Annotated in this window: 395 protein-coding genes, 3 tRNA genes, 1 other RNA gene and 9 pseudogenes (2 of these 408 running past the window's edge); 244 read left to right on the top strand and 164 right to left on the bottom strand. The window is 67.1% G+C overall.

All coding sequences use genetic code 11. The features are described 5' to 3' along the window. Positions 1-2,500: the 3' portion of a sensor histidine kinase gene (locus PVZ77_RS08540; protein ID WP_273807167.1), read on the top strand. Its footprint begins 125 nt before the window's first position; the window shows 2,500 of its 2,625 coding nt (coding positions 126-2,625); its start codon lies beyond the left edge, outside the window; it ends in the stop codon at positions 2,498-2,500. 62 nt (positions 2,501-2,562) lie between these two features. Continuing rightward, entirely contained in the window at positions 2,563-3,252 is a 690-nt protein-coding gene (locus tag PVZ77_RS08535) for a response regulator (RefSeq protein ID WP_273807166.1), read from the top strand. A gap of 304 nt (positions 3,253-3,556) precedes the next feature. Here the strand turns inward: PVZ77_RS08535 and PVZ77_RS08530 are convergent, their stop codons facing one another. The 4 genes from PVZ77_RS08530 to PVZ77_RS08515 form a co-directional block, all read right to left on the bottom strand. Continuing rightward, complete coding sequence (locus tag PVZ77_RS08530; RefSeq protein WP_007158514.1) at positions 3,557-3,931, bottom strand: histone-like nucleoid-structuring protein, MvaT/MvaU family; 375 nt, start codon at positions 3,929-3,931, stop codon at positions 3,557-3,559. Positions 3,932-4,280: 349 nt separating this feature from the next. Next, positions 4,281-4,856 (bottom strand): hypothetical protein, encoded by a 576-nt coding sequence (locus PVZ77_RS08525; protein ID WP_273807165.1) that lies wholly within the window; start codon positions 4,854-4,856, stop codon positions 4,281-4,283. Positions 4,857-5,011: 155 nt separating this feature from the next. Then, positions 5,012-5,088 (bottom strand) — tRNA-Asp (locus PVZ77_RS08520). A 164-nt stretch (positions 5,089-5,252) separates the two neighbouring features. Beyond that, on the bottom strand, positions 5,253-6,200 hold the full coding sequence (locus PVZ77_RS08515; RefSeq protein ID WP_273807164.1) for a LysR family transcriptional regulator: 948 nt from the start codon (positions 6,198-6,200) through the stop codon (positions 5,253-5,255). Positions 6,201-6,378: 178 nt separating this feature from the next. Between PVZ77_RS08515 and PVZ77_RS08510 the strand changes: the two genes are divergently transcribed. The 6 genes from PVZ77_RS08510 (at position 6,379) to PVZ77_RS08485 (ending at position 12,831) form a co-directional block, all read left to right on the top strand. Then, positions 6,379-7,677: an MFS transporter gene (locus tag PVZ77_RS08510; protein WP_273807163.1), complete on the top strand. Its 1,299-nt coding sequence runs from the start codon at positions 6,379-6,381 to the stop codon at positions 7,675-7,677. A gap of 12 nt (positions 7,678-7,689) precedes the next feature. Further along, entirely contained in the window at positions 7,690-8,874 is a 1,185-nt protein-coding gene (gene rhmD, locus PVZ77_RS08505) for an L-rhamnonate dehydratase (protein ID WP_273807162.1), read from the top strand. A gap of 21 nt (positions 8,875-8,895) precedes the next feature. After that, the gene (locus tag PVZ77_RS08500) at positions 8,896-10,230 is read left to right on the top strand and encodes an MFS transporter (protein ID WP_273807161.1); all 1,335 of its coding nucleotides are present in this window, start codon (positions 8,896-8,898) and stop codon (positions 10,228-10,230) included. A 20-nt stretch (positions 10,231-10,250) separates the two neighbouring features. Next, on the top strand, positions 10,251-11,051 hold the full coding sequence (locus PVZ77_RS08495; RefSeq protein ID WP_273807160.1) for an HpcH/HpaI aldolase/citrate lyase family protein: 801 nt from the start codon (positions 10,251-10,253) through the stop codon (positions 11,049-11,051). A gap of 13 nt (positions 11,052-11,064) precedes the next feature. Continuing rightward, complete coding sequence (aldA, locus tag PVZ77_RS08490) at positions 11,065-12,498, top strand: aldehyde dehydrogenase (protein ID WP_273807159.1); 1,434 nt, start codon at positions 11,065-11,067, stop codon at positions 12,496-12,498. Positions 12,499-12,606: 108 nt separating this feature from the next. After that, complete coding sequence (locus PVZ77_RS08485) at positions 12,607-12,831, top strand: DUF2188 domain-containing protein (protein ID WP_273807158.1); 225 nt, start codon at positions 12,607-12,609, stop codon at positions 12,829-12,831. A 19-nt stretch (positions 12,832-12,850) separates the two neighbouring features. Here the strand turns inward: PVZ77_RS08485 and PVZ77_RS08480 are convergent, their stop codons facing one another. Further along, a complete protein-coding gene (locus PVZ77_RS08480) occupies positions 12,851-13,759 on the bottom strand; it encodes a LysR family transcriptional regulator (protein WP_273807157.1) in 909 nt (302 codons plus the stop codon). Between the two features lie 367 nt (positions 13,760-14,126). Here PVZ77_RS08480 and PVZ77_RS08475 point away from each other — a divergent pair, with 367 nt between their 5' ends. From PVZ77_RS08475 to madM, 18 genes are all read left to right on the top strand, one after another. After that, complete coding sequence (locus PVZ77_RS08475; RefSeq protein ID WP_273807156.1) at positions 14,127-15,290, top strand: isovaleryl-CoA dehydrogenase; 1,164 nt, start codon at positions 14,127-14,129, stop codon at positions 15,288-15,290. Positions 15,291-15,300: 10 nt separating this feature from the next. After that, positions 15,301-16,908 carry a carboxyl transferase domain-containing protein gene (locus PVZ77_RS08470; RefSeq protein WP_273807155.1) on the top strand — a complete coding sequence of 536 codons (1,608 nt, stop codon included), beginning with the start codon at positions 15,301-15,303 and terminating at the stop codon, positions 16,906-16,908. A 3-nt stretch (positions 16,909-16,911) separates the two neighbouring features. Further along, a complete protein-coding gene (locus PVZ77_RS08465; RefSeq protein WP_273807154.1) occupies positions 16,912-17,712 on the top strand; it encodes an enoyl-CoA hydratase-related protein in 801 nt (266 codons plus the stop codon). Continuing rightward, positions 17,709-19,643: an acetyl/propionyl/methylcrotonyl-CoA carboxylase subunit alpha gene (locus PVZ77_RS08460; protein WP_273807153.1), complete on the top strand. Its 1,935-nt coding sequence runs from the start codon at positions 17,709-17,711 to the stop codon at positions 19,641-19,643. The genes PVZ77_RS08465 and PVZ77_RS08460 overlap by 4 nt, the downstream gene beginning before the upstream one ends. Further along, the gene (locus PVZ77_RS08455; protein ID WP_273807152.1) at positions 19,640-20,554 is read left to right on the top strand and encodes a hydroxymethylglutaryl-CoA lyase; all 915 of its coding nucleotides are present in this window, start codon (positions 19,640-19,642) and stop codon (positions 20,552-20,554) included. The genes PVZ77_RS08460 and PVZ77_RS08455 overlap by 4 nt, the downstream gene beginning before the upstream one ends. A 79-nt stretch (positions 20,555-20,633) precedes the next feature. Beyond that, positions 20,634-21,665, top strand: a complete 1,032-nt coding sequence (locus tag PVZ77_RS08450; protein ID WP_273807151.1) for a LacI family DNA-binding transcriptional regulator — start codon at positions 20,634-20,636, stop codon at positions 21,663-21,665. 148 nt (positions 21,666-21,813) lie between these two features. Then, entirely contained in the window at positions 21,814-23,169 is a 1,356-nt protein-coding gene (locus PVZ77_RS08445) for an MFS transporter (RefSeq protein ID WP_133860710.1), read from the top strand. Between the two features lie 18 nt (positions 23,170-23,187). After that, positions 23,188-24,546: a glucarate dehydratase gene (gene gudD / locus PVZ77_RS08440; RefSeq protein WP_273829827.1), complete on the top strand. Its 1,359-nt coding sequence runs from the start codon at positions 23,188-23,190 to the stop codon at positions 24,544-24,546. Between the two features lie 213 nt (positions 24,547-24,759). Continuing rightward, entirely contained in the window at positions 24,760-25,470 is a 711-nt protein-coding gene (locus PVZ77_RS08435; protein ID WP_273806318.1) for a YfdX family protein, read from the top strand. 129 nt (positions 25,471-25,599) lie between these two features. Then, positions 25,600-27,276: a malonate decarboxylase subunit alpha gene (mdcA, locus tag PVZ77_RS08430; protein WP_273806317.1), complete on the top strand. Its 1,677-nt coding sequence runs from the start codon at positions 25,600-25,602 to the stop codon at positions 27,274-27,276. Beyond that, positions 27,276-28,133, top strand: coding sequence for a triphosphoribosyl-dephospho-CoA synthase (locus tag PVZ77_RS08425; protein ID WP_273806316.1), 858 nt, complete (start codon positions 27,276-27,278; stop codon positions 28,131-28,133). The genes mdcA and PVZ77_RS08425 overlap by 1 nt, the downstream gene beginning before the upstream one ends. After that, positions 28,133-28,447 (top strand): malonate decarboxylase subunit delta, encoded by a 315-nt coding sequence (locus tag PVZ77_RS08420; protein ID WP_273806315.1) that lies wholly within the window; start codon positions 28,133-28,135, stop codon positions 28,445-28,447. The genes PVZ77_RS08425 and PVZ77_RS08420 overlap by 1 nt, the downstream gene beginning before the upstream one ends. Next, positions 28,440-29,306 carry a biotin-independent malonate decarboxylase subunit beta gene (locus tag PVZ77_RS08415; RefSeq protein WP_273806314.1) on the top strand — a complete coding sequence of 289 codons (867 nt, stop codon included), beginning with the start codon at positions 28,440-28,442 and terminating at the stop codon, positions 29,304-29,306. The genes PVZ77_RS08420 and PVZ77_RS08415 overlap by 8 nt, the downstream gene beginning before the upstream one ends. Then, positions 29,303-30,118, top strand: a complete 816-nt coding sequence (gene mdcE, locus PVZ77_RS08410; RefSeq protein ID WP_273806313.1) for a biotin-independent malonate decarboxylase subunit gamma — start codon at positions 29,303-29,305, stop codon at positions 30,116-30,118. Before PVZ77_RS08415 ends, mdcE begins: the two co-directional genes overlap by 4 nt. A gap of 11 nt (positions 30,119-30,129) precedes the next feature. After that, complete coding sequence (locus tag PVZ77_RS08405; RefSeq protein WP_273806335.1) at positions 30,130-30,816, top strand: malonate decarboxylase holo-ACP synthase; 687 nt, start codon at positions 30,130-30,132, stop codon at positions 30,814-30,816. Further along, on the top strand, positions 30,813-31,748 hold the full coding sequence (gene mdcH / locus PVZ77_RS08400) for a malonate decarboxylase subunit epsilon (RefSeq protein ID WP_273806312.1): 936 nt from the start codon (positions 30,813-30,815) through the stop codon (positions 31,746-31,748). Before PVZ77_RS08405 ends, mdcH begins: the two co-directional genes overlap by 4 nt. A 226-nt stretch (positions 31,749-31,974) precedes the next feature. Beyond that, a complete protein-coding gene (madL, locus tag PVZ77_RS08395; protein ID WP_273806311.1) occupies positions 31,975-32,409 on the top strand; it encodes a malonate transporter subunit MadL in 435 nt (144 codons plus the stop codon). A 1-nt stretch (position 32,410) separates the two neighbouring features. Further along, positions 32,411-33,175 carry a malonate transporter subunit MadM gene (gene madM / locus PVZ77_RS08390; RefSeq protein ID WP_059315062.1) on the top strand — a complete coding sequence of 255 codons (765 nt, stop codon included), beginning with the start codon at positions 32,411-32,413 and terminating at the stop codon, positions 33,173-33,175. On the opposite strand, the gene PVZ77_RS08385 is transcribed toward madM, so the two are convergent. The 5 genes from PVZ77_RS08385 to PVZ77_RS08365 form a co-directional block, all read right to left on the bottom strand. Further along, positions 33,172-34,080 (bottom strand): LysR family transcriptional regulator, encoded by a 909-nt coding sequence (locus tag PVZ77_RS08385; RefSeq protein WP_273806310.1) that lies wholly within the window; start codon positions 34,078-34,080, stop codon positions 33,172-33,174. The genes madM and PVZ77_RS08385 overlap by 4 nt on opposite strands. Before the next feature lie 135 nt (positions 34,081-34,215). Then, positions 34,216-35,214 carry a transketolase family protein gene (locus PVZ77_RS08380; protein WP_273806309.1) on the bottom strand — a complete coding sequence of 333 codons (999 nt, stop codon included), beginning with the start codon at positions 35,212-35,214 and terminating at the stop codon, positions 34,216-34,218. Next, a complete protein-coding gene (locus PVZ77_RS08375) occupies positions 35,214-36,062 on the bottom strand; it encodes a transketolase (protein ID WP_273806308.1) in 849 nt (282 codons plus the stop codon). The genes PVZ77_RS08380 and PVZ77_RS08375 overlap by 1 nt, the downstream gene beginning before the upstream one ends. A 14-nt stretch (positions 36,063-36,076) precedes the next feature. Beyond that, entirely contained in the window at positions 36,077-37,375 is a 1,299-nt protein-coding gene (locus PVZ77_RS08370) for an MFS transporter (protein ID WP_273806307.1), read from the bottom strand. 78 nt (positions 37,376-37,453) lie between these two features. Further along, a complete protein-coding gene (locus PVZ77_RS08365; protein ID WP_273806334.1) occupies positions 37,454-38,203 on the bottom strand; it encodes an SDR family NAD(P)-dependent oxidoreductase in 750 nt (249 codons plus the stop codon). Positions 38,204-38,397: 194 nt separating this feature from the next. Here PVZ77_RS08365 and PVZ77_RS08360 point away from each other — a divergent pair, with 194 nt between their 5' ends. After that, positions 38,398-39,309 (top strand): LysR substrate-binding domain-containing protein, encoded by a 912-nt coding sequence (locus PVZ77_RS08360; protein ID WP_273806306.1) that lies wholly within the window; start codon positions 38,398-38,400, stop codon positions 39,307-39,309. Here the strand turns inward: PVZ77_RS08360 and PVZ77_RS08355 are convergent. Further along, entirely contained in the window at positions 39,306-40,187 is an 882-nt protein-coding gene (locus tag PVZ77_RS08355; protein WP_273806305.1) for a LysR family transcriptional regulator, read from the bottom strand. The genes PVZ77_RS08360 and PVZ77_RS08355 overlap by 4 nt on opposite strands. Positions 40,188-40,315: 128 nt before the next feature. Between PVZ77_RS08355 and PVZ77_RS08350 the strand changes: the two genes are divergently transcribed. From PVZ77_RS08350 to PVZ77_RS08340, 3 genes are read left to right on the top strand one after another with little or no spacing between them, the layout of a single operon-like run. Further along, positions 40,316-41,626, top strand: coding sequence for a CitMHS family transporter (locus tag PVZ77_RS08350; protein WP_273806304.1), 1,311 nt, complete (start codon positions 40,316-40,318; stop codon positions 41,624-41,626). Further along, a complete protein-coding gene (locus PVZ77_RS08345; protein ID WP_273806303.1) occupies positions 41,627-42,979 on the top strand; it encodes an acyclic terpene utilization AtuA family protein in 1,353 nt (450 codons plus the stop codon). Beyond that, the gene (locus PVZ77_RS08340; RefSeq protein WP_273806302.1) at positions 42,976-43,290 is read left to right on the top strand and encodes an AtuA-related protein; all 315 of its coding nucleotides are present in this window, start codon (positions 42,976-42,978) and stop codon (positions 43,288-43,290) included. Before PVZ77_RS08345 ends, PVZ77_RS08340 begins: the two co-directional genes overlap by 4 nt. A gap of 9 nt (positions 43,291-43,299) precedes the next feature. On the opposite strand, the gene PVZ77_RS08335 is transcribed toward PVZ77_RS08340, so the two are convergent. Further along, the gene (locus PVZ77_RS08335) at positions 43,300-43,581 is read right to left on the bottom strand and encodes a hypothetical protein (protein ID WP_273806301.1); all 282 of its coding nucleotides are present in this window, start codon (positions 43,579-43,581) and stop codon (positions 43,300-43,302) included. A gap of 366 nt (positions 43,582-43,947) precedes the next feature. On the opposite strand from PVZ77_RS08335, the gene PVZ77_RS08330 reads away from it, so the two are divergent. Then, positions 43,948-44,238: a hypothetical protein gene (locus PVZ77_RS08330; protein ID WP_273806300.1), complete on the top strand. Its 291-nt coding sequence runs from the start codon at positions 43,948-43,950 to the stop codon at positions 44,236-44,238. A gap of 16 nt (positions 44,239-44,254) precedes the next feature. Here PVZ77_RS08330 and PVZ77_RS08325 read toward each other — a convergent pair whose 3' ends face one another. Both PVZ77_RS08325 and PVZ77_RS08320 read right to left on the bottom strand, forming a co-directional pair. Further along, positions 44,255-45,226, bottom strand: a complete 972-nt coding sequence (locus PVZ77_RS08325; RefSeq protein WP_273806299.1) for an SDR family NAD(P)-dependent oxidoreductase — start codon at positions 45,224-45,226, stop codon at positions 44,255-44,257. A gap of 169 nt (positions 45,227-45,395) precedes the next feature. Continuing rightward, positions 45,396-47,279, bottom strand: a complete 1,884-nt coding sequence (locus PVZ77_RS08320) for a sigma-54-dependent Fis family transcriptional regulator (RefSeq protein WP_273806298.1) — start codon at positions 47,277-47,279, stop codon at positions 45,396-45,398. Positions 47,280-47,643: 364 nt separating this feature from the next. Here PVZ77_RS08320 and PVZ77_RS08315 point away from each other — a divergent pair, with 364 nt between their 5' ends. The 5 genes from PVZ77_RS08315 to PVZ77_RS08295 are packed head-to-tail and all read left to right on the top strand — an operon-like array spanning position 47,644 to position 52,912. Continuing rightward, positions 47,644-48,693 (top strand): ATP-NAD kinase family protein, encoded by a 1,050-nt coding sequence (locus tag PVZ77_RS08315; protein WP_273806297.1) that lies wholly within the window; start codon positions 47,644-47,646, stop codon positions 48,691-48,693. 1 nt (position 48,694) lies between these two features. Next, the gene (locus PVZ77_RS08310; protein ID WP_273806296.1) at positions 48,695-49,672 is read left to right on the top strand and encodes a thiamine pyrophosphate-dependent dehydrogenase E1 component subunit alpha; all 978 of its coding nucleotides are present in this window, start codon (positions 48,695-48,697) and stop codon (positions 49,670-49,672) included. A 25-nt stretch (positions 49,673-49,697) separates the two neighbouring features. After that, entirely contained in the window at positions 49,698-50,717 is a 1,020-nt protein-coding gene (locus PVZ77_RS08305) for an alpha-ketoacid dehydrogenase subunit beta (RefSeq protein ID WP_273806295.1), read from the top strand. Continuing rightward, complete coding sequence (locus PVZ77_RS08300; protein WP_273806294.1) at positions 50,714-51,835, top strand: acetoin dehydrogenase dihydrolipoyllysine-residue acetyltransferase subunit; 1,122 nt, start codon at positions 50,714-50,716, stop codon at positions 51,833-51,835. Before PVZ77_RS08305 ends, PVZ77_RS08300 begins: the two co-directional genes overlap by 4 nt. Before the next feature lie 12 nt (positions 51,836-51,847). Next, positions 51,848-52,912 carry a 2,3-butanediol dehydrogenase gene (locus tag PVZ77_RS08295; RefSeq protein WP_273806293.1) on the top strand — a complete coding sequence of 355 codons (1,065 nt, stop codon included), beginning with the start codon at positions 51,848-51,850 and terminating at the stop codon, positions 52,910-52,912. A 48-nt stretch (positions 52,913-52,960) separates the two neighbouring features. Here PVZ77_RS08295 and PVZ77_RS08290 read toward each other — a convergent pair whose 3' ends face one another. From PVZ77_RS08290 to PVZ77_RS08280, 3 genes are all read right to left on the bottom strand, one after another. Further along, positions 52,961-53,539, bottom strand: a complete 579-nt coding sequence (locus PVZ77_RS08290; RefSeq protein WP_273806292.1) for a glutathione S-transferase family protein — start codon at positions 53,537-53,539, stop codon at positions 52,961-52,963. Positions 53,540-53,606: 67 nt separating this feature from the next. Next, on the bottom strand, positions 53,607-54,569 hold the full coding sequence (locus tag PVZ77_RS08285) for a class I SAM-dependent methyltransferase (protein WP_273806333.1): 963 nt from the start codon (positions 54,567-54,569) through the stop codon (positions 53,607-53,609). Positions 54,570-54,639: 70 nt separating this feature from the next. After that, on the bottom strand, positions 54,640-56,112 hold the full coding sequence (locus PVZ77_RS08280; protein ID WP_273806291.1) for an iron-containing redox enzyme family protein: 1,473 nt from the start codon (positions 56,110-56,112) through the stop codon (positions 54,640-54,642). Between the two features lie 268 nt (positions 56,113-56,380). Here PVZ77_RS08280 and PVZ77_RS08275 point away from each other — a divergent pair, with 268 nt between their 5' ends. After that, a complete protein-coding gene (locus PVZ77_RS08275; RefSeq protein WP_273806290.1) occupies positions 56,381-57,301 on the top strand; it encodes a GGDEF domain-containing protein in 921 nt (306 codons plus the stop codon). Here the strand turns inward: PVZ77_RS08275 and PVZ77_RS08270 are convergent. From PVZ77_RS08270 to PVZ77_RS26040, 3 genes and pseudogenes are all read right to left on the bottom strand, one after another. Further along, positions 57,298-57,606 (bottom strand): hypothetical protein, encoded by a 309-nt coding sequence (locus tag PVZ77_RS08270; RefSeq protein WP_273806289.1) that lies wholly within the window; start codon positions 57,604-57,606, stop codon positions 57,298-57,300. The two genes, PVZ77_RS08275 and PVZ77_RS08270, sit on opposite strands and share 4 nt — an antisense overlap. A gap of 155 nt (positions 57,607-57,761) precedes the next feature. Beyond that, entirely contained in the window at positions 57,762-58,550 is a 789-nt protein-coding gene (locus PVZ77_RS26045) for a methyl-accepting chemotaxis protein (RefSeq protein WP_443218048.1), read from the bottom strand. A gap of 66 nt (positions 58,551-58,616) precedes the next feature. Next, positions 58,617-59,381: pseudogene (locus PVZ77_RS26040) on the bottom strand (MCP four helix bundle domain-containing protein); the annotation flags it as partial. Between the two features lie 225 nt (positions 59,382-59,606). Between PVZ77_RS26040 and PVZ77_RS08260 the strand changes: the two are divergent. Beyond that, on the top strand, positions 59,607-62,693 hold the full coding sequence (locus tag PVZ77_RS08260; RefSeq protein ID WP_273806287.1) for a hybrid sensor histidine kinase/response regulator: 3,087 nt from the start codon (positions 59,607-59,609) through the stop codon (positions 62,691-62,693). Here the strand turns inward: PVZ77_RS08260 and PVZ77_RS08255 are convergent. Continuing rightward, positions 62,690-64,006, bottom strand: coding sequence for an APC family permease (locus tag PVZ77_RS08255; RefSeq protein WP_443218037.1), 1,317 nt, complete (start codon positions 64,004-64,006; stop codon positions 62,690-62,692). The genes PVZ77_RS08260 and PVZ77_RS08255 overlap by 4 nt on opposite strands. A 394-nt stretch (positions 64,007-64,400) precedes the next feature. Between PVZ77_RS08255 and PVZ77_RS08250 the strand changes: the two genes are divergently transcribed. Further along, a complete protein-coding gene (locus PVZ77_RS08250) occupies positions 64,401-67,322 on the top strand; it encodes a PAS domain-containing hybrid sensor histidine kinase/response regulator (RefSeq protein ID WP_405046240.1) in 2,922 nt (973 codons plus the stop codon). Between the two features lie 9 nt (positions 67,323-67,331). Here PVZ77_RS08250 and PVZ77_RS08245 read toward each other — a convergent pair whose 3' ends face one another. Both PVZ77_RS08245 and PVZ77_RS08240 read right to left on the bottom strand, forming a co-directional pair. Then, positions 67,332-68,246, bottom strand: coding sequence for a SphA family protein (locus tag PVZ77_RS08245; RefSeq protein WP_273806330.1), 915 nt, complete (start codon positions 68,244-68,246; stop codon positions 67,332-67,334). Positions 68,247-68,352: 106 nt separating this feature from the next. Continuing rightward, on the bottom strand, positions 68,353-69,345 hold the full coding sequence (locus PVZ77_RS08240) for a helix-turn-helix transcriptional regulator (protein WP_273806286.1): 993 nt from the start codon (positions 69,343-69,345) through the stop codon (positions 68,353-68,355). Positions 69,346-69,622: 277 nt separating this feature from the next. Here PVZ77_RS08240 and PVZ77_RS08235 point away from each other — a divergent pair, with 277 nt between their 5' ends. Then, positions 69,623-70,588: an alpha/beta hydrolase gene (locus PVZ77_RS08235; RefSeq protein WP_273806285.1), complete on the top strand. Its 966-nt coding sequence runs from the start codon at positions 69,623-69,625 to the stop codon at positions 70,586-70,588. Positions 70,589-70,603: 15 nt separating this feature from the next. On the opposite strand, the gene PVZ77_RS08230 is transcribed toward PVZ77_RS08235, so the two are convergent. The 3 genes from PVZ77_RS08230 to PVZ77_RS08220 form a co-directional block, all read right to left on the bottom strand. Next, positions 70,604-71,761 (bottom strand): D-alanyl-D-alanine carboxypeptidase family protein, encoded by a 1,158-nt coding sequence (locus PVZ77_RS08230; RefSeq protein WP_273806329.1) that lies wholly within the window; start codon positions 71,759-71,761, stop codon positions 70,604-70,606. A gap of 137 nt (positions 71,762-71,898) precedes the next feature. After that, on the bottom strand, positions 71,899-73,272 hold the full coding sequence (locus PVZ77_RS08225; RefSeq protein ID WP_273806284.1) for a sensor histidine kinase: 1,374 nt from the start codon (positions 73,270-73,272) through the stop codon (positions 71,899-71,901). Further along, positions 73,250-73,927 carry a response regulator transcription factor gene (locus tag PVZ77_RS08220; RefSeq protein WP_183629817.1) on the bottom strand — a complete coding sequence of 226 codons (678 nt, stop codon included), beginning with the start codon at positions 73,925-73,927 and terminating at the stop codon, positions 73,250-73,252. Before PVZ77_RS08220 ends, PVZ77_RS08225 begins: the two co-directional genes overlap by 23 nt. A 151-nt stretch (positions 73,928-74,078) precedes the next feature. Between PVZ77_RS08220 and PVZ77_RS08215 the strand changes: the two genes are divergently transcribed. After that, positions 74,079-74,867: a substrate-binding domain-containing protein gene (locus PVZ77_RS08215; RefSeq protein ID WP_273806283.1), complete on the top strand. Its 789-nt coding sequence runs from the start codon at positions 74,079-74,081 to the stop codon at positions 74,865-74,867. Positions 74,868-74,884: 17 nt separating this feature from the next. Here the strand turns inward: PVZ77_RS08215 and PVZ77_RS08210 are convergent, their stop codons facing one another. The 3 genes from PVZ77_RS08210 to PVZ77_RS08200 all read right to left on the bottom strand — a co-directional run bounded on the left by PVZ77_RS08210 (position 74,885) and on the right by PVZ77_RS08200 (position 78,764). Beyond that, entirely contained in the window at positions 74,885-76,198 is a 1,314-nt protein-coding gene (locus PVZ77_RS08210; RefSeq protein WP_183629815.1) for a CitMHS family transporter, read from the bottom strand. A gap of 114 nt (positions 76,199-76,312) precedes the next feature. Next, positions 76,313-77,626 (bottom strand): C4-dicarboxylate transporter DctA, encoded by a 1,314-nt coding sequence (dctA, locus tag PVZ77_RS08205; protein WP_183629814.1) that lies wholly within the window; start codon positions 77,624-77,626, stop codon positions 76,313-76,315. Between the two features lie 58 nt (positions 77,627-77,684). Then, on the bottom strand, positions 77,685-78,764 hold the full coding sequence (locus PVZ77_RS08200; RefSeq protein ID WP_183629813.1) for a 4-oxalomesaconate tautomerase: 1,080 nt from the start codon (positions 78,762-78,764) through the stop codon (positions 77,685-77,687). A gap of 146 nt (positions 78,765-78,910) precedes the next feature. Between PVZ77_RS08200 and PVZ77_RS08195 the strand changes: the two genes are divergently transcribed. The 5 genes from PVZ77_RS08195 (at position 78,911) to PVZ77_RS08175 (ending at position 83,859) form a co-directional block, all read left to right on the top strand. After that, positions 78,911-79,810 (top strand): LysR family transcriptional regulator, encoded by a 900-nt coding sequence (locus tag PVZ77_RS08195; RefSeq protein WP_007158583.1) that lies wholly within the window; start codon positions 78,911-78,913, stop codon positions 79,808-79,810. Between the two features lie 120 nt (positions 79,811-79,930). Further along, positions 79,931-80,872: a ubiquinol oxidase subunit II gene (locus PVZ77_RS08190; RefSeq protein WP_273806282.1), complete on the top strand. Its 942-nt coding sequence runs from the start codon at positions 79,931-79,933 to the stop codon at positions 80,870-80,872. A gap of 22 nt (positions 80,873-80,894) precedes the next feature. Further along, positions 80,895-82,928 carry a cbb3-type cytochrome c oxidase subunit I gene (locus tag PVZ77_RS08185; protein ID WP_409258664.1) on the top strand — a complete coding sequence of 678 codons (2,034 nt, stop codon included), beginning with the start codon at positions 80,895-80,897 and terminating at the stop codon, positions 82,926-82,928. Continuing rightward, positions 82,925-83,554 carry a cytochrome (ubi)quinol oxidase subunit III gene (locus PVZ77_RS08180; protein WP_183629810.1) on the top strand — a complete coding sequence of 210 codons (630 nt, stop codon included), beginning with the start codon at positions 82,925-82,927 and terminating at the stop codon, positions 83,552-83,554. The genes PVZ77_RS08185 and PVZ77_RS08180 overlap by 4 nt, the downstream gene beginning before the upstream one ends. Further along, positions 83,551-83,859 carry a cytochrome o ubiquinol oxidase subunit IV gene (locus PVZ77_RS08175; RefSeq protein WP_183629809.1) on the top strand — a complete coding sequence of 103 codons (309 nt, stop codon included), beginning with the start codon at positions 83,551-83,553 and terminating at the stop codon, positions 83,857-83,859. Before PVZ77_RS08180 ends, PVZ77_RS08175 begins: the two co-directional genes overlap by 4 nt. Positions 83,860-83,904: 45 nt before the next feature. On the opposite strand, the gene PVZ77_RS08170 is transcribed toward PVZ77_RS08175, so the two are convergent. Beyond that, the gene (locus PVZ77_RS08170) at positions 83,905-85,200 is read right to left on the bottom strand and encodes a PQQ-dependent sugar dehydrogenase (protein WP_273806281.1); all 1,296 of its coding nucleotides are present in this window, start codon (positions 85,198-85,200) and stop codon (positions 83,905-83,907) included. After that, entirely contained in the window at positions 85,197-85,625 is a 429-nt protein-coding gene (locus PVZ77_RS08165; RefSeq protein WP_273806280.1) for a DUF2231 domain-containing protein, read from the bottom strand. The genes PVZ77_RS08170 and PVZ77_RS08165 overlap by 4 nt, the downstream gene beginning before the upstream one ends. 264 nt (positions 85,626-85,889) lie before the next feature. Between PVZ77_RS08165 and PVZ77_RS08160 the strand changes: the two genes are divergently transcribed. After that, entirely contained in the window at positions 85,890-87,014 is a 1,125-nt protein-coding gene (locus PVZ77_RS08160; RefSeq protein ID WP_273806279.1) for an MFS transporter, read from the top strand. Positions 87,015-87,061: 47 nt separating this feature from the next. Here PVZ77_RS08160 and PVZ77_RS08155 read toward each other — a convergent pair whose 3' ends face one another. Further along, positions 87,062-88,387 (bottom strand): M20/M25/M40 family metallo-hydrolase, encoded by a 1,326-nt coding sequence (locus PVZ77_RS08155; protein ID WP_273806278.1) that lies wholly within the window; start codon positions 88,385-88,387, stop codon positions 87,062-87,064. Between the two features lie 277 nt (positions 88,388-88,664). On the opposite strand from PVZ77_RS08155, the gene PVZ77_RS08150 reads away from it, so the two are divergent. Then, entirely contained in the window at positions 88,665-89,288 is a 624-nt protein-coding gene (locus tag PVZ77_RS08150) for a VOC family protein (RefSeq protein ID WP_273806277.1), read from the top strand. 34 nt (positions 89,289-89,322) lie between these two features. Here the strand turns inward: PVZ77_RS08150 and PVZ77_RS08145 are convergent, their stop codons facing one another. The 8 genes and pseudogenes from PVZ77_RS08145 to PVZ77_RS08115 form a co-directional block, all read right to left on the bottom strand. Continuing rightward, positions 89,323-90,549: an HD-GYP domain-containing protein gene (locus PVZ77_RS08145; protein WP_273806276.1), complete on the bottom strand. Its 1,227-nt coding sequence runs from the start codon at positions 90,547-90,549 to the stop codon at positions 89,323-89,325. Between the two features lie 183 nt (positions 90,550-90,732). Next, a complete protein-coding gene (locus PVZ77_RS26035) occupies positions 90,733-91,524 on the bottom strand; it encodes a methyl-accepting chemotaxis protein (RefSeq protein ID WP_443218047.1) in 792 nt (263 codons plus the stop codon). A 66-nt stretch (positions 91,525-91,590) separates the two neighbouring features. After that, positions 91,591-92,361: pseudogene (locus tag PVZ77_RS26030) on the bottom strand (MCP four helix bundle domain-containing protein); the annotation flags it as partial. Positions 92,362-92,499: 138 nt separating this feature from the next. Beyond that, positions 92,500-93,126 (bottom strand): response regulator transcription factor, encoded by a 627-nt coding sequence (locus tag PVZ77_RS08135; RefSeq protein ID WP_273806274.1) that lies wholly within the window; start codon positions 93,124-93,126, stop codon positions 92,500-92,502. Beyond that, positions 93,123-94,181 (bottom strand): sensor histidine kinase, encoded by a 1,059-nt coding sequence (locus PVZ77_RS08130; RefSeq protein ID WP_273806273.1) that lies wholly within the window; start codon positions 94,179-94,181, stop codon positions 93,123-93,125. The genes PVZ77_RS08135 and PVZ77_RS08130 overlap by 4 nt, the downstream gene beginning before the upstream one ends. Positions 94,182-94,214: 33 nt before the next feature. Beyond that, positions 94,215-94,285, bottom strand: a non-coding RNA gene (locus PVZ77_RS08125) — sX9 sRNA. 82 nt (positions 94,286-94,367) lie between these two features. Then, positions 94,368-95,675 (bottom strand): ABC transporter ATP-binding protein, encoded by a 1,308-nt coding sequence (locus tag PVZ77_RS08120; protein ID WP_273806272.1) that lies wholly within the window; start codon positions 95,673-95,675, stop codon positions 94,368-94,370. Between the two features lie 13 nt (positions 95,676-95,688). Then, positions 95,689-97,443: an ABC transporter permease gene (locus PVZ77_RS08115; protein WP_273806271.1), complete on the bottom strand. Its 1,755-nt coding sequence runs from the start codon at positions 97,441-97,443 to the stop codon at positions 95,689-95,691. Between the two features lie 274 nt (positions 97,444-97,717). Between PVZ77_RS08115 and PVZ77_RS08110 the strand changes: the two genes are divergently transcribed. The 12 genes from PVZ77_RS08110 (at position 97,718) to PVZ77_RS08055 (ending at position 109,250) form a co-directional block, all read left to right on the top strand. Then, positions 97,718-98,719, top strand: coding sequence for a substrate-binding domain-containing protein (locus PVZ77_RS08110; protein WP_273806270.1), 1,002 nt, complete (start codon positions 97,718-97,720; stop codon positions 98,717-98,719). Further along, positions 98,716-99,729 (top strand): ABC transporter substrate-binding protein, encoded by a 1,014-nt coding sequence (locus PVZ77_RS08105; protein ID WP_273806269.1) that lies wholly within the window; start codon positions 98,716-98,718, stop codon positions 99,727-99,729. The genes PVZ77_RS08110 and PVZ77_RS08105 overlap by 4 nt, the downstream gene beginning before the upstream one ends. A 1-nt stretch (position 99,730) precedes the next feature. Then, positions 99,731-100,588 carry an ABC transporter permease gene (locus tag PVZ77_RS08100; RefSeq protein WP_273806268.1) on the top strand — a complete coding sequence of 286 codons (858 nt, stop codon included), beginning with the start codon at positions 99,731-99,733 and terminating at the stop codon, positions 100,586-100,588. Further along, the gene (locus PVZ77_RS08095) at positions 100,585-101,379 is read left to right on the top strand and encodes an ABC transporter permease (protein WP_273806267.1); all 795 of its coding nucleotides are present in this window, start codon (positions 100,585-100,587) and stop codon (positions 101,377-101,379) included. Before PVZ77_RS08100 ends, PVZ77_RS08095 begins: the two co-directional genes overlap by 4 nt. Next, on the top strand, positions 101,376-102,407 hold the full coding sequence (locus PVZ77_RS08090) for an ABC transporter ATP-binding protein (RefSeq protein WP_273806266.1): 1,032 nt from the start codon (positions 101,376-101,378) through the stop codon (positions 102,405-102,407). Before PVZ77_RS08095 ends, PVZ77_RS08090 begins: the two co-directional genes overlap by 4 nt. 8 nt (positions 102,408-102,415) lie before the next feature. After that, positions 102,416-103,243 (top strand): phosphodiesterase, encoded by an 828-nt coding sequence (locus PVZ77_RS08085; protein WP_273806265.1) that lies wholly within the window; start codon positions 102,416-102,418, stop codon positions 103,241-103,243. Positions 103,244-103,422: 179 nt separating this feature from the next. Next, the gene (locus PVZ77_RS08080) at positions 103,423-104,109 is read left to right on the top strand and encodes a GntR family transcriptional regulator (RefSeq protein WP_273806264.1); all 687 of its coding nucleotides are present in this window, start codon (positions 103,423-103,425) and stop codon (positions 104,107-104,109) included. 40 nt (positions 104,110-104,149) lie between these two features. Beyond that, a complete protein-coding gene (locus PVZ77_RS08075; protein WP_017641252.1) occupies positions 104,150-104,956 on the top strand; it encodes an ABC transporter substrate-binding protein in 807 nt (268 codons plus the stop codon). Positions 104,957-104,968: 12 nt separating this feature from the next. Then, positions 104,969-105,736 (top strand): amino acid ABC transporter permease, encoded by a 768-nt coding sequence (locus PVZ77_RS08070; RefSeq protein ID WP_059232198.1) that lies wholly within the window; start codon positions 104,969-104,971, stop codon positions 105,734-105,736. A gap of 2 nt (positions 105,737-105,738) precedes the next feature. Further along, on the top strand, positions 105,739-106,515 hold the full coding sequence (locus PVZ77_RS08065; protein WP_273806263.1) for an amino acid ABC transporter ATP-binding protein: 777 nt from the start codon (positions 105,739-105,741) through the stop codon (positions 106,513-106,515). Between the two features lie 13 nt (positions 106,516-106,528). Beyond that, positions 106,529-107,617, top strand: a complete 1,089-nt coding sequence (locus tag PVZ77_RS08060; RefSeq protein WP_273806262.1) for a polyamine ABC transporter substrate-binding protein — start codon at positions 106,529-106,531, stop codon at positions 107,615-107,617. 16 nt (positions 107,618-107,633) lie between these two features. Then, positions 107,634-109,250, top strand: a complete 1,617-nt coding sequence (locus PVZ77_RS08055; protein ID WP_273806261.1) for a gamma-glutamyltransferase family protein — start codon at positions 107,634-107,636, stop codon at positions 109,248-109,250. A gap of 39 nt (positions 109,251-109,289) precedes the next feature. Here PVZ77_RS08055 and PVZ77_RS08050 read toward each other — a convergent pair whose 3' ends face one another. Then, positions 109,290-111,491, bottom strand: coding sequence for an OsmC domain/YcaO domain-containing protein (locus PVZ77_RS08050; protein ID WP_273806260.1), 2,202 nt, complete (start codon positions 111,489-111,491; stop codon positions 109,290-109,292). 109 nt (positions 111,492-111,600) lie between these two features. Next, positions 111,601-112,479: a LysR family transcriptional regulator gene (locus PVZ77_RS08045; RefSeq protein WP_273806259.1), complete on the bottom strand. Its 879-nt coding sequence runs from the start codon at positions 112,477-112,479 to the stop codon at positions 111,601-111,603. Positions 112,480-112,585: 106 nt separating this feature from the next. On the opposite strand from PVZ77_RS08045, the gene PVZ77_RS08040 reads away from it, so the two are divergent. After that, positions 112,586-113,449, top strand: coding sequence for an SDR family oxidoreductase (locus PVZ77_RS08040; protein ID WP_273806258.1), 864 nt, complete (start codon positions 112,586-112,588; stop codon positions 113,447-113,449). A gap of 157 nt (positions 113,450-113,606) precedes the next feature. After that, on the top strand, positions 113,607-114,317 hold the full coding sequence (locus PVZ77_RS08035; protein ID WP_273806257.1) for an SOS response-associated peptidase family protein: 711 nt from the start codon (positions 113,607-113,609) through the stop codon (positions 114,315-114,317). Positions 114,318-114,339: 22 nt separating this feature from the next. Here the strand turns inward: PVZ77_RS08035 and PVZ77_RS08030 are convergent, their stop codons facing one another. The 9 genes and pseudogenes from PVZ77_RS08030 to PVZ77_RS07990 form a co-directional block, all read right to left on the bottom strand. Then, complete coding sequence (locus PVZ77_RS08030; protein WP_273806256.1) at positions 114,340-115,743, bottom strand: LLM class flavin-dependent oxidoreductase; 1,404 nt, start codon at positions 115,741-115,743, stop codon at positions 114,340-114,342. Positions 115,744-115,751: 8 nt separating this feature from the next. Further along, on the bottom strand, positions 115,752-116,705 hold the full coding sequence (locus PVZ77_RS08025) for an ABC transporter permease subunit (protein WP_273806255.1): 954 nt from the start codon (positions 116,703-116,705) through the stop codon (positions 115,752-115,754). Continuing rightward, positions 116,702-117,691, bottom strand: a complete 990-nt coding sequence (locus PVZ77_RS08020) for an ABC transporter permease (RefSeq protein WP_273806254.1) — start codon at positions 117,689-117,691, stop codon at positions 116,702-116,704. The genes PVZ77_RS08025 and PVZ77_RS08020 overlap by 4 nt, the downstream gene beginning before the upstream one ends. Next, positions 117,675-119,213: pseudogene (locus PVZ77_RS08015) on the bottom strand (sugar ABC transporter ATP-binding protein). The gene PVZ77_RS08020 and the pseudogene PVZ77_RS08015 overlap by 17 nt, the downstream one beginning before the upstream one ends. Beyond that, the gene (locus PVZ77_RS08010) at positions 119,210-120,175 is read right to left on the bottom strand and encodes a sugar ABC transporter substrate-binding protein (protein ID WP_273806253.1); all 966 of its coding nucleotides are present in this window, start codon (positions 120,173-120,175) and stop codon (positions 119,210-119,212) included. Before PVZ77_RS08010 ends, PVZ77_RS08015 begins: the two are co-directional and overlap by 4 nt. Positions 120,176-120,187: 12 nt before the next feature. Beyond that, positions 120,188-120,544 carry a hypothetical protein gene (locus PVZ77_RS08005; RefSeq protein WP_273806252.1) on the bottom strand — a complete coding sequence of 119 codons (357 nt, stop codon included), beginning with the start codon at positions 120,542-120,544 and terminating at the stop codon, positions 120,188-120,190. 4 nt (positions 120,545-120,548) lie between these two features. Further along, positions 120,549-121,775: an SfnB family sulfur acquisition oxidoreductase gene (locus PVZ77_RS08000; protein WP_273806251.1), complete on the bottom strand. Its 1,227-nt coding sequence runs from the start codon at positions 121,773-121,775 to the stop codon at positions 120,549-120,551. Positions 121,776-121,974: 199 nt separating this feature from the next. Further along, the gene (locus PVZ77_RS07995) at positions 121,975-124,005 is read right to left on the bottom strand and encodes an ATP-binding protein (RefSeq protein WP_273806250.1); all 2,031 of its coding nucleotides are present in this window, start codon (positions 124,003-124,005) and stop codon (positions 121,975-121,977) included. Between the two features lie 236 nt (positions 124,006-124,241). Then, positions 124,242-125,228 carry a GlxA family transcriptional regulator gene (locus PVZ77_RS07990; protein WP_273806249.1) on the bottom strand — a complete coding sequence of 329 codons (987 nt, stop codon included), beginning with the start codon at positions 125,226-125,228 and terminating at the stop codon, positions 124,242-124,244. 106 nt (positions 125,229-125,334) lie between these two features. Between PVZ77_RS07990 and PVZ77_RS07985 the strand changes: the two genes are divergently transcribed. Next, complete coding sequence (locus PVZ77_RS07985) at positions 125,335-125,910, top strand: cysteine hydrolase family protein (RefSeq protein WP_273806248.1); 576 nt, start codon at positions 125,335-125,337, stop codon at positions 125,908-125,910. Here PVZ77_RS07985 and PVZ77_RS07980 read toward each other — a convergent pair. Continuing rightward, a complete protein-coding gene (locus tag PVZ77_RS07980; protein WP_273806247.1) occupies positions 125,907-126,515 on the bottom strand; it encodes a DapH/DapD/GlmU-related protein in 609 nt (202 codons plus the stop codon). The genes PVZ77_RS07985 and PVZ77_RS07980 overlap by 4 nt on opposite strands. A gap of 80 nt (positions 126,516-126,595) precedes the next feature. Beyond that, positions 126,596-127,243 carry a TetR/AcrR family transcriptional regulator gene (locus tag PVZ77_RS07975; RefSeq protein WP_273806246.1) on the bottom strand — a complete coding sequence of 216 codons (648 nt, stop codon included), beginning with the start codon at positions 127,241-127,243 and terminating at the stop codon, positions 126,596-126,598. A gap of 148 nt (positions 127,244-127,391) precedes the next feature. Between PVZ77_RS07975 and PVZ77_RS07970 the strand changes: the two genes are divergently transcribed. The 9 genes from PVZ77_RS07970 to PVZ77_RS07930 all read left to right on the top strand — a co-directional run bounded on the left by PVZ77_RS07970 (position 127,392) and on the right by PVZ77_RS07930 (position 136,793). After that, positions 127,392-127,811, top strand: a complete 420-nt coding sequence (locus PVZ77_RS07970; protein ID WP_273806245.1) for a DUF2147 domain-containing protein — start codon at positions 127,392-127,394, stop codon at positions 127,809-127,811. A 21-nt stretch (positions 127,812-127,832) separates the two neighbouring features. Continuing rightward, on the top strand, positions 127,833-128,717 hold the full coding sequence (locus PVZ77_RS07965) for a TorF family putative porin (protein ID WP_273806244.1): 885 nt from the start codon (positions 127,833-127,835) through the stop codon (positions 128,715-128,717). A 10-nt stretch (positions 128,718-128,727) separates the two neighbouring features. Then, a complete protein-coding gene (locus PVZ77_RS07960; RefSeq protein WP_273806243.1) occupies positions 128,728-130,362 on the top strand; it encodes a xylulokinase in 1,635 nt (544 codons plus the stop codon). Further along, positions 130,359-131,015, top strand: coding sequence for a class II aldolase/adducin family protein (locus PVZ77_RS07955; protein ID WP_273806242.1), 657 nt, complete (start codon positions 130,359-130,361; stop codon positions 131,013-131,015). The genes PVZ77_RS07960 and PVZ77_RS07955 overlap by 4 nt, the downstream gene beginning before the upstream one ends. Before the next feature lie 8 nt (positions 131,016-131,023). After that, entirely contained in the window at positions 131,024-132,505 is a 1,482-nt protein-coding gene (locus tag PVZ77_RS07950; protein ID WP_273806241.1) for an aspartate aminotransferase family protein, read from the top strand. A gap of 8 nt (positions 132,506-132,513) precedes the next feature. Then, positions 132,514-133,134, top strand: a complete 621-nt coding sequence (locus PVZ77_RS07945; protein WP_273806240.1) for a class II aldolase/adducin family protein — start codon at positions 132,514-132,516, stop codon at positions 133,132-133,134. Positions 133,135-133,156: 22 nt separating this feature from the next. Beyond that, entirely contained in the window at positions 133,157-134,344 is a 1,188-nt protein-coding gene (locus tag PVZ77_RS07940) for a hypothetical protein (protein ID WP_273806239.1), read from the top strand. A 53-nt stretch (positions 134,345-134,397) separates the two neighbouring features. Next, positions 134,398-135,843 carry an aldehyde dehydrogenase family protein gene (locus tag PVZ77_RS07935; RefSeq protein ID WP_273806238.1) on the top strand — a complete coding sequence of 482 codons (1,446 nt, stop codon included), beginning with the start codon at positions 134,398-134,400 and terminating at the stop codon, positions 135,841-135,843. Between the two features lie 395 nt (positions 135,844-136,238). Beyond that, positions 136,239-136,793 (top strand): ProQ/FinO family protein, encoded by a 555-nt coding sequence (locus PVZ77_RS07930; RefSeq protein ID WP_273806237.1) that lies wholly within the window; start codon positions 136,239-136,241, stop codon positions 136,791-136,793. A gap of 54 nt (positions 136,794-136,847) precedes the next feature. On the opposite strand, the gene PVZ77_RS07925 is transcribed toward PVZ77_RS07930, so the two are convergent. After that, positions 136,848-138,017: a sensor histidine kinase gene (locus PVZ77_RS07925; protein WP_273806236.1), complete on the bottom strand. Its 1,170-nt coding sequence runs from the start codon at positions 138,015-138,017 to the stop codon at positions 136,848-136,850. Beyond that, positions 138,014-138,688 carry a response regulator gene (locus PVZ77_RS07920; RefSeq protein ID WP_273806235.1) on the bottom strand — a complete coding sequence of 225 codons (675 nt, stop codon included), beginning with the start codon at positions 138,686-138,688 and terminating at the stop codon, positions 138,014-138,016. Before PVZ77_RS07920 ends, PVZ77_RS07925 begins: the two co-directional genes overlap by 4 nt. Positions 138,689-138,784: 96 nt before the next feature. On the opposite strand from PVZ77_RS07920, the gene PVZ77_RS07915 reads away from it, so the two are divergent. From PVZ77_RS07915 to PVZ77_RS07900, 4 genes are read left to right on the top strand one after another with little or no spacing between them, the layout of a single operon-like run. After that, a complete protein-coding gene (locus PVZ77_RS07915) occupies positions 138,785-140,239 on the top strand; it encodes a TolC family protein (RefSeq protein ID WP_273806234.1) in 1,455 nt (484 codons plus the stop codon). After that, positions 140,236-141,021: a MipA/OmpV family protein gene (locus PVZ77_RS07910; RefSeq protein ID WP_273806233.1), complete on the top strand. Its 786-nt coding sequence runs from the start codon at positions 140,236-140,238 to the stop codon at positions 141,019-141,021. The genes PVZ77_RS07915 and PVZ77_RS07910 overlap by 4 nt, the downstream gene beginning before the upstream one ends. A gap of 14 nt (positions 141,022-141,035) precedes the next feature. Next, positions 141,036-142,133 (top strand): efflux RND transporter periplasmic adaptor subunit, encoded by a 1,098-nt coding sequence (locus PVZ77_RS07905; protein ID WP_273806232.1) that lies wholly within the window; start codon positions 141,036-141,038, stop codon positions 142,131-142,133. Between the two features lie 3 nt (positions 142,134-142,136). Then, positions 142,137-145,151 carry an efflux RND transporter permease subunit gene (locus tag PVZ77_RS07900; protein WP_273806231.1) on the top strand — a complete coding sequence of 1,005 codons (3,015 nt, stop codon included), beginning with the start codon at positions 142,137-142,139 and terminating at the stop codon, positions 145,149-145,151. Between the two features lie 45 nt (positions 145,152-145,196). Here PVZ77_RS07900 and PVZ77_RS07895 read toward each other — a convergent pair whose 3' ends face one another. The 9 genes from PVZ77_RS07895 to PVZ77_RS07855 form a co-directional block, all read right to left on the bottom strand. Continuing rightward, entirely contained in the window at positions 145,197-146,753 is a 1,557-nt protein-coding gene (locus PVZ77_RS07895) for a UxaA family hydrolase (RefSeq protein WP_273806230.1), read from the bottom strand. A gap of 90 nt (positions 146,754-146,843) precedes the next feature. After that, positions 146,844-148,028, bottom strand: a complete 1,185-nt coding sequence (uxuA, locus tag PVZ77_RS07890) for a mannonate dehydratase (RefSeq protein ID WP_273806229.1) — start codon at positions 148,026-148,028, stop codon at positions 146,844-146,846. A 1-nt stretch (position 148,029) separates the two neighbouring features. Continuing rightward, complete coding sequence (locus PVZ77_RS07885) at positions 148,030-149,463, bottom strand: mannitol dehydrogenase family protein (protein WP_273806228.1); 1,434 nt, start codon at positions 149,461-149,463, stop codon at positions 148,030-148,032. Beyond that, positions 149,460-150,737, bottom strand: coding sequence for an MFS transporter (locus PVZ77_RS07880; protein ID WP_273806227.1), 1,278 nt, complete (start codon positions 150,735-150,737; stop codon positions 149,460-149,462). The genes PVZ77_RS07885 and PVZ77_RS07880 overlap by 4 nt, the downstream gene beginning before the upstream one ends. A 70-nt stretch (positions 150,738-150,807) precedes the next feature. Beyond that, positions 150,808-151,836, bottom strand: coding sequence for a Zn-dependent oxidoreductase (locus tag PVZ77_RS07875; protein ID WP_133860845.1), 1,029 nt, complete (start codon positions 151,834-151,836; stop codon positions 150,808-150,810). A gap of 14 nt (positions 151,837-151,850) precedes the next feature. Next, the gene (gene manD, locus PVZ77_RS07870) at positions 151,851-153,062 is read right to left on the bottom strand and encodes a D-mannonate dehydratase ManD (protein ID WP_273806226.1); all 1,212 of its coding nucleotides are present in this window, start codon (positions 153,060-153,062) and stop codon (positions 151,851-151,853) included. Positions 153,063-153,066: 4 nt separating this feature from the next. After that, positions 153,067-154,050: a sugar kinase gene (locus PVZ77_RS07865; RefSeq protein ID WP_273806225.1), complete on the bottom strand. Its 984-nt coding sequence runs from the start codon at positions 154,048-154,050 to the stop codon at positions 153,067-153,069. After that, entirely contained in the window at positions 154,047-154,958 is a 912-nt protein-coding gene (locus PVZ77_RS07860) for an SMP-30/gluconolactonase/LRE family protein (RefSeq protein ID WP_273806224.1), read from the bottom strand. Before PVZ77_RS07860 ends, PVZ77_RS07865 begins: the two co-directional genes overlap by 4 nt. Next, positions 154,945-156,240 carry an MFS transporter gene (locus tag PVZ77_RS07855; RefSeq protein ID WP_273806223.1) on the bottom strand — a complete coding sequence of 432 codons (1,296 nt, stop codon included), beginning with the start codon at positions 156,238-156,240 and terminating at the stop codon, positions 154,945-154,947. The genes PVZ77_RS07860 and PVZ77_RS07855 overlap by 14 nt, the downstream gene beginning before the upstream one ends. 193 nt (positions 156,241-156,433) lie before the next feature. Here PVZ77_RS07855 and kdgR point away from each other — a divergent pair, with 193 nt between their 5' ends. The 3 genes and pseudogenes from kdgR to PVZ77_RS26020 all read left to right on the top strand — a co-directional run bounded on the left by kdgR (position 156,434) and on the right by PVZ77_RS26020 (position 158,991). After that, positions 156,434-157,243 (top strand): DNA-binding transcriptional regulator KdgR, encoded by an 810-nt coding sequence (gene kdgR, locus PVZ77_RS07850; protein ID WP_273806222.1) that lies wholly within the window; start codon positions 156,434-156,436, stop codon positions 157,241-157,243. 110 nt (positions 157,244-157,353) lie between these two features. Further along, positions 157,354-158,136 (top strand): annotated as a pseudogene (locus PVZ77_RS26025) (MCP four helix bundle domain-containing protein); the annotation flags it as partial. Beyond that, the gene (locus PVZ77_RS26020) at positions 158,128-158,991 is read left to right on the top strand and encodes a methyl-accepting chemotaxis protein (protein ID WP_443218046.1); all 864 of its coding nucleotides are present in this window, start codon (positions 158,128-158,130) and stop codon (positions 158,989-158,991) included. The pseudogene PVZ77_RS26025 and the gene PVZ77_RS26020, both read left to right, overlap by 9 nt. 141 nt (positions 158,992-159,132) lie before the next feature. On the opposite strand, the gene PVZ77_RS07840 is transcribed toward PVZ77_RS26020, so the two are convergent. The 18 genes from PVZ77_RS07840 to leuC form a co-directional block, all read right to left on the bottom strand. Next, positions 159,133-159,209: transfer RNA gene (locus PVZ77_RS07840), tRNA-Asp, on the bottom strand. Positions 159,210-159,247: 38 nt separating this feature from the next. Then, a tRNA-Val gene (locus tag PVZ77_RS07835) sits at positions 159,248-159,323 on the bottom strand. Positions 159,324-159,403: 80 nt separating this feature from the next. Then, positions 159,404-160,171, bottom strand: coding sequence for an SDR family oxidoreductase (locus tag PVZ77_RS07830; RefSeq protein WP_273806220.1), 768 nt, complete (start codon positions 160,169-160,171; stop codon positions 159,404-159,406). After that, on the bottom strand, positions 160,168-161,379 hold the full coding sequence (locus PVZ77_RS07825; protein WP_273806219.1) for an O-succinylhomoserine sulfhydrylase: 1,212 nt from the start codon (positions 161,377-161,379) through the stop codon (positions 160,168-160,170). Before PVZ77_RS07825 ends, PVZ77_RS07830 begins: the two co-directional genes overlap by 4 nt. 10 nt (positions 161,380-161,389) lie before the next feature. Beyond that, positions 161,390-162,898 (bottom strand): amidophosphoribosyltransferase, encoded by a 1,509-nt coding sequence (gene purF / locus PVZ77_RS07820; RefSeq protein ID WP_133860853.1) that lies wholly within the window; start codon positions 162,896-162,898, stop codon positions 161,390-161,392. Positions 162,899-162,980: 82 nt separating this feature from the next. Next, positions 162,981-163,526 carry a CvpA family protein gene (locus PVZ77_RS07815; protein WP_017641289.1) on the bottom strand — a complete coding sequence of 182 codons (546 nt, stop codon included), beginning with the start codon at positions 163,524-163,526 and terminating at the stop codon, positions 162,981-162,983. Positions 163,527-163,580: 54 nt separating this feature from the next. Further along, on the bottom strand, positions 163,581-164,246 hold the full coding sequence (locus PVZ77_RS07810) for an SPOR domain-containing protein (RefSeq protein WP_273806218.1): 666 nt from the start codon (positions 164,244-164,246) through the stop codon (positions 163,581-163,583). A gap of 3 nt (positions 164,247-164,249) precedes the next feature. Then, entirely contained in the window at positions 164,250-165,542 is a 1,293-nt protein-coding gene (gene folC / locus PVZ77_RS07805) for a bifunctional tetrahydrofolate synthase/dihydrofolate synthase (protein ID WP_273806217.1), read from the bottom strand. Beyond that, positions 165,542-166,411 carry an acetyl-CoA carboxylase, carboxyltransferase subunit beta gene (gene accD / locus PVZ77_RS07800; protein WP_133860856.1) on the bottom strand — a complete coding sequence of 290 codons (870 nt, stop codon included), beginning with the start codon at positions 166,409-166,411 and terminating at the stop codon, positions 165,542-165,544. The genes folC and accD overlap by 1 nt, the downstream gene beginning before the upstream one ends. A 211-nt stretch (positions 166,412-166,622) precedes the next feature. Continuing rightward, entirely contained in the window at positions 166,623-167,252 is a 630-nt protein-coding gene (locus tag PVZ77_RS07795) for a phosphoribosylanthranilate isomerase (RefSeq protein ID WP_273806216.1), read from the bottom strand. A gap of 54 nt (positions 167,253-167,306) precedes the next feature. Then, positions 167,307-168,158 carry a tRNA pseudouridine(38-40) synthase TruA gene (truA, locus tag PVZ77_RS07790; RefSeq protein ID WP_017641294.1) on the bottom strand — a complete coding sequence of 284 codons (852 nt, stop codon included), beginning with the start codon at positions 168,156-168,158 and terminating at the stop codon, positions 167,307-167,309. 71 nt (positions 168,159-168,229) lie between these two features. Then, positions 168,230-170,905 (bottom strand): FimV/HubP family polar landmark protein, encoded by a 2,676-nt coding sequence (locus PVZ77_RS07785; protein WP_273806215.1) that lies wholly within the window; start codon positions 170,903-170,905, stop codon positions 168,230-168,232. Positions 170,906-171,028: 123 nt separating this feature from the next. After that, the gene (locus PVZ77_RS07780; RefSeq protein WP_273806214.1) at positions 171,029-172,024 is read right to left on the bottom strand and encodes an aspartate-semialdehyde dehydrogenase; all 996 of its coding nucleotides are present in this window, start codon (positions 172,022-172,024) and stop codon (positions 171,029-171,031) included. A gap of 77 nt (positions 172,025-172,101) precedes the next feature. Next, positions 172,102-173,214 (bottom strand): aspartate-semialdehyde dehydrogenase, encoded by a 1,113-nt coding sequence (gene asd / locus PVZ77_RS07775; protein WP_133860861.1) that lies wholly within the window; start codon positions 173,212-173,214, stop codon positions 172,102-172,104. Positions 173,215-173,270: 56 nt separating this feature from the next. Beyond that, positions 173,271-174,353, bottom strand: a complete 1,083-nt coding sequence (gene leuB / locus PVZ77_RS07770; RefSeq protein WP_273806213.1) for a 3-isopropylmalate dehydrogenase — start codon at positions 174,351-174,353, stop codon at positions 173,271-173,273. Positions 174,354-174,372: 19 nt separating this feature from the next. Continuing rightward, entirely contained in the window at positions 174,373-175,137 is a 765-nt protein-coding gene (locus PVZ77_RS07765; RefSeq protein ID WP_273806212.1) for a class I SAM-dependent methyltransferase, read from the bottom strand. A 45-nt stretch (positions 175,138-175,182) separates the two neighbouring features. Further along, the gene (leuD, locus tag PVZ77_RS07760; RefSeq protein ID WP_273806211.1) at positions 175,183-175,827 is read right to left on the bottom strand and encodes a 3-isopropylmalate dehydratase small subunit; all 645 of its coding nucleotides are present in this window, start codon (positions 175,825-175,827) and stop codon (positions 175,183-175,185) included. A gap of 11 nt (positions 175,828-175,838) precedes the next feature. Further along, a complete protein-coding gene (gene leuC / locus PVZ77_RS07755; RefSeq protein WP_273806210.1) occupies positions 175,839-177,263 on the bottom strand; it encodes a 3-isopropylmalate dehydratase large subunit in 1,425 nt (474 codons plus the stop codon). Positions 177,264-177,404: 141 nt separating this feature from the next. Between leuC and PVZ77_RS07750 the strand changes: the two genes are divergently transcribed. After that, positions 177,405-178,280, top strand: coding sequence for a LysR family transcriptional regulator (locus PVZ77_RS07750; RefSeq protein ID WP_273806209.1), 876 nt, complete (start codon positions 177,405-177,407; stop codon positions 178,278-178,280). Positions 178,281-178,369: 89 nt separating this feature from the next. On the opposite strand, the gene PVZ77_RS07745 is transcribed toward PVZ77_RS07750, so the two are convergent. The 12 genes from PVZ77_RS07745 to edd form a co-directional block, all read right to left on the bottom strand. Then, entirely contained in the window at positions 178,370-178,543 is a 174-nt protein-coding gene (locus PVZ77_RS07745) for a DUF1289 domain-containing protein (protein WP_183629732.1), read from the bottom strand. A 92-nt stretch (positions 178,544-178,635) separates the two neighbouring features. After that, complete coding sequence (locus PVZ77_RS07740; RefSeq protein WP_273806208.1) at positions 178,636-180,036, bottom strand: carbohydrate porin; 1,401 nt, start codon at positions 180,034-180,036, stop codon at positions 178,636-178,638. A 221-nt stretch (positions 180,037-180,257) separates the two neighbouring features. After that, positions 180,258-181,469 carry an AGE family epimerase/isomerase gene (locus PVZ77_RS07735; protein ID WP_273806207.1) on the bottom strand — a complete coding sequence of 404 codons (1,212 nt, stop codon included), beginning with the start codon at positions 181,467-181,469 and terminating at the stop codon, positions 180,258-180,260. A gap of 40 nt (positions 181,470-181,509) precedes the next feature. Then, entirely contained in the window at positions 181,510-182,415 is a 906-nt protein-coding gene (locus PVZ77_RS07730) for a carbohydrate kinase family protein (RefSeq protein ID WP_273806206.1), read from the bottom strand. Positions 182,416-182,543: 128 nt separating this feature from the next. Next, positions 182,544-183,644, bottom strand: a complete 1,101-nt coding sequence (locus PVZ77_RS07725; protein WP_273806205.1) for an ABC transporter ATP-binding protein — start codon at positions 183,642-183,644, stop codon at positions 182,544-182,546. A gap of 11 nt (positions 183,645-183,655) precedes the next feature. Next, positions 183,656-184,486, bottom strand: coding sequence for a carbohydrate ABC transporter permease (locus PVZ77_RS07720; RefSeq protein WP_007158674.1), 831 nt, complete (start codon positions 184,484-184,486; stop codon positions 183,656-183,658). Further along, entirely contained in the window at positions 184,479-185,396 is a 918-nt protein-coding gene (locus PVZ77_RS07715) for a carbohydrate ABC transporter permease (protein WP_058792075.1), read from the bottom strand. The genes PVZ77_RS07720 and PVZ77_RS07715 overlap by 8 nt, the downstream gene beginning before the upstream one ends. Before the next feature lie 133 nt (positions 185,397-185,529). Then, positions 185,530-186,792, bottom strand: coding sequence for an ABC transporter substrate-binding protein (locus tag PVZ77_RS07710; protein ID WP_273806204.1), 1,263 nt, complete (start codon positions 186,790-186,792; stop codon positions 185,530-185,532). Positions 186,793-186,916: 124 nt separating this feature from the next. After that, entirely contained in the window at positions 186,917-188,365 is a 1,449-nt protein-coding gene (locus tag PVZ77_RS07705) for an ATP-binding protein (RefSeq protein ID WP_273806203.1), read from the bottom strand. Then, positions 188,355-189,095: a response regulator gene (locus PVZ77_RS07700; protein ID WP_273806202.1), complete on the bottom strand. Its 741-nt coding sequence runs from the start codon at positions 189,093-189,095 to the stop codon at positions 188,355-188,357. The genes PVZ77_RS07705 and PVZ77_RS07700 overlap by 11 nt, the downstream gene beginning before the upstream one ends. A gap of 102 nt (positions 189,096-189,197) precedes the next feature. Continuing rightward, positions 189,198-190,175: a glucokinase gene (locus PVZ77_RS07695; RefSeq protein ID WP_133860875.1), complete on the bottom strand. Its 978-nt coding sequence runs from the start codon at positions 190,173-190,175 to the stop codon at positions 189,198-189,200. After that, entirely contained in the window at positions 190,172-192,001 is a 1,830-nt protein-coding gene (edd, locus tag PVZ77_RS07690; RefSeq protein WP_273806201.1) for a phosphogluconate dehydratase, read from the bottom strand. Before edd ends, PVZ77_RS07695 begins: the two co-directional genes overlap by 4 nt. A gap of 136 nt (positions 192,002-192,137) precedes the next feature. On the opposite strand from edd, the gene gap reads away from it, so the two are divergent. Next, entirely contained in the window at positions 192,138-193,142 is a 1,005-nt protein-coding gene (gene gap, locus PVZ77_RS07685) for a type I glyceraldehyde-3-phosphate dehydrogenase (RefSeq protein WP_017641313.1), read from the top strand. Positions 193,143-193,434: 292 nt separating this feature from the next. Here the strand turns inward: gap and scpB are convergent, their stop codons facing one another. After that, on the bottom strand, positions 193,435-194,178 hold the full coding sequence (gene scpB / locus PVZ77_RS07680) for an SMC-Scp complex subunit ScpB (protein ID WP_273806200.1): 744 nt from the start codon (positions 194,176-194,178) through the stop codon (positions 193,435-193,437). A 137-nt stretch (positions 194,179-194,315) separates the two neighbouring features. Between scpB and PVZ77_RS07675 the strand changes: the two genes are divergently transcribed. After that, the gene (locus PVZ77_RS07675; RefSeq protein WP_273806199.1) at positions 194,316-195,302 is read left to right on the top strand and encodes a GlxA family transcriptional regulator; all 987 of its coding nucleotides are present in this window, start codon (positions 194,316-194,318) and stop codon (positions 195,300-195,302) included. Positions 195,303-195,318: 16 nt separating this feature from the next. Beyond that, positions 195,319-195,513, top strand: coding sequence for a DUF1272 domain-containing protein (locus PVZ77_RS07670; RefSeq protein ID WP_337960384.1), 195 nt, complete (start codon positions 195,319-195,321; stop codon positions 195,511-195,513). A gap of 170 nt (positions 195,514-195,683) precedes the next feature. Here PVZ77_RS07670 and PVZ77_RS07665 read toward each other — a convergent pair whose 3' ends face one another. The 4 genes and pseudogenes from PVZ77_RS07665 to PVZ77_RS07650 form a co-directional block, all read right to left on the bottom strand. After that, a complete protein-coding gene (locus PVZ77_RS07665; RefSeq protein ID WP_273806198.1) occupies positions 195,684-196,595 on the bottom strand; it encodes a bestrophin family protein in 912 nt (303 codons plus the stop codon). 70 nt (positions 196,596-196,665) lie between these two features. Continuing rightward, positions 196,666-197,190 (bottom strand): chromate transporter, encoded by a 525-nt coding sequence (locus PVZ77_RS07660; RefSeq protein WP_273806197.1) that lies wholly within the window; start codon positions 197,188-197,190, stop codon positions 196,666-196,668. Next, positions 197,187-197,738 (bottom strand): chromate transporter, encoded by a 552-nt coding sequence (locus PVZ77_RS07655; RefSeq protein ID WP_273806196.1) that lies wholly within the window; start codon positions 197,736-197,738, stop codon positions 197,187-197,189. The genes PVZ77_RS07660 and PVZ77_RS07655 overlap by 4 nt, the downstream gene beginning before the upstream one ends. 13 nt (positions 197,739-197,751) lie before the next feature. Continuing rightward, positions 197,752-197,934: pseudogene (locus tag PVZ77_RS07650) on the bottom strand (GntT/GntP/DsdX family permease); the annotation flags it as partial. Between the two features lie 347 nt (positions 197,935-198,281). Between PVZ77_RS07650 and PVZ77_RS07645 the strand changes: the two are divergent. Together PVZ77_RS07645 and PVZ77_RS07640 are read left to right on the top strand one after the other, a co-directional pair. Further along, positions 198,282-198,914 carry a cyclodeaminase/cyclohydrolase family protein gene (locus PVZ77_RS07645; RefSeq protein WP_133860885.1) on the top strand — a complete coding sequence of 211 codons (633 nt, stop codon included), beginning with the start codon at positions 198,282-198,284 and terminating at the stop codon, positions 198,912-198,914. Positions 198,915-198,920: 6 nt separating this feature from the next. Further along, positions 198,921-200,174 (top strand): DUF2254 domain-containing protein, encoded by a 1,254-nt coding sequence (locus PVZ77_RS07640; protein ID WP_273806195.1) that lies wholly within the window; start codon positions 198,921-198,923, stop codon positions 200,172-200,174. 10 nt (positions 200,175-200,184) lie between these two features. Here PVZ77_RS07640 and PVZ77_RS07635 read toward each other — a convergent pair whose 3' ends face one another. Further along, on the bottom strand, positions 200,185-201,123 hold the full coding sequence (locus tag PVZ77_RS07635; RefSeq protein ID WP_273806194.1) for a cation diffusion facilitator family transporter: 939 nt from the start codon (positions 201,121-201,123) through the stop codon (positions 200,185-200,187). Between the two features lie 228 nt (positions 201,124-201,351). Here PVZ77_RS07635 and PVZ77_RS07630 point away from each other — a divergent pair, with 228 nt between their 5' ends. After that, positions 201,352-203,058 carry an amidase gene (locus PVZ77_RS07630; RefSeq protein ID WP_273806193.1) on the top strand — a complete coding sequence of 569 codons (1,707 nt, stop codon included), beginning with the start codon at positions 201,352-201,354 and terminating at the stop codon, positions 203,056-203,058. A gap of 199 nt (positions 203,059-203,257) precedes the next feature. Continuing rightward, positions 203,258-203,797, top strand: a complete 540-nt coding sequence (locus PVZ77_RS07625; protein ID WP_273806192.1) for a nuclear transport factor 2 family protein — start codon at positions 203,258-203,260, stop codon at positions 203,795-203,797. A gap of 37 nt (positions 203,798-203,834) precedes the next feature. Here the strand turns inward: PVZ77_RS07625 and PVZ77_RS07620 are convergent, their stop codons facing one another. Next, positions 203,835-204,464: a TetR/AcrR family transcriptional regulator gene (locus PVZ77_RS07620; protein ID WP_273806191.1), complete on the bottom strand. Its 630-nt coding sequence runs from the start codon at positions 204,462-204,464 to the stop codon at positions 203,835-203,837. A 173-nt stretch (positions 204,465-204,637) separates the two neighbouring features. Here PVZ77_RS07620 and PVZ77_RS07615 point away from each other — a divergent pair, with 173 nt between their 5' ends. Then, complete coding sequence (locus PVZ77_RS07615) at positions 204,638-205,783, top strand: MFS transporter (protein ID WP_273806327.1); 1,146 nt, start codon at positions 204,638-204,640, stop codon at positions 205,781-205,783. Positions 205,784-205,812: 29 nt separating this feature from the next. On the opposite strand, the gene PVZ77_RS07610 is transcribed toward PVZ77_RS07615, so the two are convergent. The 5 genes from PVZ77_RS07610 to PVZ77_RS07590 are packed head-to-tail and all read right to left on the bottom strand — an operon-like array spanning position 205,813 to position 212,425. After that, positions 205,813-207,354 (bottom strand): APC family permease, encoded by a 1,542-nt coding sequence (locus PVZ77_RS07610; RefSeq protein ID WP_273806190.1) that lies wholly within the window; start codon positions 207,352-207,354, stop codon positions 205,813-205,815. Positions 207,355-207,412: 58 nt separating this feature from the next. Continuing rightward, the gene (locus PVZ77_RS07605; protein ID WP_273806189.1) at positions 207,413-208,159 is read right to left on the bottom strand and encodes a gamma-glutamyl-gamma-aminobutyrate hydrolase family protein; all 747 of its coding nucleotides are present in this window, start codon (positions 208,157-208,159) and stop codon (positions 207,413-207,415) included. A 45-nt stretch (positions 208,160-208,204) separates the two neighbouring features. Next, positions 208,205-209,482: an NAD(P)/FAD-dependent oxidoreductase gene (locus PVZ77_RS07600; RefSeq protein WP_273806188.1), complete on the bottom strand. Its 1,278-nt coding sequence runs from the start codon at positions 209,480-209,482 to the stop codon at positions 208,205-208,207. A 55-nt stretch (positions 209,483-209,537) separates the two neighbouring features. Continuing rightward, positions 209,538-211,031 (bottom strand): aldehyde dehydrogenase, encoded by a 1,494-nt coding sequence (locus tag PVZ77_RS07595; protein WP_273806187.1) that lies wholly within the window; start codon positions 211,029-211,031, stop codon positions 209,538-209,540. Positions 211,032-211,042: 11 nt separating this feature from the next. After that, a complete protein-coding gene (locus PVZ77_RS07590; RefSeq protein WP_273806186.1) occupies positions 211,043-212,425 on the bottom strand; it encodes a glutamine synthetase family protein in 1,383 nt (460 codons plus the stop codon). Positions 212,426-212,628: 203 nt separating this feature from the next. Between PVZ77_RS07590 and PVZ77_RS07585 the strand changes: the two genes are divergently transcribed. The 3 genes from PVZ77_RS07585 to PVZ77_RS07575 all read left to right on the top strand — a co-directional run bounded on the left by PVZ77_RS07585 (position 212,629) and on the right by PVZ77_RS07575 (position 214,659). Beyond that, a complete protein-coding gene (locus PVZ77_RS07585) occupies positions 212,629-213,516 on the top strand; it encodes a LysR family transcriptional regulator (protein WP_273806185.1) in 888 nt (295 codons plus the stop codon). A 296-nt stretch (positions 213,517-213,812) separates the two neighbouring features. After that, positions 213,813-214,025, top strand: coding sequence for a hypothetical protein (locus PVZ77_RS07580; RefSeq protein ID WP_273806184.1), 213 nt, complete (start codon positions 213,813-213,815; stop codon positions 214,023-214,025). A gap of 394 nt (positions 214,026-214,419) precedes the next feature. Then, entirely contained in the window at positions 214,420-214,659 is a 240-nt protein-coding gene (locus PVZ77_RS07575; RefSeq protein ID WP_273806183.1) for a hypothetical protein, read from the top strand. A 15-nt stretch (positions 214,660-214,674) separates the two neighbouring features. On the opposite strand, the gene PVZ77_RS07570 is transcribed toward PVZ77_RS07575, so the two are convergent. Further along, positions 214,675-215,670: a LacI family DNA-binding transcriptional regulator gene (locus tag PVZ77_RS07570; RefSeq protein WP_273806182.1), complete on the bottom strand. Its 996-nt coding sequence runs from the start codon at positions 215,668-215,670 to the stop codon at positions 214,675-214,677. 162 nt (positions 215,671-215,832) lie between these two features. Between PVZ77_RS07570 and PVZ77_RS07565 the strand changes: the two genes are divergently transcribed. The 20 genes and pseudogenes from PVZ77_RS07565 to PVZ77_RS07470 all read left to right on the top strand — a co-directional run bounded on the left by PVZ77_RS07565 (position 215,833) and on the right by PVZ77_RS07470 (position 235,057). Then, positions 215,833-216,999: a Gfo/Idh/MocA family protein gene (locus PVZ77_RS07565; RefSeq protein WP_273806181.1), complete on the top strand. Its 1,167-nt coding sequence runs from the start codon at positions 215,833-215,835 to the stop codon at positions 216,997-216,999. Positions 217,000-217,001: 2 nt separating this feature from the next. Further along, positions 217,002-218,072 carry a sugar phosphate isomerase/epimerase family protein gene (locus tag PVZ77_RS07560; RefSeq protein WP_273806180.1) on the top strand — a complete coding sequence of 357 codons (1,071 nt, stop codon included), beginning with the start codon at positions 217,002-217,004 and terminating at the stop codon, positions 218,070-218,072. Positions 218,073-218,120: 48 nt separating this feature from the next. Beyond that, the gene (locus PVZ77_RS07555; protein ID WP_273806179.1) at positions 218,121-219,356 is read left to right on the top strand and encodes an MFS transporter; all 1,236 of its coding nucleotides are present in this window, start codon (positions 218,121-218,123) and stop codon (positions 219,354-219,356) included. Positions 219,357-219,434: 78 nt separating this feature from the next. After that, the gene (locus tag PVZ77_RS07550) at positions 219,435-219,644 is read left to right on the top strand and encodes a hypothetical protein (RefSeq protein WP_273806178.1); all 210 of its coding nucleotides are present in this window, start codon (positions 219,435-219,437) and stop codon (positions 219,642-219,644) included. Between the two features lie 61 nt (positions 219,645-219,705). Further along, positions 219,706-221,256: a sugar ABC transporter ATP-binding protein gene (locus PVZ77_RS07545; protein WP_273806177.1), complete on the top strand. Its 1,551-nt coding sequence runs from the start codon at positions 219,706-219,708 to the stop codon at positions 221,254-221,256. Between the two features lie 37 nt (positions 221,257-221,293). Beyond that, positions 221,294-222,280 (top strand): ABC transporter permease, encoded by a 987-nt coding sequence (locus PVZ77_RS07540; protein ID WP_273806176.1) that lies wholly within the window; start codon positions 221,294-221,296, stop codon positions 222,278-222,280. Positions 222,281-222,310: 30 nt separating this feature from the next. Further along, on the top strand, positions 222,311-223,255 hold the full coding sequence (locus tag PVZ77_RS07535) for an ABC transporter substrate-binding protein (protein WP_273806175.1): 945 nt from the start codon (positions 222,311-222,313) through the stop codon (positions 223,253-223,255). Positions 223,256-223,269: 14 nt separating this feature from the next. Next, positions 223,270-224,286 carry an aldo/keto reductase gene (locus tag PVZ77_RS07530; RefSeq protein WP_273806174.1) on the top strand — a complete coding sequence of 339 codons (1,017 nt, stop codon included), beginning with the start codon at positions 223,270-223,272 and terminating at the stop codon, positions 224,284-224,286. 111 nt (positions 224,287-224,397) lie between these two features. After that, a complete protein-coding gene (locus PVZ77_RS07525) occupies positions 224,398-225,408 on the top strand; it encodes a zinc-binding alcohol dehydrogenase family protein (protein WP_273806173.1) in 1,011 nt (336 codons plus the stop codon). A 39-nt stretch (positions 225,409-225,447) separates the two neighbouring features. Continuing rightward, positions 225,448-225,786 carry an L-rhamnose mutarotase gene (locus PVZ77_RS07520; RefSeq protein WP_273806172.1) on the top strand — a complete coding sequence of 113 codons (339 nt, stop codon included), beginning with the start codon at positions 225,448-225,450 and terminating at the stop codon, positions 225,784-225,786. A 64-nt stretch (positions 225,787-225,850) separates the two neighbouring features. Beyond that, the gene (locus PVZ77_RS07515) at positions 225,851-226,558 is read left to right on the top strand and encodes a FadR/GntR family transcriptional regulator (RefSeq protein ID WP_273806171.1); all 708 of its coding nucleotides are present in this window, start codon (positions 225,851-225,853) and stop codon (positions 226,556-226,558) included. Positions 226,559-226,688: 130 nt separating this feature from the next. Continuing rightward, positions 226,689-227,573, top strand: a complete 885-nt coding sequence (locus tag PVZ77_RS07510; protein ID WP_273806169.1) for a MurR/RpiR family transcriptional regulator — start codon at positions 226,689-226,691, stop codon at positions 227,571-227,573. Between the two features lie 200 nt (positions 227,574-227,773). Beyond that, complete coding sequence (locus tag PVZ77_RS07505; RefSeq protein ID WP_273806168.1) at positions 227,774-228,622, top strand: transporter substrate-binding domain-containing protein; 849 nt, start codon at positions 227,774-227,776, stop codon at positions 228,620-228,622. Between the two features lie 8 nt (positions 228,623-228,630). Continuing rightward, positions 228,631-229,248 carry an urea carboxylase-associated family protein gene (locus PVZ77_RS07500; protein WP_273806166.1) on the top strand — a complete coding sequence of 206 codons (618 nt, stop codon included), beginning with the start codon at positions 228,631-228,633 and terminating at the stop codon, positions 229,246-229,248. A 10-nt stretch (positions 229,249-229,258) separates the two neighbouring features. Further along, positions 229,259-229,900: pseudogene (locus PVZ77_RS07495) on the top strand (urea carboxylase-associated family protein). Positions 229,901-229,903: 3 nt separating this feature from the next. After that, positions 229,904-230,557, top strand: a complete 654-nt coding sequence (locus PVZ77_RS07490) for an amino acid ABC transporter permease (protein ID WP_273806165.1) — start codon at positions 229,904-229,906, stop codon at positions 230,555-230,557. Continuing rightward, a complete protein-coding gene (locus PVZ77_RS07485) occupies positions 230,557-231,216 on the top strand; it encodes an amino acid ABC transporter permease (protein ID WP_273806164.1) in 660 nt (219 codons plus the stop codon). The genes PVZ77_RS07490 and PVZ77_RS07485 overlap by 1 nt, the downstream gene beginning before the upstream one ends. Positions 231,217-231,235: 19 nt before the next feature. Further along, on the top strand, positions 231,236-231,919 hold the full coding sequence (locus tag PVZ77_RS07480; protein ID WP_273806162.1) for an urea carboxylase-associated family protein: 684 nt from the start codon (positions 231,236-231,238) through the stop codon (positions 231,917-231,919). A 247-nt stretch (positions 231,920-232,166) separates the two neighbouring features. Then, the gene (locus PVZ77_RS07475; RefSeq protein ID WP_273806161.1) at positions 232,167-233,405 is read left to right on the top strand and encodes an OprD family porin; all 1,239 of its coding nucleotides are present in this window, start codon (positions 232,167-232,169) and stop codon (positions 233,403-233,405) included. 59 nt (positions 233,406-233,464) lie between these two features. Next, positions 233,465-235,057, top strand: coding sequence for an argininosuccinate lyase (locus PVZ77_RS07470; RefSeq protein ID WP_273806160.1), 1,593 nt, complete (start codon positions 233,465-233,467; stop codon positions 235,055-235,057). Between the two features lie 4 nt (positions 235,058-235,061). Here the strand turns inward: PVZ77_RS07470 and PVZ77_RS07465 are convergent, their stop codons facing one another. Beyond that, positions 235,062-236,333: a cation:dicarboxylate symporter family transporter gene (locus tag PVZ77_RS07465; RefSeq protein ID WP_273806159.1), complete on the bottom strand. Its 1,272-nt coding sequence runs from the start codon at positions 236,331-236,333 to the stop codon at positions 235,062-235,064. A 100-nt stretch (positions 236,334-236,433) separates the two neighbouring features. On the opposite strand from PVZ77_RS07465, the gene PVZ77_RS07460 reads away from it, so the two are divergent. Next, the gene (locus PVZ77_RS07460) at positions 236,434-237,384 is read left to right on the top strand and encodes a LysR family transcriptional regulator (protein WP_273806157.1); all 951 of its coding nucleotides are present in this window, start codon (positions 236,434-236,436) and stop codon (positions 237,382-237,384) included. A 118-nt stretch (positions 237,385-237,502) separates the two neighbouring features. On the opposite strand, the gene PVZ77_RS07455 is transcribed toward PVZ77_RS07460, so the two are convergent. Further along, a complete protein-coding gene (locus PVZ77_RS07455; RefSeq protein WP_273806156.1) occupies positions 237,503-238,111 on the bottom strand; it encodes a TetR/AcrR family transcriptional regulator in 609 nt (202 codons plus the stop codon). Between the two features lie 85 nt (positions 238,112-238,196). On the opposite strand from PVZ77_RS07455, the gene PVZ77_RS07450 reads away from it, so the two are divergent. Beyond that, on the top strand, positions 238,197-239,351 hold the full coding sequence (locus tag PVZ77_RS07450; protein ID WP_273806154.1) for an epoxide hydrolase family protein: 1,155 nt from the start codon (positions 238,197-238,199) through the stop codon (positions 239,349-239,351). An 82-nt stretch (positions 239,352-239,433) separates the two neighbouring features. Here the strand turns inward: PVZ77_RS07450 and PVZ77_RS07445 are convergent, their stop codons facing one another. From PVZ77_RS07445 to PVZ77_RS07435, 3 genes are all read right to left on the bottom strand, one after another. Next, on the bottom strand, positions 239,434-241,236 hold the full coding sequence (locus PVZ77_RS07445) for an ABC transporter ATP-binding protein (RefSeq protein ID WP_273806153.1): 1,803 nt from the start codon (positions 241,234-241,236) through the stop codon (positions 239,434-239,436). Between the two features lie 84 nt (positions 241,237-241,320). After that, positions 241,321-242,628: an ATP-binding protein gene (locus PVZ77_RS07440; RefSeq protein WP_273806152.1), complete on the bottom strand. Its 1,308-nt coding sequence runs from the start codon at positions 242,626-242,628 to the stop codon at positions 241,321-241,323. Beyond that, entirely contained in the window at positions 242,629-242,868 is a 240-nt protein-coding gene (locus tag PVZ77_RS07435; RefSeq protein ID WP_273806151.1) for a hypothetical protein, read from the bottom strand. A 258-nt stretch (positions 242,869-243,126) separates the two neighbouring features. On the opposite strand from PVZ77_RS07435, the gene PVZ77_RS07430 reads away from it, so the two are divergent. The 4 genes from PVZ77_RS07430 to PVZ77_RS07415 all read left to right on the top strand — a co-directional run bounded on the left by PVZ77_RS07430 (position 243,127) and on the right by PVZ77_RS07415 (position 246,240). Beyond that, positions 243,127-244,575, top strand: a complete 1,449-nt coding sequence (locus PVZ77_RS07430) for an efflux transporter outer membrane subunit (protein ID WP_273806150.1) — start codon at positions 243,127-243,129, stop codon at positions 244,573-244,575. Between the two features lie 107 nt (positions 244,576-244,682). Further along, the gene (locus PVZ77_RS07425) at positions 244,683-244,898 is read left to right on the top strand and encodes a hypothetical protein (protein ID WP_133860929.1); all 216 of its coding nucleotides are present in this window, start codon (positions 244,683-244,685) and stop codon (positions 244,896-244,898) included. A gap of 96 nt (positions 244,899-244,994) precedes the next feature. Beyond that, positions 244,995-245,717 (top strand): BPL-N domain-containing protein, encoded by a 723-nt coding sequence (locus tag PVZ77_RS07420; protein ID WP_273806149.1) that lies wholly within the window; start codon positions 244,995-244,997, stop codon positions 245,715-245,717. 106 nt (positions 245,718-245,823) lie between these two features. Then, the gene (locus PVZ77_RS07415; protein WP_273806148.1) at positions 245,824-246,240 is read left to right on the top strand and encodes an NUDIX hydrolase; all 417 of its coding nucleotides are present in this window, start codon (positions 245,824-245,826) and stop codon (positions 246,238-246,240) included. An 86-nt stretch (positions 246,241-246,326) separates the two neighbouring features. On the opposite strand, the gene PVZ77_RS07410 is transcribed toward PVZ77_RS07415, so the two are convergent. After that, the gene (locus tag PVZ77_RS07410) at positions 246,327-248,771 is read right to left on the bottom strand and encodes a YbcC family protein (RefSeq protein WP_273806147.1); all 2,445 of its coding nucleotides are present in this window, start codon (positions 248,769-248,771) and stop codon (positions 246,327-246,329) included. Then, positions 248,768-250,294 carry an NADH-quinone oxidoreductase subunit L gene (locus tag PVZ77_RS07405; RefSeq protein WP_273806146.1) on the bottom strand — a complete coding sequence of 509 codons (1,527 nt, stop codon included), beginning with the start codon at positions 250,292-250,294 and terminating at the stop codon, positions 248,768-248,770. The genes PVZ77_RS07410 and PVZ77_RS07405 overlap by 4 nt, the downstream gene beginning before the upstream one ends. Before the next feature lie 103 nt (positions 250,295-250,397). On the opposite strand from PVZ77_RS07405, the gene PVZ77_RS07400 reads away from it, so the two are divergent. Further along, on the top strand, positions 250,398-251,306 hold the full coding sequence (locus PVZ77_RS07400; RefSeq protein ID WP_273806145.1) for a LysR family transcriptional regulator: 909 nt from the start codon (positions 250,398-250,400) through the stop codon (positions 251,304-251,306). Positions 251,307-251,364: 58 nt separating this feature from the next. Here PVZ77_RS07400 and PVZ77_RS07395 read toward each other — a convergent pair whose 3' ends face one another. After that, positions 251,365-252,234, bottom strand: a complete 870-nt coding sequence (locus PVZ77_RS07395; protein WP_273806143.1) for an NAD(P)-dependent oxidoreductase — start codon at positions 252,232-252,234, stop codon at positions 251,365-251,367. A 15-nt stretch (positions 252,235-252,249) separates the two neighbouring features. Then, positions 252,250-252,870, bottom strand: coding sequence for an RraA family protein (locus tag PVZ77_RS07390; protein ID WP_273806142.1), 621 nt, complete (start codon positions 252,868-252,870; stop codon positions 252,250-252,252). A 97-nt stretch (positions 252,871-252,967) separates the two neighbouring features. Here PVZ77_RS07390 and PVZ77_RS07385 point away from each other — a divergent pair, with 97 nt between their 5' ends. Beyond that, positions 252,968-253,867 (top strand): LysR family transcriptional regulator, encoded by a 900-nt coding sequence (locus tag PVZ77_RS07385; protein WP_273806141.1) that lies wholly within the window; start codon positions 252,968-252,970, stop codon positions 253,865-253,867. An 82-nt stretch (positions 253,868-253,949) separates the two neighbouring features. On the opposite strand, the gene PVZ77_RS07380 is transcribed toward PVZ77_RS07385, so the two are convergent. Next, positions 253,950-255,323: an MFS transporter gene (locus PVZ77_RS07380; protein ID WP_273806140.1), complete on the bottom strand. Its 1,374-nt coding sequence runs from the start codon at positions 255,321-255,323 to the stop codon at positions 253,950-253,952. A gap of 358 nt (positions 255,324-255,681) precedes the next feature. Here PVZ77_RS07380 and PVZ77_RS07375 point away from each other — a divergent pair, with 358 nt between their 5' ends. Both PVZ77_RS07375 and PVZ77_RS07370 read left to right on the top strand, forming a co-directional pair. Continuing rightward, on the top strand, positions 255,682-257,697 hold the full coding sequence (locus PVZ77_RS07375; protein WP_273806139.1) for a peptidase U32 family protein: 2,016 nt from the start codon (positions 255,682-255,684) through the stop codon (positions 257,695-257,697). Between the two features lie 499 nt (positions 257,698-258,196). Next, positions 258,197-259,342 (top strand): mechanosensitive ion channel family protein, encoded by a 1,146-nt coding sequence (locus PVZ77_RS07370; RefSeq protein WP_273806138.1) that lies wholly within the window; start codon positions 258,197-258,199, stop codon positions 259,340-259,342. Between the two features lie 106 nt (positions 259,343-259,448). On the opposite strand, the gene PVZ77_RS07365 is transcribed toward PVZ77_RS07370, so the two are convergent. Beyond that, a complete protein-coding gene (locus tag PVZ77_RS07365; RefSeq protein ID WP_273806137.1) occupies positions 259,449-260,153 on the bottom strand; it encodes a glutathione S-transferase family protein in 705 nt (234 codons plus the stop codon). Between the two features lie 469 nt (positions 260,154-260,622). Here PVZ77_RS07365 and PVZ77_RS07360 point away from each other — a divergent pair, with 469 nt between their 5' ends. From PVZ77_RS07360 to PVZ77_RS07330, 7 genes are all read left to right on the top strand, one after another. Further along, positions 260,623-261,588, top strand: coding sequence for an amino acid ABC transporter permease (locus PVZ77_RS07360; RefSeq protein ID WP_133860943.1), 966 nt, complete (start codon positions 260,623-260,625; stop codon positions 261,586-261,588). 14 nt (positions 261,589-261,602) lie between these two features. Beyond that, positions 261,603-262,367: an amino acid ABC transporter ATP-binding protein gene (locus PVZ77_RS07355; protein WP_273806136.1), complete on the top strand. Its 765-nt coding sequence runs from the start codon at positions 261,603-261,605 to the stop codon at positions 262,365-262,367. A gap of 55 nt (positions 262,368-262,422) precedes the next feature. Further along, the gene (locus PVZ77_RS07350) at positions 262,423-263,262 is read left to right on the top strand and encodes a transporter substrate-binding domain-containing protein (protein ID WP_273806135.1); all 840 of its coding nucleotides are present in this window, start codon (positions 262,423-262,425) and stop codon (positions 263,260-263,262) included. Positions 263,263-263,337: 75 nt separating this feature from the next. Then, a complete protein-coding gene (locus tag PVZ77_RS07345) occupies positions 263,338-264,633 on the top strand; it encodes an NAD(P)/FAD-dependent oxidoreductase (RefSeq protein WP_273806134.1) in 1,296 nt (431 codons plus the stop codon). A gap of 14 nt (positions 264,634-264,647) precedes the next feature. Beyond that, positions 264,648-265,118, top strand: coding sequence for an Lrp/AsnC family transcriptional regulator (locus PVZ77_RS07340; RefSeq protein ID WP_133860947.1), 471 nt, complete (start codon positions 264,648-264,650; stop codon positions 265,116-265,118). Between the two features lie 368 nt (positions 265,119-265,486). After that, entirely contained in the window at positions 265,487-266,119 is a 633-nt protein-coding gene (locus tag PVZ77_RS07335) for a pyridoxamine 5'-phosphate oxidase family protein (RefSeq protein WP_273806133.1), read from the top strand. Positions 266,120-266,157: 38 nt separating this feature from the next. Beyond that, a complete protein-coding gene (locus PVZ77_RS07330; RefSeq protein WP_273806132.1) occupies positions 266,158-266,718 on the top strand; it encodes a DUF1993 domain-containing protein in 561 nt (186 codons plus the stop codon). A gap of 36 nt (positions 266,719-266,754) precedes the next feature. Here PVZ77_RS07330 and PVZ77_RS07325 read toward each other — a convergent pair whose 3' ends face one another. Continuing rightward, positions 266,755-267,351, bottom strand: coding sequence for an NUDIX domain-containing protein (locus PVZ77_RS07325; protein ID WP_273806131.1), 597 nt, complete (start codon positions 267,349-267,351; stop codon positions 266,755-266,757). Between the two features lie 104 nt (positions 267,352-267,455). Between PVZ77_RS07325 and PVZ77_RS07320 the strand changes: the two genes are divergently transcribed. From PVZ77_RS07320 to PVZ77_RS07295, 6 genes are all read left to right on the top strand, one after another. Continuing rightward, positions 267,456-268,208 carry a DeoR/GlpR family DNA-binding transcription regulator gene (locus PVZ77_RS07320; RefSeq protein ID WP_273806130.1) on the top strand — a complete coding sequence of 251 codons (753 nt, stop codon included), beginning with the start codon at positions 267,456-267,458 and terminating at the stop codon, positions 268,206-268,208. A gap of 70 nt (positions 268,209-268,278) precedes the next feature. After that, positions 268,279-269,310: an alpha/beta hydrolase gene (locus PVZ77_RS07315; protein WP_273806129.1), complete on the top strand. Its 1,032-nt coding sequence runs from the start codon at positions 268,279-268,281 to the stop codon at positions 269,308-269,310. Between the two features lie 325 nt (positions 269,311-269,635). Then, complete coding sequence (locus PVZ77_RS07310) at positions 269,636-271,294, top strand: methyl-accepting chemotaxis protein (RefSeq protein ID WP_273806128.1); 1,659 nt, start codon at positions 269,636-269,638, stop codon at positions 271,292-271,294. 364 nt (positions 271,295-271,658) lie between these two features. Beyond that, complete coding sequence (locus tag PVZ77_RS07305; protein ID WP_273806127.1) at positions 271,659-280,217, top strand: GH36-type glycosyl hydrolase domain-containing protein; 8,559 nt, start codon at positions 271,659-271,661, stop codon at positions 280,215-280,217. A gap of 264 nt (positions 280,218-280,481) precedes the next feature. Then, positions 280,482-280,694 (top strand): hypothetical protein, encoded by a 213-nt coding sequence (locus PVZ77_RS07300; protein ID WP_273806126.1) that lies wholly within the window; start codon positions 280,482-280,484, stop codon positions 280,692-280,694. Between the two features lie 75 nt (positions 280,695-280,769). Beyond that, positions 280,770-281,492, top strand: a complete 723-nt coding sequence (locus PVZ77_RS07295) for a Crp/Fnr family transcriptional regulator (RefSeq protein WP_273806125.1) — start codon at positions 280,770-280,772, stop codon at positions 281,490-281,492. A gap of 133 nt (positions 281,493-281,625) precedes the next feature. On the opposite strand, the gene PVZ77_RS07290 is transcribed toward PVZ77_RS07295, so the two are convergent. The 5 genes from PVZ77_RS07290 to rlmE form a co-directional block, all read right to left on the bottom strand. Further along, positions 281,626-283,722, bottom strand: coding sequence for a putative bifunctional diguanylate cyclase/phosphodiesterase (locus PVZ77_RS07290; RefSeq protein ID WP_273806124.1), 2,097 nt, complete (start codon positions 283,720-283,722; stop codon positions 281,626-281,628). A gap of 1,364 nt (positions 283,723-285,086) precedes the next feature. Next, positions 285,087-285,269 (bottom strand): hypothetical protein, encoded by a 183-nt coding sequence (locus PVZ77_RS07285; RefSeq protein ID WP_273806123.1) that lies wholly within the window; start codon positions 285,267-285,269, stop codon positions 285,087-285,089. A gap of 262 nt (positions 285,270-285,531) precedes the next feature. After that, entirely contained in the window at positions 285,532-285,726 is a 195-nt protein-coding gene (locus PVZ77_RS07280) for a hypothetical protein (RefSeq protein WP_273806122.1), read from the bottom strand. 320 nt (positions 285,727-286,046) lie between these two features. Further along, on the bottom strand, positions 286,047-286,505 hold the full coding sequence (locus PVZ77_RS07275) for a hypothetical protein (RefSeq protein WP_273806121.1): 459 nt from the start codon (positions 286,503-286,505) through the stop codon (positions 286,047-286,049). Between the two features lie 399 nt (positions 286,506-286,904). Further along, complete coding sequence (gene rlmE, locus PVZ77_RS07270) at positions 286,905-287,525, bottom strand: 23S rRNA (uridine(2552)-2'-O)-methyltransferase RlmE (RefSeq protein WP_059315259.1); 621 nt, start codon at positions 287,523-287,525, stop codon at positions 286,905-286,907. Between the two features lie 245 nt (positions 287,526-287,770). On the opposite strand from rlmE, the gene PVZ77_RS07265 reads away from it, so the two are divergent. From PVZ77_RS07265 to PVZ77_RS07250, 4 genes are all read left to right on the top strand, one after another. Continuing rightward, complete coding sequence (locus PVZ77_RS07265; protein ID WP_273806120.1) at positions 287,771-289,420, top strand: NAD(P)/FAD-dependent oxidoreductase; 1,650 nt, start codon at positions 287,771-287,773, stop codon at positions 289,418-289,420. Further along, positions 289,420-290,145: a TrmH family RNA methyltransferase gene (locus PVZ77_RS07260; protein WP_273806119.1), complete on the top strand. Its 726-nt coding sequence runs from the start codon at positions 289,420-289,422 to the stop codon at positions 290,143-290,145. Before PVZ77_RS07265 ends, PVZ77_RS07260 begins: the two co-directional genes overlap by 1 nt. A gap of 461 nt (positions 290,146-290,606) precedes the next feature. Then, positions 290,607-291,035 (top strand): nuclear transport factor 2 family protein, encoded by a 429-nt coding sequence (locus tag PVZ77_RS07255; RefSeq protein WP_273806118.1) that lies wholly within the window; start codon positions 290,607-290,609, stop codon positions 291,033-291,035. Between the two features lie 374 nt (positions 291,036-291,409). After that, entirely contained in the window at positions 291,410-291,901 is a 492-nt protein-coding gene (locus tag PVZ77_RS07250) for a DUF4126 domain-containing protein (protein WP_273806117.1), read from the top strand. A gap of 81 nt (positions 291,902-291,982) precedes the next feature. Here PVZ77_RS07250 and PVZ77_RS07245 read toward each other — a convergent pair whose 3' ends face one another. After that, positions 291,983-292,381 carry a winged helix-turn-helix transcriptional regulator gene (locus PVZ77_RS07245; protein ID WP_273806116.1) on the bottom strand — a complete coding sequence of 133 codons (399 nt, stop codon included), beginning with the start codon at positions 292,379-292,381 and terminating at the stop codon, positions 291,983-291,985. A 103-nt stretch (positions 292,382-292,484) separates the two neighbouring features. Between PVZ77_RS07245 and PVZ77_RS07240 the strand changes: the two genes are divergently transcribed. From PVZ77_RS07240 to PVZ77_RS07190, 11 genes are all read left to right on the top strand, one after another. Further along, on the top strand, positions 292,485-293,210 hold the full coding sequence (locus PVZ77_RS07240; RefSeq protein WP_273806115.1) for an SDR family NAD(P)-dependent oxidoreductase: 726 nt from the start codon (positions 292,485-292,487) through the stop codon (positions 293,208-293,210). A 163-nt stretch (positions 293,211-293,373) separates the two neighbouring features. Further along, positions 293,374-294,288, top strand: coding sequence for an EthD domain-containing protein (locus PVZ77_RS07235; RefSeq protein WP_273806114.1), 915 nt, complete (start codon positions 293,374-293,376; stop codon positions 294,286-294,288). A 464-nt stretch (positions 294,289-294,752) separates the two neighbouring features. Continuing rightward, entirely contained in the window at positions 294,753-295,976 is a 1,224-nt protein-coding gene (locus tag PVZ77_RS07230; RefSeq protein WP_273806113.1) for an MFS transporter, read from the top strand. A 660-nt stretch (positions 295,977-296,636) separates the two neighbouring features. Then, on the top strand, positions 296,637-297,359 hold the full coding sequence (locus PVZ77_RS07225) for a FadR/GntR family transcriptional regulator (RefSeq protein WP_273806112.1): 723 nt from the start codon (positions 296,637-296,639) through the stop codon (positions 297,357-297,359). After that, complete coding sequence (locus PVZ77_RS07220) at positions 297,356-298,342, top strand: ABC transporter ATP-binding protein (RefSeq protein ID WP_273806111.1); 987 nt, start codon at positions 297,356-297,358, stop codon at positions 298,340-298,342. Before PVZ77_RS07225 ends, PVZ77_RS07220 begins: the two co-directional genes overlap by 4 nt. Next, the gene (locus PVZ77_RS07215) at positions 298,339-299,427 is read left to right on the top strand and encodes an ABC transporter ATP-binding protein (RefSeq protein WP_273806110.1); all 1,089 of its coding nucleotides are present in this window, start codon (positions 298,339-298,341) and stop codon (positions 299,425-299,427) included. The genes PVZ77_RS07220 and PVZ77_RS07215 overlap by 4 nt, the downstream gene beginning before the upstream one ends. Then, positions 299,424-300,926: an ABC transporter substrate-binding protein gene (locus PVZ77_RS07210; protein ID WP_273806109.1), complete on the top strand. Its 1,503-nt coding sequence runs from the start codon at positions 299,424-299,426 to the stop codon at positions 300,924-300,926. The genes PVZ77_RS07215 and PVZ77_RS07210 overlap by 4 nt, the downstream gene beginning before the upstream one ends. 2 nt (positions 300,927-300,928) lie before the next feature. Then, the gene (locus PVZ77_RS07205) at positions 300,929-301,876 is read left to right on the top strand and encodes an ABC transporter permease (RefSeq protein WP_273806108.1); all 948 of its coding nucleotides are present in this window, start codon (positions 300,929-300,931) and stop codon (positions 301,874-301,876) included. Then, positions 301,873-302,745: an ABC transporter permease gene (locus tag PVZ77_RS07200; protein WP_273806107.1), complete on the top strand. Its 873-nt coding sequence runs from the start codon at positions 301,873-301,875 to the stop codon at positions 302,743-302,745. Before PVZ77_RS07205 ends, PVZ77_RS07200 begins: the two co-directional genes overlap by 4 nt. Positions 302,746-302,756: 11 nt before the next feature. Continuing rightward, positions 302,757-304,346, top strand: a complete 1,590-nt coding sequence (locus tag PVZ77_RS07195) for a gamma-glutamyltransferase family protein (RefSeq protein ID WP_273806106.1) — start codon at positions 302,757-302,759, stop codon at positions 304,344-304,346. Positions 304,347-304,763: 417 nt separating this feature from the next. Next, positions 304,764-305,009, top strand: a complete 246-nt coding sequence (locus PVZ77_RS07190; RefSeq protein WP_273806105.1) for a hypothetical protein — start codon at positions 304,764-304,766, stop codon at positions 305,007-305,009. Positions 305,010-305,131: 122 nt separating this feature from the next. On the opposite strand, the gene PVZ77_RS07185 is transcribed toward PVZ77_RS07190, so the two are convergent. The 4 genes from PVZ77_RS07185 to PVZ77_RS07170 all read right to left on the bottom strand — a co-directional run bounded on the left by PVZ77_RS07185 (position 305,132) and on the right by PVZ77_RS07170 (position 307,609). After that, positions 305,132-305,407: a hypothetical protein gene (locus PVZ77_RS07185; RefSeq protein WP_273806104.1), complete on the bottom strand. Its 276-nt coding sequence runs from the start codon at positions 305,405-305,407 to the stop codon at positions 305,132-305,134. Positions 305,408-305,574: 167 nt separating this feature from the next. Beyond that, on the bottom strand, positions 305,575-306,258 hold the full coding sequence (locus PVZ77_RS07180) for an LrgB family protein (protein WP_273806103.1): 684 nt from the start codon (positions 306,256-306,258) through the stop codon (positions 305,575-305,577). After that, on the bottom strand, positions 306,251-306,601 hold the full coding sequence (locus tag PVZ77_RS07175) for a CidA/LrgA family protein (protein ID WP_273806102.1): 351 nt from the start codon (positions 306,599-306,601) through the stop codon (positions 306,251-306,253). Before PVZ77_RS07175 ends, PVZ77_RS07180 begins: the two co-directional genes overlap by 8 nt. A gap of 387 nt (positions 306,602-306,988) precedes the next feature. After that, positions 306,989-307,609 carry a TetR/AcrR family transcriptional regulator gene (locus PVZ77_RS07170; RefSeq protein WP_273806101.1) on the bottom strand — a complete coding sequence of 207 codons (621 nt, stop codon included), beginning with the start codon at positions 307,607-307,609 and terminating at the stop codon, positions 306,989-306,991. Positions 307,610-307,751: 142 nt separating this feature from the next. Here PVZ77_RS07170 and PVZ77_RS07165 point away from each other — a divergent pair, with 142 nt between their 5' ends. From PVZ77_RS07165 to PVZ77_RS07145, 5 genes are all read left to right on the top strand, one after another. Next, positions 307,752-309,014, top strand: coding sequence for a serine hydrolase domain-containing protein (locus PVZ77_RS07165; RefSeq protein WP_405046243.1), 1,263 nt, complete (start codon positions 307,752-307,754; stop codon positions 309,012-309,014). Between the two features lie 127 nt (positions 309,015-309,141). Continuing rightward, the gene (locus tag PVZ77_RS07160) at positions 309,142-310,476 is read left to right on the top strand and encodes an alginate export family protein (RefSeq protein ID WP_273806100.1); all 1,335 of its coding nucleotides are present in this window, start codon (positions 309,142-309,144) and stop codon (positions 310,474-310,476) included. 41 nt (positions 310,477-310,517) lie between these two features. Next, positions 310,518-311,006: a DUF3237 domain-containing protein gene (locus PVZ77_RS07155; RefSeq protein ID WP_273806099.1), complete on the top strand. Its 489-nt coding sequence runs from the start codon at positions 310,518-310,520 to the stop codon at positions 311,004-311,006. A 77-nt stretch (positions 311,007-311,083) separates the two neighbouring features. After that, the gene (locus tag PVZ77_RS07150) at positions 311,084-312,256 is read left to right on the top strand and encodes an MFS transporter (RefSeq protein ID WP_273806098.1); all 1,173 of its coding nucleotides are present in this window, start codon (positions 311,084-311,086) and stop codon (positions 312,254-312,256) included. 168 nt (positions 312,257-312,424) lie between these two features. Next, on the top strand, positions 312,425-312,679 hold the full coding sequence (locus PVZ77_RS07145) for a DUF2790 domain-containing protein (RefSeq protein WP_273806097.1): 255 nt from the start codon (positions 312,425-312,427) through the stop codon (positions 312,677-312,679). A 107-nt stretch (positions 312,680-312,786) separates the two neighbouring features. On the opposite strand, the gene PVZ77_RS07140 is transcribed toward PVZ77_RS07145, so the two are convergent. Further along, the gene (locus PVZ77_RS07140; protein ID WP_273806096.1) at positions 312,787-312,981 is read right to left on the bottom strand and encodes a hypothetical protein; all 195 of its coding nucleotides are present in this window, start codon (positions 312,979-312,981) and stop codon (positions 312,787-312,789) included. A gap of 228 nt (positions 312,982-313,209) precedes the next feature. On the opposite strand from PVZ77_RS07140, the gene PVZ77_RS07135 reads away from it, so the two are divergent. After that, positions 313,210-314,163 (top strand): endonuclease, encoded by a 954-nt coding sequence (locus tag PVZ77_RS07135; protein WP_273806095.1) that lies wholly within the window; start codon positions 313,210-313,212, stop codon positions 314,161-314,163. 57 nt (positions 314,164-314,220) lie between these two features. On the opposite strand, the gene PVZ77_RS07130 is transcribed toward PVZ77_RS07135, so the two are convergent. Further along, a complete protein-coding gene (locus PVZ77_RS07130) occupies positions 314,221-315,453 on the bottom strand; it encodes a glutamate carboxypeptidase (RefSeq protein ID WP_273806094.1) in 1,233 nt (410 codons plus the stop codon). A 503-nt stretch (positions 315,454-315,956) separates the two neighbouring features. Here PVZ77_RS07130 and PVZ77_RS07125 point away from each other — a divergent pair. From PVZ77_RS07125 to PVZ77_RS07100, 6 genes are all read left to right on the top strand, one after another. After that, a complete protein-coding gene (locus PVZ77_RS07125) occupies positions 315,957-316,733 on the top strand; it encodes a transporter substrate-binding domain-containing protein (protein WP_273806093.1) in 777 nt (258 codons plus the stop codon). 63 nt (positions 316,734-316,796) lie between these two features. Next, on the top strand, positions 316,797-317,474 hold the full coding sequence (locus PVZ77_RS07120; RefSeq protein ID WP_133860989.1) for an amino acid ABC transporter permease: 678 nt from the start codon (positions 316,797-316,799) through the stop codon (positions 317,472-317,474). Further along, complete coding sequence (locus tag PVZ77_RS07115) at positions 317,471-318,205, top strand: amino acid ABC transporter ATP-binding protein (RefSeq protein ID WP_273806092.1); 735 nt, start codon at positions 317,471-317,473, stop codon at positions 318,203-318,205. Before PVZ77_RS07120 ends, PVZ77_RS07115 begins: the two co-directional genes overlap by 4 nt. A 20-nt stretch (positions 318,206-318,225) precedes the next feature. Further along, the gene (locus tag PVZ77_RS07110) at positions 318,226-319,461 is read left to right on the top strand and encodes a cysteine desulfurase-like protein (RefSeq protein ID WP_273806091.1); all 1,236 of its coding nucleotides are present in this window, start codon (positions 318,226-318,228) and stop codon (positions 319,459-319,461) included. Positions 319,462-319,497: 36 nt separating this feature from the next. Next, on the top strand, positions 319,498-320,367 hold the full coding sequence (locus PVZ77_RS07105; RefSeq protein ID WP_273806090.1) for a MurR/RpiR family transcriptional regulator: 870 nt from the start codon (positions 319,498-319,500) through the stop codon (positions 320,365-320,367). 52 nt (positions 320,368-320,419) lie between these two features. Then, positions 320,420-321,322 (top strand): allantoinase PuuE, encoded by a 903-nt coding sequence (locus PVZ77_RS07100; RefSeq protein WP_273806089.1) that lies wholly within the window; start codon positions 320,420-320,422, stop codon positions 321,320-321,322. A 127-nt stretch (positions 321,323-321,449) separates the two neighbouring features. Here PVZ77_RS07100 and PVZ77_RS07095 read toward each other — a convergent pair whose 3' ends face one another. Together PVZ77_RS07095 and PVZ77_RS07090 are read right to left on the bottom strand one after the other, a co-directional pair. Further along, entirely contained in the window at positions 321,450-321,899 is a 450-nt protein-coding gene (locus PVZ77_RS07095) for a DMT family transporter (protein ID WP_273806088.1), read from the bottom strand. 313 nt (positions 321,900-322,212) lie between these two features. Continuing rightward, a complete protein-coding gene (locus PVZ77_RS07090) occupies positions 322,213-323,205 on the bottom strand; it encodes a dienelactone hydrolase family protein (protein WP_273806087.1) in 993 nt (330 codons plus the stop codon). A gap of 183 nt (positions 323,206-323,388) precedes the next feature. On the opposite strand from PVZ77_RS07090, the gene PVZ77_RS07085 reads away from it, so the two are divergent. From PVZ77_RS07085 to PVZ77_RS07060, 6 genes and pseudogenes are all read left to right on the top strand, one after another. Continuing rightward, positions 323,389-324,357 (top strand): helix-turn-helix domain-containing protein, encoded by a 969-nt coding sequence (locus tag PVZ77_RS07085; protein WP_273806086.1) that lies wholly within the window; start codon positions 323,389-323,391, stop codon positions 324,355-324,357. Between the two features lie 65 nt (positions 324,358-324,422). Further along, on the top strand, positions 324,423-325,349 hold the full coding sequence (locus PVZ77_RS07080) for a SphA family protein (RefSeq protein WP_273806085.1): 927 nt from the start codon (positions 324,423-324,425) through the stop codon (positions 325,347-325,349). A 10-nt stretch (positions 325,350-325,359) separates the two neighbouring features. Beyond that, positions 325,360-326,576, top strand: a pseudogene (locus PVZ77_RS07075) (MFS transporter). Between the two features lie 21 nt (positions 326,577-326,597). Continuing rightward, positions 326,598-328,046, top strand: coding sequence for an amidase (locus PVZ77_RS07070; RefSeq protein ID WP_273806084.1), 1,449 nt, complete (start codon positions 326,598-326,600; stop codon positions 328,044-328,046). 218 nt (positions 328,047-328,264) lie between these two features. Continuing rightward, positions 328,265-330,733 carry a PAS domain-containing protein gene (locus PVZ77_RS07065; RefSeq protein ID WP_273806083.1) on the top strand — a complete coding sequence of 823 codons (2,469 nt, stop codon included), beginning with the start codon at positions 328,265-328,267 and terminating at the stop codon, positions 330,731-330,733. A 150-nt stretch (positions 330,734-330,883) separates the two neighbouring features. After that, the gene (locus PVZ77_RS07060; RefSeq protein WP_273806082.1) at positions 330,884-332,071 is read left to right on the top strand and encodes an NAD(P)/FAD-dependent oxidoreductase; all 1,188 of its coding nucleotides are present in this window, start codon (positions 330,884-330,886) and stop codon (positions 332,069-332,071) included. 27 nt (positions 332,072-332,098) lie between these two features. On the opposite strand, the gene PVZ77_RS07055 is transcribed toward PVZ77_RS07060, so the two are convergent. Beyond that, on the bottom strand, positions 332,099-333,100 hold the full coding sequence (locus PVZ77_RS07055; protein WP_273806081.1) for a dipeptidase: 1,002 nt from the start codon (positions 333,098-333,100) through the stop codon (positions 332,099-332,101). An 87-nt stretch (positions 333,101-333,187) separates the two neighbouring features. Continuing rightward, positions 333,188-333,448, bottom strand: coding sequence for a hypothetical protein (locus PVZ77_RS07050; RefSeq protein ID WP_273806080.1), 261 nt, complete (start codon positions 333,446-333,448; stop codon positions 333,188-333,190). 260 nt (positions 333,449-333,708) lie between these two features. On the opposite strand from PVZ77_RS07050, the gene cydP reads away from it, so the two are divergent. The 6 genes from cydP (at position 333,709) to PVZ77_RS07020 (ending at position 339,250) form a co-directional block, all read left to right on the top strand. Continuing rightward, entirely contained in the window at positions 333,709-333,852 is a 144-nt protein-coding gene (cydP, locus tag PVZ77_RS07045) for a cytochrome oxidase putative small subunit CydP (protein WP_017641416.1), read from the top strand. Between the two features lie 33 nt (positions 333,853-333,885). Beyond that, positions 333,886-335,499, top strand: a complete 1,614-nt coding sequence (locus PVZ77_RS07040) for a cytochrome ubiquinol oxidase subunit I (RefSeq protein ID WP_273806079.1) — start codon at positions 333,886-333,888, stop codon at positions 335,497-335,499. Between the two features lie 10 nt (positions 335,500-335,509). Then, positions 335,510-336,649: a cytochrome d ubiquinol oxidase subunit II gene (gene cydB, locus PVZ77_RS07035; protein WP_273806078.1), complete on the top strand. Its 1,140-nt coding sequence runs from the start codon at positions 335,510-335,512 to the stop codon at positions 336,647-336,649. Positions 336,650-336,674: 25 nt separating this feature from the next. After that, positions 336,675-336,791: a cytochrome bd-I oxidase subunit CydX gene (gene cydX, locus PVZ77_RS07030; RefSeq protein WP_007158843.1), complete on the top strand. Its 117-nt coding sequence runs from the start codon at positions 336,675-336,677 to the stop codon at positions 336,789-336,791. After that, a complete protein-coding gene (locus PVZ77_RS07025) occupies positions 336,778-337,074 on the top strand; it encodes a cyd operon YbgE family protein (protein ID WP_273806325.1) in 297 nt (98 codons plus the stop codon). The genes cydX and PVZ77_RS07025 overlap by 14 nt, the downstream gene beginning before the upstream one ends. 214 nt (positions 337,075-337,288) lie before the next feature. Further along, on the top strand, positions 337,289-339,250 hold the full coding sequence (locus PVZ77_RS07020; RefSeq protein ID WP_273806077.1) for a methyl-accepting chemotaxis protein: 1,962 nt from the start codon (positions 337,289-337,291) through the stop codon (positions 339,248-339,250). Positions 339,251-339,331: 81 nt separating this feature from the next. Here the strand turns inward: PVZ77_RS07020 and PVZ77_RS07015 are convergent, their stop codons facing one another. Beyond that, positions 339,332-341,317 (bottom strand): sigma-54-dependent Fis family transcriptional regulator, encoded by a 1,986-nt coding sequence (locus PVZ77_RS07015; protein WP_273806076.1) that lies wholly within the window; start codon positions 341,315-341,317, stop codon positions 339,332-339,334. Between the two features lie 181 nt (positions 341,318-341,498). On the opposite strand from PVZ77_RS07015, the gene PVZ77_RS07010 reads away from it, so the two are divergent. The 3 genes and pseudogenes from PVZ77_RS07010 (at position 341,499) to PVZ77_RS07000 (ending at position 344,282) form a co-directional block, all read left to right on the top strand. Then, a complete protein-coding gene (locus PVZ77_RS07010) occupies positions 341,499-342,515 on the top strand; it encodes a Gfo/Idh/MocA family oxidoreductase (RefSeq protein ID WP_273806075.1) in 1,017 nt (338 codons plus the stop codon). Between the two features lie 5 nt (positions 342,516-342,520). Then, positions 342,521-343,309, top strand: a pseudogene (locus tag PVZ77_RS07005) (TIM barrel protein). A gap of 46 nt (positions 343,310-343,355) precedes the next feature. Next, complete coding sequence (locus PVZ77_RS07000) at positions 343,356-344,282, top strand: sugar ABC transporter substrate-binding protein (protein WP_273806074.1); 927 nt, start codon at positions 343,356-343,358, stop codon at positions 344,280-344,282. Positions 344,283-344,475: 193 nt separating this feature from the next. Here PVZ77_RS07000 and PVZ77_RS06995 read toward each other — a convergent pair whose 3' ends face one another. From PVZ77_RS06995 to PVZ77_RS06975, 5 genes are all read right to left on the bottom strand, one after another. After that, entirely contained in the window at positions 344,476-345,090 is a 615-nt protein-coding gene (locus tag PVZ77_RS06995; RefSeq protein ID WP_273806073.1) for a TetR family transcriptional regulator, read from the bottom strand. A gap of 339 nt (positions 345,091-345,429) precedes the next feature. Continuing rightward, a complete protein-coding gene (gene fabF, locus PVZ77_RS06990) occupies positions 345,430-346,722 on the bottom strand; it encodes a beta-ketoacyl-ACP synthase II (RefSeq protein ID WP_273806072.1) in 1,293 nt (430 codons plus the stop codon). 65 nt (positions 346,723-346,787) lie between these two features. Beyond that, complete coding sequence (locus PVZ77_RS06985) at positions 346,788-349,886, bottom strand: efflux RND transporter permease subunit (protein ID WP_273806071.1); 3,099 nt, start codon at positions 349,884-349,886, stop codon at positions 346,788-346,790. After that, entirely contained in the window at positions 349,883-350,998 is a 1,116-nt protein-coding gene (locus PVZ77_RS06980; RefSeq protein ID WP_273806070.1) for an efflux RND transporter periplasmic adaptor subunit, read from the bottom strand. Before PVZ77_RS06980 ends, PVZ77_RS06985 begins: the two co-directional genes overlap by 4 nt. Positions 350,999-351,074: 76 nt before the next feature. Further along, positions 351,075-351,692: a TetR/AcrR family transcriptional regulator gene (locus PVZ77_RS06975; RefSeq protein ID WP_273806069.1), complete on the bottom strand. Its 618-nt coding sequence runs from the start codon at positions 351,690-351,692 to the stop codon at positions 351,075-351,077. 98 nt (positions 351,693-351,790) lie between these two features. Between PVZ77_RS06975 and PVZ77_RS06970 the strand changes: the two genes are divergently transcribed. Both PVZ77_RS06970 and PVZ77_RS06965 read left to right on the top strand, forming a co-directional pair. Beyond that, positions 351,791-353,242 carry an efflux transporter outer membrane subunit gene (locus PVZ77_RS06970; protein WP_273806068.1) on the top strand — a complete coding sequence of 484 codons (1,452 nt, stop codon included), beginning with the start codon at positions 351,791-351,793 and terminating at the stop codon, positions 353,240-353,242. Between the two features lie 96 nt (positions 353,243-353,338). Continuing rightward, complete coding sequence (locus PVZ77_RS06965; RefSeq protein ID WP_443218036.1) at positions 353,339-354,046, top strand: LysE family translocator; 708 nt, start codon at positions 353,339-353,341, stop codon at positions 354,044-354,046. Here the strand turns inward: PVZ77_RS06965 and PVZ77_RS06960 are convergent. After that, a complete protein-coding gene (locus tag PVZ77_RS06960) occupies positions 354,043-356,613 on the bottom strand; it encodes a bifunctional diguanylate cyclase/phosphodiesterase (RefSeq protein WP_273806066.1) in 2,571 nt (856 codons plus the stop codon). The two genes, PVZ77_RS06965 and PVZ77_RS06960, sit on opposite strands and share 4 nt — an antisense overlap. A 313-nt stretch (positions 356,614-356,926) precedes the next feature. On the opposite strand from PVZ77_RS06960, the gene xdhA reads away from it, so the two are divergent. From xdhA to guaD, 4 genes are read left to right on the top strand one after another with little or no spacing between them, the layout of a single operon-like run. Then, positions 356,927-358,366, top strand: a complete 1,440-nt coding sequence (gene xdhA / locus PVZ77_RS06955; RefSeq protein ID WP_273806065.1) for a xanthine dehydrogenase small subunit — start codon at positions 356,927-356,929, stop codon at positions 358,364-358,366. Further along, entirely contained in the window at positions 358,359-360,758 is a 2,400-nt protein-coding gene (gene xdhB, locus PVZ77_RS06950) for a xanthine dehydrogenase molybdopterin binding subunit (protein WP_273806064.1), read from the top strand. The genes xdhA and xdhB overlap by 8 nt, the downstream gene beginning before the upstream one ends. Continuing rightward, the gene (gene xdhC, locus PVZ77_RS06945) at positions 360,755-361,585 is read left to right on the top strand and encodes a xanthine dehydrogenase accessory protein XdhC (RefSeq protein WP_273806063.1); all 831 of its coding nucleotides are present in this window, start codon (positions 360,755-360,757) and stop codon (positions 361,583-361,585) included. The genes xdhB and xdhC overlap by 4 nt, the downstream gene beginning before the upstream one ends. 17 nt (positions 361,586-361,602) lie before the next feature. Further along, on the top strand, positions 361,603-362,907 hold the full coding sequence (gene guaD / locus PVZ77_RS06940; protein ID WP_443218035.1) for a guanine deaminase: 1,305 nt from the start codon (positions 361,603-361,605) through the stop codon (positions 362,905-362,907). A 224-nt stretch (positions 362,908-363,131) separates the two neighbouring features. Here guaD and PVZ77_RS06935 read toward each other — a convergent pair whose 3' ends face one another. Beyond that, positions 363,132-364,229: an NADH:flavin oxidoreductase/NADH oxidase gene (locus PVZ77_RS06935; RefSeq protein ID WP_273806062.1), complete on the bottom strand. Its 1,098-nt coding sequence runs from the start codon at positions 364,227-364,229 to the stop codon at positions 363,132-363,134. 92 nt (positions 364,230-364,321) lie between these two features. Between PVZ77_RS06935 and PVZ77_RS06930 the strand changes: the two genes are divergently transcribed. After that, the gene (locus tag PVZ77_RS06930; protein WP_133861023.1) at positions 364,322-364,645 is read left to right on the top strand and encodes an ArsR/SmtB family transcription factor; all 324 of its coding nucleotides are present in this window, start codon (positions 364,322-364,324) and stop codon (positions 364,643-364,645) included. Between the two features lie 194 nt (positions 364,646-364,839). Further along, positions 364,840-365,886 (top strand): SGNH/GDSL hydrolase family protein, encoded by a 1,047-nt coding sequence (locus PVZ77_RS06925; RefSeq protein WP_273806061.1) that lies wholly within the window; start codon positions 364,840-364,842, stop codon positions 365,884-365,886. 69 nt (positions 365,887-365,955) lie between these two features. Here the strand turns inward: PVZ77_RS06925 and uraH are convergent, their stop codons facing one another. Further along, positions 365,956-366,327: a hydroxyisourate hydrolase gene (gene uraH, locus PVZ77_RS06920; RefSeq protein ID WP_273806060.1), complete on the bottom strand. Its 372-nt coding sequence runs from the start codon at positions 366,325-366,327 to the stop codon at positions 365,956-365,958. Positions 366,328-366,542: 215 nt separating this feature from the next. Between uraH and puuE the strand changes: the two genes are divergently transcribed. Genes puuE through PVZ77_RS06900 form a run of 4 tightly spaced genes read left to right on the top strand, consistent with a single transcriptional unit; the run spans position 366,543 to position 369,488 of the window. Next, positions 366,543-367,451 carry an allantoinase PuuE gene (puuE, locus tag PVZ77_RS06915; RefSeq protein ID WP_273806059.1) on the top strand — a complete coding sequence of 303 codons (909 nt, stop codon included), beginning with the start codon at positions 366,543-366,545 and terminating at the stop codon, positions 367,449-367,451. After that, positions 367,448-367,960 (top strand): 2-oxo-4-hydroxy-4-carboxy-5-ureidoimidazoline decarboxylase, encoded by a 513-nt coding sequence (gene uraD / locus PVZ77_RS06910; RefSeq protein WP_273806058.1) that lies wholly within the window; start codon positions 367,448-367,450, stop codon positions 367,958-367,960. The genes puuE and uraD overlap by 4 nt, the downstream gene beginning before the upstream one ends. 23 nt (positions 367,961-367,983) lie before the next feature. Then, positions 367,984-368,991, top strand: coding sequence for an allantoicase (gene alc, locus PVZ77_RS06905; protein ID WP_273806057.1), 1,008 nt, complete (start codon positions 367,984-367,986; stop codon positions 368,989-368,991). Next, entirely contained in the window at positions 368,988-369,488 is a 501-nt protein-coding gene (locus PVZ77_RS06900; RefSeq protein WP_273806056.1) for an ureidoglycolate lyase, read from the top strand. Before alc ends, PVZ77_RS06900 begins: the two co-directional genes overlap by 4 nt. On the opposite strand, the gene rarD is transcribed toward PVZ77_RS06900, so the two are convergent. The 3 genes from rarD to PVZ77_RS06885 form a co-directional block, all read right to left on the bottom strand. Continuing rightward, positions 369,485-370,393 (bottom strand): EamA family transporter RarD, encoded by a 909-nt coding sequence (gene rarD / locus PVZ77_RS06895; RefSeq protein ID WP_273806055.1) that lies wholly within the window; start codon positions 370,391-370,393, stop codon positions 369,485-369,487. The two genes, PVZ77_RS06900 and rarD, sit on opposite strands and share 4 nt — an antisense overlap. Beyond that, a complete protein-coding gene (locus PVZ77_RS06890; RefSeq protein ID WP_273806054.1) occupies positions 370,390-371,241 on the bottom strand; it encodes an EamA family transporter in 852 nt (283 codons plus the stop codon). Before PVZ77_RS06890 ends, rarD begins: the two co-directional genes overlap by 4 nt. Positions 371,242-371,315: 74 nt before the next feature. Next, the gene (locus PVZ77_RS06885) at positions 371,316-371,906 is read right to left on the bottom strand and encodes a DUF3060 domain-containing protein (protein WP_273806053.1); all 591 of its coding nucleotides are present in this window, start codon (positions 371,904-371,906) and stop codon (positions 371,316-371,318) included. 172 nt (positions 371,907-372,078) lie between these two features. Here PVZ77_RS06885 and PVZ77_RS06880 point away from each other — a divergent pair, with 172 nt between their 5' ends. From PVZ77_RS06880 to PVZ77_RS06870, 3 genes are all read left to right on the top strand, one after another. Next, positions 372,079-372,969: a LysR family transcriptional regulator gene (locus PVZ77_RS06880; RefSeq protein WP_273806052.1), complete on the top strand. Its 891-nt coding sequence runs from the start codon at positions 372,079-372,081 to the stop codon at positions 372,967-372,969. Positions 372,970-373,031: 62 nt separating this feature from the next. After that, positions 373,032-373,586, top strand: coding sequence for a peptidylprolyl isomerase (locus PVZ77_RS06875; RefSeq protein WP_222613601.1), 555 nt, complete (start codon positions 373,032-373,034; stop codon positions 373,584-373,586). Positions 373,587-373,681: 95 nt separating this feature from the next. Beyond that, positions 373,682-375,553: an ABC transporter ATP-binding protein gene (locus tag PVZ77_RS06870; protein WP_273806051.1), complete on the top strand. Its 1,872-nt coding sequence runs from the start codon at positions 373,682-373,684 to the stop codon at positions 375,551-375,553. Here PVZ77_RS06870 and PVZ77_RS06865 read toward each other — a convergent pair. Beyond that, positions 375,508-376,122, bottom strand: coding sequence for a hypothetical protein (locus tag PVZ77_RS06865; protein ID WP_273806050.1), 615 nt, complete (start codon positions 376,120-376,122; stop codon positions 375,508-375,510). The two genes, PVZ77_RS06870 and PVZ77_RS06865, sit on opposite strands and share 46 nt — an antisense overlap. Before the next feature lie 172 nt (positions 376,123-376,294). Between PVZ77_RS06865 and queD the strand changes: the two genes are divergently transcribed. Beyond that, the gene (gene queD, locus PVZ77_RS06860) at positions 376,295-376,651 is read left to right on the top strand and encodes a 6-carboxytetrahydropterin synthase QueD (protein ID WP_273806049.1); all 357 of its coding nucleotides are present in this window, start codon (positions 376,295-376,297) and stop codon (positions 376,649-376,651) included. Between the two features lie 82 nt (positions 376,652-376,733). Continuing rightward, positions 376,734-378,200: an inorganic phosphate transporter gene (locus tag PVZ77_RS06855; protein WP_133861038.1), complete on the top strand. Its 1,467-nt coding sequence runs from the start codon at positions 376,734-376,736 to the stop codon at positions 378,198-378,200. A 423-nt stretch (positions 378,201-378,623) separates the two neighbouring features. Here the strand turns inward: PVZ77_RS06855 and PVZ77_RS06850 are convergent, their stop codons facing one another. Further along, positions 378,624-378,833 carry a hypothetical protein gene (locus PVZ77_RS06850; RefSeq protein ID WP_158894222.1) on the bottom strand — a complete coding sequence of 70 codons (210 nt, stop codon included), beginning with the start codon at positions 378,831-378,833 and terminating at the stop codon, positions 378,624-378,626. A gap of 423 nt (positions 378,834-379,256) precedes the next feature. On the opposite strand from PVZ77_RS06850, the gene PVZ77_RS06845 reads away from it, so the two are divergent. The 27 genes from PVZ77_RS06845 (at position 379,257) to PVZ77_RS06715 (ending at position 411,996) form a co-directional block, all read left to right on the top strand. Beyond that, positions 379,257-381,488, top strand: coding sequence for an NADP-dependent isocitrate dehydrogenase (locus PVZ77_RS06845; RefSeq protein WP_273806048.1), 2,232 nt, complete (start codon positions 379,257-379,259; stop codon positions 381,486-381,488). A gap of 128 nt (positions 381,489-381,616) precedes the next feature. Then, the gene (locus PVZ77_RS06840; protein WP_273806047.1) at positions 381,617-382,069 is read left to right on the top strand and encodes an NUDIX hydrolase; all 453 of its coding nucleotides are present in this window, start codon (positions 381,617-381,619) and stop codon (positions 382,067-382,069) included. Positions 382,070-382,097: 28 nt separating this feature from the next. Next, positions 382,098-383,180 (top strand): tRNA 2-thiouridine(34) synthase MnmA, encoded by a 1,083-nt coding sequence (gene mnmA / locus PVZ77_RS06835; protein ID WP_443218045.1) that lies wholly within the window; start codon positions 382,098-382,100, stop codon positions 383,178-383,180. Next, the gene (gene hflD / locus PVZ77_RS06830; RefSeq protein ID WP_273806045.1) at positions 383,177-383,797 is read left to right on the top strand and encodes a high frequency lysogenization protein HflD; all 621 of its coding nucleotides are present in this window, start codon (positions 383,177-383,179) and stop codon (positions 383,795-383,797) included. The genes mnmA and hflD overlap by 4 nt, the downstream gene beginning before the upstream one ends. An 87-nt stretch (positions 383,798-383,884) precedes the next feature. Further along, positions 383,885-385,255: an adenylosuccinate lyase gene (purB, locus tag PVZ77_RS06825; RefSeq protein ID WP_273806044.1), complete on the top strand. Its 1,371-nt coding sequence runs from the start codon at positions 383,885-383,887 to the stop codon at positions 385,253-385,255. A 58-nt stretch (positions 385,256-385,313) separates the two neighbouring features. After that, positions 385,314-386,492, top strand: coding sequence for a ribosomal protein uL16 3-hydroxylase (locus tag PVZ77_RS06820; protein WP_273806043.1), 1,179 nt, complete (start codon positions 385,314-385,316; stop codon positions 386,490-386,492). A gap of 12 nt (positions 386,493-386,504) precedes the next feature. Continuing rightward, positions 386,505-387,035, top strand: a complete 531-nt coding sequence (locus tag PVZ77_RS06815) for a DUF7931 domain-containing protein (RefSeq protein ID WP_273806042.1) — start codon at positions 386,505-386,507, stop codon at positions 387,033-387,035. After that, positions 387,032-387,793 carry a secretin N-terminal domain-containing protein gene (locus tag PVZ77_RS06810; protein WP_273806041.1) on the top strand — a complete coding sequence of 254 codons (762 nt, stop codon included), beginning with the start codon at positions 387,032-387,034 and terminating at the stop codon, positions 387,791-387,793. The genes PVZ77_RS06815 and PVZ77_RS06810 overlap by 4 nt, the downstream gene beginning before the upstream one ends. 257 nt (positions 387,794-388,050) lie before the next feature. Further along, a complete protein-coding gene (locus PVZ77_RS06805) occupies positions 388,051-388,464 on the top strand; it encodes an NADH-quinone oxidoreductase subunit A (RefSeq protein WP_007158885.1) in 414 nt (137 codons plus the stop codon). A 10-nt stretch (positions 388,465-388,474) separates the two neighbouring features. Continuing rightward, positions 388,475-389,149: a NuoB/complex I 20 kDa subunit family protein gene (locus tag PVZ77_RS06800; RefSeq protein WP_273806040.1), complete on the top strand. Its 675-nt coding sequence runs from the start codon at positions 388,475-388,477 to the stop codon at positions 389,147-389,149. A 51-nt stretch (positions 389,150-389,200) separates the two neighbouring features. Beyond that, the gene (nuoC, locus tag PVZ77_RS06795; protein WP_273806039.1) at positions 389,201-390,985 is read left to right on the top strand and encodes an NADH-quinone oxidoreductase subunit C/D; all 1,785 of its coding nucleotides are present in this window, start codon (positions 389,201-389,203) and stop codon (positions 390,983-390,985) included. A gap of 2 nt (positions 390,986-390,987) precedes the next feature. Continuing rightward, positions 390,988-391,488: an NADH-quinone oxidoreductase subunit NuoE gene (nuoE, locus tag PVZ77_RS06790; protein WP_017642310.1), complete on the top strand. Its 501-nt coding sequence runs from the start codon at positions 390,988-390,990 to the stop codon at positions 391,486-391,488. Further along, positions 391,485-392,834 (top strand): NADH-quinone oxidoreductase subunit NuoF, encoded by a 1,350-nt coding sequence (gene nuoF / locus PVZ77_RS06785; RefSeq protein ID WP_017642309.1) that lies wholly within the window; start codon positions 391,485-391,487, stop codon positions 392,832-392,834. The genes nuoE and nuoF overlap by 4 nt, the downstream gene beginning before the upstream one ends. A gap of 140 nt (positions 392,835-392,974) precedes the next feature. Continuing rightward, the gene (nuoG, locus tag PVZ77_RS06780) at positions 392,975-395,716 is read left to right on the top strand and encodes an NADH-quinone oxidoreductase subunit NuoG (protein WP_273806038.1); all 2,742 of its coding nucleotides are present in this window, start codon (positions 392,975-392,977) and stop codon (positions 395,714-395,716) included. Further along, positions 395,713-396,723 carry an NADH-quinone oxidoreductase subunit NuoH gene (gene nuoH, locus PVZ77_RS06775; RefSeq protein WP_273806037.1) on the top strand — a complete coding sequence of 337 codons (1,011 nt, stop codon included), beginning with the start codon at positions 395,713-395,715 and terminating at the stop codon, positions 396,721-396,723. The genes nuoG and nuoH overlap by 4 nt, the downstream gene beginning before the upstream one ends. A gap of 10 nt (positions 396,724-396,733) precedes the next feature. Further along, positions 396,734-397,282 (top strand): NADH-quinone oxidoreductase subunit NuoI, encoded by a 549-nt coding sequence (nuoI, locus tag PVZ77_RS06770; RefSeq protein WP_017642306.1) that lies wholly within the window; start codon positions 396,734-396,736, stop codon positions 397,280-397,282. Positions 397,283-397,291: 9 nt separating this feature from the next. Beyond that, positions 397,292-397,804 (top strand): NADH-quinone oxidoreductase subunit J, encoded by a 513-nt coding sequence (nuoJ, locus tag PVZ77_RS06765; RefSeq protein ID WP_273806036.1) that lies wholly within the window; start codon positions 397,292-397,294, stop codon positions 397,802-397,804. Between the two features lie 25 nt (positions 397,805-397,829). Further along, the gene (gene nuoK / locus PVZ77_RS06760) at positions 397,830-398,138 is read left to right on the top strand and encodes an NADH-quinone oxidoreductase subunit NuoK (RefSeq protein WP_007158894.1); all 309 of its coding nucleotides are present in this window, start codon (positions 397,830-397,832) and stop codon (positions 398,136-398,138) included. Further along, entirely contained in the window at positions 398,135-399,982 is a 1,848-nt protein-coding gene (nuoL, locus tag PVZ77_RS06755) for an NADH-quinone oxidoreductase subunit L (RefSeq protein ID WP_273806035.1), read from the top strand. The genes nuoK and nuoL overlap by 4 nt, the downstream gene beginning before the upstream one ends. A gap of 27 nt (positions 399,983-400,009) precedes the next feature. Then, positions 400,010-401,542: an NADH-quinone oxidoreductase subunit M gene (gene nuoM / locus PVZ77_RS06750; RefSeq protein WP_273806034.1), complete on the top strand. Its 1,533-nt coding sequence runs from the start codon at positions 400,010-400,012 to the stop codon at positions 401,540-401,542. Positions 401,543-401,549: 7 nt separating this feature from the next. Next, entirely contained in the window at positions 401,550-403,001 is a 1,452-nt protein-coding gene (gene nuoN / locus PVZ77_RS06745) for an NADH-quinone oxidoreductase subunit NuoN (RefSeq protein WP_273806033.1), read from the top strand. 315 nt (positions 403,002-403,316) lie between these two features. After that, complete coding sequence (locus PVZ77_RS06740; protein ID WP_273806032.1) at positions 403,317-405,350, top strand: M13 family metallopeptidase; 2,034 nt, start codon at positions 403,317-403,319, stop codon at positions 405,348-405,350. 73 nt (positions 405,351-405,423) lie between these two features. Then, positions 405,424-407,094 (top strand): bifunctional protein-serine/threonine kinase/phosphatase, encoded by a 1,671-nt coding sequence (locus tag PVZ77_RS06735; RefSeq protein ID WP_273806031.1) that lies wholly within the window; start codon positions 405,424-405,426, stop codon positions 407,092-407,094. Positions 407,095-407,345: 251 nt separating this feature from the next. Further along, positions 407,346-408,092, top strand: coding sequence for a uroporphyrinogen-III C-methyltransferase (cobA, locus tag PVZ77_RS06730; protein ID WP_273806030.1), 747 nt, complete (start codon positions 407,346-407,348; stop codon positions 408,090-408,092). A gap of 60 nt (positions 408,093-408,152) precedes the next feature. Further along, positions 408,153-409,172 (top strand): ligase-associated DNA damage response exonuclease, encoded by a 1,020-nt coding sequence (locus PVZ77_RS06725; RefSeq protein ID WP_273806029.1) that lies wholly within the window; start codon positions 408,153-408,155, stop codon positions 409,170-409,172. Beyond that, the gene (locus PVZ77_RS06720; RefSeq protein ID WP_273806028.1) at positions 409,169-410,890 is read left to right on the top strand and encodes an ATP-dependent DNA ligase; all 1,722 of its coding nucleotides are present in this window, start codon (positions 409,169-409,171) and stop codon (positions 410,888-410,890) included. The genes PVZ77_RS06725 and PVZ77_RS06720 overlap by 4 nt, the downstream gene beginning before the upstream one ends. Positions 410,891-410,892: 2 nt before the next feature. After that, positions 410,893-411,996 carry an FUSC family protein gene (locus tag PVZ77_RS06715; protein WP_273806027.1) on the top strand — a complete coding sequence of 368 codons (1,104 nt, stop codon included), beginning with the start codon at positions 410,893-410,895 and terminating at the stop codon, positions 411,994-411,996. On the opposite strand, the gene PVZ77_RS06710 is transcribed toward PVZ77_RS06715, so the two are convergent. Beyond that, positions 411,936-412,400 carry a hypothetical protein gene (locus tag PVZ77_RS06710; protein ID WP_273806026.1) on the bottom strand — a complete coding sequence of 155 codons (465 nt, stop codon included), beginning with the start codon at positions 412,398-412,400 and terminating at the stop codon, positions 411,936-411,938. The genes PVZ77_RS06715 and PVZ77_RS06710 overlap by 61 nt on opposite strands. Before the next feature lie 504 nt (positions 412,401-412,904). Here PVZ77_RS06710 and PVZ77_RS06705 point away from each other — a divergent pair. The 5 genes from PVZ77_RS06705 to PVZ77_RS06685 all read left to right on the top strand — a co-directional run bounded on the left by PVZ77_RS06705 (position 412,905) and on the right by PVZ77_RS06685 (position 417,183). Further along, a complete protein-coding gene (locus PVZ77_RS06705) occupies positions 412,905-413,684 on the top strand; it encodes a transporter substrate-binding domain-containing protein (RefSeq protein ID WP_273806025.1) in 780 nt (259 codons plus the stop codon). Positions 413,685-413,786: 102 nt separating this feature from the next. Next, positions 413,787-414,527, top strand: coding sequence for an ABC transporter permease (locus PVZ77_RS06700; RefSeq protein WP_133861065.1), 741 nt, complete (start codon positions 413,787-413,789; stop codon positions 414,525-414,527). Beyond that, complete coding sequence (locus PVZ77_RS06695; RefSeq protein ID WP_007158912.1) at positions 414,524-415,234, top strand: ABC transporter permease; 711 nt, start codon at positions 414,524-414,526, stop codon at positions 415,232-415,234. The genes PVZ77_RS06700 and PVZ77_RS06695 overlap by 4 nt, the downstream gene beginning before the upstream one ends. Before the next feature lie 37 nt (positions 415,235-415,271). Further along, positions 415,272-416,384, top strand: a complete 1,113-nt coding sequence (locus tag PVZ77_RS06690) for a succinylglutamate desuccinylase/aspartoacylase family protein (RefSeq protein ID WP_273806024.1) — start codon at positions 415,272-415,274, stop codon at positions 416,382-416,384. A 34-nt stretch (positions 416,385-416,418) separates the two neighbouring features. After that, a complete protein-coding gene (locus PVZ77_RS06685; RefSeq protein ID WP_273806023.1) occupies positions 416,419-417,183 on the top strand; it encodes an ABC transporter ATP-binding protein in 765 nt (254 codons plus the stop codon). Between the two features lie 82 nt (positions 417,184-417,265). On the opposite strand, the gene PVZ77_RS06680 is transcribed toward PVZ77_RS06685, so the two are convergent. After that, positions 417,266-417,397 (bottom strand): hypothetical protein, encoded by a 132-nt coding sequence (locus tag PVZ77_RS06680; RefSeq protein ID WP_007158915.1) that lies wholly within the window; start codon positions 417,395-417,397, stop codon positions 417,266-417,268. 470 nt (positions 417,398-417,867) lie between these two features. Between PVZ77_RS06680 and PVZ77_RS06675 the strand changes: the two genes are divergently transcribed. Further along, positions 417,868-418,593 (top strand): TorF family putative porin, encoded by a 726-nt coding sequence (locus tag PVZ77_RS06675; protein WP_273806022.1) that lies wholly within the window; start codon positions 417,868-417,870, stop codon positions 418,591-418,593. Positions 418,594-418,595: 2 nt separating this feature from the next. On the opposite strand, the gene PVZ77_RS06670 is transcribed toward PVZ77_RS06675, so the two are convergent. Continuing rightward, the gene (locus tag PVZ77_RS06670; protein ID WP_273806021.1) at positions 418,596-422,942 is read right to left on the bottom strand and encodes a DEAD/DEAH box helicase; all 4,347 of its coding nucleotides are present in this window, start codon (positions 422,940-422,942) and stop codon (positions 418,596-418,598) included. Between the two features lie 53 nt (positions 422,943-422,995). Continuing rightward, complete coding sequence (locus PVZ77_RS06665; protein ID WP_273806020.1) at positions 422,996-423,940, bottom strand: NAD(P)-dependent oxidoreductase; 945 nt, start codon at positions 423,938-423,940, stop codon at positions 422,996-422,998. 206 nt (positions 423,941-424,146) lie between these two features. Here PVZ77_RS06665 and PVZ77_RS06660 point away from each other — a divergent pair, with 206 nt between their 5' ends. The 4 genes from PVZ77_RS06660 to PVZ77_RS06645 all read left to right on the top strand — a co-directional run bounded on the left by PVZ77_RS06660 (position 424,147) and on the right by PVZ77_RS06645 (position 429,668). Beyond that, on the top strand, positions 424,147-425,373 hold the full coding sequence (locus PVZ77_RS06660) for a maltoporin (RefSeq protein WP_273806019.1): 1,227 nt from the start codon (positions 424,147-424,149) through the stop codon (positions 425,371-425,373). Between the two features lie 98 nt (positions 425,374-425,471). After that, positions 425,472-426,755, top strand: a complete 1,284-nt coding sequence (gene egtB / locus PVZ77_RS06655; RefSeq protein WP_273806018.1) for an ergothioneine biosynthesis protein EgtB — start codon at positions 425,472-425,474, stop codon at positions 426,753-426,755. Positions 426,756-426,758: 3 nt separating this feature from the next. Continuing rightward, positions 426,759-427,721 (top strand): L-histidine N(alpha)-methyltransferase, encoded by a 963-nt coding sequence (gene egtD / locus PVZ77_RS06650; protein WP_273806017.1) that lies wholly within the window; start codon positions 426,759-426,761, stop codon positions 427,719-427,721. A gap of 114 nt (positions 427,722-427,835) precedes the next feature. Continuing rightward, the gene (locus tag PVZ77_RS06645; RefSeq protein WP_273806016.1) at positions 427,836-429,668 is read left to right on the top strand and encodes a putative bifunctional diguanylate cyclase/phosphodiesterase; all 1,833 of its coding nucleotides are present in this window, start codon (positions 427,836-427,838) and stop codon (positions 429,666-429,668) included. A gap of 54 nt (positions 429,669-429,722) precedes the next feature. Here the strand turns inward: PVZ77_RS06645 and PVZ77_RS06640 are convergent, their stop codons facing one another. Together PVZ77_RS06640 and prmB are read right to left on the bottom strand one after the other, a co-directional pair. Then, positions 429,723-431,042, bottom strand: coding sequence for a DEAD/DEAH box helicase (locus PVZ77_RS06640; RefSeq protein ID WP_273806015.1), 1,320 nt, complete (start codon positions 431,040-431,042; stop codon positions 429,723-429,725). Between the two features lie 50 nt (positions 431,043-431,092). After that, positions 431,093-432,007: a 50S ribosomal protein L3 N(5)-glutamine methyltransferase gene (prmB, locus tag PVZ77_RS06635; RefSeq protein ID WP_273806014.1), complete on the bottom strand. Its 915-nt coding sequence runs from the start codon at positions 432,005-432,007 to the stop codon at positions 431,093-431,095. Between the two features lie 111 nt (positions 432,008-432,118). Here prmB and PVZ77_RS06630 point away from each other — a divergent pair, with 111 nt between their 5' ends. Beyond that, a complete protein-coding gene (locus tag PVZ77_RS06630) occupies positions 432,119-433,885 on the top strand; it encodes a thiamine pyrophosphate-requiring protein (protein WP_273806013.1) in 1,767 nt (588 codons plus the stop codon). 69 nt (positions 433,886-433,954) lie between these two features. Further along, positions 433,955-434,278 carry a hypothetical protein gene (locus tag PVZ77_RS06625; RefSeq protein ID WP_273806012.1) on the top strand — a complete coding sequence of 108 codons (324 nt, stop codon included), beginning with the start codon at positions 433,955-433,957 and terminating at the stop codon, positions 434,276-434,278. Here the strand turns inward: PVZ77_RS06625 and PVZ77_RS06620 are convergent, their stop codons facing one another. Genes PVZ77_RS06620 through PVZ77_RS06610 form a run of 3 tightly spaced genes read right to left on the bottom strand, consistent with a single transcriptional unit; the run spans position 434,279 to position 436,988 of the window. Beyond that, positions 434,279-435,148 (bottom strand): rhomboid family intramembrane serine protease, encoded by an 870-nt coding sequence (locus PVZ77_RS06620; protein WP_273806011.1) that lies wholly within the window; start codon positions 435,146-435,148, stop codon positions 434,279-434,281. Beyond that, the gene (locus tag PVZ77_RS06615) at positions 435,145-436,104 is read right to left on the bottom strand and encodes a metallophosphoesterase (protein ID WP_273806010.1); all 960 of its coding nucleotides are present in this window, start codon (positions 436,102-436,104) and stop codon (positions 435,145-435,147) included. Before PVZ77_RS06615 ends, PVZ77_RS06620 begins: the two co-directional genes overlap by 4 nt. Continuing rightward, a complete protein-coding gene (locus PVZ77_RS06610) occupies positions 436,104-436,988 on the bottom strand; it encodes an NAD(+) kinase (protein ID WP_007158929.1) in 885 nt (294 codons plus the stop codon). Before PVZ77_RS06610 ends, PVZ77_RS06615 begins: the two co-directional genes overlap by 1 nt. 40 nt (positions 436,989-437,028) lie before the next feature. On the opposite strand from PVZ77_RS06610, the gene PVZ77_RS06605 reads away from it, so the two are divergent. Further along, positions 437,029-438,009 (top strand): DUF1853 family protein, encoded by a 981-nt coding sequence (locus tag PVZ77_RS06605; RefSeq protein WP_273829828.1) that lies wholly within the window; start codon positions 437,029-437,031, stop codon positions 438,007-438,009. Here PVZ77_RS06605 and PVZ77_RS06600 read toward each other — a convergent pair. The 3 genes from PVZ77_RS06600 to PVZ77_RS06590 all read right to left on the bottom strand — a co-directional run bounded on the left by PVZ77_RS06600 (position 437,982) and on the right by PVZ77_RS06590 (position 442,572). Further along, on the bottom strand, positions 437,982-438,905 hold the full coding sequence (locus PVZ77_RS06600; protein WP_273806008.1) for a 1-aminocyclopropane-1-carboxylate deaminase/D-cysteine desulfhydrase: 924 nt from the start codon (positions 438,903-438,905) through the stop codon (positions 437,982-437,984). The genes PVZ77_RS06605 and PVZ77_RS06600 overlap by 28 nt on opposite strands. An 11-nt stretch (positions 438,906-438,916) precedes the next feature. Continuing rightward, positions 438,917-440,230 (bottom strand): chromosome partitioning protein ParA, encoded by a 1,314-nt coding sequence (locus PVZ77_RS06595; protein ID WP_273806007.1) that lies wholly within the window; start codon positions 440,228-440,230, stop codon positions 438,917-438,919. Between the two features lie 287 nt (positions 440,231-440,517). After that, complete coding sequence (locus PVZ77_RS06590) at positions 440,518-442,572, bottom strand: NADPH-dependent 2,4-dienoyl-CoA reductase (protein ID WP_273806006.1); 2,055 nt, start codon at positions 442,570-442,572, stop codon at positions 440,518-440,520. A 196-nt stretch (positions 442,573-442,768) separates the two neighbouring features. Here PVZ77_RS06590 and PVZ77_RS06585 point away from each other — a divergent pair, with 196 nt between their 5' ends. The 4 genes from PVZ77_RS06585 (at position 442,769) to PVZ77_RS06570 (ending at position 448,192) form a co-directional block, all read left to right on the top strand. Then, a complete protein-coding gene (locus PVZ77_RS06585) occupies positions 442,769-443,791 on the top strand; it encodes a carbon-nitrogen hydrolase family protein (RefSeq protein WP_273806005.1) in 1,023 nt (340 codons plus the stop codon). Further along, a complete protein-coding gene (locus PVZ77_RS06580) occupies positions 443,788-444,831 on the top strand; it encodes an AraC family transcriptional regulator (RefSeq protein WP_273806004.1) in 1,044 nt (347 codons plus the stop codon). Before PVZ77_RS06585 ends, PVZ77_RS06580 begins: the two co-directional genes overlap by 4 nt. 65 nt (positions 444,832-444,896) lie before the next feature. Continuing rightward, positions 444,897-447,446, top strand: coding sequence for a mechanosensitive ion channel domain-containing protein (locus PVZ77_RS06575; RefSeq protein WP_273806003.1), 2,550 nt, complete (start codon positions 444,897-444,899; stop codon positions 447,444-447,446). Between the two features lie 5 nt (positions 447,447-447,451). Further along, on the top strand, positions 447,452-448,192 hold the full coding sequence (locus PVZ77_RS06570; RefSeq protein WP_273806002.1) for an NUDIX hydrolase: 741 nt from the start codon (positions 447,452-447,454) through the stop codon (positions 448,190-448,192). On the opposite strand, the gene cysE is transcribed toward PVZ77_RS06570, so the two are convergent. Genes cysE through PVZ77_RS06555 form a run of 3 tightly spaced genes read right to left on the bottom strand, consistent with a single transcriptional unit; the run spans position 448,174 to position 450,096 of the window. Then, positions 448,174-448,962 (bottom strand): serine O-acetyltransferase, encoded by a 789-nt coding sequence (gene cysE / locus PVZ77_RS06565; RefSeq protein WP_273806001.1) that lies wholly within the window; start codon positions 448,960-448,962, stop codon positions 448,174-448,176. The genes PVZ77_RS06570 and cysE overlap by 19 nt on opposite strands. Positions 448,963-448,977: 15 nt before the next feature. Continuing rightward, positions 448,978-449,544 carry a GNAT family N-acetyltransferase gene (locus tag PVZ77_RS06560; protein ID WP_273806000.1) on the bottom strand — a complete coding sequence of 189 codons (567 nt, stop codon included), beginning with the start codon at positions 449,542-449,544 and terminating at the stop codon, positions 448,978-448,980. A 9-nt stretch (positions 449,545-449,553) separates the two neighbouring features. Further along, positions 449,554-450,096 carry a helix-turn-helix domain-containing protein gene (locus tag PVZ77_RS06555; protein WP_273805999.1) on the bottom strand — a complete coding sequence of 181 codons (543 nt, stop codon included), beginning with the start codon at positions 450,094-450,096 and terminating at the stop codon, positions 449,554-449,556. Here PVZ77_RS06555 and PVZ77_RS06550 point away from each other — a divergent pair. From PVZ77_RS06550 to PVZ77_RS06520, 7 genes and pseudogenes are all read left to right on the top strand, one after another. After that, positions 450,095-450,409, top strand: coding sequence for a hypothetical protein (locus PVZ77_RS06550; RefSeq protein WP_273805998.1), 315 nt, complete (start codon positions 450,095-450,097; stop codon positions 450,407-450,409). The two genes, PVZ77_RS06555 and PVZ77_RS06550, sit on opposite strands and share 2 nt — an antisense overlap. Before the next feature lie 351 nt (positions 450,410-450,760). Continuing rightward, positions 450,761-450,937 (top strand): annotated as a pseudogene (locus tag PVZ77_RS06545) (general stress protein); the annotation flags it as partial. Between the two features lie 221 nt (positions 450,938-451,158). Continuing rightward, complete coding sequence (locus PVZ77_RS06540) at positions 451,159-452,964, top strand: methyl-accepting chemotaxis protein (RefSeq protein WP_273805996.1); 1,806 nt, start codon at positions 451,159-451,161, stop codon at positions 452,962-452,964. Positions 452,965-452,966: 2 nt separating this feature from the next. Next, complete coding sequence (locus PVZ77_RS06535; RefSeq protein ID WP_273805995.1) at positions 452,967-453,422, top strand: chemotaxis protein CheW; 456 nt, start codon at positions 452,967-452,969, stop codon at positions 453,420-453,422. Beyond that, on the top strand, positions 453,419-454,666 hold the full coding sequence (locus tag PVZ77_RS06530) for a CheR family methyltransferase (protein ID WP_273805994.1): 1,248 nt from the start codon (positions 453,419-453,421) through the stop codon (positions 454,664-454,666). Before PVZ77_RS06535 ends, PVZ77_RS06530 begins: the two co-directional genes overlap by 4 nt. After that, positions 454,663-455,190, top strand: coding sequence for a chemotaxis protein CheW (locus PVZ77_RS06525; RefSeq protein WP_273805993.1), 528 nt, complete (start codon positions 454,663-454,665; stop codon positions 455,188-455,190). The genes PVZ77_RS06530 and PVZ77_RS06525 overlap by 4 nt, the downstream gene beginning before the upstream one ends. Then, positions 455,187-455,427, top strand: partial view of a hybrid sensor histidine kinase/response regulator gene (locus PVZ77_RS06520; protein WP_273805992.1) — the 5' portion only. 1,946 nt of this gene lie beyond the right edge of the window; 241 of the gene's 2,187 nt are visible here — the first part of the coding sequence; its start codon is at positions 455,187-455,189; the stop codon falls past the right edge of the window. The genes PVZ77_RS06525 and PVZ77_RS06520 overlap by 4 nt, the downstream gene beginning before the upstream one ends.

Here is a 455,427-nt window from a genome sequence, read left to right as displayed (position 1 = left end):
CCAGACCGCGCTGCGCCAGGGCCGCCGGGTGCGCGCCGGGATCGTCGAAACCCATGGGCGGCGGGAAACCGCCGCCCTTCTCGCCGGCCTGCCGCAGCACCCGCTGCGGCGGGTCGAGCACCGCGGCCTCAAGCTCACCGAACTGGACCTGGAAGGCCTGCTGGCCGATCCGCCGGAACTGGTGCTGGTCGACGAACTGGCCCACAGCAACGCCCCCGGCAGTCGCCATGCCAAGCGCTGGCAGGACGTCGAAGACCTGCTCGCCGCCGGCATCCACGTCTACACCACGGTCAATGTCCAGCACCTGGAAAGCCTCAACGACGAGGTGCGCGACATCACCGGCGTCCAGGTGCGCGAGACGGTGCCGGACCAGGTGCTGCTCGATGCCGATGACCTGGTGCTCATCGACCTGCCGCCGCGAGAACTGCTGGAGCGGTTGCGCGAGGGCAAGGTCTATGTGCCCGAGCAGGCGCGCGCGGCCATCGATGCCTTTTTCAGCCAGACCAATCTGACCGCCCTGCGCGAACTGGCCATGCGCACCGCCGCTGCCCAGGTGGACTCGGCGCTCGCCCTGAGATATCGCCAGCAGGGCCAGGCCGCGCCACCGCTGCTGGGGCGCCTCATCGTCGGTGCCGGCACCGCGCCTTCGGCAGAGCGCCTGGTGCGCCATGCCAGCCGTCTCGCCGACCAGCGCCACCTGCCCTGGACCCTGGTCCACGTCGATACCGGCCGGCCGCTGGACGATACCGCCCGCGCCAACCTCCAGGCCAGCCAGCGGCTGGCCGAACGCCTGGGTGGCGAGGTGCTGACCCTGCGCGACAGCGATCCGGCCCGCGCCCTGGTCCGCCATGCCCGCGACCAGCGCGCCAGCGTGCTGCTGATCGGTCGCGGCCGTCCGCGCGGCTTCAGCCTGCGGCGCCGTCTGGCCAGTCGCCTGCTGCGCCTGGCCCAGGGGCTGGAGATCGCCATCCTCGATCTGGATCGCGACGCGCCGCCCGCCGCCCGGCCGCGCCGGGCGCTCAGGCCCGGTCCCTATGGCGCCGCCGTCCTGGCCACCGCCGTGGCCGCGGCCATCGCCGAGGGCCTGTCCGGGCTGCTGGAACTGCCCAATATCTCGCTGGTCTTTCTTGCGGCCGTCCTGCTGGTGGCGGTGCGCAGCAGCCGCGGCCCGGCGCTGTTCTGCGCCCTGCTGGGCTTTCTCGCCTATGATTTCCTGTTCATCCCGCCGGCCTTCTCGCTGACCATCAACCGCGAGCAGGACGTCCTCACCCTGGCCTTCTTCCTGCTGATGGCCCTGCTCACCGGTGACCTGGCCGCCCGCCAGCGTCGCCAGCTGCAGGCACTGCGCCGGACCCAGCGCGAGACCCTGGCGCTGCTGGACTTCACCCGCCAGCTGAGCGCCGCCAGCGATCGTCCGGCGGTGGTCAGCGTCACCCTCAAGCAACTGGGCGATGCGACTCGCCACATCTGCCTGCTGCTGCCGGAAAAGGCGGGGCAGCTGCTGACCCAGCCGGGCGATCTGCTCCTGGCCGACCACGAACGCATCGCCGCCGAATGGGCCTGGAAGCAGGAAAAGCCGGCCGGGTGCGGCACCGACACCCTGCCCTCCGGTGGCTGGTGGTGGTGGCCGCTGCTAGGCGAGGGTGGCAGCCTGGCCGTCCTCGGCGTACGGCGCGACGATGCCCAGCCGCTGGAGCACGCCGAGCGTCGCCAGCTGGCCAGTCTGGCGCAGCCGCTGGCCCAGGCCCTGGCGCGGGTACGCCTCAGCGAGGATCTGGAAGCCGCGCGCCTGCATGGCGAGACCGAACAGCTGCGCAGCGCCCTGCTCGCCTCGGTGTCCCATGACCTGCGCACGCCGCTAACGGTGATGCGCGGCTCCATCGATGCGCTGGCGACCCTGGGTGAAGCCATTCCCGCCAGCGATCGCCAGGAGTTGCTGGACGCCACCCGCCAGGAGGCCGAACGCCTCGATCGCTATATCCAGAATCTGCTCGACATGACCCGCCTGGGCCACGGCAGCCTGCAGCTGGCGCGGGACTGGGTCGATCCTGGCGACATCCTGGCCAGCGCCCTGCAACGCCTGCAGCCGCTAATGACCGGGTTGCGGGTAGCCACCCGGATCGAGCCGGGGCTGCCGCTGCTCTGGGTTCATCCGGCGCTGATCGAGCAGGCGCTGGTCAATGTGCTGGAGAACGCCATCCGCTTCTCCGCACCCGGCGGACGGCTGGAAATCAGCCTGCTGCGCCAGGACAATGAGCTGCAGATGGCCGTGGCCGATGAAGGCCCGGGCATTCCACCCGAGGACCGCACGCGGATCTTCGACATGTTCTATACCGCCGCGCGCGGCGATCGGGGTGGCCAGGGGACCGGTCTGGGGCTGGCGATCTGCCAGGGCATGGTCGGCGCCCATGGCGGACGGGTCAGCGTGGAAGACGGCCTCGACGGGCGCGGCACCACACTGCGTATGCACCTGCCATTGCCCGCCCCCCCGGCCGAATAAGGCCAGGCCACCCGGCAAGCGCTGCGGCTATGATGACGCCTTCTCGTGTGGAACCCGCTCAGATGCCCGCTCACGTCCTCGTCATCGACGATGAACCCCAGATCCGCAAATTCCTGCGCATCAGCTTGGCGGCCCAGGGCTACCAGGTCAGCGAAGCCGCCACCGGCGCCGAAGGCCTGGCCCAGGCGGCGCTGGGCCAGCCGGATCTGGTCATCCTCGACCTGGGCCTGCCCGATCGTGACGGTCAGGATGTGCTGGTCGACCTGCGCGAATGGTCCACGGTCCCGGTGCTGGTGCTGTCGGTGCGGGCGGACGAGCGCGAGAAGGTGCGCGCCCTGGATGCCGGCGCCAACGACTACGTGACCAAGCCCTTCGGTATCCAGGAATTCCTGGCCCGCAGTCGCGCCCTGCTGCGGCAGACCCCGACCACGGCGACCCAGCAGGCCGCGGCGCTGGAGGTTGGCAATCTGCGAGTGGACTTCGCCTATCGGCGGGTCACGCTGGGCGGCAGCGAAGTGGCCCTGACGCGCAAGGAATACGCCGTGCTGGCCGCCCTCGCCCACCATCCGGGACGAGTGGTGACCCAGCGGCAATTGCTGATCGATATCTGGGGGCCGACCCATGCGCAAGACAGTCATTATCTGCGCATCGTGGTTGGCCATCTTCGGCAGAAGTTGGCGGATGATCCGCTGGCGCCGCGCTATATCGTCACGGAACCCGGCGTGGGTTATCGCCTGCGCGTCGAAGGTTAGCCGTCCTGGGCTGAATGCCGCTCGCCCAGTGCGGAAATAAGCCAGCGTCCCCATCATGACCCCGTCCTTGACCATCAACATAAGTCCGGCTGGCGTTGGCCTCCCTTATGAACGCGCGGGGAATTAAAAGATATGATGAATGCAGTGGCAGCCGCGGTTAGAGATAGGCCAGAAAAACCATCGTCCCTGGTATGGGCTTGAATGTGGCGAGATTGCAGGATCCGCCAAGAGTGCAGCAGCGGGAAAAGGATTCCGGTCGATAGGTCTGCCTTGCGCAGCTACCGACCGAAATCCAGGCAAGGCGTTACTGCAGCCAACCTTCCACGGTATCGGCGCCGTGTTCGGCTTTCCAGGCCTTGAGCAACTTGTGATTGCCGCCCTTGGTTTCGATGATTTCGCCGGTCTTGGGATGCTGATAACGCTTGGTGCTGCGCGGACGACGCTTGCCAGCCGGCTTTTCCGGATGCGGCGTCTGCGCCTTGTGCTTGGGGGCAGCGTTGGGATCCAGAATGCCGATGATATCACCCAGGTTCATGTGATATTCATCCATCAGCGCCTGGAGCTTACTTTCGAACTCGATTTCTTTCTGCAGGGAACTGTCTTGCTTGAGATCTTCGAGCAGTTGCAGTTGGGCGCGAAGTTGCTCTTCGGCAGCACGGAATTCGGCGAGGCGGGACATGGGCACTCCTGGCGACTATCTGAAAAGGCTACTGGAAACTTCGCCCGCAAGCGAAAGTTGCACGCGAAGATAAAGGATTGATGCCCCGGATGCCAGTGACAAGTAATCCTTTTGAAAAAATAGCGAGCACTTCTTGCGACGGCAAGTTTGCATATTAAGAAAACCTTAAGCCAAGCCGGAGAATTGACGCCAACAAGGTCCTGAGAGGCATCTTCGCAAGTAACCGTCCAGTAACCGAATCCATCGAAGAGCTGCCAAGGGGATACAAACCCCCAGTTCAACTGCATAAGCATGCAGAAGTTGGCGAAACGTGAAGGTTTTGACTTCGCGAAGCGCTCTGGCATACCCCTCAGGCGGATGCATCCAGATCTGGTTGCGCCTCGGGCACGGGCTGCCAGTTGAACGTCCGCGCTATTACCCGCCGGTATTCGGTGTCTATGGTGACCGGCGTCCGGCGAATATAGTCTCGCGCATGCGCCTGCCGCTCGTGGTCGAGTTTGCGCAGGTAGTCGAGCGCCTGCTCCGCCGTAGGCATGCGCTGATTGAGGCCGCCGCTGCGCGGTGGCAAGGCGGTCCAGACCACAGCATCGACACCCTGCTCCGCGGCCCAGGCGGCGATGCGCTGCTGGAACGGCGAGTGCGGGCCGCTTGGCCAGCTGCCGATGCATTCGAGCTGTTCCCGCGGTACCCCTTCGCGCTCGCGCAAGGCTTCGCGCGCCTCATCCAGGGTGTCGACCGCCAGATAGGCCCAGAGCACCTGGACCTCGGCCACGCCCTCGCAGATGACCGTGGCCAACTCGCCGCTGTCGCCCTCCCGGGCGAATTCGATGGGCAACCAGGGTCCGTCGACGAACCAGTCCGAGGCGACCGGCAATTCCGCCGCCTTCCAGATCAATGAACCCCAACCCAGACAGGCGATCTTCATGGCCATTCCCGCGCATCGATGATAGCCATTGGAGGCTACCGAAGCGTTGGGGTTTCCCGGCGGCAAGACTTGGCGACAAAAATGCAAGACGAAAAAAAGCGGCCTCTAGGGCCGCTTCTTTCGTTACCCGCGAGGCAGAGCTCACGGGCGGTATGTGGCGCAGCGGACGGGACTCGAACCCGCGACCCCCGGCGTGACAGGCCGGTATTCTAACCGACTGAACTACCGCTGCGCATGGAAGCCTTGCGGCATCCTGCTGGCCTTTGCCGAGAACCCGTTCAGCGGGGTTCTCGGCACCAGCGGGCGCTAAGATACTGATTTAGCAGGGAAGAAACAACAGGGACAGCGAAAATATTTCTCGCCATACAAGGGCGACGGCGCAAGCTAGGACGGCGCTCAGACGGTGGTGCCCGCGGCCTGGCGTCTGAGCAGGCCAAGAAAGCCCTCCAGCGCCGCGCTGGGTACCTGGCCGGTGCGCAGCAGGATCCCGAAGGGTGTCAGGGGTTCGGTGATTTCCAGGTCGAGCGAGACCACCAGCGCGGTACGCAGGTGATCGCGCACCACCGCCTCGGTCAGCACCAGGATGGCGTCGGTGATCTGCACCAGCTGCAGCATGGCGAACACCGAGCCACATTCGATGACGTCGGCCGGGGGTGGCAGCTGGCGCCGGGCGAAGGCCGCCTCCAGCGCCACCCGGGCCGGACTGGCTTCGGGCTGCAGGATCCAGGGCCAGTCCGCCACCAGCTCGGCCAGGTCGGGTGGCGCGCGATCGGTCAGGGGATGCCCGGTACGGACCACCACCGCCAGATGCTCGTTGCCCAGCGGCTCGAAGGTGAAGCGACCGAGATCGGCAGGTTGGGTGAAACGGGCGATGGCCACATCGATCCGCTCCTGTTCCAGCAGTTCGGTGAGCTGGTCGCTGGTATCACCAAGGATGCGCAACTGCAGGCCGGGTTGGCGCGCCTTGCTCGCGGCGATGGCGCGCACCACCAGATCGGGCAAGGCACCCATGATGGCCCCCACCGCCAGATGCCCATAACCGCCGGAGCGGCGCGCATCGAGGTCTTCGGCGCAGCGATCCAGGCCATTGAGGGCACGCCGGGCGAATTCGATGATCTCCACGCCCAGCGCCGTGGGTGTCAGTCCCCGCGCCTGACGCTCGAACAGCACGCAGCCAAAGGCTTCCTCCACGTCCTGCAGCATCCGCGTGGTGGCCGGCTGCGACATGTGCAGGGCTTCCGCGGCGCGGTGCAGATTGCGGGTCCCGGCCAGGGTCACCAGCATCAGCAGATGCTTGTAGCGCAGCCGACCAAACAGCGCGCGGGCATGGGGGGAAGCGTTCATCGGCGGCATCCTGGTGGCGCGAGCGGACGCGGCCGGCAGGGCTCGATGGCTCTGGCCAGGCCGCCGACGCGTACCGATACCTTAAGGGTATCGGTCCTAAACAAAAAGCGATTATCCAGGCATTGCAACTGCGACTACCTTGAGCCGTGGCCGAATCACAACAACAAGAGAGATCGCCATGCACACCACCCTGTCACCGGGGCTGGTCGCCAAGGTCACCCGGCGCCTGCTGCCCTTCCTGCTGCTGATGTACGTCATGGCCTTTCTCGACCGGGCCAACGTGGGTTTCGCCAAGGTCGCCTTCCAGGCCGATACCGGCATCTCCGACGCGGCCTTCGCCTTTGGCGCCGGGGTCTTCTTCGTCGGCTACGCCTTTCTCGAGATACCCAGCAACCTGATCATGCACCGCGTCGGCGCCCGACTGTGGATGTGCCGGATCATGGTCAGCTGGGGCCTGATCTCCGCCGCCATGATGTTCGCCCACACGGCGACCGCCTTCTATGTGCTGCGCTTCCTGCTCGGCGTGGCCGAAGCCGGCTTCTTCCCTGGCGTCATCCTCTACCTCACCTACTGGTTCCCCTCGCGCTACCGCGCCCGGGCGCTGGGCTTCTTCTACTTCGGCGCGCCCCTGGCCTTCATCTTCGGCAGTCCGCTGTCGGGCCTGCTGCTGGAATTCGACGGCTTCGGCGGTCTGCATGGCTGGCAGTGGATGTTTCTGGTCGAAGGGGTGCTGGCCAGCCTGGTGGGTGTCTGGGCCTGGTTCTACCTGGACAACCGGCCGCGCGATGCCCGCTGGCTGAGCGACGCGGAAAAGCAGGCGCTGCAACAGGCGCTGGAGGCCGAGGACGCCGCCAAGCCGCACCACGGCGGGCTGCTGCGCCTGCTCGGTCAGCCGCGCATCCTCCTGCTGTGCAGCATCTACCTGCTGATCCAGGCCAGCGTCTATGGCGTGGTCTTCTACCTGCCGACCCAGGTGGCCGGGCTGCTCGGGCAGAAGGTCGGGCTGCTGGTCGGCCTGGTCTCGGCGATTCCCTGGGTGTGCGCCCTGCTCGCCGCCTGGCTGATCCCCAGCTGGTCGGATCGCACCGGCGAACGCCGCCGCACCGCGGCCGCCACCCTGGCCATTTCCGGCCTGGGCATCGCCGCCTCGGTGACCTTCTCGCCGCTCTATGCGCTGCTCGCCCTGTGCTTTGCCGCCGCCGGCTTCATCGCGGTGCAGCCGCTGTTCTGGACCTTTCCGTCCGATCAGCTGCGCGGTAGCGCCGCCGCGGGCGGCATCGCCCTGATCAATACCTGCGGCGCCATCGGCGGCTTCATCGCCCCCCTCGCCAAGCGCTGGGCCGAGACGACCTTCGCCCACCCCGGCGCCGGCCTCTATCTGCTCGCCGGCACCACCCTGGTGGCCGCCGCCCTGATCCTCGGCCTGCGCCGCCGCGACCAGGCCGATCCCCAACCCCAGCTCACGCCCAGTCATTAAGGGAGCTTCGCCATGACCCTACCCACCATCAAGCAGGTGCGCGCCCACACCCTCCGCGGCGGTGGCGCCGACTATCACGATCAGGGCGACGGCCACTGGATCGACGACCACATCGCCACGCCCATGGCCAAGTACCCGGAATATCGCCAGAGCCGCCGCAGCTTCGGCATCAACGTACTGGGCACCCTGGTGGTGGAAGTCGAGGCCAGCGACGGCACCGTGGGCTTCGCCGTCACCACCGGCGGCGAGCTGGGTGCCTTCATCGTCGAGCGGCACCTGGCGCGCTTCCTGGAGGGCGCCAAGGTCACCGACCTGGAGAAGATCTGGGACCAGATGTACCTCTCCACCCTCTATTACGGGCGCAAGGGGATCGTGCTCAACACCCTCTCCGGGGTGGATCTCGCGCTCTGGGACCTGCTCGGCAAGCTGCGCCAGGAACCGGTGCACCAGTTGCTCGGCGGCGCCGTGCGTGACGAACTGCAGTTCTACGCCACCGGCGCCCGGCCGGACCTGGCCAAGGAAATGGGCTTCATTGGCGGCAAGCTGCCGCTGCAACACGGCCCGGCCGAGGGCGAGGAAGGCCTGCGCAAAAACCTGGAGGCCCTGGCGACGATGCGCGAGCGGGTCGGCGACGACTTCTGGCTGATGCTCGACTGCTGGATGAGCCTGGACCTCAACTACGCCACCCGCCTGGCCCAGGGCGCCCAGCAATACGGCCTCAAGTGGATCGAGGAGGCGCTGCCGCCGGATGACTACTGGGGCTATGCCGAACTCAGGCGCAACGTGCCGAAGGGCATGCTGGTCACCACCGGCGAGCACGAGGCCACCCGCTGGGGCTTCCGCCTGCTGCTGGAGATGGGTTGCTGCGACATCCTGCAACCAGATGTCGGCTGGTGCGGTGGCCTCACCGAGCTGATCCGCATCTCGGCGCTGGCCGATGCCCACAACGCCCTGGTGGTACCCCACGGCTCCTCGGTCTACAGCTACCACTTCGTCATCACTCGCACCAACAGTCCCTTCGCCGAGTTCCTGATGATGGCGCCCAAGGCCGACGAGGTGGTGCCCATGTTCCATCCGCAATTGCTCGACGAACCCGTCCCGGTGCGGGGCCGCATGCGCGCCTCGGCACTGGACCGGCCCGGCTTCGGGGTGCGCCTCAATCCGGAGTGCGCCCTGGAACGTCCCTATCGCCACTGAGGCGTTGCCCGGGAGGGCTGAATGAAAGCGACCCAAGACACCCTGGCGGCACCCGTGCCGGATGCGCGTCCCGCGGCGACGCCGCTGCCACCCAAGAGCGCTCGCCTCAAGCGGGTCCAGGTGATCGCCCTGGCGCTGCTGGTACTGGCCGGCTTCGTCAACTACCTGGACCGTAGCACCCTGGCCATCGCCAACCAGACCATCAGCGGCGAGCTGGGCTTCACGCCGACCGAGATGGGCCTGCTGCTGTCGGCCTTCGCCTGGGCCTATGCCTTCGCCCAGTTGCCCATCGGCGGCTTGCTGGATCGCTTCGGCGCGCGCCTGACCCTGGGCCTGGGCATCTGCCTCTGGTCGCTCGCCCAGGGCGTGCTCGGGCTGCTCGGCAGCCTGCACCTGATGATCCTCGCCCGCATCGGCCTGGGCATCGGCGAGGCGCCGCAATTCCCGGCCGGCGCCAAGGTGGTCAGCGAGTGGTTCAACGTGCGCGAGCGCGGCCTGCCCTCCGGCATCTTCAACCTGTCGTCCTCGCTGGGGCCGGCGATCTCCCAGCCGATCCTCACTGCGCTGCTGCTGTGGCTGGGCTGGCGGCAGATGTTCATCGCCATGGGAGTGCTCGGCGTTGCCGTGGCGGCGCTCTGGTACCTGAGCTATCGCGACCGGGTGCAGGTGGTGCTGGACGCCGCGGAGCGGGCGCACCTGGACGCCGGCCTGCCACCCCAGGACGCCGGCCAGCGGCTGACCTTCGCCGACTGGCTGGGGCTGTTCCGCCGCCGCCTGACCTGGGGCGTGGTGATCGGCTACGTGGGCATCATCTACATGCTGTCGCTGTTCCTGACCTGGCTGCCGGCCTACCTGGAACGGGTCCATCACCTGTCCCTGTCCCAGGCCGGCTGGGTCGCCAGCCTGCCGTTCCTGGCCGGCGCCTGTGGCGTGATCGGCGGTGGCCTGCTGGTGGATCGCCTGACCCGCAGCGGGCGCAGCCTGGCCTTCAGTCGCAAGCTGCCGATCTGCGGCGGTCTGGCGGCGGCCGGGCTGTTCGCCCTGTGCAGCGCCGGGGTGACCGGCATCGGCAGCGTCATCCTCTGCTTCAGCCTGGCACTGTTCAGCCTCAACGTGGCAGTGGCCGGCACCTGGTCGCTGGTCAGCGTCGCGGTGCCCTCGCACCAGGTGGCCTCGCTGGCCAGCATCCAGAACTTCGGTGGCTACTTCGGCGGCGCCTTCGCCCCGGTCATCACCGGCATGATCGTCCAGCAGACCGGCTCCTTCGGCCTCGCCCTCGGCATCGCCGCCGCGGTCGCGGTGGCCGGCGCCCTGAGCTATGGGCTGCTGGTCCGCCTGCCGGACACCCCTTCCTGACCCCTTTGGAGACGACCGTCATGGACCTGCCTCGCAATCCCTTCAAGGCCCGCCTCACGGGCAGCGATACCCTCTACGGCCTCTGGGCCGGCTTCGCCACCGGCTATGCCGCCGAGATCGCCGCCGGCACCGGCTACGACTGGCTGCTGATCGACGGCGAGCACGCCCCAAACACGGTGCCCAGCATCCTCGCCCAGTTGCAGGCGGTGGCGCCCTATGCCACGGCGCCGGTGGTGCGCTGCGTCACCGGTGACGCGGTGCTGATCAAGCAGTTGCTCGACATCGGCGTGCAGACGCTGATGGTGCCCATGGTGGAGACCGCCGACCAGGCTCGCGCCCTGGTGCGGGCCATGCGCTATCCACCCCACGGCATCCGAGGTGTTGGCGGCGGCCTGGCCCGCGCCACGCGCTGGGACGCGGTACCCGACTACCTGCACAACGCCCATCGCGAGCTGTGCCTGATCGTCCAGGTGGAATCGCGGCTGGGCAGCGACAACGTCGCCGAGATCGCCGCGGTGGAGGGCGTGGACGCCGTCTTCGTCGGCCCGGCCGACCTCTCCAGCGGCCTCGGCCATGCCGGCAATCCGGGCCACCCCGAGGTGCAGGCACGTATCCGCGCCGCCATCGATGCCACCCGCGCGGCCGGCAAGGTGGCCGGGATCCTGGCGCCCCAGGAAGACGATGCCCGGCGCTATCGCGACTGGGGTTGCCAGTTCGTCGCCGTCGGCATCGACATCAGCCTGTTCCGCCAGGCGGCGCTGGCCAACCTGGCCCGCTATCGCCCCCTCGAAGCGCCCCAGGCGCCCTCTCGCACCTACTGACCCGGAGTCCGCCATGGCCGATCTGCCGCTTTACCAGAACTACATCGATGGCCGCTTCCTGGCGGCCGCCGAGGACTTTCTCGTCCACAACCCGGCCACTGGCGAGGCCCTGGCCCGGGTACCCGCGTCCAGTCGCGAGGACGTCGACCAGGCCATCGCCGCCGCCCGTCGTGCCCAGAAGCCCTGGGCCCGCAAACCGGCCATCGAGCGGGCCGGCTACCTCAGACGCATCGCCGCCAAGCTGCGCGAGCAGGCGCCGCGGCTGGCCAAAACCCTGGTCGCCGAACAGGGCAAGATCCACGGCCTGGCCGAGGTGGAGGTCAACTTCACCGCCGACTACCTCGACTACATGGCCGAGTGGGCGCGGCGCATCGAAGGCGAGATCATCACCAGCGACCGGCCCGACGAGCAGATCTTTCTCCTGCGCAAGCCGCTGGGCGTGGTGGCCGGCATCCTGCCCTGGAACTTCCCCTTCTTCCTGATCGCCCGCAAGCTGGCGCCGGCGCTGATGACCGGCAACACCATCGTCATCAAGCCCAGCGAAGAAACCCCGATCAATGCCCACGAATTCGCCCGCCTGGTGGCCGAGACCGACCTGCCGCCCGGGGTGTTCAACCTGGTCAGCGGCGCCGGCGCCGTGGGTGGCCAGCTCAGTGCCCATGCCGGCATCGACATGGTCAGCTTCACCGGCAGCGTCGGCACCGGCTCGCGGATCATGGCCGCTGCCGCACCGAATCTGACCAAGCTCAATCTGGAGCTGGGCGGCAAGGCGCCGGCCATCGTCCTGGCCGATGCCGACCTGGACCTGGCGGTCCGGGCGATCCGTGACTCGCGCATCATCAACACCGGGCAGGTGTGCAACTGCGCCGAGCGGGTCTATGTGGAACGCGCGGTGGCCGAGGACTTCATCGAGCGCATCGGCCGCGCCATGGCCGCCACCCGCTATGGCGACCCCCAGGCCGACACCGGCGTGGAGATGGGACCGCTGATCAACGCCGCCGGCCTGGACAAGGTGGCGGCCAAGGTCGACGCCGCCCTTGGCCAGGGCGCCCGCCTGGTCACCGGTGGCAGTCGCGCCGACCTGGGTCGCGGCTTCCACTTCCAGCCCACGGTGCTGGCGGACTGTCGCGCGGACATGCCGATCATGCGCGAGGAGATCTTCGGGCCGGTGCTGCCGATCCAGGTGGTGGACGATCTCGACGAAGCCATCGCCCTGGCCAACGACTGCGAATACGGCCTCACCTCCTCCGTCTATACCCGCAGCCTGAGCAAGGCCATGCACGCCATGCGCGAGATCGACTTCGGCGAGACCTACATCAACCGGGAAAACTTCGAAGCCATGCAGGGCTACCACGCCGGGGTGCGCAAATCCGGCATCGGCGGCGCCGATGGCAAGCACGGCCTCTATGAGTACACCCATACCCAGGTGGTCTATCTGCAGGGCTGAGACTGGCTACCTGGTCCAACCGCTTCGCTCGAATGTTCTCGGGCGAACGCGGGTCGAAACAGGTGCAACCCAAGACCAGGCGTGGGCCAGCGGCCCCAGGGAGACCAGATGCAGAACTACCACATCCTACCCACCGACACCGGCTGGGAATTCAAGGAGGAACATGGCGATCGTGCCCTGCTCAAGGCGTCGACCAAGGACGCCATCGTCCACCAGGCGGCGCAATACCTGGATGGCAAGACTGGCAGCGTCAAGATCCACACCAGCGACGGCCGTATCGAGGAAGAGCGTACCTATCCCCGCAGTGCGGATCCGGCCCAGTCCAGGGGCTGACGCCGAGCGGGTGCCTCCGCTACCCCGCCGCCGACACCAGGAACTGCCGAAACGCCTGGGCCCCGGGGCTCAGGCGGTCTTCGGGACTCCAGATCAGGCCCAGCTCCATGGGCGGGATGGCATCGGCCACCGGGCGGGCTTCCAGCTTGCGCCCTTCCAGCGACCAGCCGCGATAGAGCATGTCGGAGAGGATGGTCACGCCGAAGCCATGGGCGACCAGGCCGCGCAGGGACTCCATGGACGAGGTCTTGAACACTACGTTGGGCGCAAGGCCCGCCGCGCGCCAGTAGCGCAGGGTCGAGGTCTCGCCTTCGTCCACCGTGGCGAGGATATAGGGATAAGGCGCGATGTCGGCCAGGGTGACGCGTTCCGCTGCCAGCAGCGGATGGGCGCTGGGCAGCCAGAGCTGGCGCGGCGAGCGCATCAGCAGGTGGCGCTCGAAGGGCTGGGTGGCATCGACGTTGGAGATGACGGTGAGGCCCAGCTCCAGGGTGCCATCGTTGATGCCGGCTTCGATGCTGGGCCGGTCCATGTCGCGCAGGTCGATGTCGATCTGCGGATAGCTGCGCTTGAAGCGTGCCAACAGGGTCGGCAGGTAGTAGCCGAGCACCGCATAGGAGGCGCCGACGCGCGCCTGGCCGGTCAGGGCATGGCTCTGGAACAGCGGCTGGCTGACGGCGTCCTGCAGGGTGTCGAGGATGTGCCGGGCATGGTGGTAGAACTGGTGCCCCTCGGCCGTGAGCTTGACGCCGTGAGGCAGGCGTTCGAACAGCCGCACGGCGAGCAGCGCCTCCAGCTGGCTGACCGCCGTGGTGACCGCCGACTGGCTGACATTGACCGCACTGGCGGCCAGGGAAAACTGGCTGTTCTCGGCGGCGGCGACGAAGTAGCGCAGCTGCCGCATGGAAATGTCCTTGAGCAATGCCATCTGATTTTCCAATACCTGGATTCTATTTTTATCGTTTCACGATAGCGCATTTCCTCTCCTAGACTCAGAGGCACAGGCCGGCCGCCTTCCTCTTGCGGTCGCCATGACAAGAATAATGACCAGGAGGACGGACCATGCGCGCCCTGGCGCCCGCGTTCCGCACCCGCGCCCCATGCGCACCCTTGCCCTGCCGTCGGCCGCCCTGGCCGACGGTTTTCCAGCATTCGCCTGCGCGCCACGCACGCTCCTGGCCATCGGCGCTGCCCTGTCCTGTTTCTTTCAGCTCCGCGCCGTACCAGGTGGCCGCCCCGTGCGCGCCCGATCGGCTGACCGCTCTCACCCGACAATCCCAACAACAGGTGACCCCATGAGCTACCCGAGTCTCAACTTCGCCCTGGGCGAGACCCTCGATCTGCTGCGCGATCAGGTCCGCCACCTGGTCGCTCGCGAGGTGGCGCCCCGCGCGAGCGAGATCGATGCCAGCAACAGCTTTCCCATGGACCTCTGGCGCACCTTTGGCGACCTTGGGCTGCTCGGCATCACCGTGAGCGAGGAATACGGCGGCTCCGGACTCGGCTACCTGGCCCATGCGGTGGCCATGGAGGAGATCAGCCGCGGCTCGGCGTCGGTCGCCCTGTCCTATGGCGCCCATTCCAATCTCTGCGTCAACCAGATCCATCGCAACGGCAGCGCCGCGCAGAAGGCGCGCTACCTGCCCCGGCTGGTCAGCGGCGAGCACGTCGGCGCCCTGGCCATGAGCGAACCCAACGCCGGCTCGGACGTGGTGTCCATGAAGCTGCGCGCCGACCGCCGCGGCGATCGCTTCGTGCTCAACGGCAGCAAGACGTGGATCACCAACGGGCCCGATGCCCATACCTATGTCATCTATGCCAAGACCGAACCGGAAAAGGCTGCCCATGGCATCACCGCCTTCATCGTCGAGCGTGACTGGACCGGTTTCAGCCGTGGCAGCAAGTTCGACAAGCTGGGCATGCGCGGCTCCAACACCTGCGAGCTGTTCTTCGACGACGTGGAGGTGCCGGAGGAAAACGTGCTGGGCCAGGTCAATGGCGGGGTCAAGGTGCTGATGAGCGGCCTGGACTACGAGCGCGTGGTCCTCGCTGGCGGCCCGGTGGGCATCATGCAGGCCTGCCTGGACGTGGTGCTGCCCTATGTCCACGACCGCAAGCAATTCGGCCAGAGCATCGGCGAATTCCAGCTGATCCAGGGCAAGGTGGCCGACCTCTACACCGGCCTCGCCGCCAGCCGCGCCTATCTCTATGCGGTGGCCCAGGCCTGCGACCGCGGCGAGACCACCCGCAAGGACGCTGCCGGTGTAATCCTCTACACCGCCGAGAAGGCTACCCAGATGGCCCTGGAAGCCATCCAGATACTCGGCGGCAACGGCTATATCAACGAATACCCCACCGGCCGCCTGCTGCGCGACGCCAAGCTCTACGAGATCGGCGCTGGCACCAGCGAGATCCGTCGGATGCTGATCGGCCGCGAGCTGTTCAACGAAACCCGGTGAGGAGCCCTCCATGACCGTGCTGACCTCCACGCTGAACCGGCGCACCCCGGACTACCAGCGCAACGCCGCCGCCATGGCCGCGCAACTGGCCCGGCTCGACCAGCTGCTGGCGCGCATCCGCGAAGGCGGCGGGGCCAAGGCCCAGGCGCGCCATACCGCGCGCGGCAAGTTGCTGCCCCGCCAGCGCATCGATCTCTTGCTGGACCCCGGCTCGCCCTTCCTGGAGATCGGCGCCCTGGCCGCCCTCGACGTCTACGAGGAAGAGGTACCGGCCGCCGGGGTGGTGGCCGGCGTCGGCCGCATCGAGGGGGTCGAGTGCATGATCATCGCCAACGACGCCACGGTGAAGGGTGGCTCCTACTATCCGCTCACGGTGAAGAAGCACCTGCGCGCCCAGGCCATCGCCCAGCAGAATCGGCTGCCCTGCCTCTATCTGGTCGATTCCGGGGGCGCCAACCTGCCGCGCCAGGAGGAGGTCTTCCCCGACCGCGAGCACTTCGGGCGGATCTTCTTCAACCAGGCGACCATGAGCGCCCAGGGCATCCCGCAGATCGCCGTGGTGATGGGCTCCTGCACCGCCGGTGGCGCCTATGTGCCGGCGATGAGTGACGAGACCATCATGGTGCGCCAGCAGGCCACCATCTTTCTCGCCGGCCCGCCGCTGGTGAAGGCCGCCACCGGCGAGGTGGTCAGCGCCGAGGAACTGGGCGGCGCCGATGTCCATTGCCGCCTGTCCGGCGTGGCCGATCACTACGCCGAGAACGACGCCCATGCCCTGGCCCTGGCGCGGCGCTGCATCGCCAATCTCAACTGGCGCAAGCTCGGCGAGCTGCAGCTCAAGACGCCCACCCCGCCCCTGTACCCGGCCGAGGACCTTCACGGCCTGGTGCCGGCCGATCCCAAGCAGCCGCTGGAGGTACGCGAGGTGATCGCGCGGCTGGTGGACGGCAGCGTCTTCGATGAATTCAAGGCGCAGTTCGGCACCACCCTGGTCTGCGGCTTCGCCCACCTGCACGGGCATCCGGTGGCCATCCTCGGCAACAATGGCATCCTCTTCGCCGAATCGGCGCAGAAAGGCGCGCACTTCATCGAACTGGCCTGCCAACGCCGCATCCCGCTGCTGTTCCTGCAGAACATCACCGGCTTCATGGTCGGCAGGAAGTACGAGGAAGGCGGCATCGCCAAGCACGGCGCCAAGCTGGTCACCGCGGTGGCCTGCGCCCGGGTGCCCAAGTTCACCGTGATCATCGGTGGCAGCTTTGGCGCCGGCAACTACGGCATGTGCGGCCGCGCCTACGATCCGCGCTTCCTGTGGATGTGGCCCAACGCGCGCATCGGCGTGATGGGCGCCGAGCAGGCGGCCGGGGTGCTGGTGCAGGTCAAGCGCGAGCAGGCCGAACGTGCCGGCGAAGCCCTCGACGACGAAGAGGCGGCGCGCATCAAGGGCCCCATCGTCGAGCAGTACGAACGCCAGGCCCATGCCCACTATTCCAGCGCGCGGCTCTGGGACGACGGGGTGATCGACCCGGCCCAGACCCGCGAGGTCCTCGCCCTGGCCCTCTCGGCCAGCCTCAACGCCCCGCTCGAGCCGACGACCTTCGGCGTCTTCCGGATGTAGGCCATGACTGACTTCCACACCCTGGAACTGATCCGTGATCCGCGCGGCTTCGCCACGCTCTGGCTCGACCGTCCGGATCGCCACAATGCCCTGGATGCGCAGCTGATCGCGGAGCTGGGCACCGTGCTCGCCGAGATCGCCAGCGATCAAGGACTGCGCTTTCTGCTCCTGCGCGGTCGCGGGCGGCACTTTTGCGCCGGCGCCGACCTCGCCTGCATGCAGGCCTCGGCCAACCTGGACGCCGCCGCCAACCGCGCCGACACCGAGCGCCTGGCCGAGGTGATGTATCGCCTGCGGGCCCTGCCGATCCCCACCCTGGCGGTGGTCCAGGGCGCGGCCTTTGGCGGCGCGGTGGGCCTGGTCAGCTGCTGCGACCTGGCCCTGGCCGCCCGTGACGCCACCTTCTGCCTGTCGGAGGTGCGCATCGGCCTGGTGCCCGCCGTCATCGGCCCCTTCGTGATCCGCGCCCTGGGCGAGCGCGTGGCACGCCGCTACATGCTCGGCGCCGAGCGCTTTTCCGGCGAACGCGCCGCCGAACTGGGCCTGGTGGCCGAGACCGCCGCGGCCGCCGACCTGGAGACGCTGGTCGAGGCCTGGATCGCCCGGCTGCTGGACAACGGCCCCCAGGCGCTGCGCGCCTGCAAGCGGCTGCTGGACGGCGCCGGCGATGGTGTGCCGAGCCCCACGGTGCGCCAGTTCACCGAGGGCCTGATCGCCGCCGTCCGGATCACCCCCGAAGCCCAGGAAGGCCTGCAGGCCTTTCTGGAGAAACGTCGTCCCGCCTGGCAGGAGACCACCCCATGACCTTCGACCGTCTGCTCGTCGCCAACCGCGGCGAGATCGCCTGCCGGGTGATGCGCACCGCCAAGGCACTCGGCCTGGGGACCGTCGCCGTGCACAGTGCCATCGACGCCGGCGCCCGCCATGTGCGCCAGGCCGATCGGGCGGTGAACCTGGGCGGGACCAAGCCGGCCGACAGCTATCTGCTGGGCGAGCGCATCATCGCCGCCGCCCTCGCCACCGGCGCCCAGGCGATCCATCCGGGTTATGGCTTCCTGTCCGAGAACGCCGCCTTCGCCGAGGCGGTGGCCGCGGCCGGGCTGGTCTTCGTCGGGCCACCCGCCGCGGCGATCCGCGCCATGGGCAGCAAGTCCGCGGCCAAGGCGCTGATGACCGACGCCGGGGTGCCCCTGGTACCGGGGTATCACGGCGAGGACCAGTCCCTGGCCACCTTTCGCGACGCGGCGGCGCGCATCGGCTATCCGGTCCTGCTCAAGGCCACCGCCGGCGGCGGCGGCAAGGGCATGAAGATCGTCGAGCGCGACGCCGACCTGGCCGAAGGCCTCGCCTCGGCCCAGCGCGAAGCGCGCGCGGCCTTTGGCGATGCGCGGATGCTGGTGGAGAAATACGTGCTGCAACCGCGCCACGTGGAGATCCAGGTGTTCGCCGATGCGCACGGCCACTGCCTCTATCTCAACGAACGCGACTGCTCCATCCAGCGCCGCCACCAGAAGGTGATCGAGGAAGCCCCCGCGCCGGGTCTTACGCCCGCGTTGCGCCGGGCCATGGGCGAGGCGGCGGTGCAGGCGGCCCAGGCCATCGGCTACGTCGGCGCCGGCACCGTGGAATTCCTGCTCGACGCCCGCGACGACTTCTTCTTCATGGAGATGAACACCCGGTTGCAGGTGGAGCACCCGGTCACCGAGGCCATCACCGGCCTGGATCTGGTGGCCTGGCAGCTGCGCGTGGCCGCTGGCGAACCCCTGCCCCTCACCCAGGCCCAGGTGCCCCTGCACGGCCACGCCATCGAGGTGCGCCTCTATGCCGAGGACACCGACCAGGGCTTCCTGCCGGCCTCGGGCACCCTGCAGCTCTACCGCGAGCCCGCGGCCGGTCCGGGGCGGCGGGTGGACAGCGGCGTGGAGGAAGGCGACGAGGTGTCGCCCTTCTACGATCCCATGCTGGCCAAGCTGATCGCCTGGGGCGACAGCCGCGAACAGGCGCGCAAGCGATTGCTGGCCATGCTCGAAGACACCGCGGTGGGCGGCTTCGCCACCAACCTCGCTTTCCTGCAGCGGCTGCTCGCCCATCCGGCCTTTGTCGCGGCCGAGCTGGACACCGGTTTCATCGAGCGTCATCAGGCGACCTTGCTGCCCGCACCCAACGAGCTGCCGGAGGCCTTCTGGACCCTGGCGGGCCAGGCCTGGCTGGCGACGGTGCCGGCCGCCGCCGACGCCACCTCGCCCTGGGCGTCTCGCCAGGGCTGGCGCCTGGGCGGACCGCCGCGCATGGCGCTGCGGCTGGCCTGTCGCAGCGAGGTGCGCAACCTGACCCTGGTCGACCCGGTGGCCGTCGAGTTGAGCGGTGATCGGCTCCATTGGCAGGCGGAGGGCCTCCGCCAGAGCGCCCGCCTGCATCGCCGTAGACAAACGCTGTTCATCGAATGGCAGGATCGCCTCGAAGCCGTCACCTGGGCCGACCCCCTCGCCGAGGTCGCGCGGCAGGCGGACGCCGGCGGGCTCACGGCGCCGATGAACGCCAGTGTGGTCGCCGTGCCGGTAGCCGTGGGCGACACCGTGGAAGCCGGCGCGCCGCTGGTGGTGCTGGAGGCGATGAAGATGGAACACAGCATCCGCGCGCCCCGAGCGGGCGTGGTGGCGGCGCTGTTCTGCAGCCCTGGCGAGCTGGTGGCCGAGGGCGCGCCGCTGGTGGAGCTGGAGGAGTCGCCGTCATGAGCGATACCTTGCCGACCCGGGTACGGCTGGTCGAGGTCGGGCCCCGCGATGGCCTGCAGAACGAGCCCCGGGCGCTGGGCATCGCCGAGCGCATCCAGTTGTGCGCGGCACTGATCGCCAGCGGCGTGCAGCATCTGGAGGTGGGCAGCTTCGTCTCGCCCCGCTGGGTGCCGCAGATGGCCGGGACCGCCGAGGTACTGGCGGGGCTCGGGCGGCCACCGGGCGTGGTCCGTTCGGTGCTGGTGCCCAATATGCAGGGCTTCGAGGCCGCCCTGGCCGCGGGGGTGGATGAGGTCGCCGTCTTCGCCGCTGCCTCGGAGGGCTTCTCCCGGCGCAACATCAATTGCTCCATCGCCGAGAGCCTGGCGCGCTTCGTGCCCGTGGCCGAGGGCGCGCGGGCGGCGGGCATCCAGGTGCGCGGCTATGTGTCCTGTGTGCTGGGCTGCCCCTACGACGGCGTGATCGCCCCGGACCAGGTAGCCAGCGTGACCCGCGAGCTGCTGGACCTGGGCTGCGCCGAGGTCTCCCTGGGCGATACGATCGGCGTCGGCACCCCCAGCCGGACCCGCGCGCTCTGGCAGCGACTGGGACGGGAAGTGCCGCTCAGCCAACTGGCCGGGCATTTCCACGACACCTATGGCCAGGCCCTGGCCAACGTCTACGCCAGCCTGCTCGAAGGGGTCGCGGTGTTCGACAGCTCCGTCGCCGGACTGGGCGGTTGCCCCTATGCAAGCGGCGCCAGCGGCAATGTCGCCAGCGAGGACCTGGTCTATCTGCTCGACGGCCTGGGCATCGCCAGCGGTCTCGATCTGCCCCGGCTCATCGAGGCGGGCCACCAGGTGTCCGCCCAGCTGGGGCGGCGCAACGAGTCCCGGGTCGCTCGCGCCCGGGCGGCGCGAGCGGTCGACTAGCAGGGGCTCTGGCGGGCGCCCATGGCAACCGCCGGGGCTTGCTCTCATAATGGCGGCCTCTCTCACCCAAGGACCCGCTTTGGCCAGGAAGTCCCGACGCGAACTCGCCCAGCTCGATGGCACCGAGCTGCCCCTCACCGTCCGCGAGGTCGCCCTCGCCGCCGGGGTGTCGCCCATTACCGTGTCCCGGGCACTGCACCGCCCGAGCCTGGTGAGCGCCGCCACCCGGGAGCATGTCCTGGCCGTGGTCAAGGACCTGGGCTACGTGCCCAATCTGCTGGCGGGCAGCCTCGCCTCCAGCAAGAGCCGGCTGGTGGCCATCCTCCTGCCCACCATCGCCAATTCCATCTATGCCACCGTGGTGCAGGCGATCATGGATCGCCTCACCGAGGCGGGCTACCAGGCGCTGATCGGTCCCACCGGCTATTCGCCGGAAAAGGAAGAGGAACTGCTGGAAGCCATCCTTGGCCGCCGCCCCGATGGCATCGTCCTCACCGGTACCCTGCACACCCCGGCCAGTCGCGCACGGCTGGCGGCGCTGAACATCCCGGTGGTGGAAGCCTGGGACCTGAGCGCCGAGGCCCTGGACATGCAGGTGGGCTTTTCCCACGAGCAGGTCGGCGTCGCCCTGGCGGAGCACTTCGTCGCCCGTGGCTATCGCCGCTTCGGGGTGATCTCGGTGGACGATCCCCGCGCCATGCGCCGCAACCTGGCCCTGCAGGCCCGCCTGCTGGCGCTGGGCATCCCCGAACTGCCCATGGAAGTGCTGCCGCTGCCGGCCACCTGGGAAGTCGGCCGGATCGGCCTGTCGCGCCTGCTGGAACGCCCCGAGCCGCCGGACCTGGTGCTGTGCAGCTCCGACACCCTGGCCCTGGGGGTGGTCGCCGAGGCCAGCAGCCGTGGCCTGCGCATCCCCGCGCAACTGGCGGTGGTCGGCTTCGGCGACACCACCAATGGCCGCTTCGCCACCCCGGCGCTGTCCACGGTCAGCGTCAATGCCGACGCCATGGGTCAGCGGGTCGCCCAGGCGCTGCTCGATCGCCTCGCGGGCGAACGCACCGCGGTGAGTCTCGATACCGGTTTCGCCCTGATCGAGCGCCAGAGCTCCTAGCGGATTTTTTGCACGCGACCACAGATTTAGCGGTTGAATGATAGCGTTATCTGTTTAATGATAGCGCTATCGTTGTCAGACGACTTACAACCTAAGCCCGCTACACGATGTCAGCCCGCACACAAAAACAAACCAGTGGGAGCTCTCCATGCACGAAACCAAGCAGACGCGCGTCCGCTATCTGATCCTGTTCATGCTGTTCGTCGTGACCACGATCAACTACGCCGACCGCGCCACCATTTCCATCGCCGGCTCCGCCCTGCAAAAAGACCTCGGCATCAGTGCCGTCTCCCTCGGCTTCATCTTCTCCGCCTTCGGTTGGGCCTATGTGCTCGGCCAGATCCCCGGCGGCTGGCTGCTCGATCGCTTCGGTTCGAAGAAGGTCTATGCGGCGAGCATCTTCACCTGGTCGGTGTTCACCATGCTGCAAGGCTACATCGGTGAATTCGGCATCGGCACCGCGGTATTCCTGCTGTTCGCCCTGAGATTCATGGTCGGCCTGGCCGAAGCGCCCTCCTTCCCCGGCAACGCCCGCATCGTCGCCGCCTGGTTCCCCACCAAGGAGCGCGGCACCGCCTCGGCGATCTTCAACTCGGCGCAGTACTTCGCCACCGTGCTGTTCGCGCCGCTGATGGGCTGGATCGTCTACCACTTCGGCTGGCAGCACGTCTTCGTGGTGATGGGCGCCCTGGGTATCGCCTTCTCGGCGGTCTGGCTGGCGGTGATCTACAGCCCCCGCGAACATCCCCGCGCCAATGCCGCCGAGATCGACTACATCGCCAGCAACGGCGGCCTGGTCGACCTGGACACGCCCGGCAAGAAGAGCGAAGGCCCGAAGTGGAGCTACATCGGCCAGCTGCTGACCAATCGCATGATGGCCGGCATCTACCTGGGCCAGTTCTGCATCAACGCCCTCACCTACTTCTTCCTCACCTGGTTCCCCGTCTACCTGGTGCAGGAACGCGGCATGACCATCCTCAAGGCCGGCATCATCGCCTCCCTGCCAGCCATCTGCGGCTTCATCGGCGGCGTGCTGGGCGGGGTGATCTCCGACTACCTGCTGCGCCGCGGCAGCAGCCTGAGCGTGGCGCGCAAGACCCCCATCGTCGCCGGCATGCTGCTGTCGATGAGCATGATCCTCTGCAACTACGTCGACGCCGACTGGATGGTGGTGGGCTTCATGGCCATGGCCTTCTTCGGCAAGGGCATCGGCGCCCTGGGCTGGGCGGTGGTTTCCGACACCTCGCCCAAGCAGATCGCCGGCCTCTCCGGTGGCCTGTTCAACACCATCGGCAACCTGTCCTCCATCACCACCCCGATCATCATCGGCTACATCATCGCCGCCACCGGCTCCTTCAAGATGGCCCTGGTGTTCGTCGGTGCCAACGCCCTGGTGGCCGCCATCAGTTACCTGTTCGTCGTCGGCGAGATCAAGCGTGTCGAGTTGCGCGGTGTGCCCACGCCGCCCGCCGAAGCCCCGCTCGCCGCTGAAACCCCTCGCTGATCACCAAGGAGCCCGACCATGACGCAATTCAACGCCACGCCTGCCCTGCATACCGGCACTCCGGTGGTCACCTCGCTGGAAGTCGTGCCCGTCGCCGGCCAGGACAGCATGCTGCTCAACCTCAGCGGCGCCCATGGCCCCTACTTCACCCGCAACGTGCTGATCCTCAAAGACAACGCCGGTCGCACCGGCGTCGGCGAGGTGCCCGGCGGCGAGACCATCCGCCAGACGCTGGAAGACGCCCGCCAATTCCTCGTCGGCCAGCCGCTGGGCCAGTACCAGCGTATCCTCGGCCAGGTCCGCCAGGCCTTCGCCGGGCGCGATGCCAGCGGTCGTGGCCTGCAAACCTTCGACCTGCGGGTCACCATCCACGCCGTCACCGCCATCGAAGCCGCCCTGCTCGACCTGCTCGGTCAGCACCTTGAGGTGCCGGTAGCCGCCCTGCTCGGCGAAGGCCAGCAGCGCGATGCCGTGGAGATGCTCGGCTACCTGTTCTATGTGGGCGACCGCAACAAGACCACGCTGGACTACCGCAGCGAAGCCGAGAGCGACGACGCCTGGTTCCGCGTGCGCAACGAAGAGGCACTGACCCCGGAGACCGTGGTGCGCCTGGCCGAGGCCGCCTATGACCGCTACGGTTTCAAGGACTTCAAGCTCAAGGGCGGCGTGCTCAGCGGCGACGCCGAGATCGAGGCGGTCACCGCCCTGGCCGAGCGCTTCCCCGAGGCGCGCGTGACCCTGGACCCCAACGGCGCCTGGTCGCTCAAGGAAGCCATCCGCCTGTGCCGCGACCAGCACCAGGTGCTGGCCTATGCCGAGGACCCCTGTGGCGCCGAGAACGGCTATTCCGGACGCGAGGTGATGGCCGAATTCCGCCGCGCCACCGGCCTGCCCACCGCCACCAACATGATCGCCACCGACTGGCGCCAGATGGGTCACGCCATCCAGCTGCAATCGGTGGACATCCCCCTGGCCGATCCGCACTTCTGGACCATGCAGGGCTCGGTGCGGGTGGCGCAGATGTGCAACGACTGGGGCCTGACCTGGGGTTCGCACTCCAACAACCACTTCGACATCTCCCTGGCCATGTTCACCCATGTCGCCGCCGCGGCGCCGGGCAAGATCACCGCCATCGACACCCACTGGATCTGGCAGGATGGTCAACGCCTCACCCGCCAGCCCCTGGAGATCAAGGGCGGCCTGGTCGAGGTGCCGCAGCAGGGTGGCCTGGGCGTGGAGCTGGATCTGGACGCCCTCGCCCGCGCCCACGAGCTGTACAAGACCAAGGGCCTGGGCGCGCGGGACGACGCCATGGCCATGCAATTCCTCTCGCCCAACTGGACCTTCGATAACAAGCAGCCCTGCCTGGTGCGCTGAGTCGCTTCCGCCCGCCAGCGGCGACCGCTCCNNNCTCCGAGCCTTCGGAGCGGTCGCCGCTTTCGTTACCGCCTCCCGAAACACCTGGTTACAGCCACCGATAGCCTGCTAAGCGTTCGTTAAGCTCACCGGATCGACACTGAACTCACGGTATCTCGCAGTCCCGCCCGATACCCCCGCGGTTCCAGTCACTTTCGTATCCGGGAGAAGCACATGAACCTCAATCGTCGTATCGCCAAAAGCCTGCTCGTCCTGACCATCGCCTCGGTGTTTTCCACCGCCGTCCTGGCCGACACCCGGCCCGATATCGCCACCCAGCAGGTCGCCACTCTGCCGGCGATTTCCCAGCAGGGCCAATCGGCCTTCAAGGACGTGATCGCCGCGCGCCAGGATCTCTTCGAAGGCCACGTCGAGCAGGCCAAGCAGCAGCTGGGGGCCGCCGAGAGCGCCCTGCGAACGGCCCAGACCGACAAGACCGCCTACCTCAAGTCGGCCAGCGACCTGCGGGGTCAGGACGGCAAACTCGTGCCGGTCTCCGCGCAGGACGCCAAGGCCACATCCTGGCTGCCGATCTGGAGCGGCATGGCGCTGCGTGACGACTATGTCGCCACCCCGGCCAAGAACCAGGCCGTGGCCCAGGCCAACGAGAAGATCCAGCGGGGCGACACCCAGGGCGCCGGCGAGATCCTCAAGGTGGCCGGGGTCGACGTGGACTACTCCACCGCGGTACTGCCGGCGCAGGAAACCCTGGACCTGGTGCACCGGGCCAATCAGGAACTCAGCCATGAGCAGTACTGGCAGGCGAACCTGACGCTCAAGCAGGTGCAGAACAGCTTGAAATACGACAACGCCAACGTGGACGTGACCCCCACCAGCTGGTTCTCCAGGACCACCACGGTCTTCACTCCGGTCGACAAGACCTGAGCCGGTCGCGGGCACCTGAGATCCACGGAATCGTTAACCTCAGCGTAACGTTTCCGTCCTCAGGTTGATTGAACGCCCGGCAGTCGAGGTCTAGGGTGGCTCCACTACAGGTGATTCGTGGAGACCCCAATGACAACGACATCTTCCCCACCGGCTCGGATCGCCAGGCGCCGCAGCGACAAGCAGCAGCGCCTGGACCGGGTGGCCGCGCTGGCCGATGGCAAGGTGTTGCCCACCGCCTCCATCGTCGCCGCGCTGGAGAATCTGCTGGCCCCCGGCGACCGGGTGGTGCTGGAAGGCAACAACCAGAAGCAGGCCGACTTCCTCTCCCGCAGTCTGGCCCAGGTCGATCCGACCAGGCTGCACGACCTGCACATGATCATGCCCAGCGTCGGCCGCGCCGAGCACCTGGACCTGTTCGAGCGCGGCATCGCCCGCAAGCTGGACTTCTCCTTTGCCGGCACCCAGAGCCTGAGGATCAGCCAGCTGCTGGAAGACGGCCTGCTGGAAGTCGGCGCCATCCACACCTACATCGAACTCTATGCCCGGCTGCTGGTGGACCTGATCCCCAAGGTGGTGCTCAGCGCCGGCTTCATGGCCGATCGCGCTGGCAACATCTATACCGGCCCCAGCACCGAGGACAGCCCGGCGCTGATCGAGCCGGCCGCCTTCAGCGACGGCATCGTCATCGTCCAGGTCAACCAGCTGGTGGACGATGTCTCCGAGCTGCCGCGGGTGGACATCCCGGCGGACTGGGTCGACTTCGTGGTGGTGGCCGATCGACCTTTCTATATCGAGCCGCTGTTCACCCGCGATCCGCGCCACATCAAGCCGGTGCACGTGCTGATGGCGATGATGGCAATCCGCGGCATCTACGAACGCCACCAGGTGCAGTCGCTCAACCACGGCATCGGCTTCAACACCGCGGCCATCGAGCTGATCCTGCCCACCTACGGCGAGCGCCTGGGCCTCAAGGGCAAGATCTGCCGGCACTGGACCCTCAATCCGCATCCCACGCTGATCCCGGCCATCGAGAGCGGCTGGGTGGAGAGCGTGCACTGCTTTGGCACCGAGCTGGGCATGGAGGGCTATATCGCCCAGCGTCCGGACGTCTTCTTCACCGGTCGCGATGGCTCGCTGAGATCCAACCGGCTGCTCTGCCAGCTGGCCGGTCAGTACGCCGTGGACCTCTTCATCGGCGCCACCCTGCAGGTGGATGGCGACGGCCATTCCTCCACCGTGACCCGGGGCCGCCTCGCCGGCTTCGGTGGCGCGCCCAACATGGGCCATGATCCGCACGGTCGGCGTCACCCCACCCCGGCCTGGCTGGACATGCGGCAGCAGACCGGTGACAGCGCGCCCGCCCTGCTGGAACGCGGCAGGAAGCTGGTGGTGCAGATGGTCGAGACCTTCCAGGAAGGCGGCAAACCCACCTTCGTCGACACCCTGGATGCCGTGGAGGTGGCGCGCAAAAGCGGCATGCCGCTGGCGCCCATCATGGTCTATGGCGACGACGTCACCCACCTGCTCACCGAAGAAGGCATCGCCTATCTCTACCGCGCCCGCTCCCTGGAAGAGCGCCGGGCGATGATCGCGGCCGTGGCCGGGGTCACCGCCATCGGCCTGCACAGCAATCCGGCCGAGGCCCGCCGCCTGCGCCAGGAAGGCCTGGTAGCCCTGCCCGAGGACCTCGGCATCCGCCGCACCGATGCCAGTCGCGAATTGCTCGCCGCCAAGAGCATCGGCGAGCTGGTGGAGTGGTCGGGCGGCCTCTATCAACCCCCGGCCAAGTTCAGGAGCTGGTGATGCGCGCCCTCGCCCGCCGTACCTCATCGCCCGCCGAACGCCTGGCCGAGTTGGCCGTATCCGCGCTGGTGGACGAAGCCGAACTCTCGCCCAAGCCGGCCCTGGTGGATCGCCGCGGCCAGGGCGCCCACAGTGACCTCAGCCTCGGCCTGATGCTGACCTCGGCCCAGGCCCTGCAGCCCTGTTTCCAGGCCATGGCCGAAGCCGCCGAGCAGGACCTGCCCGCCGCCGAATTGCGCCGCCTGATCGGCCAACTGGGGCGTGACGGCGAAGCCGCCATGCTGCAGGTCACCCATGGGGTCAACACTCACCGCGGCGCCATCTGGGCGCTGGGGCTGCTGGTGACGGCGACCGTGCATGGGCGTCCGGCCTCGGCCCAGGCGCTGTGCCTGGCGGCCGGGCGCCTGGCCAGCCTGCCCGATCCCGCGGCGCCCCAGGCGGCGCCCAGCCATGGCCAGCGCGTCGCACAGCGCTACGGCGTGGGCGGCGCCCGGGCCGAGGCCGCCGCGGGCTTTCCCGCCATCCACCAGCGCGGGCTGCCGCAGTTGCGCGCCAGCCGCCAGGCCGGTGCCGGCGAGCAGAACGCTCGCCTGGATGCGCTCCTGGCCATCATGACCGCGCTGGACGATACCTGTGTGTTGCACCGCGCGGGCCCCGCGGCCCTCACCACCATGCAGCAGGGCGCCCGCGCCGTGCTGCAGGCCGGGGGCAGCGCCAGTCTCGCCGGGCGCCGCCAACTGCTGACCCTGGACCGCCAGTTGCTGGCCGCCAATGCCTCTCCCGGCGGCGCCGCCGATCTGCTGGCCGCCACCCTTCTCGTCGATCGCCTGGAGCCACGGCTCCCTGGAGACCTCTGATGGAACACTTCACCTGCAGCTATCCGGCCAGCCAGCGCCGCCAGGGTCGCGCCCTGGTGGGCTGTGTCGGTTCGGGGGACCTGGAGGTCCTGCTCGAACCCGCCGCCGCCGACTTCACCCTCAGGGTGACCACCTCGGTCAACGGCAGCGAACCGCGCTGGCGCGCCCTCTTCGACCGGCTGTTCGCCGCCCGCGAGGACCTGCCGGCGCTGACCCTGGACATCCATGACTTCGGCGCCACCCCTGGCGTGGTGCGGCTGCGCCTGGAGCAGGGCCTGGAAACCCTCGACCTGGAGGAAAGCCCCCATGGCTGAAGCCACCCTTCCCGATGTCCAGGAGCTGCTGCACAGCCGCAGCTTCGTCGAACTTGGCGCCCGCGAGCGGGCCCGTGTGGTGCTCGATGCCGGCAGCTTTCGCGAGCTGGTCGGTCCTTTCGAGCGGCTGATGTCGCCGTGGCTGCCCAAGCAGGGCATCGTCTGCCAGGCCGATGATGGCGTGGTGGTGGCCAAGGGGCTGATCGACGGCCAGCCGGCGGTGGTCTGCGCCATCGAGGGCGCCTTCCAAGGCGGCAGCATGGGCGAAGTGGGCGGCGCCAAGATCGCCGGTGCCCTGGAGCTGGCGCTGGAAGACAACCTCGCCGGCACCCCGACCCGCGCGGTGCTGCTGCTGGAAACCGGCGGCGTGCGCCTGCAGGAGGCCAATCTGGGCCTCGCCGCCATCGCCGAGATCCAGGCGGCCATCGTCGCCCTGCGCGCGCACCAGCCGGTCATCGGCGTCATCGCCGGCAGCGTCGGCTGCTTTGGCGGCATGTCCATCGCCGCGGGCCTGTGCAGTCAGCTGATCGTCACCCGCGAGGCCCGCCTGGGACTCAACGGTCCCCAGGTGATCGAGCAGGAAGCCGGCATCGAGGAATACGATTCCCGCGATCGCCCCTTCATCTGGAGCCTGACCGGCGGCGAGCAGCGGGTCGCCACGGGCCTGGCCGACGTCTTCGTCGCCGACGACAGCGCCGCCGTGACCGCCGCCATCCGCCTGGGCTTCACCCAGGGCGCTGCCGCCCCCCTGCGCAGCCAGCGGGCCGACCACTACCTGACGCGTCTTGCCGATCTCGGCAGCCGTCCCCAGGCGGACGCCGCGGCGGTTCGCCACCTCTATGCCGGAGACCAGCCATGAGCACCCAGCCTTCGCAACGCGGCCTGACCTGGTTCCAGGCGCTGGCCGGCCAGGGCGAGGCCGTCACCGGCCTGCCCGCCTCCCTGCGCGTCGCCGACCTCGAACTGGCCGGACGCCCCGCACGCTGGCTGGCGGTGGTAGCGGATGCCGAAAACCCCTTTCCTCGTGCTCGCCAGGGCGAGGTCGGCCTGTTGGAGGGTTGGGGCCTGGCCCGGGCCCTTCAGCAGGCCATCGCCGAGGATGCCGGCGCCGCGGTGAAACGCACCCTGATCGCCCTGGTGGACGTTCCCAGCCAGGCCTATGGTCGCCGCGAGGAGGCCTATGGCATCCACCAGGCCCTGGCCGGAGCCGCCGGCGCCTACGCCGAGGCGCGCCTGGCCGGGCACCCGGTACTGGGCCTGCTGGTGGGCAAGGCCATGTCCGGGGGTTTTCTGGCCCACGGCTACCAGGCCAATCGGCTGCTGGCCCTGCGTGATCCCCAGGTGCAGGTGCACGCCATGGGCAAGGCCTCGGCCGCGCGCGTGACCCTGCGCAGTGTCGAGGAGCTGGAGCGCCTGGCGGCGGACATCCCGCCCATGGCCTACGACCTGGACAGCTATGCCTCCCTGGGCCTGCTCTGGCGCCAGCTGGAGGTCGTCCAGCCCGACCAGCCTGCGGGCGAAGATCTACAGCAGGTACGCCAGGCCCTGGCCGACGCCCAGGCCGATGTGCTCGCCAGCGGCGCCACCGATCTCGAACTGCGGCTGGACGGCGCCAATCGCGCGGCCTCTCGCGCAGTACGCGAACGCCTGCGGGCGGGATGGAACGCGTGATGAGCGGGCGGATGGGCCCGTTGGGCTTCGCTGCGCTCAACCCAACCTACGACGCTCAGGTAGGTTGGGGTGAGCGCAGCGAAGCCCAACACCGCCCTCACGACCTCCTCTGGGGCCTCACCCCGGACGCCTTGCCCGCGCGCGCCCCCAGCTGGGCCTGCCAGGTTGCCCAAGCCGGCCTGCCCGTCGTCGTCCGCCGCGCGACACCTGAGCCTAGCCGCATCCCCGTCGGGCTGCGGGGTGTCACCCGCGCTGAGCGGCTGGGGACCTGGCTGGAACCTGGTGCCGTGCTGGAGCGGTACTCTCCTGAACACCTGCGGATCTCGGCCGGCTGCCGCGATCTGCCCGTCTTCGACACCCTTGCCCGCGTGCAAACCCGGCTGGATGACATCGGCCTGCCCTGGGGCCCCACCGGCGCCGCGGGCTACGAGCTGGCCTCTGGCTGGCCAGCCCTGCATGCGGGGAGCGATCTGGATCTGCTGATCCGCTGCGCAACCCCTCTTCCGCGCGAGCAGGCGCGGGCCTTGCTGGCGTCCCTGCAAACGCAGGCGCTATGCCGCCTGGACATCCTGCTGGAGACCCCACTCGGCGGCGTGGCCCTGGCCGATTGGGCCGGAGACGCCTCATGCGTGCTGCTCAAGACCGCTGCCGGTCCCCAGCTGGCGAGTGATCCCTGGCCGGAGGCGCGCGCCGCATGAGCACCCTCTTCCAGTTTCCCGGCCAGGGCGCCCAGCGTCCCGGCATGCTGCATGCCCTGCCCGAGGACGCCGAGGTCCGGCGCACCCTGGTGGAAGCCGCCGAGGCGCTGGACATCGATCCCTTGAACCTGGACTCCGCCCAGGCCTTGGAACACACCCGCGCCGTGCAGCTCTGCCTGCTGATCGCCGGCGTCGCCACCGCGCGCCTGCTGCTGAGCCGCGGACCGGCGCCACAGCTGGTGGCCGGGCTGTCCATTGGCGCCTATGCCGCGGCGGTGGTGGCCGAGGCCCTGGACTTCGCCAATGCCCTGCGCCTGGTGGCCCGTCGCGGTGAGCTGATGCAGGCAGCCTATCCGTCCGGCTACGGCATGCTGGCCATACTTGGTCTGGAACGCGGCACGGTGGAACGCCTGGTCGCCAATCACCATCGGCCTGACGCGCCGCTGTACCTGGCCAATGCCAACGCCGAGCAGCAATACGTGGTCGCGGGTAGCGACGCCGGCCTGGCCGTGCTGTCCGGGGCAGCGCGTACCCAGGGCGCCGCGGCGGCCAAGCGCCTGGCCATGAGCGTGCCGTCCCACTGCCCGCTGCTCGCCGAAGCGGCCCGGACCCTGGACCAGGCCTTCGCCGAAGTCGAGCTACGCGCGCCTCGGCTGGCCTATCTGAGCGGTACTTCGGCACGCCGGCTGGTGCGTGCCGAGCAGTTGCGCGACGACCTGGCCTTCAACATGGCGCGGCCCATCGAATGGCACGCCACTCTGGAAGCCGCTCGCGAGCGCGGCGTGCGCCTGGCCATCGAACTGGCGCCCGGCAGCGTGCTTACCCAACTGGCCAGGCGCGTGCTGCCCGCCAGCGGCGTGCTGGCCTGGCAGGATACCCACCCCGACACCCTGGACGCGCTGCGGCGCGAGGAGGCGGAACGACTGGACTGAGCATTTCGCACAAGGCGGTCGCCCTCACCCCAGCCCTCTCCCCTAGGGAGAGGGGGTAAAAAGCGAGCGCGGTGCCAGGCTTCCACCCAACCCACACAGGATCCGAAGAGACCTTCAAACACGGCAGCTGCCCTCACCTGAACCCTCTCCCCCAAGGGCGAGAGGGTAAGCAGCGAGAGCGGTGCCAGGCCTCACCCCACACCAAGCCCAACCGAGGACAACAACAATGATCATCTACGGTGTAGCGCTTCTGGCCGTCTGCATGCTTGCAGGCGTCATCATCGGCGACTTCCTGGGCGTCCTGCTCGGGGTCAAGTCCAATGTCGGCGGGGTAGGCATCGCCATGCTCCTGCTGATCTGCGCCCGGCTCTACATGGTGCGGCATGGCGGCATGAGCAAGGAATGCGAATTCGGCGTCGGCTTCTGGGGTGCGCTGTACATCCCGGTGGTGGTGGCCATGGCCGCCCAGCAGAACGTGGTCACCGCCCTGCATGGCGGACCCGTGGCAGTGCTGGCGGCCGTCGGCGCCGTGGGTATCTGCGGCGTGACCATCGCCCTGATCAGCCGCAGCCATCGCGGCGAACCGCTACCACCGCTGCCGGATGCAGCCGTTGCACCTGCGCCAGCGGTCGCCCATGCCGCGCCAGCCGGAGGTCGCTAGGATGAACGACATCGTCACCAAAGCCCTGCAACACAACGGCCTGGTCGCCGCCTTCGCACTGATCGGCCTGATCATGTGGATCTCGGTGGTCCTTTCGCGCCGACTGACCTTTGGCCGGGTGCACGGCTCGGCCATCGCCATCGTCATCGGTCTGGTACTGGCCTGGGTCGGGGGCACCGTCACCGGTGGCCAGAAAGGCCTGGCCGACCTCGCGCTGTTTTCCGGTATCGGCCTGATGGGCGGTGCCATGCTGCGCGACTTCGCCATTGTCGCCACCGCCTTCGAGGTCCAGGCCACGGAGGCGCGCAAGGCCGGCATGATCGGCGCCGTGGCCTTGCTCCTCGGCACCGTACTGCCCTTCATCGTCGGCGCCGCGGTGGCCTGGGCCTTCGGCTACCGCGACGCGGTGAGCATGACCACCATCGGCGCGGGCGCCGTGACCTACATCGTCGGTCCGGTGACCGGCGCCGCGCTGGGTGCCAGCTCAGACGTCATGGCGCTGTCCATCGCCACCGGCCTGATCAAGGCGATCATCGTCATGGTGGCGACGCCCGCTTCGGCGCGCCTGCTGGCACTGGACAATCCGCGCTCGGCGATGGTCTTCGGCGGCCTGGCCGGTACCGTCAGCGGCGTCACCGCGGGACTCGCCGCCACCGACCGCCGACTGGTGCCCTATGGCGCCCTCACCGCCACCTTCCACACCGGCCTGGGCTGCCTGCTGGGGCCATCGCTGCTGTTCTTCTGCGTACGGGCGCTGGTGGGCTAGCCGCGCGCGTACATCCGGCATTCGGCGACGAAGGCCAGCAGATTGGGATCGCGCTCGCGGCTGCGCAGGAACACCGCGCCGATGCGCTGCTGCAGCCGATAGCGTGCGGCCAGGGGCAACAGCTTGAGGCGGTTCTGGTAGACCGCCTCGACCCGCCCCGGCAGCAGCGCGTAGCCCACCCCGGAGCTGACCATGCTCATCAGCGAGAAGATGTCGTTGACCTGCATGATCACCTCCGGCTCGAAACCGGCCTGGGCGAACACCTGGCGCCCGTCGCGAAAGGTGGCGAAGCCCTGGGTCAGGGTTACGAAGGGCACCCCGGCGAGGTCGCGCAGGTCCACCTCGGCCTGGTCGGCGAAGGGCGAGTCGCTGGGCGCGGCGAGAAAGATGTCGTCACTGAACAGCTCTACGCTCTCGCAGTCGGCATCCACCACGGCGTCATCCAGGGCCACCAGCATGGCGTCCAGCTTGAAGTCGTGCAGCTGCTCGGCGAGGTCGGCGTTGGAACCCAGCACCAGGTCGATGTTGAGTTCGCTGCGCCTGAGCTTGAGGCCCATGATCAGCTGGGGCACGGTCTTGACCGTCAGCGAATAGAGCGCGCCCAGGCGAAAGCGATCGGCCGAAAAGCCCGCCGCCTGCCGCGTGAGGCGTATCGTCTCGGCCAGGTCCTGCATCAGCCGCTCGGCCCGCGCCTCCAGCACGAAGGCGCCGTCCAGCGGCGTCAGGGTGCGCCCCTCGTGCTTGAACAGGGGGCAGCGCAGGGCGTTTTCCAGGGAGTGGATGGCGCGGTGCACGCTGACATGGCTGGTGCCCAGCTCGGCGGCGGCACGTGCCAGGTTGCGGCTGCGCATGAAGGCCAGGAAGATCTCCAGCTTGCGCAGGGTGAGTTCATCGGTATCGGACATGGCGGCCAGCGGGCGATGGAGGACAGCTGCCCACCTTGCCCGGATGGATGGGCGGCGTCGAGCCTTCGAATCGCCCTGGCGGCGCCTGGCTCCGTCGGTGCAATCCCGAGGGTAACCAGGCGCCCCCACCCGGCCCTACAACCAACCCTTGATCTGCTGGCAGACCGCCGTGGTGGAGATGCCGTAGCGGTCATGCAGGGTCGGCAGCGCCCCGGCGTCGAGGAAGGCGTCGGGCAATGCGATCTGGCGGAAGGTGGGCGTCACGCCGTTGCGCAGCAGGGTAGTCGCCACCGCCTCCCCCAGGCCACCGATCAGCGAATGATTCTCCGCCGCCACCACCAGCCGTCCCGGCTTGCGGGCTTCCGCCAGGAGCGTCGCTTCGTCCAGCGGCTTGATGGTCGGCACATGCAGCACCGAGACGTCCACGCCATCGGCGGCCAGGGCCTCGGCGGCTTCCAGGGCGCGCATGGTCATCAGGCCGGTGGACACCACCAGCACGTCGTGACCGGGGCGTACCACCTGGGCCTTGCCGAGCTGGAAGCGGTAGTCGTAGCGATCCAGCACCAGGGGTACGTTGCCGCGCAGGAGGCGCATGTAGACGGGCCCCTGGTGGGCGGCGATGGCCGGCACCGCCTGCTCGATCTCCAGGGCGTCGCAGGGGTCGATGACCATGAGGTTGGGCATGGCGCGAAAGATCGCCAGATCGTCGGTGGCCTGGTGGCTGGGGCCGTAGCCGGTGGTCAGCCCAGGCAGGCCGCAGACGATCTTGACGTTGAGATTCTCCTCGGCGATGGCCATGCAGATGAAGTCGTAGGCGCGTCGCGAGGCGAATACCGCATAGGTGGTGGCGAACGGCACGCAACCTTCGCGGGCCATGCCGGCGGCGGCGCTCATCAGCAGTTGCTCGGCCATGCCCATCTGGTAGAAGCGCTCGGGATGGGCCTTGGCGAAGATGTGCAGGTCGGTGTACTTGGCCAGGTCGGCAGTGAGGCCGACGATGTCCTGGCGCTGTTCGGCCAGGGCCGCCAGGGCGTGGCCGAAGGGCGCCGGTCGCGTCGGCTGGCCTTCGGCGGCGATGCTGGCGATCATCGCCGAGGTGGTCAGGCGTGGCTTGGTAGCGGTGCTGGTAGTCATCAGAAGTCCCTCCCGGCATCCAGGGCGTCGAGGGCCAGGGCCCATTCGTGCGCCTCGACGCGGATGAAGTGAGTCTTGTCGCGGGTTTCCAGGAAGGGCACGCCCTTGCCCATGCGGGTATCGCAGAGAATGATCCGCGGCTGCCGGCCCGGGTGCTGGCGGGCGCGGTCGAAGGCGGCGACCAGCGCCTCGCGGTCGTTGCCGTCGACGCGCTGGACGAACCAGCCGAAGGCCTGCCAGCGCTCGGCCAGGGGCTCGAAGGCGAGGATCTCGCGGCAATGGCCGTCGGCCTGCTGGTTGTTCACGTCCACCAGGGCGATGAGATTGTCCAGTTGCCAATGGGAAGCCGACATGGCCGCTTCCCAGGTGGCGCCTTCGTTGAGTTCGCCATCGGACAGCAGGTTGTAGACGAAGGCGCCGGACTGCTTACGCTTGAGACCGAGGCAGGCGCCCACGGCGATGCCCAGGCCCTGGCCGAGGGAACCGCCGGTGATCTCCATGCCCGGGGTGTAGGCGGCCATGCCCGACATGGGCAGGCGGCTGTCGTCGCAGCCATAGGTCTCCAGCTCGTCCTGCGGCACGATGCCGGCCTCGATCAGCGCGGCGTAGAGGGCTATCGCGTAGTGGCCGATGGACAGGTAGAAGCGGTCGCGCCCTTCCCACTCGGGATCCTGTGGCTGGTAGCTCAGGGCATGGAAATAGGCCACGGCCAGGACGTCGGCGACGCCCAGGGCCTGGCCGACATAGCCCTGGCCCTGGATCTGGCCCATGCGCAGGGCATGGCGGCGGATGTTGTGGGCGCGCTCGGCCAGAGAGAGCGGTGCGAGTTGTGGCGATGAAGCGGTCATGATCTGTACCTCGATTAGCGATTGACCAGGGCGGCAGGGATGCGCAGGACCAGCGTGGCGCCGATCACCAGCACCCCGGTGATGAGGAACATGCCGATGGCGCTGGAACCGGTGCTGGTGGTGATCCAGCCGATCAGGTAGGGCGAGCAGAAGCCGGCCAGGTTGGCGAAGCTGTTCACCGCGGCGATGCCGGCGGCGGCGGTGACCCCGCCCAGCAGCGTGGTGGGCAGCATCCAGAACAGCGAGGACGCCGAGAGGATGCCGGCTGCCGCCAGGCACAGGCTGAGGATCGACAGGGTGACGTTGTGGCCGAAGACCGCAGCAAGGCTGAGGCCGCAGGCGCCCAGTAGCATGGGAATCACCAGGTGCCAGCGGCGCTCGCGGTGCCGGTCGCCGCTGCGCCCGGCCAGCAGCATGGCGACGATGGCGCACATATAGGGCAGGCTGGTGAGCAGGCCGATGTGCAGCGGATCGGCGACCCCCGAGTTGCGCACCAGGGTCGGCAGCCAGAAGGTGATGGCGTACTGGCCCATGACCACGCAGAAGTAGATGGCGGCCAACAACCACAGCCGGCGATCGCGAATGAAGTCGCGCACGCTGGCGTGTTCGGTCTTGTGCTGGTTGTCCTCGGCCAGTTCCTTCTGGATCAGCGCCTTTTCCTCGTCGTCCAGCCAGGTCGCCTGGTGCACGCCGTCCTTGAGGTAGCCGAGCACCATGAGCCCCACCAGCACCGTGGGGATGGCTTCGATGACGAACATCCACTGCCAGCCGGCCCAGCCATGGACGCCGGCGAACTGATTCATGATCCAGCCCGACAGCGGCCCGCCGATCATGCCCGACAGGGGAATGGCGACGAACCAGAGCACCGTCATGCGGGCGCGGCGGTAGGTGGGAAACCAGTAGGTCAGATAGAGCAGCAGGCCGGGCGCCAGGCCCGCCTCGGCGACGCCGAGCAGGAAGCGCAGCAGATAGAACTGCCAGGCCGTCTCGACGAAGGCGAACAGCCCGGACAGGAGGCCCCAGGTGATCATGATGCGGGCGATCCAGCGGCGGGCGCCGACCTTGTGCAGGATGATGTTGCTGGGCACCTCGCAGAGGAAATAGCCGATGAAGAACATGCCGGCGCCGAGGCCGTAGACGGCTTCGCTCAGCGCCAGGTCGTTCATCATCTGCAGCTTGGCGAAGCCGACGTTGACCCGGTCCAGATAGGCGCAGAAGTAGCACAGCATCAGGAAGGGCATCAGCCGCCAGGCGGTCTTGCGATAGGCATTGGCGCGCGCCGAGGTGGCCGCTGCCAGGGTGAGCGTAGTCATGGTCTGATCTCTTGTTGTTATGGGCGCCGCAGCCGCGGGCGCCCTCTTCGATGCAGAGCGTTGAGAACGAGGGGGCGATCAGTGGATCAGCATGCCGCCGTTGACGTCCAGGGTGACGCCGGTCAGGTAGCCGGAGAGATCGCTGGCCAGGAACAGCGCGGCGTTGGCCACGTCCCGGGGCTCGCCGAGGCGACCCAGCGGGATGCCGTCGATGATCGACTGGCGGCGCTCGTCGTGCATCAGGCCGCCGGTGATATCGGTCTGGATCAGGCCGGGGGTCAGGGCGTTCACGCGGATGCCGTCCGGCCCGAATTCCCGCGCCATCGCCCGGGTCAGGCCCAGCACCCCTGCCTTGGCGGCGCTGTAGTGGGGGCCGCCGAAGATGCCACCGCCACGCTGGGCGGACACCGAGGACAGGCAGACGATGCTGCCCCCGCCCTGCTCGCGCATGGCCGGAATCACCGCCTGGGACATCAGCAGGGTGCCGCGCAGGTTGACGTCGAGGATGCGGTCGTAGTCGGCGCGGCCGATCTCCAGGGTCTTCACCGGCTGGGTGATGCCGGCATTGTTGACCAGCACGTCGAGGCGACCGTACTGGGCGAGCGCCTGGTCGACCGCGGCCCTGACCTGGGCTTCGTCGGCCACGTTGGCTGCCAGGCCGAGGTGACCTTCGCCGAGGCTGGCAGCGGCATCCCGCGCCGCGCCGGCATCGAGGTCGAGGATGATGACCCGCGCGCCCTGGGCAGCGAAGGCCTGGGCCGTGGCGCGGCCGATGCCGCGCGCGGAAGCGGCGCCGGTGACGAGGGCGATCTTGTCTTGCAGCAGCAGGGAGTGCAGGGGCATGACGCTATCCTTCTTGTTGTTGTGGAGGGCTGTCGCTGAGGGCCAGAGTGCCCCTGCCCCAGGACCCCAGCAACGCAGCCTGCGTCATACCGTGCTGAATAAAATTCATGCCTGCAACTTGGCAGTCCGGCCAGGTCTATCGACAATCAGCCTCCAACTGGCCCTAGGAGCCGCGCCCCATGGATTCCGGCAAGACGCTTTCCCTGCCACCGCTGAAAGCCCTTCAAGCCTTCGAGCAGACCGCCCGCTTCGCCAACGTCGCCCGCGCCGCCGAGCAGCTGGCGCTGACGCCCTCGGCGGTCAGCCATCAGCTGGCCAAGCTGGAAGCCCTGGTGGGGCGCGCGCTCTTCGTCCGTGGTGCGCGCGGCATGACCCTGACCCCGGCCGGGGAGCAATACCTGGAAGAGGTCAGCGAGGTGCTGCACCGCCTGGCGATGGCCACGGATCGCGCGGCCAGCGATGCCGGCCTGGAGTGCCTGCGGCTGCACTCGGCGCCGAGCTTCGGCCTGCTCTGGCTGATGCCGCGGCTGGAGCTATTCCGCCAAAGTCATCCCGATCTGCAGATCAATCTCTCCTGCTCCTACGAATCCCTGCATTTCAGCCGCGACAAGGTCGACATCGACATCCGCCACGGCCTGCCCAGCTGGCCGAACCTGGAGATCCGCACCCTGCAGCGCGAACGCCTGGCGGTACTGGCCGCGCCGCAGTTGCTGGAAAAACGCCCGGTCCGGTCACCGGCGGATCTGCTGCACAGTGAGCTGATCCTGTCCGAAGCCACCCTGATGAAGTGGCCCAACTGGTTCGCCCAGCAGGGCCTGGCGCTGCCGGAACGGCCCTACACCCTGAGCTTCGATCGCTCCTACATGACCCTGGAAGCCGCCCGCCATGGCCTGGGCTTCGCCCTGGAGAGCACGGTGCTGGCGGCGGACTATCTGGCCCGCGGCGATCTGGTGCGGGTCCTGCCACAGGATGACGACCTGCCGGTGGCCGCGCACCACCTGGTGTTTCCCCGGGCGCACTCGCGCTACGCCCGGGTGCGGCGCTTTCTCGACTGGCTGCAACAGGAGCTGGGGCAGCCCTTCGCGTATTAGCCGGCCTGCAGCCGCTCCCGGAGCAAGGCAACGAAGGCCTGAGCCGCCGGGGTGAGGCTGCGGCCGGTGGGGGTCAGGATGCCCAGCGGCCGGGCCAGGCTCTCGCCGCGGACCGGCAGGGCCACGACCGGGGCCTCGCCGCCCGCCGATTCCGGCAGCAGGGCCAGGCCCTGGCCGGCCGCCACCAGGGCCAGCAGGGTGCTCATGTAGTTGGCTTCCAACGCCGCCACCAGGCGCAGGCCGGCGGCGGCGAAGGCGAAGTCCAGGCATTCGCGCACGCTGCTGTCGCGCCCGGTGAGCAGCAAGGGCACGGCGTCGAGCTCGGCCAGGGTGATTTCGGCGCGGCCCGCCCAAGGGTGGTCACGGGGGACGAACAGCTGCAGGTGATCGACATACAGCGGCTGGAAGTCCAGCCCTACGGCACGTGGACGGACGCCGATGCCCAGATCCACCTGCCCTTCCCGGACCAGCGCCTCGACTCTACCGGCCACCACATCCTGCAAGCGGACCTCGATGGCCGGATGACGGGCCTGGAAGGTCTTCAGCAATTCGGGAAAGGGGCCCATGAAAAAGGACGGCAAGGCCGCCAGGGTGATCCGCCCTCGGCGCAGGCCCGCCAGATCCCGGGCATGGGTCTGGACATCGCCCAGGTCCACCAGGACGCGCTCCAGGGGTCCGCGCAGTTCTTCGCCGGCGGTGGTGAGCTGGACCCGGCGCGGGGTGCGTTCGAGCAGCTGCACCTCAAGCCAGGCTTCGAGTTGCTGGATCTGCACGGTGAGCGCCGGGGGGGACAGGTGCAACTCCTCGGCCGCGCGGGCGAAGGAGCCCTGGCGGGCCACGGCGAGAAAGGCCTGCACGTGCTGGAGCAGATTCTTCATTTTGTTTTTCTGAACGCCGCTTCGGAAGATTCCAATTTACAGGAGGTCGGGCGTCTTCGAATACTGGACTCACAACAACAAAACCTCCCGTGCGCCCGCCAGCCGTGCCACGGTCCAAGGAGTCCGCCATGCTCGCCCTGCTCGGTGTCGTCACCATTCTTGCGTTGCTCATCGCGGTCATGAGCAAACGCGTCTCGCCCCTGGTCGCCCTGATCGTCATTCCCATCGCCGCGGCCCTGATCGGTGGCTTCGGCCTGGGCACCAGCGCCTTCATCATCGCCGGCATCAAGGGCGTCGCCCCGGTGATCGGCATGTTCGTCTTCGCCATCCTGTTCTTCGGCATCATGACCGACGCCGGAATGCTCGATCCCATCATCGACCGCATCCTGCGCACCGTCGGTACCCGGCCGACGCGCATCGTCTGCGGCAGCGCCCTGCTCGCCCTGCTGGTGCACCTGGACGGCTCCGGCGCGGTGACCTTCCTGGTGACCATCCCCGCCATGCTGCCGCTCTATACCCGCCTGGGCCTGGACCGGCGCATCCTCGCCTGCGTGGCCGCCATGGCCGCCGGGGTCAACTTCCTGCCCTGGACCGGCCCGGTGCTGCGCTCCTCCGCCGCCCTGCACGTGCCGGTGGCCGATCTGTTCCAGCCGCTGATCCCGGTGCAACTGGTGGGCCTGGCCTTCGTCTTCGCCAGTGCCTGGTGGCTCGGCCGCCGCGAGGAGAAGCGCCTGACCCTGGCCGGCCAGGCGCCCTGGCTGAATGCCGATGGTGCCGGTGCCGCGCCGGAGCGGGTACTCAGTGATGCCGAGCGCGCCCTGCGTCGCCCCGGGCGTTTCTGGATCAACCTGCTGCTGACCATGGTGGTGATGGGCGTGATGATCGCCGGCTGGGTCGATCCGGTGGTGATGTTCATGCTCGGCACCGTCGCCGCGCTGTGCCTGAACTACCCCTCGGTGGACGCCCAGAAGGCGCGCATCGACGCCCATGCCAAGACCGCCCTGACCATGGCCAGCATCCTCTTCGCCGCCGGGGTCTTCACCGGCATCATGCAGGGCAGCGGCATGCTCAAGGCCATGGCCCAGGTAGCGGTGGCCGGCATCCCGGCTGGCCACGGGCAATTGATCCCGGCAGTGGTGGGCTTCCTGTCCATGCCGCTGAGCCTGCTGTTCGATCCGGACTCCTTCTACTTCGGCGTCATGCCGGTGATCGCCGAGGTCGGCCGCAACCTGGGGGTCGATCCGGTGCAGGTGGCCCAGGCCTCGCTGCTCGGGGTGCACACCACCGGCTTCCCGGTCAGCCCCCTGACCCCGGCGACCTTCCTGCTGGTGGGCCTGTGCAAGCTGGACCTGGCCGATCACCAGCGCTTCACCATCCCCTTCCTGTTCGCGGCCTCGGTGCTGATGACCCTGACCGCCCTGCTCCTGGGAGTCTTCTAGATGAGCCGTCTTCTTCGCATCGGCTGCGGCGCCGGCTATTCCGGTGATCGCATCGAACCCGCCGTGGAGCTGGCCGAGCATGGCCACCTCGACTACCTGGTGTTCGAATGCCTGGCCGAACGCACCATCGCCCTGGCGCAACAGGCGCGACTGGCCGATCCCGAGGCCGGTTTCGATCCGCTGCTGGAGGCACGGATGCGGCGCATCCTGCCGCTGCTGAATCAGGCCGGGCGACCGCGCCTGCGGGTGATCACCAACATGGGCGCCGCCCATCCCTCCGCCGCGGCGCGCAAGGTCGCGGCCCTGGCCCGCGAGTTGGGTCTCACCGGGCTGAAGATCGCTGCCGTAGCCGGCGACGACGTACTGGCCCAGTTGCCCGCCGACGCCCTGCTGGACAGCGGCCAGACCCTGGCCGAACTGGGCGACCGGGTGATCTCGGCCAATGCCTACCTGGGGGTGGAAGGCATCGTCCAGGCCCTGGCGGCGGACGCCGATGTCATCATCACCGGCCGGGTGGCCGATCCCTCGCTGTTCCTCGCGCCGCTGGTGCATGAATTCGGCTGGGCGGCGGATGACTGGGAACGTCGCGGGCGCGGCACCCTGGTCGGCCACCTGCTGGAATGCGCCGGTCAGGTCACCGGCGGCTACTTCGCCGACCCCGGCTACAAGGACGTACCCGACCTCGCTCGCCTGGGCTTTCCCCTGGCCGAGGTGGACGCCGAGGGCCACGCCACCATTACCAAGGTGGCCGGTTCCGGCGGCTGCGTGACCCCGGCGACCTGCACCGAGCAATTGCTCTATGAGGTACACGACCCGGCCGCCTATCTGACGCCGGACGTCACCGCCGACTTTTCCGGCGTTGCCCTGCAGCAGTCCGCGCCCGACCGGGTCGCGGTCAGCGGAGCCCGGGGCAAGGCGCGCCCTGCGCAGTTCAAGGTCTCGGTGGGTTATCGCGACGGCTGGCATGGCGAAGGCCAGCTTTCCTATGCCGGACCGGGTGCCCTCGCCCGCGCCCGCCTGGCGGCTGACGTGGTGCGCGAGCGTCTGCAACTCTGCGGCGTACCGGTTCAGGAGCTGCGCTGCGAACTGATCGGCTGCGACGCCCTGCACGGCGAGACGCTGGCCGCGCGAGCTACCGGCGAACCCTGGGAAGTCCGCTTGCGGGTGGTCGGGCGCTGCGCCACCCGCGCGGCGGCGGTGCAGATCGGCAACGAGGTGGAAACCCTCTATACCAATGGCCCGGCCGGTGGCGGTGGCGCCACCAAGGCGGTCCGCGAGGTCATCGCCGTGGCGTCGCTGCTTTGGCCGCGTGCGGCCGTCATCCCCACCCTGGAGCTGGAGACGCTGCCATGAAACTGCGCGAGATCGCCCACGTCCGCACCGGCGACAAGGGAGACATTTCGAACATGGCGGTGATCGCCTATCGCCGTGAAGATTTCGAGCGCCTGCGCCGGACGCTCACCACGGAACGGGTCGCCGCCTGGTTCGCCGACAGCCGGCCCGCCGACGCCGCGCCCGTGCGCCGCTACGAAGTGCCCGCCCTGGGCGCGCTGAATTTCGTGCTGCCCGGCGCCCTGCGCGGTGGCGTCACCCGCTCGCTGGCGCTGGATGCCCATGGCAAGGGGCTGGGCGCGGCGTTGCTGGATCTGGAGCTGGAAGACTAGCCGCACGGCTCAACCCGGGGTGCCGACACCCGCGCCGGGCAAGCGCGTCAGCAGGATGGTGTCCTTGTCGAGCGGGACGTGGGCACCCTTGCGTCTGAGTTCGTTGATGGCATGCAGCAGGATCAGATTCACCTGTTCGACCGCGCGCATGTCGTCCGCCTTGAGCAGCCGCGACACCCGCACATTGTGATCGGCCTCGATGAGCGTGATCAGCAGGCCGTCACTGCGCCGCTCCAGCTCATGGCGCACGGGTGGATCGAGTTGGGCCAAGCGTTCATGCAACCTGTTCATCTGCAGGCTCCCGAAGGAACGTCACCCACTTCAGGCTAGCCGCCTCGGTAGAGAACGCAAGGCGCCTGGGGCGCGGCGTGCTGCCAGGGTCACGGGAGGGTACCGGGGCCAAAACGCGGCCGAGGCCTGTCACGAAGCTGCCATCAGTATCCGGCAGGCTGGGCCTCCTGACCGCCACGTCGTGGCAGAGGCCGATCCATGGATACCCGCCCCGCTCTCCGCCACCGCATCTCAGCGGTCTCTCCCTCGGCGCGCGTAGCCCTGGCTGCCCGAACGACCTGCTGTCGTCACGCCGAAGCGCATGGCCAACGCATCGCCCTGGCCACCCGGCATCTGATAGCGCTCGGGCATCTTCAGATCCTCCTGGTGACAGCTCAGCAACGGTCGGTCGCCGAGGCCGACGCCGAATTGCAGGCGCATTGCCAGGTCATGCTGGCGGAGGGACTGCCGCTGCTGCCGCGGCTGGAGCTCGACCCGGCGGCTCCCGCATACGGGCCGGAGCTGGCCGCCAGACTGGCCGGCATCGCCCCGACCGCCCTGCTCTGCACCCAGCCTGCCCTGGCCAGGGCGCTGCAGACCGCCCTTGCGTCCCAGGGTGAGCTGACCATCGTCGGTCCCGCAACGAGGGACGAGGCGCAGAACGCAGCCTGGCACTAGCTCAAACGGTCGACCTTCAGAAATTCGACCCCCGGATCGTGCGGCCTGCCTGATCGGGCTGCTGCAGGTTGCCCGAAGTAGCGGCCTTGACCGGATTCCAGTCGATCTCGGCGCGCTGCACCGCATTGGCGGTGAAGCGTTCGTTGAGTTCCGGCGCCAGGCGGTGGCCCCAATAGGCCATCTTCGCCTTGTAGCCCACGGTGATTTCCTTTTGCGGTTGCAGCAGCGCCCTGACGATGGCCTGCACCGCCTTGTCCGGTGCGTCCTTGGTCGGCAGATCGGGACGGTGGCCGGTATAGGTGGCCGCATGGCCCCAGATCGGCGTATCCAGCGCCCAGGGCAGCACCGTCGACAGCTGAATGTTGGGCTGGCGTCCGCGCCGCAGTTCCTGCTGGAGCACCCGGCCGAGGCTGAGCACCGCGGCCTTGGACGCCGAATAGGAGGCCTGATAGGCGTGGGGGATCTCGCCGTCGACCGACGCCACGTTGACCAGCCGGCCATAGCCCTGGCGACGGAAGCGCTGCAGGGCCAGGTGAGTGCCGATGACCACGCCTTTCACATTGGTATCCAGCAGACGCAGATGATCGTCCAGCGGGATCTCCTCGAAACGGCCCACCGCCACGACACCGGCATTGTTGATCCAGCCGTCGATGCGACCGAAGCGCTGCTCGGCCTGCTCGGCCAGGGCAGTCATCTGCGCCATGTCGGCGACATCGGTGGGCACTGCCAGGGCGGCTACGCCCAGGGCCTGGACCTCGACCGCCAGGGCTTCCAGCGCCTCGGTCCGCCGCGCTGCCAGCACCAGGTTGGCACCGTGCCGGGCCAGCGCCAGGGCCACGCCGCGGCCGACACCACTGGAGGCGCCGGTGACGACGATGGTCCGGCCGCTCAGTCGCTGGTGATCAGGCCGCCCGGAACGCCGGGGCGAGGTGCGGTTCAACAGGGCCAGGGCGGCAGGCAGGGCAAGTAGCAGTGGCAGGGTACGCATCAGGGATCTTCCTCGGGTCTGTGTCTGAGGTGTGACCCGTGGCCAACCGCACTGACGTCCCGCCTGGGACGACCGGGGCCTGGCGCGCCGATGGCGACCGCTTCGCTTGATCGCCAAGATCGTCGCGCCAGGGCAGCCGCCGGGCGCCACGACCGTTCGGCGGAAGACCTCAGTCTTCGGGCTGGCGATGCGGCATGACGATGCCGTGCAGCTTGAGCCGCCGATAGAGGGTGGCCCGGGACATCCCCAGCGCCCGGGCGGTCGGAATGGCCTTCCAGCGGTGCCGCACCAGGGCGGCAAGGATCGACCGCCGCTCGAGACTGTCGACCGCGGGTGGCGGCTCGATGGCCAACGCGCCAGCGGGCCGTAGACTGGCCGGCAGGTGATCTAGGCAGATCAGGACGCCGTCGCACAGGGCGCAGGCGTAGCGCAGCACATTGCGCAGTTCGCGCACATTGCCCGGCCAGTCATGGGCCAGGATGGCCTCCTGCGCCTGGGGCGCCAGCTCCGGCGCAGCACGCTGGCCGCATTCCTCTTCGAGCAACCGCCGCGCGAGCGCCAGGCGGTCGGCACGCTCGCGCAAAGGTGGCAGTTGAAAGACGGCGCCATTGAGACGATAGAGCAGGTCTTGGCGAAACAGTCCGGCGGCGACCCGCGCCTGGAGGTCGCGGTGGGTGGCGCCGACCAGCCGCACATCGACTCGCCGCGCCTGGGCGCTGCCCACCGGCAGCACCTCGCCCTCGGCCAGCACCCGCAGCAGGCGCGTCTGCAGGGCCAGGGGCATGTCGCCGATCTCGTCGAGAAAGAGGGTGCCGCCATCGGCCGCCACGATCAGGCCATCGCGCCCCTGGCGCTGGGCGCCGGTAAAGGCCCCCGCGGCATGACCGAACAATTCGCTCTCGATCAGGCTTTCCGGCAGCGCCGCGCAATTGAGGGCGACGAAGGACCGCCCGCTGCGATCGCCGCCCTCATGCAGGCCGCGAGCAAAGACCTCCTTGCCGGTACCGGTCTCCCCGGTCACCAAGATCGGCAGGCCGTGGCGATAGAGACGCAGGGCGGTCGCGAGCGCCTGGCTGATCCGCGGCTCCTGTTCGTTTTCGGTCTCCAGGTCTTCGCGCACCAGGGGAATCACCACACCCGTGCGCGGCCGCGGCGCCCGGACCCGGGCGTGGAACTGCGCTTCGCCCAGACGCAGGGGTTCAGGATCGTCCTCCTTTAAACGCGCCGAGGCGTCGCGACCAAACAACTCGTCGAGGCGCTGCGGCAGGTAGCCCAGCTGAGCGAGGCAGAGCTGCCGGGCCGGGCGATTCAGGCCGGTCAGGCGACCGCCCGCATCCCAGGCGAGCAGAAATTCCGGCTGGGTGTCCAGGTAGCTGGGCCGGGTGTGGCCGCAGAGCACCCAGTCGCCCCGGGCGCTGTGCATGAAGTAGGCGTTTTCGATGCGCTGGGCGCTGTCGCGAGTGAATTGCTGGATCAGCAACTGACTGCGCCGGTCGTCCGGCGAGCGTGGCGCCGAGACATCCAGCACCCCGAGCAACTCGCCACCCGGGGCGAATACCGGCGCGGCGGTGCAGGTCAGGCCGGTAAAGGCCACGCGGAAATGATCGGCCTTGTGCACCGTCACCGGCGCCCGGTCGGTCAGCACTGCGGCCACGCCGCAGGTGCCCTCCTCCTGCTCGGACCAGCAGGTCCCCAGATAGAGTCCGGCGCGGCGGCATTCCTCATCGAGGCGATCGCTGACCCGGTAGTCGAGGGTATGGCCCTGGGCATCGGCCAGCAGCACGCAGTAGTCGGCCGCCTCGACCCGCGCATGCAGGGCGCCCAGTTCGCCATCGGCGACGCGCAGGAAGTCCTCCGCCGCCTGCTGGTGCTGGCGCAATTCGTAGCGCGAGAGGATGCGCGGCCCCCGCAGCGAGCCCGGGTCGAGCTGATACTGCTCGAAGGAACGGCGCCAGGAATCGAGGATGCGCCCGGGCGGACTGGCCGCGCGCAAGGGTGCGCGCAGGGCCTGGTCGATGGCGCGGGCGTGATAGCGGGCCTGGGTAGACAACATGGACGTCTCTCCCTGAATTCCGGTCATGGCATGGAAGGCCGGTCATTGTTCTGCCCTTCATTTAGCGCCCCCTGGCCCCGGCCTTCAAGTCCGCCGCGCCGTGAGACGAATCGTCTCAGCGTCTCGCCCTCCTGTCGCAACCCTGAGACGCCCCGGCGCGTCGACGACTGCCAGCCGGCTCCGGGCATCCCCCGCAAACTCGCGCCCAGGCTGGCCTGCAGTGGATCTGCAGCGACCTGGCACCGCCCTTGCTCAGGGCTCTGCGACGCTCCCAAGACAACGACAAGAGGGCCAGACCCATGAGCGCATCCTGGCATCGCCGCACGGCAGCCCTGACCGATGGCCCGGGCCTCGGGAGTCAGCCATGCCCGTAAGCGTCGGCATCCTGCCCAACCCGGCCTCCGGCCGTGACCTGCGCCGGCTGACCGGCAACGCCGCCCTGACCTCCAGCACCGACAAGGCCGGGGTGGTGATGCGCCTGCTGGCGGCCTTTGGCGCCACCGGCGTGGAGCGGGTGCTGCTGCCACCGGACATGACCGGCATCGCCGCCGCCGTGCTCAAGGCCAGCGGCAGTCGCCAGGCCCGTGAGCAGCGCTGGCCGGCGCTTGCGTTTCTCGATCTGCCGCTCACGCAAACGGTGGACGACACCCGCCGTGCGGCACGGCTGTTGTTGGCGCAGGGCGCCCGGGTGATCGCCGTGCTCGGCGGCGATGGCACTCACAAGGCGGTGGCCGCCGAGGTGGGCGACCTGCCGCTGCTGACCCTGTCCACCGGCACCAACAATGCCTTTCCCGAATTGCGCGAGGCCACCAGCGCGGGGCTGGCTGGCGGCCTGGTAGCGGCCGGCCGGGTCGACCCGGCGCTGGCGCTGCGGCGCAACAAGCGGCTGCGGGTGGAGGTGCCCGAGCGCGGCATCCGCGACTGGGCGCTGGTGGACGTGGCGGTCTGTCGCCAGACCTATATCGGTGCCCGGGCGGTGACCCGGGTGGAGGATCTGGCCGAGGTCTTCACCACCTTCGCCGAGCCCTGGGCCATCGGCCTGTCGGCCTTGTGCGGCCTCTGGCATCCGGTCGCGCGCGGCGCTCCCCAGGGCGGCTGGGTGCGACTGGAGCCCGAGGCTCCGGCGCAACTGACCGTTCCCCTCGCCCCCGGCGTGCTGGCCCAGGCCGGCATCGCCGCCAGTGGCCTGCTGCTACCTGGCGAGTCGCGCACCCTGTCGCTGACCGCCGGCACCCTGGCACTGGACGGCGAGCGGGAAATCGAATTCGGCCCCGAGGCGCGTCCGCAGGTGACGCTGGACCTCGATGGCCCCCTGAGCATCGACGTGGAGCGGGTACTGGAGCTGGCGGCGCAGCAGCGCCTGCTGGTCCGCCGCCTGCCCGCGTCGGCCCTCGGCAATCCTGGAGAACAATAAGATGAGCGAGACCGTAAGCGTCGAAAACCTGAGCCATGCCTACCGGGTGATGCGCACCATCCGCGCCTTCGAGGAGCGGCTGCACGTGGAATTCGCCACCGGCGAGATTCCCGGCTTCGTCCACCTCTATGCCGGCGAGGAGGCCTCGGCCGCCGGTGTCATGGCCCACCTTGGCCACGAGGACAGCATCGCCTCCACCCACCGCGGCCACGGCCACTGCATCGCCAAGGGCGTGGACGTCTACGGCATGATGGCCGAGATCTACGGCAAGAAGACCGGAGTCTGCCAGGGCAAGGGCGGCTCCATGCACATCGCCGACCTGGAAAAGGGCATGCTCGGTGCCAACGGCATCGTCGGGGCCGGAGCCCCGCTGGCCGCCGGCGCCGCGCTGGCGGCCAAGCTGAAGGGCAGCGATGCGGTGGCCGTGGCCTTCTTCGGTGACGGCGGCTCCAACGAGGGTGCGGTCTTCGAGGCCATGAACCTGGCCTCGGTGTGGAATCTGCCGTGCATCTTCGTCGCCGAGAACAACGGCTACGCCGAAGCCACCGCCTCGAACTGGTCGGTGGCCTGCGACCACATCGCCGATCGCGCCGCCGGCTTCGGCATGCCCGGCGTGACGGTGGACGGCTTCGACTTCTTCGCCGTCCATGAAGCCGCCGCGGCCGCCGTGGCCCGGGCCCGGGCCGGCGAAGGCCCCTCGCTGATCGAGGTGAAGTTCACCCGCTACTTCGGCCACTTCGAGGGCGACGCCCAGACCTACCGCGATCCCGACGAGGTCAGGCAGGCCCGGGAGCAGCGCGACTGCCTGATGCAATTCCGCGAGCGGGTGACGCGCTCCGGCCAACTCCAGCCCGCCCTGCTCGACAGCATCGACCAGGAGGTGGAGCAGCTCATCGAAGACGCCGTGCGCAAGGCCAAGGCCGATCCCAAGCCCGGCCCGGAAGACCTGCTCACCGACGTCTACGTCACCTACGCCTGATCGGAAAACAACAAGGAGCGCCACCATGGCCAGAAAGATCAGCTACCAGCAAGCCATCAACGAAGCCCTGGAACAGGAGATGCGTCGCGACCCCACCGTCTTCCTCATGGGCGAGGACAACGCCGGCGGTGCCGGCACGCCTGGCGAGCAGGACGCCTGGGGCGGCGTGCTGGGGGTCACCAAGGGCCTCTACCACAAGTTTCCCGGGCGGGTGCTGGACACCCCGCTGTCGGAGCTCGGCTACGTCGGCGCGGCGGTAGGCGCCGCCGCCCGCGGCACCCGACCGGTGTGCGAACTGATGTTCGTCGACTTCGCCGGCTGCTGCCTGGACCAGATCCTCAACCAGGCGGCCAAGTTCCGCTACATGTTCGGCGGCAAGGCGGTCACCCCGCTGGTCCTGCGCACCATGGTCGGCGCGGGCCTCCGCGCCGCCGCCCAGCATTCGCAGATGCTGACGTCCTGGTGGACCCATATCCCCGGCCTCAAGGTGGTCTGCCCGGCCACGCCCTATGACGCCAAGGGCCTGCTGATCCAGGCCATCCGCGACAACGACCCGGTGATCTTCTGCGAGCACAAGCTGCTCTACGGGATGCAGGGCGAGGTGCCCGAGGAGTCCTACGCCATCCCCTTCGGCGAGGCCAGCTTCCTGCGTGAGGGCGACGACGTCAGCCTCATCACCTATGGCCGCATGGTGCACCTGGCCATGGAGGCCGCCAGCAACCTGGCGCGCCAGGGCGTCTCCTGCGAGGTGCTGGACCTGCGCACCACCAGTCCGCTGGATCGTGACAGCATCCTGGAAAGCGTCGAGAAGACCGGCCGCGCGGTGGTCATCGACGAGGCCAATCCGCGCTGCTCGGTGGCCACCGACATCGCCGCCCTGCTTGCCGAGCACGCCTTCGACGACCTGCGCGCCCCGGTGCAGCTGGTCACGGCGCCGCACACCCCGGTGCCCTTTTCCGATGCCCTGGAAGACCTCTATATCCCCGACGCGGCCAAGATCGAGCGCGCCGTGCTGAAGATCACCCAGGGGAGGCAGGCCGCATGAGCCAGATCCATACCCTGACCATGCCCAAGTGGGGCCTGTCCATGAGCGAAGGCCGGGTCAACGCCTGGCTCAAGGCCGAAGGCGATAGCATCGCCAAGGGCGACGAGGTGCTCGACGTCGAGACCGACAAGATCAGCAGCAGCGTCGAGGCGCCCTTCTCCGGCATCCTGCGCCGCTGCCTGGCCCGCGAGGACGAGACGCTTTCGGTAGGCGCCTTGCTGGCCATCGTGGTGGAGGGAGAAGCCAGCGACGAAGAGGTCGAGGCGGTGATCGCGCGCTTCCAGGAGGCGTTCGTGCCCGGTGGCGAAGACGCCGCCGACGCCGGTCCCCAGGCGCAGCGGATCGAACTCGACGGCCGGCCGCTGCGCTACCTGGAGCGCGGTGAAGGCGGCCTGCCGCTGGTGCTGATCCACGGTTTTTCCGGCGATCTGGACAACTGGCTGTTCAACCACGAGGCCCTGGCCGCCGAACGCAGGGTGATCGCCCTGGACCTGCCCGGTCACGGCCAGTCCGGCAAGGGCCTGGCCACCGGGGACCTGGCCGAGCTAGGCGCTGCGGTGCTGGCTCTGCTCGACCATCTGGACATCCCCCGCGCCGTGCTCGTCGGCCACTCCATGGGTGGCGCCGTGGCCCTGCAGCTGGCGCAGACCGCGCCGCAGCGGGTCGCCGGCCTGGTGCTGATCGGCAGCGCCGGGCTGGGCCAGGACATCAATGGCGCCTACCTGGAAGGCTTCGTCGCGGCCACCAGCCGCAACCAGCTCAAGGGGCCGGTCAGTCTGCTGTTCAGCGATCCCGGCCTGGTCACCCGACCACTGCTGGAAGACCTGCTCAAGTACAAGCGCCTGGAAGGCGTGGACCAGGCCCTGAATCGACTGGCCGGCACGCTCTTCGCCAATGGCCAGCAGGCCCAGGTGCTGCGCCAGGTACTCGAAGGCGATCTGCCCGCCCTGGTGATCTGGGGCAAGGCCGACGCCATCATTCCGGTCCAGCATGCCGAAGGCCTGCCCGAAACCGTCCAGGTCGAGATCCTGGAGGGCCAGGGCCATATGGTGCAGATGGAGGCCGCGGACCGGGTCAATGCCCTGATCCAGGCCTTCCTGCCCCGCTGCGAACGCTAGAGGAGCCTCACGATGAAAGCAGCCCGTTTCCACGCCGCCCGCGATATCCGGGTGGAAGACGTCCCAGCCCCCGGTGAGCCGGGCCCTACCCAGGTCCTGGTGAAAAACCAGTTCTGTGGCATCTGCGGTACCGACCTGCACGAGTACCTTGGCGGTCCCATCTTCATTCCCACGGAGCCGCACAGCTACACCGGCGGCCAGGTGCCGCAGATCCTTGGCCACGAATATTCCGGCGTGGTGGAGGCCGTGGGCAGCCAGGTGACGTCGGTGAAACCCGGTGATCGGGTCTCCATCCAGCCGATGGTGTCGCCACGGGACGACTACTACGGCCGCCGCGGCCAGTACCAGCTCAGCGAACAGCTGGCCATCATCGGCCTGTCCCATCCCTGGGGCGGCATGGCCGAGTACTCCCTGGTGGAGGACTACAACGCCGTCCCCATGCCGGATGACCTCAGCACCGAGCACGCGGCGCTGATCGAGCCCACGGCGGTGACCGTCTACGCCACCCATAGAGGCGGCGTGAAACCGGGTGACAGCGTGCTGGTGGCCGGTGCCGGGCCCATCGGCCAGCTGCAGGTCATGGCTGCGCGGGCCGCGGGCGCCACCCGGATCTTCCTGGTGGATCTCAACGACAATCGCCTGGAGATGGCCCGCAGCCTGGTGGAGGGTCTCGTTACCCTCAATCCTGGCAGCAGCGACGTCCTGCGCGAGATCCGTGCCCGGACCGCGGGAGGCGTGGGGGTGGACGTGGCCTTCGAATGCGTGGGCGCCGAGGCACCCCTGGGGCTGTGCCTGGAAGCGGTCCGCCGCCAGGGCGTGGTGGTTCAGGTGGGGATGCAGGGCAAGCCGCCGGCGCTGGATGGCTTCACCCTGACCTACAAGGACGTCGACCTACGGGGTTCCTGGTGCTACTCGACGCTGATGTGGCCCCAGGTGGCGGCCTTGATCGCCAGCGGCCAGTTGCCGGCGGAGAAGGTCGTGACCCGCCATATCGCGCTGGACGACGTGGTGGAACAGGGCTTCGAAGCCCTGCTGGACAAGGCCGGAACCCAGCTGAAGATCCTGATCGAGCTCTAGCCCTTCCCCACGCCGTCGGCAAGGGCCGCCGCGTGGGGCTTTTTTGCCTTACTGGAAAGCTGTCGTGGCGAAGCTGGGACGCGCCAGGAGCCGCTGGTGAAAGGCCACCAGCACGAGGTGCGCGGACCAGTCGATTTCCGGCAGCCGAAAGCTCAGGTAGTCGAGGCCGACGGCCACCAGGTAGTGGCTGAAATCAAGGTCCTCCGCATCCAGCGTGGAAGACTCGTCAAGGCGCGCCAGCAGGCGCTCGATGGCCGCCAGCCGGCGGGCGCCCAGCACAGATTCATCCTGGGCCGCACCGCCATGCTTGCGGGCGATCACCGTGCCGAAGGCGGCATCGATCAGGCCCTGGCCCAGGCCGGCCAGTTGCAGGCGTTCGGCCGCAAGCGGGACGCCGCCCGCCAGCTGGTGCAGATAAACGCAGATCAGCAGGGTCTCGCCGAGGGCGACACCCTCATCGGTGATCAGGACCGGGACCTTGTTGGCCGGATTGGCGGCCAACAGCTGCGCAGCTTCGTTCCAGGGATCGCTCCACACCAGTTCCAGACGCTCGCCGAAGCCGGCTTCGAGGGCGGTGACGCGCGCGGCGCGGGCATAGGGCGAGGTCTGGTTCAGCAGCAGTTGCATGGCGGACTCCTGGACAGGTGTGGGCGGTAGCCGGGGTGCCCGCCAGTGTAGCCGCTCCCGTGCGCCCTCAGCGCGGCCGGGTCACGGTGAGGACGACGGCGGCGATGCGATCGGTATGGGCATAGACCCCTGTCTCCAGCTCCTCGCCGAAGACGTCCGGATCCAGTTCGCGATAGCGCCAGGCGACCTCACTGCCAGCCAGACGTGCGCGCACCTCTTCCAGGAAGGGATCGCGACCCTCGACCATGGCGACGCCGGTATAGAGCAGCAGGATGCCGCCCGGCGCCAGGCGCTGCAGCGCCGTGTCGAGGATGGCCAGGGACAGGCCGGCCCCGAGGGGACCGCCGCCATGGCGATAGGCACGCTCGCCGGGATCGACCAGATAGGGCGGATTGGACAGGATGAAATCGAAGTCGCCCGCCACATCGCTCAGCAGATTGCTGTAGCACGCGCTGACATTGTCGGCCCCGGCCAGCTCGGCGTTGGTCCGGGTCAGGGCCAGGGCGCGCTCGTTGATGTCCACCGCCAGCACCTCGGCATCTGGCCGCGCCAGGGCGACCAGGATGGCGCCGGGACCGGCACCGCTGCCGATGTCCACGGCGCGGCGGATGGCACCGGTCTCGAAGCGCAGCTGGGCTTCCAGGGCATTGGCATAGCGATAGGTGTCGGGGCCAAAGAATACCGCATCGGCGTCCTCGGTGGGATAGGCGGAATGCACGAACAACTGGTCGCCCAGGCTCGACACCCGCACCTGGCTGCGCCAGCCCCCCGGCACCGCGGTCAGCAGCTCGGCTGCCGCCAGGGTATCGACCAGAGCGCCGGGCAGCAGCGCGGGGGAAAACGGCCGGCTCCAGCCGAAGATGCCTTGCAGGTCCCGCGCCCAGGCGTTGCCTGGCCGGGCATTGACCCGCGCGTGAGAGGCCGGGGTGGGCGTGATGAAGTGATAGTCCGCTGCGCGCAGCGTTTCGATCAGGAGTTTCAGGGCAGCGGCCGCAGCCGGGCTGGTCGCGGTGCGTTCGGGATGTTCCATGGCCGTCACGGGTGGTTCCTTCAATGACCGTCGAAATGAAAAAGGACCCTCGCGGGTCCTTGAATAGAGGTCAGCCCAACAGGGAGACGAACAGCCGCGTCGCCAGCAGGCCGGCACGGCTGTGATGGCGCGCCGGTGACAGCTGCTCTACCAGCAGCGCCATGGCGGCAGCGCGACTGGGCTGGCTGGCCAGCCGCTGCTCCAGCGCGACCTCATCGCGATCGAAGTCGCTCGCCTGGGCCTTGCTGGCATTGGCCGCCGTGCCCTGCTCGGCTTCCAGCGCCGGACACAGGCGCTCCTGCTGGCGCTGGCGAGCACGAAAGCTCACCTCGCGCCGCGGCAACACCGCCACTCGCTCTGCTGCAGCCTGATTCCGGGCGCCGCTGTGCACGAAGTCACCGGCGATCCAGTTATGGATCAGTTGCTGCTCGTAGGCGGTGAAGACGCCGAACATCTCGGCACGCTCGCCCTGGATCAGGCGCCAGAAGCGGCTGTTGACCGGGTCCTCGTGACGCTTGATCCAGCCCTGCTCCTGCATCACCTGGAGGAAATCGGGAATCTGCGACGGATCGCAGAGCCAGTCGCTGACGCTGCGGCCACCGATGCGGCAATAATCGGAATGCACATAGCGGCCAACCGTGCTCTTTTCCGCCAGCACCTCGATCACCGCCTGCTCCAGATCGAAGCCCGCGATCACCGAGGTGGTGCCGGCGCCCAGCTCATTGAGCAGATAGCCCTGCACCACGCGTTGGTAGAAGGCGGCGCGGCCTTCGGCCGGCATGGCATCGTGCACCGCCTGCAGCGCCTTGCGCGCATGACCGGTGCCGGCATTGTCGACCGTGACATGCAGCGTGAAGTAATAGGGGTCGATACCCAGCTCGTTGAGCTCGTAGGAGGTGATCAGCAGGTGCAGCGGCAACTGCTCGTAACCCAGGTTGAAGCCGAGCACCTCGGGGAGGTAGTGATCGGCGCTATGGGCCAGGGCCAACTGAATCGCGCCCTGGACATAGTGATCGTCGCTCAGCTGCGAGAAATCTTCGCAGCCGTGAGTGGCCAGCAGCTTGCGATAGAGCACCACATGGTTCTTGTCCGGTTGGCCGTCGCCCAGCTCTTCCAGATAGATCTGGATGGCAGCGCGATAGCGCAGGTCGTCCCAGTGGGCGAGCGTGCCATAGAGCCAGGCGCCATCGACCAGCTTGGTAGGCGCCACGCCACGCAGGAAGTACAGCGCATGGGCCTTGCTGCCGAAGTAGCGGCGCGGCGCGCCAGCCTTGCGGGCCGCCAGATAGTCTTGATACTGGGCGCCGACTCGGGCGTTGTTCTCCAGCACCCAGGCTTCCAGGCCCACGGGGTCTTCCGGCAGGTCGGCGGTCATCCCGCCTACCGCCTGCAGCTGGTCGTCGAGAAAGCGTCGGGCCCTCTCCCGGGCCCTGACGCCCGGGTGCTCCACCAGCAATTCCTGATAGAGCGATCTGGCCGGTTGCAGGGTGAGCGGGTTCGGGGCGGCGTACTGGCCGGTGACGGCTCTTGTCGTGGTCTGCATGAAGGGCACATCTGGCAGCTGATGAATACCTCGTTCGGCCTACAGAAAAAGCCTTGGTTCCTGGCGGAACCCGCGCCGGAACTGTGCCGCTGCGCTTGCGGCCGTCAAAGGCACCGCCTGGCGGCCACTGCCATTCGTCGGCAGCCGCTCCACGCCACGTCGCCTGCTGGCGGTCCGCGCCAGGCGACGGGTGACCTGACGAAGGGCCTCATTTTCCATGCTGGCGGGCCGATAGCCTGAAAACCCACGCGACTGCCAGGCCCTGCCCATGTCTCCTGCCGATTCCGACGTCGATCTGCGCGCCCTCCTCGATTCGATCCAGGAATTCATCATCGCCAAGGATGGCCGCGGGCGCTGGTTGTTCGTCAATCGCATCGTGCTCGAAGCCTACGCCATGCTCGGCTTCGACTACGTGGGCATCACCGACGCCGAATTGATCGAGCTGTTTCCGGATCATGCCCAGGCCTTCGCCTACAACATCGAGACCGACGAGCGCGCCTGGCGCAACGGCGTGGCCACGCAGATCGAGAAGTCCTTCATGGGGCCGGATGGACGCATCAATACCTGGGAAGTGATCAAGACGCCCCACTTCGATGCCCAGGGCGGACGCCAGCTGCTGACCATCGTCAGTCGCAATGTCACCGAGCGCAAACTGGCGGAGACCGCCCTGCAGGACAGCGAAAGACGCTTCAAGTCCCTGGCCTACCTGGATGCCCTGACCGGCATCCCCAATCGACGCAGCATCCTCGACCAGATCGTCCGGCACCTGGCGGTCGCCTCCCCGCAGGCGGATTGCGCCCTGTTCTACCTCGACCTGGACAGGTTCAAGGCGATCAACGACGAATTCGGCCACGAGGTGGGGGATCGGTTGCTGGTGGCCTTCGTCACCCGCGTCAGCGCCTGCCTGCGCCAGGACGATCTGCTCGGGCGGATCGGCGGAGACGAATTCATCGTCTTCCTGCGCGACACCCCCGCGACCACCGCCCTGGCCCTGGCCGAGCGCCTCTGCCTGGCCCTGCAGGAGCCCTGGACGCTGCAGGACATCCGCCTGGCGACCACCTCTTCCATTGGCATCGCCCACGGCGCCGCCGGCAGCCTCAACGTCCACGAACTGATCCGCCGCGCCGATGGCGCCCTGTACCAGGCCAAACGCGCCGGGCGGGCCCGGGTGGTGCTGGCGGACGGCTAGAGCCGCTCCGTCGGCTGGGCGCGGATCATTATCTCGCGCTGGCGAAAGGCCGTTTCCAGACGGTGCCGATAGCCTTTCCACCAGGCTCGATCCAGGGCCTCGGTCATGACCTCGTAGACCAGCAGCTCGTCGTCCTCGACGCGCTGCGCCTCGTCCTGGCACAGGCCCTCCACCGGTACCCGGCTGAAGGCGGTCAGCCCGCCGAAGCGCGCGACCAGCTCCTCGCGCACCTCCTGGAACAGCGCCCCGGACAGGCGCTGGCCGTCATTGTCGTTCAGGGGTAGCAGCAACTGGACGAGGTACATGGCCATCTCTCCTGCGTATTGGGTTGCAGACCCCCTGGGCCCCCGGGCGGGTTCCCGTCCCTTGGTCACGGCCCAGCGTGCCTGCCCACACGCCAGAAACGCAAAGGCCCTGCCGAGGCGCTCTCGGCAGGGCCTTTCACCACAGTTCAGTCGGCTCAGACCGAGAAGCGGCCGACCAGGCGATTCATGTCCACCGCCAGGCGCGAGACCTCATGGGCGGCGGCGGCGGTCTGGTGGGCACCGGCCGAGGTCTGGATCGACAGATCGCGGATGCTGACCAGATTCTGGTCCACCGACCGGGCGACCTGAGCCTGTTCCTCCGAGGCCGTGGCGATAAGGAAATTGCGCTCGTTGATCTCGGTGATGGAGCGAGCGATCTCCTCCAGGGCCGCGCCCGCTTCGTTGGCGATCTTCAGGGTGGCGGTAGCCTCGTCGCGGCTGCGTTGCATGGCCAGGACAGCGCCTTCCGAACCGCTCTGGATGCCGCCGATCATCTGCTCGATCTCGCGGGTGGATTCCTGGGTCCTGTGGGCCAGGGCACGCACCTCGTCGGCGACCACGGCGAAACCGCGGCCCTGCTCCCCGGCGCGGGCGGCCTCGATGGCGGCGTTCAGCGCCAGCAAATTGGTCTGCTCGGCGATGCCGCGGATCACGTCGACCACGGTGGCGATGCCTTGCGCCTGCCCGGCCAGGGCGACGATCTGCTCGCTGGTGTGGGACACGGTGCCGGTCAGCGAATGGATGGCATTGACGGTCTCGGTGACGCGGGCCGCGCCCAGACCGGTCGAGCGCTCCGACTGTTGCGCGGACGTCGAGGCCGAGGCGGCGTTGCGCGCCACCTCTTCGACGGCGGCGGTCATCTCGTTGACCGCCGCGGCAGCCTGCTCCACCTCGCCATTCTGGCGTTGCAGGCCGCGGCTGGCCTCGTCGGTCACGGCATTCATCTCTTCGGCGGCAGACGCCAGCTGCGTCGAGGCCTCGCCGATGTGGCTGACGGTGTCGCGCAGGGTCTGCTGCATCTGCACCGTGGCACGCATCAGGTCGGCCATTTCGTCGCGGCCGGTGGCCTGGGCCTCGACCCGCAGATCACCCTCGGCAATCCGCCGATTGATGGCCAGCACCTGGCGCAGCGGCTGCAGGATGCTGCGGGTGTAGAGCACGGCCAGCACCACGGTGAGCACCACGGCCACGGCGGAGATGATCCCGAGCAGCCAGAGGTTATGGCTGTAGGTCTGGGTCGCCAGTTCGCCGGCCTGCTTGGCGCCGCGCTGGTTGAAGTCAGCCAGGGCCACGATCTTCTCTTGCAGGTCGTTGGTCAGCGGACGGATGTTGGCATTGACGAAGGCGGTCCCTTCGCTGGCCGGACGGGTCCGGGCGAGGGTGACGATCTCGTCGAGGCGCGCATCGTAGGCCTTGACGCCGGCGGACACGGCGTCGGCCAACCGCTGCTCCTCGGGCGAAGCGACCAGCGCCTGGTAGGCCGCTACCTCCTGCTGCAGATGGCCGCGCGCCTGGGCAATGGTCGCGGCGGCGGTCTGCTTCATCTGCTCGTCTTCCGAAGCCACCATGCGCAGGGTCTCCAGACGCAGCCTGAGAACGAGGGAGTCTATCTTCGCCGTCTGGGCGATGCTGGCCATCCAGTTGGTCTCGACATCCTGCTCGGCTTTGTACAGCCCGTTGAGGCCCACGGCCGAGGTAAACGCCAGCACCAGCAGCAACAGGGTAACGGCGGCAAAGCACACGGCCGAACGGGCCGACAATTTCAGGGTACGCATGGCGCGACTCCAGGCAGAAAAGGCATATTCATCCCTTCTGGTCGGCGCTACCGTTACTCCCTGAATAGCCACCCATCGGCGATCAAAAGCATACCTACCAGAAGCTGCAGGCTAGAGCCGACGCGGGCTCCAAGAGGATGCACCTGGCTGACGAGCAACCGCCGCCCTGGCAAATTGCCATGTGCAGTCAGGCTAGAATGAGCCTTTTCCTCAATCGAAATCTCCATGCTGCCGACGAAGCTTCGCCCTGCGCGTCTGGTCCCCTTGCGCAATCGCCTGCTGGCCATTGCCTTCGCCGGAATCGTGCCCCTGGCACTGATAGCCGGCCTGGGGCTCTGGCTGCTCGTCCAGCACCAGCAGCACGAAGCCGAACAGCGAGCCCTGGAGTCCAGTCGCCAGGCCGCCACCATCATCGAAAGCGAATTACGCCGTTCGGTGACCATTCTCCAGGCGCTGGCCGAGTCGCCCCTGTTGCGGACGGGTGACCTGAGCGATTTCGACACCCTGGTCGGGCGCATCCTGCCGCTGGTGCCCGGTTGGCGAACGGTGCTGCTGGCCACGCCGGAGGGCCAGGTCGTCCGGCGGATATCGAGCGTCAACCGGCCCGCTGGTGGGCCTCTCGCCGAACCGGACAGCTTTGCCGAGGTGCTCGCCCAGCGCCGGCCGGTGATCGGGCAACTGGGCCGCGGACCCGCCGGGCTGCTGGCTTTTCCGATCCGGGTCCCGGTGCTGCGCGAAGGTCGGCTGAATTTCGTGCTGACCGCGGTGATGACACCGGAGAGCATCCGGGCGGCGCGCATGGCCCGCGCCCTGCCCAGGGACTGGGTGGGCTCGGTATTCGATCGCCATGGCCTGCGCATCGCCCGTACCAGCCTGCACGAGGAAAGCCTGGGCGAGCCGGCCCTGCCAGGTCTGGCCGAGATCCTGGCCCAGCCCGGCGAAGAAGGCGTCGGTACCGCCCGTACCCGGGAAGGCCATCAGGTCTATACGGCCTTCGTGCGCCTGCCCGATTCCGGCTGGACCGTGACCACGGCGATCCCCACCGAAGAGGTGGCCGCAGCCGCCAATCGCTCCTTCGCGCTCTATGGCGGCGGCCTGGTGCTGTCGGTGGTCTTCGCCTGGGCGGTGGCCCTGCTGCTGTCGCGGCGGATCAGCCGGCCGGTGCAGGCGCTGCAGGAGGCGGCCCAGGCCCTGGGGCAGCGCCTGCCGCCGATGCTGCCCGACAGCGACGTGCTGGAGATCCGCCAGGTGGGCGAAGCGCTGCTGACCGCTGCCGAAGCCCGCCGGCTGATCGAAGAGGAACGCGACGACTATCTGCGCAGCCTGCAGCTGAGCCAGGAGCAGCTGCAACTGCAGGTCGCCGACCTGGAGGTCCTGCAGCGGCTCAATCATCGTCTGCTGCAGTTGCCCTCGCTGCCGCAGCAATTGCAGGAGATCCTCGCGGTCCTCTGTAGCTTCCACCAGACGTCCCTGGGCTGCGTCTCGCTGCTGGAAGACGGCAAGCCGCCGCAGCTGTATTTCGCGGCCGGCTTCTCGGCGGAAGATCAGGCGCAGCTGGTCACCCTGCCACTGGCGGAAAGCGCCTGTGCCGCCGTGCTGCGCAGCGATGCCCGGGTGGTGGTGCCGGCGCTGGCGACCGCACCCGGGTTCGCCGCCCTGGCCGCCCTGGGCCACCGCCTGGGCTTCGCCGCCCTGCATGCCGTGCCCCTGCGCAGTACCCTGCACGGCACGCTCGGCGCCATCACCGTCCACCTGCCGGAGGCCCGCGAGCCCACGCCGCGCCAGCAGCGCCTGGCCGACCTGTGCGCCTCCAAGGCGGTGCTGGTGATCGACCGCGCCCGTCTCCAGGAGGCCGCCCTGCGTTCGCAACGTCGGCTGCGGGTGGCCCTGGAAAGCTCCCAGGTCACCTTCGGCATCGCCGTGCCCACGACCGCGGGCGCCTTCAGCTGGGACTATCTCAACCCCATAGGCGCCACCACCCTGGGCCTCGACAGCAGCGTTGCGAACGCCCGCCTGCCCTGGGCCAGTGCGCGGATCCTGCAGCTCTGTGCGGAGCACCAGGCCGGCGAGGCGGCCTGGTCCGTCGAAGTGCAAGGTGCCGATGCCAGTGGCGCCAGTTGCTGGCTGCAGATCAGCGCCACCCCCTTCGACGGCAACGTGGCGGTCTGGTTTCTCGACATCAGCGAGCGCAAGCGCCAGGAGCAACAGCTGCGCGACAACGACCGGCAAAAGGACGAATTCCTCGCCGTGCTGGCCCATGAATTGCGCAATCCGCTGGCCCCCATTCGCCAGGCGGCGGCGCTGATCGCCGCGCCCCAGGCCTCGGCCGAACAGCGGCAGCGCAGTTGCCAGACCATCGAGCGGCAGGTGCAACGCATGGGCGCCCTGCTCGATGATCTGCTGGACATCTCGCGCATCACCTTTGGCCGCATCACCCTGCACAACGCCTTCGTCACCCTGCAGACGGTACTCCAGTCAGCCGCCGAGGCGACCCTGGCGCCCATGCAGGACAAGCGCCAGACCTTCGCGCTGCAATTGCCCGAGGCGCCCCTCTGGCTGCATGCCGATCCGCTGCGCCTGGAGCAGATCTTCATCAACCTGCTGGGCAACGCCGCCCGTTACACCCCGGCAGGGGGACGGATCACCCTCGCCGTGCAGGCGAGCGATACCGAGGTGCGGGTGGACATCGCCGACAACGGCATCGGCATCGCCCCCGAGCGCCTGGCGGACCTGTTCCAGATGTTCGGTCAGATCGATCCGCGCCTTGCCGAGCGCTCGCCCGGGCTGGGCATCGGCCTGGCCCTTTCCCGCGAACTGGCGCGGTTGCAGGGCGGCGACATCACCGTGACCAGCGCCGGCCTGGGCCAGGGCAGCCGCTTCACCGTGAGCCTGCCGCTGACGGCGGCGCCGCCCGCCAGCGCGCGGGAGGCCGTGGCCGCCGCCTCGGCGGCGCCCGCCACCCGCCGGATCCTGGTCGCCGACGACAACCCCGACATCGCCGACACCATCGCCGAACTCCTCGAGCTGGATGGCCACGAAGTGCGGGTCGCCTACGATGGCCAGCAAGCCCTGACCCTGTTCCACAGCTATGGCCCCGAGATCGTCATCTCCGACATCGGCATGCCGGGCCTGACCGGTCACCAGCTGGCCCGGGCGATCCGCGCGACCCCGGCCGGCCAGGCGGTCAGGCTGATCGCCATGACCGGCTGGGGCCAGGCCCAGGACCAGGCCGAAGCCCTGGCGGCCGGCTTCGATCATCACCTGACCAAGCCAGCCGACATGCAGACCCTCTACGCCCTGGTGGGCGCCTAGGCGTCGACCGGGCGCGAACCGGCCAGGCGCGTCAGCCCATAGAGCGCCACGCCCACCAGCAGCATCAGCCCGGCGCGCCACCAGGTCGCGGCGCCCTGCTGGGCCAGCAGCAGCGCACAGGAGCCCAGGGCCAGTACCGGAAAGAGCCAGTGGACGCGGAAATGCGCATGCTCGACCCGGTCGCGCTTGAGCACCAGCACCGCCAGGTTGGTGCTGATGAAGACCACCAGGAGCAGTAGCACCACGGTTTCGGCCAGTACATCCAGGGTACTGGTATAGGTCAGGGCGATGGCCACCGCAGTGGTGGCGAGGATGGCGACTCCGGGGGTCTGCCGCCGGGGCAGCACCCGGCCGAGCACCGGCGGCAGCAGGCCCTGGCGGGCCATGCCATAGGCCAGGCGGCTGGCCATGATCATGGTCAGCAGTGCGCCGTTGGCCACGGCGATGAGGGCGATGACGGCGAACACCCGGGTCGGCACCCCCAGGCCCGAGGCACCGAGCACGTCCATCAGCGGTGCGCCCGACGCCTTGAGCTGGTCGACCGGCAGCACCAGGGCGGCGCCGGCGCCCACCAGCATGTAGACGATGCCGGCGATGACCAGGGCGCCGAACAGCGCTCGCGGATAGACGCGGCTGACGTCACGCACCTCTTCCGCCAGATTGGCCGAGGTCTCGAAGCCGACGAAGGAATAGAAGGCCAGCAGCGAGGCACCGAGGATGGCCACGGTGGCCGAGGGCGCGTCCACCTCCAGTAGCCGCGCCGGCTCGCCCTGTCCCTGGACGACGAACCAGGCCGCCGCCGCGACGACGATCACCAGGCCTGACAGCTCGATCAGGGTCATCACCAGATTGACCGACAGCGATTCCTTGATGCCCCGGGCGTTGAGCAGGCCGATGAGCACCAGGAAGGCCAGGCAGACCCAACTGGCGGGCCAGGGCACCAGTGCCTGCAGATAGCCCCCGGCAAAGGCCACCGCCAACCCTGCCGCGCTGGTAACCCCGGCGGCCAGCATCGAGAAGCCCACCAGGAAGGACAGCCAGGGCCGCCCGAAGGCTCGCTCGGCGAACACCGCCGCGCCCCCCGCCTTGGGGTACTTGGTGACCAGCTCGGCATAGGAAGCCGCGGTCAGCAGGGCGAACAGCAAGGCCACTAGCAAGGGCGCCCAGATGGCACCGCCGACCCGCCCGGCGATGGTGCCCGCCAGGGCATAGACACCCGCGCCCAGGACGTCGCCGAGGATGAAGAACAGCAGCATGGGCAGGGTGATGGCGCGTTTGAGCGTAGCGGTTGCAGGGGAGGATTCCATGGCCATGCTTGAAGTGCTCCTGCGCGGTCCGTTCGGGAAGGGGTCTGGCGGTCGCGAGGGCCGCCGCTTGCCTTCGTAGAGGTCGACGACGGCAAGCGGGTTCCGGGGTATCCTCGCGCCTCCACTGCCGCGAAGGGTCGTTTCATCGGCGCCGGACAACCGCCGCGCGCCAGCCGCTGCCGTGGGCCGCCGCCCCTGCCCCGCTCTATCCCGGCGACCTCTGCGCCATGGCCGTTTCGCTTGGTCGCAGCCGCAATCCGGGCGGTACCCAGGCCGTTCCTGCCGCTCAGCTTGCCGATCAGCGGCAAGGCCTATCGTGCGTCGCACGAGGCCGCCACACTCTGCCGTCCGTGTGGTCGAATGATGCTCAGACCGCTTTCTCCCGAGGATCCCCTGCAAGATGAGTGAGGCACCCCTGGCAACGCTGACGCGCGAGGAACTCGAAGCCGAAGTCCTGCGTTTGCGCGCCGCCCTGCTGTCCACCGAGGACCGCGCCATGGCCCCGACCGGCGCCGTCCGCCGGCCCAGCAAGGCACGCAGCCGCGCCGTGCTGGAGAGCACCACCCAGTTCGCCATCGTGGTCTGCGACTCCGAGGGGCTCATTACCGACTGGAATCCCGGTGCCGAGCAGGTCATGGGCTGGACCGCCCAGGAGATGATCGGCCAGGATGCCTCGCGTTTCTTCACTCCGGAGGACCGTGCCAACCGTCGTGCCGAGTACGAGATGGCCAAGGCCCTGCGCGACGGCAGCGCCATCGACGAGCGCTGGCACCTGCGCCAGGACGGGCAGCGCTTCTGGGCTTCCGGCGAGATGATGGCGCTTAACGACGACGACGACGAGCCCCTCGGCTTCGTCAAGATCCTGCGTGACCGCACCGAAGAACACCTGGCGGGCCTTGCGCTCAAGGAAACCCAGGAACGCTATCGCCTGGTCGCCGAAGCCACCAACGATGCCATCTGGGACTGGGACTTCGCCTCCGGGAAGGTGCTCTGGAACGAGGCGCTGCACACGGCCTATGGCCACACCCCCACCGCGGTCGAATCGACCAGCGACTGGTGGCTGAGCCGGATCCACCCGGACGATCGCACCCGTATCGCGGCCTCTATCCATGCGGTGATCGACGGCGACGGCCTGGTCTGGACCGATGAATACCGCTTCCAGCGCGCCGACGGCTCCTATGCGCTGGTGTTCGACCGCGGCCGGGTGATCCGCGACAGCTACGGGCGCCCGCTGCGGATGATCGGCGCCCTGCTGGACATGAGCCAGCTGCAGACGGCCGAGACCGCCCTGCGCAAGAGCGAGGAACGCTTTCGCGCCATCATCGAGACCATCGGTTCGGCCTTCGCCATCGTCCAGGTCAAGTTCGACGCCGACGACAAGCCCATCGACTACCGCTTCCTGGAAGCCAACCCGGCCTTCGAGCGCCAGGCCGGGGTCAACCTGCGTGGCAAGTGGGTGACCGAATTCGCCCCCAACCTGGAACAGTTCTGGTTCGAGACCTACGGCCATGTGGCCAAGACCGGCGAGCCGGCGACCTTCGAGAACTACGCCAACACCTTCGAGCGCTGGTTCGATGTTCGCGCCGTACGGGTGGGCGATCCCGACGAGCGCCAGATCGCCATCCTCTTCAGTGACGTGACCGAGCGGCGCAACGCCGAGGAACGGCTGCGCATCAGCGAGGCCCTGGCACGGGAAAACATCGAGCGGGTGCAGCTGGCGTTGTCCGCCGGCGCCATCATCGGCACCTGGCACTGGGACCTGCCCACCGACCGATTCACCGTGGACGAAGCCTTCGCCACGGTCTTCGGTCTCGATCCGCGCCTGGGTCGCGAAGGCCTGAGCCTGGCCCAGGTGGTGGCCAACGTCCACCCCGACGACAAGGACGGTCTCGCCCGGGCCATCGACGGAGTGATCGCCCAGAGCGGTCCCTTCGCCCACCAGTACCGGGTACGGCGCGCCGACGGCAACTACTACTGGATCGAGGCCAATGGCCGCGTCGATCACGCTGCCGACGGCACCCCGCTGCGTTTTCCCGGGGTGCTCATCGACGTCGAGGAGCGGCGTGCCATCGAAGCCGAGCGGGACAAGGCTCTGGCCGCCTTGCGTACCCTCAACGAGACCCTGGAAATCCGGGTGGCCGAACGCTCGGCCGAGCTGATGCAAGCCGAGGAAAAGCTGCGTCAGTCGCAGAAGATGGAAGCGGTCGGCCAGCTCACCGGCGGTCTTGCCCACGATTTCAACAACCTGCTGGCCGGTATCTCCGGTGCCCTGGAACTGATGGAGACGCGCATCGCCCAGGGGCGGCTGCGCGAACTCGATCGCTACCTGATCGCCGCCCAGGGCGCGGCCAAGCGCGCCGCCGCCCTCACCCACCGGCTGCTGGCCTTTTCCCGGCGCCAGACCCTGGCGCCGCGGCCAGTGGACGTCAACCAGCTGATCGATGGCCTCACCGAACTCATCCAGCGTACCGTGGGGCCTGGCATCCAGGTGGAAACCGTCGGCGCCGCGGGCCTCTGGCCGGCCCTGGTGGACCCCAGCCAGCTGGAGAACTCACTGCTCAATCTCTGCATCAATGCCCGCGACGCCATGCCCGAGGGCGGTCGCATCACCATCGAGACCGCCAACCGCTGGATGGATCGCGAGAGCGCCCGCGCCCAGGATCTGCCGGAAGGTCAGTACCTGTCGCTGTGCGTGACCGATACCGGGGTGGGCATCGCGCCGGAGGTCGCGGCCCGGGTGTTCGAGCCGTTCTTCACCACCAAGCCCATCGGCCAGGGCACCGGCCTGGGCCTGTCGATGATCTATGGCTTCGCGCGCCAGTCCGGCGGCCAGGTACGGCTCTACTCCGAGATCAACCAGGGCACCACGCTGTGCATCTATCTGCCGCGCTACCTGGGCGAGGCGCCGGCCGACGAAGGCCTGGCCGCGCGCCGGGAGGTGGCCGGTAGCACCCAGGGCGAAACGGTGCTCATCGTCGACGACGAGCCGACGGTGCGGATGCTGGTCGTGGATATTCTTGAAGACCTCGGTTACGCGGTGATCGAAGCGGCCGACAGCCTCACTGGCTTGAAGATCCTGCAATCGGACGTGTCGCTCGACCTGCTGATCACCGACGTCGGCCTGCCCGGCGGCATGAACGGTCGGCAGATGGCTGAGGCGGGGCGCCAGTCGCGTCCGGGGCTCAAGACCCTGTTCATCACCGGCTATGCCGAGAATGCCGCCATCGGCAACGGGCATCTGGATCCGGGCATGGAAATCCTCACCAAGCCCTTTGCCATGGACACCCTGGCGGCCCGGGTACGCGAGATGCTAGGCGTCTAGCACGCCGCTCTAGAAGCTGGCGCCGATTTTCAGCGCCACGGTATAGCCCTCCGCCCGGTTGCGCGTCTCGAATTCCCTGTAGGCGTGCAGCCAGATGGCCGGCAAGCCCGAGGCGGGGTCGAAGAAGCTGAGCGCCGGACCCAGGGCCAGCGTCCGGGCACGGTTGCCGCGGGTCAGGCCGGGGGCGTCGTCGTCGCTGAGCTGGCGGTAGTAGTAGCCGCCCAGCCCCACGGTCCAGGGACCGAGGTGCTGGCCGACGGCGAATTCGTGGCGATACTCCACCCCGCTGCGATAGTCGGTGGCCGCGTTGCGCGCATTGATGTCGACCTGGAAGCTGGACGACAGCTCCAGTCCGCTCGGGCTGATGTAGCTGGCGTTGAGGATCGGCGAGACCGTCCAATGGTTGGTCCCGGGGCTGACCAGCCGCTTCTTGTCATAGTCGCCGGTAGGTGCCTGGATCGACAGCTGGGTGTTGATGCCCACGCCGGGCGCCGGCTCCCAGGCGAGGATCAGCGGAATCAGCTGCAGATCCGCCGGGCGGAACAGCTCGGCGCTGTCGCTGAACACCCGCTGCCCGCCGGCGTTGATGCCGAGATCGGCGTCCATGCGAAAGAACACCGAGACCGCACCGAAGCCGTAGCGCGCACCGAACAGCTGCTGGTCGGTCATGCGCAGGTAGGCCAGGCCGATGGCCAGGACATTGATGTTGAAATCGTTGCCATCGTCTCGGCCATGGCTGTCCTTGATCACCCGTGCCTGGTAGTCGCTGAAGCGCATGCCGAAGGTGCCGACGGGCGTCGACGGCGGCATGAAGCCGGCGCCGAAGTCCTGCACGCCGGCCGCGGTGGTCGGCATGCCCTTTTCGGTGGCGTGGGTGGTGGTGGCCAGCGCGGCGAGCGACAGGACGGCGGCGCGGGTCAGCATTCCGGGCAGAGACGGCATGGCAGGATTCCTCAGGGCTTTCGAGCGGGCGAGCGAGGCCTCACCGGGTGCGCGAGCGCCCGGTCTTGGCATAGGGATCAGGGGAGGATCAGTCCGGCGCGGCGGCGACCTGTTGCGCGATCTGCGCCTTGCGGTTGACGCCGAGCTTCTCGTAGATGCGCCTCAGGTGATGGCGGACCGTGGCCGGCGCCATGCCCAGGTTGCGGGCGACTTCCTTGTAGGTCTGGCCGAGGGCGAAGCACTGGGCCACTTCCAGTTCACGGGCACTGAGGCGTTCCGTCGAACTGCGCCGGCGCGCCTTGAGCAGCAGCAGATCGCCGAGCGGCTGGGCATCGAGCTGCAGGGTGCGACCCTGGTAGGTGCCCTGGGGATCACAGGCGGCCGGCAGGCGATTGCCGTGCCAACCCTCCCACTCCCCCGCCAGCAGGGCGGCGAAGCCGGGCTCCATGGACAGTAGCACGCCATAGCGATCGCACACCGCCAGGGCTGTTTCGTCGAAGCTGCCCTGGCTGTCCCTTAGGGTCGCCAGGGTGCGCAGGCAGCTCTCGCGCTCGGCATGCAGCAGGTGTGGCATCAGCCATTCCACCAGCTGGCATTCCAGCGCGGTGAAAGGCGTGGCGGGATCCTCGCGGAACAGCGTGAGGTGCACGCCCAGGCGGGTCTGGTCATCGGTGAGCACGATGCGCAGGCCATGGGCCAGGCCATACCGCTGCCCCAGGGCAGCCAGGGTTGGTGCGGCCGTCCGGTCCCGGCAATCGAACAGCTGACAGCGGCCCTGTTCCTGATGCAGGTCGCCTAGGGCGCGGTCGTCGGCCTTGAGGGCATCCCATTCCCGGGTATAGCTGCGAGGCAGCCCCAGCAGGAAGGTGCTGTGCGCCACGGGAGCGCCGTCACGCCAGGCGGAATTTCCCCACCAGGCCTTGTCGAAGGCGACCAGGCGCTGCAGCTGCTCCAGGGCCTGGGCATGGAATTCGGTGATGGCCCCGCCACGCAGACGGGCTTGCAGCGCCAGGACGACCTGGCTGAAGCGAGCGACCACCGCGCTGGGTACACTGCAGGAAAGGACGGCTGACTGATCCATGCTACCCCCATTGTTCTGATTGTCGTTGGGTAGAACGCCGGCCTCAGGAGGGCCTGGCTTGGGTCCGAGTTTACCGTAGCGGGACGGTGCGCCTATCGTTCAGATGCAGGATAGGCCGCCCTCTGCCAGCGGCGCGCCCGCGCCACGGCCGCGCGCGAGCCGCGGTCCAACGCCGGTCGCCATCGTTCATCTGATCGATAGACCCGCCCGGGCGCTCCGGCGAGGCTGGCGGCGACCCGGCCTCCATCCTGGCGCCCGGGACCACAGGAGAAGCCCCATGCACGACGTCTTCGCGCGCCTCACTCCCGAGGTTGCCGGCCTGCTGGCGCAGCTGGCCGCCCACCCGCAGCCGCCGCTGGACAGCCTCACCCCGGAGCAGGCGCGCGCCGCCTATGTGCAGCTGAATCGCGCCCTCGGCCTGCCGCCGGCAGCGGTGACGCGGGTGGACGAGCTCAACGCTCCCGGTCCCCTCGGCCCCATCCCGCTGCGCCTGTACCGGCCCTACGCGGAAGACGATCGACCCCGCCCGCTGGTGGTCTATCTGCACGGCGGTGGCTGGGTGATCGGCGACCTGGACAGCCATGACTCGCTCTGCCGCCAGATCGCCCTGGGTACCGGCCATGCGGTGCTGGCGGTGCACTATGCCCTCGCCCCCGAGCACCCGGCACCAGCGAGTCCCGACGATGTGCTGGCCGTCCTGCACTGGCTGGCCGAGGCCGGCGGCGCCTTCCACCTCGATCTCGACCGCGTCGCGGTAGCCGGCGACAGCGCCGGCGGCGGCCTGGCGGCCATGGCCGCGCTGCACCTGCGCGAAGGACCGCTCGCGCTCAAGGCCCAGGTGCTGATCTATCCCGGCGTCGACAACACGCCCGAAGCCTGGAATCACCCCTCGCGCATCGAGAATGCCAAGGTCCCGCCGCTGACCCGGCCGATGATGGATTACTTCTCCGGGATGTATCTGCGCGACGTGGATACCCGCGACCCACGCGTCTCGCCGCTCTATGCCACCTCCCACGCCAACCTGCCGCCGGCACTGATCTTCGGCGCCGAATGCGACGCCCTGCGCGACGACGCCCGCCTTTATGCCCAGGCGCTGATCGGTGCCGGCAACGCCGTGGAGTACCACGAGCTGCCGGGCATGATCCACGGCTTCATCGAGATGCTCGGGGTGCTGCCAGGTGTGCGCTGGACGCTGGAGCGGATGAACGCCTTCCTGCGTGAACATCTGCAGCAGGCGGACTGAATCCGCCCCCGCGGGTCAGATCCGGCCGAACCAGTGCAGCACCAGCCGGTAGAGGTGCTGCGGCCAGCGCGACCACCAGCCGCCCTGCTCCACCGCCTCCAGGGCCACCAGCGGGCGAGTCTGCAGAATGCGCTCGCCGTCCACCAGCTCCAGGCGGCCGACCACGGCGCCCTGGGCGATGGGCGCCACCAGCGGCTCGTCCAGCACCAGGCGGCGCTCGGGCGGTTGCTGGCCCTTGGGTCGGGTCAGGACCACGTCCTGGGTCACGCCCACCGGCAGGCTCGCCCGCTCGCCCTCCCAGACCGCCGGGGTGCCCAGGGCGACGCCGGCCTTGTCGAGGGTCAGGTTGTCGAAGAAGCGATAGCCATAGGTCAGCAGCTTCTGGGTGTCCGCCGCACGGTTGTTGATGGAGTTGGAACCGAATACCGCGGTGATCAGCCGGCGTCCGTCGCGCAGCGCCGAGGTCACCATGCAGTAGCCGGCCGCCTCGGTATGCCCGGTCTTGAGGCCGTCCACGGTGTGATCGCGCCAGAGCAGCAGGTTGCGATTGGGCTGGCGGATACCGTTCCAGGTGAAGTACTTCCTGGCATAGAGCTCATAGTAGGCCGACTCGTCCTGGATGATGGCGCGCGCCAGCAGCGCCATGTCGTAGGGTGAGGAGAAGTGCTCGGGATCAGGCAACCCGGTGGGATTCATGAAGTGGCTGTCGTGCAGGCCGAGGCGTTGGGCCGTGGCGTTCATCAGGCTGGCGAAGCTCTCGTTGCTGCCGGCGATGTGCTCGGCCAGGGCCACGCTGGCGTCGTTGCCCGAATCGATGACGATGCCCTGCAGGAGATCGTGGACCGATACCGGGGTGCGCGGATCGAGAAACATCCGCGAGCCCTCGGTGCGCCAGGCTTGCTCGCTGACGGTGACCTTGTCGTCGGCCTTGAGCTGGCCGGCCTGGATGTCACGGGTCGCCACATAGACGGTCATCAACTTGGTCAGGCTGGCTGGCGGCAGGTGCTCATGGGAATCCTCCTCGGCGATCACCTGGCCGGTGGTGGCATCCATCAGCACCCAGGCCTTGGCCGAGAGCTGGGGTGGCGAAGGAATCAGCACATTGGCGGCGTGCGCAGCGGCGGGTGCGGCGGTGGGCGCAGCCTCGACCTGGCCGAGCCAGGCGAGACCCAGGGCGGCGAGACCGAGGCAGAGCAAGGGGTGTTTCACGAGCGGCAGATCCGGTGTGGCAGTGGAGGCCCGCCATCCTGGGAGAGCCCTGCCCCGGTCTCAAATGAAGGAAAGTGAAGAAAAATTTAGGAAGCCGCGCCTCAGCCGGCGCTGGTGATGACCACCCGCGCTCCCCGCGGCTCGGCCGTCTCGATGTTCAGGCTGAAACCATGCAGGCGGACGATGGCCGCCACCAGCGACAGGCCCAGGCCATAGCCCGGTTGCTGGCGACTGGCATCGCCGCGATAGAGCCGGCGCAACACACTCTCGCGCTCGGCCTCGGGAATGCCGGGGCCGTCGTCGACCACCTCGATGCGCACCGTCAGGCCGACCGCGCGCGCCACCAGGCGCACCCGGCCGCCCTCGGGGGCGAACTTGAGGGCGTTGTCGAGCAGATTGACCAGCGCCTCGAACAGCAACTCGGCGTCACCCTGCACCTCCGGTAGATCCTCGCCCAGTTCCAGGCTCAGAATCTGAGCCTTTTCCTGGGCCAGGGGTTCGTAGAAGTCATGGGCCTGGCGCAGCAGCGCCGCCAGGTCCAGGGGCGCGAAGGCCATACGCCGCCGAGTGTCCTCCAGCTCGGAGATGCGCAGAAGCCCCTGGAAGCGCGACATGATGGCTTCGGTCTCGGCCAGCGCCTCGCCGAGGCTGTCGGCCTGGGGTTCGGCCAGCGGCAACTGCTGCAGCTGGTGCAGGCGCGCGCGCAGCCGGGTCAGCGGGGTGCGCAGGTCATGGGCGATGCCGTCGCAGACGCCCTTCACCTCGTGCATCGAGCGCTCCAGCTGCGCCAGGGTGGTATTGACCGCATCGGCCAGCATGTCCAGCTCGTCGTGCCGCGGCGACAGCGGCAGGCGTTCTTCCAGGTGACCGGCGACGATCCGTTCCAGGCTGCGTTGCAGTCGCTCGACGCGCCGCAGCGGTCGTCGCCGCAGCAGGTGCCAGCCGACCAGCCCGGGGATCAGCGTCAGCGACAGGCCCCAGAACAGCGCCTGGCCGATGATGCCGCCCACCGCCGAGATGGAGCCGCCATCGCGGGCCAGCACCAGGATGCGGCCGTCGGCGCGGCGCTGCAGAAAGGCATGGCTGCTGCGCGTCTCGTCCAGGGCGTCGGTGGTCCTGAGGCCACGCTGCAGGTAGTGCACCTGGCCGTCGTCCGGCAGGTTGCGCAGCAGCTTGACCAGGTTGCCGGCGATAGGGCGACCATCGGCCTCGAACAGGCCGTAGGCGTCGATGCCGGGCATGGAATAGACCTCGCTGGCCTGCAACTCGCCCAGCAGGTCGGCGTCGGCCACCTTGCCGTAGTAGTGCGCCCGCTGCAGCAGGGTGCGCTCCGCCACGGCGCCCAGGTAGCCGGAGATCTGCCAGTAGAGCACCCCGGTGAAGACCGCGCCCCAGGCCACGAAGAGCAGCGCATAGAGCGCCAGCAGGCGGCTGCTGCCCGAGCGCCAGCGCCTAGTCCGGGACGACGAGGACATAGCCGGCTCCGCGAACGGTATGCACCAGCGGCCGTCCCGCCCGTTCGATCTTGCGTCTGAGCCGCCCCATGTGCACGTCGATGATGTTGGTGCCCGGATCGAAGTGATAGCCCCAGACCTGCTCGAAGAGCATGGTGCGAGTGACCAGTTGCCCGGCGTTGCGCATCAGGTAGGTGAGGATCTTGAACTCGGTGGGCAGCAGGGCGATGGCCTCGCCGGCGCGGGTCAGGGTGTTCTCGATCAGGTCCAGGGTCAGCTCGCCCACCCGCAATTGGTGACTGGCGGACTGGGCCGCCGGCCGCCTGAGCAGCGCCTCCAGCCGCGCCATCATCTCCACCAGGGAAAAGGGCTTGGTCAGGTAGTCGTCACCGCCGCATCTTAGGCCGCGGACGCGCTCGTCGACATCGGACAGCGCGCTGAGCATCAGCACCGGGGTGGCGATGCCGAGGCCGCGCAGGGTGCTGACGATGGTCAGGCCGTCGAAGTCCGGCAGCATGCGGTCGAGGGTGATGATGTCGTGGCCACCGGCGATGGCCGCGGCCAGGCCGTCGCGGCCGGTGCGCTCCCAGCGTACCTGATAGTCTTGCGCCTGCAATTCGCTGGCGATGGCGTGGGCGGTCACCTCGTCGTCTTCGATGACCAAAGCCTGGGTCATGATGGCCTCTGGATCTGGCGCCCGGTCTGGCGGACCGGACACCCTAGGGAAAACGCCCAGGTCGGTAAATTAAATTTTTCTTCATTCGGACTAACGCGCTTCCGCCTCGCCCGCGGTCTATCGTCGGTCTTTTCACCCTGGAGTCTTCACCATGTTTCGACGTCTGCCCACCCTCGCCCTCGGCGCCCTGCTGCTGGCCTCCACGCCGCTGCTGGCCGCGCAACCCGTCACCACCCTCACGGTGCTGAGTTCGGGCGGCATCATGGGCGCCATCCGCGAAGTCGCCCCGGCCTACGAAAAGGCCACCGGCGTGAAACTGGACATCGCCGCCGCGCCGTCCATGGGCGACACGCCCCAGGCCATCCCCCAGCGCCTGGCCCGCAACGAGCCGGCCGACGTGGTGCTGATGGTGGGTTCGGCGCTGGACAAGCTGGTCGCCAACGGCCAGGCGCTCAAGGACAGCCGCGTCGACCTGGGCCAGTCCTTCATCGCCCTGGCGGTGCGCAAGGGCGCGCCCAAGCCGGACATCTCCACCATGGAGGCCTTCAAGCAGAGCCTGGAAAGCGCCCAGTCGGTGGCCTATTCCGACAGCGCCAGCGGCGTCTACCTGGCGCACATCCTCTTTCCGCGCATGCAGCTGAGCGATGCCTTCAAGGCCAAGGCGCGCATGATCCCCGCCGAGCCGGTGGGCGAAGTCGTCGCCCGGGGTGACGCGCAGCTGGGCTTCCAGCAGCTGAGCGAGTTGAAGCCGGTGCAGGGCATCGACATCGTCGGCCTGATCCCCGACCAGGCGCAGAAGATGACCCTCTATTCCGGCGCCGTGGTCAGCAAGAGCACGCACCCGGATGCGGCGCGCGCCCTGCTGCAGTATCTGGCCTCGAAGGACGCCGCCAAGGCGATCGAGGACAGCGGTCTCAAGCCCATCCCCGCCCAGCCATAAGGGCCAGGCCGCCGGCGTCAGACGAAGAAGGAAATGGCGCCGGTGGCCAGGGCGAGCACGGTGATGACCAGCGAGGTCAGCACCGCCCACTTGACGGTGGCCTTCTGGAAGTCACCGATGTCGCGGTCGACCATGCCCACCAGCAGCAGCGTCGAGGCCACCAGCGGACTCATCAGGTGCACCGGCTGGCCCAGCACCGAGGCGCGGGCGATCTCCACCGGATCGATGCCGTAGGCCGCGGCGGCGTTGGCCAGGATGGGCACCACGCCGAAGTAGTAGGCATCGTTGGACAGCACGAAGGTCAGCGGCATGCTGGTGATGGCCACCACCAGCGGGAACCAGTGGCCCCAGGCCGGCGGAATCCAGTCGACCAGCGTCTGGGCCAGGGCGTCGACCATCTTGGTGCCGGAAAAGATGCCGGCGAAGATGCCCGCGGCGAACACCAGCAGCACCACGGTCATGGCGTTGCCGGAATGCGCCAGGATGCGCTCCTTCTGCAACTCCAGCTGCGGATAGTTGATCATCAGCGCTAACACGAAGCCGATCATGAACAGGATGGCGGCGTGCATCACACCCATGACCAGGGCGGTCATCACCGCGATCACCAGCACCAGGTTGACGTAGGCCAGCCGCGGCCGCTTGGTCGGCGAATCGCCAAGGATCTCCTCGATATAACACTTGCCGCCGGCCGCCCCGCCGCTCTCCAGGGCGACGTTGCCGATGCGCGCGCGTTCGCGGCGACCGAGCAGGAAGGCGGTGAAGACCACCCAGGCCGCCCCGCCGATCACCGTGGGCAGCATGGGAATGAAGTAGGCGGTGGCGTCCAGCCCCAGCGCGGCGATGGCGCGGGTGGCCGGTCCGCCCCAGGGACTCATGCCGCTCATGATACTCAGCGAGAGCATGGAGACGGTCGCCAGCACCATGGGATTCATGCCGATGCGCTTGTACAGCGGCAGCATGGCCGCGCAGGTGATCATGTAGGTGGTGGTGCCGTCGCCGTCCAGGGCCACCAGCAGCGAGAGCAGCGCGGTGCCGATGGCGATCTTGACCGGGTCGCCGTTGACGCGCTTGAGGATCTTGCGGATCAGCGGATCGAACAGCCCGGCGTCGATCATCAGGCCGAAGAAGAGGATGGCGAACAGCAGCAGCGCCGCCGAGGGCGCCACCATCTTCAGGCCATCGAGCATCATCTTGCCGGTGGTGGGGGCGAAGCCACCGATGAGGGCGAAGACGATGGGCACCACGGTGAGCGCCACGATGGGCGACAGACGTTTGCTCATGATCAGGTAGGTGAAGGTCACCACCATGATCAGACCGAGAAGCGCGAGCATAGGCATATCCCTTGTTCTTGTCGTGGGTCTGGCCGGACGCGGGCCAGCCGATCCCCGCCTCCGGCCAGCTGACGGCGCGGAGGTGGGAGTGCAGCGATGCCGTGGTTGGAGCGATCAGGCGTGGGGACGAACGTCCGGTGCCGTCCACTCGGCGGCCTCGGGCAGCGCCACGGGTTCAGCCTTTCCACTGGCCAGGGCGCGCATCAGCTTCTCGCGATCGCATGCGCCCTCGCCCAGCGCGATCACCACGGTGGCCACGGCGTTGCTGGCCAGGCTGGTCAGGGCGCGGGCCTCGGACATGAATCTGTCGATGCCGATGAGCAGCGCCAGACCGGCCAGCGGGATGTCGTGGATCACGGTGAGGGTCGAGGCCAGGGCGACGAAGCCGCTGCCGGTGACCCCTGCCGCGCCCTTGGAGGACAGCAGCATGATCGCCAGCATGGTCAGGGTCTGGCCGAGGCTGAGCTCGATGTTGCAGGCCTGGGCGATGAACACTGCGGCCAGCGACAGGTAGATGGCGGTGCCGTCCAGGTTGAAGGAGTAGCCGGTAGGCAGCACCAGACCGACCACGCCCTTCTTGCAGCCCAGGCCTTCGAGCTTTTGCAGCATGCGCGGCAGCACCGGCTCGGTGGACGAGGTACCGAGCACCACCAGGAATTCCTCGCGGAAGTAGCGCAGCAGCTGCCACAGGCTGAAGCCGCGCGAGCGGCACAGGGCGCCCAGGACCACGAAGACGAAGAAGGCGCAGGCGATGTAGAGGGTGGCGATCAGCTTCGCCAGGGAGCCCAGCGAGGTGATGCCGTACTGGCCGACGGTAAAGGCCAGGGCGCCAAAGGCACCCACCGGCGCGAAGCGCATCAGGTAGCCGAAGATGCGGAAGACCATCTGTGAGGCCGACTCCAGCACCTCCAGCACCGGCCGCCCGCGCTCGCCCATGGCGGACAGCGCGAAGCCGCAGAGCACGGCGATGAACAGCACCGGCAGCACCTCACCCTTGTTGAACGCTCCCATGAAGGTGTCCGGGATGATGTGCATGAAGAAGTCCACCACGCTGAGCTTGGCCGCCGACGCCGTGTACTGGGCGATGCTGGCGGTGCTCAGGGTCGCGGGATCGATGTTCATGCCCACGCCGGGCTGGAACAGGTAGACCGCGCCGAGGCCGATGAACAGGCTGATGACGGTGAGCACCAGGAACAGCAGCAGCGTCTTGCCCATCAGCCGACCCAGGGTGCTCTTGTCGGTCATGCCGGCGATGCCGGTGACGATGGTGCAGAACACCACCGGGGCGATCATCATCTTGATCAGCTTGATGAAGGCGTCACCCAGGGGCTTGAGCGCGACGGCCTGTTGCGCCCAGAAGTGACCGACCAGCACCCCGAGGACCACGGCGCAGAGGATCTGGAAGTACAGCGATTTGGCAAGTTTCATGGGGCATCACCGTTTATTGAAGTTGTGCGGATGCGCTGGTGGGGGGTGGGGTGCTACGTCAGCCGGCGAGCCTCCGCGCGGTGGGTGCGTAGACATGGCCGGCGAACAGACGGCGCGCGGTCCGGACGACCGAGGCCTGGATGGTAGTGCCGTCCGCGCCGCCGCGCGACAGCACCACGTCGATCCCGCCGCTCGGATGCTCCAGGCGGACGGTGGTCAGGTCACGCGCCGCCTCGCCCAGTAGCGCCATCACCACGGTCTCCGGGGTGACGCAGGCGGTGGCCAGGCCGATCGAGCCGGTGATGGCCAGCGCCCGGTGGCAGCTGTGCGGCATGAAGTAGCGCACCTGCAGGGTGCCGCCGTGCTGGGGCGCGGAGATCAGCACCGGCTTGGGGATCACCTTGCCGCTGACATCGCCCAGGCCCATGGCCCGACCCGCCTGCAGACGCAGGTCTTCCAGCCGCGCCAGCAGCGCCGCGTTGGCGTCCAGTTCGGCCGGCCGCTCGCTGCCGGTCACGCCCAGGTAGCGGGCGTCGACGATCATCATCGGCATGGCCATGTCGATGCAGGTCACCGGCACGCCATCGAAGACATCGGTGGCCTGGCCGGTGGGAAACAGCTTGCCGGTCTTGCTGCCCACGGCGTCGAGAAAGGTCAGCTGCACCGGCGCGGCGGTGCCGGGCACGCCGTCGATGGCGGTGTCGCCTTCATAGCGCACCAGGCCGCCGGGCGTATGCACCAGGGAATCGACGAAGCTGTTGGTGTTGAGGTTGCGGATGCGCACCAGGGTCTTGCCGTCTCTGGCGGCGACCATCCCCTGCTCCACGGCGAAGGGACCCACGGCGCAGAGCATGTTGCCGCAGTTGGGTGCGGTATCGACGCGGCGCTCGGCGACCATCACCTGGACGAAGAGATAGTCCACGTCGGCATCGGGATGACCGGACGGGCTGATGATGGCGACCTTGCTGGTCTGAGGGCTGCCGCCGCCGATACCATCGATTTCCAGCTCGTGGCCGGCGCCCATGAGGTCGATCAGCATCTCGTCGCGCTGGACGGGATCGCTGGGCAGGTCGCTGGCGAGGAAGAAGGGGCCCTTGGAGGTGCCACCTCGCATGAGAACGCAGGGAATACGTTGCATGACTGCTGACTCTTGTTGATCAATAGCGGTTATTGATGTTCTGGGAGCAAGATTGGCAGCGGCAGATAAATCTATCCAATGCAAATATCAGCGCTATTATTCCACTTTATTAATCAATAAAGCCGGTTTTCCGGGACAGGGCATTCATGGACTACGAGCTGCAAGACATTCGATCTTTCGTGAAAATCGCCGAACTGGGCAGCTTCCATGAGGCAGCCGACGCCCTGCACCTGTCACAGCCGGCCTTGAGTCGGCGCATCAAGAAGCTGGAAGACGGCCTGGGCACGCCCCTGCTCGAACGCACCACTCGTCGCGTCGGCCTCACCAGCGTCGGCCGCGATTTCCTGCCCAAGGCGCGCCGGCTGCTGGACGACTTCGAGGATTCCATCCTCAGCATCCGCGAACTGGCCGAGCGCCAAACCGGCCAGGTCACCCTGGCCTGCATCCCCACCGCGGCCTTCTACTTCCTGCCCTCGGTGATCCGCCAGTACAACGAGCAATACCCCAAGATCCGCATCCGCCTGTTGGACCTCAGCGCCAACGACGGCCTGGAGGCCGTGCTGCGTGGCGAAGCCGACTTCGGCATCAACATGCTCAGCGGCCAGCACCCGGACATCGAGTTCGTGCCGCTGGTGCAGGAGCAATTCGTGCTGGCCTGCCGGCGTGACCACGAACTGGCCGGACGCCCGTCGATCAGCTGGGCCGAGCTGGTCGAGCACCGGCTGATCGGCGTGGGGCGCCTGAGCGGCAACCGGGTCCTGCTCGACCATGCCCTTTCCGCGCGGGGCATCCGCCCCAAGTGGTTCTATGAGGTGCAGCACCTGTCCACCTCCCTGGGCATGGTGGAAGCCGGCCTCGGCGTCTCGGCCATGCCCAGCCTGGCCATGCCGGACGCCGACCACCCGACCCTGGTCAGCGTGCCGCTCAGCGATCCGGAAGTGACCCGGACCCTCGGGCTGGTCTCGCGCCGGGGCGCCTCGCTGTCGCCCGCCGCGGAAAAATTCGTCGCCATCCTGCTCGGCCAGTGGAAGACCGAACAGCCCTAGTCCGCGCCATCCACGCCCCCCTGCCCTGAACGGCAGCGGCCAAGCGCCAGTATCCAGTGAACGTCGCGCCCCCTCGGGCGGTCTGTTGGCTGCAACAACTGGTTACGGTCAGGACCGCTCATGTCCCTTGCGCTGAAGTCGCATCGTTCTTCTCCTTGCCCGGGGAGCACCTCGAAGCGCCGCTCCGTCGTCGGAGCGCTGGCCGGGCTGCTGCTCGCCGCTTCGCTCACGGGCTGTTCGCCGCTGCAGCACGGCTTTCTCGCCCCGGCCGGCCTCGCCGCCAGCGGCGAACGCGACCTGCTGCTGTGGATCGTCGGCCTGGCGCTGGTGGTGGTGCTGCCGGTGATCCTGCTCACCCCACTGATCGTCTGGCGCTATCGCCACGGCAATGACCGTGCCGCCTACCGGCCGCGCTGGGAATTCTCCTGGTTGCTGGACGTCTTCGCCTGGGGCGTGCCTGCGCTGATCGTCGCGGTGCTGGCGGTGCTGGTCTGGACCCGCACCCACAGCCTGGACCCCTATCGCTCACCGACGCCCGGCGTGACGCCGCTGGAGATCCAGGTGATCGGCCTGGACTGGAAGTGGCTGTTCCTCTATCCCGAACAGGGCATCGCCACGGTCAATGAGCTGGTCTTGCCGGCGGGGCGACCGGTGCAGTTGAAACTCACCAGCGATACGGTGATGCAATCCCTGCTGCTGCCGCGTCTGGGCGGCCAGATCTACGCCATGGCCGGCATGCAGACCCAGCGCTATCTGCAGATTCCCGCGCCCGGCCAGTTCGAGGGCCGCAATGCCCAGTACAGCGGCGAAGGCTTCCAGGACCAGCATTTCCCGATCCGGGTGCTGGATGCCCAGGACTTCGCCAGCTGGACCCGGAGCGTCAGCCAGACCCGCGAGGCGCTGGATTGCGCCCATTACCAGGTGCTGGCCCGCCCCGGCACCCTGGAGCAGGCCGCCGAATTGCGCCTGACCCAACCCGCCCTCTTCGCCTGGGTGCTGGCGCGCTATCGCCAGGACCCGGTACCCGCCTGCGCCACCTTCCAGGGAGCCACCCATGACTGATTCCTCGGCCCTCTGGCACCTGCTGTTCGGTCGCCTGGGCTATGACGCCCTGCCCTTCTACAGCCTGATCGCCACCTGCGGCGCCAGCGTGGTGATCCTTGGCGCCCTGGCCGCCGCCGGGGCCATCACCTGGCTCGGCAAGTGGCGCTATCTCTGGCAGGAGTGGTTCACCAGCCTGGACCACAAGCGCATCGGCATCATGTACGTGGTACTGGCCCTGGTGATGTTCAGCCGCGGCGTGGTGGAAGGGGTGATGATGCGCACCCAGCAGGCCCTGGCCATCGATGCGCCGGGCTACCTGCCGCCGGAGCATTTCGGCCAGTTGTTCAGCACCCACGGCACCATCATGGTGTTCTTCGTCGCCATGCCCTTTCTCACCGGGCTGATCAACTTCGTCATGCCGCTGCAGATCGGCGCCCGCGACGTGCGCTTTCCGCTGCTCAACGCCATCAGCCTCTGGCTGACCGTGGCCGGCGCCGCCCTGGTGATGGTCTCGCTGGTGCTGGGGCGCTTCTCCACCGGCGGCTGGAGCGGCTATCCGCCCTATACCGGCGCCGAATACCAGCCCGGAGTCGGCCCCGACTACTGGATCTGGGCGCTGACCCTGAGCTCCCTGGGCAGCACCCTGACCGGCCTCAACTTCGCCGTCACCCTCTACAAGGAGCGGACGCCGGGCATGCGCCTGTTCCACATGACGCTGTTCAGCTGGACGGCGCTGTGCACCAGCATCCTGATGATCTTCGCCATGCCGCCGCTGACCGTGGCCACCCTGCTGCTGGCCCTGGACCGCTACCTGGACTTCCATTTCTTCACCAACACCCAGGGCGGCAACCTGATGAACTACATCAACCTGTTCTGGCTATTCGGCCACCCGGAGGTGTACATCCTGATCCTGCCGGCCTTCGGGGTGTTCTCCGAGGTCTTCGCCACCTTCTCCACCAAGCGGCTCTATGGCTATCACTCGCTGGTCTGGGCCACCCTGGTGATCGCCGTGCTGTCCTTTACCGTCTGGCTGCACCACTTCTTCACGATGGGTCAGTCGCCCAAGATCAACGCCGCCTTCGGCATCGCCACCATGCTCATCGGCATTCCCACCGGGGTGAAGATCTACGACTGGATGGCGACCATGTTCCGCGGCCGCATCCGCCTGACCACGCCGCTGATCTACGCGGTGATGTTCATCATGCTGTTCGTCATCGGCGGCCTCACCGGCATCACCCTGGCCACGCCGCCGGTGGACTACCAGGTGCACAACACCGTCTACCTGGTCGCCCACTTCCACAACATGCTGATCCCCGGGATGCTGTTCGGCATGCTGGCCGGCTATCACTTCTGGTTTCCCAAGGCCTTCGGCTTTCGCCTCGACGAGCGCTGGGGCCGTATCGCCGCGCTGAATTTCGGCCTGGGCTTCCTGCTCGCCTTCATGCCGCTGTACGTGCTGGGCGTGTCCGGCCTGCCGCGGCGCAGCCAGGCGATCCACAATCCCGACTTCGCCCCGCTGCTGTGGGTCGCCGAGCTGGGCGCGGTGATCCTGCTCGCCGCCCTGGCCAGCCTGGTGATCCAGCTGGTGGTGAGCATCCGCCGCCGCGACACTGCGCGGGTGCCGGCGGGCGATCCCTGGAATGGCCGTACCCTGGAATGGGCCGTGGCTGCGCCACCGCCGGAATACAACTTCGCCGTGCCGCTGCCGATCAACGACCGGGACCCCTTCACCTGGCTCAAGGAACACGGCCTGGCCTACGACCGGCCGCGCACCTATGCCGACCTCGTCCTGCCCAAGAACAGCGCCGTGCCGGCCCTTGTCGGGGCGGCGGGCTTCGCCTGCGCCTTCGGGCTGGTCTGGCACATCGGTTGGCTGACCGTGCTCGGCCTGGGAGTGGCCTGGGGCGCGGTGATCGCCCGCAGCTTCCAGCGCGACACCGAGCGGCTGATTTCCGCCGCGGACATCCGCCGCGAACACGAGGCCTGGCTGGATCAGGTCGCCGCCACTCGGCCAGTCAAGCGGGACGAGGAAACCGGGCCGGGCAATCGCGGCCTGGCGGAGATGGGGCCATGAGTCCGCGCGACATGAACCACGCCGGCCTCAACGTCGGCGCCACCGATCACGCGACCCACGCCGAGGCGGAATATTCGCTGTTCGGGTTCTGGATCTTCCTGATGAGCGACGCCCTGGTGTTCGCGCTGCTGTTCGCCATCTACGCGACGCTGCAGCACGCCACCGCCGGGGGACCGGTCGCCCGGGACGTCTTCGAGATCGGCAGTGTCACCCTGCAGACCCTGGTGCTGCTGGCCAGTAGCTTCACCTACGGCCTGGCGTCGCTGGCCATGAAATACCACAAGGGTCGCCTGCGGCCCCTGGTGACCTGGCTGCTGGTGACCCTGGCGCTGGGCCTGGTCTTTCTCGGCCTGGAAGTGCACGACTTCCTTGGCATGGCGGATCAGGGCGCCCTGCCCCAGCGCAGCGCCTTTCTCTCGGCCTTCTTCGCCCTGGTGGGCATGCACGGGGTGCACGTCGCCAGCGGCTGCCTGTGGCTGGTGGTGATGCTGGTGCAGCTCAGGGTGTTCGGCCTGGATACGCCGGTGAAGACCCGACTGATGCGCCTGGGCCTGTTCTGGCATTTTCTCGATATCGTCTGGGTGGCCATCCTCTCGGTGGTCTACCTGCAGGGGCTGCTGCCATGAAGAGAGATGACTATCGTCGGGAGCTGACGAGCTATGTGATCGGCCTGGTGCTGGCGGTGACGCTGAGTCTGATCCCCATCGGCCTGGTGCTGTTCCCGACCTGGCCGCGCGGGACCACCCTGGGCGTCATCTTCGGCCTGGGCCTGCTGCAGATCCTGGTGCACCTGCGCTGCTTCCTGCATATCAGCCTGGGTCGCTCGCACCGCCACGACCTCTATCTGCTCTTGTTCACCAGCCTGATCCTGGTGCTGATGGTGGTGGGCAGCCTGGTGGTGCTCGGCGATCTGCATCACCGCATGCATTGATCGGCTTGCCGCCCGACTGCGCGGCAAGCCGATCCTGCTCGCACCTTACTGCGTACGCGTCACCCGCCAAACGGTGTTGGCCAGGTCGTCGGCGATGATGACGCCACCGCGCTGATCCACCGCCACCCCGACCGGGCGGCCGCGGGTCTTGCCATCGTCGCCAAAGAATCCGGTGGCGAAGTCGATGGGCTCGCCAGCCGGACGGCCCTGCTGGAAGGGCACGAAGACCACGCGATAACCCACCGGCTTGTCACGGTTCCAGCTACCGTGTTCGCCGACGAAGACCCCATCGGTGAACTGACCGCCCACCGCCGCGGTGGAAAAGGTTACGCCCAGGGCGGCGACGTGGGAACCCAGGCTGTAGTCGGGCTTGATGGCCGCGGCCACCTTGGCCGGATCCTGCGGCTGGGCGCGGGTATCGACGTTCTGCCCCCAGTAGCTGTAGGGCCAGCCGTAGAAGCCGCCTTCGCGGATGGAGGTCAGGTAGTCCGGCACCAGGTCCGGGCCGATCTCGTCGCGCTCGTTGGCCACCGCCCAGAGCTGGCCGCTGTCGGGCTGTATGGCCAGGGCGGTGGGATTGCGCACCCCGGTGGCATAGTTCTTGTGCGCACCGGTCTGGGCATCGATCTGCCAGATCACCGCGCGATCCACCTCGACGTCCATGCCGCGCTCGCCGACGTTGCTGTTGGAGCCAATGCCGACATAGAGGTAGCGACCATCGGCACTGGCGGCCAGGGACTTGGTCCAGTGGTGGTTGATCGCCGCCGGCAGCTCGACCAGCTTGTCCGGCGCGCCGCTGGCCTGGGTCTGGCCGTCCTGGTAGGGAAAGCTGACCAAGGCGTCCTGGTTCGCCACATAGATGCGGCCATTGGCGAAGGCCAGGCCATAGGGCGCGTTGAGATTCTCGGCGAACACCGTCTTGAGTTCGTATTTGCCGTCGCCGTCGGCGTCGCGCAGCAGGGTCAGGCGATTGCCGCCCTTTACCTGGGTGTTGCCCTGGGCCTTGATGTAGCCGGCGATGACGTCCTTGGGCTTCAGCTTGGGCGCGTTGCCGCCGCGGCCCTCGGCCACCAGGATGTCGCCGTTGGGCAGCACCAGCATCTGCCGCGGAATGCGCAGATCGGTGGCGATGGCGGTGATGGTGTAGCCCTGGGGCACCGTGGGTACGCGATCACCCCAGGGTGCCGGCTGGGCGATCTTCATGCTCGGCAGGAGGCCGCGCTGGGGTTCGGGCAGCTTGGGATCGGGGCCGCGGGCCTGGGTGTCGGCACCGCCCTCGTTGCCGCAGGCGGCGAGCAGCACGGCCAGACCAAGGACGCTCAAGGCTCTTGGAGTGCTCATCGAATCACCTCCGAACGTAGGTTGGAGAGCGCGATCCAGGCGGCCACCAGGCTCAGCACCGAGACCACCACCGAGAGGATCAGCCCGGCGGGCATCACCGCCCAGGTATCCTTGGCATGTTCGAAGGCATTGACCAGCCCCAGCACCCAGGCCAGCAGCAGCAGGAGGAAATAGGCCGCCGGCCGGCGACCGCGGAAGCGCGCGCCGAACAGATTGCCGAGGGCGAACAGCAGGGCCAGCCCGGACAGCAACAGCGCCCCGGCGATCAGCCAGGCGGCGAAGTTGGCCCACTGGATCTGCATCGTCTGGTAGTAGGCGATATCGCTGAGCAGGCCGCCGATGAACAGCGGGACGGAACCGGCCAGCAGCAACGCGTGCAGCGGGCCGGGCCGGACAGGGTGGTAATGGTGGGCAGCTACGGTCACTGACAACTCCTTTTCAAGACGGGACGTGGCAGGGCCGGGCAGCCACTGCGCAGCACAAGACGCACTGAAAAGGATTGCGCGCGCCGGGGGTTAGTTCAGCCGCTTCGCCTGGCGGACACCTCTTGCAAAAGAAGAGATAATGACAGTCTCGTTGCAGCCACGACCTCTGTCTGGTGTCTGTTCGGCCGAGCCGTCCCTGCAACCCGCTGTCCAGTTGCCGACCGAAGGGCTGGACGTCACCTCCGCTACAGGAATCCCTTGCGCATGACCTCTTCCCGGTCCGTCGACCAGGCCTCCCGGCGCGCGGCCATCGTCCTCGCCTGCTGCCTGCCCAGCGACGTGCTGCTCTACCTCGTCCTGCCCATGTACGCCCCGGTCTTCGGCATCACCCTGATCGAAGCCGGCATCCTGCTGGCCGCCAACCGGGTGATCCGCATCGTTGGCTATCGCTATGTGGTGCAGCTCTATGCTCGCTGCGGCGATCGCCGCAGCCTGGTGGTGGCCGCCGCGGTGGCTGCCCTCTGCGCCCTGGGCAACGCCAACCTCTCGGGCTTCTGGGCGTTGCTGGGGCTACGCCTGGCCTGGGGCCTGAGCTTCGCCACCTTCAACCTGTCCACCCAGGTGCTGGCCACCGCCGACCCGGCCGGCGCCGCCCGGCGCACCGGCACCTCTCGCGCGCTGATCGCCATCGGTCCCATGCTCGCCCTGTCCGCGGGCGCCTGGCTCACCCTGCAATACGGGCCGCGCGCGGTGCTGCTGCTCAGCAGCGGTCTCTGCCTGGTCGGGCTGCTGCTGGCCCTGGGGCTGCCGCGCGCCGGTCACGAATTGCCGGCGCCCGGGCGACGCCTGCGCTGGCCGGATCGCATCGTCACCTGGTCCTTCATCGAAGGGGTGACCCTGGACGGCCTGTTCATCTTTGGCTTGTCGGCCTTTTCCCAGGCGGTACTGGGCGGCGATGCCGTGCTGGTGGCCGGGCTGCTGATGGCGCTGCGCTATGTGTCCGACATGCTGCTCAGCCCGCTCGGCGGCCGGGCGGCGGATCGCTATGGCGCGGCGCCCATGCTGGTGGTCTGCTCGACGCTGACGGCGCTGTTCCTGATCGCCTTCGGTTTTCACTGGCTGATCCTCGGCGCCGGCGGGGTGCTCATCCTGCGCGCCCTGCAGATCCCCCTGGTGGTGACCCTGGTCGCCACCCGCCATCCCGGTCAGGCCCGGCTGCCGGCGCTGGCCTCCAACGCCATGTGGCGCGACGTGGGTGCCAGCGTGGGGCCGCTGCTGGCGGGCGTGCTCATCCCGCTGGTGCCTTCGACCCTGCTGTACCCGCTGTCCGGCCTGGCCATCCTGGTCAGCTCCCTGGCGTGCCTGAAATTGAAACCGGCTTCCGCGTAGCCATCCGTACCCTGGCGTCCGTTGCGGACGCCAGGGTCTGCCTGCCGCTACTTGCCGTGGGCCTGCAGCACCGGCTCGCTGACGCCCTTGACGCCGACCAGGGTCAGGCTGGTCAGCAGTACGTTCTGCGGGCCCTGGTAGGCATCCACCGGCTTGTACCACTCCGCCAGCGAGTGGGCACTGCCGCCCTCCCCGCCGCCGCTGATGGTCATGGCCGGCACGCCCAGGGACATAGCGGTATTGGAGTCGGTGCTGCCACCGCTCAGGGTGACCTTGGCGCCGTTGGTGACCGCGGCGATGGCGCGCTGCGCGGTCTGCACCATGGGCGAATCCTCCGCCGTGCCACCGGCCGGACGATCACCGATCAGCTTGATGTCCACCGAGATCTGATCGGTATCCCAGCGCTTGTTCTCCTCCTTCACCGCGTCCTGCACCAGGGCCAGGATCTCCTTCTCTTCGGCCAGCAGCGCGGCCTCCTCGTTGGATCTCATGTCCAGGGTCAGGCGCGCCTCGCCGGCGATGGCGTTGACCGAGGTGCCGCCCTGCACCGTGCCCACGGTAAAGGTGGTCTTGGGCTCCTTGGGCGGACGCACCTCGGCGATCTTGGCGATGGCACGACCCATGGCGTGGATGGCGCTGGGTCGACCGAATTCGGCGAAGCTGTGGCCACCCGGACCCTTGAAGGTCATCTCGTAGCGGTGGCTGCCGGTGCCGCGATTGACGATCCGCCGCACGTCGATGCCGTCCACCGAGATGAAGCCGTCGATGCCCTGGCGATCCTTGAACAGGGCCTTCACCCCGCGCAGGTTGCCCAGCTCCTCCTCGCCCACGGTGCCGACGAAGATCAGGTCGCCCACGGTCTCGATGCCGCTCTTGTTCAGGGCGTCGATCACCGACAGCAGCGCCGCCAGGCCGCGGGCGTCATCGCCGATGCCGGGGCCGTAGGTCTTGCCATCCTTTTCCTTGAGGGTCAGGTCGGTGCCCTCGGGGAACACCGTATCCAGGTGCGCCGACACCACCAGCTGCGGACCCTGGCCACTGCCCTTGCGGGTGGCGATCACATAGCCTTCCGGGGCGATGCTGGCGTCCTTGAGACCCAGCTCCTGGAAGCGCTTGAGGTAATAGTCGGCGCGCACCTTTTCCTTGAACGGCGGCGAGGGAATCTGGGCGATGTGCTTCTGTTCCGTGAAGGTGCGGCCATCGTCGGCGCGCAGCGCGTCCAGCGCCTTGGTGACCCGGGCATCGCCCTGTACCGAGGACAGGGCACCCTCGACGGTGGGTGCCGCAGCCAGGGGTAGCGACAGGGTGGCGGTCGCCGCCGTAATAATCATTGCGGAAAAGCGATTGGCCAAAGCCGAACGAGCAAAAGACATCTGACACTCCCATTGCCTGAATTGGTATTCCGAGCGGGAGCAATCGTCAGACGAATGCACCCTTGCCTGACCCTAGGGGTGCGCGAACGAAAGGTCAAAGCAGCCGGCGCTTAGGGATATGCGACGTCGCTCAGGGTGCTTCTCTGCACTCAAAGCGGCGATGGCGACGACGTTTCGGCGCGTCTGCCTCCCCAGGGCGCCTTGAGCTGGCGAGCTAGCTTGCCAGCGCTAAGCTGACTATCCACCAGCAAGCCTACGCCGGTCAGGAGCCACACCCATGAGACTTTCCCACCTGGATCACCTGGTCATCGTGGCCCCGACCCTCGCCGCAGGCGCTCTGCATGTCGAGCAGCGCCTGGGCGTGGCCATGCAGCCGGGCGGCAAGCATGCGCGCATGGGTACCCACAACCTCCTGCTGCGGCTGGGTGACGCCTATCTGGAAGTCATCGTCCCGGACCCGGAGGCTTCGGCGCCGGCCAGACCGCGCTGGTTCGGGCTGGATGAGCTGGCACCTGACGCTGCGCCCCGCCTGGCCCACTGGGTGGCCAGGACCCGGGGATTGGCCCAGGCCGATGCGCGCCTCACGCAGACCTTCGGCCGCATCGAGTCGATGAGCCGCGGCGCGCTGGCCTGGCAGATCTCGATCCACGCCGATGGGCAGCTGCCGCTGGGCGGTGTCATGCCCAGCCTGATCGACTGGGGCGACGCCCGGCATCCCGCGTCAGGGCTGATCGACCAGGGCTGCTGCTTGCAGCGCCTGGAGCTCAGGCATCCCGATGCCGCAGTGCTCGGGCAGCAGCTGGAGGCGATCGGTTTTTCCGGGCCCGTCGAGGTCATGCCTGGCGAGAGACCCGACCTGCTGGCCTACCTGGAGACGCCAACGGGTCTGAAGACCCTCTGATGGCCAACCCCTGGCGGCCGACCCGCACGCCCACTCAGGCCGGCACCACCAGTCCCTTGGCGCGGTAGGCGTCGATATCGATGCCATAGGCACCCGAGGGTTTTACCGCGCGGACGCTGATGAGGCGCCCCTGCTCATCGAGCGGATTGCGCGCCAGGTCGAGCACCTGCTCCGGTCGCGGCCGCTTGCTGGCATCCAGCACGATCAGCACCCGCGGCTTCAATTTGCTGCCGGCGTCGAAGCCGATGATGATGCCCACCTCGCCGCTGCTCAGCTCGACGATCTCGCCCGGCGGATAGACGCCGATCAGCTGGATGAAGGCCAGGACGACGACTTCGTCGAATTGCGTGCCTCGGGCTTCGAAGAGGACGCGCAAGGCTTCCAGACTGGAACGGCCCTCGCTGTAGGGGCGATCGCTGGTGATGGCGTCGTAGGCATCCACCACGGCGATGATCTTGGCCTTGAAGGGGATGCGCTGCGCCGGCAGCTGGCGGGGGTAGCCCTTGCCATCCATGCGTTCGTGGTGGGTATGGGCGACGTCGACGGCGGCGGGCGGTACCTCGCTGTTGGCCATCAGCAACTGATAGCCGTAGGTGGTATGGGCCTGCATGATGCGAAATTCTTCGTCGGTCAGGCGGCCCGGTTTGTTGAGGATCTCGTCGGGCACCTTGATCTTGCCGACGTCGTGCAGCATGCCGCACACCCCGAGTTCTTCCAGTTCCAGGGGCAGCATGCCCAGCGCCTTGCCCAGGGCGATGGCATAGAGCGAGACGCGCAGGCAGTGTTCCGCGGTGTAGTGATCTCGCTGCTTGATGCGCGCCAGCCAGAGGCTGGCCGCGGGGTGTTTGAGCACGCTCTCGACGCACTCCCCGACCGCCCGCCGTACTTCGCCGACGTCGAGTTCCTTACCGAACTTGACGGCGTCGAGCATCCGCATCGACACGGCACGGGCGTCGCGCCACACGGGCTCGGTGGCCTGGACCTCATTCCGGTAATCGATGGCATAGGTCTTGGCCTGATCGCCGGCCGCCAGGTCGGCGGCCAGTTTAGCCGATAGCGGCGTCACGGCAGGACTCTGCCGCCGGTCCACCCAGACGAACTCGCAGGTGTCCCTCAGGGTGCGGAGGTCCTGCACGCTCTGGATGGGGAAACCCTGGAACAGGAAGGGCGTGCCTTCCCAGGGCCGATCCAGTTCGCAGACGTACATGCCCAGCTGCAACTGGGACACGGGGACTCTGATGCTGTATTGGGGCAGCGCCATGGCTTCTCGGCAAGCACGTCGGTGGGCGGGGTCTAATAGGTATTACAATAACTATTGATACCAAAATGCCACCATTCAGGGAAGCATCCGGCCGGTCCGCGCCGATGAGCTGACGAAAAACAGTGGTCAGAGGTAACTGTTTGTAACTTCGGGGCGCGCAACGCCAGACTGCGCGCCTTCCCCTCACGCCAGCTTGAAGCGTCGCACCAGCGTCTGCAGTTCGCCGGCCAGTTCCGACAGCTGCTCGCTGGCGCCCACGGTTTCACGGTTGCCGTCGCTGGTCTGCACCGACAGGTCGCGGATGCTGATCAGGTTGCGGTCGACTTCGCGGGAGACGTGGGCCTGCTCTTCGGACGCGGTGGCGATCTGCAGGTTGCGCTCGTCGATCAGGCGCACGGCCTGGAGGATGTCGCTCAGCGCCGCCCCGGCTTCCTGGGCCACCGCATAGGTGGCCTGGGCCTGGGTGGAGCTGAGCTGCATGGAATCCACGGCTTCGGCCGAACCCTTCTGGATCGCCTGGATCATCTGCTCGATCTCGCGGGTGGACGTCTGGGTGCGGTGGGCCAGGGCGCGGACCTCGTCGGCAACCACGGCGAAGCCACGGCCCTGCTCGCCCGCCCGGGCGGCCTCGATGGCCGCGTTGAGCGCCAGCAGATTGGTCTGCTCGGCGATGGAGCCGATCACGCTGAGCACCTGGCTGATGTCCTGGGCCTGCCCGGCCAGGCCTTCGACCTGCACCGAGGTCGACTGCACCTGCTGGGTAAGGCGCTGCATGGCATCGAGGGCCTGGCCAACCTTGGCATTGCCGTTTTCCGCGGCGGCGCTGGAGTCCCGCGCGGCCTGGGAGGTGGACGAGGCGTTGCGCGCCACCTCTTCCACCGCCGCGCTCATCTCGGTGACCGCGGTAGCGGCCTGGTCGATCTCGGCGTTCTGACTCGCCAGGGCGCGACTGGCCTGGTCGGTGACGGCGTGCATGGTGCGGGCGGTTTCGCTCAGGCGGCTGGAAGAACTGGAGATGCCGTGCAGGGTGTCCTTGAGGTTGTCCTGCATCTGCGCCAGGGCGCGCATCAGCCCGGCGGCTTCGTCCTTGCCGGCAGGATCGATCTTGCCGGTCAGCTCGCCCTGGGCGATGGCATTGGCCACGGCCAGAGAAGCGCCGATCGGCTGGGCCAGGCTGCGGGTCAGGCGCCAGGCCAGCAGCAGGGTCACCAGCACCGCCAGCAGCATGATGCCGACGACAATGCTGACGCTGCGGTCATAGATGCCAGTGGCTGCTGCACCTGCCTGACGGGCGCCTTCGCTGTTGAATTCGCGCAACCGGGTCAGTTGCTCCTGATAGCCTTCGGCCCGCTGGCGCTGCTCGCCATTGGCCAGCTTGAGGGCCTCGGCGCGGTCGCTGGCGGCCAGGGTCACCACCCGATCCAGTCCGTCGAGATAGCCTTTCATCTGCAGCGCGGCTTGGTCGAAGTTGCTGCGTTCCTCGGGGGTGGAGATCAGGTGGTCGCGGTAATAGGCCGTCCGGGCGTTCATCAGGTCGCGATTCACCTGGATCTGCCGAGTGGCGAGGGCCATGGCCGCACTGTCCTCGCTGGCCAGCAGGCGGATGCTTTCCAGGCGGGTGTGCAGCAGCGCGACCTGGATGTCATCGGTGGTCTGGACACTCGCCAGCCATTCCGCCTCCATCGCTTGCTCGGTGGCGCGCAGGGCCTTGAGCTGGACCAGGGCGAAGGCCCCGAGCAGCATCACGAACAGGGTGACCGCACCGAAGCAGAGGATGGCGCGGGGGGCGATACGTAGCTGGCGAAGGTTCAAGACGGGCTCCTTGGATCGGCGAAAGGCGATCCTCAAAAGCCATATCGACTGACCATTGCCTTTCTTTAGCGCGCCAGCGATTGCCGCGACAAGGAAGCTGCGGAGACGGTCCAGTGGCTGTACGCCTGCAGGATGGGCCTAGCCACGTGCCGCCTCCAGCCGCTCCACCATCTTGACCAGTTCCGCCAGAGAGCCGGCCTGCAGCTTGCGCATGAGGGCCGCGCGGCGCACCTTCACGGTGATCTCGCTGACCCCCAGCTGGGCCGCGATCTGCTTGTTGAGCAGACCGGTCACCACCCGCGCCAGCACCGCCCGTTCGCCCTCGTTGAGGGTGTCGAGGCGGGTCTGCAGCTCCTGCAACTGCCGGCGCTGGGCATGGGCGTCCTGCGCCTTGCGCAGCGCCTGGTCGATGGCATCGAGCAGGTCCTGGTCCCGAAACGGCTTGGTGAGGAATTCCAGGGCGCCCTGCTTCATCGCCCGGACCGACATGGGGATGTCGCCATGGCCGGTGATGAAGATGATCGGCAGGGCCAGGCCGCGGCGCTGCAATTCCTGCTGCAGGTCCAGGCCGTTCATGCCGGGCATGCGCACGTCCAGCACCAGGCAGCCCGGTTCGTCCAGCCGGGCCCGGTCGAGAAAGTCGGCGGCCGAGACATAGCTTCTGGTACCGAGTCCGACGGACGCCAGCAGGTCTTCCACGGCGGCGCGCACCGAGGCGTCGTCGTCCACCAGGTGGACCAGGGTGGGTGGGGTCTGCTCGATCATGGTTGCGGGTCCTTGGGCAGGCTGCAGTAGACGCCGGTACCGCCCTCCGGCAGCGAGGTGGCCCAGATCCGGCCGCCATGGGCTTCGACGATGGAGCGACTGAGCGCCAGGCCCAGGCCCATGCCCTGCGCCTTGGTGGTGTAGAACGCCTCGAACATCTGCTCACGGGCCGCCGGCGTCAACCCGCGGCCGCTGTCCTCCACGCCGAGGCGAATGGCGCCGGCGGTGTCCTGCCCCACCTGGATGACCACCCGCCGCTGCTCGGGCGGCATCCCTTCGAGGGCGTCCAGGGCGTTGAGCAGCAGATTGAGGATGACCTGCTGCAGCTGGCTTTCATCGGCCAGCAGCGGCGGCAGGCCCTCCTGCAGGCGAACCTCCACGGCAACCTGGCGCTGGCTCAATTCGGCACGAACGAAATCCAGCACCTGCTCGACGGTATCGGCGACGTTGAGCCAATCCTTGGCTACCTGCGCCTGGCGCACCAGGCTGCGCACCCGGGCGATCACCGCGCTGGCGCGGTGGGCATCGTCGATGACCCGTTGCGCCGCCTGCACGGCGCGCTCCACCTGCGGCGGCTGATTGCCCAACCAGCGCTGGCAGGCGTTGCCACTGGCGGCGATGGCGGTCAGCGGCTGATTCACCTCATGGGCGATGGAGGCGGCCAGTTCACCCAGCTGGCTCAGGCGCCCGGCCTGGGCCAGGCGTGTCCGGGCCGCATCGGCAGCGCGCTTGGCGGCCTCCAGGCGCAGCGACAGGGCCGCGACCGCGACGATGGCCAGGAGGCTGATGATGCAATTGACCAGCCCGGCCTCCTGGTCCCCGCTGCGGGTGGCGACATAGCTGCAGAGCACCAGCAGCGTGCAACCCAGGGCAGTGACCGTGACCCCGCGCGCCGACAGGAAGCCGGCCGCCAGGAGCACCACCACCACCTGGAAGACGCCGATGGCGATCTCCCGGTCGGTAAAGGTGTCCAGCAGGGCGATGCCCAGCGCCAGGGCGCAGAGGCCCCCTAGGCGCAGCCAGTGGGTGGTGGTGGCGAAGGGTCGTCGATCCATGGCCAGTCTCTCGTTCGAAGGCGTGCCCAGAGCGGCTAACAACACGTAGCGAGCGGCTGTCAGGCGGGTGCGCGCGGCGCACAGGAATCGCACCGGGCTCGCGTGCGAGTGTATGGGGGCTACATGAGGATTCCGAGCACGGCACGCGCCCGTCTGGCGGACGCGCAGTGGTTTTATTAGTCGCTCTTAGCCCGGATTTTCCAGGCTGAACATATCGGCCGCCTGATCATAGGCGAAGAGCTCACCATAGCGCCCCCACTGGATGGCGCTGCCGAGGGTGCGGGCGGCGTCGGCTTCGTCCATGAAGTCCTCCAGTTCGTCGCGAAAGCGCCGCGCCGGCGCCGTGTGGCCCTGGCGATCGTCCAGCACCCGGCGGATATGGGCCACCAGCGGTACGAAGTTGAGCAGTTGGCGGGCGAACAGCTGCTTGCGCACGTCCACCCCCGCCTCGACGTAGGCGCGCCCGGCCGGCAGCAGGCGCAGATCGCCGCCTTCGAGAACCGCCAGGCGCAGCAGTTGCAGCACCTCGGCCAGGGGAAAGAGTTCGTCCAGCGCATAGCCCAGCCCCCCGGCCAGTTCCGGTAGGTCGGCGCGGCCGTCGTAGGGCGCGGCCTGGACCGCCTCCAGCAGACCGGCCAGGGCGTTGGTGGACACGGTCGGCAGCCGCATGCCCAGGCCGTTGCCGGGAACACCTCCTTCGTGGGGTGCCGGCGTGGTCTCGCCGGTCATGCGCACATAGATTTCCTCCACCAGTTCGCGGAAGGCCGGATCATGGCGATTGCGCGGCTGCGGCAGGTCGATGCGGATCTCGCTGGCGACGCGCCCGGGATTGCTGGAAAAGATCAGCACCCGATCGCAGAGCAGCACCGCCTCGGCGATGTTGTGGGTGACCATGAGGATCGAGCGGATCGGCATGCGTCCCTCGACCCAGAGATCGAGCAGGTCGGTGCGCAGGGTCTCGGCGGTGAGCACGTCCAGCGCCGAGAAGGGTTCGTCCATCAGCAGCACGTCCGGGTGCACCACCAGGGCACGGGCCAGGCCGACGCGCTGGCGCATGCCGCCGGAGAGCTCCTTGGGATAGGCGCTCTCGAAGCCGTCCAGGCCGATCAGGTCGATGGCGGCCAGGGCGCGGCGACGGCGCTCGTCCAGCGGCACGTGCAGGGCTTCCAGGCCGATCTCGACGTTCTGCAGCACGGTCAGCCAGGGAAACAGCGCGAAGCTCTGGAACACCATGCTGACCCGGGCGCGCTGGCCGTCGTCCTTGGGCGGGAAAGCGACGGTGCCGCCGCTGGGGGTGAGCAGGCCGGCGATGGACCTGAGCAGGGTCGACTTGCCCGAGCCGGAGCGACCCAGCAGGCCGACGATCTCGTTTTCGTGCAGGGTCAGGGACACTTCGTCCAGCACGACCCGGGCCGGGCCGCCGGCGTTGCCATAGAGCTGGCGGACGTTCTGGACGTCGATGAGCGGACGCGGGTTCAGGGTGGTCAGGTTCATGGCGGTTCTCCTCTCAATCGAGCCGCAGGCGCCGTTCGGCATAGGCATACAGGGGCCGCCAGAGCAGCCGGTTGAAGCCGAGGACAAAGATCGACATCACCACGATGCCCAGGGCGACCCGGGGGAAATCCCCGGCGGTGGTCATCTGCGCGATGTAGGCGCCCAGGCCGTGGGCCTGCAGGCGCTCGCTGCCCCAGCTCACCACCTCGGCGACGATGCTGGCGTTCCAGGAACCGCCCGCGGCGGTCAGGGCGCCAGTGACGTAGTAGGGAAAGATCGCCGGCAGGGCCAGCTGCCGCCACCACTGCCAGCGCCTGAGGCCGAACAGCCGGGCCGCCTCGCGCAGGTCGTTGGGCAGCACGCTGGCGCCGGCGATGACGTTGAACAGGATGTACCACTGGGTGCCCAGCACCATCAGCGGCGACAGCCAGATGTCCGGATTGAGGTGGAAGCTGACGATGCCCACTACCGCGACCGGGAACAGCACGTTGGCCGGGAAGGCGGCGAGGAACTGGGCCACCGCCTGCAAGCGCTGCGACCAGCCCGGGCGCAGGCCGATCCAGACGCCGATGGGCACCCAGATCAGGCTGGCGACGGCGATCAGCAACAGCACCCGGGCCATGGTCAGCAGACCCAGGCCAAGCACCGAGACCGCTTCCACCCAGTAGACGTCGGCGGCGATGAAGCTATACAGCGCATAGATGCCATAGGGCAGCACCAGCAGCAGCGCGCCGTACCAGAGCACGTCCAGCCCGCGTTGCAGCCAGGCGCGGCTGTGCGGCGCCAGGTGCCATTGCGGCCAGGCGCGGCGGATGCGCGGGGTGGCGAGCTGGGTGCAGAAGCTGCCGAAGCCACCCAGCATGCGCCCCAGGCGCGCGCGGCGGACCAGGTCGTAGACCCAGGAGCGCGGCACCTGCTGGCTGGCGGTCTGCTCGACGCGGAAGCGATCGGCCCAGGCCACCACCGGGCGGAAGAACAACTGGTCGTAGACCAGGATCACCAGCCCCATGGCCAGCACCGCCCAGCCGATGGCGGCGATGTCCTGCCGGGCGATGGCCAGCGCCAGCCAGGAGCCGATGCCCGGCAGGTTGATGGTGTTGTCACCCACGGTGATGGCTTCCGAGGCCACCACGAAGAACCAGCCGCCGGACATGGACATCATGGTGTTCCATACCAGGCCGGGAATGGCGAACGGCAGTTCGAGGCGAAAGAACCGCCGCCAGGGCGACAGCCCGAACTGGCGACTCACCTGCTGCAGGTCCTCGGGCACGGTACGCAGCGACTGGTAGAAGCCGAACGCCATGTTCCAGGCCTGGCTGGTGAAGATGGCGAAGATGGCCGCGCACTCGGCGCCCAGTTGCCGCCCCGGGAACAGGCCCAGGAAGAAGCTGACGGTAAAGGTCAGGAAGCCGAGGATGGGCACCGACTGCAGGATGTCGATGGCGGGCAGGATCACCAGCTCCGCCTTGCGACTCTTGGCCGCCAGGGTGGCGAAGACGAAGGTGAACAGCAGTGAGGCGCCCAGGGCGATGAACATGCGCAGGGTGGTGCGCAGGGCGTACTCGGGCAGCCGCGCCAGGTCCAGGGTCATGGGATCGGCATCGAGCACGGCCAGGGGCGCGCGCATCTCGGCGACGCCATGCCAGATCAGCGCCAGGGCGATCAGCCCGAGGACCAGGCAGAGGGCATCGGCCCACAGGGAGGTGGGACGTTGCCGCAGCGAGCGCGGCGCCACGGCGGGGGCGTAGAGGCCAGGAAGGGTCTTCATGGCGTACCTCTTTGAAGGGGGCCTGGGGAGAGCGGCCGCCCCTGCCGCGCAGGGTCCGGACACCGGGCTAATCTAGGCTCGCCACCCCGTCCAAGCCATTGAAACGAAGGACGTCTGGCTATACCAAGGTATATCCCGGCCAGGCCCGCCCTCGCCTGCTGCCACCCGCGCCCGGGCCGGCGCCGGAGCAGAAGCTTCATCTCGCTGTCATCGTCCCGACATCTGCCGCCGGCACTGTCTGCCCCCAATGAGATCGATCTCAAACGAGGCCGGCATGACCGATCTGAAACAGGTAGCGCAGCAGGCGGGGGTTTCCCGGGCCACGGCGGCGCGCGCCTTCGCCACGCCCGAGCAGGTGCGCGAGAGCACCCGGCAGCGGGTGCTGGACGCCGCGCGCAGTCTCAATTTCCGTCCCAATCTGCTGGGCCGCCAGCTGCGCCAGCAGAGCACCCGGCTGATCGGCGTGGTGGTGCCCAGCCTGCTCAACCCGGTGTTCGCCGAACAGTTGCACGCCATGGAGCGCACCGCGCGTGGCCAGGGCTATTCGCTGGTGATCGCCACCACCGACTACCAGCCCGAGCGCGAGGCGGCAGTGGTGGAGGAGCTCTTGCGCCAGCGCGTCGCCGGCCTGGTACTGACCGTGGCCGACGCCGACCGCAGCGAGGTGCTGGCCGAGCTGAGCCAGGAGCGGACGCCCTTCATCCTGGCCTATCACGAACCCCAGCGTCCCTATGCGGCGGTAGCGGTGGACAACTGCCAGGGCATGGCCATGGCCACCGAGCACCTGCTCGGCCTGGGGCATAGCCGCATCGCCCTAGTCTCGGGGCCGGCCCAGCAGTCGGATCGCAGCGAGCGCCGCTTCGCCGGCTATTGCCAGGCGATGGTCGCCGCCGGCCTGCCGACGCTGCCGCGCCTGGAGCTGGCCAGCCACACCGACGCCGACTGGGCGGAGCTGGCGCCGCTGCTGGAGCGTCACGCCCCGACCGCCCTGCTCTGCACCAACGACCTGCTGGCCATCAGCGTCATCGCCGAACTGCAGCGCCACGGGGTGCCCGTCCCCGAACAACTCTCGGTAGTGGGCTTCGATGGCATCGCCATGGGCGCCCGTCTCGAACCCAGCCTGTGCAGCGTCATGCAGCCCTTGCAGAGCCTGGGCGCCGTGCTCGTCACCGAATTGCTGGCGCTGATCGCCGGCAGTGCCACCCACCAGCAGTGTCTGCCCTGCCTGGTCCGTCCCGGCACCAGTGCCGGCCCCCTGAAGGAGCCCTACCGATGAAATCACCCTTCCCCTTGCGTCGTCTCCTGGCCGGCGTCGCCCTGGCCTGTGGCCTGGCCAGCGCCCAGGCCGCCGAAACCGCCATCTGCTACAACTGCCCGCTGGAATGGGCCGACTGGGGCGCCCAGCTCAAGGCCATCGCCGCCGACACCGGAATCGACGTCCCCCAGGACAACAAGAATTCCGGCCAGTCGCTGGCCCAGCTGGTGGCCGAGCGCGAAGCCCCGGTGGCCGACGTCGTCTACTACGGGGTGACCTTCGGCATCCAGGCGGAAAAGGCCGGCGTGCTGGCCCCTTACCAACCCAAGCACTGGGACCAGGTACCCGCTGGCCTCAAGGATCCCCAGGGTGAATGGACCGCCATCCATTCCGGCACCCTCGGCTTCATGGTCAATACCCAGGCCCTGGGCGGCAAGCCGGTGCCACAGCGCTGGGCCGACCTGCTCAAGCCCGAGTACCGCGGCCTGGTGGGCTACCTGGATCCGTCCAGCGCCTTCGTCGGCTACGTCACCGCGGTGGCGCTCAACCAGGCCCTGGGGGGCAACCTCGACGACTTCGGCCCGGCCATGGCCTTCTTCAAGAAGCTGGCCGCCAACGATCCCATCGTGCCCAAGCAGACCGCCTATGCCCGCCTGCTCTCCGGCGAGATCCCGATCCTGGTCGACTACGACTTCAACGCCTACCGCGCCCGCTACAAGGACAACGCCCCGGTGGCCTTCGTCATCCCCCAGGAAGGCAGCCTGACCGTGCCCTACACCATGAGCCTGGTGAAGGGCGCGCCCCACCGCGCCAATGGCGAGAAGGTGCTGGACTACGTGCTGTCGGACAAGGGCCAGGCGCTCTGGGCCCAGGCCTATCTGCGCCCGGTGCGGGACGTGCCACTGCCGGCCGAGGTGAAGGCGCGCTTCCTGCCCGCCGCCGACTATGCCCGCGCCGGCACCGTCGACTACGGTCACATGGCGGCGGTCCAGGAAGCCTTCGCCAAGCGTTACCAGGCCGAGGTGCGCTGAGATGCAGGGCCTCGCCGTCTCCCTTGGGCGCCGCCGGGTGCCGCGCCGGCTGCCCTGGCCGGTGCTCGTCGCCCTGGCACCGGCGAGCGCCTTCCTGCTGGCCTTCTGGCTGCTGCCGCTGGCGCAGCTGCTGGTACTCGGCGCGCGTCCGGATGCCGCGGGCGCCTCTGGCTACTGGCAGGTGCTGACCAGCGCCGGCTATCTGTCCGGACTCGCCCAGACGGTGGCCCTGGCCGCCGTCACCACCCTCGCCACCCTGCTGGTGGCCGGCATCGCCGGCTGCTTCCTGGCGCGCCACGCCTTCGTCGGACGCAGCCTGCTGGTGGCCCTGCTGACCTTTCCGCTGGCCTTTCCCGGCGTGGTGGTGGGCTTCCTGATCATCCTGCTGGGCGGTCGCCAGGGCCTGTTCGCCAGTCTCGGCCGCAGTCTCTTCGGTGAGCCCTGGGTGTTCGCCTATTCGCTGTTCGGGCTGTTTCTCGGCTATCTCTATTTCTCCATCCCGCGGGTCATCCTGACGGTGATGGCGGCCTGCGAGACCCTCGACACCAGCCTGGAAGAAGCGGCCCGCTCCCTGGGCGCCGGGCTCTTCGCCGTGGTGCGCGACGTGCTGATCCCCGGCCTGACCCCGGCGCTGCTGTCCAGCGGCGCGCTGTGCTTCGCCACCGCCATGGGCGCCTTCGGCACCGCCTTCACCCTCGGCACGCGGCTCTCGGTGACGCCCATCGCCATCTACGACACCTTCACCAACTTCGCCAACTTCGGCGTCGCCGCGGCGCTCTCGGTGGTGCTCGGCCTCGTCACCTGGCTGGTCCTGCTGCTGGCGCGTCGCCTCGGCGGCGTCCAGGGAGACCTGCGATGAATCGCCCCCTGCGCTTTTGGCTGCAACTGCTGTTCACCCTGCTGGTGGCCGCCTTCCTATTGGTGCCGGTGCTGCTCTCGGTGCTGGCCGGCCTCACCCGCAACTACTTCCAGGGCCTCGCCAGCGGCCTCACCCTCGACTGGGTGTTGCAGGTCTGGCAGGCCTATGCGCCCACCGTCTGGCTGTCGCTGCAACTGGCGCTGGGCACGGCGGTCCTCGCGGTGGTGCTCGGCGTCCCGGCGGCCTATGCCCTGGTGCGCCTGGACAACCGTTTCGCCCGCGCCTTCGAGGAATTGCTGGTGTTGCCGGTGGCCATGCCCGGCTTCGCCTCGGCCCTGGCGCTGCTGCTGACCTACGGGCACCTCGGCGGCTTTCGCCGCAGCCCGGCGATCATCCTGGTCGGCCACCTGCTGTTCACCCTGCCCTTCCTGATCCGCCCGGTGATGGCGGTGCTCAGGCGCAGCCAGCTGCCGCTGCTGGAAGAAGCCGCGGCCAGCCTGGGCGCCGGCCCCTGGCAGCGCTTCTTCGGCGTGGTGGTGCCCAATGCCCGCGCCGGCATCCTCGCCGGCAGCCTCATGGTGATCACCCTCTCGCTGGGGGAATTCAACCTCACCTGGATGCTGCACACGCCCCTGACCAAGACCCTGCCGGTGGGCCTAGCCGACAGCTACGCCTCGGCGCGGCTGGAGGTGGGCTCCGCCTACACCCTGATCTTCCTCTTGCTGATCGTGCCGCTGCTGGTCGCCCTCCAGGCCCTCAGCGCCCGTCTCTCCCGTGGAGCCCTGCGATGACCCAAGGTACCGCCGTCCGCCTGCGCCACTGCGCCAAGACCTTTGCCGGAGGCCGCCAGGTGCTGCAGCCCCTGGACCTCGACATCCACCCGGGCGAGACCCTGGTGTTCCTCGGCCCGTCCGGTTGTGGCAAGACCACCACCCTGCGGCTGATCGCCGGCCTGGAGCAGCCCGATGCCGGCGGCCAGGTGCTGTTCGACGACCGCGACGTCACCGGCCTGCCCATCGAGCGCCGCGACGTCGGCATGGTGTTCCAGAACTACGCCCTGTTTCCCAACCTGGACGTGGCCGGCAACATCGCCTACGGCCTGAAGATCCGTGGCCTGCCGCGCGCCGAGCGGGATGCCCGGGTCGCCGAGTTGCTGGCCATGATGCAACTTGAAGCCCTGGCCGGGCGGCGCATCCAGCAACTGTCCGGTGGCCAGCGCCAGCGCGTCGCCCTGGCCCGGGCGCTGGCACCGCGCCCCCGGGTGCTCTTGTTCGACGAACCCCTGGCGGCGCTGGACGCCCAGCTGCGCGAGCAGTTGCGGGCCGACATCGGCGCCCTGCTGCGCGAGCTGGGCACCACCGCGGTCTATGTCACCCACGACCAGCAGGAAGCCCTGGCCCTGGGCGATCGCATCGTGGTGATGGGCGAAGGCCGCATCGCCCAGATCGGCACGCCGACGCAGATCTACCAGCGCCCGGCCAGTCGTTTCGTGGCCGGTTTCGTCGGCCAGCTCAACCGCTTCGAGGTGCGCGGCCAGCGCGGTGCCGAGGTGGTGGTCGCCGGCGGGCGGCTGCCCTGGACCGGCACTGCCAGCACCCTGTTCTGCCGCCCGGAACACCTGGAGCCGAGCACCTCGCCCGCGCACCTCACCGGCATCCTGGTCGGGCAGTTCTTCCAGGGCGCCCATTCGCGGCTGCTGGTGGAGGTGGGCACCGGCCAGCCGCTGCTGGTGGATACCGCCCAGCCCCTGCAGGCGCAACCGGGCGACCTGCTGCACCTGCACGTGCGCCCCGACGCGCTCTTCACCCTCGCTTCCTAGGAGCCCCCATGCACACGCCCTTCCTGCTGGCCCAGCTCAGCGACCTGCACATCAAGGCCGGCGGCCGGCTGTCCTACGGGGTGGTCGATACCCTCGGCGCCCTGCACCTGGCGGTGGACCGTCTCAACGCCCTGCAGCCGCGCCCGGACGCCCTGGTCATTACTGGCGACCTGGTGGACTTCGGCACCCCAGAGGAATATGCCACCCTGCGCGAGGTCTTGGCCGAGCTGACCATGCCCTTCTTCGTCATCCCCGGCAATCACGACGACCGCGCCGCCCTGCGCGCCGCCTTCGCCGATCACCCCTATCTGCCGGCCCAGGGCACCCTGGACTGGCGGCAGGACTGCGGCCCGCTGCGGTTGATCGGGCTGGATACCCATATCCCCGGCGAGCACGGGGGGCGTCTCGACGCCAGGCAACTGGCCTGGCTCGACGACCAGCTCGGCCAGGCACCCGACCAGCCGACTCTGGTGCTCCTGCACCATCCGCCGTTCCCGGTCGGCATCGGCCATATGGATCGCATCGGCCTGGCCGGCGGCGTCGAGCTGGAAGCCGTGATCCGTCGCCACCCCCAGGTGGAACGACTGCTCTGCGGCCATCTGCACCGGCTGATCCAGCGCCGCTTCGGCGGCACCCTGGCCTGCGTCTGTCCCGGCGTGTCGCACCAGGTCGAGCTGGACCTGCGCGAGGCGGCGCCGTCGCGCTTTCGCCTGGAGCCGCCGGGCCTGCTCTTGCATCGCTGGGCGGACGAGGCCCTGGTGACCCACCATCTGCCGCTGGGCAACTACCCCGGGCCCTACCCCTTCTTCGCCGCCGATGGCCAGTTGCTGGACTGACGCCGCCCCGTTTCGGGTCCTGAGGTAGCAAGGCGGCCGCGGCTGCGACCCAGGGTGGTGCAAAAGGTAACGTAAGCGTCGGCCCGCTCCGGCCCCAGGCCCAGTGCTGGCGGGCGCCACAATCCCTGGCATGGGCTTTGCCTTGGCAGATTGGATACAAAAATCCAGGAAGCCAGCCTATGCCGCTCTCCGCCCTGTCCCGTTCCACCGCCCTGAGCGCCGAAGAAGAGGCCTATCGCCATCTGCTGCAGGCCATCTGCGCCGGGCACTATCGCAATGGCGAACGGCTGATCGCCGAGGACATCGCCACCACCCTGGGCATGAGTCGCATGCCGGTGCGCAGCGCCTTCCAGCGCCTCGCCGCCGAGGGCCTGGTAATCCTCCGGCCGCATCGCGGCGCGGTGGTCAGCGGCCTGGACCTGGAGGACATGCGCGAGGTGTTCGAGATGCGCAGCGCCCTCGAAGGCCTGGCCATCCGCCTGGCCACGCCCCATGTCGGCCCCCGCGAGATGACCCGCCTGGAGCGTCTGCTGGAAGACCTGGACGACGAGCAGGAACCCGGCGCCTGGGTCGCCCAGCACCGCGCCTTCCATGAATACCTGTGCAGCCTGGCCGGTCGGCCGCGGCTGCTGCGCCAGATCAATGGCCTCTATGCCCTGATCGAACCGCACATGCAGCTCTGGCTACACGTCGATCGCCCCCAGTCGGCCCGCGACGAGCACGCGCCCATCCTCGCCGCCCTGCGCGCCGGGGATGCCGTCGAAGCCGAGCGGGTGTTGCGCGAGCACATCGAGGGCACGGTGCCCGACCTGCTGACCTTTATCGAACGATCGGGCGACCAGACCCGAAGTGCGCCCCCGCGCTGAGCCATCCGCCCTGCCCACCCCCGTCCTTCCGGAGAAGACCATGACCCGCCACCGGCTTTCCTGCAGTCTGCTCGCCCTGACCCTCGTCGCCGGCTTCACCCAGGCCGCCCCCCAGATCCCCGAGCGCCTGGCCAAGGCGTCCAAGATCACCTATTGCGGCGCCCTCGATACCCCGCCGATCGGCTTCTTCGACGAAGCGCAGAAGCCCAAGGGCCTCACCGTCGACCTCGGCGCCGAAATCGCCAAGCGCCTCGGCGACAAGAAGGTCGACTGGCGCGTGGTGCCCTTCTCCGGCCTGATTCCGGCGCTGCTGGCCGGCCAGTGCGACCTGCTGATCGACCAGCTGTTCGACAAGCCCGAACGCCGCCAGGTGATCGACATCGTCAACTACATGTACTCCAGCCAGGCGGTGGTGGTGCCGGCGGGCAACAAGGCCGGCATCCACACCCTGGACGACCTCGCCGGCAAGAAGGTGGCGGTGCTCAATGGCTCCACCATCCGCACCCTGCTCGACGCCCACAACGAGGAGCTGAAGAAGGCCGGCAAGGCGCCCATGAAGCTGGTGGCCTACAACAGCGATACCGACGCCTTCCAGGCCCTGCGCCTGGGCCAGACCGACGCCTACGGCACCACGGTGGAAACCGCCGCCTACTACCAGGGCGTGGCGCCTGGCCAGTTCGAGACCGGCGTGCCGGCCTTCGCCCGCATTCTCACCGGGATCGGCGTGCGCAAGGACGACAGCCAGCTCAGCAGCGCCCTCACCCAGATCCTCGCCGACATGAAGGCCGATGGCAGCTACGCCACCCTCATGGCCAAGTGGCACCTGGAAGGCGACAAGCTCGATTAAGGGAAGGCCACGATGAACTTCAGCTGGGATGTGTTCTGGCAGTACCTGCTGCACCCGAGCGACGTCTACCTCTACGGCCTGGGGCTGACCTGCGTCATCGCCGTCGGCGCCATGCTGCTGGGCTGCGCGCTCGGCCTGCTGGCGGCGCTGGCACGGCTGTCGCGCTACCGGGCGCTGCAATACCCGGTGCGCTGCTATGTCTGGCTGATGCGCGGCACGCCGCTGCTGGTGCAGATCGTCTTCCTCTACACCGCCCTGGCGGCCGGCGGCATCTTCCGTTTCGAGGACCTGGACCTGGGCTTCCTGGTGATCCCGGGCAACATCCAGGCCGCCATCATCGCCCTGGGCCTCAACGAAGGCGCCTACATGGCCGAGATCATCCGCGCCGGCATCGGCGCGGTGGATCGTGGCCAGTACGAGGCGGCCCGCTCCCTGGGCATGACGCCGGCCAAGCTGATGCGGCGGATCGTGCTGCCCCAGGCGCTACGGGTGATCATTCCGCCGCTCGGCAACGAGTTCAACGTGATGCTCAAGAACACCACCCTGGTCAGCGTCATCGGGGTGCAGGAGCTGCTGCTCAGCACCCAGATGATCACCTCGGCGACCTTCCGCGTCTTCGAGCTGTACCTGGTGGTGGCCATCTACTTCCTGGTCCTGACCACCCTCTGGGGCTTCTTCCAAGCCTGGCTGGAGCGGCGCTTCGGCAAGGCCGACGGTCAGCGACCCACCGCCACCGGCCGGCTGTTCAGCCTGCAGGGCTTCAAGCTACGGGGACGCTAGCCATGACGACCACGCAAGAACCCGTGATCCAGGCCCTGGAGGTGCACAAGGCCTTCGGCGAGCTGGAGATCCTCAAGGGCGTGAGCCTGGAGGTGCGCCGCGGCGAGGTGGTGGTGCTGATCGGCGCCTCCGGCTCGGGCAAGACCACCTTCATTCGCTGCCTCAACCACCTGGAGGACATCCAGGGCGGCACCATCCGCGTCAACGGCGAGCTGATGGGCTTTCGCGAGCGTGCCGATGGATCGAGGGTCAGGGACTCCGAGCGCAACATCGCCCGCCGCCGCCGCGACATCGGCATGGTGTTCCAGAGGTTCAACCTCTTCCCGCACATGACGGTGCTGGAAAACATCGTCGAGGCGCCCATCCAGGTGCTCGGCGTGGCGCGCGCTGCCGCCGTGGAACAGGCGCGCGCCCTGCTCGCCCGGGTGCGGCTGTCCGACAAGGCCGAGCACTATCCGGCGCAACTCTCCGGCGGCCAGCAGCAGCGCGTGGCCATCGCCCGCGCGCTGGCGATGAAACCCCAGGCCATGCTGTTCGACGAACCCACCAGCGCCCTCGACCCGGAAACCGTGGGCGAGGTGCTGCAGGTGATGAAGGAGCTGGCCGAGGACGGCATGACCATGGTGGTGGTGACCCACGAGATGGGCTTCGCCCGCGAGGTGGCCGATCGCGTGGTGGTGTTGCACCAGGGCGAGCTGATCGAGGAAGGCCCGCCGGCCCAGGTGTTCGGCAACCCCACCCATCCACGCACCCGCGAATTCCTCAGCCGCGTGCTCTAGACCGGAGACCTCCATGGCCGTTCGTCCCCTGCTGGCCGCCCTCGCCCTCTGCCTGACGCCCCTGACCCAGGCGGCCGAGTCCGAGGTGCGTTTCTACAACTGGTCGGACTACATAGGTCCGGACACCCTCAAGCAGTTCACCGAGGCCAGCGGCGTCCAGGTGCGCTACGACGTCTTCGACACCAACGAGATGCTCGAAGCCAAGCTGCTGTCCGGCCATTCCGGCTATGACCTGGTGGTGCCGTCCAACCAGTTCCTCACCAAGCAGATCAAGGCGGGCGCCTACCAGCCGCTGGATCGCGGCCAGCTGTCCAACTGGCCGCATTTGGATCCACGGCTCATGCAGCGCCTGGAAGCGGCCGATCCCGGCAATCGCTACGCCGTGCCCTACCTCTGGGGCACCGTGGGCATCGGCTACAACGCCGCCAAGGTCCGCGCCGCCCTGGGCGATGGCGCCCCGGTGGATTCCTGGGACCTGCTGTTCAAGCCGGAGAACCTGGCCAAGCTCAAGGGCTGCGGCGTGGCCCTGCTCGATGCGCCGCAAAAGGTCTTTGCCCAGACCCTGCACTACCTGGGCCTGGACCCCAACAGCCAGAATCCCGAGGACTACCGCAAGGCCTCCGCGTTGCTGCAGCAGCTCAAGCCGTCGGTGACCTATTTCAGCTCCAGCAAGTACATCACCGATCTGGCCAACGGCGACGTCTGCGTGGCCATGGGCTATTCGGGCGACGTCCTGCAGGCCCAGAGCCGCGCCAGGGAAGCCGGCAAGACCAGCGACGTGCGCTACGTGATCCCCAGGGAAGGCGCCAATCTCTGGTTCGACATGCTCGCCATCCCCAAGGACGCCAGGAACCCCAAGGGTGCCCTGGCGCTGATCGACTACCTGCTGCGCCCCGAGGTGATCGCCCCGGTCAGCGACTACGTCGGCTACGCCAACCCAAACCGCGACGCCACCGCCCTGCTCGATGCCAAGGTGCGCGACTACCCGGGCATCTACCCGAGCGCGGCCATCGCCGAGCGCCTCTACGTCTCCGCCGATCTGCCGCCGCAGATCCAGCGGCTGATGACCCGCGAGTGGACCCGCATCAAGACCGGACAATGACCTCGAAGAGCCTGCCATGCTGAATTTCTCTGCCCACGACTACCCCTACGCCTCGCAACGCCAGAGCGTCTTCGCCCGCAATGGCATGGTCGCCACCTCCCAGCCGCTGGCCGCCGAAGCCGGCATCACCATGCTGCGCCAGGGTGGCAACGCCATCGACGCGGCCATCGCCACCGCCGCCGCCCTGACCGTGGTGGAGCCTACCGGCAATGCCATCGGCGGCGACGCCTTCGCCCTGGTCTGGGTCAAGGACCAGCTGCACGGCCTGGACGCCAGCGGCCATGCCCCGGCCAGCCTCGACATCGCCACGGTCAAGGCCGCCGGCCACGAGCGCATTCCGGTGCACGGCTGGCTGCCGGTCACGGTTCCGGGTTGCCCTGCGGCCTGGGCCGAGCTGTCGCGCCGCTTCGGCAAGCTGCCCTTCGCCAGCCTGTTCGAGCCTGCCATCGCCCTGGCCCGCGACGGCTTTCCGGTGTCGCCGGTGGTCGCCCACCAGTGGCGCATCGCCCAGGCCGAATACCAGGCCAGCCGGGACCAGGCGCCTGAGCTGGAAGCCTGGTTCGACACCTTCCTCATCGACGGCCAGGCACCGGTCGCCGGCCAGCTGTTTCGCAACCCGGCCCAGGCCCGCACCCTAGAGGAACTGGCGCAGACCCGCTGCGAAAGCTTCTACCGGGGCGCCCTTGCCCAGCGCCTGGCCGCCCACGCCGCCGCCAGTGGCGGCCACCTGACCGCGGCGGACCTGGCCGGCTACCAGCCGCGCTGGGTGGAACCGATCAAGGTCGACTACCGTGGCTACCAGGTGTGGGAGATCCCGCCGAGTGGCCAGGGCCTGATCGCCCTGATGACCCTGAACATCCTCAAGGGCTATGACTTCGACCAGCGCGACAGCCAGCTCACCTGGCACCGCCAGCTGGAGGCCATGAAGAAGGCCTATGCCGACGGCCTGCACTACATCACCGATCCCGAGCACATGAGGGTCGCCGCCAGCGTGCTGCTGGACGATGCCTATGCCGACCGCCGCCGCGCCGAGATCACCGACCAGGCCCAGCCGCCGCTGCATGGCGATCCCCAGGCCAGCGGCACCGTCTACATCGCCACCGCCGATGGCGAGGGCAACATGGTGTCCTTCATCCAGAGCGCCTACCACGGCTTCGGCTCCGGCGTGGTACTGCCCGACAGCGGCATCGGTCTGCAGAATCGTGGCTCGGAATTCAGCCTGGATGCCGGCCACGCCAACGCCCTGGCGCCGGGCAAGCAGACCTTCCACACCATCATCCCGGGCTTCCTGAGCAAGGGTGACGTGCCCATCGGCCCCTTTGGCGTCATGGGTGGCTACATGCAGCCCCAGGGTCATGTGCAGATGGTGATGAACCTGGTGGACTTCGGCCTCAATCCCCAGGCGGCGCTGGACGCCCCGCGCTGGCAGTGGCTGGGGGAGATGAAGGTCGGCATCGAACAGGCGGCTTCCCGCGCCCTGGCCAGCGGCCTGGCGCGGCGCGGTCACCAGATCGAGATCGCCCACGACTCCACCGACTTCGGTCGCGGCCAGATCATCGTCCGCGATCCGGAAACCGGCGTACTCTGCGGCGGCACCGAGCCACGCGCGGATTCCCATATCGCGGTCTGCTGACCGCCGGGATAGCCCGCCCAGGTCCGGGCGGGCTTGCCGTCAGAGCGCGATCCCAGCCGCCTTGGCACGGGCGGCGTGCAGCTTGCGATAGCTGTCGATCAGCCGCAGGTGCTTGTCGAGGCCTTCCAGCCTTAGGCTGGTGGGCGTCAGGCCAGGAAAGCGCACCTCGCCCGAGACCGAACCCAGGGCGGCGTCCAGGCGCTCATTGCCGAACATCCGGCGGAAGTTGACCGCGAAATCGGCCAGTTCCAGTTCGTCGTCCATCTCGACTTCCAGCACCGCATTGAGCGCCTGGTAGAACAGGCCACGCTCCAGGGTGTTGTCGTTGAATTGCAGGAAGTTCTCCACCTCTTCCTTGGCCTCTTCGAATTGCCGCAGCGCCAGGTGGATGAGCAGCTTTAGCTCCAGCACGGTCAGCTGGCCCCAGACGGTGTTCTCGTCGAATTCGATGCCGATCAGGGTGGCGATACGGGTGTAGTCGTCCACCTGGGTGTCGTCGAGGCGTTCGAGCAGGGATTCCAGGGCCGCATCGTCCAGCTGGTGCAGCCTGAGGATGTCCTCGCGCACCGCCAGCGCCTTGTTGGTGTTGTCCCAGATCAGGTCCTCGACCGGATAGATCTCCGAATAGCCCGGCACCAGGATACGGCAGGCCGGCGCGCCCAGTTCCTCGTACACCGCCATGTAGGCTTCCAGATCTCGCTCGGCAAGGATGCCGAACAGGGTGGCGGCCTCCTGGGCGGTGGCATCTTCGCCCTCGTGGGAGAAATCCCAGTCGACGAAGTCGTGGTCGGCCCTGGCGCTGAAGAAGCGCCAGGAGACCAGGCCGCTGGAATCGATGAAATGCTCGACGAAGTTGTTCGGCTCCATCAGCGCCTGGCTCTCGAAGGTCGGCTGCGGCAGGTCGTTGAGACCCTCGAAGCTGCGGCCCTGCAGCAGCTCGGTAAGGCTGCGCTCCAGGGCGATCTCCAGGCGCGGATGAGCGCCGAAGGAGGCGAACACCCCGCCGGTGCGCGGATTCATCAGGGTCACGCACATCACCGGGAATTCGCCGCCCAGGGAGGCGTCCTTGACCAGCACCGGAAAGCCCTGGGCCTCCAGGCCGCGGATGCCGTCGACGATGGCCGGATAGCGGGCCAGCACCGCTTCGGGTACGTCGGGCAACGCCAGTTCGCCTTCGAGGATCTGGCGCTTCACCGCCCGCTCGAAGATTTCCGACAGGCACTGCACCTGGGCTTCGGCCAGGGTGTTGCCAGCGCTCATGCCGTTGCTGAGGTAGAGGTTCTCGATCAGGTTCGAGGGAAAGTACACCACCTCGCCGTCGGACTGGCGCACGAAGGGCAGCGCGCAGATGCCCCGCGCCACGTTGCCGGAATTGGTGTCGTGCAGGTGCGAGGCGCGCAGTTCGCCTTCCGGATCATAGATCTTGCGGCAATGGCGATCGAGGATCTCCCGCGGCAGCGCATCCTTGGGGCCCGGCTGGAACCAGCGCTCGTCGGGGTGATGGACGAAGGCCGCGTTGCCGATGGTCTCGCCCCAATACTGGTCGTTGTAGAAGAAGTTGCAGTTGAGGCGTTCGATGAATTCGCCCAGCGCCGAGGCCAGGGCCGCTTCCTTGGTCGCGCCCTTGCCGTTGGTGAAGCACAGCGCCGACTGCACGTCGCGCAGGTGCAGCGACCAGACGTTGGGCACGATGTTGCGCCAGGAGGCGATCTCCACCTTCATGCCCAGGTCAGCGAGGATGCCCGAGAGCCTGGCGATGGTCTCTTCCAGCGGCCGGTCCTTGCCGGGAATGTAGGTCTGGCGGGTGGTATCGCTGGGCAGCAGCAGGGCCTGGGCATCGGCGTCCAGGCTCTCCACCGCCTCGATGATGAAGTCGGGACCGGCCTGCACCGCCTTCTTCACCGTGCAGCGGTCGATGGATCGGAGGATGCCCTGGCGATCCTTGTCGGAGAGATCCGCGGGCAGCTCGACCTGGATCTTGAAGGTCTGCTTGTAGCGATTCTCCGGGTCGACGATGTTGCTCTGCGCCAGGCGGATGTTGTCGGTGGGGATGCCGCGAGTCTGGCAATAGAGCTTGACGAAATAGGCCGCGCAGAGCGCCGAGGACGCCAGGAAATAGTCGAAGGGTCCCGGGGCCGAGCCGTCGCCCTTGTAGCGGATGGGCTGATCGGCGATCACCGAGAAGTCGTCGAACTTGGCCTCGAGCCTCAGGTTGTCGAGAAAATTGACCTTGATTTCCATGCACAGCATTCCGGTTTGGAGACAGATTGGCCGCCATTATCCGGACAAAGGGCCGAGGGTGATACGCAGGCTGTCGTCTCGTGGTCGGCGGACCTGGTCTCTGCCCCCGCTAGTCCAGCGCAAAGGCCCCGTCCGGATAGCGCGCGCAGAGGAAATCGACGAAGGCCCTGACCTTGGGGCTCTGCAATCGCCGCGAGGTGTGCAGCACCCAGAGTTCGGTCTCACCGGCCAGGGTGCCCCAGCACCTGAGCGCGCCCTCGTCCAGCGGGCGTTGGACCAGTGACAGCGGCAACAGCGCCGCGCCCGCTTCAGCGAGCACGGCCTCGCGGATCGTCAGCAGCGAGGTCAGCTGCAACACCGGCTGGGGCAGGAAGCGCGTCCCGTCTTCCGCCAGCGTCCAGACCTCGCCGTCGCGATGGCCGGACATGACCACCGCCGGCAGGGGTACAGGTTCGGCAGCGGACGCACGTGGGCGCTCAAGGCCGGGGGCCGCCACCAGCACCCTGCGATCGCGGGCGAAGCAGCGCCCCACCAGACGGCTGTCGGCCGCCGGATTGATGCGGATGGCCAGGTCGAAATGTTCCTCCACCAGATCGGCCAGGCGATCCTCGGCCACTGCCTCGATCAGGATCTCCGGGTACTGGCGGCGAAAATCCGCGCTCAGGCGTCCCAGCGCCACCTGGGAAAACAGCAGCGGCGCCGCGATGCGCAACCGCCCGCGCGGCACCGCCACCCCCTCCTGCACCGCCGCCAGCGCCTCCTGCACTTCGCGCAGTGGCCCCAGGGTCCGGGCCGCCAGGTCGGCACCGGCCGGCGTCAGGACGAGGCTGCGGCCACCGCGCTCGATCAGCCTGACGCCCAGGGCGACTTCCAGTTCGGCCAGTCGCCGCGACAGGCTGGCCTTGGGTCGACCACTGGCGCGACTGGCCTTGCCGATGCCGCCGTGGGTAGCGATGAGCTGGAAGTCGACGAGCAGGCTGAAGTCCATTTAGCTGTCTCATATCTGGAACGGTGGGTCTCTATCTTAGCGACTATTGGTGATCCGCGAGACGACTTAAGGTGGCTCTACCCCTCACCCACCTGGAGTTACCGACATGACCATCCTCGTCACTGGCGCCACCGGCCGCGTAGGCCGCCACCTCGTTCAGCAGCTCGTGCAGCGCGATGCCAAGGTGCGGGTGCTGACCCGCAATCCGGCCAGCGCCGATTTTCCCGCCTCCGTCGAAGTCATGCCGGGCGACCTGCTCGATCTCGCCGCCCTGCGCCGCGCCTTCGCCGGCGTTTCCACCCTCTTCCTGCTGAACGCCGTGACCGGCGACGAATTCACCCAGGCGCTCATCACCCTCAACATCGCCCGGGAGAGCGGTGTCGAGCGGGTCGTCTACCTCTCGGTCTTCGGCGCCGACAGCGCGGTCAACGTGCCGCACTTCGCGGTGAAATTCGGCGGTGAACGCATGCTTGCGGCCATGGGCTTCGGCGCCACCGTCCTGCGGCCCACCTACTTCATCGACAACGAAGCCAGGCTCAGGGACGTCATCCTGCAGCACGGGATCTACCCCATGCCCCTCGGCAGCAAGGGCCTGGCCATGGTCGACACCCGGGACATCGCCGAGGTCGCCGCCCTCGAACTCATCCGCCGCGACCAGGCGCCGGGCAGACTGCCCAGCGAGACCCTCAACCTGGTCGGCCCGGACATCCTCACCGGCGCAGGCGCCGCGGCGATCTGGAGCGAGCTGCTGGGGCGCCCCATCCACTACGCCGGCGACGATCCGCGCGGCTTCGAGCAGAACATGGCGACCTTCATGCCGGCCTGGATGGCCTACGAGATGAGGCTCATGGCCGAGCGCTATGTCAGCGACGGCATGCTGCCCGAGCCCGGCGACCGCGAACGGCTGGTCCGGCTGCTGGGGCGCCCGCTGCATGGTTATAGCGACTTCGCCAAGGCGCTGATCGGCTGAACGCCTCCGCTCTAGCCGTCTGAACGACGCCCGGAGTCGGTACTTTGCGCGAGCGGCAGTGTCCCATCCTGAGGACAGCGCCCTCATGTAGCGCACCTCAACCGCCCGGGCGCAGCCGGATACCGCGGCTGCCCGCACGCCTTGCCAGGAGTCCGCCATGTGTGGCCGCTTTGCCCAGTATCGCTATGCCCTCGACTACCTGGACGCCCTCGGCGCCGGCGTCTCGGACGTCCGCACCGGCCTGGAACCCCGCGCCCTGGGGCGCTACAACGTGGCGCCCGGCACCCGGGTTCAGCTGCTCCACCAGCAGGCCGATGGCCTGCACCTGGATCCGGTGCGCTGGGGCTACCAGCCCGCCTGGGCGCGCCAGGCCAAGCGCCCACCGGTGATCAATGCCCGCGTCGAGACGGCGGCCAGCAGCCGGATGTTTCGCGGCCTCTGGCAAAAAGGCCGTGCCCTGGTGATCGCCGATGGCTGGTACGAATGGAAGAAGGATCCCGCCGATCCCAAGCTCAAGCAGCCCTACTTCATCCGGCTGAAATCCGGCGAGCCGCTGTTCTTCGCCGCCATCGGCCACTTCCGTCCGGCCGACCAGGCAGCCCAGGACGATGACGGCTTCGTCATCATCACGGCTGCCTCCGACGCCGGCATGGTCGACATCCACGACCGCCGCCCGCTGGTCCTGCCACCCGCCGTGGCGCGCGAATGGCTGGACCCCGAGCTGCCCCTGGAACGCGCCAGCGAGATCGGCGAGGTCGAGGGCACGCCGGTGGACGCCTTCGACTGGTACCCGGTGGGCAAGGCCGTGGGCAGCGTGAAGAACGATGGACCCGAGTTGCTGGAGCGGATCGCCGAGCCGCTGGTATGAATCAGGCGTCGGGCCCGATCCTCTAGGCCGGCACCGGTATCGCACTCCCCTCCCGCTGCCGCGCCAGGTCGCGATAGCCGGCGGCCGGATGGTTCTCTGGCAGCCGCGGGCCGGCGCTGCCGAGCTTCTCGCGCAGCGTGCCCGGCTGATAGGCGCGCTTGTAGACCCCGCGCCGCTGCAGCTCCGGCACCAGCAATTCCACCACGTCGGCAAAGGTCTCGTGGGTCACCGCATAGGCGAGGTTGAAGCCATCCACGTCGGTCTCCTCGACCCAGCTCTGCAACTCGTCCGCCACGGTCGCCGGGCTGCCTACCAGCAGCGGTCCGAAGCCGCCGATGCCGACCCAGTCGGCCAGTTCCTGCACCGTCCATTGCTTGCCGGCATCGGCGGTGGAGAAGGCCTCCACGGCGGACTGGATGGCATTGGTGTGCAGGTGCTTGAGGACCTGGTCCGGGCGGTAGGCGGCAAAGTCGATACCGGTCCAGCCGGAGATCAGCGTCAGGGCGCCTTCGTAGCTCACGTAGCCCCTGTAGTCCTGCCACTTCGCCCGCGCCTGGGCATCGGTCTCGCCGACGATGATCGTTTGCAGATTGAAGATCAGCACCCGGCGCGGATCGCGACCGGCCTCGGCGGCCCGGCGGCGGATGTCGGCCACGGTTTTCTTCAGCACCGTCTTGGACGGGGCGGCGACGAAGACGCATTCGGCGTGCTCGGCGGCGAACTGTCGGCCACGGCTGCTGGCGCCGGCCTGGTAGAGCACGGGCGTGCGCTGCGGCGAGGGTTCGCAGAGGTGATAGCCGGGCACCTGGAAGTGCCGGCCGTGGTGGCCGATGGGATGCACCTTGGCCGGATCGGTGAAGCGCCCGGAGGCGCGGTCACGCAGCACCGCGCCCTCTTCCCAGCTGCCTTCCAGCAGCTTGTAGACCACCTGCAGGTATTCCTCGGCGTAGTCGTAGCGCGCATCGTGGTCGGCCTGGGCGGATTGGCCGAGGTTGCGCGCGCCGCTTTCCAGGTAGGAGGTGACGATGTTCCAGCCGATGCGCCCCCGGGTCAGGTGATCCAGTGTGGAAAGCCGCCGGGCGAAGGGATAGGGATGCTCGAAGCTCAGGGAGGCGGTGAGGCCGAAACCCAGGTGACGGGTCACCGCCGCCATGGGGGTGATCAGCGCCAGGGGATCGTTGACCGGCACCTGGGTGGCCTCGCGCAGGGTCGCCGCCGGGCCGCCGCCGTAGACGTCGTAGAGGCCGAGCACATCGGCGATGAACAGGCCGTCGAACAGCCCGCGTTCGAGCAGTTGCGCCAGCTCCGTCCAGTACTCGAGGTCCTTGTACTCCCAGGAGCGGTCGCGCGGATGGCGCCACAGTCCGGGCGACTGGTGGGCCACGCAATTCATGTCGAAGGCATTGAGGCGGATTTCGCGGGACATGGGGACTCCTAGCGCGACGCGTCGCGGCGCCGTGCCAATTGGTTGAGGGTCAGCACCAGCAGGATCAGCAGCCCGGTGGCCACCTGTTGCCAGTAGAAATTCCAGCCCACCAGCAGCAGGCCGTTGGCGGCCACCGCCAGCAGCAGCACGCCTAGCAGGCTGCCGGGGACGTTGGGCCGGCCGTGGCGATTGAGGCTGGCGCCGATGAAGACGGCGCCGATGCCGTTGATGAGGTACGCATTGCCCGAGAGCGGCACATAGGCATCGATGCGCAGCGCCAGCAGGATGCCGGCGACCGCCGCCGCCAAGGCCGTGGCCAGGCAGGTCCAGAGCGCCAGGCGGCGCAGCGCCAACCCCGAATGACGCGCTACCAGCGGCTGGCTGCCCAGGGCCAGCAGGGCGCGACCCAGGCGTCCGCGCGCCAGTACCACCCCGTAGAGTAGTGCCAGCAGCGCCACCGCCCAGACCGCCGCCGGTGCGCCCAGCCAGCTGCTCGCGGGGGGTCGGAATTCGGGTTTGAGGTAGAGCGGCAGGCCGCCCTCGGACAGCAGCTGTTGCAGGCTGGTACCGATGAACAGCACGCCCAGGCTGGCCAGGAACGGCGACAGCCCCACACCGGCCACCAGCAAGGCGTTGGCCAGCCCCACCAGCAAGCCCAGCCCCACCCCGCCGGCGAGCGCCACGGCGAGCGGCCAACCGGCGTTGAGCAAGGCGATGCAACCGAAGGCCGCCAGATCCAGGGCGATGCCCACCGAAAGATCGATGCCGCCCGCGGCGATGGCGTAGGTCAACCCCAGGGCCACCAGCGCCGGGACCAGGCCATTGTTCAGCAACAGGCTGAGCAGGTTGCCCTGACTAAGAAAGCCGGGAGCGGCCAGGGCGAAGACCACCACCAGCGCCAGGAACAGCAGCGGCAATGCCAGGCGCAGACCGGACCGGCCGAGGGCAAGGTTCGCGTTCATCGGCGGCTCTCCTGGCGCAGGCTGGCCGCGGCCACCACCAGCAGGATCAGCACACCCTGGACGCCATTGACCAGGAAGCTGCTCACCCCGAGCAACTGGAAGCCATTGCCGAGCATGCCCACCAGCAGCGCCGCCAGCAGGGTGCCGCCGACGCTGGGTTGCGCGCGCCAGGAGAACACCGTGCCGAGAAAGGCGATGGCCACCACCGGCAGCAGCAGCTCGCCCGAACCCGGGGTACTGCCGCTGAACCAGGCGACCGACAGCAGCGCTGCCAGGCCCGCACAACCGCCGGCCAGCAGATAGCTGGAAAACACCAGCCCGCGCACCGGCAGACCCGCGGCGCGGGCCGCCTCGGGATGATCGCCCACCGCCGCCAGGCGCAGCCCATAGGGGGTGCGCTGCAGCAGCACCGCCAGCGCCAGAGCGGTCAGCAGCAGCACCCAACCCGCGGCCGGTATCCCCAGCCAGCTGCCGAGGCCCAGGAGATCCAGCCAGGGCGCGCTGGCCGGCAGCACGGTATTTTCGCTCAGCACCAGTTCCAGACCGGCCACCACGTTGAGACTGGCCAGGGTGGCCAGCAGCGGCGGCAGGCCCAGCAGGGTCACCGTCAGGCCGTTGAGCGCTCCGACCAGCAGCCCGCAGACCAGGGTCAGGCCGATGGCCAGTGGCGCACCGTAGCCGGCGTTGACCAGGGTCGCGTGCAGCGCCGCGCAGAGTCCGAGATTGGCCGCCAGCGAGAGGTCCAGGCCACCGGCGAGCACGTTGCCCCCGCCGCCGACGATCACCAGGGTCAGGCCCAAGGCGAGAATGCCGGGAATGGCGGCCTGGGCCAGGATGTTGGCCAGATTGCCTGACCCGAGAAAGCCCGGCGCGCGCCAGGCGAACAGGGCCGCGATCACCGCGAAGGCCAGCAGCGCGCCATGGCGCCAGAGGTCCGGGCGCCAGGTCGGGACCGGGATCGACAACCGCTCAGGACGCGAGGCCAAGATCCGCCCTCCGCTGCTGTCTGGCGGGCCATTCGCTGGCTCCGGTGGCGGCCGCCAGGAGCTCCTCCGCCGTCGATTCGGCCGCCGGGCGTGCCGGCAGCAGGCGGCCGCGATGCATCACGTGAATACGGTCGCAGAGATTGAGCAGTTCGGGCAGATCCACCGACAGGATCAGCACGCCGGCGCCCTGCTCCACCAGCCGGGCGACCTGGCGATAGAGTTCGGCGCGGGCGGCGAGATCGATGCCCACGCTGGGTTCGTCGAGCAGATAGAGTCGCGCGTCCCGGGCCAGCCATTTGCCCAGGGCGACCTTCTGCTGGTTGCCGCCACTCAGGTGCCGCACCGGGGTATCCAGGTCCGGGGTGCGGATGTCCAGCGCCTGGCGGAACCCATGGGCGGCGCGACGCTCGGCCCCTGGCAAGCGCAGCCCGTAGCGGCTGAAGCGCTCCAGGGCCGCCAGGGTGAGGTTCTCGGTCACGGTGAGATCCAGGGCCACGCCCTGCTGGCGGCGATTCTCCGGCAACAGCGCCAGACCCGCCCGCACCGCCGCGCGGGGACTGGCGAAACGGTGCGGGCGACCGTCCAGCAGCATTTCGCCCTCGGCTACCGGCAACAGGCCGAACAGTGTCTTGAGCAGCTCCTTGGCGCCCGAGCCCACCAGGCCGGCGACCCCGACCACCTCGCCGCGGCGCACCTGCAGGTCGACCTCGGCGAAGGCGCCCGGACGGCCCAGCCTGCGGGTCTCCAGCAACACCTCGCCCGGTGCCGCCTGGGTTTTGGGATAGGCCTCGCCCAGCTCCCGGTTGATCATCAACCGCGCCATGGCCGCTGCCGGCGTCACGCTGGGCGTCACCTCCGCCACCACCCGGCCGCCGCGCAGTACCGTGGCGCGATCGCAGAGGCGCTCGACCTACTGCAGGTAGTGGGACACATAGAGCAGGGCCAGCCCCTGGTCGCGCAACTGGCGCAGCAGGCTCAGCAGGCGCTCCACCTCGCCATGGGCCAGGGCCACCGTGGGTTCGTCGAGCACCAGCACCTTGGGCGTGCCGAGCAGCGCCCGGCTGATCTGCAGCAGCTGCTGTTCGGCGCTGCTCAGCTCCGCCACCCGGGTTCGCGCGCGGCAGTCCAGGCCGAAGCGCTCGGCCAGCAACCGCTCCGCCGCCCGTTCCTGCCCACGGCGATCCAGCAGCGGGCCAAGGCGTCGCTCCTGACCGAAGAACAGCGCCTCGGCCAGGGTGAAATTGGGCGGCAGCAGCCGCTCCTGGTGGATGATGGATACCCCGCGCCGCGCCAGCTCGCGCGGCCCCGCGCCGAGCAGCGACTGGCCGTCCAGGCGCAGCGCGCCGGCATCCGGTGTCACCAGGCCGCCGAGCACCTTGATCAGGGTGGACTTGCCGGCACCGTTCTCGCCGATCAGCCCGTGGATCTCGCCGGCCCTGAGGGTCAGGTCCACGCCGTCCAGCGCCTGGGTGGCGCCATAACGCCGGGAGATGCCCTGCAGCTCGAGGATCGCCCTGCTCATGGATCACCTCGCAGCGCCGCGACCTGATTCAGGTTGGCAGGGGTGGTGAGCAGGGTCGCCACATGGGTCTCCTTGGGCAGATCGCGCGCACCGGCCAGATACCGGGCGACGTTCTGCACCGCGGTCCGGCCCATCAGCGCCGGTTGCTGGGCGACCACCGCGCCGACCGGACTGTCGCCGCGCTTGAGCAACTCCAGCACCTCGGGGGTACCGTCGACGCCATAGGTCTTGATCTCGGTCCGACCGGCTTCGATCAGCGCCTGGCTGGCACCGAGCTGGGGAATGTCCCAGGCCGACCAGATGGCGGCGATCTGGCCCTTGGGATACTTGTTGAGCAGCGCCGCGATCTGGCCACGGGCGTCCTGCACGGTGTTGGGAATCACGTCGCGCAACTCGGGCTGGATGATCTTCAGTCCCGGATGGGCGTCGAGCACCTTGCGCAGCTCGGCGTAGCGGATGGCGCAGACCGGCACGCCCTGGAAGCCGTTGAACACCAGGATGTCGCCCTTGCCGCCGGTGTCCTTCGCCAGTTGCTCGGCCAGCTCCCGCCCGGCGGCGGCGTTGTCCGAGGTGGTGTTGTTGAGGCTGTACTGGGACGGCGCATCGATGGTGAACAGCGGGATGCCGGCCGCCTGGATGCGGCGCAGCCAGGGGTCTATCACGCTCAGGGTGCCCAGGGTCTGGATCACCGCGTCCGGCTTCTGGGTCACCAGGGTCTGCAGCTGGGTCACCAGATTCTTGTCGTTGCGACCGGCGTCCAGGGTGATGGGCGTGCCGCCCAGCCGCTTGACCTCTTCCACCTGGGCCTGGAAGGCCTTGAGATCGAAATAGTGGCTGGTGCCGGTCATGCTGATGGCGATGCGCTTGCCGGCCAGCGACGGGATCTCGTCGGCAGCCGCCAGCGCGGCCGTGGCCAGCAGCGGCACCAGCAGGAGGGAACGAAGCAGTGTACGCAGTGACATGGCAGTCCTTTTCTAGTCGGTGATCGTCAGGTGGTACTCGCCCAGCAGGCGCCGGAGGTCGCGAACGCTCGGCCCGGGCTGACGGGGCGCCGGGGCGTCCGTCAGCCATTCGCGCTGGAGTTCGGCGGCGAGCTGGCGGGCGTGGTCGGTGGCCAGGCGCAGCTGGAGCTGGCGTACCGGTGCGTCCTCGCTGCGGTGCGGACGCTGCAGAGCGCGCGCGGCGGCCAGGCGCACCTGGAGGTCACCCACCGCGGCGATCACCAGCGGATCGCGGGCGCGAACGTCCTGGGCCAGTGCCTCGCGCAGGTGCGCGAGCACCTGTTCGGCGAAGGCGAGTTCGGCGTGGATGGCAGGGGCGAGATCGGTCATGGCATCAGTTCCAGGCGTGACGAGGCGGCTCGACGCCGTTGAGCAGGTTGTTGCCGATCAGGTGGTATTTCCAGCGCACCGGATCGTGCAGGGTATGGGTACGCGCATTGCGCCAGTGGCGGTCATGGCCGAAGCGGGCCGAGACGCTGCGGGTGCCGCCCAGTTCGCAGAGGCGATTGGCGGCGGCCAGGGCGATCTCGGTGGAGGCGACCTTGGCCTGCCCCACAACCACCGAGGCTTCGGCGACGCTGGCCGCGGAGGGCGCCGCCAGTGCCCGGTCGACGGCAGCGCCGGCGTCTTCCAGCAAGGCCTCGGCGGCGGCCAGCCGCCAGCTCAGGTCGCCGATCAGCGCCTGGCTCAGCGGATCCTGCCAGCCGTGCTCAAGCCCGCTGTCGGTCCAGGGCCGCGCCAGCCGGGCAGCGGCCAGGCTGGCGGCGAAGGCGCCGCGAGCGATGCCGACATCCACCGCCGCCTGGATGATCTGGGATACCGGGCCGTCCGCCGTCGGCCGTTCGAAGGCCTTCCAGGCCGGCAGCACCGCGCTGCGCCGGACACTGACGCCTTTGAGCTGCACCCGGCCGCTGGCGGTGGTGCGCTGGCCGAAGCCGTCCCAGTCGTCGATCACCGTCAGGCCACCGGCATCGCGCGGGACCAGGGCGAGATGGGCCAAGCCCTCCTCGTCCAGCGCGACCGTGGGGACCACATGGGCGAACAGCGCGCCGGTGCAATAGGCCTTCTCGCCATCGATCCAGGCGGTGTCCCCGGTGAAGCGGATGCGCGTCTCGAACTGGGTGACGGTCTTGCTGCGCGCCTCTGAGAAGGCATTGCCGAAGCGATAGCCCTGGAGCACCAGGCCGAGGTAGTGGCGCTGCTGATCCGGACTGCCGGTCAGCAGCAGGTTGTTGACCACGCCCAGGTGGTTCTGCGGCAGCTGCCCCAGGGAGGGATCGGCCGCGGAGATACGGGCGATGACTTCGGCGACGGTGCCGAATCCCACCCCGGCGCCGCCGAACGACCGCGGCACGGTGATGGCCCAGAGTCCACTGGCCGAGAAGCGCTCGATCTCGGCCCAGGGCAGGCGGCGCTCCTGATCACGACTGAGCGCATCGCGGGCGAAATCCTCCGCCAGGGCCGCCGCGGCATCGAGGGCCTCGGCGGCGTCGCGCAAGCGCGTGGCAGGACGTTCGGGGACAGCACGGGGGACGGTATTGAGCGAGGTGGCGACGACCATGCAGGGACTCCCTTGGCGGTAACCCCTGAGCCAGAGCACGAGCTGTGCCATCGCCAAAAATACGATCTATATCAGCGACTTATATAAATATCCCGATACCTGGAAGTCGCTGACCAGACACCTCGGCAGACAACTGTTGCCCGGCGGACAGCCCTGGGCAACAACCCGGGCAAGCCGTGAGACTGCCCCAGGACGCCGCTCAACCCTCCGGATTCAACATCTCGCTGATCTTGTTGGCCAGGGCGTCGATGGCGAAGGGCTTGGTGATGATCTCCATGTTGGGGGCGAGATAACCCTCCACGTTGGAGCCTTCCGCGTAGCCGGTCGCCAGCAGCACCTTGAGCTCAGGGCGATTGGCCTGGGCCAGATCCGCCAGCTGGCGGCCGTTCATGCCGGGCAGGCCCACGTCGGAAATCATCAGGTCGATGCGCTGGGGATTTTCCAGGAACGGAATGGCCTCCTGGGCATCCGCCGCCTCGAGGGTCTGGTAGCCCAGTTCGCTCAGCACCTCCAGGATCAGCGAGCGGACCACGACTTCATCCTCGACGACCAGCACGACTTCGCCACCGCCCAGCGGCGCGATTTTCTGCTCCTCGACCGCGAGGAGGCCCACCTCGCCACCCAGGCACGGCATGTAGAGTTCGACGCGGGTGCCCTTGCCCGGCTGCGAGCGGATCCGCACCGCGCCGTTGGCCTGGCGCATGTAGCCATACACCATGGACAGCCCCAGCCCCGTGCCCTGGCCGATCGGCTTGGTGGTGTAGAAGGGCTCGAAGACCTTGGCCAGCACGTCGGGGGTCATCCCCAGCCCGGTATCGGTCACGCTGAGCAGCACATAGTCGCCTTCCCTGAGCTCCAGGGCCGCGCCCTGCTCCGCAGTGAGGTGCACGGCGGCGGTGGTGATGGTGATGGTGCCGCCCTTCGGCATGGCATCGCGGGCGTTGATGGCCAGGTTGATGATGGCGCTTTCCAGCTGGTTGGCATCCATCCGCACCAGCGCCAGGCCCGCCGCCAGCTGCGTCCGGATGCTGATGTTTTCGCGCAGGGTGCGATGCAGCAGGTCTTCCAGCGACGCCACCAGCGGATTGACCTCGAGGGGTTTGAGATCCAGGGTCTGGCGGCGGGAAAACGCCAGCAGCCGCTGGGTGAGCGCCGCCGCCCGCTGCGCCGAGGTGACCGCCGCGTTGATGTAGCGCTCGTCCTCGCTGGAATCCCCGCCGCGCCGGCGCCGCTGCATCAGCTCCAGGCTGCCGATGATGCCGGTCAGCAGGTTGTTGAAGTCGTGGGCGATGCCGCCGGTGAGCTGGCCGACCGCTTCCATCTTCTGCGCCTGGTGCAGGGTGTCTTCCACCCGGGAACGCTCGGCCACCTCGGCGGCGACCCGCGCCTCGAGCGTCTCGTTGAGTTCCGACAAGGCCTTTTCGGCCTGCTTGCGGGCCGTGACGTCGGCGCAGGTGCCGGTCACATAGGAGGGCCGGCCGGCGGCGTCGCGAAAGACCTTGCCCTTGCTCAGCAGCCACTGTTCGCGCGGTCCGCGCTGGAGCCGGAATTCGACGACGAAATCCTTGCCGTCCAGGCAGTCGACCAGGCACCGGCGGACCCGCTCCCGGTCATCCACCTGGACGAAGTCCAGGAAGCGCTCGACGGGGTCGGCCGTGAGGACATCGGGCAGGCCGAAAAGCTGCTGCAGCGCGCTGTCGCAGTAGAAGCGGCATTCGTCGAGGTACCAGTCGAAGATGCCGGCCTCGGAGGCCAGCAGCGCGGCGCGAAAGCGTTCGTCGGCGAGCTTGAGGCTCGAGCGGGAGTGTTGCTGGGCGAGTATCTGCTCGGTGACGTCTTCGGTCTGGTGGATGATGTAGATGACCTCGCCGCGGTCGTCCAGCACCGGGACGTTGAGCGGGCTCCAGTAACGCACCTCGAAGCCGCCGCCCTCGCTGTCTGGCCGCGGGATGTCGTACTGGGTGACCGCCATGCGATCCGGCTCGCGGCTCTGGATCACCCGCTCGAAAGAGGCGCGCAGCACCCCGGCGCCGAACTCCGACTTGCCGTCGGGGTTGCGCCCGAACACTTCGAATATCGAGCGCCCGATGCAGTCCTCGCGCCGGGTATTGGTGCCGCGCAGGCGCCCTTCGTTGGCCGCCACCATGATGAAGTCGGGGCCAGGAGCGAGCACCAGCACCAGATGAGGAAGGCGTTCGAAGAGCAGTTGGAAGTCTGGATCCTGAGGCATGGGTACCTGCATAGATCGGTCAGCGCGAAACGGGTGGTTGCCGGGTAGACCCCAGGCAACTCGGTCTTTTTCTCCTTCTGTGGAGGCCACTGGCCAGGGCTGGGTTCCACCGCCAAGACGAGACGCCTCCTGGGGCGCGGTCGACCCCCGAGTCAGCCGACCGACCATGCGCGGACGCCGGCCAGGCCCTGACCGCTCCGGGGCGTGACGAACCCTCGGCGCGAGACGCGCTGGCCTCACCGCCCGCTCAGCGCGCCGCCGAATCTTCTGCGGTAATCCCCCGGACTCAGCCCCACCACGCGGGTGAAGACCTTGCGGAAGGCGCCCGGATCGCTGTAGCCGACCTCCCAGGCGACCCGTTCCAGGGGCAGCCGGCTGGCCTGCAGCAACTCGCGGGCGCGACCGACGCGCAGTTGCTGGCAATAGGCGGTGGTGGTCATGCCGGTGGCCTGGCGAAAGCGGCGCAGAAAGGTGCGCGGCTCGAGTCCGGCGCGGTGGGCCAGGGTGTCCAGGGCGAGGTCCTGGGCGCCCGTCGCCTGCAGCCATTCCTGCACGGCGAGGATGGCGCTGTCGCCGTGGTTCAGGCGCGGCGAAAAGGCGCTGTAGTAGCGCTGCTGTCGGCCAGGCGGGTCGATGACCAGGGTCCGCGCGGTGTCGAGCATGCGCCTGGCGCCCAGGTAGCGATCGACCAGGCGCAGGCCGAGATCGGTCCAGGCCATGAGACCGCCCGCGGTGACCAGGTCCTCGCCATCGATGAGCAACTGGTCGGCGTCCAGGCTCACGGCCGGAAAACGGGCGGCGAAGCGCTCGACATGCAGCCAGTGGGTGGTGGCGGTGCGGCCATCGAGCAGACCGGTTTCCGCCAGCAGAAAGGCACCGGCGCAGATCGAGGCCAGGCGCACGCCCTCGCCATGCCGTTGGCGGAGCCAGTCACGATAGGGCGCGGCGGCAGCGGGTGAAATCGGCTCCGCCAGACTGGGTGGAAGGATCAGCACCTGAAGCGCGCTATCTGCCCCGGGCAGGGAATCGTAGACCCGTCTGGGCAGCGTCTCGCCCTCCTCCAGCCGCCAGTGGCTGACGCGCAGTCGCGGGCGCTCGGCATCCTCCGCGGTCCCGGTGATGCGTCCGGCGATCTCGAACAGGTCGGTGAGGCCGAGTACCGTCGCCTGTTGCACGCCGGGATAGAGCAGCAGGCCGAGTTCGATCGGTGGTTGATCGTGCATGTGTCGCTGGCGCCCCTGAAGTTGTCGGTCACGCCTCTTCGCCCGCAGGCGCGGCTGGCCAATCATGGCCGGACCCAAACCTGAAGCATCTTCCGAGAGGCTGGACATGAGCAAGCACGCCGTCGTAGTCATCGATCTGCAGAACGAATACCTCCCCCGCGGCAAACTGCCCCTCAGTGGCATCGAGGCGGCGGTCGCCAATGCCGCGCGGATCATCGCCCACGCCCGAGACCAGGGCGTCCCGGTGATCCATGTGCAGCATCAATCGCTGAGCGCCGAGGCGCCGATCTTCGTGCCCGGCAGCGATGGCGTGGAGTTCCAGGCCGCCGTCGTGCCCCGGGCCGGCGAGCCGGTGGTGGTGAAGCACTATCCCAATGCCTTTCGCGAGACCTCGCTCGAGCAGCTGCTGGACGAGCGCGGTATCGAATCGCTGGTGGTGGTGGGCGCCATGAGCCATATGTGCATCGACGCCGGCGTTCGCGCCGCGGCTGATCTGGGCTACGCCGTGACCGTGATCCATGACGCCTGCGCCACCCTGGAGCTGGAATTCGCCGGAGTCCGGGTGCCGGCGGCCCAGGTGCACGCCGCCCTGATGGCCGCGCTGGCCTTCGCCTATGCGAGCCTGGCGTCCACCGACTCCTATCTCGCCGGCCAAGGCAGGGCGGCGCCCGAAGCGCCTTAAGGCACGCCCTGGTCGATCAGCCCCAGCCGCGCGACCCGGGTGCCCGGCGGCAGCAGCGCGCCCGGCGCGATGACCGCATTGGCGCCCAGCCGGCAACCATCGCCGATCAGGGCGCCGAACTTGATCACCCCGGTATCGATCACCTGCTCTCCGTGGCGGATGCGGATGACCGCGCCGTCACTTTCGTTGCGGTAGTTGGCGACGATGGCGCCCGCCTCCAGATTCACCCCGCTGCCGATCAGCGAATCCCCGACGAAATTGAAGTGGGCGAGCTTGCTGCCGTCCAGCAGCAGGCTGCTCTTCAACTCGCAGGCCGGACCCACCACGCAGTGGGCGCCCAGGTGGACACCGCCGCGCAGATAGGCGCCCGCCGCCACCAGGGTGCCCGGGCCGATGATGACCGGTCCCTTGAGCACCGCGCCCGCCTCCACCACCGCGGTCTCGTGGATGGCGCTGTCGCCCTGGCGCCGATAGCCGGGACCGAGGCGCGCCAGCAGCACCCTGACCTGCTCCTCGCAGGCGCCGGTATGCGTCCAGGGCGCGGCGGGCTCCAGGCCCAGACTGGGCCAGGCGGTGATGAAGGTGGCGATATCCAGATCCGGCATGACGGGCCTTGGCAGTGGTGGAACGCCTGCCGATTCTGACCTGTGTTCCCAGCGGATGCTCGCCCGGGCGGGCGAACGGCTCAGGCGTCGCGCAGGCGCCCCAGATGGCCGCTGAGCATGGCCGCGACGGTGCGGCAGGTGCTTTCCGCCAGCAGTTCCTCATCGAACAGCAACTCCACGGTGGAGTGGATCAGCTCGACCACGATCCGCGCGACCTGGGCGACGGCGGCCGGCGGCAGGCTGGGCAGCAGCAGTACCAGCAACGCGGCCTGCTGCGCCGCCACCCGGCGGTGCGAATCCAGGCGCACGTGCTCCAGCGAGGGCACCGCGCGCAGCGCCTTGAGGATCCACATGCCACCGGCGGTCTCGGCGGTGACCCGGTAGGTATCCAGCAAAAGCCCGGTCAAGACGTCTTCCACCCGCTCCAAAGGACCGGCCAGCAGCTCGGCATTGATCCGCCCGTCTATCTGCGCATTCTGCTTCTCCAGCAGGCGCCGGCCCAGTTCCTCCAGCAGGGCGTACTTGTTGGGAAAGTAGCGGTAGAGCGCCGGCGGGGTCAGCCCCGCGCAGTCGCAGACCAGATTGGTCGACAGCCGCTCGATGCCGACCTGACAGAGCACCTCCGCCGCCGCGGCCAGGATGCGTTCGTAGGTTTCCGCTGCCCGCTGCTGGCTGGGGCGGGCCTTGGGCGTGGCGCGGGGGGATGGAGCGGACTCTTTGGCGACCATGAAAAAGCTCTCGGCTAGACGAAAAAACACCTTGATGGGCAGTAAAATGATAGTTATAACTATCGTGTAGCGACAACTATCATATCAGCAACCGCGTTGCCCTTACTGCCTCCAGCCACAACCACAACAAACAGCAGGAGTCTCCTCCATGAAAACACCCTTCGCGCTCGCCGTCGCCCTCTGGGCGCTACCCCTGGCCCCGGTTCTGGCGGCCGACGCCGCACCGGTCCAGGGTCTCTGGCTGACCGCCGACCAGGGCGCCGCCGTCAAGGTCACGCCCTGCGCCGACAACGCCAGTGCCCTGTGCGGCACCATCGTCTGGGACAAGGACGCCGGCAATGCCCATGACACCTGCGGCACCCGCATCTTCCAGATGAGTCGCGACGACGGCGGCACCTGGCGCGACGGCTGGGTGTTCGATCCGCGCGATGGCAAGAAGTACAAGGGCTACGTCCGCCGCAAGGGCGACGACCTCAACATCCGCGCCTATGTCGGCACCGAGGTGCTCGGCAAGACCGAACAGCTCACCCCGCTGAGCACCCTCCCCGCCACCCCGCACTGCAGCTAAGCCACCGCAAGGAGCGACCCCATGAACCGGATTCTTCACCGCACCCAGGCGGCGGCCCTGCTGTGCCTGAGCATTCTCGGCAGCGCGGTCCAGGCCGATGACGACCTGGCCAGCTATGCTCTGACCATCACCCCGAGCCTGCTCTCGGACGTGCGCAACCGCAGCATCTCGGATTCGCTCAATCGGCCAGGGGCCAAGGTCACCGTGGAATTCGCCCACGAAAGCGGCCTGATCGGCCTGGCGGAACTCGGCACCGTGAGCAAGAAGCAGTTCCTCGACGGCGATGGCGCCAACGTGCTGCTGGCCGGCGGCTACCGCTTCGGCGATCCGGAGGCCTGGCACTTCGGCGTCGGGCTGGCCGGGGAATTCTTTCCCGGGGCCCACTTCAAGGCGCCCAGCCGCATCGATCCGGAGACCGGCGCCCCCGATGGCTTGCGCAGCACCAACTACAACAGCCAGTTCGCCGTGCTGGAGATCGGCTACGGGGCACTGCAGGGGCGCATCCTCAACGTGCTCTCGGAAAACTATCGCGGTGCCAACACCGCCGGCGTCTGCGGCGCCCAGCTGCAATTCAACCCCGATCCCACCAAGGGCCTGGAGTGCTATGCCAAGGGCGAGCACAACTCCCGCGGCAGCCTGCTCTACGACCTGGACTATCGCTACGAGCTGACCCCGCGCACCAGCCTCAAGCTGCACGCCGGCTACCAGCAGATCCGCAATTTCTCCGAGGCCAACTTCAGCGACTACGGCGTCGGCCTGGTGCATCGCCACTGGGGCTTCGACTTCGGCCTGGACTACCTGAGCCCCCATACCCGGGCGCGCGAACTCTACATCGCCGAAGACGGCGACCATCAGCGCGCGACGGACGAGGCCCGCTGGGTGCTGTCCGTGGCCCGTCCCTTCTGAGCCGGCGCCCATGAAACCTCACGTCTTCGCCACGCCGCCCGCGCCGGCCCAGGCCACCGCCCTCGACGGCCTGGTGCTGGTGGTGGACCTCGGCACCTCCGGCTGCAAGAGCGCGCTGGTCACCCTTGGCGGCGAGGTGGTCGCCTGGACCTTCCATGGCGTCACCCTGCACGTCGAAGGGCACAGCGCCGAACAGGAACCGGAAGACTGGTGGCAGGCCTTCCTGCGCGGCGCCGGCGAATTGCTGGCGGCGGATCCGGCGCGGCGGCGGCGGGTGGTGGCGGTGTGCTGCTCGACCCAGACCGAGGGCACGGTGTGCGTGGACGCCAACGGCCAGGCCCTGGGCCGGGCGCTGCTCTGGCTGGACATGCGCGGCGCCGAATCCGTGGCGCGGCGGGTCGGCGGCGGCCGGCTCAAGGTGGCCGGTTACTCGCCGTTCAAGCTGTGGCGCTGGATCCGCCTCACCGGCGGCGCGCCCTCGCTGTCGGGCAAGGATTCCGCCGGGCACATCGCCTATCTGCAGGACCACCAGCCGGAGCGCTATGCGCGCACGGTGAAGTTTCTCAATGTCCTCGACTTCATGAATCTGCGCCTTACCGGTCGCTGCTGCGCCACCGCCGATTCCATCTGCACCGCCTGGATCACCGACAACCGCGATTCGCGTCAGGTGAAGTACGACGCCGGGCTGATCCGCACCCTGGGCTTCGACCGCGACAAGCTGCCCGATCTGGTGGATTCCGCGGAGGTGATCGGTACCCTGACCGGCGCGGTGGCCGCCCAGCTCGGTCTGCCGCGCAGCACGCCGGTGGTGGCCGGCTCGGTGGACACCTCGGCAGTGGCGGTGGGCTCCGCGGTGGAAGACTTCGCGCCGCACCTCTACCTGGGCACCTCCTCCTGGCTGGGCGCCCACGTGCCCTTCAAGAAGTCCGATGTCCTGCGCCACATGGCCGCCGTGCCCAGCGCGGTCAAGGGCCGCTACCTGGCCATGGCGCTGCAGACCGCGGCGGGTGCCAACCTGTCCTTCCTGCGCGACAAGGTGCTCTACCACCCGGACGAACTCCTCAGCGACGAACAGCACCCGGATCTCTATGCGCTGCTCGACCGCATCGCCGCCCGGGTGCCGGCCGGCGCCCGCGGGCTGCTCTACACCCCCTGGCTGTATGGCGAGCGCAGCCCGGTGGACGATCCCAGCCTGCGCGCGGCGCTGATCAACCTGTCGCTGGAGCACACGCGGGAAGACATCATCCGCGCCTTTCTCGAAGGGGTGGCGCTTAACACCCGCTGGATGCTGGAACCCTTCGGCCGCTTCCTCGGCCGCCGACCGGAGCGGATCACCGCGGTGGGCGGCGGCGCCCAGTCCAATCTCTGGTGCCAGATCATGGCCGACGTCACCGGCCACGTGATCGCCCAGCCCGATGCGCCCATCCAGGCCAATGCCCGGGGCTCGGCCTATATCGCCGCCGCCGGCATCGGCGCCCTGACCTTCAGCGACGTGCCGGCGCTGCAGCGACCGCCGCGTCTCTACCAGCCTTGCCCCCAGGCGCGGGCGCGCTACGACGACAGCTACGCCACCTTTCTCGAAGTCCGCCGGCGCCTGGCGCCGCTCTACCGCCGCCTCAACCCCAACCAGGGAGCCCGACCATGAGCGATACCCTCGAAGCGCGCGAACAGGTGGTCGATCTCTGCCTGCACCTGGTGCGCCGCGGCTTCTTCGCCGCCACCGGCGGCAACCTGGCCCTGCGCCTGGACGCCGAGCGAATCGCGGTGACCCCCTCCGCCCTCGACTACTACCAGATGGGCGCGGAAGACGTCTGCATCCTGCGCCTGGCCGACCTGCACCAGCTCGAAGGCGATCGCGCACCCTCGGTGGAAACCGGGCTGCACGCCCGGGTGCTGCGGCGCTTTCCGGCCGCGGGCTGCAGCCTGCACACCCACCAGCCGCTGGCCAGCGCCTGCACCCTGCTGGGCGAGGCCCTGAGCGTCGACGACCCCGAGCGCTGGCCCGAACTGGGCCGCCGCTTGCCGCTGGTGGGCTATGCCCCCTCCGGCACCGGCTGGCTGGCCAAGCGCCTGGATCGCGCCCTGAGCGCCGAGAGCCCGGCCTATCTGCTGCGCAACCACGGGGTGCTCTGCTACGGCGCCAGCGCGCGCCAGACCCTGGCGGTGCTGGAGCAGCTGGAAGCCTTCTGCGAGCACTACCTGGTCGGCCGTATCGCCAACCGACCCGGCGTCTCCGCCGCCGACAGCCTGGCGCGCCAGCGCCTGCTGACCACCCTCACCGCCTCCCTCCCGTCCTGAGGTCCGCCATGAACCAGCCCCTGACCACCCCGCCGCCCCTGGTGCCCACGCCGCCGGCGATTTCCGCCTGGCCGGATACCGAGACGCTCTATCGCCGTTTCGACGCCCTGGTCAAACAGCCCATGCGCCCGCTGCGCCGCGAGGCGCTGGCCAAGGTCATGGGCTATTTCGACGAGCGCTGCCAGGGCTCGCGGCGGCTCGCCGAAGAAGCCAAGCGCTTCATTCCCGGGGGCATCCAGCACAACCTGGCGTTCAACCATCCCTTCCCCCTGGCCATCGCCCGGGCGGAGGGCGCCCACCTCACCGACGTCGACGGCAACCAGTACATCGACTTCCTCCAGGCCGGCGGCCCCACCCTGCTCGGCTCCAATCATCCCGGCGTGCGCGACCAGGTCCAGCGCATCCTCGCCGAGTGCGGCCCGGTCACCGGCCTGCTGCACGAATACGAGGTCAAGCTCGCCGAACTGGTCTGCCAGAGCGTGCCCGGCATCGACCAGGTGCGGCTGCTGGGCTCGGGCACCGAGGCGGCCATGGCCGCGGTGCGCCTGGCACGGGCCTATACCGGGCGCCGCTGGATCATCAAGATCGGCGGGGCCTATCACGGCTGGAGCGATCAGCTGGTGTACGGCATGCGCCTGCCCGGCACCGGGCGCATGGAGGCCCTCGGCATTCCCCGGGGCGCCACCGCCCACACCCAGGAAAGCCCGCCCAACGACCTCGACGCCCTGCGCCGGCGGTTGCAACTCAATCGCCTGCGCGGCGGCACCGCGGCGGTGCTGGTGGAACCCTTCGGCCCGGAGAGCGGCACCCGCCCGGTGCATCCGCAGTTCAATCGCGAGGTGCGCAAGCTCTGCGACGAATTCGGCGCCCTGCTGATCTTCGACGAGGTGGTGACCGGTTTTCGCGCCGGCATGGGCGGTGCCCAGGGCTACTTCAAGGTGCTGCCGGATCTCACCGTGCTCGGCAAATGCCTCACCGGCGGCTATCCCATGGCCGGGGCCCTGGGCGGCAAGGCCGAGGTCATGCAGCTGCTGGTGGGCGGCATCGGCACCTCGTCGAAGCGCGCCTTCGTCGGCGGCACCCTGTCGGCCAATCCGCTGTGCTGCGTGGCCGGCTACTACGCCCTCAAGGAGATCCAGCGCCTCGACGCCGCCGGCCAGGCCGGTCGTGCCGGCGATCGGCTGCGCCAAGGGCTGGACGAGATCATCGAGCGCCGCAACCTGCCCTATGCCGCCTACAACCTGGGCTCCATCGTCCATCTGCAGACCTCCGGCGTGCTGCTGCTCGACACCGGCAACCCGCTCAAGCTGCTGCGGGTGCGCAACGAAGCCAAGGCGCGCAAGCACATGATGGAAGAGATGGGCGCCGCCTACACCGCCCATGGCCTCATCACCCTGGCCGGCAGCCGCATCTACACCAGCCTGGCCGACACCGACGCCGTGATCGACGACGCCCTGGAGCGTTTCGACCGGGTCTTCCAACTGGTATGAGGCCGCCCATGAAAGCCGAACTGCGCCAGCAATGGCTGGATCTGCAGCAACGCCTGGCCCGCCAGGGCGAACGCTCGGCCCTGGCCCTGTCGGTACGCATACCGGGGGCGGGCAGCCTCTGGTACGGCACCCTGGGCGATGCCGCCCCCTGCGAGATCGAGCTGACCCGCAGCAGCGGCGGCGCCCTCGATCACGCACTCGTCTACCGCTCGCGACCGGATGTCGGCGCCATCATCCAGGGGGCCGGGCGCTATGGGCAGCATGTGGCGGACTTCGGCGGCCAGTTGCCGCAGCTGTTCGACGAGCAGGCCCGGCACCTGGGCCGGATGGCGCCCGCGGTGGCCAGGGGCGACGCCCTGGCGGAAGCCCTGGCCGACCAGGGCAACGTCCAGCTGCTCGGCGGCCACCCGCTGTGCCTGGGGACCACCGCCAGCCGCGCCGCCCTCAATGCCGAGCTGTTCGAGAAATGCGCCAAGGCCTACACCCTGGCCCAGGCCACCGGCGCCGTGCTCACCCGCCTGCCCTGGTGGGTGGTGCTGATCGCCACCCGCCGGCTCCAGCGCGACCAGCGCGCCGCCGCCGAGGCCTTCCGCCAGGGCCGGCTGCCGGCGGAAAGCCGCGGTTACTAGTTACTCTTCGAAGGTAGAGCCCATGACCGTCACCTCGCCCTCTCCGCCCCGCCAGGTCTGCGCCGCGCTGCTGCTGGGGTCCCTGGCCCTGCTCATCCTCGGCCTGCAGCCGCTGCTGCTCGGCGAGCTGTTCACCAGCGGTCGGGCCAGCCTCGATGGCCTGGGCCTGGTGGCCATGGGCGAGATCGTCGCCCTGGGCCTGGGGGTCATCGCTGGCGAGGCCCTGGGCCCGCGCCTGGGGCTGCCAGCCGTCCTGGTACCGGCGACGCTGCTGGCGATCGCCGCCGACCTGGCCAGCGCCCAGGCCAGCGGTGATCTGCTGCTGCTCGGCCTGCGCGCCCTCGCCGGCCTCGGCGAAGGCCTGCTGCTCTGGGCGGCGGTCGCGCTGATCGTGCGCCAGCCCGCCGCCGAGCGCCTATCCGGCCTGTTCATGGCGCTGCAGACCTTTTGCCAGGGCCTGCTGGCCGCCCTGCTGGCGCTGTGGATCCTGCCGCGCCTGGGCAGCCCCGGCGGCTTCCGGCTGCTGGCCGGCGTGACCGCCCTGGCCCTGCCACTGACCGCCGCCTTGCCCCGCCGGCTGGCGGCGCTGGAGATCGCTGGCAGCGTGCCCGTCCGCCATCGCTGGCGGCTGCCCCAGGCCCTGCTGCTGGCCTTCGTCGGCTGCCAGCTGGCGGCGGTCGGTGCGCTGTGGGCCTATCTGGAGCCCTATGGCGAAGCCCTCGGGCTGGACACCAGCCAGGCCCAGACCCTGATCGCCGCGAGCTTCGCCGCCCAGTTGCTTGGTGGTCTGGCCGGTGCAGCCCTGGTGGCCTGGCTGCCGGCCGCCGCCACCCTGATCCTGGCGACCCTGCTGCTGGGCAGCCTGGCCGCGCTGATCTACGGCCTGGCACCAGGGGCGCAGCTGACCTTCGCGCTGCTGTGCCTGGCCTTCACCTTTCTCTGGCAGACCCTCACCCCCTTCCAGATCAGCCTGGCTCTGCGACTGGACGCCAGTGGCCGCGTCGCCACCCTGGTGCCTTCGCTGCAACTGCTCGGCTGCGCCGCCGGCCCGGCGCTGGCGTCCCTCTGGCTGCAGGGCGCCGCGGTCCGGCCCGCCGCCCTGACCAGCGCCCTGCTCGCCCTGCTGGCCCTGGGGTTGGCGGCCCTGCTCGCCCTCAGTGCCCCCGGCTTCCGGCCGGTACCGCGCTGGCGCTGGCAACGCCCAGGCTGAATACTGCCGTCGTCGCCGCGTCGCCTCCTTCCTACCCCTTGCGGACTGCTGCCATGAATGCGCCCCTCCCCGATCCCGCTCCCGCCCTGATCGACCCCGAGACCCTGCAGCGACTGTTCGCCGCCCAGGGACCACGCGCCCTGGCCCTGCGCGGTTCCAGCGCCGCCGAGCGGCTGACCCTGCTGCAACGCCTGCAGGGCGCCCTGGTGGCGCGGCGTGGGGCGCTCTATGCGGCCTTTCGCCAGGACTTCGGCAAGCCCGAGGTGGAGGTGGAACTGTCGGAGATCATGCCGGTGCTGGAAGAGATCCAGCACGCGCGCCGCCACCTGCGCCGCTGGATGAAGCCGCGTCGGGTGCGACCGACCCTGACCTCCCTTGGCTGTCCGGCGCACATCCATAGCCAGCCACGCGGCCGCTGCCTGATCATCGGCCCCTGGAACTACCCGGTCTCCACCCTGCTCGGCCCGCTGGTATCGGCGCTGGCGGCCGGCAACAGCGTGATGCTCAAGCCCTCGGAATTCACCCCGGCGGTCAATGCGGTACTGCGCGAGCTGCTGACCGAGGCCTTCACCCCGGACACCGTGGCCTTTTGCGAAGGCGACGTCACCACCGCCCAGGCGCTCCTGGCGCTGCCCTTCGATCACTTCTTCTTTACCGGCTCCACGGCCGTGGGCCGCCTGGTGATGCAGGCCGCCGCCCGGCACCTGGCCTCGGTGACCCTGGAACTGGGTGGCAAGTCGCCGGCGATCATCGACGCCAGTGCCGATCTGGACGCCGCCTGCGAACTGTTGCTCTGGGGCAAGTTCCTCAATGCCGGCCAGTCCTGCGTCGCCCCCGACCATGTCTTCGTCGCCCGCCGCCTGCTGCCAGCCTTCAAGGAACGCTGTCGCGCTCTGCTGGTGCAGCGCTACGGCACCGATGCCGCCGCCAGCCCCGACTACGCCCGGCTCATCCACCCGCGCCATGCCAGCCAGCTGATCGGGCTGCTGGAACAGGCCCAGGCGGCCGGCGCGCAGCTGATCCACGGCGGCGCGCACGATGCGGCCGGGTGCTATCTCGCCCCGACCCTGCTGGATTGCTCGGCCGTCGACAGCCCCCTGGACAGCCAGGAGCTGTTCGGTCCGCTCTTGCCGGTGATTGCCTACGACGACCTGGAGGAGGTGCTGCGGCGCATCGACGCCGGTCCCAAGCCCTTGGCGCTCTATCTCTGGAGTCGCGATCGCGCGGTGCAGCGACGGGTGGTCGCCCGCACCAGCTCCGGCAGCGTCGGCCTCAACCTGTGCATGCAGCAGTACACCCAGCTGCACCTGCCTTTTGGCGGCGTCAACCACTCCGGCAGCGGCAGCGCCCATGGCCAGGCGGGTTTTCGCACTTTTTCCCACGAGCGCAGCGTGCTCGCCGCCGGTCCACTGCTGGCCGTTCGTCTGCTGCTGCCGCCCTATTCGCCGCTCAAGCTGCGGCTGGCGCAATGGGTGTCGCGGCTGACCGGAGGCGGCTAGGTCCAGTACGAGAAGTACCTGCGCATCGGCGATGCTTCGTTGAAAAAGCCCTGGATCGCCAGCCCGGTCGGATTGCTCCTTTACCGCACCTACACTGCGCTTCCTCCGCTTTTTGATGGGTGAGCGCTCACCCTTCAGGCAGCCTTGGGCCTTTACTCCCCGTGGTCGTTTCAGCTCGCCTCACCTGCGCTCGGCGACGTTCGTACAGCACCGAGAAAACGCCCGGCAGGGCGCACCATCCGCCGGGAATGACGCTGCCGAGGATGCACGAGCGGCAAACCAGCCTTTAGAATGACGGGCCGCCAGCCTTGGGCGTGCCAATCTGCAATCGGCGCGGTCCAAGCCCGGCATGGGTTACCCTTGCACGTGAATTCTATTGAGCGGTGAGCTGAACGATGGGCTTTGAGCAACTAGCTGAACTACGCGACCGCCTGCGGGCCGAAAAAGCGCAGGTAAAGACCGAGAGCAACGAGCGGCCGGCGCGGAGACCTTCACCGAAAGCCAAGCCCCGCGAGCAGAAGCCCCGCGAGCAGGATCCGGTGGTCGAAGGCATCCGCCGTCTGCAAAAGCACTTCCCGCTGGCCTTTCCGGTCAATCCGGCCCCCAAGGTGCCGCTCAAGGAAGGCATCCTGAAGGACGCCGAGCAGCACCTGGAGCGCCTGGGCATCACCGGTGACCAGCTCAAGCAGTCGATCGCCACCTGGTGCCGTGGCACCCGCTACTGGGCGGCCATGACCGAAAACGCCCCGCGCCTGGATCTGGATGGCCAGCCGGCTGGCACCGTGACCGCGTCCCAGGCGGTCTATGCCAAGCAGCAGGCACGCCGCCAGCGCGCCCAGGCCCGCCGTGAGCAGGCCAAGGCCAAGGCAGACACCGCCGCGCCGGTCGAAGCCGAAGCGCCTGCAGCGACCGAGGCCGTCGCCGCTCCCGCGGACGACGCCTCCGCCTGAGACCCGCTGCCCCTGTCGCCCTGACAGGGGCAGTCGTTCCGGACGCCTGCCGCGCTAGGACCGCTGTCCCGGCAACTCGATCCGCATGACCGTGCCGCCACCCTCGCGCCCCAGGGCGACGATGCGGCCCTGATGCGCCGTGCAGATGGCGCGGGCGATGGACAGGCCCAGACCGCTGCCGCCCAGGTGACGCGCCCGAGAGCTGTCGGCGCGCCAGAAGCGGTGAAAGACCCGCTCGCGGTCGGCTTCGGCGATACCCGGGCCGCGATCGCGGAATTCCAGCACCAGCCCCTCGGCGAGGGCCCGCTGGACGATCTCTAGTTCGCCGCCGCTGGCGCCATAGCGCAGGAAATTCTCCAGCAGGATGTTGAGCAACTGGCCGATGCGATCGCGGTCGGCGTACAGCTGTTGGCGGGAATCCAGCCCCAGGCGAAGTCGTATCGCCTCGGCCTGCAGCTGGGGGGCGAACCAGGCCAGTCGCTCTTCCACCAGCGCCGCCAGGGCGAAGGGCCGCTGGTCCAGCGCCAGTTGCCCGGCCTCGGCCAGCGACAGGGTATGCAGGTCGCCGACCAGGGTGTTGAGCAGGTCGAGCTGGCGCTTGACCATCTGCAACTGGCGGGCATCCGCGGGAAAGACCTCGTCGAGGATGCCCTGCACCCGCACCGAGGCGGCGTTGAGCGGGGTGCGCAGCTCATGGGCGAGGATGGCGCTGGAATCCCGCACGTCGCGTTCGTATTGCTGCAACCGCGCGGTGAGGCTGTTGAAGTCCAGCGCCAGGCGGCGCAACTCCGCGGGTGCCGTCTCGGCTACCTCCAGCCGGGTGTCCAGATCGCCCGACGCCACCCGCCGCGCCGCCGCGGCGATGGCGGAGAACTGGCTCGACAGCGGGCGTGACAGCCGAAAGCCGGCAAGCAGGATCAAGGGCACGGCCGCCAGCACCAGGCCCGCCAGCACCCACCAGTCGCGGCTGGCGATCCCGGGCAGGAAATAGCGCACCGGATAGTAGTGGCTGAACAGCGCCCAGAGCCGCGCCTCGTGCTCCTGCGGATCGGCGCGCAGCTGGAGGATTTCCGCCCGCGCCGCCTGGGGCACCTGGCGCAGCACCCACCAGTCGCCGAAGAGAAACCAGAGGTACATGCCGGCGGCGATCAGCAGCACCGCGCCCAGAGCCAGCAGGCTCATGCGCCAGCCAACCCAGCGCCCCAGCGGGGCCTGGCGCTTCATGAAAAGCGATAGCCGATGGCGCGTACCGTCACCGGCACGCCGGGAATGCCCGCCGCCTCCAGCTTGCGCCTGAGGTTGTGCAGGTGGGTGTCCACCACCCGCGCCAGGGCCTCGCTCTCCGGCAGGCAGCGCTCCAGCAATTCCTCGCGGGTAAAGGCCTTGTGCGGAGTGCGCATCAGGGTGGCGAGCAGGCCGAATTCGGTGGGCGTCAGCTCCAGGACGCGCGCCTCGAACGTGGCGCTGAAACTCTCCAGATCCACCGTCAGGGCCCCATGGCGCAGCCAGCGATCATCGCGCGGCGCCTGATGACAGCGGCGCAGCACCGCGTGCACCCGCGCCACCACCTCTTTGGGGTTGTAGGGCTTGACCACGTAATCGTCGGCGCCATAGCGCAGGGCGCCGAGCTTTTCCGGCTCGTCGCCGATGGCGGTAACCATGATCACCGGGGTATCCCCGGCGCGGCGGATCTGCGCCAGCACCTCGGTGCCACCAAGGCGCGGCAACATCATGTCGAGCAGGACCAGGTCGGGTCGCTCGCGCTGGAACAGGTCCAGCCCCTGGCGGCCGTCCTCGGCGAGCATCACCGTGAAGCCGTCGCGCCGCAGGTAGGCCTCCAGCACGCTGGCGCTGTCGGCGTCGTCTTCGACGATGAGTATGAGGTTGTCGCCCACGTCCGCTCTCTTGATCGAATCTCGACAATTCGCCGAAGGAATCTTGATTCGGCGTCCCTAGGCTGCGACCCATGCCTTGCATTGGGTCTGCCTGCCATGCCTTCACTCGCCGCTTCCGTCACCTGCCCGCTGCTGCTGGTCAGCCTGCTGGGCCTCAGCGGTTGCTCGCTGATTCCCGACTACCAGCGGCCGGCACTGCCGGTGCCCGCGCACCTGGGGCAGTGGCAACGCCCGGACGCTACGCCCGCGGCGGTCGTCGACCTCAGTCCGGAGGAGCGCCAACTGCTGGCCGCGGTCAGCGCTGAAGCCCTCCTGCCAGAGCTGGCGAGCCAGGCGCTGGCGGGCAATCGAGACTACCGGATAACCCAGCTCAGGGTCGAGCAGGCGCGGGCGCAGCTGGGAGCCCGCCAGGCCGAGCGCTGGCCCACCCTGGGCCTGGCGGTGCAGCGTCCGCGTCAGCGCTTCGCCGATCCGGCGCTGGACGAACGCTACCAGCAGGACCTGGCCACCGCCACCCTGGGCGTGGACGCCTTCGAACTGGACTTCTTCGGCCGCGTGGCCAGCCTGGGTGAAGAAACCCGCCACCAGCTGCTGGCCAGTGCCTATGGCCAGCAAGCCGCGCGCGGCGCCCTGGTGGTCGAGGTGGCGCGCCTCTTCCTGCTGGCCCGCGAGGCCGATGCCCAGGTCGCCAGCGCCCAGGCCATGGCCGCGCTCAGCGACCAGCTGATGCAGCGCACCCAGGCGCGCATCGCCGCCGGCGACCTGGCTCCGGCCGCACTGGAGCCCCTGACCCAGGCTGCCCTGGAGGCGCGCCAGCAGGTGCGACAGCGGCTGGGTCAGCGCACCCAGGCCTATGGGGCGCTGGCCTGGGTCACCGGCTACCGGCTGGCACCCTCCCCCAGCGCTGCGCCTGCCCTCGCCGGTCCTCCGCCGGAGCTGCCCGGCGAGTTGGCCGACCTGCCTTCCAGCCGCCTGCTGGAGCGTCTCGACGTGCGCGCCGCCGAGGAACGTCTGCAGGCGGCCAACGCCAGCATCGGCGCGGCCCGCGCCGCCTTTTTCCCGAGCATCCGCCTGAGCACCGCGGTGGGCCTGGCCAGTCCGCAATTGCAGGATCTGTTCAGCGCCGGGCAGGGGCTGCGACTGCTGACGCCGTCGCTGTCCCTGCCGCTGCTCGACGGCGGGCGCAACGGCGCCAACCTGGATGCGGCCAGGACCGCTCGCGACCTGGCCCTGGCCGCCTACGAGCGCACCCTGCAGGACGCCTTTCGCGACCTGGCCGACGGCCTGGAGGAGCGCCGCCTGCTGCTCGCGCAGCGCCAGACCCTGGACGCCCAGCTGCAGCTGAGCCACCAGCGCCGCCAGCGCCTGGCGCGCCAGTGGCAGGCCGGGGCTGGCGATCCCGGCGCCAGCCTGCAGGCCGGCCTCGACGACCTGCGCGCCAGTGAGACGCTGCGCCGGACCGAGCAGGCCCTGCGCCTCAATCGCCTGCGCCTGTACCGCGCTCTGCACGGCCTGGATCACCCTTCCGCCACCCGAGAGGACCTGCCATGACCCGCACCGCCCTGCTGCCGCTGCTGCTTTGCCTGACGCCCCTGGCCGGCCAGGCGGCCGACGCCTCGCCCTGGGGCGACCACACCGATGTCAGCCTCGGCTTGGTGGCCGGCGCGGTCAGTCGCTACCTGGGTTCGGCCGACTATCGGCCGCAGCTGCTGCCCCTGATGGTGGTCCAGCGCGGCCCCTTCTTTGCCGACACCAGTCGCGGCCTCGGCCTGCAATGGCAGTCGGCCCGGGGGCTGACCCTCAGCGGCGCCCTCAACTACGACGTCGGCCGCGATGACCGCGACAACGCCTGGCGGCCAGGCGCCGACCGGCTGCGGGGGATGGGCGAGGTCGACGGCGCCACGGTGCTGGACCTCACCCTGAGCCAGGCCCTGGCGCCCTGGCTCAGTCTCAACGCCGAGGGCGAATGGCGGCTGGCCGGCGCCCGGCGCGGCTCTCGCTATCGGCTGGGGGTGGAAGCCATAGTCCTGCACACCGACCAGGACACCCTGGCGCTGGATCTCGACGCCCACGCCGGCGACCGCCGCTTCAACCAGACCTATTTCGGCGTCACCGCCGCCCAGAGCGCCGCCAGCGGCTTCGCCCCGGCGCGTCTCGACCAGGGCATCCATGCCTATTCCGCCGCGCTGAACTGGTTGCACACCTTCGATCCGCACTGGAGTTCGGTGGCGACCCTGACCACCACCTACTACGGCGACCAGGCACGCGACAGCCCGCTGCGGCAGCGCGCCACCGCCACCACCGCCCAAGTCGCCCTGACCTACAGCTTCTGATCCTGGAGCCCGCCATGCCCGGCCCGCGCCTGACCTCCGCCCTCACCCTCCTCCTGCTGCTGCCCCTGCTGGGCGGCTGCTCACCGGATGAACGCCCCGGTCCGGTGCCCCTGCGCACCGTCAAGCTCGCGCCGGTCGCCCGGCTGACGGCCCAGGCGCCGCTGCTGCCCGGCCTGGTGCGCCAGCCACGCAGCACGGCGCTGGCCTTCGAGAATGGCGGGCGGGTGCTGCGGGTGGCCGTGGACGTGGGCGCGCGGGTCGCGGCCGGGCAGGTGCTCGCCGAGCAGGATGGCGAGCCGGCGCGTCTGCGCCTCGACCAGGCCAGCGCCCGGGTGCAGGCCGCCCGGGTAGACCTGGACCAGCGCCGCGCCGGACAACAACGGGCCCGGCAGCTGTTCGCCGAGGGCAACCTGGCCAAGGCCGAGCTGGAAGCCGCCGACGCCGCCCTGGGCGCGGCCCAGGCGCAGCAAAGAGGCGCGGAGGCGGAGCTGGCGCTGGCACGCCGCGCGCTGGCCGAGACCCGGCTGGTGGCGCCCTTCGCGGGCCAGATCGTCCTGCGCGCGCCGGAGCCGCTGCGACTGCTGGGCGCGGGCGAGACCCTGCTCGAATTGCAGGCCGAGGGTGAACGCCAGGTGGTGGTGCAGGTACCAGCCGCCCTGGCCCAGGGGCTGACGCCCGGCGCCCAGGCGCAGGCCTATGCCACGCGCGACGGCAAGCCCCTGGCGCTCCAGCTGGTCGGTCTTTCGCCGCGCGCCGAACAGGGCCTGCTGCAGGAAGCGGTCTTCGCCCTCGACCAGGGGGCGCCGGCCCTGCCCAGCGGCAGTCTGCTGGACGTGCGCCTGCCGCTGCCGGTCCAGGCCCAGCTGGCGGTGCCCCTGGGCGCGCTGCTGCCCGGTCAGCGCGGCAGCGCGGGGCAGGTCTTCGTCTACCAGCCGGAAACGCGGCAGGTGAAGCCGCGCCCGGTCACGGTGGCGGCCCTGCAGCAGGGCCAGGCGCTGATCGCCAGCGGCCTCGCCGAGGGCGAGCAGATCGTGGTGGCCGGCGCGGCATTCCTGCGCGCCGGCGAGCAGGTGCTGCCCTATCAGCCCAGCACCTTGCTCACGGGGGAGTAGGCCATGTCCCTGACCGCTTTCGCCCTGCGCCGGGGTCGCCTGGTGCTCTTCATCGCCCTGGCCCTGTTGCTGGGCGGGATCTATGCCTTTCTCGGCTTTCCGTCCCAGGAGGAACCCAGCGTGACCGTGCGCGACGCCCTGGTCAGCGTTGCCCTGCCCGGCCTGCCCAGCGACCGGGTGGAGGAATTGCTGGCCAAGCCGCTGGAAGACCGGCTGCGCGAATTGCCCGAACTCAAGACCCTGGTGACCACCCTGAGACCCGGACAGGCCATCATCCAGCTCACCGCCCGGGACGAGATCAAGGACCTGCCGGCGCTCTGGCAGCGCGTCCGCAACAAGGTCGCCGAGGTGGCGCCAGGGCTGCCCGAGGGCATCCAGGGCCCGCTGGTGGACGATGACTTCGGCCGGGTGGCGGTGGCGTCCATCGCCGTGACCGCGCCCGGTTTTTCGCCGAGCGAACTGCGTCGCGAGGTGGAAGGCCTGCGCCGCGCCCTCTATGGCCTGCCCGGGGTCGACCGTATCGCCCTCTATGGCCTGCAGGACGAGCGCGTCGTCCTGACCCTGGACGCCACGGCGCTGGCCCGCCTGGACCTGTCGCCCCAGGCGCTACTGGCGCAACTGCGCACCCGCAACGAGCTGGTCAGCGGCGGCAGCCTGCGCGCGGGAGAACGCGTGCTCAGCCTGGCCATCAGCGGCGAACTGGCCGATCCCGCCGCGCTGCGCGCCGTGCCGATCCAGCTGGCCGAAGGCCGCGCCGTGCCCCTGGCCGAGCTGGCCCAGGTGCGGATCGAGTCCGCGCAACCGGTGCGCAGCGCCGCCTTCTATCGAGGCGAACGCGCCCTGGTGCTGGGCATCGCCATGACCCCGGGCCGCAACGTCGAAGCCTTCGGCGCCGCGCTGCACGACCGGCTCGAGGAACTGGCGACCACCCTGCCCACCGGCTTCGCCCTGCATCGGGTGACCTTCCAGGCCGAGGTGGTGCACCACGCCATGGCGCGCATGCAGCACGTGCTGATGGAAACCATGGTGATCGTCATGGCCGTGGTCATGCTGTTCCTGGGCTGGCGCCTGGGATTGATCGTCGGCGCCATCGTCCCGCTCACGGTGCTGGCGACCCTGCTGGTCATGCGCGCCCTGGGCATCGAGTTGCAGACGGTGTCCATCGCCGCGCTGATCCTGGCGCTGGGGCTGCTGGTGGACAACGGCATCGTCATCGCCGAGGACATCGAACGGCGCCTGCGCGCGGGCGAAGAACGTCGCGCCGCCTGCGAGGCCGCCGGCCGGACCCTGGCCATCCCGCTGCTGACCTCTTCGCTGGTGATCATCCTGGCCTTCTCGCCCTTCTTTCTCGGCCAGACCAGCACCAACGAATACCTGAGGTCCCTGGCCGTGGTGCTGGCACTGACCCTGCTGGGCTCCTGGGCGCTGAGCCTGACGGTGACGCCGCTACTCTGCCTGCGCCTGGTGCCGGACCCCAGCCATGGCGGTACCAGCACCGACAGCGCCCTGCACCGCGGCTATCGCCGCCTGCTGGAGGTCCTGCTGCAGCATCGGCTGGCCTATCTGCTGGCCATGCTCGGGTTGCTGACCCTGGCCACCCTCAAGCTGCTCAGCTTGCCCTACGACTTCCTGCCGCCCTCGGATCGCAACCAGTTCCAGATCCCCCTCCAGCTGGAACCGGGCACCTCGGCCCAGCGTACCCTGGAACTCATGCAGGGCTTCAGCCGCTGGCTAGGCGAGGATGCCGATATCGCCGCGAGCATCGGCTACGTCGCCGAGGGCGGACCGCGCATCGTGCTGGGCCTGAATCCGCCGCTGCCCGGTCCCAATGTCGCCTATTTCACCGTCACCACCCGCCCGGACGCCGATCTCGCCCAGGTCATGGCCCGGGTCGGCGAGCAGCTGACCCGGGCCTATCCCGAGGTACGCGCCCAACCCAAGCGCTTTTCCCTGGGCACCACCGAAAGCGGCCTGGCGGTCTATCGCCTGAGCGGTCCGGACGAGACGGTCCTGCGTCAGCTGGGTGCCAACCTCGCCGACCTGCTCGCCGCCGTCCCCGGGACCCGCGACATCCAGGACGACTGGGGTCCGCGGCTGCTGCGCTACCAGGTCGAGGTCGACCCGGCCCGGGCCCGCGCCGCCGGACTCGACCGGCGCGACCTGGCCCAGGCGCTGCAACTGGCCGGTGACGGCCTGAGCGGCGCCCAACTCCGCGACGGCCAGTATCCGGTCGAGATCGCCGCGCGCAGCACGCCCCGCGGTGGGGATCCGGGCACCCTGCTGGTCTATCCCCAAGACGGCGGCGCACCGCTGCCACTGGCGGCGGTGGCCCGGATCGAGCTGGCCAGCGAGGCCGGGGTCAAGGTCAGGCGCAACCTGCAGCGCACCCTCATGGTCAGCGTCCGCAATCCCGGTATGACCGCCGCGACCCTGGTCGCCACCCTCGCGCCCCAGTTGCCCACCCTGCAGTTGCCACCCGGTTACCGCCTGGAGCTGGGCGGCGAGAGCGAGGATTCCGCCGCCGCCAACGACGCCCTGCTGCGCTATCTGCCACTGGCCGCCGTGGCCATGCTGCTGCTGTTCCTCTGGCAATTCGATTCCTGGCGCAAGGTGCTGATCATCGTCGCCAGCATCCCCTTCATCCTCATCGGCGTGGCCCTGGCGCTGTGGCTGAGCGGCCATCCCTTCGGCTTCATGGCCACCTTCGGCCTGCTGTCCCTGGCCGGCATCATCGTCAACAACGCGGTGCTGCTGCTCGAACGCATCGAAGCCGAACGCCAGGCCGGCAAGCCCCTCGTCCCGGCGCTGCTCGACGCCGCCGGCGAGCGCCTGCGGCCGATCATCATGACCAAGCTCACCTGCATCCTCGGCCTCATCCCGCTGATGCTCTTTGCCGGTCCGCTGTGGACCGGCATGGCCATCAGCATGATCGGCGGCCTGGCACTGGGCACCCTGGTGACCCTGGGGCTGATCCCGGTGCTCTACGCCCTGCTGTATGGCCGGCACCAGGACAGCTGAACGAGGCACCGGCGGCGTGGCTGTCCTGCTCCCGCGAGCTCGGGCTCAGGTGGTGGCGCCCAGTTGCCAGGGGACGAATTCGTTCTGCCCGTAGCCGTGCAACTCGCTGCGGCTGCGCTCGCCCGACGCCAGTGCCAGCAGCCGTTCGAAGATGAAGGCGCCGCGCTCTTCCAGGGTGGTGCTGCCGTCGACCAGGCCGCCGCAATCCACGTCCATGTCGTCGCGCTGGCTTTCCCAGAGGCGGGTGTTGGTGGCGATCTTCAGCGACGGCGTCGGCGCACAGCCATAGGCCGAACCCCGGCCGGTGGTGAAGGCGATGAGGTTGGCCCCTCCCGCCACCTGGCCGGTGGCTGAGACCGGGTCGTAGCCGGGGGTGTCCATGAACACCAGGCCCGGGCTGCGTACTGGCTCGGCGTAGCCATAGACCGCCATGAGATCGGTGGAGCCGGCCTTGATCACCGCGCCGAGGGATTTTTCCAGGATGGTGGTCAGGCCACCCGCCTTGTTGCCCGCCGAGGGGTTGTTGTCCAGGCTGGCGCAGAAGCGGGCGCAATAGTCTTCCCACCAGCGGATGCGCTCCACCAGGCGTTCGCCCACCGCCGGGCTGGCGGCGCGCCGGGTGAGCAGGTGTTCGGCGCCGTAGATCTCCGGGGTTTCCGAGAGGATGGCGGTGCCCCCGGCGGCCACCAGCATATCCACCGCCCGGCCCAGCGCCGGGTTGGCGCTGATGCCGGAATAGCCGTCCGAGCCGCCGCACTGCAGGCCGAGGATCAGGTGCCGGGCACTGACCGGTTCGCGCTGCACCGCATTGGCCGCGGGCAGCAACGCTTCCACCGCGGCGATGCCCCGGGCCACGGTGGCGGTGGTGCCGCCGCTGTCCTGGATAGTGAGGGTGCGCAATCCCGCGTGCTCGCTGAGGCCCTGGTCGGCCAGCAGCGTGGGGATCTGGTTGGCTTCGCAACCCAGGCCGATGAATAGCACCGCGGCGAAGTTGGGGTGGGACGCATAGCCGCCCAGGGTCCGGCGCAGCACCGCCATGCCCTCGCCCTGGGTATCGATGCCACAGCCGACGCCATGGGTCAGGGCGACCACGCCGTCGACGTTGGGATAGGCCCCGAGCGCCGCGGGATGGACGTCGCGGCGAAAATGGTCGGCCACCGCCCGCGCCACCGTGGCCGAGCAATTCACCGAGGTGAGGATGCCGATATAGTTGCGGGTCGCCACCCGGCCATCCGGGCGGACGATGCCGAAAAAGCTGCGCTCGATGGGCGCCGGGGCGCCACGGGCCTCGATCCCGAAGGCGTGCTCGCGGGTGAAGTCGCCCATGGCCAGGTTGTGCACGTGGACATGGCTGCCGGCGGCGATGGCCTCGCGGGCGAAGCCGATGATCTGGCCATAGCGGCGTACCGGTGCGCCTGCCGCTATGGCGCGCACCGCGACCTTGTGACCGGCCGGCACCGGTTCGCGGACCTGCACGCCCTCCTCGGGCAATTCGAGGCCGGGCACCAACGCCTGGCGGGCGATCAGTACATCGTCGTGCGGATGCAGGCGCAGGGTGGCGCGGGCAGCGGCCGTGGCGCCGCTGCGGGTGATCAATTCCATAGGGGTCTCCACGTCAGCATTCGAGGTCGGCCTTGACCGCGCCTGTGGCGAGGTCCGGCACGGGGTATTTCCGAGAGACGCCGAGCCGCATCAGCCACGCGCCTCTTCCAGTTGCCGCACGGCCTGTTCCACGCCGCGCAATTCCGCCAGGCCCTTGAGCCGGCCGATCAGCGAATAGCCCGGATTGGTCCGCCGCCCCTGGTCGTCCAGCAGCTGATGACCGTGGTCCGGCCTCATGGGCAGACGCGCCCCGCCCTCCCGTGCGCGGCGGCGCTCTTCGCGTACCAGCTCACGGATCACCGCGACCATGTCCACGTCGCCGTCCAGGTGATGGGCCTCGTGGAAACTGCGCGGATCCGCCTCGCGCCGGGTCGCCCGCAGGTGCACGAAGTGGATGCGCGGGGCGAATTGGCGGGCCATGGCCACCAGGTCGTTGTCGGCGCGCACGCCGTAGGAGCCGGTACAGAAGGTCAGCCCGTTGGCCGGGCTCGGTACCGCGTCCAGCAGCCACTGGGCGTCGGCGGCGGTGGAGACCACCCGTGGCAGGCCCAGCAGCGGTCGCGGCGGATCGTCCGGGTGCACCCCCAGACGAATGCCCACGGCTTCCGCCACCGGCACCACGGCCTGGAGAAAGTCCGCCAGGTGCTCGCGCAGCCGCGCGGCGTCGATGCCGGCATAGGTGGCCAGCAGGGCGCGCAGGTCGGCGACCGAGTAGCCCTCCTCGGCGCCCGGCAGACCGGCGATGAGGGTACGCACCAGTTCCTCGCGCCCGGCTGCGTCGAGCCCGGCGTGATAGCGGCGCGCGCGTTCGATCTCCTCGGCGGCGTACTCGGCCTCGGCGCCCTCCCGCTGCAGGATGCAGAGATCGAAGGCGGCGAAGGCGTCCTGATCGAATCTCAGCGCCCAGCCGCCGTCGGGCAACCGGTGCGCCAGCTGGGTGCGGGTCCAGTCCAGCACCGGCATGAAGTTGTAGCAGACCACGTCGATACCGCACTGGGCGAGATTGCGCAGGCTCTGCCGATAGTTGTCCAGATAGCGCTCGCGGGTCGAGAGACCGCGCTTGATATCCTCGTGGACCGGGATGCTTTCCACCACCGACCAGGTCAGTCCCGCCGCCTCGATCAGCGCCTTGCGCTCGGCGATGGCCGCCAGCGGCCAGACCTCGCCATTGGGAATCTCGTGCAGCGCCGTGACGATGCCGGTGGCCCCGGTCTGGCGGATGTCGGCGAGGGAGATGGGATCGCGCGGGCCGAACCAGCGCCAGGTGTGTTCCATGTCAGACTCCTTGTTCGGTGAGATCGGCGATGGCCGCGGCGATACCCGCCGTGGCGATGCGCGCATGGGCCCCGCGCACCGCGTCGCAAAAGACGGGTTGCGCGACCAGGGCCGGTGGAAAGACCTCGGCCAGCGCCAGCACGGCGTCCACCCGCGCCGCGCCAGCAGGCAAGGCGGCCAGGGTGGCGCGCAGGGGATCGTCCAGCGCCTCACCCTCCCCTTCACCATAGTGAATCCAGGCCGCCACGCCGAGCGCGGTGCAGGCCAGTTCGCCGCCTTGCTCCAGCAGCCGCTGGGCGCCCAGCAGCCAGCGCTGGGGCAGCTTCTGCGAGCCGTCCATGGCGATCTGCCGCAGGCGGTGCTGCAGGGCGTCGTTACGGAAGCGCGCGACCAGCGCCGCGGCATAGGCCTGCAGGTCCACGCCTTCCGGCATGTCCAGGGTCGGCGCCGCCTCGCGACTCATGTAGCGGTGCACCAAAGCCGCCAGGCGTTCGTCGGCCATGGCCTCGGCCACGGTGCCGTGACCGGCCAGGCTGCCGACATAGGCCAGCAGCGTATGACTGCCATTGAGCAGGCGCAGCTTCATGGTCTCGAAGGGGCGGACGTCCGCCACCATCTGCACCCCTTCCTGTTCCCAGTCCGGGCGCCCTTGCGGAAAGCGGTCCTCGACCACCCACTGGCTGAAGGCCTCGCCCACCACGGCGGCCGGATCATCGCAGCCGAGATCGCGCAGCCGCGCGAAGGCCGCCTCGTCCATGGCCGGGACGATGCGATCGACCATGCTGCAGGGAAAGGCCACGGTAGAGGCTATCCAGGCCGCCAACCCGGCGTCCTGGGCCTCGGCGAGGGACACCACTGCCTGGCGGGTCCGCTGGCCGTTGTCCGGCATGTTGTCGCAGCAGAGCACGGTGAAGGGCGCGATGCCGGCCGCACGACGCCGGCGCAGGCCTTCCACCAGCAGCCCCGGCGCGGTGCGCGGCGCCCGCGGTTCGGCCAGGTCATGGACGATGCCGGGATCGTCGCGGCGCAGGGCGCCGCTGGCCGGACTCAGGCAATAGCCCTTTTCCGTGACCGTCAGGGTGACGATGCGCACCCCGGGATCGGCCAGCCGCGCCAGCAGGGCCTCGCGCCCGGCCCCACCGTCGCCGGCGTAGAGCACCTCGCGCAGGGCACCGATCTCGCGCAGCACCCCTTCGCGCCGGTTGCGGTATTCGGCCACGTGATAGCGGCCCTGCTGGGCGTTCAGGGTCTCCACCAGCGCCCGCCCCGATCTCAGGTTGGCGCTGCACAGGCCCCAGGCGCCGCCGCCGTGGCGGGCCAGGTTGCGCTCCAGGTAGACCGCCTGGTGGGCGCGATGGAAGGCGCCCAGCCCCAGGTGGACGATGCCGATGGCCGGCGCCGGATAGCGCGAGGGAATGCGTTCGAAATCGTTCATCGGACGCCTCCGGTAGCCAGCGTGGCGGGTGCCTCCGCTGGCCGCTCGGCCAGCGGCTTGACGAAGCGCGCCACGCACAGCGAACCGATCACGGTCAGGGCGCCGGCGAGCAGGAAGGCACTGGTAAAGGCGCCGGTGAACTGCACCAGATAGCCGGTCACCGCCGGGCCGATGATGCCCGAGGTGTTGGCCAGGAAGTGCATGAAACCGCTCACCCCGCCCACCCGTGCCGCCGGCACCGTGTCCTGGATGATCGCCCAGTAGATGGCGCCGGTCAGATAGAGGAAGAACACTGAGAGCGCCACCAGCGCCACCGCGGCATAGAGGGTGCTGACCAGGCCGGCCACGGCGATGCACAGGGCGCAGGCCAGCAGGCAGGTCACCAGCACCACCTTGCGCGAGAACATCAGGCGACCGGTCTTGCGGAACACCCAGTCGGACAGATAGCCGCCCACCGCCAGACCGATGAAGCCGAGCACCCAGGGGATCACCGTGGCGATGCTCATGTCCTTCACGTTGAGGCCGTAGGCCTGGATCAGGTAGCTGGGGAACCAGGTCAGGAAGAAGAACAGGGTGTAGTTGTAGGCGAAGAACGCCAGGGCGGTGAACAGCACCGTCGGCTGACGCAGGTAGTACTTGAGCGGTCGCACCTCGGTATCCACCACGGCCACGGCGCGCTCCTCGGCGGCGATGTCGGCGGCCAGCTGGCCGGTGGGCTTGTCCTTGATCCAGAGGTACCAGACCACTGCCCAGACGAAGCCGATCAGCATGATGACGACGAAGGACACCTTCCAGCCGTAGGTCACCGCGATCACCCCGACGATGGGGCCGGAGATGGCGCCGCCCAGGGGCGTGCCCGACATCGACAGGCCCAGGGTGCGGCCCCGGTTGTGGGGCGCGTACCAGTTGTTGACCATCTTGCTGGTGGAGACGCTCAGGGGCCCCTCCGCCATGCCGAACAGCACCCGGATCACGATCAGCGCGGCGAAGCCCGAGGCCAGCACCGTCAGGCCGCTGAACGCCGACCAGAGCACCATGGCCAGCAGCAGCGTGGTCTTGGCGCCATAGCGGTCGGCGGCCCAGCCGCCAATGAAGTTGAACGCCGCATAGCCGACGAAGAAGGCGCTGAACAGCAGCCCCATCTCCCCGGCGCCCAGCCCGAAGTCCTTCTGGATCAGGGGCGCTGCCACCGACAGCGCCGAGCGATCCAGATAGTTGACGACCCCCGCCAGGAACAGCATGACGAGTACCAGTCCACGACCTTGTCCAGCCATTTGTTACCTCCCGCTCATTGTCTTTATTCGGTAAGGCATCGAAGCGACGCCCCTTGCGGAGCGCGCGTTGTCAGGCGTTGCCACCCCACTGCACCAGCACCTTGCGTGTCTGCTCGGGGTGCCTTTCGATCAGCTCGATGGCACCCGGCATCTCCTGGCTGGCCACCTGGTGGCTGATCAGCGCCGCGGCATCCAGCTTGCCCGCCGCCAGCAGCTCGATGACCCGCGGAAAGCGGCCGTTGTTGAGCCGCGAACCCACCAGGGTCAGCTCCTTCTTGATGATCTCCAGCTGCACCAGCTCGCTGGGCGTGGCGCTGAAGCCCAGCAGGCCGATGCGCCCGGCCGGCGACGCCAGCCGAACGATCTCCGGCAGCAGGGCCGGATGGCAGGCGGCGTCGACGATCAGCGGCACGCCCTCGCCGCCGGTGGCCTCGCGTATGGCCGCCTCGACGTTGGTCTCGCGGCCATTGAGGGTGCGGGTCGCGCCCAGGGTCCGGGCGGTGGCCAGGCGATCGTCCAGCACATCGGTCACCGTGATATCGGCGATGCCCAGCGCCCGGGCCATCTGCACCAGGGTCAGGCCGATCACGCCGGCGCCGTAGATGAGCAGGGAATCCCCGGGCAGAAACTGCATCCGCTCCAGCACATTGAGGGCGATGCTGTAGGGCTCGACCAGCGCGGCCTGGGCCAGCGGCAAACCGGGCGGCAGGCGATGGGCATTGGCCGCGGGCACGCAGACCTCTTCGCTGAAGCCGCCATCGCGGTGTACTCCCAGCACCTGCAGGCGACTGCAGACATTGGGCCGACCGATGCGGCACGGATAGCAGCTGCCGCAGGCGATCACCGGATCGACGCAGACCGGATCGCCCACCGCCAGGCCGCTCACGCCCGCGCCCAGCTCGCGCACCACGCCGGCGAATTCGTGGCCGGTGACGCGGGGAAAGCGCACGAAGGCGTTCTGCCCATGGATGATGTGCATGTCCGAGCCGCAGATGCCGGCATAGGCCACCCCGACGCGGACCTCGCCGGGTGCCAGCGTGGGTACCGCGACCTCTTCGATGCTGAATTCGTGGGGTGCTCTGACCTGAAAGGCTTTCATCCGGGATTCCTCGCTCACCAGTGCCACAGGGTGCCATCCACCAGCCGGTTCACCGGCAGGCTGGCGCGTTGGTACGGATAACGGGCGGCGAGGTCTTCATCGATGTCCACGCCGTGGCCGGGCACCTCGCCCGGGGTGAAATGGCCGTCCGCGAAGCGATAGGCATGGGGAAAGACCTCCTCGATGCGCGCCTCGTGGGGCATGTGCTCCTGGATGCCGAAGTTGGGCACCCAGGTGTCGAAGTGCAGCGCCGCGCCCATGCACACCGGCGACAGGTCGGTGGCGCCATGGAAGCCGGTGCGCACCTGGTAGAGCGCCGCCAGGTCGGCGATGCGCCTCATGTGGGTGATGCCCCCGGCATGCACCAGGGTGGCGCGGATATAGTCGATCAACTGCGCCTGGATCAGCTCGCGGCAGTCGTGGATGGAGTTGAACACCTCGCCCACCGCCAGCGGCGTGGTGGTGTGCTGGCGGATCAGGCGGAAGGCCTCCTGATTTTCCGCCGGGGTGCAGTCCTCCAGCCAGAACAGGTTGTATTCCTCGACCCTCTTGCCCAGCCGCCCCGCCTCGATGGGCGTCAGCCGGTGGTGCACGTCGTGCAGCAGGTGCAGGTCGTCGCCGAAGCGCTCGCGCACCGCGGCGAACAGCTTGGGTACGTGATTGAGGTACTTGGCGGTGTCCCAGACGTGCTCGGCCGGCAGATCGCTGTCGGCCGGCTCGTAGCGCTCGCCTTCGCGCTTGGCCACGCCATAGGTGGTGGGAATGCCCGGCACCCCGCACTGCACTCGCACCGCGCGATAGCCCTGCTCCACATGGCGGGCAACCTCGTCCAGGCAGCTCTCGATGTCCTTGCCGGTGGCGTGGCCATAGACCATCACCCGCTCGCGACTCTTGCCGCCGAGCAACTGGTACAGCGGCATACCAGCGGCCTTGGCCTTGAGGTCCCAGAGCGCCACGTCCACCGCGGCGATGGCGGTCATGGTGACCGGTCCGCGGCGCCAGTAGGCGCCCCGGTAGAGGTATTGCCAGATATCTTCGATGCGATGGGCATCGCGACCGATCAGCGCTGGCAGCACGTGCTCTTCCAGATAGGCCACCACCGCCAGCTCGCGGCCATTGAGGGTGGCGTCGCCGAGGCCATAAAGCCCTTCGTCGGTGACGATCTTGAGGGTGACCAGGTTACGACCGGGACAGGTGACGATGACGCGGGCTTCGGTGATCTTCATGGCTTCAGGCCTGGGCAGTGAGAGCGGGAATCAGGGGCGGCAGCGCCGGCATGACCGCGCGCGGAATGAGCGCCCCGGGATGCTGGATGACCGTAGCCGCCAGGCGATGACCCCAGGCGGCGGCCGCCTCTGGGGCCCCGCCCTGGAGGCGGCAGGCCAGGTAGGCGGCGCTGAAGGAATCCCCGGCGGCGGTGGTGTCCACCACCCGGGCCACGGCTTCGCCGGCCACCTCCTGGCGCCCCTGGCGATGCTGCAGCAGGCAGCTGCGCGCACCGCGCTTGAGCGCCACCTCGGCCACGCCCCATTCGGCGTACTGGGCGAACAGCGCCGCCTCGTCGGCGAAGCCGAACAGCGCGGCGTCGTCTTCCCAGGTCACCAGCGCCACATCGGTGAGGTGCAACAGCCGGTGATAGGCCGTGCGTGCCGCCTGCAGGTTCGGCCACAGCCGCGGCCGGTAGTTGTTGTCGAAGACGATGCGGGTGCCGGCGGCGCGCGCCTGGCGCAGCGCCTCCAGCAGCCGCTCGCGACCGGTGTCGGTCAGCACCGCGAGGCTGATGCCACTGAGATAGAGCACCTGGTACTCGGCCAGGGCCGCCAGCAGCGGCTGGGCCTCGGCGCCGTCGAAACACTCCCGCGCCGCCGCCTCTCCGCGCCAATAGAGAAAGCGCCGCTCGCCGGCGGCATCGGTCTGGATCAGATAGAGTCCCGGCAGACGCCCGGGCAGCACCCGCACCCGCGCGTCACTCAACCCCTCCTCGCGCCAGCGGGCGCGCATGGCCTGGCTCAGGCTGTCGTCGCCCACCGCGGTGAGGTAATCGACCTGCACCGGGTCATCCCCGAGCAGCCGCCGCAGATAGACGGCGGCATTGAGGGTATCGCCGCTAAAGGCCTGGCCCAGCTGGCCATCCCCCTGACTGCGCAACTCGACCATGCATTCGCCGATGAGGCCGATGCGGGTCAGCGGGGACGAAACGAGGGGTAGCGTCATGCAGACTCCTGAAGGTGTGCCGGAACCCGCACGCGGCAGGCGGACACCGCCAGGCCGGTCACGCCGGGATCGAGGCGAAAGGTGCGCCCGGCCAGGGGTTGCGCCTGGCGGGCGGAATCGTCGAGGCCCACCCGGGCGGTGGTGATGAGCAGCTGCTCCAGGCGCTCGCCGTAGAAGGCACAGGAGGTCACCCGCGCCACTGGCAGCTCCACCCAGGCGAGCAATTCGCCCTCGGTGCTCCAGCGACTCAGGCGGTAGCCGTCCCAGTGGGCGATCCACAGCGCCCCCTCGCTATCCACGGCCAGGCCATCGGGCACGCCAGGCTGCTCGCCGAAGTCGATGAGGGTACGCCCGCGGCCGAGCGCGCCGCTGGCGAGATCGAAATCGAAGGCCTGCACCCGGCGGGTGGGCGAATCTATGTAGTAGAAGGTCCGGTTGTCCGGGCTCCAGCCCAGGCCGTTGGACACGGTGATGCCGTCGAGCATCGGCTGCAGCTGGCCATCCAGGTCCAGGCGATACAGCCGGCCGCCGCCGGGTGCCTCGTCGAGCAGGGTGGTACCCAGCCAGAAACGACCGAGCGCATCGCACTTGCCGTCATTGAAGCGGTGCTGCGATCCATGGACCGCCTGGGGCGGCCGCGCGACCGGCGTCGGCTGGGAGGCACCGGCGGCCAGGCGCCAGACACCGTCGCTCAGGGCCAGCCAGGTGGAGCCGTCGACGTGGGGGACGGCGCAGCCCAGCGGCCGTCCGAAGCCCAGTGCCTCGACCGGAGCCGCCGGGTGCGGCGCCGCACGCAGCAGCCGTCCGGCGAGGATATCCACCCACAGCAGCCGCTCCTCCCGGGCATCCCAGACCGGGCCTTCGCCCAACTCATCGCAATGGTCGAACAGGCACTCAGGCGGCGCCATGGCGGGTCTCCTCCACGAAGCGCAGCGGTATCAGCGCCAGCAGGCAGCTCAGGGCGAGCATGGCGTAGCTCCAGTGCCAGCCGAAGTGCTCGATCACGTAACCGGCCACCGGCCCTACCAGAAAGCCCGCCAGGCCCAGCCCCACGCCGATGAGCAGCCCCAGGCCGCTGCCCGCCGCGCGCGGTGAGGAATCCACCGCCAGCGAATAGAGCACCACATAGGGCGAATTGCGGAACAGGCCCCAGGCCAGCAGCAGGGTCCAGGCCATGGCGCGGCTGTCGATGAACATGCACAGGGCGACGCAAATCGAGAAGCCGATGGTCAGGATCCCCAGGGCGAACTTGCGACCCCGGTGGTCGCTCAGGGTCCCCCAGAAGATCTGTCCCGCCCAGCCCACCAGCCCCGAGGCGCCCGAGATCACCGCGGCCTCGGCCAGGCTCAGCCCCAGCTGGCTGGTGAGCTGGTAGGTCAGAAAGGTGGCCACGCCCATTTCGGTCCAGAGAAACAGGAAATTCATCACCAGGCAGAGGCGCACGTTGCGCTCGGCGAAGGCCTGGCGCAGGTTGGTCAGCGGATTGCGCGAGACGGGCGCCGCGGTGTCGACCGGAACGGTCAGCCCCTCCTCGCGGATCCAGGCATAGACCTGCTCCTCGTTGCGCCGGCGCCCCAGGTACAGCTGCAGCAGGATGATCGGCAGGCCGATCAGCGGGATCCAGAGAAAGGTGGCGCGCCAGTCGCCAGTGGCCAGGATCAGCCCCATCAGGACCGGGCCGACGAATTGCCCCAGGGGCATGCCGGTGTGATGGACGCCCAAGGCGAAGCCGCGATTTTCCTTTTGCCAGAATTCGCTGGCCACGGCGATGTTGACCGGCTCCATGGCGCCGGTGCCCAGGCCCATGGTGAATCTCAGCACCTGCAGGGCGCCCAGCGAACGCGCATAGACGGTGGCGAAGGCCGAGCCTATGGTCAGGGCGCAGGCCCCCACCCAGCTCCAGGCACGCCGGTGGCCGGTACCGACGCTGTCGGCCAGCACCCCCACCACCAGGGCGCCGATCAGGGTGCCGACGAAACTCAGCGAACTGAGCCAGCCGCCCTGGGCGGCGTCCAGTCCGAATTCCTGCATGATCGCCGGCAACACGGTCGGCAGCAGCTGGCGATCCACCGAGATCATCAGCATTGCCAGGGTGGTGATGCCCAGCATCTGCCAGGACACCGGGTGGGCACGGGGCAACCAGCCAGGGGTACGAGCGGCAGGCGCCAGGGCGCCCGGGACTTTGGTCATGGATTTCATCGTCGCAGGTTCCGTTGTTGTTTTTGTTCGCACCCCTGACGACCGTCAGCGGTGGAAAGAGACCCTTACGCGCGAAAAGCTTTGGAACGTTGTTCCATTCGCTGGAAGACAGTGTTGCTGGCCTTTCCTGCATCCGTCAATCAGAATGGAACAGTGTTCCGGCAATCAGGCGACCGGCGGTTCCATGGAAAAGAATCAAAATCTCGGCAATGACATGGTCAGCGCCGTCGGGCGTACCCTGGCGGTGCTCGAAGCCCTCGGCGAGCGCGAGGACGACTGCGGTGTCTCGGAACTGGCGCAGCAACTGGACCTGTCGAAGAGCACCGTCCACCGCTTCCTGCAGACGCTCAAGGCGCTGGGCTATGTGGTCCAGGATGCCGAGGACCGCTACCGCCTGAGTGTCAAGCTGTTCGAACTGGGTGCTCGCGCCCTGCCCCAGCTGGAGTTGGTCCGCGAAGCCGAACCGGGCATGCGCCTGCTCAACGACCTCACTGGCGAGACCGTCCACCTCGGCATCTTCGACGAGGGCGCCATCGTCTATGTGCACAAGCTCGACTCGCGCTACACCCTGCGCATGTATTCGCGCATCGGTCGGAGGGCGCCGCTGTACTGCACCGGGATCGGCAAGGTGCTGATGGCCTGGCGAGCGGAAGCCGAGGTACGGCAGATCCTCGCCCAGGAGACCTTTGTCCGCCGCACGCCCAACACCCTCGACAGCCTGGCCGCCTATCTGGCGGAGCTGGCGCGGGTCCGCGAGCTGGGTTTCGCCGAAGACCACGAGGAATTCGAGGCCAACATGAGGTGCCTCGCGGCACCGATCCGCGATCGCTTCGGCCAGGTCGTGGCCGGCTTGAGCGTGTCCTTTCCCTGCTTCCGCTTCCGTGAAGACCTCAAGGCCGAATACGTGGAGCAGATGCTCGCCACCACGGCGCGCATCTCGGCGCAGATGGGTGCTCCGGCCCACGAGGCCCCAGTTCAGGGTGCACAGCCATAGGCAGACCAATGGCCCGCTGGACGCCTCGGCCTTAAGCCGCCGCTAAGCCACCCGCTATAGCGTGTGACGCACATCACACATCCAGCCCGGTGTCCTGCCGGGCCTCCCTCATGGTGACTGTCATGATGATGCGCACACTCAAGGTGGGTCGCCGGTCGGCCTTGGCCTTCTCTATTATCGTAGCAATCGTCATCGCGCTCGGGGTCATCGCCCTGAGCCAGATGCGGCAGCTCAGGCAGTCGGAAATCGAGGTGGAAACGGACTGGATGCCCAGCGTCCGCCAGGCCGGGCAGATGACCGCGGCACTGCTTCGATTGCGTCTCGAAAGCCTGAGAAGCCTGGGTATGCAGGATTCAGCGCGCAGGTCGGAAATGGCCAGCGCGCTGGTCGATCTGCGCAGCCGCTTCGCCACCGTGGTAAAGGACTATGCGCCGCTGGTATCCAGCGATGCGGAGCAGCAGCTCTACCTGGCCGTGCAGGACGGTGCCGCGGGCTACCTGGGTCTGCTGGACCATTTCGCGACCCTCTATCGCGGCGGTGACCTGTCGGGCGCCGCGGCTCTCGCCAACGGCGACATGCGGAGCGCCGCCGACCAGGTGCAAGCGCAGATCGAAAGCCTGGCCGCGCTGAACGACCGCGGTGCGGTCGCTTCGGGCATCGCGGCGGGCCGGATCTACGAGCACGGCCTGGCCTGGGTCGTCGGCCTGATCCTCGCCACCCTGCTGGCCACCGTCACCCTGGCCATCCTGCTGACGCGCAGCATCACCGTGCCCATCGGCGAAGCCCTGCGCATCGCCCAGCGGATCGCCAACAAGGACCTTGCCGAAGACATCCAGGTGGCGGGCAGCGACGAGGCCGCCGGCCTGCTGACCGCCCTGGCCGGCATGCAGGCCAACCTGCGCGCCACCGTGGCCCATCTGGCGGACAGCTCCAGTCAACTCGCCGCCGCCGCCGAGGAGATGACCGCAGTGATCGACGACGGCAACCGCGGCCTGCTCAGGCAGCACGACGAGATCGGCCAGGTCGCCACCGCGGTGACGGAGATGAGCGCCGCGGTGGACGAGGTGGCCCGCCACGCCGAGGAAAGTGCCGGCGCCTCGCAACGGGGCAGCGCCCTCACCCGGGCCGGCCTGGAGCACGTGGCCGCGACCCTGACGGCCATCGAACGCCTGGCCACCCAGGTCGACCAGAGCAGCGGCCAGATCCAGACGCTGTCGGGTCGCGCCCAGGAAATCAGCAACGTCGTCGACGTCATCCGCGCCATTGCCGAGCAGACCAATCTGCTGGCGCTCAACGCCGCCATCGAGGCAGCACGCGCCGGTGATCAGGGCCGCGGCTTCGCCGTGGTCGCGGATGAAGTCCGCGCCCTGGCCCATCGTACCCAGCAGTCGACGCGGGAAATCGAAGCCATGATCGGCACCATCCAGCACGATTCGACGGATGCGGTAAAGGCCATGCGGCAGAGCAGCCAGACCGCCGAGCTATCCCTTTCCGTCGCCCGGGAAGCCAACGGGGCCCTGCGGGCCATCGCCGGCGCCATGGGCGGCATCGACGAGCGCACGGCGCTGATCGCCACGGCCGCCGAACAACAGGCCCTGGTGGCCAAGGACATCGACCGTGGCCTGATCAGCATCAAGGACCTGTCCGACCAGACCGCCGCAGGCGCCAGCCAGACCTCCAGCGCCAGCAACGAGGTGTCGCGCCTGGCGGCCGGTCTCCGGCAGGTGGTGGCGGAATTCGTGATCTGAACGGAGCCGCCGATCGATCCGGGAACAGGACGCCAGCACGCGAACGATCGACAGGCCTGATCTTCAGGCACAAAAAAAGCTGCCCTAGGGCAGCTTCTCTTGCGTCGTTCGGGCAGTTCAGAGGACCCGGAACAACTTATGTGGCGCGGCGGACGGGACTCGAACCCGCGACCCCCGGCGTGACAGGCCGGTATTCTAACCGACTGAACTACCGCCGCGCATTGCGTGAACCTTGCGGAACACTTCCCGAAGAGTTTGGTGGCTGATGACGGGATCGAACCGCCGACCCCCTGCGTGTGATGCAGGTGCTCTCCCAGCTGAGCTAATCAGCCATCCCCTTCGGGTGACGCGCATTCTCCTCGTAGCCCCTTGATCCGTCAAGGAATTTTCTAATTTTATTTTCTACGAGGCGCTATTCCCGGTAGATCATCTTGCGGGTCATGCCGCCGTCCAGGGTGATCGCCTCGCCACTGATGAAACCGGCGTTGCCGCTCAGCAGCCAGGCCACGCAGGCCGCCACGTCTTCCACCGTCCCTACCCGCCCGACCGGATGCTGCTCATGGTCAGCGGCGGACAGCGGCTCGGCCTCGCGCACATGGGCATCGCGCGCATCGATCCAGCCCGGAGAAAGCGCATTCACCCGCACTTCCGGACCCAGGCTGATGGCCAGGGCGTGGGTCAGGGCCAGCAGCCCGCCCTTGCTTGCGGCATAGGCCTCGCCATGGGGCTCGGACTGCTGGGCACGGGTCGAGGCGATGTTGACGATGGCGCCCTGCTGCTCGCGCAGATAGGGTGCGCAATGCTTGGCCAGCAGCATGGGACCGTCCAGATTCACCCCGAGCACCCTGCGCCATTCGGCCAGTGCCAGGCTTTCCAGCGGCTGGCCCTGGGCAGTGGCGAGACCGGCATTGTTGACCAGGGCATCCAGCCGCCCGAACTGGCCGATCACCTGGGCGACGGCGGACTCCACCTGAGTCTCGTCAGCCACGTCCAGGGCGACGAACCAGGCGCGGTCACCAAGGGCGGCGGCTACCTTGGCGCCGCGCTCCTGCTCGATGTCGGCCACCACTACCCGCCAGCCCTCGGCCACCAGCCAGGCCGCGATGCCGAGGCCGATTCCACGCGCCGCGCCGGTGACCAGGGCGACGCGCAGTTCCACCGGTGCGAACGTCAGACTCATAGGGCCGCCAGTCCGCGGGCCAGGTCCTGACGCAGATCGCCCAGGTCTTCGAGACCCACGGCGATACGGATCAGGCTGTCGCGGATCCCGGCGTTGGCGCGCTCGGCCGGCGACAGCCGCCCGTGCGAGGTCGTCGCCGGGTGGGCGATGGTGGTCTTGGTGTCACCCAGGTTGGTGGTGATGGAGATCATCCGGGTGGCATCGATGAAGCGCCAGGCGGCGTCACGCCCACCGGCGACCTCGAAGCTCACCACGGCACCGAAGGCGCTCTGCTGGCGGCACGCCAGCCCATGTTGCGGATGGCTTTCCAGGCCGGCGTAGTGGACCCGCTCGACGCCGGGCTGGCTTTCCAGCCAGCGCGCGAGCTCCAGCGCAGTCTGGCTGTGCGCCTGCATGCGGATCTTCAGCGTCTCCAGGCCCTTGAGGAATAGCCAGGCATTGAAGGGACTCAGGGTCGGACCGGCGGTACGCAGGAAACCCACCACTTCCTTCATCTGCTCGGCACGGCCGGCGACCACGCCGCCCATGCCCCGGCCCTGGCCATCGATGTACTTGGTCGCCGAATGGATGACGATATCGGCACCCAGCGCCAGCGGCTTCTGCAGCGCCGGGGTGCAGAAGCAGTTGTCGACCGCCAGCAGCGCGCCCCGGGCATGGGCGATCTCGGCCAGGGCGGCGATGTCCACCAGCTCGGCCAGGGGATTGGACGGCGACTCGACGAAGAACAGCCGGGTATTGGACTTGCAGGCCGCCTGCCAGGCGTCCAGATCGGCCAGCGGCGGGTAGTCCACCTCGATGCCGAAGCGTTTGAAGTACTTCTCGAACAGGCTGATGGTCGAGCCGAACACGCTGCGCGAGACCAGCACGTGGTCGCCGGCGCTGCACAGACTCATGACCATGGCCAGGATGGCCGACATGCCCGAGGCGGTGGCCACCGCCTGCTCGGCCCCTTCGAGGGCCGCGATGCGGGTCTCGAAGGTACGCACCGTGGGATTGGTGTAGCGCGAATAGACGTTTCCCGGCACCTCGCCGGCGAAGCGCGCCGCGGCATCCGCGGCGGTCCGGAACACGTAGCTGCTGGTCAGGAACAGGGCTTCGCCATGCTCGCCTTCCGGCGAGCGCTGCTGCCCTGCCCGCACCGCCAAGGTCTCGAAGGCCGCGCCCTCGAGATCACTGTCCAGGCGTCCGGCATCCCAGTCTTGGCTCATGTGCAGCTCCTTAGTCGTTGTAGAGATCAATGATGGCGCTGACGGCCTTGTGCTTGACCTTGGCCGCGTCGTTGCGCGCCTGCTCGATCCGATTCAGATAGGCGGCATCGACGTCGCCGGTGATGTACTCGCCATCGAACACCGCGCAGTCGAACTGCTCGACCTTGGGTGCCTTGCGGGTGCGCACGGCTTCCTGCAGGTCATGCAGGTCCTGGTAGATCAGCCAGTCGGCGCCGATCAGCTCGCCGACTTCCTCGGTGGTCCGGCCGTGGGCGATCAGCTCGTGCACGCTGGGCATATCGATGCCGTAGACGTTGGGGAAGCGCACCGCCGGAGCCGCCGAGCAGAAATAGACCTTCTTGGCGCCGGCTTCGCGGGCCATCTGGATGATCTGCTTGCAGGTGGTGCCGCGGACGATGGAGTCGTCCACCAGCATCACGTTCTTGCCGCGGAATTCCAGTTCGATGGCGTTGAGCTTCTGGCGTACCGACTTCTTGCGCGCGGCCTGGCCGGGCATGATGAAGGTCCGGCCGATGTAGCGATTCTTGACGAATCCCTCGCGAAACTTGACGCCCAGGTGGTTGGCCAGCTCCAGGGCCGCGGTGCGGCTGGTGTCCGGGATTGGGATGACCACGTCGATGTCGTGCTCGGGCCGCTCGCGCTGGATCTTCTCGGCGAGCTTCTCGCCCATGCGCAGGCGGGCCTTGTAGACCGAGATGCCATCGATGATGGAATCCGGACGGGCCAGGTAGACGTGCTCGAAGATGCAGGGCGCGTACTGCGGATTCTGCGCGCACTGGCGGGTATAGAGCCGTCCGTCTTCGGTGATGTACACCGCTTCGCCCGGTTCCAGGTCGCGGATCAGGGTGAAGCCGAGCACGTCGAGGGCGACGCTCTCGGAGGCGATCATGTATTCCACGCCGTATTCGGTGTGACGCTGGCCGAAGACGATAGGACGGATGGCGTTGGGGTCGCGGAAGCCGACGATGCCGTAGCCTGTCACCATGGCCACCACGGCATAGCCACCACGGCAGCGCTCATGGACTTCGGAGACCGCGGCGAAGACGTCGTCCTCGGTCGGCTGCAGCTTGTTGCGCACCGCCAGCTCGTGGGCGAAGACGTTGAGCAGCACCTCGGAATCGGAATTGGTGTTGACGTGGCGTAGATCGGATTCGTAGATCTCGCGAGACAGCTGCTCGACGTTGGTCAGGTTGCCGTTGTGCGCGAGGGTGATGCCATAGGGCGAGTTGACATAGAACGGCTGCGCCTCGGCGGAGCTGGAGCTGCCGGCCGTGGGGTAGCGCACATGGCCGATGCCCATGCGGCCGACCAGGTGCTGCATGTGCCGCTGCTGGAAGACGTCGCGGACCAGGCCGTTGTCTTTGCGCAGGAAGAGTTTACCGTCCAGGCTGGTGACGATACCGGCGGCATCCTGACCGCGATGTTGAAGGACGGTGAGCGCGTCGTATAACGACTGGTTGACGTTCGTCTTGCCCACGATACCTACGATGCCACACATGCGACGCGACCCCACTGTTTCAAGTGATGCGACGGCGAACCATCGCAGGATGACCCCGGCAGTGCGAGGCCTGGAAAACCATTCAAGGAGCCTTGGGCCCCAGCTGTGGCAGCAGTTGCAGACTGGGCATGGGCGTCGCGCCCAGCCATTGGCCGGCAAAGCCCAACAGCAGATTCTTCGACCAATCGGCCACCAGGAGAAAATGTGGAACCAGCACCGACTGCTGCCACCAGCCGTCCTGCTGGACCGGCCCCAGGCTCAGCAGCCCCACCGCCACGGTGATCAGCAACGCACCGCGGGCGGCGCCAAAGGCCATGCCGAGAAAGCGATCGGTGCCCGACAAGCCGGTGACGCGGATCAATTCGCCAAGCAAGAAGCTCACCAGGGCGCCGACGAGCAGTGTCAGCACGAAGAGAATGACACAGGCGGCGATCACCCGTCCGGACGGCACCTGAATATAGTCCACCAGGTAATTGGACAGGGCCCCGCCGAAGACCCAGGCCACGCCACCGGCCACGATCCAGGTGGCCAATGACAACGCTTCCTTGACGAAGCCGCGCCTGAGACTGATCAGGCAGGAAACGATGACAACGGCGACGATCGCCCAGTCCACCCAGGTGAAGCCCACGGCAAGGTCCACTTACAAAAAGGCCCTGCATTCTAGCAGAGCCTTGTGACCGGGTTAACCGCGCTCCGGCTGAAAGCGGACGACGAAGCCCTTGACGCCATTCTGCTTGTTGAGCTGGTCGCGCAAGCGATCCGCCTCGCTGCGCTCTATCACCGGCCCGACGAAGACCCGGTTCATGCCGTCGGCGGTCCGTACATAGGCGTTGTAGCCCTGGCTACGCAGCTTGGCCTGCAGGGCATCGGCGCTGGGCCGCGACGACAGGCTGGCAAGCTGGACCGACCAGCTGTTGGGCAGATTGGCCGCGCCCAGGCGCGAATCCGGCTTGGCCGCGGGTGCTGGGGCCGCCGCAGGTGCCGCCGGAGCACTGCCGACGGGTGCGCTGGCGGCGGGCGCCTTGGCGACCGGTGCGGCAGGCTGGGATGGCGCCGGCGCGGGGTTCGCCGGCGCATTCTGCGTCGGCGCCTGGCCGGAGGTGCCGGCGATCGGCGTCTGCGGCTTGCCGAGCGGCTTGGCCGGCTCGTCCGGCACCACCACCACCGGCGGCGCCTCGGGTGTCTGCACCGGCTGCACCTCGGTACTGGGCATCGTGGGTGCGGCCGGCTGGGCCGGCGCCTCGACCGCCACCTTGCGGGCATCGTCCTGGCGATTGAAGAGCATGGGGACGAAGATGATGATCAGCGCCAGCAGCACCAGCGCACCGATGACTCTTTGCTTGAGCATGGGTTATGCCTCCGCGGATTCGGATGGGGAAGAGAGCTGCGCGAGGACCTCGGCGACACTGTAGAAGGAGCCGAACACCACCACCTCGTCGTCAGCCGCACTGGCGGCCAGTTGCGCCTCGAAGGCGGCCAGCAGCGAGGCATGGGCCTCGGCGCGCGCACCGCGCGCCGCCAGGAGAGCGGCCACCTCGGCACCTTCGCGACTGCGCGGGGTCGGCAGGCTCGCCACTGCCCAGCTGGCGAACAGGCTTTCCAGGGGCGCCAGGATGCCGTCCAGGTCCTTGTCGGCCAGGACGCCGAACACCGCGCGCCGTACGCCGGCGACCGGTTTCATCGCCAGGCGGCGGGCCAGGTATTCGGCGGCATGGGGATTATGGGCCACGTCCAGCAGGACGCTGCGCCTCTGCCCTGCCCGCTCGACCTGACGGCGATCGAGCCGGCCGGTCATACGCGTGGCCTGGAGCGCCGCCGCGATCTGCTGCGGCAGCCAGGGTTGTTCGAGTAACGCGTAGGCCTGCAAGGCCAGGGCGGCATTTTCCATGGGCAGATCGAGCAGCGGCAGGCCCGGCAGCGCCAGGTCGTTGCCCTGGGCATCACGCCCACGCCAGAACCAGCCGGCACTCTCGATGCGCAGATCGAAGGCTTCGCCGCGCAGCAGCAAGGGCGCGCCCAGGCGCTCGGCGGCGTCGGTCAGCGGCGCGGGTGGCTCCAGATCGCCACAGAGGGCCGGCTTGCCGGCGCGGAAGATCCCGGCCTTTTCCACGGCGACGCTGTCGCGGGTATCGCCCAGCCATTCGGCATGATCCAGGCCGATGCTGGTGACCAGCGCCAGATCGGCATCGATCAGGTTGACCGCATCCAGGCGTCCGCCCAGACCGACCTCAAGGACGGCGACATCCAGCCGGGCACGCTCGAACAGCCAGAAGGCGGCCAGGGTACCCACTTCGAAATAGGTCAGGCTGATCTCGCCACGGGCGGCTTCCACCGCGGCGAAGGCGGTGCAGAGATCGCTATCGCTGGCGAGGGTGCCGTCCACGTCGACGCGCTCGTTGTAGCGCACCAGGTGCGGCGAGGCATAGACGCCCACCCGCTGCCCGCTGGCACGCAGCAGGCTGGAGAGAAAAGCGCAGGTGGAGCCCTTGCCGTTGGTGCCGGTCACGGTCACCACCCGCGGCGCCGGCCGGGTCAGGCCCAGCCGCTGCGCGACCTCGCGCACCCGGTCCAGGCCCATGTCGATCGCCGACGGATGCAGCTGCTCGAGATAGGCCAGCCATTGCGCGAGGCTGCGCGAAGCCATCAGGCCGCCGGGACCGGCTGGTGCTGGAAGGTCGCCAGCAGGCGCGCCAGGCGATCACGCAATTCCTTGCGCGAGACGATGAGGTCGACGGCGCCGTGATCCAGCAGGAACTCGCTGCGCTGGAAGCCTTCCGGCAGCTTTTCGCGCACGGTCTGTTCGATCACGCGCGGACCGGCGAAGCCGATCAGCGCCTTGGGCTCGGCGACGATGACGTCGCCGAGCATCGCCAGACTGGCGGAAACACCACCATAGACCGGATCGGTCAGCACCGAGATGAAGGGAATGCCCTCTTCGCGCAGACGCGCCAGCACTGCGGAGGTCTTGGCCATCTGCATCAGGGAGATCAGGGCTTCCTGCATCCGCGCACCGCCCGAGGCGGAGAAGCAGATCAACGGGCAGCGCTCTTCCAGGGCTACATTGGCCGCGCGGACGAAACGCTCGCCGACCACGGCACCCATGGAGCCGCCCATGAAGGAAAATTCGAAGGCGCAGACCGCTACCGGCATGCCCTTGAGGGTACCGCGCATGGAGATCAGCGCGTCTTTTTCGCCGGTTTCCTTTTGCGCCGCGGTGAAACGATCCTTGTACTTCTTGCTGTCGCGGAATTTCAGGCGATCAACCGGCTCCAGCTCGGTACCCAGCTCCTCCCGACCCTCGGCGTCGAGAAAGATGTCCAGGCGACGTCGCGCGTTGATGCGCATGTGGTGACCGCACTTGAGGCACACGTCCAGATTCTTTTCCAGCTCCGGACGATAGAGGACCGCTTCGCAGGCCGGACACTTGTGCCAAAGACCTTCCGGCACCGAACTGCGCTTCACCTCGGACCGCATGATGGAAGGAATCAGTTTGTCGACCAGCCAATTGCTCATGCATCTCTCTCCACTTGCATGGGCTCCCAGCGTGGCCTGGGCCACGCCTTCCTTGAGCATCTGTAATAGGTTCGGCAGCGCCCGCTGTATCCCGGGCCGCTACCCTCTTGTCGCATGCCGGCTCCCGGGGAGCCGGACGTCAGACCCACCCGGGGCGGGTCTGCTTGAATATGTCGCAGGTGTGGACGGCAACCACCCGACGAGGGTCACATCAGGCGATTGGCGCACCCCGCACGGCCGCCACGAATCGGGCGATCTCGGTGGCATCCTTGATGCCCTTGGCCTGCTCCACGCCGCCACTCACGTCCACCCCAAAGGGCCGGGACGCGGCGATGGCCGTGGCGATGTTATCCGCGTCCAGCCCGCCCGCCACGATCAGTGGCAGCGACAGGTCCTGCGGCACCCGGGTCCAGTCGAAGGCCTGGCCGGTGCCCCCGGGCACGCCAGCGACATAGGTGTCGAGCAGCAGCCCGCGGGCGCCGGCATAATCCCGGGCGACGACGGCGAGGTCGATATCCTCGCGCATGCGCAGGGCCTTGATGTAGGGACGGCGATAGCGGGCGCACTGCGCCGGCGACTCGTCGCCATGGAATTGCAGGAGGTCCAGGGGCACGGCGTCGAGCGTCTCCTCGATCTCGCAGGGCGAAGCATCGACGAACAGCCCGACACTGGTCACGAAAGGCGGCAGGGCCGCCACGATCCGGCGGGCCTGGGCAGCGCTGACCGCCCGCGGGCTGCGCGCATAGAACACCAGGCCGATGGCATCGGCGCCGGCAGCCGCCGCGGCCCGTGCATCCTCGACCCGGGTGATCCCGCAGATCTTCACTCGAACGTTAGCCAAACCGGAATGACCTCGTTCCAAATCGATGGATGTTAGCAGACCACCCGCGCAGCGTCAGCCTTGGGGGTCATCCAGCTCGGGGATATGCCCCAGGAACAGCGGACCCAGCGGCCGCTTCGGCACGGGCGTGCTCTCGGGATACTCGGCATCCACCAGGTAGAGGCCATAGGGATGGGCGGTGACGCCCCCCAGCCGTCGCTCTCGCGCGGCCAGGACCTCGCTCACCCACTCCACCGGCCGCTCGCCACAGCCCACCGCCATCAGCACCCCGGCGATGTTGCGCACCATGTGGTGCAGGAAGGCGTTGGCGCGGATGTCGAGGACGATCAGCCGTCCGCTCTGCCAGAGACGCAGATGATGGATGGTCTTGATCGCCGACTTCGCCTGGCAGGCCTTGGCCCGGAAGGAAGTGAAATCGTGGGTACCGAGCAGCACCTGGGCCGCCTCGCGCATCGGCTCGATCCGCAGCGGACGGTGATTCCAGGTGACCTCCTCCGCCAGGTGCGCGGGCCGGATGGGATCGTTGTAGATCACATAGCGGTAGCGCCGCGCCATGGCGCTGAAGCGGGCATGGAATTCGTTGCTGACCGGCTTGACCCAGGTCACGCTGATATCCGACGGCAGATTGGCATTGGTGCCCATCACCCAGGCCTTGAGCGGCCGCGCGACGGGGGACTCGAAATGCACCACCTGGCCGGTGGCGTGCACCCCGCAATCGGTACGCCCGGCGCAATGCAGCGCGATGGGCGCCGCGGCAACCTCGGACAGGGCGTCTTCCAGGGTCTCCTGCACGGAGCGCACACCCGGCTGCTGGCGCTGCCAGCCGCGATAGCGGGCGCCCTTGTACTCGACGCCCAGGGCGATGCGCTGCGGCGGAACGATGATCGTGGGGTCTAGAAAATCCAAGACGACGGCCAGGCAAAAAAAAGGGGAGGCAGCTTATAGCGCCTCCCCTCCTCTGCCAAGTCCGGCCGCGGTCAGCTGAGCTGGGCGATGATCTCCCGGGCTTCCTGCTGCTGCCCGGCATTCCCCTCGGCAATCACCTCGTCGAGGATGTCCCGGGCACCTTCCGGATCGCCCATGTCGATGTAGGCGCGCGCCAGATCCAGCTTGGTGGCGGTTTCGTCTTCGCCGGACAGGAAGTCGAAGTCGTCCAGACCGTCGCCACCCGCCGTGCCAGTGGTGGTCTCCGCATCGAACTGGCGAGAGGCCTCCTGCAGGCGGGCGGCGAATTCCTCGTCGCTTTCGCGCTTGGGCGCCGGTTGCTCGTCGTCGAAGTCGGACAGATCGAAACTCGCGGGCAGATCGGCGTCGGCCGCCGGCGGCGTGGGCGCATCCAGTGGCTCGTCGAAGGCCGAAGCCGCACTGGAACCCGCGACCGGCTCGTCGTGCGCCAGGTCGCCCTGCCGCTCGAATTCGCTGAAGTCCAGGGCGAAGTCATCGTCCTTGGCAGCCGGAGTCGCCGCGGGCGTGGCAGCGGGTTCGGCATCGAAATTGAGATCGAAGTCGAAATCATCACGCGGGTCGGCCGCCTTGGCCTGGGCATCGGCGAAGGCTTCGCCGAACAAGGGCTCCTCCGCCGGACCGGCCGGCTGATGGCCCTGGGTATCCTCGGTGCCGAAGTCATCCAGGGACAGATCGAAATCCTGGCTGTCCTCGGTGGCCGTGAAGCCCTGGTTGCGGGATTGCTCCTCGCTCAGTTCGTGGGCGGCGGCCAGCGCAGCGGCCCCGACCGCAGCCGAGGCGACCGCGACGGTGGCCATGGCCGGATAGCGCGACTTCAGGTGCTCGACCGCCGGCTGGGCGCCGCCGATCTCCTTGAGTTCGCGCTCTTCACGCTGGAAGCCGTCCTTGTCGCCCATCTCGGCATAGACTTCCATGAGCTTGAGGCGCAGATCGGCGCGATGGGGCTCCTGGTCGCTGGCCTTCTTGAGCACCTCGGCCGCCTGGCTGAAGCGGCCATAGGCCATGTAAATGTCGGCCTGACCCAGGGCATCGTCCTGGGCGTCGGCGTCACGCGCCGCATCCTGACTGCCCTGGTTCAGTTCCAGCCCGGCGAGGGCATGGTGATCGCCGAGCTCGGGATCGGCGTCGAACACGGTATCGGTGCGCGCGGCTTCGGCGTCGCGCTCACGCTCGGCCTCCTTCACCGCATTGCGGCGCGAGTTGATCATCAGCAGGACCAGCAGCGCCAGCAGGGCGCTGCCGCCGATGATGCCGAGCCAGAGCGGATTGCTGAGGATCTCGTCGAGGAAACTGTTGGTGGCCTCAGTCGGTTCGGTCGCCGGGGTGCTCGGCGTGACCGGGATGACCTTGGGCTCGCTGGCCGCGGGCGGCGCCGAGCCGGTACCCGCTTCACTGGCCGGCGACGGGGTGGTGGGTGCAGAGGCGTCGACAGGAGCGACCGGGGCAGCTGCGGTCGGCTCCTGGGGCGTAGGCGTGGGGGTGTTCTCGGCCGGCGCAGGCGTCACCGGAGCCGCAGCTTCGGGCGTCGCCGGTGGCTGGGCCGGCTGGCCAGCGGCCTGGGGATTGGCCATGTTGGCCTGCATCCGCGCCAGCTGGGCGTCCTTGAGCTGCATGATCTTCTGCAGCTTGTCGAGCTGCGACTGCAGATCGCCCAGACGACTCTTGAGTTCTTCGTTCTCGCGGCGGGTGGTGTCCAGGCTTTCCTGGGTCACCGCCAGGCGATCGGCAAGGGACTGATCCCCCCCCTTGCCACCGGCGGATTCGCCCGGGCGCCCGGACGGCTGACCGGAGAGCAGCTTGAGATTGTCCTTGGGTGCGGCGGGTGCCGGCGCCTCGTTGCCACTCGGCTGGGCGGAAGCATCCACCTGCCGGCGCGGCGTACCGGCGGGTGCGCCGTCACCACCCTGCTTCCAGGCACGGGTCTGGCGGGCGATCTCGGCCACCGCCTCGCGCTGGGGGCGCGTTCCGGCCTGGGCCTGATCGGGCAGGCGCAGCACCTGACCACTCTTCATCAGGTTGATGTTGCGATCGATGAAGGCGTCGGGATTCAGATCCTGGATCGCCAGCATGGTCTGGTCGACGGTGACGCTGGAGGCCGGGCGATTGCGCGCCGCCACTTCCCAGAGGGTATCGCGCCGCTCGGTGGTGTAGGTGCCAGGTGTCTGGGTCGCGCTCGGCGCTGGCGCGGCAGGCGGCGTGGCCGGACGCGGTGCGCTCGGCGTGTTGGCGCGCGCTCGCGGCGTGGCCGGCACCTGGGGCGCGAAAGGCGCTGCCGCCGCCTGCGGGGTATAGAGCGGCGGATCCAGCAGCACGGTGTACTCGCGCAGGATCCGGCCACTCGGCCAGTTCACTTCCAGCAGGAAGTTGAGATAGGGCTCACGCACCGGACGCGCCGAGGTCACGCGGATGACGGTGCGCCCGTTGCGCACCTCCGGCGTGAACTTGAGATCGTTGAGAAAGAAGGCGCGGTCGACACCGGCCTTGCCGAAATCCTCGACGGACGCCAGATTGGGGCGCAACTCGGCGGTACCGAGGTCACGCAGGTCCGACAGATCGATGGTGGCATCGAAGGGCTGATTGAGGGCCGAATTAAGGTGGATCTCCCCCAGGCTGAGGGCCTGGGCCGCGCCAGACATCAAGGCGCTCGCCGCTGCAATTGCCCGCACCAGTTTCTGAACTCGAACCATGACCGTCCCTTTTTAGAAGCTGTCGATCGCGCCACCGTGCGGGCGCCTGTGTCCATCGCTGCGTGCCACGTCCACTGCCCTTTTGCTCAAGCCAAAAGAGCGAAGCATTTCACGAAGTATCTTTTAGGCCGACTGTTTAAGCAACAATTCGGCCAGCTGAACGGCCGTCAGTGCCGACAATCTGACATTGTCCGCCACCAGCCAGCATTCCAGCCTTCGAGCATCCCGCGGATGCAGCCTCACCCGCCCCACCAGCACCTCTTCCCGGCCCAGGGCATCGCCTACGGCAGACGGGCAATCGAGCTCTTCGTCAAGCGCCAGGCCCGGCTCGTCGCCCAGGGCCTCCAGCACCTGCTCCAGCTCCCAGGGCGCCTGGCCCCTCAGGCTGAGCGCCAGGCTGTCGCCGAAGAACACCGGCGCCTGCACGGCGGTGACGTCCAGCACCGGCAACGTCGCCCCCAGCACCTGCTGACATTCATCCAGCAGGCGATGTTCCTGGGCAGTATAGCCATCCGCCGTCGCTGCACCGGTGCGACCGAGCAGATTGAAGGCCAGCTGTCCTTCGAACAGCCGTGCCTCGACCGGTCGACCGTTGAGCAATTCGGTGGCCTGACGCGCCAATTCCTCGACACCACCACGGCCGGCGCCGGAGGCGGCCAGGCACGCCGTCAGGGAAGCATCATGGAGTGCGTTCAAGCGAGCGAGCACGGCTGCCACGCTGGCGGCGGCCTGGGCGGCTGCCAGGGGAACGCCGAGCCAGACGGCGACCGGAAGCTGGTCGAGGCGTTCGCCATTGATGCGTGGCAGCACCGACAGCGCGGCCGAGGCGCCGCTGAGATCGAGCACGGCGCTACCGGCAGCGACCAGTTGCGGCCGCAGGGTTTCGACCACGGCGGCCGGCGCGGCAAGGATGACGATGCCGACCTGGGCGAAATCGAAGCCGTCGAGGCCGGTGACGCGCAGATTGCTGCCTCGGAAGGGCAGATTCTGCCCCGCCGACTCACCGCTGGCGAGCAGGTGCAGTCGCCCGAGGGGCACGTCGCGTTCGTCGAGGAGTTCGCGAATGGCTTCGCCGTAGGCACTGGTGGCACCGACGAGGGCGATATCTCTGGCAGTCATGATAGGACGGTCCGCAACGAAAGAGGGCCGCACTTTACTGGCGGCCCTCCTCTATAGGCAAACGTTTAGCCGTCGGCTCACTGCTCCAGCAGGATCCGCAGCATGCGGCGCAGTGGCTCCGCGGCGCCCCACAGCAGCTGGTCGCCCACGGTGAAGGCGCCCAGATACTGGGAACCCATGTTCAGCTTGCGCAGCCGGCCGACCGGTACGCTCAGGGTGCCGGTGACGGCCGCTGGCGTGAGGTCGCGCATGCTGACCTCGCGGTTGTTCGGCACCAGCTTGACCCAGGGATTGTGCTGGCTGATCAGACCGTGGATGTCGGACAGCGGCACGTCCTTGTTCAGCTTGATGGTCAGCGCCTGGCTGTGGCAGCGCATGGCGCCGATGCGCACGCAGATGCCATCCACCGGGATGGGATTCTTGAAGCGACCGAGGATCTTGTTGGTCTCGGCCTGGGCTTTCCATTCCTCGCGGCTCTGGCCGTTGGGCAGTTCCTTGTCGATCCAGGGGATCAGGCTGCCGGCCAGGGGGACGCCGAATTGCTCGGTGGGGAAGGCTTCGCTGCGCAGGGTCTCGGCGACCTGGCGGTCGATGTCGAGGATGGCGCTGGCGGGATCGGCCAGGCTGTCGGCCACGGCGGCGTGGGTCGCACCCATCTGGCGGATCAGCTCGCGCATGTTCTGGGCACCGGCGCCGGAGGCGGCCTGGTAGGTCATGGCGCTCATCCAGTCCACCAGACCGGCTTCGAACAGCCCGCCCAGGGCCATCAGCATCAGGCTGACGGTGCAGTTGCCGCCGATGAAGTCCTTGCGGCCATCGGCCAGGGCCTGGTCGATGACGCGGCGATTGACCGGGTCCAGCACGATGACGGCGTCATCCTGCATGCGCAGGCTGGAGGCCGCGTCGATCCAGTAGCCTTTCCAGCCGGCCTGGCGCAGCTTGGGGAACACCTCGCTGGTGTAGTCGCCACCCTGGCAGGTGAGGATGACGTCGAGGGTCTTGAGCTCGTCGATGCTGTAGGCATCCTTGAGCGGCGCCACGCCCTTGCCGATGGCCGGGCCTTCGCCGCCAACGTTGGAGGTGGTGAAGAAAACGGGCTCGATCAAGTCGAAATCCCGTTCTTCGAGCATGCGCTGCATGAGCACGGAGCCCACCATGCCACGCCAACCGATCAGACCTACACGTTTCATCGCTACTGCACCTTTATTGTCTTGAGGACGGCCGCCTCCCCCGGCGGCCGATCAGATTAACGCCTTGCGAGGGCGGCGACCACTGCTTCGCCCATCTCGCGGGTACCGACCCGCTGCTTGCCTTCCGACCAGATGTCGCCGGTCCGCAGACCCTGGTCCAGCACCTGGCCCACCGCCGCCTCGATGGCCTCGGCCGCCGCGGCGGCGCCAAAGGTGTACCTGAGCATCATGGCCACCGAGAGGATGGTCGCGAGTGGGTTGGCCACGCCCTGGCCGGCGATGTCGGGTGCCGAGCCGTGGCAGGGTTCGTACATGCCCTTGTTGTGGGCATCCAGGGACGCCGAGGGCAGCATGCCGATGGAACCGGTCAGCATCGAGGCTTCGTCGGAGAGGATGTCGCCGAACATGTTGTCGGTGACGATGACATCGAACTGCTTGGGTGCGCGGACCAGCTGCATGGCGGCGTTGTCGACGTACATGTGGCTGAGTTCGATGTCCGGATAGTCCTTGGCCACCTCCTCCACCACTTCGCGCCACAGGCGGCTGGACTCAAGGACATTGGCCTTGTCCACCGAACACAGCTTGCCGCCACGCAGACGGGCCATGTCGAAGCCGACGCGAGCGATGCGACGGATCTCGCCTTCGCTGTACGGCAGGGTATCGAAGGCCAGGCGCTCGCCGTTCTCCAGCACCCGGGTCTCGCGCGGCGAGCCGAAGTAGATGCCGCCGGTCAGCTCACGAACGATGAGGATGTCCAGGCCGGAGACCACTTCCGGCTTGAGGGTCGAGGCCTCGGCCAGTTGCGGATAGAGGATGGCCGGGCGCAGGTTGCCGAACAGGCCCAGGGCGGAACGGATCTTCAGCAGACCGCGCTCGGGACGGATGTCGCGTTCGAGCTTGTCCCACTTGGGACCGCCGACGGCGCCAAGCAGCACGGCATCGGCGACGCGGGCGCGCGCCAGGGTCTCATCGGCCAGGGGCACGCCGTAACGATCGATGGCGGCGCCGCCCAGGTCGTCATGGACCAGTTCGAAGCCGAGGTCATGGTCGCGGTTGACCACTTCCAGCACCTTGACCGCCTCGGCCATGATTTCCGGACCGATGCCGTCGCCCGGCAGGATGAGGATCTGCTTGCTCATTGTCTTTTCCTGTCTCACATCAGATGGGCTGGGCCCAGAGAACCATGACGTCGACGGTGAAGGAGCCGTCGCGGTCGATTTCGAAATACTGGCGCACTTCCTGGCCGATCTTGCTCTGCAGGCTGCGAATGGCCTGGCACTGCGGCTCGGGGGTGCGCATGCGCGCGGTCCAGCTGGCGAAGTCCAGGCGCAGGCGCTGGCGACGGCAGCGGGTCACGCCCAGCCGGGCCATATCCAGCAGGCGGTGCCACTCGGCGAAGGAATAGTCACGCACGTGGCTGATGTCGCGCAGGATTTCCACCGTCTGCAGGTAGGTATCCAGGCGCGGATTGGCCGGCGAGATCACGTCGATGATGGCCATCTCGCCGCCATGGCGCAGCACCCGGCGCACTTCGCGCAGGGCCGCGCCGATGTCGCACCAGTGGTGCGCCGAATAGCGGCTGAAGACGAAGTCGAAGCTGGCATCACCGAAGGGCAGGTGCTCGGCCATGCCGGGCTGGACGCTGATGTTGTCCAGGCCCTGCTCGGCCGCGCTGCGCTTGACCACCGAGAGCATTTCCTCGGCCAGATCCAGGGCGATCACCTGCCCGGCCACCGGCGCCACGTTGTAGCTGACGTGACCGCCACCGCAACCGAGATCCAGCACCTTGGCGCCTTCCCGCTGGGCCACGGCGTCGCGCAGTTCGGCTAGCTCGGCGCCCTGGGCATGGACGGCGCTGGTCAGATAGGCCTCGGCGGTGGCGCCGAATTGCTGCTGTACGTGTTGCTCGTGGTCACCGCTCATGGAGCCTCCGGAAAGAGTGCCGGCCTCGCGGACCGGCGACTGGGTTCAGGCGCTGGGGAACATCCAGGGACTGCTCTGGCGATAGCGGGCTTCGAAACTCCCGATGGCGTCGGCATCCTGCAGGGTCAGGCCGATGTCGTCCAGGCCGTTGAGCAGGCAGTGCTTGCGGAAGGCATCGATCTCGAAGGACAGCGCCACGCCATCGGGACGGCGCACGGTCTGGCTCTCGAGATCGACCACCAGCTGGTAGCCCTCGGTGGCTTCGACCTGGCGGAACAGCTCGTCGACGTCCGCATCGCTGAGGATGATCGGCAACAGACCGTTCTTGAAGCTATTGTTGAAGAAGATGTCGGCGAAGCTCGGCGCGATCACCGAACGGAAGCCGTAGCCATCCAGGGCCCAGGGCGCGTGTTCGCGGCTGGAACCGCAGCCGAAGTTCTCGCGCGCCAGGAGGATGCTGGCGCCCAGGTAGCGCGGCTGGTTGAGCACGAACTCGGGGTTCAGCGGACGCTTGCTGTTGTCCTGGCCGGGCTGGCCGACGTCCAGGTAGCGCCACTCGTCGAACAGGTTCGGGCCGAAGCCGGTGCGCTTGATCGACTTGAGGAATTGCTTGGGAATGATCTGGTCGGTGTCGACGTTGGCGCGATCCAGGGGTGCGACCAAACCGGTGTGCTGGGTAAAGGCTTGCATGGTCAGGCTCCTCAGGCGTTGGCGAAGTCGCGGACGTCGACGAAACGACCGGCGATGGCGGCAGCGGCGGCCATCGCCGGGCTCACCAGGTGGGTACGGCCACCGGCACCCTGGCGGCCCTCGAAGTTGCGGTTGGAGGTAGAGGCGCAATGCTCGCCACTCTCCAGGCGGTCGGCGTTCATCGCCAGGCACATGGAGCAGCCCGGCTCACGCCATTCGAAACCGGCTTCGATGAACACCTTGTCCAGGCCTTCGCGCTCGGCTTGCGCCTTGACCAGGCCGGAGCCCGGCACCACCAGTGCCTGCTTGAGGGTGGTGGCGACCTTGCGGCCCTTGGCCACGGCGGCGGCGGCGCGCAGGTCCTCGATGCGGGAGTTGGTGCAGGAGCCGATGAAGACGCGGTCCAGCACGATGTCGGTGATCGGCTGGTTGGCCTTCAGGCCCATGTACTTCAGGGCGCGCTCGATGGAGCCGCGCTTGACCGGATCGGCTTCACGAGCCGGGTCCGGCACCTGCTGGTCGACGGCCAGGACCATCTCCGGCGAGGTGCCCCAGCTGACCTGTGGCTTGAGCTGGGTGGCGTCGAGTTCGACCACGGTGTCGAAATGGGCGTCGGCATCGGACACCAGGCCACGCCACTGGGCGACGGCGGCCTCCCAGACGGCACCGGTGGGCGCGAAGGGACGGCCTTCGACGTAGTCGATGGTGGTCTGGTCCACCGCCACCATGCCGACCCGGGCACCGGCCTCGATGGACATGTTGCAGATGGTCATGCGGCCTTCCATGGACAGGGCGCGGATGGCGCTGCCGGCGAATTCGATGGCATGGCCGTTACCGCCGGCGGTGCCGATCTTGCCGATGACCGCGAGGACGATGTCCTTGGCGGTGACGCCAAAGGGCAACTCGCCCTCTACCAACACCCGCATGTTCTTCATCTTCTTGGCCACCAGGCACTGGGTGGCGAGCACGTGCTCGACCTCGGAGGTGCCGATGCCATGAGCCAGGGCACCGAAGGCGCCGTTGGTGGAGGTGTGGGAGTCACCGCAGACCACGGTCATGCCGGGCAGCACGGCGCCCTGCTCCGGGCCGATCACGTGGACGATGCCCTGGCGGACGTCGTTCATCTTAAACTGGGTGACGCCGAAGTCGTCGCAGTTCTCGTCCAGGGTGCGGACCTGGATGCGCGAGATCTCGTCCTTGATGGAGTCGAGACCTTCCTTGCGATCGGGGGTGGTCGGCACGTTGTGATCGGGGGTCGCCAGGTTGGCGTCCAGGCGCCAGGGCTTGCGGCCGGCCAGACGCAGGCCTTCGAACGCCTGGGGCGAGGTCACCTCGTGGATGATGTGGCGGTCGATGTAGAGCAGCGCGGAACCGTCGTCGCGCTGCTTGACCAGGTGCATATCCCAGAGTTTGTCGTAGAGCGTCTTGCCAGCCATGGGTGGATTCCTCATCAGGCGTGGAACGGCACGGGCCTTTGCATGCCCTTGGTGCTTGTGGGGTCAAAGATACCGCGCTAGGCTCGCATGAAACAAATTCATCTTTTTCATGAAGCGCATAACAAACAGGAATTCGACGTCTTGGACCTCGCCAATCTGAACGCCTTTGTCGCGGTGGCCGAAACCGGCGGCTTCTCCGACGCTGGCGAGCGCCTGCACCTGACCCAGCCGGCGGTGAGCAAGCGCATCGCGGCCCTGGAGCTGCAGCTGGGGCTGCGACTGTTCGATCGCATCGGGCGCGAGGTCAGCCTGACCGAGGCGGGACGCGCCCTGCTCCCCCGCGCCTATCAGATTCTAGACGTGATCGATGACACCCGGCGGGCGCTGACCAATCTCAATGGTGCCATCGGTGGCCGGCTGACGCTGGCGACCAGTCACCACATCGGCCTGCACCGGTTGCCGCCGATCCTCAGGCGCTTCACCCGGGACTATCCCGACGTCGCCCTGGATATCCGCTTTCTCGATTCGGAAGCCGCCTACGACGAAATCCTGCATGGGCGGGTGGAGCTGGCCATCATCACCCTGGCGCCCCAGACCGCGGCGCCGATCAAGGCGGTGCCGGTGTGGAGCGATCCGCTGGATTTCGTGGCGGCGCCCGAACATCCGCTGGCGAACCAGGCGGAGGTCACCCTGGCCGATGTGGCGCGGCATCCGGCGGTGTTTCCCGGCGGCAATACCTTTACCCGGCTGATCGTGCATGGATTGTTCGATGCCCAGGGGCTGATACCCAATATCGCCATGAGCACCAACTACCTGGAGACCATCAAGATGCTGGTGTCCATCGGCCTGGCCTGGAGCGTGCTGCCGCGGACCCTGCTGGACGATCAGGTACGCCGGCTGCCGCTGCCGGGGATTCAGTTGGAGCGGCGCCTGGGGTACATCCTGCATACCGAGCGCACCCATTCGAATGCGGCGCAGGCGTTCATGGGATTGCTGGATGAGGTGGAGCGGGAGTAGCGGGTTCGGGGTATGCCTGTTGATTAGGCAGGCGTTTCCGACATTGGCAATCGCGGCCATGGCCGCGATAACGATGTTCGACGGCAGCCCTATCCCTTCTTGAGCTTTTTCAGGCGCTTCTTCGACTTGTCGATGACTTCCTTGCGCTCGCGGTCCTTCAGCTCCTTCCAGCCCTTGATCTCTGAGCGTTTGCGGCCACATCCCTGGCAGACTTCGTCCTTGATCTTGCACTGGCTGATGCAGGGACTTTCGACCTTACCCACGGCAACCTCGGAAATGAAAAAGGCCCTGCAGTATAACCACTGCAGGGCCCTGTCCAGCGCCATCCGGCAGGATGGCGGGCTATGGGGGCGATTTAGAAAACCGCTTGAACCTTCAGGCCGCCCACCACGGCATTGTCAACTTCACGCACGCCACCCGGACTCTTGATGTACTGGAGGTTGGGGCGCACGGTCAGCCAGTTGGTCACGTGCACGCCGTAGTAGAGCTCGGCGTCGTACTCGTTGTGCTGCAGGGGCGTGTAGGCCGGATCATCGTAGTCGGTGGCACCGGCGGCCTGGTTGAGGGCGCGCTGGTTGTCGCGGAAGTCGCTGTTGGTGCTGATGCGCGCGACGCCGAAGCCGATGTCATCCTTGGGACGACCGTCGAAGGGGCCCTTGTACACCAGACCGGCCTGGACGTAGTTGCTGACCTTGTTGACGTCCTTGGCATGGGCGGTGAAGTTGGCGAACACCGACAGGCCGCGGCTCGGATCATCGTTGTGCGCGGTGATCTGCTGACGCGCCACGACCCAGTAGCCGTGCTTGCTGGAGTGCTCCTTGTAATCCAGCCCGGTAAGGGCGGCGGAGTTGCCATTGACGTCTTCGTAGACATCGTTGGCATCGGCGGTGCTGTAGTAGTAGCCAACGCGGTATTCGCCCGGCAGGCCGTTGACCTTGGGCGACCAGACCATTTCCACCGGCAGGACCGCACCCTTGGTGCCGCTGCCGTTGAGCTTGAAGCCGTTGCCGGTTTCCAGCAGCGACGGATTCTGCTCGTAGGCACCGACCTGGACGAACAGCTCGGGGGTCAGGCTGTACTTGACGCGCAGGGCCCACTGGCTGACCGGCCAGTTGTACCAGACGCCTTCCCAGTTGCCGACCTGGGAACCGCAGAACGCCAGGTTCTGGAAGTCGCACTCGAAGGAGTTGAAGTCCTCGCCTTCGCCGAAGCGACCGGCCTTGATGTCCAGACGGCCGTCGAAGAAGCCCTTGGACAGCCACAGCTGGGTCAGACGCCAGGTCTGGCCACGGCCGTAGACTTCCTGCACCGAGGAGTAGCCGCCCACGCGCGGATCGGTGATGCGGTCGTCGGTCAGGTTGCGGCCGTCACGGGAGGTGATGGCCAGCTTGAACACCGAGTTTTCCCAACCGGCGATCTTGTTCATGTCGCCCCAGAGGCCGAACATGTACTGGGAGCTCCAGCGCCCGGTGCGGTCGTCGTCGTAGCCGCCACGCAGGTTGGTCGCGCCCTCGCCGACGTATTCGAGCTTGATGTCCCAGCCCTTGTCGCGCAGGTCCTTGCGCACGCCACCCCAGTCACCGGTCATGGTGTTGCCCAGCGGCTCGAAGGCGGCCTCGGTGTTGTTGACGCCACTGAAGTTGCCACCCGGATTGGCCTGGGGCGCCGCCTGGGCACCCGCGGCGACCGCCAGGGCCAGCAGCGATACCAGGGGCAGTGCGCGCCCCGGACGATTCTTGTGGTTTTGCTTGTTCATTACTGAGATCCCTTTTTATTGAAGTGATGACACTCTGGGCCCGAAACCCGCGTCTCTAATACTTAGAAGCTGTAAACGATCTGCTGCGCGTCGGCCAAACGGCGTTGAAAAGGCCCTGGAAGGCCAGCCCCGTCGAAATGCTCATTTAGCATTCGTAAACTGCGCTTTCTCAGGCCTTTTCGCCTGGTTTGGCTCTAGCTCGCGAGATCGTATACAGCTTCTTACGGCAGGACGTTGAGGACTTCGTAACAGGCACCCATGGTGTGGTAGTCGACCTTGCCGGCCGGACTCTTGTCGTCGGAGTACTTGTGGTTCCGACGGTCGAGCAGACGCCACCACGCGCCGTGCTCGTGATCGATGAAATGCGTCCAGCTGTAGCGCCAGAGCGCCTCATAGTGTTCCCAGTAGCGGGCGTTGCCACTGCGCTCCGCGAGCAACGCGGCGGCGGCCAGGGCCTCGGCCTGCACCCAGAAGTACTTGTCCGGATCGCAGGGTGAGCCATCCGGGGCGAAGCCGTAGTAGAGACCGCCGTGCTCGCCATCCCAGCTCAGGCGCCAGGAGACATCGAACAGCGCCTGGGCCCGCGGCAGCAACCAGGGCTGGGGGCGATGGCGCTCGAGGATCAGCAGCAGCTTGGCCCATTCGATCTGGTGCCCCGGCTGGAAACCCCAGGGCCGGAACAGGTTGGCCGGATCGTCGCGGTTGTAGTCCCAGTCGATGGACCAGTCGCTGTGGTAGTGCTCCCAGACCAGGCCACCGGGGACCTCGTCGGCCACCCCGCCCTGCCCCTGGGTCAGCGCCGCCTGACGCTGGGTCATGTTGCGCGCCAGGGTCTCGGCGCGATCCAGGTAGCGCACCTCGCCGCTGGCTTCGAAGGCGGCCAGCAAGGCTTCGCAGGCGTGCATGTTGGCGTTCTGGCCGCGATACGGCGCCACGGTCTGCCAGTCGGCGCTGATCTCGTCGACATAGAGGCCATCGGCTTCACGCCAGAAATGGGTCTCCAGGGATTCCCAGGCTTCGCTCAGCCAGTTGCGCGCTTCCTGGATGCCCGCCTGCAGGCCGTGGGCGTAGGCCAGCACCACGAAGGCCAAGCCATAGCAGTGATTGGTGCCATCCACCACTTTGTCGCCGTCGAGCAGCCAGGCATAGCCACCGTTGGCCTGGCGATGCCGCTCGCGCAGGTATCTCAGGCCATGGCGGGTCGCTTCCAGAAAGGCCGGATCGCCATAGTGACGGTAGGCCATGGCGAAATCGAAGACGAAGCGGGTGCTGGAGACCAGGTGGCGGGTCTGGCGATCGTAGACCGTGCCGTCGTCCTTGAAGAAATGATAGAAGCCGCCCTGCGGATCGACACAGCGGGGATGGTAGAACGCCAGGGTGTGGCGGACGTGCTCCAGCAGGGTGTCGCGACGACGAAAATCGGGGAAGTCCATCGGGTTTCCTTGGCGTCTATTGTTGTTGTGGGAAAGCGGTCTAGTAAGGGCTCACCTGCAGCAGGGCTTCGACATCGGCACGGGTCGGCGCATAGGCGCCGGCATGGCGGCAGGACACCGAGGCACTGGCCGCGGCGAATCTCAGGCGCTGCTGCAGATCGGTCAGGCCCAGCAGGCCGGCGGCCAGCCAGCCGGCCATGCAGGCGTCACCGGCACCCACGGTGTCGGCCACGTCCACGGCGATGGCGGCCTGTTGCCACTCGCCTTCCGGCGTATAGAGCACCAGGCCGTGCTCGCCGCGGGTGAAGAGGATGCGGGCATGGGGATTGAGGGCGCGCAATTCGTCCAGCGCGGCGCGCTCGTCCAGGCCCGGATAGATCTGGCGGATGTCTTCGTCGGACAGCTTGATGTCGTCGGCCAGGCGCACCAGCTCAGGGAAGGTCTGCTGGCGATAGCGATCGTCCATCAGGTTGCGCCAGTTGGGATCGTAGCTCAGGCGCTTGCCAGCGGCCTTGGCCTGGCGGGCCAGGTCCAGCAGGGTGTCGGCCAGCGGATAACGAGCCAGGCTGATGCAGCTGAAATGGCAGACCTCGGCGGCCTCCAGCCAGCCTTCGGGCAGCAGCGCCGGGTCGAACTGGAGATCGGCTTCGCCGGCGAAGAAATAGCGCGGCGGACGGCTCGACGGCACGATGGCCACCAGCGGATCGGCGGCGACGCGCTGCAGGAAGCGGGTATCGAGGCCGGCGGTTTCCGACTGCCAGGCGATCTCGTCACCCAGACCGTCCTGGCTGATGGCGCCGCCGAAGGCGCTTGCCACGCCCAGCCGTGCCAGGCCACGCGCCACGTTCCAGGGAGCACCGCCCGGATAACCCCGCCATTCGCCAGGATTACCCTGGACGATGTCGGTGAGGGCTTCGCCAAAGACCACGACGCGGGGTAGTGCCATTGTTGTTCTCCTGTCTGTCACGGCGGCCGGAGATGCACTCCTGGCCTCTGGTAGGGCCGCGACCCGACGTCAGGCGCGGCGGCGGGCGGACCTTACCATTGCTGTAACGTTTCAGCCATGAGCTACGTTCAAGAAAGTCGGCGACCGCTCGCAGGATCGAACAGCACCGCCCGTCGCGAATCGATCCGCCACAGCACCTGGTCGCCGGCCCGCGGCGCTTCGCCCGGAGCGACCCGGCAGCAGACCTTGGTGCCGTTCCATTCGGCATACAGCAGGGTGTCGGGACCGGTCGGCTCGACCACCTGGACCCGCGTCAGGATGCCTGGCACCGCGTTGTCCGCCGGATGCGCCGACTGGATCTGCTCCGGACGCACCCCAAGGATAGCCTCTCGGCCCGCGAGCGCCGGATCCAGATCGGGCAAATCCACCTGGCTGTCGCCGGTATCGCCGGTGACGCGGGCGACCACCCTGCCCTCGCGCGCTTCCAGACGCACCGGCACGAAGTTCATCGGCGGCGAGCCGATGAAGCTGGCGACGAAGAGATTGGCCGGATCGTTGTAGATCTCCTCCGGAGTACCGAACTGCTGCACCTCGCCATCCTTCATCACCGCGACCCGATCGCCCAGGGTCATGGCTTCGATCTGGTCGTGGGTAACGTAGACGGTGGTGGTCTGCAGGCGCTGGTGCATCAGCTTGATCTCGGTGCGCATCTCCACCCGCAGCTTGGCGTCGAGGTTGGACAGCGGCTCGTCGAACAGATAGAGCTTGGGCCGGCGCGCCAGGGCGCGACCCATGGCCACCCGCTGCTGCTGGCCACCGGAGAGCTGCGCCGGCTTGCGCTCGAGCAGGTGCTCGATCTGCAGCAGCTTGCTGACCCGCGCCACCTCGGCGTCGATCTGCTCCCTGGGCGTCTTGCGGATCTTCAGGCCGAAGGCGATGTTCTCGCGCACGGTCATGGTCGGATACAGGGCGTAGGACTGGAACACCATGGCGATGTCCCGGTCCTTGGGCTCGACCTGGGTGACGTCCTCGCCGTCCAGGCAGATGGCGCCGCTGCTGATGTCTTCCAGGCCGGCGATGGCGTTCATCAGGGTGGATTTGCCACAGCCGGAGGGGCCCACCAGGATGAGGAACTGACCCGCGTCGATGCGGATGTCGATGCCCTTGAGGGCTTCCTGGGCGGCGTTGCCGTAGGTCTTGCGTACGCTTTTGAGTTCGAGAGCTGCCATGGTGGCCTTCCTTATCCTTTGACCACGCCCGAGGTCAGGCCCCGGACGAAATACTTGCCAGCGAAGATGTAGACCAGCAGCGTCGGCAGCGCGGCGATCATGGCGGCGGCCATGTCGACGTTGTATTCCTTCGCGCCGGTGCTGGTGTTGACCAGGTTGTTCAGGGCCACGGTGATGGGCTGCGACGAGCCGCTGGCGAACACCACGCCGAACAGGAAGTCGTTCCATACCTGGGTGAACTGCCAGATCAGGCTGACCATCACGATCGGCGTGGACAGCGGCAGCAGGATCTTGAAGAAGATGGTGAAGAAGCCCGCCCCGTCCAACCGCGCCGCCTTGATCAGGGCATCGGGGATGCCCACGTAGTAGTTGCGGAAGAACAGCGTGGTGAAGGCCAGGCCGTAGATCACGTGCACCAGCACTAGGCCGGCGGTGGTGTTGGCCAGGCCCAGCTGGCCGAGGGTGAAGGACATCGGCAGCAGGATCACCTGGAAGGGAATGAAGCAGCCGAACAGCAGCAGGCTGAACAGCAGATTCGAACCGCGGAACTGCCACTTCGACAGGGCGTAGCCGTTGAGCGCGCCGATGAAGGTGGAGATGAGCACCGCCGGGACGGTGATCATGAAGGAGTTCCAGAAGTAGCTGTGCACCACGTCCCAGGCCTTGAGCCAGCCGATGATCGTCCAGTCCAGGGGCAGGCTCAGCAGGTTGCCGGTGCGGACGTCGTCCGGGGTCTTGAAGCTGGTCAGCAGCATCACCAGCAGCGGCACCAGATAGACCGCGCAGGCGATGATCAGGGTAGCGTGGATGGCCACGCGATTGACGTTCAGAGCCTTAGCCATTTCGCTTGCTCCGCAATTCCGAGTAGAGGTAGGGCACCAGCACCGCCAGCACCGCGCCGAGCATCAGCACCGCACTGGCCGAACCCAGGCCCATCTGGCCGCGGGTGAAGGTGTGCTGGTACATGAACACCGCCGGCAGGTCCGAGGCGTAGCCGGGACCGCCCGCGGTCATGGCCATGACTAGGTCGAAGCTCTTGATGGCGATGTGGGCGAGGATCATCACCGCGCTGAAGAACACCGGCCGCAGGCTGGGCAGGACGATGCGCAGGTAGATGGTCGGCAGCCCTGCCCCGTCGACCTGGGCGGCTCTCAGAATGGAGGAATCCACGCCGCGCAGACCGGCGAGGAACATGGCCATGACGAAGCCCGAGGCCTGCCAGAGGGCGGCGATCAGCAGGCAGTAGATGACCCGGTCGGGATCCACCAGCCAGTCGAAGCGAAAGCCTTCCCAGCCCCAGTCGCGCAACAGCTTGTCCAGCCCCATGCCGGGGTTGAGCAGCCATTTCCAGGCGGTGCCGGTGACGATCATCGACAGCGCCATGGGATAGAGGTAGATGGTGCGGATGAAGCCTTCGCGGCGGATGCGCTGGTCCAGCAGGATGGCGAAGAAGACTCCGATGGCCAGGCTCAACAGGATGAACAGGCCACCGAAGATCGCCAGGTTCTTGCAGGCCACCAGCCAGCGATCGTTTTCCATGAGTCGCGCGTACTGGGCGAAGCCGGCGAAGTTGTAGCTGGGCAGGAAGCGCGAGTTGGTAAAGGAGATCACCGCCGTCCAGAGCATGTAGCCATAGAGGCAGACAACCATGGCGATGGCCGTGGGCGCCAGCACCAGCTTGGGCAGCAGGCGCTGCAGCCGGTCCGGGCGTCGACTGACGGTCGCGACGGGAAGGGTTTCGGTAAGAGCCATGGGGCGCTCCCAAGGGGTGGTATTATCTTGGCGTCAGGTAGCTGGATGATCGCGGCCATGGGCCGCTCCTACAGCTCGATCAGGCGTCTGCAGGAGCGGCCGCAGCGGCGGACCGCCATGGTCGCGATTGACCTTACTTGGCGGCCTGGATGGCAGCGACCAGTTGCTCGGTGGCCTTCTTCGGATCGGCGTTGGCGTCGTTGAAGAAGTTGGTCACCACGTCGAAGATCGCACCCTGCACATAGCTGGTGTTGGCCATGCTGTGCGCCATGCTCGGCTCGGCCTTGCCATCGGCATTGGCCGCCTGGAAGTCCTTGGCGGACTGCTGGGCGCAGCTGTCGAACTTGGCCAGGTCGATGTCGTTACGCACCGGGATGGAGCCCTTGTTGAGGTTGAATACCTCCTGGAAGGGCTTGTCGATGACGGTGCGCACCAGGTCGTCCTGGGCCTTCTGGTTGTCCTTGTTCTTGATCTTGAACATGGCCAGGGAGTCGATGTTGTAGATGAAGTCGCCCTGGGTGCCCGGCATCACCACGCACTCGTAGTCGACGCCCGGCTTCTTGCCGGCGGCGGTGAATTCGGCCTTGGCCCAGTCGCCCATGATCTGCATGCCCGCCTTGCCCTCGATGACCATGGCGGTGGCCAGGTTCCAGTCGCGACCGGCGGCATTGGGATCGACATAGCCCTTGATGCGCTTGAAGGTCTTGAACACCTCGACCATCTTGTCGCTGCGGATGGTGTCGGCATCGGTCTGCACGAAGACCTTGTCGTAGCCTTCCGGACCCATGATAGCCATGACCAGGGATTCGAAGATGGTGCCGTCCTGCCAGTTCTGGCCACCATGGGCCAGGGGCACGACGCCGGCGGCCTTGAGCTTGTCGGCGGCCTCGAAGAATTCGTCCAGGGTGGTGGGGACCTTGGCGCCGGCCTTCTTGAAGACGGCGGGGTTGATCCACAGCCAGTTGATGCGGTGGATGCCGGCCGGCACGGCGACGTACTCGCCATCGTGCTGCATGGTCTGGGCCACGCGCTTGGGCAGGATGGTGTCCCAGTTGCCCTGCTTGGCGATGTCGCTGATGTCAGCCAGGAAGCCCATGCTGGCCCATTCCTGGATGTCGGGGCCTTTCAGCTGGGCGGCGGATGGCGGATTGCCGGAGACGGCGCGGGTCTTGAGCACGGTCATGGCGGCCTCGCCGGCGCCACCGGCCACGGCGAAGTCCTTCCAGGTATCGCCCTGCTTCTGCATCAGTTGCTTGAGGACATCGACGGCGCGAGCCTCGCCACCGGAGGTCCACCAGTGCAGCACCTCGACCTCACCGGCATGGGCGGTCAGGGGGGCGGCGAGCGCGGCGCAGGAAAGGGAAACGGCGAGAGCGAGACGATTCAACGCATTCATGAGAGGGTCGTTCCTTGTTGTTTTTTTATTGGAGCTGGGCCAAGTCTAGTCAGACGACTGCGGCCGTGGGTAACGAAGGGAAGGAGTTTTGTCACGGACTGGTGACATAGCGGAAGCCAGACGCCTAGCTGCGCGGCAGGGTCAGGGTGACCCGCAGACCGCCCTCGCGGCGATTGCGCAGCTCCACTTCGCCACCATGGGCGTGAGCCAGGTTGCGGGCGATGCCCAGGCCCAGGCCGTAGCCATGGCGGTCGGTGGCCAGGCGGACATGGGGCTGGAACACCTGCTCCAGTTCCTGCTCCGGCACCCCCGGCCCTTCGTCGTCGACGTGCAGGACGAAGGCATGGCCGTCGTCTTCCACCTGCAGGTGGGCGCGATAGCCATACTTGAGGGCGTTGTCCAGCAGATTGCCGATGCAGCGCTTGAGCGCCAGTGGCTTGCCCAGCAGGGTACCCCGGGCTTCTCCGGTGAGGCGCACCCGCGGGGGCTGCTCCTGGGTGAAGGGCTCCACCAGCTGTTCCAGCAGTGCCTGCAGGTCGACCGGTTCCAGGTTCTCGTGGATGTCGGTGTCCTTGACGCACTGCAGGGCACCCTTGACCAGCAGATCCAGCTCGTCGAGATCGCGCACCAGCTTGGCCTGCATCACCTCGTCGTCCACCAGCTCGGCGCGCAGGCGCAGCCGGGTGATGGGGGTACGCAGATCGTGGGAGATGGCGCTGAACAGCTGGGCGCGCTCGTCCAGGTAGCGGGCGATGCGTTCGCGCATGGCATTGAAGGCGCGGGTGACCTCGCGGATCTCCTGGGCGCCCTCCTCGCGCACCGGCGGCGTATGGACCTCCAGCGACAGCTCCCGCGCGGCACGCGACAGCCGTTTGAGCGGACGACTCTGCCAGCGGATCAGCAGGCCGATGAACAGCAGCAGGAAGGCGCTGCTGAAGACCATGAACAGCAGCTGCTGCAAGGGCAGCCAGGACTCGTCCAGGCTGTAGTAAGGCGCTGGCATCAGCGTGGCCAGGTACACCCACTCCCCTTCGCCGATGCGGATCTGGGTCACCAGCACCGGCGGCTCCAGCGGCTCCAGACTCAGGGCATAGTGCGCCCAGGAGCGCGGCAGTTCGTCGAGCGCCACGGCGCCGTTGAACAGCCGCAGCTGCTGGGGACCGATGAATTCCACATACATGGGCATGGCCGCGCCCAGGCGCTCGCGCAGCACCGCCTCGACCCCCTGGAGCACCGCCCGGCGGCCGGGGGTGTCCGGCAGCGCCTGCATCGTCAGCGGTTTTTCGTTGAGTGAGACGAAGAAGCGCGTGCCGCCCATGTTGCGCAACTGCTCCAGCACCAGTGGCCGATAGGCCGGCGGCAGCAGGCTGAAATAGCGCACGCTGGCGGCGATGGAATAGCCCAGGCTGCGGGCGGCGGTCTGCAGGCCCTGGTTGCGGTCGCTGCGCAGGGACGCCGACCAGAACAGCGCCGAGGCGCCCTGGGCCAGGAGCACCGCCAGCAGGGTCAGCAGCAGCATCCGCGCCAGCAGGGAGCGTGGCACCAGCCGCACGAGCGGACCGCTACACCGCATCGGCGACCAGTCCGCAGACCTCGGCGGCGAGCAGGTAGCCGGAACCGCGCACGGTGCGGATCAGCCGCGGCGACTTGCCGGTGTCTCTCAGCCGTTGACGCAGGCGACTGACCGCCATGTCGACGATGCGCTCCAGCGGCAGCACCTCGCGGCCGCGGGTGGCATTGGCGATGGTGTCGCGATCGAGGATCTGCTGGGGATGGTCGAGAAACAGCTTGAGCAGGGTGAAATCGGCGCCGGAGAGGATCACTTCCTCGCCATCGCGATGGAACAGCCGGTGACTGACCGGATCCAGGCGCCAGTCGTCGAAGGTCAGCAGACCGGTGGCCGCCGGGCGCGTCTCGCCGAAGCCGGCACGGCGCAGCAGCGCCTTGATGCGCGCCAGCAGTTCGCGCGGGCTGAAGGGCTTGCCCAGGTAGTCGTCGGCGCCCAGTTCCAGGCCGATGACCCGATCCGCCTCGTCGGAACTGGCGGTGAGCATGATGATGGGGACCTGGCGGCAACTGGACTGCTCGCGCATCCAGCGGCAGAGGGCGAAGCCGTCTTCGCCGGGGAGCATGACGTCGAGGATCAGCAGATCGGGGACGAAGTCGCCCAGCGCCCGGCGCAATTCGCGGCCATCGCCGACGGCGCGCACCAGATAGCCGGCACGGGTGAGGTAGGCGTCGAGCAGCTCACGGATTTCCCCGTCGTCGTCGACGACCAGGAGGGATTTGCCCAGGGTGGACATGGCGATGTTCGCTCTTGTTGTTCTGGCCAGGGGCCAGCTACCGGTAGTGCCGGCAGCATACCGGGGCCGGGCGACCTTGAGTAGTCGCCCGGCCCCAGCGGATCAGACCTGACGCGCCTCGGCGATGGTCTGGTCCAGGGCGACGCCGGCACCGAACAGGCCCGGATACTCGGCGGTCACCAGCCAGGCCGGGATGTCCTTGAGGTAGGCGCTGCTGGTCTTGCCCTTGTCGGCGAAGGCATGGGCGAAGGCCCCGCTCTGGAAGCGCTCGACGAAGCGCGGCAGGATGCCGCCGGCGATGTAGACGCCACCCAGGGCGCCCAGGGTCAGGGCCGCGTTGCCGGCGACCCGCGCCAGCCAGATGAAGAACTGCTCCAGCACGGCGTCGGCATAGGGGTCACCCTTGAGCGCCAGCTCGCAGATGTCCGCCGCGCTGTGCAGGGCGGCGGTCCGGCCGTCCAGTTCGCAACTGGCGTGATAGAGGTTGACCAGGCCGCTGCCGGACACCACGCGCTCCGCGGAGACGTGATTGCCGAACTGGCGCTTGAGGATCTTCCAGATATCGAATTCGCGCTGGGTGTTGATCGGCAGGTCGACGTGACCGCCCTCGCTCGGCAGCACGATCCAGCGATCCTTGCCACTCGGTACCAGGCTGGCGAGACCCAGGCCGGTGCCCGGCCCGATCACCAGGCGCGGGCGGGTCGGCAAGGCGATGCCATCGCGCACCTGGACGGAGTCCGCCGGATCCAGGCGGGCGATCGCCCAGGCCATGGAGGTGAAGTCGTTGATCAGCAGCAGATGGGTCAGGCCCAGCTCGCGGCAGAACTGCTCGCGCTTGATCACCCAGTGATTGTTGGTGAAGCGGAAGTCACCCTCGCCCACCGGGCCCGCACAGGCGAGGCACACGGCGGTGATGTCATCCAGCGCCACGCCGCTCTGCGCCAGGTACTTGCGCACGGCGTCTTCCGGACAGGCGTAATCCGCACAGGCGAAGACCTCGATGGCCTCCAGGCGACCGTCGCGCCACAGGGCGAAGCGGGCATTGGTGCCCCCGATGTCGCCAACCAAAGCCAAACTCATTTCAGCGCCTCCAGGCTGGAAGTGAATGCACTGGCACCCGATTCAGCCGTGCTCATGGCGCCGCGCATGAAGGCGAACAACTCACGACCACAGCCTACCCCGGTGCCCTGGGGCGCTTCGACCGCCTCGCGGGCCATCCATTCGTCCGCCGGGACCAGAATCTTCAGCTCTCCGGTACGCCCATCGACGCGGATGAGATCGCCGTCACAGACCTTGGCCAGCGGACCGCCATCGATGGCTTCCGGGCAGACGTGGATCGCCGCCGGGACCTTGCCCGAGGCACCGGACATGCGGCCGTCGGTGACCAGCGCCACCTTGAAGCCGCGATCCTGCAGCACGCCGAGGTAGGGGGTGAGCTTGTGCAACTCGGGCATGCCCAGGGCCTTGGGCCCCTGGAAACGTACCACCGCGACGAAGTCGCGTTCCAGCTCACCGGCCTTGAAGGCAGCCGCCATTTCGCTCTGGTCATGGAAGACCCGCGCCTGGGCCTCCACCACCTGGTGCTTGGGCGCCACCGCCGACACCTTCATCACGCCACGCCCGAGGTTGCCCTGCATGACGCGCAGGCCGCCCTCCTCGTTGAACGGCCGGCTGGCCGGACGCAGGATGTCCTCGTCCAGGCTTTCGGCCCGGCCGGTGCGCCACTCCAGCTTGCCGTCCACCAGGAAGGGTTCCTGCAGATAGCGCGACAGGCCACGGCCCATGATGGTGTTGACGTCTTCGTGCAGCAGTCCGGCTTCGAGCAGGGTGTGCACCATGAAGTTGACGCCGCCGGCGGCATGGAAGTGGTTCACGTCGGCCTTGCCGTTGGGATAGACCTGGGCCAGGGTCGGGGTGACCGCAGAGATCTCGGCCATGTCGTCCCAGGTCAGCTGGATACCGGCGGCCTGGGCGATGGCCGGGATGTGCAGGGTGTGGTTGGTCGAGCCACCGGTGGCGCTCAGGGCTACCACCGAGTTGACGATGGACTTCTCGTCGACGATCTCGCCCAGCGGCATGAAGTTACCGCCCTGATGGGTGATGCGGGTCACCTGGCGCGCGGCCTCGCGGGTGAGTTCGTCACGCAGCGGGGTGTAGGGATTGACGAAGGAGGAACCCGGCAGGTGCAGGCCCATGACCTCCATCACCACCTGATTGGTGTTGGCGGTGCCATAGAAGGTGCAGGTGCCAGGGCTGTGGTAGGACTTCATCTCGGATTCAAGCAACTCTTCGCGAGTCGCCTTGCCCTCGGCGAAGGCCTGGCGCACGCGCGCCTTCTCCTTGTTGGAGATGCCCGATGGCATGGGGCCGCCCGGGACGAAGATCATCGGCAGATGGCCGAAGCGCAGCGCGCCGATCATCAGGCCGGGGATGATCTTGTCGCAGATGCCCAGCAGCAGCGCGGCGTCGAACATGTTGTGCGACAGGGCCACGGCGGTGGACATGGCGATGACTTCACGACTCGCCAGGCTGAGCTCCATGCCGGCCTCGCCCTGGGTCACGCCGTCGCACATGGCCGGCATGCCACCGGCGAACTGACCGACGGAGCCGATCTCGCGCAGCGCCTGCTTGATCAGCTCCGGATAGTGCTCATAGGGCTGGTGAGCCGACAACATGTCGTTGTAGCTGGAAACGATGGCGACGTTGGCCTGGTCCATCAAACGGAGGCGCTGCTTATCCGTCGAGGATCCACACCCGGCGACGCCATGGGCGAAATTGGCGCATTGCAGCTTGCCGCGCTGCGGACCGTCGCTGGCGGCGGCCCGGATCATAGCGAGGTAACGCTCACGGGTCGGACGACTGCGTTCCACCAACCGCTGTGTGACTTCGAGGACGCGAGGATGCATGGTTTCGATTCTCCACCGGGCTAAATTTGTTGTTATTTCAAACATTCACAGCCAAATTGGCGCTATTATTCCGCTTAGCACGCGTCATGTGTAATGTTTTTTACAACAAAACCCAGCTATCGCGAGGTTTCTCTCAATGAGTATTCGTATTGCCATCAATGGTTTTGGACGCATCGGCCGCAACGTGCTGCGGGCGCTGTATACCGAGGGCTATCGCCAGGACCTGGAGGTCGTCGCGATCAACGACCTCGGCGACGCCGCCATCAATGCGCATCTCCTACAGTATGACAGCGTTCATGACCGCTTCCCTGCCGAGGTGTCCGTCGAGGGCGACAAGCTGGTGGTCAATGGCGACCGCATCGCCGTGACGGCCATCCGCAACCCGGCCGAGCTGCCGTGGAAGGACCTGAAGGTCGACGTGGTGTTCGAATGCACCGGCCTCTTCACCAGCCGCGACAAGGCCGCTGCCCACCTGGAAGCCGGCGCCTCCAAGGTGATCATCTCGGCACCGGGCAAGGACGTGGACGCCACCATCGTCTATGGCGTCAACGACAACATCCTGCGCCAGTCGCACCAGATCATCTCCAACGCCTCCTGCACCACCAACTGCCTGGCGCCGGTCGCCCAGGTGCTGCAGCGCGAACTGGGTATCGAGAACGGTCTGATGACCACCATCCATGCCTACACCAACGACCAGAACCTGTCGGACGTCTACCACTCCGACCCCTTCCGGGCGCGTTCGGCCACCCAGTCGATGATCCCGACCAAGACCGGTGCCGCCGAAGCCGTGGGCCTGGTTCTGCCGGAGCTGCAAGGCAAGTTTAGCGGCATGGCGGTGCGGGTGCCGACCATCAACGTGTCGCTGGTCGATTTGACCATCCTGACCGCCAAGGAAACCGACGCCAAGACCATCAACGCCTTCATGAAGGCTGCGGCGGAAGCCTCGCCGGTACTGGGCTACAACGACAAGCCGCTGGTCTCCATCGACTTCAACCACAACCGCCTGTCGTCGATCTTCGACGCCAACCACACCAAGGTGAGCGGCAAGCTGGTGAAGATCATGGCCTGGTACGACAACGAGTGGGGCTTCTCCAACCGTATGCTCGATACCTGCAAGGCGCTGGTCAACGCGCCTGCCTGAGGCCTTCAGGTCGTGCAGAAAAAGCGCCTTCGGGCGCTTTTTTAGTTTTGCGCAGGCCTGTCGGGCCTCGCTGCGCTCGGCGCCAACCTACGAGAGCGTGGAAACGTAGGAACCCGAAGCGTGGAAAACGGCGCAGCCTTTTCCGCTCGGGCATGCCCCGTAAGCCCTGCCCTCACCCAAGCCCTCTCCCACAGGGAGAGGGGGTTGATCGAGCGAGGGGTCGTCTTCCGGCTGGAAAGGGCGGTTCCGCGGGTAGCTTGAGTTGAGCAGCGCGAAGCCCAACAGGCCTGACTCAACCCTCATCCTCCTCGTCCGCCGCCTGGCGCAGGTCGTCGAAATCGGTCTTGAGGCCGGTTTCCATGGCGTCCAGCTCGGTGAGCAGGGTACGGAAGCTGGTGCGCTCCGGAATCACCAGCGTGCCCTCCTCTTCCGTCGGCTCCCCTACCTCCAGCGCCGCCAGGCTCAGCTCGGGGTCCTCCAGCACCGAGGCCGGTTCGGGTTCCAGCTGGCGCACCTCGGCCAGGGGCGGCAGCTGGTCGAGGCTGCGCAGGTCGAAGTAGTCGAGAAAGGTCCTGGTGGTGGCGAACATTGCCGGGCGGCCGGGCACGTCGCGATAGCCGACCACGCGGATCCAGTCGCGCTCCAGCAGCGTCTTGACGATCTGGCTGTTGACCGCCACCCCGCGCACCTCCTCGATCTCACCGCGGGTGATCGGCTGGCGATAGGCGATCAGCGCCAGGGTCTCCAGCATGGCACGGGAATAGCGCGGCGGACGCTCCTCCCAAAGTCGCCCGACCCAGGGTGCGTACTTTTCGCGCACCTGCAGGCGATAGCCGGAGGCCACTTCCTTGAGTTCGAAGCCGCGCTTGCGGCAGGACCCGCCGAGCACGGCGAGCCCCGCCCGCAGATGCGCGGGCTCGGGGCGTTCGTACTCTTCGAAGAGTTCGGCCAGGCGTTCCAGGGTCAGGGGCCTGCCAGCGGCGAGCAGGATGGCTTCCAGCAGGGGCGCCAGTTGCTTGGGATCGGTGTAGTTCATGGGCGGCGATGATACGGCCGGGCGCGGGTCACGCCAAATCCAACCGGCCACCGGATGGCGAGATCCGTGGGGTCTTTGACCTTGTCGCCAGACTGGTGGCCAGGGCATCCTCGGCAGATCGCTACGGAGAGCCATCCATGCCGCTGATCGCTGCCCTGCTATACCCCGACGTCATGAGTCTGGACGTCACCGGCCCGCTGCAGGTATTCGCCTCGGCCAATCTGGAACGGGAACGCCAGGGCCTGCCCGCCTGCTATCAGTTGCGCCTGCTGGGCGCCGCCGAGGGGCTGGTCAGGACTTCGGCCGGTATCAGTATCCAGGCCGAACAGAGCTGGTACGACCTCGACGTGGGCGAGGTGGATACCCTGTTGATCCCCGGCGGCATAGGCATCGAGACGCTAGGCCAGGATGCCGGCCTGCAGGCCTGGCTGCGCGATCTGGAACCCCGGGTGCGACGGGTCGGCTCGGTGTGTTCCGGTGCCCTGCTGCTGGCCAGCGCCGGGCTGCTGAACGGTCGCCGCGCCACCACTCACTGGGCCTATGTCGACGAACTGGCGGCCTTTCCGGCCATCGAGGTCCAGGGCGATCGCCTGCATACCTACGACCCCCTGGGGCGCGATGGCGATCCCCATGTCTTTACCTCGGCTGGCGTCACCGCCGGCATCGACCTGGCCCTGGCACTGGTGGAAGCCGATCTCGGACGTCCGCTGGCGCTGGCGGTGGCGCGCCGGCTGGTGATGTTCCTGCGCCGTCCCGGCGGCCAGGCGCAATTCAGCGCCTGTCTGGCGCCCGATCCGGGACGGACGCCACGGCTGGCCGCCCTGCTCGACTGGATTCCCGGTCACCTGGGGGAAGACCTGGGGCTAGAGCGCCTGGCCGAGCGTGCCCATATGGCACCGCGCACCCTGTCGCGCCTGTTCAGCCGCGAGGTCGGCATGGGCCCGGGCCGCTATGTCGAGCAGGTCCGCCTGGAGACGGCGCGGGTGCTCCTGCAGGACGGCCAGGCCTCCATCGCCACGGTCTCGCGCCTGTGCGGCTTCGGCCATCCGGAAAATCTCCGGCGTACCTTTCACAAGCACCTGGCGGTCAGCCCCCAGGACTACGCGGCGCGCTTTGGCGCCTGATCAGGGAGAGACAGCCATGCTGGACATGCGGACCTCGTGCGAACACTGTGCCAAGGCCTTGCCGATGGAGAGCGAGGAGGCGGTGATCTGCTCCTATGAGTGCACCTTTTGCGCAGCGTGCGCTGCGGGGCCGTTGCAGCGGCGCTGTCCGAATTGCCAGGGGGAGTTGGTAAGACGGCCGCGGCGGGTACACAAGGACCAGGTGGCTTGAATTGCCGCCATGGGTCGCTCCTGCCGGCCGCCGCAGGTTGGGTTGAGCACAGCGAAGCCCATCAGGTGCCCGAGGTCGGCGACGTTGGGCTTCGACGATAGAGCCGTCTCAACCCAACCTACGTCTATAGCCGTCACGGCCGCGATGGGCTCGCGCCAAAACCATCGCCCTTACCGCAGCAACCCCGCCTCCGCGCGGATCGGCTCCGGCGTAGGCTCGCCCAGCAGATCCAGCACGGCGATCTCCAGGCCACGACTCAGGGCGTCCAGCGGCAGGTGGTTGGGCTGGGTGCCGAAAGGGTCGGCGATCTGGTCGCCCAGGGCGTCCAGGCCGAAGAAGGTGTAAGCCAGCACCAGCACCGCCAGCGGCGTGAACCAGCCCAGGCTGTCCACCAGGCAGAACGGCAGCAGGAAGCAATAGACGTGCACCACCCGGTGCAGCATCAGGATGTACGGATAGGGAATGGGCGTCTGGCGGATGCGCTCGCAGCCGCTGAGCACCGCGGTCAGCCGGTCCAGCTGGTTATCGACGTTGGCGATCAGTGGATCGCCGAGCCCTTCCTGCCGTGCCCGGGCAACCAGCGTCGTGCCAAGCCGGCGGATCAGCGCACTGGGTCGGTGAGGCGCGGCGAGCAGGCTCTCCTCTCCCGCCAGCACCCGTTGCAGATCGGCAGACGGCGCCTCACGGCGCAGGTGGTCACGCAGCGCATAACCGAAGGCCAGCAGCGGGGTCAGCAACTGGCGGCGCTCGGCCGCGTTCAGCCCGGGTAGCAGGGTCTCGACCTGGCGCGCCAGATTGCGTCCGGCGATCAGCAGCTCGCCCCACAGGCCGCGCGCCTCCCAGAAGCGCTGGTAGGCGGTGGTGTTGCGAAAGCCGAGGAAGATCGCCAGGGTCAGGCCCCAGAGGGTCAGGGGCGTGGTGGTGAGGCCGAAGTCGAAGCGCAGGACGAAACCATGGCTCAGGGTCACCGCCAGGCTCAGCAGCATCACATAGAGCAGCTTGGGCCAGATCGCCTGGACGATGGAGCCGCGCACCGTGAACAGCAATTCGCGCAGCGAGGGATTCTGGGGACGGGTGATCACAGGGGTACTCTCGCGTGAAGTTCTGGCTTCGACGCCGCCCGCGCGCGACAGTGCCGGCCCCCCCGGCGGGTCAGGGTCCGAACAGCACCCCGACCAGCGCTCCGCCGGCCAGCAGCCACAGCGGGTGCCAGCGCGTGAACAGCGAGCCCAGGGCGCCGGCCGCCAGGATCAGCACCCACAGCGGCGCGGTGGCCACGCTCGCGCCCACCAGCCAGGCGCTGGCCGCCACCAGGCCGACGGTGACCGGCACCAGGCCGGCCTGCAGGTGACGGCGCCAGGGGCGATCGGCGAAGCGCTGCCAGAGGTGCAGCACGCCCAGGGTCAACAGCGAGGACGGCACGAACTTGGCCAGGGAGGTCACCAGCAGCCCTGGCCAGCCGGCCACATGCCAGCCGATCAGCGGTACGATCATCAGATTGGGACCGGGCGCGGCCTGGGCCAGGGCGAACAGCGCGGCGAAGTCGGCGGCGCTCATCCAGCCATGCACGGTCACCACCTGGCGCTGCATCTCCGGCAGCACCGAGTTGCCACCGCCGAAGGCCAGCAGCGACAGCTGGGTGAAGATCAGCGCCAGCGCCAGCAGGGTCGTACTCATAGGCCCTGCCGATAGCTGAGCAGCACGCTGATGGGAGTGAGCACCAGCATGGTCCAGAGCAGTGGCAGCTTGAGCAGCGCCAGGGCCAGAAAGGCCAGGCAGGCGATGCCCAGGGCCAGCCAGCGCCCGCGCAGGGGCTGGACGAGCTTGACCGCCATGGCCACCAGCAGCCCGGCCGCCGCCGCGGCGAGCCCGGCGAAGGCGCGACCCACCAGGGGATCGTCATGGTAGCGGTCGTAGAGCACGCCCAGGCCGACCACCACCAGGGTCGGCCCCACCAGCAGCCCGGCGGCAGCGGCCAGGGCGCCGCTCCAGCCGGCAAATCTCATGCCCACCGCCACCGAGAGATTGATGATGTTGCCGCCCGGCAGGAACTGGCAGAGGCCGAGCAATTCGGTGAACTCCTCCGCCGACAGCCAGCGCCGCTTCTCCACCAGGTAGCGTCGCGCCAGTGGCAGCACCCCACCGAAGGCCGTGATGCCCAGGCCGAAGAAGCCAAGAAATAGATCGCGGCGCCGCGGCCGGTTCGAGGGGGAGTCGTTATCCATGGGCAGGTGTTCGTCAGATCCAGAGCGACAACAATAGCGTACCTGCAAGGCCGGTGACGGAAACGAGGGTCTGCTTGAGCTCCAGGCCGAAGTATTCGCGCACCATCCAGAAGCCGGCGTCATTGACGTGGCAGAGGAACACCGAGCCGGCGCCGATGGCCAAGGCGATCAACGAGGCCTGGGGGCCAGCCCGGCCACCACCGGCACCCAGGCCGGCGATGAAGACACCGATGAGGATGGACAGGAAAGGTGGCAGCCGGGTGACGCCAAGGAGCAGGACGCTGGCCAGGATAGCGGCTAGACAGCAGAAGATCAGCCGGGTGTCGTGGGCGACCCAGGCGAGCGCGGCAGCATCCACCGGTGGCTACCTGTAACCTATTGTTTCAGGATTACCTCAACGAAACGCCACCCAAGGTACGACGCAAATCGAAATAAAGCCTGTCCCTTATTGCACTTAGCGTGCGAACCTCAGCCGTTTCCCACGATCCAAACTGCGGTCGGTCGTGACCGAATCCCCTTCCCTTTTGCTCGCAGGCGGTTGGCATGAACGAAACCTCTACTCTCTGGCAGCAGACCCTCGCCCAGTTCCGCGACGGTACCGGCTCCACCCTGCCCACGCCGGGCAGTGGCGCGGCGGCCACCGTGGCGGCCTGCCTGGGTGTCGCGCTGATCCTCAAGGGCCTGAAGCTCAGCCAGCAGCGCCAGCCGGTGACCCGCCATGCCGACCTGATCGCCGTGGGCGAGCGCCTGCAGGAAGCGCTGAGCACCTGCGCCGATGCCGACGTCCAGGCCTTCGCCAACTACCTGGAAGCCGATCGTCAGGCCAGCGGCGCCACCGCGGAGGGCGAACGCCGCCAGCAGGCGCTCAACCTGGCCGCGGCCAACGCCGTGCAGATCCCCATCGCCACCGCCCAACTGTGCCTGGAAGCCCTGGATCTCGCCGTCATCGCCACGCCGCTCACCGTCGAACCGCTGCGCAGCGATACCCTGGCTGGCGGCCGCCTGGTGCATGGCGCCCTGGGCGCGGTGCTCACCACGGTGGACGCCGATCGCAACGGCCTGAAATCCGGCGATGCCCGCGAAGCCGCCCGGCAGATGCGCGACAAGCTCAGGCAACAGGCCGACCAGCGCCTGGCCCAGCTGAGCGCCACCCCTGTCCCGCCGGCCATGGGCTGAGGGCCGGTGCTGGCCCGCTTGGGCTGGGTCCTACGCGGATTCCAGCGACGTCTGTGGTTTCGCGCCACGCTGTTCTCGGTCGCCGGGGTGGCGACCGCTCTCCTCGCCCTGCTCCTGCGCGACCATATCCCGGCGACGCTGCCGGCCAAGGTCGGCGCCGATGCCGTCGACAAGATCCTCACCATCATCGCCAGCAGCATGCTGGCGGTGACCACCTTTTCCCTGAGCACCATGGTGACGGCCTACAACGCCGCCGCCAGCAGCGTGACGCCCCGTGCCTATCCGCTGCTGCTGGAAGACAGCACCACCCAGAACGCCCTGGCTACCTTTCTCGGCTCCTTCCTGTTCAGCCTGGTCGGCATCATCGCCCTGAGCACCGGCCTCTACGGCGACAACGGCCGGGTGGTGCTCTTTGCCGTGACCCTGGTGGTGATCCTGCTGATCGTCTTCACCCTGCTGCGCTGGATCGACCATCTGTCGCGACTGGGCCAACTGGACGCCACCAGCGACAGCATCGAAGACGCCGCCAGACACAGCCTGCAGCGCTGGCTGACCCATCCCTACCTGGGTGGGGCGGCGGCGCCCGTCGATGAGCCCGCCCGTGGCCGCCCGGTCATGGCCGACCGCACCGGCTATCTGCAACGGGTGGACATGCCGCTGCTGGCGGACCTTTGCGGCGACCAGGGTCGCCTGCGCCTGGCCGTCCTGCCCGGGGCCTTCCTCGATCCGGCGCAGCCGCTGCTGTGGGTCGAGGGCCTGCCTCCGGAGAAGGACGAGCGCCTGCGCACCGCTTTCACCCTGGATGCCCGCCGGATACACGACCAGGATCCGCGTTTCGGCCTGACGGTGCTGGGCGAGATCGCCACCGGGGCGCTGGTGCCCTCGCGCAGCGATTCGGGTACCGCCATCGCCATCCTCGGTCGCGCGCAACGGCTGCTGACCGACCTCACCGAAAGACGCGAGCCGGTCGAGCCGCGCTATCCGCGGATCGAGGTACCGGAGCTGTCGCTGGACGATCTGTTCGACGACTTCTTCCTGCCGGTGGGGCGCGATGCGGCGCCGCTGGTGGAAGTGGGCATGCGCCTGCAGAAATCCCTGGCGCGCCTGGCGGTCCAGGGCGATGCGCGGATCAGACGCGAGTGTCTGCGGCATTCGCGCCTGGCATTGGCCCGGGCCGAGGCCGCCCTTGGCCAGGCCGAAGACCGCGTCATCCTCCAGCAATTGGCCGCGGACGTCGAACGCCTCTGCACGGCGCGCTAGCAGTGCGTGGCTAGCGTGACCAGGCCGGATCGGTGGTGAAGGCGATGGTCAGCCAGCGGTCCGGACCCTCGCCGCCGATGGCCTCGCCGATCTGGTCGCGGAGGGCGTCCCATTCGTCCAGGGTCTTGGCCGGCCACCCCAGCGGCACGATGAAGTACAGCTCGATCTGCCGCGCGCGTCCGACCTTGGCCACATAGGCGCGATAGTCGAGAAAGCCGAAGCGCGTGACCATGCCCCGGGCGACTTCATCGACCTGCTGCTTGAGCGCCGGCGGGGTCACCATGAGGATCTCGCTGAAGGCCTGCCAGACCAGCTTCAGCGGGATGGGAATGATCAGCACGCAGATGATCGACAGCACCAGGGGATCGATGTAGGGCGTGATCCAGGCGTAGGCCGTGCCCTGGGCCAGGGCGCCGACCAGGAAGGCCACCACCAGGGCAGCCGAGATGCTGCCCGACATGATCCAGCTCTTGATGTCGAGCCTGAGGAAGTCCGACTGGATGTCGCGGTTCAGCCGGTGCACGAGGGCGGCAAAACCAAAGCAGCTCAGGGCCGCGACCAGCGCATAGAGCAGCGCCATGCCGAACGCCAGGGCCTTGCCGCCACTCATCAGGCTGATGATCGAGTTGACCAGCGCATAACAGGCCACGATGCACAGCACGCTGCCATTGAGGGCCAGGACCATGGGTTCGAGGTGCCAGAAACCCATGTTGAAGCGCTCGGCCAGCCGCCGATCGCCCTCCGGTTCCTGCGCATGCCGGTGGATCAGCATGGCCACCAGCAGCGCCACGCCGCTCATGAAGGCGTCGGTCAGCGAATAGAAGCCGTCGAAGACAATGGCGTAGGAGCCGGACAACACCCCGAAGGCGATACCCACGACCGCCAGCAGCACCGTGACGGCAATGGAAAAGCGCAGCACCGTGCGCTCGTTGCTCAGGCGTTTCAACATGCTCGACTCCGGTTACCGATCGCCGCCAGGCATGGCGAACAGGTTCAATTCAGGCCAAGGATAGAGGTCGCCAGGCCAACCTGCATGGGCAGTCCGGCAAGGCTTCGCTGCGCGGACGCAATCAGAAGCCGGCAGCCTTCGGGTGTACACTGCACCGGTGCTTTTTTTCTCCCGGGATCTCAGGCAACCGCCGCTCCCGGACCGCGGAATCCTCAACGGCGACCCACCATGATCGAAGTTACCGAACGCTCCATCGCCGAGTTGCGTCGCGCACTCGAAACCGGCCAGACCACTGCGGTGCAACTGGTCGAGGCCTACCTGGCCCGGATCGACGCCTACGACCCGCCCGCCAGCGCCACGGCGCTCAACGCCGTGGTGGTACGCAACCCCGAGGCCCTGGCCGAAGCCGCCGCGTCCGACCGTCGCCGCGCCCGCGGCGAGACCCTGGGACCGCTGGACGGCATCCCCTACACCGCCAAGGACAGCTACCTGGTCAAGGGCCTCACCGCCGCCTCCGGCAGTCCGGCCTTCAAGGACCTGGTCGCCCAGCGCGACGCCTTCACCGTCGAACGGCTGCGCGCCGCCGGTGCCATCTGCCTGGGCAAGACCAACATGCCGCCCATGGCCAACGGCGGCATGCAGCGCGGCGTCTATGGCCGCGCCGAAAGCCCCTACAACGCCGGCTACCTGACCGCGCCCTTCGCCTCCGGGTCCTCCAATGGCGCCGGCACCGCCACCGCGGCCAGTTTCGCCGCCTTCGGCCTGGCCGAGGAGACCTGGTCCAGCGGGCGCGGCCCTGCGTCCAACAACGGCCTGTGCGCCTACACCCCCTCGCGCGGGGTCATCTCGGTACGCGGCAACTGGCCGCTGACACCGACCATGGACGTGGTGGTGCCCTATGCCCGCACCATGGCTGATCTGCTGGAGGTGCTCGACGTGGTAGTGGCGGACGATCCCGACACCTCCGGCGACCTCTGGCGCCTGCAACCCTGGGTGCCGCTGCCACTGGCCTCGGCGGTACGCCCGGCGTCCTATCCCGCCCTGGCCGCCGGCCCCAATGCCCTCGCCGGCAAGCGCCTGGGCGTGCCGCGCATGTTCATCAACCAGGATCCGGACGCCGGCACCAGCGAGCATCCCGGCATCGGCGGACCCACCGGTCAGCGCATCCAGACCCGCGCCTCGGTGATCGCCCTCTGGGAACAGGCCCGCGCGGCGCTGGAAGCCGCCGGTGCCAGCGTGATCGAGGTGGACTTCCCGCTGGTCTCCAATTGCGAAGGCGACCGCCCCGGCGCGCCCACGGTGTTCAACCGCGGGATCGTCTCCAAAGAGTTTCTCCATGACGAACTCTGGGACCTGTCCGCCTGGGGCTTCGACACCTTTCTGCGCGACAACGACGATCCCAGGCTCAATCGCCTGGTGGACGTCGAAGGCGAGCTGATCTTTCCCCACGAGCCCGGCACCCTGCCCAATCGGGAAGGCGACCTGGCCGCCGGCATGGCCGAATACGTGCGCATGGCCGAACGGGGGCTCAAGACCCTGGAGCAGATCACCAGCCTCCCCGACGGCCTGCGCGGCCTGGAACGGACGCGCAAGCTGGACCTGGAAGACTGGCTGGAGGCCCAGGGCCTGGACGCCGTGCTCTTTCCCACCGTGGCCGACGTGGCGCCGGCGGATGCCGAGATCAGTCCCGCCTCGGCCGACATCGCCTGGAGCAATGGCGTCTGGGTCGCCAACGGCAACCTCGCCATCCGCCACCTGGGCGTGCCGACCGTCACCGTGCCCATGGGCGTGATGGCCGACATCGGCATGCCGGTGGGTCTGACCTTCGCCGGTCGCGCCTATGACGACACCCACCTGCTCCGCCTGGCCGCCGCCTATGAGGCGACCGGCTCCAAGCGCCAGGTACCGCCGCGGACGCCGCCGCTGGTGGGCTGAGCGGAGACGGTGTGGACGCTGACCGCCCGGCGTCATTTGGCGGCCGGAACCGGCTCGTGACCTCTGGCGGTAAGGCGTGCTAACCGGAGTGTCCAGTCGCGCGCCGGTTATGCGGACGCCGCCAGCGGCCTAAGGTGGATTCCAGGCGGGTGCCGTTCGCCGGCGCCCACCTCATCCCGTCCTCTGCGAGCATTCCGCCATGAATCCAGCCAAGCGTCTTACCGGCAGCGTGCTGCTGTCGCTCACCGTCCTGAGTGGTCCCTGGAACGGTGTCGCAGCCGCTGAATCCACCCCTGAACGCCACCAGCGCCTGGTCGAAGACGCCTTCGCGAACTGGCGCGCGGGCCGCGGCAGTCTCTTCGACGACCTGCTCTCGCCCGACGTGGTCTGGACCATCCAGGGCAGCGGGCAGGCGGCGGGCACCTACCACGGCCGCGAGGACTTTCTGCAGCGCGCCGTACGCCCCTTCGCGCAGCGCCTGGCCACGCCCATCGTGCCTCGGGTCCAGGGTATCTGGGCAAGCGAAGACCACGTCGTGGTGCGCTGGAAGGGCACGGCCACGGCGCGTGATGGCGCGCCCTATCGCAACGAATACGTCTGGATCTTCAAGATGGCCGGGGAACGTGCGACCCAGGTCGAGGCCTTTCTCGATCTCGTCCCCTATCAGGACGTCATCGACCGCATCGCGCTGGCAGACCCCTCCCCCGCCACAGCCACCGGTAAACGACAGGCGCCCTGACGACACGCCCGTGCGATCACGGCGCAAGACACCTGGCTCAGGCGACGCCGCGACCAGGGGGCCGCTGGCCGTCCCACAGTGTCATCGCCATTGCGATGGCGCCCTCGATGACCGGTAACGCTACCCCATCCCGCGCCATGGGTGAGATGCCCAGCAGAAAGCCTTCGAACAGCGTCGCCAGGGCCTGAGCGTCGGTGCCTTGCGCGAGGTCGCCGCCGACGATACCGCGCCTGACGCAGGCCAGCAGCCCGGCGCGGATCCGGGCGCGGGCCTCGCGCAGGGGCAGCGACAGGCTGGAGTCCTCCTCCGCATAGGAGCCCAGGGTGCCGAGCGCCACCAGGCAGCCCTTGGGCAGGCGCTCATCGCATTGCATCCGCGCAGAGCGCGACAGGGCCGAGGCGATTGCCTCCCGGGGTGCCAGGGTCTCGTCGAACAGCGGATCGTTCACCCGGCCATGGGTCTCCATGTAGCGGGCGACCACCTCCTTGAACAGCGCCTCCTTCGAACCGAAGGCCGCATAGAAGCTGGGCGCGGTGATGCCACCGCCGATTGCCGCCTTGAGCCGACTCAGGGACGTCGCCTCATAGCCATACCGCCAGAACAGCAGCAGCGCGTCATCGATTGCCTGAGTCCGGTCGAAGGACCGGGGACGCCCCACCTGAGCCACAGCCGTACTCCTCGTCAGATTCGATTTTTATACTAGACGATACAGAATTCATTGACCAGCCAGAGCAGCTGCTGCTTAGATATATACCGATCGATACATATCTAAGGAGTTTACCCGTGACCGCGACCCCCGATCCTGAACGCCTGCCAGTCGCCGCGCTGCTGGCGCTGGCCATGACCGGCTTCATCTGCATCATGACCGAGACGCTGCCCGCCGGCCTGCTCCCCGAGATCGCCCAGGGACTCCAGGTCTCCCCTGCCCTGGCCGGGCAGACGGTGACCGCCTATGCCGCCGGCTCTTTGACCGCCGCCATCCCCCTCACCTTGGCAACGGCGCGCTGGCGGCGGCGCCGGGTGCTGCTGGCGACGATCCTGGGCTTTCTGCTGTTCAACACCCTCACCGCGCTCTCCTCCAGCTATGCGCTGACGCTGATCGCCCGCTTCGCCGCCGGGGCCGCGGCCGGCCTGGCCTGGAGTCTGCTGGCCGGCTATGCCCGGCGCATGGTGGTGCCGCGCCTGCAAGGACGGGCGATGGCCATCGCCATGATCGGCACACCGGTCGCCCTGTCCCTGGGCGTGCCCCTGGGGACCTGGCTCGGTGGTCTGCTGGGCTGGCGGCTGGCCTTCGCCTGGATGTCCGCCCTCACCCTCGGCCTGATCGTCTGGGTCCTGGCCAAGGTGCCCGACTATCCTGGGCAAGCCGAGGGCCAGCGCCTGCCACTGCGCAAGGTGTTCGCCACGCCTGGCATTCGCGCCATCCTCGGCGTGGTCTTTACCTGGATGCTGGCCCACAACCTGCTCTACACCTATATCGCGCCCTTCGTTGCCCAGGCCGGCCTGGGCGCTCAGGTCGACCGGGTGCTGCTGACCTTCGGGGTGGCCTCGCTGGCGGGGATCTGGATCACCGGGCGGATCGTCGATCACAGCCTGCGGCGGGCCGTGCTGGCGAGTCTTGCCGGCTTCGCCGTGATCGCGCTGCTGCTGGGGCTCAATCGTGACTCGGCGCTGCTGCAGTACCTGGGTGTCTTCGGTTGGGGCCTGACCTTTGGCGGCGCGGCCACCCTGCTGCAGACCGCCCTGGCGGATACGGCGGGGAGAGGTGCCGATGCAGCGCTGGCGATGAACGTGGTGACCTGGAACAGCGCCATCGCCGGGGGCGGCATCCTCGGCGGGCTGTTGCTGGAAGGCATCGGCCCCCAGGCCCTGAGCTGGGCCGTGTTGGCGCTCTCCCTGAGCGCCCTGGCCATCGCCGCCAATGCCCGACGGCACGGCTTTGCCGCCGGCACCCGGGCGAGCGGTACCCCCGTCCTGGGTCACTGACCGTCCGCGCGGGCGCCCTGCCCGGCCCTTCAGCCCCGGTGCGGGACCGCCTCCAGCGTCTCGCCCTGGAAGAAGGCCGGCGCCCGCCAGCGGGCGAACAGCATCAGCGCCAGACCCAGCCCCAGGATCACCACGGCGATGATGAACACCAGGCCGATGCCGCCGAGGTGGGAGCCGCTGCCGAAGTCCGGCGAGAGGCTGGCGATGGCGGTCTGCCAGAAGATCACCGAAAGGATGATGGCGCCAAGCAGCGGGCAGAGGCCGCGCAGGAGCGCGTGGCGCAGGCTGGCGAACAGGCTGCGGCGGAAATACCAGACGCAGGCGTAGGCGGTCAGCGAGTAGTAGAAGCAGATCATCATGCCCAGGGCGGTGATGGTGTCCGCCAGGACGTTGTCGCTGAGGATGCGCATGACCACATAGAAGCCGCCGGTGGCGATGCCGGCGGCAACGGTGGCATAGCGCGGCGTGCGCGATCTTGGGCAGATGTGGGCGAAGCGCCGCGACACCGCGCCGTAGTACCCCATCGCCAGCAAGGTACGGGCCGGCGAGATGAAGGTGGACTGCAGCGAGGCGGCGGTACTGGCCAGCACCGCGATGGACATCAGGATCGCCAGCGGCCCCATCACCGGTCCGGCCAGGTGGGCGAAGACGTTTTCCTGGATCTCCGGATTGCCCAGGCCCAGGCCGGCGTCGCTGATGCCGGCGAATTGCAGGGTCGCCGCGGCGGTGAAGAGGTACAGCAACAGGATCAGCAGCACCGTGACCGTGGCCGCCCGCCCCGGCACCTTCTGGCTGCCCACCGACTCTTCGCTCACCGTCAGGCAGACATCCCAACCCCAGAAGATGAAGATCGACAGCGACAGGCCCGCGGCGAAGGCGGAAAAGGATTCGACGTTGAAGGGGTTGAACCACTCCGGATGGAAGACCACCGGCGCCGCCTGCGGCGCGGCGCTGAAGGCCGCCAGGGAAAAGCCGATCAGCACCAGCAGCTGCAGGGCTACCAGACCGTACTGGACGCTCATGGTCATGCCGATGCCGCGGCAGCTGATCCAGACCGCGATGGCGATGAACAGGCAGCAGGTGACGACGTTCACCAGCAGGTGCTGCGACAGCGCGGCCAACTCCGCCCGGCCGCTGAGCTGGGCGAGGAACAGGTAGAAGAAGTCCACCGCCACGCCGGCGAGGTTGGAAAGGACGATGGTGGTGGCCGTCACCAGCCCCCAGCCACCGATCCAGCCGATCATGGGACCAAAGGCGCGGGTGGACCAGGTAAAGGAGGTGCCGCTGTCCGGATCGACCGCGTTCAGCTCGCGATACCCCAGGGCCACCAGCAGCATCGGCAGGAAACCGACGATGAAGACGGCGGGCAGATAGACGCCCACCTCGCGCACGGTGGGACCCAGGGCGCCCGTCAGGGTGTAGACGGGGGCGATGGTGGAAATGCCCAGCACCACGCAGGCGAGCAGCCCGAGGGAGCCGGCAGCCAGGCCCTTGGCGGACGGATCGGCCAGGGCTTCCGGCCCGGCGGCATCCGAGCCGCCTGCCGGCGTGCCCTTGCGCTGTTCAGTCATAGGTTGCTGCCCTGCTGTTGGAATTGTTATTCAGAGTCCGGCGGATGCCGCAAGGTGCCTAACACGCGGCGGCATGGCGCTGGCAGGCGTCGCGAAAGGCGTCCAACAGCGCCAGGGATTCGGGACTCTCGCGGAAATTCCACTCGGGATGCCATTGCACGCCGACGACGAAACCGGGAGCGTCGGCCAGGGATACTCCTTCCACCAGGCCATCCGGCGCCTGGGCCTCGATGCGCAGCCCGGGCGCCAGGCGATCGATGCCCTGGCTGTGCAGCGAATTCACCTGGAAGCTGGCCGGCAGACCGAGGCGCTCGAATACCCCGCCCGGCGGCACCGTGACCGGATGGGTGGGCGCGTACTGCTCGGCCAGCCGCTCGCTCTGGGGCTCGCGGTGGTCGTCATGTCCCGGCAGTTCCTGCACCCGCTGGTGCAGGCTGCCGCCGAGGGCCACGTTGAGTTCCTGGAAGCCGCGGCAGATGCAGAACACCGGGATGCCGCGATCGATGGCCAGGCGCAGCAGCGGCAGGGTGTAGGCGTCGCGCGCGGCATCGTGCTGGGTGCCGACGAGACTCGCCGGTCCCTGGTAGTGATGGGGCTCGACGTTGGAGGGCGAGCCGGTGAACAGCAGGCCATCCAGGTGCTCCAGCAGCGCCTGCGGATCGCTCGGCACGCTGCGCGCCGGCAGCACCACCGGCAGGCCGGCATGACCCGCCGCCTCGACGTACTTGTCGCCGACGGTATGGGAATCGTATTTGCCGAGCGTCTGCCGGCACGCCGTCACGCCGATCAGGGGCATAGGGGACATGGCTTATCTCCAAGGAGCCCGCCGGTACGCGGCGGGCGGACAGGGTCAGATACCGAGGCGATCGCGCAGCTGGTAGTAGGTCGCGCCCAGTGCGGTGAAGGGCACGCGCAGGAGCTGCCCGCCCGGGAAGGGATAGTGCGGCAGGCCGGCGAAGGCATCGAAACGCTCGGCCTGGCCGCGCAGGGCCTCGGCCAGCACCTTGCCCGCCAGGTGGGTATAGGTGACGCCGTGGCCGCTGCAACCCTGGGAGTAGTAGATGTTGTCGCCGAGGCGGCCCACCTGCGGCAGGCGCGACAGCGTCAGCAGGAAGTTGCCGGTCCAGGTGAAGTCGATCTTCACGTCCTTGAGCTGCGGGAAGGTCTGCAGCATCTTCGGTCGGATGATCGCCTCGATGTCCGCCGGATCACGCGCGCCATAGACCACGCCACCGCCGTAGATCAACCGGCGATCGGCGCTGAGGCGGAAGTAGTCGAGCAGGTAGTTGCAGTCCTCCACGCAATAGTCCTGGGGCAGCAGGCTGCGCGCCATGTCCTCGGACAGCGGCTCGGTGGTGAGCACCTGGGTGCCGCAGGGCATGGACTTGGCGGCCAGCTCCGGCACCAGCCCGCCCAGGTAGGCGTTGCCGGCCACCACCACGAAGCGCGCCTTCACCTGGCCATTGGCGGTATGCACCACCGGATTGGCGCCGCGGTCGATACGCACGGCCGCGCTCTGTTCATAGAGTTTGCCGCCCAGGGACGCCACCGCGGCGGCTTCGCCCAGGGCCAGGTTGAGCGGATGGATGTGGCCGCCACTCATGTCCAGCAGCCCGCCCAGATAGCGATTGGTACCGACCACCTCACCGATGCCGCGCTCGTCGAGCAACTGCAGCTGGGTATGGCCATAACGCTCCCAGAGCTTCTGCTGGGCTTCCAGGTGACCGAGCTGCTTGCCGGTCAGGGCGGCGAAGACGCCGCCGTCCTTGAGATCGCACTGGATGTCGTAGCGCGCGATACGCTCGCGAATGATCCGTCCGCCTTCGAAGGCCATCTCCCCCAGCAGTTGCGCCTGCTTGGCGGGCAACTGCCGCTCGATGGCATCGATGTCGCGGCTGTAGCTGTTGACGATCTGCCCGCCGTTGCGCCCGGAGGCGCCGAAGCCGACCCGCGCCGCTTCCAGCACCGTCACGCTGAAGCCGTGCTCCAGCAGAAACAGTGCGGTGGAAAGCCCGGTGTAACCGGCGCCGATGACGCAGACGTCGCTTTCGACACTGCCCTGGAGCGCCGGGTATTCGGTGTGGATGTTGCGCGAAGCCGCGTAGTAACTGCCGACATGTTGTTGCATGGTGAGATTCCTCTGCCTGCGACTCCGGCGCGAACGCCCGAGTCGCCGCGCCTGTTCAGAGCTTGATCCAGGTCGCCTTGAGTTCGGTGTATTTGTCGAAGGCGTGCAGCGACTTGTCGCGTCCGTTGCCGGACTGCTTGAAGCCACCGAAGGGCGCCGTCATGTCGCCGCCATCATACTGGTTGACCCAGACACTGCCTGCACGCAAGGCGCGGGCCACGCGATGGGCGCGGGAGAGATCTCTCGTCCAGACGGCGGCGGCCAGGCCATAGGGAGTATCGTTGGCGATGCGCAAGGCCTCTTCTTCGCCGTCGAAGTCGATCACCGCCAGCACCGGGCCGAAGATCTCTTCGCGGGCGATGCGCATGGCATTGTCCACCCCCTCGAAGATCGTCGGGGTCACGTAGCTGCCGCCGGTTTCGCCCAGGGCACGCTCGCCACCGCTCACCAGTCGTGCACCCTCGGCGCGGCCCGCTTCGATGAAGCCCAGCACGGTGCGCAGATGGCCCTCGTCCACCAGCGCGCCGACGCGGGTATCGGGATTCAAGGCATGGCCGGGCGCCCAAGCCTGCAGCGCCTCCGCCACCAAGGCCAGGAAGCGCTCCTTGATCGAGCGCTCGACCAGCAGCCGCGAGCCGGCGATGCACACCTCGCCCTGGTTGAAGGCGATGGCCGCCGCGGCTGCCTCGGCCGCGGCGGCTAGGTCCGGAGCATCGGCGAAGACGATGTTGGGACTCTTGCCGCCCGCCTCCAGCCAGACGCGCTTCATGTTCGACTCGCCGGCATAGACCAGCAGCTGCTTGGCGATGCGGGTGGAACCGGTAAAGACCAGGGTATCGACGTCCGGGTGCAGCGCCAGCGCCTGGCCGACGGTGTGGCCGTAGCCAGGCAGCACGTTGAACACCCCCGCCGGGATGCCGGCCTCCAGCGCCAGGGCGGCGATGCGGATGGCGGTCAGCGGCGACTTCTCGGACGGCTTGAGGATCACCGAGTTGCCGGTGGCGAGTGCCGGCCCGAGCTTCCAGCAGGCCATCATCAGGGGGAAATTCCAGGGCACGATGGCCGCGACCACCCCGACCGGCTCGCGGGTCACCAGGCCGAGCTGGTCGCGCGGGGTGGGCGCCACCTCGTCATAGACCTTGTCGATGGCCTCGGCGCTCCAGCGCAGGGCATTGGCCGCCGCCGGCACGTCGATGGCGAGCGAGTCGCTGATCGGCTTGCCCATGTCCAGGGTTTCCAGCAGGGCCAGCTCTTCGGCATGGGCCAGCAGCAGCTCGGCGAAGGCGATCAGCACCCGCTTGCGCTGCGCCGGGGCCCGATGGGCCCAGTCGCCTCGCGCGAAACTCGCCCGGGCGGCCCGTACGGCCAGCTCGGCATCCTCGGCCATGCAACTGGCCACCCGGGCCAGGTGGCGACCATCCACCGGACTCAGGTCGTCGAAGGTCGCGCCGCCCAGGGCATCGCGGTAGGTACCGTCGATGAAGGCACGGGCTTCGACGGTCAATGCCTGGGCGCGCTGCTCCCAGTCCTGTTGCGTCAGCACGGTCATGATCACGCCTCCTAGACGGTATGCAGGTACCAGTTGTATTCGAGATCGGAGATGGTGGTCTCGAATTCTTCCAGCTCGGCTTCCTTGCAGGCGACGAAGATGTCGATGTACTCGGGGCTGATGTACTGGTTCATCACCGCGCTGTCGTCCAGCCGGCGCAGGGCGTCGCGCAGGTTGTTCGGCAGGCTCTGTTCGAGCTGCTCGTAGGAGTTGCCACTGACCGGGGCGCAGGGCTCCAGGCGCTGGGTCATACCGTGGTGAATGCCGGCGAGGATCGAGGCCATCATCAGATAGGGATTGGCGTCGGCCCCGGCGACACGGTGCTCGATGCGGATCGCCTCGCTGCTGCCGGTGGGCACGCGCACCGCCACGGTGCGGTTGTCCAGCCCCCAGCTCGGCGCGTTGGGCACATAGAACTGGGCGCCGAAGCGGCGGTAGGAATTGACGTTCGGACAGAGGAAGGCCATCGACGCCGGCAGGGTTTCCAGGATACCGGCGATGGCATGGCGCAGCGGCCCATGATGCTCGGGATCATCGGTGGCGAAGATGTTCTGCCCGGTCTGCTTGTCCAGCAGCGAGATGTGTACGTGCAGACCGTTACCGGCCTGACCGGGATAGGGCTTGGCCATGAAGGTGGAATCCATCTCATGGTCGTAGGCAATGTTCTTGATCAGCCGCTTGAGCAGCACCGCATGGTCGCAGGCCTTGATGGCGTCCTCGACGTGGTGCAGGTTGACCTCGAATTGCGCCGGCGCGGATTCCTTGACGATGGCATCCGCCGGCAGCCCCTGCTCCTTGGCGCCTTCGAGCATGTCCTGCAGGCAGTCCACGTATTCGTCCAGGTCATCGATCAGATAGACCTGGGTGGAGACCGGTCGCTTGCCGGAGATCGGTGACCGCGGCGGCTGCGGCCGACCGTTCACGTTCTCCTGGTCGATCAGATAGAACTCCAGTTCGAAGGCGGCGCAGATGATCAGGCCCAGGTCGTCGAACTTCTTCACCACCCGCCGCAGCACCTCGCGCGGATCGGCGAAGAACGGCGAGCCGTCCTGCTCGTGCATGGTCATCAGCAGTTGCGCGGTCGGGCGCTTCTGCCAGGGCTCGTAGCTCAGGGTGCCGGGGATGGGAAAGCAGGTGCGGTCGGCATCGCCGATGTGCAGGCCCAGGCCGGTGCTTTCCACCGTGGAGCCGTTGATGTCCAGGGCGAACAGCGAGGCCGGCAGATTGATGCCGCGCTCATAGACCTTGGAGAGACTGGCCCGCTCGACGCGCTTGCCGCGGATGACGCCGTTCATGTCGGTGATCAACAGATCGACGTACTGGATTTCCGGGTGCTCCTTGAGAAAGCCGTTGGCTTCGGTGAGCTGGACGACGCGGGGGGATATCGCATTCATGGGAGGCATCCTTGACGCTGGCCCGCTTCGTTGTGCTTGGTCGTGCGGGTCTTGCAGCGTGGCTGTGGGCGGTGGTTGCTGCAGGCGGCGACCCTCTTTGCCAGGGTCCGCCCTTCCACCTGATTGCCCTCGACGGGCTGGGCCAGTATAAATTGGCATGAGCGCAACCCATATCGGCAAATTGGCAAAGGAAGAATGCACGGATGCAATATCAGATAGGCCATGCCGATCTCAGGCTGATCCTCGCCCTGGTGCGCGGCCGGACCCTGGCCAGAGCGGCCGAGCAGTTGCAGGTGGACGTCTCCACGGTCTTTCGCGCCATCCGCAAGCTCGAAGCCAATCTGCAGGTGGCGCTGTTCGACAAGACCCGCCGCGGCTATACCCCGACCCAGAGCGCCAAGGCCCTCGCCGAACAGGCCGAGCGCGCCGAACAGGCGCTGGAGGCGGCGCGGATCGCCCTCACCCAGGGCAAGAACGTCATCAGCGGCACGGTCCGCCTGACCTGCACCGATGCCGTCCTGCGCAGCCTGCTCCTGCCAGCGCTCGCCGAGCTCATGCCGCGCTATCCCGCGGTCGCCCTGGAAGTCGCCACCTCCAACACCTTCGCCAGCCTGAGCCGGCGGGATGCGGACATCGCTCTGCGCCTGTCCAACGCGCCGCCGGAACACCTGATCGGCCGCCGGCTCGGCCGCAGCTCCTACTTCGTCTGCGGCCACGAGCGCCATCGCGCCGGTTACGGCCAGCTGGCCACCGAGTTGCCCTGGATAGCCCCGGACGATTCCCTCGCCGATCATGTCTCGGTCACCTGGCTGCGCCAGGCCTACCCCAGCCTCACCCCGCGCTATCGCTGCAGCAGCATGTCCTCGGTCGGCAGCCTGGTCGGCGCCGGTCTCGGTATCGCCGCCCTCCCCGACTTCATGATCAGTAGCCTCGACGGCGTCGAACGCCTGGGCCCGGCGCTGCCCGGCTGCGACACCGATATCTGGCTGCTGACCCGCCCCGACAATCTGTCGCTGCGCTCGGTGCAGATTCTCTTCGATGAACTGGCGAATCTGTTGAAAGCTCGGATAGTGGATGTCTGCCAGGCCTGAAGCGACGCGCTCGTTCGTCGGTTTCAAGGTCAACTTGGCGACCAGTTTCGTAGAACAACACTCCACTAAAATAATTATCTATCAGCGTTTTTTACGAATTTTTCACGCCTTCTTGACGCACTTTTTGAAGATAAGGTCATTAACGCGACAAAGCGCCTGGGAGTGCTCTTCGGACACTTGGAGTCAAGCACGAAAAGCGGCGTTTCCAGGTAGGCCGTCGGCGACCAATTGCCTTAAAAAACAAGCCAGTTAGGCGATATCGAGAGTCATGGTGGTCAACTTCCACGGAGACAACGATGAGCGCCCGCTTCGCCATACCCCAAAATCCCGACCGCGATTGCCTGTTGAATATTCACCGACTGCTTACCTTGAGAATCGATCAATTGCGCAATGTCGACATGGGCAGTTCGGAACTGCAGGAGATCCTCTTCCAGTTCGAAGCCCTGACGGCGGAAACCATACAACTGGTCGAGGAAGTGGCAGTGAGACTGGCGACCGATGCGCATTAGCTCACCACTGCCGCGGTACTGCCCGGCAAGGCGCGGCCCGGCGCCGTGCCGGACAAGGGTCACCGCACCCGCATGGACAGCGTTGCCTGCGTCCTCACCCTGACCAGGGAGACACCCACGCATGACCGGGATGAGCGCCCACCCGCCGCTGCTGGCCAAAGCGCTCGCCGCCCGCACGATGCCATCCTGGAAAAACTGAACCTCGAGAACGTGCCCCGGCAGCCAACCCTCTCGACCGACACCGGGGTGCGTCGCAGCCGGGCGCGACCGTCGCCGCTGTGCCGCGTACTGGAGAGGCTGGGACCCAAACCCGAATCGATCATGCGCGGTGATCGGCAGGCGGAGAGGCGCCGAGTACCCGTCGAAACCATTGCAACAAGCCAAGGCAAGACCAATGAACAACGTCAATCCCGCAACCCTGCCGACGCAGTTCCTGATGCAGCGTCTGAGTCGTGAACTGGCCGACTGGACCGTTCTGGTGAGCCCCACCTGCCCCGACGGTTCGATCTTCGCGCGCCTGTATTCGCGCTCCGACACCCGGGCCGTGGCCATCCCCTTCGATACGCAGGCGATCAACAACGACAGCTACATCCGCGAGCGGCTGGCGCTGGTCCGTGCATCCCGCACGGACTAGCCGCTCCCCGAGACCTCAGCGGAGGCCGCAGGCGCCAGTGCTGCCCCGCACCACCAGCTCGAAGGGCAACACCACCTCCCGCTGGGTCGGCGCCGCGCCGCTGAGGATCTCCAGCAACAGGGCGACGGCCCGCTGGCCGAAGGCCTCCGCGGGTTGGGCGATGGTCGTCAGCGGAGGATCGCTGTAGGCCGCGAAGGCAATGTCGTCGAAGCCGGCCAGGGACAGGTCCTCGGGCACCCGCAGCCCAGCGCCGCGAAGGGTCTGGAGTGCGCCGATCGCCATCTCGTCACTGCAGCAGAACAGCGCGGTTGGTCGCTCCGGCAGTCCCAGCAGCGCCCGGGCCGCGGCGCCGCCGGCGGCCAGGGTGAAATCGCCCGGGTGCTGCAGATCCGGGTCCAGCGGGATACCGGCCCGGGTGAGCGCCTCGCGGTAACCGGCCAGGCGCTCCAGGGTCAGCGGGCTGTCTTCCGGGCCCTTGATCAGGGCGATGCGCCTGTGACCCAGTGCCAAAAGGTGTTCGGTGAGGCAGCGGGCGGCGGCACGGTTGTCCAGCCGCACCTTGGGCCAGGAGTGCTCGGCAAGCACCTCGCAGGCATTCACCACCGGCGGCGCGTCGGGGTCACCGGCGAAGGGATCGAAGGCGCGCAACTGGATCACCCCATCCGCCTGCCGCGCATAGACCAGCTCGGCGTACTCGCGCTCACGGGCCTCGTCGCCCGCGGTATCGCACAGCAACACCCGATACCCCGCCGCCTGGGCCGCCTGCTGGATCCCGGCGATGACGCGGGCGAAGAAGCTGTTGGCGATCAGCGGCACCAGCACCACCAGATTGCCGGTGCGTCGCGAACGGAACTGCACCGCCATCCCATTGGGCCGGTAGTTGGCCGCGGTCACGGCGGCCTGCACCCGCTCGCGGGTCGCCGGCGCCACCACCTCGGGATTCTTCAGGGTGCGCGACACGGTAGCGACCGAAACCCCGGCCAGCTCGGCGACCCTGCGGATATTGGACATGCGGCCTCGGTGAGCGTGGGAAAGGTTGTCACTGTGCGCAAAGCCCTGCGTGCGGGCAAGCCGTACGTCCGCCGGGCGCTTGACTAACGATCGCCACGGGCTCCAAATATCCCCAGATGTAACCGGTTACACTCAACACAACAATAAACCGAGGGTAAGAGGATGCAGGCTCAAACCGGCGGCAAGGTCCGCTACGGCATGATCGGTGGCGGCCAGGGCGCCTTCATCGGCGCGGCCCACCGCCGCGCCGCGGCCCTGGATGGCGCCCTCGAACTGGTCTGCGGCGCCTTCAGCCGTGATCCCGCGAACAACGGCGCGACCGGCCGCGAACTCGGCCTGGCGCCCCGGCGGGTCTATGCCTCCTGGCAGGACCTGTTGGCCGAAGAAGCCCGGCTGCCCGCCGAGCAGCGGGTCGAGTTGCTGGTGATCGTCACACCCAACGACCTCCATGTACCCATCGCCCAGGCGGCCCTGACCGCCGGCTTCCACGTCTTCTCGGAAAAACCCGCCGGTATCTCGCTGGCCCAGGTACAGAGCCTGGCGGACACGCTGGCCGCCCTGCCCCTGCGCTATGCCCTGGCCCACAGCTACCTCGGCTATCCCCTGGTATGGGAGGCCCGCGAGCGGGTCGCCCGGGGTGAGCTGGGGGCACTGCGCAAGATCCATGTGGAATACCCCCAGGGCTGGCTCGCCGAGGATCTGGCCGCCACCGGCAATCGGCAGGCGGCCTGGCGCGACGATCCGGCCGCCTCCGGCCCGGGCGGCTGCCTGGGCGACATCGGCACCCATGCCTTCAGCCTGGCCGAATTCATCGGCGGCCAGCCCATCACCCGCCTCAGCGCCCACCTGCGCAGCCACCTGCCCGGTCGGCGGCTGGACGACGATGTCATGGTGCTGTTCGAGACCGCCGCGGGCGCCAGTGGCAGCCTATTGGCCAGCCAGGTCTGCATTGGCGAGGAAAATGGCCTGCGCATCCGCCTCTACGGAGAACGCGGCAGTCTGGAATGGCGGCAGCAGGAGCCCAACAGCCTGCTGCAGCGCAGCCTCGACCAACCGCCACAGGACCTGCGCGCCGGCCTCGGCCTGCCCTGGCTGAGTGCCGGCACCCAGCAGCGCCTGCGCCTGCCCGCCGGGCACCCGGAGGGCTATCTCGAAGCCCTGGCCAATCTCTATCGCCAGTTGGCCGCGGCCATTCGCGATCCCGCCGATCCCGCGCCCGGCCTGCCCGGCATCCGCACGGGCTGGCGCGGCCTGGCCTTTATCGAAACCGCCCTGGCCAGCCATCGGCACCAGGGCGCCTGGACCCCCCTACCGACCCCAGGAGCCTGAACATGGCCGCCAACGCTCGTCCCGGCCTCAAGGGCCCGGCGATCTTTCTCGCCCAGTTTCTCGACGACAAGCCGCCCTTCGACACCCTGCCCAATCTGGCGCGCTGGGCGGCGGACCTCGGCTACCGCGGCATCCAGCTGCCGACGCTGGGCCCCCAGTGCCCGAATCTGGAACGCGCCGCCGCCAGCCAGGACTATTGCGACGAACTGCTCGGGCAATGCGCCGACGCCGGAGTGGCCATCAGCGAACTCTCGACCCATCTGCAAGGCCAGCTGGTGGCCGTGCATCCGGCCTTCAGCGAGGCCTTCGACGCCTTTGCCCCGCCGGCACTGCGCGGTCGTCCGGAAGAGCGCCAGGCCTGGGCGGTCAAGCAGCTCAAGCTGGCCGCCAAGGCCAGTCGCCGACTCGGCCTCAAGGCGGTGGCGAGCTTTTCCGGCGCCCTGCTCTGGCCCTATGTCTATCCCTGGCCGCAGCGTCCGGCGGGCCTGGTGGACGAGGGCTTCGCCGAACTGGCCCGTCGCTGGCGCCCCATCCTCGACGTCTATGGCGAAGAAGGCATCGACCTCTGCTTCGAATTGCATCCGGGCGAAGACCTGCACGACGGCGCCACCTTCGAGCGCTTCCTGGCGGCGGTGGACGACCATCCCCGGGCGCGGATCCTCTATGACCCCAGCCATTTCGTCCTGCAGCAGCTGGACTACCTGGGCTTCATTGACCGCTATCACGCGCGCATCGGCATGTTCCACGTCAAGGACGCGGAATTCCGTCCCGATGCGCGCAGCGGCGTCTATGGCGGCTACCAGGACTGGGCCGAGCGGCCGGGGCGCTTCCGCTCACTGGGCGACGGGCAGGTCGATTTCGGCGCCATCTTCAGCAAGCTCACCCAGTACGGCTTCGACGGCTGGGCGGTGCTGGAATGGGAATGCTGCCTCAAGGACGCGGCCCAGGGCGCGGCCGAAGGGGCGCCCTTCATCCAGCGTCACCTGATCCAGCCGGCCACCCGCGCCTTCGACGACTTCGCCGGCAGCGACGCCGACCCGGCGCGCAATCGGCGGATGCTCGGCCTGGAGTAAGGACCCCGCTCGTTTTTTCGTCACATAACCCACAACAAGGAATCGACGATGAACGCACTTTCGCTACGCCTGAGCACCCTGATGTTCCTGCAGTTCTTCATCTGGGGCAGCTGGTTCGTCACCCTGGCGACCTTTCTCGGCAACACCCTGGGCGCCAATGGTGGCCAGATCGGCCAGGCCTTCGCCACCCAGTCCTGGGGCGCGATCCTGGCGCCCTTCGTGGTCGGCCTGATCGCCGATCGCTACTTCAACGCCGAGCGCATCCTCGGCCTGTTGCACCTGGCCGGCGCGGTGCTGCTCTACCAGCTCTATGCGGCGGCCGATTTCACCACCTTCTATCCGCTGGTGCTGGCCTACATGCTCTGCTACATGCCGACCCTGGCGCTGGCCAATTCCGTGGCCTTCCGCCACCTGGCCGATCCGGCCCGGCAGTTCGCCCGGATCCGCGTCTGGGGCACCCTGGGCTGGATCGCCGCCGGGCTGGCGATCAGCTTCGTCTTCGCCTGGGACAGCCGCAGCGGCATCGCCGCCGGCGCCCTGCGCAACACCTTCCTGCTCGGCGCCGCGGCCTCCCTCCTCCTCGGTCTCTACAGCTTCAGCCTGCCGCGCACCGCGCCGCTGCCGGCCACCCGCGGCGGCCTGGGCGCGATGCTTGGCCTGGACGCCCTGCGCCTGCTCAAGGACCGCAGCTTCGCGGTGTTCTTCGCCGCCTCGGTGCTGATCTGCATTCCGCTGGCCTTCTACTACCAGAACGCCAACCTCTTTCTCGCCGAACTGGGTGTCGCCAACCCCACCGGCATGATGACCCTCGGCCAGGTGTCCGAGGTGGGCTTCATGCTGCTCCTGCCGCTGTTCATCCGCCGCTTCGGCCTCAAGCGCACCCTGCTGGTGGGGATGCTGGCCTGGGCGGTGCGCTATGGCTGCTTCGCCCTGGGCGCCCAGGGTGACGCCCTCGCCTACCTGCTGCTGGGCATCGCCCTGCATGGCGTCTGCTACGACTTCTTCTTCGTCTCCGGGCAGATCTATACCGACGCCAAGGCCGGCGAGGCGAACAAGAGTGCGGCCCAGGGCCTGATCACCCTGGCCACCTACGGCGTGGGCATGCTGGTCGGCTTCCGGGTGGCCGGCATGGTCTCGGATCACTATGCCAGCGCCGCCGGCCATGACTGGCAGGGCATCTGGCTGTTCCCGGCGGTGTTCTCCCTGGGCGTGCTGCTGGCCTTTCTGGTCACCTTCCGCGACGCCCGTCCGGCACGCGCCGCGGCGGCTGCGCCCGTGCGCTAGGGCGTCTCGCTCGGTGGCCCGGCCTGAACAGCGGCGGGCCACCCAAAGCGCCTTTCCCCATGCACTTCAGAGGGGCCCATGGACCAGGCGCTGCGCCTACTGGTCAGCCCCATCCGTCGCTATCCCGCGCCTGTCTCCCCGCCAAGCCGCGCCGTGCTGAACGCCTGGTCCGTCCGTCACCCATCGCCTGCCCTGCGCCATGAGGTTTTCATCAACCAGGCCGCAATCTGGCAAGACCAATTCGAAAAAATCCAATTGGTCTTGCCAGATATCCGAACGGGGGTGTAGCTTTCCCTGCCATGGATCTCACATAGGGCACACCCCTAGAACAACAACAAGAGAGAGCACCATGCTGGATACCCCATCGCCCCGCGGCGAAGGTGGCGGCCCCGTACCGGCCGCGCCCGCGCCCTGCCTGACGCTCGAAAACATTTCCAAGCGCTTTCCCGGCGTCGTGGCCCTCGACGACGTCAGCCTCAGCCTCTACCCGGGTGAAGTCCACGCCATCTGCGGCGAGAACGGCGCCGGCAAGTCCACCCTGATGAAGATCGTCAGCGGCCAGCAGCCGCCCGACGAGGGACGGATTCACTACCTCGGCGAGGAGCGGCACTTCAAGTCCGTGTCGGAAGCCGAGCATGTGGGCATCGCCATCATTCACCAGGAACTCAATCTGGTGCCCCACCTCACGGTGGCGGAAAACATCTTCCTGGCCCGCGAGCCGGTGCGCTTCGGCCTGATCGACAGGCGCAAGATGCAGGCGGACACCGAAGCCTGCCTGGCCCGCCTGGGCGTGGCCATCAGTCCCCGCGCCCCGGTGGCCAAGCTGTCGGTGGCCCAGCAGCAGATGGTGGAGATCGCCAAGGCGCTGTCGCTGGACGCCCGGGTGCTCATCCTCGACGAACCGACCTCCTCGCTGACCGAAAGCGAGACCCAGGCGCTGTTCAAGGTCATCCAGGACCTCAAGGCGCGCGGCGTCGGCATGCTCTACATTTCCCACCGGCTGGACGAGATGCGCCACATCGTCGACCGGGTGACCATCCTGCGCGACGGTCGCTACGTCTCCACCCAGCGCTTTGCCGACACCAGTGTCGACGCCATCGTGGCGGGCATGGTCGGGCGCTCCCTCGATGAGAAATTCCCGCCGCGCACCTCGGTGCCCACCAGCGAGGTGCTGCTGCGGGCGCAGGGCCTGACCCGCAAGGGGGTCTTCCAGGACATCAGCTTCGAATTGCGCCGCGGCGAGATCCTCGGCTTCGCCGGCCTCATGGGCGCCGGGCGCACCGAGATCGCCCGGGCGATCTTTGGCGCCGATCGGCTGGATGCCGGCCAGGTGGAGATCAACGGCCGCGCGGTCACCCTCCGCAGTCCGCGCGACGGGATCGACCAGGGCATTGCCTACCTGTCCGAAGACCGCAAGAAGGACGGCCTGGCGGTCAAGATGACGCTGGCGCACAACCTGACCCTGGCCAATCTGGATGCCCTCTGCGGGCCGCTGGGCTTCATCCGTTTCGGCGAGGAGGCGCGGGTCGCCCAGGACTACGTGCGGCGGCTGGACATCCGCACGCCCTCGATCGACAAGGTCACCCGCTACCTCTCGGGCGGCAACCAGCAAAAGATCATCATCGGCAAATGGCTGTTCCGCGACGCCCGGATCATGTTCTTCGACGAGCCCACCCGGGGTATCGACGTCGGCGCCAAGTACGCCATCTACGAAATGATGGACCAGCTGGCGGCCCAGGGCATCGGCGTCGTCCTGATCAGTTCTGAGCTGCCGGAATTGCTGGGCATGAGCGATCGGATCCTGGTCTTTCACGAAGGTCGCCTGACCGGTGACGTCGAGACCCGGGCCACGTCCCAGGACCAGATCATGCACTACGCCTCCGGCTGCACGTCGCACTGACGGCAGCTCGCCCACGCGTGTCGAGCGAGACAGAGAAATGACCGAAAAACAAAAAGAATTTCTGCAGAAGTTTGGCGCCCTGGTCAGCCTCCTGGCCCTGATCGCGGTGTTTTCCTCCATGAGCAGTGCCTTCCTCACCATGGGCAACGGCATGAGTGTGGCCTTGCAGGTCACCTCCATCGCCTTTCTCGGCCTCGGTGCGACGGCGGTGATCATCACCGGCGGCATCGACCTCTCGGTGGGGTCGGTGCTGGCCCTGGCCGGCGTGGCCAACGCCATGGCGGTCAAGGCCGGCGCGTCCATCGAGGTGGGCATCCTGGTCGGCCTGATCGTCGGCGGGATCTGCGGCGCGATCAATGGCCTGTTCGTGACCCTGGTCAAGCTGCCGCCCTTCATCGCCACCCTGGGCATGATGCTGGTGGCCCGCGGCCTGGCGCTGCGGCTGACCGACGCCCAGCCCGTCTCCGGACTTGGTGCCGCGTTCGGGGTGCTCGGCAACGGCACCCTGGGCCGCATCGAGCGCATCGGCGACGACGGCTTTCCCAACGTGATCTTTCCGGGCATCCCCTACCCGGTGATCATCATGATCGTCCTGGCCATCGCCCTGTGGCTGGTGCTCAGCCGCACCCGCCTGGGCCGCCACATCTATGCCGTGGGCTCGAACGCCGAAGCGGCGCGGCTCTCCGGGGTCAAGGTGCGCGCGGTCACTCTCTTCACCTATGTGCTGTCCGGCGTGCTGGCCGGCCTGACCGGCGCGGTGCTGATGTCGCGCCTGGTCACCGCCCAGCCGAACGAAGGGGTGATGTACGAACTGGACGCCATCGCCAGCGCGGTGATCGGCGGCACCTCCCTCTCCGGTGGCATCGGCAGCGTGTCGGGCACCCTGATCGGCGCCTTCACCATCGGCGTGCTGCGCAACGGCCTCAACATGCTCGGCGTCTCCAGTTTCACCCAGCAGATCATCATCGGCCTGGTGATCCTGCTGACCGTCTGTATCGACCAGCTCCGCAACCGCAAGAAGTGAACCCTCGATAACAACAACAAGGAACGACCGATGAAAAACTTCAAGAAAGTGGTCCTGGGTGTCGCCCTCTCCGCCGCGACCTCCCTGGCGCTGGCCGGTAACGGCGAGATCGCCGTCATCGTCAAGAGTGCCAACTCCAACTACTGGCAGAACGTGCAGAAGGGCGTGCAGGAAACCGCCAAGCAGCACACCAGCTACAAGGTCACCTTCCAGGGACCGGCCTCGGAATCGGCGATCGCCGACGAGGTGAACATGGTGGTCAATGCCGTCAACCGCGGCGTCTCGGGCATCGTGCTGGCGCCGTCCGACCCGGACGCCCTGGTCCCGGCCATCAAGCAGGCCTGGGAAGCCCATATCCCGGTGGTGCTGATCGACTCCTCGGTGGCGGAAAGCGGCGCGCCCTACTACCAGTCCTTTCTCTCCACCGACAACAACAAGGCCGGCGAGCTGTCCGCCCAGCGCATGATCGAGAAGGTCGGCAAGACCGGCAAGATCGCCATCATGTCCTATGTGCCCGGCACCGGCTCGGAAGTGGGCCGGGTCGGCGGCTTCCGCAAATACCTGGAGCAGCATTCGCAGCTGACCGTGGTGGGCCCCTTCTATTCCCAGTCGCAGATGGCCAACGCCCTCAACCAGACCACCGACGTCCTGGCCTCCAACCCCGACCTCAAGGGCATCTACGGCGCCAACGAACCCACCGCGGTCGGCATGGCGCGGGCCATCGCCCAGTCCGGCAAGGCCGGCAAGCTGCAGGCCATCGGCTTCGACGGCAACGAGGACCTGCAGGGCTTCGTGCGCGACGGCACCCTGGACGCCATCGTGGTGCAGAGCTCCTATCGCATGGGCCTGGAATCGGTCGCCACGGTGATCAAGGTCATCGAGAAGCAGAAGGTGCCCAAGTTCATCGACACCGGCGTCCTGCTCATCGACAAGGCCAACCTGGACAGCCCTGACGCGCGCAACGTGCTCTATTGAGCGGAGGCCTGGCGATGAATCTCTCCGAACGGCGTCCCCTGGCGAAAAGCCCGCTGGCCCTGCCGGTGCTCGGCCTCGGCTGCTCCCAGCTGGGCGGACTGTACCGGGACATGCCACTGCCGCAGGCCGTCGACACCCTGGCCGGCGCCTGGCGGCAGGGCATCCGCTATTTCGATACGGCGCCCTTCTATGGCTATGGCCGCTCGGAGCATCGCCTCGGGGCCTTTCTCGACGAATTGCCGCGGGATGAAGTCGTGCTCAGCAGCAAGGTGGGCCGGCTGCTCGCGCCCAACGGCAGCGAGCGCGCCAACGATGACGGCTGGGCCCGGCCGCTGCCCTTCAAGCCGGTCTATGACTACAGCTACGACGCCATCCTGAGGTCCCACGAAGACAGCCTGCAGCGACTGGGGCTGGCGCGGATCGACATCCTCTATGTGCACGACATCGGCCGCCGCACCCACGGCGAGCGGCATGACCGGCACTGGCAGGCGCTGACCCGCGGCGGCGGTTTCCGCGCGCTGGAAGAGTTGCGCAGCGGTGGCCAGGTCCAGGCCATCGGCCTGGGCGTCAACGAATGGGAAGTCGTGGTCGACAGCCTCGACGAGTGCCCGCTGGACTGCACCCTGCTGGCCGGTCGCTACACCCTGCTGGAGCAGGAGAGCCTGAGTCCCCTGCTCGATCGCTGCCTGGCCCGGGGCCACGTCATCGTCGCCGGCGGGGTCTTCAACTCCGGGATCCTCGCCGGTGGCCAGCACTTCGACTATGGCGCCGCGCCGCCAGCGGTGGTGACCAAGGTGCGGGCCCTGCAGGAGGTCTGCCGCGACTTCGCGATCCCGCTGGCCGCCGCGGCCCTGCAATTTCCCCTGGCGCATCCGGCGGTCGCCTCGGCGGTCATCGGCGCGCGCAGCGCCGAGCAGGTGGCCAGCAACGTGGCCTGGCTGCAGACGCCCATTCCAGCGGACTTCTGGAGCACCCTGAAACAGCGCGGCCTGCTGGACGCCGACGCCCCCGTGGCAGGCGCCCCGGCATGAAGCCGCACAGCCCTTGCCACCCAGCTCCCGGGCGCCGGACGCTGGCTGTCCCGCCCGGCGAGCGTCTCGCCCCGAATCCAATGTGCATCCCGAGCGATGCGGAGTCTCCCTATGCTGACCGTCATCTGTGAAAAACCCGGCCTGCTGGTCTCGCGCGATACCCCCAAGCCCGCCCGTGGCGCAGGCGAAACCCTGATCCGTATCCGCCGGGTCGGCGTCTGCGGGACCGACCTGCACATCTACGAAGGCAACCAGCCCTATCTGGAATACCCGCGGGTGATGGGCCACGAGATTTCCGGCGTCGTCGAGGAAACCGACGACAGCGGGCGCCTGCAGGCGGGGGATATCGTCTACGTGGTGCCCTACCTCTCCTGTGGCCAGTGCATCGCCTGCCGCCAGGGCAAGACCAACTGCTGTACCAAGATCGCGGTCCTGGGTGTGCATCGTGACGGCGCCCTGACCGAGTACCTCAGCCTGCCCGACCGCTTCGTCTTCAAGGCCGAGGGCCTCACCCTCGACCAGGCGGCGATGGTGGAATTTCTCGCCATCGGCGCCCATGCCGTGCGCCGTTCGGGGCTGGGCCAGGCACAGCGCGTGCTGGTGGTGGGCGCCGGTCCGATCGGCATGGCGGCGGCGATTTTCGCCGGCATCGCCGGGGCCCAGGTCACCGTCCTCGACACCCGCACCGATCGCCTGGAATTCTGCCGCCAGCACCTGCAGGTCACGGCCACGGTCACCGTCGGTGACGGCGACAAGGACGAACTGGCGCGGCTGACCGAGGGCGACTTCTTCGACGTGGTGTTCGACGCCACCGGCAACGGCCGGGCCATCGAGCGCGGTTTCGAATTCGTCGCCCATGCCGGCAGCTATGTGCTGATCTCGGTGGTCAAGGATCACATTCGCTTCGCCGATCCCGAATTCCACAAGCGCGAGACCACCCTGCTGGGCAGTCGCAACGCCACCGCCGAGGATTTCCAGCACGTCGAGCGCTGCCTGCGCGAGGGGCTGATCCCGGACCAGGCGCTCAATACCCATCGCCTGCACCTGGCCGAGCTGCCCACCCGCTTCGCGGAGCTGCTGGACCCGGCCCGCGGCGTCGTCAAGGCCATCGTCGAAATCTGAACGGTCTGATCGGCCAGCACCTGGCCGAGGAGCGAGAACATGACACGCTACTGTCTGCTGCTGGACCTGCGGGACGATCCCGAGCTCATCGCCGAATACGAACGCCAGCACGCGGCGGTCTGGCCCGAGGTCATCGCCCATCTGCGCGAAGCCGGCGTCGCCAACATGACCATCTGGCGCCTCGGCTGTCGGCTGACCATGCTGCTCGAAGCCGGGCCGGACTTCTCCTTTGCCCGCCTGCACGAGCTGGAACAGCGCAATCCCAGGATCCAGGAATGGGAAACCCTGATGGCGCGCTATCAGCTGTCCTCACCCGAGGCGGGATCGGAGAAGTGGCAGCTGGCGACCCCGCTGTTCGAGCTGGCCGCCCTGCCCTAGGTCGCTGGCGCCACTCCGGGTAGCCCATGAGATACTGAAGCCCTTGAAGATGCAGGTTTCACCGATGACGCTACCCACCGCCACCACCGAAAGAAAGCTCTACCAGAAGATCGCGGATCGCCTGCGCCAGCATATCCGCGAGGGCGCCATCGAAGCCGGCACCCGCCTGCCGCCGGAGCGCGACCTGGCGCAGTCGCTGGGCGTCTCCCGGCCGTCGCTGCGCGAAGCCCTGATCGCGCTGGAAATCGAAGGCAGCATCGAGGTCCGCCAGGGCTCCGGCATCTATGTGAACGCCGCGCTGCTGCACAACGGCGCCCGGACCTCCACCCTCGGCGAGAGTCCTTCGGAGCTGATGCACGCCCGGGCCATGATCGAGGGCGCGACCATCGTGCTGGCCTGTTCCCTGGGCGGCAAGGCCGATTACCGCTACCTGGCGAAGTGCATCCAGAACATGAGCGACAAGATCGCCCAGGGGCTGTCCCCCATGGAGGAGGATCGCAAGTTCCACTGCCGCCTGGCCCGGATGAGCGGCAACTCCACGCTGGTGCGCATCATCACCTCGCTGTTCGACGAGCGCCACGGCCCCCTCTCCACCCACGTCGCCGAGCAGACGGAAAGCCGGAAGACCTGGGGCGTCGCCGTGGCCGAGCACGAAGCCATCCTGCGCGCCGTGGAAGCCCGCGACCTGATCGGTGCCCAGACCGCCATGCGCCACCACCTGCTCTGTTCGGAAGCGCGCTGGCTCGAGGGCTTCGCCTCCAGCGAGGATTGAGGGCGCTGCGTCCGAGGGCCTGGCCGAATACCTGCCGAACCGCCAGGCTCGACGGCTACTTGGGAGCACTACGCTCGACAGCGCCTTTGCCGCTAGACTGCAGCCTCCCTTCGCAGACCAGAGCCGCTCGATGCTGCCATCCGACAAGACTCGGCTACCGACACCCACCGCCCTGGAAAGTCGGATCAAGGCACGCTACGAACAGATGTCGGTCGTGGAGCAGAAGCTGTCCGACGTGATCCTGGCCGCTCCTGGCCAACTCGCCATGCAGACCGCCACCGAGCTGGCCACCCGAGCCGGCGTCTCCAAGGCCACCGCCACACGCTTCTTCCGTACGCTCGGCTATGGCTCCTACGAGGAAGCCCGGCGCCAGGCCCGCGCGCTGCGTGGAGGGGGCTCACCGCTCTATCTGCAGGACCGCGGCGCCGCCGAGCACTCGGTCGATGACCTCCTGCAGCATCATCTGGAGCAGGAACTGGCCAATGTCCGGCAGACCTATCAGTCGCTGAATCAGGACGAACTCTTCGCCGCCGTGCACGCCATCGTCGGTGCCCGGCGGGTGGTCATCATCGGCTTTCGGCATAGCCAGACCATCGCCCACATGGTTCGCAGCCACCTGATCCAGGTTCGCGACGACATCCTGCTGCTACCCTCGCCCGGCGACAGCCTGGCCGAATATCTCGCTGGCCTGGGGCCGGACGATGTGGCCATCTGCATCGGGCTGCGGCGGCGGATGCCGCAACTCGAGAAGACCATGGCCGTGATGGGTCAGCTGGGGGTCCGCATGCTCTATCTGGCCGATGTCCTGGCCGGCAGCCCCGCTCAGCTGGCGACCTGGGTGATCCGCTGCCACACCGAAAGCACCCTGATGTTCGACAGCAACAGCAGCGTCTCGGCCATCACCAACCTGCTCTGCTCCCTGGTCGGCAAGGAACTGACAGGCCGCAAGACCTCCCATCTGGAGACCACCGAGCGTCTGCACCAGCAACTGGAAGAGCTGGACAACCCCCGCTGACGCACCATTTCAATTCGTCATGCACCGGATAAAGGCAGCGGATCAGATCCGTGCCGGAACCTAAGAAACAGATGTTTCAATTAAAATTGTCTAGAAACATTAGTTTCTTCAAGGGGTTACGGCGCTCGCTACGGCAGGTGCCCTAGCTGGCATGCTTTCTGCGATGAAGCCTGGGTCACCCCTCCGACCAAGGCGCTCCCATGACCTCTCTTGCTTATCGCTGTGCCGTGACGCTTTCCGCCCTGGCCTTTGGGCTCGGCCTGCTGGGCGCTGCCAGCGCCGACACCCTCGATGACGTGAAAGCCAGGGGCAAGCTGGTGGTGGCCATAGATCCCACCTTCGCACCCTACGAGTACACGGATGCCAGCGGCACCATCGTCGGCTATACACCGGAAATCATGCAGCGGGTGGCCGCCAGACTGGGCGTCACGCTCGAGTACCAGAAGATGGCCTTCAGCGGCATCATCCCGGCGTTGATCGCCGGCTCCGTCGACGCCGAAGGCTCCTCGCTCAACGTCACCGCCGAGCGCGCCGCCAAGGTGTTCTTCACCGTCCCCTTCGGCAAGAGCGTCAACGCGGTCCTGGTGCGAGCCGACGAGACCCGGGTGACGGCCACCCCGCTGACCGTCGAAGCCCTCTCCGGCCTGACCGCTGCGGTCAAGGCCACCACCGCGCCGGAACAGCTGCTCAGGCAGTTCAATGCCCAACTGAAGGCCCGGCAGCGCCCTCCGATCAAGATCATCAGTGTCGACAGCGTCGACCAGACCCTGGCCGCGCTCATGACCCGCCGCGCCGATTTCGTCTTCGATGATCTCACCGTGCTGGGCGGGCTGACCAAGCAGCTGCCCGGCAAGGTCAAGCAGGTCGGCGAACTGGGCGACAGCCAGTGGATCAGCTGGGCCACCCGCAAGGACGACGCGCGCCTGAACAAGGTGATCAGCGACGAAATCATTGCCCTTGCGCAATCCGGCGAACTGAAAACGCTGCAACAGCGCTATCTCGGGGTCAGCTTCGACCTGCCCACCGCCGACTTCATCCCCCGCCAGTGAGTCTTCCCATGCTTTGCCCAACCCATCACGTGCACGTCCCCGCCGGGCACGGCCGGACGTTCGAGATCCGTGCCGGCCAGTACCTCACCGTCATCGACACCGACGGACAGCAGGCGGCTGACTTCGTCGCCGTCGTGCTGGGCCAGCTCGAGGAGCAGTTGTCCCCGGTGCACACCCGCCGTCGACTCAATTCGCTGTTCTTCAGGGTCGGCGACTGCCTCTACTCCACCGCCGACGAGCCGCTGCTGGAAGTGATCGCCGACACCATCGGCGTCCACGATGCCAACGTGCCCGCCTGCGACCCGACCCGCTTCAGCGTCGATTTCGGTGTGGACGGCCACCGCAACTGCCTGGACAACCTGCACGAAGGGCTGGCCGGCTACGGCCTGCTGGCGATCAACGTACCGGAGCCTTTCAACCTGTTCCAGAACGGACCGGTGACCGCCGACGGCCGCATGCAGGTCACCGACCCCAAGAGCAAGGCGGGCGATCACGTGGTGTTCCGGGCGCTCAAGGACCTGGTCTGCGCCGTGTCCTCCTGTCCGCAGGACATCATTCCGGGCAATGGCCTGCACGTGACGCCCATCGATATCCGTATCGCCGACACCGCCCCCACCCCCGCCTGAGGACCGCCCCATGCTGTTGATGAAAGAACACCTCGACGAACGCGCGCCGCTGCCCGTGCAGCGTGTCGACGTCCGCGCCGGAAGCGCCGGTTCGATCGCCGTGAAGCGGGGTCAGTTGCTGCGCATCGAAGCCCGGGACGCCGGTGTGGTGGCCAGCCTCTTCGGCTTCAGCGAGAGGGATCCCATGGTGCATCTCTCGGTCCATCACACCCGGGTATTCAGTAACTCCTATGTCCTGGGCTCGGGCATGCGGCTGGTGAACAACCGGCGGCGCCCGGTGATGGTCCTGGGCCAGGACAGCCTGGGTACTCACGACCTGCTGCTGCCCGCCTCCACCAGCGCCTTCCTGCGCAGCCGCGGCTATGCGCAGACCGGCTGCGTCGAAGCGGTATAGGCCGAGCTCGCGCGGCTGGGTCGGCAACAGCCCAAGCTTCCGGACCCCATCAACCTGTTCATGCATGTCGCGCTGGAACGCGATGGCAGCCTGCATCCCCAGCCGAACCAGACGAGGGCGGGCGACCGGATCACCTGCCGCGTGGTGCAGGACATGCTCTTCGTCGTCTCGACCTGCTGCACCGGCATTCCCGGCAACGATCAGGTCGGCGCCGTGGTGCTTGCGGTCGCGGAAAGCCTGAGCGACTTCCCGGAGTAACCCGTGCTGGAACAGATGCTCAAGATCCTGCCGGAGCTGGGACCCGGATTGCTGGTCACGCTCGAGTTGACCTTGGCCGCAGCGCTGCTCAGCTTCAGCGTCGGTCACGTCATCTGGTGGCTTCGCCAACGCCAGGCCTGGCTGCCCAGCCGGCTGGGACGCCTGTACGTCAGCCTGATGCGCGGAACGCCCTCCATCGTCCAGCTGTTCCTGGTGTTCTTCTCGCTGCCGCTGCTCGGCCTGGGCGGCAAACCGCTGCTGGCAGCGGTGCTCGCGCTCGGCCTGAACAGCGCCGCCTATACCGCGGAGATCCTGCGGGGAAGTTATCGCAACCTGGCCAGCGGCCAGACCGAGGCGTCCCTGGCCCTGGGACTCTCCCGCCTGCAGTGCTGGCGCCACGTCCTGGCACCCCAGGCGCTGCGGAGCAGCCTGCCGGCGCTGGTCAACGAATTCACGCTGATCGTCAAGACCACGCCCCTGGCGTCCGTGATCGCCGTGACCGAGCTGACCTATGCCGGGCAGTTGATCATCGCCCGGACCTACGAGGCCGGACCGGTGATGCTGCCGGTCGTCGCCGGCTACCTGCTGGTGTGCTGGCCGATCCTGTTGCTCGCTCGGCGTCTGGAAGTACGTTTCGCCACCGCGAGGACCACCTGATGGATCCGGGCATCATCCTGGCCTACGCCCCGTCGTTGCTTGCCGGCCTGGCCTACACCCTGCAGCTTTCCCTGCTCGCGGCGCTGCCCGCCCTGCTCCTGGCTGCCCTGCTGGCCTGGATCCGGCTGCGCGGACGCCATCCTCTGCTGCAGACGCTGGCGCGTGGCTACACCGACCTCATTCTGGGCCTGCCGCTGCTGGTGCTGATCTATGTGCTCTTCTTCATCCTGCCGGAATACGGACTCACCCTGTCCTCGCCCCTCGTCGGGGTGACGGCCCTGACCCTGTATTACGGACCCTATCTCGCCCAGGTGCTGCGCGCCGCCTTCGCCGCCATTCCTCCCGGCCAGTTCGAGGCCTGCAGCGCCCTGGGAATGTCGCGCTGGCAGAGCTTTCGCCATGTCGCCCTGGCCCAGGCGCTACCCGTGGCCCTGCCCCCGGCGACGGGCCTGTTCATCGGCCTGCTGAAGGATTCGGCGCTGCTGTCGGTGGTCTCGGTCGAGGAGTTCATGTACGCCGCCAAGCAGGCCATTTCGGAAAGCTACGCCCCCCTGGAAATCTATCTCGCGGTCGCCTTGAGCTATTGGCTGGTCACGCTCGCCATCGATGCGGCCGCCGGCGCCTGGGAGCGCCGCCTCACCCGCCATCGCATCCACTAGTCACCCACGAGGTTCAGCCATGTCCCATCCCGCCGCTTCCATCGTCATACCCGCCGGTCACGGCAAGGCCGTCCGGCTACGCACCGGCCAGAGCGTGCAGGTCATCAATACCCACGGTACCCAGGTCGTCGATTGCTGGGCCTGGAACGCCTATGACCTCAACGAATACATGTGCATGGAGGCCACCCGGGTCTATACGCAGCACCTCAATCCCGTGGTCGGCGACAGCTTCGTCACCAGCGAGCGCCACCCGATCCTGACCGTGGTCGAAGACACCTCCCCGGGGGTCCACGATACCTTCATGGCGGCCTGCGACCGCCGTCGCTATGAATTGCTCGGGTGCAGCCACTACCACCGGAACTGCACCGACAACCTGGTCGAGGGCATGCTGGAACTGGGTGTCACACCGCCCCGGCGCACCCTCGCCTCCTTCAATATCTTCATGAACATCCGGGTACAGCCGGACAATATCCACCTGGACACCCTGCCCACGGTGACCCGTCCGGGTGACTTCATCACCCTGCGCGCGGAAATGGATTGCTTCGTGGCGTTCTCAGCCTGCCCCCAGGATATCGTCAGCATCCAGGGGGAAGGCGACAACACGCCCAAGGACGCCGAGCTGCGCATCCTCGACGACGCCTATCCCCACATCCCGCTCCGGGGCCCTTGGGTACCCGCACAGCTGGCAACACGGTTGGGCTGAGTCGCGATTGCCGGGCGTCACCTCGGGGGACGCCAGGCCCCACCGGCGTCCTGGTGGGCTACGCCCATTCGGCGATCAATCGGGCTGGCAGAAAGCTATCCGCGCTCACCATATCCTCAAAGTATCAAGCACCGACTTTTCATATATTTTTAATCTTCCAGCAAAGTCCTTAAGGTTCCCGTCGTGAGCGGCCACCGCCTCACGACGAAACGCGCCCAATAACAATAACGCGTCAAGGAATCTCACCATGCGCATGCCACCGCTAGCCCTCGAGGTCGGTACCGCCGCCCTCGCCTCCTTTCTACCCTCCGATGCCTTCGCCGAGTTCTTCGCCGACAGCAAGGCCGACCTGGAACTGCGCAACTTCTACTTCAACGGCGACTATCGCCAAGCCGGTGCCCGGCAATCCAAGCGGGAGGAATGGGCCCAGGGCTTCATTCTCGATTACGAATCCGGCTTCACCGAGGGGCCGGTGGGCTTCGGTGTCGACGCCCTGGGCATGCTCGGCCTCAAGCTGGATTCGGGGCCGGACCGGCAGAACACCGGTCTGCTGCCGGTGGGCGACCGGCGAGCGCCCGACGACTACAGCAAGCTCGGACTGACCGGCAAGGTGCGGGTGTCCAAGAGCACCCTGAAGGTCGGCACCCTGATCCCCCGGCTGCAGACCATCCGCAGCAGCAACTCCCGCCTGCTGCCGCAGATCTTCCAGGGCGCCCAGCTGGTGTCGAAGGAACTGGACAACCTCACCTTCAACGCCGGGCGGCTGACCCGGAACCGGGTTCGCAACGACAGCGCCAACGAGGACATGACCGTAGCGGGCAGCGGTATCAGGGGCGGCCGCGCGTCCGACCAGTTCGACTTCGCCGGCCTGAGCTACAAATGGAGCCGGCAGCTCACCACGGTCTACGACTACGGTCACCTCGACCAGAACTACGAACAGCATATGTTCAACGTGCTGCACGTCCTGCCGCTCGGCAAGGACCAGTCGCTGGAGACGGATCTGCGCTATGCCCGCTCGCGCAAGGACGGCGGCAGCAACGTCGACAACGATGCCTATGGCGCCAAGTTCACCTACAACCTGGGTCGCCATGCCTTCGGCGCCGCCTACCAGCAGATGCACGGCGAGACCGGCTTTCCCCATCTCAACGGCACCGATTCGTACCTGGTCAACTACGTGATGCTGTCGCCGGATTTCGCCAATCCGGGCGAGCGCTCCTGGCAGGTGCGCTACGACTACGACTTCGCGGCCTGGGGCCTCCCGGGCCTCGCCTTCATGACGCGCTATCTCAGGGGCGACCATTTCGACGGGCCCGGCGGTGTCGCCGGTCAGGAGTGGGAGCGCGATACCGAGCTTGAATACACCTTCCAGACCGGCGCGCTGAAGAACTTCAAGGTGCGTTGGCGCAATGGCAGCTACCGCAGCCATAACGACACCGAGCTCGACCAGAACCGCCTGATCCTCAGCTACACCCTGTCCCTGCTCTGACCCCACCGCCGGCCGCGGACCGCGCCGGCCTCGATCCCCTCCCGACAGGACTTTCCTCCATGCCCGCTACCTCGCGTTTGTTGCCGCTCGCCCTGCTCGTCGCCCTGGCCGCCGGTACCCCGGCGCTGGCCGCCAACACCGCTGACGCCCCTTGCAAGACCACTGCCGAGTGCAAGGCCGAGGTCGCCAGGATCGGCGGCACCGTGACCCACGGTGGCACCCGCGCCGGCGGCGTCGAAGACCAGTTCGACGGGCTGAACCGCATCAACAAGGCCTCCATCGTGATGCTGACCGAGGAAGGCATCGTTACCCCGGAAATGGGGCGCAAGATCGCCAACGGGGTCGAGTTCGCCATCGACCAGGGTGGTCGGCCGGACGGCAAGCGACCCACCGACATCCTTCAGCTGGAAAAGATCATGACCGACAAGATCGGTCCGGAAGCCTCGCTGATCCACTCGGGCCGCAGCCGCCAGGACATCTACGCCACCTACCGCCTGGCGTCCCTGCGTAGCCAGGTGCTGGCCTACAGCGACGCCGTGAACGCGACCCGTCAGCGCCTGCTGACCCTCGCCGCCGCCAACGTCGATACCCTGGTGCCGGCCTATACCAATGGCGTCCAGGCGATGCCGATCTCCTACGCCCACTATCTGCTCGCCTACGTCGATTCCTTCGCCCGCGACGCGCAGCGCATCGCCCAGCTCTATCAGCGCCTCAACCTCAGTCCGATGGGCACCGCCGTGCTGGCCAATTCCGCCTATCCGCTGAACCGCGAGCGTCTCGCCGCCCTGCTCGGCTTCGATGGGGTGCGTCAGAATTCGCTGGATTCCAGCCAGGTCTCCACCTACGACATCCCCATCGAGGCGGCCGACATCGCCGCCTCCTCGGCGATTCGGCTTGGGGCGATGATCGGCGACATCCATACCCAGTACCACCAGATCCGCCCCTGGCTGCTGCTGGAGGAAGGCTCCACCTACACCAGCAGCGCCATGCCGCAGAAGCGCAATCCCGGACTGCTGATGCGCACCCGGGAAGCCGCCTCGGACACCATCGGCCTGGCGCAGACCATCACCCTGCGCGCGCACAACGTGACCACCGGCATGACGGACTACAAGTTCGCCTTCGACGACCTGAATTTCTATGACTCGGCCATCGGCATGTTCACCAGCATGGACCGCGTGCTCGACGCCCTGAAGGTCAATCCGCAGCGCGCCCTGGAAGAGCTGGAGAACGAATGGACCACCTCGATGGAGCTGGCCGACACCCTGGAGCGGGCGCACAAGGCGCCCTTCCGCATCGGTCACAGCTTCGCCTCGCTGATCGTCACCGAGGCGCGCGACGAAGGCTACACGCCCAAGACCTTCCCCTTCGCCAAGGCCCGCCAGCTCTACACCCAGGCCGCTGAGAAGTACCAGTGGAAGGAGACCAGCCTGCCGCTGCAGGAAGCCGAATTCCGCAATGCCCTCTCCCCGACCAGCATGGTCAGGACGCGGGTCGGCACCGGCGGTCCGCAACCGGCCGAGGTGCAGCGCATGCTCGGCGAGGCAAAGCAGGCCCTGCAGACCGATGTCGACTGGACCAAGGCCCGGCGGCAGTGGTTGGCCGAGGCCGACAGCGCGCTCGATCAGGCCTTTGCCAAGCTGCTGAAGCCGTGATCGCCTAGTGCCGTCCACGGGCGAGCGCCGCCGCCAGTCGCGGTCGGTCCAGCGTCCCCTGCCAGCGCGCCAGCGCCAGGCAGGCGACGCAGTTACCCAGCACGTTGGTGAGCGAGCGGCACTTCATCAGCCGCTCGACGCCCAGCAACAGGCCGACCGCCTCTACCGGCACGAAGTGCAGGATCGACAGGGTCGCTGCCAGGGTGAGGAAGGCCGAGCCGGCGACACTCGTCGAACCCAGGGTGGTGATCAGGCCGACGAGGAGGAAGATCACCAACTGCGCGACCGACAGCTCGATCCCGGCGAACTGGGTCAGGAATAGCATCGCCACGGCAATGTATAGATTCGAGCCTGCCAGGTTGAAGGTGTAGCCGGTGGTCAGCGACAACCGCACCAGCTCCGTCGGGCAACCGGCGCGTTCGAGGCGGCCGATCAGCAGGGGCAAGGCCGCGACCGAGGAACCGGTCACCGCCACCAGCAGCAACTCGTGCTTCAGCCAGAGGATCAGGCGCAGCAGGGAAAAGCCACAGAGGCGCGCCACCAGCACCAGCACGCCGCAGATGAAACACAGGGCGGCGAGATAGACCGCGAGCAGAAACTTCAACAGCGGCCACAGGGAGGCGCCGCCATAACGGGAGACGGTGAAGGCCATGGCGCCAAAGGCGGCAAGGGGCGCCAGGCGGAGGAACAGGCGCAGCAGCCGCAGCATGAACGCCAGGGCCCGCTCGATCCCGGCGAGCCAGGAAGCGCCTCGGTCACCTAGGGTACGCAGGACGAGTCCCAGGACGATGGCCAGGCACAACACAGGCAGTATGGCGCTCTGGGTAAAGGCGCCCAGCAGCGTGCCTGGCAGGCTGTCGAGCAGACCTGGCATCGACGAGGGAGCAGCCGGCAACAGGGGGTCAGCCGGTTCGGCACTGCCCCAATTGATCGGTATCGGGCCAGGCGCGACGGCGCTGCCGGGATGGATCACCAGGCCGACGATCAGACCGACCAGCAGGGACAGCAGGGACAGCAGGGACAGCAGGGACATCACCTGAAAGTACAGCACCATGCGCGCCGCCATGACGCCGACGCCGCGGCCCAGGCGGGCAATGGCCGAGACGATCAGCGCGAACATCAGCAGTGGGACGGCCAGGCCAAGGGTACGCAGGAACAGATCGCTCAAGGGCTTCATGGCCGCGGCCAGCTCGGGACGCCAGAGGCCGAGCAGCAGCCCGCTGGCGAGCGCCACGCCTATCTGCACACTGCCGTTGCGAGCGATCCGCGCGATCATCCGGATTCCTGTCGTTATTATTGTGGGTGGCGCCAGACACCTTGCGTCCCATCCTAACCGATCGGTCATCCAGACCGGCGTCAGCGAGGTCAGCGAGCGAATGGAATTGCGACATCTGAGGTACTTCGTCACGGTGGCCGAGGAGCAGCATTTCACCCGCGCCGCCGCGCGCCTGCACATGCAGCAGCCGCCGCTCAGCCAGCAGATCCGGGCCCTGGAAGACGAACTCGGCTTCCCCCTCTTCCTGCGTCACCCCAAGGGCGTCGCCCTGACCGCCGGCGGCGCGGCCTTCCTGCAGGACGCCCGCGACATCCTGGCCCGGGTCGGCCAGGGCGCGCATCGCGCGGCACGGGTCGCCCGGGGCATCGACGGCACCCTGACGCTGGGTTTCACCAGTTCGGCGGCCGCCCATGCGCTGATCCCCCGCGTCATCCGCGCCTACCGGGAGCGCTATCCGGACGTGGAAATCGCCATCGCCGAGGACAACGCCCAGGGCCTCACCCAGCGGGTGGCGGAAGGCCGCCTGGACCTCGGCATCCTGCGCGCGCCGGTCAGCGCGCCGGAAGGCGTAACCTACCACCGCCTGCTCAACGAGGCGATGCTGCTCGCCTTGCCGAGTAATCATCGACTCATCACGGGGATCGGCGCAGCGGCGCTGGACAGCCTGGTGCAACGCGGACTGCCACTGGCGGCCCTGGCTGATGAAGCCTTCATCCTGGTGCGCAAGCCGGGCGCGCCGGGCATGTATGCCAAGCTGCTGGACGCCTGTCGCCATGCCGGCTTCGAGCCAAGGGTAGCCTTCGAAGTCGACCGCATGCTCACCAACCTGAGCCTGGTGGCGGCCGGCGCCGGCATCTCCGCGGTACCGGCGTCCATGACCGAACTGCACAGGTCCAGCATCTGCTACTGCCCCATCCTGGACGCCCGCCCCCGGCTGGCCGCCCCGATCACCCTGGCCTGCCGCGCCTTCAATCCCTCTCCCGCCCTGCAGAACTTCATCGTCCTGGCCCGGCAACTGGCGGGCAGACCGCAGCGGCGAGTGCGGGGCTGAACGCCGCGCAGTAGCCGATCTCCTCCTTGCGAACCTGGGAAACTGCCGGGTTATTCCGATCCGGGCATGGGCGGTTCGATGTGCCAGTCAACGACCGAGTGGGAGCCGCCTGACACCCTCACCCCAGCAACAGCCGGATCGCCCGCTCGATCCGCTCTGCGGCCTGAGCCTGCAGCGCCCTCGGATCATCGCCCAGCAGCGCCCGCAACTGATGCGGCGCGAAGACCAGATCGATGAACCCCTCGAGCAGCCGCTCGCTGTCGTCCGGCTGATCCGGGCCCGCCTCGATGGCCTGTCGCACCCGCAGGCGGCCGGCCTCCCAGCCGATCCGGGTCGCCTCGGCCGCTACTGCCGGAAAGCGATCGGCCGTGGCGATCACCAGGCGCATCATCGCCAGGGTTTCCGGCCGCGAGGCGTGCTCCAGCATGTCCTGACCGGCCAGCTGCAGACGCTCCGCGAGCGGCAGGCCGGAGGGCAAGGGCTCGATCTGCGGCAGGGTTCCCGAATGACGGCGGATCACCGCCTCGAACAGCTGATCCTTGTTGGCGAAGCGCGCATAGAGGCTGGCCTTGCCCGCACCGGCCAGCCGCGCCACCGCCTCGCAGGAGGTCCCGGCAAAGCCCTGGGCGAGGAAGAGTTCGAAGGCAGCGTCCAGCAGGCGGCGATCGACATCGCCGGCCTCTTCGCGACGGGGTCGCCCACCGCGTGGTTTGGTCATTTCGGTCATGGGCGAACCTTAAGCGGATTGACAGCGCCTGTAAACTGAACGATAACGTTCAGTTATTCGACTGCGCCCTTCCTTGAGGCTCTCCATGACCGATCTCATCCAGTCCTTTCCTATCCGCGTGCCTCAAGCCCAGCTCGACGGGCTGGCAGCAAGACTCAGACTCACGCGCTGGCCCGACCGCGAGACGGTCAGCGATGGCAGTCAGGGACCGCAACGGGAGCGCCTGCAAGCCCTGGTGGAACGCTGGAGCGGCGGTTACGACTGGCGGGCGGCCGAGACCCTGCTGAACGGGTGGGGCAGCAGCCGTACCGAGATCGACGGCCTCGGCATCCACTTCCTGCATGTGCGCTCTCCTGAACCGACGGCTACACCCCTGCTGCTCACCCATGGCTGGCCAGGTTCGGTGCTGGAGTTTCGCGAGGTGATAGGGTTGCTTAGCGATCCGGTCGCCCATGGCGGTGAAGCCGCGGACGCCTTTCACCTGGTCATTCCCGCGCTACCCGGCTTCGGCTTCTCGGACCAGCCCAGCGAGCCTGGCTGGGGCGTGGGCCGTACCGCCCTGGCCTGGATCGAACTCATGCGCCGACTCGGCTACGGCGATCACTGGCTGGCCCAGGGCGGCGACTGGGGCGCCGCGGTGACCACCGCCCTGGCCCATATGCGCCCGGCGGGCCTGGCCGGCGTGCACCTGAACATGGTGATGTTCCAGCCCACTGCCCAGGAGGTCGCGGCGGCCACGCCGGACGAGCAGCGGATGCTCGCCGACGCCGCCCGCTACGAGCGCGAATACTCGGGCTACATGAAGGTGCAGACCACCCGCCCGCAATCGGTGGGCTTCGCCCTGGCCGACTCGCCGGTAGGCCTGGCGGCCTGGATCTACGCCCTGTTCCAGGACGTCTCGGACACCGCGGGCGAACCCGAACGCGTCCTGCCGCTGGATCATCTGCTCGATGACATCATGCTCTACTGGCTGCCCAATGCCGGCGCCAGTTCGGCACGTTTCTACTGGGAGGCCAGGCGCGAGCTGGCGAACGGCATGCCCAGCGCGCCGCTGCCCCTGCCCGCGGGCGTCAGCATGTTCCCTGGCGAGCAACTGCGGCTGTCGCGCCGCTGGGCCGAGCGGCGCTTCGCCGATCTGCGGTTCTTCGCGGAAGCCGATCAGGGCGGGCACTTCGCGGCGATGGAAAATCCGCAGCAGTTCGTGGCGCACCTGCGGGAAGCCTTTCGGGCGATGCGCTGAGCGCGCGCTCATCTGCCAAGGGGCATTCAGGCATTCAGGCATTCAGGCATTCAGGCATTCAGGCATTCAGGCATTCAGGCATTCAGGCATTCAGTGCCATGACCGCATAGAGTCCACCCTGTTTCATCAACTCTTCATGAGTGCCCTGCTCCACCAGTTGCCCAGCCTGGATGACCAGAATCCGATCCGCCTGCCTGACGGTTCTGAGGCGATGGGCGATGGAAATCAGGGTCCGCGGCCCCTGCAACGAGGCCAGGGCTGCGGCCATCGCCGCCTGGGTGTTGCTGTCCAGGGCGCTGGTCGCTTCATCCAGGACAATGATCGGTGGATCACGCAGCAGCATACGCGCCAGGGACAGACGTTGGCGCTCGCCACCGGACAGCTGATACCCCCGGTCACCGACACCGGCACCCAGCCCCTCGGGAAGTCTTCGCACCGTGGCATCCAGCTGTGCCCTTTCCAGCGCCCACCAGAGTTCCGCCTCGCTTGCGTCGGGCTTGGCGAAGCGCAGGTTGGCTTCGATGCTGGCGTTGAGCAGGAAGGTATCCTGGGTCACGATGCCGACCAGGCTGGCCAGCGTCGCAAAGCTCAGCTCGCGGATATCGATGCCGTCGTAGCGGATACAGCCCTGATCGGCGTCGTACAGGCGCGCGAGGAGATAGGAGATGGTGGTCTTGCCAGAGCCGGTGGGGCCAACCAGCGCCGTGTGCTTTCCGGCCGGTATGTCGAACGTCAGATCCCTGAGTACGACGCGGTCGCCATAGGCGAAACCGACGTTCTCGAAACGGATGCCCTGCTGGAAATCCTGCCGCGCAAGATTCGTCGGTGAGCTGGCCTCGACGACCGTCGCCGGCGTATCCAGGTAGCTGAACACCCGCGCCAGCAAGGCGCGTCCCTTGGCGAATTCGATCCGCGTTTCAAAGATCTCCAGCAGCGGCCAGAGCAATTGCTCCTGCAAGGCGATAAAGGCCACCAGGGTGCCAATCGACACCTGCAGCCCCAGGCCCATGAACAGACCGCCGCCCAGGAAGGTCAGCGCCGGCAGGAGATCCAGCGCCAGGAAGACGAGCGCGAATTCCCATTGTCCCGCCGTGCTGGCCTGGGTTTCCAGGCGCGCCAGCTGCGCGGAGTCACGCTGAAAGCGCTGCACGAGATAGTGCACGCGGCCCAGGGTACGCGACAGGATGATGCCGCCGGCCGACAGGGACTCGGCGATGTTGGCGGAAAGGTCCGCCACCTGCTCCTGTTGCCGGTAGGTCACTCGCTCCCGCAGCTGAGCGACGCGGCCATTGATCCAGACCAGCAGGGGAATGACGGCGAAGGACACACATGCCAGGCGCCAGTCCAGCAACAGCATCGCTACCAGGGTCGCCGCCACGACGCTCAGATGCCTCGCCAGATCCGTAGCGGAGTGGGTCAACAGGGTCTGCAGACCGGCGATGTCGCTGGACAGGCGCGCCTGCACCTCGCCCGCGCGGGTACCGGCGAAAAACCCCAGCGAGAGGTTCTGCAGGTGGCCGTACAGGCGGGTCCGCAGGTCGTGCATGACGCTCTGGCCCACCCGAACCGCGACATAGGTCTGGGTCAGGTTGGCGATGGCATTGAACAGCGCCACCCCGACCAGACCGGCGGCCAGACAGACCAGCAGCGTCAGGTCCTTTGCCGGCAAGGCATCGTCGACGATGCTGCGGATCAGGAAGGGACTGATCACGCCGCTGATCCCGGCGACCGCGATCAGCAACACCACCAGCACAAGTGCGGCCCGATGCGGAGCCAGTAGTTCGAGAATCCGCGCGAACGTGACATGACGCCTGGCCAGGTTGCCATAGTCGTCGAGGGTCTCGGTTTCAGCCGGCGACCGTGGGGAAGAAGAGGAACTGGACATTTGTTTGCTTTCAGGTCGGTCAGAGGAAGGAGCGGACTCGGGTCCGCGTCATCGGGTGCCAAGGAGGCCTTGGGCTGCTGCTGGTCAGGACGCGAGGGCGTCGGTCAGCCGGATGTCAAAGCGTGCGCCACCTCTTTCGCTTTGCGTCAGCGCCAGCTGCCCGCCCTGCTTTTCTATGGCGCGACGGCTGATCGACAGCCCCAGGCCAAAGCCTCCGGTAGCGCGATCCCGACTGCGATCCAGGCGATAGAAGGGCTCGAACACCCGCTCCCGTTCGCCCGGCGGAATACCCTCGCCATCGTCCTCGACAGTGATCAACAGAGCGTCGGCGTCGTGGCGAACGGTCAGCCAGACCCCACGCTGGCAATAGCGCAGGGCATTGCCAATCAGATTCTGCAACGCGCGCGCCGTGAGTCTTGATGCCAAGAGGGCTTGCTCGGGCGCAGCGGCCATGTCCAGGCTCAAGGTGACGCCACGCCTTTCCTGTTCCTCGCCGAAATCCGCCAGGACGCTGTCCAGGAAGGCACCGAGCTTGAGTGCTTGACGCTCGGGTGGCTGCTGACTGGACTGCAGGCGGGCGTAGGAAAGCAGTTCGTTCACCAGCGCATCCAGTTCACGCACGTGGCGAACCTGCTGCTCCAGCTGTCGTTGTGTTTCAGCGGGCAGCGGGTCGGCCTGCATTAGGGCCAGGCCGAATTCCAGACGGAACAGCGGCGTGCGCAGCTCATGGGAGACCGCATTGAGCAGGTCGCGCTGCTGGACGATCAGGGTTTCGAGATCCTGGGCCATGTCATCGAAGGCCCGCGCCAGCTGGCCGATGTCCGAGCGCGGCGAGATCGCGGTACGCTCCTGCAGATGCCCCTTGCCTAGGCGCGCCGCCGTGCGCCTGAGCCGCTCGAGATCGCGCCAGTGCGGTCGCAGCCAGACATACAGACAGATGAGCAGCGCCGCACCGATCAGGGCGTTCATGGCCCAATACGTTAGGGCTATGTCGGTCGGAACCTCGGCGAAGCCGACCCAGAGGACGTGCCCGCCCGGCAGGGGGATCAAGGCCACGCTGGGATCGCCATCGTCGGTCAGGCGGACGCGTCGTTCGCCTTTGGCCAAACGGTGGCGCTCGGCGCTCGTCAACTGGGGATCGGTCTGTAGCCCCAGTTGCAAGGTGACGGGCGCGATGTCGGCGTTCAGCTCAGCCAGCAGCGCCGGCCAGCGGGCGAGCGGCGTTTCCACGAAGGTTCGCTCCACCAGTTTCAGCGGGCCATTCATCTGCTCCAGACTGACGCGGCTATAGCGATCACTGAACATCTGCTGCAGGGCTTCCGGGACCAGATAGCTGGCTGCGCCATAGGTCACCAGCAGCACGCAGTAGAGCCTTATCAAGATCTTGAGCATCTAGCAGGACTCGACGCCGCGGCGAGGTCTTACCTGAGGGTCGCGTCCGGACCGTTTTGCCAGCTTGAACGACGGCCAGCACGAGCCGTAGCCCGCGCCTTCCTGGTGCGGGCCAGGCAAGGTCACGAACGCGCATCGGCGACGCTGATCGGTGGCCACCGGCGCGGCGGGGATGGTGACGTTTTCGACGTTGAAAAAGAGTTTCACAGGTAGGTCCCAGGGCAAGGAGGCGGCGAGCATAACGGAGCGCCAAGCCCTCAAGGGCAGCCCTTAACACTCTTTCACAAGAGACCTACAGACCTTTACAAGGCCGCCCAGGCGGGCCCTCTACCATGGCGTTCTCCACGAGGACGTACGATGTTTCACTACCCACTCTTCCCTTACTGCCAAGCCGGAAAAAAGCGGATCCTGATGCCATCACGCACCTTGGCTCGGCCCCGCCACCCATCCCTGTCCTTGGGCAAACAGCTCGCGGCAGGCAAGCTCGTCCTGACTGGAGTGACCGTCCTGGCCCTGAGTGTCCTGCTCGCGGGTTGCTCCCTGGCACCCCGCCATGAACGACCGCAGCCGCCGGTCCCGGAGCGCTATCCCGTCCTGACGGCGTCCACGGACCTGTCGCCTGACCGCCAAAGCCTGTTCGCCGACCCGCACCTGCACGCCTTGATCGATCAGGCCCTGGACGGAAATCGGGATCTGCGGCTGGTCGCGCTGGATATCCAGGAAGCGCGCGCCCGCTATCGCATCAGCCGTGCCGACCTCATGTTCGAACTGGGTGCCACCGCAAGCCGGACGCGAGAACGGACCGGGAGCCTGGATAGCGCCTCGCGCACCGATCAGGAGCGAAGCGGTAGCCAGATGGCCAGCAGATACAGCGTCGGGTTGGGTACGAACGCCTACGAACTGGATCTGTTCGGCCGATTGGGGAATCTGCGCGATGCGGCCCTGGACGAGTACCTGGCCCAACGCGAGACGCGCAGCGCGGTGGAGCTGTCACTGATCGCCGAGGTGACGACGGCCTATCTGAATCAGCGCGCCCTGGATGAGAGACTGCTCGTGAGTCGCAGTACGCTGGAAAGTCGCCAGCGAGGCCTCGCCCTGATCGAGCAGCGCCATGCTGCCGGCGTGAGTTCGGCACTGGACCTGGCCCAGGCTCAAACGGCGCTAGAGACCACCGAAGCCGATCTCGCCGTCCTGGACTGGAGTCGGGCGCAGGTAGACAACACCCTGCGCCTGCTGCTCGGCGGAGAGCCGCGCGGCGATCTGCCCGCGCCCTTGCCGCTCGCGCGCCAGGGTCTCGACCTGCCCGTCCCGGCGGGCCTGCCCTCCGACCTGCTGCAACGCCGTCCGGACATTCGTGCGGCCGAATACCGCCTGCGGGCGGCCAACGCCAACATCGGCGCCGCTCGGGCTGCCTTCTTCCCGCGCATCACCCTGACGGCCAGCGCCGGCTACCTGAGTTCCGACCTTGACTGCCTGTTCAACCTCGGCAATCAGGTGTGGAGCTTCGTCCCCCAATTGCAGGTTCCGCTATTCGACGGCGGTCGCAACCGCGCCAACCTGGATCTGGCGGAGGTGCGGCGCGATCAGGATATCGCTCGCTACGAGAAGAGCATCCAGGTCGCCTTCCGCGAGGTGGCCGATCAACTCGTTGCCGAGGCGCCCCTGAGACGGCAGCTCGCGGCCCAGCAGCGCCTGCATGACATCACCGCGCGCAGTGTCGAGCTGGCGAGCGAGCGCTATCGGCAGGGGCTGGACAACTACCTGACTCTGCTCGACAGCCAGCGCACCCTCTACCAGGCCGATAACGCCCTGATCGAAACCCGGCTGCAGCTGATGATCGCCCACGTCGGCCTGTTCCGGGCACTGGGCGGCGAATGGGAGCGGAGCGGCGAAGCGGATCTTTCCGCTCCACCCGCTACGACCCCGTCGCCCATGGCCTCGCGTTAACACTTGTTTACCGGCCTTCATGAGGTTTTACACGGGCCGTTCTACCGATCGATATCCTGATTTTCAGGCGCCATCTACCGAAGGCGCGCACACAAAAGGAGACGCTAGTGAGGCACGTCGTAAAAAGCATCGGCTTCATCGCCATGATACTGGGCGTGGCGGCCGTACTCGTGGGGTGGCTCATAGACCCTACCGTCTCCTTGAACAACGGCATAAAGCTGGTTTCGATAAAGCGTGAGTTCCTGCAAACCGACTTCTTTCTCTGGGGCGCCATGTTGTTTGCCGCCGGCTTCAATGGCTATTCACTGCATACCGATCTGTGAGACCGACGCGACCTCTCCTTTCGTCGATCCACGGGAAAACGTCTCAGCTTCCAGGACATTTCACGAGCCTTGGCCATGCGTTCCTTCGGCGTCTCGATGATTCTGCTGCTGGCCTTCCTGTCCACCGTGCTCGGCCTGGTCGACCTCGACGAGGCCGACGTGATACGGATCGCCATCTATCGAGGTCCGGCCACGTGCGAGGGTTGTGCCGAGGCGGTAAGGGATGCCATCGAACGGCTTGGGTCGGCCTACCAGGTTGATTTTCTCGGCCCGGACGAACGCCTGGATGTTTCCAGTGCAAACCTGCAACGCTACGAAGCCTACGTCCAGCCGGGGGGTGGTCAGGACATACCGGCTGCCCTGGCCAGTCTGGGCAAGGACAGGATCGCTGCCATACGCGCCTATGTCGCCCAGGGTGGTCAGTATCTCGGGATCTGCATGGGCGCCTACCTCGCGGATGCCGCCAATCTCGGCCTGCTCGATGCCGAGCTGGATTCGGAGGTTGGCCGCCCGGGCTTTCCGGTCACCTCCACAGACGACAGCGTGGTGCTCTTGAGGTGGGGCGGTCGTGAAGATCAGGTGTTCTTCCAGGATGGCCCCTATCTACCGCCTGGATCGGGCGACGGTTTTCGCGTGATCGGCAGCTATGGCAATGGTGACATCGCTGCGGCGCGCTACCGGTTTGGCGCAGGCGTCGTGGTCTTGAGCGGCCCCCATCCCGAAGCCGATGAGTCCTGGTTTCAGGAGGCGCACCTGTCCATGAGCCGGTTTCCCAAAGGCGAGCCGTTCAGGACCCTGTTCGATGCCCTCGACTTCTGACAGGCACCACAGGCACTCATGGTGAGTTGGACCAGGACCACCGACAATTGCCTTTTCGCTCGCTTCACGGCACGGTGACCCGCCCACCTTGACCGGGACGCTCACCTTGACCCCTACCCTGCACATCGCCGCCGCCATCCTCCTGAACGAACGCCAGCAGGTGCTGCTGGTACGCAAGCGGGGCACCACCGCCTTCATGCAACCGGGCGGCAAGGTGGATCCGGGGGAGCAACCCCTGGAGGCCCTGATCCGCGAGCTGGGGGAAGAGCTTGGCCTGGTCATCACGGCAGAGGCTGCGACCTTTCTCGGCAACTTCCAGGCGCCGGCCGCCAATGAACCCGGTTTCAGGGTCGATTGCGCGCTGTATCAGGTAGCCATGGGCGCGGGCGACCAGGCGGTACCCGCCGCCGAAATCGAAGAGGCGGTGTGGGTAGCCGTAGACGGGCCCGGCGATCTGCCGCTGGCGCCCCTGACCCGCGACGTGATCCTTCCACTGCTGGAGCAGCGACTGCTGACCTACTAGCACGCGCTGTCGATCCCTTGGCCACGGACTTCAGCTTTGCCATGCCAGACTGCCTGAAGCCTCGGGCGGCCTGGCGCCGGCCAGCGTCAGACCTTGGGCAAGGGCTGCCATCCCCCGGCCGTACGCACCTCAAGGCAAGCCGGCTGGCCATACAGACGCAGCAGGTACAGCCAGCCGTTGCGCACCAGATCGCGCACTACGGCATGGCTGGCGATCACCTGATCGATCATCGCGCGCGGCGCCTCGATCACCACGTGCAGGCGTAGCGGACGATGCATCCACTGCTGGCCGTCGTGCAGCGACTGGCGCGCCAGACCGATGCGCAGGTCGCCGCCGTTGCCTTCGAACACGCCGATATGGCCGCCCACCACGTTGTGCAGCAACTTGTTGCCGCTGCCGAAGCGCAGGTTGTCGGTGGTCGAGATGAAGTACTGCAGGTTGATCCAGTGCGCCACCACCATGGGCGCCGTCATGATCAGCTCCAGCACCCTGCCCTCCTGGTCTTGCCGCCAATCGTAGTCGTGCAGGAAGACGCGACCCTCCAGGTCCACCGCGCGGGTGCGCGCCCGCGGCGCGGCGATGAAGGCGGCATTGCCGGCGAGGCCCCATTCCGGCCGGGTCTGCGCCCAGTCCCGAGCGCGCCGGCGCAGTTGCCCGAGCAATCTGTCCGGCTGTCCCGGCAGCGGTGCCAGGCCCAGTTTGCCCGCCCGCTGCCGCCGCACCTCGGCGCTGGCGGTGTCCAGAGCCCGCCGCAGGCGCTGCCAGCTGGGCTGGAGCGCTGCAGGAAGCCCCTCGTACCCGAAGACCTGCACCTCATCCGTCGTGGTGTTGTGCAGCCCGGCCAGCACCTGGCAGTGCGGCGGCAGGTCCAGGCCGCGCACCCGCAGCCCGTCGCGCACCTCGGGTTCGTTGAGCAGGCCGGCCAGTAGCCGCGCATTGATCTCGCCGCTCTGGCCACAGCAGGCACCGCAGTCCAGACCCGCTGCCTGAGCATTATTGGCGCTCTGACTGCCATGGCCGAGCAGCACCAACAGGGGCGGCACCGGCCCGTCGAGCCCCATGGCCTTGAGAATGCGCTCGGCCAGGTCGACCTGCTGCAGCCGGGACATCGCCGGTAGCTGTGGTTGCAACTGTTGCCGTTCGTGACGGCGCCAGGCGCTGAGTTCGGGCGAGGGCGCGCCACCCGCCAGGCCATAGGTCCGTCCCAGCAGCGCCCCGGCGTAGCCCAGCCCGACACTTTCCACCAGGGTGAAGCTCGAGGCCGGCAGCCGCTCGAACAGCCGCCAGCGGCCCTGCCGCGCCAGACGCCCCTGACGCACCTGCGCCAGCTGGCGATCCCGGGTGGCATCGCCACTGCCGTCACTTACCTGCAGCTGCGGCGCGAGCAGGCCCGGCAACTGCGGGCGCGTGGCCCCGGTACCCAGCGGCGTATAGGCGATGGGCAGCCCGAAGAAGCCGGCGAAGCCACCGGTTTCCAGTGCCGGACAGGTCTGCTCCAGGGCACGCCTGAGGGGCTCGGAACGCACGTCGATGCAGAAGAACAGCTTGGCCAGCGGCGTCGGGGGCACGGCTGCCGGGATGCGCTGGCACAGCGTCTGCTGCAGATGCTCCTGCCAGGCCAGCTCGTCGGCACGCTGCCAGAGTTGCAGGGCCCGCCAATTGGCCGAGGGCGCCTGCTGCAGGGCCGCCTGCCAGGCCGCACGCCAACTGTGCCACCGGCTATCGGCACCGCGCCGGCGATCATCCACCAGCCACTCCCAGGCCGCGCGGATGGCCAGCAGCTCCAGCAAGGTCTGGTCGTCCTCGCCCTGCAGCCGGGCCTGCCAGCGCCGATAGGCGCACCAGGAGGCCCAGCCCAGGTTGCGCAGCAGCAGGCAGTCGAACCAGGCGGCCCAGTCTTGCGCCGGCAGTCCCAGGTGTTCGACCGCCGCCTCCAGGGCATCTTGGGGTTGCGCCGGCAACGCTGCGATCCGCTGATGCAGATCCTGGCAGCCACTGAGGATGCTCAGGCCCCGGTCGGCCAGCAGACTGGCGCGCCAGGTCTGATAGAGCCCGCCACCCTCTGGCGGATGCCAGTCCGCCTGTTCGTGATCGAACCAGGCCGCGCAGCTCTGACCGATCTGGTGGGTGATCAGCGCCGGCCAGCCCGGGAGCGGAATCCCCGGTTCGGCCAGGTCTTCCAGTAGCGGCAGACCGTGGCAGACCTCAGCGGGGGCGTCCAGTACCTCCAGCAGCCTTGCCGGCTTGCAGGATTCCCCCTGCTCGGCCAGCGCCTGCTGCAGATGGCGTTCGGCGATGCGGCCGTCCTGCCAGGCCTGGCGATAGTCGGCGGCGCCCAGGGTCAGGCGGCTGCCGGCGCGCTGCCAGAGCTGCGCGGCCACGCTCTGCCAGGCCTGATCGCGCCGTTCCCACAGCGGGTTGACGGCGATCATGCGGTCCAGCGGCCAGGTCGGCGCGATACGCGCACAGGCCTGGCGGGCCGCCTCGTGCAACGCCGGGTAAAGGCTGGAAAGCGTTTCAAGGACGGTCATGCGTGGTCTCCAAGGGTGGCGTTCAGGGGCTGGGGCGCACGCGCCGGCCACAGGCGAAAGGTCAGGCGGGTGAAGTGCTCATCCAGGTAGAAGCCGGCGAAGGCCAGCGGGTAGAGACGTTGCGCCAGGGCGCCGCGCGGCCGGGCCAGCAGCAGGCCCTGCAGCAGATAGAGACCGACCAGCATGACCATCGCCACCAGGGCCAGCGGCAGCGGCGCCGTGGCGAGGTGCTGGCCGAGGATCCAGCCGGCCGCCTGATGCCACAGCAGGTAAGCGCCGAGCAGCAGGCCGAACATGAGCAAGCCATAGGCGGGCTGGTCGCGGCGCAGGGTCCAGGGCGCCAGGCCGATCGCCAGCAGCGTCAGGGCCACCAGGGGCAGCGCATGACTGGGCAGCAGCCAGGCCCAAAGCCCTTGCAGCAGCGTCAGCATCAGCGCGGCCACCAGCAGTGCGCGCAACAGCCCGCCCAGTTCGAGCACCGCGGCCTGCGGCTGCAGGGCATGCTGGCGGGCGTGGGCGACCGTCTCACCCGCGGCCAGGAAGGCATGGGCCTTGTAGAGGGAATGGGCGAGCAGGTGCACCAGCGCCAGTTCGTACAGCCCCAGCCCGCACTCCAGCAACATCAGGCCCATCTGCGCGCAGGTCGACCAGGCCAGGCGGACCTTGATGCTGATCCGGGTCATCATCACCAGCGCGGCCAGGACCGCGGTCAGGCCGCCGACCAGCACCAGCAGGCTCTGCGCCGGTACCGCGGCGGAAAACAGCGGGGCGAAGCGCAGCAGCACGAAGCCGCCCAGGTTGACCACCCCGGCATGCAGCAGGGCCGAGACCGGCGTGGGAGCCTCCATCACCTGGATCAGCCAGCCATGCACCGGCAATTGGGCCGACTTCAGAATCACCGTCAGCGCCAGCAGCAGCGCCGCGCCCTGCAGCTCCCAGCCGAGCACACCCCCCGCCTGCACCTGGGCGTTCACCGCGGCGAGGATAAGCGAGAGCTGGCTGCTATCGCCGGCCTGCACCAGCAGCAGGATCGCCAGCAGCAGGCTGACATCGGCGAGGCGGCTGGCGAGGAATTTCTTGTGGGCCGCGACGACGGCCTGCGGGCGCTCGCGGTAGAAGGTCAGCAGTTGGTGCAGGCACAGGCTGGACAGGATCCACGCCCCGGCAATCAACAGGAGGTTGCCGCTGGTGACCACCGTGGCCACCGCCGCCAGGGTGCCCAGCAGCGCGAGCACATAGCGCCGCTGCCCGGCTTCCCCCTCCAGATAGCGCCGGGAATACTCGATGATCACCAGCGCCAGCAGGCTGATGAGTCCGGCCATCGCCAGGCCGAGGCGATCAGGGTGCTGGGTGCCGACGAGCGCCTGTAGCCAGGCCGCCAGCACCAGGAAGACACCCAGATAACCCGCGACCCGCGCAGGTACCCAGAGGCGGCTCGGTGCAGCGAGGAAGACCGCGGGCAACAGCGCCAGGGCATAGACCCAGGGCAACAGTGGGGCGAGGGAAAACAGCAGGCTAGACATCTTGCACACTCCATGAACACCAGATACCGACAGTGTCCGGATGTGTACGAATTATTTAAAATAGATTGATCAGAATCTAACGTTCACTTTTGAAGAACGAAACATGCGTCGACTCAATTTCCATCACCTGCACTACTTCTGGGCCGTCGCCAAGGAAGGCAATCTCACCCGCGCTGCCGAGGCGCTGCATGTCTCCCAATCCGCCCTCTCCACCCAGATCCGCGTGCTGGAAGACCAGCTTGGCCATCCGCTGTTCATCCGCTCCGGACGCAGTCTGCGGCTGACCGAAGCCGGGCAGCTGGTGCTGGACTACGCCGACACCATCTTCGCCCTGGGCAGCGAATTGCAGGACACCCTGCAGAACACCCAGGAAGCCAACCAGACCCTGCGCATCGGCTCCGTGGCGACTCTCTCGCGCAACTTCCAGGAGAACCTGCTGCGCCCCTTCCTCGGTCGGGAAGACCTGGTGCTGACGCTCGAATCCGGCAGCGTGGACGAATTGCTGGAGCGCCTGGCCCTGCACAAGCTGGACGTGGTGCTGACCAACCAGGCGGTGAGCGCCGACAGCCAGCGCATCTGGCAATGCCGCCTGCTGCATCGCCAGCCGGTGTGCCTGATCGGCCCGCCCCGCCAGGACAGCCGTCCCTTCGACGTCCATCGGGATCTGCAACAGGCACGGCTGATCGTGCCCGGGCGCAGCAGCGACGTGCGCAGCCAGTTCGACGTCTATTGCAGCGGCCAGGGACTGACGCCGCGCATCTGCGCCGAGGTCGACGACATGGCCCTGCTGCGTCTGCTGGCCCGCGACTCCGGCGACCTGGCCCTGCTGCCCGCCGTGGTGGTGCAGGACGAACTGCGCAGCGGCGCGCTGCAGCTCTACGCCGAAGTCCCCGAGATCGCCGAACGCTTCTATGCGGTGACGCTGCAGCGGCAATTTCGCCTGAGTATTCTGGAGGAGTTGCTGGGGCGGGCGGCGGTGCCGGATGCGACCTCTGGGCCAGAGGCGCCTTGACCCCAGGTACTGAAATCGCCGAGCGGTCATAGCCGCTCGGTGCTTAATCAAGTACCCGCTACCTCACCACGCCATTGGCTTTGAACAGCCAGGCAAAGGCCTGGTCCAGAGTCGGCGATGCCGTGTCGACAGGCTCGCGTGCGAGCTGCGCGGCTGTCCGCGCAAACACTTCCCTGACCCCGGGCAGCACCGCCACCGGCAGCTCGGCAGCCCGCAGTTGGCGTTCGGCCTCTTCCACTTCCTTGAGACGGCGCGGAGCGTGGACCACATGCGTCCTGATCAGGGCGCCGAGAAAGTCCCTGAGCGAAGCCTGATCGATATCGCTCAGAGCATCGTGGAGCTTTTCCGTGACGCCCTGCTTCTCGGCCGCCATGAAGCACTCGATGGTCAGGGCTTCCAGCCCCTTGGTGAACACGCTGCGCAGGATCTTCAGGGCGGCCGCATCGCCCGCGGCGCCTCCCTCGACGGGCTTGAGCGGTGCACCGGCTTCGGCGAAGAGCGCAACCGCGCGCTCCAGACCGAAGCCGGCGCCCAGCAGATTGGTTTTCGCGTGCGTCAGCGCAATGGCCCCCAGGATGGCCACGTCCACATAGGGGATCGAGCGCTCGGCCGCGATGGCCGCGGCTCGCCTGATCTGCTCAGGATCCGCGGTGGTCATGTCGATGAACAGCGCACCCGCCGGCATAAGGGCGAGCGCCTGCTCGGCGACCGGGAGCGAGACGGTGCCGAACACGCAGGAGACGACGGCGTCGCACTCGGCGACCGCGTCTTCTACCGAGGTGACGAGTGCCAGGTCGTGCTCCTTGGCAAAGGCCTGGGCTCTGGGTGAGGGCTTGAGGTCGCACAAGAGGATTTCGTGGCCGGCTGCCACCCAGGGGTGCGCATAGGTAAGGCCCACTTCGCCTGCGCCGATAATCGCTAGCTTCATTTGCGTGTTCCGTAATCAGTGGGCCGCGTAGGCGCCCCGGTAGGTTCCAGCGGCGATCTGCGCGAGCATCTCCGCTTCCTTGCGCTCGGTCGCCAGGCACCGATCGAGCAGCTCCGCCGCCTGGGCGATGGGAAAGGCGACGATGCCGTCATGGTCACCCACGACGAGGTCTCCCGGAGACACGATCATGTCGCCGATGGTCACCGGCACGTTGATCTCGCCCGGGCCGTTCTTGTAGGGGCCACGGTGATAGCCCCCACGCGCGAAGATGGGAAAGCTGCCCTGGCTGATCGTCGCCAGGTCGCGAATCGCTCCATCGACGACGACCCCTGCGGCACCGCGCTTTTCCGCGATAGCCGCCATGATGTCACCCATCAGGGCACGACTCAGGTCGCCACCGCCATCGACCACCAGCACCTGCCCAGGGACGAGGAGCTCCAGCGCCTGGTGGATCGCCCGATTGTCGCCGGCCGGTACTTTGACGGTGAGGGCAAGGCCCGCCATGGTGCCTTCGATCCGGTGGAAGGGTCGCAGCCGAGCGCCCGGAAGCCGGTCGAGACAGTCGCTGATGATCGAGGTGGAGGTGCGGGCGAAGGCTTCGACCAGCGCGGTCGGACGGGAAGCGATGACGTTCATGGGGGCTCCTCTTGTTGGATAACGTCAAGGATAGGCCGCTGGCCAAATAGAAAAAGCGATATTAAGGTATGGCCACTCATGCCCTGAAGGAATGCCAATGGTCACGTTACGGCAATTACTGGCGCTGCACTGGATCGAACGGCTGGGCACCTTCGAAAGGGCTGCGGAGCATCTCAACACGACTCAGTCGGCCATCTCGAAACGCGTGCAGGAGCTGGAGTCCTCCACCGGCCTGCAACTGTTCGATCGCTCGCAGCGGGGTGCCCGCTTCACTGCCGAGGGTGAGGAGTTGCTGGTCATTGCGCGGGAGATGCTCGATCTGAACGAGCGCATCACCTCGCTCAAGGACGGCAAGCACGTCACCACGCGCCGCCTGCGACTGGGCGTTACCGAGCTTACTGCCTGGACCTGGCTACCGCGCCTGGTCACACGACTGGTCGCGGACTTTCCCGGGCTTACCGTGGAGCCCGAGGTCGACATGAGTCGCAACCTGCATGAGCGGCTGATGGACGACCTGGTCGACCTCATCGTGATCCCGGATACCTTCACCGCCCCCGAGGTCACCAGCATCCCCCTGGCGACCGTGGAGAATGCCTGGATGGCCGCGCCGGGACTGGTGCGGAATTCAGGCGTGGTGAGCCTGGCCGAGCTGGCCAAGTATCCCATGCTGATGCAGGGCAAGAAGTCAGGATCGGGCCTGTTCGTGAATCGCTGGCTGCATGCCCGGGGCATAGAGCTGCCCAGGATCCTCTCCTCCGACAGCCTTACCGCCATGCTCGGCCTGGCCTCGGCGGGCCTGGGCGTCACCTATCTGCCGCGCGAATGTTTCCGCCCGCTGGTGGACGAAGGCAAGCTCGTCATCGTCGAGACCGATCCCGAGCTGCCACCGGTTCCCTACATGGCGATGTACCGCAACGATCGACCTTCGACCTTCGTCGCCGAGATCGCCACGCTGGCGACGCACCTCTGCGACTTCACGAAACAGTTGCAGCGCTAGTCCGGTATCGCCAGACCGCCTCGCTGCCAGCGGAACGGCAGCGCCACAGGCGGCCGCGACCGTGAATCAGGATGCGCCACCCTTAGGCAGCGGAGGCCTCGACGGGCGCGGTAGCCGGTTCGGCAATGGTCAGCACGAAGGCCAGCGCGGCCAGGGAACAGACGCCGAGGAAGATGAACACCGCGGTCCAGCTGTAGCTGTCCAGCAGGAAGCCGGTGATCAGCGGCGCCATGGCGCCTCCGGCCTGGCCCGCGCTGTTGACCACGGATGCCGCCACCGGATAGGTCGTTCTGGTCGTCAGCCCCATCGAATAGACCGAGAACGACGAGTAGCCGATGTTGAGCAGGAAGCCGGTACCGAACAGCAACAGACCGACCGCGAGCAGTCCATTGGGCGCATAGACCAGAGCGACCATCGTCACGCAGGTCGCCACCGCGCTGATCATCATGGTCGGCTTGCGCCGGCGGTCCAGGACTCGATCCGATAGCCAGCCGCCGACGATATTGCCAAGCACTCCACCGACAAAGGGCAAGGACGCCACGAAGCCCACCTGCATCAGCTCGAAGTGCTTCACTTCGCCCAGGTACTTGGGGAGCCAGGCCAGGAGCACGTTCACCACACCGGTCATGAGCAGGTAGCCCAGACCACACCCCCAGATGTTCCAGGATCTGAACACGGAGCGGGAGGTATCCAGGATGGGGGTACGCTCATACCGCAGCGCGCGGTCGAGCCTGCCGAAATCCCGGTGCTTGCGGACCGACTCGCTGTGCGCAGTCGTCTGGTCTTCGATGTGCTCGGCTTCGGCGTCACTGACCTGCTTGCAGGCCCGCGGGTCATTGGGGACAAGCCACCACCACAGCAAGGCCAGTAACACACCCGGCAGGGCGAAGGCGATGAACATGGTGCGCCAGCCATCGAGCAGAATCAGCGCCGCTCCCAGGGGCGGTGCGATCACCGCGCCCATCTTCGCGGCGGACAGGAACGCCCCGGTAGCCGTGCCCTTTTCCCGCGGCGGAAACCAGCGGTTGATGGTGCTCAACATCGACAGCGGCAAGGCAGCTTCTGCGACGCCCAGAGCCGAGCGATAGAGCTTGAGCATACCGATGCTATGGGAGGTGCCGATCAGCAGCGTCACGAGCGATGTCATGCCAATCGCCGCGGGAGTAACCACACGCACGCTGACCTTGCTCAGCAGAAAGCCTGCCGGTATCTGACCGAGCGAGTAGAACAGGAAGAAGGCACTGACCAGCAGACCCACCTCGGCATTGGTCGCGCCGAACTCCTTCTGGATATAGGGCAAGGCGATGCCGATGTTGGCCCGATCAGCTGCAGCGAGCATGTACACGACCACGATGACCGTCAGCACCACCCAGCGATAGCGGGTCCTGGACCGCGTCTGCAGCGCTGACCGTTCCGCTACTGCCGGTGCCGGCTTTGAAGCCAGGGATTCGGTCATGAGTCCTCCGAGTTTTATGTTTATTGAAGTGACGGAGGTTTTACGACGCCCTATTAATGGAAAAAAGCGATAAAGAGGCACAGGCATTCATTCCCCTTTGGAATGCGCTTACGTCATATCCGGTAGGATGGCGGTGCTTGAGCCCTTGGCAGCCGCAACTCCGTCTGCCCCGCTGCGCTCCCCGCACCGGGATGCCGGCCGGAAACACGGATAACCCTTAATCAACGGGCGAGTCTGTAGATCCTCTTTCCGGTTGATGGACTGGCGCCAACCACCCAGCACCCCAGGCGTGCCCTCCTCCCCCTCGCCCGCTACAATGCGTGCCTTGCCGTGCCACGCCTGACCGAGAAGAATCGCCATGTCCCTGCCCAAGCACCATCTGGAATTGCTCAGCCCGGCCCGCGATGTCGGTATCGCGCGAGAGGCCATCCTGCATGGGGCCGATGCCATCTATATTGGCGGGCCGAGCTTCGGGGCGCGGCACAATGCCTGCAACGAGGTCAGCGAGATCGCCGAGCTGGTAGCGTTCGCCCGGCGCTACCACGCGCGCGTGTTCACCACCATCAACACCATCCTGCATGACGACGAGCTGGAGCCGGCACGCAAGCTGATCCACCAGCTGTACGACGCCGGCGTGGATGCGCTGATCGTGCAGGACCTGGGCGTGCTGGAACTGGACATCCCGCCGATCGAGCTGCATGCCAGCACCCAGACCGACATCCGCACCCTGGCGCGGGCCAAGTTTCTCGACCAGGCCGGCTTCTCCCAGCTGGTATTGGCGCGCGAGCTGAATCTGCAGGAGATCTCGGCCATTGCCGCCGAGACCGACGCGGCCGTCGAATTCTTCATCCATGGCGCCCTGTGCGTGGCCTTCTCCGGCCAGTGCAACATCTCCCATGCCCAGACCGGCCGCAGCGCCAACCGCGGCGACTGTTCCCAGGCCTGCCGCCTGCCCTACACCCTGAAGGATGACCAGGGTCGGGTGGTGGCCTTCGAGAAGCACCTGCTGTCGATGAAGGACAACAACCAGAGCGCCAACCTGCGCGCCCTGGTCGAGGCCGGCGTGCGCTCCTTCAAGATCGAGGGGCGCTACAAGGACATGGGCTACGTGAAGAACATCACCGCCTACTACCGCCAGCTGCTCGACGAGATCCTCGAAGACCGCAGCGACCTGGCGCGCGCCTCCAGCGGTCGCACGGCGCACTTCTTCGTGCCCGATCCGGACAAGACCTTCCACCGCGGCAGCACCGACTACTTCGTCACCGACCGCAAGGTGGACATCGGTGCCTTCGATTCGCCGACCTTTACCGGGCTGCCGGTGGGTCAGGTGGAAAAGGTCGGCAAGCGCGACTTCATCGCCGTGACCGAAGAGCCGCTGTCCAACGGCGACGGCCTCAATGTGCTGGTCAAGCGCGAGGTGGTGGGCTTTCGCGCCAACGTCGCCGAGCTCAAGGGCGAATTCGAGGAGGACGGGGCGAAGCGCTATCGCTATCGCGTCGAACCCAACGAGATGCCCGAGGGGCTGTTCCGCCTGCGGCCGAATCACCCGCTGTCGCGCAATCTGGACCACAACTGGCAGCAGGCCCTGCTCAAGACCAGCGCCGAGCGCCGCATCGGCGTGCGCTGGCAGGCCGAGCTGCGCGAGCAGCGGCTACAGCTGACCGCCACCAGCGAGGAAGGCTTGAGCGTCACGGTTACCCTGGACGGCCCCTTCGGCGTTGCCAACAAGCCGGATCAGGCGCTGGACGGCCTGCGCGACCTGCTGACCCAGCTGGGCACCACCGAATACCATGCGCTGGACGTGACCCTGGATGCCCCCCAGGCCTTCTTCGTACCCAATTCGCAGCTCAAGGCGCTGCGCCGCGAGGCCATCGAGCAGCTGACCGCCGCCCGCGTCGCCGCCTACCCGCGCGGCCGTCGCAAGGCCGAGACCAGTCCGCCGCCGGTGTACCCCGAGTCGCACCTGTCGTTCCTCTACAACGTCTACAACCAGAAGGCCCGCGATTTCTACCACCGCCATGGCGTGCAGCTGATCGATGCGGCCTACGAGGCCCACGAAGAGCCTGGCGAGGTGCCGGTGATGATCACCAAGCACTGCCTGCGCTTCTCCTTCAACCTCTGCCCCAAGCAGGCCAAGGGCGTCACCGGCGTACGCACCAAGGTCGCGCCCATGCAGCTGGTCCACGGCGACGAGGTGCTGACCCTGAAGTTCGACTGCAAGCCCTGCGAGATGCACGTGGTGGGCAAGATGAAGGGCCATATCCTCGACCTGCCGCTGCCGGGCAGCCAGGCCGCTGCCAAGGCGCTGGCCAGCATCAGCCCGGAAGACCTGCTCAAGACCATCCGCAACAAGCCGACCGGCTACAGCCACTGAGCCCGGGTGGGCTCCCGGGAGCTATCGGGTCTGGCGTCCCGCAGGCCAGGTGATCGCCGCCGGAGCCCGGCCCCCTGCCGCGCTGTCCGCCCCTTCGCGAAACCGCCATTCCCTTGCCCCTTCGAGCGTGACCGGCGCTCACTCCTCGGTGCTGCCAGGGGCCACTAGAAACACCCGATCGACAGATCAGGTGAGCCCAGTTTTTTTCGACTCGGCAGCGCCTGCCGTAACGACCGGGCCAGAGGCGCTCAGGGTTGCCAGTCGCCCGATCGACACGTCTCGAACTGCGCCCGACCATGAAAAAAAGTGCACGGCACCGCCGCGATGGACTCCAACCTGGCTGATGCCATTCACGGGTTCCTGGCTGAACGGCCGAGCTGGCGAATGGCGTCCTGTGTTCCAGTTGGCCACGAGAGCGCTGGGATAAAACGAGTCGCGACCGCGCCTGCGCGGCCGAGTCGTGGCGATTTCTGAACCGGCTAGAAGACCCCTTTGCTTTATGGATCTCGGATTTTTCAACACCCTGCTATCGACCAGTCTGCTCGGCATCTCGCTGGCCAACTGGCTCGCCATGCTGTGCATCATCCTGCTCAGCTTCACCCTCGCCCGCACCGTCATCGGCTTCGTCCTGAGAAACCTGCGGACCCGCGCCGAGAAACCGGGCGCCCATGTCAGCCATATCGCCATCCAGGTGCTCTCCAGCACCAGCAATACCCTGCTGCTGCTGGCCGCTATCCTGATCGGCGTGGGGACACTGGACCTGCCCGAGCGCTGGCTGACGCGGGTCAGCAGCCTCTGGTTCGTGGTCGCGGCCCTGCAGGTCGGGCTGTGGGCCAACCGGGCGGTCGCCCTGGCGGTGCACCATTACTTCGTCAAGCACAGCCAGGCCGACGTCTACCAGGGCAGCGCCCTGGCCACCCTGTCGCTGTGGGGCGCCAAGGTGCTGCTCTGGGCCGTGGTCGGCCTGGCCATGCTGTCCAATCTCGGCGTCAACATCACCGCCTTTGTCGCCAGCCTCGGCGTGGGTGGCATCGCCATCGCCCTGGCCGTGCAGAACATCCTGGGTGATGTGTTCGCCTCCCTGTCGATCGCGGTCGACAAACCCTTCGAGGTGGGCGACTTCATCGTCGTCGGCTCGCTGGCGGGCACCGTCGAACACGTGGGCCTGAAGACCACGCGGATCAGAAGCCTGGGCGGCGAGCAGATCGTCATGGCGAACGCCGAGATGATCGGCAGCACCATCCAGAACTACAAGAAGCTGCAGGAGCGTCGCATCGTCTTCAAGTTCGGCCTGACCTATGCCAGCCAGCCGAAGCAGATCAGGCAGGTCACCGCCGCCCTGAAGGACATCATTCAACGGCAGGACAAGACGCGCTTTGACCGGGCTCATCTGCTGGCCTTCGGCGACAGCTCGCTGGACTTCGAGGTCGTCTACATCGTCCTGGATGCCAGCTACAACCTGTACATGGACATCCAGCAGGCGATCAATCTGGAGATGATGGAAGCCTTCGCCAAGATCGGCGTGCGCTTCGCCCTCTCCAGCAGAAGCCTGTATGTCGAATCCCTGCCTGGGGACTTCATGGCCGAGCGGGATCGGCAGGAAGAGAATGAATCGGTTGGCCAGCACCGGCCAGTGATCCAGTAGGAATCCGCCAACCAAGGGGTGCCGGCGCTGCCGTCGGGGCGTTCGTCCTGGTGGACGCCTCGACGGCAGCGCCCGGGCGAGCCGCCGGCTCAGGCGCGGCAGCGGCCTACCGCGCGGCTGCCGCGGGTACCTGGCGCGCAACGCCAGCGTAGGCGTCGAGCATCCGCTCGCACCAGGCGGTGATGGGATCGTCCTGGGCCAGCAACGCCTGGGCACTGACGATCCGCGCCCACTGAAAGGCGCCGAAGACGATGTGATCGGCATAGGCCGGGGCTTCGCCGGCCAGGTAATCCTGCACCGCCAGGGTGCTGCGCAGGGGCTTCAGGATGTCGCGAAAGGCCTGCAGCGAGGTTTCGCGTTGCCCAGCCAGGGCCTCCAGCGACACGCCAAATGCCGCCTCGCGCGTCCGCTTGAAGTAGTCCTGGTCGGCTTCATCCAGAACCCCATGGACGTCGCGCAGGATCAACCGCGCCAGCGCCGGATGGACACTGTCCGCGACCCATTGGTTGATGAAGCGCGTCGTTGCCTTGAGCGAGGCATCGCCCAACAGGGCAGGCCGCTCGGGGTACTGGCGATCCAGGTACTCGGCGATGGTCCAGCTGTCACTCACGCACTGGTCGCCGTCGACCAGCACCGGCACCTTGCCCTGGCCGGAAAAGGCGATGGCCTCCTTCTCGTGGAAGCGCCAGGCCACGGTCTCCACCGGCAACCCCTTGTGCGCCAGCGCCAGCCGTGTGCGCCAGCAATAGGGACTGAAGCGGCAGCTGTCGTCGGCGCCGGTCAGTTCGTACAGGCGTAAGGGTTGAGTCATCAGGAGGTTCCTTTTGGTTGTTCAGCAAGCCATCCAGAAACGGCAGCCCGCAGGAGGGTCGGACCAGCGCGGCGGCTGCTCTCACCTTGCTAGGACCACGCCTCGACCGCAAGTGTCCAGCTCGGGTGGGATCGCCAGGCCGCGAGCAACCGCTCCCTGACAGGGGACCCGAGGAATGCATCACCGCAGAAATCGGCCGCCGAGATGACTGTCATGGCCCGAGTGCCGACCGCTCCGAGATGGTCGTCAGGCAGAGGACCTGGCCTTCCAGAGAGGTCGGGTTACAGCGCTCAGCCACTATCGCCGCTCCATCCATTCGCCAACCAAGCCTTCAGAACGACAGGTCATGACCGTCGATTTTCAATCAGTTACCAGCGAAATGACCCGTTTCGCCGGGTACTGCCCTGCACAACGCCTCCCTACAATGGCCTCACAACAAGAAAAGCGCCAAGCGCGTGAGGACCGAACCATGTATCGCGACCACATCGTCAAACCTCGCGCGACAGACAGCCTTCCGTTCATGGCCGCGGTAGCCGCCGCCGTCTTTCTGCTGGCCTGCGTCTATGGCGTCGGCGAAGGTGGTCTGGCCCGTCTCATGGGACCGATCGTGCTCGACCTGGAAGCCCCCATGCTGCGCAACATCGCGGTCTCCGGGACGCTGACCCTCACCCTGATGCTGAACCTGTTCATCCTTGGCCGATTTCCGCTGAAGGCTCAGGTGGCCACCGTCTGGTGCGAGTTGCTGCTGCTGTTCCTGCTGTTCTTCGATACCTTCGATCTGTCCTACAGCTTCATCTTCAGCAAAGTCGGCTTCATGATCACCCAAGGGGTGTTCACCACCGTCTACGTCTCGGCGCTATCCATCGCCATCGCTTTCGTGCTGGCCTTGCTGGGCGCCACTGCGCGTCTTTCGGCCAACGGCTTCGCCGTCGCCATTGCGAGTTTCTATACCTCGTTCTTTCGCGGCGTACCGCTGCTGATCCAGATCTACCTGATCTACCTGGGCATTCCCCAACTGGGCTATGTCGTGGGCGCGGTGCCAGCGGGGGTGCTGGCGCTGTCGCTGTGCTACGGCGCCTACATGACCGAGATCTTTCGTGCCGGGATCAGCAGCATCCCGCGCGGGCAGTGGGAGGCCTGTCGGGCAATCGGCCTCACGCCCTTCCAGGCCATGACCCGCGTGATCCTGCCGCAGTCGATGCGGCTCATCATTCCGCCGACCGGCAACCAGTTCATCTCGATGCTCAAGGACAGCTCGCTGGTGTCGGTGATCGGGGTCTGGGAGCTGATGTTCCTGGCGCGTACCCAGGGGCGCGCGGAGTTCCGCCACCTGGAAATGCTGATCACGGCCGCAGTGCTCTATTGGATGCTGTCGATCCTGCTCGAAACCGTGCAGGCCCGTCTGGAAAAGCGCTTCGACCGCGCCCATCGCTAACCCGGGAGCACCCAATGCATCAAACTTCGGCTCCATCCAACCTCAATGCGGCCGTCGCGGTACGCGATCTGCAGAAATGGTATGGCGACTTCCAGGTCCTCAAGGGGATCGACCTGCACATTGGCAACGGCGAGATCGTCGTGATCTGTGGTCCCTCCGGCTCGGGCAAGTCGACGCTGATCCGCTGCCTGAACCTGCTGGAAGACTTCCAGCAGGGCGAGGTGCGGATCGCCGGCCAGGTGCTGACCCGCGAAGCGGCCAGCGTGGCCAGTATCCGCCGACAGGTCGGCATGGTGTTCCAGCAGTTCAACCTCTTCCCACACCTGACGGTGCTGGAGAACCTGATGCTGGGCCCGCGCCTGGTCGGCAAGCTCGACCAGGCCGAAGCACGAAAACTGGCCCTGCAATACCTGGCGCGGGTACGGATCGCCAACCAGGCGGACAAGTATCCCGGCCAGCTCTCCGGCGGCCAGCAGCAGCGGGTCGCCATTGCCCGGGCGCTGTGCATGAAGCCACGCATCATGCTATTCGACGAACCGACCTCGGCGCTCGACCCGGAGATGGTCAAGGAAGTCCTGGATGTAATGGGCGAGCTGGCTCAGGACGGCATCACCATGCTCTGTGTCACCCACGAGATGGGCTTCGCCCGCAAGGTGGCCGACCGGATCATCTTCATGGACCAGGGCCAGATCATCGAAGAGGCCCGTCCGGACGAATTCTTCGACAATCCGCGCCAGCCGCGAGCGCGTGAATTTCTCTCGCAGATCCTCAGTCACTGACCACCGCCGTTACACCCCTCACGACAACAACAAACGTGTATCCGGAGACATCACCATGATCCCAGCCGCTCGTCTTCTCACCGCTGTCGCCGCCGCTGCCGCCCTGAGTGCCGCCCTGCCCTCCGCCTGGGCCGGCGCGACCCTGGACCGCATTCACCAGACCAAGGTCATGAAGGTGGCGACCGCAGCCAATTGGCCGCCGCAGTCCTTTCTCGGCGAGGACAATCAGCTGCGCGGCTTCGACATCGACGTGGCGACCGAGATCGGGCGTCGACTCGGGACCAAGGTGACCTTCGTGACGCCCGAGTACGGCATCATCACCGCCGGTCGCTGGGCCAATCGCTGGGATCTCTCCGTCGGTTCCATGACGCCGACGACCGCCAGGGCGCGAGTACTGGATTTCCCTGCCGTCTACTACTACACACCCTATGTGTTCGCGGTGCACAAGGACGCGGCCAAGACGACGGTCTCCGCGCTGAATGGCAAGAAGATCGGCGTCGAAGCCGGTACCACTTCAGAGGATTACATTAACAGGCGTCTGAAGATCGATGCCGCCGATGTGCCCGCGTTCACCTACGAGGTGGAGCCTGGCGAAGTCCTCACCTATGGCGACAGCATGGGTCCGCTCGACGATCTGCGCATGGGCAACGGCACCCGGCTGGACGCCACCCTGTCGGCACTGCCCACCGTGCTGGGCGCCATCAAGGCGGGTTACCCCATCGCCGCCGTAGCGGGCAAACCGGCCTACTACGAACCCCTCGCCATCGCGGTCGACAAGGGCGACGAGGCCTTCAACGCGGAGCTGGCCAAGGCCATCACCGACATGAAGGCCGACGGTACGCTCAAGCAACTCTCGCAGAAATGGTACGGCACTGACCTCACCCTGATTCAGTAACCATCGCTTCAGACACCCGTACCCGTCATGCGGCGGGTGCGTGGACCGCTGCTGCCCGAAAAAGGACACCCGCTGATGGCTGCCTATAGCAACAACTATTACACCGGAACCATGCGCGCGACCACGCAACGCGCGCCTTTGCTAGGCGATGTGGCGGCGGACGTCTGCGTCATCGGCGGCGGCCTGGCCGGTCTGAGCACGGCCTGGGAGCTGCTGGCGCGTGGCCGTTCGGTGGTCTTGCTGGAAGCGAATCGCGTAGCGTGGGGAGCCTCTGGCCGAAACGGCGGATTCGTCCTGCAGGGCTGGTCGGAAGGCCTGTCCGCGATCGAACGGCGCTGCGGCCGTCAGACAGCGGCCGCCTTGTTCAGGCTGTCGCTGGAGGGTGTCGACATCGTCCGGGACACCATCGCCCGCCACCACTTGCCCGGCTGTGCACCCACGGCCGGCAAGCTCAGCGTGGTGCGCTACGAGGATGGCATCAATCTGCAACGGACCCGCGATCGCATGGCGCGGGACTTCGACTTCGAACTGGAGTATCTGGGCACCCAGCAGATCCGGGAGCGTCTGAAGACCGACCGCTATTTTCAGGCGCTACGCGACACCCATGGCTTTCACTTCCACCCCTTGAACTACTGCCTGGGTCTGGCGGAGCTATTCGAGGCCGGCGGCGGCGTGATCCACGAGCGCACGGCAATGCGCGAGGTGGTGAGCCAGGCGGACCGTCACCGGGTCACGACCAACCAAGGCTCGGTGACCTGCCGCGACGTGGTCTACTGCTGCGGAGGCTATGGCGGTACGGAATTCGGACGACTCCGCCGCGCCTTCCTGCCGATCGCCACCTACGTGGTGCTGACCGAGCCTCTGGGCGAGCGGCTCGCGAGTGCCGTAACCACCACGGATGCGGTCGGCGACAACCGACGCGCCTCGGACTACTACCGCATCGTCGAAGGCGATCGTCTGCTCTGGGGCGGGCATATCACCACTCACAACCTGCAGGACGAGCAGCGGCTCGGGCAATTGCTCACCCGCGACATCCTCGCTGTCTATCCCCAGCTGCAGGGTCTGAAGATCGCCAAAGCCTGGTCCGGACTGATGGGCTATGCGCGCCACAAGATGCCGCACATCGGTCGCCTGGCGACAGGGGTGTGGACCTGTACTTCATTTGGGGGCCATGGTATGAACACCGCACCGATCGGGGGCCGCGTGATAGCGGAAGCCATCTGTGGCGAGACGGATCGTTATCGGCTGTTCTCCGCCTACGGCCTCGAATGGAATGGCGGTCCGGTCGGACCAGCAGCCGCGCAGACCGTCTATGCCTATCTCAAGCTGATGGACAGATTTCAGGAAGCCCGGGCGCACGGACACCGTTGAGCCGAGGAAAGGTCATGGACGCACGCAACACCGGAGCGCTGTTTCAGTTGACGGAGAAGGATCGGCAGCTGCTGGCGCTTTTGCAGGCCAATGCCCGCGAGCCCACTGCGGCCCTGGCGCGCAAGCTCGGCGTCTCACGCTCCGCCGTACAGGAGCGGATCACCCGCCTGGAACGGGCTGGCGTGATCACCGGCTACAGCGTCCGCATCGACCAGGATCGCCTGCAGCAGGTGATCAACTGCTTCACCATGACCTCCTGCACCAACAAGAGCTACACCGATGTCATGACGCACCTGCGCAACATGGAAGCGGTACAGGCCGTGTATGCCGTGTCGGGTGAATCCGACTTCATCATCCACCTCGCTACCCATACGCTCGGCGAGCTGAATGCGGAGCTCACCCGCATCAACATGATCAAGGGTGTCGCCCACACCGCCTCGCACATCGTGATGGAAACGAAGTTCAGCCGGAAACTGACGATCTGAACGGGCGCAATCGCGCCCAAACGCAGTCTCGATAGCCATTCCCCTCGCCAGTGGCTCATGTATCGCTTGACTGAATTGCAGCAACCGACGGCAGACCTTAGCTCGGCTCCCCCGACAGCCGTCCACCCAGGCTCTCGACGACCTCCCACCTCCTGGCCATGACGAACGCTGTACTCGCCGGACGGACTCTCCATCTGGCAGGCGAAGGGCGCTAGCCAAGCGACGCTCGCGGGAACCTGCCCACCGACCGGGCTCTGCTCCACCGTATCGGCTACAGTTCAGCCAACCCTTCGCCTGTTGCGAACGCCTGGCACCGGAAGAGCCACGCGTGAGAAGGCGCGCAAAGCACCTCAAACCAGGAGTCTCACATGGAGCAGGACAACCAGGCGCCAAACTACATCACCTCGCTGGAATCGCTGGAAAGCCTCTACGGCGAGGTTGCGGCACCCTCGATCCTCAAGGAAACAGACCATATTCACCCTGCCTACCAGCCCTTCATCGAGGCAGCGTCCTTCGTGGTATTGGCCTCCTCAGGCCCCCAGGGACTGGATGCCTCGCCGCGCGGCGATGCGCCCGGCTTCGTGCAGGTCGAGGACGCCAGGACGCTCTACCTGCCGGATCGCCGGGGCAACAATCGCCTGGATACGCTGCGCAACATCCTCCAGGATCCCCAGGTAGCGCTGCTGTTCCTGATTCCCGGCATTGGCGAGACGCTACGGATCAACGGCACCGCCCGTATAGCCGTCGATCCCGCGCTGCTGGCGCGCTTCGAGGTCAAGGGCCAGCGCCCGCGGACGGTGCTGGAGATCAAAGTCAGCAGTGTCTACTTCCAGTGCAGCCGCGCGGTGATCAGGGCCGGCTTGTGGGATGCCACCAGGCACCTGCCGCGCAGTGCCCTGCCCTCTCCCGGGTCGATCCTCAAGCAGCTATGTCCGACCCAGATAGACGGCGATGCCTACGACCAGGCCCTGCCGCAGCGGATCGCCAACACCCTCTACTAGACCGACCCACCCTGCTTCAGACCCAGCAAGGACCTGCCATGACCTTCACGGACATCCTCGTTCCCACCTACAGGAATCTGCTTGGCGCCCTGTCGGCCTGGCTCGGCAAGGCCGAGGCCCAACGGCCGGATGGCACGGCCGAGACGCTGCTGGCCGCCCGCCTGGCGCCCGACATGTTTCCCCTCGCCACCCAGATCCGCTTCGCCTGCGTCCAGGCCCAGGAAGGAATGTTGAGACTGCACGACCAGGCCTTTCCGCCCGAACTGACCGACTTGCTCAACGAAGGCCGCAACGCCGGCGAACAACCGGGCACCCTCGCCCAGGCACAGACCCGCATCCGCGAAACCCTGGACAGGATAGAGGCGATCGCAGGCACAGGCCTTCCCATCCAGGAAGGGGCACCGGTCGCCCACGAACTGCCCCAGGGCCTGGTATTCGACTTCACGGCCGAACAGTACGTCCGCGACTGGGCCCTGCCGCAGTTCTACTTCCATGTGATGACCGCCTACGCCATCCTGCGCGCCCAGGGCGTCGAGCTGGGCAAGGCCGATTATGTCGCCCATGTGCTGCCCTATCTGCGCCCCGGGGCGTCGTCCTAGCCGCCAGGCGGCGAACGCCCGAGGCAGCCCTGGCGATCAGCTGACCGCCAGGCGCGGCATGAGCCTCAAGGCCGCGTACTGCAGCAGCATGATGGTCTTGCCGTCGCGCAGGGTCCCGGCATCGATCATCGCCAGCGCCTCCTTCAGCTCGACCTCGAGCACGGCGATGTCCTCGCCTTCCGCGACATTGCCACCTCCGGCCGACTTGCGATCGCCCGGGGCGTATTCGCCGACGAAGAAATGCAGCCGCTCGGTCACCGAGCCGGGGCTCATGAAGGCCTCGAACACCTGCCGCACTTCCCGCACCTGAAAGCCCGTCTCCTCCTCGACCTCGGCGCGGATGCGTACCTCGGGTTCGGCGGCGTCGAGCAGGCCGGCGGGCGCCTCGATCAGCAGGTCGTCGTGCCCGTTGACGAAGGCCGGATAGCGCAGCTGGCGCGTCAGCACCACGGTGCGCCGCTGGGGATCGTAGAGCAGGATGGTCGCGCCATTGCCGCGATCGTAGGTCTCTCGCGATTGCCGCTGCCAGGTGCCGTCACTGCGCAGGAAGGCGAAGGTGGTTTTCTTCAGCACGAACCAGTCGTCAGATAAAACCTCGACCTCTTCGACACGAATACGCGGGGCGATGCTCATGGGCAGTCCTCTGGGTTGGCGAGCGGTGTTTACCGCCCTGGGGCTTCGCGTTAGAATTCGTGCAGTTTCGTGCAACGTCAAGAATTTTCGTGCAGGAGTCCCGGATGCTCACCCGTGAACGTAAGGCGCTTATCCAGCAGGTACTGCGTCAGGAAGGACGGCTGGTCGCCAAGACCTTCAGCCAGCAGCTGGGGGTTTCGGAAGACACCATTCGCCGCGATCTGCGGGAACTGGCGGCTGACGGTGTGCTGCAACGCGTGCATGGCGGTGCCTTGCCGGCTTCGGCGGCAGTCGCGGACTACGCCAAGCGCGAAGAGGCTTCCACGGCCAGCAAGGTGGCCCTCGGCCGGGCGGGTGCGCGCTTGATCCAGCCAGGGCAGATCGTCTTTCTCGATGGCGGCACGACCAATGTCCAACTCGTCCGCCAGCTGCCCAAGGATCTTGCGATCACCGTGGTAACCCATAGCCCGAACATCGCGGTGGAGCTGGTCGAGCATCCGCTGATCGAGGTCGAGCTCGTGGGCGGCCGCCTGTTCAAGCATTCCATCGTCACCCTGGGGGCGGCCTGCGCGGAGGCCATCGCCCGGGTGCGCGTGGATAGCTACTTCATGGGCGTGACCGGCCTGCATCCGGAAACGGGCGCCACTACGGGCAATGGCGAGGAAGCCGCGATCAAGCGGATCATCAGCCGCCAGGCGGCGGAGACCTTCGTTCTGGCGACGCGCGAAAAGCTCGGCGCGGCCTCCCCCTACGGGATCATCCCGCTGGCTGACATCAGCGCCCTGGTGACGGATACGGCGCCTGGCGATGAGGTGCTCGGACCGCTCGGCTCTACGGTGTCCGTGATACACGCCTGAAGCCTGCCGCCTCGTCCAGTTCTTCCCTCGACCTCGACACCCTGCTGGTCACCTCACCGCGGAGCCGCTCATGGCAGAGACCAAGCCTTCTCATCTGGGCCACGGCGTATCGGTGCCGGAACGTATCGTTCCCTTTCCGACATCGATCAGCGCCCAGGCAAGGGCGGCGTTGCAACGCCTGGTCACTGCCGAGGGCAGACCGGTGAATGCACACCTGGACCTGCCCGCGGCAGAGGACAGGGGCGCCTGGCAGGCACTCAAGGATCAGGTGAACAGCCAGTACGCGGTAGCCATGAAAGGCCTGGCAAAACACCTTCGCGCCCGCGTCGAGACATTGATTCTTGGCGATACCGAGATCCATGTGGCTACGCCTGAAGGATCGGCACACCCCCAGCGGGCCTGTATCGACCTGCACGGCGGCGCCCTTCTGTTCGGTGGTGGCGAGGCCTGCCGCGTGAACGCGCGGCAACAGGCGGACCGCTACAGTATCCGCTGCTATGGCGTGGACTATCGCTTACCGCCTGAACATCCCTACCCCGCCGCGCTGGATGACTGTCTCCTGGCCTATCGGCATGCGCTGACCCGACACTCGCCCACCGACATCCTTCTCATCAGGCGTTCGGCGGGCGGCAACCTCGCCCTAGCCATGCTGCTGCGCGGACGTGATGAAGGCCTGCCAATGCCCGCCGGCCTGGTGCTGCTGTCACCCGAGGTCGACCTGACCGAATCCGGCGACAGCTTCCATACCAACCGCCATGTGGATGTGATGCTGCCCCTCCCCCTGATGCCCATCAATCAACTCTATGCAAGCGGCGCGGATCTCGCCCACCCCTATCTTTCGCCCTTGTTCGGCCAGCTTGAGGGACTGCCGCCTACCGTCCTGCAAACGGGTACCCGCGACCTGTTCCTGTCCAACGCGGCGCGCTTGCATCGTGAGCTGCGCCCAGGTGCCCGTCGAGCTCTACCTCGGCGAAGGCATGCCGCACGGTGGTTTCATGGGGGCAACGGCGGAAGACGAAGACGTGGCACAGGAGATTCGCCGCTTCGTCGAGGCCCTGTGGCAACGCCAGGTGTAACGCCGGGTGCTGCCATCGCCGCCTAGCGCAGGCGCGGAGGCTCATCCGCCAGGGCGGTCGTGGACAAGGAGCAAGCGATTCTCTCGGGTGCAAAGACAAATGATCAGGCCAATTAGTCGATGCGGTCTCGAACCGCCCTTGCTACACCTGTTGCCTCCAGGAAAGCTATTGCAACAACGCTTATTGACCTAACTTCAGGAAAATTCGGCGAACATGTAGTAATTGACCACCAAGGCAAAGCGCCACCATAAACTTCCAGATATTCGATCCGAAAGCCTAACTATTGACGTCACTATCCCGTCGTCACATGCGACCAGTCTTGATCGCTGGTCCCTCAGCAGGAGCTTTCAGATGTTCAAGAATTTCCGGATTGGCACCCGCCTCATCGTGTCCTTCATCGCCGTGGCGTCCATCAGCCTGGTGGTGGGATTGGCGGGCCTGAACAACAGCAGTCAGATCAATGATCTGGCGACTCAGCTTTATCAGAACGAATTGCTTGGCCTGTCCTATATCAAGGAGGCCAACATGAATCTGGTCTTCATCGGCCGCGCGCGCAGCAACTTCCTGCTGGCAACCTCCGAAGAGGAGCGCACTCGTGCCCAGGCCGAGGTCAAGCTGGGTCTGGCCAACGTGCGGGACAATCTCGCCAAGGCCCGCCCCCTCTTTAGCAGCGAAGCATCAGCCGCCAATTTCCGGCAGATCGACGAGCTGCTCGGCAGCTATACCTCCCAGCTGGAGCAGGCCATGGCGATCGCCGGCAAGCGGACGCTGCGTGACGCCGATCCTGAGCTGGACAATCAACTGGTCAGCGTCCGTCGTTATGGCGACCAGGTGGGTGTGCTGATGACCGAGCTGTCCAAGCGCAAGGAGCAGAACGCCAGCGACGCCAACGACCTCACCGACCAGATCTATGCCCGCAGCCGGGTCATGCTGATCGGCATCATCGCGGTGGGCGTGGCCTTTGGCATCCTGCTGGGCTTCCTGATGAGCCGCAGCATCACCCGGCCCCTGCGCGCTGCGGTCGAGATCGCCGATCGCCTGGCGGCAGGCGACCTCACCCAGCGCATCGACGCCGAGGGTCGTGACGAGACCGCCGCCCTGCTGCGCGCCATGGACGGCATGAACCAGCGCCTGTCGCAGATCATCAGCGATGTCCGCAGCGCCTCCGATGGCCTGGCCAGTGCTTCGGAGGAGATCTCCGCCACCGCCCAGAGCATCAGCCAGGCCAGCACCGAACAGGCCGCCTCCGTCGAGGAGACCAGTGCCAGCGTCGAGCAGATGTCTGCCTCCATTGCCCAGAATACCGAGAACGCCAAGGTTACCGACGGCATGGCCGGCAAGGCCAACCGCGAGGCGAACGAAGGCGGCCAGGCCGTCAGGGACACCCTGGTGGCCATGAAGACCATCGCGGCCAAGATCAGCATCATCGACGACATCGCCTACCAGACCAACCTGCTGGCCCTCAACGCTGCCATCGAGGCGGCGCGGGCCGGCGAGCATGGCAAGGGCTTCGCCGTGGTAGCCTCCGAAGTGCGCAAACTGGCGGAACGCAGCCAGGTCGCCGCCCAGGAGATCAGCAACGTCGCCCAAGGCAGCGTGGCTCTGGCCGAGCGTGCCGGTTCGCTGCTGGACGAGATGGTGCCCTCCATCAGCAAGACCTCCGACCTGGTGCAGGAGATTACTGCCGCCTCGGAAGAACAGACCTCCGGCGTCGAGCAGATCAACAGCGCCATGCTGCAGCTGAGCCAGGTGACCCAGCAGAACGCCTCGGCGTCCGAGGAACTGGCCGCCACCGCCGAAGAGATGAGCAGCCAGGCCGAATTGCTCCAGCAACTGATGGAGTTCTTTACCCTGAACAGCGCCTTGACCGCATCAGCCCTGCCGCGTCCCGCTACCAAGCAACCAGAGTCGAGATTACGCAAGCGGGCTGCGTCCCTGACCGCCCCCTCGCGGCATGCAACGCACGGCACCGTGCCGGCTGGCTACTGCCGTTTCGAAGAGCCCGCCTGAGACCCGCTCCGTAGTGCTTCGGCCTTGACCCGCAGATGCTGATCACCGTGTCAGCATCTGCGTCGGCAAGACAGCAGGCCAAGCCACTTCAGCGCCTTCTTTGACCCTCTGGGCAAAAGGATAGGGCCTACTACCTAAACCGCTGATGGATGGCGCTAGAGAAGATGGTGCTTCGGATCGGGGCTACGTCAGCAGCGACTCACCGCCATCACGGCACAACGCTATGTGTGCCAGCAGACAGACGCCACCCTCCATAGACTTCCACACTGCATGCGCACCGTCTCCAGACGGCGTACCCGCGGCATCTGCGTGGAAGGCATCTCTGCGCCGCTGTTTGTGTTTCGCGCTGAATGCTAAGGAAAACATGGATAGGCAATGGCTTCGAGCGATCCAACGGCTGTGGCATCCCGCGCCGCGCACCTTCCAGTACGAGCCGGCCTTACGCGCAGAACTATTCAGTCTGGATCAGATGGCGGCCCACGGCGCTCATCTCGCCCGACAACATCAGCTGAGCGTCCATACCACCTCGGACGCCCTGCTTCACCGCCTTGTTGAGAATACCGGTCTATTAGCCAGCAGTTGCCACGCGATGGCCGTCGCCGCATTGTCCAATCAACGCAGCACGCCGGCAGCCGCGTGGCTACTCGACAATTTCTATCTGGTCGAAGAACAGATACGCACCGCCCAGAAACATCTGCCCAAAGGCTACTGCCGTCAGCTGCCAGGTCTGGAGGATGGGCCATCTCGTACCTTTCCGCGGGTGTATGACATCGCGCTGGAAACCATCTCCCATGGCGACGGCCGCGTCGATAGCGATAATCTGAGCCGTTTCGTCGCCGCTTATCAGGCGGTCATGCCCCTGACCCTGGGCGAGTTGTGGGCCATTCCTATCATGCTGCGCCTGGCGTTGATCGAAAATCTGCGTCGTGTCGCGTCGCAGGTGATGGCTAGCTGGACCGATCGCAATCTCGCCAACGACTGGGCCGACCGTTTCATTTCGACTGCAGAGCACGACGCCAAAAGCGTCGTGCTGCTGGTGGCCGACCTCGCCCGCTCGGCGCCGCCGCTGACCAGCGCCTTCGTTGCGGAGCTCTCGCGACGCTTGCAGGGCCAAAGCACGTCTCTGGTGCTGCCGATGAGCTGGATCGAACAGGCCCTGGCGGAGTCCGGCCAAAGTGTCGAACGCCTCATCCACCTTGATGGCCAACTGCAAGCCACGGAGCAGGTGTCGATCGGTAACAGCATCAACAGCTTGCGCCTGCTTTCAGCGGCGGATTGGCGCGAGTTCGTCGAGCGCCTGAGCGGCGTCGAACAGGCTCTGGCCAAGGACCCGGCCGATATCTACAGCCAAATGGATTTCGCTACCCGCGATCACTACCGTCACGCCATCGAGCGCCTGGCGCGCAGCTGTTCGCATTCCGAGATTGACATCGCGCAGGCGGCCATCGCCCTCTGCGACGCCGCGTCCGAACGGGATCCGCTGAAGAGGCACGTCGGTTTCTATCTGGTGGGCGCGGGACTGACCACCCTGGAAGCGCAGCTGGGTGCCCAGCGCTCCCTGGTGGAGCGTTGCCGGCGAATACTGCGCGGCGCGCCCATGGCGTTCTTTGTCGTGCCCGTCGTGATGCTCAGCGTGCTGTTGGCCTGGCCTTTCTTCACCTGGTCGAGAGCGGACGGATGGGGGCTCTGGGCGATACTGCTGCTCGGCGGGCCGATAGTGGTGATGACCAGCCAACTGGCCATCGCGCTGGTCAATCGCCTGGTGACCCTGACCTTGCTGCCGGATATTCTGCCGCGCCTGGATTTCAGCGCCGGCATTCCCTCCGATGCGCGCACACTGGTGGTGGTGCCAACGCTGATCGGCAGCGTTCAGGATGTGGAAGAACTGGTTGATGGCATGGAGGTACGCTTTCTCGCCAACCGTGATGCCAACCTGCACTTCGCCCTGCTCACCGATTTCATGGATGCCCAGAGCGAAGTGCTCGACGGCGACGCGCCAGTACTGCTCTACGCAAGCCAGGCTATCGAAGCCCTGAACCTGAAGTACCCGGAAACTGGCGCGGCGCGGTTCTTCATGCTACATCGCCCACGGCGCTGGAACCCTACCGAACAAAGCTGGATAGGTCACGAGCGCAAGCGCGGCAAGCTGGCAGACCTCAATGCGCTGCTACGTGGGCATGGCGATGGACGCTTCTCCCTAATCGTCGGCAACCTCTCTGCTCTACCAAGGATCAGCTACGTCATCACGCTGGATACCGACACCCAACTGCCGCGCGATGTGGCGCGGCAGTTCCTCGGTGCGATCTGTCACCCACTCAATCAGCCGCGCTTCGATGGGCGACAGAAACGCATCACCAGCGGCTACGCGATCCTGCAGCCTCGTATCGGTATCAGCCTGCCGAGCATCGCCCGTTCCACGTACGCTCAGCTGTTCGGCAGCGACGCAGGCGTGGACCCCTATACGCGCTCCGTATCCGACGTCTACCAGGATATGTTCGGCAACGGCTCATTCATCGGCAAAGGAATCTATGCCGTGGATGCCTTCGAGCATGCCCTCCGGGATCGCTTTCCCGAAAACTGTATCCTCAGCCACGACCTCATCGAAGGCTGTTATGCCCATTCCGGGCTGATCAGTGATGTACAGCTCTATGAAGAGCACCCGGCGTGCTACAGCGCCGACGCCAAACGCCGTCATCGCTGGATCCGTGGCGACTGGCAATTGCTGCCATGGCTAATGCCCTGGACACCGAAATCCGACGGTGGTCTGGAGCAGAATCGCCTCACCCACCTGGCCTATTGGAAGATCATCGACAACCTGCGTCGTAGCCTGGAGCCGGCAGCCTTTCTTGGGGTATTGCTATGGGGTTGGTTTGTCAGCTCCCAGCCACTGGCGTGGAGCCTGGGCGTATTTCTGCTGGTGATTGCCCAGCCCCTGATCAGCGCCTCCCTGGAGCTGCTACACGAAGCCCAGGACATCTCTCTCGGCCAGCACCTGAAGGTCGTCCTTCGCAGCGCTACCCAGCATTTCACGCGGGCGGTGCTGAGCCTGGTGTGGCTACCCTTCGAAACCTTCAGCAGCCTGGACGCCATTGCTCGCACGCTATGGCGGATGACCGTCAGCCGGCGCCATCTGCTGCAATGGAATTCGTCTCGCGAAGTGGAGCGCAGCGGTCGCAACGACCTGTCAGGCCTGTATCGGTTGATGTGGGTGGCGCCGCTGCTGGCTATCGCCCTGGCCGCCTTGCTGCTGGGTAGACCCGGGGTCTTGGCAATCGCCGCACCCTGGCTGCTGGCCTGGCTGCTGGCACCGGCCATCGCCTATTGGTTGAGTAAACCAACCGGCCAATCGGTATTCACGCCGTCACCCGTCGAGCATCAGTTACTGCGCTGTCTGACGCGCAAGACCTGGGCCTTCTTCGACGATCATGTAGGCCCTGCAGACAACTGGCTGCCACCGGACAACATTCAGGAACAGCCCACGGCGGTGACCGCCCACCGCACCTCGCCGACTAACATGGGCATGGCGCTGCTGTCCCACCTGGCGGCTCATGACTTCGCCTACCTGAGCGGGGGTCGTCTGCTCACGCGACTGGATAATGCGCTCGCCAGCATGGCGCGGCTGGAGCGTCATCGCCGCCACTTTTACAACTGGTATGACACCCAGACACTGCAACCGCTGTCACCGCGCTACGTTTCCACGGTGGATAGCGGCAATCTGGCTGGCCTGTTACTGACCCTGAGATCCGGGCTTTATGAATTGCCGCACGCGCCACTGCTCAACCCTAACTGGCGCGATGGCCTGGCGGACTGCCTCGCCGTACTGCAAGAAGCCGTGCTGGAGAGCGACCTGGATGAGCGCCTGCTCGACGGTGTGCACGGCGAATTGGCAGTTGCTCTTACGCTTGAAGATCTGGACGATATCATCACTGTCCTACAGCGTTTGATCGTGCAGGCACAGGCGCTGGAGTCCACGCTAAGGGTGGCTCCCGAAACCGACTACTGGCGCCTGGCCTTACTCGCTCAATGCGAGGATCTCCACGGCGAACTGGCCAGCCTGACCCTGCCCGGCTCGCCCCTGGGGTCGGCCAGCTGGCATGAGCTGGCGCAGCTGGATTTCACGCAGTGGCCCGTTGCCGAACAGCCTCAGGTACGTGCGGTGATCGCCCATGCCAGCGAGCGTATCGCCACCGCGCTACGCCTGGCGGATCTCACGGCCGACCTGGCCGACATGGACTTCACCTTTCTTTACAACCCGCAACGCGAGCTGTTGACCATTGGCTACAACGTCGAGGAACAACGCCTGGACGGCGGCTACTACGATCTCCTGGCTTCGGAAGCACGCCTGACCAGTTTCCTGGCCATCGCGCAGGGACAACTGCCACAGGAGAGCTGGTTCACCCTGGGCCGGCTGTTGACGAGCAATGGCGGGAATCCCGTATTGCTGTCCTGGACCGGTTCGATGTTCGAATACCTGATGCCGCTGCTGATCATGCCCAATTATGCCGGCACCCTGCTCGACCAGACCTGCCGCGCGGCGGTGGCGAGACAGATCGAATACGGCCAGCAACTGGGCCTGCCATGGGGCGTATCCGAGTCTGGTTACAGCACCTTGGATACACAACTGAACTATCAGTACCGGGCCTTCGGCGTGCCCGGCCTGGGTCTAAAGCGCGGTCTTGGCGAAGACGTGGTGATGGCGCCCTACGCGTCGGTGTTGGCGCTGATGGTAGCGCCAGAAGCCGCCTGCAAGAATCTCCAGCGCCTGGCCGGTATGGGCATGGCTGGTCGCTATGGCCTCTATGAAGCTATTGACTTCACCAGCGCCCGTCTCCCTCCTGGGCAGAATGCCGGACTCATCCAGTCGTTCATGGCGCACCATCAGGGCATGAGCCTGTTGTCGCTGACCCATGTCCTCCTCGAACGGCCCATGCAGCGTCGCTTTGAAGCCAATCCGCAGTTCCAGGCCACGTCCCTGCTGCTGCAGGAACGCGCGCCTAAAAGTGCTGCGCAATACCTGCATACCGCTAATGCCTCGCTGGAGGGTCAGATCTTGCAGGCCAGTGAAAACAAGCTGCGGGTCTACACCGACCCTGGCCGCCGGCACCCGGCGGTGCAGTTGCTATCAAACGGCCGCTACCATGTGATGATCAGCAATGCCGGCGGCGGCTACAGCCGCCGCGATAACCTGGCCGTCACCCGCTGGCAGGAGGACATCACCTGCGACAACAGCGGTACCTTCTGTTACCTGCGCGATGTCGACAGCGGCGATTTCTGGTCTTCGGCGCACCAGCCCACCCTACGCAAGACGGAAAGCTTCGAGGCGATCTTTACCGATGCCAGAGCCGAGTTTCGGGTCCGCGAACGTGATTTCGACGTCCATACCGAGATCGTCGTCTCGCCGGAAGACGACATCGAATTGCGGCGCCTGCACATCAGCAATCGCAGTGGGCAGCGCCGAACCCTGGAGCTCACCAGCTACGCGGAAGTGGTACTGGCCCCCGCGTTAGGCGATGCGCTGCACCCGGCATTCAGTAAGCTATTCGTGCAAAGCGAGCTGATCACCCCGCTGCAGGCCATTCTGTGCAGCCGTCGGCCACGCTCCAGTGACGAAAAGGTGCCGTGGTTGTGCCACGTGCTGGCCGTCCACGATGCGGACATCGTGGCGATTTCCTACGAAACCGATCGGGCTCGCTTCATCGGGCGCGGGCGGAATTTGACGCACCCTGCAGCGATGGATAGTGAGACACTTTCGTGCACCGCCGGCGCGGTGCTCGATCCCATCGTTGCCATCCGTTGCCGGATTACCTTCGATCCCGGCCAGATCGCCACTATCGACCTGGTGACCGGCGTGAGCGACAACCGCGAGGGTTGCCTTGAGCTGATCAACAAGTACCGAGACCGACGCCTGGCTGATCGGGTCTTTGACCTGAGCTGGACCCATAGCCAGGTGCTACTACGCCAGCTCAACACCTCCCACGCCGAGGCGCGGCTGTTCGAGCAAATGGCTGCGTCGATCATCTATACCAATCCCTCACTGCGGGCCGCACCGAGTATCCTCGCGGCCAATCAGCGCAATCAAAGCGGCCTCTGGGGTCAGGCGATCTCGGGCGACCGACCCATAGTACTGCTGCAGATTTCCACGGCTATCCATATCGATCTGGTGCGCAAGCTGGTGCAGGCTCACGCCTACTGGCGACACAAAGGGCTCAGTGTCGACCTGGTGATCTGGAACGAAGACCAAGCGGGCTATCGGCAGGATCTGCAGGACTCGATTATGGAGCTGGTCACCTCGGGCAGCGAGGCGCACTTGATCGATCGGCCAGGTGGCATCTTTGTGCGTCCGGCGCAACAGCTCTCACATGAGGATCGCGTGCTGATGCTGGCGGTCGCTCATCTGGTGCTCAGCGATGAGCGCGGCAGTCTCGCCGAGCAGGTCCACCGGCGCCGCGCGGAGCCGAGACTAACGGTTTTCGATGCGAAGCTGTTGCCTGCTGTCGTTCCGACTGCTGCGATCCCACTGGCTGATGCATCCCTGATCCTGAGCAATGCCCATGGCGGCTTCAGTGCCGATGGCCAGGAATACGTCATTCACTCGCAGGCTGGCCAGCGCACACCAGCGCCCTGGGTGAACGTGCTGGCAAACCCCGACTTCGGCAGCGTGATTTCGGAAAGCGGCAACGCCTACACCTGGTATGAAAACGCCCACGAATTCCGCCTGACGCCGTGGCGCAACGATCCGGTCAGCGACCCAGGCGACGAGACCCTCTACCTGCGCGACGAGGACAGCGGCCACTACTGGTCGCCAACGCCTTTGCCACGTTCTGGCAAGGGCAACTACGTGACCCGGCACGGCTTCGGCTACAGCGTCTTCGAACACGAAGAAGACGGCATTCGCAGCGAATTGTGGGTCTACGTATCGCTACGGGATCCGGTCAAGTTCTCGCACCTGAAAATCTTTAACGCTTCAGATCGCCCGCGGCGGCTTTCTATTACCGGCTACGTGGCCTGGGTGCTCGGAGATCTTCGCGAGAAATCCTGCATGCATGTGGTCAGCGAGGCCGACCCGAACAGCGGTGCGCTCTTCGCACGCAATAGCTACTCCATCGAGTTTCCAAGCCGGGTGGCCTTTTTCGATGTCGATATGCCGATCACCAGCAGTACCGCCGGCCGCTGTGACTTCATCGGACGCAACGGAAATCTCGCGGCACCGGCAGCGATGGCACAGCCCCATCTGTCCGGGCGCAGCGGCCCTGGGCTCGATCCCTGCGCAGCCCTACGGGTGGATATGCCGCTAGCGCCCGGCGAAAAGCGTAGCGTGACTTTCCGGCTAGGCGCGGCGCAGGATGCTACCTTGGCATCGCGTCTGGTGCTGCGCATGCGGGGCAACGCCACCGCGGAAGCGGAATTGCAAGGCGTACGCGAGTACTGGCACGACACGCTGGGCAAGCTGCAGATCAAGACTCCAGAACCGGCCGTGGACGTACTGGTCAATGGCTGGCTCATGTATCAGGTGATCGCCTGCCGCTTCTGGGCCCGCAGTGGCTATTACCAGTCCGGCGGTGCGTTCGGTTTTCGCGATCAGTTACAGGACAGCATGGCCATGCTGCATGCCGACCCGGCTGCGGTTCGTCAGCACCTGCTGTTGTCCGCCGCCCATCAATTCGTCGAAGGCGATGTGCAGCATTGGTGGCACCCGCCCCTGGATCGCGGCGTGCGTACCCGCTGCTCCGACGACTATCTCTGGCTGGCCTGGGCAACCAGCCGTTACGTCAAGGTCACGGGCGATGCCAGCGTACTGTCGGAAGACGTGGGTTACCTGGAAGGCCGCGCGCTCAACAGCGGTGAACAGTCCTATTACGACCTGCCGAGCCGCTCTCCTTTACGAGAGACTCTGTACCAGCATTGCGTGAGGGCCATTGAGCACAGCCTGAGGCGTGGCGTTCACGGCTTACCGCTGATGGGCGACGGCGACTGGAACGATGGCATGAACCGCGTCGGCGAAGGGGGCAAGGGCGAGAGTGTCTGGCTCGGCTTCTTCGGCTACGACGTGCTACGCCGCTTCGCAACCACCGCCCTGCTCCAGGGCGATGCCGCCTTTGCCAAGCGCTGCGAAGAGCAGGCCGAGACCTTGCGCCTGAGCCTTGATGAACATGCCTGGGATGGAGACTGGTATCGCCGCGCCTACTTCGACGATGGCACGCCCCTGGGCTCGACCCGCAACGATGAGTGCCGCATCGACTCCATCGCCCAGAGCTGGTCGGTGCTGTCCGGCGCGGCGCCGGAGCAGCGCCAACGTGCGGCCATGGAGTCTTTGGAACAGCACCTCATGCGGCGTGACATCGGCTTGGTGCAGCTGCTCGATCCGCCCTTCGATCAGGGTGTGCTCGATCCTGGTTACATCAAAGGGTATGTACCCGGCGTTCGCGAGAATGGTGGCCAGTACACCCATGCAGCCGTCTGGGCAGGCATGGCGTTCGCTGAGCTAGGGGACAGTTCTCGGGCCTGGGAATTATTACGAATGATCAATCCGATCAGCCACGGGACCACTGCTACTGACCTCTATAAGGTCGAGCCCTATGTAGTGGCTGCGGATGTCTATGGCATGCCGCCTCATGAAGGACGAGGCGGCTGGAGTTGGTACACCGGCTCGGCCGGCTGGATGTATCAGCTGATCGTAGAATCACTACTTGGCGTGCAACGCACCGGCACCCAGTTGCGCATCCGGCCGTTGCTGCCGGCGGACTGGACGACCTTCAGCCTGGACTACCGTTTCGGCACCACCCTTTACCGCATCGCGCTCTCCCCCACCGAGCTGCCCCAGGCGGCTATCCAAATGGACGGCGTGACGGTGCCAGGCGACAGCATAGGCTTGGTCGACGATGGCGTGGAGCATCAGGTCAAGGTGCACTGGCCATACAGGTGACAGCGGGCTCCGACCGCTTCGCCAGGGGCGGTCGCGCCAACAGGTACGGGATTCGACGACGAAGGGCCGGTGCACAGCGGCAGCAAGTAACGCCGCACCTTTATGCCGAAGGAACCGCACGGGGCCGAAGACCCACCTAACGCAGGACTGGTCTTGCGGACACCAACGCTGCGACCAGCCCCGCGAAGGCGCGAGAGCTATTCGCGAACTCTGTGGGGCGCGCGGTACTAAGAAGATTGCTCAAACAGCCAAGAGGAAGCAGTCATGCTCGCCTATTTCGTCGTTTCACAGAGTTCGGGCAACATCATCCGGGTCACCAGGCGCGACGTCAGGCCGACGGATTCCGCAACCGTCATCTACCTCGAGGCGGCGCCCAGCGAGCTCGCTCGCTACGAGTCCGCACAAGCGCGCGGTCAGGACCTGATCAACATCGCCGATACCTCGAGCAGCGACGCTGTTCATCCCAGGAGCGCCTGACGCCAATGCATCGTCCGTAGGCGACGCGAGGCGTATAGTGACGGGTCAATCCGACCGCACCGCCGAAGGGAAGCCATGCCCGAAGACTCCATGCCGCAGCAAAATAGTTTGTTGGCTGCTCTACCTGGCGACGTCCAGCAACGGCTCTCTTCGCACCTAGAGCTCGTCCATCTGCCGCTGGGCCAGGTGCTCTATGAATCTGGCGAGTTGGTACGCCACGTGTACTTCCCCACCGACGCTATCGTTTCGCTGCTCAATGTGATGGAAAACGGCGCCTCCGCGGAAATCGCGGTGGTGGGTAATGAAGGTTTGGTTGGGATTTCGCTGTTCATGGGCGGCGAGAGCACACCCAGTCGTGCCGTAGTGCAGAGCGATGGCTATGCGTATCGTCTGCAAGGTCAGCGCCTGACCGAAGAATTCGACCTGCATGGCGACATGCTGGTACTGATGCTGCGATATACCCAGGCCCTGATCACCCAGATGTCGCAGACCGCTGTTTGCAACCGCCACCATTCGATAGACCAGCAGCTGTGTCGCTGGCTGTTGTTGTCTCTAGATCGGCTGCCTGGTGATCAACTGAACATGACCCAGGAATTGATCGCCAACATGCTTGGCGTGCGTCGCGAAGGCGTTACCGAGGCAGCGGGCAAACTGCAACGCCAAGGCGTGATCGAATACAGCCGCGGGCACATCACCGTGCTTGACCGCACCCGACTCGAACAACTGAGTTGCGAATGCTATGCCGTGGTGAAAAAGGAAACCGATCGTTTGCTGTCGTATCTACCGACACGCAACTGACGCGCGGGCTGCTCTTGAAAGGTGGATGAAGGGCAACATGCCGTAGGCAAAAGGCTCATGGAGCATCCAGCCTGGCTTTTCCGAGCCCGTGTCAATGCATTCAGCATTCTATAAAGAGTGTTGCCAGCCGGCATTAACCTGCAGTTGAGCGCTGTTGACGAAGGAAGTCGGGCATATCCATAGCCTCCAGCGGCTTGCTAAAGAAAAATCCTTGAGCCTGATCGCATCCGCTATTTATAAAAAACTCTGCCTCAGCAGAGGTTTCTATACCTTCAGCTATCACCGTCAAACCAAGGCTTTTCGCCATCGAAAGCATGGCACCGACCACCGCCACTCTTCCGCTATCCAATTCGACATCGTGAACAAACGATCTGTCTATTTTTAAAAAATCAAAGGGCATACGGGTCAAGTATGAAAAGCTCGAATAGCCGGTACCAAAATCATCGAGCGCAAGCAAAACACCGGCTTCTTTTAGCAGCTCCAACCTCACCACGCATTTAGTCAAGTCCTTTATGAACACCGTTTCAGTCACTTCCAATTGCAGCAGACCAGGATCTAACTTGCAGTCACTCAACACCGTGGAGACATAGTCGGCATAGGCGTCGTCCTCCAACTCTAATGCCGACACATTGACGGCAATTTTGATATCCCCCAAACCCAGAGATCTCCACTGCCCTATTTGCGTACAGGCTTCCTTTATGGCCCATCGACCGAGCGCTATCACCAGTCTCGTCGTCTCCGCCACAGGAATAAAGCGAGTCGGCGCAACCTCTCCTAGAGATTTATTGGTCCATCGCATCAACGCCTCGACACCGACTACCGCACCGCTTGAAAGATCAATCTTAGGCTGATAAACAAGCCTGATCTCATCAAGATCGATACACCGCCGAAGGCCCTCCTCGATTTTCTGCTGTTCTTGTACCTGCGCGCCTATCTCATCACTAAAGAAGGTATAACCGTTTCGGCCATTCTGTTTTGTCCGATACATAGCCGTATCAGCCTGGGCAATAAGCGCATCTATATCGGTATGCTCTCGGAGAGAAAATCCTATCCCCAGGCTGATCGTGATATGGATGTCATGACCATCTATCAGATGAGGTTCACTGCAGCTGGACATTATTTTTTGCGCAACCCGCTCGGTTGCCTCACGACTTTTAAGCCCTGCGAGCAACACTAAAAACTCGTCTCCTCCCTGTCTACTTACCGTATCCTCTTCCCGCACACAAGCCAACAAGCGAGCGGCAACGGAAATCAAAAGCTTATCGCCCACGGAGTGTCCGAAGGAATCGTTAATCCCCTTGAAATTATCTAGATCCAGAAAGAATATCGCGACGCTTGACTGATTTCTGACGCCGGATCGTAAGGATTGCGCGGCCCTGTCGCGGAACAAGAGGCGATTGGGGAGATGGGTCAACTGATCGTGCTCCGCCAGATACGTCATCTTGGCTTTCATGGCTCGCTCCATCGAGACATCGTGGAAAACGATAACCGCCCCTGTTACAGCGCCTGTTTCATCGATCATCGGCGCGGTGGAGTCCTCGATGTCTATGGCTCCACCGTTACGCCTCAGCAGGACAGCGCCTGCACTTAATCCTGTAGGTGCGCGCTTGCTCAGCGCCAGCTCCACCGGATGAGGGATATCGCCGAATGCCCCATCGAGCGTGACTTTCATAACATCGCCAACCGGTTTTCCTTTTGCCAACTCTTTCGGCCAGCCAGTCAGCTTCTCAGCGGCGGGGTTTATGTATTCGACCGTTCCGGCGCTGTCGGTACCTATCACTCCATCACTGATGGAGTCCAGGGTGATCTGTGCCCTGGACAGAGCGCTACTGCGCACGCGATAGCCTTCAGACTCGATCCAGACGTCTTGTAAGGCTTGCACCAAGACGCTGGGATGGGAAACCTCGTCGCTTATGTAGAGATATGCGCCTTGTTTAAGGGAAAAATCTACTCGTGCTCGCAGGGACTCAGCGCCTACCACCACAACAGGAATGGGAGGAGTATTGTTAGCGGCAGCATTTAAGAGGCCGAGGATTTTAGTAGGCTTCAGGATGCGCCTTGTCATCACTAGGACGATGACATCGGTTAATCCTCCGGCATTAAGTGCAGCCAACGCGAAACTGATGTCAGGGAAATGCGAAACACTGAATACAGTCGACGTCGAACCAATACTCTTTGCAAACTTAGCGGCTCGTGCCTTCGTGGAAACGACCATCAGATTAACGTCCATCACACCTCTGACCGGCAAGCAGGTTTCAGTGCAGCTATCACAGGTGGCATCAGGCGCTCACCTGAGGCTGCCGTTCTACACCCCTCTGTAAACTACTCATTCCACAATCAACATCTACTCTGAACGCTTGAAAGACTCGTAATCACGGAAAACCGCAGAAAGGGGCATCACGTCCTAGGGAGATAGGTACGTGAAGCATTCAAAAGGGCCGCTCACCAAAAATCAAAAACAAGAGTGGCTAACAACACAAGCAGGACAACGCCGATCAGCAGAAAATACAATACACCCTCTACAGCAGCTGACTCATTTGGCATGCCACCTCCCAAAAACCATACGCGCGCATTAAGCACAGTAATAATTCAAAACACCGAAGCTCAACAAGCACTGCCCTCGGATCAGGCATTCAAAACTCAGGACCACCACAATGTAGGACAGTGGACGCTCCCAGCAAAGGACATGGTTAAAAATCAGGAAATCCAAAGCAATACCATTGGCCAACATGACGTTGGGGAGACTTACTTTTTAAAGCGTTTATCAGCGAAAACTCAAGAAAACGCATGCATAAGAGCCTCCTGTCCCTAGGACCCAATATCCAAATGCCATACCTTTACGCGTCATCTTTAACTGTTTATCTGCTTTTTCAGTCAGAAGCGAATTGCCACCAAGTTTCGTATCCAATGCCTTTTGCAGAGCAGTAGCCCCAGGTTTACTAAAGGTGCTTCTCTTCGCCCATGCCACCACCGTGCCCTAGGCGCTGGAAAATGGGCATCGACAATAATTTCAGTTTGTCACCGCCACGCCTGTGTTACCCAGCCTGCCCATAGTTAATGCCTGTGACCTCTACATGCGCGCGACGCTCGCATCATTTGGTAACTGCTTTATAAGGACAGAAACGGAGACAATAGGCTACGCATATTTCCGTTCACTCAGTGACGCAAGCGGCAAACTGGGTTGCAGCATCCGGCGACGAGACCTCGATCGCTTTTAGCTAGATCATCCGACGCTGGTCATTGCGACAGGCAGCAGAATATTAGCTACACACTGCGAGGCTATTCGGTGAATAGTCGATCGCGGGACAAGGCCTGGCTGGCGCGTCAATCATCCGCAGTAGTCTTGGACTCGACGAATCGGCGCTATCCTGGTCAGGCTCAGGAGATCCGCCGGCTTTGAGATAAAAAGATTCCATGCAGCATAACGTAATCGCCTTGTGCACTTACCAATACCCCAGGCGGAGATCCATTCACGAGATGATGATGAATGCAGCCGAGATGACCAGCAAGGCAGTGAAACCCATTATTATGGATAACAACTGATAGGATTGACGTGTAACCAGTAAGACCAGAGCCATCTCGTTCGGCCGCAAATCAGGGAACCAACTTTTCGTTCTTGTCAGCTGCTATCGAGCGATCTGACAGATCCCGCTGGCGCTGCTTTGCCATTTTTTCCAAACGCAGCGCTGCATTCCTGGCTTGTGTCTCTTCCAGCGTCGGGGGCAGATCTTCCCGTTTCGCTCCGGCATCTATCCGGGCGTTAGATTCATTGGACATCTGTATTCTCCTATAAGCGGGATTCGCCCTAGATCAGAAGGGTCGTAACGCCCGCCGTTCAGTGGCCACTATCACCATCGGTCTAAAGCGGGCTGCGATGGGTGACTGAACGCCCGCCGCCCACAGGCTCCCGCCGGCGCGCGAGGAAACCTGGGAAAGAGCCGGGCGCTGCTGAGGCGATCAAGGGGCTACACCGGATGCGGTACTCCTGTAGATCAGCTGCCTGCATCGGGCGCCCTCGCCAGGGCTGCTCACGTCCCGGTCACACCATCAGTTGGGCCCAGCACGCCATGAAGGCCGCAACGGCAATGCCACCGATCACAGGTAAAAGGATCCAGAACGGGTTGGTCTGGCGCTTACGAAATCGCAGCGACTTGGACAGCTCAGCTTCTACCTTCACCCTGGCAGCATCGAGGCGACGGCGCGATTCAGCGCGGGCTTGTGCTTGGGCATTCATGCACGACTCCTTTGACGACAGCGGCTTCCGCAGTCTCGTTGCAGAACGGGAGCAGGGTGATAGCAACGGGAGCAGGATTGCCGATCACTCCCGAGATTCAACGCCAACACCGGCGTCAGTCCTGGTGATCTCCGGGTAGGTACTCGGCGGCGTAGGCACCTTACGGTCCCCAGCGAAATGCCCAGCTTTAGCCTGCCTGCGTCGGTCCCCATGAGATAACTAGTAGTCTACTCGGCGTTTGCTAGCGAACGATCGAGCTCAGGGCATCCTGTTCCGACTGGCGGCGACCTACCATCCAAGCGCCTGCGATAGCGCGCGGCCTACACCAGGCGCAGACCGGCCAATTCCACGGTTTCGGCACTGAACGCGGTCGGATGGCGATTGACGATAGTTTCGAAGACACTCCGCAGCACCGCATCGGACTCAAAATCGGTGCGACACCTGAGCAGACCAGCGTGAGAGACGCTACGCTGCACTGCGGCGATGAGTCCGCCGAAGCAGAGGCTCTTGATGATGTTGTGCGGTAAGCGCCCCGAGCGCCGCAACGTCGTTACCGCCTCGGCGAGGACCTCGAGAATTTCCTCCTCCGCGGCCGAGAACGGCCCTGCACCAAGCCGGCCCTTTTTCACCAAGTAGCGGCGGGCCAGAGTGAACGCATGATGATCCAACTCAGCCTGGACCTTTGTAGTCATAACGCCACGCGCTTTCAGGCTGCTTTCCAGTGCGATGATATAATCCCAGTTGAGAGACTGAGAGATCTGTGCGACGACACGATCCATGGTGACTGTCCCTGCAAGAGCTGCCTTCAATGGCAGTCTGATAGCACCTGATAGGTATCGTTCCTGACCGTCCGTCTCAATAGCCAGGTGCGTCTTGCCCTAGCGCACCCTGACGTCTCGCGTTGCTTCTGCGCATAACGATTCGATTACTCCGCCCTCATCACACGGATTAGCTCACCGGATTACCGGGATTGAAGTGGATGGGGCCAGGCCATAGTGAATCTCATGAATTGTCAGTACACCCGGTGCAAATCGGTTAGCGGCGCAGCTGGATCTGGCGTTTACGTTGACGGCATGCTTGGCATGGAGCGGCCGGCAGTAGGCGCTGTGATAACGGCATCGACCGCAACTGACGCGATCAGATCGAAGCGCAGTCGAGCCTTTGGAGCCGGGGTCGGCTCAGCCCTTGAAACCCTTGCCCACCAGATAGACCTCGCGCGAGCGGGGGCGCGAGGCTTCGGGCTTGCGGATCGACACCTTCTCGAAGGAGGTGCGCACGTCCTTGAGGAATTCGTCGGAGCCTTCGCCCTGGAAGACCTTGACCACATAGTTGCCGCCGGGCTTGAGTACCTGGCGCACCATGTCGAGGGTCAGCTCGACCAGGTACATGGCCGCCGCCTGGTCGGCCGCGGCGACCCCGCTGATGTTGGGGGCGATGTCAGAGACGATCAGGTCGGGCTGGCGGCCTTCGAGCATGCCGAGGATCTTCTGGAAGACGGCGTCTTCAGTGAAGTCGCCCTGCACGAAGTCGACGTTGTCGAGCGCCCCCATCGGCAGGATGTCGGTCGCCACCACCCGGCCCTTCTCGCCGACGATGCCGCCCGCCACCTGCGACCAGCCGCCCGGGGCCGAGCCCAGGTCCATGACCAGCATGCCGGGACGGATCAGCTTGTCCTTCTCGTTGAGCTCGATCAGCTTGTAGCTGGAGCGCGAGCGCAGGCCGTCTTTCTGAGCGCGTTTGACGAAGGGATCGTTGACGTGTTCATCCAGCCAGCGACGGCTGCTTTTGGATCTTTTCATGTTGGAACTACCACGGGAAAGCGGGTGAGAAGCGGCCGTTCGCCAGGTCTGGCCGGCCGCGAAGTGGCGGCGATTATAAGCCGATAACGCGGCCGGACGAATCAGCGATCGCCCGAACGCCCGTCAGACCGCCCAAAGGAGCGCCCATCGTCCCGGCCTGACAGCGCCCAGGCCGCCGGGTACAATCGCCGCCCTACCCCTCCTCGTCCCTTCCTTTGCCGGAGTCACCGGCCAGGATTATCGTTATGATTCGCCTCAACGAACTGTCTCTGCCGCTTGACCACACCCCCGCCGAACTGCGCCAGGCCATGCTCGAACGCCTGAAGCTGAGCGACGCCGATCTCCTCGATTTCACCGTGTTCAAGCGCAGCTACGATGCGCGCAAGAAGAACAGCGTCATCCTGTTCATCTACATCATCGACCTGGAGGTGCGCGACGAGGCCACGGTGCTGGCGCGCTTCGCCAATGACCTGCACGTGCGCCCGGCGCCGGACACCGGCTACTACCCGGTCGGCCAGGCCCCGGCGAATCTGACCGAGCGCCCGCTGGTGGTGGGCTTCGGTCCCTGCGGCCTGTTCGCCGCCCTGCTGCTCGCCCAGATGGGCTTCAAGCCCATCGTGCTGGAGCGCGGCAAGGAGGTGCGTAGCCGCACCAAGGACACCTGGGCGCTGTGGCGCAAGAAGGTGCTGAGCCCCGAATCCAACGTGCAATTCGGCGAAGGCGGGGCGGGCCTGTTTTCCGATGGCAAGCTCTACAGCCAGATCAAGGATCCGAAGTTCTACGCCCGCAAGGTGATGCACGAATTCGTTCGCGCCGGCGCGCCGCAGGAGATCCTCTACGTCAGCAAGCCGCACATCGGCACCTTCCGCCTGACCGGCGTGGTGGCGGCCATGCGCGAGGAAATCATCGCCCTCGGCGGCGAAGTCCGCTTCGAAACCAAGGTGACGGATCTGCTGATCAACGACGGTCAGCTCGAAGGCGTGGTGCTGGCCAATGGCGAGACCCTGCACAGCCGCCACGTGGTGCTCGCCCTGGGCCATAGCTCGCGCGACACCTTCCGCATGCTGCACCGCCAGGGCGTGTACATCGAAGCCAAGCCCTTCGCCGTCGGCTTCCGCATCGAACACCCCCAGGGCATGATCGACCAGGCCCGCCTGGGCAAGTACGCCGGCCACCCGGAACTGGGCGCCGCCGACTACAAGCTGGTGCATCACGCCAAGAACGGCCGCGCCGTCTACAGCTTCTGCATGTGCCCGGGCGGCACCGTGGTCGCCGCCACCTCCGAGCCGGGCCGGGTGGTCACCAACGGCATGAGCCAGTACTCGCGCAACGAGCGCAATGCCAATTCCGGCATCGTGGTGGGCATCAATCCCGAGCAGGACTTCCCCGGTGATCCGCTGGCCGGCGTCGAACTGCAGGAGCGTCTGGAATCGCGCGCCTACGAACTGGGCGGCAGCGACTATTCGGCCCCTGGCCAACTGGTCGGCGACTTCATTCGCGGCGTGCCCTCCACCGCATTCGGTGAAGTCGAGCCCTCCTACAAGCCCGGCGTGCGCCTGGGCGATCTGGCGCCGTCGCTGCCCGCCTACGCCATCGAGGCCATCCGCGAAGCCCTGCCCGCCTTCGGCAAGCAGATCCGCGGCTTCGACCGCCATGACGCCATCCTGACCGGGATCGAGACCCGCACCTCCTCGCCGGTGCGCATCACCCGTGACAACGACAGCCTGCAGAGTCTGAATCTGCGCGGCCTGTATCCGGCCGGGGAAGGCGCTGGCTACGCGGGCGGCATACTGTCGGCCGGCGTGGACGGCATCAAGGTCGCCGAAGCCCTGGCCAAGGCGATGCTCGCGGAAGGCGATGCACAGAGCGCCCCGCTGGTTCGGGCCGCTGGCTGATGAAGCTCGACGACATCAAGAAGCTCCACCAGAAGAAATACCGCGCCGAATTCGGTCACTTCCTGGTGGAGGGCGAGCACCTGGCGCTGGAACTGCAAAAGGCCGCGCAGGGGAATCCCCGGCTGCAGCGCGCCGAACTCTATGTGACGGGCGCCTACGAACATTGGCAGAGTCCGTTCCGGACGCACCTGATCAGCGACCGCCAGATGGCGCAGCTTGCCGATACCAAGACCCCACAGGGCATCCTTGCGGTGGTGCCCATGCCCCGGGAGCCCGTGGCAGCAGTGGTCGAGGGCGAACGCGCCGTCTATCTGCACGAGATCCAGGATCCGGGCAATCTGGGCACCATCCTGCGCACCCTGGCCTGGTTCGGACGCTTCCGCTGCCTGCTCAGCCCGGGCAGCGTCGACCCCTACAATCCCAAGGTGGTCCGCGCCAGCATGGGCGCCATCTTCCACACCCCGCTGGAACTCGACGTCGAACTCGACGGCCTGCAGGAGCGCTTCCCGCGCCTCGCCTGCCTGGACATGCAGGGCACGCCGATGCAGTCCGCTGATTTCGTCACCTTTGACTGCTACCTGTTCGGCAACGAAGCCCGTGGCGTTCCCCGTGAGCACCTCGCGGCCCTGAACGCCCAGCCCTTCACCATCGCCGGCTCGGGCGCCATCGAGTCCCTGAATCTGGCGGCCACGGTGAACATGTGCGCCTATGAGCTGAGTCGGTAGCGATCAGCCACGAGTATCGGGTGCGTTAGCGCCCGGACGCCAGAAGACGAGCCACCAGTCCCCTTGCCGAGGTGAACGTGGCCGGATGGCCATCCCGTCGGCAATACCGACCTCTCGACTCGGCGCCACCTGGTGCCAGTGGCAACGGGCCTCCGCTCAGGGTGTTCGGCGAGAAGCGCCATGAACCCTGTCTCGACTACCAGGGAACCGGCCTGCCATCCCAGCTGGCCGGCGGCCCGCGGATTCCAGGTCGATTCGATATCAAGGCGAAGGTGACTGACGAACAGTGGCGAGCCGGCTGGGCGGCCTCCAGACAGGCACTTTCTGGATAGCCACCTAGGGCTGGTCTTGCGCCTTCCAGCCAGGCACAATCAAATAGTCATACGATGACAGACAAGACTAGGTGATCTGTGACTCTCACCACCCGGCGTTTCCGACAACTACAACAAAAGGATCCGAGCATGAAAAAGTTGAAACTAGCGGTAGGTTTCCTCTGCCTGTTCAGTGGCTATGTCGCAGCAGCGACGACTGATGAAAGGGACGTCGCCTCCGCCGTCGACCAACTGACCCAGGCCATGTGGCACAAGGATATTGCGCAACTCAAGGCGCTGACCGCAGACAACCTGACCTATGGACATTCGAGCGGCAACATCCAGGACAAGCAGGCGTTCATCGCCGACATCGAGACGGGCAAAAGCGCGTTCAACGAGCTGAAGATGCTCAACCAGAAGATCACCCTGTCCGGGGACGTCGCGCTGGTGCGCAACCACTTTTCCGCTCAGGCCGTCAACAGTGGCAAGGTAGTGCCGACTGAAATCGAGAACTTTCAGATCTGGCAGAAACAGAAAGGCCATTGGCTGCTGATCGGGCGCCAGGCATTTCGCTTCTGATCCACCTAGGCATCAGTCGTCGTAGCGCCAACGCTGCCTGAACGTCGCGAGGCCTCGGCGTCGTTCCCGTCGCATCACGAGCCGCGCGCATGCCAGCTGGATCGGCTCAACCTCGCACCTTACGCCTTGTTCCCCGGCAAGCCGTAAGGTGCGGCGGTGAGGCACGGGGAGCGCGCCTGTCTGGCTCCGCCTGGCATAGGGCGATCGACTGGGTGGCTTGACGTCGCCCTGTTCTGCACCGCCAGGCTTAGTCGGCGGCTGGTAGCGCATCGCACGCCATGGCTACCCGCCTGGAGGTTGTCTGCGGACCCGGTAATCTGAACAGGCCCGCACACACCCGGTCCGTATGGGTATGACTACCCGGAGAATCGACCATGACGACAGCCAACAACCTCTTGTGGGGCGCCCTGGCCATTGGTGTGGTGACAGGCATGCGCAGCATGCTGGCGCCGACCCTGGTCAGCGGGGCACTGGCGGGGCGTGAGGCTATCGCGGGCGCTGACGAACCCGCCCGTACCCTCGCGTCGTCTCGAGTACGGCAGTACGGGATACCCCTGGCTGCGGCAGAGCTTCTGGGCGACAAGCTGCCCTTCGCGCCGGACCGCACCATTGCGCCCTCGATGCTGGTCCGTGCCCTGTCCGGTGGCGTCAGTGCCGCGGCACTCGCCGGTGCGCAGCGGCAACCACGATTGCTGCCTGCACTGATCGGGGCAACCGCTGCCTGTGTCGCCGCCAAGCTGGCGCTCGATCTGCGCAAGGGTTACGCCAGCAACGCCTGGCTCAATGCCGGCCTCGGCCTGGCCGAAGACTGCCTGGCCTTTTCGCTGGCCAGGGCCGGATTGCGTCGAGCACTGCGGGACAGCTAGGCAAGGGCCAGAACACCGCGCACAAGCCACGGGTCGGCCCGGGGCGCTTGGGAACCGTGCGGTAGCCGCCGCGCCCTGTCGCTACTGCTTGCCACTCCACTCCCGCCCTTCGCTTGCCCTCGCGTGATCGTAGGCACGCTGCGCGTCCTCGAAAGCGGCTCGGTGGGTCAGCGACCAGGCATAGAGGGCGGCAAAGGGTTCGCGTAGCGAGGAGCCAAGGTCGGTGATTCGATACTCGACACCGATCGGCTGAGTCGGCAGGACCTTTCGACTGATGAGCCCGTTACGCTCCAGGCGCTTGAGCGCCTCGGACAGCGATTTATGGGTGATGCCGTGGAGACGTCGCTTGAGGTCGTTGAACCGCGCCGGCTGGGTGCACAGGACACTGAGGATCAGCACGGTCCATTTGTTGGCTATGTGCTCCAGGATAGGTCGCGTTGCGGTGACATCGAGCGGTAGTTCGAGCTCGTCTTTCGACATGGGTATCCACCAGGCTATCTAGGCACCCTCAGGTGCGTTCTTGCGATTAGATATACGAATGATACCGTACTCCTAGACAGCCACAGCAGCCTGGTGAGGATCTATGAGCACGCTTTCAGCAAAAGTCGCCGTCGTGATCGGTGGGCATGGCGGGATCGGTGGGGCCATCGCGGAACGCTTCGCGGCCGCGGGCGCCGCTGTCTACGCCACCAGTCGGCGCACCCAGGCCAGCGACGTCGAACTCGGCGCGGGCAGGTTGCATGAGCGCAGCCTCGATGCGTCCGATGTGACGGCGCTCGCAGCCTTCTTTGACAGCGTACGGCGCGAGGTCGGGCGGGTGGATGTCCTGGTGGTGAACGCGGGCATCTCGGAGTTCGCGCCGCTCGAGACCCTCAGCGAAGAGCACTTCGACCGGACCTTCGCGCTCAACGTACGTGCCCTGCTCTTCGCCACCCAGGCGGCGACGGCGATCATGCCTAATGGCGGCGCCATCGTATTGATCGGCTCCATCGCCGCGGCGATCGGCACCCAGGGCTATGGCGTCTATGGCGCGAGCAAGGCGGCGGTGCGCTCCTTCGCGCGCACCTGGGCCAACGAACTGGCACCCCGCAACATCCGCGTCAACGTCGTTGCGCCGGGACCCACGGACACTGCCATGATGGCCGCGACCTCGGCAGAAGTACGGGAGCAGCTGAACAGGCTGATCCCGCTCGGCCGGATGGCACGCGTCGACGAAGTGGCCGCGGCCGCGTACTTTCTCGCCAGCGACCAGAGCAGCTTCATCACCGGCGCCGAGTTGCCGGTCGACGGTGGCATGGCGCAGGTCTGACAGGCATCTCGCTCATGGCCGATCAGGCAAGCCCCACGGGTCGAGCGCGTCCTGGCGCAGGCGCGCAGTTATACCCGTGGCCAGGGATCTCGCGCGAAAGTCCGGAGCTTATCGCCGGAATCAGGGGTCCACTTTCCTAGCCTTGCCTACAGGAATGCACCCCATGATCACCCGCAACAGCTACACCACGGTCAAGCGTCGCGAACGCGTCCCCCATGACCTGTTCGCGCACTACTGGCGTGACGTGCACGGCCCCTTGTGCGCCCGCCTGCCGGGCCTCGGCCACTACGTGCAGTACCACTTCGACCGAGAGCAGGACGCCCATCTGTGGCCGCTGGCCGAAGGCATCCGGGAAATTCCCGACTACGAACTGGATGGGATGGTCGAGATCGGCTTCGCTGACGAGAGGCGTCAACGTACCTTCCAGGCGGCCAGCCCCGTGCTGTTCAGTGACGAACAGAACATGTTCGCCGAGACGCTTGCCTATGATCTGCCCAATGGCTCGCACGCGCTCAAGAACACGCTGGCGGACGAGCAGCATAACGGCCCCGACCCGCTGGATCGCCTCCAGCTGCACCTGCATCCCCGCGACAGCCTCAAGGACCTGAACAATTATCTGCTGAGTCAGCTAGGCCCCTGGCTGGCCGCACAATCGGCCGTCCTGAAAGTGCGCGTGCACCCTTGCGTGCCCTTCGTCAACGACGGTCAACATCCGCCATCGCCAGAGGTGGCGCACAGAGCCGATGCCATCCGCGCAACGCTGTCGATGGTGGAGATCGTCTTCGCCTCGCCGCTGGACCGTCGGCGCTTCTTCGCCAGCGACGCCTTCCGCAGCAGCCTGCCCGAACAGGCGCGGCATATCGCCTGTCTCAAGGCCTTCGCCGTGTCCGGGGTATACACCTACGTCCATGCCGGCCAGCTCACCACCGCCGGCCTGCGCGGCAGCCGCGCGGCCGAATTGATCGAGCGGCTCGGGGCGGTCAACCAGACGCAGGACGAGGTGGTGCATCTGCTTCGTCACGGAGCGTTGCCGGAAAAAGAGGCTCCCTCCCCGGCATCGACCCCACGCCGGGACTGAAGACCCTCACTCCCACGTCGGCCGGCTTCTTTAGCGCATGCTCGATGGCAGCGCCGTTCCAGCCGCTATGGCCGGGCGAGGATAATGCCGTCTCGCCAGCACCAGCGCCTGCCAGCCCGACCGCTCGGATTAGCCGCGATATCGCCCGGGTTCCTGATTAACGGAAGCAGATTTCCGCTATCTCGCACGGGCGGCTGGCAGGCTGGCTGTTGCCAGGGTGTCTGGCCGTTGCAAAAACAAAAAACGAAATGACATTCTAAAAAACAACCGCTAGCGGATTGTATCTCTCACCTTGAAACGGCCTGCCTGACGACCGTGGGATTCTGCGCGCTGTCCGCCCTGCATGACACGAGCGCCAAAGACAGCCGCCCTCGTGCCAATCATCGCCGTGCTGGTTGTAGCGGTACCGCACGTCACATGCCGGACCGGTCGCTTCCTGCCGAGTCAATCTGGAGACAGCCGTATTGGCGAAATCTACGACGCCCTCACGTTGGCCCGCTGCTGTACGGGCTCTCGCCCATCGTGACTTCCAGATCTATTTTGCCTGCCAGGGCGTATCGACCCTGGGCAAATGGGTGCAGCAGGTCGCGCTATCGTGGATGGCCTATCACGTCACCGCTTCCGCCACCCTGCTGGGCGTAATCACCTTTCTCACGCTCGCCCCGCAATTGCTCGTAGGTCCGATCGCCGGCGCCTGGATCGACCGCCACGACAAACGCCGTCTCCTGATCGCGGCGCAGTCGCTGCTGGCCATCCAATCGCTTTCACTCGCGCTCTTGAGCTGGCAGGGCTGGATCGACGCGCCGATCCTGATTGCCATGGCGCAGCTCCTAGGCTTGCTGAATGCCCTGGAAACGCCGCTCCGACAGGCACTCATCGGTAGCTTCGTGGCCGATGCCAGCGATTTGCCCAACGCCCTCGCGCTCAATGCCATGCTGATCAATGCCGCGCGTTTCATCGGCCCTCCGTTGGCCGGCGCCCTGATCGCCGCCAGTAGCGAAGCGCTTTGCTTTCTGCTCACGGCGATTGCCTTCGCCACCTTGCTGCTGGGCCTGACCAAGGTTCAGGGCAGCGCGACCACCAGAGCCAGCGGTTCGACCAGTCAGATGTTCCGTGAAGGCTTGGGCTACGTCTGGAGTACCTTCTCCGTCCGGCGCCTGATGCTGGGGGTGATCGCCGTCAACCTGCTCGCCTCCAACTACAGCGTCTTGCTGCCAGTACTGGCCAAGACGCTCTACCTCGGCGACGCCCGGATGCTGGGTTGGCTCTGGGGGGCCGCCGGCGCCGGCGCTTTCGTGGCCACGATCATGCTCGCTCTCGTCGGCGCCTTGCACCGCCTGCGGCGCGTGATCTTCATCGCCGAATTGTGCTGCGCCCTGGCGCTTTGCCTGCTGGCGTTCAAGCTACCGCTTCCCTTCGCGCTGTTGTTGCTGGCCCTGCTGGGCTTTGGCATCACCGCCAACAACGTCAGCACCAACATGCTGTTGCAGGGCGATGCCCCGGTCGCGCTGCGCGGCCGCGTGATCGCCCTGTACATCGCCATGCGCTTCGGCTTCGAGGCAGTGGGTGGCCTGCTCGCGGGCTTGCTCGCCAGTGCCATAGGCGCAACCCTCACGCTCGGCATCGCCGGTCTGCTGTTGCTGACGTTCCGCGCGGTGGAAAGCCACCTCAATGCTACAAAGGAATGAACTGTCGAGTCGAAGGTATGGCTTGCCCCGATCAATGCCCCTCTGCACGTTGAAGCGAAGCGGCATGAAAGCAGTCGCGTGATAGAAGGACATCAGGATCCGCAGTGTCCGCACCTTTTGAGCGCGGCCGCCATGACCATCCGCGCTCGCTAATTGAATGGTGCTCGCCGCCGAGAATGGTGATGCGACCATCAACCTCAGCGGCCTCGGCTACATGGCCGGCACAGCGTCCATGTTCCCTTGGCGTTCGCTGTAGCGACTGCCATCGAAGCAGGAGGGATCCTCATCCAGGTATCGCCGCGGTGGCCACCAGCATCGCCGGGCTGATTCCCGAGTCCTTGGGCAGCCGCACGGCGCTGACCTTCGCCTTCCCTGGCCGGCGCCCCCAACGCGCCGCCGCGGTGCAACCTGGCTCCATCCTGGCGCAGCGCCTTCTGACCAGGCGGGCAAAGGTTCGCCCAAGCGTGAACCAATGCCACGGGTCCGGTCCGCGAGCGGAATCGAGGCATCGCCCCAGAGCCTCGCGCCGAAAGAACCGGCGAACCAATTTCAAATGGCATCGGCCTTGCACCCACCCTAGGTATCCGGATCTCCCCGGCGACGGCACTGGTAGCGCGCTTCGCCTCGGGAGACAGCCCAGACCTAAGAGGCAAAGGTTCGATGCAGATCCATACCGATGACAGCGCTCGCCTGGCCCTGGATGCCTTGCGCAACCTGGTCGCCCAGCAGAGCAGCGTACCCGACAAGCCATTGCCACCGGAGCGCGAGCTGGCTGGCGAATTCGGGGTCAGCCGCCGCTCCATCCGCCGTGCCCTGGCGGTGCTCGAAGCCGAGGGCCAGGTCTGGCGCCGCCAGGGCAAGGGCACCTACGTGGGTCCTACGCCGCCGAGCGCGGCCCTCACCCTCACCCAGCTCTCCGCGCGCACCAACTTCAGCGAGGTGATGGAGGCACGGTTGCATCTGGAGCCAAATCTCGCCGCCCTGGCCGCCCAGCGTGCCAGTGGCGAACAGCGCGCCCTGATCCGTCGCATGGCCGAGCGCACCGCCTTCGAGCGCCTGGGCAGCAGCGAGGACGCCGACGCCATCGAGTTGTGGGACAGCGCCTTCCACCGCAGCATCGCCGAGGCCGCCGGCAATCGCCTGTTGCTGGACCTCTTCGAGATGCTCGACGCCATCCGCCTGGACCCGACCTGGCGTGACCTGCGCCACCGCGCACGCAACGCCCAGCGCCTGCTGGCCTATCACGATGACCACCAGGCCCTGGTGGAAGCCCTCGATGCGCGCGATCCGGTCCGCGCCGCGGCGGTGATGCGCGCCCATCTGCGTGCCCTGCAAATGGCTCTGGACAGCGTACTGCAGCAGAACCTGGAGCAGGCCCTATGAGCGCCCCGGTGCTGGTGGTGAACGACCTCAGCGTGCGCTTCGCCGGCGCTCCAGCGGCGGTGGTGGAAGGCTTGAGCTTTACCGTGCAGCCGGGCCGTACCCTGGCCCTGGTGGGCGAATCCGGCTGTGGCAAGAGCGTGACCTCCATGGCCCTGATGGGGCTGCTGCCGGCCAGCGCCCAGGTCCGCGCCCGCCAGGCCAGCTTCATGGGCGAGGACCTGCTGGGCATGCCCGAGGCACGCCGCCGCGACCTGCGCGGCGACCGTCTGGCCATGGTGTTCCAGGAGCCGATGACCTCGCTGAATCCGGCCTTCACCGTCGGCGCACAGCTGATGGAGACCGTGCTGCGCCATCGTGGTGGCAGTCAGTCGGCTGCCCGGCAACGCGCCCTGGACATGCTGGAGAAGGTACGGGTGCCGGCGGCAGCGCAGCGGCTGGCGGCCTATCCCCACGAACTCTCCGGCGGCATGCGTCAACGGGTGATGATCGCCATGGCGCTGGCCAACGATCCGGCGCTGATCATCGCCGACGAGCCCACCACGGCGCTGGACGTGACCATCCAGGCGCAGATCCTCGAACTCATCGCCAGTCTGCAGGCCGAGACCGGCAGCGCCATGATCCTCATCACCCATGACCTCGGCGTGGTGGCCGAGGTCGCCGACGAGATGGCGGTGATGTACGCCGGCCGGGTGGTGGAGTCCGGCCCGGTCGCCCAGCTGTTCGACGATCCGCAGCACCCCTACACCCTCGGCCTGATGGGCTCAATGCCCTCGCTGGGGCCGCGCACGGGTCGGCTGGCGACCATCGCCGGCCGGGTGCCGACGCCCGCCGAGATGCCGGCCGGCTGCCGCTTCGCCAGCCGCTGCCCCTTCGTCCTCGACGCCTGTCGCCTGGCCCCGCTGCCACTGGTGGAACTCGCTCCGGGCCAGCAGGTGGCCTGCCTCCGCGCGCCCCTGGAACAGCATCTGGAGACCAGTGCATGAAAGCGGTCGAACGCCCCATTCTCGAAGCCATCGGCCTGACCAAGCACTTCGGCGGCCAGGCCGGTTTCCTGCAACGCCCGCGCCCACCGGTGCAGGCGGTAAGCGATGTCTCCTTCGCCGTGTGGCGCGGCGAGACCCTGGCGCTGGTGGGCGAGTCCGGCTCGGGCAAGTCGACCCTCGGCCGCCTGCTGCTCAACCTGCTCGCGCCCACCTCCGGCGACGTCATCTACGAAGGCCGCAACCTGGGCAATCTCAGTCCGACGGCGCTGCGCCAGGTTCGCCAGGAGTTGCAGATCATCTTCCAGGACCCCTTCGCCTCGCTGAATCCGCGCATGAGCGTGGCCGACATCGTTGGCGAACCGCTGTGGCTGCACAAGCCGCTGGACCGCGGTCAGCGCGCCGAGCGCGTGGCGGAGCTGCTGCGCACGGTGGGCCTGGCGCCGGAACTGGCCGGCCGCTATCCCCATGAATTCTCCGGCGGCCAGCGCCAGCGCATCGGCATCGCCCGTGCCCTGGCCGCCGAGCCGCGCCTGCTGCTCGGCGACGAACCGGTCTCGGCACTGGACGTCTCGGTACAGGCGCAGGTCGTGAACCTCCTGGAAGACCTCAAGGCACGCTTCGGCCTGACCCTGATCATCGTCGCCCATGGCCTGGGGGTGATCCGCCACATGAGCGACCGGGTGGCGGTGATGTACCTGGGCGAGATCGTCGAGCTGGCGCCGGTGGAGGCGCTGTTCGAGACGCCCCTGCATCCCTATACCCAGGCGCTGCTGGCAGCGGTGCCGGTGAGCCATCCACGCGCGCGGCGACCGCGCACCCTGCTCGGCGGCGACTTGCCCAGCCCCACGGCACCGCCCAGCGGCTGCCGCTTCCACACCCGCTGCCCCCACGCCCGCTCACTGTGCCGCGAGGCCAAGCCCGTGCTGCAGCCCGCCGCCGGGGAAGGCCAGGTGGCCTGTCATTTCTGGCGCGAGATCGCGGGCGCGGGCGCTTCACCGCCGCCGCTGATCGCCACCAGCGCGGCCTTCACGCGCCGCCTGGCCCTGTTCAACCGTCATCAGTCCCTTCTGGAGTCCACCCCATGAAAGCCTCCGCCTGGCTCACCGCTACCCTTCTGCTCCTGGCCGGCGGCTCCGCCCTGGCCGAGACCACCCTGCGCATCGGCATCCAGGACGATCCCGACGTGCTCGATCCGCATCGCTCGCGGACCTATTCCGGGCGCCTGGTCTACACCGCCCTGTGCGACAAGCTGGTGGATGTCTCGCCGCAACTGGAGTTGGTCCCGCAACTGGCCACCGCCTGGCAGTGGGGCGACGACAACCGCAGCCTGACGCTGCAACTGCGCCCGGGCGTGACCTTCCATGACGGCGAGGCCTTCGACGCCGCCGCGGTAAAATTCAACCTGGACCGCGCCCGCACCCTGCCCGACTCGCTGCGCAAGAGCGAACTGGCGTCGGTGGATGCCGTGGAGGTGGTCGATCCCCAGACCGTGCGCATCCGCCTCAAGCAACCCGATGCCACCCTGCTCGCCCAGCTCTCCGACCGCGCCGGCATGATGCTCGCGCCCAAGGCGTCCACCGGCGACGTGGGCAGCAAGCCGGTCTGCTCCGGCCCCTATCGCTTCGTGCAGCGGGTGCAGCAGGACCGCATCGTGCTGGAACGCTTCCCGCAGTACTGGAACGCCAGCGCCTACCACTTCGACCGGCTGATCTTTCTGCCCATCCCCGACACCTCGGTGCGCCTGGCCAACCTGCGCTCGGGGGACCTGGACATCGTCGAGCGAGTCGCGCCCACCGACGTCAAGGGCCTGCAGGGCCAGGCCGGCTTCACCCTCTACAACACCCCGGGCCTGGGCTACATGCAGCTGATGGTGAACATGGCCAACGGCGACCGGGCGAAGAATCCCTTCGCTGGGGACAAGCGCGTCCGCCAGGCCTTCGACCTGGCGCTGGATCGCGAGGCGCTCAACCAGGTGGTGTTCGAGGGTCTCTATGCGCCCAGCGTGCAGCCCTTCCCGCAGAGCAGTCCCTACTACGACAAGGCCTTCGCCGTCCCGGCCCGCGACGTGGCGCGCAGCCAGGCGCTGCTCAAGGCGGCCGGGGTCAGCCTGCCGGTCAAGGTGGAGCTGAAGATCGCCAACAACCCCATCGCCCAGCAGGTGGGCCAGCTGATCCAGGCCATGGCCGCCGAGGCCGGTTTCGAGGTCAACCTGGTCGCCACCGAATACGCCACGCTGCTGGCCGAACAGCATGCCGGCAACTTCCAGCTCGGCCTGAGCGCCTGGTCCGGCCGTCCCGATCCGGATGGCAACGTGCACCCGTTCGTCACCTGCAAGGGCAACCAGAACGACGGCCGCTACTGCAACGCGGCGCTGGATCAGCTGCTCGACCAGGCCCGCACCACCAATGACCAGACGCAGCGCCAGGCGCTCTATGCCCAGGCCCTAACCCTGCTGCGCGAGGAACTGCCGGTGTTCTATCTCTATTTCGATCCGCGCATCATCGCCACCCGCGCCGACCTGAAGGGCTTCATCCCCAACCCCGACGGCCTGATTCGCCTGGCCGGCGTCACCCGCGGACAATAGCCATGCTGCGCCTCTTCCTGCGTGGCCTGCTGAGTGCCCTGCCGACCCTGCTGCTGGTGTCGCTGTTCGTCTTCACCCTGCAGCAACTGCTGCCGGGCGATCCGGTGCTGGCCATGGCCGGCGAGGAGCGCGATCCCCAGGTGCTGGAATTCCTGCGCGAGAAATACCGGCTGAACGACCCCGTGCCGGTGCAGTACCTGCACTGGATGGGCGGGGTGCTGCAGGGTGACCTGGGCGTCTCGCTGCGCACCGACCAGCCGGTGACGGCGCTGATCGCCGAAAAGCTGCCGGTGACCCTGGAGCTGTCGCTGCTGGCCATCGTCATCGCCCTGCTCATCGGTATCCCCACCGGCATCCTCGCCGCGGTACGCCGTGGCACGGCGGTCGACTACGGCGCCAACCTGGTGGCCCTGTCCGGCATCTCCATCCCGCACTTCTGGCTCGGCATCCTCTTGATCCTGCTGTTCGCGGTGAAGTTGCAGTGGCTGCCCGCCTCCGGCTTCGTGCCCTTCCACGAAGACCCGCTGCGCAACCTGCGCACCCTGGTCCTGCCGGCCTTCGTACTGGGCGCCGGCCTCTCCGGCACCCTGATGCGCCATACCCGGGCGGCCATGCTGGAGGTGCTGCGCGCCGACTACGTGCGCACCGCCCGGGCCAAGGGTTTGCGCGAGCGGGTGGTGATCCTGCGCCATGCGCTGCGCAATGCGCTGATGCCCATCGTCACCCTCACCACCTTGCTGTTCGGCGAACTGCTCGGCGGCGCGGTGCTCACCGAGCAGGTCTTCAGCATCCCCGGCTTCGGCAAGATGATCGTCGACGCCGTGTTCAACCGCGACTACGCGGTGGTCCAGGGGGTGGTGCTCTGCGTGGCGGTGGGCTTCGTGCTGCTCAACCTGGCCGCCGACCTGCTCTACCGCCTGATCAATCCGCGCCTGAGGCAAGCCGTATGAACGCCCTGACCCTGCCCCGCCCGGCCACCCTGCGGCCGGCGCGTTCGCCCTTCTGGCGCAAGTTCAGCGCCAATCGTGGCGCGCTGCTGGGCGCCGCCCTGATCCTGGCCTTCGCCCTGGCCGCCCTGCTGGCACCCTGGCTGGCCCCCTTCGATCCGCTCAAGACCAGCTTCCTGGCGGTGCGCAAGGCGCCCTCGGCGCTGAACTGGCTGGGCACCGACGAACTCGGGCGCGACCTGCTCTCGCGTCTGCTGTGGGGGGCGCGCAGCTCCCTGCTGGCCGGCGTGGTCTCGGTGGCCATCGCCCTGCTGGTGGGCGTCCCCCTGGGCCTGGTGGCCGGCTACTTCGGTGGCTGGCTGGACGCCCTGATCTCGCGACTGGCGGAGGCGCTGCTGTCCTGTCCCTTCCTGGTCCTGGCCATCGCCCTGGGCGCCTTTCTGGGCCCGAGCCTGGGCAATGCCATGATCGCCATCGGCCTGTCCGCCATGCCGGTGTTCGCCCGGCTGACCCGTGGCCAGGTGCTCGCCATCCGCCACGAGGACTACCTCGAAGGGGCCCGCGCCATCGGTCTGCCGGATCGCTGGATTCTCTGGCGCTACGTCCTGCCCAACATCCTCTCGCCGCTGGTGGTCCAGGCCACCCTGACCATCGCCGCCGCCATCCTCGCCGAGGCCAGCCTGTCGTTCCTCGGCCTTGGCCAGCAACCGCCGATGCCCTCCTGGGGCTCCATGCTCAACACCGCCAAGAACTTCATGGAGCAGGCGCCCTGGATGTCCATCGCCCCGGGCGTCTGCATCTACCTCACCGTTCTCGGCTTCAACCTGCTGGGCGACGGCCTGCGCGACGCCCTCGATCCTCGTCACCCATGAGACCCTTCGCCATGCCCGATCTGGACTATCACAACCCCTATTCCTCGGCTCGCTCGCCGGTCATGGGCCGCAACCTGGTGGCCTGCTCGCAGCCACTGGCCGCCCAGGCCGGGGTGGAGATGCTGCGCCGCGGCGGCAACGCGGTGGACGCCGCAGTGGCCGCCGCCATGGTGCTCACCGTGGTGGAACCCACCGGCTGCGGCATCGGCAGTGACGCCTTCGCCATCGTCTGGGACGGCGAGAAGGTGCAGGGCCTCAACGCCTCCGGCCGCGCGCCGCGGGGCTGGACCCCGGAGTTCTTCGCCGGCCAGAGCGCCATGCCGGCCCGCGGCTGGGGCGCGGTCACGGTGCCCGGCGCCGTCTCCGCCTGGGTCGCCCTGGCCAGGCGTTACGGCAAGCTGCCGCTGACCACCCTCGCCGGCCCGGCGATCCACTATGCCCGCGACGGCTTCCTGCTCACCCCGGTGATCGCCGAACTCTGGCGCCGTGGCGCCGAGCAGCTCAAGGACCAACCCGGTTTCGCCGCCTGCTTCCTGGCCAACGGCGTACCCCGCGCCGGCACCCTGGTGCGCCTGCCCGATCATGCGCGGACCCTGGAGGCCATTGCTGAAAGCGAAGGCGCCACCTTCTACCAGGGCGAACTGGCCCAGGCCATGGCCCGCCATGCCCGCGAACACGGGGCGGTGCTGGACGAGGAAGACCTGCGCGCCCACCGGGCCGACTGGATCGATACCCTCTCGGTGCCCTTCGCCGGCGCCGTGGTGCACGAGTTGCCACCCAACGGTCAGGGCATCGCCACCCTCGCCGGCCTGGGTATCCTGGAGGCCGCCGGCATCGGCGCCGATCCCGTGGACAGCCCCGCTACCCTGCACCGGTCCATCGAGGCCATGAAGCTGGGGCTGGCCGATCTCTACCAGCACGTCACCGACTCCGCGCACATGCGCATCCAGGCCGAGCACCTGCTGGACCCGGGCTACCTGCGCGAACGCGCCGGGTTGCTCGGGCCACGTGCCGGCGATCCCGGCTATGGCGCACCGCGCCCCGGTGGCACAGTCTGCCTGTCCGCGGCCGACGACAGCGGCATGATGATTTCCTTCATCCAGTCCAACTACATGGGCTTCGGCTCGGGTGTGGTGGTGCCGGGCACCGGCATCAGCCTGCAGAATCGCGGCGCTGGCTTCACCCTGGCGCCGGATCACGTCAACAGCGTGGCGCCAGGCAAGCGGCCCTTCCACACCATCATCCCCGGCTTCGCCATGAATGCCGACGGTACCCCGCTGATGGCCTTCGGCCTGATGGGCGGCCCGATGCAGGCCCAGGGGCACCTCCAGCTGATGCTGCGCATCCTCAAGTACCGGCAGAATCCCCAGGCCGCCGCCGATGCCCCGCGCTGGCGCCTCGAAGGCGGCCGCCGGGTCGCCGTGGAAAGCAGCCTGGATCCGGCCACCCTGGCGGCGCTGCGGGCCCTGGGCCACGAGGTGACCGTGGAAGAGCCCTCCGGCGTGTTCGCCTTCGGCGGTGCCCAGATCATCCAGCGCGTCGCCGGGGGCTACGTGGGCGGCTCCGATCCGCGCAAGGACGGCCTGGTGGCCGGCTACTGAAGCCGACAGCGACGGCGCCGCTACCGGCGCTGCCGTGCACCCCAGGCCACTAGCCGTGGCCTGTGGTCCTGCCCCTGGGCGACCGCATTCCGGTGAGGCGCAGCTGCGCCATTCGAGGATCCTTCAGGGGTGGGCGCGATCCCTTGGGGCGGGCAGTTTCCGCAGCGACATCCAGCCCTGTCGTGGCGATCCGGGTACACCTTCCACTGCCCTGCCCCTGCCCCTGCCTGGTAGCGGATCAGCGGCGTAGCAGCAGCCCGCCTCCCCAGGCGCTCGACCTCGGCGGCCGATACGCGTGCATGCAGCCACCGCTCGTCGCCCTGCAGCGACATCGCCTTAATGTTTATTGCGATATACAAACAGCAGAGCCATAGTGGCCCGGTGCCACCCCGGTAGAACCAAGTCCGAGACCGCCCTATGCACCCTGATCCCCAGAGCCACGCCCGCGAGGCGCTACTTGGCCTTCATCGCCAGCTACAGGAAAACGCCAAGCGGCTGGGCACGGTGGACTGCGACGATCCAAACGTCCGCGCTGTCCTTCAGGCCGTGCAGGATCTCAACGAGCGGGTCGCCGACATGGTGGCCGAGACGGCCCTGCTGACGCCCCTGGAACTGGGTCCGATCACAGCAAGCGGCGCACAGGACGCCAGTGGTCAGCGCTGATTCACCGGACATAGCTGACTGAATGCACCGGAGCCGTGCCTGACACCAGCGCCACCAGGCGGCGCTGCGGAAATCAGTCGCTGGCGCGCCCCGTCAGACCAGGGCGGCCGGCACGAAAACGCCTATCGATCAGCATCCTTACCCGGCAGGCGCTGGAAGGCACGGGCCCATTCGAGCAGGGAATTTTCCTCGTCGGTACGATCGTCCACGCCACACTCTTCCAGCACGGTCACCACACGCTTCATGAAGTCCCGATCGACGCGGGCCTGCTCCATGATCCGGTCCAGATTCAGCTGACCGAGTTGCTGGAGGGTGGTCTGAAATTCGTTGTCTTCCATGCCCATGACGTCTTCCCTGTAAGCACGGCTGCCGATCGCCGGCTGGCCTAGTGCTATCATCTTTCGCGCGGGCGTTACTCACATAACGGTTATCGCATGAAGTGTCGAGAATGATGACTGAGCGGCAGTTGGCAGCGCTTCGAGGTCTTCGGCTCGGGATTTCGCTCGGCCCACCTATTGGCGGCGAGGTGCTGGCGCACCCGCGCTGCTCGACAGGCCGCTGGCGCTCAACCGAGCACCAGCGGCAGTACCAGAGCGGTAGCGATCCCGAGCAGGATCATGCCCAGCGCCGAGAACGCAGCGGTCTCCTGACTTTCCCGCAAGGCGTGGGCGGTGCCTATGGCATGGCCGTTCATGCCCAGGGTCAGACCCCGGGCCGCGGGATCCTCGATCTTGAAGACCTTGAGCAGTGGCAGCGCCAGCGTGGTGCTGATGACGCCGGTCAGCATCACGATCACCGCGGTCAGCGGCGCCACGCCACCGAAATGATCCGCCAGGGGCAAGGCGATCGGCATGGTCACCGACTTCGGCAGCAGACTCATCAGCAGCGTCTCCGGCAGGCCAAACAGCCAGCCCAGGGCCAGGGTCAGAGAGACACCTACGACGCCGCCCACCGTGAGGGTTATCAGCAGCGGCCGGCAGAGTGCCGTCACGCGCTGGACGTTCTTGTAGAGCGGAACGGCCAGGCCCACCGTGGTGGGTCCGAGCAGCATCGAGAGCAGACCGCTGGCGCTTCGATACCTGTCGTAGGGAATCCCGCCGATCAAGAGCGCGGTCGCGACGATGGCGGTGGTGATCAGCACCGGTTGCAGCATGACCAGGCGCAGGCGCTGTTGCAGCACAAGCGCCAGCTGATAGGCCGCGAGCGTCAGAGACAGGGCCAACAGGGATGCGAGGGCTGGGTCAGACATGGTCTTTGCTTCTACCGATCAGGTACTGCAGCAGCCAGCCACACAGGGGCACGGTGACCAGCAGGGACAGGGCAATGACCAGTACCAGGCGCAACCACACCGAGGCGTCGAGGCCGCTGAAATCGACGATGCCAACCGCCGGCACCACGAGCATCAAGGGAAGGTAACCAAGCAGATGGCCCGCCATCTTCTCCACCCCTTCGGGCACTCTGCGCAACAACATCAGCAGCGCGAAGAGAACGATGATCCCTATTACACTGGCCGGAATGCCCCCTATAAAGCTCGTCATATAGGTGCCAATCAGGTAGCAACCCACCAGTGTCAGGAAACCCGTTACATTCATAGCCACCCCAAATTACCTTGTTATTCTCAACAACCCGCCTGTGAGGCTGCGCGGCCATGCCTGGCCGGCGCGAGCCGGACCGGCCCGTTGGCTGTCGCCCCTTCCGCAAGCGCGGTGATCACTGCCGGTCAGGCTGTCTGACGTTCCCCGGCTACGCGCGGCATCACTATAGGCGCATCTGAAAATGGCTGGGCAAGTCCATGCCGAGATCAGCGAAAGATACCCATCCTGTTCGGCGCACTGTTGGGTTGGCGCCGCGATCCGCTTCGCCTTCCCCCTGACCTCGCAATCGGCTCGCCGGATATCCCGCCACGCTCCCTGAGCGAGACCTGTCGAGACGCCAGCCGGCCCGGGAAGACAACGAAGGCTGATGAAGCCGTTAGCGCCTCACGCCGGTACCGCGCGCATGCCCTCGAAGATCAGGCGCGTGGTGTTGCGCACGGTGGCCGCGTGGCCTTCGCGATCCATCTCGTCACTGGCCGTCAGGCGCAGCAATTGCAGATGCGAGTAGTCGTTGAGCAGGAAGGCCGCCAGCTCCACGTCCAGATCGGCGCGCAATTTACCTGCGGTCTGCAGCTCGCGCAGCACCTTGGCGATCTCGCCCTGCAGGCCGCGGTTCATCTGCCGATAGGCCCGGGGCAGCCCGCTGTCGCCCCCCACCAGCACCAGCGGCAGCAATTCGCGCCAGAGGGCAGCAGGCAGGACGTCCAGGGCGTAGCTGACGAGCAGGTGTTCGAGGTGGCAGAGCGCATCGACGGGATCCGCGACGTCGCGAAGGTGCCGGCGCACGTCGATCAGGGCCCGGCTATCGGACTCCTTGATCATCTCCAGGATGATCTCGTGCTTGCTGCCGAAATACTTGAATACCGTGGGCGCCGAGACACCGGCCTCGCGGGCGATCTGCTCGACGGTGGTCTCGCGAAAGCCCTGACGCTGGAACAGCTTGACCGCCGCGGCCGAGATGGCGGTGCGGCGTAATTCCTTCTGACGTTCGCGTAGGCCGCTCACCGTCGCTCCTGATTCCGGGGATGCCAGAGAGGATAGCTGGCCAGGCTTCGGTAGAGAAAATATTTTATTGACTAAAGAAATTAACAGGGTTAATTATTTTCCCGTACCTGCTCTACGCAGGGCCACTGCCAGGATGAGTCTGATGAACCAGAGCCTCGACCGCTCCCTGGTTTCCCGCAATCGGGGAGTCAGCGAGATGTACGACCAACAAGAACAAGAGCCCGTACTGATGCAGGGTTTTCCGGCCGAGCCGGACCAGCGTGTGACCTGGGCCAACTGGATGTCACCACCGTTCAATCGCTGGGGCTTTCGCAACCTGGCGCGCCTGCGCCCTACCATCGAGGTGGCTGCCGGACCGCGACCGGACACGGTGCTGGCCCATGCGCCCGTGGCCCTGGAAGCGCTGAGATTCGAGAGCAGCTGCGGCCGCAGCGTCAGCGCCCTCGACCATCTGCGCGCCAGCAAGACCGACGGCTTCCTGGTGCTGCACCAAGGCCGCGTGGTGTACGAGCGCTACTTCAACGGCCAGGTCGCCACCGACCGCCACATCATGTTCTCGGTGACCAAGTCGCTGATCGGCGTACTCGGCGAGCAACTCATCCACGACGGCCTGCTCGATGCCCAGGCGCTGACCCGGCATTACGTGCCGGAACTGGCCGGCAGTGCCTTCGGCGACGCCAGCGTCCGCCAGTTGCTCGACATGGCCGTGGGCGTCCATTACACCGAGCTCTACGACGATCCCACCTCGGCAAGCTCCCAGTACGGCTACGCCTGTGGCTTCAAGCCGGCCCTGCCCGACTACGCCCAGTACGAGTCGCTGTATCAGTACCTGCCGTCACTGCGCAAAAGGTGCGAGCACGGCGGCCTCTTCCATTACGTGACCGCCACCACCGAGGTCCTGGCCTGGGTGATGGAGCGCGCCAGCGGCCTGGGCTGCGCCGAGCAGCTGCAGCGGATCTGGCAGCAACTCGGCTGCGAGCGCGACGCCTACTTCATGGCCGATCCCTGGGGTCGTAGCGTCGCCGGTGCCGGCTTCAACGCCACCCTGCGCGACATGGGCCACTTCGGCCTGATGCTGGCCAACGGCGGTCTGGTCGACGGCCAGCGGGTCATCGACCAGGCGGTCGTCGAGGCCATCGCGGCAGGTGGAGATCCGGCCCTCTATGGCGTGCACCAGGACTTCGCCGACTGGACCCCGGGTGCCTCCTACCGCAGCCAGTGGTACGTCTTCAACGACCACAGTCCGGCCATCATGGCCAGCGGTATCCACGGCCAGTACCTGTTCGTCGATTTCAGCGCCGACGTGGTGATCGTCAAGCAGTCGTCACTGCCCGAGGCGGTCACCGAACTGGACATCGATACCGTACGGCTGCTGCGCGCCATCGCTGCCCAGTTGCGCGGTTGATCCATCCCTAACGAGATCGACGAGCGCCGGCTGGCCCGCGCTCCCTCCTGCTGCGCCAGGTATTCGGTGGTCGCCTTGGCCACCCTTCACTGCCCTGTAATACAAGAAAAATAGTCAGGAGCTCTACATGTACACCACCAAGCGCCTCTCCGGCGTGCTGCTGGCGCTCGGCTTGCCGCTGGCCAGCCAGCCGGCCCTGGCGGGCTATCCATTCGAAAACGGAAATCTCAAAGGCGCGGTCAACCTGACGGTGGGCGCCGGTTCCATCACCACCCGGGGCGTCAACTTCGGCGCCGGTCGCGTGGATGCCCGCAGCGGCAGGAACGACGGCAGCCGCATTGCCTGGCAGGAGTTCTACGTCAAACCCGGCGTCACCCTCGACTATTCGCTCAGCGACAGCCTCCACCTGCTCGCCGGCGGCTCGGTGGTCGGCGCCACCACCCTTGGCGACGGGGATGCCGGTGGTTTCACCCGTAGCTCCGACGGCCGCTTCGCCCCGGAAGAAGGCTACGCCGGGGTACAGGCGGGTGACTGGAAACTCACCGCCGGCCGCCAGAACTTCATGGTCGGCACCGGCTTCATCGTCATGGACGGCAACCTCGATCTGTTCGGCGATGGCGCCTACTGGCTCGGCCCGCGCACCGCCTTCCGCGACTCGGCGATCCTGGCATGGGGGCATGGCCCGGCCCAGGCACAGGCCTTCACCCTGCGCACCGACGATCACTATGGCGATTTCCGCCTGAGCGGCGCCAACCTGGATTACGACCTCGACGGCCAGGTGACCCTCGGCGCCCTGGCCATGACGGTCGATAGCCTGGCCAGCAACAACAGCACCGCGGCACGCCGCGACGGCATGCGGGTGTACAACCTGCGGGCCCTGCGCGGTCACCTGCCGGGCCTGCCGAATCTCACCTTGAATGGCGAATACGCGGTGCAACGTGGTGGTGACGGCGCCATCGGCTACGACGCCAGGGCCTGGTACGCCCAGGCCGACTACCAGTTCCAGGACCTGCCCTTCACGCCCACCCTCGGCTATCGCTACGTCGTCTTCTCCGGCGACGACAACCCGACCGACAACCGCCAGAAGGCCTGGGACCCGCTGAGCAAGGGCTTCACCGACTGGAGTACCTGGCTGATCGGCGACGTGGTGGGCAACTACCTGCTGTTCAACAGCAACGAGCGCGTCCAGCAGTTCTCGTTGAAGAACCGGCTTAGCGACACCCTCACCCTGGGCGTCATCCACTACCAGTTCTGGCTCGACCAGGCCAACTTCCGCGGCGCCGCGGTCAGCGATCGGCGCTTCGCCGACGAGACCGCGGTGTACCTCGACTGGACGCCCAACCGGCAGTTCTACGGCTCGCTTTCGTACAACTGGGTGCAGGCCAGGTCGGCCGCCCGCCAGGCGATCGGCGACAACGATCGCTTCAGCGCCCTCGAGCTGTACTTCACCTATCGCTACTGACCACCAGCCACCACAGCCCCCGTGGGGCACAGGAGAGCGTAATGAATACCAAGACACCAACCGGGATCGCCGTGCCGACGCTGGAATGGGTGCTCAGTCTGCATGTCCTCATCGATCCGGCCGATGGCCTGGGCGCCTGCACGGATGGCCAGCGCAGCAACTATCGAATCACCGGCGGGCATTTCGAGGGCCTGAACGTGCGCGGCGAAGTGATCGCCGGCGGCGCGGATTTCTATCTGCTGCGCAGCGACGGCGTGGGCGAGCTGGACGCGCGCTACAGCCTGCGCAGCGACCAGGGCGAGTGGATCAACATCCACAACACCGGCCTCATCACCCTCAGCGACAGGGGACAGGCGCAGGTCGCCCAGGGCCTCTGGCCGATCGCCGAGGAGAACTATCACTGCAGTTGCACACCGCGCTTCCAGGTGGCGAGCGGCAGACTCGCCTGGCTGGTCCGCAGCGTGATGATCGGCAAGGTGGGCTATCCCGCCGCCGACCAGGTGGCCATCCACTGCTATCGCCTCACCTGACCGGCTACCTCTCTCACAGCCAGGCTTTCTACTGAAGCGGCAGGCCACGCCGTGGCCGATCCGGCAGGTAAACGACCATGACCATCGCCAAGCAAACCCTGGTGCGCGCCGCGTGCATCGCTATCGCCGCCGCCTCCATTCTCGTCATCGGCGTGCAGCCGATCTTCATCGGACTGCTGACCGAACGCCTCGACCTGACCCTGGCGCAGCAGAGCTGGACCCTGTCCGTCGAGATGTGCGGCTCCATCGTCGGGACGCTGCTGTACCTGCCGATGATCCGCTGCCTCGGACCGCGCACCCTGGCCCTGAGCACGGCCCTGCTACTGCTGTTCGCCAACGTCGCGACCGCCAGCGTCACCGTCCTCGATCCGCTACTGGCCTTGCGCGGCCTCTCGGGGCTCTGCTCGGGCGTGCTCTACTCCTACGCCATCTACTGGCTGGGCAGCATGCCGGGCCAGGACAGGTCCTTCGGCATCCTGCTGTTCGTGCAGACCGCCCTGTTCGCCAGCAGCGCGGTGCTCATGCCGATGATCGCCGAGTGGCAGGGTTTCGCGGGGGCGATCTACTACCTGGCCGCCTGGTTCGCCCTGGTGTGCCTGCTGAGCCTCTGCCTGCCGGCCAGGCAGAGCCCGGCAGAGCGACAGGTCTTCCCAACGCCGCTGCGGTCCGGTCTGACGGTGATCGGCGTCTGTTCCCTGCTCGGCATGCTGTTCCTGCAGCTGTCGATCTACTCGCTGTGGGGCTTCGTCGAGGGCATCGCCCGCGATGCCGGGGTGGCACCGGTGGATATCGGCTGGGCGATCAGCATCGGGCTGCTCGGCGGCCTGCCCGGTGCGGCCCTGCCCAGCGTGGCCGGGCGACACCTGGGCCGCGTGCCGATGATCCTCACCGGCTCCCTGGCCGTGCTCGGCGCCATCTATCTGCTGGCCACGCGCATCCACACGGCGGCGGATCTCATGCTCGCGGTGTTCCTGATGAACTTCGGCTGGAACCTGGCGCTGTCCTACTACATGTCGTCGGTCGTGACCCACGACCCAAGCGGTCGCCTGACCAAGCTGGTCGGCGTGGTGCAGGTCGCCTCGGCCGCCGCGGCGCCGACCCTGCTGAGTCTGCTCATCGAAGGCAACGACCGGCGCAGTCTCTTCGTGCTGTCGGCGGGCGCCATTCTGATCGGCTGCGTCCTGGTGCTCGTCATGCTGTCCTGCGGGCGGCGCCAGGTGCCGGGCAAGGCGCTGGACTGCTCGGTCTGAGCGTTGGCCGCCTGCCAGGGGGCCGCGCGAGTATCACGGCGCTTCCGCGCGGCCAGGCGACACCCTCCATGACCGATTTGTCATCACCCGGTCAGCCTGGCGTCCCCCCTGTCCTCCTAGAGTGGCCCGGTCAGCAACCAGCTACCCACCCCTTCAAGAGGACTCTCCATGAAAGCGCTTCTGCTCGGTATCTTCGGCCTGCTCGCCACCGGCTCCGCCCTGGCTGCTGCCGACCATCCCGCCCTGATCCATGACAAGCCCGGCTTCTTCGTCCCGCTCGACGTCGACAGGGTCGTCAGCCAGACCGACCTGAGCGTCCAGTGCGGGATCGTGCCGGCCCACCTCGACTATCTGGATCACGCCGGCAGGGAACATGAGCTGGACTATCTGGTGTCTGGCAACGGCTGCTACGACCAGAACTGAGGCGTTGTTCGACCTGGTACCGAAGCGCGGCGGCCACCGTCGCGCCAGCCAAGGGGCGCCTGCACAGGCCCCGCCAGCGCTGGAATCCGGGAACCTCATGCCGGGCGCTAGAAGAATCGATAAGCCTTGGCCAGCGCCCGCTCCAGTACGGCGATGCAGGCGTGGTCGTCCGCATGGGACAGGAACTGGCGCTGAGCATCGGCCTGGGCCTGGGCCAGACGCGTCTTGCGCTCGGCCAGCTCATCTTCCAGCACCGAGGTGCTCATGCCGCCCAGATCACAGCAGGGGTTGGGGCCATTCATAGAAAACTCCGGACAGATTGCAGACTGCGTCATCAGACAAGTTTTTGAGATTTGGTTCACAAATCGTAGCAAATCTCATTGTTGCAGAATGCAAGCTCCGCTCCCGTTTTCTCCAGGCCCTCGCGCTAGAGCGCTCCGCTGAGGCCTGCGCACCTCGCACCCGCTATCGGCGATGCAAAAGCTATACAATTCGGCGCCCTAATCGAGCTGTGAAGATACATGCGCCTTTTGCTTTCGCTTCTCCTGGCCACACTGGTGGCCTCCTCCGCGCTCGCCGCGGCGCCCGATACCTTTGTCGAGGCCAAGGTAATCGCCAGACAAAAAGTCTATTTCGATCAGAACACCAGCGCCCAGGGCGACCTCTATTGCGGCTGCAAGTGGGAATGGGTCGGCAAGTCCGGAGGACGGGTCGATGCCGCCTCCTGCGGATTCCAGGCGCGCAAGCAGGAAACCCGCGGCGAACGCACCGAGTGGGAGCACATCGTGCCGGCCTGGACCTTCGGTCATCAGCGCCAGTGCTGGCAGAACGGCGGACGGGAACACTGCGTGGCGGACGACCCGGTGTTCCGGGCCATGGAGGCCGACCTCTTCAACCTCTACCCCGCCGTGGGCGAGGTGAATGGTGACCGGGCCAATTTCAACTACGGCATGGCCCAGGGCGTTCAGCCGCAATACGGCCGGTGTACGACGAAGATCGACTTCCAGGAACGCGCCGCCGAACCGCGCGACGAGGTCAAGGGCCTGGTCGCCCGGGTCACCTTCTACATGTTCGATCGCTACGGCCTGAACATGTCGCGCCAGCAGCAGCAACTGCTCATGGCCTGGGACAAGCAGCAGCCGGTCACCGCCTGGGAGCGCGAACGGGATGGTCGCATCGCCGCGGTGATGGGCCATGGCAACCCCTTCGTGTCCGGCGAGCGGCACTGGACCCTGGGCTACCAGCCGGTGGGTGACGGCATCGTCAGCCCCCTGCCAGCAGCCAAGTCAGCGCCGGCCAAGCGCGATAGCCCCGCCGCGGCGAGCCAGGGCGCGATCATCGGCAACCGCAACAGTCACGTCTATCACCTGCCGCAAGGCTGCCCGAGCTACGCCCAGGTGTCGCCGAAGAACCAGGTCACGTTCGTCTCCGAAGCCGAGGCGAAGGCGGCAGGCTTCACCAAGGCGGGCAACTGCGCGCCCTGATCGCCAGCCCTGGGCGCTGCCCTGCAGCCGCCCAGGGGTCCTGAGCCGCTTCGGCAGTTACTGCCCCTTGGACAGCTCCACCAGCATCCGCGTGAGCAGATAGATGCGCGGTGTGACGCTGTCCAGTTCCACGTATTCCTCGGGGGTATGCAGCTTGCCGCCGACAATCCCGAAGCCGTCCAGGGTCGGTACGCCGGCACCCGCCGCGATGCTGGCATCCGCGGCGCCGCCACTGCCTTCGACGGTCAACGTGCGGCCCAGCTCGCCATAGATGCCCTGGGCCATGGCCAGCAGCCGATCGCTCGCCGCGGTCTGCGGCATCGGCGGCAGGCCGCGCTCCAGCCGCGTGGTCACCTCGGTATCGGGGATCTGCTTGTTGGCGGAGATCCGCGCCAGGTCCTTTTCCACCCGGTCGAATTCTTCAGGCAGCGCGGCGCGGACGTCGGCCTTGGCCACGGCGTGATCGGGGATCACGTTGATGCGCTCGCCCGCCTCGATCACGGTGAAATTGACCGAGGTCTTCTTCTCCGCGTCGCCCAGGTTGCCCAGCTGCAGCACCTGGTGCGCGACCTCGGTGGCGGCGTTGCGCCCCAGCTCCGGAGACACGCCGGCGTGGGACGACTTGCCCTTGACCTCCACCACGGCGGTGGCGCTGCCCTTGCGCCACACCACCAGGCCATCGGCCGGCCGACCCGGCTCCAGATTCAGCGTCACGTCATGCTGCTTGGCAGTGGTGGCGATCAGCTCGGTGGCGGCCTGGGAGCCGGTTTCCTCGCTGGCGTCCAGCAGCAGGGTGATCTGCCCGTAGTCCTTGAAGTCGAGCTTCTTGAGAATCTCCAGCGCCGCCAGGGCGACCACGATGCCGCCCTTGTCGTCGGACACGCCCGGACCATAGGCGCGTTTTTCGTCGGTGCGATACGGCCGGGCCTTGGCGGTGCCCTCCTTGAACACCGTGTCCATGTGGGCCAGCAAGAGAATCCTGGCCTTGCCGCTGCCCTTGAGCGTGGCGACCAGGTGCTGGCTCTTGTCCGGCGCGGTGTTGGGCACCTCTTGCACCGTGGCGCCGAGTTTCTTCAATTCCGCGCTGACGAGCTTGCCCACTTCGGTCAGGCCGGGCGCGTAACCGGAGCCCGAGTCGATGTTCACCAGTTGCTCCAGCAAGGTGAGCGTCGGCGCCTTGGCCTGCTCCGCGGCGGTCTGGATGCGCGCATCGAGCGCGGCGCTGGCGGGCAGGGCGATGCAGCAGCTGAGAACGGCGGCGAGGGTGGTGCGGAAGAAGGGAACGGACATCGGACTTTCCTTGTTGGCCTTGTTGGATTAGTCAGACAACTGTAGTCGCAACAAGGACATAGGGGAAACCCGCGCATTTTCCGACCGTCCACGGACGTCCTGGCCGTTGTCGCCAGAAGACCTGACCTCTCCCGGGCTTCGCCGGCTAGCGGGTGGCCCTCGGCCCAAGGGGGTGCGCCGCCTGCCCGCGGCCGCAGAGCCGATCCGCCGGACGGCAGACCCAGGGCTCCTGCAAGGCTCCGCGCCGAAGGCCGCGTGCCTCATTTTCAGGCACGCACAGCCGCGCGGCCCCGAGGCGTCTGGCGCTGGCCTTTCGCCGGCATCTCCGCTGCTAAGTCGCGTCTGCAACCCTGCCGAAGAGGCTTCCACCGCGACTCTTCGCACGATTTTGGAGCAAAAACTCCAATAAAATTTATTGTTGAATAAATTAATTCACAGCCTTACTCTCGATCCGACGTCGTAAGGAAAAAGCCACTGACAGCACCGGAAAATAGGGAGTGAAGATGAAAGCGAAGATAGCGTTGGGCGTGCTCATGACCGCCGCAGTAGCCCTGCCCGCCTGGTCGGCCGACTGGACGGTGGGAGCCAACGTCGGCAACGTGCCCTGGGAGTTTCAGGACGCCACGGGGGACTTCGTCGGCTTCGAAGTCGATGTGGTGAAGGAAGTGGCGAAACGGGCGGGCAAGAGCGTGGATTTCGTCAACATTCCCTTCAACGGGCTGTTCAGCGCGGTGCAGTCGAAACGCGTCGACATCGCGATTTCGTCCATCACCATCACCCCCAAGCGCCTGGAATCGGTCGCCTTCGCCCAACCCTACTTCGACAGCGACCAGTCGCTGACCGCCCTGACCACCTCCAAGGTGAAGAGCCTGGTGGACATGAAGGGCAAGGTCGTCGGTGTCGATACCGGCTCCACCGGCGACATGTGGATCGGGCAACACCAGAACGAGTACAAGTTCGCCGACGTCTCGCGCTACGAGGGGTTGTCACCGGCCATGCTGGACCTGGGCTCCGGGCGCATCGATGGCTACCTGAGCGATATCCCCGCCGTCCTCTACTACATCAAGGACAAGCCGCAATTCACCATCGTCGCCCGCATTCCCACGGGTGAACGCTATTCGCTGATGCACGCCAAAGGCTGGCCCATGAGCGACCAGGTCAACGACATCATCAGCAAGATGAAGGAAGACGGCACCCTGGGCGCCATCCACAAACAGTGGTTCGGTACCGAGGCCGACAAGGAGTCGAGCACCCTGAAGGTCTCCGCCGCGCCCAAGTAAGCCCGCCGCTGCTGCAGGCCCGGGGCGAGGTCCGTTCGCCCCGGGCCGTGACCGAGGTATCCCATGGATCTTCTGCAAACCTTCTTCAACTGGAACGTGCTGGTCGAATCGCTGCCCCTGATGATCCGGGGCCTGGGCGTGACCGTTCTACTGGGCCTCGTGAGTATCGTCCTGGGCCTGGTCGGCGGGCTGCTGCTGGCGCTGCTGCGTCTGTATTCCTACGCGCCGGTGCGGCTGCTGGCGCGGATCTACATCGACATCATGAGGTCCATCCCGCTGCTGGTCCTGCTGGTCCTGATCTATTACGCGCTGCCCTTCGTCGGTATCCGCCTGTCCTCCTTCGCGGCAGCGGCCAGTGCGCTCTCCCTGGTGTCCTGCGCCTACAGCGCCGAGATCTTCCGCTCGGGCATCGAAGCCATTCCCCGCGGTCAGTTCGAGGCGTCGGCCGCCCAGGGCATGAGCTTCTTCAACACCATGCGCGACGTCGTGCTGCCCCAGGCGATCCGCATCGTGCTGCCGCCCATGACCAGCAACTGCATCAACGTGATGAAGGACACCGCCCTCGCCTCGGTGGTGGCGATGCCCGACCTGCTCAAGCAGGCGACCCAGGCCCAGGCCCTGGCGGCCAACCCCACCCCGCTGGTGGGCGCCGCCCTGCTCTATCTGCTGCTGCTGTTGCCCATGGTGCAACTGGTCAGCTGGGTCGAAAGACGCAATGGCGCGGGAGGCAAGACCGCATGAGCACCCTGATCGACATCGAACACCTCGACAAGTACTACGGCAATTTCCAGGCGCTGAGCGACATCAACCTGCAGGTCGAGGAAGGCGAGGTGGTGGTCATCCTCGGCCCGTCCGGCTCCGGCAAGTCGACGCTGATCCGCTGCATAAACCTGCTGGAAAACTACCAGCAGGGCCATATCCGCGTGGCGGGCGAACGGGTCGAGAACGGACCGCGCCTCGCCGGTATCCGCAGCGAAGTGGGCATGGTCTTCCAGAGCTTCAACCTCTACCCCCACCTGAGCGTCCTCGACAACGTGTCGCTGGCGCCGATCCGGGTGCGCGGCCTGAACCGGCGCGAGGTCCATGCCCGCGCGCGGGATCTGCTGGTCAAGGTCGGCATGGGCGATCACGCCCACAAGTACCCGAGCCAGTTGTCCGGTGGCCAGCAGCAACGGGTCGCCATCGCCCGCACCATGGCCATGGAGCCACGCGCCATCCTCTTCGACGAGCCCACCTCGGCGCTGGACCCGGAGATGGTCGGCGAGGTGCTCGACGTCATGCAGAACCTGGCCCGCTCCGGCGTCACCATGGTCGTGGTGACCCATGAGATGGGCTTCGCCCGGCGCGTCGCCGATCGGGTGATCTTCATGGAGAGCGGTCGCATCGTCGAACAGAACACCCCGGAACCCTTCTTTACCGCCCCTCAGGAACCCCGCACCCGGGCCTTCCTGCAGGCCATCCTGCACCACTGATCCTGGCTGGAGAGAGTCGCGTGAATTCCCTCGATATCGCATACGTTCGCAAGCAGTTTCCCGGCCTGGCCGACGACTACGTCTTCATGGACAACGCTGGCGGTTCCCTGGTGTTGCAGGGGGTCGCCGACCGGGTGGCCGACTATCTGCTCAACAGCAGCGTCCAGCTGGGCGCCTCCTACCCGCCCTCGGTCGCGGCCGGCGAGCGCGTGATGCAGGCCCGCCGCTCGGTCATGCAGCTGATCAACGCGGCCCATCCCGACGAAGTCATCATGGGCGGCTCGACCACCCACCTGCTGCAGATACTCTGCCGCGCCATCGCGCCCTCGATCGCGCCCGGTGATGAAATCATCGTCACCAACTGCGACCACGAAGCCAACATCGGCCCCTGGGTCCGGCTCTGCGAAGACCGCGGCGCCACCCTGCGCGTCTGGCAGGTCGATCCCGACAGCCTCGAGCTGGAACTGGACGACCTGCAGGCGCTGCTCGGCGACAAGACCCGCTATGTGGCCGTGACCCACGCTTCCAACATCCTCGGCTCGATCAACCCCGTCGCCGAGATCGCCCGCCGCGTCCATGCGGTGGGCGCCAAGCTGTGCGTGGACGCGGTGGCCTATGCGCCGCACCGGCTGGTCGATGTGCAGGCCAGCGGCGCCGACTTCTATGTCTACAGCTTCTACAAGACCTTCGGCCCGCACTTCGCCGTGCTCTGGGGCCGTCGCGAACTGCTGCTGGAGTTTCCCAGCCTCAACCACTTCTTCATCGGCCAGGACGTGGTGCCCTACAAACTGCAGCCCGGCAACGTCAACTACGAGCTGTCCTTCGGCTGCATCGGCATCTCCGACTATCTGCTCGACATTGGCGACCGTCTTGGCGTCCAGGGTAGCGAGCGCGAGCGGATGCAGGCAGCATTCGACGCCTTCGAGATCCAGGAAGATGCGCTGGCCGAGCGACTGCTGGGCTTTCTGCGCCAGCGCCCCGGGGTGCGGGTCATCGGCAAGACCAGCGTCCAGGCGCGCGTACCCACCATCAGCTTCGTGGTGGAAGGCGTGCGCTCGGAAGCCGTGGTGCTCGAGGTCGACGCGCAGCGCATCGGCATCCGCTTCGGCGACTTCTATGCGCGGCGCCTGATCGAGGCCCTGGGCCTGGCGCCCCTGGGTGGGGTGGTGCGGGTGTCCCTGGCGCACTACAACACGCTCGAAGAGATCGACCGCCTCATCACCGCGCTGGATCGGGCAATCACCGAGTTGCGCTGACCGGCGCCCCTCCCTTCCCTCTGCCGAGCGTTTTTCATGGCCTTACCGGAAACCCTTGCGGAGCTGCGCGACTGCATAGCCGCCCAGCACGAGCACCTGTCGGAGCGGCTGCGCGACGCGGCCCGCTTCCTCATCTACAATCCGCACGAGATCGCCCTCAGCACGGTCGCCGAGCTGGGCCGGCGCTCCAACATCGCCCCGGCCGCCTACATCCGCCTGGCCCAGGCGCTGGGCTTCGCCGGCTTCAAGGATCTGCAGCGGCTGTTTCGCGCGCCGCTGCAACAGGCCGCCGATACCCACAGCGAGCGCATCCGGCATTACGGAGGGGAAAAGCTGCTGGACGATCCCAGCGACGTCGGTGCGATCCTGCGGGAATTCAGCCAGGCCAATATCGTGTCCCTGGAACACCTGGCGGAAGGTGACCAGCAGGCCAATATCGAAGCCGCCATCGCCCACCTGCAGGCCGCCCGCACGACCTTCGTCATCGGCCTGCGGCGCGCCTTCCCGGTGGCCGCCTACCTGAGCTACGCCCTGAGCCGGGTGGGCCGCCGCGCCGTGCAGATCAGCGGCGGTGGCGGCACCCTGCCGGAACAGGTCAGCGCCATCGCCCATGACGATCTGCTGATCGCCGTGAGTTTTCCGCCCTACGCCAGGGATACCGTCGAGGCCTGCCGGCAGGCGCGCGAGGCGGGTGTGACGCTGGTGGCCATCACCGACACCGTGCTGAGCCCGATCGGCAAAATGGCGGAGACGGTGATAGAGGTCAACGATGCGGAGCTGCTCGGTTTTCGCTCACTCACCGCCTCCTTCTGCATCGCCCAGACCCTGGCCATGGGACTCGCCTTCAGCCAGGGCGATACCGATGGGACCTTCGATCATGAACGACTGAAGGACATCGACTGCTGAGCCCCTGGGCTCACCTTGTAGTTCACAACTATCACTTCAGGAGTAGATCCCGATGCTGTCACCTGCACGCGATTTGGTGGGTTATGGAAGACAACGCCCGCAAGGTACCTGGCCCAACGGCGCCCGCCTGGCCATCAGCCTGGTGATCAACTACGAGGAAGGCTCCGAGCGTTCGCTCGCCATGGGCGATCCGGACCAGGAGTCGATGACCGAATGGGGCAGCTACGCCATCCCCGCCGGCACCCGCAACCTGGCCATGGAATCCATGTACGAATACGGCTCACGCGTCGGCATCTGGCGGATCCTCGATATCCTCGACGAACAGGCGGTGCGCGCGACCTTCCATGCCTGTGCGGTGGCCTTCGAACAGAATCCCGATGTCGCCCAGGCGGCCGTCGCCGGAGGCCACGAGATCTGCAGCCATGGCTATCGCTGGGAAGAAGTCTTTCGCCTGAGCGAAGAAGAGGAACGCGAGCACATCCGCCTCGCCGTCGAATCCTTCGAGCGCACCTGTGGCAAGCGGCCGGTCGGCTGGTATTGCCGCTATGGCGCCAGCATCCACACCCGTCGGCTGGTGGCCGAGGAAGGCGGCTTTCTCTACGACTCCGACGCCTACAACGACGACGTTCCCTATTTCGTCGAGGTCGAGGGCAGGCGCCATCTCGTCGTGCCCTACACCACCGACGTCAATGATTTCCGCTACTGGAACTCGCCCGGTCTGTCCCAGGCTTCGGACTTCTTCGAATACATGAAGGAAAGCTTCGAGGTCCTCTACGAGGACTCAGCGACCGGACCACGCATGATGTCGATCGGACTGCATCCGCGCATGGTCGGTCGCCCCGGCCGGGTCCGGGCGATCAAGAAATTCATCGAATACGCCAGGCAGTCCGAGGGGGTGTGGTTCGCGACCCGCGAAGAGATCGCCCGCGCCTGGCTGGAAAGGGCTGACGGCTAGGCTGATCCCAGCGCGTCCGGAGGCGCCTTGGCGGTCGCCTCGCGGTCGTCACCGTCCAGGCGTGATGACGACCGCCGTCCTGGGGACAGGGAGACCGCCGCGGGCCAGGGATTACCGGGGCGCCGCTTCAGAACCGGGCAATCAGGACGACCCCGGCGATCATCAGGATCGCGCCCAGCAGCCGCCAGCCGTTGACCGCATGCTGCTCCATGGAAAACAGGCCGAAGTGATCGATGGCCAGGCTGGCGATGAGGTTGGCGGTGATGGTGACGCCGTTCACCGGCGCCGCGCCGAGGCGCTGGATGAACAGCAGACCGGCGAAGACCGCCACCGCGCCGGCGATACCACCCAGGGGTGCCCACCAAGGCATGTCGCCGATCTGGCTCACCGAGGGCAGCGGCCTGGGCATGCAGATGAACAGCCCGATTGCGACGAAGGTGACCATCACGAAGGACACCGAGGTCGCCAGCCAGGGATTGACCAGCGCCTTGTTGAGCGAGCCGTTCATGGCCGCACCGGCAGCCTGCAGGAATCCGGCAACGACGATAAGGAGATAAGCCCAGTTCGCAGTATTCATCAGGAGTCGTCTCGGAGCGGAGCATGGAGGAGGCGCGGGGCCGATTCAGTGGCCGGGCGAGGCCTGAGTTACGACTGGACACATCTTGTAAAAGTGCCGTCTCGCTCGTGCCTGAAGGCTCTACACCGGGATATTGGCCGCTTTTTCGACCAGCGGGCCTGACCCGCCGCCTGGTTCGATGCCGGTCCCGTCAAGCGATTCGCGCAAGCCCGCGGCGGTCCTGCGCCCTCCTCCGCCAGGGCCGACGTCGGCGTCAGGTGCCTGCCTGGCCCAGGCACCCTTTCTCCCAGATCCCGGCCAAACCAGGGCAGGCCTATTTGACGATGGCCTTGACCGCCGCCAAGACATCCCGGGTGGCCTGCCGGGTCGCCTCCGCATCAGGCCCGACCTTGGGCCCCAGCACGACGCAGCTGTCCCGGTAGGAAAAGACCTTGCCGGTCTGCTGGTTGATCAACTCGCCCCTGGCGTTCTCGGCGATCCGGCAGTCGCGCACGGTCTGGCTGTCCTGCGCGACCACCACCGGACTCCAGGCATAGGGGCTGTCGAAGCCATGCTCGGCATGGGGATAGGTATGCACCCCGAGGTCGGCCCCCTGCTGCTTGAGCGCCGCGAAATAGCCCTCGCAGCGGGAATAGGGATCGTAGTTGTCGGCCAGGCCGTGGTAGACGCGCAGCGGCTTGGCGACGACCTGATTCTGCTCGCGAAAGGTGATCGAACAGTCGGGATAGAACGACAGGTAGCCGGCGAACTGGAAATCCTGGCTTTTCCAGCGTCTGTCGAAGCGCTCCATGGCGGCATAGAGCGACGCCTGCCCGCCGCGGGAAAAGCCCATGAGGAGGATCTTGCCTGGATCGATCCGCGCGTGCCGCGCGAGCAGGGCGCCGGCGCGATAGTCATCCAGGACGAAATTGAGCCGCCCCAGCTGGGCCTGGTCGGTGGCGGTGCTGGTGATGCCCCGGCCGGAGAAGCCATCCACGGCGAAGGTGGCGATGCCGACCTGATTGAACTGCCGCTGCCAATAGGCGATGTTGGCACCCACCCCTCCCGAGCCATGCTGAAGAATCACCACCGGGACCTTGCCCGCGCCGGGCGGCAGCGACAGCACGCCACCGAGCAGGACCTCGGTGCCGCCCTTGTCCCCCGTCAGGAATTGCTGATCGCTGAGGGTCAGCGAGGTGAAGGTCAGCACCTCTTGCCGAGCGGGAATATCGGTTGCCGGCGAGGTGGCCGCCCAGACGGTGGCACTGGCAAGGCAGGCAATGGCCGCGAGCGCGGGGCGCAAAGATCCAGCGGACAGGTGGCGCATCGGTTGCATCCTTCTTGTGGGGTCCTCCCAGGGTAGCCAATCGGCGGTGCTCTGCTGGAAAGGCGGTGAGCGGAACCCGCCGCACTAGCCAGAATTGGCACCTTTGCCGCGTAAACCGGCCTTGAGGTACGAAACTTGTAGCTCCCGCGGCAACGGCCCTTTGCGACCCAAAAGGTTTCCCAAATGCACCAAGACGGCTCCCTCGCGTTACCGCCGCGCGTACGGCATCGGTATACCGGTGACATCGACGAGCATGCGCTCTGCGTCGAGGGCTGGCACATGCAATACGATCAGCTGTCGTCGGGTCGTTTTCAGGGCGAGCTCAGCGACCTCTGGCTGGACGACCTCAGCCTGCTGCGGGATCGCTCCAACCAGGCCATGCTCAAGAGCGGCGAGGCCCAGGGGAACACCCTGACCTTCAGCCTGCCCATGCGTGACGCCGGCGCCCTGCACTGCGGCGGCCATACCCTGCACGAGGCCCAGCTACTGGTGGCGCGTGGCGACAATCTGCCGGAGCTGCGGACCCCGGCCAATCTCGATCTGATCTGCATCAATCTGCCGGAAGCCGAGATGGCGCGCCTGCTGGCCTGCCAGCACAGCGCTCTCGACGCGCGCGATCTGTCCGGCTGCTATCGCCTCCCTACCGGCTGTGCCCATGGGGAGCTGGCCGCCCTGGCTCATGAACTCTTCGCCCCGGAAGCGGAGATCCAGACCTGGCTGGCCCATCCGCGTGCCCGCGCCGCCCTGCGCGACACCGTGCTGCTGCACCTGCTCGATCTGCTCGACACCAGCGAACCCCAGGAGCTGGCGCCCAGCGCGCGGCTGCGCATGGTGCGGCGGGCACGGGAATACGCCCTGGCCCATCCAGACCGGCCGCCCAGCATCCTGGAGCTGTGCAATCGCGTCGGTGCCAGCCGCCGCAAGCTGCAGTACTGCTTCCAGGAGACGCTGGGCCTCAACCCGGTGGCCTACCTGCGCACCCTGCGTCTCAATGCGGCCCATCGCGCCCTGCGCCGGGGAGCGGGCGAATCGGTGCAGGACGTCGCCGCCCAGTGGGGCTTCTGCCACCTCAGCCGCTTCGCTCGCGACTACCAGAGGCTGTTCGGCCAGTTGCCCTCCACCACCCTCAAGACCGCCACGCAGAAGTGCTGAATCTGGCTAACGGCGGATAACGGCTTTCCCTCAGGCTCGAGTGGCCAATAAGAAGAGGGAACTCCATGAACGTTACCCGTCCGCTCCACGCCCTCGTCGTCGGCCTCGCCGCCCTGGGGCTGACCGCCGCGACCCACGCCACCGAAAGCGGCTCGCCCACCACCGCCTTCGGCGTCTACGACTTCGGCGCCGGCTTCACCCCGCCGCCCACGCCCCACGGCACCCTGGGCCTGCGCAGCAACTTCTATCGCGCCACCTCCATCCGCGATAGCCACGGTCGCGACAACGGCAATGCCTTTTCCATCGACGTCCTCTCCCTGGGCCTGGCTTACCTGAAGATGACCGATACCCGCGTCCTGGGCGCTCGCTATGGCTTTGGCGGGGTCCAGCCCTTCTTCAGGATGGACGCGGACCTCACCGTCAAGGCCAACGGCGTGCCGGTGTTTGCCGACAGCGCCACCCTGTTCCGCCAGGCCGACATCCAAGTCATTCCGCTGATCCTGCAATGGGAGCCCTCGCACAACCTGGGCGTGAACTTCTGGTTCCAGGTGCAGGCGCCTACCGGGGACTACGACAAGCGGCGACTGGTGAATCCGGGCACCCACCACTGGACCGTCTCACCGATGCTCAACCTGAGCTACATCAGCGATTCGGGCTTCGAGGTGTCGTCCAGCTTCCAGACCGACTTCAACAGCCGTAACCACGCCACCGACTACCGCAGCGGCACGGAATACCGCCACGAATTCGCCGTGGGGCAGCACTTCGGCCCCTGGACCGCGGGTCTGGGCGGCTACTACTACCGCCAGCTCACCGACGACGACGCCCCCGGCCTCACCCGCGGCAATCGCGCCCGGGTGCTGGCGCTGGGACCGGCGCTGAGCTTCTTCCAGCCCGGCCTGCCACCGGTCTGGGTGCACCTCTACAAGGAAGTCGACGCCCGCAACCGCGCCGAGGGCTACGCCTTCGCCGTACGGCTCTCCCACAGCTTCTGAGGATCCGTCCATGACCGCCACCGCCTCCTCCCGCCCTACCCCCGGCCGGCGCCAGGGCGCCGTACTCCTGCTCGGCAGCAGCCTGACCATCATGGGTTCGGTGATGGTCGCGCCGATCATCCCCAAGCTGGGCGCCGAATTCGGTCCCATCGAACCCCGCGCCGACCTGCTGATCCCCCTGGCGATGACCGGGCCGGCCCTGGCCATCGCCCTCTTCGCGCCCCTGGCCGGCTGGCTGGCCGACCGCCTGGGGCGCAAGCGGCTGCTGATCATCGCCACCTTCTGCTATGCCCTGCTCGGCATGCTGCCGGCGCTGCTGCAATCGTTGCCGGCCATCACCCTCACCCGCTTGGTCTTCGGTTTGGCCGAGGCGGCGGTGATGACCTGCTGCGTGACCCTGATCGCCGACTACTGGCAGGGCAGCCGGCGGCTGGCCTACGTCAATGGCCAGGTCATCGCCATCAGCCTGGTGGGCTCGCTGTTCTTTGTGGTTGCGGCGCCCTGGGCGAGCATTCCTGGCGCACGCCCTTCTATCTCTATCTGCTGCCCCTGCTGCTGGTGCCCTTCATGCTGCGCCTGCTGTGGGAGCCCAGCCGCGCCAGCGTCCCGAGTCGCACCGAGGACGGCCCCGAGCGCAGTGCGCCCCTGCCGCTGCTGGTCAACTACCTGCTGGTCTTCGCCGGCATGGTGCTCAGCGTGGTGGTGCCCATCCAGAGTCCGCTGCTGCTGGTGCAGCTGGGCATCACCTCCAGCACCCTGATCGGCGCCTCGGCGGGGCTGGGCCTGCTGGCCACCCTGGGCGGCCCGCTGCTCTGGCCGCTGTTGCGCCGCGGGTGGGGCCTGGCCGGCTGCAACGCCGTGCTGCTGGCGTGCATGGGCAGCGGCCTCTGGCTGCTGGTGAACGCGCGCAGCTATGAAGCCGTGCTGGTGGCGGTGACCGTCCATGGCCTGGGCGTCGGCATGCTGGTGCCCAACACCATGGCACCGGTGATGGGGGCCCTGAGTGCCCGGGCCCGGGGCCGCGGCATGGGCGGCTACACCGGCTGCCTCTACCTGGGTCAGTTCGCCAGTCCCCTGGTGGTGGCGGTGCTCCTGCCCTTCACCGGCGATCTGCACCTGGCCATCCGTGCCCTCGCCAGCGCCGCCCTGATCGCCGCGCTCGTCTGGGCGGCCGTCGGCCTGCTGTGGCGCAAGGCCGCCCTGCCTGCTCCGTCGCGCTCTTCCTGAATTCTGATCGAGGATCTTTCCATGCACAGCCTGCAATCCCTGCTGGACACCCAGGACGGCCACGGCCTGGCGACGCTGCTGCGGCAGCGCGAGATCACGGCGAGCGAAGTGCTCGAAGCGGTCATCGAGCGCCTGGATACCGTTGAGCCGAGCCTCAATGCCGTGAGCGAGCGGCTCTATGACCAGGCCCGCGCCGCGGCCCGGGCGCCGCTCGATGTCAAGGCCCCCTTCGCCGGGGTCCCGACCCTGGTCAAGGACCTCTTCACCCCCCTGGCCGGCGCCCGCATGACCAATGGCTCCCTGGCCCTGGGCGAAGCGCGCCCGGATTTCGACTGTGAACTGGTCAGCCGCCTGCGCCAGGCCGGCTGCCTGTTCATCGGCACCACCACCTCGCCGGAATTCGGCACCTCCTACAGCACCGAGTCGCGCCGGTTCGGCGCCACCGCCAACCCCTGGAATCCGGCCCATAGCGCCGGTGGCTCCAGTGGCGGCGCGGCGGCCCTGGTCGCCGCGCGAGTGGTGCCCTTCGCCCATGGCAACGATGGCGGCGGCTCGCTGCGGGTGCCGGCGTCCTGCTGCGGCATCTTCGGCCTCAAGCCCAGCCGCGGACGGATGCCGTCCGGCCCCATGGTCGGCGAAGGCTGGGCCGGCATGGGCACGCCCCACGCCATGAGCATGTCGGTGCGCGACAATGCCCTGCTGCTGGATGCCACCGCTGGCGCCGACCTGGGCGCGCCCTATGCCGCACCGGCCCACGACGTACCCTTCGCCAGCCTGCTGGAGCGCGATCCCCGCCCGCTGCGCATCGCCCTGGTCGAGCACCTGGCACCCTGGCCGAGCGGACCTGAGGCCCTGGCCGCGGTGCGCCACACCGCCAGACTGTGCGAAAGCCTTGGCCACCACGTCGAGCCGGCGACCCTGCCGGTGGACCTGCCAGGCTTCCTCGACCAGGTGTTCGACATCATCGGCCCCAGCACCCGTCACTACCTGCAGGTGCTCGGTGCGATGCGCGGTGCCCCGGTCAGCGACGAGGAGCTGGACGCCCGTACCCGGGTGATCCTGCGCGAACGGGGCGACATTCCCGCCCATCGCTACGCGGCTGCGGTGGAAGGCCTGCATGCCCTGGGCCGGACCCTGGCACGCTTTCTCACCGACCATGACGTCATCCTCACCCCCACCCTGACCCGCGAACCGCCGCGCCTGGGCGAGCTGGATGGCGACCGCCCGGAACGCTCGCTGGCCGAGGCCATCGCCGCCTTCCACAGCTATTCGCCGTTCACCGCCCTGTTCAACGCCAGTGGCCAGCCCGCCATGTCGGTGCCGCTCTGGTGGACCGCCAATGGCCTGCCGCTGGGCAGCCACTTCGCCGCGCGCTTTGGCGAGGAAGGCACCCTGCTGGCGCTGGCCGCCCAGCTGGAGCGCGCGCAACCCTGGGCGGGACGGCGGCCGCCGCTGGCGGGCAGTCGCTGAAGCCCGGGCCGCACGGCAATGCCCGCCGCGACCTCAGGTGAGAGACGGAGATGCCCATCGCAAACTGGCGGGCATCCCGTCACCCGCTTCGCTTGGATGCTCGCTATACTGGCCGCGCACGGCCTGTGACGAATCCCTCTGGCATCCGCGCTGGAGGCTTCAGACTGTCGCTCGCCATCTTCCCCGTTGCCCGGGCAGGGCACCGTACGAGCGACCCGATGAGCATCCTCACCTCGACTCCAGTCCCCTCGTATGCCCTGACCCAGGACATCGATCTCATCGCCGAGATCGCGGCGGTGCCCAAGATCCTGGATGTGGTCTGCCGGATGACCGGCATGGGCTTCGCTGCCGTCGCCCGGGTGACCGATGATCGCTGGATCGCCTGCAGCACCCTCGACCTGATCGGCTTCGGCCTCGAGCCCGGTGGCGAGCTGGAGCTCAAGTCGACCATCTGCGACGAGATCCGCGATCATCGCCAGCCCGTGGTGATCGACGACGTGGCGCAGGACGACTGCTATCGCGACCATCACACGCCGCGGCGCTACGGCCTGCGCAGCTATATCTCGGTCCCCATCGTGCTGGACGATGGCAGTTTCTTCGGCACCCTCTGCGCCATCGATCCGCAGCCGGCCAACCCCAGCAGGCCCGAAATCCTGTCCGCCTTCGAACTCTTCGCCGGCATGATCGCGCTGGAGATCGGTGCCCAGCGCCGTTTTGTCGCCGCCCGTAACGTCCTGCACAGCGAGGGCTTTTCCCGCAGCCTGCTCCAGGCCAGCCTGGATTGCGTCAAGGTCCTCTCCGCCAGGGGCCATATCGAATTCATGAACGCCCAGGGCCTGGAGCTCAACCAGCTGCAATCCGGCGATCAGGTGATGGGCCGCGAGTACGCCGCCCTCTGGCCCGACGAGGAAGTCGCCAAGATCCGCCACGCCGTCGCGCGTGCCGCTACCGGCCAGACCACCCGGGTCGAAGGCTTCTGTCCCACGGCCCGCGGCGAGCCGCGCTGGTGGGAGGTGTCCTGTTCACCCTTCGAGGTGGCCGGTACCGGCGAGGTGAAGATCGTCTGCATCTCCCGCGACATCAGCAGTCGCATCCTCGCCCAGCAGGCCCAGCAGGCCCGGGCCGAGGCCATCGCGGCGCTCAACGACGAGCTGGAGCAACGCATCTCGGAGCGCACCGCCGAGCGCGATCAGATCTGGAACCGCTCCACCGATCCGCTGTGCGTGGCTGACCTCGAGGGCTTCTTCGTCAATCTCAACCCGGCCTGGGAGTCGACCCTGGGCTGGTCGCTCGCGGAACTCAAGGCCCAGCCGTTCCTGGCCTTTATCCACGATGACGATGTCGTCGCCACGCGCCAGGCGTTCCGGGATATCAAGCAGGGCATCGCGCTGGTCAGCTTCGAAAATCGCTATCGCCACCGCGACGGGTCCTACCGCTGGTTTTCCTGGAATGCCACGCGCAATGGTGAACTGATCTACGCCACCGTGCGCGACGTGACCCAGCAACGCCAGCAGACGCTGGATCTCGCGGCCGCCGAGGACGCCCTGCGCCAGGCGCAGAAGATGGAAGCCATCGGCCAGCTCACCGGCGGCGTGGCCCATGACTTCAACAACCTGCTCACCGTCGCCCGCACCTCCTGCGACCTGCTCAAGCGCCCCAACCTCAGCGACGCCCGCCGCGAACGCTATCTGGAGGCGATCTCCACCACCGTGGATCGCGCCGCCAGATTGACCGGGCAACTGCTGGCCTTCGCCCGCCGCCAGACGCTGGCTCCGGAGGTGTTTTCCGCGCGGGACAATGTCCTGGCCATGAGCGACATGCTGGAAACCCTGCTTGGCTCGCAGGTCGGCATCGCACTCGAGGTCAGCGACGACCCCTGCCTGGTCTATGCCGACCCCAGCCAGTTCGATACCGCCCTGGTGAACATCGCGGTGAATGCCCGGGACGCCATGAGCGATGCGGGGCGCCTGACCATCAGCGTCAGCACCGTCGCCAGCATTCCGGCCACTGCCACCCAGCCGGCCCTGGCCCTCCCGGCCGTGGCCGTCGCCCTGACGGATAACGGCAGCGGCATCGTCAGGGAGCACCTGGAACAGATCTTCGAGCCCTTCTTCACCACCAAGAGAGTCGGCCAGGGCACCGGTCTCGGCCTGAGCCAGGTGTTCGGCTTCATCAAGCAGTCCGGTGGCGAGGTGCGGGTCACCAGCGAGGTCGGTCGCGGCACGACCTTCCACCTCTACCTGCCGATCGCGCCGGCAAACGGACAGCCACCGCCCCTGGATGATGCCGGGGCAACCGCCGATGGCGGCGGGGTCACCGTCCTGGTGGTCGAGGACAATCTCGAGGTCGGCAGCTTCGCCGTCGACCTGCTGAGCGACCTCGGCTACCACGCGGTGCTGGCCGCCAATGCCGAGTGCGCCCTCGCCCTGCTCGCCGACCAGCCTGGCCGGTTCGACGTGGTCTTCTCGGATGTCGTCATGCCCGGCATGAGCGGGCTGGAACTGGCCATCGAGATCAGGCGCCTCTATCGCAGCCTGCCGATCCTGCTGACCTCGGGCTACAGCCACGTACTGGCAACCAATGGCGCCCAGGGCTTCGAGCTGATCCACAAGCCCTACTCGGCGGACGCCTTGTCCCGCCGGCTGCAGGAGATCCTCGCCGAGTGCGAGTCGCACCTGACCACCTAGCGCACCGCTGACAGACCGCTACGTCCGGGAAGGACCGGGCGCGACGGCGTACCGGAGCGCGCCGACAGCGGCCCCCCACCCCGCCCTGAGGATCGGGTAACATGCGCCGCCGCGGGCCAGTGGCCCTCTTTCTATCGGTAAGGAGTCACAGTGTTCGAGACCCAGGTCATCATCATCGGTGCCGGCGCGGCCGGTTTGATGTGCGCCCTGAGCGCCGCCGCGCGTGGGCGCCGGGTCCTGGTCCTCGACCACGCCAACAAGGCCGGCAAGAAGATCCTCATGTCCGGCGGCGGCCGCTGCAACTTCACCAACCTCTATTGCGAGCCCGCCAACTTCCTCTCGCAGAACGCACATTTCTGCAAGTCGGCCCTGGCACGCTACACCCAGTGGGACTTCATCGCCCTGGTGGCCAAGCACGGCGTGCCCTATCACGAGAAGAAGCTCGGCCAGCTGTTCTGCGACAACAAGGCCAGCGACATCCTCGCCCTGCTGCTGGACGAGTGCGAGCGAGGCGGCGTCGACATCCGCCTGGATACCTCGGTGCAGGAGATCGCCCGCCTCGAGGCAGGCGGCTATCAGCTGCAGACCAGCCTGGGCCCGGTGCGCGGCGAATCCCTGGTGATCGCCACCGGCGGCCTGTCGATCCCGACCCTGGGTGCCACCGGCTTCGGCTATCAGGTCGCCCGCCAGTTCGGCCATCAGCTGCTGCCGACCCGCGCCGGCCTGGTGCCCTTCACCATCACCGATCCGCAACTCAAGGAGTTCTGCGGCGCCCTGTCCGGCACGGCGGTGGAAGACTGCCGGATCAGCTGCAACGGCCAGAGCTTCGTCGAGAATCTGCTGTTCACCCACCGCGGCCTCAGCGGTCCGGCGATCCTGCAGATCTCCTCCTACTGGCAACCGGGCGACAGCCTCAGCATCGACCTGCTACCGCACCTCGACCTGGCCCTGTGGCTCGCCGAGCAGCGCCAGGCGCGCCCCAACAGCGAACTCAAGACGCTGCTGGGCGAATTGTTCACCAAGAAGATGGCCACCCTGCTCGCCGACAGCTGGTTCCAGTCCAAGCCCTTGAAGCAGTACACCCCCGACGAACTCAAGGCCATCGCCGCGCGCCTGCACGACTGGCAACTGGTCCCGGCGGGCACCGAGGGCTACCGGACCGCCGAGGTCACCCTGGGCGGCGTGGACACTCGCGAGGTCTCGTCCAAGACCCTGGAGTCGCTCAAGTCGCCCGGCCTGTACTTCATCGGCGAGGTGCTGGACGTCACCGGCCATCTGGGCGGTTTCAACTTCCAGTGGGCCTGGGCCTCGGGTTACGCGGCGGCGCAGTACGTCTAGGCCAGGGAAAGCGCCTTGCGCCTGGACTCAGGTAGCCGCCGACGGCCAGGTCTGGCTCGCGATGCGCAGGAAATTCCCGCCCAGGATGGCGTCGATGTCAGCGGCGCTGTAGCCCCGACCCGCCAGCTGGCGGACCAGTTCAGGTAACGCCTCGGGTTGCAGCTGGGCATGACCGTGCGGCTGTCCATAGTGGCGTGCGGGCCACCAGTCTTCAGCGTCGACGCCGGCGGGAAGGTCATGGTCGGCCAGGCACAGCTCGGTATCCAGTCCGATGCCGATATGCCGGGTCCCGACCCGCTCCGCCAGGTAGTCGATCTGGCGGACATAGCTGGCCACCGAGGCCGCGGGATCACCCAGAAAGATGCCTAGCCCGGTCAGGCCGATCACCCCATCCTGGTCGGCACAGGCGCGGATCTGCCGATCATTGATCGTCCGGGGATGGTCATGCAGCGCCCTGATGTTGGTGTGGGAAAACACCACCGGCCGCGTCGAGACCGCCATGATCTCCAGGCTGGCGCGCTCGCTCGCGTGGGCGCAGTCGAGGGTGATGCCCGCCGCATTGCCGGCCGCCACAACCGCGCGACCCAGCGTCGTCAGACCGCCGCCCGCGCCATGGCAACCCCCGGCGCAGGCGTTGTCGCGGTTGTAGGCGAGCAGCATCTGGCGTACCCCGAGAGAGGCATACAGCCCGACCATCGCCGGATCGTCGAGCAGCATGGTCGAGCCTTCGAGATCGAAGGAAACCGCCAGCTTGCCCTGCTCGCGCGCACGCTGCAGGTCGGCCACCGTGCCGACGAGGCAGAAGTGCGCGGCGTGCCGGGCGAGCCAGGCGCGAAAGCCGGCGAGGGTGCGCAGCACCGTCGCGAAACGCGTCATGTCCATGCCGACGTTGATCGACACGTGATGGAAGCCGGCCGCGCGATAGCGACTCAAGCCGGACATGTCCTGCCCCGGCACCAGTGGCAGGCAGGCATGCGCCTCCCAGCGCAGCGGCTTGAGTGCTGCTTCTCCGGCTGTGACGGCCTGCATCTTAGTCCTCCCCTCCACACGTCTCGAGGGGTTCAACATAGCATGCAGACCAGGCCCACAGATCCGCCCAGGCTGGTCGGCCCGGGCCTAGCAGAAGCTGACACCCCGCAACAGCGCCGGATCGACCGCCCGCGCCTGATAGCGCACCGCGGCCTGGCCATAGGCCTGGGGATCGAGCACCTGATCCCAGCGCGCCGGTGCCTGCTGCTGAACCGCCACGACTTCGGCTTGCACCGGCTTGGGCTGCAGCGCGGCCTGGGCGCGTCTTTCGTTGATCTCGGCGGCCATGGCGGTGTAGCTGGCGGTGCTGAGCAGGGCGAGTGCGGCCATCTTGTTGAAGACGTTCATGGTAGGTCCTCCTGTCTTGAACACGGGGGCTGGCGTCGCCGCGGCAAGCGGTCCGGCGTCAGTCACGGTTCCACCTTGCGCCCAGGCGTCTTAACGCTGTCTTAACCCCTCTGAACCCGACCTGAACGGCTGCGACAACCTGCCCCAGGCGATGGCCACTGGCCAATTGATCTGGATCAGTTTTGCCCAGGGCCAGCAGGCGCATCCTGCAGGCAGCCGCCACTCCGTCCTGGAGCGGCGCCACGGCTCACGAGGTCGCCATGAACGGACGCCTGGTCAAAGAACTCCTGGTCATCCTGCTGATCAAGCTGGCGCTGCTGATGGTGATCAAGAGCCTCTGGTTCAGCGCCCCCACGGTCCCGCCCGACGCCACCCAGGCGGTCAGCGCCCACCTGCTGGACTAGCACCCTTTCCCTTAGCTTGAGGAGATTGCCGGGATGATCTCGGAATCCGTCGTGGACCTGTCACGCCTGCAATTCGGCATGACCGCGCTGTATCACTTCATCTTCGTGCCCCTGACCCTGGGGCTGGTGGTGATCCTGGGGATCATGGAGTCGGTCTATGTGATGACCGGCAAACAGGTCTACAAGGACATGACCCAGTTCTGGGGCAAGCTGTTCGGTATCAACTTCGCCCTGGGCGTCACCACCGGCCTGACCATGGAGTTCCAGTTCGGCACCAACTGGGCCTACTACTCCCACTATGTCGGCGACATCTTCGGCGCGCCCCTGGCCATCGAGGGCCTGATGGCCTTCTTTCTGGAATCCACCCTGATCGGGCTGTTCTTCTTTGGTTGGGAGCGCCTGTCCAGGGGGCAGCACCTGCTGGTCACCTGGCTGGTGGCCCTGGGCTCGAATCTGTCCGCCCTGTGGATCCTGGTGGCCAACGGCTGGATGCAGAATCCGGTCGGCGCGGAATTCAACTACGTGACCATGCGCATGGAGCTGGTCGACTTCGGCGCCCTGCTGCTCAACCCCGTGGCCCAGGTGAAGTTCGTCCACACCGTGGCCTCGGGCTACGTCACCGGCGCCATCTTCGTGCTGGCGATCTCCAGCTACTACCTGCTCAAGGGTCGCGACATCGGCTTCGCCCGGCGCTCCTTCGCCGTGGCCGCCGCCTTCGGTACTGCCGCGGTCATCTCGGTGATCGTGCTGGGCGACGAATCCGGCTATCGCGTGGGCGAGGTGCAGAAGGTCAAGCTGGCCGCCATCGAAGCCGAGTGGAACACCGAGGAAGCCCCGGCCTCCTTCACCCTGTTCGGCATCCCCAATCAACAGGAGATGCGCACCGACTACGCGGTGAAGATCCCCTATCTGATGGGCCTGATCGCCACCCGCTCCACCACCGAACAGGTCACCGGCATCAGGGATCTGGTCAGCCAATACGAGGCCCGCGTCCGCAATGGCGCCCAGGCCTATGCCCTGCTGGAGCGACTGCGCGCCGGCGACGACTCCGCCGCCACCCGCGCGGCCTTCGACGCGCGCAAGCACGACCTGGGCTATGGCCTGCTGTTGAAGAAATACGTCAACGATCCCGCCACGGCCACCCCCGAGCAGGTCCGGCAGGCCGCGCGGGACACCATTCCCGGCGTCGCCAGCCTGTTCTGGACCTTCCGCCTCATGGTCGCCAGTGGCGTGCTGATGCTGGCGCTGTTCATCTGCGCCTTCTGGGCCTCGACCCGCCGCAACGAGCTGAAGAAGCCCTGGCTGCTGAAGTGGGCCCTGTTCAGCCTGCCGCTGCCCTGGATCGCCACCCAGACCGGCTGGTGGGTCGCCGAGCATGGCCGCCAGCCCTGGACCATCAGCGAGGTGCTGCCTACCCACCTGTCGGCCTCGACCCTGGCCACGGGCGATCTGCTCGGCTCCATCGGCGCCCTGGTGACCTTCTACACCCTGCTGCTGATCGTGGAGATGTACCTGATGATCCGCTTCGCCCGCCTCGGCCCGAGCAGCCTGCACAGTGGCCGCTACTACCACGAACGCGCTGCCCGGGTAGGCGACGTCCTGCGCCAGGCCGCCGTGGCCAGGCCCGCCGCTCCGGCCAACGTCTGAGGAGACCGCCATGTTCGACTATGAAGTCCTCAAGCTCATCTGGTGGGTGCTGATCGGCGTGCTGCTGATCGGCTTCGCCCTCACCGACGGTTTCGACATGGGCGCCATGATCCTGATGCCCCTGATCGGCAAGACCGACAAGGAGCGCCGCGCCGCCATCAACAGCATCGCGCCGCACTGGGACGGCAACCAGGTCTGGTTCATCACCGCCGGTGGCGCCCTCTTCGCCGCCTGGCCGATGGTCTATGCCACGGCCTTCTCCGGCCTCTACTGGGCGCTGCTGCTGGTGCTCTTCGCGCTGTTCCTGCGCCCGGTGGGCTTCGACTACCGCAGCAAGCTGGACAACACCCGCTGGCGCAGCGCCTGGGACTGGGGCCTGTTCACCGGCAGCCTGGTCCCGGCGCTGGTGTTCGGCGTCGCCTTCGGCAACCTCTTCCAGGGTGTGCCCTTCCAGCTCGACGACACCCTGAGATCCACCTATAGCGGCAGCTTCTTCGCCCTGCTCAACCCCTTCGCCCTGCTCAGCGGCCTGGTCAGCCTGGCCATGCTCTGTGCCCATGGCGGCAGTTGGCTGATGCTGCGCACCCACCAGGCGCTGGGCGAGCGCGCCCGTCGCGCCACTGGCCTGTGCGCCCTGCTCCATCTCGTCACCTTCGGTCTGGCCGGCGTCTGGCTGGCCTATGGCTTCGACGGCTACGTGCTGGTCAGCCAGGGCGATCCGGGCAGTGCCCTGAATCCGCTGCACAAGGTGGTGACCGCCGGCAATCCGGGCTGGCTGGCCAACTACCATACCCGGCCGCTGACCCTGATCGCCCCGGTCGTGGCCGTGCTCGGCAGCGTCCTGGCCCTGCTGGGCAGCAGCTGGCGCCAGGCCGGCCTGGCCTTTACCGGCACGTCCCTGGCCATCGTCGGCACCCTCGCCACCGCCGGCTGCGCGCTGTTTCCCTTCGTGCTGCCGTCGAGCCTGGACCCGGCCTCCAGCCTGACGGTCTGGGACGCCGTCTCCAGCCACAAGACGCTGGGCATCATGTTCGTCGCCGCGGCCATTTTCGTGCCGCTCATCCTGGCCTACACCCTGTGGAGCTACGTGCGCATGTGGGGCAAGGTCGACGACCGCTTCATCGACGCCAACCCGCACGGCCTCTACTGAACACTGATCTCAAGGAGACTCTCTCATGTGGTACTTCACCTGGATCCTCGGTGTCCTGCTCGCCGCGAGCTTCGGCATCATCAACGCCCTCTGGCTGGAAAGCACCCGGGAGCTCGATGTCCATGACGATGCAGAATGCTGAGGCCCTGCCCCGCGTCCATCCGCTCGGGCGGACGCTGTCCCTGCTGCTGGCGGCGCCCCTGGCACTGCTGCTGCTGATCCACCCGGGGCTGATGCTCGACGCCAGCGGCCACTACAGCCATCCGCTGCTCATGGCGGTCATGCTCGGCGTCTCGGCCGGGCTGGTTCATGGCGTCGGCTTCGTGCCGCGCCTGTGGCTCTGGCGCCTAGTGTTCGGCCCCATGCTGGGCTGGCCGCTGCTGGTGCTCGGCTATGCCCTGCTCTTCCAGGCGCAACTGGGCTGACTGGCGTCTGACGATAGCGCCCGGCCTTCCCGGGCGCTGCCTTCATCACCCGGCGTACCGCCTGGCCGCGTGCGGCGTGCCGCTCCCCTCACGCCAATTAATAGCCTGACTATAAAGGTTCATCTGCGGGTGCCGACATAACCGGAATCGATCCTGCCCGCGCCAGCCCCCCTTGCCGCCGGCGTACCCGCTGAACGCCTCAGAGAATGCCACGATGCTCAGGAATGCCCCCTTAAGTACCAAGCTGCTGCTGATCCTGCTCCTGCCGCTGGCTGGATTCCTGGTGATCTCCGGACTCTACACCGCCGACCGCTACGAAACCTTCAAGGACATGGAGCACACCGTGACCGCCAGCGCCACGGCGCAGCGCATCAGCGCCGTGGTCACCAGCCTGCAGCGTGAACGGGGCGCCAGCGGCGTCTTCCTGGGCAGCGGCGGCAAGTCGATGCAGGACAAGCTCAAGACCTTCCGCCAGGACAGCGACCAGGCCCATGGCGAGCTCAAGGCCCTGGCCAGCGGTAGCGATGCCGCTATCCAGAGCCTGCTGCGTGCCCTGGACGGGCTGGCCGATCTGCGCACCAGGGTCGACGGCCTAGCGCTCAACAGCACCCAGTCCGGTGCGGCCTATACCGACCTGATCAAGACGCTGATCGGCTACACCCATTCCCTGGAAGCCGGTGTCGACGATCCGACCATCCTGCGCGCCCTGGGCGCCCTCAACCTGTTCGTCGAGATGAAGGAGCGCGCCGGCCGCGAGCGCGTGCTGCTGGGCCTGGCCTTCAACCAGAATCGCTTCGACGCCGGTCTGCTGTCGCGCTTCGCCCGCAACCTGGGCGAATTCTCCGCCTACGCCGACGCCTTCGAGCGCAAGACCACGCCCGATTTCATCCGCCAGCTCGACGACACCTTCAAGCAGCCCAGCGCCCAGGAAGTCAGCCGCCTGCAACAGCTGGCCTTTACCGTCCCCCTAGGCGATGCCCTGGGCGTCAAGCCGGAGGAATGGTTCAACCTGGCCACCCAGCGCATCGATCTGATGGGCAAGGTCGAGGCGGACCTCGGCGCCAGCGTCGGCGCCCAGGCCGAGCAGGCCCGCGCCAAGGCCAGTCGCGACCTCTGGATTACCCTCGGCCTGGTGCTGCTGGTGCTGGTGGCCGTCTCGGCCCTGGCCTGGGTGATCATTCGCAACATCAAGCAGGCGGTGGAGCAGGTCAACGCGACCCTTACCCGCCTCGCCACCCGTGATCTCACCGCGCGCTGTGGCTATCGGGGCCGCGATGAATTCGGCACCATCACCAGCAACCTCAACCTGATGAGTCAGGAACTTGGCCAGGTGATCCAGGAGATCGGCGCGGCCACCGTGCAGGTTGCCACCGCCGCCGAAGAGGCCTCGGCCGTCGCCATCCAGACCAGCCAGAACGTCGCCCAGCAGCGCCTGGGCACCGACCAGGTCGCCACCGCCATCGCCGAGATGAGCGCGACGGTCAAGGACGTCGCCCGCAGCACCACCGAAGCCGCCGAAGGCTCGCGTCAGGTCGAGGGCAACACCAGCCAGGGCCGCCGCGAACTCCAGGCTACCATCGGCCTGGTGCAGGGCCTCTCGGTGCAGGCCGAGCGGACCTCGGAGATCATCGCCGAACTCAAGCACGAGAGCGACGCCATCTCCTCGGTGCTGGACGTGATCCGCGGCATCGCCGAGCAGACCAATCTGCTGGCCCTCAACGCCGCCATCGAAGCCGCCCGCGCCGGTGAAGCCGGCCGTGGCTTCGCCGTGGTGGCCGACGAGGTGCGCTCCCTGGCGCAGAAGACCCAGCAATCCACCGGCAGCATCCAGCAGATGATCAGCCATCTGCAGAGCGGCTCCGACCGCGCCACCCAGGCCATGCAGGAGACCCTCAGCCAGGTGCAGACCGGTGCCAGCAGCGTGGTCCGCGCCGGCGATTTGCTGGGCGAGATCGCCGAGGGCGTGACCCTGATCAACGACCGCAACATCCAGGTCGCCTCGGCCGCCGAGCAGCAGAGCCAGGTCGCCGAAGAGATCAGCCGCAACGTCAACGACATCAACGACCTGGTGATCCAGGTCAGCGCCGGTGCCGAGCAGACCGCCGTCACCAGTCGCGAACTGGCTCGGCTCGCCGAACAGCAGCAGGCGCTGGTCGGCCGCTTCCGGGTGGCCTGAGGCTGCCACGCGTGCTGGCAACCGGCAGGCCGAAACGGGCCCGCCGTGGCCTGGCACGCGGTGATCGGACGCGGCTGGGCTTCAGCGTCCCACCCTGAAATCCGCCGGATTCAAGGCGTAGCGGCGCAGCTTTACGTAGAGCCCGGCACGGGAGATACCGAGCTGGGCGGCGGTTTGCCGAAGGTTGCCACGGGTCTGTGCCAGGGTCGCACGGATCAGCTCCCGCTGACCCACTTCAAGTGGCGTGAGCCGATCGCCTGCGGTATCCGTGGCTAGCGCACTGGTGACCAGCGAAGGAGGCAGGTCCAGCGGCTGGATGAGCGTTCCCTGGGCCAGATTGACCGCCCGTTCGATGACGTTTTCCAGCTCTCGTACGTTGCCAGGCCAGCCATGGGTCATCAGCAGCGTCAGCGCCTCGTCCGCGATGGCCAGCGGCGGGCGCTCCAGCTGACGGCTCAGGGCCTTGAGCAGCGTCGCCACCAGCAGGGGAATGTCGTCGCGGCGCTCACGCAACGGCGGTACCTGCAGGGAAAGCATATTGAGGCGATAGAAGAGATCCTCGCGGAAGCTCCCGCTCGCCACCGCCTGGGCGAGATCACGGTGAGTGGCGGCGATCACCCGAACGTCGATCGCCTGGGCCTTCTTGGCGCCGACCCGCGTCACCTCGCCCTCCTGCAGCACCCGTAGCAGGCTGATCTGGGCTTCGAGAGGCATGTCGCCGATCTCGTCGAGAAACAGGGTGCCACCGTCTGCCAGTTCGAACTTGCCGGCCGCGCCGCCGCGCGCAGCGCCGGTGAAGGCACCCTCGACGTGTCCGAACAACTCGCTCTGCACCAGATCACGCGGGATGGCTCCACAGTTCACTGCGACAAAGGGGCCATGGCGGCGGACGCTGGCGTTGTGGATCGCCTGGGCGAACAGCTCCTTGCCCACGCCGCTCTCCCCCAGCACCAGCACTGTCGCCTCGCTGCGGCTGGCTGCCTGCGCGACCCGCAAGCTGCTCTGCAGCGCCGGCGAACGGCCCTGGATATCGGTAAAACTGTAGCGCGCCCGAGTACCCAGCAGCTGGCGGGTGATCTCGCGGATACGGCGATTCTCCCGTAGCGACAGCACCCAGCCCCCCTGGGCGATGGGCGCGGCGGAGGCCAGGCACGGCAAGCCGCTGCCGTCTGGCAGCAACAGGGTGAGGTCACGATCCTGACGCTCCCAACGGCGATCCAGCCACAGGTCGAGATCGGTCTCCTGGGCGATCAAACTGGCGAACGGCCGACCGCGCTGCGGATCGTCGAGCTGCAACAAACGGCGGGCATAGCCGTTCAGGCTGCGGATACGGCGGTCCTCGTCGAGCAGGATGACCCCTTCGTTGAGCACCTCCAGCACCCGCTGCTGTTCGTCCAGTAGCGCTTTGAGCGCTAGCTGGCGGGAAATGGCCTCCGCCGCTGCCTGCACCGTGCCCAGGGTATGGCAGTGAAAATTGCCCACCGCCGCGGTGAGCGTCAGGGCGCCCAGCAGTCGCCCCTGGGGATCACGCACCGGGGCGGAGGCGCAATGCATCCGCCGCTCCCGGAGCTCGCGCTTGAAGTTCTCGCCGGCCAGGACGAATACCAGTCGCCGCTCGCGCAGAGCCAGCCCCGTGCAGTTGGTGCCCTGCACCTCCTCCAGCAGGCGACTGCCCAGTGGCGTGAGGTCGACCCCGCAGGCGGCGAGCGTCACGCCGTCGGCATCGGCGAGATTGAGGTGTCCATCCGGGTTGTAGCTCAGCAGGTCGGCCATGATCGGCGCGGCGATGTCCAAAAGCTCCCGCAGACGTTCCAGGCGCCGAGCCAGGTCCGGCGGATCGATGAACTCGTAGTGGAATTCTCCCGCGTCGATGCCCGTGGCGCGACTGCGCAGCCAGGAAGCTCGGATGACCGGCCGTACCCCGGGCAGTTCGTCCGCGCCTGCCAGGCACGCCCTCCAGGCGGCATTCAGCTCACCCTGGACGCGCTCGGCTACCGTCGCCCGCTGCAACTCGGTGACGAACAGCAGTTCCTGAGCCAGTTCGTCCGAGGCGCGTTGCTCCTCCATCCCCCCTCCTTGTCCAACGATTGGACATGTCCAGCTAGACATGTCTTTTTTATAGACATACCGAGGCCCTGGCAAGCCCGGAAAGCCGCAGGAATGGGGGTCTTCCAGCGCTGGCATGGCGGTTGCTCCTGTCCTCCTGGCTTCACCGCCGGTGCCTACAACAATCACAAGAGGATGCCTCATGCCCCAGACGAAGCCCCCCCTGTCCCTCGGCCTCATCGGTACCGGCCGCATGGGTACCTTCCATGCCACCGCCCTCGCCCGGCACCTGCATGGCGCTCGCCTGGTCGCCCTGGCCGATCCGGCGCCCGGCGCCGCGGCGCGACTCGGCGAGACGCTGGACGTCGCGCATATCCATACCGATCCCCAGGCGCTGATCGACAATCCTGCCGTGGAAGCCGTGGTCATCGTCGCCCCGGCCCGCAGTCACGCCGAGCTGGTGGTGGCCGCCGCCCAGGCCGGCAAGCCGGTGTTCTGCGAAAAGCCCATGGCCGTGACCCTGGAAGAGGCCGACCGGGCCATCGCCGCTTGCGCTGAAGCAGGGGTCGCCCTGCAGGTGGGTTTTAATCGGCGTTTTGCAACCAGTTTCCGGACCGCCCACGAGCTGATCAGCCAGGGACGCATCGGCACGCCTCAGCTGCTGCGCTCGCTCACTCGCGATCCGGCGCTGCACGATCCGGCGGCGGTAAAACCCTGGACCATCTTCCTGGAAACCCTGATCCACGACTTCGACACCCTCAACTTCTTCAATCCGGGCGCCCGCGCCGTGCAGGTCTACGCGGTGGCCGACGCCCTGGTGCGCCCCGATTTCCGTGACCGCGGCTTGCTGGACACCGCCGTGGTGACCCTCCGCTACGACAACGGCGCCATCGCCACCGCCGAAGCGAATTTCCAGGCGGTGTATGGCTACGACGTGCGCGGCGAGGTGTTCGGCAGCGCGGGGATGCTGACCGCCGGGGACGCCCGGACCAGCGAGCTGGTCTGCTACGGCGCCGAAGGCATCAGCCAGACCACCCAGCGCTCCGACGCCGAGTTGCTGCGCGACGCCTACCTGGCCGAGCTGCGCGCCTTCGTCGATGCCGTGCGCGAGGGCACCCCGGTTCCGGTGGGCGGCAACGATGCCCGGGCGGCGCTGGCGATCGCCCTGGCAGCCATCGAATCGGTGCAGACCGGCCAGCCGGTCGCCGTCGCGGAGTGAAGCCCATGACCTCATCGCCCTTCATCCTGGCCGTCAGCGCCGAAATGGTCTTTCTCGACCTGCCCTTCGTCGAGCGGGTCCGCCGCCTGCACGCCCTGGGCTTCGCCGTGGAGATCTGGGACTGAACGCGTCACGACATCGACGCCCTGGCCGCCACCGGCGCGCGCTTCACCTCCATGACCGGCTATGTCTCAGGCGATCTGGTGAGCGCCGAAGGCCGTGCCGCCCTGCTCGCCAGTGCCCGGGAATCCCTGGCCGTGGCCGAGCGCCTGGCGTGCCCCTCGCTCAATCTGCATGGCACCGGCCTGGACCCGCGCGGCTTGCCGGTCAGGCCACTGGTCGAGGTGGGCGGCCATCACTGGCTGGCGGCGCGTGACACCCTCGCCGAGATCGCCCGCCTGGGCGAGTCCGCTGGCCGGGTCTTCCTGCTGGAGAACCTCAATACCGCCGTGGACCATCCCGGCGTGCCCTTCGCCCGCGCCGAAGACACCCTGGCCCTGATCGAGGCGGTCGCCAGTCCCTACCTGCGGCTCAACCTGGACCTCTACCATGCCCAGATCGGCGAAGGGAACCTGATCGAGCTGATCCGTCGGGCCGGGTCGGCTATCGGGGAAATCCAGGTAGCCGATGTCCCGGGGCGCTTTGAGCCGGGGACCGGCGAGATCCACTACCCGGCCATTGCCCGGGCCCTCGCCAGGCTCGGCTATCGCGGTGTGGTCGGCCTCGAAGGCTGGGCTGCCGAAGGTGATACCGAGCGTGCGCTGGAGCGCTTCAGAACGGCCTTCACCCTGTAATCCCCGATAGATGTTTTCGCTCGCATAACAACAAGAGGAACTGAACATGCTGCTTCGCAACCTGCTGTGCGCCGCCTTCGCCCTCGCCCTGACACCCCTGGCCCTCGCCGACTACCGTATCGGGGTCAGTATCGCCAAGGTCGACGACAACTTCATGACCTATGTCCGCCGCAATTTGGAGGAGGCGGGCAAGGCGGAAAAGATCAGCCTGCAATTTGAGGATGCCCAGGGCGACGTCGTTCGCCAGCTGAACCAGGTGCAGAGCTTCCTGGCGCAGAACGTGGATGCCGTGATCGTGCTGCCGGTGGACACCGCCGCCACCGTCAACATTACCCGCGCCGCGACCACGGCCAAGGTCCCACTGGTGTACGTCAACCGGCGTCCGGACGATCCCAAGCTGCCCGCCGGCGTGGTCGCCGTGGCCTCGGACGACCAGCAGGCCGGGCAGTTGCAGGGGCAGTTCATCGCCAAGCAGCTGAACGGCAAGGGCAGCGTCGTCCTGATCATGGGCGAGCTGACCCAGAACGCCACCCGCGGTCGCTCCGAGGGTCTCAAGGAAGCGCTCAGGGCTTACCCCGACATCAAGGTGATCGCCCAGCAGAACGCGGATTGGGACCGCAGCAAGGGCATGGACCTGACCAGCAACTGGCTGACCGCCGGGACCCATTTCGACGCCATCGTCGCCAACAACGACGAGATGGCCATCGGCGCCGCCATGGCGCTGCAACAGGCCGGAATGGGCAAGGGTCAGGTTCCGGTGGTGGGGGTGGATGGTCTGCCCGACGGTCAGGCGGCCATCAAGCGCGGACTGCTGGCCGCCTCGGTGTTCCAGGACCCCCGCGGCCAGGCCGTGCAGGCGGTGCAATCCGCGCTCAGGATGATCCGAAAGGAATCGGTCCAGGCGGATGTCTGGGTGCCGTACGAGCTGATCACGCCCGGTAACCTGGCGGATTACACCGCTCGTTTCAAATAGCGACTGGGCGCGCGCCAGCCTGAACGCTGGCGTCCCGAAAGGGTACGGGGCGCTGTCGGAAAAGAGCGATCACCCTGCGCGAACGCCCCTGGAAGGCTGAAAACCGAGTCCCGGGGCAGCTCAGCCCCGCGTCCGGCGGCAGCAAGGCTTCATTGCCGGTCCCTTGCGCCTCCGGCGAGCCGCTCGCCCACCGTCAGGGCCAGTCCTTTACCAGCGACCTGAAGTAGAGGGTGAAGATCAGCCGTACATCCATGAGCGGCGAGAAGATGTCCTGGTCACGAAGGATGCCAGCCAGCGTGCCGCAAAACAGGCTATGCAGCTGTAGGCTGGCACTTCTCGGCGTCACCGCGGCCCGCAGACGCTGCTCTTGGCCGTCGAAAAGGCGTTCGACGAGCGCTACGAATTCGCGGGTCAAGGCATTTTCCCGCTGTTCGACTTCCTGCAGTTCCAGCGTGAATTCGCAACGGTGCATCAGGATGGTCATGACTCGACGCTCCCGTCCCGGCTGAACGAATTTCTCCATGCACTCGACGCACAGTTCGTACAGCCTCATCAGGCAATCGCCTTCCCCATCCGCACTCAGCTGTTGGGTGACTTCGTCAAGCGGAATGCGGATGCGATTGAGCATCTCATGGACCAGCTGCCCCTTGTCCCTGAAGTGCCAATACACCGCTCCTCGAGTGAGCCCGCACTCTCTGGCGATCATTTCGAGGCTGGTGCGTGAGACACCATTGGTGAGAAACAGCGCCTCGGCTGCATCCAGAATGGTCTGCCGGGTTTGCTCAGCGTCTTCCTTCGTACCGCGCATGGGTCTCTCGTTTCAATGGCCTCTGTTTCGCCAGCTTAACGTCTAGCCGGCCTTTTACAAACATTCTTGCATGTATGCTTCCATGGACTGTCTTCCGGTATTCCCGGACGATGCGTGCTCGTCTGACCTGGGAACTACTCAGGTGCCATCAGCCCAGGCAGGGGTTCTGGACAGCGCCTGAAGAAAAACAGGAAGAGCGCCTTCTCTTCCTGGTGGACTCAATTGTTATCTGAAACGACGCAGGGAACGCCGCTCCTACCGCTATGCGAGTCCAAAAATCATGTGCACCGCCGCGAGCATGGGCTGCCGGGACACGCGGGCCTGTATGTTCAGCAACTATCAGGCCCCCAGCCAACGCCTGAACAGCACACTGGCGTTCACCCCACCGAAACCGAAGCCATTGGACAGGGCGTAGTCGATCGCCAGCGGTCGAGCCTGCAGGGCGACGAGATTCAGGCCTTCGGCAGCCGAATCGGGGTGCTGCAGGTTCAAGGTCGGCGGCACGATCTGGTCGCGCAGCGCAAGCACGGTGAAGATGGCCTCGATACCGCCCGCGGCACCCAACAGATGCCCAGTGCTCGACTTGGTCGAGGTGATGGCCACTGGGGACGCGTCGCCAAAGACCGCGCGGATGGCCGCCAGCTCGCCCTTGTCGCCCACCTGCGTGGAGGTAGCGTGTGCGTTGATGTGCTGGACCTTGGTCGCGTCGATCCCGGCCTGGCGCAGCGCCTGCTCCATGGCGCGACGGGCACCGCTACCGTCTTCCGGGCCGGCGGTGAGATGGTAGGCATCGGCGCTGGTACCGTAGCCCACCAGTTCGGCCAGCGGCGTAGCGCCTCGTGCCAGGGCATGCTCCAGGGTCTCGATCACCAGCAGCCCCGCGCCTTCGGCCATGACGAAGCCGTCGCGATCCCGGTCGAAGGGGCGCGAGGCCTCCTGCGGACGCTCGTTGAATCCCGTGGACAGGGCCCGGGCGACAGCGAAGCTACCCAGGCTCACGCGGTTGATGGCCGCCTCGGCCCCGCCGCAGAGGGCGATATCGGCTTCGCCGCTGCGGATCAGCCGGGCGGCGTCGCCGATGGCCTGGACACCGGCGGCGCAGGCGGTGATCGGCGCGCCCAGCGGACCGCGGAAGCCGTGCTGGATGGAGACGTTGCCCGCCGCCATGTTGGCCAGGAACGAGGGCGCGGTGAATGGCGAGAGTCTTCGCGGACCGCGGGCGTCGGTGGTCCGCACCGCCTCGGCGATGGCGCCGAAGCCGCCGACGCCGACGCCAGAGGCGATGATGGTCGCCGTTCGCTCCCGTTGCGCCTCGCTGGTCGGCTGCCAGCCGGCCTGATCGAGCGCTTCCTTGGCCGCCACCAGAGCGAACTCGATGAAACGATCCATCTTCTTCAGGTCCTTGGCGGCGATGGCCACCAGGGGGTCGTAGCCCGCCTCCGGATCGTCGGCGCGGCTCGGGACCTGACCGGCGATGAGACTGCCCACCCCGTCGCTGACTTCGGCCGGCAGCAGGCTGAGGCCCGAGCGCCCCGCCAGCAGCCGCGCCCAGACGGCGTCGGTGCCACAGCCCAGCGGACTGACCGTTCCCAGGCCGGTCACCACGATGCGTGTTCTGTCGTTGACTTGCATTGCCTTACCTCTTTTCTCGATGGACGAGGCGCCTGCGGGCGGCCTCGTGTCTTGTTCGCGTCCGATCACGGCGCAATTGCCAGGTCGGAGGACAGGGAATCACCGCGGGCGGGTGGCCTGATGCGGAACCAGATCGCATACATGGCCGGCAGGAACACCAGGGTAAGCACCGTACCGGCGAGGGTGCCGCCGATGAGGGTGTAGGCCAGGGTGCCCCAGAACACCGAATGGGTAAGCGGAATGAAGGCCAGCACCGCCGCCAGCGCCGTGAGGATCACCGGTCTTGCGCGCTGCACGGTCGCCTCGACTACCGCCTGGAAGGGTGGCAGGCCGTCCTGCTCGTTCTGGTGGATCTGCCCTATCAGGATCAGGGTGTTGCGCATCAGGATGCCCGACAGCGCGATCAGCCCGACCAGGGCGTTGATACCGAAGGGTTGCTGGAAGAGGATCAGCGTAGGGACGACCCCGATCAGCCCCAGCGGGCTGGTCATGAAGACCATGATCATCGCTGCCATGGAACGTACCTGCAGGATGATGATGAGCAGCGTCAACGCGATCATCAGCGGGAAGATCGGCAGCATCGCCGCCATCGCCTTGCCCGACTCTTCGATGGCGCCCGCCTGCACGATCCGATAGCCCGCCGGCAAGCGCTCGATGATCGGCTGCAGCTGCTTGAGCACGGCAGTGGAAACGTCTGGCGGTTGCAGCTCTTCGGCGATATCGCCGCGCACCGTGATCGTCGGCACCCGATCGCGCCGCCGCATGAGGGGCTCTTCCATCTGCACCTCCAGGTCGCCGATCTGCGACAGCGGAATGCGTTGGCCCTGGGCGCCAACCAGCGTCAGATCGCGCAACCGCGCAGGATCGAGGCGAACGTCGCCCGCCGCGCGCGCAACCACCTGGACGGTACGAATGTCTTCGCGCACCGCCGTAACCGGCACGCCGCTGAGCAGGAATTGCAGCTGCTGCGCCACGGAGCTCGAGCTCAGGCCTAGCGCCTGCAGGCGATCCTGCTGCAACTTGAAGCGCAGGACCGGCGTACGCGTGCCCCAATCGCTGTTGACGGTGCGCATCAGCGGACTGGCGCGCATCACCTGCTCCACCTCCCCCGCCACCCGCCGCAGCACCTGCGGGTCGGGACCGCTCACGCGAAAGGCGACCGGGAATGGCGAATAGGGCCCGAACACCAGTTGGGTGACCCGCAGCTGTGCCTCCGGCGCGAGTCCGGCGGCAATGGCGTCACGCAGCCGCAGCTTGAGAGCTTCGCGGGCCTCGGGATTGTCGGTGCGGATGATGATCTTGGCGAAGGACGGATCCGGCAGTTCCGGGCTCATGGCGAGAAAGAAGCGGGGTGCGCCCTGTCCGATGTAAGACGTCACGATCCGGGCGTCGTCCTGCTGGGCGAGCCAGGCCTCGACCTTGGCGGTCGCCCGCTCGGTCTCGGTGATCGAGGTGCCATAGGGCATCTGCACCTCCACCATCACCTCGGGGCGATCGGAGATGGGGAAGAACTGCTTCTTGACGACAGCCATGCCCAGGATGGCGGCCACGAGCAGGCCGATCACCAGCAGCGCGACCAGCCACTTGCGCGCAATCACCTGGCCGAGAACGCGGCGGAAGCGGTGGTAGCGCGGCGTATCGTAGAGCGCACCATGGCCACCCTCGACCGTCCTGGTCTCCGGCAGCAGCTTGACGCCCAGGTAGGGTGTGAAGACCACCGCCACGAGCCAGGAGGTGATCAGCGCGATGCCGACGATCCAGAACATGTTGCTGGTGTATTCACCTGCAGCGGACTGAGCAAAGCCATTGGGCATGAAGCCCACGGCGGTCACTAGAGTGCCGGCCAGCATGGGGGCGGCGGTATGGCTCCAGGCATAGGCCGACGCCTTGACCCGGCTATAGCCCTCCTCCATCTTCACCACCATCATCTCGATGGCGATGATGGCATCGTCCACCAGCAGCCCCAGGGCCAGGATCAGCGAGCCCAGGGTAATGCGATCGAAATTCTTGCCGGTGGCTGCCATGACGAGAAACACCGCCGCCAGCGTCAGGGGGACCGCGGCCGCCACGACGATGCCCACCCGCCAGCCCATGCTGACGAAGCACACCACCATCACCACCAGCAGGGCGACAAAGAACTTGATCATGAATTCGTCGACCGACGAGGCGATGTTGACCGCCTGGTCGGTCACCTTGGTCAGGCTCATGCCCAAGGGCATCTCAGCGCTCATGGCGCCAACTTCGCTTTCAAGGGACTTGCCGAGATCCAGGCCATTCCAGCCGTCGCGCATGACGATGCCCAGCAGGAGGGCCGGCTCGCCACCGCTGCGGATGACGAAGGTGGCCGGGTCTTCATAGCCACGCGTCACCGTCGCGATGTCCGCCAGCTTGAAGGTGCGCCCTCTGACGATCACCGGGGTGTCGCGAATGGCATCGAGCCGTTCGAAGGCACCATCCAGGCGAACAAAGACCTCGGGGCCGCGGGTTTCGATGGAGCCCGCGGGAGTCAGGACATTCTGGGCATTGAGCGCGGCAAAGATGTCCTGCGGTGCGACCCCCAGGGTCGCCAAGCGATCATGGGAAAACTCCACATGGATGCGTTCGGTCTGCTCACCCAGGATATTGATCTTCTTGACCCCCGGCACATGCAGCAGGCGCTGGCGCAGCGTTTCCGCCTCGCGCGCCAGCAGCCGCTGCGGCTCGCCCCGGGCCTTGAGCGCGAAGAGCGCGAAGGTGACATCGGCGTATTCATCGTTGACCATTGGCCCGATCACCCCGGCGGGCAAGGTCTTGGCTTCGTCACTGATCTTCTTGCGCGCCTGGTAGAACTCCTCCGGGACCTCGGCCGGCGGCGTTCGGTCGAGCAGCGTCAAGGTGGTGAAGGCCAGCCCCGGACGGGTATAGGTTTCCGAGCGGTCGTACCAGCGCAATTCCTGCAGGCGCTTTTCCAGCTTCTCGGCGACCTGATCCTGCATCTCCTGCGCCGTGGCCCCCGGCCAGGCCGTGATGATGGTCATGACCTTGACCGTGAAAGCCGGGTCTTCAGCCCGCCCCAACTTGAAGAAGGCCAGCACCCCACCGACCGAGATCAGCAGGATCAGAAACAGGGTGATCGAGCGCTCGCGGACGGCCAGCGCCGACAGATTGAATCGGCTGTCGCTCACGGCTGCTTTCCTTCCAGCGCATTGTTGGCATCTGCAGCCAAGCGGATCGTCTGGCCTTCGTGAAGCAGATGAGCGCCGAGGGCCACGACCCTGTCACCCGGCAGGAGGGGGCCGTCCACCAGGGCGGTGTCATCCGCCAGCTGGCGAACCTGCACGGGTACCCAGGCGACCTGCTCGGGCGAGCCCTGGATACGCCAGACCCCTGCGCCCCTGCCCTCGTCGTACAGAGCGCCCAAGGGCACCTTCAAGGCATTCGCCCGCGGCACGGACTCTTCCGGAATGCGCAGTCTCACCGTTGTGCCCAGGGGCGCATTGGCCAGCGCCCCTTCGAGCACATAGCGCGCCTCGAAGGTACGCGTCTCGCGGTCGGTGCTATCCGACAACTGCCGCAGCCGAGCCGGTCCCGGCTGTTGCGCACCGCCCAAACGGCTGGCTTGGGCCAGGGAGCCAAGTGCCGGACGCAAGGTCTCCGGTAGCTGGACGACGACCTCTCGGGCGCCCGCGCGAGCCAGGCGCATGACGATCTGTCCAGCGGCTACGACCTGCCCGGGCTCGGCCAGCGTATCGACCACGGTGCCCTCCGCATCGGCCACCAGGACGGCATAACGGCTGGCGTTGAGGGCTACCTCCGCCTGGGCTTCGGCAGCCTTGAGCTGGGCCCTCGCCGTATCCGCAGCCGCCTTGATCTGATCGTAGCCGGAGACCGAGATTGCCCCTGTACCTCGCAGGTCTCGATAGCGGGACTCATCGTCTGCCGCCTGGCGAGCCCGCGCCTGGGCCGCGGCCACGGCTTCGCGCTGTGCCTGCAGGGCCAGCTGCAGATCGATGGGATCAAGCTTCAGCAGCGGCTGCCCGCGCTTGACGAATTCACCGATGTCCACCAGCCGTTCGGCGACCTTGCCTGTCACGCGAAAACCCAGATCGCTCTGGATCCGCGCGGCGACGATACCGGTAAAGGTACGACCGGCGCTCTCGGCGGGCTCCGCCATCGCAACGCGCACCAAAGGCGCCTGCGTACGGGGATCGCCCTGGGAAGGGGCGTTGCACCCGCCAAGGGACAGCGAGAGGACTGTAGCCCCCACAGCGGCGGAAAGCAGACGGTGCGCGAACATGGAAGCTCCGAGAGGATGCCAGCAGAGCGCGCAATGTGATACCAGTGACCATTTTAGTCAATAGTCACAAAGCAATTTAAGGCGCGAGGCTGCGCAGCACCAGGTTAGCCACCTGGGTGGGAGCGACGTCGAAATGCTCGAAGCTGTGCTGCAGCATCAGCGGATTCAGATAGGGTCGAAGCACGAGATAGGTCGCCATCGTCACGTCGTCGATCGGCGTCTTGCGCTCGAACTGTCCTTCCCAGCGCCCCTGCACCAGGATCTCCTTGAGCAGCGCCTGCACCCGCGCTTCGTAGCCGATCGTGGCCGGCCAGCGACCCGACGCCGCCGAGATCGCGATTTCGTACAGCTTCCGATCGTCGGAAAACAGCTGCAAGGTTGCCGTCGCCAGGCTCTGGAACAGCCTTCTGAGCTTCTCGTGCGGCTGGTTGGTCGAAGTAACCGCGGCCCTGGCCTCTGCCTCGATTCGGCTCAGGCAATCCGCACAGATGGCCTCGCCGATCGCCTGCTTCGAATCGAAGAATTTATAGATGTAGGCCTTGGAAAATCCGATGCTCCTGGCGAGTTCGGACACCGTGGTTTTCTCGTAGCCATAAAGGCTGAAGTGTTCTTTCGCCGCCACCATGATCTGGTGGCGCACGTCGTGCTCGGCCGGTCCGCGGGCCTGGCCAGGTGAAACGGATTCGGTAGTCATGGAGAGAGGCGTTCCGGCAGTTGCAAAATGAAACGGAAGGTGACCAATATACAAATTAGTCACTAAAACCGTTCAGGCGTTGCTCAGGATAAAAGCCCATGCGTTCCAGACTCCAGATTATTCTGCTCACCAGCGCCACTCTGGCGAGCGGCTGTACCGTGGGGCCTGACTACCGCGCCCCTGAAGTTGCGCTCCCGGCAAGCTTCCAGCGGGAGCCGGTGCCAGCGCCCCTGGCCGATCAGGCGCTGGCTGGCTGGTGGGACCGCTTCAACGATCCGCTCCTGAGCCGCCTGGTAAACCAGGCCCTTGCGCAAAATCTCGACCTGGCTCAAGCCAACGCACGCATTACCCAGGCTCGCGCCGGCGTTACGGCGGCCAACGCCGCGCTGTTGCCAGTAGGCGACCTTGATGGCCAAGCCGGTCGTGCCTACCAGTCTCGGGAGACACCGCTTGGACGGGTGCTGGCTTCATCGCCCGGCTATGACAGGAGCGGCTCCTCTTATGAAGTCAATCTCGACGCAAGCTGGGAGCTGGACGTGTTCGGCGGCCTGCGCCGAGATCGCGAGGCCGCCCGGGCCGACTACCAGGCCACCCTGGCCGGCGCCCGCGCCGTGCGGCTGGCCGTGGCTGCCCAGACCGCTGATCTCTATGTCGGCATCCGCGGTCTGCAGACCCGCCTGGCGATCGCTCGGCGTCAGGTCGACACCCAGCAGGGGTTGCTGTCGATGGTCAGGCTATTGAACAGCAAGGACCTGGCGACCGACCGGGAGCTACGCCAGGCCGAAGGGGGATTGGCCGAGGTTCAGGCTTCGATACCCGGTCTGGAGTTCTCGCTGGAGCGGGCGATGAATGCGCTGGACGTGATGCTGGCGACACCACCTGGTACCTGGCGTGCCCAACTGGCTGGCGCCGCGTCCATCCCCAGCGGCCCCCGACTCGATACGGCAGGCACGCCTGCCGACCTGCTCCGGCGGCGTCCGGACCTGATCGCGGCCGAGCGCCGTCTCGCTGCCGCCAATGCCCGGATCGGCGCAGCGATGGCCGAGTACTATCCCAGGATCTCCCTGAGCGCCCTGCTCGGCAGCGCCACCACGATTTCCAGTGGCAACCTCTTCAGCCACGACGCCAATCAGGCGCTGGGTACCCTGGGCGTACGCTGGCGGCTGTTCGACTTCGGACGGATCGATGCGCAGATCCAGGCGGCCAAGGGCCAGGGTGCGGAATTGCTGGCGGCCTATCGGCTGGCGGCGTTGCGCGCCACCGAAGACGTCGAAGATGCCCTCACCAGCCAGCTGAAGCGCGAAGAGCAGGTCACTCTGCTGACGGCGGGCGAAGCCTCTCTCAGAAAAGCCCGACAGGCCTCCGCCCTTGCCTACCAGAAGGGCGTGGTACCCCTGGTCGACGTTCTGCAGGCCGATGAGCGCCTGCTACGCACTGCCGATGCACGTGCCCAGGCGCAAACGGCAGCAGCACAGGCGGCAGTAGGGACTTTCAAGGCGCTAGGTGGAGGCTGGCAACCCGCTTCCCCCGCCGCCTTGAGCCTGCGATAGGAGAAGACGACCGGGCCGGCCCGAGCGGCTGTCCGGTCCAAAAGCCTGGATTCTGCATCGCGACCTCGGCAAGGCGGCTGGCCATACTGGGTACCCATGGCCGGCACCGGCCAGCCTCCCAGGAAGACGACCCTTCCAGTCGTCCCATGCCAGCAGGTTGAGACACGCCCAATGCAACCCTTCGCCCTCTACCTCCTGCTGTGCGGCCTCACCATCGCCAGCCCCGGCCCGGGCGTACTGCTCACGACCACCAATGCGCTGCAGCTGCGGCTGCGCGGCGCCCTGCCGGGCATCCTCGGGGTGGTGCTGGGCATACTGCTGGTGGCCGTCCTGGCCAGCACCGCGCTCGGCGCCCTGGTGAGCAGCTCGCCGCGGGCCCTGCAGGGATTGCAACTGGTCGGCGCGCTCTATCTGGGCTGGCTGGGACTGCGGCGTCTGCGCAGTCCTGCGTCCCAGGGCCGGCAGCCTGCCGCCACGCGGCCTTCGGTCAGCGGTGCCAGACACCTCCTGCAGGGCCTGCTGGTGTCCCTGACCAACCCCAAGCTGATCCTCTTCTTCCTGGCGCTGTTTCCGCCCTTCATCCAGGCGGATCGCCCGGTGTTGCCGCAGCTGATGCTGCTGGTGGCGACCTTCTGCCTGATGAGCTTCATCATCCATTGCAGCTACGCCGGGGCAGCGACAGTCCTGAGCGCCCGCCTGACCTCGGGTACCACCCTCGCCCGGCTGCAGCGGGCCTCTGGCGCATTCTTTCTGGTGTTCGCCGCGCTGTTGCTGGGAGCGGCCCTGGGCGTTCCCAGCGCCTAGTGCGCGACCAGGGTCCGGCTGGCGTCGTTCGACGCTTCCCGTGGCCGTGACTGCTCCTGCCGCAAGGCCGCAAAACGCGCCGGGGACAGCGGCCGCTGCAGGTGGAAGCCCTGGGCCTGGTCGCATTTGAGGTCGGCGATGCGCGCCAGCTGGCCGGCGGTCTCGATGCCCTCGGCCACCACCGTCAACGACAGTGCCCGCCCCATGCTGACGATGGCCTCGACGATGGCGGCATTGCTCTCGCTCACCTCGATGTTGGAGACGAAGCTGCGATCGATCTTCAGGCAGTCGAAGGGATAGGTGCGCAGATAGCTCAGCGAGGAATAGCCGGTGCCGAAGTCGTCCATGGACAGCCGCACGCCCAGGGCCTTGAGCTTCTTCATCAACTCCAGGGCGCCCGCGGCATCGTCCAGCAGGACGTTCTCGGTGAGTTCCAGCTCGACCCGCGCCGGGTCGATGCCGGTGCGGTCGAGCACCTTGCGGATGCGTGCCACCAGATCATCGCGCTGGAACTCCAGCGGTGACAGGTTGATGGACACGATCAACTCTGGCGCCCACTCCAGCGCCTGACTGCAGGCTTCCTGCAGCACCCAGTCGCTCAGCCCCAGGATCAGCCCGGTTTCCTCCGCCACCCCGATGAATTCGGCGGGTGCCAGTCGACCGCGAGCGGGATGATTCCAGCGCACCAGCGCCTCGGCGCCCAGCAATCGCTGGCCATTGGCGGCGAAGCGCGGCTGGAAATCCAGCTCGAATTCCAGGCGCTGCAACCCAAGGCGCAACTCGGTCTCCAGCTGGCGCCGCTCGAGGATGCGCTGGTTCATGGTGGGTTCATAGAACCTCAGGGTGTTGCGTCCCGCCGCCTTGGCCTCGTACAGGGCGATGTCGGCATAGCGCAGTAGATCCTCGGCGCCATGGCCATCCTGGGGCGCCCGGGCGATGCCGATGCTCGCACCGATGTTGATGTCGTGCTCGTCGATGCGCATGGGCCGGCCGATGCCCTCCAGCATTCGGTTGCACAGCACGCTCACCTGCTCGGCGCTCAGGCAGCCATTCACCGCGATGACGAATTCATCGCCACCGATGCGCGCGACCAGATCGCCTTCGCGCACGCTGGCGCGCAACTCCCGGGCGACCTGGCAGAGCACCTGGTCGCCGGCGCCATGGCCGAGGGAGTCGTTGACCGGCTTGAAGCGGTCCAGGTCGAGGGCCAGCAGATGCAGCGGCTGACTGGCGTTGACGCCCTCGGCGAAGCGCTGCGCCAGGTAGCGGTGCAGTTGATGACGGTTGGCCAGTCCGGTCAGGGCATCGTGCTGGCTGATGTGTTCGATGCGCGCCTTGGCCTCGATCTCCTCGGTCACGTCGCACACCGTGCCGCGAAAGCCCGCCAGCAGACCACCGTTGATGATGGGTTGCGCCGTCAGCTGGCAGTACCTGAGCTTGGCCTGGGCGTCACGCATCTCGCAGCGCAGGGGGCGCCGGGTGCGGCCGGTCGCCAGGGGTGTCCTCGCCACTTCTTCCACCTGGCTCGGCGGATAGCCGAGCAGTTCGTGCAGCGGGCGGCCCAGCCAGTCCTCGCGACCGAAGCCGGTCACCGCCACGAAGCGCTCCGAGAGATAGACCAGCCGCTGCTCGGCGTCGCTCTCCCAGATCCAGTCGGACGAGGCCTCGGAAACGGTGCGGAAGCGCTGCTCGCTGTGCCTCAGGGCATCTTCGGCCACATCCGTCTGCCGTGCCGCCAGGCCGATCCGGCGGCGCAGGTACCAGACCAGCAGCAGCGCCAGACCACACATCGTCGCCAGCAACGGCAGGAACTGAGCCAGCAGGCGCTGCCCCATGCCATGCACCAGCCAGTGGAAGGTCACGACGATGCCCGGATCGGACTTCACCACCAGGGTCGGCCGCTCCGCCAGGGCGGGCAGTTCCCCTGGCTCCGCGGTCAGCCCGGGCAATTCGAAGGTCTGGCCGAGCTGGGCGAGCTTGTCCGGCGTGAGGATGTCGACGAAGACCATGTAGGACAGCCGCTTGAAGTCCTGGTAGGTGGCGTCCGGGCGGATGACCGCGGCCAGCACGCTGGCCGGCTTGCCCTCGATCAGGAAATAGCCCTGGGCATAGCCATCCTTGAGCGAGCGCTCCCGTGCCTGTGCCAGCAACCGCGCCTGGTCGTCGCCCAGCCATGTATCCAGTTGCAGCTTGCTGCGACCGCCGCCGACCACGGCGTAGCGCGTGACCCCAGTGGGCGCCAGGATGAAGGCGCCATTCACGCCATAGCCGCTATAGAGGGATGGCCCGACGTTGTCTTCTTCGTAGGCCCAGTTGACGTCGACCTTCTTGCTGGTCCGCGCATAGGCCTCCAGCCAGAAGGAATAATCCGTCAGCACCCGGCCCAGTTTGTCCAGCCGCGTCTCCAGCGCCCGCTGGGCATCCGCTTCGCTGTGATGGCGTTGCTGCTCGTCGATGCGCGCGCACAGGTCGAACAGCATCCACCCGGCCAGGGTGAAAATGAGGGTGACCAGGGCGAAGAAACCCAGGGAGGCCTGAAGGGCGACGCGGTTGAGTTGGGTAGGCACGGTAGCGACCTGTTGCAACGGTTGTACGAGGGTGCTGACGGCAGGCGGCCAGGCCGCAATCGTCTGCCTTTTATATCGGCACTGCTGTGACGGCCTTGAAGCGCCGGCATAAATATTCCGCAGAAACGCAGCCTAGAGCGCTTGTTTTGCACCATGGGTGTGCAACACCGTGCTGGGCGCGCCAGGACGGCGCAGCCTTGGCCAGGGCGCTTGCCCAAAAACGACAGGGGCGCTCCACTCGACCGGGCAATTGTTGACCTATCGGTCAGCTTTACCCACCATCGAGACATTCGAGACCAGGTGGAGAGCGGCCGTGATCAGGTTTCTGCTGGACCAGGAGTTGCGCAGCGAAGAGCAGCTCGACCCCAACCTCACCGTGCTGCAGTACCTGCGCGAGCGCTGCGGCAAGACCGGCACCAAGGAAGGTTGCGCCTCGGGCGACTGCGGCGCCTGCACCGTGGTGCTGGCCGAGCCCGACGGCGACCGGTTGCGCTATCGCACCGTCAACAGTTGCCTGACCTTTGTCGCGGCGCTGGACGGCCGGCAGCTGATCAGTGTCGAGGACCTCAAGCACCAGGGCCGCCTGCACAGCGTGCAGCAGGCCATGGTCGACTGCCACGGCTCCCAGTGCGGCTACTGCACCCCGGGCTTCGTCATGTCGCTGTTCGCCCTGCAAAAGAACGTGGCCGCGCCCGATGACGCCATGACCCACGAGGCCCTGGCCGGCAATCTCTGCCGCTGCACCGGCTACCGGCCGATCCTGGCCGCGGCCGAGCAGGCCTGCGCCGGGCGGCAGCCGGATCAGTTCGATGCCCGCGAGCAGCAGACCCTGGAACGTCTCCAGGCCCTGGCGCCTACGCCCGCTACGCGCCTGGAAGGAGACGGTCGACGCTGCCACAGCCCTACCAGCCTGAGCGAACTGGCCAGTCTCTACCTGGCCCATCCCGAAGCGCGCCTGCTGGCCGGCGGCACCGACCTGGCCCTGGAGGTCACCCAGCAGCATCGTCGACTGGAAACCCTGATCTACCTGGGCAACCTGCCCGAATTGCGTGGCCTTACCCTGAGCGACGAGGTTATCGAGATCGGCGCCGCCACCCCGCTGGCCGATTGCGCCGCCGCCCTGGCCGCCGACTACCCGGACTTCGGCACCCTGCTGCAGCGCTTCGCCTCCCTGCAGATCCGCAACCAGGGTACCCTGGGCGGCAATATCGGCAATGCCTCGCCCATCGGCGACAGTCCGCCCCTGCTCCTGGCGCTGGGCGCCAGCGTGCTGCTGCGCCAGGGCGAACGGCTGCGCGAACTGGCCCTCGACGACTTCTTCCTCGACTATCGCAAGACCGCCCTGGAGCCGGGCGAATTCATCCAGGCGGTACGGGTGCCGCGGTCACGCGAGGGCCTGATGTTCCGCGCCTTCAAGGTGTCCAAGCGGCTGGATGACGATATTTCCGCGGTCTGCGCCGCCTTCGCCGTGGAACTTGAGCAGGACCGCGTCGCCAGCGTGCGCATCGCCTATGGCGGCATGGCGGCCACGCCCAAGCGGGCGGCGCGCTGCGAACAGGCGCTGCTCGGCCAGCCCTGGAACGCCGCAGCCATCGAGTGCGCCGTCCAGGCCCTGGCCGAGGATTTCGCCCCGCTGTCGGATTTCCGCGCCAGTCGCGAATACCGCCTGCTGACGGCGCAGAACCTGCTGCGCAAATGTCACCTGGAAACCACCCAGCCCGCGCTCGCCACGAGGGTCACCGCCCATGTCTAGCACCCTGCCCGCCCGCACCCCCGAGGAAATGGCCGCGGCCTTCGCCGTCGGCCTGGCCACCGGCGTCGGCAAGCCGCTCAAGCACGAGAGCGCCGACAAGCATGTCAGCGGCGAAGCCGTCTATATCGATGACCGCCTGGAATTTCCCAACCAGCTGCACGTCTATGCGCGGATGAGCGAGCACGCCCACGCGCGGATCAGGCACATCGATCTCACGCCCTGCTATCAGATCCCTGGCGTGGCCCTGGCCATCACCGCCGCCGACGTACCCGGCCAGCTCGACATTGGCGCCGTATTGCCCGGCGATCCGCTGCTGGCCGATGGCAAGGTGCAGTACCTGGGCCAGCCGATCCTGGCGGTGGCCGCCAGCAGCCTGGATGCCGCCCGCCGCGCCGCCCAGGCCGCCCTCGTCGAATACGAGCCGCTGGAGGCCATCCTCGACGTCAGGGAGGCGCTTCGCCGCGAGCACTTCATCTCACCCAGCCACAGCCATCGGATCGGTGACGCGGCCGCCGCCCTGGCCGCCGCGCCCCATCGCCTGCAGGGCGAACTGGCCATTGGCGGCCAGGAACACTTCTACCTGGAAACCCAGGTGGCCTCGGTGATGCCCACCGAAGACGGCGGCATGCTGGTCTATTCTTCCACCCAGAATCCCACCGAGGTGCAGAAGCAGGTGGCCGAGGTGCTGGGGGTGTCGATGAACAGGGTTACCGTCGACATGAGACGCATGGGCGGCGGCTTCGGCGGCAAGGAAAGCCAGGCCGGCATGCCCGCAGCGCTCTGCGCGGTGTTTGCCCATCTCACCGGGCGCCCGGTGAAGATGCGCCTGCCGCGATTCGAAGACATGCACATGACCGGCAAGCGCCATCCCTTTCACGTCGAATACGACGTCGGGTTCGACGAAGAGGGTCGCCTGCTGGGTATCCGCTTCGAACTGGCGGGCAACTGCGGCTATTCGCCCGACCTGTCCAACGCCATCATCGACCGCGCCATGTTCCATGCCGACAACGCCTACTTCCTCGGCAACGCCCAGATCACCGGCCACCGCTGCAAGACCCACCTGGCGTCCAATACCGCCTACCGCGGTTTCGGCGGCCCCCAGGGCATGCTGGCCATCGAGAACGTCATGGACGCCATCGCCCGCCATCGCGGCCTGGATCCGCTGGAGGTGCGCCGGCGCAACTACTACGGCAAGGAGACGCGCAACGTCACCCACTACCACCAGGTGGTGGAAGACAACCTGCTCGACGAGATGACCGCGGACCTGGCGGCCAGCAGCGACTACCAGACCCGCCGCGAAGCCATTCGCGACTTCAACCGGACCAGTCCCGTACTCAAGAAGGGCCTGGCGCTGACCCCGGTGAAATTCGGCATTTCCTTCACCTCTTCATTCCTCAACCAGGGCGGCGCCCTGGTCAACGTCTACACCGATGGCAGCATCCACCTGAACCATGGCGGCACCGAGATGGGCCAGGGGCTCAACACCAAGGTCGCCCAGGTGGTGGCCGAGGTCTTCCAGGTCGACATAGCCCGCATCCAGATCACCGCGACCAACACCGACAAGGTGCCCAACACCTCGCCCACCGCGGCTTCCAGCGGCACCGATCTGAACGGCAAGGCCGCCCAGAACGCCGCCCAGACCATCAAGGACCGCCTGATCGACTTCGCCAGCCGCCACTTCCACGTCGGCTCCGAAGAGGTCGACTTCCGCAACGGTCACGTCCGGGTGCGCGACCGGCTGCTGAGCTTCGAGGAGCTGATCCAGCTGGCCTATGTCGGCCAGGTGTCGCTGTCCAGCACCGGCTACTACCGCACGCCCAAGATCCACTACGACCGCGACCAGGCCCGCGGTCGGCCCTTCTACTACTATGCCTTCGGCGCCGCCTGCTCCGAGGTGCTGATCGACACGCTCACCGGCGAATACCGCCTGCTGCGCACCGACATCCTCCATGACGTCGGTGCCTCCCTGAATCCGGCCATCGACATCGGCCAGGTCGAAGGCGGCTTCGTCCAGGGCCTGGGCTGGCTGACCATGGAAGAACTGGTGTGGAACGACGCCGGCAAGCTGCTCACCGCCGGCCCTTCCACCTACAAGATCCCCGCCGTGAGCGATGTACCACCGGACCTGCGCGTGCGGCTGGTGGAGAATCGACAGAATCCCGAGGCCACGGTGTTCCACTCCAAGGCCGTGGGCGAGCCGCCGTTCATGCTCGGCATCTCGGTGTGGTGCGCCCTGCAGGACGCCGTGGCCAGCGTGGCGGATTACCGCTTCCATCCCGCGCTGGACGCGCCGGCCACCCCGGAACGGGTGCTCTGGGGCGTGGAGCGCATGCGTCGCCTGGCCGCCGAGGCCTCGCCCGCCCCGGTCCCCGCCACGGAGGAGCCGGCATGAACACCAAACGTGGCTGGCTGGCCTTGCTGGCCGATTTCGAAGCGCGGGGCGAGCCCTGCGTGCTGATCACCGTGGCCGACGAGCAGGGCTCCACGCCCCGCGAGGCCGGCACCAAGATGCTGGTGGGCCGGGAAGAGCAGCACCTGACCATCGGCGGCGGCCACCTTGAATACCGCGCGGTGGAGATCGCCCGGGAAATGCTCGCCGCCGGTACCCGCCAGCCGCGCCTGGAGCGTTTCTCCCTGGCCGCCAGCCTCGGCCAGTGCTGCGGGGGCGTCACCACCCTGCTGTTCGAACCCCAGCTGGCGCAGGACGTCCCGGTAATCGTCTTCGGCGCCGGCCATGTCGCCCGCGCCCTGGTGCCGCTGCTGGCCGGGCTGCCTTGCGCGGTGCGCTGGGTGGATTCGCGCGCCCAGGAATTTCCGGCCGTCCTGCCCGCCGGCGTGGAAAAGCGCCTGACCGACGAGCCGGTCGACGAGATCGCCCGGATGCCGGCGGGTGCCTACTACATCGTCATGACCCATAATCACCCCCTGGACCTGGAGTTGACCGACGCCATCCTCGCCCGCGGCGACCATGGCTATTTCGGTCTGATCGGCTCCCGCACCAAGTGGGCCAAGTTCCACCACCGCCTCGCGGCGCGCGGCCACGGCGCCGACCGCCTGGCCACGGTGCGTTGCCCGCTGGGCCTGCCCGAGGTCCAGGGCAAGCTGCCGCTGGAGATCGCCATCGCCGTGGCCGGCGAGGTCATCGCCCACTACGGCCGCCAGGCCGAGCAGGCGGATCTGCCCCTGCGTCTGGTCACCGCCACCCCCAATCAGCGCTAGCCCTATCCGAGATCGTTATGACCGCCATCGCCCATCGCGCCGCCCTGCTCCACAGCCTCGCCGACCCGGCCGAGGTGGGGCTGGACGCCTCCCACGAATACCATGCCGACGGTCTGCTGCTGGTCGCGGACGGCCGCATCCAGGCCATGGGCCCGGCCGCCGAGTTGCTGTCCACCCTGCCCGCCGGCACCCGGGTCATCGAGCATCCCGACGCCCTGATCACCCCCGGCTTCGTCGACACCCATATCCACTATCCGCAGACCGGCATGATCGCCAGCTACGCCGAGCAGCTGCTCGACTGGCTGGACACCTACACCTTTCCCACGGAGGGCACCTTCGCCGATCCGGCCAAGGCCGCCGAGGTGGCGGAGATTTTCGTCGGCGAACTGCTGCGCAACGGCACCACCACCGCCCTGGTGTTCGGCAGCGTCCATCCGCAGTCGGTGGACGCCTTTTTCGAGGTCGCCGAACGCCTCGACCTGCGCATGATCGCCGGCAAGGTGCTGATGGATCGCAATGCTCCCGACTATCTGCAGGACACGGCCGCGTCCGCCTATGCCGACAGCAAGGCGCTGATCCAGCGCTGGCACGGCAAGAGCCGGCTGCACTATGCCGTCACCCCACGCTTCGCCCCCACCAGCACCCCTGAACAGCTGGCAGCCGCCGGCCGCCTGCTGGCCGAACACCCGGACGTCTACCTGCACACCCACCTCTCCGAGAATCTCAAGGAGATCGACTGGGTGAAGGCGCTGTTCCCGGAGCGGAACAACTACTTGGACGTCTATGACCACTTCCAGCTGCTCGGCCCGCGCTCGGTGTTCGCCCACGGCATCCACCTCTGCGACGCCGAATGCCAGCGCCTGCACGACACCGGGTCAGCGGTGGCGCATTGCCCCACCTCCAACCTCTTCCTGGGCAGCGGACTGTTCGATCTCGAGCGGATGGAAGCCTTCAAGGTCAACGTCGGCCTGGGTACCGACGTTGGCGCCGGCACCAGCTTCTCGCTGCTGCAGACCTTAGGCGAAGCCTACAAGGTGCAGCAACTGCGCGGCCATCGCCTGCATCCCTTCAAGTCGCTGTACCTGGCCACCCTTGGCGGCGCCCGCGCCCTGCGCCTGGACGACCGCATCGGCAGCCTGGCCCCTGGCCACGACGCCGACTTCGTGGTGCTCGACCTCAAGGCCACCCCGCTGCTGGACTACCGTCTACAGCAGGCGAAGAGTCTGGAAGAAACCCTCTTCGTCCTCACCACCCTGGGCGACGACCGGGTGATACGGGAGACCCATGCCGCCGGTCGCCGGGTACACAGTCGCGACGCCTGATACCGTCACCTCGTAGCGTGGAAAACCGCGCAGCGTTTTCCACGGATGGAGCAAAACGGCACCGATGGGCTTCGCCGATGGAGCGGAGCCTCCACAACCCAATCGGCCGGTCACCGTAGGTTGGGTTGAGCGTCAGCGAAGCCCAACAAACCACGCCGCACGCCCAACCAATACCCACAAAAAACCGCCCCGAGGGGCGGTTTTCATTTTCAGCCTAAGCCGACTCAACTGCTGCGATAGCGCTCCAGCCAGTGGGCGTAGGGCGCCGGCAGCACCCAGGACGGCTTGTCGACGCCCAGAGCCTTGGCCGCATAGTAGGGCCAGTGCGGATCGGCGAGGTGGGCGCGACCTACCATCACCAGATCCAGCTGCCCATCGGCCACCACCTGGTCGGCCAGCGCCGGGGTGTCGATGTTCCAGGCCGAGGCCACCTTGATGCCGGTGGCCTTGCGTACCTGTTCGGTGACGGGTGCCAGCAGCCCCGGGCCCCAGGGGATGTTGGCGGTCGGGGTGGAGAAGCCGATGCTGACGCTCAGCAGGTCGAGACCTTCGCGCTTGAAGCCCTGGGCCAGCTCGATGGATTCAGCCAGAGTTTCTTCATCGCGACCGTCGTATTCGATCACGCCGAAACGGGCGGTCAGCGGCAGGTGCTCCGGCCAGACCTGGCGCACCGCGGCTAGGGTTTCCAGCAGGAAGCGACTACGGCCGGCCAGATCGCCACCGTACTGGTCGTCGCGCTGGTTGGAATGCACCGAGAAGAAGCTCTGCGCCAGGTAGCCGTGCGCGAAGTGCAGCTCCAGCCACTCGAAGCCGGCCTCATAGGCACGCTTGGCGGCATCGACGAAGTCCTGGCGGACCCGGGCGATGTCGTCCAGGGTCATGGCCTTGGGCACCTTGGGCAGATTGGCGCCAAAGGCCACCGCGGACGGGGCGATGGTATCCCAGCCACGGGCGTCGTCGGCGGCGATGTGGTCATCGCCTTCCCAGGGGCGGTTGGCGCTGGCCTTGCGACCGGCATGGGCGATCTGGATACCGGGCACCGAACCGGCGGCCTTGATCGCCTGCACCACCGGCACGAAGGCCTGGGCATGGGCGTCGGACCAGATACCGGCGCAGCCGGGAGTGATGCGGCCCTCCGGCGAAACAGCGGTGGCCTCGACGATAACCACGCCGGCACCGCCGCGCGCCAGGCCGGCATAGTGCACCTGGTGCCAGTCGTTGATCACGCCGTCGACGGCGCTGTACTGGCACATGGGCGGGATGGCGATGCGGTTGCGCAGCGTCACGTCCTTGAGGGTGAAGGGTTGGAACAATGCGGACATCTGAGCGGTCTCCAATGAGGCGGATGCTGTTTCGTTATTTCGATATTAATCGAACATAACATAATCGCCAACCCCCGGTGTATGATTAGCGCATGCGCCCTTTCAAACATCCCAGTCCCGACGAATTCTCCCTCGAGCGCCTGTTCCATGCGCTCAGCGATCCCGTGCGTCTGGACATCGTCCGCTACCTGGCGCGGGTCGCCGAGGCCACCTGTGGCGAACTCGACGGGGGGCGTCCGAAATCCAGCATGTCGCACCACTTCCGCGTCCTGCGCGACGCCGGCCTGGTACACACCCGCAATGCCGGTACCACGCACATGAACCAGTTGCGGCGCGACGACCTGGATCAGCGTTTCCCCGGTCTGATGGCAGCCATCCTGGCGCAATCCTCCGATCCGGTGATCAAGCCGGACTAGCTCGGTCGTGGGGCAGCCCTAGCGGCGAAACCTCGGAATCGCCCCCTGCCCTTGCTGTCCCGTGCTGGTCGTCGGCTGCCGCTTCGGCTGGTCTGGGCGCTGGGAACTCCCGGGGGCCTTTTTCGCTCTTCCCGGTATGAAGGTTGCAAAAGACAAGGGCAGCACCGACGCTGGACGCTGCCGGGAGGTAGACGATGGGCAAGCACTGGGGATTGGCGACTGCACTCGCAGGTGTCGCCACGCTGCTCGCCCTCGTACCCAGCCCTGAGCCCATCGCCGAGGCGCGGGGCATCCAGAGGGTCATTGCCTTTGGCGACAGCCTGATGGACTGCGGCACCTTCGGCCACATCTACGCCACCAATCCGGGGCGTACCTACCCCCAGGAAATCGCCGACGCCTATGGTATCGAGCTGGGCCCCAATCGTCAGGTGGAAGGCTATGGTCACGAGGGTCCGAGCGATCCCGACGGCCTCTGCTACGCCGAGGGCGGCGCCGTAACCGGCAGCTTCACCGAGCCAGGCTTCGACCACAACGAGGCGCCGCTGGCGTTCTCACAGCAGATCCGCAACTTCGAGATGCAGCATGGCCGCTTCCGCCAGCAGGATCTGGTGCTGGTGCAGATCGGTGGCAATGACATCATCGGCCCCTTCTACGACAAGAAACTCAAGGCCGCGCTGATGGCCGATGCCCCGCTGCCCCCGGAGGTCCGCGAGCAGGTCGAGGCCCGGATCCGCCATACGGCCATGAACGAGGTCAAGCTGCTGCGCTACCTGTTGAGCCTGGGTGCCCAGCGGCTGGTGGTGCTCAACAACACCGACTACGGCAAGGCGCCCTATCTGGAGCCCTGGACCGAGCAGGTGGCGCAGCGTAATCATGATCTGGTGAAGCTCTACAATGACACCCTGCAGGCCAACCTGCCGGCCGGAGACCGCCTGCTGCTGGTGGATGCCTACCGGGTGATGGAAGAGGTCTTCGCCCACTACGGCAACTATGGATTCACCCATGCCGAAGGCGATGCCTGCCTGCCCGGTCGCGAATTCTGCGATCCGGACAGCTACGTCGAACCGGGCGCTGACCAGGCCTATATCTTCGGCGCCCGGGGTCATTTCGCCAGCCGTACCCACAGCATGCTGGCCCAGGTGGTGCTGGAACGCATCGCCCAGACCTGGCCCGGCAGTGCGGTGCCGGACCGACCACTGCTGGCCAGCGCCCGGCTGAGCAACGAGCCGACCTTCCACTAGCCTTAGCGGATCCGCGCCCTGGCCTGGTGCCGGCTCACCCCTGCGCGCACCGCCGCAGCGCAGTCTTGCCTAACTGCCGCGATAGGTCGAATAGCTGTAGGGCGAAACCAGCAGCGGCACATGGTAATGCGCCGCCTCATCGGCGAGGCCGAAGCGCAGGATCACGGTGTCGAGAAATGCCGGTTCCTCCAGCGTCGTCCCCCGTCGCCGATAGTAGTCACCCACCGAGAATTCCAGCTCGTAGGTGCCCGCCGTGAAGGCTTCGCCCTGCAACAACGGCGCATCGCCGCGGCCATCGGCATTGGTCCGCCATTCACCCAGCGCCTGCCGCGACACCCCATCCAGGCGGTACAGACGGACGGCGATATCCGCGCCGGGGCAGCCGCCGGTGGTGTCCAGCACATGAGTCGTCAGGTAACCGCCAGGGGATGAAACGGACATGGAAGAGCTCCTGCAAGGGGATGATCCAGCCTAGCAGTTTTTTGCCCGGCGATTGTATACAGCCCTTTGCCCCGCCCTATCCAAGGGACCACCGCGCTCCAGCGCAAGCAAGTCTTCAGACCGGTCAGACCAGTTAGGCAGGATTCTTGCTGGGACTCGGCAAAGGTCTCCAAACATTGTATACAAAACATCTCGACTGCCAGGATGCCCTTCCCATGACCTATCCCCGCGATCTCATCGGCTACGGTGCCCAGCCGCCCCACCCTCGCTGGCCGGGTGACGCCCGCATCGCCCTGTCCTTCGTGCTCAACTACGAAGAAGGGGGCGAACGCAACATCCTGCATGGCGACAAGGAGTCCGAGGCCTTCCTTTCCGAGATGGTCGCCGCCCAGCCGCTGCAGGGCGTGCGCAACATGTCCATGGAGTCGCTCTACGAATACGGCAGTCGCGCCGGCGTCTGGCGCATCCTGGAATTGTTCGCCAAGCATCAGGTGCCCCTGACCGTCTTTGCCGTGGCCATGGCCGCCGAGCGCCATCCCGAGGTCATCCGCGCCATGGTCCAGGCCGGCCACGAGATCTGCAGCCACGGCTATCGCTGGATCGACTACCAGTACCTGGACGAAGCCGAGGAGCGCGCCCATCTGCAGCGCGCCATCGAGATCCTCACCGAGTTGACCGGCGAACGTCCGCTGGGCTGGTACACCGGCCGGACCGGGCCCAACACCCGGCGCCTGGTCATGGAGGAAGGCGGCTTTCTCTACGACAGCGACACCTACGACGACGACCTGCCCTACTGGGAGCCCGATACGCCCACCGGCAAGCCGCACCTGGTCATCCCCTACACCCTGGACACCAACGACATGAGATTCACCCAGGTCCAGGGCTTCCATACCGCCGAGCAATTCTTCCAGTACCTCAAGGACGCCTTCGACACCCTCTACGCGGAAGGCGCCACCGCGCCCAAGATGCTCTCCATCGGCCTGCACTGCCGGCTGATCGGTCGCCCCGGTCGCCTGGTGGGTCTCAAGCGCTTCCTCGAATACGCCCAGAGCCATGAGCGCGTCTGGTTCGCCCGCCGGGTGGACATCGCCCGTCACTGGCACAGGGAGCATCCGCCGGCATGAGCGCCTTCCACACCGTCACGCCCAGCCAGCTGGATCGCGCCGCCTTCGTCGCGGCCTTCGGCGGCATCTACGAGCACTCCGCCTGGGTCGCCGAGCGCGCCTTCGATGAGGGCCAGCCGCTGCCGGACAGCGTCGACGCCCTGCATCAGCGCCTCGCCGCCCAGGTCGCCCAGGCCAGTCATGCCGAGCAACTGGCGCTGATCCAGGCGCATCCGGATCTTGCCGGCCGCGCGGCCCTGGCCGGCGAGCTGACCGCCGCCAGCAGTGGCGAACAGGCCGGTGCCGGCCTCGATCAATGCACCCCGGACGAGCTCGATCGCTTCACCCGCCACAACGACGCCTACCGCGCCAAATTCGGCTTCCCCTTCATCATGGCGGTGAAGGGCAGCAACCGGCATCTGATCCTGGCGGCCTTCGAAGAGCGCCTGCCCAACAGCCCGGAGCAGGAATTCCAGCGTGCCCTGGCCGAGATCGATCGCATCGCCCTCTTCCGCCTGCAGACCCTCTGACCCTTCCCCGACAAGAGCACCCCATGAAACGCACCTACGCCGCGCCCTTCGAGAAGTACCTCAACCTCGCCGACGCCCGTCTCGGCACCCGCGTCATCAGCGTCACCGACGACTGGTTCGCCGCCGCCGACCGCATGCTCCAGCCCCACGAGCCGGAGTGGAAGGAAGGCGTCTACGACGACAACGGCAAATGGATGGACGGCTGGGAATCGCGACGCAAGCGTTTCGAAGGCTACGACCACGCGGTGATCCGCCTGGGCGTGCCCGGCTCGATCAAGGGCGTCGACATCGACACCCGCTGGTTCACCGGCAACTATCCGCCCTCCGCCTCCCTGGAAGCCTGCTTCTGCGCCGAGGGCGATCCGGCCGACGACGCTGCCTGGACCGAGGTGCTGCCGGCCATCGAGATGCAGGGCAATAGCCACCACTACCATGCCATCGCCGATGACCGCCCCTGGACCCACCTGCGGCTGAACATCTTTCCCGACGGCGGTGTGGCGCGCCTGCGCGTCTATGGCATTCCCCATCGCGACTGGTCGGCCCAGGCCGAAGACGAGGTGCTGGATCTGGCCGCCGCGCTCAATGGCGGGCGCGCCCTCGCCTGCAACGACGAGCACTACGGCCGCATGAGCAACATCCTCAACCCCGGTCGCGCCGACAGCATGGCCGATGGCTGGGAAACCGCGCGCCGTCGCACCCCCGGCAATGACTGGGTGATCATCGCCCTGGGCCATGCCGGCACCGTCGAAGAGATCCTGGTGGATACCCTGCACTTCAAGGGCAACTACCCGGACAGCTGCCAGATCCAGGGCGCCTTCGTCCGCGGCGGTACCGATGGCCAGATCGAGACCCAGAGTCTCTTCTGGAAGGAGCTGCTGCCGCCGCAAAAGCTGCAGATGCACCAGGAGCACAGCTTCCGCGAGCTGGTGCGCGACCTTGGCCCCATCACTCACGTGCGCCTGAACATCTTCCCGGACGGCGGTGTCAGCCGGCTGCGACTGTTCGGCAAGGTGGCACGGGGCCAGGCATGAGTCGGCCACTGCGCATCGAGCCGCTGACCGCCGAGGGCTTCGCGCCCTTCGGCGAGGTCATAGAGACGGCGGGTCGGGACTGGTATCCGATCAACAACGGCTCGACCCGGAGATACCACGCCCTGGCCCGGGTCGAGACGGGGCCGGCGGACGGCGCGGCGATCATCAGCATCTTTCGCGCCCGGCGCCTGGACTATCCGCTGACCATCACCATGCTCGAACGCCATCCGCACGGCAGCCAGGCCTTCGTGCCGCTGCGCGGCGAACCCTTTCTGGTGGTGGTGGCGCCACCCGCAGCCGAGCCGGATGCCCGCGCCATCCGCGTCTTTCGCGCCGATGGCCGGCAGGGCATCAACTACCACGCCGGGGTCTGGCACCATCCGGTGCTGGCCCTGCTCGACGAAGATGAATTCCTTATCGTCGATCGCGCCGGCACCCTGCCCAACTGCGACGAATTCTTTTTCGCCGCGCCGGAATGCCCGATCCTGGCGCTCTAGGGCGCAACCGGCACGCGCCTGAGTTGCTTGCGCAGCAGGCGCGCACTGTCCAGGCAGACCCAGGCCACCGCCAGCCAGATGGGACCATAGGTCCAGATCGCACCCTCCGGCAGCTGCTCACCGAGCACATAGAGGGCGACGAACACCAGCAGCGCCGGCTCCACATAGCTGAGGATGCCGAACAGACTCAGCGGCAGCATGCGACTGGACGCCAGCATGGCGGCGAAGGCGATGGCGCTGAGCAGGCCCAGGCCCGGCAGGAGCGCCCACAGCCAGGGCGTCTGCTGCAGGATGACGCCGGGCGAGAACCAGTGCAGGGCGAGCAGCGCGAAGGGCAGCAGGCAGCACATCTCTAGGACGAAGCCCGACAGCGCATCCACCGCCATCCAGCGGCGCAGGACGAAATACGGCGGATAACCCACCACCGGCAGCAGGCTGACCCAGGACAGCGCTCCGGTCACCCAGACCTCGTTGACCACCCCCAGCAGCGCGCAGACCACCGCTACCTGCTGCAGCGGCCGCAGGCGCTCGCCATAGACCAGGCGTCCGGTCAGCACGATGGCCAGGGGCAGCAGGAAGTAGCCCAGCGACATGGCCATGGCCTCGCCATTCATGGTCGCCCAGACGAACACCCACCACTGGATGCCCATCAGCAGCGCCGCCGCCGGGATGGCCAGGCACAGGCGAGGCTCGCGCGCCAGCCGCTTGAGCGTGGCCCACAGGGCCCTGCCCTCCCGCAGCACCACCACCAGCAGCAGCACCATCGGCAACGACCAGACCACCCGCAGGGCCACGACCTGCAGGCCATCCAGCGGCGCCAGCCAGGCGAAGTACACCGGCATCAGCGCGAACAGCACCGACGACAGCACCGAAAGGCCCAGGCCCTTGCCGGACAGCACATTCATGACGGGCGCCCCAGACGATTGATAAACAGCGACAGCAGGATGATCCCGCCGCCCAGCAACAGCCTAGGCAGATCGGCCGGGTGCTGCCAGATCAGCAGGCTGACCAGCAGGCCGGCCGGCACATGGGCCTCGTTCATGATCGCCAGGGTGCCGCCATTGACCCGCAACGAACCCAGCGTCCACCAGTACAGGCCGAGCGCCGTGGCGAAGACGCCCATCCACACCAGCACGCCCCACTGCAAGCCCGTGCTGGGCAGCCGCGCCGGATTGCCGAACAGCAGAAAGGACAGCGCCGCCACCAGCAGGGCACCGAGAAAGAACAGGCCGAAGTAGCGATGCAAGGCGCCCTGCCCGGCATAGGCATGGCCCAGGTGCTTGCACAGCACCTGGCCAGCGGCGAAGGTCAGGTTGGCCACCTGCAGCAGGAGAAAACCCAGCAGGTAGTCACCGGTCAGCGGCTGGAAACGGATCAGCGCCGCGCCGCCCACCGCCACCACGGCCGCCAGCAGCGACCAGAGGCGAAAGCGCCGCTGCCAGGCATCGTCCAGCAGGGTCACGTAGATAGGCGTGAGCACGGTGAACAGCAGCACCTCGGGCACCGTCAACACCGCGAAGCTGCGGTACAGGCACAGATAGGTGATGCCGAATTGCAGGGCGCCCGCCGCCATCAGCCCCAGGGCGAAGCGTCCCGGCACCCCGCGCCAGCGGGTGAACGGCAGGAACAGCACGAAGGCGATGGCCACGCGGACCAGCACGGCGAAGTCGCTGTCGACCCGACCGGCGAGGTACTCGCCGATCAGGCTGAAGGAAAACGCCCAGATGAGGGTGACGAGCAGGAGATAAGGCATGGCGGCGACGCACGAAAAAGGTGCGCGACCTTAACGTGCCCGTCGCCGAAGGGAAACCCCCGACCTGTCGCGGGCTAGCGGGTGGCGTTGAGGCCCGAGGGCTCGCCGCCGGTGAGCGCCGCTACCGACTGATTGGCCTGCAGCACATTGTCGCTGCCCGAGACCAGGGTCTTGGGTTCGGCCACGCCTGCGGCGCGCGACCAGTAGACCTGCTGATTGGAACCGCCCACGGCGATGTCGGCCTGGCTGAGCAGGGTCAGGCGCGCCTTGGCGCCGTAGCCATAGGCATCGACCTTGGCCAGGCCGTCGCTGCCGCGCACATTGGCCTGCACCTGCTGGTAGCCACCGCCGATGCTCAGGCTGGCCACCGCGCCCTTGACCGTGGTGACGCTGCCCAGGCCATGGATGGTCAGCACCTGGGCGCCGTCGAGCACCAGCCGATGATGACTGCCGTAGACGGTCACCGTGCCGCACTGACCTTTCAACGTCAGGGTATTGCCTTCGCCGGACAGGGACACGTCACGGCCTTCGCAGTCGAGGGTGCGACTGATGTTCATGCCGTCGATATCGATCGGCTCGGCCGCCGCCGCGCGGGATTCCTCGGCCTGGACCAGCAGCGGCGCGATGACCAGACAGCAACCCAGCAACGCCTTGAATGACGACATGGAGACTCCTTGTCTTGCCTAGAGTGGGAAACCCATCGGCTGGCTTGGAGGGTGGCGCCGAGCAGACATTTGTCCCTGCGGGCGGAATTTTTTCATGCCGTGATGGACGCCGCGTTTTGCCATTGCCACCCTAGGCACTACCATGCGCCCTTTCGTGGCTCCAGAGCGCTCGATGAAGACTCCTCGCGTTTCCCTCGACCAGTGGCGGACCCTGCAGGCGGTGGTGGACCACGGCGGCTACGCCCAGGCCGCCGAGGTCCTGCATCGCTCCCAGTCGTCGGTCAGCTATACCGTCGCCCGCATGCAGGAGCAGCTCGGCGTGCCGCTGTTGCGCCTGGAAGGCCGCCGCGCCGTGCTGACCGATGCCGGCGCCGTGCTCCTGCGCCGCTCGCGGCGCCTGGTGCAGCAGGCCAGCCAGCTGGAGGAACTGGCCTACCACATGGAACAGGGCTGGGAATCCGAGGTGCGCCTGGTGGTGGACGCCGCCTACCCGACCCGTCCGCTGCTGCACTGCCTGCGCGAATTCATGCCGCAGAGTCGTGGTTGCCGCATACGACTGCGCGAAGAGGTCCTGTCCGGGGTGGAAGAGGCCCTGCTCGACGGCTCGGCGGACCTGGCGATCACCGGCCTGGTGATCACCGCCCACCTGGGCGCCTCCCTCGGCAACGTGGAATTCATCGCCGTCGCCCATCCCGAGCATCCGCTGCATCTGTTGCAGCGCACCCTGGTGACCGCCGATCTGGAAGAGCAGCTGCAGATCGTCATCCGTGACAGCGGCCGCGCCCAGCCACGGGATGCCGGCTGGCTGGCCGCCGAACAACGCTGGACGGTGGGCAGCATCAGTACCGCCGCCACCTTCCTGCGCGATGGCCTGGGCTTCGCCTGGCTGCCGCGGGACGCCATCCAGACCGATCTCGACGCCGGCCTGCTCAAGCCGCTGCCGCTGGAACAGGGCGCCCAGCGCTTCCATCCCTTCCAGCTCTACAAGACCCGCCAGCACGAGCTGGGCCCGGCGTCGCAGATCCTCATGAACCTGCTGCGCAAACATGCCCTGCCACGCTGACCGTGGCGGGGTGCCTGCCGGGTTGCTATCGTTCGCCAGTCGTCTCTGCCACTCAAGGATCCATCATGTTCAAAGCCCTGCTTGCCGCCTGCGCCCTGTTCGTCGCCTCCACCACCTGGGCCGCGGACAATCCGCATGTGCTCATCAGCACCAACAAGGGTGACATCGAGGTCGAGCTGGATGCGGCTAAGGCACCGGTCAGCACCGAGAACTTCCTGGGCTATGTCGACAGCGGCTTCTACAAGGGCACCCTGTTCCACCGCGTCATCCCCGGCTTCATGATCCAGGGCGGTGGCTACACCCGCGACATGCAGGAAAAGCGCACCAAGGCGCCGATCAAGAACGAAGCCGACAACGGCCTGAAGAATCTGCGCGGCACCCTGGCCATGGCGCGTACCTCCGACGTCAACTCCGCCACCAGTCAGTTCTTCATCAACGTCGAGAACAATGCCTTCCTCGACCACGGCTCGCGCGACTTCGGCTACGCGGTATTCGGCAAGGTCGTGCGCGGCATGGAAGTCGTCGACCAGATCGCCGGGGTCCAGACCACCCGCCAGGGCATGCTGCGGGACATTCCCCGTGAACCGGTCATGATTCTCGCTGCCAAACGGCTGTAGCCGACCCTTCCTGCCGGACGATCCGCTGGCGGTCGTCCGGTAAACCAGGCGAGGCCCCAGTGCGAGACGCCGTCTCCCCCTCACAAGGACCCCGCATGATCTTTCGCCGCTTCGAACGCATCATCGATGCGTTTCGGGAAGCCCCCGATGAAATGCCGCCCACTGGTGTCGGCGCCTTCTATCTCCACTTCCTCAAGCAAGCCTGGCCGGCCTTCGCCCTGTTGCTGGCAGTGGGTCTCATCGGCGCCCTCGTCGAAGTCGCCCTGTTCAACTTCATCGGCCAGATCGTCGACCTCGCGGGCAGTGCGCCCAACAGCACGGTGTTCTTCCAGGAACACGGTGGCACCCTCATCTGGATGGCGGTGGTCACCCTGGTCATCCGGCCCCTGTTCATCAGCCTGCACGACCTGCTGGTGCACCAGACCATCACTCCCAGCCTCACCACCCTGATCCGCTGGCAGAACCATCGCTACGTGCTCAAGCAGAGCCTGGGCTTCTTTCACAGCGACTTCGCCGGGCGCATCTCCAGCCGCATCATGCAGACCGGTGTCTCCCTGCGCGATTCGGCGGTGCAGGCGGTGGACGCCATCTGGCACGTGTTGATCTTCGCCGTCACCTCGCTGATCCTGTTCGCCCAGGCCGATGTCTGGCTGATGGTCCCGCTGATCCTCTGGATCATCGGCTATGTCATCGCCCTCTGGTATTTCGTGCCCCAGACCAAGGAGCGTTCGGCCATCGCCTCCGAAGCCCGCTCGCAGCTCTCCGGGCGGATCGTCGACGGCTACACCAACATATCCACCCTCAAGCTGTTCTCCCACTCGGCCCAGGAGGAGCAGTACGCTCGCCAGGCCATGGAAGAGCAGACCGAAAAGGCCGAGAGCGCCGCCCGCCTGATCACCGCCATGGGCGTGACCATCGCCATCCTCAGCGGTTTCCTCATCGCCGGCACCACGGGCCTTGCCCTCTGGCTCTGGCACCAGGGCGTCATCTCCGTAGGGGCCATCGCCCTGGCTACCGGCCTGGTAATCCGCATCAACAGCATGTCCGGCTGGATCATGTGGGTGGTCAACGGCATTTTCGAGAACATCGGCATGGTGCAGGACGGCATGAGCACCATCGCCAAGCCACGCCAGGTCGGCGACGCCCCGGACGCCAAGCCATTGCAGGTGACTCGCGGCGCGGTGCTGTTCGAGGACATCGCCTTCCACTACGGCAAGGGCGCCGGCATCATCGAAGGCCTGACCCTCGACGTGGCACCGGGCGAGAAGATCGGTCTGGTCGGTCCCTCCGGCGCCGGCAAGTCGACGCTGATCAACGTGCTCCTGCGCCTCTATGACCTGGAAGGCGGGCGCATCCTGGTCGACGGCCAGGACATCGCCCATGTCACCCAGGAAAGCCTGAGATGCCAGATCGGTGTGGTCACCCAAGACACGTCCCTGCTGCACCGCTCGATCCGCGAGAATCTGCTCTACGGCCGTCCCGAGGCCACTGATGAAGAGCTGCATGCCGCCCTGCGCAAGGCCAAGGCCGACGACTTCATCGCCCGTATCACCGACGCCCATGGTCGTACCGGGCTGGATGCCCAGGTGGGTGAACGCGGCGTCAAGCTGTCCGGCGGTCAGCGCCAGCGCATCGCCATCGCCCGCACCCTGCTCAAGGACGCGCCGATCCTGCTGCTGGACGAAGCCACCTCCGCCCTCGACTCCGAGGTGGAAGCGGCGATCCAGGAAAGCCTGGAAACCCTGATGGAAGGCAAGACGGTGATCGCCATCGCCCACCGCCTGTCGACCATCTCGCGCATGGATCGCCTGGTGGTCATGGAGCGCGGCCAGATCGTTGAGATGGGTTCCCATGACGAGCTGATCGCCTACAACGGCCTCTATGCCCGTCTATGGCGCCACCAAACCGGCGGCTTCGTCGGTCATGGCGTGCCGGGCAGGCAGCGGGTGCGCAGCAGCTCCAGCTGATGCTGCTGGTCCAGGCCCGGATAGAAGCCTTCGATCTTCTGCAGGCCACCCAGCCAGCTGCGCTTCTCCACCACGCACTCGAACACCGGGCAGGCGGCCTGCCCGGTCTTGCCGCAGTCTTGGTAGTAGCTGAGGCGCTGGCTCTTCTGCGCCGTACCCTGGAACGGACCCTGGCGCTCCTGCAGCACATAGAAGTCGATATCCGCGGCGCTGCGATGATTCTCCCACTGGAACGCCAGGGTGCTGGGATAGAAGAGCACCAGCAGGCCCGCCAGCAGCACCCAGAGAATGCCGGCCGTTACCGGCAGCGGTAGCCGCGAACGAAAGCGGCGGCCACCACGGATGATCAGCGCCGTCACCACCGTGACCAGCGCCAGGGCGATGCACAGCGACGGCAGGCCGGTGATGACCTGCCCCGCCACGCCGATGTCCAGCCCGCTGGGCGACGGTACCGTCCGGTAGCCGATCTCCACGCGCTCCCATCCCACCTGATTGCCGATCAGACCGATGAGACCGAAGATGGCGGCCAGGCCAAGAAGCACCCAGAAGGTACGGGGATTGCTGCGCATAGGGAATCTCGTCCGGACAAAGACCGGGAGACTGCCTAAGCCCGCCGGCGAAGGCAAATCGGAATTCCGCCGGTTCCGGCGCCTGAGGCCGGAGGTTCGGCAAGCCGCTGTCGAGCTGATAGACTGCCGCCCCGCAGCCGTCACATACCGTGGCCCAACGCGAGTGGTTATCGTGGAAATTTTCAAAGAATTCGTTTTCGAAGCCGCACACTTCCTGCCCAACGTTCCGGCCGGGCACAAGTGCGGTCGTCTCCATGGGCATTCCTTCAAGGTAGGCCTGCACATCGAAGGTGCCATTGACCCTCATACCGGCTGGGTCCGGGATTTCGCCGACATCAAGGCCGTCTTCAAACCCCTGTACGAGAGTCTCGACCATCATTATCTGAACGACATCCCGGGCCTCGAGAATCCCACCAGCGAAGTGCTCGCGCGCTGGATCTGGCAACAGCTCAAGCCCCTGCTGCCGGAGCTCAGCCAGGTTCGTGTCCACGAGACCTGCACCTGCGGCTGCATCTACCGCGGCGACTAATTTGCCCCTCCCATTCAAGGTGGCGATGGCGGCAGTCATTTTTCTGCCATAATTCGCGCCTGCCAACTGTCGACGTATCCCCATGTTCGAACTTTTCAGCGGACTCCATGCCTGGGTCGCCATCAGCCTCGTCTTGGCCCTGGCCTTTGTGCTGGCCTTTGAATTCATCAACGGCTTTCACGACACCGCCAACGCCGTCGCCACGGTGATCTACACCAAGGCGATGCCACCGCACCTCGCGGTGTTCTTCTCCGGCATCTTCAATTTCCTCGGTGTGCTGCTCGGTGGTGTCGGCGTCGCCTACGCCATCGTCCACCTGCTGCCGGTCGAGCTGCTGATCAACGTCAACACCGGCCATGGTCTGGCCATGGTGTTTTCGCTGCTCGCCGCGGCCATTACCTGGAACCTGGGCACCTGGTACTTCGGTATCCCCGCCTCCAGCTCCCACACGCTGATCGGCTCCATCCTCGGTGTCGGCGTGACCAACGCCCTGCTGACCGGCCTGCCGGTAAGCGAAGGCGTGAACTGGCAGAAGGCGATCGACATCGGCCTGTCGCTGATCTTCTCGCCGCTGGCCGGCTTCGCCGTCGCCGGCCTGCTGCTGCTCGCCCTCAAGCGCTGGCGGCCGCTGTCGAAGATGCACAAGACCCCGGAACAGCGCCGCGAAGTGGATGCCAAGAAGCATCCACCCTTCTGGAATCGCCTGATGCTGGTCCTCTCGGCCATGGGCATGAGCTTCGTGCACGGCTCCAACGACGGCCAGAAAGGCATCGGCCTGATCATGCTGGTGCTGATCGGCATCGTCCCGGCCAAGTTCGTGCTGGACCTGGACAGCACCACCTATCAGATCGAGCGCACCCGCGACGCGGCCATCCACCTGGGCCAGTTCTACGAGCGCCAGGGCGACAACCTCAAGGACTTCCTCGCCGAAGTGCCCGGCAATCGCGATCTGCCCCAGGAATTCCGCTGCGCCCCGCACATGACCGTGCCGACCCTGCAGGCACTGCTGGCCGATCTGGAAGGCATCACCGACTACCGCGCCATGAGCGACGACCATCGCCAGCAGGTGCGCCGCTACCTGCTGTGCCTGGACGACACCGCCAAGAAGGTGAGCAAGCTGCCGGTGCTGACCGCGCGCGATCGCGACGACCTCAGCCGCCTGCGCAAGGACCTCACCAGCACCACCGAATACGCGCCCTTCTGGGTCATCATCGCGGTCGCCCTGGCGCTGGGCATCGGCACCATGGTCGGCTGGCGCCGCGTGGTGCTCACCGTGGGCGAGAAGATCGGTCGCCAGGGCATGACCTATGCGCAGGGCGTCAGCGCTCAGGTGACGGCCGTGGCCGCCATCGGCATGGCCAACGTCTTCGCCCTGCCCGTCTCCACTACCCACGTGCTGTCCTCCGGCGTGGCCGGCACCATGGTCGCCAACCGCAGCGGCCTGCAGGGCAGCACTGTGCGCAACATCCTCATGGCCTGGGTCCTGACCCTGCCGGCCTCCATGGCTCTCTCCGCCGGCCTGTTCTGGCTGGCGCACCTGTTCCTGTGACCCGTACCGACCGGGCCCCGCGCGCGCGGGGCCCGGTCGGACCCCTCGTCGGGAAGGCCTGAACAGGATAGTTATTGACGAGTCTAGTGAAATGTGTCCCAGCAGAGACACCTTTCCGAGACAGCCGTACGGTGAACGTCAATGACTCCTGCGACCTACATCCTTCTCCTGATACTTGGCTGGCTAGCCCTGGCGCTGGCCATACTTTGGGCCATGCTGCGCTTGGCACGTCGCGCCAGACCCGTGGCGACGTCCGCGCCCAGGGCGCTACCCAAGGTCACGCCCACCGCCCCCGTGAGTCCAGGCAAACATCTGGTCTGCTAGCGCTGCGGACGTGACGAGGCCACCTCGACACCTGAGCAGTGCGCGGGGAAAAAGGAAGATTCTTATTGTTTGGAAGGAAGGGATTCGAACGGACGCGAATCAGGTGAGCAGGGTATTTTCCTGAGCGCTGCGGCTCATCTGCTCGAGGATCTGGTCTTGCTGCTGCGGGGTCAGGGTATCCCAGCAGTGATGCTTGATGAACAGCCCGGCGCCAAAGGCGACGTACAGCGACAGGGCGACGATGACGAGCGTTTCCAGCCCGACGATGGCCCAGGAACGACTCTTGGACGTGTTGTCCTTGGTTTTCATAACGACCTCATCAAATTAAGAGGGGCAATAGTTTAGTCCCTTAAGCAACTGCCGTGCAGCGCCAGCCGTCGAATGGTCAAGCCTCTTGACCTGAATCCACGATGCGGCTGTTCGCTTCTGTCGGACCGATCGCGCCGGCAACGTTTCTCCATAGCCCAGCCGCAGTGGTGCGAATGCACGCCAGGCGCCGCGCTGGTATACTCCGCCGACTGACGGGTCGCTGCAGGCCCTGCCGGTTCCGCTGGCTGTATCGGCCGATCCCGCAATTTCCGCAGCGACGCTTTGTCGCATCGCACGTCCATCGCCGCCGCGCCTGTCGCGCGGCCCGATAACGCCTTCTTGGGGCGTCTATCGACTCAAGGGTCGATCCTCGCTCGCCCGGCTTCGCGCCACAGCTGTGATAAAGAGGAGTTAAAGCAAGACATGTCCACCACGTCGAAGATCATCTACACCCTGACCGACGAAGCGCCCGCCCTGGCGACCTATTCGCTGCTCCCCATTGTCGAGGCCATCACCGCCTCTTCCGGCGTCGCCCTCGAGACCCGTGACATCTCCCTTGCCGGCCGCATCATCGCCCTCTTCCCCGAGTACCTTGAGGAAGAGCAGCGTATCTCCGACCACCTCGCCGAACTCGGCGAACTGGCCACCACTCCCGAAGCCAACATCATCAAGCTGCCCAACATCAGCGCCTCGGTACCGCAGCTCAAGGCCGCGATCAAGGAACTGCAGGGCCAGGGTTACGCCCTGCCGGATTATCCGGACGAGCCCAAGGACGACAAGGAAAAGGACGTCAAGGCGCGCTACGACAAGGTCAAGGGCAGCGCCGTGAACCCGGTCCTGCGCGAAGGTAACTCCGACCGCCGCGCACCGTTGTCGGTCAAGAACTATGCCCGCAAGCACCCCCATCGCATGGGTGCCTGGAGCGCCGATTCCAAGTCCCACGTCGCCCACATGGACGCCCATGACTTCTATGGCAGCGAGCGCTCGGCCACCCTCGAGAACGCCGGCAGCCTGAAGATCGAATTGATCGGCAAGGACGGCAGCAGCAAGGTCCTGAAAGAGAAGACCGCGGTCAAGGCGGGCGAGATCGTCGATGCCTCGACCATGAGCCGCAAGGCCCTGCAGAGCTTCATCGCCGCCCAGATCGAAGACGCCAAGGCCAAGGGCGTGCTGTTCTCCGTGCACCTGAAGGCCACCATGATGAAGGTCTCCGACCCCATCATGTTCGGCATCATCGTCGGCGAGTTCTACAAGGACGTGCTGGCCAAGCACGAAGCCGCCCTGAAAGAAGCCGGCTTCGATCGCAACAACGGCATCGGCGACCTCTACGCCCGCCTTTCCAGCATGCCGGAAGCCACCCAGGCCGCCATCAAGGCCGATTTCGACGCCCAGTACGCCCAGCGTCCGGCGCTGGCCATGGTCAACTCCGACAAGGGCATCACCAACCTGCACGTACCGAGCGACGTCATCGTCGACGCCTCCATGCCGGCCATGATTCGTGACTCCGGCAAGATGTGGAACACCGAAGGCAACCTGCAGGACACCAAGGCCATCATCCCCGACCGCTGCTATGCCGGCGTCTACCAGGTGGTGATCGAGGACTGCAAGCAGAACGGCGCCTTCAATCCCAGCACCATGGGCAGCGTGCCCAACGTCGGCCTGATGGCGCAGAAGGCCGAGGAATACGGTTCCCACGACAAGACCTTCCAGATCCCCACCGACGGCACCGTGCGCGTGACCGACGACCAGGGCAAGGTGATCTTCGAGCATCCGGTCGAGGCCGGTGACATCTGGCGCATGTGCCAGACCAAGGACGCGCCGATCCAGGACTGGGTGAAGCTCGCCGTCAACCGTGCCCGCGCCAGCGGCACCCCGGCGATCTTCTGGCTGGACCAGAACCGTGCCCACGACGCCCAGGTCATCGCCAAGGTCGAGCGCTACCTCAAGGACCATGACACCAACGGCCTGGACATCCGCGTCCTGTCGCCCGAGGAAGCCACCCGCGTGTCCCTGGAGCGCATCCGCAAGGGCGAGGACACCATCTCGGTGACCGGCAACGTCCTGCGCGACTACCTGACCGACCTCTTCCCCATCATGGAACTGGGCACCAGCGCCAAGATGCTGTCCATCGTCCCGCTGATGAACGGCGGCGGCCTGTTCGAGACCGGTGCCGGCGGCTCCGCGCCCAAGCACGTCCAGCAGCTGGTGCAGGAAAACCACCTGCGCTGGGACTCCCTGGGCGAATTCCTGGCCCTGGCCGAATCCCTGAACCACCTGGGCGAAACCACCGGTAACGCCAAGGCCAAGATCCTCGCCAAGACCCTGGACCAGGCCAACGGCCAGTTCCTCGACAGCAACAAGTCGCCGTCGCGCAAGACGGGTGAACTGGACAACCGTGGCAGCCACTTCTATCTGGCACTGTACTGGATCCAGGCCCTGGCCGAGCAGAGCGAAGACGCCGAGCTCAAGGCCCAGTTCGCGCCGGTGGCCAAGTCGCTGAGCGCCGACGAAGCCAAGGTGGTCGCCGAGCTGAACGGCGTCCAGGGCCAGGCCGTGGACATCGGTGGCTACTACCACCCCGACCAGGCCAAGACCAGCCAGGCCATGCGTCCGAGCGCCACGCTCAACGCCGCTCTGGCCCAGCTCAAGGGCTGAACCTGAGGGCTGCGCCCGCAGCCTGAAAGGTTGATTCAGCGAACCCCGGCCCTGGCCGGGGTTCGCTGCATTTGGGACCGGCAAAGCTTAAGGCGTATACTGCGCGATTACCGATAGCGGAGTCCGAGATGGATTGGCACGCCCACGTCACCGTGGCCACCGTGGTGGAAGACGCCGGTCGCTTCCTGCTGGTGGAAGAAGAGAAGCAGGGTCGCCTGGTGCTCAACCAGCCGGCCGGGCACCTGGAGCCAGGCGAGAGCCTGATCGAGGCGGCGCACCGCGAGACCCTGGAAGAAACCGCCTGGCAGGTGGAGATCCAGGGCGTGATCGGCATCGGCCTCTATGTGGCGCCAGCCAATGGCGTCACCTACTACCGCACGGCCTTCCATGCCCGCCCCCTGGCCCACGAGCCCGGGCGCGCCCTGGACGCCGACATCACCCGCGCGGTGTGGCTGACGCTCGACGAGATCCGCGCCGAACGGGCGCGGCTGCGCAGCCCCCTGGTCCTGGACGCCATCGAGAAATACCTGGACGGCCACCGCTATCCCCTGTCGATGATCGTAGATATGAGAGGTTTTTGAAGTGAACGGCACCCGCGTCATCGTCGGCATGTCCGGCGGAGTGGATTCCTCGGTCTCGGCCCTCTTGCTCAAGGAGCAGGGCTATCAGGTCGAGGGCCTGTTCATGAAGAACTGGGACGAGGATGACGGCACCGAGTACTGCACCGCCAAGGAAGACCTGGCCGATGCCCAGGCGGTCTGCGACCGCATCGGCATCACGTTGCACACGGCCAACTTCGCCGCCGAGTACTGGGACCACGTCTTCGAGCACTTCCTTGCCGAATACAAGGCTGGCCGCACGCCCAATCCGGACATCCTCTGCAACCGCGAGATCAAGTTCAAGGCCTTCCTCGACTACGCCCTGGCCCTGGGCGCCGACCTGATCGCCACCGGCCACTACGTTCGCCGTCGCGATGTCGACGGCCAGACCCTGTTGCTCAAGGGCCTGGATGTCAACAAGGACCAGAGCTATTTCCTCCATGCCGTGGGCGGCGAGCAGCTGGCGCGCACGCTCTTCCCGGTGGGCGAACTGGAAAAGCCCGAGGTCCGCGCCATCGCCGAGCTGCATGGCCTGGCCACCGCGCGCAAGAAGGACTCCACCGGCATCTGCTTCATCGGCGAGCGCCGCTTCAGCGACTTCCTCAAGCAGTACCTGCCGGCCCAGCCGGGTGACATCGAGACCACCACCGGCGAGGTCATCGGCCGCCACCACGGCCTGATGTACCACACCATCGGCCAACGCCAGGGCCTGGGCATCGGCGGCATGAAGGACGCCGGTGACGATCCCTGGTACGTGCTGAGCAAGGACCTGACCCGCAACGTGCTGATCGTCGGCCAGGGCAATGCCCACCCCTGGCTGTTCGCCGAGTCCCTGACCGTCGGCGAGATGTTCTGGGTCAACGATCTGCAGCTCGCCCAGCCGCGCCGCCTCACCGCCAAGGTCCGCTATCGCCAGCAGGACCAGCCCTGCCGGATCGAGCGTCAGGGCGCCGGCTACCGGGTGGTCTTCGACGAACCCCAGCGCGCCGTCACCCCCGGCCAGTCGGTGGTCTTCTACGACGGCGACGTCTGCCTGGGCGGCGGCGTGATCGAACACTACCAACCCGCTTGCGCCGAGGCGCCCGCTGCATGAATCGTACCCAGGAACAACTCATCGCCCTGGGCGGCGTCTTTCAGGCCGCCCTGCTGGTGGACCAGCTGGCGCGCACCGGCCAGGTCGCGGAAGAACCCCTGGCCTGCCTGCTCGGCAGCCTGCTGGTACGGGATCCGGGCAGCACCCTGGACGTCTATGGCGGCAGCGTCGCCCCCCTGCGCGAGGGCCTGGGCGCCCTCTCCAGCACCCTGGAACGCAATCCCAACAGCCTGCAGCGCGAGCCCCTGCGCTATGCCCTGGCGATGACCGCCCTGGAACGCAAGCTGGAGAAGCGTGGCGACCTGCTCGACCTCATCGGCCGGCGCCTCACCCAGATCCAGTCCCAGGTCGAACACTTCGGCGTGGCCCACGAGAACGTCATCGCCGCCTGCGGTGGCCTCTACGAAGACACCCTGAGCACCTTCAAGCAGCGCATCCAGGTGCACGGCGAGATGCGCTACCTCCAGCAGTCCGCCACCGCCTCGCGGGTGCGCGCCCTGCTGCTGGCCGGCATTCGTTCCGCCCGCCTCTGGCGGCAGCTCGGCGGCCATCGCTGGCAGCTGGTGCTCAATCGCCGCAAGCTGCTCGACAATCTCTATCCCCTGCGCAACGGCTGATCCCGGACTGGCCGGCGGCGGTACTAAAGACCCGGCCTTTGCGTGTAGAATTCCGCCCCTTTCTCCCCTGCTACCAAGAGAATGCCCATGCAGCTCTCCTCGCTCACCGCCGTATCGCCCATCGACGGCCGTTACGCCGGCAAGACCGCCGCCCTGCGCCCCATCTTCAGCGAATTCGGCCTGATCCGTTTCCGCGCCCAGGTCGAGGTCCGCTGGCTGCAGCGCCTGGCCGCCCACGCAGGCATTCCCGAGGTCGCACCCTTCTCCGCCGAGGCCAATGCCCTGCTGGACAAGCTGGCCACCGCGTTCAGCGTCGAGCAGGCGCAGCGGGTCAAGGACATCGAGCGCACCACCAACCACGACGTCAAGGCCATCGAGTATCTGCTCAAGGAGGAGGTCGCCGACCTGCCGGAACTGGCCGCGGTGAGCGAATTCATCCACTTCGCCTGCACCTCCGAGGACATCAACAACCTGTCCCATGCGCTGATGCTGCGCGAAGGTCGTGACCAGGTGCTGCTGCCGCTGATGCGCCAGATCGCCGGCGAGATCCGTGCGCTGGCCCATCGCTTCGCCGACGTGCCCATGCTCTCGCGCACCCATGGCCAGCCCGCCTCTCCCACCAGCCTGGGCAAGGAACTGGCCAACGTGGTCTATCGCCTGGAGCGCCAGATCGAGCAGATCGCCGCCGTCCGCCCGCTGGGCAAGATCAACGGCGCCGTGGGCAACTACAACGCCCACCTGTCCGCCTACCCGGACGTCGACTGGGAAGCCAATGCGCGCACCTTCATCGAAGGCGACCTCGGCCTGACCCTGAATCCCTACACCACCCAGATCGAGCCGCACGACTACATCGCCGAGCTGTTCGACGCCATCGCCCGCTTCAACACCATCCTGATCGACTTCGACCGGGACATCTGGGGCTACATCTCCCTCGGCTACTTCAAGCAGAAGACCGTGGCCGGCGAGATCGGCTCCTCGACCATGCCGCACAAGGTCAACCCCATCGACTTCGAGAACTCCGAAGGCAACCTGGGTATCGCCAACGCCATCCTCCAGCACCTGGCCAGCAAGCTGCCGATCTCCCGCTGGCAGCGCGACCTGACCGACTCCACCGTGCTGCGCAACCTGGGCACCGGCCTGGCCCACGGCGTGATCGCCTACGAAGCCACCCTCAAGGGCATCAGTAAGCTGGAACTCAACGCCGCCCGCATCGCCGAGGACCTGGACGCCTGCTGGGAAGTCCTGGCCGAGCCGGTGCAGACCGTGATGCGCCGCTATGGCGTGGCCAACCCCTACGAGAAGCTCAAGGAGCTGACCCGCGGCAAGGGCATCAGCGCCAGCGCCCTGCAGGACTTCATCGACGGCCTGGAGATCCCCGAGGCCGCCAAGGCCGAACTGCGCCAGCTGACCCCGGCCGGCTATATCGGCAATGCTGCCGAGCAGGCCCGTCGGGTCTGAAGATCATCCTTTTTCTACGCCCGGCCTCGCCGGGCGTTTTTCATTGCGCGAGGTGTGCATGAACCCGGATCAACCCCTGCAACTGCTCGGCGGCCTGACCGCCCGTGAATTCCTCCGCGACTACTGGCAGCAGAAACCCCTGCTGATCCGCCAGGCCCTCCCGGACTTCCAGAATCCCCTGGAGCCCGACGAACTGGCTGGCCTGTCGCTGGAGGAGGAAATCGAATCCCGCCTGATCATCGGCCAGGACCAGACCTGGGAGCTGCGCCGCGGCCCGCTCCCGGAAGACACCTTCGCCGGCCTGCCCGAGCGGGACTGGACCCTGCTGGTGCAATCGGTCGACCAGTTCGTGCCCGAGGTGGCCGAGGTGCTGGAATCCTTCCGCTTCCTGCCCAACTGGCGCGTCGACGACATCATGGTCAGCTATGCCGCCCCCGGTGGCGGTGTCGGCCCCCACTACGATCACTATGACGTCTTCCTGCTGCAGGGCCATGGCCGCCGCCGTTGGCGCATCGGCCAGCCCTGCACCGCCGACAGCCCGCTGATCGACGGCCTGGAGCTGAAGATCCTCGCCGATTTCCAGCAGACCGACGAATGGGTCCTGGAACCGGGTGACATGCTCTACCTGCCGCCGGGTCTGGCCCATGACGGCATCGCCGAAGACGAGTGCATGACCTACTCCATCGGCTTCCGCGCCCCCAGCGCCGGCGAGGTGCTCACCCACTTCACCGACTTCCTCGCCCAGTTCATCCCCGAGGACGAGCGCTACAGCGACGCCGGTTGCGCGCCGGCCAGCGAGCATCCGGCGGAGATCCCGCCCGAGGCCATCGAGCGCCTGCGCGGCCTGATGGAGCGCCACCTGAGCGATGATCGCCTGCTGCTGGCCTGGTTCGGCCAGCACATGACCGAGCCGCGCTACCCGGAGCGGGTCGCCGGGGAAAACCTCAGCGCCAAGCAGCTGCGCAAGGAACTCGACGAAGGCGCCCTGCTGATGCGCAACCCCAGCGGTCGCATCGCCTGGAGTCGCCTGGAAGACGAGGTGATGGTCTTCGCCAGCGGCCAGAGCCGCCTGCTACCCATGAGGCTGCAACCGCTGCTCGACCTGCTATGCTCGGCGGAGGTCCTGCACGAGGCCAATCTCGCGCCCTGGCTGCAGGACGACGATGCCATGCGCCTGATCCGCGAGCTGCTCCAGCAGGGCAGTCTGATCTTCGCCGGAGAAGACGACGAAGAGTGATAGGGAGCCGCCGTGGACGAGTCCTTTGCCGATCTGACCCTGGACGGCCTGCCCGAACCCCAGCTCGGCCAGGACTTCGCCCTGCGCCTCGAAGGCCTGGACGCCCTGCGTGAGCACAGCGTCCGCCTCATCGCTCAAGCCAGCCGCCAGCTGTGCCTCCAGACGCCCGATCTGGAAGCGCCCCTCTACGACAACCTGGACGTCGAGACGGCGATCAAGCGCCTGCTGCTGGGCCATCCGCGGCATCAGGTACGCATCCTGATCAACGACAGCGCCCTCGCCATGCGCCAGGGCCACCGCCTCATCGCCCTGGCGCAGCGCCTGACCAGCAATCTGCTGATCCGGCGGCCACCGGCCGATCGGCAACCGGAAGGCAGCTGCCTCATCGTCGACGACCAGGCCCTGCTGCGTCGCATGGGCAGCGCCCCCAATGGCTTCGTGCGTTATGGCGACCGCGCCGCCGTCAAGGTCCAGCAGCAGGTCTTCGACCGCCTCTGGGCCATCAGCCAGCCGGATCAGGAATTGCGGAGGATGGTGCTGTGAAGGGCCTGCTGGCGCTTCTGCTGCTGTTGACGGCCACCGCCTGGGCCACGCCTCGTACCGAGGTCATTCCCCTGCAGTACCGCACCGCCGACGATCTCCTGCCCACCCTGCAATCCGTCATCGGCGGCGAAGGCAAGGTCAACGTCTATGGCAATCAGCTGATCGTCAATGCCGAGCCGGCCAAGCTCGCCGAGATCAAGACTCTGCTGGCCCAGCTGGATACCCAGCCGCGGCGCCTGCTTGTCACCCTGGCTACCCGCGCCGGCAGCTCGGGTGCCAGTCAGGGTTATTCGGTAAACGGCGACGTGCGTGCGCCCCAGGTGCGCATCATCGAAGACAGCACCGATCAGCGGGAGGATGGCGCCCAGCGCGTCCAGGTCACCGAGGGCTACCCGGCCTTCATCCGTTTCGGCGAGGATGTCCCGGTCACCACCTACCAGACCTCGCCCTATGGGCAGAGCTCTGCCCAGACCGATTACCGCCGCCTCGAACGAGGCTTTCAGGTCACCGCCCGTCTGAGCGGCAACCTGGTGCACCTGGACATCAGTAGCGTCGATGATCGGGCCGCCACCGGGCGCCCGGGTACGGTGCAGACCCAGAGCGCCGCCACTCGCATCAGCGGTCCCCTCGGGCAATGGCTTAATCTAGGGGGCTTTCGGCAACAGGTCGAGGGCGACCAGAACGGGCTTACCCGCTACTACTCAACCGAGGGTCATGACGACCGCCAGTTGAGCATTCGCGCCGACCTCATCGACTGACCGACCGGCGAATGGGAGAACTCTCGCGGCGCTTGGCAATCTAGGCTTCACCAGACAATGAAGTTTTTTGAGAATAATTCTTATATTCATTCTCAAATAAACCTGAAGTTCTGTTTAGTTTGATTCAAAGCAGTCCAATAGAATCTTTTTGGACCAATAAATTTACAGAATGAATCGATAGAGCATAAAATCTGTCTGTCTTGCGACACCGTGTCGCACTGATAGCGCCTGATACCCAATAATTAAGGATTCAAAGCATGTCTGAGTCGATCAGCCTACTGACCCACAACTGGAGCTTCGCGGTATTTCTCCTGGGCGTGGTTGGTCTGATCGCCTTCATGCTCGGAGTCTCGAGCCTGCTCGGCAGCAAAGCCGTGGGCCGTAGCAAGAACGATCCCTTCGAGTCCGGCATCGTCCCCACCGGGGGTGCCCGTCTCCGTCTCTCTGCCAAGTTCTACCTGGTCGCGATGCTCTTCGTGATCTTCGATGTCGAAGCCCTCTTTCTCTTCGCCTGGTCGGTGTCCATCCGTGAATCGGGATGGGCCGGCTTCGTGGAAGCCTCCATTTTCATAGCAATTCTGTTGGCGGGTCTTGTCTACCTGTGGCGAATCGGAGCGCTCGATTGGGCGCCTGCGAGCCGTCGCGAGCGGCAGGCGAAGTCGAAACAATGAGGCTTTGGCAATGCAATACAATCTCACCCGGATCGATCCCGATGCGGCAGTAGACCGCTATCCGGCCGGCCAACGGGAAACCGTTGCCGACCCAATGGAGAGTCAGGTCAACCGCAGCATCTTCATGGGCAAACTTGAAGATGTCCTGCGGGGCGCGGTCAATTGGGGACGCAAGAATTCCCTCTGGCCCTACAACTTCGGCCTGTCCTGCTGCTATGTGGAAATGACCACCGCGTTCACGGCGCCCCACGACATCGCCCGCTTCGGCGCCGAAGTCATCCGGGCCTCGCCGCGTCAGGCCGACTTCATGGTCATCGCCGGCACTCCCTTCATGAAGATGGCCCCGGTCATCCAGCGCCTGTACGAGCAGATGCTGGAACCCAAGTGGGTGATCTCGATGGGCGCCTGCGCCAACTCCGGCGGTATGTACGACATCTACTCGGTCGTTCAGGGCGTGGACAAGTTCCTGCCCGTCGACGTCTATGTGCCCGGCTGCCCGCCTCGCCCCGAAGCCTTCCTCCAGGGCCTGATGCTCCTGCAGGACTCCATCGGTGAAGAGCGCCGCCCCCTTTCCTGGGTGGTGGGCGACCAGGGCATCTATCGCGCCGAGATGCCTTCGCAGCGCGAGCAGAACCGCGAGCGCCGCATCCAGGTCACCAACCTGCGCAGCCCAGACGACGTGTAAGTCCCCTACGGGACCTGCACGCTGACGACGATCGATTAGCGACGGAACATCATGACCGCAGACACCGCTCTGTCCGCCTCTGCGCTCGCCCCTGCCGGCGATGCGTCGGTGGTTGGCGAACTCCAGGGCCAATTCGGCGCCGACGCCCTGACCCTGCAAGACACCCGTACCGGCATGCCGGTGATCTGGGTGGCGCGCGAAAGAATCATCGAAGTACTGCGCTTCCTGCGCAACGTGCCCCGCCCCTACGTCATGCTCTATGACCTGCATGGCGTGGACGAGCGCCTGCGGACTCACCGCCGCGGCCTGCCCAACGCGGACTTCACCGTCTTCTACCACCTGCTGTCCATCGACCGTAACAGCGATGTGATGCTCAAGGTGGCCCTGTCCGCCAACGACCTGCGCCTGCCCACCGCCACCGGCATCTACCCCAATGCCAACTGGTACGAGCGGGAAGTGCTGGACATGTACGGCATCCATTTCGACGGTCACCCGCTGCCCAAGCGCATGCTGATGGCCGACAACTGGCAGGGTCATCCGCTGCGCAAGGACTATCCGGCGCGGGCCACCGAGTTCGATCCCTATGCGCTGAACGCCGCCAAGCAGGATCTCGAGCAGGAGACCCTGAGATTCAAGCCCGAAGAGTGGGGCATGAAGGAACATGCGGAGAATTCCGATTACATGTTCCTCAACCTGGGCCCGAACCACCCTTCCGCCCATGGTGCCTTCCGCATCATCCTGCAACTGGACGGCGAAGAGATCGTCGACTGCGTGCCGGAGATCGGCTACCACCATCGGGGCGCCGAGAAGATGGCCGAGCGCCAGTCCTGGCACAGCTACATCCCCTACACCGACCGGATCGATTATCTGGGCGGGGTGATGAACAACCTGCCCTACGTCCTTTCGGTGGAAAAGCTCGCCGGCATCAAGGTGCCGTCGCGGGTCGACTTCATCCGGGTGATGATGGCCGAGTTCTTCCGCATCAACAGCCACCTGCTGTACCTGGGCACCTATATCCAGGACGTCGGCGCCATGACCCCGGTGTTCTTTACCTTCACCGACCGTCAGCGTGCGTACAAGGTCATCGAGGCCATCACCGGCTTCCGCATGCACCCGGCCTGGTTCCGTATCGGCGGCGTTGCCCACGACCTGCCGCGCGGCTGGGACAAGCTGGTCCGCGAATTCCTCGACTGGATGCCCAAGCGCCTGGACGAGTACGAAAAGGCCGCGATGAAGAACAGCATCCTCATCGGCCGAACCAAGAACGTCGCCGTCTACAACACAAAGGAAGCCTTGGAGTGGGGCGTCACCGGCCCCAACCTGCGCGCCACCGGTCTCGATTTCGACCTGCGCAAGGCTCGTCCCTACTCCGGCTACGAGAACTTCGAATTCGAAGTGCCCATCGCCCACAACGGCGACTGCTACGACCGCGGCATGCTGCGCGTCGAAGAGATGCGCCAGAGTCTGCGCATCATCGAGCAGTGCCTGCAGCACATGCCCGAAGGCCCGTACAAGGCGGATCACCCGCTCACTACGCCGCCGCCCAAGGAACGCACCCTGCAGCACATCGAGACCCTGATCACCCACTTCCTGCAAGTGTCCTGGGGTCCGGTGATGCCGGCCGGCGAAGCCTTCCAGATGATCGAGGCGACCAAGGGCGCCAACAGCTACTACCTGACGAGCGATGGCAGCACCATGAGCTACCGCACCCGCATCCGGACGCCGAGCTTCCCGCACCTGCAGCAGATCCCGGCCGTCATCCGCGGCAGCATGGTGTCCGACCTGATTGCCTACCTGGGCAGTATCGACTTCGTCATGGCCGACGTGGACCGCTGAGCATGAGCACCGAAACCCTGATCCAAACCGACCGCTTCGTCCTGAGCGACACCGAGCGCTCGGCCATCGAGCACGAGATGCATCACTACGAGGACCCGCGCGCGGCGTCCATCGAAGCCCTGAAGATCGTCCAGAAGGAACGTGGTTGGGTGCCGGATGGCGCCATCTACGCCATCGGCGAGGTGCTGGGCATTCCCGCCAGCGACGTCGAGGGCGTGGCGACCTTCTACAGCCAGATCTTCCGCGTGCCGGTCGGCCGCCACATCATCCGCGTGTGCGACAGCATGACCTGCTACATCGGCGGCCACGAATCCGTGGTCGGCGAGATCCAGCGCCAGCTGGGCATCGGCCTGGGCCAGACCACCACCGACAGCCGCTTCACCCTGCTGCCGGTCTGCTGCCTGGGCAATTGCGACAAGGCCCCGGCGCTGATGATCGACGACGACACCCATGGCGATGTCCAACCTGCGGGCGTGGCCAAACTGCTGGAGGGATACGCATGAGACTGACCTCCTTCGGGCCTGCCAACAGCATTGCCCGTACCCCCGAGACCCATCCCCTGACCTGGCGCCTGCGTGAAGACGGCGCCCCGGTCTGGCTGGAGGAATACCAGGCGAAGGACGGCTACGCCGCGGCACGCAAGGCGCTGACCGAGCTGGCACCGGACGCCATCGTCCAGGAAGTCAAGGACTCCGGCCTCAAGGGCCGTGGCGGTGCGGGCTTCCCCACCGGCGTGAAGTGGGGCCTGATGCCCAAGGACGAATCCCTCGACATCCGCTACCTGCTGTGCAACGCGGACGAGATGGAGCCCAACACCTGGAAGGACCGCCTGCTCATGGAGCAGTTGCCCCACCTGCTGGTGGAAGGCATGCTGATCAGCGCCCGGGCGCTCAAGGCCTACCGTGGCTACATCTTCCTGCGTGGCGAATACGTCGACGCCGCCGCCAACCTGCGGCGCGCCGTGGAAGAAGCCAAGGCCGCCGGCCTGCTGGGCAAGAACATCCTGGGCAGCGGCTTCGATTTCGAGCTGTTCGTCCACACCGGCGCCGGTCGCTACATCTGTGGCGAAGAGACCGCGCTGATCAACTCCCTGGAAGGCCGTCGCGCCAACCCGCGCTCCAAGCCGCCCTTCCCCGCCGCCGTCGGCGTCTGGGGCAAGCCGACCTGCGTCAACAACGTCGAGACCCTGTGCAACGTGCCGGGCATCGTCGCGGGCGGCGTGGACTGGTACAAGAGCCTGGCCCGCGAAGGCAGCGAAGACATGGGCACCAAGCTCATGGGCTTCTCCGGCAAGGTCAAGAATCCCGGCGTCTGGGAACTGCCCTTCGGCATCACCGCCCAGGAGCTGTTCGAGGACTATGCCGGCGGCATGCGCGACGGCTTCAAGCTGAAATGCTGGCAGCCCGGTGGCGCCGGTACCGGCTTCCTGCTGCCCGAGCATCTCTCGGCGCAGATGTACGCCGGCGGCATCGGCAAGGTCGGCACCCGCATGGGCACCGGTCTGGCCCTGGCCGTGGACGACAGCGTCAACATGGTCTCGCTGCTGCGCAACATGGAAGAGTTCTTCGCCCGGGAATCCTGCGGCTGGTGCACCCCCTGCCGCGACGGCCTGCCCTGGAGCGTCAAGCTTCTGCGCAGCCTGGAGAAGGGCGAAGGCCAGCAGGGCGATCTCGATACCCTGCTGCAGCTGGTCAATTTCCTCGGCCCGGGCAAGACCTTCTGTGCCCACGCACCGGGTGCCGTCGAGCCCCTGGGCAGTGCCATCAAGTATTTCCGCGAAGAGTTCGAGGCCGGTGTGCGCAAGGCGCCCAGCGAGCCACGGCCAACTGCTTCGGCGAGCGTGACCTGAGGACCGGCCCCCCACGGGGCCGCTCCCATCGCTTTCTGGCCGGACCTGCTCCGGCCGGCGCCGCCTCCGACGATCGTCAGGGCGGCGCGAACGTTTTCCCATTAGCCAGACCCGCCCTGCGCGGGTGAGAAGAAAACCCTATGGCCACTATCCATGTAGACGGCAAGACGTACGAGGTCGACGGGGCGGACAACCTCCTCGAAGCCTGCCTGTCCCTGGGGCTCGACATCCCCTATTTCTGCTGGCACCCGGCGCTGGGCAGCGTCGGCGCCTGCCGCCAGTGCGCGGTGAAGCAGTTCGCCGACGAGAATGACACCCGCGGGCGCCTGGTCATGTCCTGCATGACCCCGTCCAGCGACAAGACCTACATCTCCATCGAAGACGCCGAAGCCAAGGAATTCCGCAGCTCGGTCATCGAATGGCTGATGACCAACCATCCCCACGACTGTCCGGTCTGCGAAGAAGGCGGCCACTGCCACCTGCAGGACATGACGGTGATGACCGGCCACAACAAGCGCCGCTATCGCTTCACCAAGCGCACCCACCAAAACCAGGACCTCGGCCCGTTCGTCGCTCACGAGATGAACCGCTGCATCGCCTGCTATCGCTGCGTGCGCTACTACAAGGACTACGCCGGCGGTACCGACCTGGGTGTCTACGGCGCCCACGACAACGTCTATTTCGGCCGCGTCGAGGACGGTGCCCTGGAGAGCGAGTTCTCCGGCAACCTGACCGAGGTCTGCCCCACCGGGGTGTTCACCGACAAGACCCACTCCGAGCGCTACAATCGCAAGTGGGACATGCAGTTCGCCCCGAGCATCTGCCATGGCTGCTCGTCGGGCTGCAACATCAGCCCCGGCGAGCGCTATGGCGAACTGCGCCGCATCGAGAACCGCTTCAACGGTTCGGTCAACCAGTACTTCCTCTGCGACCGTGGCCGCTTCGGCTATGGCTATGTCAATCGCAAGGATCGTCCGCGCCAGGCCCTGCTGAAGGACGGCAGCCTGGAGACCGGCATCGACGCCGCCCTGGATCGCGCCGCCCTGCTGCTGCGCGGCAAGAAGGTGATCGGCATCGGTTCGCCGCGTGCCAGCCTGGAAAGCAACCACGCCCTGCGTGAGCTGGTCGGCGCCGAAAACTTCTCCAGTGGCATGAGCGCCCGTGACCTGGCCAACGTCCGCCTGGTGCTGCAGGTGCTCAAGGACAGCCCCCTGCCCGTCCCGACCCTGCGCGCCATGGAGAAGCACGATGCCGTCTTCGTCCTCGGCGAGGATCTGACCCAGACCGCGGCCCGCCTGGCGCTGTCCCTGCGGCAGTCCGTCAAGGGCAAGCCCGAGGCCATGGCCGCGGCCCAGAAGATCCAGCCCTGGCTGAACGCGGCCGTGCAGAACATCGGCCAGAGCGAGCGCAATCCGCTGTTCATCGCCAGCGTCGCCGCCACCCGCCTGGACGACGTCGCCGCCACCCGCCTGGACGACGTCGCCGACGCCCGCCTGCATGGTTCGCCGCTGGAACTGGCCCGCTTCGGCCATGCCGTGGCCCATGCCATCGACGCCAGCGCCCCGGCCGTCGACGGCCTGAGCGACGAAGTCGCCGAGCAGGCGCGCCTGCTGGCCGAAACCCTGCTGGCGGCCGAACGCCCGCTGGTGGTGTCCGGTACCTCCCTGGGTGAGCCGGCGCTGATCGAAGCCGCCGCCAACCTGGCCAAGGCTCTGGCCGCCAAGGGCAAGGCCGGTTCCCTGAGCCTGGTGGTGCCCGAAGCCAACAGCCTGGGCCTGGCGCTCTATGGCGGCGAGTCCGTCGAAGACGCCTTCGCGGCCCTGGAAAACGGCCAGGCCGATGCCCTGGTGGTGCTGGAGAACGACCTCTATCGCCGCGCCCCTGCCCAGCAGGTGGATCAGGCCCTGGCCCGCGCCCAGGTGCTGGTGGTGCTGGATCACCAGCGTACCGCCACTGCCCAGCGCGCCGACCTGGTGCTGCCGGCGGCGAGCTTCGCCGAAGGCGACGGTACCCTGGTCAGCCAGGAAGGTCGCGCCCAGCGCTTCTTCCAGGTCTATGAGCCGAGCTACTACGATCCCTCCAGCCTGATCCGCGAGGGCTGGCGCTGGCTGCACGCCCTGCGCAACACCCTGGACAACCGCCCGGTGGACTGGACCCAGCTGGACCACGTCACCGACGCCGTGGCCACCGCCGCGCCGCAGCTGGACGGCATCCGCGACGCCGCGCCCAACGCCAGCTTCCGGGTGAAGGGCCTCAAGCTCGCCCGCGAACCGCATCGCTACAGCGGCCGCACCTCCATGCGCGCCAACCTCAGCGTGCACGAGCCGCGCGCGCCCCAGGATGCCGACACCGCCTTCGCCTTCTCCATGGAAGGCTATGCCGGCAGCGTCGAACCGCGTCAGCAGATTCCCTTCGCCTGGTCCCCTGGCTGGAACTCGCCCCAAGCCTGGAACAAGTTCCAGGACGAGGTCGGTGGTCACCTGCGCGCCGGAGATCCGGGCGTGCGTCTGATCGAGACCCAGGGCGATCGCCTGGGCTGGTTTGCCGTCCCGACCGCCGTCGTGCGCGGTACCGAGTCCGGCTTCCAGGCCGTGCCGCTGTACCACCTGTTCGGCAGCGAAGAGACCTCTTCCCGCGCCGAGCCGGTACGCGAGCGCATCCCGGCCGCCTATGTGGCGCTGGCCAAGGCCGATGCCGACCGCCTGGGCGTCAATGAAGGCGCCCTGCTGCGCCTGCAGGTCGCCGGTCAGGAATTGCGCCTGCCGCTGCAGATCAAGCCCGAGCTGTCGGTGGGTCTGGTCGGTCTGCCCGCCGGCTTCGAAGGGATTCCGGTGGACTTCGCCGGCCTCACCGTGGAAGGACTGCAGGAGGCCGCGGCATGACCTGGCTCACCCCAACCCTCATCGCCGTGGTGATCGGCATACTCAAGGCCATCGTCATCCTCCTGGCGGTGGTCATCTGCGGGGCGCTGCTGAGCTTCGTCGAACGGCGCCTGCTGGGTCTCTGGCAGGACCGCCACGGTCCCAACCGCGTCGGTCCCTTCGGCGCCTTTCAGCTTGGCGCCGACATGCTGAAGATGTTCTTCAAGGAGGACTGGACGCCGCCGTTCGCCGACAAGATGATCTTCGCCCTGGCGCCGGTGATCGCCATGGGTTCGCTGCTGGTGGCCTTCTCGGTCATCCCGATCACCCCCACCTGGGGCGTGGCGGACCTGAACGTCGGCCTGCTGTTCTTCTTCGCCATGGCCGGTGTCAACGTCTACGCCGTGCTCTTCGCCGGCTGGGCGAGCAACAACAAGTTCTCGCTGCTGGGCGCCATGCGCGCCTCGGCCCAGACCCTCTCCTACGAGGTGTTCATGGGTCTGTCGGTGATGGGCATCGTCGCGGTGACGGGTTCCTTCAACATGAGGGACATCGTCGAGGCGCAGCACCAGGGCTGGTGGTTCATCGTTCCCCAGTTCTTCGGCTTCTGCACCTTCTTCATCGCCGGCATCGCCGTCACCCACCGTCATCCCTTCGATCAGCCGGAAGCCGAGCAGGAGCTCGCCGACGGTTACCACATCGAATACGCGGGCATGAAATGGGGCATGTTCTTCGTCGGCGAGTACATCGGCATCGTGCTGATCTCGGCGCTGCTGGTGACCCTGTTCTTCGGCGGCTGGCACGGTCCCTTCCTGGACACCCTGCCCTGGCTGTCGTTTTTCTGGTTCGCCCTGAAGACCGCCTTCTTCATCATGATCTTCATCCTGCTGCGCGCGTCCATTCCGCGTCCGCGCTACGACCAGGTAATGGCCTTCAGCTGGAAGTTCTGCCTGCCCCTGACCCTGATCAACCTGCTGGTGACCGGCGCGGTGGTGCTCTATAGCGCCACGCCGGCCATCGGCCAGTGAGGTATCCGTCATGATCAAGGAAATCCTGCACGTCCTGCATGGCACCTACACCCAGTTGCGCAGCATCGTGATGGTCTTCGGCCACGCCTTCCGCAAGCGCGACACCCTGCAATACCCCGAGGAGCCCGTATACCTGCCGCCGCGCTACCGTGGCCGCATCGTGCTGACCCGTGACCCCGACGGCCAGGAGCGCTGCGTGGCTTGCAACCTGTGCGCCGTGGCCTGCCCGGTCGGCTGCATCTCCTTGCAGAAGACCGAAGCCGAAGACGGTCGCTGGTACCCGGAGTTCTTCCGCATCAACTTTTCGCGCTGCATCTTCTGCGGCATGTGCGAGGAGGCCTGCCCCACCACCGCCATCCAGCTGACCCCGGATTTCGAGATGTCCGAGTTCAAGCGCCAGGAGCTGGTGTACGAGAAGCAGGACCTGCTGATCTCGGGTCCGGGCAAGTATCCGGAATACAACTTCTACCGCGTGGCCGGCATGGCCATCGCGGGCAAGCCCAAGGGTGCCGCGCAGAGCGAGGCAGAGCCGATCAACGTGAAGAGCCTGCTGCCCTAAGGAGCTGTCGTGGAATTCGCCTTCTATTTCTCCGCTGGGGTGGCCGTCCTGTCCACCTTCCGGGTGATCACCAACACCAATCCGGTGCATGCGCTGCTGTACCTGATCATCTCGCTGCTGGCCGTGTCCATGGTGTTCTTCGCCCTGGGCGCGCCCTTCGCCGGCGCCCTGGAGATCATCGTCTACGCCGGCGCCATCATGGTGCTGTTCGTCTTCGTGGTGATGATGCTCAACCTCGGGCCGGTCGTCGCCGAGCAGGAACGCAAGTGGCTGACCCCCAAGGTCTGGATCGGTCCGTCGATCCTCGCCGGTGCGCTGCTGGTGGAACTGCTGGTGGTGCTCTCGCGCACCCCGGGCGGCGCTGCCATCGGTCATACCTCGGTGGAAGCCAAGGCCGTGGGCATCAGCCTGTTCGGACCCTATCTGCTGGCGGTCGAACTGGCCTCCATGCTGCTGCTGGGTGCCCTGGTCGCGGCCTATCACCTGGGTCGCAGCGACGTCAAAGACGGGATCGGCGAGTGAGTCGCCAAGGACTGGAGAACAGCCAATGAACGCCATACCTCTGGAACACGGACTCGCCCTCGCCGGCGCCCTGTTCGCCCTTGGCCTGGTGGGCCTGATGGTCCGCCGCAACATCCTCTTCGTGCTCATGAGTCTGGAAATCATGATGAACGCCGCCGCCCTGGCCTTCGTGGTCGCGGGTAGCCGTTGGGGCGCCCCCGACGGCCAGGTGATGTTCATCCTGGTGCTGAGCCTGGCCGCCGCCGAGGCCAGTATCGGCCTGGCGATCCTGCTGCAGCTCTATCGCCGCTTCCACACCCTCGACGTCGATGCCGCCAGCGAGATGCACGGATGAACCTGCTACCCCTCACCTTCGCCTTTCCCTTGGTCGGCTATTTCCTGCTGGCCTTCTCCCGCGGTCGGCTGTCGGAGAATCTCTCCGCGCTGATCGGCGTGGGTTCGGTGGGCCTGGCGGCGCTGGTCGCCGCCTGGGTCGGCTGGAACTTCCACGTCGCACCGCCCGCCGACGGTCACCTGACCATCGTCCTCTGGCAGTGGATGAACGTGGAGGGCTTCGCGCCCAACATGGCTCTCTACCTGGACGGCCTGTCGCTGACCATGCTCGGCGTGGTCACCGGCGTCGGCTTCCTGATCCACCTGTTCGCGTCCTGGTACATGCGCGGTGAAGAGGGCTATTCGCGCTTCTTCGCCTACACCAACCTGTTCATCTTCAGCATGTTGCTGCTGGTTCTCGGCGACAACCTGCTGCTGCTGTATTTCGGTTGGGAAGGCGTGGGCCTGTGCAGCTACCTGCTGATCGGCTTCTACTACAGCGAGCGCGCCAACGGCAACGCGGCGCTGAAGGCGTTCATCGTCACCCGCGTCGGCGACGTCTTCATGGCCTTCGGTCTGTTCATCCTGTTCATGACCCTGGGCACCCTGGACATCCAGGAGCTGCTGCAGAAGGCGCCGGACGTCTTCGCCAGCGGTGATCCGCTGATCGTGCTGGCCACCCTGGCGCTGCTTGGCGGTGCCGTCGGCAAGTCGGCCCAACTGCCGCTGCAGACCTGGCTGGCGGACGCCATGGCCGGCCCCACCCCGGTCTCCGCACTGATCCACGCGGCGACCATGGTGACCGCGGGCGTCTACCTGATCGCCCGGACCCACGGCCTGTTCCTGCTGGCGCCGGAAATCCTCCACCTGGTCGGCATCATCGGTGCCGTGACCTTGGTGCTGGCCGGTTTCGCCGCCCTGGTGCAGACCGACATCAAGCGCATCCTGGCCTATTCGACCATGAGCCAGATCGGCTACATGTTCCTGGCCCTGGGTGTCGGCGCCTGGCAACCGGCGATCTTCCACCTGATGATCCATGCCTTCTTCAAGGCGCTGCTGTTCCTCGCCTCGGGCTCGGTGATCCTGGCCTGCCACCACGAGCAGAACATCTTCAAGATGGGCGGCCTGTGGAAGAAGATCCCCCTGGCCTACGCCAGCTTCGTGGTGGGCGGTTCGGCCCTGGCGGCGCTGCCGCTGGTGACCGCCGGCTTCTACTCCAAGGACGAGATTCTCTGGGAAGCCATGGCCAGCGGTCATACCTACCTGCTCTACGCAGGCCTGGCCGGCGCCTTCCTGACCTCGATCTACACCTTCCGCCTGATCTTCATCACCTTCCATGGCGAGGCGCACACCGAGGCCCATGCCGGCCACGGCATCGCCCACAACCTGCCGCTGGCGGTACTGCTGGTGCTCTCGACCTTTGTCGGCGCGATGATCGTGCCGCCGCTGGCGGGTGTGCTGCCGGAATCGATCGGCCATGCCGGTGGCGAAGCCAAGCATTCCCTGGAGATCACCTCGGGGGCCATCGCCATCGCCGGTATCCTGCTGGCCGCCCTGCTCTTCCTCGGCAAGCGTTCCTTCGTGAACGGCCTGGCCAAGAGTGCGCCGGGTCGCTTCTTCGGGACCTGGTGGTATCACGCTTGGGGCTTCGACTGGCTGTACGACCTGATCTTCGTCAAGCCGTACCTGCTGCTGACCCGCCTGCTGCGTCGCGATCCCTTCGACCAGGCCATCGGCCTGATCCCGATGCTGGCTCGCGGCGGCAACCTGGCACTGAGCATCACCGAGAACGGCCGTCTGCGCTGGTACGCGGCTTCCATCGTGGGAGGCGCCGTGCTGTTGCTCGGCGCGCTGCTGCTGGCCTGACCCCCTGACTAAGGATAAGTACACGTCATGCTTCTGCCCTGGCTAATCCTGATCCCCTTCATCGGCGGCCTGCTCTGTTTCCTCACGGAAAAGACCGGCCCGCTGGTGCCCCGCTGGATCGCCCTGTTCACCATGCTGCTGGAGCTGGTGCTCGGCCTCTGGCTGTGGGCCCACGGCGACTACAGCCTGGCTCCGGCCCCTGGCGCCGAAACCGCCTGGACCGCGGAATTCCAGATGAACTGGATTCCGCGCTTCGGCATCAGCCTGCACTTCGGCCTCGATGGCCTGTCGCTGCTGATGATCCTGCTCACCGGCCTGCTCGGTGTGCTGGCGGTGACCTGCTCCTGGCGCGAAGTGCAGCGCCACGTCGGCTTCTTCCACCTCAACCTGCTGTGGATCATCGGCGGCGTGGTGGGGGTGTTCCTGGCCCTGGACCTGTTCCTGTTCTTCTTCTTCTGGGAAATGATGTTGGTACCGATGTACTTCCTGATCGCGCTGTGGGGCCATAGCTCCGCGGACGGCAAGAAGAGCCGCATCACCGCTGCCACCAAGTTCTTCATCTTCACCCAGGCCAGTGGCCTGATCATGCTGGTGGCGATCATCGCCCTGGTGCTGGTGAACTACGGTGCCACCGGCGTCCTGACCTTCGACTACGAAGACCTGCTGCAACTGCAGCTGGATCCAAAGCTGGAATACCTGCTGATGCTGGGCTTCTTCATCGCCTTCGCGGTGAAGCTGCCGGTGGTGCCGCTGCACTCCTGGCTGCCCGATGCCCACGCCCAGGCGCCGACCGCCGGTTCCGTCGACCTCGCCGGCATCCTGCTCAAGACCGCCGCCTACGGCCTGCTGCGCTTTGCCATCCCGCTGTTCCCCAACGCCTCGGCGGAATTCGCCCCGATCGCCATGTGGCTGGGCATCATCGGCATCTTCTATGGCGCCATCCTGTCGTTCGCCCAGACCGACATCAAGCGCCTGGTGGCCTATTCCAGCGTCTCGCACATGGGCTTCGTGCTGATCGGCATCTACTCCGGCAGCCCTCAGGCGCTGCAGGGCGTGGTGGTGCAGATGATCGCCCACGGCCTCTCCGCCGCCGGTCTGTTCATCCTCTGCGGCCAGCTCTATGAGCGCATGCATACCCGAGACATGCGCCAGATGGGCGGGCTCTGGGCGCGGGTGCCCTACCTGCCGGCCCTGAGTCTGTTCTTCGCCTCTGCCTCGCTGGGTCTGCCGGGTACCGGCAACTTCGTCGGCGAATTCCTGATCCTGCTGGGCGCCTTCCCGGTGGTGCCGATGATCACCGTCATCGCCACCTTCGGCCTGGTGTTCGCCTCGGTCTACTCGCTGATCATGATCCACCGCGCCTACTTCGGTCCGGCCAAGGCCGAAGGCGCCCTGCCGGGACTGAACGCACGGGAGCTGTCGATGCTGCTGTTGCTTGGCGTGCTGCTGGTGCTGCTCGGCGTCTACCCGCAGCCGGTGCTGGATACCTCGGCCGCGAGCATGGCCGGTGTCCAGCAGTGGCTCGGCGAAGCCTTCTCCTCTCTCGTTTCCGCCCGGTAAGAGCGCCATGACCTTTACCTACGAACACTTCATCGCCCTCCTGCCGATCATCATCACCGGCTTCACCGCCGTGGTGGTGATGCTGGGCATCGCCTGGCGGCGGGATCACACCCTCATTCCCACCCTGGGCGTGATCGGTCTCAACCTGGCCCTGCTGTCCTGCATCCCGGCCCTCGGCGTCGGTGCCATCGACGTCACCCCGCTGCTGCGCATCGACGGCTTCACCTGCTTCTACATGGCGCTGATCCTGATCGCCACCCTGGCCTGCATGACCCTGTCGCATGCCTACATGGAAGGCTATCCGGGCAACCGCGAAGAGCTGTACCTGCTGCTGCTGATCTCCGCCACCGGTGGTCTGGTGCTGGTGGCGGCGCAGAACGTAGCCGGCCTGTTCATCGGCCTGGAACTGCTGTCGGTGCCGGTCTACGGCCTGGTGGCCTACAGCTACTTCAATCGCCGCTCCCTGGAAGCCGGCATGAAGTACCTGGTGCTGTCCGCCGCCGGCTCGGCCATCCTGCTGTTCGGCATGGCCCTGCTCTACGCCCAGTCCGGCAGCCTGAACTTCGCCGACATCGGCATGCAGATGGACGCCCCGGCGAGCACCGGCCTGCTGATGGAAATCGGCCTCGGCATGCTGATCGTCGGTCTCGGCTTCAAGCTGTCCCTGGTGCCCTTCCACCTCTGGACCCCGGACGTCTACGAGGGCTCCCCGGCTCCGGTCGGTGCCTTCCTGGCCACCGCCAGCAAGGTCGCCGTCTTCGCCGTGCTGGTGCGGGTGTTCCAGACCATGCCCATGGCCACCGAAGACGGCTGGCTGCACGATGCCATCGCCTTCATCGCCATCGCCTCCATGCTGGTGGGCAACCTGCTGGCGCTGATGCAGAGCAACCTGAAGCGTCTGCTGGGTTATTCCTCCATCTCCCACTTCGGCTATCTGCTGGTGGCGGTGGCCTCGGGCGAAGGCCTGTCGATGGAAGCCGTGGCGGTCTACCTGGTGACCTATGTCTTCACCAGCCTGGGCGCCTTCGGCGTGATCACCCTGATGTCCAGCCCAAGCAACGGCCAGCGTGACGCCGATGCCCTGTTCGAGTACCGCGGCCTGTTCTGGCGCCGTCCGTACCTGACCGCGGCGCTGACGGTGATGATGCTGTCCCTGGCCGGCATCCCGCTCACCGCCGGTTTCATCGGCAAGTTCTACGTCATCACCGTGGGCGTGGAAGCGGGCATGTGGTGGCAGACCGCGGCCATCGTGCTGGGCAGCGCCATCGGCCTGTTCTACTACCTGCGCGTGATGGTCACCCTGTACCTGACCGAGCAGGGCCTGCAGCGCCACGACGCGCCGATGAACTGGGGTCAGCGCGCCGGTGGCGTGATGCTGATCGCCATTTCCATCGCGACCTTCATCCTCGGCGTCTATCCGCAGCCGCTGCTGCAACTGGCGCAGCTCACGGTGTTCTGATCCAGAGCGTCGCCCACGATCCCCGCCTCGGCGGGGATCTTCGTTTCTGGGATCGCGGCCTGTTTGAAAAGTCGCCGAGCGAAGGTCAGGCAAGGCAAGAATCCGTGAGGAAGCGGATCGGACTCGCGCTCGAGTTTACGAGTGGTCAATGAGTATTCCGACCGAGCTGGCGATCCAGCGGATCTTTAACGCTGCATGACCGAGCGCAGACACTTTTCAGACAAAGCCGCCGCGCTTGGCAGGGTCGCGCCCCGACCGCTACCCTCGACGCCCTACCCTGCTTTCCCTGTCCTTTCCTGGAGACCCTTTTCTCCCATGCCTGCGTTGAAACCCCTCACCCTCGCCATCGGCCTGCTGCTCGGCAGCCAGGCCTTCGCCGCCCCGGTCTTCGACGTCACCGAACTGGGTGACCCCGCCACCGCCTGTAGCGACCTCGACACCTTCGTCAATGAAAAATGGGTCGCGGCCAATCCGATCCCGCCGGACAAGTCACGCTGGGGTTCCTTCATGGCCCTGGGGGAGAAATCGCTCAACGACCAGCACGCCATCCTGCAGCGCGCCGCCCGCACGGCGGACCGCGCGCAAGCGGGCTCGGTGGAACAGAAGGTCGGCTGGCTGTATCGGTCGGGCATGGACGAGGCCGCCATCGAGCGCGCCGGCTATCGGCCGATCCAGGCACAACTGGCCGCCATCGACCGGCTGCGCACCTCCGCCGATGTGGCGAGCTATCTGCGCGAGAGCTTTGCCCGCGGCGACATGCAGGTGTTCTCCTTCGGCTCCGGCGCCGACTACCAGAATGCCAAGCAGCAGATCGCCTACGCCTATCAGGGCGGCCTGGGCCTGCCGACGCCCGACTACTACACCGAAGCCGACTACGCCAAACTGCGCCAGGCCTATCTCGGCCACATCGCCCGGCTGCTGGTGCTGACCGGAGTGCCCAAGGCCAAAGCGGCCGCCCAGGCCGAACTGGTGCTGGCCTTCGAAAGTCGCCTGGCGCGCGCCTCGGTCAAGCCGGTGGAGCTGCGCAATCCGGAGAACCAGTATCACTACCTGAGCTTCGCCGAAGCCAACAAGGTCACGCCGCACTTCGACTGGCAGGCCTTCTTCGCCAGCCAGGGCGTCACCGGCCAGCAGGGCTTTTCGCTGTCCCAGCCGGGCTTCTTCGCCGAATTCGACCGGATGCTGACCGACACCCCCATCGAGCAGTGGCAGGCCTATCTGCGTGCTCACGTGATCGACGACGCCGCGCCGCTGCTGTCCAGGCCCTTCCAGCAGGAAAGCTTCGAATTCAACCAGAAGACCCTGAGCGGCCAGCAGCAGCAGAGCGAACGCTGGAAGCGGGTGCTGCGCGCGGTCAACGGCGCCATGGGCGAAGGTCTCGGCCAGCTCTATGTGCAGGAGCATTTCTCGCCCCAGGCCAAGGCGCGCGCCCAGGAACTGGTGGACAACGTGATGCTGGCGCTCAGGGCGCGCATCGAGCAGCTCGACTGGATGAGCCCGGAGACCAAGCAGAAGGCGCTGGCCAAGTGGGACAGCTTCCTGCCCAAGATCGGCTATCCCGAGCGCTGGCGCGACTGGAGCGGCCTGACGCTCAAGCCTCAGGGTTTTTACGCCAACCTGGAAGCCGCCTCGCGCTTCAACTATCGCCATGACCTGGACAAGATCGGCAAGCCCACCGACCGCCAGGAATGGGGCATGTACCCGCAGACGGTGAATGCCTACTACAGCCCCACCGACAACACCATCAACTTCCCCGCCGCCATCCTGCAGCCGCCGTTCTTCTATCCGGACGGCGACGACGCCATCAACTACGGCGGCATCGGCGCGGTGATCGGTCACGAGGCCAGCCATGGCTTCGACGACCAGGGCAGCAAGTTCGATGGCGCCGGCAACCAGGTGGACTGGTGGACACCGGCCGATCGCAAGGCCTTCGAAGCCCGCACCGGCAAACTGGTGGAGCAGTTCGACCACTACCAGCCGCTGCCGGATCATCCGGAGCTGCACGTCAACGGCAAGCTCACCCTGGGCGAGAACATCGGTGATCTCGGCGGCATCAGTGCGGCCTACGACGCCCTGCAACTGGCCCTGGCCAAGAAGCCGGAGGAAGCCAACCGGAAGATCGATGGCTATACCCAGCAGCAGCGCTTCTTCCTCAACTGGGCGCGGGTCTGGCGCGGTTCGATCCGTGAAGAGCAGGCGCGCCTGTTCCTCAACACCGATCCCCATGCGCCCATGAGATTCCGCGCCATCGGGGCGCCGTCCAACCTGCCGTCCTTTGCCAAGGCGTTCAGCTGCAAGGCAGGCGATGCCATGGTCCGGCCGGACGAGAAACGCGTGGAAATCTGGTGATGGATCCGGGGCGTCCGGTGGTCGGGTATCGCTTTTGCATCGCCGGTCTCCTCTCCTCTCTGGCGCCCCTTCAATGCCCCTAGAACTCGCCTTCGCCGAAGCCACCGCGACCGGTCCGCGCAAGGAAAACCAGGACGCCTTGCGCAGTGTCCAGCCCAGCGCGGCGCTGGCGGCGACCAAGGGGCATCTGTTCGCCCTCGCCGATGGCGTCAGCGGCTGTCCGGACGGTGGCCTGGCTGCGCGCGCCACCCTCCAGGCCCTGGCCCAGGATTACTATTCCACGCCGGAGACCTGGCCGGTGACCCAGGCCCTGGAACGGTTGCTGCTGGCGCAGAATCGCTGGCTGCAGGCGGCGGGCAATGGCCAACCCCTGCTGACCACCCTCACCGCCCTGGTGATCCGCGGGCGGCGCTATACCCTGGCCCACGTCGGCGACTGCCGCGCCTACCGCTGGCATGGCGACCGGCTGAGCTGTCTCACCGTCGACCACGTCTGGCAGCAGGCCGGCATGCAGCACGTGCTGACCCGCGCTCTGGGGCTGGAGAACCACCTGGTGGTGGACTTTCGCGAAGGCGAGCTGGAAGCCGGCGAAACCCTGCTCCTGGTGAGCGATGGCGTCTGGGCCGCGCTGGGTGAAGATAGCATGAGACGCATTCTGGTCGATGGCGTCGCGGAGCTGGATGCCGCCGCCCAGGCCCTGGTGGCCGGCGCCCTGCATGCCGGTGGCCAGGACAACGCCAGCGCCCTGCTGGTACGGGTCGACCGCCTCCCCGATGTGTCCCTGGCCGATACCCTGGCCAGCGCCGACACCTGGCCGCCGTTGCCGGCGCTCAAGCCCGGCCAGTACTTCGAAGGCTGGACGGTGGTGGAGCGCCTGGCCGAGTCGCGGCAATCGCTGCTCTACCGGGTCAACGACGAGGGTGGCCGTCCCTGGCTGCTCAAGACCCTGCCCGCGGCGCGGCAATTCGACACCCTGGCCGGCCATGCCCTGCTCATGGAGGAGTGGTTCCTGCGCCGGGTCGCCGGGCGCGCCTTCGTCGAGGTCCATCCGCTGCCGCGGCGGGCGCATCTCTACTTCGTGCAACGGGAATATGCCGGCCGCACCCTGGCGCAGCAGCTACGCGGGGAAGGCCCCCTGGCCCTGGCCGACTGGCTGGACGTCGCCTCCCGCCTGCTGCGGGCCCTCGGCCAGCTGCACAGGCGCAACATCCTTCACCGCGACATCAAGCCGGACAACCTGCATCGCGGCCAGGATGGCGAACTGCGCCTGCTGGACTTCGGCCTGGCCTACTGCCCGCAGCTGTCCGAGGACCTGCATGACAGCCCGGGCACCCCCAGCTACCGGGCGCCGGAGTCCTTCGAGGGCGCCGAGCCCAGTCCGGCCCAGGATCTCTATGCGACCGGGGTGACCCTCTATCAGCTGCTCACCGGTGGCTATCCCTACGGCGAGGTCGAGCCCTTCCAGCGGCCACGTTTCGGCGCGCCGGCCAGTGCCCTGCGCCGGCGTCCGGATGTACCGGCCTGGCTCGACGACTGGCTGCAGCGCGCCGTGGCGGTCGACCCCGCCGACCGCTTCGAAACCGCCGAAGAAGCCCTGCTGCTGCTGGAGCAGGGCGAGCGCCAACCCCTGGCCCGCCCGCTGCCGCTGCTGCAGCGCGATCCCCTGCGCACCTGGCGGATCGTGGCCGCCTGCTCGCTGCTGCTGAATCTGCTGCTGGTGCTGCTCTGGCTCTATCGGCACTGAAGTGTCGGGACGCCATGCCCTCCTTTGCAGCACGCTGCGCCCAAAAGGGGCAGCCAGCGGCCCGTTTCCAGCGGTAAACCGCCCGAAAGGACGGATCCGCGCCTTGGCATGAAGTCTGCAATTCCACAATACATACAGGTCTTTCTTCAACGGCGAGGAAAGACCCTCCGGACAAAGGCGTCCCAGCTGCTTGCAGCGGGACGCCTTTTTTTTGCGTTACAGTCGCCACCCTGGAAACGAGAGGTCACTACATGAGCGGGAAAGTCTGGTTGATCGGTGCCGGCCCCGGCGATCCCGAGCTGCTGACCCTCAAGGCGGTGCGCGCCCTGGGCGAAGCCGAGGTGGTAATGATCGATGACCTGGTCAATCCGGCGGTGCTCGAACACTGTCCTACCGCTCGGGTGATCCGCGTCGGCAAGCGCGGCGGCTGCCGCTCCACACCCCAGGCCTTCATCCACCGGCTGATGCTGCGCTATGCCCGCCAGGGCCGTTGCGTGGCCCGGCTCAAGGGCGGCGATCCCTGCATCTTCGGTCGTGCCGGCGAGGAAGCCGAATGGCTGGCCGCCCGTGGCGTCGCCAGCGAGATCGTCAACGGCATCACCGCCGGCCTGGCCGGCGCCACCGCCTGCGGCATCTCCCTCACCCTGAGAGGCGTGGCCCGCGGTGTGACCCTGGTCACCGCCCATACCCAGGACGACACAGCGCCCAACTGGGCCGCCCTGGCCGCCACCGGCACCACCCTGGTGGTCTACATGGGCGTGGCCCGCCTGGCCGAGATCCAGCAGGGCCTGCTGGACGGCGGTCTCGCGCTGACCACGCCGGTGGCCATGATCGAGAACGCCTCCCTGCCGGACCAGCGCGAGTGTCGCTCGACCCTGCAGGACCTGCAGGTGGACGCCGCCCTCTTCCAGCTGCGCAGTCCGGCGATCCTGGTGATCGGCGAGGTGGTCGGCCAGGCCGCCCTGCAACAGGCCCTGAGCTTCGCCGCCGAGGCCTGAGCGGCGAACTCCGGAGCCCGGCCGCCGTTCCTATGGGTATTCCCCAGCAGAGCGGCGCCCATGGACCTCGTCATCGCCCGACCGGACGGCCTCTATTGCCCGCCCGGCGACTTCTACATCGATCCCTGGCATCCGGTGGAGCGTTCGGTCATCACCCACGGCCATGGCGACCATGCCCGGGTAGGCAACGGCCACTATCTCGCCACCTCCGGCAGCGCCGGCATCCTGCGCGCCCGGCTGGGTGCCGACATCAACCTCCAGACCCTGGAATACGGCGAGGTCATCGACCACCACGGGGTCAAGCTCAGCTTCCATCCGGCCGGCCATGTGCTGGGCTCGGCCCAGGTGCGCCTGGAATATCGCGGCGAGGTGTGGGTGGCCTCGGGCGACTACAAGGTCGAACCCGATGGCACCTGCACCCCCTTCGAGCCGGTGCGCTGCCATACCTTCATCACCGAATCCACCTTTGGCCTGCCCATCTATCGCTGGCGCCCCCAGGCGGAGATCTTCGCCGAGGTCAATGCATGGTGGCGCGCCAACCAGGCCCAGGGCCTGGCCAGCGTGCTCTACAGCTATGCCTTCGGCAAGGCGCAGCGGCTCCTGCACGGCCTGGATCCGGAGATCGGTCCCATCCTCGCCCATGGCGCGGTGGAGCCCCTGAATCGGGTCTATCGCGAAGCCGGCATTCGCATCCCGGAAACCCACTACGCCGGCGACTTCAAGAAGAGCGACCCCACGCTGCGCCAGGCGCTGATCATCGCCCCGCCCTCGGCCGGCGGCAGCACCTGGATCCGCCGCTTCGGCGAGCACAGCGACGCCTTCGCCAGCGGCTGGATGATGCTGCGCGGCACCCGCCGCCGGCGCGGGGTGGATCGCGGCTTCGTGCTCTCCGACCACGCCGACTGGCCAGGCCTGCTGTGGGCCATCGAGCAGACCGGTGCCGAACGGGTGATGGTCACCCATGGCTCGGTCGCCACCCTGGTGCGCTACCTGCGCGACCAGGGCCTGGACGCCCAGGGCTTCACCACCGAATACGGTGAGGAAGACGACACCTCCGTCGCCACGGAGGCCCAGGCATGAAGGCCTTCGCCGAACTCTATGGGCGTCTCGACGCCACCACCTCCAGCAACGCCAAGCTCGCGGCGCTGGTGGACTACTTCGGCAGCGCCCCGGCCGCGGATGCCGCCTGGGCGGTGTACTTTCTCGCTGGTGGCCGCCCCCGCCGACTGGTGCCGACCCGGCAGCTGCGCGAATTGACCATGGCCCTCTCCGGACTACCCGAGTGGCTGTTCGAAGAGAGCTACCAGGCGGTGGGCGACCTGGCCGAGACCATGGCACTGCTGATTCCCACCACCGATGCCGCCAATGCCGAGGGCCTGGCCTTCTGGCTGGAGGAGTACCTGCTGCCCCTGCGCGGCCTGCCACCGGAAGAACTGGCCGAGCGCCTGCCGCCGCTCTGGGGCCAGCTGGATCGGCAGAGCCTTATGGTGTGCATCAAGCTGATCACCGGCGAGTTCCGCGTCGGTGTCTCCAAGCTGCTGGTGACCCGCGCCCTGGCCACCCTGGCGGACCTCGACCCCAAGCGCGTTGCCCAGCGCCTGGTGGGCTACACCGATCTGTCCCACCGCCCCACCGCCGAGGGCTATGCCCGCCTAGTCGCCCCGGAAAGTCCGGACGAGCATGCCCAGCGCGGCGGCCAGCCCTATCCCTTCTTTCTCGCCCACGCCCTGCAACTGCCGGTGGAGCAGTTCGAGGCACAACTGGGTCCGGCCGAAGACTGGCAGGTGGAATGGAAGTGGGACGGCATCCGCGCCCAGCTGGTCAAGCGCGACGGTCGCCTGTGGATCTGGTCGCGGGGTGAGGATCTGGTCACCGATCGCTTTCCCGAACTGCATCCCCTCGCGGAATCGCTACCCGATGGCACCGTCATCGACGGCGAGATCGTGGTCTGGAAGGAAGACGCCGCGCCCGACGCCCTGCTCAGCAGCGAGGAAGTGAGCGAGCAGCAGGACGGCCGCGATCCAGCCGCGCCCATCCCCTTCGGCGTGCAGCCCTTCGCCCTGCTGCAGCAACGCATCGGGCGCAAGACCCTGGGCAAGAAGATCCTCGAAGACGTACCGGTCATCCTGCTCGCCTACGACCTGCTGGAATGGCAGGGCCATGACCTGCGCAGCCAGCCGCAACGCCAGCGCCGCGCCGAACTGGAACGGGTGGTGGCACGCTGCGCCAGTCCGCTGCTGCGCCCCTCGCCGCTGCTGCACGGCAAAGACTGGCAGGATCTCGCCCGCCAGCGCGAGGCCTCGCGCACCCTGGGGGTCGAAGGGATGATGCTCAAGGCCCAGGATTCGCTCTATGGCGTCGGCCGTACCAAGGACATGGGCACCTGGTGGAAATGGAAGGTCGATCCCTTCTCGGTGGATGCGGTGCTCATCTATGCCCAGCGCGGCCATGGGCGGCGTGCCAGTCTCTATTCCGACTACACCTTCGCCGTCTGGGACGGTCCGCCGGAAAGTAGCGAACGTACCCTGGTGCCCTTCGCCAAGGCCTACTCCGGCCTCACCGACGAAGAGATGCGCAAGGTGGACGCCATCGTCCGACGTACCACGGTCGAAAAGTTCGGCCCGGTGCGCAGCGTCGAGCCGACCCTGGTGTTCGAACTGGGTTTCGAGGGCATCGCCCTGTCCAAGCGCCACAAGAGCGGTGTCGCCGTGCGCTTTCCGCGGATGCTGCGCTGGCGCCACGACAAGCCGGTGGCCGAAGCCGACACCCTCGACATCCTGCAGAATCTGCTGGCCTAGCGATGGCTGGCCAGACAGCGCCGCCGGTGACCGATGGCGCCCTAGGCGCGCCGCGGGAACCGCGCTGGGCCCTGGCGCTCGCCTGCCTGCCGGCCCTGGCGGCGATCCTGCTCACCGGCTGGTGGACCGGGGCCTGGCTCCCCTGCGTGGTGGCCCTGGGTGGCGCCTATACCGTCGGCTTCGGCGCCTACAAGAGCTTTGCCGCCGAGCCCCTGGCGCCCATGCTGGTGGCGGCGCTGGGCATGGCCTTTTCCGCCGTGGTCGGCTCCCTGCTGGGTCAGCAGTTGCTGCCGCTGGTCCTGGCCGGCGCCCTGTGGGCGGCCTGCTGCGCCTGGCTGTTCGCGGTTGGCAATGGCCCCTGGTGGATCACCCAGCAGTGGACGGTGGCCCTGCTGGTAGCCGGCGGCTTTCCCGGTGACCTGCACCAGGCCCTACTGCGGGGCGGCCTGGTGCTCGGCGGCGGACTGCTGCAACTGCTGGTCTTCGCCCTCATACAAAAGGCCCTCTATCGCTCCCAATGGCGGCTGCGCACCGGTTCCCTCAAGGCCCATCTCAGGGAGGTGGTGGTGCTGTTCGAGGACAGATTTCGGCTCGGCCGCTACGGCTTCTATGCCGCCGCCGTGGTCGCCCTCTGCCAGACCCTGACCGGCCTGCTCGATTACGGCCACGGCTACTGGGCGCCGATGACCGCCCTGCTGGTGCTCAAGCCGCGCCTGGGCGATACCTGGCGGCGCGGCCTGGGTCGGCTGGGCGGCACCCTGGCCGGTTGCCTGCTGGCGGGCGCGGTGGCCTGGCTCGACAACACGCCCATCGTCCTGGCCGCTGCCTGCCTGCTGTGTGCAGCGGGCGCCTATCTGCTGCAAGACGGGCGCTACTCGCTGCAGACGCTGTTCATCACCGGCACCACGGTGCTGATGGTCACTCTGGCCGGCGTGCCCGAGGCGAGCATCGCCCGCGAACGGATCGGCAGCACCCTGCTCGGTGGCACGGTCGCCCTGCTCTTTCTGGCGCTGGAAGCCGGCGTCGCACGGGTCCTCGCCCGGCTTCAGCGGCGACGCCGGTTGCGCCAGGCAAACACCAGCAAAGCCAACAGGGCGCCCAGGTAGCTGCCATCGTGCATCCAGGCCGCCAACAGGAAACCCCTGCGGTCCTGCACGCAGTCCGGCACTCGCAGGACGCTGCCCTGGTCCAGGGCAAGCCAACCCAGGCCCAAGCCCAGCACCGCGCAACCCAGCGCCCCGAGCAGCACGGCGGCGCTGCCGCGCCAGAGATAACGGTCACCGGCAGGACGTCCGCGCGCCAGCCAGAGCAGCGCCAGGCCCAGGGGCAGTCCTGCCGCCGCGCCGGCCTGCAGGCCGACCCGCGCCACTCGCCAGCGCGGCGCCACCTCGCTATCGAGCAGACCGAATTGCGGGAATTTCAGGCAATCGAAGTAATCCGGACCCAGGCCATAGCTGAGCTGGTCATGCAGCGCCCCATAGAGCGCGGCCAGGACGACCAGCGCCAGCAACCTGCCCAGGCTCCTTGCCACTGGCTAGTCCATTGCCTGATGGAAGCCGAGCAGGCCGACTACCCTTGCCCATGGCCGGCGCACCGGGCGGCGTCGATAGACGCCAGGCGCCTCACTCCTGCTCAAGGTCCCCGCCCTTTCACCACAGTTCATCCGGCCTCTCTCCCGTTTCCTTTGCACACAGCTGCCCAGCGTTACTGCTACCGAACAGATACGATGTCTTGGCGAAGCGGGCCTCCTGCTACCTTTCTGCCCACCTTTGGCGCATGCGTATATTTTTAGACCCAAAGCGGTGCGTTCGTCCGCGCCGGGCAGGAAAGCCGCGCCTTTCCGGTGCATAATGCGCGCCGCTCGGCGGGGTCGGCTGCTACAGGATGTAACCAACGCGGCAACCGCGTACAGATTTGGGACGATCTTCGCCGACTGGTAAGCTTATTGCTCCCGCGAGGGCACGGGCGTCGTACTGGCGCCATGATTTCATCCACATTCGCACTAGGATCCGACATGAAAAAAAGCTGGCTGACTCTCTCTGCGCTCGCCCTGTGTCTGGCCGCCGGTTCGGCGATGGCCAAGGAATGGAAAGAGATCCGCTTCGGTGTGGATACCACCTATCCGCCCTTCGAATCCCAGGCCGCCGATGGCAGCTTCGTCGGCTTCGACATCGAGCTGGGCAACGCCATCTGCGAAAAGCTGGACGTGAAGTGCAAGTGGGTGGTGAGTGACTTCGACGGCCTGATTCCCGGCCTGCGCGCGCGCAAGTTCGACGGCATCCTGTCCTCGCTGACCAAGACCCCGGCGCGTGCCGAACAGATCGACTTCTCCGACCTGCTGTGGTCGGGCCCCTCCTCCATGGTCACCAAGGAAGGCGCCAACCTGCAGGCCACCGCGGAAAGCCTGAAGGGCAAGACCGTGGGCGTGCAGCAGGGCACCATCCAGGAAACCTTCGCCAAGCAGAAGCTGGCGCCCAACGGCGTCAACGTCCAGAGCTACCAGAACCAGGATCAGGTCTATGCGGACCTGGTGTCCGGTCGTATCGACGTCGCCATGCAGGACATGCTGCAGGCCGAAGGTGGCTTCATGAAGTCGCCCCAGGGCAAGGGCTACACCAACACCGCCATCCACGACGAGTTGCTGCCGGCCGATACCGCCATCGGTATCCGCAAGGGCAACGACGAGTTCAAGACCTTCGTCAACAAGGGCATCGCGGCCATCCACGCCGACGGCACCTACGACAAGATCCAGAAGAAGTACTTCGGCGACCTGAACCTCTACGATCCCAAGTAAGGTCGGTTCGGCAAACGCCTCCGGTGCCACCGGGGGCGTTTTACGTATGACCGCCGGCGCCCACCGCGCCGGCGGCCTCACCAGGCGATTTTCCCAAGACGCATGCAGCAGAATTCCTTCGACTCCTTCTTGCAGTCCATCGGACTGGGCACGCTCAGCCTGCATGGCTACGGCCCGCTGATCCTGGAAGGCACCCTGACGACCCTCAAGCTCGCCGGCTTCGCGCTGATCGTGGCGGTCATCCTCGGCCTGCTCGGCGCCTCGGCCAAGCTGTCGCGCCTCGCACCCCTGCGCTTCATTGCCCAGAGCTACACCACCCTGATCCGCGGCGTGCCCGATCTGGTGCTGATGCTGCTGATCTTCTACAGCCTGCAGAACTGGCTGGGCGCCCTCACCGACTACATGGGCTGGGATTACATCGACATCGATCCCATGGCCGCCGGCATCGCCACCCTCGGCTTCATCTACGGTGCCTACTTCACCGAGACCTTTCGCGGCGCCATCCTCGCCGTGCCGCGCGGTCAGGGCGAGGCCGCCCTGGCCTACGGGCTGAGCCGCTGGCAGACCTTCACCCTGATCACCTTTCCGCAGATGATGAGATTCGCCCTGCCCGGCATCGGCAACAACTGGCAGGTGCTGCTCAAGGCCACCGCGCTGGTCTCCATCATCGGCCTGGCCGATCTCGTCCGCGCCTCCCAGGAGGCCGGCAAGGGCACCTTCAAGCTGTTCTATTTCCTGATCGTCGCCGGCGTCATCTATCTGCTCATCACCGCCGTGACCAACGCCATCCTCGGGGCCCTGGAACGGCGCTATCACGTCGGCGTGCGGGAGGCCAAGCGATGATCGAACTCCTGCAGCAATACTGGAAACCCCTGCTGTGGACCGATGGCTACCACATCACCGGCCTGGCCATGACCCTCTGGCTGCTGGTGGCCTCGGTGGTGATCGGCTTCATCGTATCGGTGCCGCTGTCGGTGGCCCGGGTCTCGGAGCGTCGCTGGCTGCGCTGGCCGATCGGCTTCTACACCTACGTCTTCCGTGGCACCCCGCTCTATCTGCAGTTGCTGATCTGCTACACCGGCATCTACAGCCTGGGCTTCGTGCGTGACCAGCCGATGCTGGGCAGCTTCTTCCGCGACGGCCTGAACTGCACCATCCTGGCCTTCGCCCTGAATACCTGCGCCTACACCACCGAGATCTTTGCCGGGGCCATCCGCAACACCCCCCACGGCGAGGTCGAGGCGGCCAAGGCGTACGGCCTGGATGGCTGGCGCCTGTACGTGCACGTCATCCTGCCCTCGGCGCTGCGCCGCTCGCTGCCCTTCTACAGCAACGAAGTCATCATGATGCTGCACTCCACCACCCTGGCCTTCACCGCCACGGTGCCGGACCTGCTCAAGATCGCCCGCGACGCCAACACCGCCACCTTCCTGACCTTCCAGGCCTTTGGCCTGGCCGCGTTGCTGTACCTGGCGGTGTCCTTCATCCTGATCGGCCTGTTCCGCCTGGCGGAGCGCCGCTGGCTGGCCTTCCTCGGCCCGACCCACTGACCCAAGCGGCCGCGCCTGGCGCGGCCCCGGAGTTGTCATGCGCCATCTCACCCATCCGCTGGTCGCCCCGGTCCCGGGCACCGAGCGCTGCATCCACAGCTTCCACTTCGGTCCCGCCGACAGTGGCCGCAAGGTCTATATCCAGGCCTCGCTGCATGCCGACGAATTGCCCGGCATGCTCACCGCCTGGCACCTCAAGCAGCGCCTCAGAACGCTGGAAGCCGCCGGTGAACTCCTGGCGGAGGTGGTCCTGGTACCGCTGGCCAACCCTATCGGCCAGGATCAGCAGGTCGCCGACGTCCACCTCGGTCGCTACGAGCTGGAAAGCGGGCAGAACTTCAATCGTCGCTTCCGCGACATGACCGCCCAGGTGGAAGCCGCCATCAGCGAACGCCTCGGCGACGACGTGAGCGCCAACCAGGCCCTGGTGCGCGAGGCCTTCCGCATGGCCCTGGCCGCGGAAGCCGCCAGCACCCAGCTCGACAGTCAGCGCCTGACCCTGCAGCGCCTGGCCTGCGACGCCGAGGTGGTGCTCGACCTGCACTGCGATTTCGACGCGGTCGCCCACCTCTATACCACGCCGGAAGCCTGGCCCCAGGTCGAGCCGCTGGCGCGCTACTTCGGTTCCGAAGCCAGCCTGCTCGCCACCGATTCGGGCGGCCAGTCCTTCGACGAATGCTTCACCCTGCTCTGGTGGAATCTCAACCAGCGCTTTGGCGAGCGCCTGCCCCTGGGCAGCCTGTCGGTGACCCTGGAGCTGCGCGGCCAGCTGGACGTACGTGACGAACTCTCCGCGGCGGATGCCGAGGCCATCGTCAACTACCTGCGCCACCAAGGCTTCCTGAGCGGCAGCGCCGCGCCCCTGCCGCCGCTGCTGCAACCGGCCACGCCGCTGGCCGCCGTGGAGCCCGTGGCGACCACCCAGGGTGGCGTGCTGGTGCTCAAGGCCCAGGTGGGCGAACGCATCGAGGTCGGCCAGCTGCTGGCGCAGGTAGTGGATCCCATCAGCGACCGCGTCGAAGAGGTCCGCAGCGCGGTCGCCGGCATCCTCTATGCGCGTTCCAATCGCCGCATGGCCACGGCCGGCATGGTGATCGCCCATGTGGCGGGCACCGAGGCCTATCGCAGCGGCTACCTGCTCTCGCCGTGACCCCTACCCCTTTTCAGCTGTGGAATTCCTATCCATGTACAAACTGACCGTCGAAGGCCTGCACAAGCGTTACGGCGACCACGAAGTGCTCAAGGGCGTCTCGCTCAAGGCCAAGACCGGCGATGTGGTCAGCCTGATCGGCGCCAGCGGCTCGGGCAAGAGCACCTTCCTGCGCTGCATCAACTTCCTCGAGCAGCCCAACGCCGTGACCATGACCCTGGATGACGAGACCATCCGCATGGCCGAGGATCGCGGCGCCGTCCGGGTGGCCGATGCGGCCCAACTGCAGAATCTGCGCACCCGCCTGGCCATGGTCTTCCAGCACTTCAATCTCTGGAGTCACCTGAGCGTGCTGGACAACATCACCCTGGCACCGCGCAAGGCGCTGGGCATCAGCAAGGCGGAAGCCGAAGAGCGCGCACGCAAATACCTGGACAAGGTCGGTCTGCAGCCGCGGGTCGCGGACCAGTATCCGGCCTTCCTCTCCGGTGGCCAGCAGCAGCGGGTAGCCATCGCCCGCGCCCTGGCCATGGAGCCGGAAATCATGCTGTTCGACGAGCCCACCTCGGCGCTCGACCCGGAACTGGTCGGCGAGGTGCTGAAGGTGATCCGCGCCCTGGCGGAGGAAGGACGCACCATGCTCATGGTGACCCACGAGATGGCGTTCGCCCGCGAGGTGTCTTCTCAGGTGCTGTTCCTGCACCAGGGGGTGGTGGAGGAAGAAGGTCCGCCGAGCGAGGTGCTGGTGAGCCCGCGTAGCGAGCGCCTGCGCCAGTTCCTCAGCGGCAACCTCAAGTAGGCCTGGGTCCCCACCTTGGGGACCCCGCGCGAACCGGTCGGCTCCAGCCGGCCCGGTTCGCGTCCGTCAGGGCCGGTGGCGCTTAGCGGCGCTGCTGCTGGCGACGACGCTGGGCCGCCAGCTGCTCGCGTTCACGGCTGGGAATCGGGATGGCCTTGACCAGACCGAGTCGCGCGAGCAGGTCCAGCATCAGAGCTTGTATACGGTCGTTCATGGAAACTCCTCGAGCCAGCGCTCAATCAGGGACAGCCTTGGCGGGCAGACCTTGCTGCCCTCCTCCACAATATTGAGTCTTCCCGGGTCGATTCAATCCACTACCGTGCGGTTGTTCGTCGCAACAGGGCCGCGCTTTGTCAAAAAGTGTGTCTTTTGCCGGAAGACAGGGCCAGCGCCGCTCTGGCGCCAGCCTGGACAACGGCCGCCGATTGTTATCGGAACCCATATCAAATCCGCCTGTCTTGTTACTGCTATCGAGTTCAATTCTCGACCCGAAAACTGACGAATGGTGAAAATATGCCGCTGTCGTTGGTTATCATCGAGGGACGATAACGGGTTAGCCGCGGTTTCTCATCCAATAACAACGATGTCATCAGGGTGCTCGCACCTCGATGTTCTCCCTGCTTGTTGTTATCCCCATCACATCCACTTTTAAGTTAGCGTGACCGGCACGGCAGGAGTGCTTCCATGACCAGATCCTTACCTCTCTTCATCGTGCTCGGGCTGCTGGCCAGTCCGGCGCTGGCGGCCAGCTGGGGCATGCAGCGCGAGGTAGGGGATTTCGATCTGAAGATGGGCACGGCGCCGTCACGCAGCATGGCCCAGGGTCTGGTCGCGCCGAATTCCGCCGGCATGGGCGGTGGCTTCGATCTCACCCACGACAGCGGGCTGTATTTCGGCCAGTGGACGACCAACAACGCCTCGTCCGCGGATGCGCCGCTGCTGGAGATGGACACCTACGCGGGCTACAAGCACCGCTTCGCCCCTGGCTATGGCTACGAGCTGGGCGTGATCAACTACAGCAACCTGATCCAGAACGTCGATCCCAGCCGCGAGCTGTATTCCGGGATGACCGTCTATGGCAAGCGCCTCGGCGCCGCCTTCGCCAATGACCCGGGTCGCCACAACGCCTCGGTCTATGCCGACCTGGGTACGCTGCCGCTGATCAAGACCGGGGTTTCGCTTAAGTACACCAACTACGTAATGGATGTGCCCTCGACCCTCGACAGCGGCGGTATGGTGCGCAGCTTCAACGACTGGTCGGTGAATTTGAGCCGCAAGTGGGTGAACACCCTGTTCAACCTGACCTACAGCGGCACCAGCCTGAGAGGCGCCGACTGCTCGGTGTATTCGGGCCACAATACCTACTGCGACAGCGCCCTGATGCTCAAGGCCTCGCACCCCTTCTTCTAGTCTTACTGCCGCAGCAGGCTGCGCCCGATGCCGACCTGGGGTCGTTCCCGTCCCAGTTGCTGCAGGGCCTGGCGCGCCCGCACCTGCTCCTCTGCTCCTAGCTCGACCAGCCAGCTGACCTTGGTTCCCACCCGCGCGGCGATGGGCACCCCGTCGCGATAGAGCAGGCGATTGCCCGCCACGGCGGGTACCTTGGCGCCGGGCAGCAGGGTACCGACCAGATTGAGCGGATCCAACGCCGAGACGCACACCCACAGATCCTCCGCCGGGCGCTGGCGCCACTCGCGCAGGGGGGCGATGGCGGCCGGATCGGCGAATTGCTCGCCGGAGAGCCCGGCAAGGAAGCGGCCACCGCGAATCTCACCACGGGCCTCCAGGCGATGGCAGGCACGCAGGAGGTCACGCCAGGGCGGCAAGACGGCGCTCTCCCGCTGCAGCAGTTGCCAGCAGAGCACGCCATAGCGGCGCAGCAGCAGCCCGACCAGGCGCTCCAGCAGCGCATCCGGCAGCCGCGCTTCGCCCGGCGCCTCGGCGAGCCGCAAGGCGACCCAGCGGCCGGCATCCTCCATCCCGCCATAGAGCGCCAGGCGCCCACGGCGCGAACCGCTGCGACCGCTACCGCGCTTGGCTGCCGGCTGCAGCAGGGCGCGCAGACCGGCGAAGCTGTCGGCGTTGACCGCACCGGCCCCCACCAGCTCACCCAAAGCGGTCTCCAGCTCACTGCGCAGCAGGCGCGCCTCGCCGAGCAATTCATCGAAGAAGGAGGCACCGCGGCGCGTCAGCACCTCCAGCACCCGTTGCGCCTTGGGTGAGAGCATCTCGCTGCCGGTGGGCTCGGTCAGGCCGTTCCAGTCGGCCAGGTGCCGCCGCGGCAGCAGGACGATGGGCGAACCCCTGACCGGTCCGCTACCGCCACGTCCCGCCTGGGGCAGGCGCAGCCAGACCACGCGACCGGCGCGGCAGAGGTCATCGAGGTAGGTGAACTGATAGTCCGGCAGGCGACTGGGCAGGATCTCGCCTTCCCAGCCGGCGGCGGCGACCTCGAAGCCTTCCAGCAGGCCAATCACCTGCTCCAGCCCCTCGTTGCCTCTCAGGCCTGCCGGACCGGCCAGCTGCTGGTGCTCCAGCAGGAATCTCAGGTAGTCGGCCAGGGCCACCGGCTCGATGGCCTTGCGCAGTCGCCCCAGGGTGTAGCGATGGATCCGCGCCAGCAGGTGGCGCTCGCACCATTCCACGCTGCCGCCCGCCGCGGTGAAACGCCCCTGCAGGACATAGCCCTCGCCCTGCAGGGCCAGCAGCGTCGGCGTGAGCTGCGCCGGCGGCAACCCGAGGCTGGCGGCCAGCTCGTCCTGGTCTACCGGCCCCAGCGCGGTGAGGCGGGCGCGCAGCACCTCGACCAGGGCCGCCTCGACGTCCGCGGGCGCGGCGAAACCTGGCGGCGCACTGAGCACTGGCTCCGTGGCGGCGCCTGGAAACAGCACCTGGAAGAGTGGCAGGCGCTCGGCCGCGATCCAGAGGGTCGCCGCCGGCAGCCGCAGCCGCCCTGCCCGCCCGGTCTTGACCAACTGGCGGGCCTGGGCCTGGTGGGGCGCCAGTTCCGCCTCGGTGAGAAAGCCGACCCCGAGCAGAGCTTCGTGCAGGTCATCGGCACTTTCCAGCCGCGGCCAGGCCTCCGCCCGAACCAGGTCGATGGCCGCCGGATCCAGGGCGCCCAGCTCGTCCGGATCGGCGCCGCCGAAACGGCGATTCTGCACCGCCAGGGTCCGCCGCTCCTCGACGGGCGCGTCGTCCAGATAGGCATAGGGCTTGGCCGTGAGTACCTCCGCCGCCAGTGGTGAAGGTCCGGGCAGGTCGCGGGTCAGCAGGGTCAGCTGGCCACCGGCGATACGTGCCAGCAGGGCCAGCCAACCGCGGCTGTCGAGAGACTCGTGCAGGCAGTCGTCGAGGGTCTGGCGGACCAGCGGATGATCCGGTACTTGCCGCTCGCCGGCGAGATTTTCCAGGCAGGCGACCTGGTCGGGAAAAACCGTGGCCAGGAGGTCTTCGCTGCGCATGCGCTGCACCTGGGTGGCCACCTTGCGCCCGGCGCTGAAGCGCGGCAGGGCCAGGGCCGTGGTGGCGTTCCAGCGCCAGCGCACGGCGAACAGCGGAGCGTCGAGCAGGGCCTGGATCAGCACGGTCTCGGCGCTGGCCGGATGCAGGTAGCGCCAGACCTCGTCGAGCACGAAGCTGTGGCTGGTGGCCAGCGACAGGATCAGGGCATTCTCGGTCGCCGCCGCCTGCAGCTCGACATTGAAATTGCGGCAGAATCTCTTGCGCAGGGCCAGACCCCAGGCGCGGTTGATGCGGCTGCCGAAGGGCGCATGGATGATCAGCTGCATGCCGCCGGCCTGGTCGAAAAAGCGTTCCATCACCAGGGTCTGCTGGGTCGGCAAGGCGCCCAGCGCCTGGCGCGCCCGGCCGAGATAGTCCACCAGCTGGCGGGCCGTGCCCTCCTCCAGCGCATAGGCCGCGCCGATGCGGACGATAGCCGGTTCCGGTGGTTCGCCGGCCGCGGGTAGCAGGGGTTCGAGTTCCGCGCGCAGCCGCGCCAGGCCGGCCGACAGCTCATCGCTGCGCCCCGGCGCCTCGCCGTGCCAGAAGGGGATGTTGGGTGGCTGTCCCTTGGCATCCTCGACCCGCACCTTGCTGCCTTCGATCTTGACGATGCGGTAGGCGGTGTTGCCCAGCTGGAAGACGTCGCCCACCAGGCTTTCGAAGGCGAAATCCTCGTTGACGCTGCCGACGGTATGGCCCTGGGGTTCGAGCAGTACGCTGAAATTGCCGCTCTCCGGGATGGTGCCGCCGCTCATCACCGCAGTCGCCTTGCCGCCCCGGCGGCCGCGCAGAAGCCCATTGACCGCGTCCCGATGGACATAGGCCGCCCGCGGACCGCGGCGATCCGTATAGCCCTGGCTGAGCATCTCCACCACGGCCCGGTAATCGGCCTCGCTCAGCGCCGCATAGGGCTCTGCCTGGCGTAGCACGGCCAGCAGGCCTGCCTCCGACCACTCCTGGCAGGCGACCTCGGCTACCAGCTGCTGGGCCAGGACGTCCAGCGGCGCCTGGGGGATGTGCAGGGTATCCAGCTCACCGCGACGCACGCAGTCGAGCAGCGCCACGCACTCCACCAGATCGTCCCGCGAGGTGGGAAACAGCCGTCCCTTGGGCAAGCCGCCGACCTGGTGGTTAGCCCGGCCGACCCGCTGCAGGAAGGCGGCGATGGAACCCGGCGAGCCGATCTGGCAGACCAGGTCGACCTCGCCGATGTCGATGCCCAGTTCCAGGGAAGCGGTCGCCAGCAGCAGGCGCAATTCGCCGCGCTTGAGGCGCTGCTCGGCGTCCAGTCGCTGCTCCCGGGCCAAGCTGCCGTGGTGGGCGGCGACCTGGGTGCTGCCGAGGCGATCCGACAGCTGGCGCGCCATGCGCTCGGCCAGGCGGCGGGTGTTGACGAACACCAGGGTGGTGCGGTGCGCCTCGGCCAGTTCGGCCAGACGGTCGTAGACCAGCTCCCAGGCCTGGGTGGACAGCATGGCCTCCAGGGGAATGGGCGGCACCTCCAGGGCCAGGTCGCGGGCGCGCTGGTGGCCGATGTCGATCACCGTACAGGGGCGGGGTTGGCCCTGCGCATCGCGCCCGACCAGAAAGGCAGCCACCGCGGCCAGCGGCTTCTGGGTGGCGGACAGGCCGATGCGCTGCAGCGGATGCCCGGTCAGGGCTTCCAGTCGCGCCAGGCTCAGGGTCAGGTGGCTGCCGCGCTTGCCATCGGCGATGGCATGGATCTCGTCGACGATGACGCCGCGCACGCTGGCCAGCATTCGACGCCCGGAATCCGAACCCAGCAGCACATAGAGGGATTCGGGCGTGGTGACCAGCAGGTGCGGCGGCCGCCGGCGCATGGCCGCTCGCTCCTTTTGCGGGGTATCGCCGGTACGCACCGCCGTGCGCAATGCCAGCGGCGGTAAAGCCCGTGCCTCCAGCGCCGCGCCGATGCCGGCCAGGGGTTCTTCGAGATTGAGGCGGATGTCGTTGGACAGGGCCTTGAGCGGTGACACATAGAGCCAGAGACAGGCCTCGGGCAGGCCGTCTTCCCGCAATGCCTCCTGGACCAGGCCATCCAGCACGGCGAAGAAGGCGGTCAGCGTCTTGCCCGAGCCGGTGGGGGCCGCCACCAGCACCGAGGCGCCGGCGCGAATGGCCGGCCAGGCCTGCAGCTGCGCCTCGGTCGGGGCGGGAAAGCGCGTCGTGAACCAGCTGCGCGGCGCGTCGTGAAAGTCCGCCAGGACGGCGGCAGGCGAGTTCGAGGTCATGCGCTCAATATGGGAGTGGCCCTCAGGGGCCACAACCCGAGCCGACCGGCGGCTCAGGCGATGCGATTGCGCAATTCGCCCCCCTCCAGCATGGCTTCGAGGTTGGCCAGCATCACCTGCTGCTGCGCCTGTTGGGCCGAGGCCGCGTTGGCCGCGACATGGGGACTGAGCACCAGGTTGGGCTGCTGGCGCAGGCGTTCGGGCACCTCGGGTTCGCGGGCGAAGACATCCAGCGCTGCGCCGGCGATCACTCCCCGTTCCAGGGCCTCGGCCAGGGCGTCTTCGTCGACCACGCTGCCACGGGAGATATTGACCAGATGGCCCTCCGCGCCGAGTGCGGCCAGGACCTCGGCATCCACCGCCCCTACCGTCTCGGCACTGGCCCTCACCGCCACCACCAGCACGTCGCTCCAGCGCGCCAGTTCCAGCAGACTGCCGTGGTAGGCATAGTCCAGCCCCTCCCGCGGCGAGCGATTGAAGTAGCCGATCTCCATGTCGAAGGCCTCGCCGCGGCGACCGATGCGCCTACCGATCTCGCCCAGGCCATAGATGCCCAGGCGTCGCCCGGCCAGGCCCGGTACCTGGGGCATGCGCTCGATGGCGTTGCCCTGCCAGCGACCGCTGCGGACGAAGGCATCGCCCTGCAGCAGGCGGCGCGCGCTGGCCAGGATCAGGCCAAAGGTGAATTCCGCCACGGCGGTGGCATTGGCGTCACCGGCGGTGGTCACGGCGATGCCGCGCGCGCGACAGGCCGCCAGCTCGACCCCCTCGTAGCCGGTGCCGTAGCAGGCCACCAGGCGCAGGGCCGGCAGGGCATCCAGTAGCGCGGCGCGGGTCGGCAGGCCGCCGATGGTCAGCAGGGCCACGGCCTCCTCGGCCCCGGCGGGCAGCGCCGCGGGATCGGCTGAGGGAAAGGGACCCAGGACCCGGTAGTAGGCTTCGAGCCGGGTTACCAGTCCCTGGGGCAATTGCGGGGCCATCAGCAGCGTCGGTTTCATCTTGTAATACTTTCCCTGTGACAAAACCCAAGCGTCGCCAGCAGGAGCCATGGTCGTCAACCATTCTCTTTAGTGCGCTGTTTTCAGAGGCGTTCACCGCTGGCCCGAACCTTGGGCAAGTACTTGATCGGCCAGGACTTTCGCGCAACTTGCGGACCTCACCCAAGGTCCGATCGGCGTTCGCCAACCACACAGGGATTTTCGGGATGACTAGAGTTCTCCGCCAGGCCGGCACGGCCTCCTGCCTCGCCCTGCTCGCCGGCCTGCCACTGAACGCCACGGCGCTGGAATTCAACGGCTACGGTCGGGTAGGTGTCGGTGGCGCCGCGGAAGGCGGCAAGCAGAGCTGCTTCCAGCTGCCCGGGGCACCCGCCAAGTACCGGCTGGGCAATGAATGCGAGACCTACTGGGAACTCGAGCTGCACCAGACCCTGTACAAGGGCGTGGATGGCACCGAGCTCAAGGTGCACGGCATGGCCAGCCTCTACAACGTCTACGACCAGACGCCCACCCTCAGCGGCGACAACGGCAACGTGCGCCTGCCGCAGATCTGGACCAGTCTCAGCCTGCCGGCGCTCAATGGCGGCGGACTCTGGGCCGGTCGCCGCTACTACAAGCGTCACGACATCCATATCAACGACTTCTACTACTGGAATCCGAGCGGCACCGGTTTCGGCGTGGAGGACTACGGCCTGGGCGACAGTGGCTTGCGCCTGAGCTACGCCTTCAGTCGCGAAGACAACGTCGACCAGCCGGACAAGGCCAATCGCCACGACCTGAACCTGGGCGGCATCAAGACCAATCCCGGCGGCGAGATCGAACTGGGACTGTCCTATGTCCAGCGCGCCGGCCAGGTGCAGAACGCCCACAGCGGCTGGTCGGCCACCGCCGAACACAAGCAGTCGCAGTTCCTTGGCGGGGTCAATGTCTTCACCGTGCAATACGGCCGCGGACCGGGCACCGGCCTGGGCGCCACCGGCAGCCTGACCGCCGACCAGGATTACCAAAGCCTGCGCGTGCTCGAGTCGCCGCGCTGGCAGCTTACCCCGCGCTTCGGCGGCCAGTTGCTGGCACTCTACCAGCGCGACCGAGCGCCGGGCGATGGCGGCCAGACCTGGTACTCCTTTGGCGTGCGGCCCAGCTATGCCTTCACCCGGTTGTTCAAGCTGCAGGTGGAATTCGGCCACGACCAGATCCACCCCGACAGCGGTGCCACCCGCACGCTGAACAAGGTTACCGTGGCGCCGACCCTGGCGCTGGGCGGCATGGGGCTGATGGACCGGCCGGAGATCCGCCTCTACTGGACCTACGCCAGCTGGAACCGCGGCGCCCAGGACGCTGCCGTGGCTGGCACGGCGCTGTCCGACAGCGGCGCCTTCGGCGACGCCCGCCACGGCAACAACTTCGGCGTGCAGCTGGAAACCTGGTGGTAGACGGAAGCAAGCGAGACCGCCCGTCATAACCAGGCGAACTAAACGTATGCCGCCCGGTCGGTTTCCTGACAACCAAAAGGCCGACCAGGGAGAACGCCATGAATCCTCTCGCCCGCGAGTTGCCCGCAGCGAGTGACACCGCCACCACCCTGCTCGACCGCTTCCAGCGCGTGCGCAGGGCCAGCGAGGCCCTGTGCGCCCCGCTCACCGTCGAGGATTACGTCATCCAGAGCATGGCCGACGTCAGTCCGCCGAAATGGCACCTGGCCCACGTCACCTGGTTCTTCGAGGCCTTCATCCTCAAGCCCTTCCTCAAGGGTTACCAGACGCCCAATCCGGCCTACGACTACCTGTTCAACTCCTATTACGAGACCCACGGCAAACCCTTTCCCCGGGCGGCCCGCGGGCATCTGTCGCGACCGGGCGTGGACGACGTCTATCGCTTTCGTGCGGCGGTGGACACCGCCATGGCCGAGCTGCTCAGCGCGCCGCCCGCCGAACATGCCGCCGAGATCGCCCGCCGCCTGGAGCTGGGTCTGCACCACGAGCAGCAGCACCAGGAATTGCTACTCATGGACATCAAGCACATCCTGGCGCAAAACCCGCTGCATCCGGTCTATCGCGCCGACCTGGCCAAGGGCCCCGCGGCCGCGGTCGCGCCTCTGGGCTGGGCAGCCCATCCGGGCGGCGTCCGGCATGTCGGCCATGGTGGCGAAGACTTCGCCTTCGATTGCGAGACCCCGGTCCACCGCCAGTTCGTCGATGACTTCCAGCTGGCTGATCGGCTGATCACCAATGGCGAATACCTGGCCTTCATCGAAGACAATGGCTACGGCCGCAGTGATCTCTGGCTGTCGGACGGCGCCGCGGCCATCCGCAGCCTCGGCTGGCAGGCGCCGCTGTACTGGCAGAAGCTCGATGGCGTCTGGCATCACTTCACCCTGGGTGGCCTCACTCCCGTCGATCAGGCCGCACCGGTCTGCCACCTGAGCTTCTACGAAGCCGATGCCTACGCCAGCTGGGCCGGCGCCCGGCTACCTACCGAGGCGGAATGGGAAACCGTGGCGGCGCGCCAGCCGGTCCAGGGCAACTTCGTCGAGCAGGATCACCTGCAGCCGGTCGCCAGCGCGGGCCAGGGTATGCGCCAGCTGTTCGGCGATGTCTGGGAGTGGACCGGCAGCGCCTTCCGCCCCTACCCCGGCTTCAAACCGCTGCCGGGGAGCCTGGGCGAATACAACGGCAAGTTCATGTCCGGTCAGATGGTCCTGCGCGGTGGTTGCTGCGCCACGCCCCAGGACCATGTGCGCGCCTCCTACCGCAACTTCTTCTATCCCACCATGCGCTGGCAGTTTTCCGGCCTGCGCCTGGCCAGAGAGGTCTGACCCATGGCCCTAGCCGTGCGCTTCTTCGATCAGCAACCGGTGAGCGTCGCCGACGGCTCGCTGCGGGACGATGTGCTCCAGGGCTTCGCCCAGACCCCCAAGGCGCTGTCGCCCAAGTATTTCTACGATCAGCGCGGCTCCGAGCTGTTCGAGGCCATCACCCGCCAGCCCGAGTACTATCCCACCCGTACCGAAGAGGCCATCCTGGCCACGGCGGCCGGTGAGATCGCTCGCCTGGCCGGGCGCGACGCGGCCCTGGTCGAACTGGGCAGCGGCGCCAGTCGCAAGGTGCGCCTGCTGCTGGAAGCCATGCACCCGGCCGGCTACCTGGGCATCGACATCTCCCGGGAATTCCTGCTCAGCAGCACCCAGCGGCTGGCAGTCGACTATCCCTGGCTGGACGTCAGCGCCGCCTGCGCCGACTTCAGTCGACCCATGACCCTGCCCGACAGTCTCGACGGCTTGCGTCCCATCGCCTTCTTTCCGGGCTCGAGCATCGGCAACTTCACCCCGGAAGAAGCCGGCGTGTTTCTGCGCAACCTGCACCGGATGCTGCCGGCGACCGGGGGCCTGCTGATCGGGGTGGACCTGATCAAGGACCGGGCGCGACTGGACGCGGCCTACAACGACGCCGCCGGGGTGACCGCCGACTTCAACCTCAACCTGCTGGAACGCATCCGCCGCGAGCTGGACACCGATCTGGATCCGCAGCGCTTCCGGCACCTGGCCTTCTTCAACGAAGAACAGGCGCGCATCGAGATGCACCTGGTCAGCACCCGCGACCAGACCGTACGTCTCGAAGGCCGCCGATTCACCTTCCGTGAAGGCGAGCGCCTGCATACCGAGAACTCCTACAAGTACAGCCTGGAGAGTTTTCGCGCGCTGGCCGAAGACGCCGGTTTCAGACAGGTATGGGTATGGACCGACCCTCAGGCGCTGTTCGCTGTCTTCTACTTCGCGGCCTGAGCCTTTCGACAGATAAATGACGACTGGCAGAGTGTGAGGCGGGTGGTGAGGGAACTCTCGACCCGATCACGCTCTAAGTAGCAATCTGCTACTACAGCGCACCGAGACGTTGCTATGGAGCCCGCTCCACTCACTGCGGCCAATGAACGCCAGCGCCTTGCACTGCTGCGCGATCTCGCCTTGATCGACCGTCCTTCCGATCGTGCCTTCCAGGATCTCACCGATCTCTGCGCGCGGCTGTTCGACGTCCCCTACGCCATGATCTGCTTTCTTGACGGCCAGCAGGTCCATTGTCGAGCCACCGTGGGCTGTGCGCCCCTGACCGTGCCGCGCACCCAGTCGTTCTGCCAGCACCTGCAGGAATCCAGCCTGCCGCTGCAGGTGGAAGACGCCCGCAACGACGCCCGCTTCGCCGCTCTCCAGGTGGTCACGAGCGCGCCCAACATCCGCTATTACCTGGGCGCGCCGCTGCGCACGACCGAAGGGCTGATGCTCGGCAGCCTCTGCCTGTTCGATTCGGCACCCCGCGCCGCCCTGCCCCAGGATCGGCTGATAGCGCTGCAGCAACTGGCGGCCCTCGCCAGCCAGCACATCGAACTGCTGCGCACCGAAGCCTTCTGGGACCCGGTCACCCAGTTGCCGAATGGCCAGCGCTTCATCGAGGATGCCGAAGCCCTGACCCGGGCGGGCACCCGCGTGGTGGCCGTGGCGGCCGATCTGTTCGCCCAGAGCTACCTCAACGACTTCATCAAGGCCATGGGCCAGGCCCACTTCGATGGCCTACAACGCGCCATCAAGCAGCACCTGCGTCGCCTGCTGCCGGTCGAGCTACCCTTGTATCGCCTGGGGCCGGCCCGCTTCGGCTTTCTGTTGCACGACGCCGACGAGGCCGCGCAGCAGGCGCTGCTCGAACGCCTGCAGGAGGAATTGACCGGGGTGCTCGACTACAACGGCATTCCCATCCAGACCCGCCTGGGCCTGGGGGTGATGTCCCTAACCGACGATCATCCCGCCGACTGGCTGCGCGCCCTGATCGCCACCGCCGACGATGCCCGCGCCGAGATGCGCGGCTGCCGGCATTTCGATCCGCAGCACGATGCCGCCTATCGCCGCGCCTTCGCCCTGCTCAGCGCCCTGCCCCAGGCGCTGCGCGCCGAGGATCAGCTGAGCCTGGTCTACCAGCCGCGCATCGACCTGGCCACCGGTCGCTGCCACAGCGTCGAAGCCCTGTTGCGCTGGCAGCATCCGCACCTGGGCCCGGTCAGTCCGGCGGAATTCATTCCGCTGGCGGAAAAGACCGCGCTGATCACCGCCCTGAGTCGCTGGGTGATGCAGCAGGCCATCAGCCAGGCCTATACCTGGCAGCGGGAAGGCCGGAGTCTGGGCGTGGCGATCAACATCTCCGCCCATGACCTGAACGATCCGGACTTCACCGAGCAGACCACCGAGCTGCTGCAGCGTTATCCGGTCAATCCCCGGCGCCTGGAGCTGGAGGTCACCGAGAATGCCCTGCTGGGTGACGTGGCGCTGATCCATCGGCAGCTGGCCGCCCTGCGCGAGCTGGGCATCGGCATCGCCATCGACGACTTCGGTACCGGCTACAACAACCTCTCGCACCTGCGCGAGTTGCCGGCCGATACCATCAAGATCGACCGCAGCTTCGTGCGCGAACTGACCCATCGCACCAAGGACCGGCTGATCGTCAGCTCGCTGATCGAACTGTCCCATCAACTGGGCTTTCGCATCACCGCCGAGGGCATCGAAACCGCCGAGGCCCTGGCCAGCCTGCTGGCCATGGGCTGCGACGAAGGCCAGGGCTTCTGGATCGGCAAACCGATGCCCGAACCGGAGTTGCAGGCCTGGCTGCTGATCCAGCAACCGGATCTGCAACGCTCGACCCGCCGCGCCCCGGTCTTCCAGCTGTTCGACAACGCCGCCAAGCACTGAGCCCGTCCTGCCCCGCGTCGCGCCGCGGGTTGGCGCCTCAGGCCCGGAGCGGGATCATTCCTGGGTGCGTTTGCGCGGCGGCGCGAAGCCGTCGGCCGAAGTCGGCACCAGGGCGCCGGGGCGGCGCTCGGACTTGGGTTTGGCCTTGGTCTTGGCCTTGCCGTCCTTCTTGCCCTCGGTCTTTTTCTTCTTCACGCCCGCCGCCTTGCCCGAGGCCTTGAGCTTTTTCGGACCGCTGTAGCTGGCCTTGAGACCCGGCAGGTGACGGCGCTCGAATCTCAGCTTGAGATAGCGCTCGATGCTGGACATCAGATTCCAGTCGCCATGGGTGACGAAGGAAATCGCCGTACCCGCCTCGCCGGCGCGGCCGGTGCGGCCGATGCGGTGGACGTATTCGTCGCCACTGCGCGGCAGGTCGTAGTTGATCACCAGGTCCAGGCCCTCCACGTCCAGGCCGCGGGCGGCCACGTCGGTGGCGATCAGCACCTTGACCGCGCCGCTCTGCAGCCGCTCCACGGCCAGCTTGCGGTCCTTGGTGTCCTTGTCGCCGTGCAGCACGAAGACCTTGAGGCCCTCGGCCACCAAGCGGCCGGTCAGGCGATCGGCCTGCACCTTGGTGTTGGTGAAGACGATGGCCTTGCGATAGGTCTCGTTGGCCAGCAGCCACTGCAGCAAGCGCTCCTTGTGCGGTGGCTCGTCGGCCAGGATCACCTGCTGCACCACGGCTTCGTTGAGTTCGCCGGTGCGGTCCAGCATGAGATTCTGCGGCTCGCGCAGGACCTGCTCGACCACCTGACGCAGGCTGTTGCCCCCGCTGGTCGCGGAGAACAGCAGGGTCTGGCGACCCTCGCGCTCGCAGCTCGCGGCGATCTGCAGCACGTCCTCGGAGAAGCCCATGTCGAGCATGCGGTCGGCTTCGTCGAGCACCAGCATCTCGATGTCTTTCAGGTTCACGTTGCCGGCGTTGCGCTGCTCCAGCAGGCGGCCGGGGGTGGCCACCAGGATTTCCGGATTCTTGCGCAGGCCGGCGGCCTGGACGCGGAAGTCCTCGCCCCCGATCACCAGGCCGGCCTTGAGAAAGGTGAACTGGCCGAAGCGTTCGATTTCCTTGGCGGTCTGCTGGGCCAGCTCGCGGGTCGGCAGCAGGATCAGCGCACGGGCGCCGGAGCGGGGCTTGGGATCCTTGAGCAGGCGATCCAGCAGCGGCAGCAGGAAGGCGGCGGTCTTGCCACTGCCGGTGCGGGCGGTGACGCGCAGGTCATGGCCTGCCAGGGCCGGGCCCACGGCAGCGGCCTGGACCGGAGTGGGCGTCTTGAAGCCCAGGGTATCGAGGGCCTTGAGCAGGCGCTCGTGCAGAGCGAGTTCGGTAAACACGGGTAGACCTCGGTAAAGAAAGGGCGGCCGCCGCGGGCGACCGCAGGTGATCAGGGGACCAGACGGCTGCGGAACAGCGCCTGGTGCTCGCGGCACTGGGCGGCGGCCAGCAGGAAGACGCCATGGCCGCCGCGCTCGAATTCGAGCCAGGTGAAATCGACTTCCGGATAGAGCGCCTCGACGTGAACCTGGCTGTTGCCCACCTCCACGATCAGGATGCCCTGCTCGGTGAGGTGATCGGCGGCCTCGGACAGCATCCGCCGCACCAGATCCAGGCCGTCGTCGCCACAGGCCAGGCCCAGGGCCGGTTCGTGCTGGTATTCGGCCGGCATGTCGGCGAAGTCCTCGGCATCCACATAGGGCGGATTGCTGACGATCAGGTCGAAACGCTGCCCCGGCAGTCCGGCGAAGCCGTCGCCCTGGACGGTATAGACGCGATCCTTCAGGTCGTGGCGCTCGATGTTCTGCCAGGCCACCTCGAGGGCGTCGTAGGACAGATCCCCCAGCGCCACCTCGGCCTCGGGGAAGGCATAGGCACAGGCGATGCCGATGCAGCCCGAGCCGGTGCAGAGATCGAGGATGCGCGCCGGCGCGGCCGGCAGCCAGGGCGCGAATTGCGCGTCGATCAGCTCGCCGATGGGCGAACGCGGCACCAGCACCCGCTCGTCGACGGTGAACGGCAAGCCGCAGAACCAGGCTTCGCCGAGCAGATAGGCGGTGGGCACCCGCTCCTGGATGCGCTTGTGCAGGAGCACCCCGAGTTCGTAGCGCTCGTCGTCTTCCAGGGCGCAGTCCAGGTAGCGATCGGCGGTGTCCCAGGGCAGGTGCACGGCGCCCAGCACCAGGGCGCGGGCCTCGTCCCAGGCGTTGTCGTGGCCATGGCCGAAGAACAGCTCTTCGGCATGGAAGCGGCTGACGGCCCAGCGGATGTGGTCGCGCAAGGTGCGCAGGCGGGATTCGCTCATGAAAGGCTCCGGATGATCAGCCGCGCATTCTAACCCGCGCCCGGTCCGGCTGCAGGAACTTAACGTCCGGGCCTTTCTTCCTAAGCCTAGACCTTCAACGAGGAGAACGTCATGAGCAAGACCGTAGCCGACCATCTCTGGGAGCGCCTCGGCCAGTGGCACGTCGAGCGCATCTTTGGTTATCCCGGCGATGGCATCAACGGCATCATGGGCGCCCTGGGTCGGGTGGCCGACCAGTTCGACTATGTGCGGGTGCGCCACGAGGAGATGGCCGCCTTCATGGCCTGCGCCCATGCCAAGTTCACCGGCGAGGTGGGCGTCTGCCTGGCCACCTCCGGGCCCGGGGCCATTCACCTGCTCAACGGCCTGTACGACGCCAAGATGGACCATATGCCGGTAGTGGCCCTGGTGGGCCAGCAGGCGGCCTCTTCGCTTGGCAGCGACTACCAGCAGGAAGTCGACCTGCACACCCTGTTCAAGGACGTTTCCGCCTATGTGGAGACGGTGGTGCATCCGGCGCAGCTGCGCCATGTCATCGACCGCGCCTTCCGCGTGGCCATCGCCGAGCGCCAGGTGGCGACGGTGATCATCCCCAACGACATCCAGCAGCTGCCGGCGGTGGAAAGTCCGCCGCACCAGCATGCCAATGTCCTTTCCGGTGCCGGTGCCATCCCGCCGCGACCCTATGCCCAGGAAGACGACCTGCAGGCCGCCGCCGATATCCTCAATGCCGGCAAGAAGGTCGCCCTGCTGGTGGGCGCCGGCGCCCTGCAGGCGCGCAGCGAGGTGATGGCGGTGGCCGAGAAGCTCAGCGCCGGGGTGGCCAAGGCGCTGCTGGGCAAGGGCGTACTCTCCGACGAACTGCCCTATGTCACCGGCGCCATCGGCCTGCTCGGCACCGAGGCCAGCGATCTGCTGATGAAGGAGTGCGACACCCTGCTGATCGTCGGCTCGACCTTCCCCTATACCGAGTTCCTGCCCCGGGAAGGCCAGGCGCGGGCGGTGCAGATCGACCTGCATGCGCGCAACATCAGCATGAGATATCCCATCGAGCAGCCATTGCTGGGCGATGCCGCCGAGACCCTGAGACGCCTGCTGCCGCTGCTGGAGAGCAAACCCCACGATAAATGGCGCGCGCGCATCGAAAAGAGCGTGGCCGCTTCCTGGCACTCCATCGAGCAACGCGCCCTGGCGCCGGCCGAGCCGATCAATCCGCAACGGGTGTTCCACGAACTTTCCAGCCAGCTGCCACAGGATGCCATCCTCTGCGGCGACAGCGGCTCCCACACCAACTGGTATGCCCGCGACATCCGCCTGCGCGGGCAGATGCTGGGGTCGCTGTCGGGAAAGCTAGCGACCATGGGCTGCGGCATTCCCTACGCCATCGCCGCCAAGTTCGCCCATCCGGATCGCCCGGTGATCGCCCTGGTGGGCGATGGCGCCATGCAGATGAACGGCAATGCCGAACTGGTCACCCTGCAGCAGTACTGGAAGAGATTCAGCAATCCGACCTTTATCGTCATGGTGCTCAACAATGGCGATCTCAACCAGGTGACCTGGGAGCAGCGCGCCCTGGCCGGGGATCCCAAGTTCGCCCCGGCGCAGGATGTGCTCGACTTCCCCTATGCCCGCTATGGCGAATTGCTGGGCTTCAAGGGCCTGCGCATCCATCGCCCGGACGAGGTGGCCGATGCCTGGCAGCAGGCCTTCGAAGCGGATCGCCCGATGGTGCTGGAATTCGTCACCGACCCCAGCGTGCCGCCGCTGCCGCCGCACATCAGCTTCGAGCAGGCCAGGGCCTTCCTCGGCGCTATCGCCAGTGGCGATCCGAATCGCTGGGACATGCTCAAGCAGGGCGCCCGCCAGCTGCTGCGCTAGCCCGCGCCTCCCAGGCTCGCCAAGCAACGCCGAGGCGTATAACCTCGGCGGCCTTACAGAGCCTGGGGTATGAGCATGCAGTTGCCCGAGCACGACCGTTTCGATCCGCCACCGCTGCGCCTGCGGCGGCCCTTTCTGACCTCCCTCGCCGCCGGCCTTGGCACCTTCTCGGTGCTGACCGGCCTGGCGGCGCTGCTGGCAGGCGGTGCCGCCCTGCTACAGCTGCCGCAGCTGGCCCCCTATCTGACCCTGACCCGCGAGGCCGCCCAGGGCTTCCTGAGCGGCGGTGCGCTGCTCCTGCTCATGGGGCTCTGGTTGCGCCGCCGCAGCCAGCGGCGCTGGCGCTATCGCAATGCCTTGAGCCTCGCTCCCGAGCTCAAGCGGCGGCGCTAGCTAGCGTTGCCGTAAGCGTGCCAGGCCACCGCCCAGCAGCCCGGTGAGGCATCCCAGCACCAGGCCGCCGACATGGGCGCCATTGGCGATGGAGCCAAAGCCGAGCAGGTCGAAGACGCCGGTCAGGCAGATCACCAGCCAGATCAGCATCATGGCCACCACGCCGCGCGGCATGCGATAGGCCGGGTTGGGCGCCAGCCACTGGAACAGCCAGCAGTGGCCGAGCAGGCCATAGAGCACCCCGGACAGGCCGCCGAACAGGGCGGGGCCGGTCCAGGCGTACTGCACCAGGTTGGAGCCGGCGGCGAACACCAGGGTCAGGAGCAGCAGCATCAGGCCGCCCTGGCGGAATTCGACGCGCCGACCCAGCTCCCAGTACCAGAGGGCGTTCATCGCCAGGTGCAGCAGACCGAAGTGCAGGAAGATCGGGGTGACCAGTCGCCACCATTCGCCGCGAGCCAGGCTGGCGTCGAGATCGAGAAAGGCGATGTGCTCGGCGTCGATCAGGCGGAATTCCTGCAGCGTCAGGTAGTGGATCAACGCCAGGTTGTCGCCCAGTTTAGTGGCCAGACCCAGCAGCAGCGTGATGGCGAGAAAGACGGCGCTGACCGGACTGGCCTTTAGTTGCGCCAGCAGCCCGAAGCCCCGCGGTCCGCGGCTAGCCTGGACCTCGCCGCGCGGATCGCCGTCGGGATAGCGCTCATAGAGCGCGCGGGTCTCCTCGACCCGCGCCGGGTCCAGCACCCAGAGCACCTGGCTGTCGCCCTCTTCCACTACCCGGTGGCGGATCTGCAGGCGCCGCAGCAGGCGGGTGAAGCCCAGCAGATCGCGGCCCAGGGGCACCCGCAGCACGGGTTGCGGCTGGTTCATCGCCCCTCCTCGCGCTGCACGTCGATCCAGACGAACTTGGCCGGGTCGATCTGACGTTCGTCGTCGAGGCGGTAGGCCACCAGCTTGCCGTACTTGACCGCGCTGTAGTCCAGGCAGGCGAGGTTCGGCCGCAAGGGTTCGGGATGGCCATCGCGCCAGTAGTGACCGACGAACAGCATCGGCTCATCGGCGCCGTAGCAAAGCAGCCCGGCCTTTTCCTCGTCGCTCAAGGGTTCGCAGGCGATTTCCGCCGGCAAGGCATCGGGCTGGAAGACCACGTCGCCATAGGTCTGGGGATCGCTCTCCCAGAACTTGGTGCGAAAGCGCGCCCGCACATAGCCATCGCTGCCGGTGAGGCGCAGGCCATGGGGCAAGGGCAGCGACACGCCATTGAGCAGGCGCGAGGCGACCCGACTGGCCAGGCTGCCGCCGACGATGGACTGGCGCACGAAGTCCTCGTCGATGCAGGCATCCGGATAGTGGTGGAGGAATTCGTCGATCAGCCGCTGATCCCAGCAAGCGTGGACGATGCGGAAGTGCCCGAAGTCCTTGCACAGCGGCAGCCGGTAGAGCCAGCGCAGGTGGTCCTGCCACTCGCCGGGGTGGTCGGCGAAGGCCGCCAGGGTCTCCTGGATCAGTTGGCGATGGCGCGGCGTGTGCTCGCGCACCCAGGTCTGGCCGGTGCCGGGCAGCGCCGGGGTGTGCCAGGCCAGGGCATTGAGTTCGTGATTGCCGAGGATGCAGTGGGCATGGCCGCCTTCGACCATGGCCCGCACCCGGCGCAGGGAGCCGCGGATGCGCGGTCCGCGATCGACCAGGTCACCGAGAAAGATCGCCTGGCGCTTGGGGTGCTGCCAGACGCCGTCCAGCTGACGGTAGTCGAGCCGTTCCAGCAGCAGGTCCAGGGTATGGGCGCAGCCGTGGAGGTCGCCGATCAGATCGTAGCCCTGGGGCATCAGTCGTCTCCCAGGCGACTGCCCCAGCCGAGCTTGGTCCGGCAGATCTCGTAGTAGTTGTGATCCAGCGGGTGGATCAGCCTGAGCTTGTGGGGCTTCTTCTGAATAGTCACGGTATCGCCGGGTGCGCAGGTGAAATGATTCTGGCCATCACATGAGACCTGCGGATAGATCGTCATGTTCGGCGACACCAGGATCGACAGGGTGCTGTCGCCGGAGACCACGATGGGTCGGCTGGACAGGGTGTGGGGATACATGGGCACCACCACGATGGCATCCAGCTTGGGATGCATGATGGGACCGCCCGCCGACAGCGAGTAGGCGGTGGAGCCGGTGGGGGTGGCGACGATCAGGCCGTCGGCGCGCTGGCTGCAGACGAACTGGCCGTCGATGTACAGCTCGAACTCGATCATCCGGGTGGACTTGCCCGGGTGCAGCACCACGTCGTTGAGGGCGTCGCCCTGGCCGATCATCTCGCCCCCGCGCTCGACGAAGGCGTCCAGCAGGAAGCGCGTCTCCATCAGGTACTGACCGTCGAGCACCTCGGCGACCTTGGTCTCCAGCTCGTCGGGGCGGATATCGGTGAGAAAGCCCAGCTTGCCGCGGTTGATGCCCAGCACCGGCACCCGTGGGCGTACCAGGGCGCGAGCGGCGCCCAGCAGGCTGCCGTCGCCGCCGACCACGATCACCAGGTCGCAGATCTCGCCCATGAGCTTGCGCGACACCGTCTGCAGGCCGTGCCCGGGCAGGACCTCGGCGATGGTGTTTTCCAGGATGACGTTGCGCCCGCGTTGCAGCAGAAAGGTCTTGAGCCGGCGGATGGTATCCAGCACCTGGGTGCTGCCGAGTCGACCGATGATGCCGATGTTACGAAAGGAGTCCATGACGCGTCGGCGGCCCCGTTGGCTGGAAAGTGCGGAAAGTATGGGCGAAAGGCCGTGGCAGCGGCAAACCGCCCTCATCCGACCGCGGGTCGCCGGCGTTGATCCGCAGCGACCTGGCTTGGCCTATGCTGGCACCATGACGCCCTTCGCCGAGCTGCACGCCCTGCCCCGTCGCCTGAGCCAGCCCCAGGTGCGCGACCTCGCCTGGACGCTGGTCGCCCCGCCCTTGCTGGAAGCCGCCGATACCCGTCATCCACTGGCCGCCAGCGACTGGGCGCGCCATCCCGAACGACTGGCCGACTGGCTGCGGCAACAGGACGCGGCGCCCGCGGCCCTGGCGGCCTGGCTGGCCCAGGGCAGCGATCGCCGGCTGGGGCGCCAGTACGAAAGACTCTGGCAATTCGCCCTGGCGCGCGCCCCGGGGTTGAGGTTGCGCGCGGCCAACCTGCCTCTGCGTGACGGTGACCGTACCCTGGGCGAACTGGACCTGCTGGTGGAAGACGCCGAGGGCGTCCATCACCTGGAACTGGCGGTGAAGTTCTACCTGGGCGAAGGCCCAGCGGACGCGCCGCGCTGGCTGGGTCCCGGCGGCGAAGACCAGCTGGCGCGCAAGCTCGCCCATCTGCGCCAGCGCCAGCTGCCGCTGTCAGCCACGCCCCTGGCCCAGGCCAGCCTGGCGGCGCTGGACATCGCCGCCCCGCAGGCGGCGCTGTGGCTGGGCGGCTATCTGTTCCAGCCGCTCGACCGCCCCCTGCCCTGGCCGGCTGGCGCGCTGCCGCCCCGACAACCCCAGCTGTGGTGCGCCCGCGAGCAACTGCCGGACGGTCCCTGGGAGGTGCTGCCCAAGGGCCACTGGCTGGCACCCGCGGTCGCCGACACGCCCTGCCTGCCGCTGCCGGACGGCGAGCCGATCTGGCCGCAACTGCTGGTGCGACGCGATGCACGCGGCGACGAAGAGGCGCGGCTGTTCCTGGTGCCTGCGGGCTGGCCGGTTCAGCCAGTTGCCAATGCCGCCAGCTGAGTCTCCAGCGCACGGCGGCCCTGCAGGCCACCACTGTGGACCAGCACCAGGCGACTGCTAGGCGCCAGCGCCCCGCCCTCGATTTCCTGGCGCAACGCCAGCCAGAGCTTGCCGGTATAGAGCGGATCAAGGGTGATCCCGGTCTGCGCCACGAAGTCCGCCATGGCCCGCGCCAGCTCGGCATCGAGGCGGCCGAAGCCGCCGCGGCTGGCGTCCAGCAGGCGCCAGTTCGAGCGGGTGCGCTGCGCGAGCAACCGGTCGAGCGTGGCTTCGACGCCATGCCCGGGTGGCACTGCCAGGCCGCCCACCACCTGCCAGGCGGGATCGGCGGCGCGGATCACCCCAGCCAGGGTGGTACCGGTGCCGGCGGCCAGCCAGAGTTGCTGGCAATCGGGCCAGCCCAGGGCGGCGAGTCCCTGCCGCACCTCCGTGACGATGGCCGCGCAGGCCGCGGCGGCCTGCTCGTCGCAACCCCCTTCGGGAATGGGCAGCAACCCGGGATAGCGCGCCTGCCAGGGTTGCCAGAAGTCGGCGTCATGGCGGCGGCGATAGCCGCCATAGCCCAGCCAGTGCAGGATCATGCCATTGGCCTGTAGATCCTGAACCGTGGGCGTCAGGCAGGGCTCACCACGCAAGAGGCCGACGGTGGCGAAGCCTTCCTCGCGACCCAGGGCGGCCAGCGCGTGCAGATGATTGGAGTGCGCACCGCCGAGGCTGATGAGCCCGCGGCCCTCGCCCCGGGCCAGGCGTTCGCGCCAGGGCTGCAGCTTGTAACCCTTGTTGCCGTTATGCCCGGCCGGACGCTGATCCAGGCGCAGCACCGCCAGGCGCAGGTCCCGCGCCGCCAGGGCGGCGAGCTGCACCTCCTGGAGCGCGGCGGGCCGGAGAAAGGTCATCAGCCAGGCGCTCAGAGATTGGCGACGTCACCATCGCTGTCATCGCCGCGGTGCTCGGCGCACAGGGTCGAGCGCAGCGGATCGAACTGGGCGGGATGTTCCACCCGTACCACCGGCCGCCCGCAGCGCTCGCCCTCTACCTCGGCCTGGCAGACCGGCTGCTGGTGATGTTCCAGCCAGCGCTGGTACTGCTCACGACTGACCTTGCAGTGCTCGGCGACATAACCCAGGGGATCGGTGCTGAAACGCGGAACGTCCTGGCGACTGAGGATCAGATGACCGGCGCCGGGCTGGAAGGTGACGAACAGGATGCCCTGGCGCGCCAGGCGCTCCAGCTGGCCTTCGTTGCTGTCGCCGATCAGCTGGGTGCAGCGTTCGCGCAGCTGGCGGATGTCTTCCTGCAACTGGCCGTCCAGCTCGTCGCGGTACTTGAGTTCCACCTCGCGGATGGTCAGCTGGTTCTTCAGCTCGCCCACGGCGGCGGCCACCCGGGCCTCGCTCTCGGCTTCGGACTGGATGCGCAGCGCCTCGATCTTGTAGAGGGCGTTGCGCTCCAGGGTGCGCATCTGCTCGTTGAGTTCTTCGCGCTGCTGGCGAGCCTGCTCGTGCTGCTGCTCCAGGTGCTGGGCCAGGGCGGCATAGCGCACCTCCAGCTCGGCCTTGGCCGCGCGCACGTCGTCGGCGTCGCGCTGCAGACGCGCCAGGTCTTCCTGGTGCTGGCGGGTCAGGGTCAGCAGCCGGGTGCGCTGACCGGCGATCAGCTTGTCCAGCGCCTCCTGGTGTTCCTGGGCGAGGATGCGGCGGACCCGTTCGAGACGGGCCTCGACGTCGATGCCGTCGGCGGCACTGGGGTGGTATTCCCCGGCCAGCTCCACCTCGCCATCGCGCGGCGCGACCAGGCCCAGGCAATCGCGGATCGCCTGCCAGTCGTCATGCTCGGCCTCGCTGCGTGGATCCCAGAGATCACCCTGGTGCCAGGAAATCGGACAATGACTGCGACTGGCCAGGCGGATCGGTCCGGCGCCCAGGTCGGGGCCGACATCGCCGCGCTCGGCCAGCTCGCCCAGCGGCAGGTCCCATTCCGGCAGCGGTTTGCCCTGGGCATCGAAGGCCAGCAGGAAAAACACCGCGGCCTTGACCCGGCGGTGATCGTCCAGCAACAGATAGACGAAGCGATGGCGCCGTCCGGCGCAGTCGAGCAGCGTCTGGTCGCCCTGCCAGAGCGCCTGAAAATCGGGAAACAGCAAGGCGCGATTCACACCCTGGTCGCCGAACCCCAGCACCACCGGGGTCAGTACCGCCTCTTCGTTCAACGTCTCTGCCATCTCTCGCCGCGTGCTCTGTCGATCCCACATGAATACCGAGGCCGGCGTCTCGCCAGCTGGCGACCGGACCTGCGTCCGCCCGCCGACCTCTGGCGGCGACGCGGTCGACCCGCGTCTCCGCCCGACTTCTCCGACGCGCCGGGCCCCCACCCGACGCATCAGGACGGCAGCTTAGCCAATCCTGGTCGGCGGGATGGAAGAGAGGGCAGACATTGGGACGAGGGTCGGTCCGGAACCGATGTTATGCGGAATGGATCACAGAAATCATCCCTGATTGCAACGAAGAGTTACAGCTCGGCGGCCAGGCGAATGGCCTGATCGATGGCGCGCTTGGCATCGAGTTCAGCGGCGACATCCGCGCCACCGACCCGATGCACCGCCACGCCCGCGCCGAGCAACTCGTCTTCCAGCTCGCGCAGGGACTCCTGGCCCGCGCAGAGCACGACGTTGTCGACGTCCAGCACCTGCTCGCTGCCATCGGGCAGCCGCAGGCGCAGGCCGGCGTCGTCGATACCCAGGTATTCCACCCCGCCCCACGCCTGGACGCCACGCTGCTGCAGGCGCGCGCGGTGGATCCAGCCAGTGGTCTTGCCCAGCCCCTTGCCGGGTTTGCCCGGCTTGCGCTGCAGCAGCCAGACCTCGCGCGGCACCGCCGGCGGCGTGGCCGGGGCCAGCCCGCCGCGACTGCTGAAACTGGGGTCTATGCCCCACTCGCGGTAGAAGGCGGTGATGGGTTCCGCCTGCTGATGGCCATGGGTGAGGAAATCCGCCACGTCGAAGCCGATGCCGCCGGCGCCGATCAGTGCCACCCGCCGCCCTACCGGCTTGCGCTCCAGCAGGACGTCCAGGTAGCCCAGGACCTTGGGGTGGTCGACCCCCGGAATGGGCGGCACCCGTGGCGTCACCCCGGTGGCCAGGATCACCCCGGCGAAGCCCCCGGCCTGCAATTCGGCGGCGCTGACGCGATGGTTGAGGCGGACATCCACCGCCAGTCGCTCCAGGCGACGCTGGAAATACCTCAGGGTCTCGCCGAATTCTTCCTTGCCGGGAATGCGCCGGGCGACATTGAACTGGCCACCGATACGCTCGCTGGCCTCGAACAGCACCACCTGGTGGCCGCGCTCGGCCAGGGTGCAGGCGGCCGCCAGGCCGGCTGGCCCGGCGCCGACCACGGCGAAGGTGCGGACCTCGACGGCGGGCAGGATCTGCAACTCGGTCTCGTGGCAGGCGCGCGGGTTGACCAGGCAGCTGGTCAGCTTGCCGGCGAAGGTGTGATCCAGGCAGGCCTGGTTGCAGGCGATGCAGGTATTGATCTCGTCGGCGCGGCCGGCGGCGGCCTTGGCGACGAAATCGGGGTCGGCCAGCAATGGCCGGGCCATGGACACCAGGTCGGCCTGGCCGGCGGCGAGGATGGCCTCGGCCACCTCGGGGGTGTTGATGCGGTTGGTGGCGATCAGCGGCACCCGCACCCGGCCCTTGAGCTGGGCGGTGACGGCGGCGAAGGCGCCGCGCGGCACCAGGGTGGCGATGGTGGGGATGCGCGCCTCGTGCCAGCCGATGCCGGTGTTGATCAGGCTGACCCCGGCGTCTTCCAGACAGAGCGCCAGCTGCAGGCATTCCTCGGGGGTGCTGCCCTGTTCCACCAGATCCAGCAGCGAGAGGCGGAAGATGATCAGGAAATCCGGGCCGGTCGCCATGCGGATGCCTTCGACGATGGCCAGCGGCAGGCGGCAGCGCCGGGCGAAGTCGCCGCCCCAGCGATCCGTGCGGTGGTTGGTCCGCGCGGCGATGAACTGGTTGATGAAGTAGCCTTCGGACCCCATCACCTCGACGCCGTCGTAGCCGGCCTGCAGCGCCAGCGTGGCACAGCGGACGAAGGCAGCGATCTGCCCCTCCACCTCGGCCTCATCCAGCTCGCGTGGGGTGAAGGGATTGATCGGCGCCTGCAGCGCCGAGGGCGCCACCAGCTGGGGGTTATAGGCATAGCGACCGGCGTGCAGGATCTGCAGGCAGATACGCCCGCCGGCGGCGTGGACCGCGTCCGTTACCGGCCGATGGTGCTCGGCCTCCTCGGCCGTGGTCAGCTTGGCCGCGCCCTTGGCCACCGCCCCCTCTTCGTTCGGCGCTATGCCGCCGGTGACGATCAGCCCCACCCCGCCCCGCGCTCGCTCGGCGAAGAAGGCGGCCATCCGCGCGAAGCCGCCGGGTCGCTCTTCCAATCCGGTGTGCATGGACCCCATCACCACGCGATTGCGCAGGGTGATCGACCCCACGGGCAGGGGTTCGAGCAGATGCGGATAGCTATCAATAGGGGTGGTATTACGGGGGGCAAGCTCGATCATGGCGGTCTCCGGTGGTTGGCCTTTCTGGGAAAGCCTGGCGCCACGATAGGAGCAGCGTGGTCTGGCCTCAATCACCGGAAATGACAACCTCTTTACCCAAATGTACAGCCACCCCTTGGCAGTGGCGGCCTGGTCTCCTACCCTGAGCACCTTTATCTCGCCCGGCCCGGGAGGCTGGGACCGCTCTGGAGTGCCGATGCGCAAGCTCGTGTTCCTGGTGCTGATCGCCCTGTTCGCCGTGCTGGCGGGCTGGGTGGCCCAGCGGCCAGCCTTCCATTACCTGTCGGATCTGCGCAGTAGCCTGGCGGTGGACCTGACCACCACGCCAGCGGCGGCCACCACCGGCAACCTGCTGGGGATCGAGCCCGAACTGGTCGCCCTGGACTATGGCAATCCCGCGCGATTGCGCCTCAAGCTCGATGCATACCTGGCCAATGCACGGCGCCTGGGCCTGATCGGCGCCCAGACCATCGTGGTGCTGCCCGAGCATCTGGGCACGCCCCTGGCGCTGATGGGCGAGAAGCCCGAGGTCTATGCCGCGGCGCGCAGCGAAGAAGCCATCCAGTGGCTGCTGCTGGGCAACCCATTGCGGGTGGCTCGCGCCTGGTTCCAGGCCGAAGGCGACCGGCGCCTGGCCGACAGTCTGTTGCGCATGAAGGCCTGGGACATGGCCAGCGCCTATCAGCAGCTCTTCGGCGGCCTCGCCCGCCAGTACGGCGTCACCCTGGTGGCCGGCTCCATCGTCCTGCCCGGTCCGACCCTGGTCGACGGCGAATTGCAGGTGGGTACGGGACCTTTGCGCAATGTCACCCTGGTCTTCGGACCCGACGGCAAGGTGCTCGGCCAACCGCTGGTGCGACCGCTGACGGCCAGGGACAGCGGTGACGATCTCAGCCCGCCCCTGCTGCGACTGGAGACGCCGCTGGGCCGTCTCGGCGTCATCCAGGGTAGCGACACCGGTCGCGCCAGGGTGCTCGACGATCCCCAGGTGGAGCTGCTGGCGATCCCCGCCCTCGCCTCGGGCGCCACCCCGGCACCGGCACCCTTCGACATCCAGCGCCTGCGCGCCGCCGGCATCCGCGCCGCCCTGGAAGTGCAGCTGCGCGGCCGCCTCTGGGAATGGCAGGCCGACGGCGGTAGCCAGGCCTTCACCCCGGATGCGACCGCGGCCACCGACTCCACCCAGGCCGGAAGCAAGCTGATCAATCTGCGGCTATGAGCGCGCCGGCGCTGCGCCTGGGCGACCTTTCCACCGGCTTCGTGCTGGCGCTGGCGGCCGCCGTCGTCCAGCGGGACGCCGATGCCGCCGGCCTGCTGGCACGCTTCGGCCTGACCGCGGCGCGGCTGGCCGAGCCTGGCGGACGGCTGTCGATCCCCCACTACATGCGCCTGGGCCATGCCGCCCTGGAACTGACTGGCGATTCGGCGCTGGGGCTGGCCATGGGCCGGGCGATGCGACCGGCCTTTCTCGGTCTCGCCGGCATCACCGTGGGCCAGGCACCGGACGTGCGCCATGCCGCCGAAACGCTGCTCGGGCTGGAACCGCTCTATGGCCGCAACTACCGGGGCCAGTCGCGCTATGCGGCCCAGGGCCGCGACGCCTGGCTGCATTTCTATAGCATTAGCCCCTACAACGGCTACAACCGCTTCGTGGTGGACGTGGTGCTCAGCGCCTGGCTGGCGCTGCTGAGCGCGGTCGCGAAACGCTCGCTGCAACCGCGCCGCGTCCTCATCGAATACCCCGCACCGGCGGACGTGGCACCCTACGAGGCCGCCTTCGGCTGCCCGGTGGAATTCGGCGCCGCCGAGAATGCGCTCCTGCTCGATGCCGCGACCCTGGCCCTGCCCGGGCCCGAGCATTGCCCGGCCACCTGGCGCCAGCTGCTGGCGCTGAGCGAAGCCGAACACGGCCGCCTGACCCGCACCCGGGGTCTCACCGAGCGGGTGGTCGAAGTCATGGGGCCGCTGTTGCGGCACGGCGAGCCGACCCTGGAACAGATCGCCAGCCGGCTGCGTCTGCCCTCCTGGACGCTGAGGCGCAAGCTGGCCGAAGAAGGCACCCAGTACCGCACCCTGCTCAACCTGACCCGCCGCGACCTGGCGCTGGCCTATATCCGCGATACCGAGGCCAGTTTCGGCGAGATCGCCTATCTGCTCGGCTTCGCCTCCCCCGCCGCCTTTCAGCGCGCCTTCAAGCGCTGGACCGAGCAGACGCCCGGCGACTGGCGGCGTCTCCAGCGGCAGGGAATGGCCAACTGAAGGGAGCATAGGCAAGGATCAAGGGTCGTAACTTGCTGATCCTTCATCAGGACCATTGTCGCCCCATGCCGAACTTCCTGCTCGCCCTGTTGCTGCTGTGCCTGGCGTTGCCCCTGCGCGCCGCCGAAACCCCTGCCCCGGCCCCGGCCCCGGCCCCGGCCGGCCTCGATCCCCAGCAGGCGCGCCAGGTCGCGGCCCTGCTGCAGGATCCGCAGCGCCGCCAGGAGCTGATCCTGACCTTGCAGGCCATCGCCAGCCAGCCGGCGAGCGCGACCGGGACGAAGGCGGCGCCGGCGGCTACGACAACCGCCGCCACTGCGCCAGCGGCAGCCGCCCCGGCGGCAGGCGAGGAAAAGGCGCTGGTACCGCTGGAAGCCAATGGCCTGATCGCCCAGACCCTCAGTCGCGTCGGTCGCTGGGCCGACAACCTGGGCAGCGAGCTGAACCAGGTGCAGCGGGCCGTGCGTACCCTGCCCGACTGGTCGCGCGCCAGCTTCACCTCCGAAGCGGGTCGCCGCGCCCTGCTGCAGGCCCTGCTGACCCTGGCCACCCTCTTTGCCGCCGGCCTGGTGGGCGAGTGGCTGATCCATCGGGCGCTCCAGCGCCCGCGGCAACGGCTGCAGCGCCATGCCGATCTTGCCGACACCCGCGCCCGGCGCCAGGCCCAGCAGCAGGCGGCCCGGCAGCCCCCGCCCGCGGCCTCGGTACCGGCGGCCGAGGAGGCCGCCACCCGCCCGGCCGAAGCCGCGGTGGCCCTGGTCAAGACCCAGCGTGATGGCGTGGATCAACTCGAAGAAGTGCCCATCGCCCCATCCGACAGCGCCGCACCTGCGCCAGCCGCACCGGCGACCGAGTCCACCGCCACTGCCACTGCCACCGATCCCGCACCCGCCAACCGCGCCCGACCCAGCGCCGAGGAGCACTGGACCACCCTGCGGCACCTGCCCTTCGCCCTGGGACTGCTATTGCTGGAACTGCTGCCGCTATTGGCCTTCTGGGCCACGGCGGCGCTGCTGATCCACTATCTGGTGGGTTCGGATGCCAATCAGCGCGAGCTGGTTGGTGGCTTCCTCGGTGCCTATCTCACCACCCGCCTGGTGCTGATCGTCATCCGCCTGCTGATCGATCCCGCCGCCCACGGCATCCGCCTGCTCAAGGTCAGGACGGCCCTTGCCTGTACCCTGCTGCGCTGGCTGCACGCCTTCGTCGCCCTGATCACCTTCGGCCTGGCGCTGGCCCAGGCCGCGGACATCCTGGGTGCCAACGAAGAGGGCCGCGAAGCCATCGTCAAGCTGGTCTCGCTGCTGGCCCACCTGTTGGTGGTGGGGCTGATCTTCCATGTCCGCCGTCCGGTGGCCACCCGTATCGCCGGGCGCCAGGATGGCAGTGGCGCCCTGACCGTGCTGCGCGCCTGGCTGGGTCAGGTCTGGGCCGTATTCGCTGCCGTGTTCGTCATGGGTGGCTGGACCATGTGGGCACTGGACATCGAGAATGGGCTGCCGCGGCTGATGAATTTCGTCGCGCTTTCCGCCGGCATCGTGATCCTCGGGCGCCTGGCGGCGGTGTTCCTGCTCGGCCTGCTGGGTCGGCTGTTCCAGCCCGCCACCCCCGAAGGCGGCAGCGCTAGCGACGTGCACCTGCAGCGCTACTATCCGCTGGCGCGCTGGCTGGTGGGCGTGATCGTCACCCTGATCACCGCCCTGGCCCTGTTCCAGTCCTGGGGCTGGGGCGTGCTGGACTGGTTCGGTGACGGCAGCATCGGGCGCAGTCTGCTGTCCGCCTTTCTCACCATCCTCATCGCCGCCGTCATCGCCGTGGTGGTCTGGGAAGGCGCCAACGCCACGGTGAATCGTCGGCTGAGCAGCTGGAACGAACGCGGCGACACGGTGCGGGCCGCCCGCCTGCGTACCCTGCTGCCCATGCTGCGCACCGGCCTGTTCATCCTGGTCGCACTGATCGTCGGCCTGACCGCCCTGAGCGAGCTGGGCATCAACACCACGCCACTGCTGGCCAGTGCCAGCATCATCGGCGTGGCCCTGGGCTTCGGCTCGCAGAAGCTGGTGCAGGACTTCATCACCGGTATCTTCCTGCTGCTGGAAAACGCCATGCAGGTGGGCGACTGGGTCACCGTGGCCGGGGTCTCGGGCACCGTGGAGTACCTGTCGATCCGCACCGTGCGCCTGCGCGCCGGTGACGGCTCCCTGCACATCGTGCCCTTCAGCTCGGTGTCGGCGGTCAACAACATCAACCGTGGGTTGGGCAACGCCGCCCTGCGCATCAGCGTGGGCTACGCAGAAGACATCGAACGCGTCATCGCCGAACTCAAGGACATCGGCGCCGGCATGCGCGCCGACGAGGCCTTCAAGGACCTCATCCTCGCCGATCTGGAGATCTGGGGCGTGGACGCCGTCGACGGCTCCATGGTGACCATCGCCGGGCAGATGAGATGCCTCGACAAGGGCCGCTGGGGCGTGCAGCGCGAACTCAACCGCCGCATCCTCGAACGCTTCCGCGAACGCGGCATCGAGATCGCCAATCCGCGCGCCAGTCTGCTGCTGCCCAGCGAAGCCGGTATCGTGCCCTCCTCGCCCATCCAGCCACGGCCTGCGGAGTAACAGCTGTGCAATACCGTCAAGACGCCTTCAACGGCCTGATCATCGACGCCGCCTCGCTGCCCACTACCCGCGAGGCCTTCGCCCCGGCGCTGGCCGAGTTGCTCGCCGACGCCCGCCGCGACGGACGCAATCTGATCTGGCTGACCCTGCCGCTGGCCCTCGGCGAGCTGGTCGGCGTGGCCACCAGCGCCGGTTTCGTCTTTCACAACTGCCTGGAGCAGGAACTGACCCTGGTCTGGCGCGGCACGCCCACCGCCTTCGCGCCCTTCGTGCCGACCCACAGCCTGGGCGTTGGCGGCCTGGTGCTCAATGCCCGTGGTGAACTGCTGGCGATCCGCGAACGCGGCAGCCAGGGCTACAAGCTGCCGGGGGGCCATGTCGAGCTGGGTGAAGACCTGGCGCCTGCGGTGATCCGCGAGGTCTGGGAGGAAACCGGCATCCACAGCGCCTTTCGCAGCGTGGTCGGCCTGGTGACCACCCACCCCTACCGCTTCGGCAAGTCCAATCTCTATGTGGTCTGCCGCCTCGACCCCCTGAGTGCCGACATCGCCATCCAGGATCCGGACGAGATCGCGGACGCCCGCTGGCTGGCGTTGCCCGACTACCTGGCAGATCCGGGCAACAGCGCCTTCAATCGCGAACTGGTGCGCAGCCTGGCGCGGGCGGAGGGCCTGCAGTCGAGCGCGTTGAACAGCGAGCGCTATCCCAAGGCCGAGGTCTTTCTGGCTCAGCCGTCGAAGGACTGATCCATGCTTTCGGCCGGATGGGCGTCGCGCGGACGACCCACCGGGCGGGCGGGAATGCCCACCACCGTGGTGTGGGGCGCCACCGGATGCAGGACCACGCTGTTGGCGCCGATCTTGGCGCCTTCGCCGATCTCCAGATTGCCGAGGATCTTGACCCCGGCGCCGATCATCACCCCGCGACGCACCTTGGGATGGCGATCGCCCTGCTCCTTGCCCGTACCGCCCAGGGTCACCTGTTGCAGAATGGAGACGTCGTCCTCCACCACCGCGGTTTCGCCGATGACGATGCCGGTACCGTGGTCGAGCATGAGGCCGTGCCCCAGCCGCGCCGCCGGATGGATGTCGATGGCCAGCAGCCGATTGCAGCGCGCCTGCAGGTGCAGGGCCAGCAGCCGCTCGTCGTTGTGCCAGAGGGCATGGCTCAGGCGCTGGGTCTGCAGTGCCAGGAAGCCCTTGGAGAACAGAAAGATCTCCAGCAGGCTGGCATAGGCCGGATCCCGTGCCAGCACCGCTTCCAGGTCCGCGCAGGCCGCCAGGGTCAAGGCCGGCCACTCGGCGTGCAGGGCAGCGAAGCGTTCGGCGAGGGCCTCGGCCTGCCGTGGATCCTCCGCCAGGGCCTCGGCGCAGCGCCGGACCAGGGCGGCGGCCAGATCGACCGGCTGCAGCAGCGCTCGCGTCAGACCCTCGGCCAGGGCCGGGGCGTCGCGGCGCCCGGCCTCGGCCTGGGCGCGCAGGAGTTGCCAGAGTTCGGGAGCGGAGCGAGGCGGCATGGCGGGACAGGGTCCTTAACGAGGGGCGCCAAGCTTAGCGGGCGCGGCTGGTAACGTCTTGTACATCAGGGTGGTGCTGTCACGGCGTTCGGGTTGGCGGGCATCCAGGGCATAGCCGGGAATCCTGCCGACCACCTGATAGCCCAGCGACAGATAGAGCGGCTCGGCATGGTCGTCGCTGCGGGTGTCCAGGGTCAGCAGTTCCCGCCCCTGGGCCTGGGCGGCCGCCTCCACCGCCTGCATCAGCCGGCGTGCCAGTCCCTGGCGACGGCAGTCCGGATGCACCAGCAGCTTGACCACGTCTGCGCGGTGCGGCTGATTGGCCGGGGTATCCAGGACCAGTTGCACGCTGCCGACCACGCGGCCGTCCTGCAACGCGGCGAACAACAGCCGGGTGCCCCGGGCCAGGCCCGGGGCCACGGCTTCGGTCCAGAAGCGCCGGTTTACAGCCTCGGCCAGCGGCAGGATGAAGCCGATGCTGGCGCCCTGCCCGACACAGGCGGCCAGCAGTTGCTGGAATTCATTCAGATGACTCGTGAAAGCGGCGGCGTCGAGCTGTTCGATACGCAGGGAAGCACTCATGGACACACCTCAGATCATGAACAGGAGATAACGGGCGCCCGCCGGGCCGCTGAGGAAGCGACTGCCACCCCAGAGGCGATAGCGCAGGCAGTCGCCGACTCCCAGCCGATAGGGCTGCTCTTCGATCCACAGCTGCAACTCGCCTTCGAGCAGGAGCAGATGGTGTTCGAGGCCTGGCCGGGGTGATGCCTGATAGCGGATATCCACTCCCGGCCCCAGCTGGCTCTCGATGACTTCACCCGCCAGGGCCTGGGCCGGCGGCGAGACCGAACGACGGGTGAAGGCCTGCCCGGGATCGGCCCAGATCTGCTGCGCCTGGCGCTCGACCTGGGCCGGATAAGCGCTTTCCACGCTATGCAGCAGGCGCGTCAGGGTCAGGCCGTAGGCCGAACAGAGCTGCCCGAGAACCGCCGTGGTCGGGCTAACCTCGGCGTTTTCCAGCCGAGACAGTGTCGCGCGACTGACCCCGCTCAGGGTTGCCAACTGCTCCAGTGACAGATCGTGCTCCAGGCGCAGGGCCTTCAGCCGGACGGCAAGACGTTGATCAAGCATGGTCACCTCCCAATTTAGGGATTTTTTCTCACATTCGGGAAAATTTGGAAAGTTTTTTTGCAAGATTCGCCTCACTGGACTTGTTGACCAACTTCCTATCGCATTAAACTTTATCGGAAGAATTATATCGCCGATTGTCCAGCACCCTGATCGATCGACTCAATTTCCTGGTGAAGCGCTCTGGCTTGGCTGTCGCCCCATTATATCGTCAGGCGAACAGCGTTATCCTGTAACGGCAATGAGAAACGGCGCTATTGAATCGGCGATAAATTTACGCGTGAAAAAAGAACAAGCTCCTGGCGAAGACGTCTGAATCAAGACTGCGGCGAAGCCCAGCCCGGATAAGCCCTGCAGCCAGATGCAACAAGACATTTCAGCCTATGACAGACAGCCTGCTGGAATACTGTCGCTCTGCTCGCCGATTCTTCTACAGCTCCTGTACAAGTTGCGGCCTGACGGCTCTAGCCAGGCTATCGTTAAATAAAAGTCTATATTTAACTTGCACGTCGTATAACAAAAATCCCCTTTATCACCTCGCTCGAACTCGCCTTCCATACCCCCACTCTCAATAACCGAAACGCCTAGCCTTTGGGGAGCGCGGCGTTCGACTCTTCAATAATTGAAAGTGGGAGAAGTTCTGATGGCCAACAAGAGCAGCAATCCAGGCAACTTCGCCAACAATCGCGATCGCGCCGCCGAGGCTGGTCGCAAGGGTGGGCGTGCCAGCGGCGGCAATTTCGCCAACAATCCGACACGGGCTTCCGAAGCCGGGCGCAAGGGTGGCCAGAACAGCCATGGCACTCGCCGATCCGAAGCGGCGAATGACGCCGAGGCGACCTGAACCGCGTTCCTCGACGCTGTCCGGCAGCCCTCCAGGCATGGCAAGACCTGGCAGGCTGCCCTTTCCGTGGTCGCTGTTCCATCGCTGCCGGCACTGCAGGCTCCTGAGCCCCGAAGTGCGTTACAACTCACACAAATGCATGACCGTGCTACTTTTATCGGACAACCCGAGTGCTCCCCAGGGCTCACTCTTTCCGCCTCTGTCCGTCTGCGCCGGTGCCCATGCTCAACAACATTCGCATCCAGAACAAACTCTTCGCCGGCTTCGCCGCCATCATCGCCCTGGTGGTTCTGCTGCTCTGGCTGACCTATGCCGCCTTGCAGAGCCTGGTCGACGCCAATCGCTGGGACCGGCACACCGCCGAGGTGCTGCTGTCGGTCACGACGCTGGACAACAATCTGCTCGAGACCCGGGCCAAGCTGCGCAACTACTGGTATTCCGGCTCCACTGCGGACGCCGACGTCGCTCGTCAGGCACTGGGGCCCCTGGCCGCAGCCGTGCGCGTGCCGCAGCGGCTGACTCAGGACAATCCCGACCAGCAGCAGCGCTTCGCCCGCCTCACCGCGGACCTCGACACCTGGCGGCAGCAGACCTTCGAGCCCCTGTTGCGCCTGCGCGACACCGGCAACCTGTCACCGGTACAGCTGGCCAACGAGCCCCTGATCACCGCCCTGACGAGCCAGGTCGCGGCCATGCGTCAGCAGATCCAGACCATCGGCGACGAGGAGCGCCGCCTGTACGCGCAACGGGCGGACCATACCGAGGAGGTGCGCAATCAGCTGACCTGGACCCTGGTCGCCGGTGGCGCCCTCTGTGTGCTGCTGGCCGCCCTCATCGCCTGGCTGCTGTCCCATCACCTGCTGCGCTCGGTACGCCGGCTGACCGATACCGTGGCGCGCATTTCCGCGGGTGACAGCGGCGCTCGCGTGGCTGTCCAGGGCCGGGATGAACTCGCCCAGGTAGGCCTGGCCTTCAATCAGATGGCGCAGCAGATCCAGGATGACCATGCCCGCGAGCAGGTGCTGATGCAGCGCCTGCGGGCCGATGTCGACGACCTGCTCGGATTGGTCAGCAAGGCCGCCGCCGGTGACCTCACCGGGCGGACCGCGGTCAGCGGTGACGACGCCATCGGCCAGCTCGCCCGCGGCCTGAGCAAGATGATCGAGGACCTGCGCGGCATGCTCGCCAAGGTGCAGCGCGCCGGTATCCAGGTGACCTCTTCCACCACCGAGATCGCCGCTTCCTCTCGCCAGCAGGAGGCCACCAGCATCGAGCAGGCGCAGACCAGCGTTGAGGTGCTGAGCACCACGCGGGAAATCGCCGCCAACGCCAATGCCCTGGTACGCACCATGGAAGAAGCCGTGCAGGTGGCGGACGAGACCACCGAGGGCGCGGAACAGGCGCGCAGCAGCCTGGCGAGCATGGACGGCACCATGCAGCGCATGGTGGCCGCCACCGATTCCATCAATGCCAAGCTCGCCGCCCTGTCGGAGAAGTCCAGTCACATCAACAAGGTGCTGACCACCATCACCAAGGTGGCCGACCAGACCAATCTGCTGTCGCTCAACGCCGCCATCGAAGCGGAAAAGGCCGGTGAGGCAGGACGCGGTTTCTCGGTGGTGGCCACCGAGATCCGGCGCCTGTCCGACCAGACCACCGCGGCCACTGATGACATCGAGCAGATGCTCAAGGACATGAATTCCGCGGTCTCTGCCAGCGTCATGGGCATGGACAAGTTTTCCGAGGAAATCCGCCGCAGCGTGCAGGAGGTGGCCAGCGTCAGCGATCAGCTGGCCGAGGTGATCGAGGACGTGCAGAAGCTGCCGGCACGCTTCGACATCGTGCTGGAGGGCATGCAGTCCCAGGCGGTGGGTGCCGGCCAGATCGCCGAGACGATCACCCAGCTCAACGACAGCACCCAGCAGACCACCGAGGCGCTCAAGGCCACCAGCGAGGCGGTCCAGTATCTGCAACAGGCGGCCCAGGACCTGCAGAGCAGCGTCGCCACCTTCTCGGTCACCCGTTGACCATGCAGATCCTGATCTTCCAGCTGGCCGATGCCGCGGCAGCCCTGCCGACGACGGCGATCCGCCAGGTGCTGCCCCTGCTGCAGCTCACCCGCTTCCCCGCGGCCCCAGCGGGCGTCGCCGGCCTGATGAACCTGCACGGCACGGCGATCCCGGTGGTCGATGTCACCGCCATGAGCGGCGGCGCGGGTGCCCAGGCGCGCCAGGACACCCGCATCCTGCTGGTGGATTTCAACTTGCCCGAGGGCCGTAGCCGTCCGCTCGGACTGGTGGTGGAAGGCGTCGCCGGCGTGCGCCGGATCACCGCTCGCGCGCCACGGCCGGCAGGCGTCCGGTTGCCCGACTATCCCTGGCTCGGCGAGGTGCTGGAGACACCCGAGGGCCTCTGGCTGTGGCTGGAGCCGGATCGTCTGCTTTCGCCGAGCCTGGCCGCCCTGCTGTTCCAGGAGGCCGCGTGAAGCTCGATCCCCGGCTGGCGCCCCTGGTGCGGGCGCGTACCGGCCTGGCCATCGCCGACGACATGCTCGGTCGCGCCATCCGCCAGCGCCTGCGCGAGCGCCAGGAGAGCGATGCGGAGGGCTACATGGCGCGCATCCTCGACGACGAAGCCGAATTCGCCGATCTGCTGGACCTGCTGGTCATTCCCGAGACCTGGTTCTTTCGCGATCCCCAGGCCATCGCCCACGCCGCCCGCTTCGCCCAGGAACGCCATGCCCGCAGTGGCGTGCCGGTGCGGCTGCTCAGCCTGCCCTGCTCCACCGGGGAAGAGCCCTACACCCTGGCCATGGCGCTGTTCGATACCGGTCTGCCGGCTGCGGCTTTCGAGGTGACCGCGGTGGACATCAACGAGCCGTCCCTGGAGCGCGCCCGCCGCGGCCTCTATGGGCGCAATTCCTTTCGCGCTCGCGACCTGAGCTTTCGCGATCGCTATTTCGACCCCGAGGGCGATCGCCATCGCCTGGCCGAACGGGTGCGCAATCAGGTGCGTTTTCGCCAGGGCAACATCCTGCAGCTGGGCAGCCTGCGTGACGGCACCGCCTTCGACGTGGTGCTCTGCCGCAACCTGCTGATCTATTTCGACGACCAGACCCAGGGCCGCGCCCTCAGTCACCTGGCCGCGCTCATGCACGACGACGGCCTGCTCTGTGTCGGCAGTTCGGAGATGGTCAGCGCCATGCGTCACGGCTTCGCCAGCCTGGGCGTGGCCCACGCCTCCGCCCTGGTCAAGCGCCAGGCCGTCGCCCCCGAACAGCCGCGCCCGCCCGCGCCGGCCGCGCCGCCCCGGCGCAAGGCCGCACCGCGCCCACCTGCGGCGGCGGACCTGCCTGCGCGCCTGCGCGCCAGAAGCACGCCTCCACCGGCCCCGACTCCCCCCGTCTCCGCCGGCCCTGCGCCGCTCGACGAAGCCCAGCGCCTGGCCGATGCCGGACGCGGCGCCGAAGCCGAGGCGCTGTTGCGCAACCTGCTCGAGACGGATCGCAGCCAGGCCGGGGCCCACTTCCTGCTGGCGCTGATCCTGCCCGACGCCCGCGCCGCCGAAGCCGAGCGGGCGCTGCGCCAGGCCCTCTATCTGGAACCGGGGCACTATCCCGCCCTCTGTCGCCTGGCGCTGATCTGTGAAAGAGCCGGCCGACTCGACGAAGCCGGACGCCTGCGCGAACGGGCCGCGCGCATCCAGACCCGCGCCGGTGACGAGGCATGAGCCTGAACCGCGAACTCAGCGCCCTGGAGCGCGCCGCCTGGGCCGAGCACTATGCCGAGCCTCTGGACGATCGCCAGGCGCGCTCGGCCAGTGCGCTGGTCTTTCGCCTCGGCGCGGAATGGCTCGGGCTGCCGGGCAGTTGCCTGGTGACCGCCACCGAACCCACCGCCGTGCACCGCGTCCCGCACCGGCGTTCGCCGCTGCTGCGCGGCATCGTCCCGGTGCGCGGCCAATTGCAGCCCTGCATCGCCCTGGAGCTGCTGCTGGCGGTGGCGCCGGCTGAGCAGACCCGTGGCTTTCCGCGCCTGTTGCTGCTGCATGTCGGTCATCGTGACTGGGCGGTACAGGTGGACGAGGTGCTGGGCCTGCAGCGCTATGCCCCTGGCGAGGTGCAGCCGCCGCCAGCCACCTTGGGCGGTGAATTGCTCAGCTACCTGGGCGGCGTCTATCGCGAGGGCGCGTACCAGGTCGGCCTGCTCGAGCTGACGCGCCTGGAGCGGGCCCTGGAAGAGGCGCTGCGATGAGCCAGCCACCGCGCGATGTGCGCGAGATGTCCCTCTATGACCTCTTCGCCAGCGAGGTGCAGAGTCACCTGCAGGCGCTGGATGCCGGTCTGCTGCGCCTGGAGCGCGACCCCAGCGACACGGGGGTGATCGAGCCGATGATGCGTGCGGCCCACTCCATCAAGGGCGCGGCGCGCATCGTCGACCTCGACGGCCTGGTGGAGCTGGCCCACGCCATGGAGGACTGTCTGGTCGCGG

Origin of the sequence: Pseudomonas sp. SHLD1 (genome assembly GCF_028640935.1) — a bacterium.
GTDB classification, from domain to species: domain Bacteria; phylum Pseudomonadota; class Gammaproteobacteria; order Pseudomonadales; family Pseudomonadaceae; genus Chryseomonas; species Chryseomonas aestiva.
This window is presented reverse-complemented; position numbering and strand designations above follow the sequence as displayed.

What these genes read in the sequence shown, in the direction of transcription:
- mnmA (WP_443218045.1), top strand. Translation starts at nt 382,098, where the DNA reads ATGTCCGGCGGAGTGGATTCCTCGGTCTCGGCCCTCTTGCTCAAGGAG.
- PVZ77_RS07025 (WP_273806325.1), top strand. Translation starts at nt 336,778, where the DNA reads ATGCAGAATGCTGAGGCCCTGCCCCGCGTCCATCCGCTCGGGCGGACG.
- PVZ77_RS07530 (WP_273806174.1), top strand. Translation starts at nt 223,270, where the DNA reads ATGAATCTCTCCGAACGGCGTCCCCTGGCGAAAAGCCCGCTGGCCCTG.
- PVZ77_RS06800 (WP_273806040.1), top strand. Translation starts at nt 388,475, where the DNA reads ATGCAATACAATCTCACCCGGATCGATCCCGATGCGGCAGTAGACCGC.
- PVZ77_RS08045 (WP_273806259.1), bottom strand. Translation starts at nt 112,479, where the DNA reads ATGGACTTCAGCCTGCTCGTCGACTTCCAGCTCATCGCTACCCACGGC.
- PVZ77_RS07255 (WP_273806118.1), top strand. Translation starts at nt 290,607, where the DNA reads ATGAAAAAGTTGAAACTAGCGGTAGGTTTCCTCTGCCTGTTCAGTGGC.
- PVZ77_RS08245 (WP_273806330.1), bottom strand. Translation starts at nt 68,246, where the DNA reads ATGCTGACCCGCGCCGCCGTCCTGTCGCTCGCCGCGCTGGCCACCACC.
- egtB (WP_273806018.1), top strand. Translation starts at nt 425,472, where the DNA reads ATGAATCCTCTCGCCCGCGAGTTGCCCGCAGCGAGTGACACCGCCACC.
- PVZ77_RS06805 (WP_007158885.1), top strand. Translation starts at nt 388,051, where the DNA reads ATGTCTGAGTCGATCAGCCTACTGACCCACAACTGGAGCTTCGCGGTA.
- nuoM (WP_273806034.1), top strand. Translation starts at nt 400,010, where the DNA reads ATGCTTCTGCCCTGGCTAATCCTGATCCCCTTCATCGGCGGCCTGCTC.
- PVZ77_RS08380 (WP_273806309.1), bottom strand. Translation starts at nt 35,214, where the DNA reads ATGACTACCAGCACCGCTACCAAGCCACGCCTGACCACCTCGGCGATG.
- PVZ77_RS07515 (WP_273806171.1), top strand. Translation starts at nt 225,851, where the DNA reads ATGACGCTACCCACCGCCACCACCGAAAGAAAGCTCTACCAGAAGATC.
- PVZ77_RS07165 (WP_405046243.1), top strand. Translation starts at nt 307,752, where the DNA reads ATGAACCAGAGCCTCGACCGCTCCCTGGTTTCCCGCAATCGGGGAGTC.
- PVZ77_RS07825 (WP_273806219.1), bottom strand. Translation starts at nt 161,379, where the DNA reads ATGAGCCAAGACTGGGATGCCGGACGCCTGGACAGTGATCTCGAGGGC.
- purB (WP_273806044.1), top strand. Translation starts at nt 383,885, where the DNA reads ATGCAGCTCTCCTCGCTCACCGCCGTATCGCCCATCGACGGCCGTTAC.
- PVZ77_RS07095 (WP_273806088.1), bottom strand. Translation starts at nt 321,899, where the DNA reads ATGAATACTGCGAACTGGGCTTATCTCCTTATCGTCGTTGCCGGATTC.
- rhmD (WP_273807162.1), top strand. Translation starts at nt 7,690, where the DNA reads ATGACCCTACCCACCATCAAGCAGGTGCGCGCCCACACCCTCCGCGGC.
- cydP (WP_017641416.1), top strand. Translation starts at nt 333,709, where the DNA reads ATGAACGGACGCCTGGTCAAAGAACTCCTGGTCATCCTGCTGATCAAG.
- PVZ77_RS07395 (WP_273806143.1), bottom strand. Translation starts at nt 252,234, where the DNA reads ATGAAGCTAGCGATTATCGGCGCAGGCGAAGTGGGCCTTACCTATGCG.
- PVZ77_RS07010 (WP_273806075.1), top strand. Translation starts at nt 341,499, where the DNA reads ATGCCCCAGACGAAGCCCCCCCTGTCCCTCGGCCTCATCGGTACCGGC.
- PVZ77_RS07335 (WP_273806133.1), top strand. Translation starts at nt 265,487, where the DNA reads ATGGAGCAGGACAACCAGGCGCCAAACTACATCACCTCGCTGGAATCG.
- prmB (WP_273806014.1), bottom strand. Translation starts at nt 432,007, where the DNA reads ATGAGCGAATCCCGCCTGCGCACCTTGCGCGACCACATCCGCTGGGCC.
- PVZ77_RS08385 (WP_273806310.1), bottom strand. Translation starts at nt 34,080, where the DNA reads ATGTCCGATACCGATGAACTCACCCTGCGCAAGCTGGAGATCTTCCTG.
- PVZ77_RS07555 (WP_273806179.1), top strand. Translation starts at nt 218,121, where the DNA reads ATGAACGCACTTTCGCTACGCCTGAGCACCCTGATGTTCCTGCAGTTC.
- PVZ77_RS06535 (WP_273805995.1), top strand. Translation starts at nt 452,967, where the DNA reads ATGCAGATCCTGATCTTCCAGCTGGCCGATGCCGCGGCAGCCCTGCCG.
- PVZ77_RS08355 (WP_273806305.1), bottom strand. Translation starts at nt 40,187, where the DNA reads ATGAAGAATCTGCTCCAGCACGTGCAGGCCTTTCTCGCCGTGGCCCGC.
- PVZ77_RS06700 (WP_133861065.1), top strand. Translation starts at nt 413,787, where the DNA reads ATGCAGCAGAATTCCTTCGACTCCTTCTTGCAGTCCATCGGACTGGGC.
- PVZ77_RS08465 (WP_273807154.1), top strand. Translation starts at nt 16,912, where the DNA reads ATGACTGACTTCCACACCCTGGAACTGATCCGTGATCCGCGCGGCTTC.
- PVZ77_RS07090 (WP_273806087.1), bottom strand. Translation starts at nt 323,205, where the DNA reads ATGCGCCACCTGTCCGCTGGATCTTTGCGCCCCGCGCTCGCGGCCATT.
- PVZ77_RS06725 (WP_273806029.1), top strand. Translation starts at nt 408,153, where the DNA reads ATGGACCTCGTCATCGCCCGACCGGACGGCCTCTATTGCCCGCCCGGC.
- PVZ77_RS06995 (WP_273806073.1), bottom strand. Translation starts at nt 345,090, where the DNA reads ATGCGCGGTACGAAGGAAGACGCTGAGCAAACCCGGCAGACCATTCTG.
- PVZ77_RS08090 (WP_273806266.1), top strand. Translation starts at nt 101,376, where the DNA reads ATGACCCAAGGTACCGCCGTCCGCCTGCGCCACTGCGCCAAGACCTTT.
- PVZ77_RS07980 (WP_273806247.1), bottom strand. Translation starts at nt 126,515, where the DNA reads ATGCCGGATCTGGATATCGCCACCTTCATCACCGCCTGGCCCAGTCTG.
- PVZ77_RS08480 (WP_273807157.1), bottom strand. Translation starts at nt 13,759, where the DNA reads ATGGCATTGCTCAAGGACATTTCCATGCGGCAGCTGCGCTACTTCGTC.
- PVZ77_RS06925 (WP_273806061.1), top strand. Translation starts at nt 364,840, where the DNA reads ATGGGCAAGCACTGGGGATTGGCGACTGCACTCGCAGGTGTCGCCACG.
- PVZ77_RS06525 (WP_273805993.1), top strand. Translation starts at nt 454,663, where the DNA reads ATGAGCCTGAACCGCGAACTCAGCGCCCTGGAGCGCGCCGCCTGGGCC.
- PVZ77_RS07130 (WP_273806094.1), bottom strand. Translation starts at nt 315,453, where the DNA reads ATGTCCGTTCCCTTCTTCCGCACCACCCTCGCCGCCGTTCTCAGCTGC.
- PVZ77_RS07945 (WP_273806240.1), top strand. Translation starts at nt 132,514, where the DNA reads ATGAAAGCCGAACTGCGCCAGCAATGGCTGGATCTGCAGCAACGCCTG.
- PVZ77_RS06865 (WP_273806050.1), bottom strand. Translation starts at nt 376,122, where the DNA reads ATGCGCAGCAATCCCCGTACCTTCTGGGTGCTTCTTGGCCTGGCCGCC.
- PVZ77_RS08150 (WP_273806277.1), top strand. Translation starts at nt 88,665, where the DNA reads ATGAGACTTTCCCACCTGGATCACCTGGTCATCGTGGCCCCGACCCTC.
- PVZ77_RS06900 (WP_273806056.1), top strand. Translation starts at nt 368,988, where the DNA reads ATGAGTCGGCCACTGCGCATCGAGCCGCTGACCGCCGAGGGCTTCGCG.
- PVZ77_RS07245 (WP_273806116.1), bottom strand. Translation starts at nt 292,381, where the DNA reads ATGTCGAAAGACGAGCTCGAACTACCGCTCGATGTCACCGCAACGCGA.
- PVZ77_RS07955 (WP_273806242.1), top strand. Translation starts at nt 130,359, where the DNA reads ATGAGCGATACCCTCGAAGCGCGCGAACAGGTGGTCGATCTCTGCCTG.
- PVZ77_RS08260 (WP_273806287.1), top strand. Translation starts at nt 59,607, where the DNA reads ATGCTGCCGACGAAGCTTCGCCCTGCGCGTCTGGTCCCCTTGCGCAAT.
- PVZ77_RS08085 (WP_273806265.1), top strand. Translation starts at nt 102,416, where the DNA reads ATGCACACGCCCTTCCTGCTGGCCCAGCTCAGCGACCTGCACATCAAG.
- PVZ77_RS08055 (WP_273806261.1), top strand. Translation starts at nt 107,634, where the DNA reads ATGCTGAATTTCTCTGCCCACGACTACCCCTACGCCTCGCAACGCCAG.
- PVZ77_RS07565 (WP_273806181.1), top strand. Translation starts at nt 215,833, where the DNA reads ATGCAGGCTCAAACCGGCGGCAAGGTCCGCTACGGCATGATCGGTGGC.
- PVZ77_RS07730 (WP_273806206.1), bottom strand. Translation starts at nt 182,415, where the DNA reads ATGGCACTACCCCGCGTCGTGGTCTTTGGCGAAGCCCTCACCGACATC.
- PVZ77_RS08510 (WP_273807163.1), top strand. Translation starts at nt 6,379, where the DNA reads ATGCACACCACCCTGTCACCGGGGCTGGTCGCCAAGGTCACCCGGCGC.
- PVZ77_RS08515 (WP_273807164.1), bottom strand. Translation starts at nt 6,200, where the DNA reads ATGAACGCTTCCCCCCATGCCCGCGCGCTGTTTGGTCGGCTGCGCTAC.
- egtD (WP_273806017.1), top strand. Translation starts at nt 426,759, where the DNA reads ATGGCCCTAGCCGTGCGCTTCTTCGATCAGCAACCGGTGAGCGTCGCC.
- PVZ77_RS07450 (WP_273806154.1), top strand. Translation starts at nt 238,197, where the DNA reads ATGACCGATCTCATCCAGTCCTTTCCTATCCGCGTGCCTCAAGCCCAG.
- PVZ77_RS07435 (WP_273806151.1), bottom strand. Translation starts at nt 242,868, where the DNA reads ATGCTCGCCGCCTCCTTGCCCTGGGACCTACCTGTGAAACTCTTTTTC.
- PVZ77_RS07535 (WP_273806175.1), top strand. Translation starts at nt 222,311, where the DNA reads ATGAAAAACTTCAAGAAAGTGGTCCTGGGTGTCGCCCTCTCCGCCGCG.
- PVZ77_RS06890 (WP_273806054.1), bottom strand. Translation starts at nt 371,241, where the DNA reads ATGCCTTATCTCCTGCTCGTCACCCTCATCTGGGCGTTTTCCTTCAGC.
- PVZ77_RS07610 (WP_273806190.1), bottom strand. Translation starts at nt 207,354, where the DNA reads ATGACTGAACAGCGCAAGGGCACGCCGGCAGGCGGCTCGGATGCCGCC.
- PVZ77_RS07635 (WP_273806194.1), bottom strand. Translation starts at nt 201,123, where the DNA reads ATGTTGAAACGCCTGAGCAACGAGCGCACGGTGCTGCGCTTTTCCATT.
- PVZ77_RS07370 (WP_273806138.1), top strand. Translation starts at nt 258,197, where the DNA reads ATGGATCTCGGATTTTTCAACACCCTGCTATCGACCAGTCTGCTCGGC.
- PVZ77_RS06540 (WP_273805996.1), top strand. Translation starts at nt 451,159, where the DNA reads ATGCTCAACAACATTCGCATCCAGAACAAACTCTTCGCCGGCTTCGCC.
- PVZ77_RS07050 (WP_273806080.1), bottom strand. Translation starts at nt 333,448, where the DNA reads ATGAACGTCTTCAACAAGATGGCCGCACTCGCCCTGCTCAGCACCGCC.
- PVZ77_RS07215 (WP_273806110.1), top strand. Translation starts at nt 298,339, where the DNA reads ATGAAAGCGGTCGAACGCCCCATTCTCGAAGCCATCGGCCTGACCAAG.
- PVZ77_RS08210 (WP_183629815.1), bottom strand. Translation starts at nt 76,198, where the DNA reads ATGCTCGCGCTTCTCGGTCTGATCATGGTGGTGACCTTCACCTACCTG.
- PVZ77_RS06850 (WP_158894222.1), bottom strand. Translation starts at nt 378,833, where the DNA reads ATGAAAACCAAGGACAACACGTCCAAGAGTCGTTCCTGGGCCATCGTC.
- PVZ77_RS07885 (WP_273806228.1), bottom strand. Translation starts at nt 149,463, where the DNA reads ATGAACGATTTCGAACGCATTCCCTCGCGCTATCCGGCGCCGGCCATC.
- PVZ77_RS07265 (WP_273806120.1), top strand. Translation starts at nt 287,771, where the DNA reads ATGATTCGCCTCAACGAACTGTCTCTGCCGCTTGACCACACCCCCGCC.
- PVZ77_RS07390 (WP_273806142.1), bottom strand. Translation starts at nt 252,870, where the DNA reads ATGAACGTCATCGCTTCCCGTCCGACCGCGCTGGTCGAAGCCTTCGCC.
- PVZ77_RS08300 (WP_273806294.1), top strand. Translation starts at nt 50,714, where the DNA reads ATGAGCCAGATCCATACCCTGACCATGCCCAAGTGGGGCCTGTCCATG.
- PVZ77_RS07070 (WP_273806084.1), top strand. Translation starts at nt 326,598, where the DNA reads ATGCACAGCCTGCAATCCCTGCTGGACACCCAGGACGGCCACGGCCTG.
- PVZ77_RS07520 (WP_273806172.1), top strand. Translation starts at nt 225,448, where the DNA reads ATGACACGCTACTGTCTGCTGCTGGACCTGCGGGACGATCCCGAGCTC.
- PVZ77_RS07810 (WP_273806218.1), bottom strand. Translation starts at nt 164,246, where the DNA reads ATGCTCAAGCAAAGAGTCATCGGTGCGCTGGTGCTGCTGGCGCTGATC.
- mdcA (WP_273806317.1), top strand. Translation starts at nt 25,600, where the DNA reads ATGACAACGACATCTTCCCCACCGGCTCGGATCGCCAGGCGCCGCAGC.
- PVZ77_RS07660 (WP_273806197.1), bottom strand. Translation starts at nt 197,190, where the DNA reads ATGAGTACGACCCTGCTGGCGCTGGCGCTGATCTTCACCCAGCTGTCG.
- PVZ77_RS06965 (WP_443218036.1), top strand. Translation starts at nt 353,339, where the DNA reads ATGGCCGGCACCGGCCAGCCTCCCAGGAAGACGACCCTTCCAGTCGTC.
- PVZ77_RS08275 (WP_273806290.1), top strand. Translation starts at nt 56,381, where the DNA reads ATGTCTCCTGCCGATTCCGACGTCGATCTGCGCGCCCTCCTCGATTCG.
- xdhB (WP_273806064.1), top strand. Translation starts at nt 358,359, where the DNA reads ATGTCTAGCACCCTGCCCGCCCGCACCCCCGAGGAAATGGCCGCGGCC.
- PVZ77_RS08225 (WP_273806284.1), bottom strand. Translation starts at nt 73,272, where the DNA reads ATGTCCTCGTCGTCCCGGACTAGGCGCTGGCGCTCGGGCAGCAGCCGC.
- PVZ77_RS07185 (WP_273806104.1), bottom strand. Translation starts at nt 305,407, where the DNA reads ATGATAGCACTAGGCCAGCCGGCGATCGGCAGCCGTGCTTACAGGGAA.
- nuoH (WP_273806037.1), top strand. Translation starts at nt 395,713, where the DNA reads ATGACCTGGCTCACCCCAACCCTCATCGCCGTGGTGATCGGCATACTC.
- PVZ77_RS08445 (WP_133860710.1), top strand. Translation starts at nt 21,814, where the DNA reads ATGCACGAAACCAAGCAGACGCGCGTCCGCTATCTGATCCTGTTCATG.
- PVZ77_RS07740 (WP_273806208.1), bottom strand. Translation starts at nt 180,036, where the DNA reads ATGAACAAGCAAAACCACAAGAATCGTCCGGGGCGCGCACTGCCCCTG.
- PVZ77_RS07305 (WP_273806127.1), top strand. Translation starts at nt 271,659, where the DNA reads ATGGATAGGCAATGGCTTCGAGCGATCCAACGGCTGTGGCATCCCGCG.
- PVZ77_RS08285 (WP_273806333.1), bottom strand. Translation starts at nt 54,569, where the DNA reads ATGGAACATCCCGAACGCACCGCGACCAGCCCGGCTGCGGCCGCTGCC.
- PVZ77_RS07925 (WP_273806236.1), bottom strand. Translation starts at nt 138,017, where the DNA reads ATGAAGCGCCAGGCCCCGCTGGGGCGCTGGGTTGGCTGGCGCATGAGC.
- PVZ77_RS07510 (WP_273806169.1), top strand. Translation starts at nt 226,689, where the DNA reads ATGCTGCCATCCGACAAGACTCGGCTACCGACACCCACCGCCCTGGAA.
- PVZ77_RS08010 (WP_273806253.1), bottom strand. Translation starts at nt 120,175, where the DNA reads ATGTCACTGCGTACACTGCTTCGTTCCCTCCTGCTGGTGCCGCTGCTG.
- PVZ77_RS07645 (WP_133860885.1), top strand. Translation starts at nt 198,282, where the DNA reads ATGAACGAAACCTCTACTCTCTGGCAGCAGACCCTCGCCCAGTTCCGC.
- PVZ77_RS06735 (WP_273806031.1), top strand. Translation starts at nt 405,424, where the DNA reads ATGCCCCTAGAACTCGCCTTCGCCGAAGCCACCGCGACCGGTCCGCGC.
- PVZ77_RS06740 (WP_273806032.1), top strand. Translation starts at nt 403,317, where the DNA reads ATGCCTGCGTTGAAACCCCTCACCCTCGCCATCGGCCTGCTGCTCGGC.
- PVZ77_RS06660 (WP_273806019.1), top strand. Translation starts at nt 424,147, where the DNA reads ATGACTAGAGTTCTCCGCCAGGCCGGCACGGCCTCCTGCCTCGCCCTG.
- PVZ77_RS26035 (WP_443218047.1), bottom strand. Translation starts at nt 91,524, where the DNA reads ATGCACGCCGTCACCGACCAGGCCAGTCGCGCCCTGGCGAGTCAGAAC.
- PVZ77_RS07985 (WP_273806248.1), top strand. Translation starts at nt 125,335, where the DNA reads ATGAGCAAGCACGCCGTCGTAGTCATCGATCTGCAGAACGAATACCTC.
- aldA (WP_273807159.1), top strand. Translation starts at nt 11,065, where the DNA reads ATGGCCGATCTGCCGCTTTACCAGAACTACATCGATGGCCGCTTCCTG.
- PVZ77_RS06620 (WP_273806011.1), bottom strand. Translation starts at nt 435,148, where the DNA reads ATGAACCAGCCGCAACCCGTGCTGCGGGTGCCCCTGGGCCGCGATCTG.
- PVZ77_RS07440 (WP_273806152.1), bottom strand. Translation starts at nt 242,628, where the DNA reads ATGCTCAAGATCTTGATAAGGCTCTACTGCGTGCTGCTGGTGACCTAT.
- accD (WP_133860856.1), bottom strand. Translation starts at nt 166,411, where the DNA reads ATGAGCAATTGGCTGGTCGACAAACTGATTCCTTCCATCATGCGGTCC.
- PVZ77_RS07195 (WP_273806106.1), top strand. Translation starts at nt 302,757, where the DNA reads ATGCCCGATCTGGACTATCACAACCCCTATTCCTCGGCTCGCTCGCCG.
- uraH (WP_273806060.1), bottom strand. Translation starts at nt 366,327, where the DNA reads ATGTCCGTTTCATCCCCTGGCGGTTACCTGACGACTCATGTGCTGGAC.
- PVZ77_RS06645 (WP_273806016.1), top strand. Translation starts at nt 427,836, where the DNA reads ATGGAGCCCGCTCCACTCACTGCGGCCAATGAACGCCAGCGCCTTGCA.
- PVZ77_RS07380 (WP_273806140.1), bottom strand. Translation starts at nt 255,323, where the DNA reads ATGACCGAATCCCTGGCTTCAAAGCCGGCACCGGCAGTAGCGGAACGG.
- PVZ77_RS06840 (WP_273806047.1), top strand. Translation starts at nt 381,617, where the DNA reads ATGGATTGGCACGCCCACGTCACCGTGGCCACCGTGGTGGAAGACGCC.
- PVZ77_RS07240 (WP_273806115.1), top strand. Translation starts at nt 292,485, where the DNA reads ATGAGCACGCTTTCAGCAAAAGTCGCCGTCGTGATCGGTGGGCATGGC.
- PVZ77_RS07915 (WP_273806234.1), top strand. Translation starts at nt 138,785, where the DNA reads ATGCCTTCACTCGCCGCTTCCGTCACCTGCCCGCTGCTGCTGGTCAGC.
- cysE (WP_273806001.1), bottom strand. Translation starts at nt 448,962, where the DNA reads ATGCCGCCTCGCTCCGCTCCCGAACTCTGGCAACTCCTGCGCGCCCAG.
- PVZ77_RS07290 (WP_273806124.1), bottom strand. Translation starts at nt 283,722, where the DNA reads ATGGACGTTAATCTGATGGTCGTTTCCACGAAGGCACGAGCCGCTAAG.
- PVZ77_RS07485 (WP_273806164.1), top strand. Translation starts at nt 230,557, where the DNA reads ATGGATCCGGGCATCATCCTGGCCTACGCCCCGTCGTTGCTTGCCGGC.
- PVZ77_RS08325 (WP_273806299.1), bottom strand. Translation starts at nt 45,226, where the DNA reads ATGCGTACCCTGCCACTGCTACTTGCCCTGCCTGCCGCCCTGGCCCTG.
- PVZ77_RS08255 (WP_443218037.1), bottom strand. Translation starts at nt 64,006, where the DNA reads ATGGCCATGGAATCCTCCCCTGCAACCGCTACGCTCAAACGCGCCATC.
- PVZ77_RS07350 (WP_273806135.1), top strand. Translation starts at nt 262,423, where the DNA reads ATGATCCCAGCCGCTCGTCTTCTCACCGCTGTCGCCGCCGCTGCCGCC.
- PVZ77_RS08340 (WP_273806302.1), top strand. Translation starts at nt 42,976, where the DNA reads ATGAAACTGCGCGAGATCGCCCACGTCCGCACCGGCGACAAGGGAGAC.
- PVZ77_RS07540 (WP_273806176.1), top strand. Translation starts at nt 221,294, where the DNA reads ATGACCGAAAAACAAAAAGAATTTCTGCAGAAGTTTGGCGCCCTGGTC.
- PVZ77_RS07905 (WP_273806232.1), top strand. Translation starts at nt 141,036, where the DNA reads ATGCCCGGCCCGCGCCTGACCTCCGCCCTCACCCTCCTCCTGCTGCTG.
- PVZ77_RS07205 (WP_273806108.1), top strand. Translation starts at nt 300,929, where the DNA reads ATGCTGCGCCTCTTCCTGCGTGGCCTGCTGAGTGCCCTGCCGACCCTG.
- alc (WP_273806057.1), top strand. Translation starts at nt 367,984, where the DNA reads ATGAAACGCACCTACGCCGCGCCCTTCGAGAAGTACCTCAACCTCGCC.
- rlmE (WP_059315259.1), bottom strand. Translation starts at nt 287,525, where the DNA reads ATGAAAAGATCCAAAAGCAGCCGTCGCTGGCTGGATGAACACGTCAAC.
- PVZ77_RS07055 (WP_273806081.1), bottom strand. Translation starts at nt 333,100, where the DNA reads ATGCAGGCCGTCACAGCCGGAGAAGCAGCACTCAAGCCGCTGCGCTGG.
- PVZ77_RS07460 (WP_273806157.1), top strand. Translation starts at nt 236,434, where the DNA reads ATGGAATTGCGACATCTGAGGTACTTCGTCACGGTGGCCGAGGAGCAG.
- PVZ77_RS08000 (WP_273806251.1), bottom strand. Translation starts at nt 121,775, where the DNA reads ATGGTCGTCGCCACCTCGCTCAATACCGTCCCCCGTGCTGTCCCCGAA.
- PVZ77_RS07320 (WP_273806130.1), top strand. Translation starts at nt 267,456, where the DNA reads ATGCTCACCCGTGAACGTAAGGCGCTTATCCAGCAGGTACTGCGTCAG.
- PVZ77_RS07580 (WP_273806184.1), top strand. Translation starts at nt 213,813, where the DNA reads ATGAGCGCCCGCTTCGCCATACCCCAAAATCCCGACCGCGATTGCCTG.
- PVZ77_RS07625 (WP_273806192.1), top strand. Translation starts at nt 203,258, where the DNA reads ATGAATCCAGCCAAGCGTCTTACCGGCAGCGTGCTGCTGTCGCTCACC.
- PVZ77_RS08200 (WP_183629813.1), bottom strand. Translation starts at nt 78,764, where the DNA reads ATGCAACGTATTCCCTGCGTTCTCATGCGAGGTGGCACCTCCAAGGGC.
- gudD (WP_273829827.1), top strand. Translation starts at nt 23,188, where the DNA reads ATGACGCAATTCAACGCCACGCCTGCCCTGCATACCGGCACTCCGGTG.
- PVZ77_RS07020 (WP_273806077.1), top strand. Translation starts at nt 337,289, where the DNA reads ATGCTCAGGAATGCCCCCTTAAGTACCAAGCTGCTGCTGATCCTGCTC.
- PVZ77_RS07550 (WP_273806178.1), top strand. Translation starts at nt 219,435, where the DNA reads ATGGACCAGGCGCTGCGCCTACTGGTCAGCCCCATCCGTCGCTATCCC.
- PVZ77_RS07705 (WP_273806203.1), bottom strand. Translation starts at nt 188,365, where the DNA reads ATGCGGTGTAGCGGTCCGCTCGTGCGGCTGGTGCCACGCTCCCTGCTG.
- PVZ77_RS06675 (WP_273806022.1), top strand. Translation starts at nt 417,868, where the DNA reads ATGACCAGATCCTTACCTCTCTTCATCGTGCTCGGGCTGCTGGCCAGT.
- madL (WP_273806311.1), top strand. Translation starts at nt 31,975, where the DNA reads ATGATCATCTACGGTGTAGCGCTTCTGGCCGTCTGCATGCTTGCAGGC.
- PVZ77_RS07595 (WP_273806187.1), bottom strand. Translation starts at nt 211,031, where the DNA reads ATGACCGTGCTGACGCAACAGGACTGGGAGCAGCGCGCCCAGGCATTG.
- PVZ77_RS08190 (WP_273806282.1), top strand. Translation starts at nt 79,931, where the DNA reads ATGTCCCTTGCGCTGAAGTCGCATCGTTCTTCTCCTTGCCCGGGGAGC.
- PVZ77_RS06855 (WP_133861038.1), top strand. Translation starts at nt 376,734, where the DNA reads ATGTTCGAACTTTTCAGCGGACTCCATGCCTGGGTCGCCATCAGCCTC.
- PVZ77_RS07360 (WP_133860943.1), top strand. Translation starts at nt 260,623, where the DNA reads ATGTATCGCGACCACATCGTCAAACCTCGCGCGACAGACAGCCTTCCG.
- PVZ77_RS07950 (WP_273806241.1), top strand. Translation starts at nt 131,024, where the DNA reads ATGAACCAGCCCCTGACCACCCCGCCGCCCCTGGTGCCCACGCCGCCG.
- PVZ77_RS07710 (WP_273806204.1), bottom strand. Translation starts at nt 186,792, where the DNA reads ATGAATGCGTTGAATCGTCTCGCTCTCGCCGTTTCCCTTTCCTGCGCC.
- PVZ77_RS06670 (WP_273806021.1), bottom strand. Translation starts at nt 422,942, where the DNA reads ATGACCTCGAACTCGCCTGCCGCCGTCCTGGCGGACTTTCACGACGCG.
- nuoK (WP_007158894.1), top strand. Translation starts at nt 397,830, where the DNA reads ATGAACGCCATACCTCTGGAACACGGACTCGCCCTCGCCGGCGCCCTG.
- PVZ77_RS08145 (WP_273806276.1), bottom strand. Translation starts at nt 90,549, where the DNA reads ATGGCGCTGCCCCAATACAGCATCAGAGTCCCCGTGTCCCAGTTGCAG.
- guaD (WP_443218035.1), top strand. Translation starts at nt 361,603, where the DNA reads ATGACCGCCATCGCCCATCGCGCCGCCCTGCTCCACAGCCTCGCCGAC.
- PVZ77_RS08280 (WP_273806291.1), bottom strand. Translation starts at nt 56,112, where the DNA reads ATGCAGACCACGACAAGAGCCGTCACCGGCCAGTACGCCGCCCCGAAC.
- PVZ77_RS08305 (WP_273806295.1), top strand. Translation starts at nt 49,698, where the DNA reads ATGGCCAGAAAGATCAGCTACCAGCAAGCCATCAACGAAGCCCTGGAA.
- madM (WP_059315062.1), top strand. Translation starts at nt 32,411, where the DNA reads ATGAACGACATCGTCACCAAAGCCCTGCAACACAACGGCCTGGTCGCC.
- PVZ77_RS08160 (WP_273806279.1), top strand. Translation starts at nt 85,890, where the DNA reads ATGACCTCTTCCCGGTCCGTCGACCAGGCCTCCCGGCGCGCGGCCATC.
- PVZ77_RS07140 (WP_273806096.1), bottom strand. Translation starts at nt 312,981, where the DNA reads ATGAATGGCCCCAACCCCTGCTGTGATCTGGGCGGCATGAGCACCTCG.
- PVZ77_RS07120 (WP_133860989.1), top strand. Translation starts at nt 316,797, where the DNA reads ATGGATCTTCTGCAAACCTTCTTCAACTGGAACGTGCTGGTCGAATCG.
- PVZ77_RS07735 (WP_273806207.1), bottom strand. Translation starts at nt 181,469, where the DNA reads ATGGACTTCCCCGATTTTCGTCGTCGCGACACCCTGCTGGAGCACGTC.
- PVZ77_RS07965 (WP_273806244.1), top strand. Translation starts at nt 127,833, where the DNA reads ATGAACCGGATTCTTCACCGCACCCAGGCGGCGGCCCTGCTGTGCCTG.
- PVZ77_RS07200 (WP_273806107.1), top strand. Translation starts at nt 301,873, where the DNA reads ATGAACGCCCTGACCCTGCCCCGCCCGGCCACCCTGCGGCCGGCGCGT.
- PVZ77_RS07275 (WP_273806121.1), bottom strand. Translation starts at nt 286,505, where the DNA reads ATGGATCGTGTCGTCGCACAGATCTCTCAGTCTCTCAACTGGGATTAT.
- nuoE (WP_017642310.1), top strand. Translation starts at nt 390,988, where the DNA reads ATGAGCACCGAAACCCTGATCCAAACCGACCGCTTCGTCCTGAGCGAC.
- hflD (WP_273806045.1), top strand. Translation starts at nt 383,177, where the DNA reads ATGAATCGTACCCAGGAACAACTCATCGCCCTGGGCGGCGTCTTTCAG.
- PVZ77_RS06560 (WP_273806000.1), bottom strand. Translation starts at nt 449,544, where the DNA reads ATGAGTGCTTCCCTGCGTATCGAACAGCTCGACGCCGCCGCTTTCACG.
- PVZ77_RS07895 (WP_273806230.1), bottom strand. Translation starts at nt 146,753, where the DNA reads ATGGAATTGATCACCCGCAGCGGCGCCACGGCCGCTGCCCGCGCCACC.
- PVZ77_RS08500 (WP_273807161.1), top strand. Translation starts at nt 8,896, where the DNA reads ATGAAAGCGACCCAAGACACCCTGGCGGCACCCGTGCCGGATGCGCGT.
- PVZ77_RS06610 (WP_007158929.1), bottom strand. Translation starts at nt 436,988, where the DNA reads ATGGACTCCTTTCGTAACATCGGCATCATCGGTCGACTCGGCAGCACC.
- PVZ77_RS07235 (WP_273806114.1), top strand. Translation starts at nt 293,374, where the DNA reads ATGATCACCCGCAACAGCTACACCACGGTCAAGCGTCGCGAACGCGTC.
- PVZ77_RS06595 (WP_273806007.1), bottom strand. Translation starts at nt 440,230, where the DNA reads ATGGCAGAGACGTTGAACGAAGAGGCGGTACTGACCCCGGTGGTGCTG.
- PVZ77_RS06720 (WP_273806028.1), top strand. Translation starts at nt 409,169, where the DNA reads ATGAAGGCCTTCGCCGAACTCTATGGGCGTCTCGACGCCACCACCTCC.
- PVZ77_RS06580 (WP_273806004.1), top strand. Translation starts at nt 443,788, where the DNA reads ATGAGCGCGCCGGCGCTGCGCCTGGGCGACCTTTCCACCGGCTTCGTG.
- PVZ77_RS07725 (WP_273806205.1), bottom strand. Translation starts at nt 183,644, where the DNA reads ATGGCAGCTCTCGAACTCAAAAGCGTACGCAAGACCTACGGCAACGCC.
- PVZ77_RS07560 (WP_273806180.1), top strand. Translation starts at nt 217,002, where the DNA reads ATGGCCGCCAACGCTCGTCCCGGCCTCAAGGGCCCGGCGATCTTTCTC.
- leuC (WP_273806210.1), bottom strand. Translation starts at nt 177,263, where the DNA reads ATGGCTGGCAAGACGCTCTACGACAAACTCTGGGATATGCACCTGGTC.
- PVZ77_RS06590 (WP_273806006.1), bottom strand. Translation starts at nt 442,572, where the DNA reads ATGATCGAGCTTGCCCCCCGTAATACCACCCCTATTGATAGCTATCCG.
- PVZ77_RS08350 (WP_273806304.1), top strand. Translation starts at nt 40,316, where the DNA reads ATGCTCGCCCTGCTCGGTGTCGTCACCATTCTTGCGTTGCTCATCGCG.
- PVZ77_RS07105 (WP_273806090.1), top strand. Translation starts at nt 319,498, where the DNA reads ATGGCCTTACCGGAAACCCTTGCGGAGCTGCGCGACTGCATAGCCGCC.
- PVZ77_RS07830 (WP_273806220.1), bottom strand. Translation starts at nt 160,171, where the DNA reads ATGAGTCTGACGTTCGCACCGGTGGAACTGCGCGTCGCCCTGGTCACC.
- PVZ77_RS07465 (WP_273806159.1), bottom strand. Translation starts at nt 236,333, where the DNA reads ATGATCGCGCGGATCGCTCGCAACGGCAGTGTGCAGATAGGCGTGGCG.
- scpB (WP_273806200.1), bottom strand. Translation starts at nt 194,178, where the DNA reads ATGAACTACACCGATCCCAAGCAACTGGCGCCCCTGCTGGAAGCCATC.
- PVZ77_RS08065 (WP_273806263.1), top strand. Translation starts at nt 105,739, where the DNA reads ATGACGACCACGCAAGAACCCGTGATCCAGGCCCTGGAGGTGCACAAG.
- PVZ77_RS06555 (WP_273805999.1), bottom strand. Translation starts at nt 450,096, where the DNA reads ATGCTTGATCAACGTCTTGCCGTCCGGCTGAAGGCCCTGCGCCTGGAG.
- PVZ77_RS08290 (WP_273806292.1), bottom strand. Translation starts at nt 53,539, where the DNA reads ATGCAACTGCTGCTGAACCAGACCTCGCCCTATGCCCGCGCCGCGCGC.
- PVZ77_RS06695 (WP_007158912.1), top strand. Translation starts at nt 414,524, where the DNA reads ATGATCGAACTCCTGCAGCAATACTGGAAACCCCTGCTGTGGACCGAT.
- PVZ77_RS07860 (WP_273806224.1), bottom strand. Translation starts at nt 154,958, where the DNA reads ATGGCGCCGCCTGAGTGCCTGTTCGACCATTGCGATGAGTTGGGCGAA.
- PVZ77_RS07960 (WP_273806243.1), top strand. Translation starts at nt 128,728, where the DNA reads ATGAAACCTCACGTCTTCGCCACGCCGCCCGCGCCGGCCCAGGCCACC.
- PVZ77_RS07880 (WP_273806227.1), bottom strand. Translation starts at nt 150,737, where the DNA reads ATGGCTGGACAAGGTCGTGGACTGGTACTCGTCATGCTGTTCCTGGCG.
- PVZ77_RS08050 (WP_273806260.1), bottom strand. Translation starts at nt 111,491, where the DNA reads ATGGAAATCAAGGTCAATTTTCTCGACAACCTGAGGCTCGAGGCCAAG.
- PVZ77_RS07445 (WP_273806153.1), bottom strand. Translation starts at nt 241,236, where the DNA reads ATGTCCAGTTCCTCTTCTTCCCCACGGTCGCCGGCTGAAACCGAGACC.
- nuoF (WP_017642309.1), top strand. Translation starts at nt 391,485, where the DNA reads ATGAGACTGACCTCCTTCGGGCCTGCCAACAGCATTGCCCGTACCCCC.
- PVZ77_RS07330 (WP_273806132.1), top strand. Translation starts at nt 266,158, where the DNA reads ATGACCTTCACGGACATCCTCGTTCCCACCTACAGGAATCTGCTTGGC.
- PVZ77_RS06930 (WP_133861023.1), top strand. Translation starts at nt 364,322, where the DNA reads ATGCGCCCTTTCAAACATCCCAGTCCCGACGAATTCTCCCTCGAGCGC.
- PVZ77_RS08100 (WP_273806268.1), top strand. Translation starts at nt 99,731, where the DNA reads ATGCAGGGCCTCGCCGTCTCCCTTGGGCGCCGCCGGGTGCCGCGCCGG.
- PVZ77_RS07855 (WP_273806223.1), bottom strand. Translation starts at nt 156,240, where the DNA reads ATGACCAAAGTCCCGGGCGCCCTGGCGCCTGCCGCTCGTACCCCTGGC.
- PVZ77_RS07345 (WP_273806134.1), top strand. Translation starts at nt 263,338, where the DNA reads ATGGCTGCCTATAGCAACAACTATTACACCGGAACCATGCGCGCGACC.
- asd (WP_133860861.1), bottom strand. Translation starts at nt 173,214, where the DNA reads ATGAAACGTGTAGGTCTGATCGGTTGGCGTGGCATGGTGGGCTCCGTG.
- PVZ77_RS06845 (WP_273806048.1), top strand. Translation starts at nt 379,257, where the DNA reads ATGTCCACCACGTCGAAGATCATCTACACCCTGACCGACGAAGCGCCC.
- PVZ77_RS07545 (WP_273806177.1), top strand. Translation starts at nt 219,706, where the DNA reads ATGCTGGATACCCCATCGCCCCGCGGCGAAGGTGGCGGCCCCGTACCG.
- leuD (WP_273806211.1), bottom strand. Translation starts at nt 175,827, where the DNA reads ATGCAAGCCTTTACCCAGCACACCGGTTTGGTCGCACCCCTGGATCGC.
- PVZ77_RS07975 (WP_273806246.1), bottom strand. Translation starts at nt 127,243, where the DNA reads ATGGTCGCCAAAGAGTCCGCTCCATCCCCCCGCGCCACGCCCAAGGCC.
- PVZ77_RS08335 (WP_273806301.1), bottom strand. Translation starts at nt 43,581, where the DNA reads ATGAACAGGTTGCATGAACGCTTGGCCCAACTCGATCCACCCGTGCGC.
- folC (WP_273806217.1), bottom strand. Translation starts at nt 165,542, where the DNA reads ATGGCTTCGCGCAGCCTCGCGCAATGGCTGGCCTATCTCGAGCAGCTG.
- uxuA (WP_273806229.1), bottom strand. Translation starts at nt 148,028, where the DNA reads ATGGAACACACCTGGCGCTGGTTCGGCCCGCGCGATCCCATCTCCCTC.
- PVZ77_RS07310 (WP_273806128.1), top strand. Translation starts at nt 269,636, where the DNA reads ATGTTCAAGAATTTCCGGATTGGCACCCGCCTCATCGTGTCCTTCATC.
- PVZ77_RS07250 (WP_273806117.1), top strand. Translation starts at nt 291,410, where the DNA reads ATGACGACAGCCAACAACCTCTTGTGGGGCGCCCTGGCCATTGGTGTG.
- PVZ77_RS06680 (WP_007158915.1), bottom strand. Translation starts at nt 417,397, where the DNA reads ATGAACGACCGTATACAAGCTCTGATGCTGGACCTGCTCGCGCGACTC.
- PVZ77_RS08220 (WP_183629817.1), bottom strand. Translation starts at nt 73,927, where the DNA reads ATGACCCAGGCTTTGGTCATCGAAGACGACGAGGTGACCGCCCACGCC.
- PVZ77_RS08035 (WP_273806257.1), top strand. Translation starts at nt 113,607, where the DNA reads ATGTGTGGCCGCTTTGCCCAGTATCGCTATGCCCTCGACTACCTGGAC.
- PVZ77_RS07385 (WP_273806141.1), top strand. Translation starts at nt 252,968, where the DNA reads ATGGTCACGTTACGGCAATTACTGGCGCTGCACTGGATCGAACGGCTG.
- edd (WP_273806201.1), bottom strand. Translation starts at nt 192,001, where the DNA reads ATGCATCCTCGCGTCCTCGAAGTCACACAGCGGTTGGTGGAACGCAGT.
- PVZ77_RS08215 (WP_273806283.1), top strand. Translation starts at nt 74,079, where the DNA reads ATGTTTCGACGTCTGCCCACCCTCGCCCTCGGCGCCCTGCTGCTGGCC.
- PVZ77_RS08155 (WP_273806278.1), bottom strand. Translation starts at nt 88,387, where the DNA reads ATGTCTTTTGCTCGTTCGGCTTTGGCCAATCGCTTTTCCGCAATGATT.
- PVZ77_RS07180 (WP_273806103.1), bottom strand. Translation starts at nt 306,258, where the DNA reads ATGTCTGACCCAGCCCTCGCATCCCTGTTGGCCCTGTCTCTGACGCTC.
- PVZ77_RS07420 (WP_273806149.1), top strand. Translation starts at nt 244,995, where the DNA reads ATGATTCTGCTGCTGGCCTTCCTGTCCACCGTGCTCGGCCTGGTCGAC.
- PVZ77_RS07125 (WP_273806093.1), top strand. Translation starts at nt 315,957, where the DNA reads ATGAAAGCGAAGATAGCGTTGGGCGTGCTCATGACCGCCGCAGTAGCC.
- PVZ77_RS06630 (WP_273806013.1), top strand. Translation starts at nt 432,119, where the DNA reads ATGAGCAAGACCGTAGCCGACCATCTCTGGGAGCGCCTCGGCCAGTGG.
- PVZ77_RS07605 (WP_273806189.1), bottom strand. Translation starts at nt 208,159, where the DNA reads ATGTCCCCTATGCCCCTGATCGGCGTGACGGCGTGCCGGCAGACGCTC.
- PVZ77_RS07475 (WP_273806161.1), top strand. Translation starts at nt 232,167, where the DNA reads ATGCGCATGCCACCGCTAGCCCTCGAGGTCGGTACCGCCGCCCTCGCC.
- PVZ77_RS08095 (WP_273806267.1), top strand. Translation starts at nt 100,585, where the DNA reads ATGAATCGCCCCCTGCGCTTTTGGCTGCAACTGCTGTTCACCCTGCTG.
- PVZ77_RS08455 (WP_273807152.1), top strand. Translation starts at nt 19,640, where the DNA reads ATGAGCGATACCTTGCCGACCCGGGTACGGCTGGTCGAGGTCGGGCCC.
- PVZ77_RS08375 (WP_273806308.1), bottom strand. Translation starts at nt 36,062, where the DNA reads ATGACCGCTTCATCGCCACAACTCGCACCGCTCTCTCTGGCCGAGCGC.
- mdcE (WP_273806313.1), top strand. Translation starts at nt 29,303, where the DNA reads ATGAGCACCCAGCCTTCGCAACGCGGCCTGACCTGGTTCCAGGCGCTG.
- PVZ77_RS08105 (WP_273806269.1), top strand. Translation starts at nt 98,716, where the DNA reads ATGAAATCACCCTTCCCCTTGCGTCGTCTCCTGGCCGGCGTCGCCCTG.
- PVZ77_RS08175 (WP_183629809.1), top strand. Translation starts at nt 83,551, where the DNA reads ATGAAGAGAGATGACTATCGTCGGGAGCTGACGAGCTATGTGATCGGC.
- rarD (WP_273806055.1), bottom strand. Translation starts at nt 370,393, where the DNA reads ATGAATGTGCTGTCCGGCAAGGGCCTGGGCCTTTCGGTGCTGTCGTCG.
- PVZ77_RS07675 (WP_273806199.1), top strand. Translation starts at nt 194,316, where the DNA reads ATGCCGCTGATCGCTGCCCTGCTATACCCCGACGTCATGAGTCTGGAC.
- PVZ77_RS08240 (WP_273806286.1), bottom strand. Translation starts at nt 69,345, where the DNA reads ATGGATCAGTCAGCCGTCCTTTCCTGCAGTGTACCCAGCGCGGTGGTC.
- PVZ77_RS07590 (WP_273806186.1), bottom strand. Translation starts at nt 212,425, where the DNA reads ATGAATGCGATATCCCCCCGCGTCGTCCAGCTCACCGAAGCCAACGGC.
- PVZ77_RS06685 (WP_273806023.1), top strand. Translation starts at nt 416,419, where the DNA reads ATGTACAAACTGACCGTCGAAGGCCTGCACAAGCGTTACGGCGACCAC.
- cobA (WP_273806030.1), top strand. Translation starts at nt 407,346, where the DNA reads ATGAGCGGGAAAGTCTGGTTGATCGGTGCCGGCCCCGGCGATCCCGAG.
- PVZ77_RS26045 (WP_443218048.1), bottom strand. Translation starts at nt 58,550, where the DNA reads ATGAATGCCGTGACCGACGAGGCCAGCCGCGGCCTGCAACGCCAGAAT.
- PVZ77_RS07150 (WP_273806098.1), top strand. Translation starts at nt 311,084, where the DNA reads ATGACCATCGCCAAGCAAACCCTGGTGCGCGCCGCGTGCATCGCTATC.
- PVZ77_RS07780 (WP_273806214.1), bottom strand. Translation starts at nt 172,024, where the DNA reads ATGACTGCCAGAGATATCGCCCTCGTCGGTGCCACCAGTGCCTACGGC.
- PVZ77_RS07480 (WP_273806162.1), top strand. Translation starts at nt 231,236, where the DNA reads ATGTCCCATCCCGCCGCTTCCATCGTCATACCCGCCGGTCACGGCAAG.
- PVZ77_RS07455 (WP_273806156.1), bottom strand. Translation starts at nt 238,111, where the DNA reads ATGACCGAAATGACCAAACCACGCGGTGGGCGACCCCGTCGCGAAGAG.
- PVZ77_RS07585 (WP_273806185.1), top strand. Translation starts at nt 212,629, where the DNA reads ATGCAATATCAGATAGGCCATGCCGATCTCAGGCTGATCCTCGCCCTG.
- PVZ77_RS07570 (WP_273806182.1), bottom strand. Translation starts at nt 215,670, where the DNA reads ATGTCCAATATCCGCAGGGTCGCCGAGCTGGCCGGGGTTTCGGTCGCT.
- PVZ77_RS07865 (WP_273806225.1), bottom strand. Translation starts at nt 154,050, where the DNA reads ATGACGCTACCCCTCGTTTCGTCCCCGCTGACCCGCATCGGCCTCATC.
- PVZ77_RS08535 (WP_273807166.1), top strand. Translation starts at nt 2,563, where the DNA reads ATGCCCGCTCACGTCCTCGTCATCGACGATGAACCCCAGATCCGCAAA.
- PVZ77_RS08195 (WP_007158583.1), top strand. Translation starts at nt 78,911, where the DNA reads ATGGACTACGAGCTGCAAGACATTCGATCTTTCGTGAAAATCGCCGAA.
- PVZ77_RS07630 (WP_273806193.1), top strand. Translation starts at nt 201,352, where the DNA reads ATGATCGAAGTTACCGAACGCTCCATCGCCGAGTTGCGTCGCGCACTC.
- purF (WP_133860853.1), bottom strand. Translation starts at nt 162,898, where the DNA reads ATGTGTGGCATCGTAGGTATCGTGGGCAAGACGAACGTCAACCAGTCG.
- PVZ77_RS08420 (WP_273806315.1), top strand. Translation starts at nt 28,133, where the DNA reads ATGGAACACTTCACCTGCAGCTATCCGGCCAGCCAGCGCCGCCAGGGT.
- PVZ77_RS07315 (WP_273806129.1), top strand. Translation starts at nt 268,279, where the DNA reads ATGGCAGAGACCAAGCCTTCTCATCTGGGCCACGGCGTATCGGTGCCG.
- PVZ77_RS08130 (WP_273806273.1), bottom strand. Translation starts at nt 94,181, where the DNA reads ATGGATCGACGACCCTTCGCCACCACCACCCACTGGCTGCGCCTAGGG.
- PVZ77_RS06605 (WP_273829828.1), top strand. Translation starts at nt 437,029, where the DNA reads ATGGGCGAAAGGCCGTGGCAGCGGCAAACCGCCCTCATCCGACCGCGG.
- PVZ77_RS08270 (WP_273806289.1), bottom strand. Translation starts at nt 57,606, where the DNA reads ATGTACCTCGTCCAGTTGCTGCTACCCCTGAACGACAATGACGGCCAG.
- PVZ77_RS08080 (WP_273806264.1), top strand. Translation starts at nt 103,423, where the DNA reads ATGCCGCTCTCCGCCCTGTCCCGTTCCACCGCCCTGAGCGCCGAAGAA.
- PVZ77_RS08030 (WP_273806256.1), bottom strand. Translation starts at nt 115,743, where the DNA reads ATGTCCCGCGAAATCCGCCTCAATGCCTTCGACATGAATTGCGTGGCC.
- PVZ77_RS08360 (WP_273806306.1), top strand. Translation starts at nt 38,398, where the DNA reads ATGGATTCCGGCAAGACGCTTTCCCTGCCACCGCTGAAAGCCCTTCAA.
- PVZ77_RS07285 (WP_273806123.1), bottom strand. Translation starts at nt 285,269, where the DNA reads ATGTCCAATGAATCTAACGCCCGGATAGATGCCGGAGCGAAACGGGAA.
- PVZ77_RS08110 (WP_273806270.1), top strand. Translation starts at nt 97,718, where the DNA reads ATGACCGATCTGAAACAGGTAGCGCAGCAGGCGGGGGTTTCCCGGGCC.
- PVZ77_RS07500 (WP_273806166.1), top strand. Translation starts at nt 228,631, where the DNA reads ATGCTTTGCCCAACCCATCACGTGCACGTCCCCGCCGGGCACGGCCGG.
- PVZ77_RS06935 (WP_273806062.1), bottom strand. Translation starts at nt 364,229, where the DNA reads ATGTCCGCATTGTTCCAACCCTTCACCCTCAAGGACGTGACGCTGCGC.
- PVZ77_RS06880 (WP_273806052.1), top strand. Translation starts at nt 372,079, where the DNA reads ATGAAGACTCCTCGCGTTTCCCTCGACCAGTGGCGGACCCTGCAGGCG.
- PVZ77_RS08470 (WP_273807155.1), top strand. Translation starts at nt 15,301, where the DNA reads ATGACCGTGCTGACCTCCACGCTGAACCGGCGCACCCCGGACTACCAG.
- PVZ77_RS08025 (WP_273806255.1), bottom strand. Translation starts at nt 116,705, where the DNA reads ATGAACGCGAACCTTGCCCTCGGCCGGTCCGGTCTGCGCCTGGCATTG.
- PVZ77_RS07930 (WP_273806237.1), top strand. Translation starts at nt 136,239, where the DNA reads ATGGGCTTTGAGCAACTAGCTGAACTACGCGACCGCCTGCGGGCCGAA.
- PVZ77_RS07575 (WP_273806183.1), top strand. Translation starts at nt 214,420, where the DNA reads ATGAACAACGTCAATCCCGCAACCCTGCCGACGCAGTTCCTGATGCAG.
- PVZ77_RS08405 (WP_273806335.1), top strand. Translation starts at nt 30,130, where the DNA reads ATGGGCCCGTTGGGCTTCGCTGCGCTCAACCCAACCTACGACGCTCAG.
- PVZ77_RS08525 (WP_273807165.1), bottom strand. Translation starts at nt 4,856, where the DNA reads ATGAAGATCGCCTGTCTGGGTTGGGGTTCATTGATCTGGAAGGCGGCG.
- nuoC (WP_273806039.1), top strand. Translation starts at nt 389,201, where the DNA reads ATGACCGCAGACACCGCTCTGTCCGCCTCTGCGCTCGCCCCTGCCGGC.
- PVZ77_RS08370 (WP_273806307.1), bottom strand. Translation starts at nt 37,375, where the DNA reads ATGACTACGCTCACCCTGGCAGCGGCCACCTCGGCGCGCGCCAATGCC.
- PVZ77_RS06665 (WP_273806020.1), bottom strand. Translation starts at nt 423,940, where the DNA reads ATGAAACCGACGCTGCTGATGGCCCCGCAATTGCCCCAGGGACTGGTA.
- PVZ77_RS07655 (WP_273806196.1), bottom strand. Translation starts at nt 197,738, where the DNA reads ATGGATAACGACTCCCCCTCGAACCGGCCGCGGCGCCGCGATCTATTT.
- PVZ77_RS06820 (WP_273806043.1), top strand. Translation starts at nt 385,314, where the DNA reads ATGAACCCGGATCAACCCCTGCAACTGCTCGGCGGCCTGACCGCCCGT.
- PVZ77_RS07065 (WP_273806083.1), top strand. Translation starts at nt 328,265, where the DNA reads ATGAGCATCCTCACCTCGACTCCAGTCCCCTCGTATGCCCTGACCCAG.
- gap (WP_017641313.1), top strand. Translation starts at nt 192,138, where the DNA reads ATGAGTATTCGTATTGCCATCAATGGTTTTGGACGCATCGGCCGCAAC.
- PVZ77_RS07470 (WP_273806160.1), top strand. Translation starts at nt 233,465, where the DNA reads ATGCCCGCTACCTCGCGTTTGTTGCCGCTCGCCCTGCTCGTCGCCCTG.
- PVZ77_RS07505 (WP_273806168.1), top strand. Translation starts at nt 227,774, where the DNA reads ATGACCTCTCTTGCTTATCGCTGTGCCGTGACGCTTTCCGCCCTGGCC.
- PVZ77_RS07300 (WP_273806126.1), top strand. Translation starts at nt 280,482, where the DNA reads ATGCTCGCCTATTTCGTCGTTTCACAGAGTTCGGGCAACATCATCCGG.
- PVZ77_RS07600 (WP_273806188.1), bottom strand. Translation starts at nt 209,482, where the DNA reads ATGCAACAACATGTCGGCAGTTACTACGCGGCTTCGCGCAACATCCAC.
- PVZ77_RS06690 (WP_273806024.1), top strand. Translation starts at nt 415,272, where the DNA reads ATGCGCCATCTCACCCATCCGCTGGTCGCCCCGGTCCCGGGCACCGAG.
- PVZ77_RS07910 (WP_273806233.1), top strand. Translation starts at nt 140,236, where the DNA reads ATGACCCGCACCGCCCTGCTGCCGCTGCTGCTTTGCCTGACGCCCCTG.
- PVZ77_RS07080 (WP_273806085.1), top strand. Translation starts at nt 324,423, where the DNA reads ATGAACGTTACCCGTCCGCTCCACGCCCTCGTCGTCGGCCTCGCCGCC.
- PVZ77_RS07000 (WP_273806074.1), top strand. Translation starts at nt 343,356, where the DNA reads ATGCTGCTTCGCAACCTGCTGTGCGCCGCCTTCGCCCTCGCCCTGACA.
- PVZ77_RS26020 (WP_443218046.1), top strand. Translation starts at nt 158,128, where the DNA reads ATGCAGGCCAACCTGCGCGCCACCGTGGCCCATCTGGCGGACAGCTCC.
- PVZ77_RS08495 (WP_273807160.1), top strand. Translation starts at nt 10,251, where the DNA reads ATGGACCTGCCTCGCAATCCCTTCAAGGCCCGCCTCACGGGCAGCGAT.
- PVZ77_RS06705 (WP_273806025.1), top strand. Translation starts at nt 412,905, where the DNA reads ATGAAAAAAAGCTGGCTGACTCTCTCTGCGCTCGCCCTGTGTCTGGCC.
- xdhC (WP_273806063.1), top strand. Translation starts at nt 360,755, where the DNA reads ATGAACACCAAACGTGGCTGGCTGGCCTTGCTGGCCGATTTCGAAGCG.
- PVZ77_RS06625 (WP_273806012.1), top strand. Translation starts at nt 433,955, where the DNA reads ATGAGCATGCAGTTGCCCGAGCACGACCGTTTCGATCCGCCACCGCTG.
- PVZ77_RS07175 (WP_273806102.1), bottom strand. Translation starts at nt 306,601, where the DNA reads ATGAATGTAACGGGTTTCCTGACACTGGTGGGTTGCTACCTGATTGGC.
- cydX (WP_007158843.1), top strand. Translation starts at nt 336,675, where the DNA reads ATGTGGTACTTCACCTGGATCCTCGGTGTCCTGCTCGCCGCGAGCTTC.
- PVZ77_RS06600 (WP_273806008.1), bottom strand. Translation starts at nt 438,905, where the DNA reads ATGACCTTTCTCCGGCCCGCCGCGCTCCAGGAGGTGCAGCTCGCCGCC.
- PVZ77_RS08040 (WP_273806258.1), top strand. Translation starts at nt 112,586, where the DNA reads ATGACCATCCTCGTCACTGGCGCCACCGGCCGCGTAGGCCGCCACCTC.
- PVZ77_RS07995 (WP_273806250.1), bottom strand. Translation starts at nt 124,005, where the DNA reads ATGCCTCAGGATCCAGACTTCCAACTGCTCTTCGAACGCCTTCCTCAT.
- PVZ77_RS07295 (WP_273806125.1), top strand. Translation starts at nt 280,770, where the DNA reads ATGCCCGAAGACTCCATGCCGCAGCAAAATAGTTTGTTGGCTGCTCTA.
- PVZ77_RS07115 (WP_273806092.1), top strand. Translation starts at nt 317,471, where the DNA reads ATGAGCACCCTGATCGACATCGAACACCTCGACAAGTACTACGGCAAT.
- PVZ77_RS07720 (WP_007158674.1), bottom strand. Translation starts at nt 184,486, where the DNA reads ATGGCTAAGGCTCTGAACGTCAATCGCGTGGCCATCCACGCTACCCTG.
- PVZ77_RS08530 (WP_007158514.1), bottom strand. Translation starts at nt 3,931, where the DNA reads ATGTCCCGCCTCGCCGAATTCCGTGCTGCCGAAGAGCAACTTCGCGCC.
- PVZ77_RS08460 (WP_273807153.1), top strand. Translation starts at nt 17,709, where the DNA reads ATGACCTTCGACCGTCTGCTCGTCGCCAACCGCGGCGAGATCGCCTGC.
- PVZ77_RS08075 (WP_017641252.1), top strand. Translation starts at nt 104,150, where the DNA reads ATGACCCGCCACCGGCTTTCCTGCAGTCTGCTCGCCCTGACCCTCGTC.
- PVZ77_RS07325 (WP_273806131.1), bottom strand. Translation starts at nt 267,351, where the DNA reads ATGAGCATCGCCCCGCGTATTCGTGTCGAAGAGGTCGAGGTTTTATCT.
- PVZ77_RS08250 (WP_405046240.1), top strand. Translation starts at nt 64,401, where the DNA reads ATGAGTGAGGCACCCCTGGCAACGCTGACGCGCGAGGAACTCGAAGCC.
- PVZ77_RS07935 (WP_273806238.1), top strand. Translation starts at nt 134,398, where the DNA reads ATGAATGCGCCCCTCCCCGATCCCGCTCCCGCCCTGATCGACCCCGAG.
- PVZ77_RS07225 (WP_273806112.1), top strand. Translation starts at nt 296,637, where the DNA reads ATGCAGATCCATACCGATGACAGCGCTCGCCTGGCCCTGGATGCCTTG.
- PVZ77_RS07340 (WP_133860947.1), top strand. Translation starts at nt 264,648, where the DNA reads ATGGACGCACGCAACACCGGAGCGCTGTTTCAGTTGACGGAGAAGGAT.
- manD (WP_273806226.1), bottom strand. Translation starts at nt 153,062, where the DNA reads ATGAAGATCACCGAAGCCCGCGTCATCGTCACCTGTCCCGGTCGTAAC.
- PVZ77_RS07365 (WP_273806137.1), bottom strand. Translation starts at nt 260,153, where the DNA reads ATGACTCAACCCTTACGCCTGTACGAACTGACCGGCGCCGACGACAGC.
- PVZ77_RS08235 (WP_273806285.1), top strand. Translation starts at nt 69,623, where the DNA reads ATGCACGACGTCTTCGCGCGCCTCACTCCCGAGGTTGCCGGCCTGCTG.
- dctA (WP_183629814.1), bottom strand. Translation starts at nt 77,626, where the DNA reads ATGAAACTTGCCAAATCGCTGTACTTCCAGATCCTCTGCGCCGTGGTC.
- uraD (WP_273806058.1), top strand. Translation starts at nt 367,448, where the DNA reads ATGAGCGCCTTCCACACCGTCACGCCCAGCCAGCTGGATCGCGCCGCC.
- PVZ77_RS07970 (WP_273806245.1), top strand. Translation starts at nt 127,392, where the DNA reads ATGAAAACACCCTTCGCGCTCGCCGTCGCCCTCTGGGCGCTACCCCTG.
- PVZ77_RS07145 (WP_273806097.1), top strand. Translation starts at nt 312,425, where the DNA reads ATGAAAGCGCTTCTGCTCGGTATCTTCGGCCTGCTCGCCACCGGCTCC.
- PVZ77_RS07015 (WP_273806076.1), bottom strand. Translation starts at nt 341,317, where the DNA reads ATGGAGGAGCAACGCGCCTCGGACGAACTGGCTCAGGAACTGCTGTTC.
- PVZ77_RS08135 (WP_273806274.1), bottom strand. Translation starts at nt 93,126, where the DNA reads ATGATCGAGCAGACCCCACCCACCCTGGTCCACCTGGTGGACGACGAC.
- PVZ77_RS08435 (WP_273806318.1), top strand. Translation starts at nt 24,760, where the DNA reads ATGAACCTCAATCGTCGTATCGCCAAAAGCCTGCTCGTCCTGACCATC.
- PVZ77_RS08415 (WP_273806314.1), top strand. Translation starts at nt 28,440, where the DNA reads ATGGCTGAAGCCACCCTTCCCGATGTCCAGGAGCTGCTGCACAGCCGC.
- mdcH (WP_273806312.1), top strand. Translation starts at nt 30,813, where the DNA reads ATGAGCACCCTCTTCCAGTTTCCCGGCCAGGGCGCCCAGCGTCCCGGC.
- PVZ77_RS07355 (WP_273806136.1), top strand. Translation starts at nt 261,603, where the DNA reads ATGCATCAAACTTCGGCTCCATCCAACCTCAATGCGGCCGTCGCGGTA.
- PVZ77_RS06615 (WP_273806010.1), bottom strand. Translation starts at nt 436,104, where the DNA reads ATGCCCCAGGGCTACGATCTGATCGGCGACCTCCACGGCTGCGCCCAT.
- PVZ77_RS07700 (WP_273806202.1), bottom strand. Translation starts at nt 189,095, where the DNA reads ATGTCCACCCTGGGCAAATCCCTCCTGGTCGTCGACGACGACGGGGAA.
- PVZ77_RS07160 (WP_273806100.1), top strand. Translation starts at nt 309,142, where the DNA reads ATGTACACCACCAAGCGCCTCTCCGGCGTGCTGCTGGCGCTCGGCTTG.
- PVZ77_RS08315 (WP_273806297.1), top strand. Translation starts at nt 47,644, where the DNA reads ATGCCCGTAAGCGTCGGCATCCTGCCCAACCCGGCCTCCGGCCGTGAC.
- PVZ77_RS08320 (WP_273806298.1), bottom strand. Translation starts at nt 47,279, where the DNA reads ATGTTGTCTACCCAGGCCCGCTATCACGCCCGCGCCATCGACCAGGCC.
- PVZ77_RS07155 (WP_273806099.1), top strand. Translation starts at nt 310,518, where the DNA reads ATGAATACCAAGACACCAACCGGGATCGCCGTGCCGACGCTGGAATGG.
- PVZ77_RS08005 (WP_273806252.1), bottom strand. Translation starts at nt 120,544, where the DNA reads ATGACCGATCTCGCCCCTGCCATCCACGCCGAACTCGCCTTCGCCGAA.
- PVZ77_RS08070 (WP_059232198.1), top strand. Translation starts at nt 104,969, where the DNA reads ATGAACTTCAGCTGGGATGTGTTCTGGCAGTACCTGCTGCACCCGAGC.
- PVZ77_RS08485 (WP_273807158.1), top strand. Translation starts at nt 12,607, where the DNA reads ATGCAGAACTACCACATCCTACCCACCGACACCGGCTGGGAATTCAAG.
- puuE (WP_273806059.1), top strand. Translation starts at nt 366,543, where the DNA reads ATGACCTATCCCCGCGATCTCATCGGCTACGGTGCCCAGCCGCCCCAC.
- PVZ77_RS07785 (WP_273806215.1), bottom strand. Translation starts at nt 170,905, where the DNA reads ATGGTTCGAGTTCAGAAACTGGTGCGGGCAATTGCAGCGGCGAGCGCC.
- nuoN (WP_273806033.1), top strand. Translation starts at nt 401,550, where the DNA reads ATGACCTTTACCTACGAACACTTCATCGCCCTCCTGCCGATCATCATC.
- PVZ77_RS08120 (WP_273806272.1), bottom strand. Translation starts at nt 95,675, where the DNA reads ATGAACCTGACCACCCTGAACCCGCGTCCGCTCATCGACGTCCAGAAC.
- leuB (WP_273806213.1), bottom strand. Translation starts at nt 174,353, where the DNA reads ATGAGCAAGCAGATCCTCATCCTGCCGGGCGACGGCATCGGTCCGGAA.
- PVZ77_RS07375 (WP_273806139.1), top strand. Translation starts at nt 255,682, where the DNA reads ATGTCCCTGCCCAAGCACCATCTGGAATTGCTCAGCCCGGCCCGCGAT.
- PVZ77_RS07900 (WP_273806231.1), top strand. Translation starts at nt 142,137, where the DNA reads ATGTCCCTGACCGCTTTCGCCCTGCGCCGGGGTCGCCTGGTGCTCTTC.
- PVZ77_RS06575 (WP_273806003.1), top strand. Translation starts at nt 444,897, where the DNA reads ATGCCGAACTTCCTGCTCGCCCTGTTGCTGCTGTGCCTGGCGTTGCCC.
- PVZ77_RS06885 (WP_273806053.1), bottom strand. Translation starts at nt 371,906, where the DNA reads ATGTCGTCATTCAAGGCGTTGCTGGGTTGCTGTCTGGTCATCGCGCCG.
- PVZ77_RS08345 (WP_273806303.1), top strand. Translation starts at nt 41,627, where the DNA reads ATGAGCCGTCTTCTTCGCATCGGCTGCGGCGCCGGCTATTCCGGTGAT.
- PVZ77_RS07280 (WP_273806122.1), bottom strand. Translation starts at nt 285,726, where the DNA reads ATGAATGCCCAAGCACAAGCCCGCGCTGAATCGCGCCGTCGCCTCGAT.
- PVZ77_RS07695 (WP_133860875.1), bottom strand. Translation starts at nt 190,175, where the DNA reads ATGAGTTTGGCTTTGGTTGGCGACATCGGGGGCACCAATGCCCGCTTC.
- PVZ77_RS07670 (WP_337960384.1), top strand. Translation starts at nt 195,319, where the DNA reads ATGCTGGACATGCGGACCTCGTGCGAACACTGTGCCAAGGCCTTGCCG.
- PVZ77_RS08310 (WP_273806296.1), top strand. Translation starts at nt 48,695, where the DNA reads ATGAGCGAGACCGTAAGCGTCGAAAACCTGAGCCATGCCTACCGGGTG.
- PVZ77_RS07525 (WP_273806173.1), top strand. Translation starts at nt 224,398, where the DNA reads ATGCTGACCGTCATCTGTGAAAAACCCGGCCTGCTGGTCTCGCGCGAT.
- PVZ77_RS08115 (WP_273806271.1), bottom strand. Translation starts at nt 97,443, where the DNA reads ATGAAGACCCTTCCTGGCCTCTACGCCCCCGCCGTGGCGCCGCGCTCG.
- PVZ77_RS08425 (WP_273806316.1), top strand. Translation starts at nt 27,276, where the DNA reads ATGCGCGCCCTCGCCCGCCGTACCTCATCGCCCGCCGAACGCCTGGCC.
- PVZ77_RS06975 (WP_273806069.1), bottom strand. Translation starts at nt 351,692, where the DNA reads ATGACTACCGAATCCGTTTCACCTGGCCAGGCCCGCGGACCGGCCGAG.
- nuoI (WP_017642306.1), top strand. Translation starts at nt 396,734, where the DNA reads ATGATCAAGGAAATCCTGCACGTCCTGCATGGCACCTACACCCAGTTG.
- PVZ77_RS07040 (WP_273806079.1), top strand. Translation starts at nt 333,886, where the DNA reads ATGATCTCGGAATCCGTCGTGGACCTGTCACGCCTGCAATTCGGCATG.
- PVZ77_RS07260 (WP_273806119.1), top strand. Translation starts at nt 289,420, where the DNA reads ATGAAGCTCGACGACATCAAGAAGCTCCACCAGAAGAAATACCGCGCC.
- PVZ77_RS07085 (WP_273806086.1), top strand. Translation starts at nt 323,389, where the DNA reads ATGCACCAAGACGGCTCCCTCGCGTTACCGCCGCGCGTACGGCATCGG.
- fabF (WP_273806072.1), bottom strand. Translation starts at nt 346,722, where the DNA reads ATGCAAGTCAACGACAGAACACGCATCGTGGTGACCGGCCTGGGAACG.
- PVZ77_RS07990 (WP_273806249.1), bottom strand. Translation starts at nt 125,228, where the DNA reads ATGCACGATCAACCACCGATCGAACTCGGCCTGCTGCTCTATCCCGGC.
- PVZ77_RS07765 (WP_273806212.1), bottom strand. Translation starts at nt 175,137, where the DNA reads ATGAGCGGTGACCACGAGCAACACGTACAGCAGCAATTCGGCGCCACC.
- PVZ77_RS08180 (WP_183629810.1), top strand. Translation starts at nt 82,925, where the DNA reads ATGAGTCCGCGCGACATGAACCACGCCGGCCTCAACGTCGGCGCCACC.
- PVZ77_RS08060 (WP_273806262.1), top strand. Translation starts at nt 106,529, where the DNA reads ATGGCCGTTCGTCCCCTGCTGGCCGCCCTCGCCCTCTGCCTGACGCCC.
- PVZ77_RS07615 (WP_273806327.1), top strand. Translation starts at nt 204,638, where the DNA reads ATGACCGGCTTCATCTGCATCATGACCGAGACGCTGCCCGCCGGCCTG.
- PVZ77_RS08475 (WP_273807156.1), top strand. Translation starts at nt 14,127, where the DNA reads ATGAGCTACCCGAGTCTCAACTTCGCCCTGGGCGAGACCCTCGATCTG.
- PVZ77_RS07190 (WP_273806105.1), top strand. Translation starts at nt 304,764, where the DNA reads ATGCACCCTGATCCCCAGAGCCACGCCCGCGAGGCGCTACTTGGCCTT.
- PVZ77_RS06715 (WP_273806027.1), top strand. Translation starts at nt 410,893, where the DNA reads ATGGCTGGCCAGACAGCGCCGCCGGTGACCGATGGCGCCCTAGGCGCG.
- PVZ77_RS07715 (WP_058792075.1), bottom strand. Translation starts at nt 185,396, where the DNA reads ATGGCTCTTACCGAAACCCTTCCCGTCGCGACCGTCAGTCGACGCCCG.
- nuoL (WP_273806035.1), top strand. Translation starts at nt 398,135, where the DNA reads ATGAACCTGCTACCCCTCACCTTCGCCTTTCCCTTGGTCGGCTATTTC.
- PVZ77_RS07875 (WP_133860845.1), bottom strand. Translation starts at nt 151,836, where the DNA reads ATGAAAGCCTTTCAGGTCAGAGCACCCCACGAATTCAGCATCGAAGAG.
- PVZ77_RS06870 (WP_273806051.1), top strand. Translation starts at nt 373,682, where the DNA reads ATGATCTTTCGCCGCTTCGAACGCATCATCGATGCGTTTCGGGAAGCC.
- PVZ77_RS06550 (WP_273805998.1), top strand. Translation starts at nt 450,095, where the DNA reads ATGGTCACCTCCCAATTTAGGGATTTTTTCTCACATTCGGGAAAATTT.
- PVZ77_RS07410 (WP_273806147.1), bottom strand. Translation starts at nt 248,771, where the DNA reads ATGACCGTCCTTGAAACGCTTTCCAGCCTTTACCCGGCGTTGCACGAG.
- PVZ77_RS06585 (WP_273806005.1), top strand. Translation starts at nt 442,769, where the DNA reads ATGCGCAAGCTCGTGTTCCTGGTGCTGATCGCCCTGTTCGCCGTGCTG.
- PVZ77_RS07400 (WP_273806145.1), top strand. Translation starts at nt 250,398, where the DNA reads ATGCGTCGACTCAATTTCCATCACCTGCACTACTTCTGGGCCGTCGCC.
- PVZ77_RS08295 (WP_273806293.1), top strand. Translation starts at nt 51,848, where the DNA reads ATGAAAGCAGCCCGTTTCCACGCCGCCCGCGATATCCGGGTGGAAGAC.
- PVZ77_RS07220 (WP_273806111.1), top strand. Translation starts at nt 297,356, where the DNA reads ATGAGCGCCCCGGTGCTGGTGGTGAACGACCTCAGCGTGCGCTTCGCC.
- nuoG (WP_273806038.1), top strand. Translation starts at nt 392,975, where the DNA reads ATGGCCACTATCCATGTAGACGGCAAGACGTACGAGGTCGACGGGGCG.
- PVZ77_RS07405 (WP_273806146.1), bottom strand. Translation starts at nt 250,294, where the DNA reads ATGTCTAGCCTGCTGTTTTCCCTCGCCCCACTGTTGCCCTGGGTCTAT.
- PVZ77_RS06970 (WP_273806068.1), top strand. Translation starts at nt 351,791, where the DNA reads ATGCGTTCCAGACTCCAGATTATTCTGCTCACCAGCGCCACTCTGGCG.
- PVZ77_RS07100 (WP_273806089.1), top strand. Translation starts at nt 320,420, where the DNA reads ATGCTGTCACCTGCACGCGATTTGGTGGGTTATGGAAGACAACGCCCG.
- PVZ77_RS07210 (WP_273806109.1), top strand. Translation starts at nt 299,424, where the DNA reads ATGAAAGCCTCCGCCTGGCTCACCGCTACCCTTCTGCTCCTGGCCGGC.
- PVZ77_RS06980 (WP_273806070.1), bottom strand. Translation starts at nt 350,998, where the DNA reads ATGTTCGCGCACCGTCTGCTTTCCGCCGCTGTGGGGGCTACAGTCCTC.
- kdgR (WP_273806222.1), top strand. Translation starts at nt 156,434, where the DNA reads ATGGAAAAGAATCAAAATCTCGGCAATGACATGGTCAGCGCCGTCGGG.
- PVZ77_RS08170 (WP_273806281.1), bottom strand. Translation starts at nt 85,200, where the DNA reads ATGAGCACTCCAAGAGCCTTGAGCGTCCTTGGTCTGGCCGTGCTGCTC.
- cydB (WP_273806078.1), top strand. Translation starts at nt 335,510, where the DNA reads ATGTTCGACTATGAAGTCCTCAAGCTCATCTGGTGGGTGCTGATCGGC.
- PVZ77_RS07940 (WP_273806239.1), top strand. Translation starts at nt 133,157, where the DNA reads ATGACCGTCACCTCGCCCTCTCCGCCCCGCCAGGTCTGCGCCGCGCTG.